The sequence below is a fragment of the Serratia sp. PL7 genome (assembly GCF_945957435.1).
In genome coordinates, this window is record NZ_CAMFLB010000001.1 from 966,183 (window position 1) to 1,427,555 (window position 461,373).

399 protein-coding genes, 2 pseudogenes and 2 riboswitches (1 of these 403 cut by a window edge) are annotated in these 461,373 nt (G+C 59.7%); of the genes and pseudogenes, 203 read left to right on the forward strand and 198 right to left on the reverse strand.

The genetic code is table 11. The features are described 5' to 3' along the window. The first annotated feature begins 111 nt into the window (after window positions 1–111). A complete protein-coding gene (gene rluB, locus N6G83_RS04610) occupies window positions 112–1,017 on the forward strand; it encodes a 23S rRNA pseudouridine(2605) synthase RluB (protein WP_025303042.1) in 906 nt (301 codons plus the stop codon). Window positions 1,018–1,055: 38 nt separating this feature from the next. Here the strand turns inward: rluB and cobO are convergent, their stop codons facing one another. Then, window positions 1,056–1,646, reverse strand: a complete 591-nt coding sequence (cobO, locus tag N6G83_RS04615) for a cob(I)yrinic acid a,c-diamide adenosyltransferase (RefSeq protein WP_025303041.1) — start codon at window positions 1,644–1,646, stop codon at window positions 1,056–1,058. A gap of 13 nt (window positions 1,647–1,659) precedes the next feature. Beyond that, entirely contained in the window at window positions 1,660–2,421 is a 762-nt protein-coding gene (locus N6G83_RS04620; protein WP_260514787.1) for a YciK family oxidoreductase, read from the reverse strand. Window positions 2,422–2,780: 359 nt separating this feature from the next. Here N6G83_RS04620 and sohB point away from each other — a divergent pair, with 359 nt between their 5' ends. Continuing rightward, window positions 2,781–3,827 (forward strand): protease SohB, encoded by a 1,047-nt coding sequence (sohB, locus tag N6G83_RS04625; protein WP_004930703.1) that lies wholly within the window; start codon window positions 2,781–2,783, stop codon window positions 3,825–3,827. 51 nt (window positions 3,828–3,878) lie between these two features. Here sohB and N6G83_RS04630 read toward each other — a convergent pair whose 3' ends face one another. Next, complete coding sequence (locus N6G83_RS04630; protein WP_025303039.1) at window positions 3,879–4,130, reverse strand: YciN family protein; 252 nt, start codon at window positions 4,128–4,130, stop codon at window positions 3,879–3,881. Between the two features lie 427 nt (window positions 4,131–4,557). On the opposite strand from N6G83_RS04630, the gene topA reads away from it, so the two are divergent. The 5 genes from topA (at window position 4,558) to acnA (ending at window position 14,437) form a co-directional block, all read left to right on the forward strand. Next, window positions 4,558–7,155, forward strand: coding sequence for a type I DNA topoisomerase (topA, locus tag N6G83_RS04635; protein WP_004930691.1), 2,598 nt, complete (start codon window positions 4,558–4,560; stop codon window positions 7,153–7,155). 360 nt (window positions 7,156–7,515) lie between these two features. Continuing rightward, on the forward strand, window positions 7,516–8,490 hold the full coding sequence (gene cysB, locus N6G83_RS04640) for an HTH-type transcriptional regulator CysB (protein ID WP_004930690.1): 975 nt from the start codon (window positions 7,516–7,518) through the stop codon (window positions 8,488–8,490). A gap of 333 nt (window positions 8,491–8,823) precedes the next feature. After that, window positions 8,824–11,133, forward strand: coding sequence for a type VI secretion system Vgr family protein (locus N6G83_RS04645; RefSeq protein ID WP_260514788.1), 2,310 nt, complete (start codon window positions 8,824–8,826; stop codon window positions 11,131–11,133). Window positions 11,134–11,150: 17 nt separating this feature from the next. Then, window positions 11,151–11,546 (forward strand): hypothetical protein, encoded by a 396-nt coding sequence (locus tag N6G83_RS04650; protein WP_043142513.1) that lies wholly within the window; start codon window positions 11,151–11,153, stop codon window positions 11,544–11,546. 218 nt (window positions 11,547–11,764) lie between these two features. After that, a complete protein-coding gene (acnA, locus tag N6G83_RS04655; protein ID WP_127145975.1) occupies window positions 11,765–14,437 on the forward strand; it encodes an aconitate hydratase AcnA in 2,673 nt (890 codons plus the stop codon). A gap of 56 nt (window positions 14,438–14,493) precedes the next feature. On the opposite strand, the gene ribA is transcribed toward acnA, so the two are convergent. Next, window positions 14,494–15,087, reverse strand: coding sequence for a GTP cyclohydrolase II (gene ribA, locus N6G83_RS04660; protein WP_260514789.1), 594 nt, complete (start codon window positions 15,085–15,087; stop codon window positions 14,494–14,496). Window positions 15,088–15,366: 279 nt separating this feature from the next. On the opposite strand from ribA, the gene pgpB reads away from it, so the two are divergent. Continuing rightward, entirely contained in the window at window positions 15,367–16,125 is a 759-nt protein-coding gene (gene pgpB / locus N6G83_RS04665) for a phosphatidylglycerophosphatase B (RefSeq protein WP_260514790.1), read from the forward strand. Window positions 16,126–16,147: 22 nt separating this feature from the next. Here pgpB and N6G83_RS04670 read toward each other — a convergent pair whose 3' ends face one another. Further along, window positions 16,148–16,942, reverse strand: coding sequence for a DeoR/GlpR family DNA-binding transcription regulator (locus N6G83_RS04670; RefSeq protein ID WP_089180979.1), 795 nt, complete (start codon window positions 16,940–16,942; stop codon window positions 16,148–16,150). A gap of 388 nt (window positions 16,943–17,330) precedes the next feature. On the opposite strand from N6G83_RS04670, the gene N6G83_RS04675 reads away from it, so the two are divergent. The 11 genes from N6G83_RS04675 to lapB all read left to right on the forward strand — a co-directional run bounded on the left by N6G83_RS04675 (window position 17,331) and on the right by lapB (window position 28,198). Next, window positions 17,331–18,134 (forward strand): transketolase, encoded by an 804-nt coding sequence (locus N6G83_RS04675; protein WP_025303033.1) that lies wholly within the window; start codon window positions 17,331–17,333, stop codon window positions 18,132–18,134. A gap of 2 nt (window positions 18,135–18,136) precedes the next feature. After that, on the forward strand, window positions 18,137–19,042 hold the full coding sequence (locus tag N6G83_RS04680; protein ID WP_025303032.1) for a transketolase family protein: 906 nt from the start codon (window positions 18,137–18,139) through the stop codon (window positions 19,040–19,042). A gap of 9 nt (window positions 19,043–19,051) precedes the next feature. Further along, a complete protein-coding gene (locus N6G83_RS04685) occupies window positions 19,052–19,852 on the forward strand; it encodes a GolD/DthD family dehydrogenase (RefSeq protein ID WP_025303031.1) in 801 nt (266 codons plus the stop codon). 63 nt (window positions 19,853–19,915) lie between these two features. Beyond that, on the forward strand, window positions 19,916–20,848 hold the full coding sequence (locus N6G83_RS04690) for a D-ribose ABC transporter substrate-binding protein (protein WP_025303030.1): 933 nt from the start codon (window positions 19,916–19,918) through the stop codon (window positions 20,846–20,848). A gap of 64 nt (window positions 20,849–20,912) precedes the next feature. Continuing rightward, the gene (locus N6G83_RS04695) at window positions 20,913–21,530 is read left to right on the forward strand and encodes a DUF2291 family protein (protein ID WP_025303029.1); all 618 of its coding nucleotides are present in this window, start codon (window positions 20,913–20,915) and stop codon (window positions 21,528–21,530) included. 9 nt (window positions 21,531–21,539) lie between these two features. Continuing rightward, window positions 21,540–23,039, forward strand: coding sequence for a sugar ABC transporter ATP-binding protein (locus tag N6G83_RS04700; RefSeq protein WP_260514791.1), 1,500 nt, complete (start codon window positions 21,540–21,542; stop codon window positions 23,037–23,039). Window positions 23,040–23,049: 10 nt separating this feature from the next. Beyond that, a complete protein-coding gene (locus N6G83_RS04705; protein WP_049295734.1) occupies window positions 23,050–24,114 on the forward strand; it encodes an ABC transporter permease in 1,065 nt (354 codons plus the stop codon). Then, on the forward strand, window positions 24,107–25,630 hold the full coding sequence (locus tag N6G83_RS04710) for an FGGY family carbohydrate kinase (protein ID WP_149570655.1): 1,524 nt from the start codon (window positions 24,107–24,109) through the stop codon (window positions 25,628–25,630). The genes N6G83_RS04705 and N6G83_RS04710 overlap by 8 nt, the downstream gene beginning before the upstream one ends. After that, window positions 25,627–26,424 carry an SDR family oxidoreductase gene (locus N6G83_RS04715; RefSeq protein WP_260515565.1) on the forward strand — a complete coding sequence of 266 codons (798 nt, stop codon included), beginning with the start codon at window positions 25,627–25,629 and terminating at the stop codon, window positions 26,422–26,424. Before N6G83_RS04710 ends, N6G83_RS04715 begins: the two co-directional genes overlap by 4 nt. 292 nt (window positions 26,425–26,716) lie before the next feature. Continuing rightward, the gene (locus N6G83_RS04720) at window positions 26,717–27,019 is read left to right on the forward strand and encodes a LapA family protein (protein ID WP_025303024.1); all 303 of its coding nucleotides are present in this window, start codon (window positions 26,717–26,719) and stop codon (window positions 27,017–27,019) included. Window positions 27,020–27,025: 6 nt separating this feature from the next. Further along, complete coding sequence (gene lapB / locus N6G83_RS04725; protein ID WP_025303023.1) at window positions 27,026–28,198, forward strand: lipopolysaccharide assembly protein LapB; 1,173 nt, start codon at window positions 27,026–27,028, stop codon at window positions 28,196–28,198. 61 nt (window positions 28,199–28,259) lie between these two features. Here the strand turns inward: lapB and N6G83_RS04730 are convergent, their stop codons facing one another. Continuing rightward, a complete protein-coding gene (locus N6G83_RS04730) occupies window positions 28,260–28,559 on the reverse strand; it encodes an Arc family DNA-binding protein (RefSeq protein ID WP_025303022.1) in 300 nt (99 codons plus the stop codon). Between the two features lie 172 nt (window positions 28,560–28,731). After that, window positions 28,732–28,992 (reverse strand): multiple stress resistance protein BhsA, encoded by a 261-nt coding sequence (gene bhsA, locus N6G83_RS04735; protein ID WP_025303021.1) that lies wholly within the window; start codon window positions 28,990–28,992, stop codon window positions 28,732–28,734. 329 nt (window positions 28,993–29,321) lie between these two features. Between bhsA and pyrF the strand changes: the two genes are divergently transcribed. Then, a complete protein-coding gene (pyrF, locus tag N6G83_RS04740) occupies window positions 29,322–30,050 on the forward strand; it encodes an orotidine-5'-phosphate decarboxylase (protein WP_025303020.1) in 729 nt (242 codons plus the stop codon). Window positions 30,051–30,060: 10 nt separating this feature from the next. Next, window positions 30,061–30,387, forward strand: a complete 327-nt coding sequence (gene yciH, locus N6G83_RS04745; RefSeq protein ID WP_025303019.1) for a stress response translation initiation inhibitor YciH — start codon at window positions 30,061–30,063, stop codon at window positions 30,385–30,387. A gap of 190 nt (window positions 30,388–30,577) precedes the next feature. On the opposite strand, the gene osmB (N6G83_RS04750) is transcribed toward yciH, so the two are convergent. The 4 genes from osmB (N6G83_RS04750) to N6G83_RS04765 all read right to left on the reverse strand — a co-directional run bounded on the left by osmB (N6G83_RS04750) (window position 30,578) and on the right by N6G83_RS04765 (window position 35,210). After that, window positions 30,578–30,796, reverse strand: coding sequence for an osmotically-inducible lipoprotein OsmB (gene osmB, locus N6G83_RS04750; RefSeq protein ID WP_004945176.1), 219 nt, complete (start codon window positions 30,794–30,796; stop codon window positions 30,578–30,580). Between the two features lie 280 nt (window positions 30,797–31,076). Beyond that, a complete protein-coding gene (locus tag N6G83_RS04755; protein ID WP_004930631.1) occupies window positions 31,077–31,823 on the reverse strand; it encodes a DNA-binding transcriptional regulator YciT in 747 nt (248 codons plus the stop codon). A gap of 50 nt (window positions 31,824–31,873) precedes the next feature. Continuing rightward, a complete protein-coding gene (locus N6G83_RS04760) occupies window positions 31,874–34,306 on the reverse strand; it encodes a formate C-acetyltransferase/glycerol dehydratase family glycyl radical enzyme (RefSeq protein ID WP_260514799.1) in 2,433 nt (810 codons plus the stop codon). Window positions 34,307–34,310: 4 nt separating this feature from the next. Next, window positions 34,311–35,210, reverse strand: coding sequence for a glycyl-radical enzyme activating protein (locus tag N6G83_RS04765; protein ID WP_049205489.1), 900 nt, complete (start codon window positions 35,208–35,210; stop codon window positions 34,311–34,313). 149 nt (window positions 35,211–35,359) lie between these two features. Between N6G83_RS04765 and fsa the strand changes: the two genes are divergently transcribed. Continuing rightward, window positions 35,360–36,025: a fructose-6-phosphate aldolase gene (fsa, locus tag N6G83_RS04770; protein ID WP_049205488.1), complete on the forward strand. Its 666-nt coding sequence runs from the start codon at window positions 35,360–35,362 to the stop codon at window positions 36,023–36,025. 48 nt (window positions 36,026–36,073) lie between these two features. Here fsa and N6G83_RS04775 read toward each other — a convergent pair whose 3' ends face one another. After that, the gene (locus N6G83_RS04775; protein WP_025303016.1) at window positions 36,074–38,140 is read right to left on the reverse strand and encodes a carbon starvation CstA family protein; all 2,067 of its coding nucleotides are present in this window, start codon (window positions 38,138–38,140) and stop codon (window positions 36,074–36,076) included. 385 nt (window positions 38,141–38,525) lie between these two features. On the opposite strand from N6G83_RS04775, the gene N6G83_RS04780 reads away from it, so the two are divergent. Both N6G83_RS04780 and N6G83_RS04785 read left to right on the forward strand, forming a co-directional pair. Continuing rightward, window positions 38,526–39,689 (forward strand): M20 aminoacylase family protein, encoded by a 1,164-nt coding sequence (locus N6G83_RS04780; protein WP_260514800.1) that lies wholly within the window; start codon window positions 38,526–38,528, stop codon window positions 39,687–39,689. 30 nt (window positions 39,690–39,719) lie between these two features. Next, window positions 39,720–41,030 (forward strand): MFS transporter, encoded by a 1,311-nt coding sequence (locus N6G83_RS04785; protein ID WP_260514801.1) that lies wholly within the window; start codon window positions 39,720–39,722, stop codon window positions 41,028–41,030. Between the two features lie 65 nt (window positions 41,031–41,095). Here N6G83_RS04785 and N6G83_RS04790 read toward each other — a convergent pair whose 3' ends face one another. Continuing rightward, entirely contained in the window at window positions 41,096–43,030 is a 1,935-nt protein-coding gene (locus N6G83_RS04790) for an exoribonuclease II (protein WP_025303013.1), read from the reverse strand. Between the two features lie 187 nt (window positions 43,031–43,217). Further along, complete coding sequence (gene gloA / locus N6G83_RS04795) at window positions 43,218–43,745, reverse strand: lactoylglutathione lyase (RefSeq protein WP_025303012.1); 528 nt, start codon at window positions 43,743–43,745, stop codon at window positions 43,218–43,220. Between the two features lie 99 nt (window positions 43,746–43,844). On the opposite strand from gloA, the gene N6G83_RS04800 reads away from it, so the two are divergent. Further along, a complete protein-coding gene (locus N6G83_RS04800; protein ID WP_197824852.1) occupies window positions 43,845–44,699 on the forward strand; it encodes a LysR family transcriptional regulator in 855 nt (284 codons plus the stop codon). Window positions 44,700–44,714: 15 nt separating this feature from the next. On the opposite strand, the gene N6G83_RS04805 is transcribed toward N6G83_RS04800, so the two are convergent. After that, window positions 44,715–47,021, reverse strand: a complete 2,307-nt coding sequence (locus N6G83_RS04805) for an FdhF/YdeP family oxidoreductase (protein WP_099817199.1) — start codon at window positions 47,019–47,021, stop codon at window positions 44,715–44,717. A gap of 282 nt (window positions 47,022–47,303) precedes the next feature. Between N6G83_RS04805 and dacD the strand changes: the two genes are divergently transcribed. Beyond that, window positions 47,304–48,473: a serine-type D-Ala-D-Ala carboxypeptidase DacD gene (gene dacD, locus N6G83_RS04810; protein ID WP_049207451.1), complete on the forward strand. Its 1,170-nt coding sequence runs from the start codon at window positions 47,304–47,306 to the stop codon at window positions 48,471–48,473. Between the two features lie 64 nt (window positions 48,474–48,537). Beyond that, entirely contained in the window at window positions 48,538–49,443 is a 906-nt protein-coding gene (locus N6G83_RS04815; RefSeq protein ID WP_089195936.1) for a LysR family transcriptional regulator, read from the forward strand. Window positions 49,444–49,486: 43 nt separating this feature from the next. Here N6G83_RS04815 and N6G83_RS04820 read toward each other — a convergent pair whose 3' ends face one another. From N6G83_RS04820 to sapA, 6 genes are all read right to left on the reverse strand, one after another. Beyond that, window positions 49,487–50,671, reverse strand: a complete 1,185-nt coding sequence (locus N6G83_RS04820; RefSeq protein ID WP_025303007.1) for a CMD domain-containing protein — start codon at window positions 50,669–50,671, stop codon at window positions 49,487–49,489. A gap of 424 nt (window positions 50,672–51,095) precedes the next feature. Next, window positions 51,096–51,908 carry a putrescine export ABC transporter ATP-binding protein SapF gene (sapF, locus tag N6G83_RS04825; RefSeq protein WP_016927550.1) on the reverse strand — a complete coding sequence of 271 codons (813 nt, stop codon included), beginning with the start codon at window positions 51,906–51,908 and terminating at the stop codon, window positions 51,096–51,098. Between the two features lies 1 nt (window position 51,909). After that, window positions 51,910–52,902, reverse strand: a complete 993-nt coding sequence (gene sapD, locus N6G83_RS04830) for a putrescine export ABC transporter ATP-binding protein SapD (RefSeq protein WP_019452674.1) — start codon at window positions 52,900–52,902, stop codon at window positions 51,910–51,912. After that, a complete protein-coding gene (sapC, locus tag N6G83_RS04835; RefSeq protein WP_004930580.1) occupies window positions 52,902–53,792 on the reverse strand; it encodes a putrescine export ABC transporter permease SapC in 891 nt (296 codons plus the stop codon). Before sapC ends, sapD begins: the two co-directional genes overlap by 1 nt. After that, window positions 53,779–54,744 (reverse strand): putrescine export ABC transporter permease SapB, encoded by a 966-nt coding sequence (sapB, locus tag N6G83_RS04840; protein WP_004930575.1) that lies wholly within the window; start codon window positions 54,742–54,744, stop codon window positions 53,779–53,781. The genes sapC and sapB overlap by 14 nt, the downstream gene beginning before the upstream one ends. Continuing rightward, a complete protein-coding gene (sapA, locus tag N6G83_RS04845) occupies window positions 54,741–56,390 on the reverse strand; it encodes an ABC transporter substrate-binding protein SapA (RefSeq protein WP_025303005.1) in 1,650 nt (549 codons plus the stop codon). Before sapA ends, sapB begins: the two co-directional genes overlap by 4 nt. Before the next feature lie 204 nt (window positions 56,391–56,594). On the opposite strand from sapA, the gene folE2 reads away from it, so the two are divergent. From folE2 to zigA, 3 genes are read left to right on the forward strand one after another with little or no spacing between them, the layout of a single operon-like run. Next, entirely contained in the window at window positions 56,595–57,521 is a 927-nt protein-coding gene (gene folE2 / locus N6G83_RS04850) for a GTP cyclohydrolase FolE2 (RefSeq protein ID WP_025303004.1), read from the forward strand. Then, complete coding sequence (locus N6G83_RS04855) at window positions 57,511–58,071, forward strand: carbonate dehydratase (protein ID WP_025303003.1); 561 nt, start codon at window positions 57,511–57,513, stop codon at window positions 58,069–58,071. Before folE2 ends, N6G83_RS04855 begins: the two co-directional genes overlap by 11 nt. Before the next feature lie 10 nt (window positions 58,072–58,081). Further along, window positions 58,082–59,269, forward strand: coding sequence for a zinc metallochaperone GTPase ZigA (zigA, locus tag N6G83_RS04860; protein ID WP_025303002.1), 1,188 nt, complete (start codon window positions 58,082–58,084; stop codon window positions 59,267–59,269). A gap of 196 nt (window positions 59,270–59,465) precedes the next feature. Here zigA and pspF read toward each other — a convergent pair whose 3' ends face one another. Next, window positions 59,466–60,473, reverse strand: coding sequence for a phage shock protein operon transcriptional activator (gene pspF / locus N6G83_RS04865; RefSeq protein ID WP_025303001.1), 1,008 nt, complete (start codon window positions 60,471–60,473; stop codon window positions 59,466–59,468). A gap of 184 nt (window positions 60,474–60,657) precedes the next feature. Between pspF and pspA the strand changes: the two genes are divergently transcribed. The 7 genes from pspA to tyrR all read left to right on the forward strand — a co-directional run bounded on the left by pspA (window position 60,658) and on the right by tyrR (window position 66,657). Beyond that, window positions 60,658–61,323: a phage shock protein PspA gene (gene pspA, locus N6G83_RS04870; RefSeq protein WP_025303000.1), complete on the forward strand. Its 666-nt coding sequence runs from the start codon at window positions 60,658–60,660 to the stop codon at window positions 61,321–61,323. A gap of 63 nt (window positions 61,324–61,386) precedes the next feature. Beyond that, complete coding sequence (gene pspB, locus N6G83_RS04875) at window positions 61,387–61,614, forward strand: envelope stress response membrane protein PspB (RefSeq protein ID WP_004930553.1); 228 nt, start codon at window positions 61,387–61,389, stop codon at window positions 61,612–61,614. Then, complete coding sequence (gene pspC, locus N6G83_RS04880; RefSeq protein ID WP_004930552.1) at window positions 61,614–61,973, forward strand: envelope stress response membrane protein PspC; 360 nt, start codon at window positions 61,614–61,616, stop codon at window positions 61,971–61,973. Before pspB ends, pspC begins: the two co-directional genes overlap by 1 nt. Window positions 61,974–62,069: 96 nt before the next feature. Further along, the gene (pspD, locus tag N6G83_RS04885) at window positions 62,070–62,336 is read left to right on the forward strand and encodes a phage shock protein PspD (RefSeq protein ID WP_025302999.1); all 267 of its coding nucleotides are present in this window, start codon (window positions 62,070–62,072) and stop codon (window positions 62,334–62,336) included. Further along, window positions 62,317–63,714: a YcjX family protein gene (locus N6G83_RS04890; protein WP_025302998.1), complete on the forward strand. Its 1,398-nt coding sequence runs from the start codon at window positions 62,317–62,319 to the stop codon at window positions 63,712–63,714. Before pspD ends, N6G83_RS04890 begins: the two co-directional genes overlap by 20 nt. Beyond that, window positions 63,711–64,772 (forward strand): YcjF family protein, encoded by a 1,062-nt coding sequence (locus N6G83_RS04895; RefSeq protein ID WP_004930545.1) that lies wholly within the window; start codon window positions 63,711–63,713, stop codon window positions 64,770–64,772. Before N6G83_RS04890 ends, N6G83_RS04895 begins: the two co-directional genes overlap by 4 nt. A 313-nt stretch (window positions 64,773–65,085) precedes the next feature. After that, window positions 65,086–66,657: a transcriptional regulator TyrR gene (tyrR, locus tag N6G83_RS04900; protein WP_025302997.1), complete on the forward strand. Its 1,572-nt coding sequence runs from the start codon at window positions 65,086–65,088 to the stop codon at window positions 66,655–66,657. Window positions 66,658–66,714: 57 nt separating this feature from the next. Here tyrR and tpx read toward each other — a convergent pair whose 3' ends face one another. Beyond that, on the reverse strand, window positions 66,715–67,218 hold the full coding sequence (gene tpx / locus N6G83_RS04905) for a thiol peroxidase (protein WP_004930536.1): 504 nt from the start codon (window positions 67,216–67,218) through the stop codon (window positions 66,715–66,717). Window positions 67,219–67,443: 225 nt separating this feature from the next. Here tpx and ycjG point away from each other — a divergent pair, with 225 nt between their 5' ends. After that, on the forward strand, window positions 67,444–68,418 hold the full coding sequence (ycjG, locus tag N6G83_RS04910) for an L-Ala-D/L-Glu epimerase (RefSeq protein ID WP_049207462.1): 975 nt from the start codon (window positions 67,444–67,446) through the stop codon (window positions 68,416–68,418). A 3-nt stretch (window positions 68,419–68,421) separates the two neighbouring features. Here the strand turns inward: ycjG and mpaA are convergent, their stop codons facing one another. Continuing rightward, window positions 68,422–69,129, reverse strand: a complete 708-nt coding sequence (gene mpaA, locus N6G83_RS04915; protein ID WP_049205472.1) for a murein tripeptide amidase MpaA — start codon at window positions 69,127–69,129, stop codon at window positions 68,422–68,424. Between the two features lie 206 nt (window positions 69,130–69,335). On the opposite strand from mpaA, the gene N6G83_RS04920 reads away from it, so the two are divergent. Next, entirely contained in the window at window positions 69,336–69,686 is a 351-nt protein-coding gene (locus N6G83_RS04920) for a hypothetical protein (RefSeq protein ID WP_025302994.1), read from the forward strand. A gap of 158 nt (window positions 69,687–69,844) precedes the next feature. Next, window positions 69,845–71,479, forward strand: coding sequence for an ABC transporter substrate-binding protein (locus tag N6G83_RS04925; protein WP_049205471.1), 1,635 nt, complete (start codon window positions 69,845–69,847; stop codon window positions 71,477–71,479). Between the two features lie 160 nt (window positions 71,480–71,639). On the opposite strand, the gene N6G83_RS04930 is transcribed toward N6G83_RS04925, so the two are convergent. From N6G83_RS04930 to N6G83_RS04940, 3 genes are all read right to left on the reverse strand, one after another. Further along, entirely contained in the window at window positions 71,640–71,888 is a 249-nt protein-coding gene (locus N6G83_RS04930) for a hypothetical protein (RefSeq protein WP_004930507.1), read from the reverse strand. A 194-nt stretch (window positions 71,889–72,082) separates the two neighbouring features. Further along, window positions 72,083–73,174, reverse strand: a complete 1,092-nt coding sequence (locus N6G83_RS04935; RefSeq protein WP_141998188.1) for a hypothetical protein — start codon at window positions 73,172–73,174, stop codon at window positions 72,083–72,085. Continuing rightward, window positions 73,126–73,827 (reverse strand): hypothetical protein, encoded by a 702-nt coding sequence (locus N6G83_RS04940; RefSeq protein WP_043143631.1) that lies wholly within the window; start codon window positions 73,825–73,827, stop codon window positions 73,126–73,128. The genes N6G83_RS04935 and N6G83_RS04940 overlap by 49 nt, the downstream gene beginning before the upstream one ends. A 154-nt stretch (window positions 73,828–73,981) precedes the next feature. Here N6G83_RS04940 and zntB point away from each other — a divergent pair, with 154 nt between their 5' ends. Beyond that, complete coding sequence (gene zntB, locus N6G83_RS04945) at window positions 73,982–74,965, forward strand: zinc transporter ZntB (RefSeq protein WP_025302990.1); 984 nt, start codon at window positions 73,982–73,984, stop codon at window positions 74,963–74,965. A 218-nt stretch (window positions 74,966–75,183) separates the two neighbouring features. Here the strand turns inward: zntB and N6G83_RS04950 are convergent, their stop codons facing one another. Together N6G83_RS04950 and ttcA are read right to left on the reverse strand one after the other, a co-directional pair. Then, complete coding sequence (locus N6G83_RS04950) at window positions 75,184–75,582, reverse strand: VOC family protein (protein WP_049207468.1); 399 nt, start codon at window positions 75,580–75,582, stop codon at window positions 75,184–75,186. Between the two features lie 146 nt (window positions 75,583–75,728). Beyond that, the gene (ttcA, locus tag N6G83_RS04955) at window positions 75,729–76,667 is read right to left on the reverse strand and encodes a tRNA 2-thiocytidine(32) synthetase TtcA (RefSeq protein WP_025302988.1); all 939 of its coding nucleotides are present in this window, start codon (window positions 76,665–76,667) and stop codon (window positions 75,729–75,731) included. A gap of 294 nt (window positions 76,668–76,961) precedes the next feature. On the opposite strand from ttcA, the gene N6G83_RS04960 reads away from it, so the two are divergent. Next, window positions 76,962–77,276, forward strand: a complete 315-nt coding sequence (locus tag N6G83_RS04960; protein WP_060447733.1) for a hypothetical protein — start codon at window positions 76,962–76,964, stop codon at window positions 77,274–77,276. Window positions 77,277–77,363: 87 nt separating this feature from the next. Here the strand turns inward: N6G83_RS04960 and nifJ are convergent, their stop codons facing one another. Next, window positions 77,364–80,897 (reverse strand): pyruvate:ferredoxin (flavodoxin) oxidoreductase, encoded by a 3,534-nt coding sequence (nifJ, locus tag N6G83_RS04965; protein WP_060433153.1) that lies wholly within the window; start codon window positions 80,895–80,897, stop codon window positions 77,364–77,366. 238 nt (window positions 80,898–81,135) lie between these two features. On the opposite strand from nifJ, the gene ssmE reads away from it, so the two are divergent. Both ssmE and N6G83_RS04975 read left to right on the forward strand, forming a co-directional pair. Further along, window positions 81,136–81,468 (forward strand): multidrug efflux SMR transporter SsmE, encoded by a 333-nt coding sequence (ssmE, locus tag N6G83_RS04970; RefSeq protein ID WP_025302985.1) that lies wholly within the window; start codon window positions 81,136–81,138, stop codon window positions 81,466–81,468. A gap of 499 nt (window positions 81,469–81,967) precedes the next feature. Beyond that, a complete protein-coding gene (locus N6G83_RS04975) occupies window positions 81,968–82,222 on the forward strand; it encodes a DUF333 domain-containing protein (RefSeq protein ID WP_015377999.1) in 255 nt (84 codons plus the stop codon). 21 nt (window positions 82,223–82,243) lie between these two features. On the opposite strand, the gene hslJ is transcribed toward N6G83_RS04975, so the two are convergent. From hslJ to N6G83_RS04990, 3 genes are all read right to left on the reverse strand, one after another. Further along, window positions 82,244–82,672, reverse strand: a complete 429-nt coding sequence (gene hslJ, locus N6G83_RS04980; RefSeq protein ID WP_049205463.1) for a heat shock protein HslJ — start codon at window positions 82,670–82,672, stop codon at window positions 82,244–82,246. A gap of 50 nt (window positions 82,673–82,722) precedes the next feature. Continuing rightward, complete coding sequence (locus N6G83_RS04985) at window positions 82,723–83,715, reverse strand: 2-hydroxyacid dehydrogenase (protein ID WP_025302983.1); 993 nt, start codon at window positions 83,713–83,715, stop codon at window positions 82,723–82,725. A gap of 142 nt (window positions 83,716–83,857) precedes the next feature. Then, window positions 83,858–84,148 (reverse strand): putative quinol monooxygenase, encoded by a 291-nt coding sequence (locus N6G83_RS04990; protein WP_025302982.1) that lies wholly within the window; start codon window positions 84,146–84,148, stop codon window positions 83,858–83,860. A gap of 139 nt (window positions 84,149–84,287) precedes the next feature. On the opposite strand from N6G83_RS04990, the gene N6G83_RS04995 reads away from it, so the two are divergent. From N6G83_RS04995 to N6G83_RS54905, 5 genes are all read left to right on the forward strand, one after another. After that, window positions 84,288–85,112 carry a LysR family transcriptional regulator gene (locus tag N6G83_RS04995; protein ID WP_080287156.1) on the forward strand — a complete coding sequence of 275 codons (825 nt, stop codon included), beginning with the start codon at window positions 84,288–84,290 and terminating at the stop codon, window positions 85,110–85,112. 324 nt (window positions 85,113–85,436) lie between these two features. Further along, window positions 85,437–88,049, forward strand: a complete 2,613-nt coding sequence (locus tag N6G83_RS05000) for a YdbH family protein (RefSeq protein WP_147823854.1) — start codon at window positions 85,437–85,439, stop codon at window positions 88,047–88,049. After that, window positions 88,046–88,243, forward strand: coding sequence for a YnbE family lipoprotein (locus N6G83_RS05005; protein ID WP_025302979.1), 198 nt, complete (start codon window positions 88,046–88,048; stop codon window positions 88,241–88,243). Before N6G83_RS05000 ends, N6G83_RS05005 begins: the two co-directional genes overlap by 4 nt. 8 nt (window positions 88,244–88,251) lie before the next feature. Further along, window positions 88,252–88,575 carry a YdbL family protein gene (locus N6G83_RS05010; RefSeq protein ID WP_025302978.1) on the forward strand — a complete coding sequence of 108 codons (324 nt, stop codon included), beginning with the start codon at window positions 88,252–88,254 and terminating at the stop codon, window positions 88,573–88,575. Next, window positions 88,560–88,697 (forward strand): hypothetical protein, encoded by a 138-nt coding sequence (locus tag N6G83_RS54905; RefSeq protein ID WP_373276032.1) that lies wholly within the window; start codon window positions 88,560–88,562, stop codon window positions 88,695–88,697. Before N6G83_RS05010 ends, N6G83_RS54905 begins: the two co-directional genes overlap by 16 nt. Here N6G83_RS54905 and azoR read toward each other — a convergent pair. Then, window positions 88,694–89,299 carry an FMN-dependent NADH-azoreductase gene (gene azoR / locus N6G83_RS05015; RefSeq protein WP_015377994.1) on the reverse strand — a complete coding sequence of 202 codons (606 nt, stop codon included), beginning with the start codon at window positions 89,297–89,299 and terminating at the stop codon, window positions 88,694–88,696. The two genes, N6G83_RS54905 and azoR, sit on opposite strands and share 4 nt — an antisense overlap. A 269-nt stretch (window positions 89,300–89,568) precedes the next feature. On the opposite strand from azoR, the gene hrpA reads away from it, so the two are divergent. Then, window positions 89,569–93,456, forward strand: coding sequence for an ATP-dependent RNA helicase HrpA (hrpA, locus tag N6G83_RS05020; protein ID WP_260514805.1), 3,888 nt, complete (start codon window positions 89,569–89,571; stop codon window positions 93,454–93,456). Window positions 93,457–93,554: 98 nt separating this feature from the next. Here the strand turns inward: hrpA and N6G83_RS05025 are convergent, their stop codons facing one another. Both N6G83_RS05025 and asr read right to left on the reverse strand, forming a co-directional pair. After that, entirely contained in the window at window positions 93,555–94,367 is an 813-nt protein-coding gene (locus N6G83_RS05025) for a trypsin-like serine peptidase (protein ID WP_043143623.1), read from the reverse strand. Window positions 94,368–94,661: 294 nt separating this feature from the next. Then, the gene (gene asr / locus N6G83_RS05030; RefSeq protein WP_025302975.1) at window positions 94,662–94,937 is read right to left on the reverse strand and encodes an acid resistance repetitive basic protein Asr; all 276 of its coding nucleotides are present in this window, start codon (window positions 94,935–94,937) and stop codon (window positions 94,662–94,664) included. Window positions 94,938–95,122: 185 nt separating this feature from the next. Here asr and N6G83_RS05035 point away from each other — a divergent pair, with 185 nt between their 5' ends. After that, a complete protein-coding gene (locus tag N6G83_RS05035) occupies window positions 95,123–96,028 on the forward strand; it encodes an alpha/beta fold hydrolase (protein ID WP_260514806.1) in 906 nt (301 codons plus the stop codon). A 166-nt stretch (window positions 96,029–96,194) separates the two neighbouring features. Here N6G83_RS05035 and N6G83_RS05040 read toward each other — a convergent pair whose 3' ends face one another. The 4 genes from N6G83_RS05040 to folM all read right to left on the reverse strand — a co-directional run bounded on the left by N6G83_RS05040 (window position 96,195) and on the right by folM (window position 100,554). Then, window positions 96,195–97,694, reverse strand: coding sequence for a carboxypeptidase M32 (locus N6G83_RS05040; RefSeq protein ID WP_025302973.1), 1,500 nt, complete (start codon window positions 97,692–97,694; stop codon window positions 96,195–96,197). Window positions 97,695–97,729: 35 nt separating this feature from the next. Further along, window positions 97,730–99,034 (reverse strand): two-component system sensor histidine kinase RstB, encoded by a 1,305-nt coding sequence (gene rstB / locus N6G83_RS05045; RefSeq protein WP_025302972.1) that lies wholly within the window; start codon window positions 99,032–99,034, stop codon window positions 97,730–97,732. After that, window positions 99,031–99,756, reverse strand: coding sequence for a two-component system response regulator RstA (gene rstA / locus N6G83_RS05050; protein WP_004938307.1), 726 nt, complete (start codon window positions 99,754–99,756; stop codon window positions 99,031–99,033). Before rstA ends, rstB begins: the two co-directional genes overlap by 4 nt. 75 nt (window positions 99,757–99,831) lie before the next feature. Further along, on the reverse strand, window positions 99,832–100,554 hold the full coding sequence (folM, locus tag N6G83_RS05055) for a dihydromonapterin reductase (protein WP_260514807.1): 723 nt from the start codon (window positions 100,552–100,554) through the stop codon (window positions 99,832–99,834). A 184-nt stretch (window positions 100,555–100,738) separates the two neighbouring features. Here folM and N6G83_RS05060 point away from each other — a divergent pair, with 184 nt between their 5' ends. Continuing rightward, on the forward strand, window positions 100,739–101,149 hold the full coding sequence (locus tag N6G83_RS05060; RefSeq protein ID WP_025302970.1) for a hypothetical protein: 411 nt from the start codon (window positions 100,739–100,741) through the stop codon (window positions 101,147–101,149). A 99-nt stretch (window positions 101,150–101,248) separates the two neighbouring features. Here N6G83_RS05060 and N6G83_RS05065 read toward each other — a convergent pair whose 3' ends face one another. The 4 genes from N6G83_RS05065 to ydgH form a co-directional block, all read right to left on the reverse strand. Beyond that, window positions 101,249–101,644, reverse strand: coding sequence for a pyridoxamine 5'-phosphate oxidase family protein (locus N6G83_RS05065; protein WP_025302969.1), 396 nt, complete (start codon window positions 101,642–101,644; stop codon window positions 101,249–101,251). Window positions 101,645–101,677: 33 nt separating this feature from the next. Then, window positions 101,678–102,163 (reverse strand): hypothetical protein, encoded by a 486-nt coding sequence (locus N6G83_RS05070; RefSeq protein WP_043143614.1) that lies wholly within the window; start codon window positions 102,161–102,163, stop codon window positions 101,678–101,680. 220 nt (window positions 102,164–102,383) lie between these two features. After that, on the reverse strand, window positions 102,384–103,775 hold the full coding sequence (locus tag N6G83_RS05075) for an amino acid permease (protein WP_049207475.1): 1,392 nt from the start codon (window positions 103,773–103,775) through the stop codon (window positions 102,384–102,386). A gap of 244 nt (window positions 103,776–104,019) precedes the next feature. Continuing rightward, window positions 104,020–104,970: a DUF1471 family protein YdgH gene (ydgH, locus tag N6G83_RS05080; RefSeq protein ID WP_025302966.1), complete on the reverse strand. Its 951-nt coding sequence runs from the start codon at window positions 104,968–104,970 to the stop codon at window positions 104,020–104,022. A gap of 537 nt (window positions 104,971–105,507) precedes the next feature. Between ydgH and pntA the strand changes: the two genes are divergently transcribed. Then, a complete protein-coding gene (pntA, locus tag N6G83_RS05085) occupies window positions 105,508–107,037 on the forward strand; it encodes a Re/Si-specific NAD(P)(+) transhydrogenase subunit alpha (RefSeq protein WP_089195928.1) in 1,530 nt (509 codons plus the stop codon). Between the two features lie 10 nt (window positions 107,038–107,047). Continuing rightward, a complete protein-coding gene (gene pntB / locus N6G83_RS05090; protein ID WP_025302964.1) occupies window positions 107,048–108,442 on the forward strand; it encodes a Re/Si-specific NAD(P)(+) transhydrogenase subunit beta in 1,395 nt (464 codons plus the stop codon). 57 nt (window positions 108,443–108,499) lie between these two features. Here pntB and uspE read toward each other — a convergent pair whose 3' ends face one another. The 13 genes from uspE to N6G83_RS05155 form a co-directional block, all read right to left on the reverse strand. Then, entirely contained in the window at window positions 108,500–109,462 is a 963-nt protein-coding gene (uspE, locus tag N6G83_RS05095; RefSeq protein ID WP_004938281.1) for a universal stress protein UspE, read from the reverse strand. Window positions 109,463–109,588: 126 nt separating this feature from the next. Then, the gene (locus N6G83_RS05100) at window positions 109,589–110,353 is read right to left on the reverse strand and encodes an FNR family transcription factor (protein ID WP_004938278.1); all 765 of its coding nucleotides are present in this window, start codon (window positions 110,351–110,353) and stop codon (window positions 109,589–109,591) included. A 271-nt stretch (window positions 110,354–110,624) separates the two neighbouring features. Continuing rightward, window positions 110,625–111,149 (reverse strand): methylated-DNA--[protein]-cysteine S-methyltransferase, encoded by a 525-nt coding sequence (gene ogt / locus N6G83_RS05105; protein WP_025302963.1) that lies wholly within the window; start codon window positions 111,147–111,149, stop codon window positions 110,625–110,627. 219 nt (window positions 111,150–111,368) lie between these two features. Then, window positions 111,369–111,680 (reverse strand): hypothetical protein, encoded by a 312-nt coding sequence (locus N6G83_RS05110; RefSeq protein ID WP_025302962.1) that lies wholly within the window; start codon window positions 111,678–111,680, stop codon window positions 111,369–111,371. A gap of 306 nt (window positions 111,681–111,986) precedes the next feature. Beyond that, window positions 111,987–112,841 carry a tagatose bisphosphate family class II aldolase gene (locus N6G83_RS05115; RefSeq protein ID WP_025302961.1) on the reverse strand — a complete coding sequence of 285 codons (855 nt, stop codon included), beginning with the start codon at window positions 112,839–112,841 and terminating at the stop codon, window positions 111,987–111,989. A gap of 9 nt (window positions 112,842–112,850) precedes the next feature. Further along, complete coding sequence (locus N6G83_RS05120) at window positions 112,851–114,017, reverse strand: SIS domain-containing protein (RefSeq protein ID WP_025302960.1); 1,167 nt, start codon at window positions 114,015–114,017, stop codon at window positions 112,851–112,853. Between the two features lie 26 nt (window positions 114,018–114,043). Continuing rightward, the gene (agaR, locus tag N6G83_RS05125) at window positions 114,044–114,814 is read right to left on the reverse strand and encodes a transcriptional repressor AgaR (RefSeq protein WP_025302959.1); all 771 of its coding nucleotides are present in this window, start codon (window positions 114,812–114,814) and stop codon (window positions 114,044–114,046) included. Between the two features lie 332 nt (window positions 114,815–115,146). After that, window positions 115,147–116,052, reverse strand: a complete 906-nt coding sequence (locus N6G83_RS05130) for an ROK family protein (protein ID WP_025302958.1) — start codon at window positions 116,050–116,052, stop codon at window positions 115,147–115,149. Window positions 116,053–116,070: 18 nt separating this feature from the next. Beyond that, entirely contained in the window at window positions 116,071–117,354 is a 1,284-nt protein-coding gene (locus N6G83_RS05135) for a Gfo/Idh/MocA family protein (RefSeq protein ID WP_025302957.1), read from the reverse strand. 19 nt (window positions 117,355–117,373) lie between these two features. Further along, complete coding sequence (locus N6G83_RS05140; RefSeq protein ID WP_025302956.1) at window positions 117,374–118,486, reverse strand: ABC transporter ATP-binding protein; 1,113 nt, start codon at window positions 118,484–118,486, stop codon at window positions 117,374–117,376. Window positions 118,487–118,507: 21 nt separating this feature from the next. Beyond that, window positions 118,508–119,326 (reverse strand): carbohydrate ABC transporter permease, encoded by an 819-nt coding sequence (locus tag N6G83_RS05145; protein WP_004938251.1) that lies wholly within the window; start codon window positions 119,324–119,326, stop codon window positions 118,508–118,510. 10 nt (window positions 119,327–119,336) lie between these two features. Then, a complete protein-coding gene (locus N6G83_RS05150; protein WP_025302955.1) occupies window positions 119,337–120,278 on the reverse strand; it encodes a carbohydrate ABC transporter permease in 942 nt (313 codons plus the stop codon). A gap of 78 nt (window positions 120,279–120,356) precedes the next feature. Next, entirely contained in the window at window positions 120,357–121,610 is a 1,254-nt protein-coding gene (locus N6G83_RS05155) for an ABC transporter substrate-binding protein (RefSeq protein ID WP_025302954.1), read from the reverse strand. A gap of 466 nt (window positions 121,611–122,076) precedes the next feature. Here N6G83_RS05155 and N6G83_RS05160 point away from each other — a divergent pair, with 466 nt between their 5' ends. The 4 genes from N6G83_RS05160 to N6G83_RS05175 all read left to right on the forward strand — a co-directional run bounded on the left by N6G83_RS05160 (window position 122,077) and on the right by N6G83_RS05175 (window position 127,298). Next, the gene (locus tag N6G83_RS05160; RefSeq protein WP_025302953.1) at window positions 122,077–123,747 is read left to right on the forward strand and encodes a DUF4091 domain-containing protein; all 1,671 of its coding nucleotides are present in this window, start codon (window positions 122,077–122,079) and stop codon (window positions 123,745–123,747) included. 155 nt (window positions 123,748–123,902) lie between these two features. Further along, complete coding sequence (gene olsF / locus N6G83_RS05165; protein WP_025302952.1) at window positions 123,903–125,624, forward strand: ornithine lipid synthase OlsF; 1,722 nt, start codon at window positions 123,903–123,905, stop codon at window positions 125,622–125,624. A 101-nt stretch (window positions 125,625–125,725) separates the two neighbouring features. Beyond that, window positions 125,726–126,508: an N-formylglutamate amidohydrolase gene (locus tag N6G83_RS05170; RefSeq protein ID WP_025302951.1), complete on the forward strand. Its 783-nt coding sequence runs from the start codon at window positions 125,726–125,728 to the stop codon at window positions 126,506–126,508. 76 nt (window positions 126,509–126,584) lie between these two features. Beyond that, window positions 126,585–127,298 (forward strand): flagellar brake protein, encoded by a 714-nt coding sequence (locus N6G83_RS05175; protein WP_025302950.1) that lies wholly within the window; start codon window positions 126,585–126,587, stop codon window positions 127,296–127,298. 43 nt (window positions 127,299–127,341) lie between these two features. Here N6G83_RS05175 and pdxY read toward each other — a convergent pair whose 3' ends face one another. From pdxY to N6G83_RS05190, 3 genes are read right to left on the reverse strand one after another with little or no spacing between them, the layout of a single operon-like run. Continuing rightward, window positions 127,342–128,184 (reverse strand): pyridoxal kinase, encoded by an 843-nt coding sequence (gene pdxY, locus N6G83_RS05180; RefSeq protein WP_260514821.1) that lies wholly within the window; start codon window positions 128,182–128,184, stop codon window positions 127,342–127,344. 3 nt (window positions 128,185–128,187) lie between these two features. Beyond that, window positions 128,188–128,904: a glutamine amidotransferase gene (locus tag N6G83_RS05185; RefSeq protein WP_025302948.1), complete on the reverse strand. Its 717-nt coding sequence runs from the start codon at window positions 128,902–128,904 to the stop codon at window positions 128,188–128,190. After that, the gene (locus N6G83_RS05190; protein WP_025302947.1) at window positions 128,901–129,155 is read right to left on the reverse strand and encodes a hypothetical protein; all 255 of its coding nucleotides are present in this window, start codon (window positions 129,153–129,155) and stop codon (window positions 128,901–128,903) included. The genes N6G83_RS05185 and N6G83_RS05190 overlap by 4 nt, the downstream gene beginning before the upstream one ends. A 66-nt stretch (window positions 129,156–129,221) precedes the next feature. Here N6G83_RS05190 and N6G83_RS05195 point away from each other — a divergent pair, with 66 nt between their 5' ends. After that, on the forward strand, window positions 129,222–130,526 hold the full coding sequence (locus tag N6G83_RS05195) for an aminotransferase class I/II-fold pyridoxal phosphate-dependent enzyme (protein ID WP_025302946.1): 1,305 nt from the start codon (window positions 129,222–129,224) through the stop codon (window positions 130,524–130,526). Here the strand turns inward: N6G83_RS05195 and N6G83_RS05200 are convergent. The 5 genes from N6G83_RS05200 to N6G83_RS05220 form a co-directional block, all read right to left on the reverse strand. Further along, window positions 130,523–131,509: an MsnO8 family LLM class oxidoreductase gene (locus N6G83_RS05200; RefSeq protein ID WP_025302945.1), complete on the reverse strand. Its 987-nt coding sequence runs from the start codon at window positions 131,507–131,509 to the stop codon at window positions 130,523–130,525. The genes N6G83_RS05195 and N6G83_RS05200 overlap by 4 nt on opposite strands. Before the next feature lie 138 nt (window positions 131,510–131,647). Continuing rightward, window positions 131,648–132,484, reverse strand: a complete 837-nt coding sequence (gene pbpG, locus N6G83_RS05205) for a D-alanyl-D-alanine endopeptidase (RefSeq protein WP_025302944.1) — start codon at window positions 132,482–132,484, stop codon at window positions 131,648–131,650. Window positions 132,485–132,577: 93 nt separating this feature from the next. Continuing rightward, window positions 132,578–133,003, reverse strand: a complete 426-nt coding sequence (gene nudI / locus N6G83_RS05210) for a nucleoside triphosphatase NudI (protein WP_025302943.1) — start codon at window positions 133,001–133,003, stop codon at window positions 132,578–132,580. A gap of 120 nt (window positions 133,004–133,123) precedes the next feature. Continuing rightward, a complete protein-coding gene (gene ppk2 / locus N6G83_RS05215) occupies window positions 133,124–134,038 on the reverse strand; it encodes a polyphosphate kinase 2 (protein ID WP_025302942.1) in 915 nt (304 codons plus the stop codon). A gap of 26 nt (window positions 134,039–134,064) precedes the next feature. After that, entirely contained in the window at window positions 134,065–135,675 is a 1,611-nt protein-coding gene (locus N6G83_RS05220) for an inorganic phosphate transporter (protein WP_025302941.1), read from the reverse strand. Window positions 135,676–135,861: 186 nt separating this feature from the next. On the opposite strand from N6G83_RS05220, the gene N6G83_RS05225 reads away from it, so the two are divergent. Next, on the forward strand, window positions 135,862–136,890 hold the full coding sequence (locus N6G83_RS05225; protein ID WP_025302940.1) for a transporter: 1,029 nt from the start codon (window positions 135,862–135,864) through the stop codon (window positions 136,888–136,890). On the opposite strand, the gene N6G83_RS05230 is transcribed toward N6G83_RS05225, so the two are convergent. The 9 genes from N6G83_RS05230 to N6G83_RS05270 all read right to left on the reverse strand — a co-directional run bounded on the left by N6G83_RS05230 (window position 136,891) and on the right by N6G83_RS05270 (window position 144,324). Further along, the gene (locus N6G83_RS05230) at window positions 136,891–137,424 is read right to left on the reverse strand and encodes an SRPBCC family protein (protein WP_025302939.1); all 534 of its coding nucleotides are present in this window, start codon (window positions 137,422–137,424) and stop codon (window positions 136,891–136,893) included. It lies immediately after the preceding gene. A 3-nt stretch (window positions 137,425–137,427) separates the two neighbouring features. Then, window positions 137,428–137,775: an ArsR/SmtB family transcription factor gene (locus tag N6G83_RS05235; RefSeq protein ID WP_004938187.1), complete on the reverse strand. Its 348-nt coding sequence runs from the start codon at window positions 137,773–137,775 to the stop codon at window positions 137,428–137,430. 83 nt (window positions 137,776–137,858) lie between these two features. Continuing rightward, the gene (locus N6G83_RS05240; protein ID WP_164063247.1) at window positions 137,859–139,085 is read right to left on the reverse strand and encodes a Zn-dependent hydrolase; all 1,227 of its coding nucleotides are present in this window, start codon (window positions 139,083–139,085) and stop codon (window positions 137,859–137,861) included. Next, the gene (locus tag N6G83_RS05245) at window positions 139,082–139,573 is read right to left on the reverse strand and encodes an L-2-amino-thiazoline-4-carboxylic acid hydrolase (protein ID WP_025302937.1); all 492 of its coding nucleotides are present in this window, start codon (window positions 139,571–139,573) and stop codon (window positions 139,082–139,084) included. The genes N6G83_RS05240 and N6G83_RS05245 overlap by 4 nt, the downstream gene beginning before the upstream one ends. A gap of 18 nt (window positions 139,574–139,591) precedes the next feature. Further along, window positions 139,592–140,701: a branched-chain amino acid ABC transporter substrate-binding protein gene (locus tag N6G83_RS05250; protein WP_373276033.1), complete on the reverse strand. Its 1,110-nt coding sequence runs from the start codon at window positions 140,699–140,701 to the stop codon at window positions 139,592–139,594. Between the two features lie 76 nt (window positions 140,702–140,777). Next, window positions 140,778–141,491: an ABC transporter ATP-binding protein gene (locus N6G83_RS05255; protein WP_260514825.1), complete on the reverse strand. Its 714-nt coding sequence runs from the start codon at window positions 141,489–141,491 to the stop codon at window positions 140,778–140,780. Beyond that, window positions 141,484–142,254, reverse strand: coding sequence for an ABC transporter ATP-binding protein (locus tag N6G83_RS05260; RefSeq protein ID WP_025302934.1), 771 nt, complete (start codon window positions 142,252–142,254; stop codon window positions 141,484–141,486). Before N6G83_RS05260 ends, N6G83_RS05255 begins: the two co-directional genes overlap by 8 nt. Further along, a complete protein-coding gene (locus N6G83_RS05265; protein WP_025302933.1) occupies window positions 142,251–143,363 on the reverse strand; it encodes an ABC transporter permease subunit in 1,113 nt (370 codons plus the stop codon). Before N6G83_RS05265 ends, N6G83_RS05260 begins: the two co-directional genes overlap by 4 nt. Window positions 143,364–143,373: 10 nt before the next feature. Next, window positions 143,374–144,324, reverse strand: coding sequence for a branched-chain amino acid ABC transporter permease (locus tag N6G83_RS05270; protein ID WP_043143464.1), 951 nt, complete (start codon window positions 144,322–144,324; stop codon window positions 143,374–143,376). Between the two features lie 170 nt (window positions 144,325–144,494). Here N6G83_RS05270 and N6G83_RS05275 point away from each other — a divergent pair, with 170 nt between their 5' ends. Both N6G83_RS05275 and N6G83_RS05280 read left to right on the forward strand, forming a co-directional pair. Further along, the gene (locus N6G83_RS05275; RefSeq protein ID WP_025302931.1) at window positions 144,495–145,427 is read left to right on the forward strand and encodes a LysR substrate-binding domain-containing protein; all 933 of its coding nucleotides are present in this window, start codon (window positions 144,495–144,497) and stop codon (window positions 145,425–145,427) included. 77 nt (window positions 145,428–145,504) lie between these two features. Further along, a complete protein-coding gene (locus tag N6G83_RS05280) occupies window positions 145,505–145,807 on the forward strand; it encodes a cupin domain-containing protein (RefSeq protein ID WP_025302930.1) in 303 nt (100 codons plus the stop codon). On the opposite strand, the gene N6G83_RS05285 is transcribed toward N6G83_RS05280, so the two are convergent. Continuing rightward, window positions 145,804–146,394, reverse strand: coding sequence for a TetR/AcrR family transcriptional regulator (locus N6G83_RS05285; RefSeq protein WP_025302929.1), 591 nt, complete (start codon window positions 146,392–146,394; stop codon window positions 145,804–145,806). The genes N6G83_RS05280 and N6G83_RS05285 overlap by 4 nt on opposite strands. Before the next feature lie 140 nt (window positions 146,395–146,534). Between N6G83_RS05285 and N6G83_RS05290 the strand changes: the two genes are divergently transcribed. The 3 genes from N6G83_RS05290 to N6G83_RS05300 are packed head-to-tail and all read left to right on the forward strand — an operon-like array spanning window position 146,535 to window position 149,400. Next, a complete protein-coding gene (locus N6G83_RS05290) occupies window positions 146,535–147,590 on the forward strand; it encodes a sugar phosphate isomerase/epimerase family protein (protein WP_025302928.1) in 1,056 nt (351 codons plus the stop codon). 24 nt (window positions 147,591–147,614) lie between these two features. After that, window positions 147,615–148,508, forward strand: a complete 894-nt coding sequence (locus N6G83_RS05295; RefSeq protein WP_260514829.1) for an alpha/beta fold hydrolase — start codon at window positions 147,615–147,617, stop codon at window positions 148,506–148,508. Further along, window positions 148,498–149,400 carry an alpha/beta hydrolase gene (locus N6G83_RS05300; protein ID WP_025302926.1) on the forward strand — a complete coding sequence of 301 codons (903 nt, stop codon included), beginning with the start codon at window positions 148,498–148,500 and terminating at the stop codon, window positions 149,398–149,400. Before N6G83_RS05295 ends, N6G83_RS05300 begins: the two co-directional genes overlap by 11 nt. A 48-nt stretch (window positions 149,401–149,448) precedes the next feature. Here N6G83_RS05300 and N6G83_RS05305 read toward each other — a convergent pair whose 3' ends face one another. Further along, entirely contained in the window at window positions 149,449–150,882 is a 1,434-nt protein-coding gene (locus N6G83_RS05305; protein WP_025302925.1) for an NAD-dependent succinate-semialdehyde dehydrogenase, read from the reverse strand. Between the two features lie 196 nt (window positions 150,883–151,078). Between N6G83_RS05305 and N6G83_RS05310 the strand changes: the two genes are divergently transcribed. After that, a complete protein-coding gene (locus N6G83_RS05310) occupies window positions 151,079–151,906 on the forward strand; it encodes an AraC family transcriptional regulator (protein ID WP_025302924.1) in 828 nt (275 codons plus the stop codon). Between the two features lie 98 nt (window positions 151,907–152,004). Beyond that, window positions 152,005–152,973: a DMT family transporter gene (locus tag N6G83_RS05315; protein ID WP_025302923.1), complete on the forward strand. Its 969-nt coding sequence runs from the start codon at window positions 152,005–152,007 to the stop codon at window positions 152,971–152,973. Between the two features lie 27 nt (window positions 152,974–153,000). On the opposite strand, the gene fusA is transcribed toward N6G83_RS05315, so the two are convergent. Both fusA and N6G83_RS05325 read right to left on the reverse strand, forming a co-directional pair. Then, window positions 153,001–155,106, reverse strand: coding sequence for an elongation factor G (gene fusA / locus N6G83_RS05320; protein WP_025302922.1), 2,106 nt, complete (start codon window positions 155,104–155,106; stop codon window positions 153,001–153,003). Window positions 155,107–155,355: 249 nt separating this feature from the next. Next, window positions 155,356–155,604 (reverse strand): CsbD family protein, encoded by a 249-nt coding sequence (locus N6G83_RS05325; RefSeq protein WP_016927634.1) that lies wholly within the window; start codon window positions 155,602–155,604, stop codon window positions 155,356–155,358. A gap of 221 nt (window positions 155,605–155,825) precedes the next feature. Between N6G83_RS05325 and N6G83_RS05330 the strand changes: the two genes are divergently transcribed. Continuing rightward, window positions 155,826–157,322, forward strand: a complete 1,497-nt coding sequence (locus N6G83_RS05330; protein ID WP_025302921.1) for an alpha/beta hydrolase — start codon at window positions 155,826–155,828, stop codon at window positions 157,320–157,322. A gap of 30 nt (window positions 157,323–157,352) precedes the next feature. Here the strand turns inward: N6G83_RS05330 and N6G83_RS05335 are convergent, their stop codons facing one another. Genes N6G83_RS05335 through N6G83_RS05345 form a run of 3 tightly spaced genes read right to left on the reverse strand, consistent with a single transcriptional unit; the run spans window position 157,353 to window position 161,020 of the window. Then, window positions 157,353–158,390, reverse strand: coding sequence for an ABC transporter ATP-binding protein (locus N6G83_RS05335; protein WP_025302920.1), 1,038 nt, complete (start codon window positions 158,388–158,390; stop codon window positions 157,353–157,355). Then, the gene (locus N6G83_RS05340; protein ID WP_025302919.1) at window positions 158,387–159,970 is read right to left on the reverse strand and encodes an ABC transporter permease; all 1,584 of its coding nucleotides are present in this window, start codon (window positions 159,968–159,970) and stop codon (window positions 158,387–158,389) included. The genes N6G83_RS05335 and N6G83_RS05340 overlap by 4 nt, the downstream gene beginning before the upstream one ends. 33 nt (window positions 159,971–160,003) lie before the next feature. Then, on the reverse strand, window positions 160,004–161,020 hold the full coding sequence (locus N6G83_RS05345) for an iron ABC transporter substrate-binding protein (protein WP_025302918.1): 1,017 nt from the start codon (window positions 161,018–161,020) through the stop codon (window positions 160,004–160,006). A 411-nt stretch (window positions 161,021–161,431) separates the two neighbouring features. Here N6G83_RS05345 and N6G83_RS05350 point away from each other — a divergent pair, with 411 nt between their 5' ends. The 5 genes from N6G83_RS05350 to N6G83_RS05370 all read left to right on the forward strand — a co-directional run bounded on the left by N6G83_RS05350 (window position 161,432) and on the right by N6G83_RS05370 (window position 166,380). After that, on the forward strand, window positions 161,432–163,051 hold the full coding sequence (locus N6G83_RS05350) for an ABC transporter substrate-binding protein (protein ID WP_038630271.1): 1,620 nt from the start codon (window positions 161,432–161,434) through the stop codon (window positions 163,049–163,051). Window positions 163,052–163,193: 142 nt separating this feature from the next. After that, window positions 163,194–163,367, forward strand: a riboswitch (M-box (ykoK) riboswitch). Between the two features lie 75 nt (window positions 163,368–163,442). Next, complete coding sequence (locus N6G83_RS05355; RefSeq protein ID WP_025302916.1) at window positions 163,443–164,465, forward strand: magnesium transporter; 1,023 nt, start codon at window positions 163,443–163,445, stop codon at window positions 164,463–164,465. A 132-nt stretch (window positions 164,466–164,597) separates the two neighbouring features. Then, window positions 164,598–164,690 carry a protein MgtS gene (gene mgtS / locus N6G83_RS05360; RefSeq protein ID WP_004938109.1) on the forward strand — a complete coding sequence of 31 codons (93 nt, stop codon included), beginning with the start codon at window positions 164,598–164,600 and terminating at the stop codon, window positions 164,688–164,690. A gap of 107 nt (window positions 164,691–164,797) precedes the next feature. Next, the gene (locus N6G83_RS05365; protein WP_025302915.1) at window positions 164,798–164,977 is read left to right on the forward strand and encodes a hypothetical protein; all 180 of its coding nucleotides are present in this window, start codon (window positions 164,798–164,800) and stop codon (window positions 164,975–164,977) included. A 26-nt stretch (window positions 164,978–165,003) separates the two neighbouring features. Next, complete coding sequence (locus tag N6G83_RS05370; RefSeq protein ID WP_025302914.1) at window positions 165,004–166,380, forward strand: cation diffusion facilitator family transporter; 1,377 nt, start codon at window positions 165,004–165,006, stop codon at window positions 166,378–166,380. Here N6G83_RS05370 and N6G83_RS05375 read toward each other — a convergent pair. The 3 genes from N6G83_RS05375 to N6G83_RS05385 all read right to left on the reverse strand — a co-directional run bounded on the left by N6G83_RS05375 (window position 166,323) and on the right by N6G83_RS05385 (window position 169,453). Continuing rightward, window positions 166,323–167,168, reverse strand: a complete 846-nt coding sequence (locus N6G83_RS05375) for an inositol monophosphatase family protein (protein WP_025302913.1) — start codon at window positions 167,166–167,168, stop codon at window positions 166,323–166,325. The genes N6G83_RS05370 and N6G83_RS05375 overlap by 58 nt on opposite strands. A gap of 66 nt (window positions 167,169–167,234) precedes the next feature. After that, a complete protein-coding gene (locus tag N6G83_RS05380; RefSeq protein ID WP_025302912.1) occupies window positions 167,235–167,675 on the reverse strand; it encodes a GNAT family N-acetyltransferase in 441 nt (146 codons plus the stop codon). Window positions 167,676–167,722: 47 nt separating this feature from the next. Beyond that, the gene (locus N6G83_RS05385) at window positions 167,723–169,453 is read right to left on the reverse strand and encodes an ABC-F family ATP-binding cassette domain-containing protein (RefSeq protein WP_141998142.1); all 1,731 of its coding nucleotides are present in this window, start codon (window positions 169,451–169,453) and stop codon (window positions 167,723–167,725) included. A gap of 450 nt (window positions 169,454–169,903) precedes the next feature. Here N6G83_RS05385 and N6G83_RS05390 point away from each other — a divergent pair, with 450 nt between their 5' ends. Beyond that, window positions 169,904–172,333, forward strand: coding sequence for a DUF3772 domain-containing protein (locus N6G83_RS05390; protein ID WP_025302910.1), 2,430 nt, complete (start codon window positions 169,904–169,906; stop codon window positions 172,331–172,333). Window positions 172,334–172,381: 48 nt separating this feature from the next. On the opposite strand, the gene N6G83_RS05395 is transcribed toward N6G83_RS05390, so the two are convergent. Then, window positions 172,382–172,549: a hypothetical protein gene (locus tag N6G83_RS05395; protein WP_164550866.1), complete on the reverse strand. Its 168-nt coding sequence runs from the start codon at window positions 172,547–172,549 to the stop codon at window positions 172,382–172,384. Between the two features lie 129 nt (window positions 172,550–172,678). Here N6G83_RS05395 and N6G83_RS05400 point away from each other — a divergent pair, with 129 nt between their 5' ends. After that, the gene (locus N6G83_RS05400) at window positions 172,679–173,494 is read left to right on the forward strand and encodes an alpha/beta fold hydrolase (RefSeq protein WP_025302908.1); all 816 of its coding nucleotides are present in this window, start codon (window positions 172,679–172,681) and stop codon (window positions 173,492–173,494) included. A 50-nt stretch (window positions 173,495–173,544) separates the two neighbouring features. Here the strand turns inward: N6G83_RS05400 and N6G83_RS05405 are convergent, their stop codons facing one another. Continuing rightward, the gene (locus tag N6G83_RS05405) at window positions 173,545–175,683 is read right to left on the reverse strand and encodes a TonB-dependent siderophore receptor (RefSeq protein ID WP_239665993.1); all 2,139 of its coding nucleotides are present in this window, start codon (window positions 175,681–175,683) and stop codon (window positions 173,545–173,547) included. Between the two features lie 387 nt (window positions 175,684–176,070). Here N6G83_RS05405 and N6G83_RS05410 point away from each other — a divergent pair, with 387 nt between their 5' ends. The 5 genes from N6G83_RS05410 (at window position 176,071) to N6G83_RS05430 (ending at window position 180,617) form a co-directional block, all read left to right on the forward strand. Further along, window positions 176,071–177,513 carry a sensor domain-containing diguanylate cyclase gene (locus tag N6G83_RS05410; protein ID WP_260514842.1) on the forward strand — a complete coding sequence of 481 codons (1,443 nt, stop codon included), beginning with the start codon at window positions 176,071–176,073 and terminating at the stop codon, window positions 177,511–177,513. 104 nt (window positions 177,514–177,617) lie between these two features. Then, entirely contained in the window at window positions 177,618–177,968 is a 351-nt protein-coding gene (locus N6G83_RS05415; RefSeq protein WP_025302905.1) for a DUF1428 domain-containing protein, read from the forward strand. An 11-nt stretch (window positions 177,969–177,979) separates the two neighbouring features. Then, window positions 177,980–178,453: a VOC family protein gene (locus tag N6G83_RS05420; RefSeq protein WP_025302904.1), complete on the forward strand. Its 474-nt coding sequence runs from the start codon at window positions 177,980–177,982 to the stop codon at window positions 178,451–178,453. A gap of 27 nt (window positions 178,454–178,480) precedes the next feature. After that, window positions 178,481–179,170, forward strand: coding sequence for a VIT family protein (locus tag N6G83_RS05425; protein WP_025302903.1), 690 nt, complete (start codon window positions 178,481–178,483; stop codon window positions 179,168–179,170). 109 nt (window positions 179,171–179,279) lie between these two features. Beyond that, window positions 179,280–180,617 carry a D-serine ammonia-lyase gene (locus tag N6G83_RS05430; protein ID WP_025302902.1) on the forward strand — a complete coding sequence of 446 codons (1,338 nt, stop codon included), beginning with the start codon at window positions 179,280–179,282 and terminating at the stop codon, window positions 180,615–180,617. A 48-nt stretch (window positions 180,618–180,665) separates the two neighbouring features. On the opposite strand, the gene N6G83_RS05435 is transcribed toward N6G83_RS05430, so the two are convergent. The 4 genes from N6G83_RS05435 to tet all read right to left on the reverse strand — a co-directional run bounded on the left by N6G83_RS05435 (window position 180,666) and on the right by tet (window position 185,706). Then, window positions 180,666–182,102, reverse strand: a complete 1,437-nt coding sequence (locus N6G83_RS05435; protein ID WP_099817256.1) for a 6-phospho-beta-glucosidase — start codon at window positions 182,100–182,102, stop codon at window positions 180,666–180,668. 130 nt (window positions 182,103–182,232) lie between these two features. Then, on the reverse strand, window positions 182,233–182,967 hold the full coding sequence (locus N6G83_RS05440) for a MurR/RpiR family transcriptional regulator (protein WP_025302900.1): 735 nt from the start codon (window positions 182,965–182,967) through the stop codon (window positions 182,233–182,235). Between the two features lie 258 nt (window positions 182,968–183,225). Then, window positions 183,226–184,182: a sulfonate ABC transporter substrate-binding protein gene (locus tag N6G83_RS05445; protein ID WP_025302899.1), complete on the reverse strand. Its 957-nt coding sequence runs from the start codon at window positions 184,180–184,182 to the stop codon at window positions 183,226–183,228. Window positions 184,183–184,380: 198 nt separating this feature from the next. After that, entirely contained in the window at window positions 184,381–185,706 is a 1,326-nt protein-coding gene (gene tet, locus N6G83_RS05450; RefSeq protein ID WP_306789722.1) for a Tet(A)/Tet(B)/Tet(C) family tetracycline efflux MFS transporter, read from the reverse strand. On the opposite strand from tet, the gene tetR reads away from it, so the two are divergent. The 5 genes from tetR (at window position 185,624) to N6G83_RS05475 (ending at window position 191,171) form a co-directional block, all read left to right on the forward strand. Further along, the gene (tetR, locus tag N6G83_RS05455; RefSeq protein ID WP_025305231.1) at window positions 185,624–186,265 is read left to right on the forward strand and encodes a tetracycline resistance transcriptional repressor TetR; all 642 of its coding nucleotides are present in this window, start codon (window positions 185,624–185,626) and stop codon (window positions 186,263–186,265) included. The two genes, tet and tetR, sit on opposite strands and share 83 nt — an antisense overlap. A gap of 175 nt (window positions 186,266–186,440) precedes the next feature. After that, window positions 186,441–186,914 (forward strand): (2Fe-2S)-binding protein, encoded by a 474-nt coding sequence (locus N6G83_RS05460; RefSeq protein WP_025302897.1) that lies wholly within the window; start codon window positions 186,441–186,443, stop codon window positions 186,912–186,914. Continuing rightward, window positions 186,911–189,169, forward strand: a complete 2,259-nt coding sequence (locus N6G83_RS05465; RefSeq protein WP_197822030.1) for a xanthine dehydrogenase family protein molybdopterin-binding subunit — start codon at window positions 186,911–186,913, stop codon at window positions 189,167–189,169. Before N6G83_RS05460 ends, N6G83_RS05465 begins: the two co-directional genes overlap by 4 nt. 28 nt (window positions 189,170–189,197) lie before the next feature. Next, a complete protein-coding gene (locus N6G83_RS05470; RefSeq protein WP_043143515.1) occupies window positions 189,198–190,496 on the forward strand; it encodes a c-type cytochrome in 1,299 nt (432 codons plus the stop codon). A 69-nt stretch (window positions 190,497–190,565) separates the two neighbouring features. After that, window positions 190,566–191,171, forward strand: coding sequence for a nitroreductase family protein (locus N6G83_RS05475; RefSeq protein ID WP_025302894.1), 606 nt, complete (start codon window positions 190,566–190,568; stop codon window positions 191,169–191,171). Window positions 191,172–191,380: 209 nt separating this feature from the next. Here N6G83_RS05475 and N6G83_RS05480 read toward each other — a convergent pair whose 3' ends face one another. Then, a complete protein-coding gene (locus tag N6G83_RS05480; RefSeq protein ID WP_025302893.1) occupies window positions 191,381–192,277 on the reverse strand; it encodes a DMT family transporter in 897 nt (298 codons plus the stop codon). A 129-nt stretch (window positions 192,278–192,406) separates the two neighbouring features. Between N6G83_RS05480 and N6G83_RS05485 the strand changes: the two genes are divergently transcribed. Both N6G83_RS05485 and N6G83_RS05490 read left to right on the forward strand, forming a co-directional pair. Next, window positions 192,407–192,976 (forward strand): helix-turn-helix domain-containing protein, encoded by a 570-nt coding sequence (locus N6G83_RS05485; RefSeq protein WP_043143518.1) that lies wholly within the window; start codon window positions 192,407–192,409, stop codon window positions 192,974–192,976. Between the two features lie 123 nt (window positions 192,977–193,099). After that, entirely contained in the window at window positions 193,100–195,025 is a 1,926-nt protein-coding gene (locus N6G83_RS05490; protein WP_260514848.1) for a DUF3857 domain-containing protein, read from the forward strand. Window positions 195,026–195,092: 67 nt separating this feature from the next. Here the strand turns inward: N6G83_RS05490 and N6G83_RS05495 are convergent, their stop codons facing one another. The 3 genes from N6G83_RS05495 to N6G83_RS05505 all read right to left on the reverse strand — a co-directional run bounded on the left by N6G83_RS05495 (window position 195,093) and on the right by N6G83_RS05505 (window position 200,292). Continuing rightward, window positions 195,093–197,387, reverse strand: a complete 2,295-nt coding sequence (locus N6G83_RS05495) for an FdhF/YdeP family oxidoreductase (protein WP_260514850.1) — start codon at window positions 197,385–197,387, stop codon at window positions 195,093–195,095. Between the two features lie 206 nt (window positions 197,388–197,593). Continuing rightward, the gene (ggt, locus tag N6G83_RS05500; protein WP_043143523.1) at window positions 197,594–199,267 is read right to left on the reverse strand and encodes a gamma-glutamyltransferase; all 1,674 of its coding nucleotides are present in this window, start codon (window positions 199,265–199,267) and stop codon (window positions 197,594–197,596) included. Window positions 199,268–199,428: 161 nt separating this feature from the next. Beyond that, window positions 199,429–200,292, reverse strand: a complete 864-nt coding sequence (locus N6G83_RS05505; RefSeq protein ID WP_049295658.1) for a LysR substrate-binding domain-containing protein — start codon at window positions 200,290–200,292, stop codon at window positions 199,429–199,431. Window positions 200,293–200,435: 143 nt separating this feature from the next. On the opposite strand from N6G83_RS05505, the gene N6G83_RS05510 reads away from it, so the two are divergent. Continuing rightward, complete coding sequence (locus N6G83_RS05510; RefSeq protein WP_099817264.1) at window positions 200,436–201,575, forward strand: agmatine/peptidylarginine deiminase; 1,140 nt, start codon at window positions 200,436–200,438, stop codon at window positions 201,573–201,575. A 76-nt stretch (window positions 201,576–201,651) separates the two neighbouring features. Further along, window positions 201,652–202,347, forward strand: coding sequence for a class I SAM-dependent methyltransferase (locus tag N6G83_RS05515; RefSeq protein ID WP_127145927.1), 696 nt, complete (start codon window positions 201,652–201,654; stop codon window positions 202,345–202,347). Here the strand turns inward: N6G83_RS05515 and N6G83_RS05520 are convergent. Further along, window positions 202,344–203,012, reverse strand: coding sequence for a TetR/AcrR family transcriptional regulator (locus tag N6G83_RS05520; RefSeq protein ID WP_197770310.1), 669 nt, complete (start codon window positions 203,010–203,012; stop codon window positions 202,344–202,346). The two genes, N6G83_RS05515 and N6G83_RS05520, sit on opposite strands and share 4 nt — an antisense overlap. Before the next feature lie 82 nt (window positions 203,013–203,094). Here N6G83_RS05520 and N6G83_RS05525 point away from each other — a divergent pair, with 82 nt between their 5' ends. From N6G83_RS05525 to N6G83_RS05545, 5 genes are all read left to right on the forward strand, one after another. Continuing rightward, on the forward strand, window positions 203,095–204,609 hold the full coding sequence (locus N6G83_RS05525; RefSeq protein ID WP_197770308.1) for an MDR family MFS transporter: 1,515 nt from the start codon (window positions 203,095–203,097) through the stop codon (window positions 204,607–204,609). A 129-nt stretch (window positions 204,610–204,738) separates the two neighbouring features. Then, window positions 204,739–205,881: an efflux RND transporter periplasmic adaptor subunit gene (locus N6G83_RS05530; RefSeq protein WP_025302883.1), complete on the forward strand. Its 1,143-nt coding sequence runs from the start codon at window positions 204,739–204,741 to the stop codon at window positions 205,879–205,881. A gap of 1 nt (window position 205,882) precedes the next feature. Further along, window positions 205,883–209,020: an efflux RND transporter permease subunit gene (locus N6G83_RS05535; protein ID WP_197770306.1), complete on the forward strand. Its 3,138-nt coding sequence runs from the start codon at window positions 205,883–205,885 to the stop codon at window positions 209,018–209,020. Between the two features lies 1 nt (window position 209,021). Continuing rightward, window positions 209,022–210,464, forward strand: coding sequence for an efflux transporter outer membrane subunit (locus N6G83_RS05540; RefSeq protein ID WP_025302881.1), 1,443 nt, complete (start codon window positions 209,022–209,024; stop codon window positions 210,462–210,464). A gap of 155 nt (window positions 210,465–210,619) precedes the next feature. After that, entirely contained in the window at window positions 210,620–210,973 is a 354-nt protein-coding gene (locus N6G83_RS05545) for a DUF1493 family protein (RefSeq protein WP_025302880.1), read from the forward strand. Between the two features lie 7 nt (window positions 210,974–210,980). On the opposite strand, the gene N6G83_RS05550 is transcribed toward N6G83_RS05545, so the two are convergent. Beyond that, window positions 210,981–211,550, reverse strand: coding sequence for a DJ-1/PfpI family protein (locus N6G83_RS05550; protein WP_043143542.1), 570 nt, complete (start codon window positions 211,548–211,550; stop codon window positions 210,981–210,983). Between the two features lie 336 nt (window positions 211,551–211,886). Between N6G83_RS05550 and N6G83_RS05555 the strand changes: the two genes are divergently transcribed. Further along, window positions 211,887–212,876 carry a hypothetical protein gene (locus N6G83_RS05555; RefSeq protein ID WP_197770304.1) on the forward strand — a complete coding sequence of 330 codons (990 nt, stop codon included), beginning with the start codon at window positions 211,887–211,889 and terminating at the stop codon, window positions 212,874–212,876. 67 nt (window positions 212,877–212,943) lie between these two features. Here N6G83_RS05555 and N6G83_RS05560 read toward each other — a convergent pair whose 3' ends face one another. Beyond that, a complete protein-coding gene (locus tag N6G83_RS05560; protein ID WP_043143546.1) occupies window positions 212,944–214,218 on the reverse strand; it encodes a Glu/Leu/Phe/Val family dehydrogenase in 1,275 nt (424 codons plus the stop codon). A gap of 618 nt (window positions 214,219–214,836) precedes the next feature. On the opposite strand from N6G83_RS05560, the gene N6G83_RS05565 reads away from it, so the two are divergent. Both N6G83_RS05565 and N6G83_RS05570 read left to right on the forward strand, forming a co-directional pair. Next, window positions 214,837–216,294 carry an amino acid permease gene (locus N6G83_RS05565; RefSeq protein ID WP_060433098.1) on the forward strand — a complete coding sequence of 486 codons (1,458 nt, stop codon included), beginning with the start codon at window positions 214,837–214,839 and terminating at the stop codon, window positions 216,292–216,294. 110 nt (window positions 216,295–216,404) lie between these two features. Further along, window positions 216,405–217,025, forward strand: a complete 621-nt coding sequence (locus N6G83_RS05570) for a transcriptional regulator (protein ID WP_016927684.1) — start codon at window positions 216,405–216,407, stop codon at window positions 217,023–217,025. Window positions 217,026–217,092: 67 nt separating this feature from the next. Here the strand turns inward: N6G83_RS05570 and N6G83_RS05575 are convergent, their stop codons facing one another. Continuing rightward, window positions 217,093–218,007 (reverse strand): LysR substrate-binding domain-containing protein, encoded by a 915-nt coding sequence (locus N6G83_RS05575; protein ID WP_260514852.1) that lies wholly within the window; start codon window positions 218,005–218,007, stop codon window positions 217,093–217,095. A gap of 176 nt (window positions 218,008–218,183) precedes the next feature. Between N6G83_RS05575 and N6G83_RS05580 the strand changes: the two genes are divergently transcribed. Next, window positions 218,184–218,960 (forward strand): SDR family NAD(P)-dependent oxidoreductase, encoded by a 777-nt coding sequence (locus N6G83_RS05580; RefSeq protein ID WP_049204054.1) that lies wholly within the window; start codon window positions 218,184–218,186, stop codon window positions 218,958–218,960. A 176-nt stretch (window positions 218,961–219,136) separates the two neighbouring features. On the opposite strand, the gene N6G83_RS05585 is transcribed toward N6G83_RS05580, so the two are convergent. Continuing rightward, window positions 219,137–221,326 (reverse strand): TonB-dependent siderophore receptor, encoded by a 2,190-nt coding sequence (locus N6G83_RS05585; RefSeq protein ID WP_197770299.1) that lies wholly within the window; start codon window positions 221,324–221,326, stop codon window positions 219,137–219,139. Window positions 221,327–221,527: 201 nt separating this feature from the next. On the opposite strand from N6G83_RS05585, the gene fes reads away from it, so the two are divergent. The 4 genes from fes to entS are packed head-to-tail and all read left to right on the forward strand — an operon-like array spanning window position 221,528 to window position 232,993. Then, the gene (gene fes, locus N6G83_RS05590; RefSeq protein WP_260514854.1) at window positions 221,528–222,835 is read left to right on the forward strand and encodes an enterochelin esterase; all 1,308 of its coding nucleotides are present in this window, start codon (window positions 221,528–221,530) and stop codon (window positions 222,833–222,835) included. A gap of 29 nt (window positions 222,836–222,864) precedes the next feature. After that, window positions 222,865–223,089 (forward strand): MbtH family protein, encoded by a 225-nt coding sequence (locus tag N6G83_RS05595; RefSeq protein WP_197770297.1) that lies wholly within the window; start codon window positions 222,865–222,867, stop codon window positions 223,087–223,089. Window positions 223,090–223,140: 51 nt separating this feature from the next. After that, on the forward strand, window positions 223,141–231,651 hold the full coding sequence (locus N6G83_RS05600; protein ID WP_260514858.1) for a non-ribosomal peptide synthetase: 8,511 nt from the start codon (window positions 223,141–223,143) through the stop codon (window positions 231,649–231,651). 58 nt (window positions 231,652–231,709) lie between these two features. Continuing rightward, the gene (entS, locus tag N6G83_RS05605; RefSeq protein ID WP_043137289.1) at window positions 231,710–232,993 is read left to right on the forward strand and encodes an enterobactin transporter EntS; all 1,284 of its coding nucleotides are present in this window, start codon (window positions 231,710–231,712) and stop codon (window positions 232,991–232,993) included. 4 nt (window positions 232,994–232,997) lie between these two features. Here the strand turns inward: entS and N6G83_RS05610 are convergent, their stop codons facing one another. Further along, entirely contained in the window at window positions 232,998–233,357 is a 360-nt protein-coding gene (locus N6G83_RS05610; protein WP_025302868.1) for a winged helix-turn-helix transcriptional regulator, read from the reverse strand. 102 nt (window positions 233,358–233,459) lie between these two features. Here N6G83_RS05610 and N6G83_RS05615 point away from each other — a divergent pair, with 102 nt between their 5' ends. Both N6G83_RS05615 and N6G83_RS05620 read left to right on the forward strand, forming a co-directional pair. Beyond that, window positions 233,460–234,014, forward strand: a complete 555-nt coding sequence (locus N6G83_RS05615; protein ID WP_043137298.1) for an NAD(P)H-dependent oxidoreductase — start codon at window positions 233,460–233,462, stop codon at window positions 234,012–234,014. A 91-nt stretch (window positions 234,015–234,105) separates the two neighbouring features. Beyond that, window positions 234,106–234,756 (forward strand): LysE family translocator, encoded by a 651-nt coding sequence (locus tag N6G83_RS05620; protein WP_072008229.1) that lies wholly within the window; start codon window positions 234,106–234,108, stop codon window positions 234,754–234,756. Window positions 234,757–234,771: 15 nt separating this feature from the next. On the opposite strand, the gene N6G83_RS05625 is transcribed toward N6G83_RS05620, so the two are convergent. Beyond that, entirely contained in the window at window positions 234,772–235,548 is a 777-nt protein-coding gene (locus N6G83_RS05625; protein ID WP_127145917.1) for an NAD(P)H-dependent oxidoreductase, read from the reverse strand. Window positions 235,549–235,632: 84 nt separating this feature from the next. Between N6G83_RS05625 and N6G83_RS05630 the strand changes: the two genes are divergently transcribed. After that, window positions 235,633–236,526 carry a LysR family transcriptional regulator gene (locus N6G83_RS05630; protein ID WP_060433088.1) on the forward strand — a complete coding sequence of 298 codons (894 nt, stop codon included), beginning with the start codon at window positions 235,633–235,635 and terminating at the stop codon, window positions 236,524–236,526. Window positions 236,527–236,548: 22 nt separating this feature from the next. Here N6G83_RS05630 and N6G83_RS05635 read toward each other — a convergent pair whose 3' ends face one another. The 5 genes from N6G83_RS05635 to N6G83_RS05655 form a co-directional block, all read right to left on the reverse strand. Then, the gene (locus N6G83_RS05635) at window positions 236,549–236,710 is read right to left on the reverse strand and encodes a hypothetical protein (RefSeq protein ID WP_162837924.1); all 162 of its coding nucleotides are present in this window, start codon (window positions 236,708–236,710) and stop codon (window positions 236,549–236,551) included. A gap of 141 nt (window positions 236,711–236,851) precedes the next feature. Beyond that, the gene (locus N6G83_RS05640; RefSeq protein WP_373276034.1) at window positions 236,852–238,864 is read right to left on the reverse strand and encodes a TonB-dependent copper receptor; all 2,013 of its coding nucleotides are present in this window, start codon (window positions 238,862–238,864) and stop codon (window positions 236,852–236,854) included. Between the two features lie 269 nt (window positions 238,865–239,133). Beyond that, window positions 239,134–239,589, reverse strand: coding sequence for a DUF2946 domain-containing protein (locus tag N6G83_RS05645; protein WP_260523925.1), 456 nt, complete (start codon window positions 239,587–239,589; stop codon window positions 239,134–239,136). Window positions 239,590–239,873: 284 nt separating this feature from the next. Beyond that, window positions 239,874–241,175 carry a sorbosone dehydrogenase family protein gene (locus tag N6G83_RS05650; RefSeq protein WP_260514861.1) on the reverse strand — a complete coding sequence of 434 codons (1,302 nt, stop codon included), beginning with the start codon at window positions 241,173–241,175 and terminating at the stop codon, window positions 239,874–239,876. Between the two features lie 10 nt (window positions 241,176–241,185). Further along, the gene (locus tag N6G83_RS05655) at window positions 241,186–241,611 is read right to left on the reverse strand and encodes a DUF2231 domain-containing protein (protein WP_025302860.1); all 426 of its coding nucleotides are present in this window, start codon (window positions 241,609–241,611) and stop codon (window positions 241,186–241,188) included. Between the two features lie 168 nt (window positions 241,612–241,779). Between N6G83_RS05655 and N6G83_RS05660 the strand changes: the two genes are divergently transcribed. Beyond that, window positions 241,780–242,238, forward strand: coding sequence for a YbaK/EbsC family protein (locus N6G83_RS05660; RefSeq protein ID WP_025302859.1), 459 nt, complete (start codon window positions 241,780–241,782; stop codon window positions 242,236–242,238). 85 nt (window positions 242,239–242,323) lie between these two features. Here N6G83_RS05660 and N6G83_RS05665 read toward each other — a convergent pair whose 3' ends face one another. Then, window positions 242,324–242,701 carry a VOC family protein gene (locus N6G83_RS05665; protein WP_043137320.1) on the reverse strand — a complete coding sequence of 126 codons (378 nt, stop codon included), beginning with the start codon at window positions 242,699–242,701 and terminating at the stop codon, window positions 242,324–242,326. A 312-nt stretch (window positions 242,702–243,013) separates the two neighbouring features. On the opposite strand from N6G83_RS05665, the gene N6G83_RS05670 reads away from it, so the two are divergent. Beyond that, window positions 243,014–243,418, forward strand: a complete 405-nt coding sequence (locus N6G83_RS05670) for a GrpB family protein (RefSeq protein WP_049207590.1) — start codon at window positions 243,014–243,016, stop codon at window positions 243,416–243,418. A 776-nt stretch (window positions 243,419–244,194) separates the two neighbouring features. On the opposite strand, the gene N6G83_RS05680 is transcribed toward N6G83_RS05670, so the two are convergent. From N6G83_RS05680 to N6G83_RS05700, 5 genes are all read right to left on the reverse strand, one after another. Continuing rightward, on the reverse strand, window positions 244,195–245,904 hold the full coding sequence (locus N6G83_RS05680; RefSeq protein WP_260514862.1) for a GTPase: 1,710 nt from the start codon (window positions 245,902–245,904) through the stop codon (window positions 244,195–244,197). Window positions 245,905–245,913: 9 nt separating this feature from the next. After that, on the reverse strand, window positions 245,914–248,010 hold the full coding sequence (locus N6G83_RS05685; RefSeq protein ID WP_260514863.1) for a GTPase: 2,097 nt from the start codon (window positions 248,008–248,010) through the stop codon (window positions 245,914–245,916). A 232-nt stretch (window positions 248,011–248,242) separates the two neighbouring features. Further along, window positions 248,243–250,693, reverse strand: a complete 2,451-nt coding sequence (locus N6G83_RS05690) for a sigma factor-like helix-turn-helix DNA-binding protein (protein WP_260514864.1) — start codon at window positions 250,691–250,693, stop codon at window positions 248,243–248,245. Window position 250,694: 1 nt separating this feature from the next. Further along, entirely contained in the window at window positions 250,695–252,923 is a 2,229-nt protein-coding gene (locus tag N6G83_RS05695) for a DEAD/DEAH box helicase family protein (RefSeq protein ID WP_308317674.1), read from the reverse strand. Between the two features lie 716 nt (window positions 252,924–253,639). Next, window positions 253,640–254,650, reverse strand: coding sequence for a LacI family DNA-binding transcriptional regulator (locus N6G83_RS05700; protein WP_049295620.1), 1,011 nt, complete (start codon window positions 254,648–254,650; stop codon window positions 253,640–253,642). A gap of 317 nt (window positions 254,651–254,967) precedes the next feature. On the opposite strand from N6G83_RS05700, the gene N6G83_RS05705 reads away from it, so the two are divergent. The 3 genes from N6G83_RS05705 to N6G83_RS05715 all read left to right on the forward strand — a co-directional run bounded on the left by N6G83_RS05705 (window position 254,968) and on the right by N6G83_RS05715 (window position 258,086). After that, window positions 254,968–255,891, forward strand: coding sequence for a substrate-binding domain-containing protein (locus N6G83_RS05705; RefSeq protein ID WP_260514866.1), 924 nt, complete (start codon window positions 254,968–254,970; stop codon window positions 255,889–255,891). A gap of 67 nt (window positions 255,892–255,958) precedes the next feature. Beyond that, complete coding sequence (locus N6G83_RS05710) at window positions 255,959–257,134, forward strand: Gfo/Idh/MocA family protein (protein WP_089180907.1); 1,176 nt, start codon at window positions 255,959–255,961, stop codon at window positions 257,132–257,134. 10 nt (window positions 257,135–257,144) lie between these two features. Continuing rightward, window positions 257,145–258,086, forward strand: coding sequence for a sugar phosphate isomerase/epimerase family protein (locus N6G83_RS05715; RefSeq protein WP_025302851.1), 942 nt, complete (start codon window positions 257,145–257,147; stop codon window positions 258,084–258,086). 43 nt (window positions 258,087–258,129) lie between these two features. On the opposite strand, the gene N6G83_RS05720 is transcribed toward N6G83_RS05715, so the two are convergent. After that, a complete protein-coding gene (locus tag N6G83_RS05720; RefSeq protein ID WP_025302850.1) occupies window positions 258,130–259,215 on the reverse strand; it encodes an NAD(P)-dependent alcohol dehydrogenase in 1,086 nt (361 codons plus the stop codon). A 293-nt stretch (window positions 259,216–259,508) separates the two neighbouring features. Here N6G83_RS05720 and N6G83_RS05725 point away from each other — a divergent pair, with 293 nt between their 5' ends. Further along, complete coding sequence (locus tag N6G83_RS05725; RefSeq protein WP_071826115.1) at window positions 259,509–259,922, forward strand: energy transducer TonB; 414 nt, start codon at window positions 259,509–259,511, stop codon at window positions 259,920–259,922. A 30-nt stretch (window positions 259,923–259,952) separates the two neighbouring features. Here the strand turns inward: N6G83_RS05725 and N6G83_RS05730 are convergent, their stop codons facing one another. Next, entirely contained in the window at window positions 259,953–260,267 is a 315-nt protein-coding gene (locus N6G83_RS05730; RefSeq protein WP_025302849.1) for an ArsR/SmtB family transcription factor, read from the reverse strand. A 185-nt stretch (window positions 260,268–260,452) separates the two neighbouring features. Between N6G83_RS05730 and N6G83_RS05735 the strand changes: the two genes are divergently transcribed. Then, the gene (locus N6G83_RS05735; protein WP_025302848.1) at window positions 260,453–260,875 is read left to right on the forward strand and encodes an MAPEG family protein; all 423 of its coding nucleotides are present in this window, start codon (window positions 260,453–260,455) and stop codon (window positions 260,873–260,875) included. Next, a complete protein-coding gene (locus tag N6G83_RS05740) occupies window positions 260,872–261,228 on the forward strand; it encodes a thioredoxin family protein (RefSeq protein ID WP_060447166.1) in 357 nt (118 codons plus the stop codon). Before N6G83_RS05735 ends, N6G83_RS05740 begins: the two co-directional genes overlap by 4 nt. On the opposite strand, the gene N6G83_RS05745 is transcribed toward N6G83_RS05740, so the two are convergent. The 9 genes from N6G83_RS05745 to N6G83_RS05785 form a co-directional block, all read right to left on the reverse strand. Further along, on the reverse strand, window positions 261,209–262,744 hold the full coding sequence (locus tag N6G83_RS05745; RefSeq protein WP_260514870.1) for a phospholipase D family protein: 1,536 nt from the start codon (window positions 262,742–262,744) through the stop codon (window positions 261,209–261,211). The genes N6G83_RS05740 and N6G83_RS05745 overlap by 20 nt on opposite strands. A gap of 186 nt (window positions 262,745–262,930) precedes the next feature. Beyond that, window positions 262,931–263,104, reverse strand: a complete 174-nt coding sequence (locus tag N6G83_RS05750; protein WP_154649133.1) for a hypothetical protein — start codon at window positions 263,102–263,104, stop codon at window positions 262,931–262,933. A gap of 4 nt (window positions 263,105–263,108) precedes the next feature. After that, window positions 263,109–266,207 (reverse strand): efflux RND transporter permease subunit, encoded by a 3,099-nt coding sequence (locus N6G83_RS05755; protein ID WP_089180906.1) that lies wholly within the window; start codon window positions 266,205–266,207, stop codon window positions 263,109–263,111. After that, window positions 266,204–267,313, reverse strand: a complete 1,110-nt coding sequence (locus tag N6G83_RS05760) for an efflux RND transporter periplasmic adaptor subunit (protein ID WP_260514871.1) — start codon at window positions 267,311–267,313, stop codon at window positions 266,204–266,206. The genes N6G83_RS05755 and N6G83_RS05760 overlap by 4 nt, the downstream gene beginning before the upstream one ends. 74 nt (window positions 267,314–267,387) lie before the next feature. Continuing rightward, on the reverse strand, window positions 267,388–268,002 hold the full coding sequence (locus N6G83_RS05765) for a TetR/AcrR family transcriptional regulator (protein WP_089180905.1): 615 nt from the start codon (window positions 268,000–268,002) through the stop codon (window positions 267,388–267,390). A gap of 390 nt (window positions 268,003–268,392) precedes the next feature. Further along, window positions 268,393–269,184, reverse strand: coding sequence for an AraC family transcriptional regulator (locus N6G83_RS05770; RefSeq protein ID WP_025302842.1), 792 nt, complete (start codon window positions 269,182–269,184; stop codon window positions 268,393–268,395). A 357-nt stretch (window positions 269,185–269,541) separates the two neighbouring features. Further along, window positions 269,542–269,859 (reverse strand): cupin domain-containing protein, encoded by a 318-nt coding sequence (locus N6G83_RS05775; RefSeq protein WP_025302841.1) that lies wholly within the window; start codon window positions 269,857–269,859, stop codon window positions 269,542–269,544. A gap of 314 nt (window positions 269,860–270,173) precedes the next feature. Beyond that, window positions 270,174–271,220: an NAD(P)/FAD-dependent oxidoreductase gene (locus N6G83_RS05780; protein WP_060447172.1), complete on the reverse strand. Its 1,047-nt coding sequence runs from the start codon at window positions 271,218–271,220 to the stop codon at window positions 270,174–270,176. A gap of 17 nt (window positions 271,221–271,237) precedes the next feature. Continuing rightward, a complete protein-coding gene (locus N6G83_RS05785; protein ID WP_225735576.1) occupies window positions 271,238–272,410 on the reverse strand; it encodes an MFS transporter in 1,173 nt (390 codons plus the stop codon). A gap of 181 nt (window positions 272,411–272,591) precedes the next feature. On the opposite strand from N6G83_RS05785, the gene N6G83_RS05790 reads away from it, so the two are divergent. Next, window positions 272,592–273,461, forward strand: coding sequence for a LysR substrate-binding domain-containing protein (locus tag N6G83_RS05790; protein ID WP_149570021.1), 870 nt, complete (start codon window positions 272,592–272,594; stop codon window positions 273,459–273,461). A gap of 82 nt (window positions 273,462–273,543) precedes the next feature. Here N6G83_RS05790 and N6G83_RS05795 read toward each other — a convergent pair whose 3' ends face one another. The 3 genes and pseudogenes from N6G83_RS05795 to N6G83_RS05805 form a co-directional block, all read right to left on the reverse strand. Beyond that, window positions 273,544–273,951, reverse strand: a complete 408-nt coding sequence (locus tag N6G83_RS05795) for a DUF2000 family protein (protein WP_043137360.1) — start codon at window positions 273,949–273,951, stop codon at window positions 273,544–273,546. A 58-nt stretch (window positions 273,952–274,009) separates the two neighbouring features. Then, a pseudogene (locus tag N6G83_RS05800) lies at window positions 274,010–274,858 on the reverse strand (AraC family ligand binding domain-containing protein). Window positions 274,859–274,929: 71 nt separating this feature from the next. Then, window positions 274,930–276,810, reverse strand: a complete 1,881-nt coding sequence (locus N6G83_RS05805; protein WP_043137367.1) for a diguanylate cyclase domain-containing protein — start codon at window positions 276,808–276,810, stop codon at window positions 274,930–274,932. 180 nt (window positions 276,811–276,990) lie between these two features. Then, window positions 276,991–277,066, forward strand: a riboswitch (Fluoride riboswitch). 40 nt (window positions 277,067–277,106) lie between these two features. Here N6G83_RS05805 and N6G83_RS05810 point away from each other — a divergent pair. Genes N6G83_RS05810 through eno form a run of 3 tightly spaced genes read left to right on the forward strand, consistent with a single transcriptional unit; the run spans window position 277,107 to window position 279,804 of the window. Further along, a complete protein-coding gene (locus N6G83_RS05810; protein ID WP_060447174.1) occupies window positions 277,107–278,072 on the forward strand; it encodes a DHH family phosphoesterase in 966 nt (321 codons plus the stop codon). Window positions 278,073–278,075: 3 nt separating this feature from the next. Beyond that, complete coding sequence (locus N6G83_RS05815) at window positions 278,076–278,504, forward strand: universal stress protein (protein ID WP_025302833.1); 429 nt, start codon at window positions 278,076–278,078, stop codon at window positions 278,502–278,504. A 16-nt stretch (window positions 278,505–278,520) separates the two neighbouring features. Next, a complete protein-coding gene (eno, locus tag N6G83_RS05820) occupies window positions 278,521–279,804 on the forward strand; it encodes a phosphopyruvate hydratase (RefSeq protein ID WP_164063186.1) in 1,284 nt (427 codons plus the stop codon). Here the strand turns inward: eno and N6G83_RS05825 are convergent. Next, window positions 279,801–280,208, reverse strand: a complete 408-nt coding sequence (locus tag N6G83_RS05825; RefSeq protein ID WP_164063184.1) for a MerR family transcriptional regulator — start codon at window positions 280,206–280,208, stop codon at window positions 279,801–279,803. The genes eno and N6G83_RS05825 overlap by 4 nt on opposite strands. A 70-nt stretch (window positions 280,209–280,278) precedes the next feature. Here N6G83_RS05825 and N6G83_RS05830 point away from each other — a divergent pair, with 70 nt between their 5' ends. The 3 genes from N6G83_RS05830 (at window position 280,279) to N6G83_RS05840 (ending at window position 284,875) form a co-directional block, all read left to right on the forward strand. Further along, window positions 280,279–281,499 (forward strand): NADH:flavin oxidoreductase/NADH oxidase family protein, encoded by a 1,221-nt coding sequence (locus N6G83_RS05830; protein WP_164063181.1) that lies wholly within the window; start codon window positions 280,279–280,281, stop codon window positions 281,497–281,499. Between the two features lie 505 nt (window positions 281,500–282,004). Then, on the forward strand, window positions 282,005–283,387 hold the full coding sequence (locus tag N6G83_RS05835; protein ID WP_071826114.1) for a diaminobutyrate--2-oxoglutarate transaminase: 1,383 nt from the start codon (window positions 282,005–282,007) through the stop codon (window positions 283,385–283,387). 18 nt (window positions 283,388–283,405) lie between these two features. Beyond that, on the forward strand, window positions 283,406–284,875 hold the full coding sequence (locus N6G83_RS05840) for a pyridoxal phosphate-dependent decarboxylase family protein (RefSeq protein ID WP_043137457.1): 1,470 nt from the start codon (window positions 283,406–283,408) through the stop codon (window positions 284,873–284,875). Window positions 284,876–284,951: 76 nt separating this feature from the next. Here the strand turns inward: N6G83_RS05840 and N6G83_RS05845 are convergent, their stop codons facing one another. After that, window positions 284,952–285,479 carry a carboxymuconolactone decarboxylase family protein gene (locus tag N6G83_RS05845; protein WP_025302827.1) on the reverse strand — a complete coding sequence of 176 codons (528 nt, stop codon included), beginning with the start codon at window positions 285,477–285,479 and terminating at the stop codon, window positions 284,952–284,954. Between the two features lie 3 nt (window positions 285,480–285,482). Then, on the reverse strand, window positions 285,483–286,520 hold the full coding sequence (locus N6G83_RS05850) for a cyclase family protein (protein WP_260523926.1): 1,038 nt from the start codon (window positions 286,518–286,520) through the stop codon (window positions 285,483–285,485). Between N6G83_RS05850 and N6G83_RS05855 the strand changes: the two genes are divergently transcribed. Next, window positions 286,510–287,205: a helix-turn-helix domain-containing protein gene (locus N6G83_RS05855; protein WP_260523927.1), complete on the forward strand. Its 696-nt coding sequence runs from the start codon at window positions 286,510–286,512 to the stop codon at window positions 287,203–287,205. The genes N6G83_RS05850 and N6G83_RS05855 overlap by 11 nt on opposite strands. A gap of 69 nt (window positions 287,206–287,274) precedes the next feature. After that, window positions 287,275–288,171, forward strand: a complete 897-nt coding sequence (locus N6G83_RS05860) for a LysR family transcriptional regulator (RefSeq protein WP_127145899.1) — start codon at window positions 287,275–287,277, stop codon at window positions 288,169–288,171. Between the two features lie 116 nt (window positions 288,172–288,287). On the opposite strand, the gene N6G83_RS05865 is transcribed toward N6G83_RS05860, so the two are convergent. Then, a complete protein-coding gene (locus N6G83_RS05865) occupies window positions 288,288–288,758 on the reverse strand; it encodes a DUF2846 domain-containing protein (RefSeq protein WP_025302823.1) in 471 nt (156 codons plus the stop codon). Window positions 288,759–289,171: 413 nt separating this feature from the next. On the opposite strand from N6G83_RS05865, the gene N6G83_RS05870 reads away from it, so the two are divergent. The 7 genes from N6G83_RS05870 to pqqF all read left to right on the forward strand — a co-directional run bounded on the left by N6G83_RS05870 (window position 289,172) and on the right by pqqF (window position 295,876). Then, window positions 289,172–290,221, forward strand: coding sequence for a dipeptidase (locus N6G83_RS05870; RefSeq protein ID WP_260514878.1), 1,050 nt, complete (start codon window positions 289,172–289,174; stop codon window positions 290,219–290,221). 117 nt (window positions 290,222–290,338) lie between these two features. Further along, entirely contained in the window at window positions 290,339–290,416 is a 78-nt protein-coding gene (gene pqqA / locus N6G83_RS05875; protein ID WP_004937827.1) for a pyrroloquinoline quinone precursor peptide PqqA, read from the forward strand. 58 nt (window positions 290,417–290,474) lie between these two features. Further along, the gene (gene pqqB, locus N6G83_RS05880; protein ID WP_043137388.1) at window positions 290,475–291,386 is read left to right on the forward strand and encodes a pyrroloquinoline quinone biosynthesis protein PqqB; all 912 of its coding nucleotides are present in this window, start codon (window positions 290,475–290,477) and stop codon (window positions 291,384–291,386) included. Window positions 291,387–291,395: 9 nt separating this feature from the next. Continuing rightward, window positions 291,396–292,151, forward strand: a complete 756-nt coding sequence (gene pqqC / locus N6G83_RS05885; RefSeq protein WP_127145897.1) for a pyrroloquinoline-quinone synthase PqqC — start codon at window positions 291,396–291,398, stop codon at window positions 292,149–292,151. Continuing rightward, on the forward strand, window positions 292,151–292,429 hold the full coding sequence (gene pqqD, locus N6G83_RS05890) for a pyrroloquinoline quinone biosynthesis peptide chaperone PqqD (RefSeq protein ID WP_016927749.1): 279 nt from the start codon (window positions 292,151–292,153) through the stop codon (window positions 292,427–292,429). Before pqqC ends, pqqD begins: the two co-directional genes overlap by 1 nt. Next, complete coding sequence (pqqE, locus tag N6G83_RS05895; protein ID WP_049204024.1) at window positions 292,422–293,558, forward strand: pyrroloquinoline quinone biosynthesis protein PqqE; 1,137 nt, start codon at window positions 292,422–292,424, stop codon at window positions 293,556–293,558. Before pqqD ends, pqqE begins: the two co-directional genes overlap by 8 nt. A 2-nt stretch (window positions 293,559–293,560) precedes the next feature. Further along, window positions 293,561–295,876 (forward strand): pyrroloquinoline quinone biosynthesis protein PqqF, encoded by a 2,316-nt coding sequence (gene pqqF / locus N6G83_RS05900; protein WP_260514881.1) that lies wholly within the window; start codon window positions 293,561–293,563, stop codon window positions 295,874–295,876. 140 nt (window positions 295,877–296,016) lie between these two features. Here pqqF and N6G83_RS05905 read toward each other — a convergent pair whose 3' ends face one another. Then, window positions 296,017–299,052, reverse strand: a complete 3,036-nt coding sequence (locus N6G83_RS05905; protein ID WP_151428510.1) for an autotransporter domain-containing protein — start codon at window positions 299,050–299,052, stop codon at window positions 296,017–296,019. A gap of 907 nt (window positions 299,053–299,959) precedes the next feature. Between N6G83_RS05905 and N6G83_RS05910 the strand changes: the two genes are divergently transcribed. Next, window positions 299,960–302,053, forward strand: a complete 2,094-nt coding sequence (locus N6G83_RS05910) for a putative bifunctional diguanylate cyclase/phosphodiesterase (protein WP_049207651.1) — start codon at window positions 299,960–299,962, stop codon at window positions 302,051–302,053. Here N6G83_RS05910 and N6G83_RS05915 read toward each other — a convergent pair. Next, on the reverse strand, window positions 302,050–303,246 hold the full coding sequence (locus tag N6G83_RS05915) for an MFS transporter (protein ID WP_049204017.1): 1,197 nt from the start codon (window positions 303,244–303,246) through the stop codon (window positions 302,050–302,052). The genes N6G83_RS05910 and N6G83_RS05915 overlap by 4 nt on opposite strands. A gap of 149 nt (window positions 303,247–303,395) precedes the next feature. Here N6G83_RS05915 and N6G83_RS05920 point away from each other — a divergent pair, with 149 nt between their 5' ends. Then, window positions 303,396–304,313 (forward strand): ABC transporter substrate-binding protein, encoded by a 918-nt coding sequence (locus tag N6G83_RS05920; RefSeq protein WP_260514882.1) that lies wholly within the window; start codon window positions 303,396–303,398, stop codon window positions 304,311–304,313. A gap of 55 nt (window positions 304,314–304,368) precedes the next feature. Here N6G83_RS05920 and N6G83_RS05925 read toward each other — a convergent pair whose 3' ends face one another. Then, the gene (locus N6G83_RS05925) at window positions 304,369–306,147 is read right to left on the reverse strand and encodes a sigma-54-dependent Fis family transcriptional regulator (protein ID WP_260514883.1); all 1,779 of its coding nucleotides are present in this window, start codon (window positions 306,145–306,147) and stop codon (window positions 304,369–304,371) included. 276 nt (window positions 306,148–306,423) lie between these two features. Between N6G83_RS05925 and N6G83_RS05930 the strand changes: the two genes are divergently transcribed. Next, window positions 306,424–307,944: an aldehyde dehydrogenase family protein gene (locus N6G83_RS05930; protein ID WP_025302811.1), complete on the forward strand. Its 1,521-nt coding sequence runs from the start codon at window positions 306,424–306,426 to the stop codon at window positions 307,942–307,944. 52 nt (window positions 307,945–307,996) lie between these two features. Here the strand turns inward: N6G83_RS05930 and adhP are convergent, their stop codons facing one another. Further along, window positions 307,997–309,013, reverse strand: coding sequence for an alcohol dehydrogenase AdhP (gene adhP, locus N6G83_RS05935; protein WP_004928541.1), 1,017 nt, complete (start codon window positions 309,011–309,013; stop codon window positions 307,997–307,999). 484 nt (window positions 309,014–309,497) lie between these two features. On the opposite strand from adhP, the gene N6G83_RS05940 reads away from it, so the two are divergent. From N6G83_RS05940 to N6G83_RS05955, 4 genes are all read left to right on the forward strand, one after another. Further along, window positions 309,498–309,779 (forward strand): hypothetical protein, encoded by a 282-nt coding sequence (locus tag N6G83_RS05940; RefSeq protein WP_238969334.1) that lies wholly within the window; start codon window positions 309,498–309,500, stop codon window positions 309,777–309,779. A 121-nt stretch (window positions 309,780–309,900) separates the two neighbouring features. Continuing rightward, window positions 309,901–318,081: an RHS repeat domain-containing protein gene (locus N6G83_RS05945; protein WP_260523928.1), complete on the forward strand. Its 8,181-nt coding sequence runs from the start codon at window positions 309,901–309,903 to the stop codon at window positions 318,079–318,081. A gap of 58 nt (window positions 318,082–318,139) precedes the next feature. Then, window positions 318,140–319,624, forward strand: a complete 1,485-nt coding sequence (locus N6G83_RS05950) for a Ca2+-dependent phosphoinositide-specific phospholipase C (RefSeq protein WP_260514886.1) — start codon at window positions 318,140–318,142, stop codon at window positions 319,622–319,624. 66 nt (window positions 319,625–319,690) lie between these two features. Then, complete coding sequence (locus tag N6G83_RS05955; protein ID WP_004928553.1) at window positions 319,691–319,984, forward strand: SelT/SelW/SelH family protein; 294 nt, start codon at window positions 319,691–319,693, stop codon at window positions 319,982–319,984. Between the two features lie 6 nt (window positions 319,985–319,990). Here N6G83_RS05955 and N6G83_RS05960 read toward each other — a convergent pair whose 3' ends face one another. Further along, window positions 319,991–320,932, reverse strand: a complete 942-nt coding sequence (locus N6G83_RS05960; protein ID WP_025302807.1) for a LysR family transcriptional regulator — start codon at window positions 320,930–320,932, stop codon at window positions 319,991–319,993. 97 nt (window positions 320,933–321,029) lie between these two features. On the opposite strand from N6G83_RS05960, the gene N6G83_RS05965 reads away from it, so the two are divergent. The 7 genes from N6G83_RS05965 to N6G83_RS05995 all read left to right on the forward strand — a co-directional run bounded on the left by N6G83_RS05965 (window position 321,030) and on the right by N6G83_RS05995 (window position 325,650). After that, entirely contained in the window at window positions 321,030–322,229 is a 1,200-nt protein-coding gene (locus tag N6G83_RS05965) for an MFS transporter (protein WP_049204012.1), read from the forward strand. A gap of 105 nt (window positions 322,230–322,334) precedes the next feature. Further along, window positions 322,335–322,829: a TIGR00645 family protein gene (locus N6G83_RS05970; RefSeq protein WP_025302805.1), complete on the forward strand. Its 495-nt coding sequence runs from the start codon at window positions 322,335–322,337 to the stop codon at window positions 322,827–322,829. Window positions 322,830–323,018: 189 nt separating this feature from the next. Continuing rightward, on the forward strand, window positions 323,019–323,474 hold the full coding sequence (gene fabZ, locus N6G83_RS05975; RefSeq protein WP_025302804.1) for a 3-hydroxyacyl-ACP dehydratase FabZ: 456 nt from the start codon (window positions 323,019–323,021) through the stop codon (window positions 323,472–323,474). A gap of 30 nt (window positions 323,475–323,504) precedes the next feature. After that, window positions 323,505–324,293: a spermidine synthase gene (locus tag N6G83_RS05980; RefSeq protein WP_049204011.1), complete on the forward strand. Its 789-nt coding sequence runs from the start codon at window positions 323,505–323,507 to the stop codon at window positions 324,291–324,293. Between the two features lie 80 nt (window positions 324,294–324,373). Beyond that, on the forward strand, window positions 324,374–324,568 hold the full coding sequence (locus N6G83_RS05985) for a ribbon-helix-helix protein, CopG family (protein WP_004928567.1): 195 nt from the start codon (window positions 324,374–324,376) through the stop codon (window positions 324,566–324,568). A gap of 141 nt (window positions 324,569–324,709) precedes the next feature. After that, window positions 324,710–325,111 carry a VOC family protein gene (locus tag N6G83_RS05990; protein ID WP_025302802.1) on the forward strand — a complete coding sequence of 134 codons (402 nt, stop codon included), beginning with the start codon at window positions 324,710–324,712 and terminating at the stop codon, window positions 325,109–325,111. Further along, window positions 325,111–325,650 carry a dihydrofolate reductase family protein gene (locus N6G83_RS05995; protein ID WP_170311432.1) on the forward strand — a complete coding sequence of 180 codons (540 nt, stop codon included), beginning with the start codon at window positions 325,111–325,113 and terminating at the stop codon, window positions 325,648–325,650. Before N6G83_RS05990 ends, N6G83_RS05995 begins: the two co-directional genes overlap by 1 nt. Here N6G83_RS05995 and N6G83_RS06000 read toward each other — a convergent pair. The 3 genes from N6G83_RS06000 to N6G83_RS06010 all read right to left on the reverse strand — a co-directional run bounded on the left by N6G83_RS06000 (window position 325,635) and on the right by N6G83_RS06010 (window position 328,975). Beyond that, window positions 325,635–327,032, reverse strand: a complete 1,398-nt coding sequence (locus N6G83_RS06000) for an MFS transporter (RefSeq protein ID WP_049204010.1) — start codon at window positions 327,030–327,032, stop codon at window positions 325,635–325,637. The two genes, N6G83_RS05995 and N6G83_RS06000, sit on opposite strands and share 16 nt — an antisense overlap. Window positions 327,033–327,145: 113 nt before the next feature. Further along, window positions 327,146–328,213, reverse strand: coding sequence for an oxidoreductase (locus N6G83_RS06005; RefSeq protein ID WP_025302799.1), 1,068 nt, complete (start codon window positions 328,211–328,213; stop codon window positions 327,146–327,148). Window positions 328,214–328,225: 12 nt separating this feature from the next. Beyond that, window positions 328,226–328,975: a DeoR/GlpR family DNA-binding transcription regulator gene (locus N6G83_RS06010; protein WP_025302798.1), complete on the reverse strand. Its 750-nt coding sequence runs from the start codon at window positions 328,973–328,975 to the stop codon at window positions 328,226–328,228. A 152-nt stretch (window positions 328,976–329,127) separates the two neighbouring features. Here N6G83_RS06010 and N6G83_RS06015 point away from each other — a divergent pair, with 152 nt between their 5' ends. Then, window positions 329,128–330,003 (forward strand): alpha/beta hydrolase, encoded by an 876-nt coding sequence (locus N6G83_RS06015; RefSeq protein ID WP_197821857.1) that lies wholly within the window; start codon window positions 329,128–329,130, stop codon window positions 330,001–330,003. Here the strand turns inward: N6G83_RS06015 and N6G83_RS06020 are convergent. Both N6G83_RS06020 and N6G83_RS06025 read right to left on the reverse strand, forming a co-directional pair. Continuing rightward, entirely contained in the window at window positions 329,930–331,147 is a 1,218-nt protein-coding gene (locus tag N6G83_RS06020) for an MFS transporter (protein WP_260514889.1), read from the reverse strand. The genes N6G83_RS06015 and N6G83_RS06020 overlap by 74 nt on opposite strands. Continuing rightward, window positions 331,147–332,304, reverse strand: coding sequence for a serine hydrolase domain-containing protein (locus N6G83_RS06025; RefSeq protein ID WP_260514890.1), 1,158 nt, complete (start codon window positions 332,302–332,304; stop codon window positions 331,147–331,149). The genes N6G83_RS06020 and N6G83_RS06025 overlap by 1 nt, the downstream gene beginning before the upstream one ends. Window positions 332,305–332,425: 121 nt before the next feature. Here N6G83_RS06025 and N6G83_RS06030 point away from each other — a divergent pair, with 121 nt between their 5' ends. The 6 genes from N6G83_RS06030 (at window position 332,426) to N6G83_RS06055 (ending at window position 338,792) form a co-directional block, all read left to right on the forward strand. Next, on the forward strand, window positions 332,426–333,313 hold the full coding sequence (locus tag N6G83_RS06030) for a LysR family transcriptional regulator (RefSeq protein WP_060433031.1): 888 nt from the start codon (window positions 332,426–332,428) through the stop codon (window positions 333,311–333,313). A 225-nt stretch (window positions 333,314–333,538) separates the two neighbouring features. Continuing rightward, the gene (locus tag N6G83_RS06035; RefSeq protein WP_260514891.1) at window positions 333,539–334,843 is read left to right on the forward strand and encodes an MmgE/PrpD family protein; all 1,305 of its coding nucleotides are present in this window, start codon (window positions 333,539–333,541) and stop codon (window positions 334,841–334,843) included. 19 nt (window positions 334,844–334,862) lie between these two features. Beyond that, complete coding sequence (locus tag N6G83_RS06040) at window positions 334,863–336,200, forward strand: LLM class flavin-dependent oxidoreductase (protein ID WP_060447190.1); 1,338 nt, start codon at window positions 334,863–334,865, stop codon at window positions 336,198–336,200. 17 nt (window positions 336,201–336,217) lie between these two features. Continuing rightward, window positions 336,218–337,132 (forward strand): ABC transporter substrate-binding protein, encoded by a 915-nt coding sequence (locus N6G83_RS06045; RefSeq protein ID WP_089180889.1) that lies wholly within the window; start codon window positions 336,218–336,220, stop codon window positions 337,130–337,132. Beyond that, window positions 337,129–338,034 carry an amino acid ABC transporter permease gene (locus tag N6G83_RS06050; protein WP_025302790.1) on the forward strand — a complete coding sequence of 302 codons (906 nt, stop codon included), beginning with the start codon at window positions 337,129–337,131 and terminating at the stop codon, window positions 338,032–338,034. The genes N6G83_RS06045 and N6G83_RS06050 overlap by 4 nt, the downstream gene beginning before the upstream one ends. Then, window positions 338,031–338,792: an amino acid ABC transporter ATP-binding protein gene (locus tag N6G83_RS06055; RefSeq protein ID WP_025302789.1), complete on the forward strand. Its 762-nt coding sequence runs from the start codon at window positions 338,031–338,033 to the stop codon at window positions 338,790–338,792. The genes N6G83_RS06050 and N6G83_RS06055 overlap by 4 nt, the downstream gene beginning before the upstream one ends. 39 nt (window positions 338,793–338,831) lie before the next feature. Here N6G83_RS06055 and N6G83_RS06060 read toward each other — a convergent pair whose 3' ends face one another. The 3 genes from N6G83_RS06060 to N6G83_RS06070 form a co-directional block, all read right to left on the reverse strand. Further along, complete coding sequence (locus N6G83_RS06060) at window positions 338,832–338,969, reverse strand: AcrZ family multidrug efflux pump-associated protein (protein ID WP_016927779.1); 138 nt, start codon at window positions 338,967–338,969, stop codon at window positions 338,832–338,834. Window positions 338,970–339,162: 193 nt separating this feature from the next. Next, entirely contained in the window at window positions 339,163–339,633 is a 471-nt protein-coding gene (locus N6G83_RS06065; protein ID WP_025302788.1) for an Rrf2 family transcriptional regulator, read from the reverse strand. A gap of 130 nt (window positions 339,634–339,763) precedes the next feature. Beyond that, window positions 339,764–340,159, reverse strand: coding sequence for a DUF427 domain-containing protein (locus tag N6G83_RS06070; protein WP_260514892.1), 396 nt, complete (start codon window positions 340,157–340,159; stop codon window positions 339,764–339,766). A 231-nt stretch (window positions 340,160–340,390) separates the two neighbouring features. Between N6G83_RS06070 and osmB (N6G83_RS06075) the strand changes: the two genes are divergently transcribed. Further along, complete coding sequence (gene osmB, locus N6G83_RS06075; RefSeq protein WP_004940700.1) at window positions 340,391–340,603, forward strand: osmotically-inducible lipoprotein OsmB; 213 nt, start codon at window positions 340,391–340,393, stop codon at window positions 340,601–340,603. 154 nt (window positions 340,604–340,757) lie between these two features. On the opposite strand, the gene N6G83_RS06080 is transcribed toward osmB (N6G83_RS06075), so the two are convergent. Continuing rightward, window positions 340,758–342,305, reverse strand: a complete 1,548-nt coding sequence (locus N6G83_RS06080) for a methyl-accepting chemotaxis protein (protein ID WP_260515571.1) — start codon at window positions 342,303–342,305, stop codon at window positions 340,758–340,760. A gap of 415 nt (window positions 342,306–342,720) precedes the next feature. Between N6G83_RS06080 and N6G83_RS06085 the strand changes: the two genes are divergently transcribed. Both N6G83_RS06085 and N6G83_RS06090 read left to right on the forward strand, forming a co-directional pair. Beyond that, window positions 342,721–343,959: a hypothetical protein gene (locus N6G83_RS06085; protein ID WP_169541311.1), complete on the forward strand. Its 1,239-nt coding sequence runs from the start codon at window positions 342,721–342,723 to the stop codon at window positions 343,957–343,959. 49 nt (window positions 343,960–344,008) lie between these two features. Next, entirely contained in the window at window positions 344,009–344,404 is a 396-nt protein-coding gene (locus N6G83_RS06090; protein WP_127145885.1) for an SRPBCC family protein, read from the forward strand. A 6-nt stretch (window positions 344,405–344,410) separates the two neighbouring features. On the opposite strand, the gene N6G83_RS06095 is transcribed toward N6G83_RS06090, so the two are convergent. Beyond that, window positions 344,411–346,129, reverse strand: a complete 1,719-nt coding sequence (locus tag N6G83_RS06095; RefSeq protein ID WP_043142739.1) for a penicillin-binding transpeptidase domain-containing protein — start codon at window positions 346,127–346,129, stop codon at window positions 344,411–344,413. 107 nt (window positions 346,130–346,236) lie between these two features. After that, window positions 346,237–348,162: a penicillin-binding protein 2 gene (gene mrdA, locus N6G83_RS06100; RefSeq protein WP_060447194.1), complete on the reverse strand. Its 1,926-nt coding sequence runs from the start codon at window positions 348,160–348,162 to the stop codon at window positions 346,237–346,239. A gap of 294 nt (window positions 348,163–348,456) precedes the next feature. Here mrdA and N6G83_RS06105 point away from each other — a divergent pair, with 294 nt between their 5' ends. Then, window positions 348,457–348,738: a YjcB family protein gene (locus N6G83_RS06105; protein ID WP_033634498.1), complete on the forward strand. Its 282-nt coding sequence runs from the start codon at window positions 348,457–348,459 to the stop codon at window positions 348,736–348,738. 36 nt (window positions 348,739–348,774) lie between these two features. Here N6G83_RS06105 and N6G83_RS06110 read toward each other — a convergent pair whose 3' ends face one another. Continuing rightward, window positions 348,775–349,221, reverse strand: coding sequence for a MarR family winged helix-turn-helix transcriptional regulator (locus N6G83_RS06110; protein WP_038629307.1), 447 nt, complete (start codon window positions 349,219–349,221; stop codon window positions 348,775–348,777). Window positions 349,222–349,472: 251 nt separating this feature from the next. On the opposite strand from N6G83_RS06110, the gene N6G83_RS06115 reads away from it, so the two are divergent. Then, a complete protein-coding gene (locus tag N6G83_RS06115; protein ID WP_004940721.1) occupies window positions 349,473–350,672 on the forward strand; it encodes a multidrug efflux MFS transporter in 1,200 nt (399 codons plus the stop codon). A 171-nt stretch (window positions 350,673–350,843) separates the two neighbouring features. Here N6G83_RS06115 and N6G83_RS06120 read toward each other — a convergent pair whose 3' ends face one another. The 4 genes from N6G83_RS06120 to N6G83_RS06135 all read right to left on the reverse strand — a co-directional run bounded on the left by N6G83_RS06120 (window position 350,844) and on the right by N6G83_RS06135 (window position 353,429). Further along, window positions 350,844–351,335, reverse strand: coding sequence for an ester cyclase (locus N6G83_RS06120; RefSeq protein ID WP_025302780.1), 492 nt, complete (start codon window positions 351,333–351,335; stop codon window positions 350,844–350,846). A gap of 9 nt (window positions 351,336–351,344) precedes the next feature. After that, the gene (locus N6G83_RS06125) at window positions 351,345–351,797 is read right to left on the reverse strand and encodes a MoaF-related domain-containing protein (RefSeq protein WP_028127408.1); all 453 of its coding nucleotides are present in this window, start codon (window positions 351,795–351,797) and stop codon (window positions 351,345–351,347) included. A gap of 310 nt (window positions 351,798–352,107) precedes the next feature. Further along, entirely contained in the window at window positions 352,108–352,542 is a 435-nt protein-coding gene (locus N6G83_RS06130) for a VOC family protein (RefSeq protein WP_025302779.1), read from the reverse strand. A 17-nt stretch (window positions 352,543–352,559) separates the two neighbouring features. Continuing rightward, the gene (locus N6G83_RS06135) at window positions 352,560–353,429 is read right to left on the reverse strand and encodes a helix-turn-helix domain-containing protein (RefSeq protein ID WP_025302778.1); all 870 of its coding nucleotides are present in this window, start codon (window positions 353,427–353,429) and stop codon (window positions 352,560–352,562) included. Between the two features lie 181 nt (window positions 353,430–353,610). Here N6G83_RS06135 and N6G83_RS06140 point away from each other — a divergent pair, with 181 nt between their 5' ends. Both N6G83_RS06140 and N6G83_RS06145 read left to right on the forward strand, forming a co-directional pair. Continuing rightward, the gene (locus N6G83_RS06140) at window positions 353,611–354,528 is read left to right on the forward strand and encodes a DMT family transporter (RefSeq protein ID WP_025302777.1); all 918 of its coding nucleotides are present in this window, start codon (window positions 353,611–353,613) and stop codon (window positions 354,526–354,528) included. Between the two features lie 54 nt (window positions 354,529–354,582). Continuing rightward, window positions 354,583–355,479, forward strand: coding sequence for a PhzF family phenazine biosynthesis protein (locus tag N6G83_RS06145; protein WP_025302776.1), 897 nt, complete (start codon window positions 354,583–354,585; stop codon window positions 355,477–355,479). A gap of 48 nt (window positions 355,480–355,527) precedes the next feature. On the opposite strand, the gene N6G83_RS06150 is transcribed toward N6G83_RS06145, so the two are convergent. From N6G83_RS06150 to N6G83_RS06180, 7 genes are all read right to left on the reverse strand, one after another. Next, a complete protein-coding gene (locus tag N6G83_RS06150; RefSeq protein ID WP_025302775.1) occupies window positions 355,528–356,058 on the reverse strand; it encodes a hypothetical protein in 531 nt (176 codons plus the stop codon). Between the two features lie 11 nt (window positions 356,059–356,069). Continuing rightward, on the reverse strand, window positions 356,070–356,825 hold the full coding sequence (locus N6G83_RS06155) for an Appr-1-p processing protein (protein WP_260514894.1): 756 nt from the start codon (window positions 356,823–356,825) through the stop codon (window positions 356,070–356,072). Window positions 356,826–356,979: 154 nt separating this feature from the next. After that, a complete protein-coding gene (locus tag N6G83_RS06160) occupies window positions 356,980–357,381 on the reverse strand; it encodes a hypothetical protein (protein ID WP_227256392.1) in 402 nt (133 codons plus the stop codon). A 611-nt stretch (window positions 357,382–357,992) separates the two neighbouring features. Beyond that, complete coding sequence (locus tag N6G83_RS06165) at window positions 357,993–358,379, reverse strand: hypothetical protein (RefSeq protein ID WP_145957797.1); 387 nt, start codon at window positions 358,377–358,379, stop codon at window positions 357,993–357,995. 200 nt (window positions 358,380–358,579) lie between these two features. Next, complete coding sequence (locus tag N6G83_RS06170; RefSeq protein ID WP_230201382.1) at window positions 358,580–358,909, reverse strand: hypothetical protein; 330 nt, start codon at window positions 358,907–358,909, stop codon at window positions 358,580–358,582. Beyond that, window positions 358,902–363,158, reverse strand: coding sequence for an RHS repeat-associated core domain-containing protein (locus tag N6G83_RS06175; protein WP_260514895.1), 4,257 nt, complete (start codon window positions 363,156–363,158; stop codon window positions 358,902–358,904). Before N6G83_RS06175 ends, N6G83_RS06170 begins: the two co-directional genes overlap by 8 nt. Before the next feature lie 31 nt (window positions 363,159–363,189). Continuing rightward, window positions 363,190–363,621, reverse strand: coding sequence for a DcrB-related protein (locus N6G83_RS06180; protein ID WP_049206109.1), 432 nt, complete (start codon window positions 363,619–363,621; stop codon window positions 363,190–363,192). A 233-nt stretch (window positions 363,622–363,854) separates the two neighbouring features. On the opposite strand from N6G83_RS06180, the gene N6G83_RS06185 reads away from it, so the two are divergent. Next, on the forward strand, window positions 363,855–364,859 hold the full coding sequence (locus tag N6G83_RS06185) for an alpha/beta fold hydrolase (protein WP_043143208.1): 1,005 nt from the start codon (window positions 363,855–363,857) through the stop codon (window positions 364,857–364,859). A gap of 69 nt (window positions 364,860–364,928) precedes the next feature. Then, window positions 364,929–365,579, forward strand: a complete 651-nt coding sequence (locus N6G83_RS06190; protein ID WP_197790218.1) for a dihydrofolate reductase family protein — start codon at window positions 364,929–364,931, stop codon at window positions 365,577–365,579. A gap of 42 nt (window positions 365,580–365,621) precedes the next feature. Here the strand turns inward: N6G83_RS06190 and N6G83_RS06195 are convergent, their stop codons facing one another. After that, window positions 365,622–367,238: a serralysin family metalloprotease gene (locus N6G83_RS06195; RefSeq protein ID WP_260514897.1), complete on the reverse strand. Its 1,617-nt coding sequence runs from the start codon at window positions 367,236–367,238 to the stop codon at window positions 365,622–365,624. A gap of 354 nt (window positions 367,239–367,592) precedes the next feature. On the opposite strand from N6G83_RS06195, the gene N6G83_RS06200 reads away from it, so the two are divergent. Continuing rightward, the gene (locus N6G83_RS06200; RefSeq protein WP_260514899.1) at window positions 367,593–368,003 is read left to right on the forward strand and encodes a protease inhibitor Inh/omp19 family protein; all 411 of its coding nucleotides are present in this window, start codon (window positions 367,593–367,595) and stop codon (window positions 368,001–368,003) included. 4 nt (window positions 368,004–368,007) lie between these two features. Here the strand turns inward: N6G83_RS06200 and N6G83_RS06205 are convergent, their stop codons facing one another. Continuing rightward, the gene (locus N6G83_RS06205; protein ID WP_028127817.1) at window positions 368,008–368,529 is read right to left on the reverse strand and encodes a chromate transporter; all 522 of its coding nucleotides are present in this window, start codon (window positions 368,527–368,529) and stop codon (window positions 368,008–368,010) included. Further along, window positions 368,526–369,092: a chromate transporter gene (locus N6G83_RS06210; RefSeq protein WP_127145882.1), complete on the reverse strand. Its 567-nt coding sequence runs from the start codon at window positions 369,090–369,092 to the stop codon at window positions 368,526–368,528. The genes N6G83_RS06205 and N6G83_RS06210 overlap by 4 nt, the downstream gene beginning before the upstream one ends. Before the next feature lie 103 nt (window positions 369,093–369,195). On the opposite strand from N6G83_RS06210, the gene N6G83_RS06215 reads away from it, so the two are divergent. Beyond that, on the forward strand, window positions 369,196–370,110 hold the full coding sequence (locus N6G83_RS06215) for a LysR family transcriptional regulator (RefSeq protein ID WP_043143219.1): 915 nt from the start codon (window positions 369,196–369,198) through the stop codon (window positions 370,108–370,110). Here N6G83_RS06215 and licT read toward each other — a convergent pair. Genes licT through N6G83_RS06230 form a run of 3 tightly spaced genes read right to left on the reverse strand, consistent with a single transcriptional unit; the run spans window position 370,095 to window position 374,223 of the window. Continuing rightward, window positions 370,095–370,937, reverse strand: coding sequence for a BglG family transcription antiterminator LicT (gene licT, locus N6G83_RS06220; protein WP_260514902.1), 843 nt, complete (start codon window positions 370,935–370,937; stop codon window positions 370,095–370,097). The genes N6G83_RS06215 and licT overlap by 16 nt on opposite strands. A gap of 20 nt (window positions 370,938–370,957) precedes the next feature. After that, window positions 370,958–372,373 carry a glycoside hydrolase family 1 protein gene (locus tag N6G83_RS06225; protein ID WP_197827675.1) on the reverse strand — a complete coding sequence of 472 codons (1,416 nt, stop codon included), beginning with the start codon at window positions 372,371–372,373 and terminating at the stop codon, window positions 370,958–370,960. Then, window positions 372,370–374,223: a beta-glucoside-specific PTS transporter subunit IIABC gene (locus tag N6G83_RS06230; RefSeq protein ID WP_089195855.1), complete on the reverse strand. Its 1,854-nt coding sequence runs from the start codon at window positions 374,221–374,223 to the stop codon at window positions 372,370–372,372. Before N6G83_RS06230 ends, N6G83_RS06225 begins: the two co-directional genes overlap by 4 nt. Window positions 374,224–374,783: 560 nt before the next feature. On the opposite strand from N6G83_RS06230, the gene N6G83_RS06235 reads away from it, so the two are divergent. Then, window positions 374,784–375,953, forward strand: a complete 1,170-nt coding sequence (locus N6G83_RS06235) for a cupin domain-containing protein (RefSeq protein ID WP_192974077.1) — start codon at window positions 374,784–374,786, stop codon at window positions 375,951–375,953. Window positions 375,954–375,989: 36 nt separating this feature from the next. Here the strand turns inward: N6G83_RS06235 and N6G83_RS06240 are convergent, their stop codons facing one another. The 5 genes from N6G83_RS06240 to N6G83_RS06260 form a co-directional block, all read right to left on the reverse strand. Beyond that, the gene (locus N6G83_RS06240; RefSeq protein ID WP_260514906.1) at window positions 375,990–377,294 is read right to left on the reverse strand and encodes a c-type cytochrome; all 1,305 of its coding nucleotides are present in this window, start codon (window positions 377,292–377,294) and stop codon (window positions 375,990–375,992) included. An 11-nt stretch (window positions 377,295–377,305) separates the two neighbouring features. Next, window positions 377,306–377,764 (reverse strand): (2Fe-2S)-binding protein, encoded by a 459-nt coding sequence (locus tag N6G83_RS06245; protein WP_025302752.1) that lies wholly within the window; start codon window positions 377,762–377,764, stop codon window positions 377,306–377,308. Further along, window positions 377,764–379,986 (reverse strand): molybdopterin cofactor-binding domain-containing protein, encoded by a 2,223-nt coding sequence (locus tag N6G83_RS06250; RefSeq protein ID WP_260514908.1) that lies wholly within the window; start codon window positions 379,984–379,986, stop codon window positions 377,764–377,766. The genes N6G83_RS06245 and N6G83_RS06250 overlap by 1 nt, the downstream gene beginning before the upstream one ends. A 200-nt stretch (window positions 379,987–380,186) precedes the next feature. Further along, window positions 380,187–381,011, reverse strand: a complete 825-nt coding sequence (locus tag N6G83_RS06255; protein ID WP_043143230.1) for a M55 family metallopeptidase — start codon at window positions 381,009–381,011, stop codon at window positions 380,187–380,189. A 1-nt stretch (window position 381,012) separates the two neighbouring features. Then, on the reverse strand, window positions 381,013–382,086 hold the full coding sequence (locus tag N6G83_RS06260; RefSeq protein WP_260514909.1) for a P1 family peptidase: 1,074 nt from the start codon (window positions 382,084–382,086) through the stop codon (window positions 381,013–381,015). A 109-nt stretch (window positions 382,087–382,195) separates the two neighbouring features. On the opposite strand from N6G83_RS06260, the pseudogene N6G83_RS06265 reads away from it, so the two are divergent. Then, window positions 382,196–382,395 (forward strand): annotated as a pseudogene (locus tag N6G83_RS06265) (monooxygenase); the annotation flags it as partial. A 69-nt stretch (window positions 382,396–382,464) separates the two neighbouring features. Here N6G83_RS06265 and N6G83_RS06270 read toward each other — a convergent pair. Both N6G83_RS06270 and N6G83_RS06275 read right to left on the reverse strand, forming a co-directional pair. Further along, on the reverse strand, window positions 382,465–382,731 hold the full coding sequence (locus N6G83_RS06270) for a hypothetical protein (RefSeq protein WP_043143311.1): 267 nt from the start codon (window positions 382,729–382,731) through the stop codon (window positions 382,465–382,467). A 291-nt stretch (window positions 382,732–383,022) separates the two neighbouring features. Then, complete coding sequence (locus tag N6G83_RS06275) at window positions 383,023–383,766, reverse strand: sulfite exporter TauE/SafE family protein (RefSeq protein WP_197790234.1); 744 nt, start codon at window positions 383,764–383,766, stop codon at window positions 383,023–383,025. A 107-nt stretch (window positions 383,767–383,873) separates the two neighbouring features. Between N6G83_RS06275 and N6G83_RS06280 the strand changes: the two genes are divergently transcribed. After that, a complete protein-coding gene (locus tag N6G83_RS06280) occupies window positions 383,874–384,755 on the forward strand; it encodes a LysR substrate-binding domain-containing protein (RefSeq protein ID WP_197821841.1) in 882 nt (293 codons plus the stop codon). Window positions 384,756–384,761: 6 nt separating this feature from the next. Here the strand turns inward: N6G83_RS06280 and N6G83_RS06285 are convergent, their stop codons facing one another. The 4 genes from N6G83_RS06285 to N6G83_RS06300 form a co-directional block, all read right to left on the reverse strand. Then, window positions 384,762–388,331, reverse strand: coding sequence for a molybdopterin-dependent oxidoreductase (locus N6G83_RS06285; protein ID WP_260514910.1), 3,570 nt, complete (start codon window positions 388,329–388,331; stop codon window positions 384,762–384,764). Continuing rightward, the gene (locus N6G83_RS06290) at window positions 388,324–388,866 is read right to left on the reverse strand and encodes a (2Fe-2S)-binding protein (RefSeq protein WP_260514911.1); all 543 of its coding nucleotides are present in this window, start codon (window positions 388,864–388,866) and stop codon (window positions 388,324–388,326) included. The genes N6G83_RS06285 and N6G83_RS06290 overlap by 8 nt, the downstream gene beginning before the upstream one ends. 85 nt (window positions 388,867–388,951) lie before the next feature. Then, complete coding sequence (locus N6G83_RS06295; protein WP_043143235.1) at window positions 388,952–389,425, reverse strand: MarR family winged helix-turn-helix transcriptional regulator; 474 nt, start codon at window positions 389,423–389,425, stop codon at window positions 388,952–388,954. Between the two features lie 66 nt (window positions 389,426–389,491). Continuing rightward, window positions 389,492–390,550, reverse strand: coding sequence for a 2,5-dihydroxypyridine 5,6-dioxygenase (locus N6G83_RS06300; protein WP_025302742.1), 1,059 nt, complete (start codon window positions 390,548–390,550; stop codon window positions 389,492–389,494). 326 nt (window positions 390,551–390,876) lie between these two features. Between N6G83_RS06300 and N6G83_RS06305 the strand changes: the two genes are divergently transcribed. The 5 genes from N6G83_RS06305 to N6G83_RS06325 all read left to right on the forward strand — a co-directional run bounded on the left by N6G83_RS06305 (window position 390,877) and on the right by N6G83_RS06325 (window position 395,679). After that, window positions 390,877–392,028, forward strand: a complete 1,152-nt coding sequence (locus tag N6G83_RS06305; RefSeq protein ID WP_033645813.1) for an FAD-dependent monooxygenase — start codon at window positions 390,877–390,879, stop codon at window positions 392,026–392,028. Beyond that, window positions 392,025–392,819: an alpha/beta fold hydrolase gene (locus N6G83_RS06310; RefSeq protein WP_049295535.1), complete on the forward strand. Its 795-nt coding sequence runs from the start codon at window positions 392,025–392,027 to the stop codon at window positions 392,817–392,819. Before N6G83_RS06305 ends, N6G83_RS06310 begins: the two co-directional genes overlap by 4 nt. A 15-nt stretch (window positions 392,820–392,834) precedes the next feature. After that, on the forward strand, window positions 392,835–393,587 hold the full coding sequence (locus N6G83_RS06315) for a maleate cis-trans isomerase (protein ID WP_015377793.1): 753 nt from the start codon (window positions 392,835–392,837) through the stop codon (window positions 393,585–393,587). A 9-nt stretch (window positions 393,588–393,596) separates the two neighbouring features. Beyond that, window positions 393,597–394,226, forward strand: coding sequence for an N-carbamoylsarcosine amidohydrolase (locus tag N6G83_RS06320; RefSeq protein ID WP_033634448.1), 630 nt, complete (start codon window positions 393,597–393,599; stop codon window positions 394,224–394,226). Window positions 394,227–394,368: 142 nt separating this feature from the next. Further along, window positions 394,369–395,679, forward strand: a complete 1,311-nt coding sequence (locus N6G83_RS06325) for an MFS transporter (RefSeq protein ID WP_016927840.1) — start codon at window positions 394,369–394,371, stop codon at window positions 395,677–395,679. 127 nt (window positions 395,680–395,806) lie between these two features. Here N6G83_RS06325 and N6G83_RS06330 read toward each other — a convergent pair whose 3' ends face one another. Then, window positions 395,807–397,222, reverse strand: a complete 1,416-nt coding sequence (locus N6G83_RS06330; RefSeq protein ID WP_025302738.1) for an aldehyde dehydrogenase family protein — start codon at window positions 397,220–397,222, stop codon at window positions 395,807–395,809. A gap of 105 nt (window positions 397,223–397,327) precedes the next feature. Here N6G83_RS06330 and N6G83_RS06335 point away from each other — a divergent pair, with 105 nt between their 5' ends. Then, window positions 397,328–398,224, forward strand: coding sequence for a LysR family transcriptional regulator (locus N6G83_RS06335; RefSeq protein ID WP_025302737.1), 897 nt, complete (start codon window positions 397,328–397,330; stop codon window positions 398,222–398,224). 107 nt (window positions 398,225–398,331) lie between these two features. Here N6G83_RS06335 and dcp read toward each other — a convergent pair whose 3' ends face one another. After that, complete coding sequence (dcp, locus tag N6G83_RS06340; RefSeq protein WP_043143240.1) at window positions 398,332–400,533, reverse strand: peptidyl-dipeptidase Dcp; 2,202 nt, start codon at window positions 400,531–400,533, stop codon at window positions 398,332–398,334. Between the two features lie 315 nt (window positions 400,534–400,848). On the opposite strand from dcp, the gene N6G83_RS06345 reads away from it, so the two are divergent. The 8 genes from N6G83_RS06345 to N6G83_RS06380 all read left to right on the forward strand — a co-directional run bounded on the left by N6G83_RS06345 (window position 400,849) and on the right by N6G83_RS06380 (window position 412,477). Continuing rightward, the gene (locus N6G83_RS06345; protein ID WP_126186697.1) at window positions 400,849–401,124 is read left to right on the forward strand and encodes a hypothetical protein; all 276 of its coding nucleotides are present in this window, start codon (window positions 400,849–400,851) and stop codon (window positions 401,122–401,124) included. Between the two features lie 362 nt (window positions 401,125–401,486). Continuing rightward, window positions 401,487–403,013 (forward strand): MchC protein, encoded by a 1,527-nt coding sequence (locus N6G83_RS06350; protein ID WP_197819039.1) that lies wholly within the window; start codon window positions 401,487–401,489, stop codon window positions 403,011–403,013. A gap of 18 nt (window positions 403,014–403,031) precedes the next feature. Continuing rightward, window positions 403,032–403,481, forward strand: a complete 450-nt coding sequence (locus N6G83_RS06355) for a toxin-activating lysine-acyltransferase (protein ID WP_197819038.1) — start codon at window positions 403,032–403,034, stop codon at window positions 403,479–403,481. Between the two features lie 17 nt (window positions 403,482–403,498). Further along, window positions 403,499–407,305 (forward strand): AMP-binding protein, encoded by a 3,807-nt coding sequence (locus N6G83_RS06360; protein ID WP_060447212.1) that lies wholly within the window; start codon window positions 403,499–403,501, stop codon window positions 407,303–407,305. Then, window positions 407,305–411,450 (forward strand): amino acid adenylation domain-containing protein, encoded by a 4,146-nt coding sequence (locus N6G83_RS06365; protein WP_260514912.1) that lies wholly within the window; start codon window positions 407,305–407,307, stop codon window positions 411,448–411,450. The genes N6G83_RS06360 and N6G83_RS06365 overlap by 1 nt, the downstream gene beginning before the upstream one ends. Window positions 411,451–411,694: 244 nt before the next feature. Then, entirely contained in the window at window positions 411,695–411,955 is a 261-nt protein-coding gene (locus N6G83_RS06370; protein WP_016927848.1) for a hypothetical protein, read from the forward strand. A gap of 24 nt (window positions 411,956–411,979) precedes the next feature. Continuing rightward, the gene (locus N6G83_RS06375) at window positions 411,980–412,147 is read left to right on the forward strand and encodes a hypothetical protein (RefSeq protein ID WP_016927849.1); all 168 of its coding nucleotides are present in this window, start codon (window positions 411,980–411,982) and stop codon (window positions 412,145–412,147) included. 42 nt (window positions 412,148–412,189) lie between these two features. Further along, window positions 412,190–412,477, forward strand: a complete 288-nt coding sequence (locus tag N6G83_RS06380) for a hypothetical protein (protein ID WP_025302730.1) — start codon at window positions 412,190–412,192, stop codon at window positions 412,475–412,477. Between the two features lie 186 nt (window positions 412,478–412,663). Here N6G83_RS06380 and N6G83_RS06385 read toward each other — a convergent pair whose 3' ends face one another. The 3 genes from N6G83_RS06385 to N6G83_RS06395 all read right to left on the reverse strand — a co-directional run bounded on the left by N6G83_RS06385 (window position 412,664) and on the right by N6G83_RS06395 (window position 417,394). Further along, window positions 412,664–414,763 (reverse strand): peptidase domain-containing ABC transporter, encoded by a 2,100-nt coding sequence (locus tag N6G83_RS06385; RefSeq protein WP_016927850.1) that lies wholly within the window; start codon window positions 414,761–414,763, stop codon window positions 412,664–412,666. Next, on the reverse strand, window positions 414,756–416,042 hold the full coding sequence (locus N6G83_RS06390; protein ID WP_260514914.1) for an HlyD family secretion protein: 1,287 nt from the start codon (window positions 416,040–416,042) through the stop codon (window positions 414,756–414,758). The genes N6G83_RS06385 and N6G83_RS06390 overlap by 8 nt, the downstream gene beginning before the upstream one ends. Before the next feature lie 437 nt (window positions 416,043–416,479). Then, the gene (locus N6G83_RS06395) at window positions 416,480–417,394 is read right to left on the reverse strand and encodes a LysR family transcriptional regulator (RefSeq protein ID WP_260514916.1); all 915 of its coding nucleotides are present in this window, start codon (window positions 417,392–417,394) and stop codon (window positions 416,480–416,482) included. 103 nt (window positions 417,395–417,497) lie between these two features. Here N6G83_RS06395 and N6G83_RS06400 point away from each other — a divergent pair, with 103 nt between their 5' ends. Continuing rightward, complete coding sequence (locus N6G83_RS06400; RefSeq protein WP_260514918.1) at window positions 417,498–418,664, forward strand: MFS transporter; 1,167 nt, start codon at window positions 417,498–417,500, stop codon at window positions 418,662–418,664. Here the strand turns inward: N6G83_RS06400 and guaD are convergent. Continuing rightward, window positions 418,646–419,962 carry a guanine deaminase gene (gene guaD / locus N6G83_RS06405; RefSeq protein WP_060432995.1) on the reverse strand — a complete coding sequence of 439 codons (1,317 nt, stop codon included), beginning with the start codon at window positions 419,960–419,962 and terminating at the stop codon, window positions 418,646–418,648. The genes N6G83_RS06400 and guaD overlap by 19 nt on opposite strands. A 187-nt stretch (window positions 419,963–420,149) precedes the next feature. Between guaD and N6G83_RS06410 the strand changes: the two genes are divergently transcribed. The 6 genes from N6G83_RS06410 to ydfG all read left to right on the forward strand — a co-directional run bounded on the left by N6G83_RS06410 (window position 420,150) and on the right by ydfG (window position 425,931). Further along, window positions 420,150–420,332, forward strand: a complete 183-nt coding sequence (locus tag N6G83_RS06410; RefSeq protein ID WP_127146125.1) for a hypothetical protein — start codon at window positions 420,150–420,152, stop codon at window positions 420,330–420,332. Between the two features lie 58 nt (window positions 420,333–420,390). Beyond that, a complete protein-coding gene (fecI, locus tag N6G83_RS06415; RefSeq protein WP_060447216.1) occupies window positions 420,391–420,915 on the forward strand; it encodes a ferric citrate uptake sigma factor FecI in 525 nt (174 codons plus the stop codon). Beyond that, entirely contained in the window at window positions 420,912–421,868 is a 957-nt protein-coding gene (gene fecR, locus N6G83_RS06420) for a ferric citrate uptake sigma factor regulator FecR (RefSeq protein WP_060447217.1), read from the forward strand. The genes fecI and fecR overlap by 4 nt, the downstream gene beginning before the upstream one ends. Before the next feature lie 115 nt (window positions 421,869–421,983). Next, entirely contained in the window at window positions 421,984–424,335 is a 2,352-nt protein-coding gene (fecA, locus tag N6G83_RS06425; protein WP_141997970.1) for a TonB-dependent Fe(3+) dicitrate receptor FecA, read from the forward strand. Window positions 424,336–424,534: 199 nt separating this feature from the next. Then, a complete protein-coding gene (locus N6G83_RS06430; protein WP_025302723.1) occupies window positions 424,535–425,056 on the forward strand; it encodes a GNAT family N-acetyltransferase in 522 nt (173 codons plus the stop codon). Window positions 425,057–425,181: 125 nt separating this feature from the next. Beyond that, window positions 425,182–425,931, forward strand: coding sequence for a bifunctional NADP-dependent 3-hydroxy acid dehydrogenase/3-hydroxypropionate dehydrogenase YdfG (gene ydfG / locus N6G83_RS06435; protein WP_060432993.1), 750 nt, complete (start codon window positions 425,182–425,184; stop codon window positions 425,929–425,931). Between the two features lie 36 nt (window positions 425,932–425,967). On the opposite strand, the gene N6G83_RS06440 is transcribed toward ydfG, so the two are convergent. Continuing rightward, window positions 425,968–426,294, reverse strand: coding sequence for a YnfA family protein (locus N6G83_RS06440; RefSeq protein ID WP_025302721.1), 327 nt, complete (start codon window positions 426,292–426,294; stop codon window positions 425,968–425,970). A gap of 148 nt (window positions 426,295–426,442) precedes the next feature. Here N6G83_RS06440 and N6G83_RS06445 point away from each other — a divergent pair, with 148 nt between their 5' ends. Beyond that, the gene (locus tag N6G83_RS06445; RefSeq protein ID WP_019455910.1) at window positions 426,443–426,811 is read left to right on the forward strand and encodes a DUF1283 family protein; all 369 of its coding nucleotides are present in this window, start codon (window positions 426,443–426,445) and stop codon (window positions 426,809–426,811) included. Between the two features lie 89 nt (window positions 426,812–426,900). After that, window positions 426,901–427,200, forward strand: a complete 300-nt coding sequence (locus tag N6G83_RS06450; RefSeq protein ID WP_019455911.1) for a DUF1161 domain-containing protein — start codon at window positions 426,901–426,903, stop codon at window positions 427,198–427,200. 50 nt (window positions 427,201–427,250) lie between these two features. On the opposite strand, the gene N6G83_RS06455 is transcribed toward N6G83_RS06450, so the two are convergent. Continuing rightward, window positions 427,251–428,738 carry an MDR family MFS transporter gene (locus tag N6G83_RS06455; protein WP_049203477.1) on the reverse strand — a complete coding sequence of 496 codons (1,488 nt, stop codon included), beginning with the start codon at window positions 428,736–428,738 and terminating at the stop codon, window positions 427,251–427,253. 509 nt (window positions 428,739–429,247) lie between these two features. Here N6G83_RS06455 and N6G83_RS06460 point away from each other — a divergent pair. The 5 genes from N6G83_RS06460 (at window position 429,248) to clcB (ending at window position 434,108) form a co-directional block, all read left to right on the forward strand. After that, a complete protein-coding gene (locus tag N6G83_RS06460) occupies window positions 429,248–429,964 on the forward strand; it encodes an ABC transporter permease (protein WP_043143261.1) in 717 nt (238 codons plus the stop codon). 64 nt (window positions 429,965–430,028) lie between these two features. Beyond that, entirely contained in the window at window positions 430,029–430,886 is an 858-nt protein-coding gene (locus tag N6G83_RS06465; RefSeq protein ID WP_173888958.1) for a glycine betaine ABC transporter substrate-binding protein, read from the forward strand. A gap of 8 nt (window positions 430,887–430,894) precedes the next feature. Next, on the forward strand, window positions 430,895–431,545 hold the full coding sequence (osmW, locus tag N6G83_RS06470; protein ID WP_015377782.1) for an osmoprotectant ABC transporter permease OsmW: 651 nt from the start codon (window positions 430,895–430,897) through the stop codon (window positions 431,543–431,545). Continuing rightward, complete coding sequence (gene osmV, locus N6G83_RS06475; RefSeq protein WP_260514921.1) at window positions 431,542–432,681, forward strand: osmoprotectant ABC transporter ATP-binding protein OsmV; 1,140 nt, start codon at window positions 431,542–431,544, stop codon at window positions 432,679–432,681. The genes osmW and osmV overlap by 4 nt, the downstream gene beginning before the upstream one ends. Window positions 432,682–432,806: 125 nt before the next feature. Beyond that, window positions 432,807–434,108, forward strand: a complete 1,302-nt coding sequence (gene clcB / locus N6G83_RS06480) for a voltage-gated ClC-type chloride channel ClcB (protein WP_260514922.1) — start codon at window positions 432,807–432,809, stop codon at window positions 434,106–434,108. Here clcB and N6G83_RS06485 read toward each other — a convergent pair. Then, window positions 434,105–434,497: a helix-turn-helix domain-containing protein gene (locus N6G83_RS06485; protein WP_260514923.1), complete on the reverse strand. Its 393-nt coding sequence runs from the start codon at window positions 434,495–434,497 to the stop codon at window positions 434,105–434,107. The genes clcB and N6G83_RS06485 overlap by 4 nt on opposite strands. A gap of 69 nt (window positions 434,498–434,566) precedes the next feature. Here N6G83_RS06485 and N6G83_RS06490 point away from each other — a divergent pair, with 69 nt between their 5' ends. Continuing rightward, window positions 434,567–435,061, forward strand: coding sequence for a DUF2938 family protein (locus tag N6G83_RS06490; RefSeq protein ID WP_043143271.1), 495 nt, complete (start codon window positions 434,567–434,569; stop codon window positions 435,059–435,061). Window positions 435,062–435,066: 5 nt separating this feature from the next. Here N6G83_RS06490 and bioD read toward each other — a convergent pair whose 3' ends face one another. The 3 genes from bioD to N6G83_RS06505 form a co-directional block, all read right to left on the reverse strand. Beyond that, window positions 435,067–435,732, reverse strand: coding sequence for a dethiobiotin synthase (gene bioD, locus N6G83_RS06495; protein WP_025302714.1), 666 nt, complete (start codon window positions 435,730–435,732; stop codon window positions 435,067–435,069). Between the two features lie 144 nt (window positions 435,733–435,876). Then, the gene (locus N6G83_RS06500) at window positions 435,877–437,094 is read right to left on the reverse strand and encodes an ROK family transcriptional regulator (RefSeq protein ID WP_025302713.1); all 1,218 of its coding nucleotides are present in this window, start codon (window positions 437,092–437,094) and stop codon (window positions 435,877–435,879) included. Window positions 437,095–437,253: 159 nt separating this feature from the next. Beyond that, window positions 437,254–438,144, reverse strand: a complete 891-nt coding sequence (locus N6G83_RS06505) for a LysR family transcriptional regulator (protein WP_260514928.1) — start codon at window positions 438,142–438,144, stop codon at window positions 437,254–437,256. Window positions 438,145–438,291: 147 nt separating this feature from the next. Between N6G83_RS06505 and N6G83_RS06510 the strand changes: the two genes are divergently transcribed. Further along, window positions 438,292–439,560 (forward strand): MFS transporter, encoded by a 1,269-nt coding sequence (locus N6G83_RS06510; protein WP_192974108.1) that lies wholly within the window; start codon window positions 438,292–438,294, stop codon window positions 439,558–439,560. A gap of 51 nt (window positions 439,561–439,611) precedes the next feature. Here N6G83_RS06510 and N6G83_RS06515 read toward each other — a convergent pair whose 3' ends face one another. Beyond that, on the reverse strand, window positions 439,612–440,898 hold the full coding sequence (locus N6G83_RS06515) for a glycoside hydrolase family 10 protein (RefSeq protein WP_038629279.1): 1,287 nt from the start codon (window positions 440,896–440,898) through the stop codon (window positions 439,612–439,614). A gap of 126 nt (window positions 440,899–441,024) precedes the next feature. Beyond that, the gene (locus N6G83_RS06520; protein ID WP_260514929.1) at window positions 441,025–442,821 is read right to left on the reverse strand and encodes a glycoside hydrolase family 3 protein; all 1,797 of its coding nucleotides are present in this window, start codon (window positions 442,819–442,821) and stop codon (window positions 441,025–441,027) included. 366 nt (window positions 442,822–443,187) lie between these two features. On the opposite strand from N6G83_RS06520, the gene tus reads away from it, so the two are divergent. Next, window positions 443,188–444,126 carry a DNA replication terminus site-binding protein gene (gene tus / locus N6G83_RS06525; RefSeq protein WP_197824002.1) on the forward strand — a complete coding sequence of 313 codons (939 nt, stop codon included), beginning with the start codon at window positions 443,188–443,190 and terminating at the stop codon, window positions 444,124–444,126. Here the strand turns inward: tus and N6G83_RS06530 are convergent. The 4 genes from N6G83_RS06530 to N6G83_RS06545 all read right to left on the reverse strand — a co-directional run bounded on the left by N6G83_RS06530 (window position 444,116) and on the right by N6G83_RS06545 (window position 447,286). After that, a complete protein-coding gene (locus N6G83_RS06530) occupies window positions 444,116–444,484 on the reverse strand; it encodes a VOC family protein (protein ID WP_025302707.1) in 369 nt (122 codons plus the stop codon). The genes tus and N6G83_RS06530 overlap by 11 nt on opposite strands. Window positions 444,485–444,574: 90 nt before the next feature. Beyond that, window positions 444,575–445,264, reverse strand: coding sequence for a helix-turn-helix transcriptional regulator (locus N6G83_RS06535; RefSeq protein ID WP_260514932.1), 690 nt, complete (start codon window positions 445,262–445,264; stop codon window positions 444,575–444,577). A 61-nt stretch (window positions 445,265–445,325) separates the two neighbouring features. Continuing rightward, window positions 445,326–446,723, reverse strand: coding sequence for a class II fumarate hydratase (gene fumC, locus N6G83_RS06540; RefSeq protein ID WP_025302703.1), 1,398 nt, complete (start codon window positions 446,721–446,723; stop codon window positions 445,326–445,328). A 230-nt stretch (window positions 446,724–446,953) separates the two neighbouring features. Continuing rightward, on the reverse strand, window positions 446,954–447,286 hold the full coding sequence (locus tag N6G83_RS06545; protein WP_260514934.1) for a hypothetical protein: 333 nt from the start codon (window positions 447,284–447,286) through the stop codon (window positions 446,954–446,956). A gap of 476 nt (window positions 447,287–447,762) precedes the next feature. On the opposite strand from N6G83_RS06545, the gene manA reads away from it, so the two are divergent. Beyond that, window positions 447,763–448,941 (forward strand): mannose-6-phosphate isomerase, encoded by a 1,179-nt coding sequence (gene manA, locus N6G83_RS06550; protein ID WP_025302701.1) that lies wholly within the window; start codon window positions 447,763–447,765, stop codon window positions 448,939–448,941. Window positions 448,942–449,081: 140 nt separating this feature from the next. Next, entirely contained in the window at window positions 449,082–450,614 is a 1,533-nt protein-coding gene (locus N6G83_RS06555; RefSeq protein ID WP_025302700.1) for a YdgA family protein, read from the forward strand. Between the two features lie 44 nt (window positions 450,615–450,658). Here the strand turns inward: N6G83_RS06555 and N6G83_RS06560 are convergent, their stop codons facing one another. Next, complete coding sequence (locus tag N6G83_RS06560) at window positions 450,659–451,822, reverse strand: serine hydrolase domain-containing protein (protein WP_049208133.1); 1,164 nt, start codon at window positions 451,820–451,822, stop codon at window positions 450,659–450,661. A 102-nt stretch (window positions 451,823–451,924) separates the two neighbouring features. Here N6G83_RS06560 and N6G83_RS06565 point away from each other — a divergent pair, with 102 nt between their 5' ends. After that, window positions 451,925–452,833, forward strand: coding sequence for a LysR family transcriptional regulator (locus N6G83_RS06565; protein WP_025302698.1), 909 nt, complete (start codon window positions 451,925–451,927; stop codon window positions 452,831–452,833). A 26-nt stretch (window positions 452,834–452,859) separates the two neighbouring features. On the opposite strand, the gene blaSRT is transcribed toward N6G83_RS06565, so the two are convergent. Further along, window positions 452,860–453,996, reverse strand: coding sequence for an SRT/SST family class C beta-lactamase (blaSRT, locus tag N6G83_RS06570; protein WP_260514935.1), 1,137 nt, complete (start codon window positions 453,994–453,996; stop codon window positions 452,860–452,862). A 206-nt stretch (window positions 453,997–454,202) separates the two neighbouring features. On the opposite strand from blaSRT, the gene N6G83_RS06575 reads away from it, so the two are divergent. Continuing rightward, window positions 454,203–455,084, forward strand: a complete 882-nt coding sequence (locus N6G83_RS06575; protein ID WP_260514936.1) for a LysR family transcriptional regulator — start codon at window positions 454,203–454,205, stop codon at window positions 455,082–455,084. Here N6G83_RS06575 and N6G83_RS06580 read toward each other — a convergent pair. Further along, window positions 455,081–456,112: a Mal regulon transcriptional regulator MalI gene (locus tag N6G83_RS06580; RefSeq protein ID WP_147823743.1), complete on the reverse strand. Its 1,032-nt coding sequence runs from the start codon at window positions 456,110–456,112 to the stop codon at window positions 455,081–455,083. The two genes, N6G83_RS06575 and N6G83_RS06580, sit on opposite strands and share 4 nt — an antisense overlap. A 223-nt stretch (window positions 456,113–456,335) precedes the next feature. Here N6G83_RS06580 and malX point away from each other — a divergent pair, with 223 nt between their 5' ends. Together malX and N6G83_RS06590 are read left to right on the forward strand one after the other, a co-directional pair. Continuing rightward, the gene (gene malX / locus N6G83_RS06585; protein ID WP_043143292.1) at window positions 456,336–457,955 is read left to right on the forward strand and encodes a maltose/glucose-specific PTS transporter subunit IIBC; all 1,620 of its coding nucleotides are present in this window, start codon (window positions 456,336–456,338) and stop codon (window positions 457,953–457,955) included. Beyond that, window positions 457,948–459,129 (forward strand): MalY/PatB family protein, encoded by a 1,182-nt coding sequence (locus tag N6G83_RS06590; RefSeq protein WP_025302693.1) that lies wholly within the window; start codon window positions 457,948–457,950, stop codon window positions 459,127–459,129. Before malX ends, N6G83_RS06590 begins: the two co-directional genes overlap by 8 nt. Before the next feature lie 32 nt (window positions 459,130–459,161). On the opposite strand, the gene N6G83_RS06595 is transcribed toward N6G83_RS06590, so the two are convergent. Both N6G83_RS06595 and N6G83_RS06600 read right to left on the reverse strand, forming a co-directional pair. After that, window positions 459,162–459,530 (reverse strand): hypothetical protein, encoded by a 369-nt coding sequence (locus tag N6G83_RS06595; protein WP_049210140.1) that lies wholly within the window; start codon window positions 459,528–459,530, stop codon window positions 459,162–459,164. Further along, window positions 459,527–460,123, reverse strand: a complete 597-nt coding sequence (locus N6G83_RS06600) for an NUDIX domain-containing protein (protein WP_260514937.1) — start codon at window positions 460,121–460,123, stop codon at window positions 459,527–459,529. The genes N6G83_RS06595 and N6G83_RS06600 overlap by 4 nt, the downstream gene beginning before the upstream one ends. A 97-nt stretch (window positions 460,124–460,220) precedes the next feature. On the opposite strand from N6G83_RS06600, the gene N6G83_RS06605 reads away from it, so the two are divergent. Then, on the forward strand, window positions 460,221–460,976 hold the full coding sequence (locus N6G83_RS06605) for a DeoR/GlpR family DNA-binding transcription regulator (protein ID WP_025302690.1): 756 nt from the start codon (window positions 460,221–460,223) through the stop codon (window positions 460,974–460,976). A gap of 135 nt (window positions 460,977–461,111) precedes the next feature. After that, window positions 461,112–461,373, forward strand: partial view of an adenosine deaminase gene (gene add, locus N6G83_RS06610; RefSeq protein ID WP_260514938.1) — the start only. Its footprint extends 737 nt past the window's final position; 262 of the gene's 999 nt are visible here — the first part of the coding sequence; it begins with the start codon at window positions 461,112–461,114; its stop codon lies off the right edge, out of view.

Below are 461,373 nucleotides of genomic sequence, written 5' to 3' on the forward strand. Positions count from 1 at the left end.
AAGCCTGTATAATACACGGTTCGATCCTGATAAACGTATTATGACCGTTGTGGCTGTTGGCCACGACGGTATCCCCCCGACGCCTGTGAAGGCGACATTAGAGGTTGCTCAATGAGCGAAAAGTTACAGAAAGTATTAGCGCGCGCCGGGCATGGCTCGCGTCGTGAAATCGAAACCATGATTGAAGCCGGGCGCGTCAGCGTCGACGGCAAGGTCGCCAAGCTGGGCGACCGCGTTGAAGTGACCCCGGCGATGAAAATTCGTCTGGATGGCCATGTCCTGTCGATCAAAGAATCCGAAGAGGTGGTTTGCCGGGTGCTGGCTTACTACAAACCGGAAGGCGAGCTGTGTACCCGCAGCGATCCTGAAGGCCGCCCGACGGTGTTCGATCGCTTGCCGAAGCTGCGCGGTTCACGCTGGGTGGCGGTAGGGCGACTGGACGTCAACACCTCCGGTCTGCTGCTGTTCACCACCGATGGCGAACTGGCCAACCGTCTGATGCATCCAAGCCGTGAAGTGGAACGTGAGTACGCGGTACGCGTGTTCGGCCAGGTTGACGATGCGAAAGTGAAGCAGCTGAGCAAGGGCGTGCAATTGGAAGACGGCCCGGCCGCCTTCCGCACTATCAGCTTCCAGGGCGGTGAAGGCCTCAACCAGTGGTACAACGTGACCCTGACCGAAGGCCGCAACCGTGAAGTGCGTCGCCTGTGGGAAGCGGTGGGCGTGCAGGTGAGCCGCCTGATCCGCGTGCGCTACGGCGACATCGATCTGCCGAAAGGCCTGCCGCGCGGCGGCTGGGCGGAACTGGATCTGCCGGCGATCAACTACCTGCGCGAGCTGGTGGAACTGAAGCCGGAAACGGTCAGCAAAATGCCGGTGGAGCGTGAGCGCCGCCGCGTGAAGGCTAACCAGATCCGCCGTGCGGTCAAGCGCCACTCGCAGGTAGCCGGCAGCGGCCGCCGCAGCGCGCCTGGCAGCAAACCGGGTAAACCGGGCAAGCCAAGCAAACGCAGCTAATCCCTCATTCTGGCCCCGTTCGGGGCCAGAACTTTTTGTTACCAATCGATCCCTTGTTGCGCCTTCACGCCTGCGTCGAACGCGTGTTTCACCGGTCGCATCTCCGTGACCGTATCAGCCAGTTCCAATAGATCGCGATGGCAACCGCGCCCGGTCAGGATCACCGTTTGGTGCACCGGGCGCCGTAGGAGCGCTTCCTTCAACTCGTCCAGTTCCAGATAGCCGTAGGTCAGCATGTAGGTCACTTCGTCCAGCAGCACCAGGTCCAGGCTGCTGTCGGCCAGCATGCGTTTACCGTGCTGCCACACCGCCTGGCAGGCGGCGGTGTCGCCGGCCTTGTTCTGCGTCTCCCAGGTGAAACCGGTGGCCATTACCTGAAATTCAACGCCGTGTTGCTGTAGCAGATTCTTTTCGCCATTGGGCCATTCGCCCTTGATGAACTGGATCACCCCGGCGCGCATGCCGTGGCCAACCGCCCGGGTGACGGTGCCGAAGGCGGCGGTGGTTTTACCCTTGCCGTTACCGGTAAACACCAGCAGCAGGCCGCGAGTATCCTGCGCCGCGGCGATGCGCGCATCAACCTGTTCTTTCAGGCGCTGCTGGCGCTGTTGATGACGATCTTCCGCCATGAAACGCTCCTTATTATTCGGCCGCGCCGGGTTTACGATTCGGCTGCGCGTCGAAGCTCATGCCAGTTTTGCGGCGGCTGTCCTCGCCCATCAGATACAGGTACAACGGCATGATATCGGCGGGGGTCTTCAGTTTGTTCTTGTCTTCGTGTGGGAAGGCGGATGCGCGCATTTTGGTGCGGGTGCCACCCGGATTGATGCAGTTCACCCGCAAATTGCGAGTTTTGTACTCGTCGGCCAATACCTGCATCATGCCCTCGGTGGCGAACTTCGACACCGCATAGGCACCCCAGTCTGCGCGGCCGGTACGCCCGACGCTGGAGCTGGTGAACACCAGCGAACCGGCGTGGGATTTCAGCAGCAGTGGCAACAGTGCCTGGGTCAGCATAAAGGTGGCGTTGACGTTAACCTGCATCACCTCTTGCCACATGGTTATCGACAGCTCGGCCATCGGCGCGATGTCGCCGAGCAGGCCGGCGTTGTGCAGCACGCCGTCAAGGCGGGGGATCTGGCTAGCCAGATCGTCGGCTATCTGCCGGCATTGCTCCTGAGTGACGTGCAGCAAGTCCAGCGTCACCACCAAGGCCGGGGCGCCGCCCTGGGCCGCAATTTCTTGTTGTACCGCCAGCAGTTTGCTCTCGGTACGGCCCAGCAGCACCAGTTGGGCACCGAAGCGCGCGTAGGTCAGCGCCGCTTCACGGCCGATGCCGTCACCGGCGCCGGTAACTAAAATGATACGTTGTTCGAGCAGGTCTTGTTTGGGTTGGTAATGCACGATACATCCTCGCCTGGGTGGCTGTTCTCCCGCGAATATCGGGGAGCAAGGGTGAAACGCGCGGCCGGGGCGGGAGCAAAGGCTCGACCGTCTGCGGGCCGCGCAGCGAATCCGTCTCATCGTATTGATGAATAATGGGTGTTATATGCCTTAATCCGCGGGCATTTTCAATGCGTAGCAGGCTGAAATGGCATTCTTTTGTAACAAAAGCGCGGCAGCGGCGGCTTGGTTCGACCGTAAATCGTCCCCATAGTGATGCTCCGTGCGCAATGAATTTTCATTTAGCCGCGACAGCAGCCGCTGCGGTTGGCTAGAATGGAAAGAAGTATACTAACAACCTGTAAATAAAGGCGGAATCTGTGGAGTTTATATCTGTTTATGGCCTGTTTCTGGCCAAGGTCGCCACGGTGGTGCTCGCCATCGCCGCGTTGGCCATATTGGCGGTCAGCCTGGGGCAACGCAAGAGCCGCCAAAAAGGGGAGTTGCAGCTGACCGACCTCGGCGAACAGTATCGCGAGATGCAGCGCGATATGCGCCTGGCGCGCATGGATGCCGCCGAGCAGAAGGTCTGGCTGAAACAGTTCAAGAAGCAGACCAAATCTGATGACAAATTGAAGAAGCAGCGCGCCAAGTCCGGCGCGGTGGAAGTGGCCAAGCCGTGCCTGTATGTGCTGGATTTCAAGGGCAGCATGGACGCGCACGAGGTGACGTCGTTGCGTGAAGAGATCTCGGCGGTGCTGGCGGTGGCGTCGGCGCAGGATGAAGTCCTGCTGCGCCTGGAAAGCCCTGGCGGGGTGGTGCATGGCTATGGCCTGGCGGCCTCGCAGTTGGAGCGCCTGCGCAAGGGCGGCATTCGCCTGACGGTAGCGGTGGATAAAGTGGCGGCCAGCGGCGGCTACATGATGGCCTGCGTCGCGGATCGCATCGTGGCGGCACCGTTCGCCATCATCGGTTCCATCGGCGTGGTGGCGCAGATCCCGAACTTCCACCGCCTGCTGAAAAAGAATGACATCGACGTGGAGCTGCACACCGCCGGGCAGTTCAAACGCACGCTGACGCTGTTCGGTGAAAACACCGAGCAAGGGCGCGAGAAGTTTCGCGAAGATCTGAACGAAACCCACGAACTGTTCAAGCGCTTCGTGCATGAGCAGCGCCCGTCGCTGGATATCGATAGCGTCGCCACCGGTGAGCACTGGTTCGGTTCTCAGGCCAAAGAAAAGGGGCTGATCGACGCCATCGGCACCAGCGACGATTTGCTGATCGCCGAGTTGGATAACCACGAAGTGATCGCCGTGCGCTACACGCGCCGCAAACGCCTGATGGATCGCTTCACCGGCAGCGCGGCGGAAAGCGTCGATCGTTTACTGTTGCGCTGGTGGCAGCGTGGGGAAAAGCCGTTGTTGTAACGGCGATGAGAGCAGGAATCAACGGGGGCCAGGTGCCCCCGTTTTCTTTACTCAATCGACCAGGTGGTATTTTTCCGAAAGCAGATGGGCCAAATGTTTAAACATATTAAATACCGCGGTGGTTTTGGCGGTGGGCAATCCGTCGGCATCCAAAAAGTATTCGCCGCGAAAAACTAAAACGCCGCTTTTTTGTTCAACGTCGGTGGCGAGCATGCCGTGCAGATAATCTTCGTGTTGGCGGATGATGTTATTTGCTTCCGCCAGTAGGGCCTCGCGGCCGATAGGTGCAGTATTCTTGTGCATTTATTAGACTCCAAACAAAAAACGCTGCGCATATTCTAACGCCGGTTCGCTTTTATCCGCAAACCGACTAAGGTTTATTTGCCGTCTGGATGGCCATGGGCGGCCGCCGGTTGGCGAAATCTGCCTTTCCGTGCTAATTAGGTTGCGTGACGCTTTTTATCAGGTACAGTGTGGGATTTTGCGGCGTCGGGTGGAAGGTTTTGTTTACGCCATGAATAAAACTCACACAGCCATACTTCTGGGGCATGGGTGAATAGCAGGCAGGATCAACAACTTGCGTTCAGGTTGAGCAGTTGGGCAACCAAAAGAAAAAAATCTGTTGATCTCTTGCCAGACTGCCGCAATATAAAAAAAGAGACACGAATTGCCGCGGCACGGCGAGATAAAAGACTTCTTTTTAGAAGAAATAAATTAGGTAAAGGTAAATATGGGTAAAGCTCTCGTAATAGTTGAGTCCCCGGCAAAAGCCAAAACTATTAATAAATATTTAGGAAGTGACTACGTGGTGAAGTCCAGCGTCGGTCATATCCGTGATTTGCCGACCAGTGGCTCAGCCAGCAAAAAGAGCGCTGACTCAACCGAAGACAAAGCCAAGAAAAAAGTTAAAAAAGATGAGAAGGCGGCGCTGGTAAATCGCATGGGCGTCGACCCTTACCACGGCTGGAAAGCGCATTATGAAATCCTGCCGGGTAAAGAAAAAGTGGTCGCCGAGTTAAAATCGTTGGCGGAAAACGCCGACCACATTTATCTCGCAACCGACCTTGACCGCGAAGGGGAAGCCATCGCCTGGCACCTGCGGGAAGTGATCGGTGGGGATGACAAACGCTTTAGCCGCGTGGTGTTTAACGAAATCACCAAAAACGCAATCCAACAGGCGTTCAAACAGCCGGGCGAGCTGAACATTGACCGCGTCAACGCGCAGCAGGCACGCCGGTTTATGGACCGCGTGGTGGGCTATATGGTCTCGCCGCTGCTGTGGAAGAAAATCGCCCGCGGCCTGTCCGCCGGCCGCGTGCAGTCGGTGGCGGTGCGTCTGGTGGTTGAGCGCGAACGAGACATCAAGGCGTTCGTGCCGGAAGAGTATTGGGAGCTGCATGCCGATCTGCTGGCGAAGGGTGAAACCGCGCTGCAGATGGAAGTGACTCACGCGCACGACAAACCGTTCAAGCCGGTCAACCGCGAGCAGACTCACGCCGCGGTCAAGCTGCTGGAAAAAGCCCGTTATACGGTGCTGGATCGCGAAGATAAACCGACCAGCAGCAAGCCGGGCGCGCCTTTCATTACCTCCACGCTGCAACAGGCCGCCAGCACCCGCCTGAGCTTCGGCGTGAAGAAAACCATGATGATGGCGCAACGGCTGTATGAAGCCGGCCACATCACCTATATGCGTACCGATTCCACCAACCTGAGCCAGGATGCGCTCAACATGGTGCGTGGCTACATCGGCGACAACTTCGGCGACAAATACCTGCCGAAGGCGCCGAATCAGTACAGCAGCAAAGAGAATTCGCAGGAAGCGCACGAAGCGATCCGTCCTTCGGACGTGAACGTGCTCGCCGAGCAGTTGAAAGACATGGAGGCGGACGCGCAGAAGCTGTATCAGCTGATCTGGCGCCAGTTCGTTGCCTGCCAGATGACACCGGCGCAATACGATTCCACCACGCTGACGGTGAAAGCCGGCGATTATCAACTGCGCGCCAAGGGCCGTACGCTGCGCTTTGACGGCTGGACCAAGGTGATGCCGGCGCTGCGCAAGGGCGATGAAGATCGCACTCTGCCATACGTCGAAATCGGCAGCGAACTTGATCTGCAGAAACTGATCCCAAGCCAGCACTTTACCAAGCCGCCGGCGCGCTACAGCGAAGCCTCACTGGTGAAAGAGCTGGAAAAACGCGGTATCGGCCGTCCGTCCACCTACGCCTCCATCATTTCGACCATTCAGGATCGCGGTTATGTGCGGGTGGAAAGCCGCCGCTTCTATGCCGAGAAAATGGGCGAGATCGTCACCGATCGCCTGGAAGAGAACTTCCGCGAGCTGATGAACTATGACTTCACCGCGCGTATGGAAGACGGCCTTGATGAGGTCGCCAACAACCAGGCCGAGTGGAAAGCGGTGTTGGACGAATTCTTCGTCGACTTCAGCGAGCAGCTGGAAACGGCGGAGAAGGATCCGGAAGAAGGTGGCATGCGGCCTAACCAGATGGTGATGACCAGCATTGACTGCCCGACCTGCGGCCGCAAGATGGGCATCCGTACCGCCAGCACCGGTGTGTTCCTCGGCTGTTCCGGCTACGCGCTGCCGCCGAAGGAGCGTTGCAAAACCACCATCAACCTGGTGCCTGAAGCGGAAGTGCTCAACATCCTCGAAGGCGACGACGCGGAAACCAACGCGCTGCGCGCACGCCGCCGCTGCCAGAAATGCGGTACGGCGATGGACAGCTATCTGATCGACAACCAGCGTAAGCTGCACGTCTGCGGTAACAACCCGGCGTGTGACGGTTATGAGATCGAAGAGGGCGAGTTCCGTCTGAAAGGCTATGACGGCCCGGTGGTGGAGTGCGACAAATGCGGCTCGGAAATGCACCTGAAAATGGGGCGCTTCGGCAAGTACATGGGCTGCACCAACGAGAACTGCAAAAACACCCGTAAGATCCTGCGTAACGGCGATGTCGCGCCGCCGAAGGAAGATCCGGTACCGTTGCCAGAGCTGCCGTGCGAGAAGTCCGACGCCTATTTCGTGCTGCGTGACGGCGCTGCCGGCGTGTTCCTGGCGGCCAATACCTTCCCTAAATCGCGCGAAACCCGTGCGCCGCTGGTGGAAGAGCTGGCTCGCTTCAAGGATCGCTTGCCGGAGAAGCTGCGCTATCTGGCCGATGCGCCGGTGGCGGATGCCGAAGGCAATAAAACGCTGGTGCGTTTCAGCCGTAAAACCAAACAGCAGTACGTCTCTTCTGAAAAAGACGGCAAGGCGACCGGTTGGTCTGCGTTCTACGTGGACGGCAAGTGGGTCGAAGGCAAGAAGTAAGGCCGATGCCCTGCCTGCAAGATGAAAAACCAGCCCTGGCGGCTGGTTTTTTATTGGTGAAAAGGGGCAAACGGATCTATCCTTTGCTGTTTTTATCCCTCCGTTACCGTCGTTTCACGTTGATACCAATGCAAAATAATCGTTATCATAGTGTGACGCGGATCTATACTTGAAGCTGCAACGTGGTATAGTGGTTATATAAAAAGTTTTTTTATTATTAAAGCTTATTAACAACGGCGCTTTCTTCACCATCAGGGTAGAACACGGTGTTTATGGCTTGTGAGTTTCAGCATACCGGGGCGACACCGATATACCTGGCTGCGGGTAAGCCGCAGTGTTTAACCTAGGATGGTATAAGATATGAAATTGCAGCAGCTTCGTTACATTGTGGAAGTGGTTAACCACAACCTGAATGTCTCCTCGACGGCAGAAGGGCTCTATACCTCGCAACCCGGCATCAGTAAACAGGTGCGCATGCTCGAAGATGAGCTGGGCATCCAGATTTTCGCCCGCAGCGGCAAGCACCTGACCCAGGTCACCCCCGCCGGCCAGGAAATCATTCGCATCGCGCGTGAAGTATTGTCCAAAGTGGACGCCATCAAAGCCGTTGCCGGTGAACACACTTACCCGGACAAAGGCTCGCTGTACGTCGCCACCACGCATACGCAGGCTCGCTACGCCTTGCCCAACGTGATCAAGGGCTTTATCGAGCGTTACCCGCGCGTCTCGCTGCACATGCACCAGGGGTCGCCGACGCAGATCGCCGAAGCGGTCTCCAAGGGCACCGCCGATTTCGCCATCGCCACCGAAGCGCTGCACCTGTACGACGATCTCATCATGCTGCCGTGCTACCACTGGAACCGTGCGGTGGTGGTGAAGCCCGATCATCCTTTGGCGGGCAAAAGCAGCATCAGCATTGAAGAACTGGCGGCTTACCCGATCGTCACTTACACCTTCGGCTTTACCGGCCGCTCGGAGCTGGACACCGCCTTCAACCGCGCCGGCCTGACGCCGCGCATCGTCTTTACCGCCACCGACGCCGACGTGATCAAAACCTATGTGCGTCTGGGACTGGGGGTGGGGGTGATCGCCAGCATGGCGGTGGATCCAGTGCAGGATCCGGATCTGGTGACGGTGGATGCGCGCGATATCTTCACCTACAGCACCACCAAGATCGGCTTCCGCCGCAGCACCTTCCTGCGCAGCTACATGTACGACTTTATTCAGCGCTTCGCGCCGCACCTGACGCGCGACGTGGTCGACAGCGCGGTGGCGTTGCGTTCCAACGAAGAGATTGAAGCGATGTTCAAGGACATCAAGCTGCCGATTAAATAGCCGCCAGCGTTGACGACATCAAACAACACCCGGACAGGCCTGCGCCTCTCCGGGTTTTTTATGCGTAAAACCCTGCGCCATAACACACCCCATTCGCAAGCTGCGCTAATCCAATCTTGGTTGGGGGAACGCGTTATGGCGCTTTAACGTCAGACCGACTCCCTCTGTCATTTCCACTAAGTTTCTGAATAATGCCCATTCTGGCTTAAGACAGCTTATGTCTTCCTTGTTAGGAATCATCTGAAAACAAAGTGTTTTTGTTCTGGCAAAGAGTTTTTTTTCTCTCGGAAGTTAAAGTAATGCTAACCAATTGCCAGCGGAGCCGCTTATCTCATGACCAGCCGTATCTCTGTTCAATTGCCCGTTGAGGGCCTGCTTTTTTGGAAGCTGGCGGGCCGTGAGGCCTTGTCCGAGCCGTTTGCGCTTACGCTGACCTTGCTGGGCCGGGATGCCCGCATTAATCGCAGCGAGCTGTTGGGGCAACCGGTCACGGTGAATCTACCGACGGGACTGCTGTCAGCGGATCGCCATATCAATGGCAAAGTGACCCGCGTTGCCGTCAGTGCCGTCGAATTAAGTGGCACGCGTTATGCTGTGTATACGCTGACGGTGGAATCGGATCTATGGCCGATGAAGCGGGATCGCAATCTGCGCATCTTCCAGGGCCAGACGGTGCCGCAAACGGTGCATGCTTTGCTCAGCGAATATCAGGTTAACGTAGAGGATAAACTCACCGGTCGCTATCGGGTGTGGGATTACTGTGTTCAGTATCAGGAGAGCAGTCTCGATTTTATCAGCCGCCTCATGGAGCTGGAGGGTATTGTTTACCATTTTCGCCATGAGGCGGGCCGCCACACGCTGGTGCTGACGGATGCGGCAGGGCAGTATCAGCCGTTTAGCGGCTACGAGACGATTCCTTACCATCAGACTCCGTCTGGCGGCAGCACCCTCGAGCAGGGCATCGGCCAATGGGCACCGGAAGACAGCGTAACGCCGGGCATTTACGGTTTGGACGACTATGACTTTCGCAAACCGAACGCCTGGCTGTTCCAGGCTCGCCAAAACCCGGCCTCGCCGATGCCGGGCAGCATCGACGTCTACGATTGGCCGGGCCGCTATGTCGAGCACGCCGATGGAGAATTCTACGCACGCGTGCGCCAGGAACGCTGGCAGGTGGAACATCAGCAGGTACATGGCACAGCAACGGCGATCGGAATCGCGCCGGGCTATACCTTTACCCTGATCAACGCCCCGTTTTTCAGCGATAACGGCGAATACCTGACGACGGCCGCCGATTATACGTTCTCCGAGAACCGCTACGCCAGCGGCGAAGAAGGAGAGACGATTCATCGCATCGACTTTACGGTTATCCCGGCTGCTACCGTCTTTCGTCCGCTGACGGTGACGCCGTGGCCGCGCACCTATGGCCCGCAAACGGCCAAGGTGGTGGGGCCCGTCGGCGAGAATATCTGGACGGACAAATACGGCCGGATAAAAGTGAAGTTTCACTGGGATCGCCGCGCCAAAGGGGATGATACCAGTTCGTGCTGGGTGAGGGTCTCGAGTGCCTGGGCGGGGCAAGGGTTCGGTTCGGTACAGATACCGCGCGTCGGCGATGAAGTGGTGGTGGACTTTATCAATGGCGATCCGGATCGGCCGATTGTCACCGGGCGCGTCTACAATGAAGCGAGCATGCCGCCGTGGGTGTTGCCGGCGGCGGCTACGCAAATGGGCTTTATGACTCGCAGTAAGGACGGAAGCCGGGATAACGCCAGCTATCTGTTTTTCGAAGATAAGGTGGGCAGCGAGGCCGTGGAACTGCACTCCGAAAAGGATATGAAGGTTTCGGTGGAAAATGACCAGCAGGTCAATATTGACGGTAACCGGACGACAACTATCCTCAAGCAACAGCAAGACGAAGTGACGGGCAATGCCACCTTCCATTACAAGAGCCAGCGCACCACCACGGTGGATAAAAAAGAAACCGGCTATTTTAATGGCGGTGTCGCTACGGAGATCAAGGCAGGGCGGACGTTCGACATTAAGGACGGCGGTGACAAGGTAACGATCAAAGGCGACCGTACCAGCGATATCGACGGGAATGAAAGCCACCATGTCTCCGGCAAACTGACTGAGACCCTGGATAAAGGGCGGGACGTTACGATCGGCGCTGGCGGCCATAAAGAGAACATCACGGGGGGCGTTACCAGCGAGATCAAGGGCGGCGTCAACGAAACGATCAAAGACGGCGTTACCACCAATATCAATAGCGGCGACTGGACGCAAAACGTCAACGCGGGAACCATTACGATTTACAGCCCGCATCAGATCAAAATTGTCAGCGGCGAAAAGATCAGCATCGAAGCGCCGGAGTCCGTGTTCAATCCCAAGCTGCACAGCCTGACCGTGACTGCCTTCAGTGAAAGCATTACCGGTAATAGCGTATCGGCATCGGCGATAGCCAGCAGCATCGTTGGCGTGTCCAACGGCCTGACGGGGCTATCCAATTCTTATAAGCTGAAAGAGTTTTCAAAGACGGCGTTCAAAACGGAAACGAACGGGGTGGTGGTGAATGTCGAGGTGACCAATATCAGCAACAGAACGCTGAATGTAACGAATAACTCATTGTTTATAATTACATAAAATGGAGCAGCACGCTTATGTCTCTGGCTGATATGTCGAAGTACTTCCTGTATGCGGGGATCGCCACCCCTGTCGTGATGGGCATTTTCTTTTACTGTATTTTTAAAAACAACGGCGGTAACTCGACCGAGATGTCTGCAGTTAAAAACTATCTCAACAAGGACAGCTGGCAAGGTGAAATTATCGCCTCACACCTCGAATCCTGTCGGCAAACCAACACTCGATATGGCAATGACTTTTTCTTTGACGTTGATTTTTATCTCCCGGGCGACACCCGACTCCACACTGCCAAGGCCCTGGTTCAACCAGGCCAGATGCATCTACTGCGCAAAGGGATGGACATCAAGGTAAAGAAGGGGCGTAAGAATCAGCTGGCGGTTGTGGAGATGGATTTCCCCGCTGAGCTGTTGTAGCTAACCTTTCCCTGCCAAAGCGCCGCATCGTTGCGGCGTTTTTGTTGGCGTATTGCCTAACCCCTTGGCTGGGCTCGCACTTCCTTTCGGCTGATTGTTCCCACCTATCGTTGTGATCAAATCGTGTTGTTATCAAAACGTTAACTTATCTTTGTGGTATCTTTAAACAAGACCTCACTGATTACCCTGTTTTAGTCACAATAAGAAATGGAGGAGCTATGTCGTCCGATCTTCGTGAAACAAGTCTGGATAAGCTGGTTGCGCTGAATAGCGAATATTACTACTACAGTCTGCCGCTGGCGGCGAAGCAGCTGGGTGATATCGACCGGTTGCCGAAATCAATGAAAGTGCTGTTGGAGAACCTGCTGCGCCATGTGGATGGCGATACCGTGCAGGTTGACGACCTCAAGGCCATCGTCGCCTGGCTGCAAACCGGCCATGCTGACCGTGAGATCGCCTATCGTCCGGCGCGCGTGCTGATGCAGGATTTTACCGGCGTTCCGGCGGTGGTAGATCTGGCCGCGATGCGCGAAGCGGTACGGCGACTGGGCGGCAACGTCGACCAGGTGAATCCGCTGTCGCCGGTGGATCTGGTGATTGACCACTCGGTTACCGTCGATGAATTTGGCGACGATAACGCCTTCGAAGACAACGTGCGTATCGAAATGCAGCGCAACCACGAGCGCTACACCTTCCTGCGCTGGGGGCAGAAAGCCTTCAACCGCTTCCGCGTGGTGCCACCGGGCACCGGCATCTGCCACCAGGTCAACCTCGAATACCTCGGCCAAACGGTCTGGCACAGCGACGAAAGCGGCCGCCGCGTGGCTTATCCGGATACGCTGGTGGGCACCGATTCCCACACCACCATGATCAACGGCCTGGGCATTCTCGGCTGGGGCGTCGGCGGTATCGAAGCGGAAGCGGCGATGCTGGGCCAGCCGGTGTCGATGCTGATCCCGGACGTGGTCGGCTTTAAGCTGACCGGCAAGCTCCGTGAGGGCATTACCGCCACCGACCTGGTGCTGACGGTGACTCAAATGCTGCGTAAGCATGGCGTGGTCGGCAAGTTCGTCGAGTTTTACGGAGATGGGCTGGCCGATCTGCCGCTGGCGGACCGGGCAACCATCGCCAATATGTCGCCGGAGTTCGGCGCCACCTGCGGTTTCTTCCCGGTGGATGACGTTACGCTCGGCTATATGAAGCTCAGCGGCCGCAGCGCCGAACAAATCGCGCTGGTGGAAGCCTACGCCAAAGCGCAGGGCATGTGGCGCAACCCGGGTGATGAACCGGTCTTCACCAGCTCGCTGGCGCTGGACATGTCAACCGTGGAAGCCAGCCTCGCCGGGCCAAAGCGCCCGCAGGATCGCGTTGCGCTGCCGAATGTGCCGCAGGCGTTCAAGGCCGCCACCGAGCTGGATATCGGGGGACACAAGGCCAATACCGACAGCAAAACCTTCACGCTGGACGGGCAGCAGCACGAACTGCGCGACGGCGCGGTAGTGATCGCGGCGATCACCTCTTGCACCAACACCTCCAACCCGAGCGTCATGATGGCGGCCGGCCTGCTGGCGAAAAACGCCGTCAAGAAAGGGCTACGCAGCAAACCCTGGGTAAAAACCTCGCTGGCGCCGGGTTCCAAAGTGGTGACCGACTACTTTGACAGTGCCAAACTCACCGCCTATCTGGAAGAACTGGGGTTCAACCTGGTGGGATATGGCTGTACCACCTGTATCGGCAACTCCGGGCCGCTGCCGGATCCCATCGAGCAGGCGATCAAAGAGGGCGATCTGACCGTGGGCGCGGTGCTGTCGGGCAACCGTAACTTCGAAGGGCGCATCCACCCGCTGGTGAAAACCAACTGGCTGGCCTCGCCGCCGCTGGTAGTGGCTTATGCGCTGGCGGGCAGCATGAAGATCGATCTGACCAAAGAGCCGCTGGGCGAGGGTAATGACGGCCAGCCGGTCTATTTGAAGGACATCTGGCCGAGCAGCCAGGACATCGCTCAGGCGGTGGAAGAAGTGCGCACCGAGATGTTCCACAAGGAATATGGTGAAGTGTTCGATGGCGACGCCAACTGGCAGGCGATCCAGGTGACCGGTTCGGCGACCTATCAATGGCAGGAGGATTCTACCTATATCCGCCATCCTCCGTTCTTCAGCACCATGAAGGTGAAGCCGGATCCGGTGCAGGACATCAAGGACGCGCGCATTCTGGCGATTCTGGCCGACTCGGTGACCACCGACCACATCTCGCCGGCGGGTAACATCAAGCGCGACAGCCCGGCGGGGCGTTATCTGAGCGAGCACGGCGTGGCGCCGCAGGATTTTAACTCCTACGGTTCACGCCGCGGCAACCACGAAGTGATGATGCGCGGCACCTTCGCCAACATCCGCATTCGCAACGAAATGGTGCCGGGCGTCGAAGGCGGCTATACCCGCCATATTCCGTCGCAACAGCAGCTATCTATCTACGACGCCGCCATGCAGTACCAGCAGGAGAAAGTGCCGCTGGCGGTGATCGCCGGTAAAGAGTACGGTTCCGGCTCCAGTCGCGACTGGGCGGCGAAGGGGCCGCGCCTGCTGGGCGTGCGGGTGGTGATAGCCGAATCCTTCGAGCGCATTCACCGCTCAAACCTGATTGGCATGGGGATTTTGCCGCTGGAGTTCCCGCAAGGGGTGACGCGCAAAACCCTGGGGCTGACCGGGGATGAGCAGATCAGCGTTGGCGGCCTGCAACAGCTGCAGCCGGGCCAGACGGTGCCGGTGCATATCACCTATGCCGACGGGCGCAAGGAAGTGGTCGACACCCGTTGCCGCATCGATACCGGCAATGAGCTGACCTACTACGAAAACGACGGTATCCTGCACTATGTGATCAGGAAAATGCTGTAATTAAGCAATAAAAAGGGCGCCGCGAGGCGCCCTGATTGTTTCCACCGCGGTAGCGATCACTTCTGGTCGAGCAAATGGCCCATTTTGGCGGCCTTGGTGGCCAGATAGCGTTCGTTCTTCGGATTGCGGCCGACGATCAGCGGCACGCGCTCGCTGATATTGATACCGGCTTCGGTCAGGATCTCGACCTTTTTCGGGTTGTTGGTCAGCAAACGCACCGCGTCGACGCCCAGCAGTTTGAACATATCGGCGCACAGGGTGAAGTCGCGCTCGTCGGCGGCGAAGCCGAGCTGATGGTTAGCTTCCACGGTGTCTGCGCCCTTATCCTGCAGGGCGTAGGCGCGGATCTTGTTCAACAGGCCGATATTGCGGCCCTCCTGGCGATGATAAAGCAGGATGCCGCGGCCTTCTTCGGCGATCTGTTCCAGTGCGGCTTCGAGTTGAAAACCGCAGTCGCAGCGCAGGCTGAATAAGGCGTCACCGGTCAGACATTCGGAATGCACGCGTGCGAGTATCGGCACTTCGCCGGAAATATCACCGAATACCAGTGCCAGATGGTCATGCCCGGTCGCCAGTTCTTCGAATCCTACCATCAGGAAATCGCCCCAAGGTGTCGGCAGTTTAGCCTCTGCCACCCGTTTAAGCTGCATGTCATTCTCCACAAAAACCTACGATTCAATCATTGTCGCGCATCCTAAGTCCGGTTCAGTGAATTGACCAAGACTAAAACGTGCTACGCCGATCTCTATTTCGTTAATTATCGGCTATTTTGCCACAACTTCTTGCCGGGCGGTGCTCAGCAAACCAGCAGATGGCGTTTTCTGGCCACCTATTATTGCGATAGGTTGCCTATCTGTTTAATTTTTCGCGTGTTATCAATATTGCACTCTTGTTACACTGCAGCCTGATTCACGCAGAGGAAAACGGGAATGTATGAGATAGCAAAACGCACGGCGGGCGGCGCGCTGCTGCTGCTGTTGATGCCGCTGATAGTATGGGCATCCGGCTGGCACTGGCAGCCTGGCGGCAATGATCGGCTGCTCAAAGCGCTGTACTGGGTGACCGAAACCGTGACCTCGCCGTGGGGTATTCTGACCAGCGCTATCCTTTGCGGCTGGTTTTTGTGGTGCCTGCGCTTTCGGTTGAAGGCGGCCATCGGTCTGGCAATCCTGCTTTCCGCCGCGTTGGTGATTGGGCAGGGGGTCAAATCGTTGATCAAGGATCGGGTGCAAGAACCGCGACCGTTTGTGGTATGGCTCGAGCAAACCCACGGTGTGGACGGAAAATATTTCTATTCGCTGCACCGCAAAGAGCGCAGCGCGCTGGTGCGCGAGCAGTTGCAAGAGCAGACGCTGGTGCCGAACTGGCTGCGCAAGCACTGGCAGTTTGAAACCGGCTTCGCTTTCCCGTCGGGGCATACGATGTTCGCCGCCACCTGGGCACTGTTGGGCGTAGGGCTGCTGTGGCCGCGCCGCCATTATAAAACTGTCGCGCTGCTGATGGTGTGGGCAACGGGTGTGATGGGCAGCCGTCTGCTGCTGGGCATGCACTGGCCGCGCGATCTGGCAATGGCCACGTTGATCAGTTGGTTGCTGGTGGTGATCACCTGCTGGCTGGCGCAGCGCTGGTTCGGTCCGCTGACGCCGCCGCAAGAGCAGCAGGAAATCGCGGCGCGCAAGCCGGAATAATCACTTCTTTCACAGGCGCCGTTCAGGCGCCTGCCACCAAGACCTTAATGCCCACCTTTTCAAATGCCTGCAGTGCGGAATCGCTAATTCCGTTGTCGGTAATCAAATAGTCGATATGCTGCCAGTCACAAGGCAGCGCAAACATTGAAACCTTATCGATCTTGCTTGAGTCGGCCACCACATACACCGTGTTGGCTGCATTGATCATCGCCATTTTCAGTTTGATGTCGGTTTCGCTTGGGAAACTGAGCCCGTGGCGGGGCGAGATGCAGGCCGTCGCGAGGAACAGCTTTTGCGCCAGCACGTTTTCGAAGAAGCTGGCGGCTTTGTCCCCGGAGGTGGAGAGCGTGGGGAATTTGAATGAGCCCCCGGTCAGCAAAATATTCACACCCGGTTCGCCGCCCAGCTGCAGTGCAATATTGACGCCGGTGGTGATAACGGACAGTTTCTTTATGTGATTCAGGTGATTGGCGATAGCCGTGGTGGTGGTGCCTGAATCAAGAATGATGGTGTCGCCGGGCTCGATAAAACCGGCGGCGAGCTTGCCGATGCGATCTTTGGCGGTCAGGTTAACCTGGCGTTCCAGCAGCATGGCATGAGTATTTTGCTTGCCATCAACCAGAGTTGCACCACCGTGGAAGCGCTGCACATAGCCTTGCTGCTGCAGGACGCGCAGATCGGTACGAATGGTCGCCTCGGTCAGCTTGAAGGTATCGGTAAGCATTTTGACCGTCGCCGAGCCGTCTTCGCGGATCATGTCGAGGATCTTTTCGCGCCGTTGCTGCATTTCCGCCAGCTGTTCGCTTTTGCTTTTCAATCGAAAGACTCCTGCACCTGTCAGTTCCCGCCGCGCGGTTTGCCACGGCCACTCCTTATTGATGCGCTGAATTTTAGCTCGCGATTATTGATAAAGCCACGGATAAACCCGGTTAAGCAGTATTTATTTTTATTCGAAAATCATTGGCATCCGATGAAATCAACGGTAAAAACTAAATCAAAGCAGCCGGGTGATTTTTATCATGTTGTTATTTATTGTTTTTTATCGGCATGAGTGTTGTCTGGTAAGCGCTTTTGCTTGAAATTTGATCTTGCCCACATTAATTATCGTTTTTGCTGCATATGATTTCCATTCGAAAATCAATGATGGGTTAACGGATCGCTTTTGATGCGATAACGATAATCAAGGCGCTTAAGTAGAGGTGACGATGGACTTTCAGGCGATTAAAAACACGGCACGCCAGGCGCGCCGACATGTGGTGACCATGAACCATAAGGCAGGCAAGGGTCATACCGGCGCCGATCTGTCGGAAATCGACATCATCTGCACTTTGTATATGGCAGTGATGGATCGCAGCAATGCCCGGCCCGATCAGGATCGGTTCATTTTGTCTAAAGGGCATGGCGCCGGCGGTTTCTATTGCAGTTGCGCGGCGATGGGCTTGCTGGATCCAGCGGTGCTCGATCAGTTCATGGGCGACGACACCTTGTTGGCCGGGCATCCGGTGCGGCAGAAGCTGCCGGAGCTGGTGGAGATCAACTCTGGCGGTTTGGGGCATGGGCTGCCGATCGCCGTGGGGCTGGCGCTGGGCAACAAGCTGGCGGGGCGTGCGCATCGCCGCGCTTTCGTACTGCTGGGCGACGGCGAACTGGCAGAGGGTTCCAATTGGGAGGCGGCGATGGCGGCCAGCAAATTTAAGCTGGATAACCTGATTGCCATCGTCGATCGCAACCGGCTGCAACTGGCGGGAAAGACAGAGGCCATCATGCCGCTGGAACCGTTGGCGGAAAAATGGCGCGCTTTCGGCTTTGAAACTCTGGAATGTGACGGCCACGATCCGGCGGCGCTGGTGGCGGCGATCCAACGCCCGAGCCAGGACAAGCCGCGAGTGATTTTGGCCAATACCGAAAAGGGGCACGGTGTGTCGTTTATGGCTAACGTTGCCGCCTGGCATCACGCGGTACCGGACGAACAACAGCTGGCGCAGGCGCTGGCGGAACTGGAGGGGTAAACATGCAGGATTTACGCGATGCCGTTGTGACGGTGTTGATCGAACAGCAACGGGCGGGTGCGGATCTGAGCGTGATGGTGGCGGATTCCACGTCCACGTCAAAAATCGCGCCCTTTGAGCAGGCTTATCCGGAGCGGGTAGTGAACGTCGGTATCGCCGAACAGAACATGGTTGGCATGGCTGCCGGCATGGCGCTCAGCGGCCGTACGGTCTTTACCGCCAACGCGGCACCTTTCCTGTTCGCTCGTTCAAACGAACAGATGAAAAACGATGTTTGCTACACGGAGACCAACGTGAAAATGCTTGGCCTGAATGCCGGATTTGGTTACGGGCCACTGGGCGCGACGCACCACTGCATGAACGATATCGCCATCGCCCGTACGTTGGGCAATCTCAGCGTCTATGCGCCGGCGGATGCAAGGCAAGCGGCAGAGATTGTCCGTCATGTCATCGCGCAACCCGGTCCGGCCTATATCCGTATGGACAGTGACAAGCTGCCGGTGTTGAACGCGGATTACCAATTCCGTCCGGGAGAGCCGGAGGTGTTGCACCAGGGGGAAGATAACCTGGTGTTCTGTTTGGGCACGGTGGCTCATGAGGCGATGAAGGTGCTGGCATTGGGCGATAACCCGACCATTGTCTCTCTCCCTTCGCTCTGGCCGCTCAATGAGGAGGCGGTGGTGGCGTTGATGCGCTCGCACCGCCAGGTGCTGACTATGGAGGAGCATGCGCTCAGCGGTGGTTTAGGCACCATCATCGGTGAATTGTTGCTGCGGCATCAGCTGCCGCGGCCGTTTACCGCGCTGGGCGTGCCGGCTTATGAATTTACCCACAGCAGCAGCCGGGCGGCGCTGCGGCGGCAATACGCCATAGATACGGCAGGATTGCACGCACAGTTAACGCAATAGGGGGATGCGATGGAGCGGAACGAATACGACGTTAATTTACGCTACGGTGTCGATAGCCGGATGTCGCTGGCAGGGAAGGTTGCGGTAATCACCGGCGGTTTGGGCGGCATCGCGATGGCAGCCAATCGCCTGCTGTTGGAAAAGGGCGCGCGCCTGGTGTTGATGTATCCGGCCTTTGAACAAGACAAGGCCGCGGCAGCGCTGCGAGAGTTGGGCGATGAACAGGTGTTCTGTCAGGTGTGCGACGTGACCGAACCCGACTCGGTGGCTGCCGCCTTCAACGCGGCTGAGCGGCGCTTTGGCCGGCTCGATATCCTGGTCAACTGCGCCGGCTACGTTAATTTGCAGCCGGCGACAGAAGTCACGCTCGAGGAGTGGCAGCGCCATTTGGCGGTCAACCTCACCGGACCTTTTCTATGTTCGCAAGAACTGGCGCGCCGCGCGATAACCGCCGGCCACGGCGGGAAAATCATCAACATCGCGTCGCAGGCGGCTTCCATCGCCATTGACGATCACTGTGCTTACACCTCCGCCAAGGCGGGGCTGCTAGGCATGACCAAGGTGATGGCCAAAGAGTGGGCGCCGCACGGCATCACCGTCAATACGTTATCGCCCACCGTGGTGCTGACGCCTATGGGAGAGAAAGCCTGGCGAGGCGAAAAGGGCGAGGCGATGAAAAAGCTGATCCCACTGGGGCGTTTTGCTTATACCGATGAAATCGCGGCGGCGATCCTGTTTTTTGCCAGCAACGGCAGCGACATGATTACCGGCGCGGACCTGATGATCGACGGCGGTTTTACCATTTGGTAAGCGGCAACCGCAGCGATCGCCAACACCAGACGATGTTCAACACAACGATAAGAGAACACCATCATGAGAAAAATAGCCACTTACCTTACCCTGCTCACCGGTTTTGCCTTCACCTCTGCCATGGCGGCGGAAAAGGGCACGATCGCCATCCTCGTCAACTCATTGGACAACCCTTATTACTCCGCGGAAGCCAAGGGGGCCGAGGCCAAAGCCAAGTCTCTCGGCTATCAGACGCTGGTGCTGTCGCACGGCGAAGACGTTAAGCGCCAGGGAGAGCTCATCAGCCTGGTTATCGGCCGTAAGGTTCAGGGCATCATTTTGGATAACGCCGATTCCCAGGCCAGCGTCGCCGCCGTACAGCAGGCGAAAAACGCCGGCATTCCAGTGGTGCTGATCAACCGCGAGATCCCGGTCGATGGCGTGGCGTTGGCGCAGATCACCCATAACAACTTCCAGGCCGGCTCGGACGTCGCCAACCAGTTTGTGGAAAAAATGGGGGAAACCGGCAAATACGCCGAGCTGACCTGCAACCTGGCGGACAATAACTGCGTTACGCGTTCGCAGTCGTTCCACAACGTGATCGACCAATATCCTGAGATGGTCAGCGTGGCGCGTCAGGATGCCAAGGGTAATCTGCTGGAGGGGAAACGCATCATGGACAGCATTTTGCAGGCGCATCCGGACATCAAAGGTGTGATCTGCGGCAACGGACCGGTGGCGCTGGGCGCAGTGGCGGCGCTGAAGGCCGCTGGCCGGCAGGATGTCACCGTGGTGGGCATCGACGGCAGCAACGATGAACGTGACGCCATTCTTAACGGCAACCTCTACGCCAGCGTGATGTTGCAGGCGCAGGCTATCGCTGCGCAGGGCGTTGAAATCCTCGACGGTTATTTCCAATCCGGCAGCTATACCGGCAAGGAACGCGTGATGTTCCGCGGCATCCTGATCGGCAAAGACAATGCGCAACGGGTCAGTGACTTCAACTTCAAACCGTAACCCGCGCTGAGCGGCGTCTTTCACCACCCCGTCCTGGTGGCGGGGTGCGATCGGAGGTGTTGTTATGTCGATGCGCATTGCGTTGACCGTCATCGTCGTCCTGACGTTGAGCGGTTGCCGTATCGTCTCGGAGAAAAAGCTGGCGGAGCTTCGCTCCCCGGTGAATCCACATGTGGCGCAGGCAGCGGAGATTTACCGCAGCAAAATCGCCCCGCAAACGGTCAAAACGGCGCAGCCGCTGGGCGAGCTGATCGCCCGGATCGCCCAAGCCAAGGATTTTGACAGCGCTTGCGGCCTGCTGGGGTACCGTGCTCAACCGGAGTTTCCTTGTTACTTCAACGTCAAGGTCAGTGGTGAAGTCGCGGCGGTCAACACCCGCTCGCGCAGCGGAAAATTAACGCTCGCACTGACCGATGCGCCGCTCAGCAGCGTGGAGGTGCAGATCGGGCCGGTCTACCGCGGTACGGCGTTACGCGACAGCTATCGCGGCCTGAGCTACAGCGATTTCAATGACCAAGCGCTGTTCGGCGATTTTGCCAGGGCGATTAACCAGGCTTCGATCGACGAACTGACCGGATCCCAGCCCAAGGTGGGTGACCACATTACCGTGTATGGCGTATTCAGCAGCTGGCAGGCACCTGCCGAGCCGCTGTTGATCACGCCGGTGCGCATTCAACCTTAAGGGGGCGTGATGAGCGATCCGATCATTATTCAAACGCGCAACGTTTCGCGTCTCTATCCGGGCGTCACCGCGTTGGATAGCGTGAGTTATCAAGTGTTTCGCAACCAGGTCAACGTGCTGATCGGCGAGAATGGCGCCGGCAAGTCGACCATGATGAAGCTGCTGGCGGGGGTGGAAACCCCGTCCTCCGGCACTATCGAGCTGGAGGGGAAAGCGGTGACGTTAACCTCCACGCAGCAGGCGGAGCGGCTCGGGATCAGCATTATTTTTCAGGAGCTGAACCTGTTCCCCAACATGTCGGTCATGGACAACATTTTTATGGCCAACGAGTTCTTCCAGCGCGGCCGTATCAATGTGGACTATCAGTATCAGCTGGCCAAATCCTTGCTGCAGCGGCTGGAGTTGGATATCGATCCGCATACGCCGTTGGGCAGCCTCGGTATCGGTCATCAGCAGCTGGTTGAAATTGCCCGTGCCCTGGCGAAGGACACCCAGGTGCTGATCATGGATGAGCCGACGTCGGCGCTGAGTCAGGCCGAAGTGCGCACGCTGTTTCGGGTGATCGCCGATCTGAAAAAACGCGGCGTCACCATCATCTACATTTCTCACCGACTGGAAGAGCTGATGGAGATTGGCGATCGCATCACGGTGTTTCGCGACGGGCGTTTTGTTGCCGCCGAACCGGTCAGTAACGTCAGCATTCCGTGGATCATCGAAAAGATGGTGGGGGAAAAGAGCAAGCACTTTGATTATTGCGCGGCAGAACAAGGGGATGAAGTGTTGAAGGTCGAACAGCTGACGCTGCCGCGTGAAAACGGCGGCTATTGCCTTAACGACGTCAGTTTTTCACTGCGCAAAGGGGAAGTGATCGGCATTTATGGCCTGCTGGGGGCCGGCCGTACCGAACTGTTCAAAGTGCTCAACGGCGTGATGCGCCAGACGGCAGGTCGCATTTTGCTCAACGGCAAAAGCGTGGAGCGGCTGGGATTCCGTCAACGCATGGCGTTGGGCATGGCGCTGGTGCCGGAAGACAGGCAGGCGGAGGGGTTGGTGCAGGTGATGTCGATCAAGGCCAACATGACCCTGGCCAGCCTGGGACGTAATGCGCTACGGCCGTTGGCGTCGGCCGGGGAGTGTACGTTGGTCGATGGCATGATCGAAAAACTGGCGATCAAGGTCAGTGACCGGGAGCTGCCAATTACCAGCTTGAGCGGCGGCAATCAGCAGAAAGTGGTGTTGGGCAAGGCGCTGCTGACCGGGCCGCAGGTGGTGTTTCTTGATGAGCCGACGCGCGGAATTGACGTCGGTGCCAAAACGGACGTTTACCACCTGATTGGCGCGATGGCGCGCCAGGGGCTGGCGGTGATGTTCTCTTCGTCGGAGCTGGATGAGGTGGTCTCACTGGCCGACCGGGTGATGGTGATGGCGGACGGGCAGCTGACGGCCGATCTGCCGCGTGAACGGGCCGATCGCGAAACGCTGATCCGCGCCTCAACCCCTCATGCATAAGGATAAGGCAATGCAAACCAAGTATCGGTTGTATATGTATTTGCTGCAGGCGCGCACCTTCATCGCCCTGTTGCTGGTGGTGCTGTTCTTCAGCAGCATGGTGCCGAATTTTCTGACCGTCTCTAATCTGCTGATCATGACGCAGCACGTGGCGATTACCGGACTGCTGGCGGTTGGCATGACGCTGGTGATCCTCACCGGCGGCATCGACTTGTCGGTCGGCGCGGTGGCCGGTTTGTGCGGGATGATTGCCGGTGCGCTATTGACCGTCGGTATCCCGCTGTGGGAGGGCAATCGGCTGTTTCTCAACGTTTTTGAAGTGATCGGCGCGGTGGCGCTGTTGGGCGTGTTGTTGGGTTTGATCAACGGCACGCTGATCACGCGGCTCGGCGTTGCGCCATTCATCTGCACCCTGGGGGCGATGTACGTGGCGCGTGGGGCGGCGTTGCTGACGGCGGACGGCAAAACCTATCCCAATCTGGTGGGCATGGAAGCGCTGGGCAACACCGGTTTCGCGGCCCTGGGGTCCGGCACCTTTTTGGGGATTTACAACCCGATTTGGCTGATGTTGGCCATCGTGTTGTTGGGGATCTATCTCACTAAGAAAACGCCGCTGGGCCGTTATATCTATGCCATTGGCGGCAATGAGCCGGCGGCGCGGTTGTCGGGGGTGCCGATCGTCAAAGTGAAAATGTTCGTCTATGCGTTTTCCGGGCTGTGCGCGGCGCTGGTGGGGCTGGTTATCGCTTCACAATTGCAAACCGCGCACCCGATGACCGGCAATATGTTCGAAATGGACGCCATCGGCGCGACGGTGCTGGGCGGTACGGCGCTCAGCGGTGGTCGCGGCAGGGTATTCGGTTCGATCATCGGCGCCTTTGTGATCGTTTTTCTGGCGGACGGCTTGGTGATGATGGGCGTCAGCGAGTTCTGGCAAATGGTGATTAAAGGGCTGGTGATCGTCACCGCCGTGGTGATTGACCAGTTCCAGCAGCGTTTGCAGAGCAAGGTCATTCTGATGCAGCGCCAGGAAAAAAAAGCGGTGCAGCCGCTGGTTGAGGTGAGCCATGGTTAAAGCAGACTGCATTGTCGCGTTGGACGAGGGCACCAGCAACGCCAAGGCCGTGGTGGTGGATGCGCAGGGTACGATCGTCGCCAGGGCCAGCAGGCCACTGACGTTGCAGACGCCGCAGCCCGGTTGGGTGGAGCAACGGGGCGAGACCTTGCTGGCGGCCTCTCTGGCGGTATTGCGGGAGGCTATTGCGTTGGCCGGAGCATCCCGCATTGCCGGTATCGCCATCAGCAACCAGCGTGAAACCGCCATCGGCTGGCGGCGTTCCAATGGCCAGCCGATCGGGCCAGCACTGACCTGGCAATGCGCACGTTCTGCTGACTTTTGTGAGCGGTTACGACGCGATCGGCAGGAGGAAGCAGTGCGTCGCGCCACCGGTTTGCCGCTTTCACCCTTGTTCTCGGCGTCGAAAATGCGTTGGTTGCTCGATCACAGCGAAGAGGGACAGCGGTTGGCGGAGAACGGCGAGCTGTGTCTGGGCACCATCGATGCCTGGCTGCTGTGGCAGTTGAGCGGGGGGCGGGCATTCGGTTGCGATATCTCCAACGCCGCTCGCACTCAGCTGCTGAACCTTGTTTCCGGCGATTGGGACGAGCAGATGCTGGCGCTGTTCAATATTCCCCGTCAGGCGCTGCCGACGATCCATCCCTCCAGCCATCTGTTCGGTACGACGTTGGGATTGGACGGCATTGCCGACGGCATTCCAATTGCTGCGATGGTAGGGGATTCGCATGCGGCGCTTTATGGCCATGCGCTGGGTCAGGCTGGGCAGGTCAAAGCCACCTATGGCACCGGATCATCGGTGATGGCGCCAATCGCCGACGCGCAATGCGATACGAGCGCTCTGGCAACGACCATCGCTTGGCATGACGGTGGACGCATGCAGTACGCACTGGAGGGCAATATTCCCCACACCGGCGACGCTATCGCCTGGATGCTGGATATCGCCGCCATGCCGTCGGAGGACGAAGCGCCGTTGAGTGAACTGCCTGTTCGCGTGCCCGACAGCGGTGGCGTCTATTTTGTACCGGCGCTGACCGGTGCCGGCGCACCCTGGTGGGATGAGCAGGCGCGCGGCGTGATTTGCGGGCTCAGCCGCGGCACGCGGCGAGAACATTTGGTGCGGGCCGCTTTTGAATCGGTGGCTTATCAAATCGCCGATGTGATCGGCGTACTGCGGCAACAACCGGGTTTTGCGCTGCAGGGGCTGATGGCCGATGGCGGCCCCAGCCGCAATGACTGGCTGATGCAGTTTCAGGCCGATCTGCTGGGTTGCCCGGTGTGGCGCAGCAACACGGCGGAACTGTCGGCCCTGGGGGCGGCGTTGATGGCGATGCGCAGCCTGTGGGGAGCTACCGATCGGCAACTGGCGGCACTGTTGCCTCAACATGATGAGTTTAAACCCGATATGCAGCGCCACCACCAGCTGCAGGAAAACTACAGCGCGTGGCGGCAGGCGGTACAGCGCACCTTGTGGCGGCCGCAGACGGCCTCATTGATAACAGGAGAACAATCATGAATCGTGACTTCACGGGGAAAACCGTGGTGATTACCGGCGCATGCCGCGGCATTGGCGCCGGTATCGCCGAGCATTTCGCCAGTTTGGGTGCCAATCTGGCGATCGCATCGAATGCGGAGCGCATTCTGACCGCGGCGGAAACGCTGCGCCAGCGTTATCGGGTGGCGGTGCTGCCGGTCATCCTCGACGTTACCGATGAAGCACAGGTAGTTAATTTTTATCGTCAGGTCTGGGAGCGATTTGGCGCGATCGACGTTTCTATTCAGAACGCCGGGGTGATCACTATCGATCGTTTTGACCAGATGCCCAAAAGCGATTTTGAGAAAGTGTTGGCGGTAAATACTACGGCGGTCTGGCTCTGTTGCCGGGAGGCGGCTAAATATATGGTCGGCCAGCGCAAGGGGCGCCTGATCAACACCTCTTCCGGCCAGGGGCGTAACGGGTTTATTTACACACCGCATTACGCCGCCAGCAAAATGGGGGTGATCGGCATTACGCAGAGTTTAGCGCTTGAGCTGGCGCCACATGGCATCACCGTCAATGCATTCTGCCCCGGCATCATTGAAAGCGAGATGTGGGAATATAACGACCGCGTTTGGGGAGAAATTCTCAGCGGCCCGGAAAAAACTTACGGCAAAGGGGAGTTGATGGCCGAGTGGGTGGCGGGTATTCCGCTCAAGCGTGCCGGGCAACCCGAAGATGTGGCGGGTCTCGTGGCCTTCCTTGCCTCAGATGATGCCGATTATATCACCGGCCAAACCATCAATGTGGATGGCGGGTTAATCATGTCTTAACGTGACGATGTCACAAAAAGCGCGGCGTCGGATCGGCGCCGCATCAATCGCTTACATTTTCCCGCCATTGCAATCCACGCGGTTGCCCCCATATCCTTATAAATTCGACGTTTTGAGAAGCTTTCTCATCAATTTGTTCGCTAAAGCCGTTTACTGCCGAATATGCCAGCAGATATGTGGTTTTATCGTGCCGCAGGGTTTCCCTGCCGCAGCGGGAAATGCTAACTTAAGGGTTAGGGACGCCACGTTTTGGCATCGTTCATCCGATTCACTCGGCATCGCGGGAAAGAATGTGAAATATTTGCTGATTTTTTTGTTGGTTCTGGTGATCTTCGTGATTTCCGTCACTTTGGGTGCGCATAACGATCAGGTGGTCAATTTTAACTATCTGGTTGCGCAGGGCGATTATCGCGTATCGACCCTGTTGGCCACGCTGTTTGGCGCCGGCTTCGTTCTCGGCTGGATCATTTGCGGCTTGTTCTACCTGCGCACGCGCATTGCGCTGGGCCGCGCCGAGCGCAAGATCAAAAGGCTGGAGCTGCAGCTTGAGCAGCCCGCTGAACCGGCGGCTCAGGCCGTTGTCAGCAAGGAATAACCCTCTATGTTAGAACTGCTGTTTCTGTTGCTGCCCGTGGCTGCCGCGTACGGTTGGTACATGGGGCGCAGAAGCGCTCAGCAGGATAAACAGCAAGAAGCCAACCGCCTGTCGCGCGAATACGTGGCAGGGGTGAACTTTCTGCTTTCCAACCAGCAGGACAAGGCGGTTGATCTGTTCCTCGATATGTTGAAAGAGGACAGCAACACCGTTGAAGCCCACCTGACGCTAGGTAACCTGTTCCGTTCGCGCGGTGAAGTCGACCGCGCCATCCGCATCCATCAGGCTTTGATGGAAAGCGCTTCCCTGACCTTCGAACAGCGCCTGCTGGCGGTACAGCAGCTGGGCCGCGACTATATGGCGGCCGGGCTGTACGATCGCGCGGAAGACATGTTCAGCCAGTTGACTGACGAAGCGGATTTCCGCGTATCGGCGCTGCAGCAGTTGCTGGTGATCCATCAGGCCACCAGCGATTGGCAGAAAGCCATCGACGTGGCGGAAAAGCTGGTCAAGCTGGGCAAAGAGAAACAGCGCGTCGAGATTGCGCATTTCTACTGTGAGCTGGCATTGCAGGCGATGGGCAGTGACGATCTCGATCGGGCGATGAGCTTACTTAAGCGTGCGGACGCGGCCGATAAACAGTGTGCACGAGTATCTATCATGTTCGGGCGCATCTACATGGCGCAAAACGACTACGCCAAAGCGGCAGAGTCGCTGCAGCGCGTACTGAGCCAGGACAAAGAATTGGTCAGCGAAACGCTGCCGATGCTGCAGGAATGCTACACGCATCTGCCGGAACAACAGCACAACTGGGCTGAATTCCTTAAGCGCTGCGTAGAAGAAAACACCGGCGCTACCGCCGATCTGATGTTGGCCGAGATCATCGAGCAGCACGAAGGGCGCGACGTGGTGCAGGTCTATATCAACCGTCAGCTACAGCGTCATCCTACTATGCGGGTGTTTTATCGGTTGATGGATTATCACCTGGCGGACGCCGAAGACGGCCGTGCGAAAGAGAGTCTGCTGTTGTTGCGCGATATGGTCGGCGAGCAAATTCGCACCAAGCCGCGTTACCGCTGCCACAAGTGCGGATTTACCGCACACTCGCTCTATTGGCATTGTCCGTCGTGCCGCGCCTGGTCATCGGTCAAACCGATCCGCGGTCTGGACGGACAATAACGCGGCGGCGCGACAAAATAAAACGGGGCGATTCATCGCCCCGTTTTTCTACGTTCATCGCTTACTTTTTCTTGCCGCCTTTGGCGCCGGTTTTCAACAGCTGACGCAGTTTCTTCAGCTCTTTCTGGCTAAGTGGCTGTTCAATCTCTTCTTCGGTGCTTTGATTGTCGATCTCGCCGTGGTGCAGCTCATCCGCCTTTTTGGTCGGTTTTTCTGCCTTGGCGGCGGGGGCGCTGAAGCTGCTTTCCAGGCGCTGGCACACTTCCACGCTCAATGAAAACTCGTTTTCAGCGGCGGCGGCGCGGATTTTTTCCTTCAGTGCCAGAGGAATTTTAATGGTAAGTGTCGATATCTCGCTCATTTTGAAAGCCTTTCTGCAGGAAGATGCCTTCAAGCTAAGCCACTGGCGATCGGGTGTCTAGTGTGTAATAAAAATTTAATATTTTTGTAACAGTGTAAGGCGAGCAAGATGCGGTTTTTTCAGGCGGGAAACAGAGGCAGGGCCCGAGCGAGCGGGCCCTGTACCGGAAACATTATTTGTAGATGACCGCGGTGCCGCTCAGCATGTTGTTACCACCGGCGGAGATGATGCGGTAGCTGCTGGCGCCCTGGGCATCCGCTTTAGCGGCCAGTTTTTTCTCCAGGCTGCTGAGGGTGGTCGCATGACCTGCGGAAACGACGCCGGTGGCGGTCAGGCTATCGGCCTGCTGGCTGCTGATCGGCTCAGCGGCGAAAGTGGCGAAAGAGGTCAGTGCGATAGCGGCAGCGGCTGCAAAATATTTGATGGTTTTCATAGGTGACTCCAGTCTGTTTATTTAGGAGGGAAGCCATTCGCTTCCGATGTGGTGAATAATAAAGCATCTTGGCCGATTGAAAATCTGATAATGCTGAGTAATTTATTCAAAATATTTGATTGATAATTTACGCATCTTTACGGCGTTTTACGCTGCGTGGTTTATCGCTGGCGCGCTTTCGTTGACGCGCCATGACAAAGGTGAGAGGTAACATGACAGAGCGCCGGTGCGCGCTGCGGCTGGGATTTCTGGCCCCCGGCATGTAGAATGCGGCGGTCAGTTTCGCGGGTGAGTCCCTGATTATGTCTATTTTACAGAAGGTAGAAGAAATGAAGTCTGAAAATAACGCTAATAACAATGACTTAAAATCATCTCCAATCGTTGTGGCGTTAGATTACGCCGATAAGAATGCCGCGCTGGCGTTCGCCGACCGTATCGATCCGCAAGACTGCCGGCTGAAAGTGGGCAAAGAAATGTTCACGCTGTTCGGGCCGCAGCTGGTGCGCGATCTGCACGGGCGTGGCTTCGACGTATTTCTTGACCTGAAATTCCACGATATTCCCAATACCACCGCGCATGCGGTCGCGGCGGCGGCCGAGTTGGGCGTTTGGATGGTCAACGTCCACGCCAGCGGCGGCGCGCGCATGATGACCGCCGCTAAAGAAGCGCTGACGTCATTCGGGGCGGATGCGCCGCTACTGATCGCCGTGACGGTGCTCACCAGTATGGAAGCGGAAGACCTGCGCGGCATTGGTATCGAAGCCAGCCCGGCGGAACACGCCGAGCGCTTGGCGCGCCTGACCCGCGACTGCGGGCTGGACGGCGTGGTGTGTTCGGCTCATGAAGCGCAGCGCCTGAAGGCCGCCTGCGGGCAGGCTTTCCAGCTGGTGACGCCGGGGATCCGCCCTGAAGGCAGCGCGGCGGGCGATCAGCGCCGCATTATGACGCCAGTGCAGGCGCAGGCCGCTGGCGTGGACTACATGGTGATTGGGCGTCCGATCACCCAATCTGCGGATCCGGCCGCGACGCTGCGCGCGATCCGCGCCTCTTTGGCCTGAGGAACCGCCGATGAATGACGATAACAGCCGCCTGGTGTATTCCACGGACACCGGCCGCATCAAGCAGGAAGACGTTAAACCGCAACGCGCCAAGGGCGACGGCATCGTGCGCATCCAGCGTCAGACTAGCGGCCGCAAGGGGAAGGGCGTGTGCCTGATTACCGGCGTCGATCTGGATGACGCTGCGCTCGACAAACTGGCGGCCGAACTGAAAAAGAAATGCGGCTGCGGCGGTTCGGTGAAAGACGGGATCATCGAGATCCAGGGCGATAAACGCGATCTGCTCAAACAGCTACTGGAAGCCAAAGGCATGAAGGTCAAACTGGCGGGCGGTTGAGGCGAATCGCCATGCCGCAGTGCAATGCTGCGGCATGGCTTGAGGCTGTTGCTGCCGGGAGTTAGCCCGTTAACGGCGAAAGAACCATAGACTTAAAGTAAAGCAGACCTGAAATCATCGTTATTCTGGTTAATACGTCAAAGCGCCTCGGCGCTTTTGCCCGCCTGTCGGCAGAGGAACATCGGAAAGGTTATTTGCCAACCTGGTGACCGATGATGCCCCCTACCGCAGCCCCACCCAGTGTGCCCAACGCGCTGCCGTCTGTCAGCACTGCGCCGCCGACTGCACCGGCGCCGGCGCCGATAGCGGTGTTGCGATCGCGTTTGGACATGTTGGAACAGGCGCTCAGTGAAAACGCCAGAGTCAGAGCCAGAGCGGCGGTGGCGAAACGTTTATTGATAATCATCATAATGACTTCTCCTTAGCATTGGCTATATGGAAGTGCCCTCTAAGTATAGGCGCTAACCATAAATCAGGCCTGCTGTTGATTCCCGTACAGTATCGATATAAAAAATGGCACTTTTTGTTAACGGCCGAATAATTAGCAGGTTACGGCCCAAAAGTGACCGAAACTGAGTATAGGTTTCTCTGAAAGGATAAACAGGTAAATAGTCTTAAAATCCCGTTGCACAAGGGAAACGGCGCGCGGCGTGGCCCGCGCGACGCGAGAGGTGCGGTGGCGGCCCGCGTTATTCGTTGACCAGCTCCACCTGTACGCCCTGGCGTTTCAGCTGATGCTGATACTCCAGCGCCAGGCGTGAATCGGTGATCACTCGGCTGATTTGCCCCGGCTGCGCCAGCGGGTTGGGTTGGATCTGGCCGAATTTGCTGGAGTCCGTCAGCACGATATTCTCCACGCCCTTGGCCAGCACCGCGCTGACCACGTCGGCGCGCATCATGTCGCGGCCGGTAAAGCCGGTTTCGGCCTGAAAGCCGTCAATGCCGATAAACGCCTTGTTGAAATGCACCTGCTGAATGCACAGCCGTGTGAGCGGGCCGACCACGGTCTCGCTTTTCTTCTGATACATGCCGCCGAGGACAATCACGTCGCAGTCGGTTTCTTTCAGCAGGTTGGCGATATAGTGGCTGACGGTGATCAGCGTAATACGCTTGCGTTCGGCGATGTAGCGCGCCAGCAGGGCGTTGGCGCTGCCGCTCTCGATGAAGATCGTCTCACCGTCGTTGACCTGCGCCGCGGCGTACTGTGCCAATCGTTGTTTGAGGGTGAAATTGGACATCATGCGAGCGTCGACGTCGTCGCTTTCCAACGCCACGGCGGAACCGTGTACGCGCTTCAAATAACTGCGTTTTTCCAGCAGGTTGAGATCCTGCCGGATGGTGACTTCCGATACGCCCGAGGCCCGCGCCAGCTCATTGACGCTGATCCGCCGGCGATCGTTAACCAACTGCAATATGGTCTGTTGTCGTAAATTCATATCGGCCTGATGATGCGGCCGCCAAGGCGCGGCCGCTAAGAGTCAAAGGTTTAAAGAGTATGTTCTGTGCGCGCAATAATATCATCCTGCGCCTCAGGGGATAATGCGGTAAAGAAAGCGGAATAGCCAGCTACGCGAACCACTAAATCACGATATTGGTCAGGGTGTTGCTTCGCCGCCAGCAGCGTTTCGCGCGACACGATGTTGTACTGCACATGCCAACCGCGATAGCTCTCGAAGAAGGTGCGCAACATCAGCATCAGCTTTTCCCGATCGCGCGGGTTGTCCAGCGTCGCCGGATTCAGCTTTTGATTGAGCAGCACGCCGCCAAGGATCGCCTCGGTTGGCAACTTGGCGAGCGAATTGAACACCGCCGTTGGCCCCAGGTGGTCGGTGCCGGACGCCGGGCTGGCGCCTTCCGCCAGAGGCTGGTGCGCCTTGCGCCCATCCGGCGTGGCCAGGGTGGCGGCGCCGAAGGGCACGTTGGCCGAAATCGACGAGGTGCCGGCGTAGTAGCCGCCGCCGATCGGCCCGCGGCCGAAGCGGGTGTTGCGGTACTGTTTCAGTTCTTCGATGTAGGTTTGGTAGGCGCGCACCAGCAGCCGATCGACCTCGTCCACATCGTTGCCGTATTTGGGCGCGGCGTTGAGCAGCCGCTGACGCAGCTGTTCGCCATCCAGTCCGGCGAAGTCTTCGGCCAGCGCGGCCGCCAGCTGCTGCTGGCCGATTGCCCCTTGGTCGAACACCAGTTTGCGCACCGCCGCCAGGCTGTTGCCCAGGTTGGCGATGCCGACCTGCAGGCCGGAAACCCAGTCGTATTTGGCGCCGCCTTGCTTGATGCTTTTGCCGCGTTCAATGCAGTCATCCACCAGCGCGGAGCAGAGGATATCGTGGGCGTTCTCCTCCAGCACGCTGTCCACCACGCACTCGATCTCGATCGACTTGCGCGTGTAGTAGCGAATTTGCCGATCCCAGGCGGTTAAGACCTGTTCGAAATCGGCGAAGTTTCCTTTGGACAGCGCCTGTTCCTGCGGCAGGAAGATCTGCCCGGAGGTGGCATCGCGGCCTTGTTCCAGCGCCGCCAGCAGCACGCGGGCGAAGTTGATGAAGCTCATGCCGGTGCAGCGATAACCCCATTTGCCGCCGACGGCGGTCTCGATACAGCCGATGGCGGCGTAGTCGTAAGCGTCCTGCGGCTCGACCCCTAGCTTGATGAACTCGGGAATGACGATTTCGTCGTTATTGAATGCCGGCATGCCGAAGCCGCAGCGGATCACCTGTACGCAGGCGTCGAGGAAATCGGCGCTCATCCCGGCGTGGTAACGCACGCTGAGGTTGGGCTGGGTGGAACGCAGGCGGCCGCAGGATTCGAGAATGGCGTAGGACAGCGGATTGACCGCGTCACACGGCCGCCCATCGACCCGTTTTTGCCCGCCGATGGTGACGTTTTGGTACAGCGGGCTGCCGGCGGAGGCCTTGGAGTGCGAGCCGGAGCGGATCTTGTTGATCTCCAGCAGCTTCAGCCAGCAGCTGTGCAGCAGCTCGATGGCGTCTTCCCGCGCCAGGTTTTGCTCCAGCTCCACGTCGCGCCGATACCAGGGATAAAGATATTGGTCGAGGCGACCGAAGGAAACCGAATGGCCGTTGGATTCGATCTGCAACGTCAGCTGGATGAAATAGCACAGTTGCAGCGCCTGCCAGAAGGTGTGCGGCGGGCGATGGGCGATCAGGTCGCAGTTGTCTGCGATAGCCAGCAGCTCGGTGCGACGCCAGTCGCGGGTTTCGCGTTGCGCCATATCGCGCGCCAGGCGTGCGAAGCGTAGGATGTGCTCACTCAGCGCCGTCAGCACGATATCGATAGCGTTGAGAAACTGCGCTTTGTGCAGATCTTCCCACTCGGTCAGGCGCAGGCGGCTGCGGCGCGCGTTCACTTTTTCGCGCAGGCCGTCGAGGCCTTGTTCCAGTAGCAGCGGGAAGTTGACCGCCAGATGGGCGTCGCCAGAGGTCATGTTGCCCTCGGCCTTGATGATGCCGGTGGCCAGCAGCGCCTTTTGTTCGTCGGTGAACATGCCGTAGCAGCGATCCTGCACCGTTTGGCCGCGCCACCATGGGCACAGACGGTGCAAAATCGCCTTATTCTCTTCGCTGACCGAGAAGCCGGCGCCCGGCCGGTCTGCCAACTGGTCTATCTCGTTTTCTATCCAGCCGACGGTGTATTCGGGGAAGATCGGCGCGGCGCGCAGCTCGCTGGCCTGGTTGCCGACGATCAGCTCGTCGTTGGCGATCCAGATGCTGCGCTTCGCCAGGTGGTTGGCCAGCGCCAGCGCACGGCGCACCGGCAGCGGCCGATCCTGATGCTGCTGATAGGCCTCGGTATAGTGCTGCGCGCGTTCGGTGCACACCGGCGGTTTGACGATGTGGATCAGCGCGTTCTTATGCGCCTGAATACGGGCGCTGAGGGTGGTCAAATCCAATGTGGTCATGGCGTTATCCTCGCAAAATGGCGGTCAGGCCTTTGGCGCCGGCGTACGTTTCGGCGAAGGCCAGCAGATCGGGCGCGTCCAGCGGTGTGCGGGCGGCGCGGTAGGGTTCGCCGAGCAGGTGATACTTGTTGATGCCCAGCGTGTGGTACGGCAGAAAGTGGATCTCCGATACGCCGATCTCGTCGGCGGCGAAGTCGACAATCGCGCGGACAGAGTGGCGATCGGCATTGAAATCGGGGATCAGCGGTACGCGCACGGTCATTGGCACGCCGTGCGCCGCCAGCCGGCGAAAATTGTTCATCACCCGGCGGGCCGAGCCGCCGGTCCAGGTTTTGAAACGCGCTTCATCGGTGTGTTTGAGATCGGCCAACAGCAGATCCAGCCAGGGCAACGAAGGGGCGATGTAATGCCACGGCACGTGCAGACAGGATTCGACGGCGGTGTGGATGCCGGCTTCGCGACCGCGCCGCAGCAGCTCCGCCGCGACTTCCGGCTGCATAAAGGGTTCGCCGCCGGACAGCGTTAAACCGCCGCCGCTGCGCAGGTAGAAAGGCTTATCCCGCATCACCTCGGCCATGATATCGTCGGGGTTGACCACGCTGCCGCACAGGCTGAGCGCGCCGGTTGGGCAGGCGGCGGCCAGCGCCGCGTAGTCGTCTGCGCTGATGACGTCGCGCCGCAGCGTCAGTGCGCCCTCGTCACGTAGCAGGCCTTGTGGGCAGCGCTCGGTGCACAGCGTACAGCCGCTCAGACACAGGCGCTCGTCAAACAGCAGATCCGCGTGGCGCGAGCGGCTTTCCGGGTTCTGACACCAGCGGCAGCTCAGCGGGCACCCTTTTAAAAAGACCACGCTGCGGATGCCGGGGCCATCATGGGTCGAGTAGCGCTGCAGATTGAAGAACATGAATCACCCGTTTGGCGTTGCTGAATCTTTCGCCATTAAAGGTGTTTCGAATGAAAGTTGAATTGATTTTGATCAAAAGTTGACGGGGTTTTTGCCCTATGATGATCAGAGTTTGAATCCGCCCACAGAACATGACACAGGAGTCCGTGATGGAGCTTTATCTCGATACCGCCGATGTGACCGCGGTAAAACGCCTGGCGCGCATTCTGCCGCTGCACGGCGTCACCACCAACCCGAGCATCGTGGCGAAGGAAGGCAAGCCGATCTGGGAAGTGCTGCCTGCGCTGCGCGACGCCCTTGGCGGCACCGGCAAGCTATTCGCGCAGGTGATGGCGGCCGATGCGGAGCGCATGGTGGCGGAGGCGTCGCTGCTCAGCCAGCGGGTACCGGGGCTGGTGGTGAAGATCCCGGCAACCGCGGAGGGATTGGCGGCGATCAAGAAGCTTAAAACGATGTCCATCCCGACGCTGGGCACCGCGGTGTACGGTGCCGGGCAGGGGCTGTTGGCCGCCTTGGCCGGGGCGGAATATGTGGCGCCTTACGTCAATCGGGTTGACGCGCAGGGCGGCGACGGTATTGAAATGGTGCACGAGCTGCAGCAGCTGCTGAGCCTGCACGCGCCGTCGGCGCAGGTGCTGGCCGCCAGCTTCAAAACACCGCGCCAGGCGCTGGAGTGCCTGTTGGCGGGCTGCCAGGCCATCACGCTGCCGGTGGACGTCGCGGAGCAGTTCCTCAGCGCGCCGGCGGTGCAGGCTGCGGTCGAGAAATTCGAGCAGGATTGGCAGGGGGCGTTCGGCTCAACGCTGTTAGGCTAAAGCCAGTAAAAAGGGCGCCGCGGCGCCCTTGCTTGATGCTCGGTTCGTTTAGCCGCGGCCGGTCTCCTCTCGCAGCGCGGCGCCGACCTCGTGCGTCGTCGGCTGTTCGGAACGCAGCGCCCGGCGGATCGCGAAGAAGGCGGCAATCAGCATGGTTACCGCCACCAGCATAAAGAACCCGCACAGCGCGGCGTTGATCTGGTTGCTGAACACGATGGTTTCCATGTCTTTCAAAGACTTGGCCGGCGCAATGATCGTGCCTTGCTCGATGCCGGTGGAGAACTTCTTCGCCTGCGCCAGGAAGCCGATGCTCGGTTTTTCGTGGAAGATCTTCTGCCAGCCGGCGGTCATGGAGGTCACAAACAGCCAGGCGGTCGGCAGAATAGTCACCCAAGCGTAGCGCTGTTTTTTCATCTTGAACAGCACCACGGTGCCGAGGATTAGCGCCATCGACGCCAGCATCTGGTTGCCGATACCGAACAGCGGCCACAGGGTATTGATGCCGCCGAGCGGATCGACCACGCCCTGATACACGAAGAAGCCCCAACCGGCCACCGCCACCGTGGTGCCCGCCAGGTTGCCGAACCAGGAGCGGTTGTTGGCCAACTGCGGTACCGCCACGCCCACCAAATCCTGCACCATAAAGCGACAGGCGCGGGTACCGGCGTCGACGGCGGTCAGGATGAACAGCGCTTCGAACAGAATGGCGAAGTGGTACCAGAAGGCCATCATCGCCCGGCTGTTGAACACCTCGCTGATGATGTGCGCCATGCCCACGGCGAAGGTCGGGGCGCCGCCGGCGCGCGACAGGATGGAGTTCTCGCCCACCTCTTTGGCGATCAGCGCCAGCGTTTCCGGCGTGACGATAAAGCCCCAGCTGTTGATCACCTGCGAAGCATTTTCCACCGTGGTGCCGATCAGTGCCGCCGGCGAGTTCATGGCGAAGTAAACGCCCGGATCCAGCACCGAGGCGCAGATCAGCGCCATGATGGCGACGAAAGACTCCATCAGCATGGCGCCGTAACCGATAAAGCGAATGTGGCTTTCGCGTTCCACCAGCTTGGGCGTGGTGCCGCTGGAGACCAGCGCGTGGAAGCCGGAAATGGCGCCGCAGGCGATGGTGATGAACAGGAACGGGAACAGGGCGCCGGCGAACACCGGGCCGCTGCCGTCGATGAAGCGCGAGACCGCCGGCATTTTCATCTCCGGCATGGCGAAGACGATGCCGATAGCCAGGCCGATGATGACGCCGATTTTCATAAAGGTGGAAAGGTAATCGCGCGGCGCCAGCAGCAGCCACACCGGCAGCACCGAGGCGACGAAGCCGTAGATCACCAGCACCCAGGTCAGGGTGGTACCGTGCAGCGTGAAGAACGGCCCCCAATAGGGATCTTGCGCCACGTTGCCGCCGTAAACGATCGCCAGCAGCATCAGCACGAAGCCAATCACCGAAATTTCAGCGATTTTGCCCGGCCGGATAAAGCGCATGTAGATGCCCATGAACAGGGCGATCGGGATGGTGGCGGCGATGGTGAACAGCCCCCACGGGCTGTCGGCCAACGCTTTTACCACCACCAGCGCCAGCGCCGACAGGATGATGATCATCACCCCCAGTGCGCCGAGCATGGTGATCACCCCGGCGAATGCGCCCAGCTCTTGCTTGGCCATTTCCCCCAGCGAACGGCCGTCGCGGCGTGTGGAGATGAACAGCACCAGGAAATCCTGCACCGCGCCGGCCAGCATGACGCCGACCAGGATCCAGATGGTTCCCGGCAGGAAGCCCATCTGCGCGGCCAGGATCGGCCCCACCAGCGGCCCGGCACCGGCGATGGCGGCGAAGTGGTGGCCGAACAGCACCCATTTGTTGGTGGGCACGTAGTCCAGGCCGTCGTTGTGACGTTCTGCCGGGGTCAGACGACGGTCATCCAGTTCAAAGACCTTGTCGGCAATGAACCGGCTGTAGAAGCGGTAGGCGATGCTGTAGCAGGCGACGGCGGCGACCACCAGCCAGACGGCGTTGACGTGCTCGCCACGGCTGAGCGCCAGCATGGCGAAAGCGAAGGCGCCGACCAACGCCACCAGCAGCCAGATAAATCCGGACCTGATGTTTTTCATGAAACAACTCCTTGGCGTGCAGAGGTAAAAATCAACGTTGTTATTAGGAATGACGTTTTAACAGTAGAAGTTTTGCCGCCGAACCGCGGCAGGTCGGATGAGAAATGTGAAGCAGGTGGGGTTTTAGTGTAAAAACAACGTGATGAAACCGCGTTGGCGCAGGCTGTCGCCCACACCATCCTGAGCAGTTATTCATTCTGCATTTTCACGGCGCGCACAGCGAATTATCGTCGTTTTTTATCTGGGCACGGTGTCTGGCGGATTATTATTTTATCTGTCGAGGCGTGCTGAAATAAAATTATTCATGCCGTGTTATACCTTTATTTTCACCCGCAGGCTTAATCATTCATCAAATAAATAATAAAGCTACGAAAGGAATTTAATTATGATAAATAAAATCATCGAAGGATATTTACCGCAGCTCACGGCCATTCGGCACGATATTCATCAGCACCCTGAATTGGGTTTCGAAGAGTTTCGCACCAGCGATCTGGTGGCGGATTATCTGAGTTCGTGGGGCTATGAGGTGCACCGCGGATTGGCGGGCACCGGCGTGGTGGGTACGCTGCGGGTGGGCGACGGCGTTAAACGCCTCGGATTGCGTGCCGATATGGACGCTCTGCCGATCGAAGAGAACAACGGCAAGCCCTGGAGCAGCAGCGTGTCCAACCGCATGCACGCCTGCGGCCATGATGGTCACACCACTATGTTGCTCGGTGCCGCCCGCTATCTGGCGCAAACGCGCAACTTCAACGGCACACTGCACCTGATTTTCCAACCGGCGGAAGAGATGCTGAACGGCGGCGCGCGCATGGTGGAACAGGGGCTGTTCGAGCGCTTCCCCTGCGACGCCATCTTCGCCATGCACAACATGCCGGGGATGCCGCTCGGTGATTTCTTCTTCCAACACGGTCCGTTTATGGCCTCGATGGATCAGTTCAACGTGCGGGTGCAGGGGCGTGGCGGCCACGGCGCCATCCCGCAGCTGGCGGTCGATCCCGTGCTGGTGGCCTCGCATATCACTGTCGCCCTACAGAGCATCGTTTCGCGTAATATCGATCCGCTGGAGGCGGCCGTGATCACCGTCGGCAGCATCAAGGCCGGTGAGGCGGCCAACGTGATCCCGGACAGCGCGGAAATGAAGCTCAGCGTACGCTCTCTGGATCGTCAGGCGCGCGCAACCCTGCTGGCGCGCATTCCGGCGCTGATCGAGGCGCAGGCGGCAAGCTTCGGTGCCCACGCGGTGGTGGAGCACGTTAACGGTACGCCGGTGTTGGTCAACGAAGAAGCGATGACCCGCTTTGCCCACCGTGTGGCGGTGCAGCAGTTCGGCGCCGCCCGCGCGCACTACGGTGCCCGGCCGCTGATGGGCAGCGAAGATTTCGCCTTCATGCTCGATGCACATCCGCAGGGCTGCTACCTGATCGTTGGCAACGGCGATGGCGAAGGCAGCTGCATGGTGCATAACCCGGGATATGACTTCAATGACGGCTGTCTGGCGGCCGGCAGCCAGTATTGGGGAGCGTTGGCGGAAGCGTATTTAAAATAAACGCGAAAAATAATAACAGGGAAGATAATGATGAGTGAAAATACGACTGAAACCCAAACGGAAATAATATCGGCCCCGAAGGTCGGTGGCAAAAAGGTCATATTCGCCGCCTCCTTCGGTAATGCGCTGGAGTTTTTCGATTTCGGTATTTATAACTTCTTCGTTATTTATATCAGCGTATTGTTTTTTCCCCCGTCTAGCGATCCGCATCTGGCGTTGCTGTTGGCGTTTGCCACGTTCGGCGTCAGCTTTTTCATGCGGCCGCTGGGCGGCATTCTGATTGGCGCCTATGCCGATCGCTGTGGCCGCAAGCCGGCGATGATCCTGACGATTTCCTTGATGAGCCTGGGCACGGCGATGATCGGCTTTGCGCCGACCTACGCCAGCGCCGGCTATTGGGGAACCGCCACGCTGGTGGCCGCGCGTCTGATCCAGGGCGTAGCGGCGGGCGGCGAGGTGGGGGCGTCGATGTCGTTGCTGGTGGAGTCGGCGCCGCCCAATCGGCGCGGTTTCTATTCCAGCTGGTCACTGGCGACGCAGGGCATCGCCACCGTGGTTGGCGGCGTCACCGCGCTGGCGCTCAGTGCGGCCTTGCCGGTGCTTTCCGGCGAACCGAACGCCATGGCCGAGTGGGGATGGCGCATTCCATTCTTTATCGGCGTGGCGCTGGCGCCGCTCGGTTGCTGGCTGCGTCTCGGGCTGGAAAGCGATCGGCCGTCGGTGGCGCGGGCTCACGAGCCGCCTGCTCAGCTGCGCCAGCACTCGCGGGCGGTAGTGCTCGGTGTGATGCTGACCATCGGCGCCACCGTCGCCACTTACATCTCGATGTATTATCTCGGCACCTACGCGGTGAAATACCTGGGAATGGCGCAGGCCTACGGTTATGCCGCGATGCTATTGGCGGGGCTCATCACCTTCGGCGGCAGTCTGCTGGTCGGGCACTGGTGCGATCGTTACGGCCGTCTGCCGCTGATCCGCGGGTCGCGGATCGCGATTCTGATCGTGGCCCTGCCGGCGTTTTGGTGGCTGAGCGCGGTGCCGCATCCTGCGGTGCTGCTGCTGATCGTCGCGGTGCTGGTCGGGTTGACCACGCTCGGTTCGGTGCCGACCATGCTGATGATTTCGGAGCTGTTCCCGCAGCGCATTCGTGCGCTGGGGTTTGCGTTGGTCTACAGCCTCGGGGTGGCGATCTTCGGCGGCTTCGCCCAGTACATCGCTTCGCAGTCGATCGCGCTGAGCGGTTCGCTGCTGGCGCCCGCCGTCTATCTGATGGTGGCTACGCTGGCTTCGCTGGCGGTGCTGCCATTGCTGCGTGAAACCGGCGGAGAGCCGCTGCGCTAGCCGAAAAAAAACGCCGGCGGTTTTCACCGTCGGCGCTTTGCGTTGCGACCGTTTCAGGCTGGCGTTCAGGCCGCCGGGCGGGCGATCACGCTGCGGGTTTCCATGCGCACTTCGGCGATGGTGACCTGCAAGGTATCGCTCTGGCGGTAAACCACTTCGCCTTTAATCTGCACGGTGCCGGTTTCCTGGCTGCACTGCATCTCGTCACGCACCGCGTGAATGAACGGTGCCGGGATGAAGGCAACCGCGCCGTTGTCCAGCAGGCGTACACGCAAGCCGCCACGGGTCACGTCGATGATCTCGGCGTTGAAGCGGGTATCGGTACCGGCCTTGTCCTGCAGGAAGCGGGCGTACAGCCAGTCGCCGACGTCGCGCTCCGCCATGCGGTTCAGGCGGCGGCGCTCCGCCAGCTGCACCGTGACGTCATCCTGTGGCTTTTCCGCCGGTTGCTGGTTGATGATCGCCTTCAGCAGACGATGGTTGACCATATCGCCGTATTTACGGATCGGCGATGTCCAGGTGGCGTAAGCCTCCAGACCCAGACCGAAGTGTGGCCCCGGCGTAGTGCTGATCTCGGCGAAGGTCTGGAAGCGACGGATGCGGCTGTCGAGGAATTGGGTCGGCTGCGCATCCAGGTGGCGGCGCAGTTCGCAGAAACCGTCGAGGGTCAGCAGCTTCTCGGCTTCGGCTTCCACGCCGTTGGCCTGCAGCACGGTGACCGCTTGTTCAACCAGCGCAGGATCGAAACCGGTGTGCACGTTGTACACGCCGAAGCCCAGGCGATCGCGCAGCACGATGGCGGCGCAGACGTTGGCGGCGATCATGCACTCTTCAACGATGCGGTTGGCGCTGCGGCGCTGCTCGGTAACGATCTCCAGCACGTCGCCTTTTTCACCCAGCACGAAGCGGTAGTCCGGACGATCTTTGAACACCAGCGCATGCTGGTGGCGCCAGGCATTGCGCGCATCGCAAACGCGCTTCAGCAGGGTGATTTGTTGCGCGATGGCGTCGCTCGGCGGTTGCCAGCCGGCAATGCCGTCCAGCCAGTCGGAGACTTCGTCGTACACCAGTTTGGCTTTGGATTCGATCTCGGCGGCGAAGAACTGAATATCGTCGCCTAGCGCGCCGTCGGCGGCGATGGTCACGCGGCAAGCCAGCACCTGGCGGCGCTCGTTAGGGCGCAGCGAGCACAGGTTGTCCGACAGATCGCGCGGCAGCATCGGGATGTTGAAGCCCGGCAGGTAATTGGTGAAGGCGCGCACGCGGGCGATATCGTCCAGCTTGCTGCCTTGTTCGACGTAGGCAGTCGGATCGGCGATGGCGATGGTCAACTGCAGCGAACCGTCACCGTTGTCGGTCACGTACAGCGCATCGTCCATGTCCTCGGTGCTGGCGCTGTCGATGGTGACGAATTCGAGCGCGGTCAGATCTTCACGCACCAGCGCAGCGTCCGGCTCGCTGAGGGCCTGCATCTCCGGCGCCTCTTTTTCCAGGTTGTGACGCGCCAGCGTCACCCACCACGGGGCGAAATGGTCTTCGCCTTCGGTGATAAAGTGGGTCAGGTCGGCGTTGAAGCCGCGATCGCCTTTCAGCGGATGGCGGCGCATTTCCGCCACCGCCCAGTCGCCGGCCTGGAAGTTGTGGGTCAGTTCACGCACCGGGCGGCACGGAATCGCATCTTTCAGCAACGGATGATCGGGCACGATGGACAGGCGATCGTCGCGCTTTTGCACGCGGCCGACAAAGCGCGACAGGAACGGCTCGACCAGGGTTTCCGGCTCGGCGATTTCGCGCTCTTTCTCGGTGTGCAGGGTGGCGATAATGCGATCCCCGTGCATGACTTTCTTCATGTACGGCGGTGGAATGAAGTAGCTTTTTTGACCGTCTACTTCAAGAAAGCCAAAGCCTTTCTCGGTCCCTTTCACGACGCCTTCAACGCGCGGGGTCTGAGAGTGAAGTTGCTGTTTAAGCTGCGCCAGCAGCGGGTTATCTTGAAACATATCGTCCAGTGAATGGGTTGTGAGTGGCAAGATTTGCGGCTGACAGTTTTACGCGAATCACCCGCTGCGAGCAAGCCTAACGTCACGGAACCCCGCGTTGCCGCGCGATTTTGCGCAAGAATGGTCAATCGAAGGGCGAACGATGAAAAACCCCGGCGCGCAGGCCGGGGTGAAGGGCGTGGGACAATCAGTCCCGCAGCGGCGTCGGCTGCAGGATTTCAATCCAGTAATCGTCCGGATCGCGAATGAACGCCACGTAGTTCATGCGGCCTTCATGCAGGCGTTTCTGGAAGGTGACGCCCAGGCGCTCAAACCGCTCGCAGGCGGCGCGCACGTCCGGCACCGTGACACACAGGTGGCCAAAGCCGCGCGGTTCGCTGTTGCCGTTGTGGTAGTGGAAATCCGCCTGATTTTCGGTGCCGTGGTTATGGGTCAGCTCGAGAATACCCGGCTGGCTCAGCGCCCAGCGTTTGCGTTCGTCGTCATCCTGCGGGATCTGCTCGCGCGGGCTGCGCGTCAGGTAGCAGATGGTGAAAGCGGCTTCTTTGAACTCTTCCAGATAGACCGGGGTAAAGCCCAGCACGCGCGTATAGAAATCCAGCGCTTTGGCCAGATCCTTCACGCGGATCATGGTGTGGTTGAACACGTAACCGTCGGTAACCGCGTCCGGTTGGGCCGCCACGCCGGGCAGCGTCAGTAAATCATTCAGTGGCATCAGTGATCCTCCTCAGGGTGTCGGCAGACTGTAGGTGAAATCGATGCTAATCTAAAGTAATTGTTTTTAACTAAAACACTAACTAAAAGTGAATGATAGATGAAGCTGAGCCAGCTGAAGTATTTCTGCACCGTGGTGGAACAAAAAACCATCGCCGCCGCCGCCCGCGAGCTGCACTGCGTGCCTTCCAACGTCACGCTGCGGCTGCGCGAACTAGAGGAGTCGCTGGGCGGCGAGCTGTTTTTCCGCGACAAGAACCGGCTGTACGTCAATCCCAAAGGGCGGCTGTTCTACCAGCAGGCGCGCGACATCGTGGCGCAGGCGGAGCGCAGCAAGCAGCTGTTCGCCGGCGAGCATCAGCATGGGCTGCTGAACCTCGGGGCGCTGGATTTCTCGCTGGTCAGCCATTTACCGGCGCGTATTGCCAGGCTGCGCCGTTTACAGCCTCATCTGCACATCAACGTACTGAGCCGCGACTCGCTGGTGCTGGAACGCATGCTGATCGACAGCGATCTCGACCTGGCGATCACCGACGGCCCGATTGAGCATCCGTTACTGGCCAGCCAAAAGGCATTCGATGAACGGCTGGTATTGCTGATGCCGGCCGATGTCGGGGAACCCGACGCCGCCACGCTGGTGCCGCTGGAGTTTTACACGTTCAGCCGCGAATGTTCGTTTCGCCTGAAGGTGGATCACTGGCTGGCCTCGCGCGGGCTGAAACCGCGCATGACGCTGGAAATGGAGTCTTATGCCGCGATGGCGGCCTGCGTGCAGGCCGGTTGCGGCGTGGCCTGCGTGCCCGGTTCGTTGCTGCCGCTGATCTTGCCGACACCAGGGTTGAAGGTGGTGGAAATGGGTGAGGAGGGCGTGAGCGATCTGTACTTCGTCTGGCGACGGCATCAGCTGTCCGACGAGTTGCAGACTATCCTGGAAATATTGGCGCGCCCGGCGTAAACCGGGCGCGCATGTTCAGGCAATACGCAGCGAGGGTTGCTGCTCGCTGCGGCGAATCACCACCGGGATCGACTTCGAGGTCGGGGTGCCGGTACCGTCGCCGAAGCTGGCCAGCGGCACCAGCGGGTTGGTTTCCGGGTAGTAGGCCGCCAGGTTGCCACGCGGAATGTCGTAACTCACCAGCTTGAACCCGTCCACTTTACGCACCACGCCATCGTTCCACAGGGTTTCTATCTCTACCCGTTCGCCATCCTGTAGGCCCAGTGCCGCCAGATCCTCCGGATGGATGAACAACACTTCGCGCTGGCCGTAAACGCCGCGATAGCGGTCATCCAGACCATAGATGGTGGTGTTGTACTGATCGTGCGAGCGCAGCGTCTGCAGGGTAAACGGCGCTTGCTCGTCGCCCAGCTGCGGGAACAGGGTGGTCGGCAGCGCGGCGGCGCTGAATTCCGCCTTGCCACTCGGCGTGGCGAAGCGCAGTTCGGCGGCAGCATTGCCCAGGTAGAAACCGCCGGGCTGGTCGCAGCGCCGGTTAAAATCCTCGAAGCCGGGAATGGTGGCGGCGATATGATCGCGGATCAGCGAATAGTCGTCGGCCAGTTCCAGCCAGTCCAGCTGTTGCGTACCTAGCACGGCGTCGGCGATGCCGCAGACGATCGCCGTCTCCGAACGTTGAGTATCCGCCAGCGGTTTGCCGATGCCTTCCGAAGCGTGAACCATGCTGAATGAATCCTCGACCGTGATGTACTGCGAGCCGCTGGCCTGCATGTCCAGTTCGGTGCGGCCGAGCGTCGGCAGGATCAGCGCGTCTTTGCCGGTCACCAGGTGGCTGCGGTTAAGCTTGGTGCTGATATGCACCGTCAAATCGCAGTTGCGCAGGGCGCGGGCGGTGCGTTCGGTGTCCGGCGCTGCGGCGGCCAGGTTGCCGCCCAGCGCGATCAGCACTTTCACTTCGCCGCGCAGCATCGCTTCGATCGCTTCCACCGTGTTGTGCCCCATCGCGCGATTGGCGGTGAAGTTAAAGTGGCGTTCCAGGCTGTCGAGCAGTGCCTTCGGCGACTTCTCATCAATCCCCATGGTGCGGTTACCCTGGACGTTGCTGTGGCCGCGCACCGGGCACAGACCGGCGCCCGGTTTGCCCAGTTGCCCGAACAGCAGCTGCAGGTTGGTGATTTCACGCACCGTCGCAATAGAGTGTTTATGCTGAGTCACGCCCATCGCCCAGGTGCAGATCACCCGTTCGGCACCCTGGTAGGTGGCCGCCGCCTGGCGCAATTGCGCTTCGCTCAGGCCCGATTGCGCGGTAATGGTCTGCCACTCGGTCGCGTCCACCTGCGCCAGGTAAGCCTCCACGCCGACGCTGTGCTGTTCGATAAATGCCAGGTCGAACAGGGCGGGTTCACCGGCGGCCATACGCTGGCGGTGAGTTTCCAGCAGCGCTTTCACCATGCCGCGCACCGCTGCCATATCGCCGCCCAGATTTGGCTGGTAATAGGAAGAGCTGATCGGCGAGGATTTTGGCGTCAGCATCTGTACCGGATCCTGCGGATCGGCGAACCTTTCCAGCCCACGTTCGCGCAGGGTGTTGAAACTGACGATACGCGCGCCGCGTCGGGCGGCGTTTTTCAGGCTGTGCAACATGCGCGGGTGGTTGGTGCCGGGGTTTTGACCGAACACGAAGATGGCGTCGGCCTTTTCGAAGTCATCGATGCGGATGGTGCCTTTGCCAACGCCGATGCTCTGCTTCAGCCCGACGCCGCTCGCTTCGTGACACATGTTGGAGCAGTCGGGGAAATTGCTGGTGCCGAGCATGCGGCCGAACAGCTGATAAAGGTACGACGCTTCGTTGCTGGCGCGGCCCGAGGTATACAGCTCGATCTGGTTCGGGTTGTCCATACCGTTGATGTGCTTGGCGATCAGCGCCAGCGCGTCCGGCCAATGGATAGGCTCATAGTGGTCGGTTTCGGCGTTGTAGCGCATCGGATGGGTGAGGCGACCCTGGTATTCGAGGAAATAGTCGCTCTGCTGCTGCAGGGTGCTGACGCTGTGGGCGGCGAAGAACTCAGGCTCCACGGCGCTGCGCGTCGCTTCCCAACTGACCGCTTTGGCGCCGTTTTCGCAGAAGCTGAAGGTGCTGTGGTTGTCGTCGCCCCAGGCGCAACCGGGGCAGTCGAAGCCGCGTGCCTTGTTGACGCGCATCAGGTTGCGCATGTTTTTTAGCGTTTGTTTACTGTCGAGGACAAAGCGGGTGGTGGCTTCAAGCGAACCCCAGCCGCCCGCTGGGCCGGTATAAGGCTTGATTGACGGTTTGAATTTCATGGTGACACTTCGCAGGTGGTTGTAGCTAAAAAGTAAACGCTTTTTTATGCGTCTTGCGTATTTATGTCACAAGTTTAGGGGCGTGGCAGGCAGGCGTCTAATCGAATGGGGCAATGGCGGCATAGAGCGTATCTATCGCAGGCGGACGCTGACCTAAACAAATGGTTGCATAAAGACACCCGCTGCAAAAGAGTAATGGTTTCGTCTGAAAGTGAATTCATGCAGTCTATCTCGCGGATTATATTGGCATTTTATTCAGCCTGCGGGCCTGAGGAACACAGCGTGAAGCGTTCAGTATCAGTGGTGATCGGCGGTATATTACTGCCTTTAGCGGCGCAGGCGGCGGAAACGACGCCCCATTTTCCCACCATGACCCCACCGGCGATAGACGCCGCCTCTTACGTTTTGATGGATTACACCACCGGCCAGGTACTGGCGGCCGGCAATGCCGACGAACGGCGCAACCCGGCCAGCTTGACCAAACTCATGACCGGGTTGGTGATCGACCATGCGCTCGATCAGCACAAGATTGGCCTCGACGATGTCGTCACCGTGGGGAAAGACGCCTGGGCGCAGGGCAACCCGGTGTTCAAAGGCTCTTCGTTGATGTTCCTGAAGCCTGGTGACAGGGTCACGGTTCGCGATCTCAGCCGCGGTATCATCATCGATTCCGGCAACGACGCCTGCGTGGCGATGGCGGACTATGTGGCGGGCAGCCAGGCCAACTTCGTCAAGCTGATGAACGAGAAGAGCGCGCAGCTGGGCCTGCAGAACACCCATTTCGAAACGGTACACGGGCTGGATGCGCCGGGGCAATTCACCACCGCCGGCGATCTGGCGGTGATTGCGCGCGCCATCATCATGAGTGAGCCGGCGGAATACCACATGTACAGCGAGAAATCGCTGACCTGGAACGGTATCACGCAGCAGAACCGCAACGGCCTGCTGTGGGATAAGACGCTGCACGTCGATGGGTTGAAAACTGGGCACACCGCCTCGGCCGGCTTCAACATCATCGCCTCCGCCACCGAAGGGGATCGCCGCCTGATTGCCGTGGTGATGGGCGGCAAAAGTTCCAAAGGCCGCGAGGAACAGGCGCGCAAGCTGCTGAGCTGGGGGCTGCGCGACTTTACCACGGTACACCTGTTCAGCGCCGGCCAGAGCCTGGGGGAAGAGCCAGTCTGGTACGGCGAGAATCACCGGTTACCGGTCGGCAGCGTGCAAGAGCAGTCGCTCAGCCTGCCAAAAAACGAAGCGGACAAGCTGAAGGCGCAGTACGTGATCAATACCGCGCGGCTGGAAGCGCCGATTGGTAAAGGGCAAACCGTCGGCGAGATCCGCATCAGCGACAATGGCCAGGTAGTGAAAACCCTACCGCTGGTGGCGCTGCAGGCGGTACCGCAGGGCGGCGTGTTCTCGCGCCTGGTGGATTACGTGAAGCTGAGGCTCTGACTCGTCGGGCGGGCGGCGGCCCCCGGTGGTATACTGGTGCGAATGCCGATCATTGAGCTGCGCTATGGATATTAAACAACTGATTTATTTGTGCAATCTGGAAAGAGAGCGCCACTTCGGCCGGGCGGCGGAGGCCAGCTTCGTCAGCCAGCCGACGCTATCCATGCGATTGAAAAATCTGGAAAAAGAGCTGGGCGTTTCGCTGATTAACCGCGGCAACCATTTCGGCGGTTTTACCGCCGAAGGCGAGCGGGTGTTGGCGTGGGCGCGTGAGATCGTCTCGGTTTATCAGGGGCTGAAGCTGGAAGTGGAGTCGCTCAAGCACGGTTTGCACGGCACGCTGCGCCTCGGCGTGGTGCCGCAGTGCAGTATCTCGGTATCGGAAATGCTCAAGGCGGTCAGCGAACGTTACCCGCATCTCGATTACCGGCTGGCGGTGCTGAGCGCTGATCAGCTGCTGGAGGCGCTGACGGCGCACACCGTCGACATCGGCATCGGCTTTTTCGAGCTGTCGACCTTGAAGGAGCTGCATTTCCAATCGCAACCGCTGGTGGAAACCGGCGTCGAGCTGGTATTTCATCCGCAACATTTCCCGAAGCTGGTGGGCGATACGCCGTTGCCGCTGGAGGCGGTGGCCGCCTTGCCGTTGTGTCTCGCCGAGCCGACGCGTTATTTCCGCCGCTATCTCGATCAACACTTTCGCGACGCCGGGTTGACGCTGCACCCGCGGCTTGAGACCGCGTCGATCTTCCAACTGCTCGAAGGTATTTTCGTCGGTTTGGGCTGCGGACTGTTCCCGCGCGGCCAGCTGCAATCGCCGTTGATGCCGGCGTTGCAGCGGCGTCCGGTGGCCATCGGCGCCATGCCGCGTCATGCGGCGGTGGTCGTCGATATGGCGGAGCGCGCTACGCCGTTGGCGCAAAAGTTCTTCGATGCCGCCAGCGAGTGGCTGCGTCAGCAGAATGTCTAAAACGCGCCGTATTGCGGCCGGTAATAAGGCCGCATAGCGGTATTCAGTCGGCGGTGATGGAAGATGTTGCATCGCCCAACGTTTGGCGCAGGCGATTTTCCCAGGCGTAGAGTGCGGCGGTGAGGATCACTTCCAGCGCCTGCGCCTGATTCAGACCGCTGTTGAACAACGGCTGCACGCTCTGCGGGGTAAATTTCTCCGGTGCGCGCGTCAGCTCGGCGGCGGTGTGGATCACCGCGCGTTTGACCGTATCCTCGGTAGAGGCCAATCCCTGAGGCAGCCCGGTGAACAGCGCCTGTACCAATCCGTCATCCTGCATTTCATGCGCCACCGTGGCCGCGCAGTAACGGCTGCCGTTGATGCGCGAGACCACCAGCGTCGCCAGCGCCTTCAGGCGGCTCGATAACCCATACCCTTCGGCATTGATGCCATTGAACACGCCGTTGCGTTCGCGCAGTGCGGCGGCATCGTGCGCTAACAGCAGATAATAAGATTCGGCGCGCGCCTGCGGGTGGCTCTGATCCAACACGTCAAGCTGTTCGGCGGCGGCGGTTTCCGTGTCGATCGGCGACAGCCGCGCAGTCCAGCTCAATTCTTCGGTACTGAAAGCGACGCCATCGGCGTCTTCGACATTCGGGAAGCCGGGCACCACTACCGCCGGTCGGCCGGCTAACGCCGCGATGCCAGCTACCACACGCGCCTGATAGCTGACAAAACCGATGATTTGCGAAAAGGTGACGATATCCGCAGGGCTCAGCCCGACGTCGACAAGCTGTTGCAGCGCCTTGCGGCAAATCAGCGTGGGTTGGCTGGCAAGCTGGCGGGCATATTGGGTGATCTGGGCGAGCCGGATATTGCTTTCCCGGGAGGCGTCCGGGCTGTGCAACGGGGCGAGGCGGGCGGCGTAGTGGCTACAGAGGGACTGCACGCCGGTCACCTGAGCGACGGTCAGTGCGGTGCTGAGGCGATCGTAGGGTGACAATGTCACGTATCGTGATAGCGATACCTGGTCGGGAAACAGGGCGTGGTAACCGGCCAGTGAGGCGTTGAATACCCCGGCGCGGGCGCCGAGCGCGCTGTTTAACGCTTCATCGGCGAAGGCACCCAGCCCCAGCAGAAAACGATCGCGCAGGGTAGCCGCCTGCGGCTCCAACGGCGTATCGCCCCGCACGCTGCTTTGGGTTTCGTGATACCACTGGGCATTATGTTGTCGACGGAGTCGTTCCATAGGGTCAATCCTTAATCATGATCAACAGCCACCGCTGCGTACGGCAGCGGTGGCTGGACAAAGAGGCAACATGCCCGCAGGCGGGGCGAAAGGCGGATTTAGCGCAGCTCATCGCAGTACAGCGCGTGGCCGTAAACAGAGAAACCGGTGGCCAGCGTGAGCAGAAACTGCGCGAAGCGGCGATGGCGAAGGCTGTTCATCAGTGCGATATCCTGTCGTATGAGAGGCTCAACGTAGGGGATATCCTCACCGATCGCCCTGGCGAGATAAAATAATGTTACGGACTAATCAATAACTGAAAGGAATAAAATATAAGGATATATAACAAGAATGTAATTTGTATGTGCATTTTCTCGCTAAGCGACCGAGGCGCGCAGCAATAAAAAACCCGCCGCAGCGGGTTTGTTGCAGGCCAGGACGGGGCTCAGAAACGGCCGCCGTCGCGTCGCCAGGCGTCGGCGGTCAGCGCCTCGCCGAAGTGGCTGGCGATAAGACGCTTGGTCAATTCGTGCAGCGGCGCCGCCAACACCTCGGCGGTGCTGCCGCGTTCGACGATTTCCCCTTCGTGCATCACCAGCACCTGGTCGCTGATATGCTTCATCATGCCGAGATGCTGGGTGACGTAGATATAGGAAATGCCGTGTTTTTCCTGCAGTTCCAGCATCAGGTTGATGATTTGCGAGCGCATCGACATGTCCAGCGAGGCCAGCGCCTCATCGGCGACGATCACCTTCGGCTGCAGGATCAGCGCACGGGCCAGCGCGACGCGCTGTTTTTGCCCAGAAGCCAGCATGTGCGGATAGTAGTAAGCGTGATCCGGCAGCATGCCGACCTGGCGCAGCGTCTGGTTGATACGCTGCTCGCGCTCGGCGGGCTCCAGATCGGTGTTCAACCGCAGCGGCGCATCCAGCAGTTGGCCGATGCGCTGACGCGGGTTGAGCGAGGTGCTCGGATCCTGAAAAATCATACGAATGCGCTGGCTGCGGTAGCGATAATCACCGAACGCCAGCGGATGATCGTCGATCAGCAGTTCGCCGGCGGTCGGTTCCACCATGCCGGAGAGCATTTTCGCCAGCGTGGATTTGCCAGAGCCGTTCTCACCGATCACCGCCAGCGTCTGACCTTCACGCAGGGTAAAGCTGACGGACTTCACCGCCTCGACGTGCTGACGGCGGAACAGCCCGGTGCGGTAGCGGTAGGTTTTGCTCAGGTTGCGCACTTCCAACAGCGTTTCCATGTTATTGCTCCTCCATGTTCAGCGGGAAGTGGCAGGCGAAGAAGTGGTTTTTGACCGGGCGCAGGCGCGGCGTTTCGATGCACTTCTTCTGCGCGTAAGGGCAGCGCGGCCCCAGGCGGCAGCCGATCGGCAGGTGTTCCAGTGAAGGAATGGCGCCCGGTAGCGTGTTCAACCGGCTTTTGTGCGGCAGCGAGCGGCCGAAGTCCGGCATGGCGCGGATCAGCGCCTGGGTATAAGGGTGGTGCGGCGCCGCCAGCAGCTCTTCGCACTGGGCGCTTTCCACCGTTTGCCCGCAGTACAAGACGTTCACCCGGTCGGCCCACTTGCTCATCATCTGCAGGTCGTGACTGATCAGCAGAATGGTGGTGTTGTTGTTCTGATTGAGACGCGCCAACAGGCGGAAAATCTGCGCCTGGGTGGTCGGCTCCATGGCGTTGGTCGGCTCATCGGCGATCAGCAGGCGCGGCTGGTTGGCCAGCGCGATGGCGATCATCACTTTCTGGCACTCGCCCTCGGTCAGCTCGTACGGGAAGCTGCCCATGATGTCGTCGTGATCCTTGATGCCGACGCGGTGCAGCAGTTCGATGGCGCGGCGTTTGCGCCAGTTGAAGCGTTGCCACCAGCGGCCCTTGTAGGTCCAGCCCGGTATGGCCTGCGCCAGCTGGCGGCCGATGCTTTCGGAAGGATCGAGACAGGACTGCGGCTCCTGGAAGATCATCGAGACGTTGTGGCCCACCAGCCTGCGCCGCTCGCGCGGACTTAGCTGCAGCAGGTCGATGTCGTCGAAGCGAAAGCGATCGGCGGTGACGCGCCAGTTGTCTTTGGTCACGCCGCAGATGGCCTTGGCGATCAGGCTCTTGCCGGAGCCCGATTCACCCACCAGGCCGCGCACCTCGCCCTCGGTCAGCGTCATGCTGACGCGATCGACCGCCTTGACCGGCCCTTCGGCGGTCATAAATTCAATCGTCAGATTGCGGATATCGAGTAACGGCATTATTCCACCCCGGCATTGATTGCGCGGCGCATACCGTCGCCTAACAGGTTAACCAGCAGCACGCTGACGAGAATGGCCGCGCCGGGCAGCATCACCGTCCAGGGCGCAACGTACACCAGCTCGAGCGAATCGCCGAGCATCGCTCCCCATTCCGGCGAAGGCAGCTGCGCGCCGAGATCGAGGAAGCCGAGTGCGGCGATATCCAAAATGGCCATCGACAGCGCGCGGGTGAACTCGGTCACCAACACCGCCGCGATGTTCGGCATGACCGCGTACCACAAGATCTGCAGCGTGGAAGCGCCGTCAAGCCGGGCCGCCACCACGTACTCTTTCTCCAGTTCGTCGTGCACCGCGCTGTAGATAGTGCGCACCATGCGCGGCAACAAGGCGAGCCACACCGCCAGCATGGCGTGTTCAAGTTTGGGGCCGATAAACGCCACCACCACGATCGCCAGCAGCAGCGAGGGAATCGACAGCAGGGTATCGAGGATGTGGTTGAGCACCGCAGAGCGCAGCCCGTGGGTGACGCCGGCGAACACGCCGAGGATCACCCCGCAGAACGCCGCGGCCAGCGTCACCGCCAGCGCGGAGCCGAAGGTGGCGGCGGTGCCGGTCAATAGGCGACTAAGGATGTCGCGCCCGAGATCGTCGGTGCCGAGGAAAAACGACACGTTGCCATAGCGCGACCACGACGGCGGCAGCAGCTGATAACCAAGGAACTGCTGATCCAGCGCGTAGGGCGCCAGCAGGCTGCCGAACAGCGACAGTAGCAGCAGGGCAATCACCCCGTAAAAACCGATCATCGCCAGCGCGTCGCCATAGAAAATCCGCCAGGTGTAGCGCAGCGGGCTCGGCATCTTTTTCTCGCGGTATACGTTATCGAAGGGCATACCATTCCTTATGTTTCAGCGGGTTGGTTGCCGCACCCAGAATGTCGGCCAGAACGTTAATGGTGATCACCAGCGTGCCGACCACCATGACGCCGGCGGAAATCGCCGCATAGTCCTGCTGGCGAATGGCGTTGATCAGCCACCGGCCGAGGCCCGGCCAACTGAACACCACTTCGGTGATCATTGCCAGCGTGAGCATGGTGGAGAACTGCAGCCCCAGCTTGGGCACAATTGGCGGCAGCGCATTGTGCAACACGTGGCGGCGAATGATAGTGAAGCGCGACAGGCCGCGGGTAGCGGCGGCCTTGATGTAGTTTTGGCTCAGCACATCGTCGGTGCTGATGCGCATCAGGCGCACCACTTCGGTGGTGGGCGCCACCGCCAGCGCGGCGATCGGCAGGATCATGTGACGCAGGGCGCTGCCGATCATCTCGGCACGATACGGCGAGTCCGACAGCCAGGCGTCGATCAGCGCGAAACCGGTGATAGGCTTCACCTGATACAGCAGATCGAAACGGCCGGAAACCGGCAGCCAGCCGAGATGCAGCGAGAAGAACAGCATCAGCAGCAGCGCCAGCCAGAACACCGGCATTGAAAAGCCCAGCAGCGCGAAGGTGCTGATGGCGGTGTCCTGCCACTTGCCGCGCAGCACGCCGGCGATGATGCCCAGCGGAATGCCGATAAACAGCGCCAGGGCGAACGCCAGCAGGCACAGTTCCATGGTGGCCGGGAATACTTCGCGCAGCTGTTCGCTGATCGCCTGGCCGTTGATGCTGGAGACGCCGAAGTCCCAATGGAGCAGGCTGACGAAGTAGAACTGATAGGCGTCCAGCAGGGCGGCGCCGTTCAGCGGCGCGCGCGGCGTGAAATAGCTCAGGCTGAAGCTGACCAGCGTCAGGAAGAACAGCGTGATCAACAACAGCAGAATGCGGCGCAGGGTAAAGATAATCACTTGTTCACCTCCGGCGCGGATTCACGGTACACCCCGGCGAACGAGGCGTTGCCGAACGGGCTCAGCACCAATCCCTTGATGTCGTAGCGGTAGGCCTGCAGACGCAAAGAAGAGGCCAGCGGCAGCACCGGCAGTTGCTGCTCGAGGATTTTCTGCGCCTTGCGGTAGTTGTCGATGCGCTGAGACAGCTGCTGTGACAACAGCGCGTTCTGCAGCACCTCGTCGAAGCCTGGGTCACACCAGTGAGCATAGTTGGTTTGCGAACGGATTGCCGCGCAGCTCAGCAGCGGCCGGAAGAAGCTGTCCGGGTCGTTGCTGTCGGTGGCCCAGCCGGTCAGGGTCAGATCGTGGTTCATTTCCATCAGGCGCGCCTCTTGGAAACGGCCTTCTACCGGCACGATGGTGACGTTGATGCCCACCTGGCCGAGATCGGCCTGGATCAGCTCGGCGGTTTTCAGCGGGCTCGGGTTGTAAGACTGCGAGGCGGTCGGCACCCACAGCTTCAGGTTCAGCTGGCCGACGCCGGCCTGCCGCAGCATCTCGCGCGATTTGGCCGGATCGTACTCGGTGACGTGCGCGTCGTTGTCATAGGCCCAGGAGGCGCGCGGCAAGATTGAGGCGGCGGTTTCCGCCGTGCCGTAATAGATCGACTGCATCAATCGTTGGTTGTTGATCGCCAGCGAGATCGCCTGGCGCACATTGAGGTTGTCGAGCGGCGGTTTGCGGGTGTTGAACGCCAGATAGGCGATGTTCATCCCCGGACGCAGCGTCAGGCGCAGGCGCGGATCGTCGCGCAGGATCGACAGCTGGCTGGCCGCCGGATAAGCCAGTACGTCGCACTCGCCGGTCAGCAGCTTGGAGAGGCGGCCGGTGCCGCCGGCGCCCAGATCGATCACCACCTGCGGCATGCGCGGCAGGCCTTTCCAGTAGGCGGCGTTGCGCGCCAGGCGAATATATTGCCCCGAGCGGTATTCGTTGAGCAGGAACGGGCCGCTGCCGACCGGCTCGCGGTCGATCAGCTCCTGATGGCCTTGGCGCGTCAGCGTGTCGGCGTATTCGGCGGACAGCACCGGCGCGTAGTGGGTCGCCAGGTGCCACAGGAACGAGGCGTCCGGTGACTGCAGGCGAATCTCCACCGTGTAGTCGTCGAGCTTTCTCACGCTCTGCACCGAATCGCCGAACTGCAGGCTGTCGAAATAGGGGTATTCGCCACCGTTGACGTCGTGATACGGGTGTTTTTGGTCAAATACGCGCGCGAAGCTGAACACCACGTCGTCGGCGTTCATCTTGCGGGTGGGCGTAAACCAGGCGGTGGTCTGGAACGGTACGTCCTTGCGCAGATGGAAGCGGTAGGTGGCGCCGTTGTCCAGCACCTCCCAGCTTTGCGCCAGTTCGGGGATCAGCCGGTAGGTGTACGGGTCGACGTCCAGCAGGCGATCGTACAGCTGGGCGGCCAGGGTATCCACCGTCAGGCCGCTGCTGGCCATTTGCGGGTTGAAGGTATTCAGTATGCCGCTGACGCAATAAACAAAGCCGCTCTGGCGAATGTCCGGCAGCGGCGCCGCGCTGGGCACGGGCGGTGTTGTCGCGGCCAGGGCAGAGCCCGTCAGGCACAACGACAGTATCCAAAAGGGTAAACCACGCATAGAGGCTCATGGGTTAATCAGCAATAGCGTTAGTGTATCGTACTCTGACCAGCAGCCCAATCCATTGAACAAAATCGCTGAGTTTTCTGCGACTTGATTAATCAGGCCGTTCAGCGGCAAGAAAAAAGTTTTTCATGTTATGTTATAATATAACAAAACCGTGTTACCGTTCCCCGGCAAAGTCACAATAACGCAAGGGGATGTATGAACGAAGTTGCACTTCCACCACGCCGTTCGCTGCCGGACGCTCAGGCATGGCGCGGCGAAATGAGTGATGTCGGGCTCGATTGGGTCGGGATGCAAGGGATCGCGCTGCCGCTGGAACTGGCTGGCAAGCCATTGATGGCGAAGGTCGACGCCGGCATCAACCTGCGCGCCGAAGCGGCGGGCGAACGCGGTATTCACATGTCGCGGCTGTATCTGGCGCTGGACGAATTGACGCAGGGCGAGCTGACGCCGCAGCGCATCGGCCGGACGCTGCAGGCCTTTCTGGATTCGCAGCCAGAACACAGCGATCGCGCCAGCTTGTCGATCGGCGGCGAGCTGTTGCTGTCACGTCCGGCGCTGCTGTCGCCACAGCGTGGCTGGAAGGCTTACCCGCTGCGCATCGAGGCCACCCTGGCAGGCACGCTGACGCTGGCGCTGACCGTCGGCGTGCCTTACTCCTCTACCTGCCCGAGTTCGGCGGCGCTCAGCCGTCAGTTGGCGCAGCAACAGTTTCAGTTTGATTTTGAACAGGCGGCGGAGCGGGTCAGCCAACGCCAGGTGAGCGAGTGGCTGCTGGAGCAAGGTATGCCGGCCACGCCCCACAGCCAACGCAGCTGGGCCTGGATCACCGTGACGCCCGAGAATGAACGGGCGTTCGAACCGGTGAAACTGATTGACCGCATCGAACACGCGCTGGGCACGCCGGTACAAACGCTGGTGAAACGCCGCGACGAGCAGGCCTTCGCATTAGCCAACGGTCAGAACCTGATGTTTTGCGAGGACGCGGCGCGCCGTCTGTATGGCATGCTGCGCAGCCAGTGCGACTACCGCGCTTTTTCGCTGCGCGTCGAGCATCAGGAGAGCCTGCATGCCCACAATGCGGTGGCGGAGCTGAGCTGGCGGGGAGAACACCATGCTGCGTAAAAATCCCAGCGGCCATCTGCCGCAGGTCTCGCCGCTGGCCTACATCGATCCCACCGCCATTATTTGCGGCCGGGTGATCGTCGAAGATTTCGTCTACGTCGGGCCGTATGCGGTAATTCGCGCCGACGAGTTGAACGCCGCCGGCGACATGGAACCTATCGTCATCGGCTCGCACTCCAATATTCAGGACGGTGTGGTGATCCATTCCAAGAGCGGGGCGGCGGTCACCATTGGCCGTTACAGCTCGATCGCCCACCGCGCCATCGTTCACGGCCCGTGTCGCATCGACGATCGGGTGTTTATCGGTTTCAACAGCGTGCTGTTCAACTGCCACATCCAGTCCGGCTGCGTGGTGCGTTATAACGCGGTGGTGGATGGCGTGACGCTGCCGGAAAACCGCTATATCCCCTCGACCGAGCGCGTGGGGCCGGACAGCGACCTGTCGCGCTATCGCCAGGTCGACCGCGGCGCGCTGCAGTTTTCGGAAGAAGTGGCCGCCACCAACGTCGAGCTGGTGCGCGGTTACCAGGCATTACGCAATGAATTTTAGTGAGGCTCTCATGAAACAACTTCCCGTGACCGTGCTTTCCGGCTTTCTCGGCGCCGGCAAGACCACGGTGCTGAACCACATCCTGAACAACCGGCAGGGCATGCGCGTGGCGGTGATCGTCAACGACATGAGCGAGGTGAATATCGACGCCGCGCTGGTGGAGAATGAAGTGCACCTCGATCGCCAGCAGGAAAAGCTGGTGGAGATGAGCAACGGCTGCATCTGCTGTACGCTGCGCGAAGACCTGCTGGTGTCGGTGCGCGAGCTGGCGCAGGACGGGCGCTTCGATTATCTGCTGATCGAATCGAGCGGCATCTCCGAACCGCTGCCGGTGGCGGAAACCTTTACTTTCGAGGATGAAGAAGGGGAAAGCCTGTCGCAGTTCGCCCGGCTGGATACCCTGGTGACGGTGGTCGACGGGGTAAATTTCATCCAGCAATATCAGCAGGCGCAAAGCCTGCAGGAGGCCGGTCAAAGCCTGGGCGAGGACGATCTGCGCAGCGTGGCGGACCTGTTGATTGAGCAGATCGAATTCTGCGACGTGATCCTGGTCAGCAAAACCGATCTATTGACGCCAACCCAGCAGGGCGAAGTGATGGCGCTGCTGGCCAGCCTGAACCCCGACGCCCGCATTGTGCCGATCGCGCCGGGCAAACTGCCGCTGGAGGTAGTGCTGAATACCGGCAGCTTCAGCTTTGAAAAGGCTCAGCAGGCACCCGGCTGGCTGAAAGAGCTGCGCGGCGAACACGTGCCGGAAACGGAAAGCTACGGCATCAGTAGCTTTGTCTATCAGGCGCGGCGGCCGTTTGCGCCGGACAAGTTCTACCGCGTGATCAACGGCGACTGGGGAGGCGGCAAGCTGCTGCGGTCGAAGGGCTTCTTCTGGCTGGCGACGCGGCCGCGGCAGGCCGGGCAGTGGAGCCAGGCGGGCGGCATCGCCCATTATGGCCTCGCGGGCACCTTTTGGCGCGCCATCCCGCAAGACAACTGGCCACAGGATCCCGAAACGCGGGCGCATATTCAGGAGAAATGGGTGGAACCGTTCGGCGACATGCGCCAGGAGCTGGTGTTTATCGGCCAGCATTTACAGCAGGCGACGATCGTGCGTCTGCTGGACGACTGCCTGTTGAGCGACGATGAAATGGCCGCCGGCGTGGACTATTGGCTGGACATGGCAGACCCGTTCCCTGAGTGGTAATTGCGCAATCTTCGTGTGGAGATGAGAAAAATTCTCAACAAAGTGCTTTACAGACGATACTGATAACTATTATCATCGCCTGGCAGTTCACGGAAGGCCACAGTTTGCGGCTCTGATGTGGAAGGCACGACATTGCTCACATTGCTTCCAGTGTTTTTTAAGCCAGCTCGGGTGCTGGCTTTTTTTTTTTTGCCTGTTATTCCTCGTCCGCTTCGCCGTTTTGCAGCAGCGCATGCTTTTTCAGCATACCGCGCAGCTGATGATAGGTGAGCCCCAGCAGCTGCGCCGCCTTGCGCTGATTGAACCGCCCCTGCTGCAGCGCCGCTTCGATCAATGCCTTCTCCTGCTCCAGCTGCCAGAGTTTCAAATCCAACGGCAGCGGCGGTAACGCGCCGGCGTCTTCAGGAATGGGCGCGACCGGCGTGGCCTCGCGTGGCGCAAACGGGTTGATGACGATCTCATCCAGCGGGCTGTCGCTGTCGCCGTGACGATAGACTGAACGCTCCACCACGTTTTTCAGTTCGCGCACGTTGCCCGGCCAGCCATACTCGAGCAACGTTTGCCTGGCACGTTCGGTAAAGCCGGGAAACAGCGGCAGCGCCAGCTCGCGGCACATTTGAATGGCGAAATGCTCGGCCAACAGCATGATATCGGGCCGCCGTTGGCGCAGTGGCGGCAGTTGCACCACGTCGAACGCCAGCCGATCTAGCAGATCGGCGCGGAATTTGCCCGCCGCCGCCAGCGCCGGCAGATCGTCGTTGGTGGCGCACACCAGGCGCACATCCACCCGCAGCGGCTGGCTGCCGCCCACGCGTTCCAGCTGGCCGTATTCGATCACCCGCAGCAATTTCTCCTGCACCAGCATCGGTGCGGTCGCCAGCTCATCGAGGAACAGCGTACCGCCGTCGGCGCGTTCGAAGCGGCCCAGATGGCGCTTTTGGGCGCCGGTAAACGCGCCGGCCTCGTGGCCGAACAGTTCGGAATCCAGCAGGTTTTCATTCAGCGCCGCGCAGTTAAGCGAGATGAACGGCCCTTGCCAACGGTTGGAGAGGTAGTGCAGACGGTGGGCGATCAACTCCTTGCCGGTGCCGCGTTCGCCGATCACCAGCACCGGCTTGTTCAGCTTTGCCACCTGGGAGACTTGCTCCAAGACTTCGACAAAGGCGTTTGCTTCGCCCAACAAATTCTCTGGCTGTTCGTTCATGATGAAATTCGCCAATGTTTGGTGAAAATAATCACTCTACAGCAAGCGCGCAGAGAGTCAAAAATAAAGAGTTGTTGTTTTTCAATGAAATAAAAGTTGGCACGGGTTTTGATTGTCTCTTTGGGCAAGCTGTACGACTTAACGCGGCGCTTCAGACGCCATCAGAACCAAGAGGAAGTGAATTATGGGTATTTTTTCTCGTTTTGCCGACATCGTGAACGCCAACATCAACACCCTGCTGGACAAGGCGGAAGATCCGCAGAAGCTGGTGCGGTTGATGATCCAAGAGATGGAAGACACGCTGGTTGAAGTTCGCTCTACGTCGGCGCGTGCGCTGGCGGAGAAAAAGCAGCTGCTGCGTCGCATCGAGCAGGGTGAAAACCAGGTCAGTGACTGGCAGGAAAAAGCCGAACTGGCGCTGCGCAAAGATAAAGAAGACTTGGCCCGTGCGGCGCTGATCGAAAAACAAAAAGTGGCCGATCTGATCGCTACGCTGACGCAGGAAGTGGCGACCGTAGAAGAAACGCTGGCGCGCATGAAGAGCGAAATCGGCGAGCTGGAAAACAAGCTGACCGAAACCCGTGCGCGGCAGCAGGCGTTGGCGCTGCGTCATCAGGCCGCATCTTCTTCTCGTGACGTGCGCCGCCAGCTCGACAGCGGCAAGCTGGATGAGGCGATGGCGCGTTTCGAACAGTTCGAACGTCGCATCGACCATATGGAAGCCGAAGCGGAAAGCATCAGCATTGGTAAAAAGAAGTCGCTGGACCAGGAGTTTGCCGAGCTGAAAGCCGACGACGCCATCAGTGAGCAGCTGGCGGCGCTGAAAGCCAAAATGAACCGCTCCGAGTAAGGCGAGCCGCGGCCACACGCCGGAGGTGGCCGCCTATCCAGGATCCGATAAGAAGGAACAACAATGAGTGCTTTATTACTTGCCATTCCGCTGACAATTTTCGTGCTGTTTGTCGCGCCGATTTGGCTTTGGCTGCATTACAGCAATCGGCAACAGACCGGCATACAGCTGAGTCAGCAAGAAATGCAGCGCCTGGCGCAGCTGGCGGAAGATGCCAAACGCATGCGTGAACGCATTCAGGCGCTGGAAGAGATCCTCGATGCGGAACACCCGAACTGGAGACAGTCCTGATGAGCACGACGCTGGGCAGTAAAAAGCTTTATCGCGTTCCCGAAGAAGGCATGGTGAAAGGCGTCTGCGCCGGTTTGGCGCACTATTTCGACGTACCGGTGCGACTGATCCGCGTGATGGTGGTGCTGTCGCTGTTCTTCGGGCTGTTCTTCTTCACGCTGGTGGCCTATATCGCGCTGGTGTTCGTGTTGGATGAAGCGCCGGCCAGCCGTTTCGAAGGCGAGCATCAGAAGACGCCGCGCCAGCTGCTCGATCAGCTGGAGTATGAGTTGGGCAGCGGCGAGCAGCAGCTGCGTCAGGTCGAGCGCTACGTGACGTCCGATACCTTCGGCGTACAGAGCCGTTTCCGCAAGCTGTAACCCTTCTTGCGATACCCGGCCTGCGCAGGCCGGGCATCTTCGCCGCCGTTATCCCGTTGAATGTAACCTTAATCTCTTGTGCCGGAGGGCATTGTCATGAATAAAATCGATGTTGCAAACACCGCCAGAACGGGTGGATTTAAACGAGGAGCGGCGGCAATGTTGAAGACATTGGCTAAAGTCATCATCATAGCGTTATTGAACTATGGCCCGGCGGGCGCCGCCGGCTGGCTGCTGAAAACCGTCGGCCGTAAACCGGTGCGCGTCGTGCTGGCGCTGGTGCTGGAACCGCTGTTCCGTAAAGGCCTGAACAAGGCATTCGGGCGTTACGTCAAGGAGAGCAATGAAACGACTGCAAAATGAGTTAACCTCGCTGGTCAACCGCGGAATGGATCGCCATCTGCGCCTGGCAGTGACCGGCCTGAGCCGCAGCGGCAAAACCGCCTTTATCACCGCCTTCGTCAACCAACTGCTGCATGTGCACAGCGGCGCGCGCATGCCGCTGTTTTCACCGGTGCGCGAAGAGCGCCTGCTGGGCGTCAAACGCATCCCGCAACGCGATCTCGGCATCCAGCGTTTCACCTATGACGAAGGGCTGGCGCAGCTGTACGGCACGCCGCCGGCCTGGCCGACGCCGACGCGCGGCGTCAGCGAAATCCGGCTGGCGCTGCGTTACCGCTCCAACGATTCGCTGCTGCGGCACTTCAAAGACACCTCCACGCTGTACCTGGAGATCGTCGATTATCCGGGCGAATGGTTGCTGGATCTGCCGATGCTCGAACAGGATTACCTGGCCTGGTCGCGCCAGATGACCGGGCTGCTGCAGGGCGAACGCGCCGAATGGGCCAAGCCCTGGCTTGAACTGTGCAAGGCCTGCGATCCGCTGGCCCCGGCCGACGAAAACCGGCTGGCGGCGATCGCCCAGGCCTACACCGATTATCTGTTGCGCTGCAAAAGCGAAGGGCTGCACTTCATTCAGCCGGGGCGTTTCGTGCTGCCGGGCGACATGGCCGGCGCGCCGGCGCTGCAGTTTTTCCCGTGGCCCGACGTGGCCGCGATCGGCGAATCGAAGCTGGCGCAGGCCGACAAACACACCAACATCGGCATGTTGCGCGCTCGCTTCAACTATTACTGCCAGTCGATCGTCAAAAACTTCTACAAAGAACACTTCGTTCGTTTCGATCGGCAAATCGTGCTGGTTGACTGCCTGCAGCCGCTCAACAGCGGCCCGCAGGCGTTCAACGACATGCGCCTGGCGCTGACCCAACTGATGCAGAGCTTCCATTACGGCAAGCGCACGCTGTTTCGCCGCTTGTTCTCGCCGACCATCGACAAACTGATGTTCGCCGCCACCAAGGCGGACCATATCACCGCCGATCAGCACGCCAATCTGGTGTCATTGCTGCAGCAGCTGGTGCAAGAGGCGTGGCAGAACGCGGCGTTCGAGGGCATTAGCATGGATTGCGTCGGCCTGGCCTCGGTGCAGGCGACCGAGAGCGGCATCGTCGATCACCAGGGGCAACGCATTCCGGCATTGAAGGGCAACCGCCTGAGCGACGGCGCGCCGCTGACGGTGTTCCCCGGCGAAGTGCCCGCCCGCCTGCCGGGACCGGCGTTCTGGCAGAACCAGGGGTTCCACTTCGATGAGTTTCGTCCGCGCGCCATGAGCGTGGACAGCCCGTTACCGCACATCCGTCTGGATGCGGTGATGGAGTTTTTATTGGGAGACAAATTGCGATGAGCGAGCCGATCAAACCGCGTATCGATTTTGACGAGCCGCTGCAGCCGCCGCAGGAGCCAGCGTTGCGCGCCGGCGTCGCTTTCGATGCCGAACAGGCAGAAAGCTTTTTCCCGGCGGCGCCGGAACTGCAGCAGGAAGAGGAAGAAGGGCGCGCCGAAGGCATCATCAACGCCGCGCTGAAACCTAAACGCAGCCTGTGGCGCAAAATGGTCACTGCCGGGCTGGCGCTGTTCGGCGTCAGCGTGGTGGCGCAGGGCGTGCAGTGGGTGCATACCGCTTGGGTGCAACAGGACTGGATCGCCATGGGCGGCGGCGTGGCCGGCGGCCTGATCGTGTTCGCCGGCGTCGGTTCGGTGGTCACCGAATGGCGGCGTTTGTATCGGCTGCGCCAGCGCGCAGAAGAGCGCGACGTGGCGCGCGAGCTGTTGCACAGCCACGGGCTGGGGCAAGGGCGCGAATTCTGCGAGAAGCTGGCGCGTCAGGCCGGGCTGGATCAGGGGCATCCGGCGTTGCAGCGCTGGCAGGCCTCGCTGCATGAAACCCAAAATGACCGTGAAGTGGTGGAGCTGTACGCCAAGCTGGTACAGCCAGTGCTCGACAACCAGGCGCGGCGCGAAATCAGCCGCTCCGCCGCCGAATCGACGCTGATGATTGCCGTCAGCCCGTTGGCGCTGGTGGACATGGCGTTTATCGCCTGGCGCAACATCCGTTTGATTAACCGCATCGCGGCGCTGTACGGCATCGAACTGGGTTACTTCAGCCGCATTCGTCTGTTCCGCCTGGTGCTGCTCAACATCGCCTTCGCCGGCGCCTCTGAACTGGTGCGTGAAGTGGGCATGGACTGGATGTCGCAGGATCTGGCGGCGCGGCTATCGGCGCGCGCGGCGCAGGGCATCGGCGCGGGGTTGTTGACCGCGCGGTTGGGCATCAAGGCGATGGAGCTGTGTCGCCCGCTGCCGTGGCTGGAAGGGGAAAAACCGAAGCTTGGCGATTTCCGCAGCCAGCTGATCGGCCAGTTGAAAGACACGCTGAAAAAGAGCGACGGCAAGGCCAAATAACCCCGCGACGGCGCTCCCAGGAGCGCCGTTTTCTCAACGGCACCGACGCCGGACGTAATCGAGACTTGACGACAGTCGATCCCCCTGTGATTGCGTGATAAATCTCTGCAAAATTAATTCTGGTTGTGATAACTCTCTGTTTGTAGGCTAAAATGACGCCGATGCTGTTATCCGCTTGCGTTTAAAATCAGCAACCACGGCAATAAATCAGAGTTCTGTCAACTTTTGCTGACAGATCGCTTCTACCGCCCGGTGCGAGGGAGTATCATCATCGTCAACGATCCCCGCACCTGCAGAGATAAGGCCAACACTGATGCGTTTGGAAGTATTTTGCGAAGACCGCCTCGGTCTCACTCGAGAATTACTCGATCTTTTGGTATCGCGCAGCATTGACTTACGTGGCATCGAAATCGATCCCATCGGCCGCATTTACCTCAATTTCTCCCAGCTGGATTTCGATACTTTCCGCGCCCTGATGGCGGAGATCCGCCGCATCGCCGGCGTGACAGACGTGCGCACCGTCAGCTTTATGCCTTCCGAACGCGAACATCGCGCGCTGCGTGCGCTGCTGGAATCGATGCCGGAACCGGTGTTCTCTATCGACATGAAGGGCAAGGTCGAGCTGGCCAACCCGGCGGCGCAGGCGCTGTTCAGCCTGAACGAAGACAAGATCCGCAACCAGACCGCCGGGGCGCTGATCGGCGGCTATAACTTCAGCCGTTGGCTGGAGAGCGAGCATACGGCGCCGCACGCTGAGCGGGTGGTGATCCGCAGCCAGGACTTCCTGATGGACATCACGCCCATCTATCTGGAAGACGAACAGCAGCAGGCGGCCGCGGTCGGCGCGGTGGTGATGCTGAAGTCCACCGCGCGCATGGGCCGCCAGTTGCAAAATCTGTCGGTGAACGACGATACCGAATTCGACCACATCGTGGCGGTGAGCGCCAAGATGCGTCACGTGCTGGAGCAGGCGCGCAAGCTGGCGATGCTCGATGCGCCGCTGCTGATCGTCGGCGATACCGGTACCGGCAAGGATATTCTGGCCCGCGCCTGCCATTTGCGCAGCCCGCGTGGCAAACAGCCGTTCCTGGCGCTGAACTGCGCCGCGCTGCCGGATGACGTGGTGGAGAGCGAACTGTTCGGCCATGCGCCGGGCGCTTATCCCAACGCGCTGGAAGGCAAGAAGGGCTTCTTCGAGCAGGCCAACGGCGGTTCGGTGCTGCTGGATGAGATCGGCGAAATGTCGCCGCGTATGCAGACCAAGCTGCTGCGTTTCCTCAACGACGGCACGTTCCGCCGCGTTGGCGAAGAGCATGAGGTGCACGTCGACGTGCGCGTGATCTGCGCCACCCAGAAAAACCTTACCGAGTTGGTGCAGCGCGGCGAATTCCGCGAAGATCTCTATTATCGCCTCAACGTACTGACCATCACCATCCCGCCGCTGCGCGAACGTCCGCAGGACATCATGCCGTTGACCGAGCTGTTCGTGGCGCGCTTCGCCGATGAGCAGGGGGTGGCGCGGCCCAAGCTGGCGAACGATCTGGGCGGCTTCCTCAGCAAGTACGGCTGGCCGGGCAACGTGCGTCAGCTGAAAAACGCTATCTACCGCGCGCTGACGCAAACCGAAGGCTACGAACTGCGGCCACAGGATATCGTGTTGCCGGAGTTTGAGGTGGAGATGTCGCTGGGCGACGAGGTGCTGGACGGTTCGCTGGACGACATCAGCAAGCGTTTCGAGCGCTCGGTGCTGACGCGCCTGTATCGCACCTATCCCAGCACCCGCAAGCTGGCGAAGCGGCTGGGCGTTTCCCATACCGCCATCGCCAACAAGCTGCGCGAGTATGGCCTGAGCAGCCGCAAAGGCGGCGCTGAGGGCGAAGAATAAGAAAGGCGCCTTGCGGCGCCTTTAATGGGTATCCAAAGCCGGCGAACGCCGGCTTTGTTATTTCAGCGCAGCCAGCGCCGCGTCGTAGTCAGGCTCGGTGGTGATTTCGTTCACCAGCTCGCTGTACAGCACGTTGTCCTGGCCATCCAGCACCACGACCGCACGCGCGGTCAGGCCTGCCAACGGGCCTTCGGCGATTTCGACGCCGTACGCCTGCTTGAACTCGGCGCCGCGCAGGGTAGACAGGGTAACCACGTTGCTCAGGCCTTCCGCGCCGCAGAAGCGAGACTGCGCGAACGGCAGATCGGCGGAGATGCACAGCACCACGGTGTTATCCAGGCCGCTGGCCAGCTGGTTGAATTTACGCACCGACGTCGCGCAGACGCCGGTATCGATGCTTGGGAAGATGTTCAGGACTTTGCGTTTACCCGCGAAGCTGCTCAGCGCCACGTCTGACAGGTCTTTGGCAACCAGCGAGAAGGCCTTGGCCTGTTCGCCCTGCTGTGGCAGTTTGCCTGCTACGCTGACCGGATTGCCTTGAAAATGTACTGTCTGAGTCATTGCTAGATTCCTTTTACAGGTGTTTATACAAAGGGTATGAACCTGATGAAACGGCGCGCCGGCAACGGCATTTAACATCAGGTTCACACCCTGGCGCCAGTTTATGACAACCGGGGCGGATTGGATATCAAAGTTTGCTAAATAGTTGTATATATTAGGCTGTTCTATAAAACATCACCGGCGCATCAGCCTGGCTGAATGCGCAGTTTTCGCTCAGGAGCCGTTATGAGAGACATGCGTTTTTACCCGGAAGCCTGGCCGCTGCATACTGCCTTCGTGATTGCGCGCGGCAGCCGCACCGAAGCCCGGGTGGTGGTGGTCGAAATCGAACAGCAGGGCGTGCGCGGCACCGGTGAATGTACGCCGTACCCGCGTTACGGCGAGAGCGAGGAATCGGTGATGGCACAGCTGGCAGAGATGGCGCCGGCGATCGCACAAGGCATGACCCGCGAACAGCTGCTGGTGCAGATGCCGGCGGGCGCCGCCCGCAACGCGCTGGATTCGGCGCTGTGGGATCTGGAGTGCCGCCTGCACGGGCAGAGCCTGTGGCAGCGCAGCGGTGTGACGGCCCCGGCGCATATCCGTATGGCGCAGACCGTCAGCATCGGCACGCCGGAAGCGATGGCCTTCGCCGCGCGTGAACTGGAGCAGCAGGGCGCCACGCTGCTGAAGATCAAACTCGACGATCACTATATCAGCGAACGATTGGTAGCGATCCGCGCCGCGGTACCGCAGGCGACGCTGATCGTCGACGCCAATGAGTCCTGGCAGGCGGAAGGGCTGGTGGCGCGCTGCCAGCTGCTGGCCGATCTCGGCGTGGCGATGCTGGAGCAGCCGCTGCCGGCCGGTGACGACGCTGCGTTGGAGCACTTTATCCATCCGCTGCCGATCTGCGCCGATGAGAGTTGCCACACCCGTGCCGATCTGCCGCGGCTGGCGCAACGCTATCAGATGGTCAATATCAAACTGGACAAAACCGGCGGCTTGACTGAGGCGTTGGCGCTGGCGCAGGCCGCGCGCGAACAAGGGTTCGCCATCATGCTCGGCTGCATGTTGTGCACGTCACGGGCGATATCCGCCGCCTTGCCGCTGGCGCCGGCGGCGCGCTTCGTCGATCTGGACGGCCCGACCTGGCTGGCGCGGGACGTCGAACCGGGTCTGGCGTTCGAATGCGGGGCGATCGTCGATATCGCCCCGTAGGGATTAATTCGGGTAGGTCAGCAGCTCGGTCATCGCGTCGATGTAGCGCTCGCTGGCGGCATCGGCGGAGATCGGCGGGAATTCGGCGGTGATGCACGGCAGCGACAGATCTGCGCACCAGCTGCCGAACGAACCGGGCGTTTCATAGCCGACGCTGGTCACCAGCGGCAGTTCGAACTTGTGCGACAGCCAAACGCCGAGCCGCGAGCTGGCGGGATCTTCGATGCAGGCCAGCGGTTCGTGGAACGACACCACCCAGTGCGGCTTCAGACGATGGATCAGATGACACAGCGCCTGGGTTTCCGGTTCGGAACCGGGGCGCCCACCGGTGGAGAGCTTGACGTCGCGCACCGGCGCCGCGCTGTTCCAGCGGTAGACGGTGTCGCCGGAGCGCCAGTTGGCAGCCGGGAAGTTGCGGTTCAGATCGACGCCGTTGGCATTGGCGCGCAGCCCCAGCTGACAGCCGTCGGGGTTGACCGCCAGCACCACGTGGTGGCGCAACTGTTCGGGGGCGATGCTGCGCAGCGCGCAAGATAGGGTCACGATGGCGGCGCTCTCATCGCCGTGGGTGCCGGCGATGATAAGCCCGGTCTCCGGGCCGCTGATCGCCGCCGGGAAATAGAGCAGCGGCGCGCCCAGCAGCGAGCTGCCGTAGTTCTCTCCTGCGATGGCCAACTGGCCACGTTCACTGCGTGGTCGATGTTCGGTCATGGTGTTGTCCCTGGATTAAAGGTCGAGAGTCATTGTCATTTTATTCAGTGTATTACGCTTTGAGGCATCTTTCCCATCGCAATTGTGCGACGTTTGCGCAATCTGTGACGCCGCGGCGGTGAAAACGCCAATTAAACCGCACCTGGCCTGACGCTGTTGTTATACTAACGGCAGAGCTAAGCCAATCACCCGCAAGAGGATTTAACATGCCAGTAGCCAGAATCATCGCCAGCTATAGCGAAAATGAAAATGACACCATCACGCTGCTGTGCGGCGTGGATGCTGAAAACCAGATCCGTCAGGGGGAATGGTTCGGCGTGGTGAAAAATGACGACGGGCGCGGGGACGAATCGAACTATCCGTTCACCCTGCATATCGATTACCAAAAAGATGTCTTCTACCTCGACTACGGCTACGACGACGCCGACGCGCGCCAGCTGCAAAAAACCGATATCTCGGCCCGTCCGCTGGCCGAGAAAGGCTTTTTCACCGTGTTCGATGAAGAAGAGGGTGAAGAGTTCAGCTACCGCATCAACAGCATCCACCTGTACGACTGACGGTCGCCGCTGCAAACACCGCCCGTGCCGCCCTGCGCCGCACGGGTTTTTTATTGCCTGAATCGCACTTTTTGCAACTTCTCGGCCGTGAGCGCTAGGCCGGACGGATCTTGTGCTATATGATAAAAAATTCAGATGGTTAACGGGGGTAAATCATAATGACGGGAAGAAAAATGCAACGGGGTTTTCGTTTGGCGCTTTGCGCGGCGGCGATCGGCGCCTGTATGAGCAGCGCTATGGCGGCGCAGGTTCCCCCGGGCACCGCGTTGGCGGCCAAACAGGAAATCGTGCGCCACATTAAAGACGAACCGGCCTCGCTCGATCCGATTAAAGCGGTAGGCCTGCCGGAGGCCCAGCTGGCGCGCGACCTGTTCGAAGGGCTGGTCAATCAGGACGCCAATGGGAAAGTGATCCCCGGTGTCGCCACGCGCTGGCAGACCAGCGATAACCAGACTTATATTTTCCATCTGCGCAAAGATGCGCGGTGGTCAAACGGTGACCCTGTCACGGCGAAGGATTTCGTCTACAGCTGGCAGCGGCTGGTCGAACCGAAAAACCTGTCGCCGTTCGCCTGGTTCGCGCAGTTAGCGGGGATCCAGAACGCCGAGCAGATCATCAGCGGCAAACTGCCGGCCGATCGCTTGGGCGTGTCGGCGCCGGACGACTATACGCTTAAAGTACAGCTGGACAAGCCGGTGCCGTACTTCGTCAGCCTGACGGCTAACTTCAGCCTGTTCCCGGTGAATAAGGCGGTGGTGGAAAAATACGGCAACGACTGGACCAAGGTCGGCAATCTGGTGGGCAACGGCGCGTTCAAACTGCAAGAGCGGGTGGTGAACGAGAAGCTGGTGCTGACGCCTAACGATCATTACTGGGATCATGCGCAAACCGTGCTGACCAAAGTGACCTTCGTGCCGATCAATCAGGAATCCAACGCCACCAAGCGTTACCTGGCGGGCGATATCGACATCACCGAATCCTTCCCGAAAAACATGTATCAGAAGCTGCTGAAAGATATTCCGGGGCAGGTGTACACGCCGGATCAGCTCGGCACCTATTACTACGCGTTCAACACCCAGCGCGCGCCGACCAACGACGTGCGGGTGCGCCAGGCCTTGTCCTACGCCATCGATCGCAAGATTATCGCGGAAAAAGTGCTGGGCACCGGCGAAAAACCGGCCTATCACTTCACGCCGGACGTGACTGCCGGGTTCAAACCGGAGGCGAGTTTGCTGCAACAGCAATCGCAGGCGGAGCTGGATGCGCAGGCCAAGGCGTTGTTGCAGGCGGCCGGTTACGGCCCGAACAACCCGCTGAAGCTGACGCTGTTGTATAACACCTCGGAAAGCCACCAGAAGATCGCCATCGCCGTGGCTTCAATGTGGAAGAAAAAGCTCGGCATTGACGTCAAGCTGCAAAACCAGGAGTGGAAAACCTATATCGACAGCCGTAATACCGGTAATTTCGACGTGATCCGCGCCTCCTGGGTAGGTGACTATAACGAGGCGTCGACCTTCCTGTCGCTGTTGACCTCTACCCACAGCGGCAACATTGCCAAGTTCAAGAACGCGGACTACGACAAGCTGCTGGCGCAGGCGGGGCGGGAAACCAACCCGGCGGCGGTGACCGCCGATTACAACAAGATGGAGCAAATCATTGCCGATCAGGCACCGATCGCGCCGATTTACCAGTACACCAACGGCCGCCTGATCAAACCGTGGGTAAAAGGCTACCCGATCACCAATCCGGAAGACGTGGCCTATAGCCAAACGATGTATATTATCAAACACTGATTGGGCTTATTTTTCACCCCCGCATAACGCGGGGGATTTATTTTTATTGACGGTTAAATGAAGAAGGTAATTAATTTATCCACGCGATAAACCCCGTTTAATAATAAACAGGGTTGCCATCATCACATTATTTTTTTGCTATTTCAGAGAGCGGTTACGCTTATAGACAGTCCCGCATGGCATCCACCACCACACGGCCGCTCATGTCGGTTTGGGTGATGCGATAGCTGGTGGGATAAGAGCGGCGAGTGCTGAAACGATCGTGGACGGAGACCTTGCCAATCTGCAGGCCAGCGGCGTTTTTTACCACGAATTCACTGATCTCTTCCTGCCCCTGGTTTTGCAAATGGATATTGCTGATTTTTTCCAGCGTATCGCTGGCGTTTATTTTTAAATGGTCGCGTAACATAACTACCTCCTCGTAGTGAGAAAAGTATATGCCCCTAAAATTTGCGCTGAAACAGCTTTATGTTGATTTATTATTATCATTTTGAATTAAAAGTGATAGCAATATGTTAAGTCATAATAATAACGGCATTACCAGTGCTTTATCGGCGATATTGCCCGATTTATCGGCAATGGTTTATTTCATTACCGTTATTATTAGTCTGCATTAATCGGGAAAAGCGCCTGCCTGGCCGCCGGGGCGGGAAAGACGCAGGCGACGTTGTGCCCGCAGCCGGGAACGATCGTTAACCGATGCGGCTTCTTCGGCGCCAGGTAACGCCGATCGTAGTCGGCATAGGCCAGGGCGCGCTGCAACCGGTAGGGGCCCTGCAGCTGGGCGGCGCAGGATTTGTCGAGTATCCGATAGTAGGCGCCCGGCGCGGTGCCGGTATCCTCGGCGGCAGCCAGATAGGTGATATCGGCGGCGGCGTAACGCCGGCGTGCCGTGTCTGCGGTGCGTTGCAGATGAGCGGGAAGCGCTTCCAGACCGTATTTCCACTGGTTAGCCTGTGGGCACTGGCCGCCATTCACCGTTTGCCAACGGAATCGACAGGTTTTTTCACTGCCGCAGCTTCCCCAGCTTGTGGGCTGAGGACGCAGATTCTCAAAGTAGAGCCAGCTGCCGGGATCGGCCACCACATAGCGCAGACGCACCCCGTTTGGCGGATGGGCAAAGCCGACATAGTGCTGCACGAACTGGGCGCCGGCGGAAAAACCGGCCACGGTTATCGACTGCAGCGATGGCCAGCGCCGTTTCAGATCGGCCAGCAGGTTATCCAGGGCGTTGAACGAACCGGTTTTCCCGCTATTATCCAAATCGCCTGCGATCCAGGAGCCGCAGCGCCACAGGGCATCGCCGTCTTGCGGTGACGGGAGCCCGGCGGAATGGCAATGAACGGCAAGTTTCTCCGGCACCTGGAACAGCGGGGCGACCAATAAGCCATTGTCTCCCGCTTCCTGCGCGGCATCGATCGCCGCTTGCAACGTCTTGGCGACATCGCGCGGGCGGCCGTGCATCACCACCAGTGCGGTGCGCGGCTGGCGGGAGTGAGCGTGAGCGACAAAATAAGGCAGTGAACCCGCCGCCGTCGGCGCGTGATAGGGCGTGGCGAGGCGTTCTAATACCGGCTCTGCACGAACCGATTGGCCGAACAGCAGCAGGGCGGCCATTGCGATGTAGCGCAGGCGGCGCATCCTCGTCAGGTTCGGCGCAGCGCAGTGCGCAGTTGTCTCAGGACTTCCCGGCATCGTTGTTCCTCACGCGCTCGTTGATAGTAGCGATAAAAGGCGCGTTCCGAACTGAGGTTACCCGCCAGCGCCAGTTGCCTGAAGATTAAGTATGTCAGACTGAGCATGATGATAATAAATATAAAGCCGGGGAACAGCAGCTGCCAGCCGTCGGTGATGCGCGCACCGGACATAAACACCAGCGACGGCGCGATAACCAGCACGCCAAGCTGCCGCAAGCCCCATTGCGCCAGCACAGGCATTAGCACCAACAGAGTGACGAATAGCAGGTATTTCAACAGATAGCGACAGGAAAGCAGCGAGCGTTTTAACGCACTGTCGGCGCGTCGTTGCAAAACGAAACCCTTGGACGTGGTGCGCAGGATCTGCTGTCGGCCGCCAGTAGGTCTGTAGCGCTCCAGCGCCGTTACGCCGTCCGGCAGTGCCAGCAATTGCTGCAACTCCGCCAGCCCGACGGTTTTGCTACCGATGTAATCCCTAAACAGTAAGAGCTGCATGCGCTCACTGTGGGGCTTCTCGACGGATTCGAGTAGCTTGAGCAGCTTGTCATGGTTTTCCCGCCGAATACGAAATGGCGTTTTAACAACGGCGATAAACAGGGTGATAACGGTCAAACTGACTTTGAGAATATCTGCGGCGCTGATCTCAAACATGGGGGCTTCCTGTCGTTGCGATGTGTTCCCTAAGGCCAGAAGTATAGAGCACGTTTTTCACCTGGCGTGAAAACTGGCGTTACAGCTTGGCCTTTGATCTCCAAGGCGTTAAGGCTAGACTCAGCAACATAAGTAAGACTGAGGGGATAAATGAATGGATGTGATTGAGGGGAGCGAGCTGCAGATCGCCGATGCGGTTTACGCCTACCAGCTGGACGGCAAGGGCGGCGTCACGCCGATCGAGCAAGATGACAAGATCACCTGCGACGCGCCGTGCTGGCTGCATCTTGATTACGCGCACCCGGCCAGCGCCGAATGGCTGAGCACCACGCCGCTGCTGCCGGACTCGGTGCGCGAAGCGCTCTCCGGCGAAAGCTCTCGGCCACGCGTCAGCCGCCAGGGCGAAGGCACCATGATCACCCTGCGCAGCATCAACTTCAACGCCAACTCACGGCCGGACCAGTTGGTCACCATCCGTGTGTACATCACCGATAAACTGATTATCTCCACGCGGCACCGCAAGGTGTATTCCATCGATCAGGTGGTGAACGATTTGCAAAGCGGCGCCGGGCCGACCAACAGCGGCAACTGGCTGGTGGAGATTTCCGATGCGTTGACCGATCACACCAGCGAATTCATTGAGGATCTGCACGACAAGATTATCGATCTGGAGGACGCCTTGCTGGAACAGCAGGTGCCGGAGCGTGGTCAGCTGGCGTTGATCCGTAAACAGCTTATCGTGCTGCGCCGTTACATGGCGCCGCAGCGTGACGTTTTCGCACGGCTGGCCAGCGACCGCCTGCCGTGGATGAGCGACGACGATCGCCGCCGCATGCAGGACATCGCCGATCGCCTGGGGCGCGGGTTGGACGATCTGGACGGCAGCATCGCGCGCACCGCTATCTTGTCCGACGAAATCACCACGGTGATGGCCGACGCGATGAACCGCCGCACTTACACCATGTCATTGTTAGCGATGGTCTTTTTACCTACCACCTTCCTGACCGGGCTGTTTGGCGTCAACCTTGGCGGCATACCGGGCGGCGGTAACCCCTTCGGTTTCGCGGCATTTTGCCTGATGTTGGTCGGGTTGGTGCTTGGCGTCGCCTGGTGGCTGAAGCGCAGCCGCTGGCTGTAGGTGAAAATGACGAAAACCCGGTTAACATTGAGCAAAATCAACATTTAGCCGGGGGAAATGGGGCATGATCTCTCTCGCAGGTGAATGCAACGTCAAGCGATGGGCGTTGCGCTCCATAATTGTCTTACTTTCTTATTTTTGAATTACTGCATAGCACATTTGATTCGTACAATGCCGGTTTAATCACCGGCATTTTTTTATTCGGCTTCCCTTCTTCTTCAGGCCGCGCTTTCATCCCAGAAGCTGGCTTCAATCTTGTGCCCATCCAAATCCCGGACAAAGCAGCCGTAGTAAGCCTCACCGTAATGCGGCCGCGAACCGGGCGCGCCTTCATCGACGGCACCGGCCAGCAGCGCCTGGTGATGGAATTCATCCACCTGTTGCTTACTGGTGGCGAAAAAACCGACGTGCGTACCGTTGCCGGGTGAGGCCGGGCGGCCGTCGATCGGCACCTGCAGCCAAAACTCCGGGTAGTCGCGGCCGTAACCGATGGCGCCGGGATGCTCCAGCACCCGTCGGCATCCCAAGGCGGCCAGCGCACGATCGTAAAAGGCGGCGGCGGCCTCGAAATCGTTGGAGCCCAGCGAGATGTGGGACAGGCAGGGGGTAATATTCATTGCGCGATCTCCATATGGCTGTATAAATAAACAGTATAGGGTAAAAACGGCACTGCCCAGTAAATTTTGCGCAAACTGTGAACAGGATCGAGATCGTCGAGAAAGGGAAATGTCGCCGCTCGCAGGATGGCAAGCGGCGAGGGGGCTTATTTGATTTCCAGCACGTTCAAACGTTCTGGCGCAGGTATCGCGTCGTCCGAGTCTTCCGGCTGCCAGCCGACCGGCTGCATCGGGATGTCTTCGCGATCGAAGGCCAAATCGCCGCCGTCTACCACGGCGCTCCCGTGGTGAATGCCCTTGAAATCGAACAGATTGATATCGCTCAGGTGCGAAGGCACCACGTTTTGCATGGCGCTGAACATGGTTTCCAGCCGGCCAGGATAACGTTTGTCCCAGTCACGCAGCATATCGCCGATCACCTGGCGCTGCAGGTTAGGCTGCGAGCCGCACAGGTTGCATGGAATGATCGGGAACGCTTTGGCGATCGAGAAACGCTCGATGTCTTTCTCGCGGCAATAGGCCAGCGGGCGAATGACCACGTGCTTGCCGTCGTCGCTCATCAGTTTGGGCGGCATGCCTTTCATCTTGCCGCCGTAGAACATGTTGAGGAACAGCGTCTGCAGAATGTCGTCACGGTGATGGCCCAGCGCGATCTTGGTGGCACCCAGTTCGGTGGCGGTGCGGTACAGAATGCCGCGGCGCAGGCGCGAGCACAGTGAACAGGTGGTTTTGCCTTCCGGGATCTTGTCTTTGACGATGCTGTAGGTGTTCTCTTCGACGATCTTGTATTCCACCCCCAGGCTTTCCAGGTAGGCAGGCAAAATATGCTCAGGGAAGCCGGGCTGTTTCTGATCGAGATTCACCGCGATCAGCGAGAAGTTGATCGGCGCGCTCTGCTGCAGGTTACGCAGGATCTCCAGCATGGTGTAGCTGTCTTTACCGCCGGACAGGCAGACCATGATGCGGTCGCCTTCTTCAATCATATTGAAATCGGCGATCGCTTCGCCCACGTTGCGGCGCAGGCGCTTTTGCAATTTGTTCAGGTTGTACTGCTCTTTTTGGCTAACGGATTGCTTTTCTGACATTTAAATCGTGCTCATTCTCAATAGGGGGCACTAGGGGCATGGCGTTGTAGACCGCGAGTTTACCATTCAACCGGCCGATTTTGATCATTATTCATCATCCAGCCGCCACGCACCCGACGCGAGGTCTGTATGGTACGGATTGTAGCGATGAATACCAGCAGGTTTTTCAGCTCGCCGCTTTATCGGTTTCCCTTAAAAGCCTTCGCCGTCATTTGAACGAAGGCCTTGAGGGAACGTTGTTTCGCGGTGCAGGTCTCATCTCAGACAGAACTTACTTCGAGAGGCACTGAGAGCATGAAAGGAATCGCTGTTGTTGGATTTTACGCATCGTTTTTTGCCTACGCAGAAAACGCACTGGCGTTTGACACGATACCTGTTGGTCTGAGCGAACCGACCGAAACCGTGGTACTGGTACCGCGCGAGCAAAAAGAGCATCTTGATGACAAGGATAAGGGAGATGCACTTTATTGTTATTATGACGGGAAATTATTCTCGCTGGGCGCCACGTTCAAAGACAAGGTTTGCGCTTTAGCGGAGATTAAAACGGATAAGCCGTTCTCAGCACGCGTCATGGCCCAATGGATAAAAGAAAAAAGTGCGGCTCGCTAAGTGTGAAACCCCTGAGCATTGAGGCCCACCGCTGATTCAAACGGTATGTGAAAAACAGGGCGCGAATCGCTCGCGCCCTGAGGGAGGTTACTCAGCAGCGGACTTTTCCGCCTTACCGGCCAGCAGGCTGAGGAAATCGTATTTCTCCTTCAGCTCTTTCTCGGCGGCCTGATACAGCGCGCTGGCCACCTCCGGCTGCTGCGCGTTCAGGCGTCGGAAACGCTGTTCTTTCAGCAGCGTTTCCGACAGGTTGCTGTTTGGCGGCCGCGAATCCAACGCTAACGCGGCCTTGCCCTCGGCGCTACGGCGCGGATCGAAGCGGTACAGCGGCCAGAAGCCGGTGGCGGTCAGCTGTTTCATCTGATCGTGGCTGAGCGCCAGATCGTAGCCGTGTTCTTCGCACGGGCTGTAGGCGATGATCAGCGACGGGCCCGGATAGGCCTCGGCCTCCTGAATCGCTTTCACCGTTTGGTTAAGCTGCGCCCCCAGCGAGATCTGCGCGACGTAGACATGGCCGTACATCATCATGCTGACGCCCAGATCCTTGCGCGCCTTGCGCTTGCCGTGCTCGCCGAACTTGGTCACCGCGCCGAGCGGCGTGGCTTTCGACTGCTGGCCGCCGGTGTTGGAGTAGCATTGGGTGTCGAGCACCAGCACGTTGACGTTCTCCGTCAGGCTGAGGACGTGATCCAACCCGCCGAAGCCGATGTCGTAGGCCCAGCCGTCCCCGCCGATCAGCCAGATGGATTTATCGACCAGGTAATCGGCGTCGGCCGCCAGCTGGCGTGCGTCTTCACCTTCAATACTCGCCAGCAGCGTGCGCAATTCGGCGATTTGCTTACGGCGCGGCTCCGGCGCCACATCTTCCATCTGCAGGGCATTGACCAACTGCTCCGGCAGCTGCGGCGCCAGCGAATTCAGCAGGCGCAGCACCCGTGCGCGATGTTGATCGACCGTCAGACGGAAGCCCAGGCCGAATTCGGCGTTGTCTTCGAACAGCGAGTTGGCCCACGCCGGCCCGCGCCCTTCGGCGTTGGTGGTGTACGGCGTGGTCGGCAGATTGCCGCCGTAGATCGAGGAACAGCCGGTGGCGTTGGCGATCAGCAAACGGTCGCCATAGAGCTGGGTCAGCAGCTTGATGTACGGCGTTTCGCCGCAGCCGGAGCAGGCGCCGGAGTATTCGAACAGCGGCGTGATCAGCTGCGAGGTGCGAATGTCGATGCGCTCCAGCTGCGCTGGATCGATTTCCGGCAGCTGCAGGAAGAAGTCGTAGTTGTCTTTTTCCGCCGTCAGATTATCGAGGCGCGAAGCCATGTTGATGGCCTTGATCTCTGGGTTCTGGCGATCTTTCGCCGGGCAGACCTCGACGCACAGGTTACAGCCGGTGCAATCTTCCGGCGCCACTTGCAGTACGTATTTCTGGCCGCGCATATCGCGTGATTTGACATCCAGAGACTGCAGGGAAGCGGGGGCGTGTTCCATCTCCGACGGCTGAACCACTTTGGCGCGAATGGCGGAGTGCGGGCAGGCGGCGACGCAGTGGTTGCACTGGGTGCACAGATCGGGCTGCCAGACCGGGATCTCTTCGGCGATGTTGCGCTTTTCCCACTGGGTGGTGCCCACCGGCCAGGTGCCGTCCGGCGGGAAGGCGGAAACCGGCAGCGCATCGCCCAGCCCGGCCAGCATCGCGGCGGTAACGGTTTTGACGAAGTCCGGCGCGGCGTCCGAGACCACCGGTGGGCGCATCGGGCTGCTGTCGTCGACCGGCTGCAGTGGAATTTCAATCAGTGCGCCACGGGTGGCGCCCAGCGCCTGCCAGTTGCGCTCGACGATCTCCTGGCCCTTGTTGCTGTAGCTGCGCGCGATGGCATCCTGCAGCTGTTGCAGCGCCACGTCGCTCGGCAGGATCTGCGTCAGGTGGAAGAACGCCATCTGCATTACGGTGTTGATGCGCGCGCCGAGCCGGCATTCGCGCGCCAGCTTGGCGGCGTTGATGATATAGAAACGCGCCTGGCGTTGATGCAGCAGCGCCTGTACCTCCTGCGGCAAGCGTGACCAGACCTCGTCGGCGCCGTAAGGGGTATTGAGCAGGAAGGTACCGCCGGGTTTGAGACGTTCAACCATCTGATACTTATCGATAAACTGCAGCTGGTGGCAGCCGACGAAATCCGCCTGGCTGACCAGATAGGCCGAGTTGATCGGCTGCTCGCTGACGCGCAGATGCGACACCGTCAGGCCGCCGGCCTTTTTGGAGTCGTAGACGAAATAGCCCTGCGCATACAGCGGCGTGGCGTTGCCGATGATTTTGATGTTGTTCTTGGTGGCCGAGACCGAACCGTCGCTGCCCAAACCGTAGAACAGCGCTTCCAGCGAGGCGCGCTGCGGCAGGATTTCGTCGCTCAGCGGCAGTGAAAGCCCGGTGACATCATCGAAGATGCCGACGGTAAAGCGCGGGCGCGGCTGCGGCTGGGCCAGCTCGCGAAACACCGCCAGCGCACAGTCCGGGCCGAACTCTTTCGACGACAGGCCGTAACGGCCGCCGATCACCCGCGGCAGCGTGGCGCGCTCACCCCGGCTGTAGGCCTCCGCCAGCGCGGTCATCACGTCCAGATACAGCGGTTCGGCCAGCGCGCCCGGTTCTTTGGTGCGATCGAGCACCGCGACGTTGCGCACGCTGTCCGGCAGCGCGCCGAGCAGGTATTTGGCGGAGAACGGCCGGAACAGCCGGACTTTCAGCACGCCGACTTTCTCGCCGCGGGCCAACAGGGTGTCGATTACCTCTTCGCAGGTGCCGGCGGCGGAACCCATCACCACCACCACGCGTTCGGCCTGCGGGTGGCCGTAGTAGTCGAACGGCCGATAGTGGCGGCCGGTGAGGGCGGCGAAGGCCGCCATGGCGTCGATCACGTGTTGGCCGGTGGCGTCATACCACGGGTTGGTGGCTTCGCGCGACTGGAAATAAGTGTCCGGGTTGGCGGAAGTGCCGCGCACCACCGGATGATCGGGCGACAGCGCCCGGCTGCGGTGAGCGTCGATCGCCGCCTGCGGCAGCATTTGCCGCAGCGTATCGTCGCTGAGCGGCACGATCTTGTTGATTTCGTGCGAGGTGCGGAACCCGTCGAAGAAGTGGATAAACGGCACGCGCGCGTTGAGAGTGGCGGTCTGTGAGATCAGCGCGAAGTCCTGCGCCTCCTGCACGTTGCTGGCGCACAGCATGGCGCAGCCGGTTTGGCGCACCGCCATCACGTCCGAATGGTCGCCGAAGATCGACAGCGCGTGTGTGGCTACGGTGCGGGCGGCGACGTGCAGCACGAACGGCGTCAGCTCTCCGGCCAGTTTGTACAGCGTCGGGATCATCAGCAGCAGACCCTGCGATGAAGTGAACGAAGTCGACAGTGCGCCGGTTTGCAAGGCGCCGTGCACGGTGGCGATCGCGCCGCCCTCAGACTGCATTTCCACCACCCGCGGAGTATCGCCCCAGATGTTTTGCCGGCCATCGCCGGACCAAGCGTCTGCTTGCTCCGCCATGGTGGAACTTGGCGTGATAGGGTAGATGGCAATCACTTCGTTGGTGCGATAGGCCACGGAAGCGACTGCGTTATTACCATCTGTAGTTATCATCGACATTACCTTTTCATTGCTCACAAAGCCGCGAAAGCACACTTTCGCAGTAATGGGAAAAAGTCTAACAGAGGGTTTGAACGTGGCTTTATCGCGTTTGTGTGGCGGGTGATAAATCGTCAATGGCGTATTTCCTCGCCGAATGAGATGCAGTGGCAATAAATTGTTTTGACCGTTTAAAGACAATTTATTTCCGGCGCGTCATAATTGCGCATCGGCAAACTGACAGAAGAAAATCATGAGCGCATTTATGTATTTGACGATGGCGATAGTCGCGGAAGTGATCGCCACCACCATGTTGAAAGCCTCCGAGGGCTTTACCCGCCTGTGGCCGTCGCTGCTGGTGGTGCTGGGTTACGGCGTGGCCTTTTGGGGGCTGTCGATGGTGGTCAAGAGCATGCCGCTGGGCATCGTGTATGCGATTTGGTCGGGTATGGGCATCGTGCTGGTGTCGATCGCCGCGGTATTCGTTTACCAGCAAAAATTGGATTGGCCAGCGATTGTCGGCATGGGATTAATTATTGCCGGCGTGCTGGTGATTAATTTACTGTCTAAAGCCTCGGTGCACTGAGTGTTATTTTAATGTGAAAAAAGGCCGGCGTGACAGCAAGTCGCGCCGGTTGAAGAATTCAGCCATCATTCACTGAAAATAGTGGAATGCTAATTACTTAGCGCCGCCAGCATAGACGTAAATATCGTCCTCTCCGGTAGCAAAAAATGCGTCGTCTCACTGAAAGCACGTGAAGATAATGAATACCGATATCGCGGGAGAAATCTCTTCGTCAGCAGCGGTGACGTTATCACTTTCTGCGTGCGGCCGGGGCCAGGCACAGGGTGGCGCTGTCACGTTTGGCGTATCGCGCCGGGGCGGAAATATTCTGCAAACAAAATAAATGTCCGGCCGGTGCAAAAAAATGACAAATAATGGCTGGAATATATTTTCATTATTTATATATCGAGCTAGATTAAACAAGTTTGCATCAAAGATAGCGAAACGTGTCCGCTAAGTGACGCGCGTTATCAGCAATGGCGATTTTACACAGCGCAGTTCCGGGTTCAGGAGTGGGATAATGACGACATCAAAATGGTTGCTTGCCAGCGCCGTGCTGCTTTTAGCCGCCTGCAGCAGCAATAACGAAGAGCCAGTACAGCAGGGCAACAGTGCCAGAATCAATACGTTGCAGACCAGCGCCGGTTGCGCGGCGGTCGGTGGCGTTACTACCATCGCGCATAACCTGAACGGTGAAGCGCTGCGCATGTGCCAAATGCCGAATGGCAAGCAGTGCGAAGAACGCACGCTGGGCCTGGGCAGCTGCGCCGGGTAAGCCCGCAGCGACAGGCCCGGATCAATACACCCAGTCGCGCAGGGTATAAACCAGCGTGTGGCCGCTGCCGTTGAGCGTCAGTTGCTGCGCGTTCAGCATCACGTCGGCGCCGTTTTCGAGCACGGTGCCGATCACCCGATCCCAGCGGTTGCGCTGCTCATCAGGGCACAGCTTGCGCGTCGAGGCCAACGGTTTTACCGTCAGCACGCCGTCGCGTAACTGCCCCTGGCCGAAGAAGCGGTTGCACATCGCGCCGGAGACATGCAGGTTCTCGCCAAATTCCAAATTGAGCAGGCCGCCATCCGTTCGTGATTGTGCCGCTTCACCATCTACGCTCTGCAACACGAAGTTGTGATGCAACAGATCGCCGGGTGTGACGGTAGACTGTGGTTTCATGCTGCATCCCCCTAGGACCAGCGTCGCAAGGGCGGCCACCGTGGTTTTTCTCATTGCGTTCTCTCAAATAAACAGGGCGCCGCAAGGGCGCCCCGAAGTTACGCTCAGGCGTTCAGCTGGTTCGGGCAGGCTTCGCCGCGATCCAACAGGCTGATGTTCTGCAGCGTGGTTTGCGAAATGCTGGTCAGCGCCTCTTCGGTCAGGAAAGCCTGATGGCCGGTGAACAGCACGTTGTGGCAGGCCGACAGGCGGCGGAACACGTCATCCTGAATCACGTCGTTAGACTTGTCTTCAAAGAACAGATCGCGTTCGTTCTCGTAGACGTCCATCCCGAGCGCGCCGATTTTTTGCTGCTTCAACGCGTCGATGGCGGCGGTAGAGTCGATCAGCGCGCCGCGGCTGGTGTTGATCACCATTACGCCGTTTTTCATCATCGCGAAGGCGTCGGCATTCAGCAGATGGTGGTTTTCCGGCGTCAACGGGCAGTGCAGGGTAATCACGTCGGATTGCGCGTACAGCGTTTTCAGGTCGACATACTCCGCGCCCAGCGCCAGCGCCTGTTCGCTCGGGAACGGATCGTAGGCCAGCAGCTTCATGCCGAAGCCTTTCAAAATGCGCATCGTCGCCACGCCGATTTTACCGGTGCCGATCACGCCGGCGGTGCGGTTGTGCATGTTAAAACCGATCAGCCCTTCCAGCGAGAAGTTGGCGTCGCGAGTGCGTTGATAAGCGCGGTGAATACGGCGGTTCAGGCACATCATCATGCCTACCGCGTGTTCTGCCACGGCCTCCGGCGAGTAGGCCGGCACGCGCACCACCTTGATGCCCAGTTCTTTGGCGGCGTCCAGATCGACGTTATTAAAACCGGCGCAGCGCAGGGCGAGGATCTCGACGCCCAGTGCCGCCAGTTCTTCGAGCACTTCACGGCTGCCGTCGTCGTTGACGAAGATACACACCGCCTTGCAACCGGCGGCCGTTTTGGCGGTTTTTTTGCTGAGTAAAAAGTCGAAGAATTCCAGCTCATAGCCAAACTGCTGATTCACCAGTTCGAGATATTTACGGTCATACTGTTTGGTACTGTATATCGCCAATTTCATCGTGGTTTCTCCACCGTGATTTTGTGATCAATTTAACAGATTTTAGTAAATTCGACAATTGGTTAGCGGTTTGGCCAGCGTGGGGTTTGTTCGGTCAACCAGGAGGATGAAACCGGCCCGCATTGGGCCGGTTCACGCGATGTTAGCGAGCGATTTCCGTGTAATGATGCTCATCGTAGTCATGGGTCAAGTACCCGTTGACGGCATCGTTAAAGGCGACCCAATGCGGGGTTTTCTGGTGTGCCGAAAGCGCCGCCTTATCGTCCCAGTTTTCGATCAGCGCGTAGCTGTTTTCATCGTTCTGGCATTGCCAAAGCTGGTAAAAAGAGCAGCCGGTTTCTTTATTGGATTCCTGCACCATGGTGTTGAGCAGGCTGAGAAACGCGGGGCGTTTGGCCGGATTGACCTGAAAAAAGACATTGAGCGTGATCATGGTTTATTTCCTCAGTCGATAATGAAACTGGAATTTCCAGGTGGCAGCAATGTGCTGACTGCGAGGATTCTACGGACTTGATGGTTGACTAAAAGTGAAATAAAGTTCCGTTGCTATTCATTTTTGGTGAAGGTTTGTGATGTTGAAACGTGCTCAGTTGGTGACCTTTTGCATGGTGGTTGAGTCAGAGAGTCTCACGGCAGCGGCTGAGAGGCTGTTTTGCGTGCCCTCTAACGTGACCAAGAAATTAAAAGAGTTGGAAATGGCGTGTGGCGTTACGCTATTTGATCGTGAGCGCAATCGACTGTCGCTCACACCGGAAGGCCGGGCGCTTTACCATAAAGCCAAGCGCTTTTTGGCTATCGAAGAGCGGGCGCGAGCGCAGCTTGAACAGGATCCGGTGCAGGGTGAACTGAAGCTTGGCGCGCTGGATATCGCCTTGAGTCATCATCTGCCGCAAAAGTTGGCGCATTACCGTGCGCAGAACCGCCGCGTTCAGTTGAGTGTGGTGCAGGGCTATTCGCTGGATCTGGAGTTTCAATTGCAAAAAGGAACTCTGGACGTGGTGTTTTCAGATGGGCCGATAGAACATCCGCAGCTGCAGAGCCGGCGTGCTTTTCAGGAGCGTTTGGTCTTCATTGGCGGGGCGTATCAGCCAGCGTTGTTGGCAAAAAGCGATCTCTATGTTTATTCGCGTCAATGCCACTATCGCCATCTGGTGGACGCCTGGCTGCAAAAGCAGCAAGTGATCCCCGCCGCGCTGCTGGAGGTGGAATGCTATGACGTGATATTCGCCTGCGTAAGCGCGGGGTTGGGGTATGCGTTTGTCCCTGAGAGCCTGGCGCGACAGCGGGAGGTTGCGTATACCGAGTGCGGGAATGAAATGCGCAGCGATATTTATGCTATCTGGCGTAAAGCGAGCGACAGCCGCATAGTACAGGCTTTTATTGAGGCCGTGATTTGAAATTAGCGGCAAAAAAATCCCCACGGGGGTGTGGGGAATGGCTTCTCTAGTACACAGTTAGCTAGCAGCTAAACTTTTATTAGAATGGTTGCAAGACTATTAATCATCAACGGTAACGACAATAACAAAAGTCTGAAAACCGTCCTATTTATGTGATGTATATGTAACGAAAATCTACAACTTCGCACACGTTTGCGCTAAAAAGGTGCAAATCGCCTTTGCGACCCCGCTCAGCTTCACCCTATGTCAAATTCGTGCCATCATTATTGTCAATTCAGGCATAGACTTAACCAATGCCTAACTCAGGAACGAAGCAATCATTTAATGACCAGGCGATTGAAAGTATTCATAGGGACCGTGGCGGGCTGTGCAATTCTGGTGCTGGCGTTATGGCAAACTTTGCCGCGCTGGCTGCCGGGGGTGTTATCGCATTGGTTGCCGGCGGGAAGCCGACTTGAGTTACAGGGCAAGTTGCATTGGCGCCAAGGCGGCCTGGCGTTGCCGGGGGCACGTTTCACCGCGCAAGATTGCCTGCTGGCCAACGTCGGTCCGACGCGGCTGGCTTACCGCCAAGGCCGCTGGCAGCTGTCGAGCGATAAGGTCAGCGTCGATAGCGCCTGTTTGTCAAAACTGCCGGGCGGCGACGCCAACAGCGCGCCGCTGGCGCTCGATCAATTGCAGCGGCAACTGCCGGCGCTGGATCTCACCATTAATGATCTGACGCTTATTCCCTGGCAGCGCTATGCCGGCAAGCTACAGATTTCCTCCGGCCCCGACGGGCAACGTCTGCATTATCGGGGACCGAATCTCAGCGCCGAGGCGCGGCTGGATGAAAAACAGCAGCTGACGTTGCAGAGTCTGACCGTCGTCCCGCCCAACAGCGCGCAACCGCTGCACCTAGCCGGTAAGATAACTCTCCCGCTGGATCTGGCCAGCCTGCCGAAGCAGGGCGCGTTGCAGGGTGAAATGCAGACGGCCTATCTGGAAAAACCGGTTTTGCTGGATATGCGCTGGCAACAGCAGCAGGGCGTGTTGACGGTGAGCGAGAAAGGCGACGATCGGCCGCTGGCGGTGCTGCCGTGGGAAGTGACCCCGCAGCGGGTCAGCATCAAGCAGGGCGAGTGGCGTTGGCCCTACAGCGGACAGCCGTTGAACGGCGGCCTCAGCATCGCGCTGCACGACTGGAGCAAGGGATTGGATGAAACGGAGATCAGCGCGCGGCTGAACGTGATCACCGCCGGCCACAACGGCAAGGGTAATGCGGTGCTCACCCTCGGGCCGGGCAAGGTGGGGTTGACCGACAGCGATCTGCGCTTCCAACTGACCGGGCAGGCCAATCTGGCCGATTTCTCCACCACCGCGTCGATCCCGGGCGTGATCGGCGGCAGCATTCTTAACCCGACGCTGGTTCTGCAGCCAGGTTCGCTGCTGCGTCTGTGGGGCAAAGTGACGCCGGAAATGACGCTGGAAGAGGCGCGTCTACCGCTGGCCGGCGTGAAGGTGACCGCCGCCGGCATCACCGGCCGCCTGCAGGCGATTTTGAGCGCCAGCGACAGTTATTGGGGGCGTTTCAAGCTCCACCTGGACGGCCAGGCGCAGGATTTCTGGCCGGACAAGGGTGACTGGCAGTGGCGTTACTGGGGCAACGGCCGGTTGCCGCCGCTGCAGGCCGCCTGGGACGTCGCCGGCAGCGGTCGTTGGCAGGACAGCGAGCTGGTGCTCGACAAGCTCTCCACCGGTTTCGACAAATTGAAGTACGGTCTGGTGACGGTCGCCGCGCCGCGCTTGAGCCTCAACCAGCCGCTGCGCTGGCAGCGTGATGAACAAAGCCCGCAGTTCAACGGCGAATTCCAGCTGGCGGCGGATAAGGTCAGCTTCAGCGACGGTGGCTATCTGCCGGCGCCGGTGCTGGCGCTGCAGGTGAACGGCCGTTCGCCGGACAGTTTCCAGATGCAGGGCAAGCTGCAGGCGCAACAGATCGGGCCGATCGCGCTGCGCGGCCGTTGGGACGGCGAACGTCTGCGCGGCGAAGGCTGGTGGCCGAAACAGTCGCTGAAGGTCTTCCAACCGCTGTTGGCACCGGATCTCAATCTCACGCTGCGCGACGGCGAGTTTTACGCGCAGTCGGCGTTTTCCGCCGCCCGTGAACAAGGGTTCGAGGCCGGTGGCCACTGGGTGGTGAAAAACGGCGGCATGTGGCTGAAAGACGGCGAAATGAGCGGCCTGGATTTCATCCTGTCGTACCGTTTCAAGCAGCATCACTGGCAATTGGGAGCTAAACAGCCGGTATCGCTGCGCATCAAGTCTTTCACCAACCTGTTCGAGATGCAGAACATTTCCGCCGATCTGCAGGGCACCTATCCTTATAGCGAAGGGCAGCCGCTGACGTTGAGCAACGTCGGCGTGGACATGCTCAACGGGCATATCAGCCTGTCGGCGCTGCGGTTGCCGCAGCATGACGCCGCGGTGCTGAAGCTGGATAAGGTCGATCTCAGCGCGCTGTTTACCGCCCTGAAACCGAAGCAGTTCGCCATGTCCGGCCGGGTCGACGGCGAGCTGCCGCTGTTCCTGAACCATCCGAAGTGGTTGGTGCAAAACGGCTGGATCGCCAACGCCGGCACGTTGACGCTGCGCCTGGACAAAGACATGGCCGACGCCATCGGCAGCAATAACCTGGCGACCGGCGCGGCGATCGACTGGCTGCGCTACATGGAAATCAACCGTTCGCATGCCCGGGTCGATCTCGACAACCTGGGCGAGTTGACGCTAAGCGCGCGCATCGACGGCATCAACCCGCAGAAAAGCGCCAAGCGCGAGGTGATCCTGAACTATCGCCATCAGGAAAACGTGTTTCAGCTGTGGCGCAGTTTGCGCTTCGGCGACAATTTACAGGAGTGGCTGGAGCAGGCCCTCTCACAACCTGGGGAGCAACAATGAAAATCATGAGTGTGTCGACGCTGGCAGCGGTGCTGTGCGTTTCGCTGCTGAGCGGCTGCGTGCCGCGCATCGAGGTGGCGACGCCGAAGGATCCGATCACCATCAATATGAACGTCAAGATCGAGCATGAAATTCATATCAAGGTGGATAAGGACGTCGAAAACCTGCTGAAAACCCAAAGCGGTCTGTTCTAGGAGCCGACATGAAAAAACGTTATTTGTGGCTGGCCGGCGCCGCCTGGTTGTTCAGTGGCATGGCGATGGCGTTGACGCTGGATGAGGCGAAGCAGCAAGGGCGGGTAGGTGAAACCCTGAGCGGCTACATCGCGCCGGTGAAGCAGGACGCGGAAACCCTGGCGCTGGTGAAACGCATCAACGCCGGCCGCGCCGAGAAGTATCAGGAAGTGGCGAACGGCAACCATATCGCCGTCGACGAAGTGGCGCGCATGGCCGGGCAGAAGCTGGTGACGCGGGCGCAGAGCGGCGAGTATGTGCGCGGCATCAACGGGCAGTGGCTGAAGAAATAAAAAAAGCGCGCCGTCTGGCGCGCCAAAAGATACGGATAGATGATTATTATGAGGGTAGTGCAGGTTTGACAGGACTTGCCTCTTGTCCGGCAGGGGCTCGGCGCCCCTGCACAGGGTCTTAGGCAGCAACCACCTGAGACAGGGCCGCCTTGGCGTCTTCCTGTGCTTTGGTCGCCACTTCCGGGCCATAGGCGATGCCTTCCGCGAAGACGAACTCCACGTCGGTGATGCCGATGAAGCCCAGGAACAGACGCAGGTAAGGTTCTACCAGGTCGGTCGGGGTGCCTTTATGGATGCCGCCGCGGCTGGTCAGGATCACGGCGCGTTTGTTTTTTACCAGGCCTTCCGGACCGTTTTCGGTGTAACGGAAGGTCACGCCGGCGCGGGCAACCAGGTCGAAATAGTTTTTCAGCTGGGTCGGAATGTTGAAGTTGTACATCGGTGCGGCAATCACGATGACGTCATTGGCCTGCAGCTCGGCGATCAGCTCGTCCGACAGGGCCAGCGCTTCTTGTTGACGTGGAGTCAACGGAGCATCGGAAGGACGCAGCGCGCCGACCAGTTCACCGTCCAGCACCGGGATTGGCTGTGCGGCCAGATCGCGCACGGTGATGGTGTCGCCGCTGTGGGCGTTGCTCCATTGCTCTACGAAGAAATCGGCCAGTTGGTTAGACTGAGAGTAGGTCGCCAGGATGCTTGATTTCAGAACCAATACGTTGCTCATCGATAATTCCTTACGTTGTGACAGTGACATCAGGACTCAGCGTCCCTTGCATGAAGTACATGCTATTCACATTCCCCCAACAGTGATAGCGCAATATTTCGAGATCTCCGTTCAATTTTATTGAATGACATGGCGACGCTTTACTCGCGGAAGTAGGGGGAGAAAGCCGTTTGTGATAGGCTGTGCGGCTAAAGCAAAAAAATCGCTAAAAAAACATTAAACCGTTGCCAAGCCTGGCCTTGGCGGCGAAGAAACAAGGAACACCGAACGTGAAATCTCCGCTCGAGGCACTGCCGGCCCAACTGGGCGAGCTGATGCTCCGCGATCAACAACGCCTGCGTCGTCGCCTGCAGGGCGCACGAAAAATCAAAAATCCCGATGCCCAGCTGGCGGTCGCCGCCGACGTGGAAAGCGACATCGCGACGGCGCGGCAAAAAGTGCAGGCGCGCGCCGCGTCTTGCCCGCGCATTACCTATCCGGAAAGCCTGCCGGTCAGCCAGAAAAAGCAGGACATCTTAAATGCTGTCCGCGACCACCAGGTGGTGATCGTCGCCGGGGAGACCGGCTCGGGAAAAACCACCCAGTTGCCGAAGATCTGTCTGGAGCTGGGGCGTGGGGTGAAAGGGCTGATCGGCCATACCCAGCCGCGCCGCCTGGCGGCGCGCACCGTCGCCAACCGCATCGCCGACGAGCTGGAAACCCCGCTCGGCGGCAGCGTAGGCTACAAGGTGCGCTTCAACGATCAGGTGGGGGAAAACACCCTGGTCAAGCTGATGACTGACGGTATCTTGCTGGCGGAGATTCAGCAGGATCGCTTGCTGATGCAGTACGACACGTTGATCATCGATGAAGCGCACGAGCGCAGCCTGAATATCGACTTTATTCTCGGCTACCTGCGCGAACTGCTGCCGAAGCGCCCGGATCTCAAGGTGATCATCACCTCGGCGACCATCGATCCGCAGCGTTTCTCGCGCCACTTCAACAATGCGCCCATCATCGAGGTTTCCGGCCGCACTTACCCGGTGGAGGTGCGTTACCGCCCGGTGGTGGACGACGGCGATGATACCGACCGCGACCAGCTGCAGGCGATTTTCGATGCGGTGGACGAGCTTGGGCGCGAAGGGCCGGGTGACATTCTGATCTTCATGAGCGGCGAGCGCGAGATCCGCGATACCGCCGACGCTTTGAACCGCCTCAATTTGCCGCACACCGAGGTGCTGCCGCTGTATGCGCGCCTGTCGAACAGCGAGCAGAACCGGGTTTTCCAGTCGCACCACGGCCGCCGCATCGTGCTGGCCACCAACGTGGCGGAAACCTCGCTGACGGTGCCGGGCATCAAATACGTCATCGATCCGGGCACCGCGCGCATCAGCCGCTACAGCTTCCGCACCAAGGTGCAGCGCCTGCCGATCGAGCCGGTGTCGCAGGCCTCCGCCAACCAGCGTAAAGGGCGCTGTGGCCGTGTGTCGGAGGGCGTGTGCATCCGTCTGTACTCTGAACAGGATTTCCTCTCGCGGCCGGCGTTTACCGATCCGGAAATTCTGCGCACCAACCTGGCGTCGGTCATTCTGCAGATGACCTCGCTGGGGCTGGGCGACATCGCCGCGTTTCCGTTTGTCGAGGCACCGGACAAGCGCAACATTCAGGATGGCGTGCGTCTGCTGGAAGAGCTGGGGGCGATCACCACCGCCGATAACGGCCACTATCAGCTGACGCCGCAGGGCCGGCAGCTGGCGCAGTTGCCGATCGACCCGCGTCTGGCGCGCATGGTGCTGGAAGCGCAGAAGAGCGGCAGCGTGCGCGAGGTGATGATCATTACCGCCGCGCTGTCGATTCAGGATCCGCGCGAGCGCCCGATGGATAAGCAGCAGGCCTCGGATGAAAAACACCGCCGTTTTGCCGACAAAGACTCGGACTTCCTGGCGTTCGTCAACCTGTGGGATTATCTGCAGGAGCAGCAAAAGGCGAACTCTTCCAGTCAGTTCCGCCGGCTGTGCCGCAACGATTTTCTCAACTACCTGCGGGTGCGCGAGTGGCAGGATATCTATACCCAACTGCGCCAGGTGGTGAAAGAACTGGGGCTGCCGATCAACAGCACGCCTTCCGACTACCGCAGCGTCCACACCGCGCTGCTGACCGGCCTGCTGTCGCACATTGGCCAGAAAGATGCGGACAAACAGGAATTTACCGGCGCGCGCAACGCCCGCTTCTCGATCTTCCCCGGCTCCGGCCTGTTCAAGAAGCCACCGAAGTGGACCATGGTGGCCGAACTGGTGGAAACCAGCCGCCTGTGGGGACGCATCGCCGCGCGCATCGAACCGGAATGGATCGAGCCGCTGGCTCAGCACCTGGTGAAACACAGCTACAGCGAACCGCACTGGTCGAAGTCGCAGGGGGCGGTGATGGCCAGCGAAAAGGTCACGCTGTTTGGTCTGCCGATCGTTGCGGCGCGCCAGGTCAACTACGGCGCCATCGATCCGCTGCTGTGCCGTGAGCTGTTTATCCGCCATGCGCTGGTAGAGGGAGACTGGCAGACGCGCCACGCCTTCTTCCGCGAAAACCAAAAGCTGCGCGCCGAGGTGGAAGAACTGGAGCATAAATCGCGCCGCCGCGACATTCTGGTGGATGACGAAATGCTGTTCGGCTTCTACGATCGCCGCATCCCCAACGACGTGGTGTCCGGCCGTCATTTCGACAGCTGGTGGAAGAGCGCGGCCAAGCAGCAGCCGGATCTGCTGAACTTCGAAAAAGAGATGCTGATCAAAGACGGCGCCAACAAGATCAGCGCGCTGGATTACCCGAACTTCTGGCATCAGGGCAACCTCAAGCTGCGGCTGAGCTACCAGTTTGAACCGGGCACCGACGCTGACGGCGTGACGGTGCACATCCCGCTGCCGATCCTCAACCAGGTGGAGGAGCAGGGCTTCGAATGGCAGATCCCCGGCATCCGCCGTGAGCTGGTGATTGCGCTGATCAAGTCGCTGCCGAAACCGGTGCGTCGCAACTTCGTGCCGGCACCGAACTACGCCGAGGCGTTCCTTGGCCGCGTAACGGCGCTGGAATTGCCGCTGCTGGACGCGCTGGAGCGCGAGCTGCGGCGCATGACTGGCGTGACCGTGTCACGTGATGACTGGCAGTGGGATCAGGTGCCCGATCATCTGAAGATGACCTTCCGCGTGGTGGGCGAGAAAAACCAGACGCTGCGCGAAGGCAAAGATCTGGCCGCCTTGCGCCTGCAGTTGAAAGAGAAGGTGCAGGAGACGCTGTCGGCGGTGGCCGATGACGGACTGGAGCAGAGTAACCTGCATGTCTGGAGCTTTGGCCAATTGCCGGCGTTTTACGAGCAGAAGCGCGGCGGCTATTCGATGAAGGCATACCCGGCGCTGGTGGATGAAAAGGACAGCGTGGCGATCCGCCTGTTCGACAGCGAAAGCGAGCAGCAACAGGCGATGTGGCAGGGCACGCGTCGCCTGCTGTTGTTGAATATTCCTTCACCGATCAAATACCTGCATGAGAAACTGCCGAACAAAGCCAAGCTGGGGCTCTATTTCAACCCGTACGGCAAGGTGCTGGAGCTGATCGACGACTGCATATCGTGCGGCATCGACAAGCTGATCGCCGAACACGGCGGCCCGGTCTGGCAAGAAGCAAACTTTGCACGGCTGCAGGAGCAGATCCGCGCCGAGCTGAACGACACGGTCGTCGAGGTGGCCAAGCAGGTTGAACAGATCCTGACGGCGGTCTTCAACATCAACAAACGGCTGAAAGGCCGGGTGGACATGTCGTTGGCGCTGGCGCTGTCGGACATCAAGACCCAGCTCGGCGGGCTGGTTTACCGCGGCTTCGTGACTGGCAACGGATGGAAGCGCCTGCCGGATACGCTGCGCTACCTGCAGGCGATCGAGCGGCGGTTGGAAAAACTGGCTATTGATCCGCACCGCGATCGCGCGCAGATGTTGCGGGTGGAGCAGGTGCAGCAGGCCTGGCAGCAGTGGCTGAACAAGCTGCCGCCGAAGCGACAGCAGGAGGAAGAAGTAAAAGCGGTGCGCTGGATGATAGAAGAGCTGCGCGTCAGCCTGTTCGCGCAACAGTTGGGCACGCCTTACCCGATCTCCGATAAGCGCATTCTGCAAACTATCGAGCAGCTTTCGAGCTAAGCTCAGCCGCACCGGCCGGCAAGCGGCCGGCGCGGCGCAAGTTGAAATTCGCAGAGCAGAGAAACAGCAACGGCGCATAATGCGCCGTTGAGAGAGGATTATTTGCCTGCCGCCAGCGCGTCCAGCGCTTCGCGGATACCGGGCACCGCCAGGGCACGGTTATCGGCGCGATAGCGATCTTTCGCCGCCGGAGCCGAGCTTTGGATGGCGATCAGTTGCCAGCCGTCGGCGGTTTTCAACAGCAACGGCGAACCGCTGTCGCCGGGCAGAGTATCGCACTGGTGCGACAGTACGCTTTGCTGGGCCCAGCCGGTGACCTTGCAGTTTTGGTGGCTGTAGAGGTCATCCAGATGATCCTCCGGGTAGCCCGCTTGAGTTATCAGCCGTTTGGCCTGTTTCAGGGCCTGAGTCAGCGCCTTGCTGTCGCCTTGCCACAGCGGCAAGGGTGCGATCGGCAGCGGTTTTTTGTCTTTCAGACGGATCAGCGCAAAGTCATAAGCGGCCGCGGCGGGCGGGACGATCCAGCCATCACCGTCCGGCTTCAGCTTTTTGCCCAGTTTGCTGTCGACCAGGGTCTCGATATTGTCGGTTTGATACTGCCACGACTTATCACCCGCCACGAAGCGCAGAGCGATGGCTTTATCCAATTGCCCCGGCGGTGCCAGCACGCAGTGGCCGGCGGTCAACGCCAGGTGTGGGGAGATCAGCGTGGCGGTACACAGATTGCCGCTGGCGGTTTCGACCTGGCCGATGGCCTGCCACGGCTTGGCGGCGGTATCCGTGACCTTGATTCGTTCATCTTTGCCGAAAAACAGACGCGTTTGCTCGGCCTTGGACGGGCCGTCTGCGCGTGCCGCCTGAGAAGCGATGAGCGGGAGTGAACACAGCAACAGTAAAACGGATATGCGCATAGATCTCTTGCCTGACAAATACGGATCATCCATAAACACACTGAATGCTAACTATAGACTGATTTAGCAGCCATGTGGATGGGCAATAATTGATTTTTCAATAATTTCCCGCCGGCGATGCGGCAGGCTACAGGTAAAAAAAGACGGCGATCAGTCCGCAAAGGATCAGGGCGGTCAGAACGATCTCGAACAGGTAGCGGCGCAGCATCAATGAGAACCCCCCGATGAAAAAACACCCGGTGAACCGGGTGTCGTACACGTCAAGCCTGAAACGGTGAGGGGACCCTCACGATATTACGCTTTTTTGTGGCTGGCTTTCTTGTGGTGCTTTTTAGCCGCCTGGGCTTTTTGCGCCGGGGCTTTCTTGCCGGCTTTTTTGTGATGCTTTTTGGCCGCCTGAGCTTTCTGAACCGGGGCTTTCTTGCCGTGGTGTTTCACCTGAGCTTTAGCCGGCGCAGCGGTGGCGGTGGTTGCGGTAGCCGCAGGTGCGGTGGTGGCAGCCTCGGCAGCGAAAGCCACGGAAGACAGACCCATTGCAGCGGCAACAACCAGAGCTAATACTTTTTTCATCGCAGAATCCTCAACATGACTTTTGGGTACCAACCCCACTGCGGGGCCGTTGAGATGATAGTAGGCAAACGGCGTCCGGCTTTCCGTGAGTGATTGGTTTCGGCATGTAACCTAATGTACAGGGCGGCGGTGGCGAGGGGGATTGCTGCTATAATGACCGCCAGACAAGGAAAAAGGGATTTAAAATGAACGAGATAACGATTCGTTGTGGCGTGACTGAACAGGGCGAGGTGCCGCTGACCTATGAGGACTGGGGCGATGAGACGCACCCGCCGTTGTTGCTCATCATGGGCATCGGCGCGCAGCTCCTGTTGTGGCCTGACGACTTCTGCCGCGCCCTGGTGTCCATGGGGTTTCGGGTGATCCGTTATGACAACCGCGACGTCGGCCTTTCAGGAAAAACGCAGGCACAACGCTCACAGCCATTGTGGCTGCTGATGTTGCGCGCCCAGCTTGGCTGGCAAACGCCGGTGCCTTATACCCTGGCGGACATGGCAACGGACGCGGCGCATCTGCTCGATCATTTACGCATTCCGCAGGCTCACGTACTGGGCGCTTCGATGGGGGGGATGATCGCCCAGGTGCTGGCCGCCGAATACCCGCAGCGCGTCGCCTCGTTATGCATCTTGTTTTCCAGCACCAATCAGCCGCTGTTGCCGCCGCCGGCGCCTTCGCTGCTGTGGTTGCTGGTGCGCCGGCCTGCCGCCGATATGACGCTGCAGCAGCGCCAGGAAGGGATGAAGGCCTTTCTGCGCGCGCTTGGCACCGCGACTTATCCACCGGAGGAGGCGGAGCTGGATGCCCTGGTGACGCGGTTGCTGAAGCGGGGTGTGGATCCGGCAGGCATGCAGCGGCAACTTTCCGCGTTGCTCGGCAGCGGCGATCTGCGGCGTTACAGCCGGCGCATCGCCGCGCCGACGCTGGTGATTCACGGCGATCGCGATCGGCTGGTGCGCAAGGCCGGCGGGGTGGCGATCGCCCGTGCGGTCGCCAACGCCAAGCTGCATATTATGCCGGGCATGGGGCATGACCTGCCCGCACCGTTGAGGCCGCAGCTGGCGGCGATGATCGCCCGCCATGCATTGGGATGAGAGGCCGGTTGGTTCGGTATTTTTGCTTTTTTAGTTACAACATACTAATGGTGGGTGGCCACCCGCCACTCTGTAGCCAAGGCGTTACCCGCAGGAAAGTGCACTATGGAACAGTGTCAGGTCAACCAGAGGAAAAAAGGGCGCGGCAGGGCCGCGCCAGGAGAGATTACAGGTAGCGGTTTTCCAAATGCTGACGGAAGTAGCGTGGGTTGAGCGCTTCGCCGGTCGCGTTGGCGATCAGCGTCTCGGTCGGGAAGCGGCTACCGTGGCGCCAGATGTTGTGCTGCAGCCAGTGGAACAGCGGCTGCAGATTGCCGGCGGCGATATCCTCGCTCAGCGAAGGTAGGGCCTGGCGCACGCTGTGGAACAGCTGCGCGGCGTACATCGCGCCGAGGGTGTAAGTCGGGAAGTAGCCGAACGCGCCGTCTGTCCAGTGGATATCCTGCATGCAGCCGTTGCGATAGTTGCCGATGGTGTCGAGGCCGAGGTAAGCGTGCATCTTTTCATTCCACAATGCCGGAATGTCTTCCACTTCGACCTCGCCTTCGATCAGCGCTTTTTCAATTTCGTAGCGCAGGATGACGTGGGCAGGATAGCTCACCTCGTCGGCGTCGACGCGGATCAGGCCCGGTTTAACGCGCTGGTTGAGGCGAATGAAGTTGGCTTCTTCCAGCGCCGGCTGTTCGCCAAATTGCGCGGTGACCAGCGGACGCAAGATTTTCAGGAATTCATTGCCGCGCGCCAGCTGCATTTCGAACAGCAGGCTCTGCGATTCGTGGATGGCGGTAGAGCGGGCCAGGGCGACCGGCTGGCCGAGCAGATCGCGCGGCAGGTTCTGTTCGTAACGGGCGTGGCCGGTTTCGTGCACGATACCGAGCAGCGCGGTCAAGAACTCTTTTTCGTTGTAGCGCGTGGTGATGCGTACATCTTCCGGCACGCCGCCGCAGAACGGGTGGGCGCTGACGTCGACACGGCCGTTGTCGAAGTTGAAACCGAGCAGTTTCATGACGCTCAGGCTCAGCTGGCGCTGGGTGTCCACATTGAACGGACCTTGTGGCGCCTGGCAGGGTTCATTAGCCTGTTTGGCCACCACGCGCTGCAGCAGATCCGGCAGCCAGGTTTTCAGATCGCCGAAGATGCGGTCGAGATCGCTGCTGCGCATGCCCGGTTCATACAGATTGAGCAGGGCGTCGTAACGGCTGGTGCCGGCCGCCTGCGCACGGATCTGCGCCTCTTCCCGGCTGAGTTTGACCACTTCGCGCAGGTTCTCGGCGAAGCCGTCCCAGTCGTTGGCCGGGCGCTGGGCGCGCCAGGCGTGTTCGCAGCGCGCGCCGGCGAGCGATTTGGCTTCGACCAGCGACGCCGGTAGCAGCACCGCGTCTTCATACTGGCGGCGCATTTCGCGCAGGTTGGCGCGGTCGATCTCGTCCAGCGTCTCTTGCTGCGCGCGATCCAACAGCGCGCCGGTGCTTTCCGCTGTTAAAAGCTGGTGCTGCAGCACGCTCAGCTCGGCCAGCGCTTCGGAGCGCGCTTTGCTGCCGCCCGGCGGCATCATGGTTTGCATGTCCCAACCGGCGATGGCGGACAGGTGGCCGAAACGCGACAGACGGCTAAAAAGCGCGCGCAGGTGATCGTAAGCAGACGTGTTGGAATGTGCAGATGTCATTATTATTCGACTCCAATGAGAAGGGTCCGGCGGTATTACGCCAGATCGGCTTTTAAACTGAATGTCGGCTTCACCGGCCAACAGAAACGGAAACTGGCGCCGCCGAGCGAACTGCTCTCGACGAACACCTGTCCCTGGTAGGCGACGGCGATGGAATGGACGATGGCCAGCCCCAGTCCGCAGCCGCCGGTGGCGCGATCGCGGCTGGGATCGAGGCGAACGAAAGGCTCGAATACCCGCTCGCGCTCTTCCGGCGGGATACCCGGCCCGTCATCTTCGACCTGCAAACAGGCGAGGTCGCCGTCGAACCACAGACCCACGCGCAGACGCTGCTCGGAATAGCGCAGCGCGTTATTGACCAGGTTATCGAGCACGCGTTCCATCAGGCGCAGATCGACGCCGCCGAAGTCGCCGACGTGCGGGATATCGAGCTGGATGTCGCGTTCCTGATGAATAAGACGGATATCGTCGACCTTGTCCTCCAGCCACTTTGGCAGATCGATGGGTTCAATGTTTAGCGCAACCTGCGGCCGGTCCAGGCGGGCATAGGTCAGCAGCTCGTCGATCAGCGACTCCAACTGGCCGATATCGCGGTTCAGCGCCTGCTGTTCGCCTTCGGACAGGTTATCGCTCATCTCGAGCCGATAGCGCAGGCGCACCAGCGGCGTGCGCAGCTCGTGCGCGATGCCGTCGATCAGCTGTTTCTTGCTGGCGATCAGGGTGTTGACGCTGTCGGCCATCTGGTTGAACGCCACGCCGAGCCGGCTTAGGCTGGAAGTGGGATCGAAGTGGGTGCGTTCATCCAGATGCCCGGCACCGAGCCGCTGGGCGGCGTTTTCCAGTTTGAGCAGGTCTTGCCAGTGCGGCCGCATCCACAGAAACACCGGCAGCGCCAGCGACATGCCGATAAACACCAGCAACACCAGATCCAGCAGGCGCATCTGGTGCAGATAGAACAGATAAGGAATGGGGCCGACCACCAACACATAGTGGCTGCGCGGAATGCGCTGCATAAAGGTGTACTGATCGTCGAGGGCGATGATTTCACCCAGCCGCAGCCGCTTTTTCAGATCCTCGCTCAGTTCCTGTTTGCCGAGCGGTTCGATATGCAGCTTGAACGACAGATTGAGATCCAGCGTGGCGATAGTCTTGTTCCAGTCCTTCAGCGGGATTTCGCGCAGCTCGCTGCGCATCAGGTACAGCGAGCTTTTCATCAAATCGTCCATCGACTGGCGGCCTGCGCGCTCGGCGGTCACCTTGTACACCAGGCCGACCAGCATCGCCATCACCAGAAAACAGACGAACAGTAGCAGGAAGAACTGGACGAAAAGTTTTCTCATTGTTGCACCGATGCCCAGGCGTTAGGGGCGAACAGATAGCCTTTGTTGCGCACGGTTTTGATGCGGAACGGCTCCAGCGCATTGTCGTACAGCTTACGACGCAGGCGGGAGATCGCCACGTCGATGCTGCGATCCATACCGTCGTAGCTCACGCCGCGCAGGTTTTGCAACAACGCCTCGCGATCCATGATCTGCCCGGCGTGGGTCGCCAGCTCCCACAGCAGATCGAAATCCGAGGTGGACAGGGTGATGGTTTCTTCGCCCAGCGTAACCTGACGGTTGACCGGATCGATGCACAGCAGCCCGAAATGCAGCGCGTTATGCTGGGTGAGCGGCTGAACCGACTCTTCTTTCGGCTGTTGGCTGTGTTGGCGCAGGTGCAAACGCAGGCGCGCCAGCAACACCGCCGGTGGCGTGGTTTTCAGGATATAGTCGTTGGCGCCCATCTCCAGCGACAGGATATGGTTCATGTCGCTGTCGAGCGAAGTGAGCAGCACGATCGGGCCGGGGAAGGTAGGGCGCAGATCGCGGCACAGCGTCATGCCGTCTTTGCCGGGCAGCATGATGTCCAGCAGCACCAAATCGGGTTGCTCGCGCTCGATGCGCGCCTGCGCGCTGTCGCCACGCGGTTCGATCAGCACCTCGATGTCATGTTTGCCCAGATAGGCGGCGATCAGTTTGCCGACTTCAGGATCGTCTTCCACAAAAACAATTTTATGCATATGCCCGTGTTTTAATATAAAAAGCGGATTTGAGCATAGCGCGGCCCGCGACGTTGCGCCATGCGGATCTTGGCGTCAGCGCAGCGGCCGACCACCGTCGACGCCGTGGGTGCGGCCGGTCACGTAGCGGCTTTCCAGCAGGTAGTTCACCAGATTGACCACTTCACTTTCGCCGGGCGCGACCTTCATCAGCGATTTCGCCAGCGCCTGCTGGCGATAGGCTTCGTCGTCGCCCGGATTGAAGATGATCAGCGCCGGCGCGATGGCGTTGACCTTGACCTCCGGCGCCAGCTTGCGGGCAAACGAACGAGTCATATTGTCCAGCGCAGCCTTGCTGGCGGCGTAGGCGATATGCTTGTCGCTGCCTTTTTCCACCACGTAGTCGGTGAGATGGATAATGTCGGCGCCAGCCTGGCCCTGGCCGGTCAGACAGGATTCGAGCAGCTGGTTGAGCAAATAGGGCGTGTAAACGTGAATTTGCAGCATTGCTGCCATTAGCTGTTCCGGCGGCACCTCCGGTGACTCGGCCTGCCAGGCGCTGGCGTTGTGGATCATCGCGCGCAGCTTGGGCGCCACTTGCCGCACCTGGTCGGCGAAACGGTAGATACCTTCATGTGTGGCAAAGTCGCCCTGAATGCAGCGGGCGCCCAAGGCCTGCAACTCGGCCATCGCCGGATATTCGCTGCGATAGGCGATAATGACCGGAACGCCGCGCTGGAGAAACGCTCTGGCGAGCGCCAGCCCTATGCGCCGCGCGCCGCCGGTAATCAGCACCGGGGCAGAGTTGGGGTGTTCCATTGATTAAAGCTCCTGGACAGACTGGCAAACAATAGGGGAATTATGCCATCATACGGCGGAAAGTCGTTAAAGCTTCGCATGATTATCCATTTCTGGATGTAAGATCCCCAATGCATTTCAGGTTGCCGTCCGGCGGCGGCTTGAAAGACCACGGGTTAACACTGGCCATGAGAGGAATGAGGGGATGAACAGCAATCACCTTGCATCCATCGCGCGCAGTGAGAAAATCTGTTTTGACTACATGGATTTTCTGTCCGCATCGTGCAGGAAGCACTGGCGCTTTGTTGATGCTATTTATGGTGTGATGCCGATCTTCGGCATGGTGTTGAAATCGCGCGTGACCACGTCACAAACGCGCAAAGAGCAGTTGAAAGAGCTGGCGCTGCAGGTGGTGTCAACGCAGGTTAGCGATGAAACCAATATCGTGCGCCTGATTGACCTGGCGCAGCAGCAGGGCCTGACGGTATTTGATATTCAGCTGCCCTATGCGCTGGAGGCGCAACAGCTGGCGGCCATTCAAAAAGAGTGCGCGGAAGGCATTGCGATCGCCCTGGTGGGTGAGCGTATGACCGTCACCATTCCCCCTAAAAGCTGACCGGGAATCAACCCGGCCGCCCGTTCATGGTTAGGCAATTGACCTGCTGCGATCGCCTAACCATGAACGTGAAATCTCACGCCGCGTGACGCGTGCTGTCTAAAGTCGGGTCCCGGCATTGGGACCGGAACGCAGGGTGTAAATACTGTCTATATGTATTAACACCGCGTATTTCGGCGGATTCATCCCGTTTTTTTCTGCAAATGCCAGCGCCTCGTCAAACGGTTTGCCCGTCAGAAACAGTTCGGGTGTACCAACGAAGCGGTAGCCGTCCAGTGCCTCGCGGTCGATGACCACAACGGCCATTTTCGAGCCTTCCTTGATGTTTTGCAGCGTTTGGCCACCGGTATTTTCGTTGTAAATCAGTGTACGGTCATCATAGAGGCGCAGAGAACGCTTGGGGCCGATATCGGGCACGCCGCTCGGGCTGCTGGTTGCCTGCACTGGCAGCTGTTTAGCCAGCATCTTCTTCATCTCGTCATTCAATTCATTCATGGGCAGATTACCCCTCAGGTTGATGTGTCACTGTTAATGCACGGTGGCGGAATGGTGGGTAGCGGGCGCGCAGATGCTGGTTTCCGGCAGACGGTGCTCGCGCAGTAAGTGCAGGGTTTCAATCCTGAAGCGCAGCAGGTGCCGCTCAGCGATCTGCTGCATCTGTTCGCACAGCGACGAATCGGCTAAGAGTTGCTCGATAGCGACTCGGGCCTGATGAACATGCAGCTCGACGCCGCGCAGAGGCTTCTGCCGCAGGCGCAGATGGGTGATGTTGTTGAACGTGACGATCAGCGCGGCAAGGGCAGACTCGAAAATATTCAGCGCTTCAAATCTGGCGGTATAGTCCGCATTCAGCCAAGGCTTCTCGGCGATGATCGCCTGAGCCCCCTCCAGCGCCTGTTGATAGCTGGTCATCGCCTGGCGATCGTGCCGCTGATTAAACGCCGTGTTGCCCTCGGCGATCAGCGCCTCCCAGGCGGCAAACAAAGGTAATGCGTGCAGCAGTTTCTCAGCCATGAAATGCCTTCCATTTTAGCCTGTCTTCATCCGCCGCCTGACGCCTCTCGCCAGGGGCACTCGCGTCTTACCATTAATCAATAAATGATAATGATAATTAATTGCATTTGAGATCGCAAGCGTGGCGCATGGCTGACTGTGCAAAGGGAGGGTAAGCGTGGTAGCAGGGGAAAAGAGGAAGCAAAATGCGGCTGACGGGCAGCCGCATTGACGGGGCACTTTAGTGCAGCATAAACCAGCCGGCGGGCAGCGTGGCCACCAGCAGCAGTAAGATACTGCCTTTTTCCAGGCGATTCAGCAGATTGATATCCTGATGGCCGCGACGGGCGTACATGAACACCAACAGGCCCGGCGCATACAGCAGCACCGACATCAGCAGGTGCATCAGACCGGAAGCGTACAGCAGCCACAAACCATAGACGCAGGCGCCGGTGGCGGCGAAGATCAGGCGTTTGTCGCGGCGGCGGTAAGCCACCTTAAACAGAAATGCGCCGACCAAGAAGTAAGGCACCAGGATCATTTCCGACGCGATGGTCAACAGCGAGTTGTAGTTGCTACCGGTCAGCCAGATCAGCACCAGCGCCAGCTGTACCGCGATGTTGGTCAGCCACAGCGAAGACGCTGGGGCGTGATGGCGGTTCTGCTTGCCGAACACGCGCGGAAACGCGCCGTGCTGTGCGGCCAGCAGCGGCACTTCCGCCGCCATGATGGTCCAGCTGAGGTAGGCGCCGCACACGGAGATGATAAGTCCAGCGGCGATGATCACGTCTCCCCACGGGCCAATCAGTTCCACCATCAGCACCGCCATCGACGGATTGCGCATGTCGGCCAGTTCGCTGCGTGGCACCACGCCCAGCGACAGCAAGGTGACCATCAGGTACACCGCCAGCGCCGACAGCACTGCCAGCATGGTGGCGCGGCCCACGTCTTTCTTATTGCGGGCGCGAGCAGAAACCACCACGGCGCCTTCCACGCCGATAAACACCCACAGGGTGATCAGCATGGTATCCTTGACCTGTTCCCACACCGGCTTGCCGAGGGCGACACCTTTGAAATCCAGCGTGAACACGTCCATTTTGAAGGCGATCGCCGCCAAAACGGCGAACATCCCCAATGGCAGCAGCTTGGCGAGGGTGGCCGCCAAGTTAATGCTGGCGGCAGTTTGCACGCCGCGCAGTACCAACGCGTGCACGATCCACAGCAGGGCGGATTCGGCGATCAGCGCCTGCCAGGTATTGCCGTCACCGAGAATCACGTTGCCGCCGCGATCGGTGAAAATACTCAGCGCCGCAAACACGATCACCAGATACGAGACGTTGGCGATCACGGCGCACAGCCAGTAACCCCAGGCGGAGCAGAAGCCCATCAGCTCGCCGAATCCTTCTTTGGCGTAGGTGAAGATGCCGCCGTCCAGATCCGGGCGCAGACGCGTAAGCAACAGCATGGCGAACGCCAAAAACAGAATGCCGACGCCGGTGATCCCCCAACCCAGCAGCAACGCGGCGGGGCTGGCGACCTGCGCCATGTTTTGCGGCAGACTGAACACGCCGGCGCCCAGCATCGAGCTGAGCACCAAAGCGGTTAGCGCGGTAAGACCGAGTTTTTTTTCCAATGACGGATCCTGAACGCAGAATAAACAACTGGAAGGGAACTGCTTGGCGGCAACAATGTGTTAACAACCACTGCGCGAATAGACAATAGCCCTAAAAATTGGCGCAAATTCTACGGAGGGATGATTAGAGATGCAATGATTGAATATGCGGAATTTACAAAAAACTATTCAACGAGCGGCGAAAAGAACGGCAATAAAAACGGGCAGCTCAAGGGCTGCCCGATGGTAAACCGAAAAGCGGGTTTTATTTGAACAGATCGGCGCTGACGGTCAGGTTGCCGCCGCTCTTGTTCTGCCATTGGCGAGTGACGTGATAGTACTTGGCGCCTTTCTCGGCCGCGCGTTTCGCCACTTCGGTGGACACGTCGGTCATGCTGTTGAAGTGGCCGGTGAAGGTGACGGAATCGAACGGCACCATCTGCGCGGCGGTCACGTTGTTCACTTCCTGGATCTTGGTGCCGTTAGGCAGCGTGACGGTATAGCGCTGGCCGGTAGAGGACTGCGTTTCGAAGAAACGGCCCACTTCGCGGCTTGGCGAACCGGAAGACGCGACGCCAGGGATTTCGACTTTCGCGGCTGCGGCACCACCGGCGGCCAGTGCGGCGCGGCCGGCGTCAGAATCAGCCGGGATAGCGTCCGGGCTCTGCACGCGGCGTTTCGGCGCATCGGCCTTATAGATGTACGCGGTGACGAACTGGTTGCCGCCGGAGTTGGCGTCAACCTGGCGCACGATGAAGAACGAGGCGGCGCCTTTTTTCTGCGCTTCTTTGGAGATGGCGTCGTTGATGTCCGGCTGGCTGCGGTAGAAACCGCTGACGCTCACGGTATCGTAAGGCTCCAGCAGGTAGGCTTCCTCTTTAGGCAGTTCATTCACGCCGTTAAATACGCGGTATTTTGGTGTTTTGCTCACTTCTGGCGCATCTTTATGATAAAGGTCTGCGGTGACGCGCCAGTTGCCGCCGTTGTTGCTGTTGTTGCTGTCCTGGATATAGAAGGAATCGGCACCCAGTTTGTCTGCACGGCGGGATACGGCGTCGACGGCTTCATTGATGGCATTGAAGCGGCCGGTAATCGTGATGCGATCAAACGGCTTCAGCGCCGCTGCTTTCTCAGGAGTTAACTCTTGCGCCGCATGAGCAGACAGCGCGGTGAGTGATAACAAGGCTGACGCGATGATCGTGGTCTTCAGCTTCATAAAAAATCCTTTCGCCTAGCGCATTAACGTTTATAACGTACTGAACTGTTTAAGTGTAATTCAGCCGTCGATTATTACATGTAATTCTGAAAACTGTCTCAGCATTTTATGTTATCCCGTGCGACAAATCGCTTACGGTGACGCGGGCCGCACGGATGGCGCCATCATCATAAGTTTCCATAATAAAGGCTTTGGTGTCATTAATGTTAATTATTCACAAAATGATAACTTTTATGCTTTTTCGCCGCGTGTGGCCATCAATCGTTACGCCGGGCGTAAACCTCTTGTCACGCAGAATGTGCTGTTCTGTATGGATTTTTTCACAGTAAATTGCGATTTGTCATATCACGCGCGGCATTTTTATGTAAAAACAGAGCTGAATGCGTAAGCAATTATGGATCATCGACCTTATTTTCAGTAGGTTATAGTTGGCGTCTGAAATCAGTGCGGGCAAGTTAACGCCTTGCTCGCCGGTGGCGTCGTGCTATGGGCAGGAAAATAATAAACATCATCCAAGACAGGTGAGAAGGGAACATTATGCGTATTGGTGTACCAAGAGAGCGGTTGGCCAATGAAGCCCGGGTCGCAGCCACGCCGAAAACGGTGGAACAACTGCTGAAGCTGGGTTTTACCGTCGCGATTGAACGCGGGGCGGGCAAACTGGCCAGTTTTGACGACGTCGCCTACGAAGCCGCCGGTGCGGCGCTGGTCGACGAAAACGAAGTGTGGCAGTCGGATCTGATCCTGAAAGTCAACGCGCCGCAAGACGACGAGATCGCCTTGATGCGCGAAGGCAGCACGCTGGTCAGCTTTATCTGGCCGGCGCAAAACCCCGAGCTGATGGCCAAGCTGGCGGCGCGCAACGTCACCGCGCTGGCGATGGATTCGGTGCCGCGCATCTCGCGCGCCCAGTCGATGGATGCGCTGAGCTCGATGGCCAATATCGCCGGCTACCGCGCGATCGTCGAAGCGGCGCATGAGTTCGGCCGCTTCTTCACCGGCCAGATCACCGCCGCCGGCAAAGTGCCGCCGGCTAAGGTGATGATCATCGGCGCCGGCGTGGCCGGCCTGGCGGCGATCGGCGCTGCGGGCAGCCTCGGCGCCATCGTGCGCGCCTTCGACACCCGCCCGGAAGTGAAAGAGCAGGTGCAGAGCATGGGCGCGGAATTCCTCGAGCTGGATTTTGAAGAGGAAGCGGGCAGCGGCGACGGTTACGCCAAAGTGATGTCCGAAGCCTTTATCAAGGCCGAGATGGCGCTGTTTGCCGCACAGGCGGCGGAGGTTGATATCATCGTCACCACCGCGCTGATCCCAGGCAAACCGGCGCCGAAGCTCATCACCAAAGAGATGGTGGCGTCGATGAAGCCGGGTAGCGTGATCGTCGATCTGGCGGCGCAAACCGGCGGCAACTGCGAACTGACCGTGGCCGACACCATTACCGTGACCGGCAACGGCGTGAAAATCATCGGCTATACCGACCTGCCGAGCCGCTTGCCGACCCAATCTTCGCAGCTGTACGGCACCAACCTGGTCAACCTGTTGAAGCTGCTATCGAAAGAGAAAAACGGCGAGATCGACATCGATTTCGACGATACGGTGATCCGCGGCGTTACCGTGGTGCGCAGCGGTGAAGTCACCTGGCCAGCGCCGCCAATCCAGGTCTCCGCCCAGCCGAAAGCGGCACCTGCCGCTGCACCGGTCGCCAAACCCGAAGCCAAACCGACCTCGCCGTGGCTGAAGTACGGCCTGATGGCCCTGGCGATCCTGCTGTTCGGCTGGCTGGCGGACGCGGCGCCGAAAGAGTTCTTGTCGCACTTTACCGTGTTCGCGCTGGCCTGCGTGGTCGGTTACTACGTGGTCTGGAACGTCAGCCATGCGCTGCATACTCCGTTGATGTCGGTCACCAACGCGATATCAGGGATTATCGTGGTCGGTGCGCTGCTGCAAATTGGCCACGGCGGCTGGGTGAGTTTCCTCTCCTTTATCGCCGTGCTGATCGCCAGCATCAACATTTTTGGTGGATTCACCGTCACTCAGCGCATGCTGAAGATGTTCCGCAAGAACTAAGGGGTAACAAATGTCTGGAGGATTGGTTACAGCTGCATACATTGTTGCCGCTATTTTGTTTATTTTCAGCCTGGCGGGCCTGTCGCGTCATGAAACGTCGAAGCAGGGCAACCTGTTCGGCGTCGCCGGTATGGCGATCGCGCTGATCGCCACCATTCTGGGGCCGGATTCCGGCAACGTCGGCTGGATCATCATCGCCATGATCATCGGCGGTTCGATCGGCGTCTATCTGGCGAAGAAGGTCGAGATGACCGAAATGCCGGAACTGGTGGCGGTGCTGCACAGCTTCGTTGGCCTGGCCGCGGTGCTGGTCGGTTTCAATAGCTACCTGGATCACGGCGCGCCGATGGAACCGGTGATGGCGAATATCCATCTGACCGAAGTGTTCCTCGGCATCTTTATCGGTGCGGTGACCTTCACCGGGTCGATCGTCGCCTTCGGTAAGCTGCGCGGCATCATCTCTTCCAAGCCGCTGATGCTGCCGAATCGCCACAAGCTGAACCTGGCGGCGCTGGTGATCTCGTTCTTGCTGCTGGTGGCGTTCGTGCGCGCCGACAGCGTGGGCTGGCAGGTGGTGACGCTGCTGCTGATGACGGCGATCGCGCTGGCGTTCGGCTGGCATCTGGTTGCCTCGATCGGCGGCGCCGACATGCCGGTGGTGGTGTCGATGCTCAACTCTTACTCAGGGTGGGCCGCGGCCGCGGCGGGCTTCATGCTGAGCAACGATCTGCTGATCGTCACCGGCGCGCTGGTGGGCTCTTCGGGGGCTATCCTGTCTTACATCATGTGTAAGGCGATGAACCGTTCGTTTATCAGCGTGATCGCCGGCGGTTTCGGCAGTGACGGTTCATCCACCGGCGATGCCGAAGAGATGGGCGAATACCGTGAAACCACGGCGGAAGAGGTGGCCGAGCAGTTGAAGAACTCCACCTCGGTGATCATCACCCCGGGTTACGGCATGGCGGTGGCACAGGCGCAATATCCGGTGGCGGAAATCACCGAGAAACTGCGGGCGCGCGGCGTGAAGGTCCGTTTCGGTATTCACCCGGTCGCCGGGCGCTTGCCGGGCCACATGAACGTGCTGCTGGCGGAGGCGAAGGTGCCGTACGATGTGGTGCTGGAGATGGATGAAATCAACGAAGATTTCCCGGATACCGACACCGTGCTGGTGATCGGCGCCAACGACACGGTGAACCCGGCGGCGCTGGAAGATCCGCGCAGCCCGATCGCTGGCATGCCGGTACTGGAAGTGTGGAAAGCGCAGAACGTGATCGCGTTCAAACGGTCGATGAACACCGGCTACGCCGGCGTGCAAAACCCGCTGTTCTTCAAGGAGAACACTCAGATGCTGTTTGGCGACGCCAAAGACAGCGTGGAAGCGATTCTGCGGGCGTTGCAGAAGTAAAATTGGGCAACCAAAGAAAAACGGGCCGCTTAGCGGCCCGTTTTTTATGCGCGAAGCTTAATCTTCGTCGTCGTGTTCGTCGTCTTCATCCGCTTCGATCGGGCAGTTGAAGTTTTCCGGTTTAATCACCAGCAGGTCGCATTTCAGATGATCGATCACATGTTCCGCGGTGTTGCCGATAAAGGCGGCTGAAATGCCGGTGCGGCCCAGGGTGCCCAGCACCACCACGCCGGCCTGCAGGTGTTCGGCCAGATCGGGGATCACCTCTTCCGGCAGGCCTTTTTCTACGTGGGTGAACTCTTCCTTAATGCAGAATTTCTGCCGCAGCGCCTTCATGGCGATCAGGTGCTGGCCGCGAATGGCGTCGTTGTAGACGCTCGGGTCGAAGTCGGGCAGTTCGATGGCGATGTTGATCGGCGTGACGGGATAGGCGCCGACCAGGTGAACCTCGGTCTGGTTGACGTTTTGCGCCAGTTCGACGGTTTCTTGCACCAGTTTGATATTGAGCGGGTCGTGATAGGGTTCTTCGCTGGCCAGGTTGACCGCCACCAGCGCTTTGCCGCCTTCCGGCCAGGGCTGGTCTTTCACCATCCACACCGGGCAAGGGCATTTGCGCAGCAGGTGCCAGTCGGTGGGGGTAAAGATCACCGACTCCAACCGGTCGTGCTGGTGCGCCATTTTCAGCAGCAGGTCATGTTGGCCAGAAAGCACTTCCTGAATGATGGCTTCGAAGGGGCGGTTATGCCAGACCACTTTGATTTCGATCGGCACGCCGTCGTTGAGGTAGAAGCGGCACTGTTCATTGATCCAGGCGGCGCGTTGGCTGATCACACCTTGCCGCATCGCCGTTCTTTCGTCCGGGGAGAGCAGGGTCGTCATTTCGTAAGAGAAGTCGTAAATGGGCAGGAAGGCTTTGATGCGCCCGCCGTTCCGTTTTACCAGGTACACGGCGCGGCGCAATGCCGGCTGATCGTCCTGATTGGGGTCAATAGCCACCAGAAGATTCTGATACTTCGCCATAGGGCCTCCTTACAGCTGAAATCAACAGTCTGTTAATTTACAGAGTAACCCAACATTGAAAAACAGAACAACAACAGAAGCGTGCCGGATCAACAATTTCGGGGAAATGTTGATCCGGCAGGGGGATCAGGCGTTGACGGTCACGTTGATACGTGGCGTTCCGGCCAGCACCGACAGGGCGTCGGCATTTTCGATGGTGATGTATTTGCCTTTCACGCTGAGAATTTCGCTTTTCTGGAAGCGGCCCAGCAGGCGGCTGATGGTTTCCACCGTCAGGCCGAGGTAGTTGCCGATGTCGCCACGGGTCATGGTCAACCGGAACTCGCGCGGTGAGAAGCCACGTTCCGCGAAGCGACGCGACAGGTTGTAAACGAACGCCGCCAGGCGCTCTTCGGCATTTTTCTTCGACAGCAGCAGGATCATGTCCTGGTCGCCTTTGATCTCGCCGCTCATCAGCCGCATGATCTGCTGACGCAGGTTGGGCATTTTGCCGGACAGATCGTCGAGGGTCTCGAACGGGATCTCGCACACCATCGAGGTTTCCAGCGCCTGGGCGAAGCTCGGGTGCTTCAGGCCGCCGATGGCATCGAAGCCCACCAGGTCACCCGCCAGGTGGAAACCGGTGATTTGCTCGTCGCCTTGCTCGGTGATGGTGTAGCTTTTGATGGTCCCGGAACGGATCGCGTACAGCGATTTCAGCTCGTCGCCGGCCTTGAACAGGGTCTGGCCTTTCTGGATGGGCTTTTTCCTCTCGATAATGTTGTCGAGCTGGTCCAGCTCGTGAGCATTAAGGGTGAAAGGAATGCACAGCTGGCTGATGCTGCAGTCCTGGCAATGGATCGCACAACCACCAGACTGGATACGACGAATCACGCGTTTTTCCGGGATCATAGATTACGCTCATTCAATAATTGATATGAGTCAATTTTAACATCTTTTGCTGCAGCTGATAAGGGTGGCATTAGCATGAATAGGGGTATTGTGTGCGAATTTTGCGCACACATGCCGCCGATTATTCTGTATGGGACTGAAGTTATGAGTATTATTTGTGACTTATGCGTTTTATTCACACAAGCTATTAATAGTACCCAAGTGGTCACGCGCGCGGCGTAGAGCAATGTGTTTTATTAAGCAGCGCCAAACAATGGCGCTGGATAGGTGGCTACAGCAAATTTTTCGGCAGGTAGCCTTCGTGCTGCAGCAGCCACTGCTTGCGTTGTACGCCGCCGGCATAGCCGGTCAGCGCGCCCTGCGAACCGATCACTCGGTGGCAGGGCACCACGATGCTGATCGGATTTGAACCGTTGGCCATGCCGACCGCGCGCGAGGCGGTCGGACGGCCGATGCGTTGCGCCAGTTGGCCGTAGGTCAGGATCTCGCCGCAGGGGATTTGGCGCAGCTGTTGCCACACGGTGCGTTGGAACTCGGTGCCGGCAGTCATCACCGGCAACCGATCGATAATGCTCAGTTCACCGGCGAAATAGCGCTGCATGGCGTCGGTCAGCCCGCTGGGATCGCGCTGTTCGCGCAGGGTGAAGCGATCGGCGCGGTAGTGGGTATTCAGCAGCTTCATGAGGCGCGCTTCGTGATCGGTCCAGTCAATCGCCCGCAGGCGCCCCTGTTCATCGGCAATCAGCACCAGTTCACCCACCGGCGTAGCGGTACGATCAATCAAAAAAGTCTGCATCTGGATCACTCCTCGGTTTAGTGTGGGGATTATCGCATGAAACGGAGGGAGACGATGGCGGATTTCGGACATGTTGATGGGCAACCGCAGGGTTACCCAAATAGGCGGCTCAGGGGAAGCCAGGGAGTCATTGTTCGACGAATTTATAAAATAAATTTATAAGTTATCAAGACAAGTTGTTTCTTGTTTATTATTTCATCAAGCATTGACACATTGGGGTTACTTATAGCTGATGGTCACACGCTTTAAATAGGGATTGTTATTCACCATTTCACTGGTGACGGCAGAGACTAATTCTTTTGGCATCTCTTTTAACGAAGAAGAAATATACCCGTTCTGATATTCCGTCACTTTGCCGAAACAGTTGGAGATAAGCTGTTCATCCTGATGTGTGATGGCGCAGGTTGGCGTAGTAATGGCGCCGGTGAAGCGCACGACGCCGGAGGCGACCTGGCTTCCGGAAAGCGGTTTTGCTTGCAGAGCGAAGGGCAGAATGACCAATGTGCTTAATACGGCTAAGTAATGGTTCATACGCTGTTCCTCTTAGAGTAAAGAATGCTGCCAATTAAAAACAAGCATGCTTGTTTTCATTAAATAAGCTATTTCGTGTGGCGAAATAAAAACGAATGGGCAAAATTCCTACTGCCTTCATCCAATGGGTTTGATAATAGGGAGGTAGGGTGAGCAAAACCATGATTTGGATCATAGTGAAGACCGGTTAATGGTTTCCGGTGCGGGCAGGGTAAAAGGCTGTGATCGTTCTCTCAGGAAAGCGGGGAATGGCGGGATGTTTTCGCCCCCGTGGTGTAACGGCAGGAACCGGGGGCGAGAGCGGGCTTACAGCATGCCGCTGCTGCCGCAGATGCGGATCTTTTCCGCTACCACTTCTTTCATCGCCAGCTTGCCGGGGACGATGTATTTGCGCGGATCGTTAGCATCCGGGTGCTGCGAAAAGTAGCTTTTTACCGCATCGGCGAAGGCGATTTTCAGTTCGGTAGCGACGTTGACCTTGCAGACGCCGAGCGAAATCGCGCGCTTGACCATCGCTTCCGGAATGCCGGAGGCGCCGTGCAGCACCAGGGGCACGTCCACCTGTTCGCGGATCAGCGCCAGGCGCTCGAAGTCCAGCTTCGGCTCGCCGTGATACAGGCCGTGGGCGGAACCGATCGCCACCGCCAGCGAATCGATGCCGGTGGCGGCGACAAACTCGCGTGCCGCCATCGGGTCGGTATAGAAGCTGTCCGCGGTATCGACGATCAGATCGTCTTCCTGCCCGCCCAGGCGGCCCAGCTCCGCCTCCACGCTGGCGCCATAGCGGTGGCACAGGGCCACTGCGGCGGCCACCTTGGCGATGTTCTGCTCGAACGGCAGATGGGAACCGTCGATCATCACCGAGCGGATACCGCTTTTCACCTTGTGCTCGATGTCGTCCAGCTCTTCGTGATGATCCAGATGCAGCGCCAGCGGCAAATCGTAGCGGTGCGCGGCCGATTGGCAAATGCCGATCAGGTAGTCGGTGCCGGCGTAGCTGAAGGTGCCGGGCGTGCCGGCCATGATCACCGGTGAGCGCAGCTCGGCGGCGGTCTCCGCCACCACCTGCACGGTTTCCAGATTGTGGACGTTAAACGCCGGAACGGCGTAACCCTGGCGCTGTGCCTTGAGCAGCATTTCTCGATTGGCTATCAGATACATGGGATCTCCTTACAACTCAGGGGAGGGAAAACGGTAAATCGTCACGCCTTTCACCACCCGGTTGACCTCGCCGGTCGGGCACGGGTTGTCCGGGGTCAGCCCCAGCGCCAGTGAACTCTCGAAGGCCAGCATCTGGGTGAACAGCAGATACGGGAACAGCAGCCAGATATCGTCAGCCGCGTCGTGCATATTCAGCAGAGCGTCGGACAGGGGTTGGCGTTCGCCGGTCAATCCGACCAACTGCATCGCCAGCCCGTCGCGCTGCAGCTCGTTCCACAGATCGCGGTCATACTGGCGGGCGTAGTCGTCGAGGGAGAACATCAGCACCACCAACGTCTGGCCGTCGACCATGAATTTCGGGCCGTGGCGCAGGCCGAGCGGCGAGTCGTAGCGCGTAACGATGCGGCCGGCGGTCAGCTCCAGCATCTTGAGCGAGGCCTCTTCGGCGAGGCCGGTAAAGCAGCTGCCGCCGAGGGTGATGTAGCGGCGGAAACCGCTGGCGGCCAGCACTTTCACCTGCGGCTGCAGCGTTTCGCGCAGTGCGCGGCAGCGCTGCACCATGGCGCTCAGCGGTGCCTGGGCGGCCTCGAGCGACGTTGGGCCGAGCAGCAGCGCGGCGCTCAGCATCATGCAGCTGAAGCTGGAGGTCATGGCGAAGCTCTGATCGTTGGAACCTTGCGGCATCACCAACGAACAGACGTTGTCACGCCGATGCGCGTACTGCGCCAGCCGGCTGTCCGGGTTGCACACTAGCATCAGGTGATAGCTTTCCGGCAGCAGCTGGTCGGCCAGCTCCACCGTCGCCACGCTTTCGGGGCTGTTGCCCGAGCGGGCGAAAGAGACCAGCAGCGTCGGCCGATCAGGGTCGAGATACTGCAGCGGGTTGGCGACGATATCGGTGGTGCCGTAGGCTACCACGTCGCGGCCGGTGCGTTCGCGCAGCCAGGGCGCCAGGGCACGGCCGGCAAATGCCGAACTGCCGGCGCCGCACAGGACGATCTGCAGGCGCGGATTGGCCAGCAGCGGCGCCAGGAACGGCTGCCACTGCGCCTGTTGATCCTGCAGCTGCCGGTGCAGCGCTGCCCACAGATCCGGCTGTTGCCAAATTTCTGCGGCGGTGTGCCAGGCGTTGCGCTGCTTCAGCCAATCCGCCTCGTAAGAGAAATACGCGTTCATGATGACAGCTCCTTAAAAAGCCTCGGTTAACGGTCGGCGATAATCACGTCGATCCCTAAATGGTGCAGCGCCTGCAGGTAGTGCGCCGGAATGCGGCTGTCGGTGACCAGACGGTGGATCTGGCCGATTTCGCGGATCATGCAAAAACTGGTGCGGCCGAATTTGCTGGCGTCGGCGATGGCGATCACTTCACGCGCCACCTCGCACATCACGCGGTTCAGCTGCGCTTCGCCCGGATCCGGCGTGGTGATGCCGCTCGTGAGATCGAAACCGTCGACGCCGAGAAACAGCTTGTCGAACCGGTATTGGCGCAGCTGCTGTTCGGCGGCCGGGCCGTAAAGCGACCAGGCTTTGCGGCGCACGCTGCCCCCGACCACCATCAGATCGATCTGCTCGTTGCTGGCTAATTCGAAGGCGATGTTGAGCGCGTTGGTCATCACCACCAGATCCTTTTTCCCCGCCAACTGCGGCGCCATCTGGCTGGTGGTGGAGCCGGAGTCGAGGATGACGGCATCGCCGTCTTCAATCAGCGCCGCGGCCGCGCAGGCGATGACGTGTTTTACGTCGCGATTGAGGCGGCCCTTGTCCTGCAATGGGCGGTCGAAGGCGAACTGTTTGTTCAACATGGCGCCGCCGTAGGCGCGCACCGCGCAGCCGTGTTTTTCCAGCTGGCGCAGATCGCTGCGGATGGTGACGCTGGACACCGAAAACTGCTGGCTGAGCTGCTCCACGCGCACTGTGCCCTCGCGGCACAGCTGGTCGATAATTAATTCCCGGCGTTTTGCGGTATTGATCATTAACGCAGACTCCTGATTTACCTGTAGCCGTGCCCGACCGCGGCTTAATAAGCCGCAGCGATACCGACCGGAGCGCTTTCAGTTGTTCGTCGCGAATTACAGCAAACGAAACACTGAAATGCAATCGATTAATTTTAAAATACCTATATCTATCAGATGGTTATATTTAATTTTGGTTTTAGTTTAATGCCAACCGAAAGCGGTGTTAACGCAAAGTGAAAACGGCAAATTCGTTATTTTTCAGTCGCCAATTCCCGGCATTTAATTATTCAGCCCGTCGAGGCCGAAAGCCGCAACGATCGCTCGACAACCGCCGGGCTTTCACTGTTTTTTTATGCCGGCGCGCGTAAAAGCGCCGCGCCGCGTACGCCGCTGCTGTCACCGTGCACCGGCGGGAACACCGCCGCCGGTTCCACGCCCGGCAGCAGCCAGCGCCGCATCACCGGCGGCAACAGCCGGTAAAGCTCGCCGACGTTGGACAAGCCACCGCCCAGCACGAAGGCATCAACATCCAGCAGCAGCTGTAAGCCGGCCAGCGCGCTGGCCAGAATGTCGACGTAAATCGTCATCAGCCGATGCGCGAGCGCATCACCGGCACGATAGCTGGCGACCAGCGCTGGCACGTCGGCGGCCGGATGGGCGAAATGGCGGCTCAACGCTAGCAGTCCGCTGCCGGAGACGTAGCGCTCAAAGCAGCCGGTCAGCCCGCAGTTGCAGCCGAACAGCGGCAGATCGTAACGCTGCGCCAACTGGGCCGAGATCGGCATATGGCCCCATTCACCCGCCACGCCGCTGCGTCCCTTATGCAGTTGCCGGTTCACCACCAGGCCACCGCCGGCACCGGTGCCGATGATGGCGCCGAACACCAGCGGCAGGTGTGCGGTTTGCGGCGTACTGGCTTCCGACAGCGCGAAGCAGCGGCAATCGTTCTCGATGGCGATCGGCCGCGCCAGCGCCTGCGTCAAATCATCCGCCAGGCAATGCCCGGTCAGGCAGGGCACGTTGACCGCCAGCTGGCGGCGGCTGACGGGATCGGTGATCCCCGGTAAACCGATGCCGATGCTGCCGCGCGTATGCAGTTCGCGATCCGCCTGCTCGACCAGCCCGGCGATGCAGGCCACGAATTCGCCGTAATCTCTGGTTGGGGTGCGCACCCGCTGGATCAGCACCTGATTGAGCCGGCGATCGTAAGCGGCCATTTCAATCTTGGTGCCGCCGATGTCGAAGCCGTAACGCATCTCTGTCGTGGCCATGCTTCAGGCTCCGTTCAGGGCGATCACCGCCGCTTCACGGCGTGCGCGTTCGGCGGCGAACACCATCAGGTGGCTCTCCAGCGCTTCGGCCGGGCCGGCCAGCACCTGGCTCGGATCGTTGGCGCGAATGGCCGCGATAAAGTGCTGCATCAGGTAGTAGTCGCCGCCGCCGTGGCCACCCATCGCGTGCAGATCCTGGCCGGCGTCGGTGTCGTAATGCGTTTCGCCGTCGTCGAGGAACGAGGTGATGCGGATATGGCGGCCGTCGCCTTCCAGGCAGCCGCGGCTGCCGAAGATGCGGGTGTGGCGATCTTCGTGGCGAGTGAAGGCCGTCATGGTGAACGACGCAGTGCGGCCGCCGGCGAACTGCATGTTGACCACCTGATGGTCGACCACGTTATTGTCGCAGCGGTAGACGCAGCGGCCGTAGGGCCCGTCGCGCAGCGCCGCCCGCAGCGTCGTCTGGTCGGGTTCCGGCGTCAGCACCCGCAGAAAACCGGGCGTGGCCTTGTGGTCGTCGCCCAGATAGATGCGTTTGGCGGAATAGGGACAGGCTGCCTCCACCGCACAATCCAGGCAGTTGTCCGCCGCGCCGGCCGGTTGGTTTTCCTGGTGGAAGTGGTGCAGGTTGCCGAAGGAGCTGACCTGTTCGCAGGGCTGTTCCATCACGTAGCGGATCCAGTCGATGTCGTGGCAGGATTTCTGCAACAGCATAAACGCGGCCTGTTGATCGTTGCGCCAGTTGCCGCGCACGAAGGAGTGCGCCTGATGCCAGTAGCCAACCGGTTCTAAGTGTTGCAGGCTGACGATGTCGCCGATCGCGCCATCGCGCAGCAGCTGTTTGAGCTTTTGGGTATAGCGGGTATAGCGCAGTACGTGGCCGACTGAGAAGATCAGCTTTTGGCGCACGACCTCGGCGACGATGGCCCGGCACTCGTCGGCGTCCGGCGACAGCGGTTTTTCCAGCAGCATGGCGTAGCCCTGACGGGCGAAGGCCAGCGCCGGCTCTAGGTGCATCTGATCCTGAGTGCAGATCAGCACCGCGTCGGCCAGCTTGCCGGCGTCGGCGGCCTGGCGCCAGTCGGTGAAGACGTTTTCCGGCGCGATGGCGTGCTGCACCACGAACGGCTCGCGGTAGGCATCGCGCGGTTCCGCCACCGCCACCACCTGCATCAAATCGGGGTGCGCCAGCGCATAGCGCGAGTAGATTTCACCGCGCGCACCGGCGCCGACGACCAGCACTCGCACCGGGCGCTGGGCAACGTTGTTGGGTTGTGTTGACGACATTGCTGATACTCCGCTGTTGTTATTTGAGGTTTTGGCCGCTGAGCTCGTCGAACAAATGCGCGCGCGTCAGATCGAATGCCAGATGAATGCTTTCGCCGAGGCGCGGCTCCCAGTCCGGCAGCGACGCCATGCGCAGCACGAAGCGCAGGTCAGCCAGTTCGCAGTGCAGCAACTCTTCGTTGCCCATGCGCTCGATGGTGACGATCTGCGCCGGGAAACAGTTGGCGCTGCCGGGCGCACACAGCCGCAGGGACTCCGGCCGGATGCCGAGACACACCCGCGCATGCGGGTAGTCGGCCAACTGCCGTTGCAGCGCCGGCGGCAGATCGAGCTGGTGCTGCAGGCCGATACGCAGCCGCACCGTTTGGCCGTCGCGCACGATCGCCAGATCGTGCAAATTCATCGACGGGCTGCCGATAAACTCGGCGACGAAACGGTTGGCGGGGTGGTGGTACAGATTGATCGGTTTATCCACCTGCATGATGGCGCCGCGATTCATCACGCAAATGCGATCGCCCATGGTCATCGCTTCGACCTGATCGTGGGTGACGTACACCATAGTGGCGGCGGCGCCTTCCTGCTTCAGCTGGTTGTGCAGTTCGATCAGCTGTACGCGCATCGACACTCGCAGCTTGGCGTCGAGGTTGGACAGCGGCTCATCGAACAGGAACACCTTGGGCTTGCGCACGATGGCGCGGCCGACCGCCACCCGCTGGCACTGGCCGCCGGAAAGCTGGCCCGGCTTGCGCTGCAGCAGGTTGGTGATCTCCAGTTTTTCCGCCGCGTCGCGCACCCGGCGGTCGATCTCGGCCTTGCTCTCTTTGCCGATCAGGCCGAACGCCATGTTCTTGTACACCGTCATGTGCGGGTACAGCGCATAGTTCTGGAACACCATGGCGATGCCGCGATCCTTCGGCATGCTGTCGTTGACGCAGCGATCGTGGATCAGGATCTGCCCCTCGCTGACGCTCTCCAGCCCGGCGATCATCCGCAGCAGGGTAGACTTAGCGCAGCCGGACGGGCCGACGAACACCATAAATTCCCCGTCTTCAATTTCCAGATCGACGCCGTGCAGCGCGTGGAAACCGTTGGGGTAGACTTTTTTAACGCTGTTTAACTGAATTCCGGCCATGTCGTTTACCTTGTCTGCGCGTTAGCCTTTCACCCCGGCGCTGGCGATGCCCTGGATGAAATAGCGTTGGAAAATAATGAACAGCATCAACATCGGGATCACCGCCATCAGCGCCCCGGCCATCAGCAACGGGTATTCCACCCCGGCGCGGCTGGAGAGCGAGGCGAGGCCAACCGGCAGCGTCAGCTTCTCGGTGGTGGTATTGACGATCAGCGGCCACATCAGGTTGTTCCAGCTCCACAGGCCATTGATGATGACGCAGGCGATAATGCCTGGCCGGATCAGCGGCAGCATGATGCGCCAGAAGATGGCGAAGTAGCTGTAGCCGTCGATCAAAGCCGCTTCTTCCATTTCCTTCGGTACCGCCAGGAAGAACTGGCGCAGCAGGAAGGTGGCGTAAACGCTGAAAATGCCCGGCAGCACCAACCCGGTGATGCTGTTGACCAGCCCCAGCTTCTGTACCACCAGGAATTGCGGGATCAGAAACGCCTGGCCGGGCACCATCAGGATCGACACGCATACCAGAAACACCGCGTCGCGGCCGCGAAAATGCAGGCGCGAGAAGCCATAGGCGGCCAGGGTAGCGATCGCCATCTGCAGGGTGACGGTGAAGAAAGTCGCCAGCAGCGAGTTGAGGTAAAAGCCGGCGAACGGGATTTCGTGCATCACCCGGCCGTAGGCCTGCAGGCTAGGGTGCGCCGGCAGCAGCGTCAGCGGGATCTGAATGCTCTCGGCCTGGGTTTTCAGCGAGGTCACCAGCATCCAGATAAAGGGCACCACCGAGGCCAGCGCCGCCAGCCCCATAAACAGGTACACCAGCGTTTTCTTGCTTGCGTTCATGTGCAGCTCCTCAGCTGACTTTCAGGCGCTTGCCGATCGCCATTTGAATCAGGGTGATCACCAGCGTGACGGCGAACAGCACCACGGTGATGGCGGAAGCGTAGCCTTTTTCCTGCAGGTAAAACGCGTACTTGTAGAACAGGTTGGTGACGGTCATCACGTCGTTTTCCACCAGCGCACGGTCGAACATCAGGAACACCACGTCGAAGATTTGCAGGATCTCGATAAAGCTCATCACCGACACGAAAAACAGCGTCGGCACCATCATCGGCAACGTGATACAGAAGAAGCGGCGCAGGGTGCCGATGCCGTCGATATCCGCCGCCTCGTACAGCTGGCGCGGAATGCTCTGCAGCCCGGCCAGCAAAATGATGATCTTCAGCGCCAGCGACGACCAGATGATGATGATGGACACGCTGATGCGCACCACGTCCGGATCGGACAGCCAGGCGACCGGCGCAATGTGCAGCAGGCCCAGCGCCTGGTTGATCAGGCCGAAATCCTTGTTGAACAGCCATTGCCACACCATGGCCACCGCCGCAGGCATGGTGACCGCCGGCAGGAACAGCAGGGTGCGCAGCAGGCCTTTGCCACGGATGTTCTGATTGAGGCCGATCGCCAGCAGCAGCGACAGGCTCAGGCTGATCGGCACGCACACCACCACGTAGAACAAGGTGTTGGCGGCGGCGGTGTAGAAGTCATCGTCTTCGAACAGGTTGAGATAGTTATCGACGCTGATGCTGCTCCAGCGCATGAACTGGTTCAGATCGGTAAAGCTGTAAAAAATGTTTTGCAAAAAGGGGATCAGGTAAAACACCGTCACCCCCAACAACAGCGGCAGGATCATCACCCAGCCCCAGAAGCGTTCGGCGCGTTCGAGCCGATTGAGCGCGGGGCGGGCGGTGCGCCGGGATGGTTTTAGGGTGACCGTAGCCGTTTCTGCCAGCGACATGTTGCCATTCCTCACCTATGACGTTCAGCGTGGGTCCACCGCGGCGCGCGCTCGGGGCTGCGCGCCGCGGCGGGGCGATTACTGCTCCATGACGCGCGCGATCTTCTTGACCGATTTGTCCATTTCCTGCTTAGCGTCCGCGCCCATAAAGATCTTCTTCAGGCTGGCGATCCACATGTTCTGCCACTTCGGCGTATTGGTGCCGGCGGTGGGGTAAGCCTGGGTCACTTCAAGGGTCTGGATATAAGGCGAAACGTCGACTTTCTGAATCTGCTGTGCCCAGACCTTGGCCGCCGTCTTGTTGGCCGGGATCACCACCTTGGCCAGCTCAGCCTGTGAGGCTTCGCTGCTCATGAAGGCAATATATTTCCAGGCGGCCTGCTTATGGGCGCTTTTGGCCGACATGGCGAAGGCCAGGCTGTGCGCCACGCCGGACTGGCGTTCAATTTTGGGCATCATCACCACGCCGATGTGGTCGTTGATCAGCGGGTTATTGGCGAACGGTGCCGCCAGCCAGGAACCGGCATAGACCATCGCCGCGCGGTTGGACTGGAAGATGTTCTCGGTTTTGACTTCGCTCATCTGCTGGGCGCTTGGCATCAGGCCGTCTTTCATCATGCCCTGCAGCTGCTGGTAGACCCAGAGGGATTTGTCGTTGGCGATGTCGGTGGGCTGGCCGTCTTTCGGCACGATGTGATTGCCGTTTTGGAACAGCAGGTTCATGTAGCTGTCCTGACCGTCGATGCTGAGATCCATCACCAGCGGGAAGGCCGTGCCTTTCAGCCCGTTTTTCAGCGCGGTAGCCTTGCTTTTCAGATCGTCCCAGCTCCAGTCGCTGGTGGGGTAGCTGACGCCGGCCTGATCGAACAGTTTTTTGTTGTACCACACGGCGATGGAATCGACGTCGCGCGGGATGGCCATCTGCTGGCCGTCGTACTGGTAGGCTTTCACCGAGCTGGCGACCACGTCGTCCAGCTTAAGGCCGCTGTCTTTAATATAGGGTGCCAGCGGCTCCATAATGCCGTTTTTGGCGTACTGCACAAAATAAGGCATATTGATCCAGAATATATCCGGCGCCACGCCGCCGGCGGCTGCGGAATCTAATTTAACGAAATATTGCGCCGAGGGGGTTAATTCTATTTCTATTTTTATATCCGGGTTGGCCTGCTCAAATCGCTTAGCAATCTCCTGTTCGGATGATAATTGATTTCTGTCCCAAACGGCATAGCGCAATGTTATTTTATCTGCGGCGTGGAGCAGTGTGGGCAATAATAATGCGCTGGCAAGAATAGAGTGCGCCAGCAGGCGGCCGGTATTTTTTATCGGTGACATTGCTTTCCCCTCGGTGAGCGACGAATAGCGTTTTTCGCAACGTAAATTCTTTCTATCCCTTAACTTTCAATGTGTCAATACACCCCCAAACGCCCAAAAATGGGGCGTTGATGTTTCATTGTTGTTAAAATCGAAAGGCTTTGACGGCCAAGTGAAAGGTGTGTTTATTCACAATTCGTTAACCTTTTGACGGGTTTTTTCCCCGGTGGCGCGGCATTTAGCGGCCTTCGCAGGCATAGGAATAACTGATAACCCTTGCACCATAATGGGGATTAAAAACATTTTTATTGTGCAAGCTTCTGCTTCTTTCATTTTTGTGATGCAAATAAACAAAAAAAATCTTGCTGTGGCTGTCAGAGGAAGGTGCAGGAACGTTTTTTATTGCCGGCTATTGTCTGTGGCGATAAAAGACGTTAGCCTGAATTTCACAATATTGACTTATCCAAAATAAAGAGGCCCGATTATCATGCGCCTGTCTCTGGTATTTACGCATTGCCTGGAGAAAGTATTTCATTGCCAAAATATGCCGCCCGTTGCCGTAGAAAATCGGCTGAGCGGGTTAAATAACGAGGTGCTTTCCTGGCAGGCGGTGTACTGTTTGCAAACCCCGGGCAACGAGACTCGCCATGAGCTCAGTTATCAACTTGACGGACCGCTGGCGGCGTATATCAGCGTGCGCCAGGTGCAATCGGTACCGAGCGGTTTTCCCTGTTATCGCGAGACCGATGAGAATTACCTGACGACCGAGCCGGGCTTATTTCCCGATCCGCTGATGCCGCTGCCGCAACGGCGTTTTTTTGCCGCCTGCCGCTATTATGGCAGCCTGTGGCTGACCTTGACGCCGCCGGCCGACGCGCAACTGGCTGGTGACTTTCCGTTGACCCTGCGGCTGCGGGATGCCCAGAGCGGCGAGGCGCTGGCCGAGGCCACGCTGACGCTGCATCTGGTGCCGGCGGCGTTGCCGCCGCAAACGCTGTTGCACACCGAGTGGTTGCACACCGACTGCCTGGCGGATTACTACCGTCTGGCGGTGTTCAGCCCGGATTACTGGCGCGCGGTGCGCAACTTTGTGCGCTGTGCGGTTCAGGCCGGGGTTAATATGCTGCTGACGCCGCTGTTTACGCCGCCGCTGGATACCGCCGTCGGCGGTGAACGCACCACGGTGCAGTTGGTGAGGGTGTCGCGTTCGGCGCAGGGGTATGACTTCGATTTCAGTCTCCTGGCGCAGTGGATAGCGTTGGCGCAGGAAGAGGGCATCGAGCACTTCGAAATCGCGCCGCTGTTTACCCAATGGGGCGCGGCACATGCGCCGAAGATCGTGGTGGAGGAGCAGGGCGAGGCGCGACCGCTTTTCGGCTGGCACACCGATTCGCAGGGCGAAGCGTACCAGCGTTTTCTGCAGACGCTGCTGCCGGCGTTGACCGCCTGGTTCCGCGAACGGGGGCTGGAACGGCAGGTGTGGTTCCATGTTTCCGATGAGCCGACGCTGGACAACCTGGCGGCCTACCAGCGCGCCAGCGCCGCGCTACGCCCATTGCTGGATGGCTTTCGCACCTTCGATGCGCTGTCGGATTTCGCTTTCTATCAGCGAGGCCTGGTGGAAATCCCGGTCGCTGCCACCGATCATATCGAACCCTTTATCGAACACCGGGTGCCTGGCCTGTGGGCCTATTATTGCTGCGTACAGAAGACCGAGGTCGCCAACCGGTTCTTCGCCCAGCCTTCGGCGCGCAACCGCATATTGGGCGTGCAGCTCTATCTGTACCGCATCGCCGGCTTCCTGCATTGGGGATTCAACTTCTATAACAGCGCTCATTCGCGAGAGCGCATCAACCCTTACGCCGTGACCGACAGCGGCCATGCGTTTCCCTCCGGCGATCCGTTCGTGGTCTATCCGGGCGAGGATCTGCAGCCGGTGGAGTCGCTGCGCCTGCGGGTGCTGCATCAGGGGCTGCAGGACATGCGCGCGCTGCAGCTGCTGGAGAGTCTGACCGACCGGGCGACGGTTGAGGCGCTGATCGAACGCGAGCTGGGCATGCGCATTACCTTCAAACGTTATCCGCACCAGGCCGGGCCGCTGCTGCGCTTGCGCGAAGCGGTGAACCGCCGCATCGAAGCGCTGCTGGCGCCGATGTGAGGGCAAGTGGGGGCGAAAATGCGTCTTTCGCTCCCAATTCGTCATTACTTTGCTATACCTGATAGTCGATGGATTCATTTTATTGTCATGTAACTGACACGTCAGAGTCACGGCTCTGGCTTAAGTTTGCAGCGACTACGTCAGGAGATAACGCGATGTTCAGCCTGGATTCTCTGTTGCAAGATGCATTTCCACACCGCAATACCCCTGCCTGGCAGCGCAGCCTGCTAAGAACCCTTCTCTTCGAAAAAGAATTCAAACAGTTCGCTGCCGACTATCCCCACCTGAAAGGGCTCGATCTGATCGAGCAGGTGGTGGACTACTTCAACCTCAGCTGCGAGCTGGTGGACGGCGATCTGGAAAACATCCCGAGCCAGGGGCCGGTGGTGCTCGTCGCCAATCACCCGATCGGCTCGCTCGACGGCCTGGTGCTGCTGCGCGCCGTCGCGGCGGTGCGCCCGGATGTGAAAGTGGTGGCCAGCCAGCTGCTGACCTATATCGAACCGCTGCGCAACCTGTTCGTGCCGGTGGATAACGTCGCTTATAAAACCAGCCGCAAACAGATTGAAGGGATGCAGCAGCAACTGGACAATCAGGGCGCGCTGATCCTGTTCCCGGCTGGCGAAGTGTCGCGCATGAGCCCGAAAGGCATCCGCGATGGCCACTGGCATACCGGCTTTCTGCGCCTGGCCGCCAAGGCGCGCGCGCCGATCGTGCCGATCCACATCAGCGCGCGCAACAGCAACCTGTTCTACTTTACCTCGCTGGTTTATCGGCCGCTGTCGACGCTGCTGCTGGTGCGTGAAATGTTCCAGCAGCGGGGCGGGCGCATCAAGATCCGCGTCGGCGGCCGTGTGCCGTTCGCCAGCTGGCACGACGGCCACACCAGCGCCAAGGATCTGGCGGAGCGCTTTCGCCGCCACGTCTATCGCCTGGGCCAGGGTAAACCGGGGCTGTTCGCCAGCGAGTCGCCGATCGCACTGCCGGAAGAGCGTCTGGAGCTGAAAAAGGCGTTGGCAAACTGCGAACGGTTGGGGGTAACGCCGGACGGTAAAACCATCTACCTCTATCGCCGCCGTGACGAAGCGCGTACGCCAATCCTGCGCGAGCTGGGGCGCCTGCGCGAGATCGCCTTCCGCGCGGTGGGGGAAGGATCCGGCCGCCGCCGCGATCTGGACAGCTACGACGACGATTACTACCACCTGGTGCTGTGGGATGAGGAGGAGCTGGAGATCGTCGGCGCCTACCGTTTTATCCCCACCGCCGAACAAATCGAACGCAAAGGGCTGGAAAGCATCTATAGCAACAGCCTGTTCCACTATGACCGCGATATGGAACCGATCCTGGCGCAGGGCATCGAACTGGGGCGCAGCTTCATTCAGCCGGCCTATTGGGGCAAGCGCGGGCTGGACTATTTGTGGCTGGGCATCGGCGCCTATCTGTCGAAATACCCGCAATATCGCTATCTGTTCGGCCCGGTGTCGATCTCCGGCGGCATGCCGCTGGCGGCGCGCGATTTGCTGATCGCCTTCTACCGGCTCTATTTCTCGCCGGATCACGCCTTCGCGCAGTCGCGCCGGCCTTATCCGGCGTCGCTGCCGCAGGTGTTGGCGCAGTTTGCCGGGGACAACTACCAGGAAGATCTGGTACGGCTGAAGAGCCTGCTCAGCAACATCGGCTGCTCGATCCCGACGCTGTACAAGCAATACACCGAGCTGTGCGAACCGGGTGGGGTGCAGTTCATCGACTTCGGCACCGATCCGGCGTTCAACAACTGTATCGACGGACTGGTGCTGGTGGATACCACGCGGCTCAAGCCGTCGCGCTATCAGCGTTATATCGCGGTGCACCAGCCACAGCCAGCCGAGACGGCATGACTACAGTCTGACTCATGCCTTTTTGATCTAAGCACGACCTTGGGGCCGGCGACGGGATAGCGCTACGATAAACGTTTTGCTTTCCACCGCCGGAGCCCGTCATGCCCCATTCGTTTATCCCGCCGTTATTGTCCGCCGATGAACCGCCTGCCGCCGCCGTTGAAATCCCGCGCGGCAAAGCGCCTTTTTTGCTGCTGTGCGATCACGCCGGCAAGGCGATACCGCAGTCCCTTGGCGACCTCGGTTTGCCGCCGGGGGAGATTGAACGCCACATCGGCTGGGATATCGGCGCGCTGAGCGTGTCGCGCCATCTGAGCCGCCAACTGGACGCCACGCTGATCCATCAGCGTTACTCACGGCTGGTGATCGACTGCAACCGGGCGCCCGGCATCGCCAGCTCGATCCCGCCTTTGTCCGAACTGACGCCCATCCCCGGCAATATCGGCATCGACGGCGAACACGCGCTGGCGCGCGAGCGTGAGGTATTTTTGCCGTATCACCACGCCATCGACGATCATCTGGGGCAACGCCAACTGCGCGAACTGCCGACGGCGGTGATCGCCATGCACAGCTTCACGCCGGTGTTCAAGGGCGAATCGCGCCCCTGGCAGGTGGGCCTGCTGTTTAACCGCTACCCGGAATTTGCGCTGCTGCTGGCCGAACTGCTGCGCGAAGAGGGGGATTTGCAGGTGGGGATCAACGAACCCTATGCGATGACCGACGCCACCGACTACACGTTGCCGGTGCATGCGGAACGTCGCGGTTTGCCTTATGTCGGCATCGAAATCCGCCAGGATCTGATCGCCGATGAACGCGGGCAGCAGGCATGGGCGAAACGTTTCGCACGCCTGCTGCCGCAGGCCTGGCAGCGTTGGCAAATTTGACTTTAGGAATATTCCCAGAGATGATAACCGTAAGGAATACGTAATACGTCATTAGAAAAAAAGTCAGGAGAGACGTGTGGAGCACAGCGATAACGGACTGTTTATCAAACGGGAGCGTTTTGAAGTTCTGGCGATTCTGCGTGAAATTTGCAAACAACGCACGCCGCTGCGCGTAGAAAATCAGCAGCACCGGTTTCAAAGTCTGTTATTGAGCGTCGGGCCGGACAATATCGTGTTTAGCGGTGAGGAAGCGGAAAATGCCATCGACGGCGCCTGCACCATCGTGATTGAAAGCAACGACGCCAAAATCGAGTTTTCCGTCGGCCAGGCGGAACTGACCGAACATCAAGGCGTCCAGGCCTGCTCGACCCGGCTGCCGCAGGAGTTGGTCTACATCCAGCGCCGCCGTCAGTTCCGCATCACCACGCCACACTGGCGTCAATTCTTCTGTACCGGCGAATACCCGGACGGCACGCCTTATGAGCTGCGGATCCACGATCTGTCTGCCGGCGGCGTCGGTTTGCGCTTCGACGGGCCGCTACCGGATTTCTTCCAGCCGGGCCTGCAGTTCAAGAAAGCGGAGTTGGATCTGGGCAGCTACGGCAGCTTCAAGGTCAACATGGAGCTGGTGGTGGTCAACGACGATCAGGAAACCGACGATAACGATCAGGTGGTGCACTTCTCGCGCCTGTCATGCCGTTTCCTCAAGCTGGGGTTGGCGATGGAGCGCAAAATTCAGAGCGCCGTGTTCGCCTTCGAGCTAGATTTCAACAAAAAGAAAAAACGCTGATAGTGATCAGGGGCGGCACGCTGCCCCTGACTCTCCACCGGCCTTACGGCTTTAACGCCCGCAGGCTGCCGATTTCTTCCCAACCGAAATGTGCCGCTTCGGCCAGCACGTCGCACACTTCCCCCCCGGCGGCGACCACGGCCGCGTCGAGCGCAGCGCCGTGCAGCAGATGGCTGACCAGCAATGCGGCGAACAGATCGCCGGTGCCTTTGACCGCCGATTTAACCTTCGGATGGGTAAAGCACTGTGTTTCCTGCCGGGTGACCAGCATCAATCCCACCTCGTCTTCGTGCTGCGCGACGCCCGGCGCGCTGGTGACCAGCACCCATTCGGTGGTGTCGTTCAACAGCGCCTGCGCGGCGTGCTGCGTCTGCTCCCGGCTGCTCAGTTGTCGGCCGCACAGCTGTTCCAGTTCAAAGCCGTTCGGCGTCAGGCCGTTGGCCAGCCGCAGGAACGGCGATCGATAGCAGTTGACGATGCGCTCATCCACGTAGATCCCTTCACCGTAATCGCCCATCACCGGATCGATATAGATTTTTATCTGAGGATTGAGCGAGCGCACCCGCTGCAGCCAGTTGGCCAGAATATGGCACTGCATCACATCGCCCAGGTAGCCGACAATCACCGCCCGGGTGCGCTTCATCACGCCGCGGGCAATCAGATCGTCGAGAAAGCCGCCGAACCACTCGCCGCAAATGACGCCGCCGTGCGGCTTGCCGTAATAGGGCGGGCAGCCGAACAGCACGCTCGGCACCTGCAGCGCTTCCAGCCCCTTTTTCAGCAGGGCGCGGTAGGCGATGCCGTTGCCGACGCTGCCGTAGACCACCTGAGATTGAATGCTGATCACGTCGATGGACGGTGACCGCAAGGGTGAAGACTGTTGCATGAGTTACATCCTTGGTTCGTTATTATCCAGCCAGCGTGCGAACACCTGCCGCGCGCGTTGTTCCAGCTGTGCGCCGTGGCACGCCGCCTGTTCGCGCAGGCTCTGTGGCGCAACGCCGGCCAGTTCCAGCTCGCAGGCATGGCCAATCAGCCAGCGTTCGATATCGCGATGATCCGCCTCCAGATGGAACTGCAGGCCGAGCGCGAACCCCTGATAGTCGAAAGCCTGATGTGGGCAAATCGCCGTGCCGGCCAGGCAGCGGGCACCGTCCGGGATCATGAACATATCGCCGTGCCAATGCAGCACCGGCGTATCGGCCAGCGGGGCCAGCACCGAGTCGTCTTCCGCCGCGAGCGTGCTCAGCGGGGCGAAGCCGATCTCTTTGACGCCGAGCGAGATCACGTCGGCGCCCAGTGCCTGGGCGATCACCTGCGCGCCGAGACAAACCCCGAGGGTCGGTCGCTGCTGCGCCAGGCGCTGTTTGACCAGCGCTAATTCATGGTCGAGAAAATCATAGCGCTGCTCACCGGAAAAGTGTTGGGCGGCGCTGATCGGCCCGCCGAGCACTACCAACAGATCGGTCTCTTCATTATTGATAGCACGAATATCATCGCGGCCGGCATCGTAATAGTCGATCTGATAGCCGCGCAGCGAGAGCAGAGAACCGAGGATACCCAGGTTTTCAAAATTGACGTGTCGAATGGCGACGGCTTTTTTCATTGTTCAACCTCGCTAGCGTGAGTGAAAGGGGTCAGCGCCAGCGACTCGCCCAGCACAGTGATGCCTTGCGCACCGCTCTGGTAGACGATGCGACGTTCGCTGACCTGGCTGAGCTGCACCTGATAACCCTGAGCGGCCGGGAACAGCGCGCACGCCTGTTCCAGCTGATCGGCTGCCCAGGGAGTGAACATCTGCAGGCGGGCAAAGGCTTTTCCTGCATACTGAATGTCGAGCACGTAATGTTTATCCATGGAACCCCTTACTTTTGGCCGCGGAAACGGGTAATCTATTTTGAACTAGTACAAAAGGATTTATGTATGAATTCATTGTATGCAAAAGGCGGCGGCGCTGTCCAGATTGCCGAGCAGATCGCCGCACGCATCAAAGACGGCGTGCTGCGGCCAGGTGAGCTGTTGCCGCCGGTACGCCAACTGGCGGCGGAGCTGGAGGTCAATCCGAATACCGTCGCCAGCGCTTACGCCCGATTGCGCGACGCCGGTCTGGTGGCGACGCGCGGGCGGGCCGGAACGGTGGTGCTGGAGCCGCCGCTGGCGGCGGTGAGTGCGGCCTATGTGCCGCGTCAGGTGCCTGCAGGGATGTGCGATCTGGCCAGCGGTAACCTGGATGCCGCATTGTTGCCGGTGCTGGCGCTTGGCACGGCGGAGGTGTTCCCGCAGCAAAACGGCTATGACATCAGCGGTGATCTGCCGATATTGACCGGTCTGGGTCGCGAGTGGCTCGGCCGCCAGGGCGTCGCGCTGGGGGAGCCGGCGGTGTTCTCCGGCGCGCTGGATGCGATGGAAAAGGCGCTGCGCTGCCATGTGCAGCCGGGCGCGGCGGTGTGGGTGGAAGATCCCTGCTGGCCGCCGCTATTGACGCTGTTGCGCCACCTGCGCCTGCGGCCGCTGCCGCTGGCGGTAGATGAACAGGGCTGTCGGTTGCCGGAAAGCGGGGCGGCCGCTGCGGTGATCCTGACGCCGCGCGCCCACAATCCGACCGGCGCCTCGCTCTCTGCGCAACGCGCGCAGCAGTGGCGGCGTTTTCTGCACGACAACCCGCAGTGTCTGGCGATCGTCGACGATTTCTGGGGGCCGCTGTCGCAGCAGCCGCTGCATCTGCCGTTCGACGGCGATCGCGGCCTGTACGTGCTGTCGCTGAGCAAGTTTCTCAGCCCGGATCTGCGTATCGCGCTGGCCTGCGGCGACCCGACGTTGCTGCAGGCGATGCGCGCCGATCAGTACATCAGCGAACGCTGGGTCAGCCATATCTTGCAGCAGATCGCCGCCAGACTGTGGGAACAGGCGTTGCAGGAAGGGCAACTGAAGCGGGCTCAACAGGCGTATCAGGCCAGAAGGGATGAACTGGTACAGCGGCTCAATACGTTGAATCACACGGCGCTGGCGGCGGGTGAAGGGCTGCATCTGTGGTTGCCGGTGAGATCAGAAACCGCCGCCGCGCAGCTGATGGCGCAGCGGGGGTGGTTGGTGCAGGGCGGTGAACCTTTCCGCCTCAAGGGCGGCCCGGCGCTCCGCGTCAGCCTGGCTAACGTCACGCCGGCGCAGTTGGCGCCGCTGGCGCAGGATCTGACCGACGCCATGCGGGCCAGCGCGGCGATCAACTAGGCCGGCGTCAGGCTCTCCTCCGCCAGCAGCTGTAGCGAAGTGAGCCGGGCGCTCGGTTCGCCGATCGGCGTGTCGATGATGAACTCGTCCACGTCGTACCGCTGCTGCAGCTGCGCCAGTTGCTGATGTACCTGCGGCGCGGTACCAAGCAGGATATGGCTTTCCCGCGGCTCGATGCGGTAGTCGGTGGCGCCGGCCTGCTGCACGAAACTCTCTGCCTGCGCCAGGCTACCGACGGTCACGCTCTGCTCACCGGCGACGTGCACGCGGTATTGCTGAATATCCGCCGCCAGCGTCGCGGCCTGCTCCGGGCTCTGCGCCACGATCGCCGCCACCGCCAGCAGCGCCTTGCGGCCGTCGCTCAGTGCGGTGTAGTGCGCCAGCGCCTCGCGGATATCTTGCGGATTGCCGTTCAGATGCGCGGCAAACACGAAGGCCCAGCCGGATTCGGCCGCCAGCGTCGCGCTCTCTTTACTGGCGCCGAGCAGAAAGCGCTGGGCGGCGTGCGGCGGCAGCGGTGTGGCGCTCAGGCCCGGTTCGGCGTCGTCGTTCAGGTAGGCGGTCAGCTGCGACAGCTGCTGCGGGAATGCCGGTTTGTTTTGTCGGTCATGGGCGGCCTGCAGCGCCTGGGTGGCGAGCGGCAGCCCGCCGGGCGCTTTGCCTACCCCGAGATCGACGCGCCCCGGCGCCAGCGCCGCCAGCAGGTTAAAGTTTTCGGCTACCTTGTAGGCGCTGTAGTGTTGCAGCATCACGCCGCCAGAGCCGATGCGAATGCGCGACGTCTGGCCGAGCAGGTAGCCGATCAGTATTTCCGGCGACGGGCAGGCGAGCTGCGGCGTGTTGTGGTGTTCCGCCAGCCAGAAACGCCGATAGCCCCAGCGTTCCGCCTGTTGCGCCAGATGCAGCGTGCGTGCCAACGCCTGCGCGGCGCTTTCCCCGTCGGCGATCGGACTTTTTTCCAATATGCTCAAGGCATAAGCCATTTTCCCGCTCCTTTGATCATCAGATATGCCTGACAAATACCATGCGGGCGGCGTGAGGCTTAATACTGATTGGCGATAGGATATTCCATTGATCCAAAACGGATTTGGATATGCGTGGGACGGTAAAGCGCCACGGTGTTACCCCTCGAGCCAGGCCTTCAGGCGAATGGCGTCACGGTAGTGGCCGTAGCGCGGCTGCGCGCCGAGCAGGATCATCACCACCGGTTGGCCTTTGATGGTGGTGCGCATCACCAGGCAGTGACCGGCCTCGTCGGTAAAGCCGGTTTTCTGCAGCAGGATCTTCCAGGCCGGGTTATTGATTAAGCCATTGGAGCTGCGGTAGACCAGTTGGCCGCGGCCGGGGCGTACGATCTGCTGCTTGTCGGTGCTGAAGCGGCGGATCGACTGATAGCGATAGGCGTGATTGACCATCTTCAGCAGATCGTTGGCGCTCGCCACGTTGCGCGGCGTCAGCCCGGTCGGATCGTAGAAGCGGGCGCGTTTCATGCCGATGGCGCGCGCTTTCTGATTCATTTTCGCCACGAAGGCCTTGCGCCCGCCGGGATAGCTGCGGCTCAGCGCCGCGGCAGCGCGGTTCTCCGAAGACATCAGGGCGATGTGCAGCATGTCGCGGCGGCTGAGCACCGAGCCGATGGTCAGGCGCGAATGGGTTTTCTTCAGCAGATCGCGATCGGCGGCGGTGACTTTGAGCTTGCTGGCCATCGGACGTTTGCTGTCGAGGGCGACCATGGCGGTCATCAGCTTGGTGAGCGAGGCGATCGGCAGCACGCGGTTCGGCTGCTTCTGATAGAGGGTCTTTCCGGTGCGTTGATTGACGACCAGCACCGATTTTGCATTCAGCACCAGCGGCGGCGCAGCCGCATGCGCGGGCGCCAAAACGAACAGCAGGCTGAACAGAAGGGCGGCGCCGAAGCGCCGGACAGGCAGACGGAGAAAAGCGTGAGATAAAAGCATAACGGCGGAAATAGTGACCCTAAGTGATTAAAAAATATCAAAAGAGTCTGCCCGGCAAATGTGAAGGAAATAGGGCGATAATCGCTCAAACTGTTACAACAATCCCTTTTGCTGCAGCGTGAAGCGGGTAGCCTCGTTCAAATCGTAGTCCCCCAGGCGCTCGCGCGGCACCCAGGCGTAGTCGTCGAACTCGTCGTTGATCGTTACGTCGCGGTTGGCGGCATGGCAGTCGAAAATCAGGTAAATCATGTAGATTTGCTCCTGGCGGCCGTCGGCGTAGGTCTTCATGCGCACGTCGTCGCGGAAGGTCCAGGGCGTAATGCTGTCGAGGATCAGCGCGGCGCCCAGCTCTTCGCGCACTTCACGCCGCAGCGCCTGTTCTATCTGTTCACCCGGCTCGACGCCGCCGCCGGACAGCGCCCACTGGCCGGGAAACACGCCCTTGTGCGCCGCCATCTTGCACAGCAGAAAGGCGTTATCGTTTTCAATCAGCGGGCAGACAATGATGCGTTGGCGCATGGAAGACTCCTGTCAAAATGGAAAACAACCACTTTAACATGGGGTTTGGCACAGTAGCGTGAGAGAAATCAAAGCGTTGTCTTCGTACAGAGAAGCGGCAACCGCTTCTCTGCGCTAAGGTCAGTAGATTTCCGGCACCACCATGTTGTCCGGCACCGGGCTACGGTGGTATTCCGGGCTGCGTTTGCGCTGCGGCAGCGTGATGACGTTGCCTTCGGCCTCCTCATAAGGCACCTGCTGCAGCAGGTGGGTGATGCAGTTCAAGCGGGCCTTTTTTTTGTCGACGCCCTGAACTACCCACCAGGGTGCCTCGGCAATGTTAGTGCGCGCTAACATGATCTCTTTGGCTTCGGTGTAGTCTTCCCAACGGCGGCGGCTTTCCAGATCCATCGGGCTGAGCTTCCACTGTTTGAGCGGATCGTGAATGCGGCTGAGGAACCGCAGCTCCTGCTCGTCATCGGTGATCGAAAACCAATATTTGACGATTTGGATGCCGCTGCGCGTCAGCATTTTTTCGAATTCCGGCACGCTGCGGAAAAACTCCTCATACTCTTCGTCGTTGCAAAAGCCCATCACGCGTTCCACGCCGGCGCGGTTATACCAGCTGCGGTCGAACAGCACCATTTCGCCGGCGGCGGGCAGATGCGCGATGTAACGCTGAAAATACCACTGGGTGCGTTCGCGATCGTTTGGCGCCGGCAGCGCCGCCACGCGGCAAGTGCGCGGGTTGAGGCGCTGGGTGATGCGTTTGATCACGCCACCCTTGCCGGCGGCGTCGCGGCCTTCGAAGATGATCACCAGCCGGTGGCCGGTGCGCATCACCCAATCCTGCAGCTTCACCAGTTCGCCCTGCAGGCGCAGCAGTTCGCGGAAGTATTGTTTGCGCCAGGCTTTTTTCGCGTCGCTGTCGACTTCTGCCGCGTCGAAGCGCAGGTCGTCCAGCTCCATTTCCAGCTCTTCATCGTAGCTGTCGTAAAATTCTTGCAGCAGGCGCTGGTTGAAACCGTCATCGCGGTTGAATTCATGCATGGTCATCAGATTTTCTCCGTATCAGCCCGGTGTTAGAAATGGTTGAAGATCCAGTACAGCACCGCCGACAGCAGCACCGAGGCCGGCAGCGTCAGCACCCAGGCCATCAGTAGATTACGCAGGGTGGCCATCTGCAGGCCGGAGCGGTTGGCGGCCATGGTGCCGGCGATGCCGGACGAGAGTACGTGAGTGGTCGAAACCGGCAAACCGAAGGCGTCGGCCGCGCCGATGGTGGTCATCGCCACCAGTTCGGCGCTGGCGCCCTGGGCGTAGGTCAGGTGCGATTTACCGATCTTTTCGCCCACCGTCACCACGATACGGCGCCAGCCGACCATGGTGCCGAGCCCCAGTGCAATCGCCACCACCACTTTCACCCAGAAGGGAATGAAGCGGGTGGCGTTATCGAGTTCACCCTTCAGCGCGTCGAGGTTGCGCTGTGCATCGGGATTGATCTGCAGCTGACGCTCTGCTTTGAGGTGCTTGATGGTCTCGGACGCCAGGTACATGTCGTTGCGGGTGTTCGACACCGCCTGCGCCGGGATCTTGTCGACCGAGCCGTACTGACGGATTTGATCGCCGATCGCGCCGGCCAGCTGCGCCAGCGCCGGTACGACTTCCGGCGTCAGTTCGCTGGTGCGCACATAGCCGGTCAACACCTCACGCGGCGGGGTTTGGCCGCCGGCCGGGAACTGGCGCAGCAGCTCGTTTTTGGTCACCTCCGCCAGCGCCGCCACCCGGGGGATCTGCTCCGGCGGCATCGAACGGTTCAGGGCGTAGGCGATCGGCATGGTGCCCACCAGGATCAGCATGATAAGGCCCATGCCTTTCTGCCCGTCGTTGGAGCCGTGGGCAAAGGAAACGCCGGTGCAGGTGAGGATCAGCAGCCCGCGGATCCACAGCGGCGGCGGGGTATTGCCTTTAGGCGCGCTGTACAACTGGCGGTTCTTGACGAACAGCTTTAGCGCCAGCAGCAGCAGGCCGGCGAACACGAAGCCGATCACCGGCGACAGCAGCAGCGCATAGCCCACCTTGATCGCCTGGCCCCAGTCCACGCCGCTGGTGCCGGTGCGGCCGTGGATCAGGGCATTGGCCACGCCGACGCCGATAATCGAGCCGATGAGCGTATGCGACGATGAGGCGGGCAGCCCGAGCCACCAGGTGCCGAGGTTCCAGATGATGGCGGAGAACAGCAGGGCGTACACCATGGCGAAACCGTTGCCGGTGCCGGCTTGCAGGATCAGCTCGACCGGCAGCAGTGAAATGATGCCGAAGGCCACCACGCCGCTGGAGAGCAACACGCCGAGAAAGTTGAAGAAACCGGACCACACCACGGCGACCATCGGCGACAGCGAGTGGGTGTAAATCACCGTCGCGACCGCATTGGCGGTATCGTGGAAGCCGTTGACGAATTCAAAGCCCAGCGCGATCAGCAGCGCCAGCCCCAATAATAAAAACGGAATGTAACTGGTATAGACGGCGCCGGCATCGCTGACGTCGTTAAATAAGTTCACCCCGGCAAACGCGATCCCCAGAATTAATAAGAAAACAAAAAAAAGAACAGTGAGTCGACTGTTCTTTTGATGCAGCTTGGGCAGGCTGGATGCGGCCGGCACACCCGTTTGAACGGCGCTGTTATCGCTCATAATGACCTTCCTGAAAGGATTGAATGCGGTAGCTGTCGCCTGAAAAGTATTCTGAATGAATGTGGCCTTTTTATGACGAAAATATTAATCATCGGGAACGGCGAAAATCATTAACGCCGATAAATAAAGATTGTTATAACAGCGGGGAAGGTCTTGGGTTAACGGCAACAGGCAGGATATGGCGTTATGGTGCAACGGTTAGCGGAAAAGATGCACAAGCTGGATTTTGATGATGAGGTGACCGGGCTGATCTACGGCCATGTGTTCCGCTCCGGTGAGGTGCCGGCGCGCCTGAACTCGCAGCAGGTTTGTCAGGCCTACCAAGCGTTGCCGCCCGGCGACGGTTTTGTCTGGCTGCACCTCAATCTCAACCACGCGGCGGCGGAGAAGTGGTTGAAAAACCATTTCGCCATTTCCGATTTTTTCTTTCACGAAATTCGCCACGGTTCCCACACCACGCGCATCGAGCGCCAGGGCGACGATCTGTTCGCGGTGCTCAACGACGTGATTTTCCACCCCGAGGACAGTAACCCGGAAACGGCGACGCTGTGGCTCTATTGCTGCCGTGGGCTGGTGGTCACCGTGCGTCACAAACCGGTGCGACTGATTGAACGGCTGCTCGGCCGCCTGACGGCGCTGCAGCTGGCGTCGTCTACCGAGCTGCTGGCGCACCTGCTGGAAGAGCAGGAGGACGTGCTGGAGCAGGTGGTGCGGCAGGCCAACCAGTATGTTGATGCCATCGAGGATCGTCTGCTGACGAGCCGCGTTAAACGCAACCGCGCCGAGCTGGGGCGCATGCGCCGCATGCTATTGCGCTTTCAGCGCCTGTTGGCGCCTGAGCCGGCCGCGCTGTTTCGCCTGTTGAACCGGCCGCCGAGCTGGCTGAGCCGTGAGGTGGTGCAGGATCTGCGGCAGTTTACCGAAGAGTTCACCGTGGTGTTGAACGATCTGGCCAGTTTGACCGAACGCATTCGGCTGCTGCAGGAGGAGCTGAGCGCCAAGCTGATGGAGCAGAATAACCGCACGCTCTATACGCTGACGGTGATCACCGTGCTGGCATTGCCGATCAATATCGTCGCCGGTTTCTTCGGCATGAACGTGGGGGGGATCCCGCTGGCCAGCAATCACCACGGTTTTATCCTGCTGGTGTTGCTGGTCGGCAGTTTTACGCTGATCGCCGGTTATTTGGCGTTCAGGCGCAGGGACGAGACGTAATTACAGGCGGGCGCGGTACTCTTCTTCCAGCCGGGCATGGGTGCTCCAGAACGGCTGCGGCGCCCGGTCGTGCAGGCGATCCAGCAGGATATCCAGATGAGTGTGCCAGCCGCCGGCGACGCTGAGCATCTCGTCGCGGTTGGCCAAGCGCCGGTGGGTGACCGTCAGCAGCACCGCGTTTCCCTGCTCCGTCAGTTCGAAGGTCACTTCGGAAGGGCGCCCCTGATCCTGTTCGGCCCAGGTAAAGCTCAGCAGGCGCGGCGGGAACAGGCAGGTGATGTGGCCGCGGTTGCTGACACAGCCGCCGTGCTGTTTGTACTTGGCCGGCGGTTGCTCGTGCTCGCCGGCCAGATCGGAGTTGCGAAACTCCAGCTCCAGCGGTGCGCCGTTTTCCAACTTCATGGCGCCGGACGCCAGCCAGGTGGCGCGCTTGTCGGATTCGGTCAGGTAAGCCCACACCCGCTCGATGGGCCCGGGCAGCAGCCGCTGGATGCGCAGCGTGCCGGGTTCGATAATCATGCCGTAATCATTCATGGTTCACTCCTTGGGAGGAAGCTGTTCGGGCTGTAGCAGCGCCTGTTCGAGCGCATCCAGCCGTTCAGTCCAGAAATGTTCATAGGTTTGCAGCCAGTGCATGGCCTGCGCCATAGGCTCGGGTTCGAGCCGGCAGATATGGTTTCTTCCTTGCACGGTGCGTTGCACCAGGCCCGCATGTTCCAGTGCTTTCACGTGCTTGGAGGCGCCGGCGAACGACATCTGCAACGGCGCGGCCAGTTCGCCGATGCTGCGCTCACCGCCGGCCAGCGCGCGTAACATCGAACGGCGGGTCGGGTCGGCCAGCGCATGAAAAATGGCGTCCAGCTGTGAGGAAGATAATTCAACCATATGGTTGAATATAGAACAGGTGGGCTAATATTCAACCGTTTTGTTGAATATTTTTTTGCCCCGGCGAGAAACCGGGGCGAGGATCAGGCGCAGGTGTGCGCCAGCAGGGCGTTGAGCAACACGTCGGCGCCTGCGGCTGCCCAGGCGGGGGTGATATCTTCCCGCTCGTTGTGGCTGATGCCGTCCACGCAGGGAATGAAAATCATGGCGGTCGGGGCGACGCGGTTAAGGTAACAGGCATCGTGGCCGGCGCCGGAAATCATGTCGCGATGGCGATAGCCCAATGCTTGCGCGGCTTGGCGTACGCTGTCGATGCAGCCCCGATCAAAAGCGATCGGGGGATACTGGAAGATGCGGTCGGCGCGGGCGGTCAGACCACCGCCGTTGACGGCGTTCACCGCCGTCAGCAGACGCTGCTCCATCTGCTCCAGGGTAGACTCCTGCGGATGGCGGAATTCGACGCTGAAAAAGACGCGTCCCGGCACCACGTTGCGTGAATTGGGGGTAATTTGCGCCATGCCCACCGTGGCGCGCGCATCGGGCGCAAAATCCCAACCGATGCGGTTGACCGCCGTGACCAGCGCCGTAAAGCCCAGCAGGGCGTCGCGGCGTCGATCCATTGGCGTGGTGCCGGCATGGGCGCTGAAGCCGACGACCTCCAGCTCATACCAGCGCTGCCCTTGTGCGGCGGTCACCACGCCGATGTCGAGATGTTCCGCTTCCAGAATCGGCCCCTGTTCGATGTGCAGTTCGAAGGCGGCGTGGATCGGCGTGCCGCCCACCGGGTGCTCGCCGGCGTAACCAATGCGTTCCAGTGCGTCGCCAAGGCTGACGCCGTGCTCGTCGCGGCGCGTCAGGCCGTATTCCAGGTCGAATACCCCGGCGAACACCCCGGAGGCGATCATCGCCGGCGCAAAGCGTGCGCCTTCTTCGTTAGTCCAGTTGATCACTTCAATCGGGCGTTCGGTGACGATCTGCCGATCGTTAAGGGTACGAATAACCTCCAATCCGGCCAGCACGCCGTAGATGCCGTCGAAACGGCCGCCGCGGGGCTGCGAGTCGCCGTGAGAACCGGTGACGACCGGCGGCAATTCGGGGCGCGCGCCTTCACGGCGCAGGAACATGTTGCCCATCCGATCGACGCGCACGTTACAACCTGCCTCCAGCGCCCAGGCGCGCAGCTGCTCGCGCGCTTGGCGATCTTCTTCACTCAGCGCCAGCCGGGTGACGCCGTTATCGGCGATGGCGCCGAACTGCGCCATCGCGTGCAGGCTTTGCCACAGGCGCTCGCCGTTGACCCGATACGTCATTGTTCTTCTCCCGACGTTTTGGCGGTGTAGCGAAAATCGCAGCAGGGGGCGCCGGACATGATGGTTTGGCTGCGCTGCAGGTCAACCTCTGGGGCATAGCCGACGATGAACTGGCTGTCGCGGGCGCAGGAGAGCAGGTGGCCGATCTCCCCCAGCCCCATCTCGTGATACATCTCGGCGTAGCGGCAGCGGGTGACGTTATAGTCGAAGTGCTGCGCGTCCTGATTGATCACCTCGACGCGCAGCGCATCGTCTTTTTCCCACAGGTACTGCAAGGCGGCGAAGCTGCGCAGATCCGCGCCGTTCGGTTCCTGGGCGGCGAACTGTTTGCCCGCCTCGATGGCGGCATTCTCGATGGCTTCGCCGATCACCGCCTGGGCGCGCGCCTTGCCGATTTCACGCACCAGGATCTGGTAGATCGGTTTGATGATCTCCGCCTCGATCTTTCTGCGGGCCAAAATGCCCAATTCGTTTTTTGCACAGCTCATCGCCTTGCTCCTCTTGATTTATTGTGACTTGGCGCCGCCCAACACGGTTTGCGGCTGCCATTTGCCGTCAACCACCCGGTACAGGGTGAAGCTCGGCTGTTGCAGGTTGCCTTGCGCATCGAAGGCAATGGCGCCGGTGACGCCCTGGTAATGTATGGCGCGCAGTTTCGGCAGATAATCGGCCGGATTGGCCGAATCGGCTTGCTCAATGGCGGCGATCAGCACCCGGGTGGCGTCGTAGGCGAAGGGCGCATGCAGTTCGATGTGGGTGTGATAACGATCGCGGTAGGCTTGTTCAAACGCCTTGCCGCCCGGCATCTGTTCCAGCGGCAGCCCCGGCTCCAGCGCGACGACGCCTTCGCCTTCCCGCTGCGCCAGCGTCAGGAAGGTTTGGCTGACGAAGCCGCCGGCGCCCATCAGCTGCGCGTTCATGCCCAGCTGTTTCAGCTTGCGTGCCAACGGCGCCGCTTGAGAATCCACGCCGCCGAAGAAAATCAGATCGGCGTTTTTACTGCGCACGGTGGTCAGCACGGCGCTGAAATCGACGGTCTTGTCATCCACATACTCGCGGGTGACCGGCTGCACGCCCTGGGCCTGCAGCGATTTGATAAACTCGTCCGCCAGCCCCTGGCCGAAAGCGGTGCGATCGTCGATTACCGCGATACGCTTGGCTTTCAGCGTTTTCACCGCATATTGCCCGGCGTAGTTGCCGCCGTCGTCGTCGTGGCCCATCACGCGGAAGCTGGTGTCAAAGCCTTGCTGCGTGTAGCCGTGACCGGTCGCCACCGGCGCCACCTGAGCGATACCGGCGTCGTGGTAGATGCGCGCCGCCGGGATGCTGGTGCCGGTGTTCCAGTGGCCGACCACGCCGGCGACGCCTTCGTCGACCAAGCGCTGCGCCACGGCCACGGCGGTGCGCGGGTCGGACTGATCGTCCTCGGACAGTAATTTGAAGGTGACCGGTTTGCCGTTCAGCGTCGGTTTCTGTGCGTTAGCGTCGGCGATCGCCAGCCGTGCGCCGTTTTCGAGATCTTTGCCGATGCGCGCGGAAGGGCCGGTCAGCGGCCCGGCCAGGCCGATCAGCACGGTGTCGTCCGCCAGCGCCGGGAGGCTCAGGATCATTGTCATGGCGGCCAGCGCCAACGGCTTGATGCGAATGTTCTGCTGCATGTCATACTCCTGGTGCGGTTAAAGGTAACAACGGTTATTCACCCAAATAGATCTGTTTGATTTTTTCATCGTCCAGCATGTCGGCGGAGCGGCCGCTGTGGCTCAGGCGGCCGCTGTCCAATACGTAGGCGCGATCGGTGGACGCCAGCGCCAGGCGGGCGTTCTGCTCGACCAACAGCAGCGTGACGCCGTCACGGGCTAACTGCTTGATGACCGAGAAAATGGCCTCCACCACAATCGGCGCCAGCCCCATCGACGGTTCGTCCAATATCAGCAGCCGCGGGCGGCTGAGCAGCGCGCGGCCCATCGCCACCATCTGTTGTTCACCGCCGGAAAGCAGCCCGGCCGGTTGATGCAGGCGCTCGCTCAGCCGTGGGAAGGTGGCGCACACGCGTTCGAAATCTTGCCGCACCGCCGATGCGTCACGCCGCGCATAGGCGCCCAGCTGCAGGTTTTCTCGCACCGTCAGGCGGGTGAAAATGCCGCGTCCCTCCGGCCCCATCACCAGCCCCTGTTGCAGCAAGCGGTGCGGCGGCATGCCGCGAATCGAACGGCCGTCGAACAGGATGTCGCCCTCAAACGGCTGCAGGCCGGTCAGCGCCCGCAGGCTGGAGGTTTTGCCCGCGCCATTGGCGCCGATCAGCGTCACCTGTTCGCTGGCGTTCACCGTGAAATCGATGCCTTTGACCGCATGAATGCCGCCATAAGACACTTTGAGTCGTTTAACGCTCAGCAGGGCTTCAGACATGCGCGCCACCTCCCAGATAGGCCTGAATGACCGCCGGTTCGCGCCGCACCTGCGCCGGTTCGCCTTCGGCGATCGCTTTACCGTAATCCAGCACCGTCAGCCGATCGCACAGACCCATCACCAGCTTGACGTCATGTTCAATCAGCAGCAGCGTTTTGCCGCTGTCGCGGATGCGCAGCAGCAGTTCGCGCAGCGCCACTTTTTCTCCGGCGTTCATGCCGGCCGCCGGTTCGTCCAGCGCCAGCAACCGGGGCTCGGTCGCCAGCGCGCGGGCAATCTCCAGCCGCCGCTGATGGCCGTAGGCGAGATCGCCGGCGCGGTAATGAGCGAATTGGCTGATGCCGACGTACTCCAGCAGCGCATGAGATTTATCGCGCACCGCCTGTTCCTCCTCCCTGGCGCGACGGTGCCGGGCGATCGCCGCCCACAGGCCGTTGCGGGTGCGCACGTGGCAGCCGACCATCACGTTTTCCAGCACGCTCATTTCATTGAACAACCGCAGGTTTTGGAAGGTGCGGGCAATGCCGGCCTGCGCCACTTTGTCGATCGCCTGGGGCTTATAGCGCTGGCCCGCCAGGCGGAATTCGCCCGCGTCGGCGCGATACAGGCCGGTGATCAGGTTGAAGCAGGTGGTCTTACCGGCGCCGTTCGGCCCGATCAGGCCGTAGATTTCCCCCTGGCGGATGCTCATGCTGACGTCATCCACCGCCGTCAGGCCGCCGAAACGTTTGCTGACGTGATTTAAAGCGAGCAGTGGCGTCATGCGGCGGTCCTCCCAGCATGGCGAGCCGGCCACAGGCCCGCCGGGCGATACAGCATCACCAGGATCAACGCCAGGCCGTAAAACAGTTGGCGAATGATTTCCGGGTCGATCAGCACCTGACCGAACAGCGCCTGCTGCAGCGGCCCCATGCTGCTGCGCAGCAGCTCCGGCAGGGCGGCCAGCAGCAGCGCGCCCAGGATCACGCCGGGGATGTGCCCCATGCCGCCGAGCACCACCATCGCCAGTACGGCGATCGATTCCTGCAGAGTGAACGATTCCGGCGACACGAAGCCCTGAAACGCGGCAAACAACGCGCCGGCCACACCGCCAAAGGTGGCGCCGATGGCGAAGGCCAGCAGCTTGAAGTTGCGGGTATTGATGCCCATCGCCCGCGCGGCGTCCTCGTCTTCGCGGATCGCTGTCCATGCGCGGCCAATGCGCGAGTTTTGCAGCCGCAGGCTGATAAACAGGATCGCCAGAAGCAGCGCGGCGAACAGGTAGTAATAGAGATACAGCCCGGAGAAACGCACGCCGAACCACTCATGCATGCCGGAAAACTTCAGGCCGAACAGGCTGACCGGGTCGATGCCGGAAATGCCTTTAGGGCCGTTGGTGAGGTTGACCGGGCGATCGAGGTTACGCATCAGAATGCGCACGATCTCGCCGAAACCGAGCGTGACGATCGCCAGATAGTCGCCGCGCAGCCGCAGCGTCGGCGCGCCAAGCAGGATGCCGCACGCCGCCGCCAGCAGCGCCGCCAGCGGGATCAGCCACAGCATCGACAGGTGCAGCCCGTCGGGGAACCACTGCAGCAGCAGCGGGAATTGCTGCGTCAGATGCGGTGATGACAGCAGCGCGGCCAAATAGGCGCCGACGGCGTAAAAGGCGATAAAGCCCATGTCCAGCAACCCGGTCATGCCCACTACGATGTTCAGCCCGAGCGCCAGCATCAGGTACAGCAGGGCGAAGTCGACGACCCGCACCCAGTAGTTGCCACCGGCGGCGCCCGCCACCCAGGGCGCCAGCAGCAGCGCGAGAATGAACAGCGTCAGCCCCAGCCTGGCGCGACGCGGCGTGGCCAGAGGAACGGGGGGAGTCAAAACGGTCATGGTGATGTCCTTATGCGCGCGTGGCGATGCGTTCGCCCAAGAGCCCGGAGGGGCGGAAGACCAGTACGGCGATCAGCACCAGAAACGCGAACACGTCCTGGTAGTTGCTGCCGAACACGCCGCCGGTCAGCTCGCCGAGATAGCCGGTGCCCAGCGATTCGAACAGGCCCAGCAGCAATCCGCCGAGCATCGCGCCGCGCAGGTTGCCGATGCCGCCGAGCACGGCGGCGGTAAACGCCTTGATGCCCGGCAGAAAGCCCATCGAGAAACCGGCGTTGCCGTAGTTGCTGGCCATCATGATGCCGGCCACCGCCGCCAGCGCGCCGCCGAGCGCAAAGGTCAGAACGATGATGCGGTCAGGACTGATGCCCATCAGGCCGGCGACCTGCGGGTTTTCCGCCGTAGCGCGCATGGCGCGGCCGAAACGGCTGTGTTCGACCAGCAGCCAGAGGCCGGCCATGACCGCCACGGCCACCGCCAGCGTGACGATCGCCGTGCCGGTGATCACCGCCGGCGCATGCCCGCCGCTGCCTGCGGTCAGGGCGATGGGGGTCATTGGCAGCAGCTGCGGAAACATCAGGGGATTGCGTGACCAGATCAGCATCGCCAGGGTTTGCAGCAGCAGCGAGACGCCGATGCCGCTGATCAGCGGAGCCAGGCGCGGCGCAGTGCGCAACCGGCGGTAGGCGAGACGCTCGATCGCCATCGAGGTAATGGCGCAGACCGCCATGGCGAACAGGGCCGCCAGCAGCAGCGTGGCGTACGGCGATAACGCGGGAAAGTGGTGTTGCAACACGCCGATCGCCGACAACGCGCTCAGCGCACCGACCATCAGCACGTCGCCGTGCGCGAAATTGATGATGCGCAGGATGCCGTACACCATGGTGTAACCGAGCGCGATCAGCGCATAGATGCTGCCGAGCATCAAACCGTTGACGGTTTGCTGTACCAGCGTATCCATAAGGAGAGTCCGGAGATAATGAGTCAGGAGGCTCACAGTAGAGAATTTAAAAAAATTGTAAAATACGGAAAAATACTTTCTTATACAAAAAACGAGTGATTTTAATGCGTTGATTTTTATGTATATTAAACCCATCCCTTCAGTGTCGATTTCCCAAAAACAGTCAATATATGAAAAAAACAGAACAGTACGATGAGCCATTGCCGATGCTGCCGAACGATCCGCCGCTGCGCGCCGTGCGGGCGTTCGAAGCCATCGCGCGCCTGGGTGGCATCAGCGCGGCGGCTAACGAGCTGATGATTTCGCCTTCGGCGGTCAGTCATCAACTCAAAACGCTGGAGGCATTTTTGCAGATGCCGTTGACCGAACGGCAGGGGCGTAACCTGGTGCTGCGCAGCGAGGGGCGAGAGTATTACCGTTCGATTCGCTCGGCGTTTAACGTGCTGCGCCAGGCGACCGAACACGTGCGCGAGCAGTCCGCATCGCGGCAGGTCACCATCAGCCTGATCCCGCTGTTCGGCATGGGCTGGTTCATTCCGCGGCTGCGTGGCTTTTTGCGCGAAAATCCGGATATCGACATCAATGTGGTTTACGCCAACCACCGCAATTACCTGAGCGACGCCGCCGATCTGTCGATCCGCTTCGGGGTTGGGCAGTGGACCGGCTATCGCAGCGAAAAGCTGATGTCTGGCCAAATGGTGCCGGTGTGCAGCCGGGCATTCAGTAAACTGCACGGTTTGCTGGATACGCCGGATCAGCTGGCGACGCTGCCGCTGCTGCACGACGAGGAGCGCAATACCTGGATGCAATGGTTTCAGCAGGCCGGCGTTAAACGCCCGCTGCGCAGCATCGGACCGATGTTTGAAGACGGATTGTTGACACTGGCGGCGGTGCAGGCGGGGCTAGGGTGCGCGTTGATGCGTGAACCGTTAATCGCCCAATACCTTGAGAGCGGTGAGTTGATCAAAATGTTCGATCTGCCGATCGACGACGGCCGCGATTATTACCTGTGCGCTCGACTGGATAGCGAGCTGTCGCAGGAAGGCGAAAATCTGCGGCAATGGCTGCGGCGTGAGGCGGCGGCTCAGAACGTCGGGGAATAATCTACAACCAACGCGTCTTTCAGCACCTGGCGGCTTGCAGTAGAGTGCGGGTTCCTGTGTCGCGATAAGGTATGACGATGCTGTTCGATTTAAACCAGCAGGCGGACGAACTGCCCGAGGCCTGGCGTTCTGCCGTGCTGGGCCGCGTCGGTGCGGCCAATATCAAAGTGCTGCGCATGGACGCGCGCAGCATTGCGGATGAAGTGCATGATTACAGCGAAGGATTGCTGGTGATCAGCGGCCACCTGCGGCTGCAGGTGGCGGGGGAAGTGGTGGTGGTGCGCGCCGGCCAGCTGTATCAGGCCGCGGCCGGCGTGCCGCATCGCGTGTTGCCGGGCAGCGAAGGCACGCTGGTGATTGTCGATCTGCCGGAGGATTAAGCGGCGCCCAGGACCGCCAGCGCCACCTTTACCGCTGCCAATAGCCGCTCTTCAGTGACGCCGTCACGTGCCTGAATCGACAGGCCGTGCAGGAAGACGGCGAAATAGTCACCCAGGCTGTCGGCGTCGGTATCGGCCGGCAATTCGCCGGTTTGCACCGCCTGCCGCAGCCGTTCGATGATCTGCTGCGTACGCTGCAACCGATGCTCTGCCAGCCAGGTTTTGAGCCCATCGTTTTCCGCACTGACACTGGCGGCGGCGGAGACCACCATGCAGCCCTGCGGCAGATCTGGCCGGCTGTAGAGACGCACGGCATCTTCCAGCATACGTTGGATCGCCGGGCGAATGCCGCTTTCCTGCGCGAAGGCGCGATCGGCGAAACCGCCTTCCTCGGTTTCGTAACTGGCGATTGCCTCGCGGAACAGCTGCTCTTTGGAGCCGAACGCCTTGTAGATGCGCGCGGAAGCAATGCCCAATTCCGCCACCAGATCCGACATCGAGGTGCCTTCGTAACCTTGCCGCCAAAATAAGTTTCGCGCCTTCAAGAGCGCCTGTTCGCGGTCGAACTCACGCGGTCTGCCAGCCATTCTCTGCTCCAATTTACCTGCCATTCAGCGACATAGGATCGCTTAAATCGGCGGGAATACCAATGTCTTTATAAATTTCGCTTGCGGTCATCGCGCCTTGCCTCTATTGTTTGTCAATTGACAACTAATAGGAGTTTACGATGAAAACCCTCAAAGGTCCAAGCCTACATCTCGCGCAGTTCAGCGATGAGACAGCGCCGTTCAACAGCCTGCCGGCCATCGCCGAGTGGGCGGCGCAAACCGGTTTTACCGCCTTGCAGATCCCGGCCTGGGATCGGCGTTTATTCGACGTGGCCACCGCCGCGGAAAGCCAAACATACTGCGACGATCTGACCGGCATGTTGGCGGAGCAGGGGTTGGTGGTCAGTGAATTGACCAGCCATATCTTCGGCCAGCTGATGGCGGTACACCCGGCTTACGATGCGCTGTTTGACAGCTTCGCGCCGCCGGCGCTGCAGGGCAATCCGCAGGCGCGCGGCGAGTGGGCGCGGCAGCAAATGCTGCTGGCGGTGAAGGCGTCGGCGCGGCTCGGGCTCAGCGAGCTGGGCACCTTTTCCGGTTCGCTGGTCTGGCCCTATCTGTTCCCGTTCCCACAGCGCCCGGAAGGATTGATCGACACCGCGTTCGACGAACTCGCCAAACGCTGGCTGCCGGTGCTGAACGCCTGCGACGAGCAGGGCATCAACCTGTGTTATGAAATTCACCCGAGTGAGGATCTGCACGACGGCGTGACGTTCGAGAGGTTTCTTGAGCGCGTCGGTAACCACCCGCGTTGTCGGGTGCTGTTCGATCCGAGCCATATGGTGCTGCAGCAGCTTAACTATCTGGAGTTTATCGATATCTATAAGGACGTTATCGGCATGTTCCACGTCAAGGACGCCGAGTTCAATCCGACCGGTCGCCAGGGCATTTACGGCGGCTATCAATCCTGGATCGATCGCGCCGGCCGCTTCCGCTCGCTGGGCGACGGCCAGGTTGATTTCAACGGCATCTTTTCGCGCCTGACGCAGTACGGCTATTCGGGCTGGGCGGCATTGGAGTGGGAATGTTGCCTGAAAAACCCGCAGGACGGCGCGCGCGAAGGCGCAGCCTTCATTCGCGATCGCATTATCTGCGTCACCGACAAAGTGTTCGATGACTTCGCCGGTGCGCCGGTCAGCCCGCAGCAGATCAACGCCTTGCTCGGCATTCGCTGAGCCCAACTTTTCAGGGAGTCACCCATGCAATATCTACAGAACGAGGTCCCGTTGGCGGATCTCGCGGCGGAACACGTCTATCTCCAGGTGAACGGCCGGCGCCTTCACTGCGTGGTGGCCGGTGAAGGGCGGCCGGTGCTGCTGATCCCCGGCTGGCCGCAAACCTGGTACACCTGGCGCCATGTGATGCAAGCGCTGGCGGCGGCCGGTTTTCAGGCGATCGCCGTCGATCCGCCGGGCATCGGCGATTCTGACAAGCCCGCTGGCGGCTACGACACCGGCAGCATCGGCGCGGTGTTGCACACAATGATGGCGCAACTGGGCCATGGACGTTACCAACTGGTTGGCCACGACATCGGCATGTGGATCGGTTACGCCATGGCGAGCGATTTCCCGCAGGCGGTGGAGCGTCTGGTGCTGACGGAGGCCGTGATCCCCGGGCTGGCGCCGCCGCCGCCGATTTTCGTTGCGCCGGAGGAGAACATCTTCCTGTGGCATTTCATGTTCAATCAACTGGCGGATTTGCCGGAGACCCTGACCCAGGGGCGCGAACGGGAGTATCTTGGCTATATCTTCAACCGCTGGTCCTATCGGCGCGATCGGGTGGCGACGGAGGTGTATATCGCCGCCTATTCGGCACCGGGCGGCCTGCGCGCCGGATTCGACTATTACCGGGCGATCCCGGAGACCGTGCGGCAGAACCGGCTGCGCGCCGCTACGCCCTTGACGATGCCGGTGTTGACGGTGGGAGCGGAGCACGCCACCGGCGACGCGCCGCTGACGACGCTACAGGGCAATGCGCACGATCTGCGGGGCGAAACCGTCGCCGGCTGCGGCCATTTCATCACCGAGGAGTGTCATGAGGAATTTATTGCACTGATTACGTCATTCCTGGCGGGAGAGCCGTATGCCGCTTGATGAACGCATCGCCGCCTTTTTGACGGCATCGGCCGACGTGCCACCGCCCGCTTCGCTGGCGGCAATGCGCGCGGCCACGGAAACCGGTTTACGCCAGCTGCAGGGCGAGGCGGAACCGAGCGGCGGCGTCAGGGACCATACGGTGGTCGCCGCCGATGGACACCGGATTGCACTGCGCGCCTATCTACCGGCGGGGGAAAACGGCACGACCGCGCAGCCGGCGATGCTGTTCGCCCACGGCGGCGGCTGGTGCCTCGGCTCACTGGCGTTGTACGATCGGCCCTGTCAGGCGTTGGCTAACGCCACCGGCCGGGTGATCCTGTCGGTTGACTATCGTCTGGCGCCGGAATACCCGTTTCCACAGCCGCTGGAAGATGTCTATCAGGCGCTCTGCTGGGTGGCACAACGGGCGCCGCAGTTGGGGATTGACGCGCAGCGCCTGGCAGTGGGCGGTGATAGCGCAGGGGGCAATCTGGCGGCGGCGGTCGCACTGTTGGCGCGGGATCGCAGCGGCCCGTACATCGAACGTCAGCTGCTGCTGTACCCGGCGCTCAGCCGCGAGATGACGACGACGAGCTATCACGAGTTTGCCGAGGGGCACTTTCTGACGCGCGACGCGATGGGGTTTTGTTGGCAGCAGTATCTGGGCCAGCGGCGTGATCCCGGCGCGGAACCGTTGTATGCCGCCACGCTGCGCGGGTTACCGCCGGCCACCATCCTGAGCTGCGAATACGATCCGCTGCGCGATGAGGCCGAGCAGTATGCGCAGCGGCTACGCGAGGCGGGCGTGCCGGTGCGCTGCGAACGGTTGCCGGGCATGGTGCATGCCTGTATTCACATGCTGGGGCTGACCCCGGCGGCGCGGCAGCTGTTCGAACTGGCCGGTGAGTAAAAAAAAGCCCCGCATTGCGGGGCTTCTGGCTATTCATCCGCCGGGCGATTATCGGCCGGCGACGGTGACAAAGCGCGTTTCCAGGTAGGATTCGATCGCTTCGCTGCCGCCTTCGGTGCCGTGGCCGGAGTCTTTCACGCCACCAAACGGCGTTTCCGGCAGGCCGAAACCGATGTGGTTGATGCTCAGCATGCCGCTCTCCACGTCACGCCCCAGCGCATTGACGGTGGCGATGTTGCGGCTGTAAGCGTAGGCGGCCAGCCCGTACGGCAGGCGGTTGGCTTCGGCGATCGCCTCGTCATAGGTAGCGAACGGGCGCAGCAGGGCGACCGGGCCAAACGGCTCTTCCGACATGGCGCGCGCGCTCAGCGGCACGTCGCGTAGCACCGTCGGCTCGAAGAAGTTGCCTTTGCCCGCCACGCGCTTGCCGCCGGTGCTGGCCTTCGCCCCGTGGGCGACGGCATCCTGCACCAGCGCCTCGATATTGTCGACGCTGCGGCCCAACACCATCGGCCCCATCGTCACGCCGTCTTCCAGCCCGTTGCCGAGCTTGAGCTCACGCACCGCGGCGGTGAATTTCTCCACGAAGGCCTCATAAACGCCTTGTTGGATCAGGAAGCGGGTCGGGGCGATACAGACCTGGCCGGCGTTGCGGAACTTGGACTGCGCCAGCTCTTTGGCCGCCGCGTCGAGATCGGCATCGTCGAAGATCAGCACCGGCGCGTGGCCGCCCAGCTCCATGGTGGCCTTTTTCATATGCTGGCCGGCCAGCGCCGCCAAATGCTTGCCCACGCGAGTGGAGCCGGTGAAGGAGATCTTGCGAATGGTCGGATGGGGGATCAGGTATTCCGAAATGTCCGCCGGGGTGCCATACACCAGCGCGATCACCCCGGCCGGAATACCGGCGTCGGCGAAGGCTTTGATCAGTTCAGCCGGTGAGGCCGGCGTTTCTTCCGGGCCTTTGACGATGATGGAACAGCCCGCCGCCAGCGCGGCGGACAGCTTGCGCACGATCTGGTTGATCGGGAAGTTCCACGGCGTGAAGGCGGCCACCGGGCCGACCGGCAGCTTGAGGGTTTGCTGCTGTACATCGCGGGCGCGGGAAGGAATGATCTGCCCGTAGGTGCGGGTGGCTTCGCCGGCGAACCAGTCGATAACGTCGGCGGCGTTGAGAATTTCGACTTTGGCCTGCGCCACCGGCTTACCCTGTTCCTGCGTCATGACGGCGGCGATGGCGTTGGCGCGTTCGCGTAGCAGCGCCGCGGCTTTGCGCATCAGGTTGGCGCGCTGGTGCGCGGCGGTGTCGCGCCAGACGTTAAATCCGCGCTCGGTGGCGGCCAGCGCCAGATCGAGATCCTCTGCGGCGGCATGCGCCACTTGACCGATGACCTCGTCGGTAGCGGGATTGGTGACCGGCAGGGTTTTTCCGGCCAGTGCGCTGCGCCATTGTCCATCGATATACAGTTGAGTATCCGGATACATTGTTGCCTCTTGTTTGCGGAGTGTCAGGGGCCGATGAGCTTCGCGATGCGGCCCGTCTGAAAGGGACAGGGACCTTAACCCTACGCCGAATGGCGGCGATCGTCCAGGCGAGGGGCACGAAAGGAGCAGGGCGGCTACTCAACCGGCGATGTTTTGGCTATGCTGAGCAGATTGTCAGCACGGATGAGGAGGTCGGGTGCAAGGGGTTCCACAACAGTTTCCGTTCGAGAAGGACTGCGCGCAGTTCCGGCATTTGTCGCATCTGCCCGGCGTCGAACTCTATCAGGCGCATATCGAACGCTATGCCTTCGAGCCGCATACCCACGACGCCTTCGCCATCGGCACCGTGGACACCGGGGCGGAGCGTTTTCGCTATCGCGGGGCGCAGCACCTGGCGGCGCCGGGCGCGCTGGTGCTGATGAACCCGGACGAGCTGCACACCGGCGAAGCCGAAACGCCGGGCGGCTGGTGTTATCGCATGCTCTACCTGGCGCCCGAGGCGCTGGAGCAGCTGTCCGGCGATCGGTGCCAGTGGTTTACCGATGCGGTGCGCCACGATCCGCGGGCGGCGCAGCGCCTGTCCGCCATTCTCGCCACGCTGTGGCAAACCGACGATCCGCTCACGCTCGACGGCCTGCTGTTGGAGGCGGTCGAGGTGTTGCACCCGCACATCCGTACCGGGCGGCGAGAGAAAGCCGAGGCGGCGCACCGTTTCGAGGTGGTGAAAAGCTACCTGCACGATAACTTCGCCGAGGCCATAACGCTCAACCAACTGGCCGAGCTGGTGTCGCTCAGCCCGTACCATTTCCTGCGCAAGTTCAAGGCCGAATATCACGTTTCGCCGCAGCAGATGCTGATGGCGATCCGGCTGTCACAGGCCAAACGCATGCTGGAGCGCGGCATGCCCGCTGCACAGGTGGCGGCGGCGGCGGGGCTGACCGATCAGGCTCACCTGACGCGTGCCTTCGCCAACCGTTACGGCGTCACGCCAGTGCGTTTCCAGAAACAGGTGAAATTGGGCTAAAACAGCAACCTGCTACAATAATTCCTCCCCGCGTTTTCGTTACTCTGCCGCTGTCTTGTCGGGCGGGTTGGCCGCGCCGGCCGTTTGTCGGAGTCGTTATGTTGATTGGCGTTGTGTTTGCCCTGGCCGCCGGGCTGATGTGGGGACTGATTTTCGTCGGTCCGCTGCTGGTGCCGGATTATCCCGCCGCGCTGCAGTCCACCGGGCGCTATCTGGCCTTCGGGCTGATCACCCTGCCGCTGGCGTGGTTCGATCGCCGCCGCCTGCGCAAGCTGCGGCGCCAGGATTGGCTGGAAGCGCTCAAACTGACGGCCATCGGCAATCTGCTGTACTACCTGTGCCTGGCCAGCGCCATTCAGCGTACCGGCGCACCGGTATCGACCATGATCATCGGCACCTTGCCGGTGGTGATCGCCATCTGCGCCAATCTGTTTTACGGCAGGCACGACGGGCGGCTGGCCTGGAGCAAGCTGGCGCCGGCGCTGCTGCTGATCGTCTGCGGGTTAGCGTGCGTAAACATCGCCGAACTGCGCGGCAATGCGGTGCCGATCGACGGCTGGCGCTATCTCAGCGGCCTTGGGCTGGCGGTGTTGGCGGTGGCGTGCTGGACCTGGTTCCCGCTGCGCAATTCGCGTTGGCTGCGGGAGAACCCGACGCAGCGGCCGGCCACCTGGGCCACGGCGCAGGGGCTGGTGACGCTGCCGCTGGCGCTGCTGGGCTATCTGGCGGTCTGCGGCCAATTGGCGCTGAGCGAACCGGCGTTTGCCTTGCCGTTCGGCCCGCGCCCTGAGGTGTTTATCCCGCTGATGCTAGTTATTGGCGTGTTCTGCTCCTGGCTGGGGGCGCTGTGCTGGAACGAAGCCAGCCAGCGGCTGCCGACGGTGTTGGTGGGGCCGCTCATCGTGTTCGAAATTCTGGCGGGGCTGGCGTATACCTTTCTGTTGCGCCAGGCCTGGCCGCCGCTGCTGACGCTGGCGGGCATCGTCTGCCTGATCGCCGGCGTGGTGTACGCCATGCGCATCAAACCGCAGCCGGTGGTGGTGGCGCTGGAAGACAAGCCGAGGTGACGCCCGCCGCGAAGGCGGGCGTGAGGGTTAACGCTTGCTGTGGTGAATGATCTCTTCGGCCACGTTGCGCGGCGCTTCGGCGTAGTGGCTGAATTCCATGGTGTAGGTGGCGCGGCCCTGCGACATCGAACGCAGGGTGGTCGAGTAGCCGAACATCTCGGACAGCGGCACCTTGGCGCGAATTTCCTTGCCGCCGCCGCCCGGGATCTCTTCCATACCCTGTACCAGACCGCGGCGTGAGGAGAGGTCGCCCATCACGTTGCCGGCATAATCTTCCGGCGTTTCCACTTCTACCGACATGATCGGCTCAAGGATCACCGGGTCCGCCAGGCGGCAGGCCTCCTTGAAGCCGAAGATCGCCGCCATGCGGAACGCCTGTTCCGACGAGTCGACATCATGGTAAGAACCGAAGGTCAGGTGTACCTTGACGTCCACCACCTGATAACCGGCCAGCACGCCGTTATTCAGCGCCTCAAGCACGCCTTTTTTCACCGCCGGGATAAACTCGCCCGGAATGACGCCGCCCTTGATCTCATCGAAGAATTCGAAGCCTTTGCCGGGGTCGTTGGGTTCGACGGTCAGCACCACGTGGCCGTATTGCCCTTTACCGCCGGACTGGCGCACGAACTTGCCTTCCACGTCGGTTACCCGTTTGCGGATGGTTTCGCGGTACGACACCTGCGGCTTGCCGGTGGTAGTCTCCACCCCGAACTCGCGGCGCATGCGATCGACGATGATCTCGAGGTGCAGCTCGCCCATGCCGTAGATAATGGTTTGGCCGGATTCTTCATCGGTGCGCACGCGGAACGACGGATCTTCCGAAGAGAGACGCTGCAGCGCGATGCCCATTTTCTCCTGGTCGCCCTTGGTCTTTGGCTCGATCGCCTGGGCGATCACCGGCTCGGGGAAGGTCATGCGTTCCAGCGTGATGATGGCGCCAGGGTCGCACAGCGTATCGCCGGTGGTGACGTCCTTCAGGCCAACGCAGGCGGCGATATCACCGGCGTGCAGTTCGTCGATGTCCTTACGATCGTTGGCGTGCATCTGCACGATGCGGCCGATGCGTTCCTTTTTACCCTTGATCGGGTTGTAAACGCTGCTGCCTTTGGCCAGCACCCCGGAGTAGACGCGCACGAAAGTCAGCTGGCCGACGAACGGGTCGGTCATCAGCTTGAACGCCAGCGCCGAGAATTTTTCATTATCGTCGGCTTTGCGGGTGATGATTTCATCGTGTTCACCGTGGCCCTCCATCGGCGGCACGTCGAGCGGCGAGGGCATCAGTTCAATTACCGCATCCAGCATGCGCTGCACCCCTTTGTTGCGGAACGCAGAGCCGCACAGCATCGGCTGGATTTCGCCGGCGACGGTGCGCACCCGCAGCCCGTGAACGATCTCCTCTTCGCTCAGCGGCACCTGGTTGAGGTATTTCTCCATCAGTTCTTCCGACGCTTCGGCGGCGGCCTCAATCATGTTTTCACGCCACTCCTGTGCCGAGTCGCGCAGCTCTGCCGGGATCTCTTCGAAGCTGAAGTTCATGCCCTGCGAGGCCTCGTCCCACAGAATGGCTTTCATCCGCACCAGATCCACCACGCCGCTGAAGTGATCTTCGGCGCCGATAGGGATAACGATAGGCACCGGGTTGGCTTTCAGGCGCTCGATCATCATTTTGCGCACGCGGAAAAAATCCGCGCCGATGCGGTCCATCTTGTTGACGAACGCCAGCCGCGGCACTTTGTACTTGTTGGCCTGGCGCCAGACGGTTTCCGACTGCGGCTGCACGCCGCCCACCGAGTCATAGACCATCACGGCGCCGTCCAGCACGCGCATCGAACGCTCCACTTCAATGGTGAAATCGACGTGCCCGGGGGTGTCGATGATATTGATGCGATGCTGCGGATAATTATGCTGCATGCCGTTCCAGAAGCAGGTGGTGGCCGCCGAGGTGATGGTGATGCCGCGCTCCTGTTCCTGCGCCATCCAGTCCATGGTCGCCGCGCCGTCATGCACTTCACCCAGCTTGTGGCTGACCCCGGTGTAAAACAGAATCCGCTCGGTGGTGGTGGTCTTGCCGGCATCGATATGCGCGGAGATGCCGATATTGCGGTAACGTTCGATAGGGGTGGTGCGAGCCATAATTAACCTTTCTTAGCCGCATGAAGGAGAGCGGCTTAAACAGCATGGATAATGATGATAATCCTCATAGGGTTATCCGCCGGATTGCAGAGCCTCGCTCTGGTCACAAACTAATCGTAGTTGAAGGCGTTAGTTTTTTTAAGCGATGGCTGTGATAGATGAAAGTTTGCGCGCATAACGGCGCCGGTGCAGAAAAGGGCGAAAAAAAAGGCCCGTAACGGGCCTATTGTCGTAGGGCGCATTCGCCGCTTATTTGCGTCCCAGCAGGAAGCCGAAAACGATGCCGACCGCTGCTGCAACGGCTACGCCGGCCAGCGGGTTGGCTTCCACCTGCGTTCTTACGCTGTCCGCTGCGTCACGGGCGGCATAGCTGGCCTGGGAGGCGTATTTGCGCGCCGCGCCGCGCACCTGATGCTCCGGCGAATCAACGGCTTTGCCGAACGCTTCTTGTACCGCGCCTGCGGCTTCATTGGCTTTGTCTTCCGCTTTACCAAACATGCTGCTCTCCTGTTCCTTGTGGGTTAACGAACACTAAGCCTAGCAGGTGAATGGCATTTTTTGCAGCATTCTGTGCGTTATAAGATCAATCTGAGCAAAGAAAAGTCTTTCCATACGCACGGCGTCGGCTTCACCCGCGCGTTTTTTTATGTTCTATTGGCTAGCGGTTTAACCGAGTATCTTTACCCTTTGACCGATTCGTTGAGTTGAAAGGACTCCCCATGTCAGTACTGCGTATTCTGGCGCTGTTCGCCGCGACCGCCGCCGCGTTGCCCGCCCTGGCCAAGCCGGCGGCTCACGGCATGGCGGTCGAGAACGGCATTCGTTGGCAATCTTGTCTCAACAGCGGTTTTCAGCGCTGGTTCGATGAGGCGCCACCGCCGGGGCTGCGCTGCGGTTACCTCGAGGTGCCGTTAGCCTACGCCACGCCGCCCGCCCATGCGGCGCAGGCGGGCGAACAGACCGTGCGTCTGGCACTGACCCTGCAGCCCGCCACCGGGCCGAAAAAGGGCAGCGTAGTGATGATCAGCGGGGGCCCAGGCCTGCCGGGCATCAACCCCTATCTGGGCAACGACGCCCACGTCGCCAAGCTGCGAAAATCCTACGATATCATCGGTTACGATCCGCGCGGCGTCGGTCAGTCGACGCCGAAAATTTCTTGTCAACTGGCCGAAGGCGACGAAACCCCGACGCCGGACGATAACGACGTGGCCGGCGCGGAGAATCAGACGCGCACCCTGATTGCCGCCTGCATCAAACAAACCGGCGCGGACGTGTTGCAACACATCGGCACCGACGAGGCGGTCAACGATCTGAACGCAATCCGCCACGCGCTGGGCGAACCGGGGCTGACGGCGGTGGCATACTCTTACGGCACCAAGGTGGCGGCGCTGTATGCCGAACGTTTTCCGAAGAAGACGCGCGCGCTGGTGCTGGACGGGGTGGTGGATCTGGCGGAGGACGATTTCACCCAGCGCATGAACCAGGAGCGGGGCTTCCAGCAAAGCTTCCTGCGCTTCGCCGCCTACTGCGGCAAAACCGACAGCTGCCAGCTGGGCGGCGGCGCTAATCAGGCGCTGCAGCGCTATCATGCCTTACTGCGCAAGCTGCACGATCAACCGTTCGTTACCGCCGCGGGCTATGAAATCTCCGCCGACGATGTGCTGACGGTCACGCGTTCGCTGCTGCTGTGGCCGGAGCGCTGGCATGAGCTGGCGACCGTGCTGCGTCAACTCGATGCCGGCATCGCCGGGCAGCAGGTTTCCGATCTGATTGACGAAAGCTATTCGCCGGATGCCGATGACGCCCTGAACGTCATCACCTGCGCCGACGTCGCCAACCCGACAGCCGATCCGCAGCAGTTGCGCAGGCAGCGGCAGGAGATCAATACCGCCGCTTTGTACGCTCACTACCTGCCGCTACACGAGTATCCGCTGGAAATGTGCGATCTGTGGCCGTACCGCGGCAAAGATCGGCCGCACACCCCGGTGGCGTCCGCCGCGCTGCCGCCGCTGCTGTTCGTCGCCCAGCGCTACGATCCGACCACGCCGTACCGCAACGCCCAGGTGATGGCCGCCGCCTTTAAAAGCCCGCTGATCACCCGCGAACGCGACGGACATACGCTGGCGCTGAACGGCATCGACAGCTGCGTTGACGAAAGCGTGGTGGAGTATCTGCTGGCGCCGAAAAAGCCGCGCCGCGACAAGGTTTGCCGCTGAGGAGGCCGGAGCAGCCCGGCCACAAGAGAGTCAGCCGGCGAAAATATGCGCCTGGCCCATCACGTTGAGATTGACTTGTGCACCGGGCCGCAGGCCTTCGCGGCTGACGGTTTTGATCTCGAGCTGTGCGCCGGTGGCCGCCATTTGCAGATTGAGGGTGGAGACGAAGCCGGCGAAATCGATGCCGGTGATCACCGCCTGGCCGCGCTGCGCCGGATCAGACAAACCGATTTGAATCTGCTCCGGGCGCAGCATGATGCGCGCTGAGCCGCTGCGTTGGCGATCGTCGACGGCGATGCGCCCCAATGCGCAGTCTGCCCAGCCCTGCGCCAGTTCGGCGGTCAGCACCAGCGTTTCGCCAAGGAAACTGGCGGTCGGTTCATCGACCGGGCGCAGATAGAGATCTTGCGGCGCGCCCACCTGCGCCAGCCGGCCGTTGCGCATCACCGCCACCTGATCGGCGAACGACAGCGCCTCGCTCTGATCGTGCGTAACCAGAATCGACGCCACTTTGGCCTCCGTCAGCAGTTCGGCCACCGCTTTGCGGGTGGCGGCGCGCAGGCCGGTATCCAACGCCGAGAACGGCTCATCCAGCAACATCAGCCGAGGTTGTTGCGACAAAGCGCGCGCCAGCGCGACCCGCTGCTGCTGTCCGCCGGACAACTCGTGCGGCCACAGCGCGGCCAGGCGGCGATCCAGCGCTACCATTTCCATCAGCGCCTCAATACGGTGCTGTTTCTCGCGTTTGCTGCCTTTAAGGCCAAAACCGATGTTGCCGGCAACGGTAAAGTGCGGGAACAGTGCGCCATCCTGCGGGACGAAGCCGATGCCGCGCAGATGCGCCGGCACCCAGCCGCCGCCGTTGCCCATGGCTTGCCCTTGCAGCAGGATCTGGCCGCCGTCGGGGATTTCAAAGCCGGCGATGATGCGCAGCAGGGTGGTTTTGCCGGAGCCGGAAGGGCCGACGATCGCCGTGCGGCTGCCGGCGGCAACCTGCAGGTCGATGTGTTCCAGCACCCTGATGGCATTGTAAGATTTTCCGATACCGTGCAGTTCGAGCGTGCTCATAGTCCCGCCGTACGTTTAGATTGAGAGTAAAGAAGCCAGGTGAGCGGCAGCGACAGCGCCACCATAATCAGCGCATAAGGCGCGGCGGCGACATAGTCTATCTCGCTGGTCAGCGCCCAAAATCCAGTGGCCAGCGTGCGGGTGCCGTTCGGCGCCAGCAGCAGCGTGGCGGTCAGTTCATTGGCGATCGCCAGAAACACCAGCGCGGCGCCCGCAGCGGCGCCCGGCGCCGCCAGCCGCAGCGTGGTGCTCCACAGCGCCTGCGCCGGCGATTTGCCGAGGCTGCGCGCCACGTTTTCCAATTCCACCGGCGCCTGTGCGATACCGGCGCGCAGATTGATCAGCGCCCGCGGCATAAACATCAGTAGATATGCCAGCAGCAGGGTGATTTCGGTCTGGTAAATCGGCCGGAAGCTGTGAATGGTGATGGTCACCAGCGCCAGCGCCACCACGATACCAGGCAGCGAGCTGGTCACGTAGTTGCAGCCTTCCAGCACCCGATACAGCCGGGCCGGATAGCGTACCGACAGCCAGGCCATCGGAATGGCGCACAGCGTAATCAACAATGCGCCAGCGGCGGACAGCGACAGCGTTTGCCACAGCGCGGGCCACAGCTCGGCGTTACGCCACACCTCGAATCCACCCAGCCAAAGCCAGCGGGCCAGGGTGATGAAAGGCACGCCCAGCGCCAACGCGGTCAGCGCGATCGGCAGCAGCAGCGCCAGTGCGGCGAACGGCGCTGACAGGCGACGCGGCGTTTGGCTGCGGGCGCTGCCGGAACCGACGCGGGCATAGCGCGCGCGGCCGCGGCTTATCGCCTCAAGCAACAGTAACCCCAGGCAGCACAGCACCAACACGCCGGCCAGCATGTTGGCCGCCGGGCCGTTGAAGGTCGACTGGAACTGATCGAAAATCGCGGTGGTAAAGGTATCGAAACGGATCATGGCGTACAGGCCATACTCCGCCAGCAGGTGCAGCGCGATCAGCAACGAACCGCCCCAGACCGCCAGCTTCAGCTGCGGCAGCACCACGCGGAAAAACACCGCCGGCGGCCGGGAACCAAGCGAGGTAGCGACGTCTTCGATACCGGGATCCAGGCGGCGCAGCACGGCGGCGGCCGGCAGGTAGATAAACGGGAAATAAGCGAGCACCGAGATGAAAACGCCGGCGCCCAGGCCGTGCATCGACGGCACCAGGCTGATCCAGGCATAGCTTTGCACGAAGGCCGGCACCGCCAGCGGCGCGGTCGCCAATACCGCCCAGAGACGGCGGCCCGGCAGCGTGGTGCGTTCGGTCAACCAGGCCAGGGCCACGCCCAGCACGGCGCAGATCGGCAGCGTCAACACCACCAACAGCAGGGTGTTCAACAGCAGTTCCGCCACGCGTGGGCGGAAAACCAGTGCTTTGACCGTTTGCCAGCCGGTTTCAAACGCCACGCCGATAACGAATCCCAGCGGCAACAGCGCCAGCAGCGACAGCAGCACGGCGCTGGCCACCACGATCGCCCCTGGCCGCGGGTGACGGGGGACAACAGAATAACGCCGCGCGGTCTGCGCGGCGTGGGTACTCAGGTTTGACATAACGATCAAAAACTCTCGGTTTGCCGGCGGGCCTTACAGCAGGCCGGCCTCGGTCATCAGTTCGACCACTTTTTTACTGTTCAGCTGCGCGGCGTCTACTTTCGGTGCGTCCAGATCTTTCAGCGGCACCAGTTTCGGGTTGGAGGCCGCACCGACGCCGACGGCGTATTCGAAGGCATTGTTGGTGCGCAGGATCTCCTGGCCCTGTTTGCCGGTGATCCACTTGATGAAGGCCTGCGCCTGCTGCTGATGCTTGCTGGAAGCCAGCACGCCGCCGCCGGAGATGCTGACGAATGCGCCCGGATCCTGATGTTTGAAGTAATACAGCTTGATGTTGTTGCTGTTCTCGCCGGTTTTAGCGCCGTCGACGAACGGGTAGTAATGATAGATCACGCCGCTGTCGATCTGGCCGGCATTGACCGCTTTCATCACCGTGCTGTTGCCCTTATAGGCGGTGAAATTGGTTTTCATCGCTTTCAGCCACTCCAGCGTGGCTTTCTCGCCTTTCAGCGCCAGCAGCGCGCTGACGATCGCCTGGAAATCGGCGCCCGATGGTGAAGCGGCCCAGCGGCCTTTCCATTCCGGCTTGGCCAGATCCAGCAGCGACTTCGGCAACTGCGCGTCGGTCAGTTTGGCCGGGTTGTAGACGAACACGGTAGAGCGGGCGGCGATGCCGGTCCAGCGGCCGTGGCTGGGGCGATATTGCGGCTCTACCTGGGCCAACGTCGTGGCGTCCAGCGGGGCGAACAGCTTGGCATTATCCACCAACACCATCGCCGGGGAGTTTTCCGTCAGGAACACGTCGGCAGGCGAGGCGCTGCCTTCCTGCACCAGCTGATTGCCCAGCTCGCTGTCGCCGCCGTTGCGCAGCGTGACTTTGATGCCGGTGTCTTTGGTAAACCCGTCGACCCAGGATTTCACCAGATTTTCATGCTGGGCGTTGTAAATAACGATGCCCTGGTCGGCGGAGGCCGCCTGAGCGCCAAAGGCCAGCATCATCGAGGAGGCGAGCAGGGCGACGGGGCCGAGAGATGAAATACGCAGCTTCATGCAGTTATCCTTTTTAGCGTTCGAATGAAGAAAACGAATATCGCCTGGCAAGCGCAAGCAGGCCGATTTTAGCCAAGAACATCAATAATGATAGTGAAAACGATTCGTATTAAATTATTTTTGACGATCGCTCACAAAATGAATTGCCCTAAGGATACGTTAAGCTTCGGCTGGAATAATCTATATTGATTGCCTGAATTTATGTCACCGCCGATTCACGGCGTTCCCGGCGGCAATGCCGGTCTCCGCGTTTATCCTCGTGTTCTTTATCGTTCCGTCACCAGTACTCCTTTGATAATGAAAGAAATTCAACACCGCTTTTGGTTATGACTCATAGCGATTAATGATTTAATTTATTCCACTGCCTCATTGCATATTGAACGCGATAAAACACTCATCAGGGATATCGACGTGAAATATTCATTCAATAGCAAGAAATTGGCTGGTTTAATCATCCTGGCTTTTAACGCGACGGTCGCACAGGCGGCCGAGGTGCCGGCGGGCGCTAAACTGGCGGCGGCGCAAGAACTGGTGCGCGCCAACGGGTATGAACCGGCGACGCTGGATCCAAACCTGGCCGAGAGCAATGTGGAGTTCTACATCTTCAACGATCTGTTCGAAGGCTTGCTGCGCGTCGGAAAAGACGGCGAAGTGATCCCGGCGCTGGCACAGAAGTGGGAGCACCAGGGCAACGTCTGGACTTTCCATCTGCGGCCGCAGGCCACGTGGTCGAACGGCGATCCGGTCACCGCCGACGATTTCGTCTACAGTTGGCAGCGCCTCACCGATCCGAAAACCGCGTCGCCGTACGGCAGCTATCTGGCTTCGGCCTACGTGCTGAACGCGGCGGCGATCAACGCCGGCAGCAAGCCGCCGAGCGAGCTGGGCGTCAAGGCGCTAGATGCGCACACCCTGCAGGTGACGCTGTCGGAGCCCAACTCCTATCTGCTCAAACAACTGGTGCATTTTCCGGTCTTGCCGGTTAACCGCAAGGTGGTGGAGCAGTACGGCAAAAACTGGACTCAACCGGCGCATTTTGTCGGCAACGGCGCGTTCCGCCTCAGCCAGTGGGTGGTGAACGAAAAGGTGGTGGTGGAACGCAATCCGCAGTATTGGGATAACGCCAACACCGTGCTCAACAAGGTGACGTTCTTGCCGATACAGGGATTCCCGGAAGTGGCGCGTTTTCGCGCCGGCGAGGTGGAATTGGGGTATACCACGCCGCCGGAGCTGTATCAGCAGCTGAAAAAAACGCTCGGTGAGCAACAGCTGGTGACCTATCCGCTGCTCTCCACCAGCTATTTCGCCTTCAACAACCGCCAGGCGCCGTTCAACGACGTGCGGGTGCGTCAGGCGCTGAATCTGGCGCTGGATAAAGAGATCATCGCCGGCAAGGTGCTGGGATATGGCCAGCAGCCGGCCTGGACCTTTACCCCAACGGGGGCGGGCGGCTATCGCCTGCAGCCCGGTGCCGCGGCCGGCTGGACGCCGGAACAACGGCACGCCCAGGCGAAGCAACTGCTGGCGCAGGCCGGTTTCAACGCCGAGCATCCGCTGCGCTTTACCGTGCTGTACAGTAACGACGCCACCATCAAGAAGATCGTCATCGCCGCCGCCGCCATGTGGAAAAAGAACCTCGGGGTAGAGGCCACCTTGCAAAGCCAGGAGCGTAAAGTGACGCTGGATAATATCAACCGCGGGCAGTACGGCGTGGCCTTTACTCGATGGCTGGCGGATTACAACGATCCGTCTACTTTCCTGAACGTGTTCCGTTCCGACAGCAGCGAAAACAGCCCCAAATACCGCAATCCGGAGTACGATCGCATTCTGCATCAGGCGACGGCGGCGCCGACACCGCAGCAGGTGCAGCAGTATTTCCAGCAGGCCGAGGCGGTGCTGGCCGTCGATACGCCGGTCGCGCCGGTGTACTACGAAGCCAACGCCACGCTGGTCAAACCTTACGTGAAGGGGATCGACTTTACCCGTCAGGGCGCACTATACGATAAAAACGTCTACATTCTCGCGCACTGAGAAATAAAAAAACGGCTGATTTATATCAGCCGTTTTTATAGATTCACATTTAATAAAATTATCCTAAATACTCCATAAACGACGGGCAATCTTTTCTTCCCGCCGGATAAAACAACGCCTATACTGCGCCGGTAGTTTATATGCAGTATCTCGTTTGGCGAGGCTCCTATACAAACACAGGTTACTGATCTGACGACATCGAGAGATGCCCAAGGTTAAGACAGGCTTTATCGGATTAAGGTTCAGCCCAAAGTAACTTCCGAGCAACAATTCGGATACGTTGTATAGTGCTAAAACCTGGACGCGGAGATAGGCAGTCTGCACTCCCTCTGTGGTTACGCCCCTATGCGATTCGCTGTTGAAGTTCACAACAGAAATAGGGACTGACAAAATGATCAAGTCACATCAATACTCTTCTTCTCCGGCGCTGCGCGCGACTGAAACTCTCGATGAAACTTCAGTTGCCGGTTATATGAACGCCGATTTTATTACCGTTCCCGCGACGATGACGGTCACGCATGCCCGGGAATATTTACTTTCGCAGCTAAAAACGGACGAAATTCCCACCCGGGTCTTTATTACCGCGGACGACTATCATTTGCGCGGCACGCTGTCGGTGAAAAAACTGCTGCAGTGCGACGATGAGGATAAAGCGGTCGGCGTAATGATGGATTACAGCTATTTCCAGGTTTCACCCGACGACGATCGCAACGACGTGGCGCATCTGCTCGGCAAAGGCGGTTTGGACGTGGTGCCGGTCGTGGCGAACAACACGCTGGTCGGCGTGCTGGGCGAGCGCGAGATCGCTCGGCTGGTCGAAGATGAAAACACCGAAGACGCGCAGCGTCAGGGCGCGAGCCTGCCGCTGGACAAGCCTTATCTGGAGACCAGCCCGTGGGCGCTGTGGCGCAAACGCTCGGTGTGGCTGCTGATGTTGTTCGTGGCCGAAGCTTACACCGGCAACGTGCTGAAAGCGTTTGAAGATCAGCTCGAAGCGGCGATTGCGCTGGCGTTCTTCATCCCGTTGCTGATCGGCACCGGCGGCAACAGCGGCACCCAGATCACCTCGACGCTGGTGCGTGCTATGGCGCTGGGCGAGGTCAGCCTGCGCAATCTGGGCGCGGTGATCCGCAAAGAGGTCACGACCTCGCTGCTGATCGCCGTCACCATCGGTCTGGCGGCCTGGGTGCGCGCCTGGATCATGGGCGTCGGCATGGAGGTGACGCTGGTGGTCAGCCTGTCGCTGGTGGCGATCACCGTATGGAGCGCCATTGTTTCGTCGATCATCCCGATGCTGCTGAAACGGCTCGGTATCGATCCAGCGGTGGTGTCGGCGCCGTTTATCGCCACCTTTATCGACGGCACCGGCCTGATTATTTATTTCAAAATCGCCCAGCACGTCCTGGGAATTTAAACGGGTCCCGCGCTTGAAAGCGCGGGAATGTTGCCAAAAAGAGGAGGACGTTAAAAAACCATGGATACCGACCAACCCCGATATTTAACGCAAGGGGCTTTTATCGATAACATTTAACCTGAGGACAAAATAATGGGAAACATGACTATTTTTATGGGATTCCTGGCAATGATCAGCTCGCTGGGCCTGTTGGCGGCCTATATGAGCACCAAATGGGATGATTGATGAACGCTAAAGATCCGCCTAGATGCATCCTCCCCGTAACCGCTATTTATTATGGGGAGGATTTAGTGGCGCGCTGAACGCGCGGCCTGATACGGGAGTTGATAATAATGACGATTCTTATTTTGGGATTGCTCTACGCCATTTTAATGATCTCGGTGGGCGTTAATGAGATTTATTTTTATTCCACCGGAAAATCCAATTTTCTTACTAGCCTCATGCTGACATTCTCTGGCAGTATGCTGCTGATCGCCTTTGTCTGGCAATTATCCGCTAAAGTAAAAAAATAAATCACCGTCTGAATGTGAGCAGCATCATGCAGAATGAAAAACAGGCCGTGGCCAGAAACTCGATGATTGCCAGCGGGGTGCTGGCCACGGGCAAATTCGTCGCCGGCATTTTTACCGGCAGTATTGGCCTGATATCCGAAGGGATCCACTCTTTCACCGATTTTATCGCCACCAGCATCACCTGGCTGGCGGTGCGCATCAGCGATAAACCCGCCGATGACGATCACCACTTCGGCCACGGCAAAGTGGAAAACCTGGCGGCGCTGTTCGAAGTGCTGTTGTTGCTGGGCGCCGCCGGTTGGATTGTCTATGAGGCGGGCAGCAGCCTGCTCGGGCAACCGCATGAGATCGTCGCGGCGCCGGTGGTGATCGCGGTGTTGCTGATCTCCATCTGCGTCGATTTCTTCCGCGTGCGGGCGCTCAACCGCGTCGCCAAAGCCACCGACAGCGCGGCGCTGGAGGCGGATGCGCTGCATTTCTTCTCCGACATGCTTTCATCCGGCGTGGTGCTGCTGGGCATGGTGTTTGTGCTGCTAGGCTTTGGCCGTGCGGACGCCATCGCCGCGCTGATCGTCGCCGGTTTTATCTTTGTCGCCGCAATCAAGCTCGGTAAACGCTCCTTCGACTCGTTGATGGATACTGCGCCCGCCGGAGCCACCGAAGCGATTCGCGCCACGCTGGACAGCTTTCCGGCGGTGCTGGCCTGCGACAGCGTGCGCATTCGCAACGCCGGCGCCGTAATGTTTGTCGAGATCACGGTGGCGGTGTGCCGCACCTTGCCGCTGGAGCGCATCGATACGTTGAAGCGAGAAATCATCGAACGGCTGCGGGAGCAGTACGCCAGGGCGGAATTCACCGTCATCGCGGTGCCGCAGACCCGCAGCGACGAAGACATGGCGACGCGCATTCGGGCGATTGCCGCCAACCACGGCGCGCAGGTGCAGAATGTGACCTTGCAGCAGTTGCCGACGCGTATGGCGATCGGCATGGATTTGGCGGTGCCGGCCCACGTCAGCGTGGCGCAGGCGCATGACATCGCCACGGAAATAGAAGGGATCCTGCGCCAGGCGATCGGCGAAGACACTGAAATAGAGACGCACCTGGAGCCGCAGACGCCGCACTGGCTGACCAGCGAGGATGTCGATGCGGTGGAGCTGGCCGCTATTCGCCGTATCCTGCAATCGGCGCTGGAGCAGGGGGAGAATGTGCAAGACGTACACAACATCCGTGCGCGCAAGACCGACGGCGGCATCATCGTCAACTTCCACTGCCGCGTGTCGCCGGCGGTAACCATCGCCGCCGCGCACGATGCGGTCGATCGGGTCGAGCGGCGGCTGCGCGCGCTTTATCCGGCCATCACGCGCGCGATAGGGCACGTCGAGCCGATCAAGCCCGGCATTTGAATCAGCTCGGCCAACTGCGGATAGAGCACCGCGTTGGCCAGCAGCAGCGGGTTGCCGCGCCGCAGCCCGTTGTTGTGCATAAAGTCATTCGCCACGCCGCCGGCTTCGCGCGTCAGCACCAGTCCAGGCAGACTGTCCCAGGCATTCATGTGCGGTTCGTAATAGCCCAGCAGCCGTCCGGCGGCCACCTGGGCGGTCATCAACGCGCCGGAGCCGCTGCGCACAAACATTCCTCCCGCCTGCAGCAGGCGACAGAGAAAGCCGCTGAATTCCGCCGCCGAGGCGCGTGGTGATATCCCGACGCCCATCACGCCATCCGCAACGCTGCGCCCGGCATGCACGCCTATCGGTTCCCCGTTGAGGAAGGCGCCGCCGCCGCGGCAGGCGCGGAACATCTCGCGGTGGTTGGGATCGTAGACCACACCGATCGTCGGCTCGCCGTCGATCACCACGCCTATCGCGATACACCAGGTATGCAATCCGTTCAGGAAGCAGGCGGTGCCATCGATAGGATCGACGACCCAAACGCAGGCGGCGTGCTCGCCGCTGCTGCCGCTCTCTTCGCCGAGAAAGCCATCCTGGGGAAACCGGCGATTGATCATGCGGCGGATCAGCGCTTCGACGCGGCGGTCGGCTTCGCTGACCACGTCCTGCAGCCCCTGTTTAAAGTCGACCGCCAGGCTTTGCCGCCGTTGATAAAAACTGAAAGCGAGATCGGCGGCGGCGCGGGCGATCTCACGCGCGAAGCGGTAGCGCGCCTCGATGTCCCGTGGGGAAAGTGAAGTCATGGCAGGCTCGATAGCAAAGAACGAATCGATTTACTCTGCCATAAAAGGATGAAAGTAATGTGTCGCTCAGGGCGGCGGGGATGAAAAGCGCAGCTGCATCATGGCATCGGGGGCCGAAAGTGGTTGAGTCATGGTCCCGGCCGGTATTACCGAGCGCCAAAACGCCAGCCCGCGCGGATTATCCTGGCTGACCGACAGCGACCAACCGCCGGGATGCTGCGCGAACAAGGAATGAGCGGCCCGTTGTCCCAGCCCGTTGCGTCGCCATTCGGGTTTGATGTAGAACTCCGCCATTTCGACGGTGGCGCTATCCAGACGCCTGACCAACGCGAAACCGGCGGTTTGCCGATCGCTCAACATCAAATAAGGGTAGCGGCCGACCTCGCGCCAGTAGAGCGGCAGATAGGGGTAATCTCCATCGGCGCCCAACTCGCGAAGGCAATCGGACAGCATGGCCGCCAGCAGTGGCCGCTGCGCGAGTGAGGCTTGCTCAAGGGAAAATGCCATGTCGCACTCCATCAAAAAACAGGCCGCCGGATGGCGGCCTGTCAAGGTTAGCCCAGATGCAACCGGGCGGTGATGTCGGCAATCTCGCGGCGCCAGCGCGCCTGAAGCTCCGGTTTCTGGTGCTTCGGCTTGCGCGCCTGGTCGGCCTCCAATTTGCTTTCGAGGGCAAACAGGGCGGTCAACAGCGCTTCTTCGCCTTCCAATCGATCGTCCGGCGTCGGGCCATCAGCATTAGCCCTGTCCGCCGTCGGCAGTGCCGGCGCTTCGCCCGCCAGGCGCTGATACACCGGCGCCAGATCGTGCCACTCCTCCAGTTTTTGCTGGTCGATCAGCCAAAAGCGGTTGCAGCTCTGTTCGATCAGCATCCTGTCGTGGGTAACCAGCATGACGGCGCCGGGGAACTGGCGCAGCGTTTCCGCCAGCTCCTCTTTGCCCGCCATGTCCAGGTGGTTGGTGGGCTCGTCCAGCAGCAGCAGCGAATGGTTGGCCAGCGTCAGACCGACGAACAGCAGCCGCGAACGCTCACCACCGCTCAGCGAACGGATCTGCTGATGGTGGCGCAGGTAAGGAAAACCGGCGCCGATCAGCGCCAGTTTCCGCTGTTCCTCGGTCAGCGGTGCAAACTGCGCCAACGCGTCGCTCAACGTGTCTTCATCGCGCAGCTGTTGCAGGCTCTGATCGTAATAGCCGATGCGCACGCGCGGATGGAACAGCGCCGGGCGCTCCGTTTGTTGCTGATACTCACGCCACAACAGGCGCAGCAGCGACGATTTACCGCAGCCGTTGCGCCCGACGATGGCGATGCGATCGCCGCTTTTCACGCGCAGATGTTCGAGGCTGAACAGCACCGGCGCATCCGGCGCCGGGCGCACCGCCCAGTGCGGCAGCGCCAGCAGGCGATCGGCATCCAGCGCTTCTCCCTGCAGCCGCAACCGCCACGGGCTGCCGGCGGTCAGGGTGGTCTGTTCTTCCTTCAACCGATCGACGCGCTTCTCCATTTGCTTGGCCTTGCGCGCCAGATCTTCGTTGTCGTAGACCTTGCCCCAGGTCGCCAGGCGTTTGGCGCTTTTTTCCACCCGGTCTATCTCTTTCTGCTCGGCGTAGCGCCGCTGTTCGTCCGCGGCGTCCTGTTCCGCCAGCGCGGTGCGCGCCGCAGAGCAGGGCAAACGGAAGAACTGCAGCGTTTTGTCGCGCAGGATCCAGGTGCAGTTAGTCACCTGATCGAGCAGGTAGCGATCGTGCGACACCAGCACGAAGCTGCCGGCCCAGCTGCGCAAGAACTGTTCCAGCCACAGCAGCGTGGGCAGGTCCAGGTGGTTGCTGGGTTCGTCGAGCAACAGCAGATCGGGTTGGCGGATCAACGCGCGCGCCAACAGCAGCCGCGTATGCTGGCCGCCGCTGAGGGTGCCGGCGGTCAACGTCCAGCTCGCCGGTTCAAACCCCAGCTCGGCCAGTAACGCTTCACAGCGCCAGCGTTCACTGAGGTGTTGGCCCGCAGGCAGCCGCGCCAGCACCGCATCCAGCAGGGTGCTGGCGTGCAGCTCCGGCGGCAGGTGCTGCTCGATGCGCGCCATCAGACATTGGTGTGACAATGTCACTGAACCGGTGTGCGCAGGTAGGTCACCGCTGAGAATTTGCAGCAGGGTGCTTTTGCCGCAGCCGTTATCGCCGATTAAACCGATGCGGTCGCCTTTTTTCAGGCTGAAGGAAATCTCGCTCAGCAGGACGCCGAACGCGTTGTCGTAACCGACAGATTGTGCAGACAGTAATGTGCTCATTGCTTACTCAAGAGTTACAGGCATGACAATGCCTATCGTCAAACATCGCTGACGACAACCCGGTAAGCCGGAGGGAAGATCCTGGATTTTAGTAAGCTTCGCTCAAGCTGGGTTATCGCAGCACGATACCGGTAATGCTTGAGCGGCGACGATTACCAAAGAAGTGTGAGTGAAAAACCAATTCACACGTCAGCATAGTAAGTCTCCTTTTATTGGTTGCAGGTTAATCGGTGGCTGGAGTATAGAGCGCTTTATGCCGTATCGCCAGTGTAAAAGCGCCTGAATAATCAGCAGGCTAAGGCGAGCACGGGCGCGTGGCACACAATGGGAATAATTACTGTATTTCGGCCGACATTAAGCAGCTATTATAATTAGCGTTTATGGTTAAGCGACGGTTCATCCGCCGCCTTTTCGTCTGTCTATCAGATAATGATGCTGAGCACTGAATTTATGTTAAAGCCCCGTTCGTTCCTGCTGTTGTTGTTATTGCTGTTGGGTTTGCAGCTGACGCCGCTCGGCGCCGTCGCCGCCCCCCAGGATGATCCCACCGCCGAAAGCGCGCCCGATCCCGCTACGCAGCTGAAAGCCGCGCAAAAGCAGTTGGACAGCATGAAGCAGCTGGTTTCAAAGGCTACCACCGACACCCAGCTCAGCAAGCTGCGGCTGGCGACCGACGATCTGGTCGCCAGCATGGATAAATTGTCTGCCGATCTGCAGCCGCTGCAGGAAAAACTGCAGGCACAGCTGGACGTGCTGGGGCCGGCCCCGGTGGCCGGCGCGCTGCCGGAAACCCCGGCTGTCGCCCAGCAGCGTAATGCGCTGAACAGCAGCAAGAAGCAGCTGGACGATGCGGTAAAACGTGCACAGGCCATCAAGACCAGCGCTTTCGACCTGGGGCAGCAGATCAGCGATCTGCGGCGGGTAGCGTTTAAAACCCAGCTGGCGCTGAACACCGGCAGCATTTTGGGCGTCAAATTCTGGACGCCGGTGGTGCAGCCGTCAGCGGATGACGTGCAGCGGCTGGACCAGTTCAACGCCGAGATGAAAGCGGCCTGGGACGCCAGTTGGCAGGACGAATGGCGTTACGGCACGCTGGCGTTGCTGGCGCTGGCGGTGATCGTCTGGTCCTGGGGGCGCTATTTGTCCGAGCGTTTCCTCGCCTGGGTCAGCATTCGCTTCCTGCCGGACGGGCGCCTGCGCCGCAGCTTTATGGCGATCATCACCGTGGCCGTGACGGTGTTCACTACCTCGATCGCGCTGAATTTGCTGTATTACGTTTTTATCCGCGTGCAGCCGCTGCCGGTGATGCTGGAAGACTTCGCCGAAGGCTTTAACCGTCTGGGGATTTTCTGCGCGCTGATCGCCGGGCTGGGGCGTGCGGCGCTGTCGCTGAATCGTCCGTCGTGGCGTTTGGCGTCGCTGGACAATGAAGTGGCCGCCGGGCTGCGTTACTTCTCGCCGCTGCTGGCCGGTCTGGCGCTGGCGTTCGGCACCGTTGAGCTGATCAACAACGTCGTCAGCGCCTCATTGGCCACCACCATCTTCGGCAACGGCCTGGTAGCGGGATTGATCGGCATGGTGCTGCTGGCGGCGCCGCTGCGCGGCCAGCGCATTCGTCGCCGTCTGGAGCAGCAGGGCGCGCACCTGGAAAAACGCACGCTGGTCGGCGGGCTGGTGCACATCGTCACCCTGGTGTGTTCGGTGGTGATCCTGCTTTCCTTGCTTGTGGGTTACATCGCCTTCGCCCGCTTCCTGACCTACCAGCTGATCTGGGTGGTGCTGGTGCTGATGGCGTTCTACTTCATGGTGTTGTTCGCCACTGACCTGTGCGCCGCGCTGTTTTCGCCGCAGACCGTCAGCGGCAAGATGCTGAAGAAAACGCTCAGCTTCAAGGATCGCCATCTGGAGCAGGTGGCGATCATCACCACCGCGCTGGCCAAATGTTCGCTGTTGCTGTTGATGATCGTCGCGTTGTTCAACGGCTCGTTCGGCAGCACCACGCCAGGCTCGCTGATGGAGAAAATCGTCTCGATCCTGACCGGCGAAGGCTTACAGCGTTTCAACATCGTGCCCGGCAACCTGCTCAACGCCGTGATCTGTCTGGCGATCGGTATCTACATTCTGCGCGCGGTGCGGCGCTGGCTGGGCTCTGAGCTGCTGCCGAAAACCATTTCGGACGTCGGCATCCGGGCCTCGCTGGTGACGCTGTTCAGCAATATCGGTTATGTGCTGGTGATTCTGATCACCCTGGCGGCGCTCGGCATCCAGTGGAGCAACCTGGCGTGGATCGTCAGCGCCTTGTCGGTCGGTATCGGTTTCGGTTTACAGGAGATCGTGAAGAACTTTATTTCCGGCCTGATCCTGCTAACCGAGCGCCCGGTGAAGGTCGGGGATATGATCGGCATCGGCGGCGTGGAAGGCGACGTGCGGCGCATCAACGTGCGCGCCACCGAAATCCAGCTCAGCGACCGCTCCACCATGATCGTACCGAACTCGCAGCTGATCTCGCAGAACGTGCGCAACGCCACCATGGGCAACGCGCAAGGGGTAGTGACCATCGCGCTGACGTTCCCGACCTCGATCGATCCGGAGCAGGTGCGCAATATCTTGCTCAGCGCCTATAACGAGTACGAAACCATTCTGGAGACGCCGGCACCTTATGTGCGCTTTAGCCAGCTGGGGCCGGACGGTATTATCCTGAGCGTGACTGGCTACGTGCCGAGCCCGCGCATGGTCGGCGCCACCAAGAGCGAACTGCTGTTCAATATCCTCAAGCTGCTGCGCGCGCAGGAAGTGAGCCTGTCCAGCCCGCAAGAAGTGGTGTTTATGAAACAGCAGGCGACGCGGTATCAGGCCAACGAAGAGGAACACTCCTCCTAACCCAGCCCTGAGGCGGCGGGCCGTTAAGTGACGGCCCGCCGAACGTGGCTAGTACATCGACGGCTCCACCGATTGCGAGCAGTCGCTGTTGGCGCTGGATTTGGTGCAGGTGTAAGGTTCATTCGGCGATGCCGAAGGCGCATTCGATGGGCCGCCGCCTCCGCCGATACAACCGCTCAGCATCAGCATCAAAAACACGAGAATTATCTTCTTCATCTCACCGTCCTCCATTGCGATTCCTCCCTTAAGTATATGTCGGGAAAGCGAACGGCACCGCTCACCGGTGCAATCTATACTCCTATGATAACTTTTCGGCGCACAACGGCGGCGAACGAGGAGGGAAAGATGCAAACCGACGACGATTTGACCCACTTTGCCGCGCAGGGTGCGCCGCCGTTGCCGCCCTTTACCAAGCAGGGTGATGTCGAACATGACGGCGCGCGCATCTGGTATGCGGCCTATGGCGCGGATCCGACGGTGATCCTGCTGCACGGCGGCCTAGGCCACAGCGGCAACTGGGGGTATCAGCTGCCGACGCTGCTGGCCGCCGGGTATGGGGTGTTGCTCATCGATAGCCGCGGGCACGGGCGCAGCACGCGCGACGGCCGACCGTATCGTTACGATCGGATGGCCGATGATCTGTTGGCGGTGATGGATGCGTTGCGGATCCCGCACGCCGCGCTGGCGGGCTGGAGCGATGGCGCCTGTGTTGCGCTTATCGCTGCCCATCGGGCGCCGCAGCGGGTGGACGGCGTTTTTTTCTTCGGTTGCAATATGGACGCCAGCGGCGTTAAACCGCCCGCGTCCAACCCCATCGTGGAGCGCTGTTTTGCGCGTCATGCGCAGGACTATGCCGCCTTGTCGCCGACGCCGGAGGAGTTCGACGCGTTCGTCGCTGCCGTGAGCCTGATGATGAGCAGCCAGCCAGACTACCGCGTACAGGAATTGGCAGCCATTCGCGTGCCGGTGACGATCGTTCATAGCGAGCACGATGAGTTTATCCGCGTCGAGCATGCCGTCTACTTGAGCCGCAGCATCCCTGGCGCCCGTCTGGTGATGCTGCCGGGTGTCAGCCACTTCGCGCCGCTGCAGCGGCCGGCGGTGTTCAACCGCGCGCTGTTGGATTTTCTCGCCGATGTGATGTGTCGCAAGGCGTTTTGAGGGCCGCCGCAAAGAAAACGGGCGCCAAACGGCGCCCAAGGCGTGACAGGTTAGAAATCGACCGTCGCCTGCAGGCTCAGGCTGCGCGGCTCACCCTCAATCACGCGTAAATTACCGGCGCTGGAAGCATAGTATTCGCGGTTGAACAGGTTTTTCACATTCAGTTTCAGCTGAGTATGTTTCCCCAGCAGCTTGCTGTCCCAGGCGACAAAGGCATCCGCCACGGTATAGGCCGGCATGGTGAAACTGTTCTCCGGATCGCCGGCGCGGCGACCGACGTAGCGCGCGCCGCCGCCAATGCGCACCTCGCCGGGCACCACCGGCAGCGTCATGCGGCGGCTGAGGTACAGGCCGCCCATGTTGGTCGGGGCGTTGACCAGCCGATTGCCGACGTTGGTCGGATTGAGGTTGTCTTCGACGATCTCGGTTTTGTCGTAGCTGTAGTTGGCGGTGAGATCCCAGTTGGGCGCCACTTCGCCGTTCAACTCCAATTCCGCACCGGTGGAGCGCGCTTTGGGAATGCTGCGGGTCACGCCGTTGATAAAGATCGACATATTGCTTTCATCGATGCGATAGAGCGCCAGCGTGGCGTCGAACGCCGGAGTGATCTGCCATTTTCCGCCTACCTCATAGGTGGTGCCGGTTTCCGGCGCGGCGACGTCGCCATTGTCGTCGATGGCGGTGGACGGCGTGAACGAACGGCTGTAATTGCCGTACAGCGACAGGCTCGGCGTCAGCTTATACACCAACCCCGCCTGCGGCAAAAACTGGTCGTCTTTGTCATTGAGCGTATTTTTCGGTTTCTGGAAACCGTTGCTGTTGTTCTGGTAATACGACTGATAGCGCGCGCCCAGCACCGCGATCCATTGATCGGTGAGATGAATGCTGTCCTTGGCGTACAGGGAACGGCTGAACAGCGTGGCGCGCAGGTTGCTTGACGCGTCACTGTAAGTGGTGCTGTCGGTGACCGGCGTTTCGCCATACACCGGATCGTACATGTTGAAGGTCTTCGAGACCTTGCCGCGGTAGGAATAGGCCTTGTAGGTCTGATTTTTCTCGTAGTCCACGCCCAGCAGCAGGTCGTGCTGCATGCCGAACAGCTGCGGCGAACCGGTCAGATCCCAGGAGTAATAGTGGGTTTGATGATTGAAACCGCGATTGGCGTCGGCGCGGCGCGAGACGATGCCGGTCGTGGTGTCGACCGCGGTGGCGCGCACTTCGTTGCTGTCGTAACGGCGTTGCAGCCAGGCGTAGTTGAAGCGGGTCGTCCAGATCGGATCCAGCGCGTACTCATAATGGGCGTTCAGACGTTTGTTCTTGCCCCAGGCATGGTTCGCGTAGTCATCCAAGCGGCGGTCATAGGGCACATCGACCGGTTTGCCGTCGATAAATGCGGTGCCGCGATCGTAAGGAATGTCGTACTTGTATTCGCTGTAGGCGATGTTAAAGGAAGCCTGGTCGCCGAACCAACTGAGCGAGGGGGCGATCAGCGTGTGTTCGTCGCTGCCGAAATTGCGCCAGTAATCTGCGTGCTGGCGTTCGGCGATCAGGCGAAAGGCGAAGCCGCCGCCCAGCGGGCCGGTCACATCGACGCTGCCGCTGCCGCCGCCAACACTGTTGGTGGCGCCGCTGATGCGGGTGTTCCAGTCATACTGCGGTTTTTTGCTGATCAGATTGATGACGCCGCCGGGGCTGAGGATGCCATACAGCAGCGAAGCGGAACCTTTCAGGACCTCAACGCGATCGGTGGTGGCGTCCATGCTCAACCCCTGATTGCTGCGCACGCCGTCGATGAAGACCGAGCCGTCGGAGTTAACCCCGAACCCGCGTTTGACGAAGCCATCCTCCGTGCCGCCGAGCGTGTTGCCCTGGGTGACGCCGCTGACGAACTTCATCGCGTCATTGACGCTTTTGACCTGGAAGTCGTCAATGACCTGAGAGGTGACGACGCTGACCGATTGCGGTACTTCGGCGATCGGCGCGGCGGTCTTGCCGGCGGTCGAGGCGGTGTCGGCGCTATAGCTGCCAGAAGGCTGGGCCGCGGCGGTCACCGTAATGGATTCCTCCGTTTTTGCGCCGGGTGCGGCGGCGATCGCCAGGGCGGGGAACAGGCCGGCGAACAGGGGCAGCGAGCGAAAAACGTGATTTTTTTTGTTTTTGTTGGGGTGGCGAAGAACTGACTGGCGCATATAATTCCGTAAAAAATAATAAATAGTAACGATTATCATTATAATTATCATTTATACGTTTTGAATAGTGGGGAATGCCTGTATCCCTTCACTGCGCGATTTAATTTTGTCTTTACGGTAAAAGGCGGCGATTTTGCCGGTAAAAAATCGGCTGGGTGGCAATAACGATCGTAGTGACGGGAGGGGCGCGGCAGTTTGTTCGCCGGAAGGGGGATTCCTGTCAATATATTGATACACAAATATATTTTCCCTTGATGAATAAACAGGTGTCCGGGCAGGCAAAACTGGCAATAATAGGCGGGTCGGCCGTTTATCTTCGCCTCATCGCCGACGGTTGTGACGCGAACAGACGGTCACTTTATGCTAGCGGAAGTCTCTGGATCCAAGATGCAAACCACCTCGTTGTCCGATACCCGGAAAATCTGGCCCGCGCTCATCATTTTTTTGCTGGTGTTCACCCTGTGTCTGCTGGGCATCGTGAGTCGCCCCGGCAGCTTTCTGGCGATATTCTGGCCGGTGAACGCCGTACTGCTGGCCGTTTTGGTGCGGCGGCCACAGTGGGCTACGCGGGCCGGCTGGGGCATGGCGGTGCTGGGCTATCTGGCGGCGGATCTGTTGACCGGCAGTTCGCTGCAAAAGACGCTGCTGCTGAACGTCGCCAATCTGACCGGCGTCGTGGTGGGGTATCTGTTGTTCATGCGGCTGTCGCCGCCGGCGCGCACGTTGCAGCGCGGCACGTCCAGCATGTACCTGTTCGGTATCTGCCTGGCTGCCGCCGCCGCGACCGGCGCGGTGGGCGCCGCAACTTCGCAGTGGCTGTTCGGCAGACCGTATCTGACCTCGCTGGCGCTGTGGTTCTCGTCCGAGTTCACCAACTACGTCACGCTGATGCCGTTTATTCTGGCGTTTCCCGCCGATTGGCGACGTCGCCTTGCGGCGGCCGGCGCCCTGTTCACCCAGCGCAGCCAATGGCCGCGGGCGGGGCGAAAACTCACGGTATTGGCGCTGCTGTTGCTGGCGGCGGTGTGCAGCGTGCTGATCGGCGGCCCCGGGGCGGTGATCTTTCCCATGCCGGTGCTGCTATGGCTGGCGATGTCCTTCTCATTGTTCTGCACCATGATTGCGGTGCTGATTTATGTGCTGTGGTGCCATCTGGCGATCGATTTCGGGTTGCTTAGCACGACGCACGACATGAAGGTGTTGCAAAACGCGGTATCGATGCGTTTGGGCATCGCGCTGCTGGCGCTGGGGCCCATCGCCGTGGCCAGCATGAACTATGCGCGTAATGCGCTGCTGCGCACGCTGGAGCACGTGGCGAATCACGATGCGTTAACGCACGTGCTGACGCGCAATGCGTTTATGCAGCGCGGCGAACGGTTGATAGACCAAAAGGGCGAGCTGGTGTGCGTCATGATGCTCGATATCGACTATTTCAAATCGATTAATGACCGTTTTGGCCATGCTGGCGGCGATCAGGCACTGATGGCCTTTACCCGCGCGATCGCCGCCGATCTGAGCGTCGGTGACCTGTTCGGCCGCATGGGGGGCGAAGAGTTCGCCATCGTTTCGACGCTCGGCCAGCCGCAGCAAGGATGGCAATTGGCCGAACGCCTGCGGCAACGCATCGAAACGGAGTCTATCCTCATGCCGGCCGGGCATCCGCTGCAGATCACCGTCAGCATCGGCATGGTGACCTGCCCGGGCGGCGCCGGCCAAAGCCTGGCGGATCTGCTGAAGCTGGCGGATCTGGCGGTGTACAAAGCGAAAAACGCCGGCCGTAACCGGGTTGCCACACCGGAATCGTCTCCGCCGGCTGCTCATGGCCGCTGAACTTCCGATCCGCGCTCTGCCCCGGCCGTCTAAACTGGTAGGGGGCGCGGGCATTTCCGCCTGCGCCGAACCGACTGTCCTTAATCAGACAAGAGGATGCCAGAATGAAATACGTAGACGGGTTTGTGGTGGCGGTACCGGCCGCCAATAAGGAGGCCTATCACCGGTTGGCGGCCGCAGCGGCGCCGCTGTTCAAAGAGTTTGGCGCCACGCGCATCGTGGAATGTTGGGGCGATGACGTGCCCGACGGCAAACTTACCGACTTTCGCGGCGCGGTGAAAGCCCAGGAAGACGAAGTGGTGGTGTTCAGTTGGATAGAGTACCCCTCCAAGGCGGTACGCGACGCCGCCAACGAAAAAATGATGAACGACCCGCGCATGAAAGCGCTGGGCGAGATGCCGTTCGACGGCAAACGCATGATCTTCGGCGGTTTCGCGCCGATCCTCGATGCGTAAAGGAGGCACAGATGGCCAGAATTACGCAACATCTGTGGTTTGAAAAAGACATGGAAGCGGCGCTGAATTGCTATGTCGCGTTGATCCCCGGTTCGTCCGTGAACTGGTTTTCCGAGCTGCCGGCGGATACGCCGAGCGGCCCGGCCGGCAGCGTGAAGCTGGCTTCCTTCACGTTGGGCGACCAGCGCTATGCGGCGATCGAAGCCGGGCCGTTGGATCCGTTCAATCACAGCTTCTCCGTGATGGTGGAATGTGACGATCAGGCGGAGGTCGACAGGCTGTGGGGCGCGCTGAGCGAGGGCGGCGAGGCGGAGCAGTGCGGCTGGCTGCGCGATCGCTGGGGGCTGTGCTGGCAGATCGTGCCGCGGCGCCTGACGGAGTTGATGAACGATCCCGACGCCGCCCGCGTGCGGCGTGTCACGGAAGCGATGCTGTTGATGGGCAAAATCGACATCGCCGGGTTGGAAGCGGCGGCGCGCGAGTAGCGCAACGCTCACTGAGGGAGAGAACGGATGCACCGAGAACGGCACAGTATTGAACGCATCGGCTGGCTGCGGGCGGCGGTGCTCGGCGCCAACGACGGCATCGTTTCAACGGCCAGCCTGCTGCTGGGCGTCGCGGCGGCCAGCGCCTCGCATTCCGCGCTGATGATCGCCGGCGTCGCCGGGTGGGTGGCCGGCGCAATGTCGATGGCCACCGGCGAGTATGTGTCGGTCTCGTCGCAAGCGGATACCGAAAAGGCCGCGCTGGCGGAGGAACAGGCGGAACTGCTTGAAGACTACCCGGGGGAGTTTCGCGAACTGACGTCAATCTACGTGCATCGCGGTCTGGATCCGGCGTTGGCCCGGCAGGTGGCGGAAAAGCTGATGGCGCATGATGCGCTGGAGGCCCACGCGCGCGACGAGCTAGGCATTTCCTCTGCCACCCGCGCCCGGCCGCTGCAGGCCGCGTTGGCGTCGGCCCTGAGTTTCTCTCTCGGCGCGCTGTTGCCGCTGCTGGTGGCGCTGTGGGTACCGGTCGCCTGGACGCGGCCGGCGCTGGTGGCGTCGGCGCTGATTTCCCTCGGCGTTCTCGGCGGCATCGCCGCGAAAACCGGCGGGGCGCCGATCTTGCCGGGCGTGGCGCGCATCCTCATCTGGAGCGCACTGGCGATGGCGGTTTCTTCCGGCGTCGGCCTGCTGTTTGGCGTGACGGCCGGCTAACGTCGCACTTGCATCAATCTATTGCACCTCAAGCTCAGAATTTATCATTTGTCAGCCGCCGGCGTTCGCGGCAAGGTGACGGCAACGCCAACCTCAGTCAGGGACACTTATGCAGAAATCACAGATCCTATCGTGGGTCGCCCAGCATCCGCTGTTGCAACGCATGGTCGCGCTAGAGCCAATCACCTGGTTCAATCCACGCGCGACAACGTTGGCCACAGGGCTGCCCCACGTCGGGTTGACCGCCGCCGACGTCGCCGACGCGGAGCAGCGCCTGGCGCGCTTCGCGCCTTATCTCGCCGCGGCCTTCCCGGAAACCCAACCCACAAAGGGGATCATCGAGTCCGAGCTGGTGGCGCTCCCCGTCATGCAGCTCGCGTTGGATCGGCGCTATGGGCAGACGTTGGGCGGACGCCTGCTGTTGAAAAAGGACAGCCATCTGCCGATTTCCGGCTCGATCAAGGCGCGCGGCGGCATCTATGAGGTGCTGACGCACGCGGAAAAGCTGGCGCTGGAGGCGGGGCTGCTGCACACCGGCGACGACTACGCCCGGCTGTTTTCCGACGAGTTCCGTCAATTCTTCAGCCAGTACCGCATCGCCGTCGGATCGACCGGCAATCTGGGATTATCCATCGGCATCATCAGCGCCCGGTTGGGGTTTGACGTCAGCGTGCACATGTCGGCGGATGCGCGAGAGTGGAAAAAACAGAAGCTGCGCGAAAATGGCGTGACGGTGGTGGAGTACGCCGACGATTACGGCGTGGCGGTCGAACAAGGGCGCAAACAGGCGGCGGACGATCCGAGTTGCTTCTTTATCGATGATGAAAACTCGCAAACCCTGTTCCTCGGCTACGCGGTGGCCGGCGGTCGCCTGAAGCGGCAATTTGCCGAACAGGGCATTGTGGTGGACGCGCAGCATCCGCTGTTCGTGTATCTGCCGTGCGGCGTTGGCGGCGGGCCGGGCGGTGTGGCCTTTGGCCTCAAGCTGGCGTTCGGCGATCACGTTCACTGCATTTTTGCCGAACCGACCCATTCGCCCTGCATGCTGCTCGGCGTCTACAGCGGGTTGCATGACGGCATTGCGGTGCAAGATCTCGGCATCGACAACCGCACGGCGGCGGACGGGCTGGCGGTGGGGCGCGCCTCCGGCTTTGTCGGCCGGGCGATGGAACGTCTGCTGAACGCGTTTTACACTCTCAGCGATGAAGAGATGTTTGCGCTGCTCGGGTTGTTGGACCGGTACGAGCATATCCAACTGGAGCCGTCCGCGTTGGCGGGCATGGCCGGACCGTGGCGCGTTGCCGCCCATGCGAAGGCGCTCAGCGAGCAAGGCATCAGCGCCGAGCTCCTGGCGCAGGCGACGCATCTGGTGTGGGCGACCGGCGGCGGCATGGTGCCGTCGGCGGAAATGGCGAAGTACCTCGCCGCCGGGCAGGCGGCGGAGTAAGGCACAGTAAAAAGGGGCGAAAATCGCCCCTGATTGTCTGTCGTGCGGTTACAGCTGTTCGCCGTTGCTGGCGATCACCTGGCGATACCAGTCGAAGCTTTTCTTGCGCGAACGTTCGAGCGTGCCGGTGCCGTCGTCGTGTTTGTCGACGTAGATGAACCCGTAGCGTTTGCTGTACTCACCGGTGGTGAACGACACGCAGTCGATGCAGCCCCAGGGCGTATAGCCGATCAGGTCTACGCCGTCTTCAATCACCGCTTTCTTCATCTCTTCGATATGGGCGCGCAGATAGTCGATGCGATAGTCATCGTTGATCTGGCCGTCCGCCTCCACCTTGTCGAAGGCGCCGAAGCCGTTTTCCACGATAAACAGCGGCTTCTGGTAACGTTCATACAGCACGTTCAGCGAATAGCGCAGCCCGACCGGATCGATCTGCCAGCCCCAGTCGGAGGCCTTGACGTGCGGGTTCGGCACGTTGCCCGGGAAGCCGAACATGCCGTCGCTGCCGTCCACCGCGTTGGCCTGCAGCGCATTGCTCATGTAGTAGCTGAAACCGATGTAGTCGGTGCAGCCCTCGCGCAGGATCTGCGCGTCCTGCGGCTGCATCTCGATCTTCAGCCCTTTGCGTTCCCAATCGCGCAGCAGGTAGCTTGGGTAGTAGCCGCGCATCTGCACGTCGGTATACAGATAGCGCTGGTGCATCGCTTCCACGGCGTACATCACGTCGTCCGGTTTACAGGAATAAGGATAGAACGGCACGCAGGCCAGCATGCAGCCGATTTTGAATTCCGGGTTGATCTGATGGCCGAGTTTGACCACCTGCGCGCTGGCGACGAACTGGTGGTGCAACACCTGGTACAGCGCCTGTTCCGGGTTGTCTTCCTGGGTGTAATCCACGCCGGAACAGCAGTAGCCGAACAGCGGGTAGCGGTAGTTGCTCTGGTTGTTGATCTCGTTGAAGGTCATCCAGTACTTCACTTTTTCGCGGTAGCGACGCATCACCACCTCGCTAAAGCGCACGAAGAACTCCACCACCCGGCGATTTTTCCAGCCGCCGTAAGCTTTCACCAAATGGTAAGGCATTTCGAAGTGGGACAGGGTGATCACCGGCTGAATACCGTATTTCAGCAGTTCGTCGAACAGGTCGTCGTAAAACTGCAGGCCGGCCTCGTTCGGCGTCGCTTCGTCGCCGTTCGGGAAAATGCGCGTCCAGGCGATCGAGGTGCGAAAACACTTGAAGCCCATCTCGGCGAACAGTGCCACGTCCTGCTTGTAGCGGCCGTAGAAGTCCACCGCTTCGTGGTTGGGGTAACGATAGCCGTCGAGCACGCCGTCGGTCATCACGCGATCCACGCCGTGCGAGCCGCCGGACAGCACGTCGGCGATGCTTGGCCCTTTGCCGCCCCGATCCCAACCGCCTTCAACCTGGTGCGCGGCGACCGCGCCCCCCCACAGAAAATCCTTTGGCAACTGTTTCATCGTCAATGTCTCATCGGTTTATTTAATGAAGGGTAATAACGCTGCGTTGAGAACAGAGTAGCAAGACCGAAAGAAATGTCACGATATAACAAATCACCGTGAAAAGTGATTTGTCACAATAAAAAAACAGCCTGTTTTATTTTTCCGAATTAATATGCCCGAGCCGTTTGCCGATGGTTTCAATAATGTAAAGTACGGGGATCTGCGTGGTAATATTGTGATGCCCGCCGATCAAATGCTGCGGAACGTGGTAGGAGAGGTTGAAGTCCGCCAGCCGCGCCAGCGAAGAGGTTTCGTTGTTGGTGATGCTGATGATCTTGCAGTGGTGCAGGCTGAACTGGCTGGCCAAACGCAGGATCTCTTCGGTCTCGCCAGAGACCGACAGCATGATCGCCACCGCGTTTTTATACATATCGCTGTTGACGGGATAATAAGGATCGTCGATATGGGTGCTGAATTTCCCGACGTTGGAAAAGAAACGCGCGCCATATTTCCCCAATGCGCCCGACGTACTGATGCCGACGAAAATAATTCGCTCGGCGGCGGCGATATGTTGCACCGCCTGATCGATCAGCTGATTAAATTCTTCGTTGCTGACGCTTTTAAAAAAGCTGAGGATTTCGCCGATGCCAGAATCGACCGGTGGCGCATCGGTTTGTTCCAGATACAGCTTGAAACGGATGCGAAATTCCGAATAGCCGTCACAGCCCATTTTCTTGCAAAACCGCAGCACGGTGGTGGTGGAGACGCCGGCGGCCTCGGCCAGCTCGCGGATGGTCATGTACATCACTTGATTCTTGTGTTTGCTGACGTAGGTATAAACCATCAGCTCCAGGGCGTTGAGCTCGGCGATTGCTTTATGGGTAAACATGAGTCGGTCCGGCGGCTGAAAACGGGAAGCTTATCTGCGGGTTAACATAGCAAAATTCCCCGCCGCTGGCACTGCCGGGCAAAAAGAAAAGCCGCACCAGTCAGGCGCGGCCCAGGGTTCACGACGAACAAATTAAAGCAAAACGTTCCGGAAGACATGCCATGAAAACGCGTTTCATCACACAGGGTTAGCATAGGTCAGCTTATTCCGGTGGCAAAATGCCGGTTTCTGCTTTCTAAAGCCAAAGCGCGGCAAAGGCTATGGCGTCTCGGGTTTATCTTCGGACCAGCGGGCGGCGTTGACGTCCACCTTAACCGGCAGCAGCCCGATGGCGGTGAATTTATCCGCCAACTGCTGTTGCTGCCTGAACACCTCCGGCGACATGCGCTGGCTGCCGAACGGCATGCGGGCGATGGCTCTGGCCCAAATGGCCTGATCCAGGCCGGTGCTCTGAGCGAGGATCGCCGCCGCTTCCTGCGGATGGCCGTTGGCCCAGTCGCTCAGCACGCCGAGCTGTTGAATCACCTGTTTGGCGCTGTCCGGGTACGTTTCGGCAAAGCGGCGGCTGGCGAGATAGAAGGTGTAGTGCGGCACCAGGCCTTCCGCGTCTTTCAGCCGACGGGCGTTGGCACGGGTTTCCACCTCGGCGTAGTAGGGATCCCAAATCACCCAGGCGTCGACGCTGCCGCGCTGGAAGGCGGCGCGGGCATCGCTCGGCGGCAGGTAGACCGGCGTGATGTCCTTGTAGCTCAAGCCGGCCTGTTCCAGCGCGCTCACCAGCAGGTAATTGACGTCAGACCCTTTGTTCAACGCCACGCGTTTCCCTTTCAGATCGGCCACGGAGCGGATCGCCGAATCCTGCGGCACCACGATGGCTTCGGTTTTCGGGCTGGGCGGCGAATGTGCCAAATAAACCAGATCGGCCTTGGCGGCTTGCGCGAAGGCCGGCGGAGCGTCGCCGGTCGCCGCCAGATCGATGCTGCCGACGTTCAACCCTTCCAACATCTGTGGGCCGGCGGGGAATTCTATCCAGCGAACCTTGATACCCTGCGGCTCCAGGTTTTTTTCCAGCGTACCGCGGTATTTCAGCAGCGCAAAAATGTTGGCTTTCTGGTAACCGATGGTGATTTGTTGCGGTTTCTCCTGCGCGCCGGCCGGCAGGCCAAACAGGCCGAGCAGCAGGGCGGCGATCAGCGGCGTTGTGAGTTTTCTCATCCTGATTTTCCGATAGGCGAAGTGAACGGTAGCGATGACGCGCTGGGCGTAACGCCATGAAACGGCATTTAAATTTTCCTGCGGCGGGATAAGGGCGATGATAATGAGCGGCGCAGTGGCGTGTAAAGCGCCCGCTTATGCTGAATAATGCCTTGCTTAGCCATAAATGAGCTTAATCGGGAGAGGGTGAGCTTGACGCTACGCCGCGTCACGCTCACGCGAACGCGCCAGCAACAGCGGAACCAACAGATACAGGGCGGCGGCCAACGCCCAGACCAGGCCGGGCCAGACATCGCGCGTGGCGGCGTACAGCGCCGTCGCGACCAGCGGCCCCGCGACGCCGATCAGGCTGCCCATGCTGGCCAGCGTCCCTTGCAGCTCGCCCTGATGATCGTCGTCCACCTTGTGCGCCATCAACGCCTGCAGCGCCGGCAGCGCCATACCGCCCGCGGCGAAGAACGGCAGCAGCGCAAAGGGCGCCCAGCCGCGGGTGGCGATCGATAACAGCACCAGACCCAGCGCGTCGGCCGCCAGGCCGATCAGCAGTGCCTTGCGCTCGCCGAGCCGTGCGACCAGCGGGCCGATGGCGAAGGCCTGCGACAGCGCGTGGCAGGCGCCGTAACCGGCCAGCGACAGGCCCGCCACCATCATGCTCCAGCCGAAACGATCCTGGCCGTATAAAATCCACAGCGTGGCCGGCGCCTGTGAAACCAGCGCCATGATCAGGTAAATACCGGCCAGCGGCAGCAGGCCCGGTTTGCCGTGCAGCCGACGCAATGACGAAAACGGATTAAGGCGGATTTTCTCGGCGGCGCGGGCGCGGGGTTTACGCGATTCCGGCAGCAGGAAAAACGCCATGATCAGGTTGAGGGCATTCATCGCCGCCGCCGCCAGGAAGGGGGCATGCAGATGCCATTCGCCCAGCGATCCACCGAGCAGCGGACCGACGATAAAACCGACGCCGAACACCGCGCCCACCAGGCCAAAACGCCGCGCGCGCTGGCCGGCGGGGGTAATATCGGTGACGTAAGCGGTGGCGACCGCCATGTTGGCGCCGGTGATGCCCGCCAGCAACCGGCCCAGATAGAGCCAGGCCAGCGTCGGCGCGAACGCCATCAGCAGATAGTCGGCCGCCGCGCCGGCGAGCGAAATCAACAGCACCGGACGCCGGCCGAAACGATCGCTCAGTGCGCCGAGGATCGGTGAAAACAGGAATTGCATCAACGCATACGCCGCCAGCAGCGCGCCGTAATGCACGCTGCCGGCGTCGAGGCCGCCCAGTGAGCGCAACAGCGCCGGCAGGATAGGCATGATCAGGCCGATGCCTACCGCATCCAGCAATACCGTCAACAAAATAACCAGCATAGGTTTTTTCAAAATTGCGACTCTAACAGTGATAGAGTATTGAGTATTCCATAGTAACCCTATCAGTGATAGAGAGATGAGCGAAAAAAATACCGCGACGCGTTTAACGCGAGAGACCGTCCTGCGCGGGGCGCTAGCGTTGTTGAATGACATCGGCATCGATGCCCTGAGCACCCGTCGCCTGGCACAACATTTGGGGGTGCAATCTCCCACGCTCTATTGGCATTTCAAGAACAAGGCCGAACTGCTGAAGGCGATGGCGGAAACCATCATGTTGGATCACCGTGAAGAGGTGCCCGCCGACATGCCCTGGCAGGATTGGGTCGTTACCAATGCGAGCCATTTCCGTCGGGCGCTGCTGGCTTACCGCGACGGCGCGCGTCTGCATGCCGGCACCCGGCCGCAGGAACCGCAATTCGCCATCATTGAGGCCAAGGTGGCGCTGTTGTGTCGGGCGGGGTTGACGCCGGAACGCGCCGTTAATCTGCTGTTCGCCGTCGGACGTTTCGTGGTGGGCTGGGTGCTGGAAGAGCAACAAATGCAGTCGGACGATGCGCTGAATGACGCCGATCGCCAGCGTTACCCGCTGCTGTGCGAAGGCTGGGAAACATTGCAGGATAAGGGCGCAGACGCGCTGTTCGAAGCCAGCGTGCGGCTGTTGGTTGACGGCGCCGAGGCCGAATTGACGATCGACAATAATCACGGCCAGCAATCATAAAACCGGGCTTATCTATAGGAAATTTATAGGAAATACCCACTTTTCGTTAAAGCCATGGCGGCTACATTCCCTTAACATCATCATGTCTTTTGATGATAATTATTAGCACACTGATCAATTGTTCTTCGCAGTGATGTTACGGATTAAATCCGTTTGTTTAAGGGATAGTTTCACCATGGAAATCAATGTTAATGGCCGGGTGGTTCCACTCGGCAATCTCGCGCCCGACACGCCGCTGCTGTACGTTTTACGCAACGATCTGCAATTGAATGGCCCCAAATACGGCTGCGGCCTGGGGGAATGCGGCGCCTGCACGGTGCTGATCGACGGCGTCGCCGCGCGCTCTTGTTCAATGCCGCTGTCCGCCGTAGGAAGCAAATCCGTCACTACCCTGGAAGGCTTGGGCACACCGGACGCGCTGCATCCAGTGCAGCAGGGGTTTGTCGATGAGCAGGCGGCGCAGTGCGGTTACTGCACCAACGGCATGATCATGACGCTGGTCGCGTTGTTCGAACGCGAGCCGGAGGCGGACGAGCAAACGATCAAGAAAGCGCTGGCCTACAACCTGTGCCGCTGCGGCACTCACCTTGAGATCTTGCACGCCGCCGAGCGCGCCCGCGATCTGTTGGCAGCACGGAGGCAAGCATGAGCCGCCTCGAACTGACTCGCCGCCAGTTGTTGCAGGCCGGCGGGGTGGTGATGGTCAGCAGCCTGCTGCCCGCGCCGTTTAACGCCTTCGCCGCCGAGGCGGTTGTAGCGCCTGCCGATCTGCCGCTGGATCGGGTGGACAGCTTTATCAGCCTCACCGCCGACGGCCGGGTAACGGCCTTCAATGGTCACGTCGATCTGGGTACCGGCATTCGCACCGCGCTGGCGCAGATCGTCGCCGAAGAAATTTGCGTGCCGTTCGAGCACGTCACGATGATCCTTGGCGATACGCAGCGCACGCCGGATCAGGGGCCGACCATCGCCAGCGCCACCATTCAGGTCACGTCGGTGCCGCTGCGACAGGCGGCGGCGCAGGTGCGGCACATGCTGACGGCGTTGGCGGCCAAAGCCTTCGAACTGCCGGCCGACCAGCTGACGGCGGCGGCGGGGCAGGTATTTGTGACCAAAAAACCGGGGCGCTCACTGAGCTATGCACAGCTGGCGAGTGGGCAGAATCTGCACGTGATGCTGGATAAAAACGTTCAGTTGAACAGCGAACACCAGAATCGCTACGTCGGCCGCGCCGTTGCCCGGGTCGACATTCCGGCCAAAGTGAGCGGTGGGCTGACCTACGTGCACGACCTGCGCTTGCCCGGCATGCTGCATGGCCGGGTGGTGCGCCCGCCTTACGTAGGCGCCGACAGCAGCGCCCCGCTGGGCGGCGGCCTGCTGTCGGTGGATGAAAATTCGATCGCGCACCTGCCGGGCATCGTGAAACTGGTAGTGATCAACGATTTCATCGGCATCGTGGCCGAGCGCGAGGAGCAGGCGATCGCCGCCATGCGCCAGCTGAAAACCAAATGGCAACCCTGGGCCGGGTTGCCGGATCTGTCGCCGGAAGCGCTGCCCGCCGCGCTGGAAGCCAACCCGAAAACCGACCGCGTCCTGCGCGACGATGCGGGAACGGACGCCGCGCTGGCGGCGCTGCATACCGAAGTGCAGGCCGACTATGTCTGGCCCTACCATCAGCACGCCTCGATCGGCCCTTCCTGCGCGGTGGCGGAGGTTAAAGACGGGCGGGCGCAGGTGTGGTCCGGCACGCAAAACCCGCACGATCTGCGCAAAGACATCGCCACGCTGCTGGAATTGCCGCCTGAGCAGGTGCACATCACCCGCATGGAGGCCTCCGGCTGCTATGGCCGCAACTGCGCCGACGACGTCTCGGCGGACGCGGCGCTGTTGGCGCGGGCCACCGGCCGCCCGGTGCGGGTGCAGCTGATGCGCGAACAGGAATCTGGCTGGGAGCCGAAGGGCACCGGCCAGCTGATCCGGGTGCGCGGCGGCCTCGACGCGCAAAACCGGGTGGCGGCCTACGAATTGAAAACCAGCTATCCCTCCAACAATGCGGTGACCTTGCCGCTGGTGTTGACCGGCAAGGTGGCCAACCGGGCCGACGTGCAACAGATGGGCGATCGTACCGCCATTCCGCAATACGCGTATCCGCACATGCGGGTGATCTGTCAGGACGCCGCGCCGATCGTGCGGGCGTCGTGGATGCGCGGCGTTTCGGCGCTGCCCAACGTGTTCGCCCATGAATCCTGGATCGACGAACTGGCCTGGCACGCCGGCGAGGACCCGATCGCGTTTCGCCTGCGTTACCTGAGCGATCCGCGCGCGGTGGCCTTGATTGAGGCCCTGAAGCGGCAAGCCAACTGGCAAGACGGCCCGGCGTACCGGTCGCACGCCGCCGGCGCCGAAGTGGTGAGCGGCCGCGGCTTTGCCTATGCCCGCTACTTCCACAGCAAATTCCCCGGCTTTGGCGCCGCCTGGGCGGCCTGGGTGTGCGATCTCAGCGTCAACCGCCTTTCCGGGCAGATCACGCTCGATAAAATCTTCGTGGCGCATGACTGCGGGCGCATGATCAACCCGGCCGGGGTGCGCCATCAGGTGCACGGCAACATTATCCAATCCGCCAGCCGGGTACTGAAAGAGTTTGTGACCTTTAACGAGACGGGGGTGACGTCATTGGACTGGGGCGGCTATCCGATCCTGCGCTTCGACGAATTGCCGCAGATCGATATCCAGCTGATTGACCGCCCGGACGAAGCGCCGATGGGTGCCGGAGAGTCCGCCTCGGTACCGAGTGCGGCGGCGATCGGCAACGCGCTGTTTGACGCGCTCGGCGTGCGTCTGCGCGAGGTGCCGTTTACGCCGGCACGGGTGCTCGCCGCGCTGCGCGCCCAGGCCGGCCATTAATCCCCCGTAACGAACAAGGACAGTAAAGATGAGTAAGATGAAAAAAATCGTCGGGTGGGGCGGCGTCACGGTGATCGCCGTTGTGGTGGCCGGCGTGGTCGCCAGTTGGCAGCCGGAAATCGCGCCGCTCGCCGCCGATGCGACCCACCGTTTCAGCGAGGCGCAGATCGCGCGCGGCAAAACGCTGGCCGACCTCGGCGACTGCGCCGTGTGCCACACCCGTGCGGGTGGTGAGCGCAACACCGGCGGGCTGGCGATGGAGATCCCCTTCGGCACCATTTACACCACCAACATCACGCCGGACGTGGAAACCGGCATCGGCAGCTGGAGTTACGCGGCGTTCGAACGCGCCATGCGGCACGGCGTCGATCGCCAGGGCCGCTATCTCTATCCGGCGTTTCCCTATACCGCCTTTACCCGCACTCGCGACGAGGATCTGCAGGCGCTGTATGCCTATCTGATGTCGCAGCCGGCGGTCAAATACCGGCCACCGGCCACCGATTTGCACTTTCCGTTCAATATTCGCCAGGGCATCTTTGCCTGGAACCTGCTGTTCCTGACGCCGGGCGCGATGCCGGAACAGGCGGCCCAAAGCGCCGACTGGAACCGCGGCGCGTACCTGGTCGAAGGGCTGGGGCACTGCAGCGCCTGCCATTCGCCGCGCAACGTGCTGTTCGGCGAGAAAACCGGCGGCGAGCACCTGGCCGGCGGCGTGGCGGAGGGATGGACGGCGCCGGCGTTGACCGGCCGCTCACCCGCGCCGCTCGCCTGGACGCAGCAGGATCTGGTCGATTTCATGCGCACCGGCTACTCGGCCAACCACGGCGTCGCCGCCGGCCCGATGGCGCCGGTGATCGAAGAAGGGCTGTCGCGCTTGCCGCAGGCCGATCTGCAGGCGATCGCCGTCTATCTGCGCAGCTATCATCCTGAAACGGCGGCGGGCGCTACGGCGGCAACGTTAAACGCTCAGGCGGAACGGCAGGTGGAGCCTCTGAGTTCGGAAGGGGCACGGCTGTTTTCCGGCGCCTGCATGGCTTGCCATGCGCAGGAAAAAGGCGCGCAGATGGCGGGGGTGCGGCCGTCTCTGGCGCTGAACACCAACCTGTTCGCCGATGCGCCGGACAACGCCATTCGTGTGGTGCTGGACGGCATACAGCGGCCGGCGAACGCCGAGCTGGGCTATATGCCGGGTTTTCGCCATAACCTGAATGACGCGCAGATCGCCATTCTGCTCAACTACCTGCGGCAGCATTACGCCGGTCAGGCGCCGTGGCCGGACTTGGCGGCGCAGGTCAGCCGTTTGCGCGCCGAAACCGCGCAGAAATAGCCGCCTGGGGCTGGACAGCCGCGCCGCGGTGACGACAATAGACCTTTTCACATGGACAGAGGCAGTAAAATGAATACGTTAGACGCAATCCGCCAACGCCGCGCCACCAAGCAGTTCGATACGCAGTACGTGATGACGCTCGAAGAGAAAAAAGCGCTGTTGAACATTGCGCTGCAGGGCGCACCCAGCGCGTTTAACCTGCAGCACTGGCGCCCGCTGCTGATCGAAGATCGCGCGCAGCGCGAGAAAATTCGCGAAGCGGCGTGGGGGCAGGCGCAGGTGACCGACGCATCGATGCTGGTCGTGCTGTGCGGCGATCTGTCGAGCTGGGAGTCACAGGTTAAAAACGTCTGGGCCGAGGCGGCGGAGCCGGTACAGCAGTTCATGATCCCGGCCGTCGATCAGTATTATCGCGGTAAGCCGCAGGTGCAGCGCGACGAAGTGATGCGCAGCAGCGGCATCTTCGCCCAGACGCTGATGCTGGCGGCCAAGGCGCAGGGCTACGACTCTTGCCCGATGGACGGATTTGATTTCGACGCGGTGGGTGAGATTATCAATAAGCCGGCGCACTATCAGATCGCGCTGATGGTCGCCATCGGCAAGGCGGCGGGGCAGCCTTATCCGCGCATCGGCAAACTGCCGTTCGACGACGTGGTGAAAACCGACCGTTTCTGATCTGAGCGGTGAATGACAAAAGGGAAGGCTTGCGCCTTCCCTTATTTTTTGGTGACGCACAGTTCGTTCCAGTAGCTGAAACGGATGCGCCGTTGCAGGCGGTGATGCCACATAGAAAACTCCTTCTACCCTACACGGTTTAAATAAATAGCACCGCGCCGGACACAAGGCGAATGCCTTATTGTGCATAGCTTGCCCGTCGGGCGGGATTAACCGATTTTACCGGCCCGGTGCGCGGCGAGCGTCCATCGCCAGCCGAAGTTCATGCCCGCTGCCGCGCCGAGAATGGCCAGCGTGCCCAGCAGCTGCAGCAGGCTGAGACGGTGCCCGAACACTGCCCAGTCCACCACGATCGCCACTGCCGGGTAGATAAACGACAGGGCGCCGACCAGGGCCGTGGGGATCTTCTGAATGGCGCCATAGAGCAACGTGGACATCAAACCGGTATGCACCAGGCCGAGGGTTGCCAGCAGCAGCCAGTCGATGGGGGCCGCAGGCGGCGTGGCCAGGCCGGCGAACGGTGCCAGTGCCAACGTGCCAACGGTCAGTTGAATCAACACGATGAGCTGCGGCGGCAACGCGGCCAGCCGTTTGACGATCGCCGCCGCAATGGCGTACATCAGGGCCGCACCGAGCGCCAGTACCACGCCGAGCAGGTAGTCATCGCCGCTGCCGCCGCTTTGCCGGCCGGCGACGATCAACACCATCCCCGCGAACGCCAGCAGAAGCCAGCCCAGCCGGTTAGCCGTTAGTTTTTCGCCGAACAGCAGCGCCCCCAGCGCCACCAACATAAACGGCTGAACATGGTAGGTCACGGTGGCGACAGCGATCGAAGCATGCTGATAGGCGGCAAACAATAGCGTCCAGTTGAGCACCAGCGCGATACCCCCGAGGATGGCGACAGCCAGCTGCCGCCGGTTGATTGCGCCGGGTTTCAACTGCCCAAGCGCGGCGCAGGTCGCCAGCATGGCCAGCGCGCCGAACGCGCAGCGCCAAAACACCACCGTTGTGGGCGGCTGCCCTAAAACGAGTACCGGCCAACCGACGGTGCCTGAGATGGTCATGGCGAGGATCATTTGCACTGCGCCGCGCGTCTTTGTTTTCATGTTGTTGCCCTCGCTGCCTGACCGTACTTGTGGTGAAGCCGCTTAATCATTAAAATGAACAATTGGACATTATGATGAACACGCATGCGGCTGTTCGTCAAGTCGAACAAGCGGATGATATAGCGAACGATGAGCAATAACCTGATGCAGAACATTACGCCGATCGGCCTCTTGTCGGCGGCGATCCGCCGCGAGCGTGAGCGATTGAACCTGTCGGTGACCGAGCTGGCGAAGCGCGCGGGCATCGCCAAGTCCACGCTGTCGCAGCTCGAAGCCGGCAGCGGTAATCCCAGCCTGGAAACGCTGTGGGCGTTGGCGATGGCGCTGGACGTGCCGGTCAGCCGACTGATTTCGCAACCCAGCAGGCCGGTGCAAGTGATCCGCGCCCATGAGGGAACGCCGGCGCTGTCGGAGCAGGGCAACTACGCCGCCACGCTGCTGGCCACCTGCCCGCCGGGCGCGCAGCGCGACATTTACCGGCTGCGGGTGCAACCCGGAGAGGCGAAACTTTCCCGGCCACATCCCCCCGGCACCGTCGAGCATGTGATCATCAGCAGCGGGCGAGCGCGCCTCGGGCCGGCGGAGCAGCCGCTGGAGCTGAGCGCCGGCGATTACATCAGCTACTCCGCCGATCGCGAGCACGTTTTCGAAGCGCTGGAGCCGGAGACCACCGCCGTGATGTTGATAGAACAGGGTTAGCCCGGGCGTTGAAGGTCCGTTTATTGAAAATGATTCTCAATTATATTAGTGTGCCCGCCTGTTTTGACGCCGGGGCAGGCGCGTAGCCCGGCGTCGCCGTTTATTGCCCTTCAAGGACCGAAGATGAAAATCGCTATTCCTTCCCTGCTGTTATTCGCCGGTTTGACGGCAACGCACCCGGCCACCGTGTTGGCCGCTACACCGCCCGTCGCGGCGGATCAGGGCCAGAACGACACGGCCAACAACGATTTCAGCTTCGTGCGCTATCGCGCGGATTACCGCGTCAACGCCAACGCCACCAACGTGAAGACGGAAAGCTACGAAGTGCTGCTGAAGACCAAGGCGGCGGTCGAAAAATTCAGCCAGATCCGCCTGAGCTACAGCGAAAAAATGGAAACGCTGGAGGTGGTCGCCGCCTACACGCTGACTGCCGACGGCCAGCGGCACGACGTGGCGCCCGATCGCATCTATACCCAGGAGAGTTACTCCAGCGCCACGGCCCCGCTGTATGCCGACCGCAAAGTGCGCGTCATCGTGTTCTCCAACCTGGCGCCGGGCTCGCGGGTGGTGTATGAGCTGCGCCGCACGCAAAACACCCCGTATTTCCCCGACTATTTCGGCCTGTGGGAGACGTTCAGCGTTTTCGATCAGTTCGACGACGCCGAAGTGACCCTGCAGGCACCGGCCAAGCTGCCGATGCATATCTTCACGCGTGGCGTGGAAGGCGGGGACAAGCCGCAGATCCGCAACGGCCAAGCGCACTGGCGCTGGCATTATTCGCGCAGCGCGCCGATGAAGGCGCAAAACTGGGCGGCGGACAGCTGGACCTTCAGCCCGACCATCATGGCCAGTACCTACCGCGAGTGGCCGCAGTTGGCCAAGGCCTACCAGCTGAAGGCCGGCGCGGCGGCGAAGGTGACGCCGGGCATCCAGGCGCTGGCGGACAATATCACCGCCGGTATCAGCGATCGGCGCGAGCAGGCGGAGGCCCTCTATCGCTGGGTGGCGCAAAACATTCGCTACGTGGCGGTGTACCTGGGCAACGGTGGGCTGGAGCCGAATTCGGCGCAGAGCATTCTCGACAACCACTACGGCGACTGTAAGGACCACGTGGTGATCCTGGAGGCGCTGCTCGCTGCCAAGGGTATTGAAAGCTCACCGGTGCTGATCGGTATGGATGAAGGCCCGTTACTGCCTAAAGTGCCGCTGCTCAGCCGCTTTAATCACGCCATCACCTATGTGCCGGAGTTCAAACTGTACCTGGACTCCACCAATCCCTGGGCGCGGTTCGGGCAACTGCCGCAAGGCGATCTGGGGGCGCCGGTGCTGCTGACGCGCGACGCCAAGCTGGCGCGCACGCCGGGCAGCGATGAGCAGCCGGTCAAGAGCGCGCTGAGCGTCGATTTCGTGTTTGACAAAGCGGGCAATCTGCACGGACAAACCGAGCGTCGGCTGAGCGAAGTGGAAGAAATTGACCTGCGGGGCTATTTCTCGCAGATCAACCGGCAGAACCGGGCGCAGGCCGAAGCGTCGATCATGTCAGCCTCCGGTATCGACGGCAGCGGCGAAATGGCGATGAACAGCGATCCGCTGGATCTCAAAAAACAGTTCGGTTACCGCTTCCGCTTCAAGGCGGACGACTACGTCGATTTCGGCGTGGTGGGCGGCATGACGCTACCTAATCCGCCCGGTGGCAAATCGTTCCGCACGCTGTATACCACCACGGCGGCACCGGACAACGAAACGCCGTTCTACTGCAGCGCGCAGCGCTACGACGAAACCTACCGTCTGCAGCTGCCGGCCAACGTGCCGATCATCGCCATTCCGCAAGACAGACAGTTCCGCAATGCGGCGGGCGACTATCGCGTGGCGTGGCGGCGCGACGGGCAGCAGGTGACCGTCAATCACCGCCTGCAGGTGAACGCCATTCGCGGCAAGGAAGCGCTGTGCCAGGCGCAGGATTACCCGGCGTTCCGCGAGCTGTTCCAGCAGGTGCGGCGCGGTTTCCGCGGCCAGGTGGTGTACGGCGAATTGGCCAACGGCAAATAAGCCGCGGCCCCGTAGTCGGATAAAAATGGCCCCCACTCAGATACCAGTGGGGGCCGTAGCGTTCCCACTAAGCGATCTTAACCGCGCGCACCTCTTTGGATCTCAACTTCACGCGGATCGGCACCGATTTATACGAAGGCGTGCCGCTCTCCTCATCGATGTAATGCAGCGGCACCAGCACGTTGGCCTCCGGGTAGTAGGCGCCGACCGAACCGGCTGAGATGTTGTAGGCGATCACCGTGATGCCTTCCAGGCGCTGGGTGCTCCCGGGCAGCGCCGTTTCCAGATCGACCACGTCGCCATGTTCCAGCCCCAAACGTTGCAGATCGCTGTCATTCATGAACAGCACGTCGCGCCGGCCGAAGACCCCGCGGTAGCGATCGTCCAGAGCATAGATGGTGGTGTTGTACTGATCGTGGCTGCGCAGCGTGATCAGCCGCAGCGTGTCTTTGTCTGCCGTTGTCTCGTCCTCATGCAGCCCGCTGAATACGGAAAACATCGCCTTGCCCGTCGCCGTCGGCCACTGGCGCTCGGTAGGCGGCAGCGGCATGCGGAAACCGCCGGGTTGACGAATGCGCGCGTTGTAATCGTCGAAGCCGGGGATGGTTTTTTCGATCAAATCGCGGATCACGTCGTAATCTTCGATCAGTTCATCCCAGGGCACCTTGCTGCCGGGCATCACCGCTTTGGCCATGCCGGCCACAATGGCGGGTTCCGAACGCAGCAGTTCCGACGCCGGTTTTAATTTGCCGGATGACGCATGCACCATCGACATCGAATCCTCCACCGTCACCGATTGCCGCCCGCCGGCCTGCATGTCCAGTTCGGTGCGGCCCAGGCAGGGCAGAATGAGGGTTTCTTTTGCCACCAACAGATGGCTGCGGTTGAGTTTGGTGCCGATATGCACGCTTAACTCCAGGGCTTTCATCGCCGGGAAGCTCTGCTCGGGGTCCGGCAATGCTACGGCGAAGTTGCCGCCCAGGCAGATCAACGCCTTCGAGGCACCATCGATCATCGCCTGCATGCATTTCACGGCATCGTGACCATGGGCTTTGGGCGGCGTGAAGCCAAACACCGTTTCCAGCTTTGCCAAAAAATCGGCCGACGGTTTTTCGGTGATGCCGACGGTGCGGTTGCCCTGCACATTGGAGTGGCCGCGCAGCGGGCAGATGCCGGCGCCCGGTTTGCCGATGTTGCCGCGTAGCAGCAGCAGATCGGCGATCAGGCGCACATTGGCCGTCCCTTTATTGTGCTGCGTAATGCCCATGCCGTAGGTCACGATGGTGGCGTTGGATTTCGCGTAGGCGGTGGCGACCCGTTCCAGGTCCTGGCGCGCCAGGCCGCTCTCCGCTTCGATAGCCTCCCAATGGGTGGCCGCCAGATCGGCGGCGAAAGCGGCAAAGCCTTGCGTGTGCTCGGCAATAAAGGCGTGATCCACGGCGTTGCCTTGTGTTTCATCCAGCTGCAGCAGCGCTTTGGCGATGCCTTTGAGCGCCGCGGCGTCGCCGCCGGCCTTGACCTGATAGTAGGTGGACGCGATAGGGGTCGAACTGTAGGTCGCCATTTCGATGACGTTTTGCGGATCGGTGAAACGCTCGAGCGCCCGCTCGCGCAGCGGGTTAAACACGATAATCGGCACCTTTTTACGCGCCAGTTCATGCAGCGTGCCCATCATGCGCGGGTGATTGGTGCCCGGATTGTGCCCGATGGAGATAATCAGCTCCGCGCTGTCAAAGTCGTCCAGCGACACGGTGCCTTTACCGATGCCGATCGACTGGGGCAGGCCAACGCTGGTCGGCTCATGGCACATATTGGAACAGTCGGGGAAGTTATTGCTGCCGAACTCCCGCGCAAACAGCTGGAACAGGTAGGCCGCCTCATTGGACGCCCGGCCGGAGGTATAAAACTCCACCTGCTCCGGCGGCAGCGTTTGCAAAACGGCGGCGATGCGTTGAAACGCCTCATCCCAGGCCAGCGGGCGCAAGGTGTCCGTCCCGGCGTCATAGCACAGAGGGGTTGTCAGGCGGCCATAGTCTTCCAACTGGTAATCGGTTTTCTGCAGCAGCGACGTTACGGTGTTCTGCGCCAGAAATTCGGGCGTCACGCGCTTGCTGGTCGCTTCCCAGGTCACGGCTTTGGCGCCGTTTTCACAGAACTGGAAGGTAGATCGATGTTCTTTATCCGGCCATGCGCACCCCGGACAATCAAAACCGTCGGGTTGATTGGTGCGCATCAGCGTCACCGGCGCTTCTAAGGTGTCCATCTGCGTGCGCACGGCGATGGCCGTCGCTTTTAGTGCGCCCCAACCGCCGGCGGGCCCATCGTAGGGATGCACCCCGGGTACTGCTCGTCTTTTCGCCATTGTTGATTGCCTCCGACATCGCTTACGATAAATGCAGGTGATTGATTTACTGAAAATATTATTTTTATCGTCCAAGATGGAACGCAAGCGCCGTCGCCGTTAAACGCGAGCCTGTCGATTCAGTATAGATGAGTGAAAAAGGGAGCAACGTCAGTCTGTGCGGGGAGAGCGGCGGCCCGGCGTGGCTGAAGCGGGCCGCCGGCGCGTTACTTTTTCACCACCAGTCCGACGCCGCGGCCGCGCGGATCTGATGCGGTTTCCGGCGTGCGGCCATCGATGCGGATAGCCTGAATATCCCCCATGTTCCAGCCCTGGTCTTCGAGGGTGTAACCCATGGCCTTCAGCTCGTCTGCCGGTTTGCCGGTCAGCGGCGCAAAGCTGTCATAGTAGACGGTGTCCTTCGGCAACAGCTGATGGTGCACGCGCTGGGCGGCCACCGCCTGCGCCAGCGGCAGGTGGTAATCGTAGAGGTTGTTGATCACCTGGAAGATCGAGGTGAAGATGCGTGAACCGCCCGGGGTGCCGATCACCAGAGTGACGTCGCCGTCGCGGGTGATGATGGTCGGGCTCATCGAGGAGAGCATGCGCTTGCCCGGCTCGATGGCGTTGGCGTCGCTGCCCACCACGCCGAAGGCGTTGGCGACGCCGGGTTTGGCGCTGAAGTCGTCCATCTCGTCGTTAAGCAGGAAGCCGGCGCCTTTGACCACCACGCCGCTGCCGAAGTCCCAGTTGAGCGTATAGGTGTTGCTGACCGCGTTGCCGGCGGCATCGACGATCGAGAAGTGGGTGGTTTGGTGGGTTTCCAGCCCCGGCCGCACCTTTTCGGTCGGCGAGATCGCCGTCGGGTTGATCTCGGCGGCGCGTTTTTTCAGGTAGTCGGGGGCGATCAGCTGCGCTTCCGGCACCTGGGTGAAGTCCGGATCGCCGAGGTAGTCGGCGCGATCGGCGAACACGCGTTTTTCGATTTCCGCCAGCAGGTGGATGTAGCGCGCCGAGTTCAGCGGCACGCCCTTGAAGTCGGCGGCGCGATCTTCTTTGATCCCCAGCAGCTGCGCCAGCGCGATGCCGCCGGAGCTGGGCAGCGGGGCGGTATACACGGTGTTGCCGCGCCAGCTGATGCGCATCGGTTCACGCCATTTCACCCGATAGTCGGCCAAATCCGCCGCGCCGATCAGCCCGTTGTCGCGCTGCATTTGCGCCACCAGCAGGCGAGCGGTTTCGCCGTGATAAAAATCGTCGGCGCCCGATTTGGCGATGCGCTCAAGGGTGGCGGCCAGCTCCGGCTGCTTGAACACCGTGCCGGGCTTCATGGCGCCGAAATAGTCGCCGAAGTTGGTTTTACCGGCGAACAGCTTGTTGGCGTCTTCACGGTACTGATACTGCTGATCCGCCACGGTGAAACCTTGCCGGGCGTAACCGATCGCCGGCGTCAGCAGCTCGGCCCAGGGCAACTTGCCGAAGCGTTTATGCGCTTCCCACAATCCCAGCACGGTGCCCGGCACGCCGGCGGCGCGGCTGCCCACCAGGCTGAGATTCTCGATCACTTCGCCTTTCTCGTTCAGATACATAGTTTTGCCGGCGGCCTTGGGCGCCACTTCGCGGTAGTCGAGGAAATAGGGTTTGCCGTCGACGTACAGCGTCATAAAGCCGCCGCCGCCGATATTGCCGGCTTCAGGGTAGGTAACGGCCAGGGTAAAGGCGGTGGCGACCGCCGCATCGACCGCATTGCCGCCGGCCTGCAGAATGTGCGCGGCGACCTTGGCGCCATACTGATCCGGGGCGGCGACCGCGCCGGCGGTCAGTTCGGCGGCAAAGGCAGCGGGAACGGTGCAGGCAAGGGCCACGCTCAGAGCTATCGTTTTCAATAAACCGGCAGACATAGAAGATCCTTTTAGCGATGTTCAGTTATCAGGTGAATTCAACTAATTATTTTGAAACAGCAGGTTAGCGCGTTTTCTTCGGGCTGTTGCGACGCTTTATTGAAAGTAGCAGCGGGCAGGCGGGGCCGCCTGACCAGAGTAGCAAATCGTGACGTGGCGCGTTATGCGCCGGCGGGCAGCGCCGACTGCAGCCATTGGCAAAAGTGCCGGACGAGCGGATTGTGTTCGCTGTCGCGGTGCAGCAGCCACGCCCAGTTGGCGCCGCGCACGCGTTGCTCGGTTAACGGTTGCAGCAGCCCGGCGTCGCGCGCGTGTTGCGCCAGCAGTTGGCTGACCAACGCGATGCCGAGGCCGTTGCAGGCGGCGTCCAGCAGCAGACCAGGATCGGAGAAGTTCAGCCCGCTGTCTCGCTGGCCGACGTGCGCGCCGCCCGCCACTGCCCAGTGGCTCCAATCCATCTCGCGTTCGCCGTGCAAGGTCACGCGCTGCTCCGGCGTCAACGCCAGCAGGCTGGGGTGGCAGGCGGGGTAGAGTCGGTCGGTACAGAGAACGTTAAAGGTGCAGTCCGCCTGCGCGCTGAGATCGTCACGGATCGCCAGATCGATGCTGTCCGTCGCCATATCCGGCGGTTCAAAGCTGGTGAACAGCCACAGATCGATCTGCGGATGCTGCCGATTGAAATCGCCCAGCCGCGGCGTCAGCCAGTGGCGGGCAAAGGCCGGGGTGGTGTTAACGATCAGTTGGTTGGGTTTGCGGTACTGATCCAAACGGCGAATGCCGACGGCCAGCTGTTGCAGCATCACCTGTGCGGTGCTGAACAGATCGTGGCCGGCGTCGGTCAGCGCCACGCTGCGGCCGGTGCGGAAGAACAGCGGTTGCTCCAGAAACGCCTCGAGGCTGCGGATTTGCTGGCTGATCGCCGACTGAGTCAGGTGCAGCTCTTCGGCAGCCTGATGAAAACTGCCCAGGCGCGCCGCCGCTTCGAAACCGCGCAGGGCGCTCAAGGGGGGCCAGTGTTTTAACATTATCGATAAGCCTGTCTAATCAGATATCCGCTAAATATATCGTTTGTCGCGGTGGCAGGGGAAGACTAGCATGGGATTCAAGCGCTGGAGCGTAAAAAAACCGGCTAACAGTTTGAATTTAAATCAATTTAAAGAGGCTATTTATGTCAACGCGTCGCACCTTTATCAAGCAGCTTTCGGCGGTGGCCGGTGTGAGCTTGACGGCATCATTGGGCATCCCGTTACGCGGTCACGCGAAAGCTGCGCTTAATCCGGCCTGGCGGATGCCCGACGAAGGGGAACCGCAACAGCGGGCGTTTCTCGCTTTCGGCGCGCAGCGTGCGATTTGGGGCGGGTTCACCGCGGACGTGCAGGCAGCGCAGGGGCGCATCGCCCGCGCCATCGCCGACTTTCAGCCGTTGACGGTTTTTTGCCGCGGCAATGAACGGCAATTGGCTGAGGCCACCTGCGGCAGTCACAACGTCAGCTATGTTGTCACTGAGCTGGATGATATCTGGATGCGCGACATCGGCGCCAATTTCGTCGTCAATGACGCCGGCGAACTGGGCGCGGTGGATTTCAACTTCAACGGCTGGGGCGATAAGCAGCAACATGCCAGGGATGCGCGTCTGGCAGGGTTTGTCGCCAGGCGATACGGCGTCGCTCAACCGCGCCGCAGCGCGCTGGTAGGCGAAGGCGGCGGCATCGAAGTGGATGGGCACGGCACCGGCATCATGACCGAGAGCAGTTGGGTGAATGCGAACCGCAACCCGGGCTGGAGCCGAGACCGGGTTGAGCAAGAGCTGAAGGCGATGCTCGGCCTGCGCAAAATTATCTGGCTGCCGGGTATTAAAGGCCGGGACATCACCGATGCCCACGTCGATTTTTATGCCCGTTTCGTGCGGCCTGGCGTGGTGGTGGCCAACCTGGATACCGATCCGGCCTCTTATGATCATGCGGTTACCCAAGCGCATCTGGCGATCCTCAAAGCAGCGACCGACGCCGACGGCCGCACGCTGCAGGTACATACGCTTTCGCCGCCGCGGGCACCGCGCGAAAGCCGATTCAGTCGCCGCAACCCCGATTTCGCGGCGGGCTACATCAACTATTTCGTCATCAACGGCGCGGTGATCGCCCCTGAATTTGGGGATCCGCAGGCGGATAAGGCGGCGTTTGCGCTGCTGTCGGCGCTCTATCCGCAGCGCAAGGTGGTGCAGCTGGAGATCGACGCCATCGCCGCCGGCGGCGGCGGCATTCACTGCGTGACCAGCCAATTGCCGGTGCATGGCAAGCCAGACCAGTGAGTGTTCAAAAAATGCGCACGCGGTTGTTTGTCGCCATAGGGTGTGATTGGCTGAGTGGAAACATAAGGAGGCCATAATGAACGACTCACCCTTGAGCATTCCCACCTGGTATCGCGATCCGCACGCAGAACAGGCCATGGCAGAAGGCCATGCGCCCATCTGGCGGCATCTGCTGAGCCTGGTGCCGGAACACGAATTGTCCGGCGTCAGGGTGCTGGACTTCGGCTGCAATCAGGGCGGTTTTCTGCGTCTGTTGCACCAAATCCGGCCATTTCGTGAAGGACTCGGCGTCGATATCGCCCGCCAGTCCGTCGAACAGGCCAACCGCCTGAAAGGAAACCTGCCGATCGGTTATCAGACCGACACGCGGTTGACGGGTTATGAGAACCACTTCGATATCGCCTTCAGTCATGAAGTCGTCTACCTGATTGAAGATATCGCGCAGCATGCCGCCGATATGCTGCGGGTGCTGAAACCGGGCGGCGTTTATTATGCGGTGACCGGTTGCCACACCGACAACCCGCTGTGGCCGCAATGGCGCGAAAGGGTGGCTGAACAGACGCATACCGTGGTGCAGGATCGCGCTCTGGACGACTATGCGCGCATTTTCTCCACCGCGGGATTCCAGGTCTCTGCCCGCCGGCTGGGCTTTTCCGGCTTCGTGCCCTATGAGCCGGACGGCTGGATGCCGAATATCGCGGCGGCGATCGACTACTATTGGCACACCAAAACGGTGTTTAGACTGGTTAAACCCCCAGTGCCGGTGAGTTAACGCGCCGGGCCGATGCCGTAGCGCAGCAGGGCAATGGCGTGGCGGGCGATATCCTCGGCGTTTAGCTGGCCTTTATCCCGTTCGCGCCGCCATTTGGGTGCGGTGGCCAGCGGCAGCAGCGTGATGCCGAACAGCGTAAAGAACAGCAGGGCAGGCTCGAGATCGGAATTGAGTTTACCCTGCGCCTGCCAGCGTGCGATGGCTTGCAACGCGATCTGATGGCGTTCATTACCGAATCGTTCATCCATTCTCTGTTTCAATACGCCACTTTCACTCATGACCTCCCGCAGCCACAGCGGGGCGAACCAAGGGTGTTCCAACGCGATGTCGATAAAACGTTGCGCTAGCTGGGTGAACGCGGTGACGGGATCGTCCGCGTTGGCGTCGAACACCTCGCCGGCCATCTTGCGCACTGGCAGAAAGCGCTCTTCGATCAGCACGTCCAGCAACTGTTCCCGGTTATGAAAGTAGTAGTGCAGCATGGCCGGGGTGACGTTTGCTTCGCGCGCAATGGCATTCAATGAGGTGTCTACGATCCCCTGGCGGGCAAACAGGTTCAGCGCGGTATCAAGCAAATGCTCGCGTTTGTCCGCCCCTTTGGCACCGCCGCTCGGCCGGCCGGGGCGGCGAGGCTTGGCGGGAGTTTGAACGTTTCGTGCTGTCATCGCGATAAGATCCATTGACCGGAAAAAAGGATGACTCATATATTAATTATGCGATTAATTAATTACAAGTGAACTGACTCCGATGACGATTGAAAACCCGACAATCCGGCCCGATCACGGCGGGGCGCCTGCCAAGGCGCCTTCGCTCCCGTTGCTGTTTTCCGCGTTGCTGCTGGTGATGCTACTGGCGGCGCTGGATCAAACCATTGTCTCCACCGCGCTGCCGACCATCGTCGGCGAGTTTGGTGGTCTTGAGAAACTGTCCTGGGTGGTGACAGCCTATCTGCTGTCTTCCACTATTGTGGTGCCGCTGTACGGCAAATTCGGCGATCTTTTCGGCCGCAAGATTGTGCTGCAAATCGCTATTTTGCTGTTTTTGCTTGGGTCGGTACTGTGTGGGCTAGCGCAAAACATGACACAGCTGATTATGATGCGCGCGCTGCAAGGGTTGGGCGGCGGCGGGCTGTTGGTGGTCACTTTGGCGGTGGTCGGCGACGTGATCCCGCCGGCGGAACGCGGCCGTTATCAGGGGCTGTTCGGTGGGGTATTCGGCCTGGCCACGGTGGTGGGGCCGTTGATCGGCGGCTTACTGGTGCAGCATTTTTCCTGGCGCTGGATTTTCTACATCAATCTGCCGCTGGGCCTGTTCGCCCTGCTGGTGATTGGCGCGGTGTTTCAGTCGCAGATTAATCGAGTGCGACATGAAATCGACTTCCTCGGCGCCGGTTACCTGGCGATGGCGCTCACCTGTATCATCCTGTTCACCAGCCAGGGCGGCACGGTAATGGCCTGGTCGGACGGCCAGCTGTGGTGCATTCTGGCCTTTGGCCTGGTGTCGCTGGGCGGCTTTATCTATGAGGAACGTCTGGCCGGTGAACCGATCATTCCCCTCGGGCTGTTTCGCAACCGCACCTTCGTGCTGTGCGGCCTGATCGGCTTTATCGTCGGCATGTCGCTGTTCGGCTCCGTAACTTTCCTGCCGCTGTATCTGCAGGTGGTAAAAGGCTCGACGCCATCGCAGGCCGGGATGCAGCTGCTGCCGTTGATGGGCGGCCTTATGGTCAGCTCGATCATCAGCGGGCGGATCATCAGCAAACGCGGTAAATATCGCCTGTTCCCGATCGTCGGTACCCTGTGTGCGCTGGGGGCGATGACGCTGCTCGGCACCCTGACCAATAACACGCCGGTGCAACAACTGTATCTGTACCTTTGCCTGCTGGGATTGGGGCTGGGCATGGTGATGCAAGTGATGATTTTGGCGGCGCAAAACAGCGTGGAGCCCCGACATATCGGGGTCGCGACGTCCAGCGCCACGCTGTTCCGCTCTATCGGCGGTTCGATAGGCGTGGCGGTGTTCGGGGCAATTTTCACGCAGGTGTTGCATACCCGTTTGGTGGCGCTGTTGCCGGAAGGCGCGCAGCTGCCGCGCTCGCTCGGCGCAGAAGCGGTGCACCATTTGCCGGCGGCGCTGCAGCAGGATTACCTGCAGGCCTTCGGCGGGGCGATCCATTCGGTGTATCAAATTGCCGCCGGGGTGATGGCGCTGGCTTTTGCGCTGACCTGGCTCTTGAAAGACGTGCCGCTGCGGCACAAATAATCCCGATACCGGCCGCTCCGGCCGGCTCAGCCCGACGGACTTTTACCGAATCCTTACGCAACCCTTTCAGAAGCGAATGTCTGCATTCGATATATTGAGAATAGTCATTCTCAATGGGATCGTATTGCAATGCAGAGAAAAACGCTTTTGGTGCTTGGGCTGTCGCTGTTGCTGTCCGCCTGCGATGGGCAAAATGCCGGTGCGCCGACGGGCGCAGGCGGTGAGCAGGAGGTCGGCGTCGTCACGCTGCGCGGCCAGTCAGTGACCCTGAGCAGCGAGTTGACCGGCCGGGTCAACGCCACCATGACTTCCGACGTGCGGCCGCAGGTCGACGGCATCATCAAGCAGCGGCTGTTCACCGAAGGGGCCGAGGTGAAAGCCGGGCAGGTATTGTACCAAATTGACCCCGCCAGCTATCAGGCCAGCTACGATCAGGCCGCCGCCCAGCTGAAAAACGCCCAGGCCACGGTGCAGTCCACCCGGCTCAAATCACAGCGCTATGCGGCGCTGGTGAAAGAGAACGGCGTTTCTCAGCAGGATGCGGACGATGCCAAAGCCGCCTATTTGGCGGCCGTGGCGTCGGTGGCCCAGTATCAGGCAGCGCTGGAGACGGCGCGCATCAACCTCGCCTATACCCAGGTGCGGGCACCGATCGCCGGCCGCATCGGCATCTCATCGGTGACGCCGGGCGCGCTGGTCACCGCCAGCCAGACCGATGCGTTGGCCACCATCCGCGCGTTGGATCCGATCTATGTCGATCTGACCCAGTCCAGCGCCCAGTTGCTTAAACTGCGCCGTCAGCAGGCCGCTTTGCAGCGCGGTGCGGTCACGCCGGTCGCCATCAAGCTGGAGGACGGCACGCCTTATGCCCACGCCGGCAAGCTGGAGTTGACCGAGGTGGCGGTGGATGAGGCCACCGGTTCGGTCACGCTGCGTGCGGTGTTCCCCAACCCCGAGCATGAGCTGCTGCCCGGCATGTACGTCCACGCCACGGTGGATAACGGCGTCGATCCCAAAGCCATTCTGGCGCCGCAGCAGGGCATCACCCGCAACGCCAAAGGGGAAGCCACCGCGTTGGTGGTGGACGAGCAAAACAACGTGGCGCAGCGCACCGTCAGCGCCGAACGGGTGGTGGGCAGCAACTGGCTGATCGGCAGCGGGCTGAACGAAGGCGATCGCCTGATCGTCGAAGGCACCGGCAAGGTCACGATCGGCGCCGCGGTGAAGCCGGTTGAGGTTTCAGTCGACAAAACCCAACGCGGGGAGCAGTGATATGGCGCAGTTCTTTATCCGGCGGCCGGTATTCGCCTGGGTGATTGCCATCATCATCATGCTGTGCGGCCTGATGTCGATCAATTCATTGCCCGTCTCGCAGTACCCGGATGTCTCACCGCCGCAGATTTCCATCTCCGCCACTTACCCGGGCGCGGACGCGGAAACGCTGGAAAACAGCGTCACGCAGGTGATTGAGCAGCAGCTCACCGGCCTGGACGGCCTGCTGTATTTCTCTTCGACCAGCAGCTCCAGCGGCTCGGTCAGCATCAACGTCACCTTTGATCAGGGCACCGATCCGGATATCGCTCAGGTGCAGGTGCAAAACAAGGTGCAGCAGGCGGAAAGCCGTTTGCCGAGCGCGGTCACTGCGCAGGGCGTGACGGTCAAGAAATCCCAGAGCAGCTTCCTGCTGATCGTCGGGCTGTATGACGAAAGCGACAAGGCGACAATGGCCGATATCTCCGACTATCTGGTCAGCAACCTGCAGGATCCGCTGTCGCGCATTGCGGGCGTGGGGGACGTGCAGGTGTTCGGCTCGGAATATGCGATGCGTATCTGGCTGGATCCGACCAAGCTGGCGAGCTATGCGCTGATGCCTTCCGACGTGCAGACGGCGATCGAAGCGCAAAACACCCAGGTGTCTGCCGGCAAGATCGGCGATCTACCGGCTGCCGCCGATCAGCAGCTGACCGCCACGGTAAAGGCGCAGTCGCGGCTGCAAACGCCGGAACAGTTTCGCAATATCATCCTGAAAAGCGACAGCAGCGGCGCGCTGGTGCGGCTGGGTGACGTGGCACGGGTTGAGCTGGGCAACGAAGACTACTCCGCCAGCGCGCACCTCAATGGCCACCCGGCGGCGGGGATCGCGGTCAAGCTGGCGGCGGGCGCCAACGCCCTCAACACCGCCAAACTGGTTAAGGCCAAGGTGGCGGAATACCAAAGCGCGATGCCGCAGGGCTACAAGGTGGCCTACCCGAAAGACAGCACCGACTTCATCAACATCTCGATCGAGGAGGTGGTGAAAACGCTGTTTGAAGCGGTGGTGTTAGTGGTGGTGGTGATGTTCGTGTTCCTGCAAAACCTGCGCACCACGCTGATCCCGACCATCACCGTGCCGGTGGTGTTGCTGGGCACCTTCGGCGTGCTGGCGGCGTTCGGCTATTCGATCAATACCCTGACGCTGTTCGGCATGGTGCTTGCGATCGGGCTGTTGGTGGACGACGCCATCGTGGTGGTGGAAAACGTCGAACGCGTGATGCGTGAAGATAAACTGCCGCCGCGCGAGGCGACGGAGAAATCGATGCGCGAGATCACCGGCGCGCTGGTCGGCATCGCGCTGGTGCTGTCGGCGGTGTTTCTGCCGATGGCGTTCTTCGGCGGTTCCACCGGGGTGATCTACCGCCAGTTTTCGATCACCGTCGTCTCCTCGATGGTGCTGTCGGTGGTGCTGGCGTTGACGCTGGCGCCGGCGCTGTGCGCCACATTGCTGAAATCGACGCATGAAGAACAGACCGACAAAGGGCTGCTGGGTAAATTCAACCGCGGTTATAACCGTCTGCAGGAGAAGTACGCCGACAAGGTCGGCGCAGTGATCCACCGGCCGACGCGCTATCTGCTGCTGTACGGTCTGCTGTTGATCGCCGCGGCCGTGATGTACCTGCGTTTGCCGACCGGCTTTCTGCCCAACGAGGATCAGGGTTCGGTGATGGTGCAGTACACCTTGCCGGCCGGCGCCACCAACGCGCGCACCTCGGCGGTGAGCGAGGCGGTGACCGCCTATTTCCTCGGCCAGGAAAAGGCCAACGTCAGCACCATTTTCACCATCAACGGTTTCGGCTTCAGCGGCAGCGGGCAAAACGCCGGCATGGCGTTCGTCAGCCTCAAGGACTGGAGCCAACGCAGCGGCAGCGAAAACACCGCCGACGCCATCGCCAAACGCGCCATGGCGCACTTCGCCTCGCTGCGCGACGCCCAGGTCTTCTCCATGAGCCCACCGGCGATCGACGGTTTCGGCCAGTCCGACGGCTTCACCTTCGAGCTGCAGGCCAAAGGAGCGACCACCCGCGCCGAGCTACAGGCGATGCGCGACCAGATCGTCGCCGCCGCCGGCAACAATCCGACATTGCTGGCGGTGCGCGCCAACACCTTGCCGGACACCCCACAGCTGCAGGTGGAGATCGACAACGGCAAGCTGCAGGCGCTCGGCTTGAGCGCCGGCGACGTCAACAGCACACTCAGCAGCGCGTTCGGCAGCACCTACGTCAACGACTTTATCGACCGCAACCGAGTGAAAAAGGTCTATATGCAGGGCGACGTAGAGTATCGCGCCAAGCCGGAAGATCTCGACAAATGGTTTGTGCGCGGCACCAACGCGGCGGGCGACAGCAGCATGACACCGTTCTCCGCCTTTGCGTCTTCGCACTGGATCTACGGCCCGGAAAACCTGTCGCGCTATAACGGGCTGTCGTCGTTCGAGATCACCGGGCAGGGCGCCGCCGGCGTCAGCTCCGGTACGGCGATGAGCGAGATGGAGAAACTGGCGGCGAAATACTCCGCCGGCAGCAGCTATTCCTGGAGCGGGCTCTCCTATCAGGAACGGCTGACCAGCGGCCAGGCGTCGTCGCTGTACGCCATTTCGCTCATCGTGGTGTTCCTGTGCCTGGCGGCGCTGTATGAGAGCTGGTCGATTCCATTCGCGGTGATGTTGGTGGTGCCGATGGGTGTGGTGGGCTCGCTGCTGGCGATCACGCTGCGCGGGCTGGAAAACGACATCTACTTCCAAGTGGCGCTGCTCACCATCATCGGCCTGTCGGCGAAGAACGCTATTTTGATCGTCGAGTTCGCCGAGGAGATGCACCAGCGGGGGGAAACGCTGATTGGCGCGGCGGTCCACGCGGCACGCATGCGCCTGCGGCCGATCCTGATGACCTCGCTGGCGTTCACCGCCGGGGTGCTGCCGCTGGCGGTATCCAGCGGCGCCGGCGCCAACAGCCGAATCGCCATCGGTACCGGCATTATCGGCGGTACGATCACCGCCACCGCATTGGCCATCTTTTTCGTACCGCTGTTTTATGTGTTGGTGCGCCGCATGTTTACCCGCCGGCCCACCAACTCGCCGTCTCAGGCAGGAGAATAACGTGTTGCAACGAGTCATGATGTTAACTTTACCGCTGCTGCTGAGCGGGTGTCTGTCGCTGGATCCACACTACCAGCGCCCAGCGGCGCCGGTGCCCGCCAACCTGCCGCAGGGCGAGGCCGCCGGCAAGCAGGCGTTGAGCTACCCGGACGTCGCCTGGCGCGACTATGTGCAGGACGCCAGGCTGCGGCAGGTGGTGGCGCTGGGGCTGGACAGCAGCCGCGATCTGCGCGAGGCGATCGCCAATATCGCCTCGGCGCGCGCCCTGTACGGTGAGCAGCGCTCGGCGCTGTTCCCGACGATCAACGCCACCGCCGACGGCAGCCGCGGGCGTTCGCTGACCGGTAGCGGCAATGCCACCGCCATCAGTCAGAGTTATGAAGCGCAGGCCGGCGTCAGCGCGTTCGAGCTGGATCTGTTCGGCAAAAACGCCAGCCTGTCGCGCGCGGCGTTCGAAACCTATCTGGCCAATTCGGAGGCGGCGAAAAGTACTCGCCTGACGCTGATCGCCGATATCGTCACCGACTGGGTGGCGGTGGCGGCCGAGCGCAGCAATCTGGCGGTGGCGCAGCAGACGATGGAAAGCGCCAAACGTTCGCTGGACGTGACGCGTAAGAACCAGCAGCACGGCATTGCGTCGCTGGTTGACGTGGCGTCGGCGGAGACCGTTTATCAACAGGCGCGATCGGACGCCGCCAGCTATGCGACCAGCGCCGCGCAGGCGAAAAACGCGCTGGATTTGGCGGTGGGGCAAAGCGTGCCGGAAAATCTGCTGCCGAGCGGTATCGATGGGCTCGGCGAAATCATGCGCAATCTGCCGGCTGGGGTGTCTTCGCAGGTGCTGCTGACGCGGCCGGACGTGCTGCAGGCTGAGCATAACCTGAAATCCGCCAACGCCAACATCGGCTCGGCGCGGGCGGCGTTTTTCCCGTCGATCAGCCTGACCGCCAGCGGCGGCGTGGGCAGCGGTGAACTCTCGTCGCTGTTCAGCCACGGCGCGGGCGTCTGGTCGTTCGCCCCGAGCATCAGCCTGCCGATCTTCAGCGGTGGCTATAACACGTCGCAACTGAACTACAGCAAAGCGCAGAGAGATCTGTATGTCGCCACCTATGAGAAAGCGGTGCAGACTGCATTTCAGGAAACCGCCGACGCGTTGGCGCGTAAAGCGACTCTGCAGGAACAGCTGGCGGCGCAAACCGGCTATGTGGCGGCGGCGCAGCAATATTATCGCCTGGCCGAGTTGCGTTACCGCCAGGGCGTGGACAGCTACCTGACGCTGCTGGACGCGCAGCGCACGCTGTACACGGCGCAGCAGTCGCTGATCGCCGCGCAGCAGACCGCGTACGACAATCAGGCCACCCTGTATAAAGTGTTGGGCGGCGGCATTGCCGCCGAGCGGCAGGGGGACGGCGTCATCGCCGACAAGACGACGCTCAGCCGCTAACCATCGACCGCGCGCGCCAGAAGTGTGGCTGCGCGCGGTTTTTTATGGAAAGTGTAAAGAAACAGAAAACCCGCGCGGCGGCCCGAACTCGCCGCGGCGAGCAGAGTCAGACAGAGAACCGCATTCATCTTTATTCATACCGGCTTGAGGTCGTCATGGCAGAAGACATTCAGCAACAGGTCATCGCGCTTATCGCCGCATTCAACGCGCCTGGGCGGCAGAAGAAGGGCGTGGTCATTACCCCGGAAACCGAGATCAACACCGCGCTCAGTCTGTCGTTCAGCGACTCCAACACGCTGATGCGCCGCTACTTCGATACCTTCGGCGTCGACAGCAGCAATTACAACCACGAGCTGTATTTCCAGCCGCCGGCCAACACCGGGCGCTGGTTTTCCCCCTCCGCCTGCAAAGAACACCCCCGGCCGCTGTGCGTGTCGATGCTGGTACGCTCCGCACGCGCCAAACGCTGGCTGTACGACATCCACTTCCTGATCGAGCAGCTCCGCTAGCACCGCATTACTGCTCCAATACCTCGGCGAATTTCGCCAGCCACTGCGGATGCGCCGGCCAGGCCGGGGCGGTGACCAGATTGCCGTCGACGTGGGCCTGATCGATGCCGATCTCCGCATAATGGCCGCCGCCGAGTCGCACCTCCGGGGCGCAAGCCGGGTAGGCGCTGCAGGTGCGGCCCTTCAACACCCCGGCCGCTGCCAGCAACTGCGGGCCGTGGCAAACGGCGGCGATCGGTTTTTTCGCGGCGTCAAACGCCTGCACCAGCGCGATCACCTCGGGGTTCAGGCGCAGGTATTCGGGCGCCCGACCGCCGGGGATCAAGAGCGCGTCATAGTGTTCTTCTTTGGCGGCGGCAAAGTCGGCGTTCAGGGTGAAACGGTGGCCGGGCTTCTCGCTGTAGGTCTGCGCGCCGTCAAAGTCGTGGATCGCGGTCTGGATGTAGTCGCCGACGGCTTTACCGGGGCACACGGCATCCACCCAATGGCCAATCATCTGCAATGCCTGAAACGGCACCATGGTTTCGTAATCTTCGGCGTAGTCGCCGACCAGCATCAGGATCTTTTTCTTGCTCATGATCACAACTCCTGCAGGAGGGGGAATGCCTAAGGTATAGCCCAGCCCCCCCGGGAATGCGAACCGCAAAGTGCTGTGGAATACACGATAAAAAAGCGCAAAAATTGAGTTGACTTTCTTGGTAAGAATAAAGGCCATAATTATCCTGGCGGTCTGATCAGTAATGAATTTGATTTTCGTTTGTTTCCTATGATAGAAAAACGGCTCCCCACTAAAATGGAAAGGAAATCTGTTAGCACGCGTCATACGAATACATCAGAATTCTGTGATTATTACCATTGCGTAATAATGGAAAGCACTTGTTTAATTTTTTTATTATTTTGAAGGAACAAAAAAATGCCTATTTTAAATCGCTGTGCCACAGCCTGCGCACTGGCGCTGGGCCTGCTGGGGAGCTCGGTTGCAGCACACGCTGGGGAACAAGAGGAACTCACCCAAAAACTCGATGAGTCGGTAATGACGTATGCTTACTCTAAGAGTAGTAGCGATATGGACACCATTAATGAACTGATAAAAAATGGCGCTCACCCTACTATTCAAACGTTATGGTATGCCGCCTATTACAAACAGCCGGCGCTGCTCGATCGTTTTCTTGATATGTCGGTGAATGTGAATCAAGCCATCAGTGACAATGGAGAAACCGTATTGTTGTCAGCGTTGGGAAATACCGAAAAGTCTGAATTATCCGATGATGACCTTCACATTTTACAGAGCTTGCTAAAAGCAGGTGCCAATACCAACGTCATTGCACAAGGGGGGACTAATACACCACTTATTGCCGCCGCCCAAAGCCAAGGAGCCGCGCCCGCGCTGGTGAAACTGTTGCTGCAATTTGGTGCGGATGCCAAGCAGGTTACCCCGCAAGGATTCTCACCGATAATGGGGGAAGGGGCGGCTAATCTGGAGGTCATCAAACTGCTGGTAGCCGCCGGAACAGACCCTTATGGCGTCAGCAAGGTAGGATCAACGCCTTTGCACTTTGTTTGCACGCGGGATGCTTCCCAGGACGGCCAGCCGGACCCGCAAGCGGCACAGCGTATCGCCTTGTTGCATAAACCCGGAACCTCTATCGATGCTCAACCGCCCCAGCAACAGGCCTGGCCTGTTGGCACACCACTGCTGGAAAGCCTGACCAGCAATAATCCTGACTGCGTCAAGGCGTTGTTGGCTGCGGGTGCCGATAAAGATGCGCTGGCTTTCCCGGCAGAGTATGTGGCAGCAGATCCAAGCGTAAAAGGTAAAACGGTTCGTCAGAATATACTCGGGTCGGCAGAAAAATATCCCGACCTGTATTCGCCAGAAATCGTGGCCTTGTTTCAAAAATAGGTGAAACGAAAAAGGGGGCTTTCGCCCCCTGAAACAATGGCCCGCTCGCAGGCCAAATAAGCCGGCATCAACCTGGGTAGATGCCGCGCTCTTTACGTGCGGTCAGGATGCGCTCACAAGCCACGATGTAAGCCGCGGTGCGCAGGCTGCACTCTTTCTCTGCGGCCTTGTTCCAGACGTGGACCATCGCGTCGGTCATGATCTTGTCCATACGCTCGTTGATCTCGGACTCGCTCCAGAAGTAGCTCGCCATATCCTGCACCCACTCGAAGTAACTGACCGTTACGCCGCCGGCGTTACAGATAACGTCCGGAACTACGGTGATGTTACGGGAGCGCAGAATGTCGTCCGCTTCTGGGAAGGTTGGGCCGTTAGCCCCTTCCAGCACCAGCTTGGCGCTGAGGATTTCGGCGCGCTGGCGGGTGATCTGGCCTTCCAGCGCCGCAGGGATCAGGATGTCCATGTCAACCGACCAGAACGCTTCGCTCTCGATCTCGCTGGCACCCGGGAAGCCGGCGATCTGCTTGTGCTTGGCCTGGTATTCGGTCAGCGCGACCAGATCGATACCGTTGGCGTTGAACAGGGTAGCGGAGTGGTCCTGGATGGTGACGACGCGAGCGCCGACGCCGACGAACAGACGGGCCGCTTCGCTGCCCACGTTACCGAAGCCTTGTACCGCCACTTTGGCGCCTTCGATCTGCACGCCCAGACGCTTGGCCACTTCGCTGCCGGTGACGAACACGCCGCGGCCGGTCGCTTTCTCACGGCCCAGGGAACCGCCGAGGTGGATTGGCTTGCCTGTCACTACGCCGGTGATGGTGGTGCCGTGGTTCATGGAGTAGGTATCCATCATCCAGGCCATCACTTTGGCGTTGGTGCCGACGTCCGGCGCAGGGATGTCTTTCTGTGGCCCGATGATGAAGCCGATTTCGCTGGTGTAGCGGCGGGTCAGTCGCTCCAGTTCACCTTCAGACAGTTTGAACGGATCGACGCGGATGCCGCCCTTGGCGCCGCCGTACGGCAGGTTGACCGCGGCACACTTGATGGTCATCCAGGCGGACAGGGCCATCACTTCGTTCAGATCGACGTCAGGGTGGAAGCGGATACCGCCTTTACCCGGCCCGCGCGACAGGTTGTGCTGTACGCGGAAACCTTCGAAGTGACGGATGGTGCCATCGTCCATCTGCAGCGGGATATCAACAATCAAAGCGCGTTTAGGGTGACGCAGCGTATCAACCCAGCGTGAGAGGTCGCCGAGGTAAGGGGCGACGCGATCGATTTGTTGCAGATATGTAGCCCAAGCGGTGGTGCTGCTGTCTGAAGCGTAGGATAGCTTTTCCATAACCAACCTTTATATTTTAGAGGTATTTATTTCGTTTAACCGTGGATTAGCAAGCGCATAACACTTTGCGACGCTAAATTTACCACTAATTATGCCGGTTGTTAGCCCCCCCCTCATCGGGCCAGCGGACGGTTTTTCGCCGCCTGCAGGGCGGCAAATGAATAGTTAATTACTTTTTGTCGACGGTGAGCGAGCTCATGCATATTTTATGCATATAAAGCGCATAAAAACCCTTTTTATCTATTTTTCAGAAGCTTGAATGTGATCAAAAAGTTTCATTTTATTTAACTGCCATGTTGACAATGGCATTTCCCCTCGCCAGAGTTAAATTAATGTTAAAACGAGTCCGGCGTCGTTTTTTTGTTGCACAAGGGAAAGTATAACCATTTGATATTGTAGTGTTTACCCACCACGCTCAGGCTATGTTCGCCAAACGTGGGCGATACGACGGCTCACGAGAGCATTTTCTCGGTACCCATTATTATTACCTCCCTGTCACAACGGGGCGGGCAGCGTTCGGTCTCACTTTTTTGCCGGTTAGAACGCTCACGGGCGTTTCACTCCTGCTGCAGCCGCATATCGGTTGCTTAATCGCCTTAATGACGGACAGGTAACACCATGACAAAAAATCACTGCGATCGGCTGAACCCAGGTTCAGCCGAGGGGCCAAACTGTGCCCAAACCTTGCAGCGCGGGCTGAGCGCGCGCCACATTCAACTGATTTCGATCGGCGGCGCCATCGGCACCGGGCTGTTTATGGGCGCCGGGAAAACCCTCGCGCTGTCGGGCACCTCCATCGTACTGACTTACGCCATCGTCGGCTTTTTCATGTTCATGGTCATGAGGGCGATGGGGGAGTTGCTGCTCACGCGGCTCGATTACCGTTCGTTCGCCGATTTCGTCTCCGAATACCTGGGGCCGCGCGCCAGCTTTTTTCTCGGCTGGTCCTACTGGCTGAGCTGGGTCGTGACCTGCATTGCCGACGTGGTGGTGTGCGGCGGCTACGTGCAGTATTGGCTGCCTAACGTCTCGCCCTGGTTGCCAGCGCTGCTGACGCTGGGGTTTCTGTGTCTGTTCAACATGCTGTCGGTCAAGATGTTCGGCGAAGCCGAATTCTGGTTTGCGATGATCAAGGTGGTGGCGATCGTCGCATTGATCGCCACCGGCGCCTGGATGGTGTTCAGCGGATGGACCTCGCCGGACGGCGTGACCGCTTCGCTGCATAACGTCACCGATCCCGCCATTTTCATGCCGCACGGCATCTTCGGCTTTTTCGCCGGGTTCCAGATCGCCATTTTCTCCTGTACCGGCATCGAGCTGCTGGGCACGATGTCGGCGGAGACCAAAAACCCGCAGAAGGTGTTGCCGAAGGCGATCAACGCGATCCCGGCGCGCATCATCGTCTTCTACGTGTGCTCGATGCTGACCATTATCGCCGTCACCTCGTGGAGCCACATCTCGCCGGACAGCAGCCCGTTCGTGATGCTGTTCGATCGGGCGGGGCTGCCGGCTGCCGCCGCGGTGATCAACTTCGTGGTGCTGACTTCGGCGATGTCCTCGGCCAACAGCGGGGTGTATTCCAGCACCCGCATGCTGTACAGCCTGTCGATGGAAAAGCACGCCCACGGTCAGTTCCGCATTCTGTCTCGCACCACGGCCATTCCGATCCGCAGCCTGCTGTTTTCCTGCTTCTGCATGGTGGCCGGCACCTTGCTGCTGATACTGGTGCCGAACGTCATGACGCTGTTCACCATCGTCTCTACCGTGGCGGCGATCCTGGTGGTTTACAGCTGGGGCATGATTTTGGTCGCCTACCTGGTGTATCGCCAGAAGCGACCGGATCTGCACGCCGATTCCAATTTCAAAATGCCGGGCGGGGTCGCGATGGCCTGGCTGACGCTGGCATTTTTCGCCTTTACGCTGGTACTGATGGTGTTCGATAGCGATACGCTGATCGCGCTGTGCAGCATGCCGCTGTGGTTTACCACGCTCGGGCTGATCTGGCGCTATCGGGTCCGCGACAGCGTGGCGCACGAGAGCTACGTGTTTTATCGGCGTGGCGCCGAGGCGGAATAACCGGCGAAGGATACGCCGCTTGCCGCCGCTCCACTCGGCAAGCGGCGGCAACTGCGGTATGCTAAGCGGCTGAACAGCAAACCAAACCGGGCCATACGGAGACCCCCAGCGTGCCGAACTCTTCTTCTCAACTCGAACTTTTGCGCTCGGTCGCTGACGGCATCGCGGCGCTGTTTTTCCCGAATGCGGAAGTGGTGATCCACGATCTGGCCACCAACAAGATTGCCTATCTGGCGAACAACCTGTCGAAGCGTAAACCGGGCGACGACGCCGGGCTGGAAGACTTCGAGCTCGATGGCGGCGCCGGCGTGACCGGCCCCTATGAGAAGCTGAACTGGGACGGCAAAAAGATGCGTTCGGTGAGCATTGCCGCACGCGACGAACAGGGCAAGCCCAGCTATCTGCTGTGCATCAACCTGAGCACCGCGATGTTCGAGGACGCCCGCAACGCGCTGGACATGTTCCTGTCGGTCACGCGATTGCAACCTCAGCCACAAGAGCTGTTCAAAGACGACTGGCAGGAGAAGATCAACACTTTCCTGCACGATTGGCTGCGGCGCGAAAACGCCGCGCTCGGCGCGCTGAGCCGCGAACAAAAACGGCGACTGGTCAGCGATCTCTACCATCAGGGCGCGTTCAAGGCCAAAAGCGCCGCGGACTACATCGCCAACGTGCTGTCGATGGGGCGCGCCACGGTGTACAAGCACTTGCGGGAATTGAAGCAGGAGTAAAGGCGGCGGGAAAGGGCACGACGCCCCAGGGCGAATGCCGAGGTAGCGCAATAGCTGCGATGATCGTTTATGAACGGTCTGAGACGACGTCCTGAAGAAGCCAGTCGTGGAAAATTTTCACTTCATCACGCATGACATGTTGCTGCGGGGTGACCAGATAGTAGGACCATCTAAGTGGCCAGCGATGGTCGGGATGGAGATGAACCAACTGCCCGTTCTCGATAAGCTGCTTTACCAGAGCGTTTCGAACGATGGCCACGCCCCTGCCGCTCAGCGCCGACAGGATCACTGCTGAAGTAGAATTGATATGCAGCCCGCTTTCCCGCGTTTCGGGCGCACCGACCGCTCTCAGTACATCACCCCATGATGGAAAATCCGCACCAGGATGCGGCGTGTCATCGTGAATGAGTTTTTGCGTGGCGAGCCATTCACTGCAGGCCATTTTCTCGGGGGGAGCCAGGCGTGGACTGCAGACCAGCACGGCTTCCTCATCCATTAGCCAGGTTTTACTCACGCCGGGCCACTCTCCCTGTCCACAGCGAATGCCGATATCAGCCTCGCCATACGACACGTCCATCAGCTTTTCCGTGACGTTAAGCCGCAGATCGATATTCTCATGCGTTTCCGCAAACCGGTTCAGGCGGTCCATCAGCCAGTTCATCATCAGTACCTGGGATGCCGTCACCACGACCACCGAGCGTGACCGGCGACCACGAAGCTTACTTAAACCGGTTTCCAGTTTATCGAGACCGTGAGTGATATCTTGTAGGGCCTCCTGCGCTTCGTCTACCAGCGTCAGTCGCTCCTTGCCGGAGCGGGTGCGGTGAAGAAGCGGGTGTCCGACCCAGTCTTCCAGCGAACGGACCAACTGACCTACGGCGGCGGGTGTGACACCCAGCTCCTGTGCCGCGCCGGTAAAACTGCCATGCCTGGCGGTGGCTTCAAAAGCGTGCAGCCATTTAAGTCGGTTTAACGATCGCATTGTGATCATCCTGATTCATTCTTTTCCTCAGTATACGCCGGCGAGAAAGATTTTCTTTCCTGTGTCGCAATTTCTTCTCAGTCGTCAATCGGTTTTCAGGGTGGCAATCTGGTTTCACACGATGAGAAGCCAGGCTTCTTATTAATGACAACCAGATGAATGTAAAGAGGTTAGCGATGAATACATCTTTTGCTGGCAAAAAACTGTTAGTGGTCGGCGGTACAAGCGGTATGGGCTTCGAAACGGCGAAGCGGGTCCTGAAAAGCGGCGGCAGCGTGGTGCTTGTTGGCCATCGTCAGGACAAAGCCGAGCAGGCCCGTCAGGCGCTGGCTGCAGACGGCCAGGTTTCCGTCATCGTTGCAGACCTGATGAAAGAAGAAGGTCTGCAGCATGTAGTGAACATCATTAACGCCGAACACAAAGATATCAGCCTGCTGGTCAATGCGGCTGGCGTGTTCTTCCCGAAACCGTTTACAGAACATGAAGCGTCAGACTATGACATGTACATGAGCATTAACCGCGCCACGTTTTTTATCACCCGCGACGTAGTGCGCAATATGGTCGAGGCCGATATCAAAGGCGCTATCGTCAATATTGGCTCTATGTGGGCACGACAGGCCATCGGTGCCACACCGTCTTCAGCCTACTCAATGGCCAAAGCCGGTCTGCACGCGCTGACCAAAAACCTGGCTATTGAACTGGGTGAAAAAGGGATCCGTGTGAATGCGGTTTCTCCAGCTGTCGTTCACACGCCGATTTATGAGGGCTTCATTCCGAAAGACGACGTCAAGGATGTGATGAACAGCTTCGACAGCTTTCATCCGATCGGACGCGTGGGTTCACCGGTCGACATCGCGGAAACCATCACTTTCCTGCTTTCTGACAAGACTGGCTGGGTGACCGGCGCTATCTGGGATATCGATGGCGGCGTGATGGCGGGGCGTAACGCCTGATGACCATGCCGCACGAGTTAACCCGCGTGCGGCATGGGGATTGGACAAAGGCGTGGGTTGCAAGGGGCAGCATCTTACGGCCCCTTGCTCATTTTCATTTATCGCCCGAAAACGTCATCAATACCTTCAGAAAAACGCTAACTGACAAACATTACGATGTTGGCCACCCCTTTTTGTTACCAGCGGTAGTTGACCGAAGCGATGATGCTGCGGCCGCTGCCGTAGAAGCAGGCGTACTCGCCGCTGCAGGATGAGACGTATTTCTTGTCCGTCAGGTTCTGCACGTTGAGCTGGAGCGCCGCACCGCGCAGCGCCGACGAAGCCTGGCCGAGGTCATATTTCACCATGGCATCGTACAGCGTGTAGTGCGGCACGTCGTACTGGCCGGTGGCGTCGGCCGGCGCATCGCCGATGTAACGCACGCCGCTGCCGACGGTCAGGCCGTTCAGCGCACCGCTCAGGACGCTGTAGCTGCCCCAGGCGGAGGCCGCGTGGCGCGGGATGCCCGCCGGGCTGTGGCCAATTTCATCCGCCGAGTTGGAGTCTTTGGTCACTACGTCGGTATAGGTATAAGCGGCGGTCAGCGTGATCTCCGGCGTAGGCTGAGCGTGCACTTCCGCCTCAATCCCTTTGGATTTCACCTCACCGATCTGCTCGTAGGCGGAGGTGAGGCGGTTATAGGACGCCACATTGCGTTGGGTGATGTCGAACCAGGAGAGGGTCAGCAGGGTGTTGCCGCCCGGGATCTGGTACTTCACGCCCACCTCGGTTTGTTTGCCGGTGGTCGGCTTGAGCGGATCGGCGCCCGCGGCACTTGGGTACAGGTTAGGATCGAACGAGGTACTGTAGCTGACATACGGTGAAATGCCGTTGTCGAAGGCGTAGAGCAGGCCCGCGCGGCCGGTGAACTGGGCATCGTTATAGGTCTGCTCTTTGCCGCCGCTGGTGCGATCGCGGGTGTTGACCTGCGACCAGTCCTGACGGCCGGACAGCAGCAGGTTCCAGTTATTCCACTCCAGCTGGTCCTGCAGATACACCCCGACCTGATTCAGCGTCTTCAAATCGCTGGAAGCCAGCGCCAACGTGCTGCCATCGATGCTGGGGCGAACCGGGTTGGCCCAGTCGATCGGGTAATCGTTACCGCGATCGCGATACATCTTCGAATCGATATGGCTGTAGCGGTAATCCAACCCGCCCAGCACCGTGTGCTTCACCTCGCCGGTGTCGAACAAACCCTTCAGCTGGTTATCCACGCCAAACTCGTTGGTCATCTGCGTTTCATGCTGCGCCATGCGGGTGACGGTGTGGTCGTTGACCGTCGAGTTTATGTTGTAAACCAGATATTTATAGTCTTCATCACGGTGGGTGAAGCGCAGGTTCTGGGTAAACGACAGCGCATCGCTGAAGTTATGCTCGAGGCTGTAGCCGATCGACGCCTGTTCGCGCCGCGACTTGTTGAAGCTGGGCTCGCTGATGTTGAAGTCATAGGGTACATAGCCCGCGCTGGTCGGGAACAGCGTGCCGGCGCGCGGCAGGAAGTTGCGCGATCCGGCTTTCGGATCGTTCTGGTAGCTGGTCAACAGCGTAAAGCTGGTGTCTTCGTTCGGCAGCCAGGTGAAGGCCGGGGCGATGGCCACCCGTTGCTGCTTGCTGTCTTTGACAAACTCATGTTCGGTTCGGGCGATACCGTTCAGGCGGTAGAACAGGGTGTTGTCGTCGTTAAGTTTGCCGCCAAAATCAAACGCCGTTTCCGCCAGATGGCGGTTGCCGGTGCTGAATTTGACTTCGTGAATGCTCTGGGCGGTGGGGCGTTTACTGGTCATCACCACCACGCCGCCGGGGCTGACCTGGCCGTACAGCACGCCGGCCGGGCCGTGCACCATCTCCACGCGCTCCAGCAGCCAGGGATCGATCTGCCCGGCGCCGCCGTTTTGGCTCGAGAGGCCAAAGTGCAGGCCGTCGAGCAGCTTGGGCGCATAACGGAAGCCGCGGCTGATCACTTCGTCATTGCGGTTGGAGTTGCCGCGGTAGGTGGTGATCACCCCGCTGGTGTAGTTCAGCGCGTCGGCGACCGACGCCGGCTCCTGATCGTTCATCTGCTCGCGCGTGACCACCGAGATGGACTGCGGCGTCTTGCGCAGAGCGGTGGCGGTCTTGGTGCCGGCAGCGCTCTCTTTGGCGACGATCCCTTTGACTGGCGCGGTCACGCTGTTTTGCGCGTCGGCGGTCACCAAAATCGTTTCGTCCGCTGCGGCGGACGCGTGTGGCGCCAAGGGCAATAAGGCCAGCGCCGATCCCAGCAACAGACGCTTGGCGGACATCGCCTCCGCGTTCGCGTTTTCTATCCCTTTGTTTTTAGTCTTCATTATCTCTCCTGAATACCTGCTTTTGTGTGTCATGCCACCCTGATAAACCCCGAAATGCCGACAAGCGGTCTTGTCCCGTCGACGTGGAGACGTCGTGTTTGCACGACGGTAAAAATCCGACAAATAGTATTGAAAATGATAATGAGTATCAATACGATTGTCAGGTTTTGTAAAAGACACTCATGTTATGTAAGGGGCGCTATGGAGTTTTTGCCGGAAAAGAGGCCAGAAAACGGTCGTGAGGGATTGGCGGCGCAGTGGCTGCGTGAAGAGGCGGCAGGGCAATCCGCGTGGTGGCAGAAGGTTGCCGCTCAGGGCACGCCTGTCGTCGAACCGCACGATGACAGTCACGTCAAAATGACCTGGCTATGGCGCGATCCCGCCGGCGATGAACGGCACTCGCCGATATGCCGCGTTTACGCCGATATCAACGGCATTACCGATCACCACAGCACGTCCCCCAGCGGCCTGACCCGGCTCCCCGGCACCGACGTTTGGTACGGCTCGGCCGTAGTCGATCGCCGCTGGCGCGGTAGCTACAGCCTGATCCCCATTACCGACCGGGATCTTCCCCCCGCATTCAGCGACGACGAAACGTTGCGCGACCGCCAGCAGCGTGCCTGGTGGGTATCGCTGTTCCCGTTGGCGATTGCCGATCCGCTGAATCGTCTCTCGTTGGGACCGTCTCATCGCCCGCGGCCCGTATCCCTGGCGCAAGGGCCGGATGCCGACGATCAAAGCGCCTGGCAGGCCGTCGATCGGCCACTGGAGGAGGCGCGGCTGCAGCTTTTCCAGTGGCAGAGCGAACGGCTGGATAACCAGCGGCGAGTTTGGCTGTATGCCAGCGGCGACGCGGCGATGAAAGCGAATCGCCCGCTGGTGCTGCTGCTCGATGGCCAAAACTGGATCGAAAAGCACGCGCTGTTGCCGGTGATCGAGCACGAAACCGCACAAGGGCACCTGCCGCCTGCATGTTGGCTGCTGATCGATGCGATCGATGGCGAACACCGGGAAAACGAGCTGCCTTGCAACGCCGCATTCTGGCAGGCGGTGATCGACGAACTGTTGCCGCAGGCGCAGCGGCGCGAACCGTTCAGCGAGGCAGGGGCGCGCACCGTCGTCGCCGGCCAGAGCTACGGCGGGCTGGCGGCGTTATATGCCGGTTTGCACTGGCCAGAGCGCTTCGGCCACGTGCTGAGCCAGTCCGGCTCCTTCTGGTGGCCTACGGTGCAATTCGTTACCCAGTTCGAAAAACGCCACGAGCTGGAAGAAGGCTGGCTGATACGCCAGGTTCGGCAACGCAACCCGGCGGCGCCCAAGCTCACCGTGATTCAGCAAGCCGGCGATCGGGAGGCGGACATCGAATTCGTTAATCGCCAGATGCATCAGGCTCTGGCAGCGGCAGGGCACCGCGCCGAATACCGCGTGTTTTCCGGCGGGCACGATGCGCTCTGCTGGCGCGGTGGCCTGGTGGACGGCGTGCGCCAACTGCTTTCCGCAATGAAGTAATCCCACATTTTGACAGACAGGTAAGGCAAATGACTCAGGAACAACAAAACCCGTTCGATGACGAAAATCTCCGTTTCTCCGTGCTGATCAACACGCAACAGCAGTACTCGCTGTGGCCGCAGTTTGCCGATACGCCGCAGGGGTGGCGCGTGCTGATGGGGCCGGCGTCGCGCGGCGAATGCATCGACTACATCGAAACGCACTGGCAGGACATGCGGCCGGCGGCGCTGAAAGCGGCGGATGCGGCGCGTTAAGCGCCAGGCAGCCACATCGATACATTCCGTTTGAGGGAAAGGACAGACACCATGTCAGAAACGCTTTCTTTACCGGATACTCAGGTCGAGTATCGGGATTATCCGCTGGTTGCGGCGCAACCGGGGATCTGGATCGCCGACCAAATCGCGCTGCGGCGCAACAGCTTCGCGGTGGCGCACTACACCGAACTGCACGGCGCTATCGATCGTTCGGCGCTGGAGCGCGCGATCCGTCAGGGGCTGGCCGAAGCGGATACGGTTCAGGCGCGGTTCTTTGAGGCGCAGGACGGCCAGCCAATGCAACGTTTACCGCTTAATGCGGACCCCGCACGCGTACAGGCGCCGGAGTGGTTCGATTTCAGCGCGCAGCCGGACGCCGAACAGGCGGCGCTGGCGCTGATGAACGACGATCTGGCGCAGGATTTGCCTGCGGACGGCGAACGGTCGCTTTATCGCCATGCGATAATCCGCGTCAGCGCCAATCGTTGGTTTTGGTACCAGCGCTTTCATCATCTGACCCTGGACGGCTTCAGTTTCGAAGCCATCACCCGCCGGATCGCCGATATCTATCGCGCGCTGCGCCACGGGCTGTCGCCGGTGTCCTCGCCGTTTACCCCGTTCGGCAAGGTAGTGGAAGAGTTTCAGCAATGGCAAACGTCGCCCGCACGTGAGCGGGCGGCCGAATTCTGGCGCCAGCATCTGCGCGAACTGCCGTCGCCGCTGTCATTATCGACGGAAAGCCGGGAGGTTGAACCGGGCGCCCGGCCGCTCAAACAGGTGCTGGTGCTGCCGGAGTCACTGTTTGACGAAGCGCTGCGCGACGACGCGTTGCAGGCGCTGCAACCGGCCGACATCGTCACGGCGGCGCTGGCGATGTATCTGGCGCGCATGAGCGGCGAAACCCGCTTCTCAGTCGGTTTTCCTTTCATGCGGCGGATGGGGTCGCAGGCGCTGGCGGCGGTCGGCCCGGTGGTCAACGTGCTGCCGCTGCTGCTGAACGTGACGCCGGAGCTGTCGCTGGCGGACGTCTGCCAGGCGACCGTAGCGCAGATCAAACAGGCGCGCCGCCATCAACGCTATGAGGCGGAGCAGATCAAGCGCGATCTCGGCCTGGTCGGTGGCCATCAGGAACTGTACGGGCCGGTGATCAACGTCAAGGTCTACCACAGCGCCTTGTCGTTCGACGGCCAAGCGGCCGTTACCCATACGCTGGCGATGGGGCCGGTCGATGACTTGGAGTTTGAGATCGGCTTTCGCAACGGTGTGCTGACGCTGTCTTTGGTGGCCAACCCGGCCAAATACTCGCCGCGCACCTTGCATCATCACGCGGAGCGCATCGGCCATTGGCTGCAGCAGTTGGCGCGACAGCCGCACCAGCCGAACGCTCAACTGGCGCTGATCGGCGAAGGGGAGCTAAGGCAACTCGCGGCCTGGGGGCGCGGCGCCGATCTGACGCCGCCGACGGGCATGGTGTCAATCTTGGATGCGTTCCAGCGCCAGGTTGAGCGCCAGCCTGAGGCATTGGCGGTGGCCTGCGGCGACGAGCGCCTCAGCTACCGGCAGCTCTCCGAACGGGTGATGCAGTTGGGGCGAGTGCTAATCGAAAGCGGCATCGGCGCTGAAGACGTGGTGGCCATCGGCATTCCGCGCTCGGTGGACACGCTGGTCGCGCTGTTCGGCGTGTTGGCCAGCGGCGCGGCCTATATGCCGCTCGATCTGGATTACCCGCGTGAACGCCTGGCGCTGATGTGCGACGACGCGCGGCCGGTAATGTTGCTGACCCACCGCGCGACGCAGCTCAATATGCCGGATCTGCCGCAGGTATTGTGCCTGGACGACGCAGCGTGCCTGGCGCGCTGCGCGGCTGCCGAGGCCACGCCGATAACGGACGACGAACGGCGTGCGCCGCTGAACGAGGCGCATCTGGCCTATATGATTTACACCTCCGGTTCGACCGGCAAACCCAAGGGCGTGATGTCCACGCACCGCGGGCTGCTGAACCTGTTCCTGTCGCACCAGGCCTCTCTGTTTGGCCCGGCGATCGAAAAATTCCAGGCTCGCCACGCGCGCCGCTTGCGCGCCGGCCATACCGCCTCGTTTTCTTTCGACTCCTCCTGGGAACCGCTGTTCTGCATGATGATGGGCAGCGAACTGGTTATCTTCGACGAGGAGCTGCGCCGCGACCCCTGGGCGCTTCTGGAACAAACCCAACAGACGCCGATCGATCTGCTGGACATCACGCCGTCGTTCTTCTCACAACTGGTGGACTGCGGCCTGCTGAAGGGGCAGTTCCCGCTGCCGGCGTTCGTGATGATCGGCGGTGAGGCGGCAACGCCGACGCTGTGGAACCTGATGCAGCAGCATCCGGAGGTGGAGATCCACAACTATTACGGCCCGTCAGAATATACCGTCGATACCCTCGGCGCGCCGGTCACGGCCGCCGATCAGCCGGTGATCGGGCGTCCCCTCGCCAATACCGCCGTCTGGCTGCTCGACAGCCGGCTGCAGCCGGTGCCGATCGGCGCGGCGGGCGAGCTGTACATTTCCGGCAAAGGCATCGCGCGCGGTTACCTGCGGCGCCCGGATCTGACGGCGGCGCGCTTTGTCGCCAACCCGTTCGCCGAAGGCGAGGTGATGTACCGCAGCGGCGATCTGATGCGCTGGAGCGCGGAGGGTCAGCTGGTATTCATTGGCCGGACCGATCACCAAATCAAGGTGCGCGGCTTCCGCGTCGAGCTGGGTGAGGTGGAAAGCGCCTTGGCCGCCTTGCCGGACGTGGGGCGTGCGGTGGTGATCGCCGAGCCGATCGGCGCTACCTATCGCCTGATCGGCTATTGCTCGGTGCAGAATGACGCGCGGCGCGCCTCACCCACGCTGCAAAGCGAACTGCTGGGGCAACTGGCGCAGCGTCTGCCGGATTATATGGTGCCGGCGATCCTGGTGGTGATGCCGGAGCTGCCGCTTAACGTGAATGGCAAGATTGACCGCCAGGCGCTGCCAAAACCGCAGGAGACGCTGGCGCAAAGCATTCGCGAGCCGGCCACCGAGCAGGAAAGGCTGATTTGCGGCGCCATGGCGCAGCTGCTGGGGATGGATCGCGTCGGTGCCGACGACGATTTCTTCGCGCTCGGCGGCGACAGCATCTCGGCGATGGGGCTGGGTACCGCCCTGCGGCGCAAAGGGTATCTGCTGCGGCCGCGCGAGATCTTCGCGCTGCACACCCCCGCGCGCATGGCGCAGGCGATGCAGCCGCTGGCCATAGACTCTCTGGCTACACGCAGCGTACAGCAAGGCCCGATCGACGGGCTGCCGATCCTGCACTGGTTTGCCGAGACGGGCGATATGCATCGCCGCTTCGCGCACGGCGTTTTCCTGCGTGTACCTGCCGAGCTGCAGCCGCAACAGCTGCGTTATGCGTTGGAACAGCTGCACACGGCACACCCGGCGCTGGGCGCGCGGATCCGCGACGGTCAGTTGGTGGTTGAAACCGCCGCCGCCGGTGAGCTGATGCAGGTTAATACCGTGTCCGGTGAGCTGGAATCAGCGGCGGAACAGGCGTTTGATGCCGCGCTTGACCATCTCGATCCGGCGGCCGGCGCCATGATGCAAGCCATCCTGTTGCAGCGCGACGAGCAGAGCCTGGGGCTGGTGCTGGCGATCCACCATCTGGTGGTCGACGGCGTTTCCTGGCGCATCTTGCTCGACGAACTGCGGCAAGTGGCCGACAGCGCCATGCAGGGGCAGCCGATCACGCTGCCGCCGGAAGAAACCTCGCTCTATGAGTGGTCTGCACGCCTACGAGCCGACGTCGAACGCCGCGAAGCCGAGCTGCCGTTCTGGCGGCAGATGCTGGCGGACGACGTGCCGCGTTTGGGCCGGCGCGCGCTGGATCCGCAGACCGATCGCCTCGCCTCGGTGAGCGAACGGCGCACGCTGATCGACAGCCGGCTGACCGCCGCGTTGCTCGGCACCTTGCCGCAGGGATACCGCGCGCAGGTTGAAGAGATCATGCTGTGCGCGCTGGCTCAGGCCTGTCGCCAGCGTTTCCAGGCCGCTTCGCTGCGTTTCTCTCTGGAGTCGCACGGCCGCGCCGAACTGGACGACGGCCTCGATCTGGCCCGCACCGTCGGCTGGCTGACGGCGGAGTATCCGCTGCGCATCGAACTGCATGACGCTGAGCACAATGAGGCCGTGCGCGCGGTGAAACGGGCGACGCGTGCGGTAGCCGATCGCGGCATCGGTTACGGCCAGCTGCGTTATCTGCACCCGCAGCGTGACGAACTGGCGGCGCTGGCGCAGCGCAATGCGCCGGAGATTTTATTCAACTACCTCGGGCGCTTCAGCCAGGACGAGGGGAACTGGGCGCCGCAACGCAGCCAAACCCGCTTCCGCGACGCCTTCGCCGTGGCGCAGGATGCGCAGCAGGCGCTGTCGTATGGCCTGGAGGTGAATATCTTTGTCGAAGAGCGGCGCGACGGCGCGTGCCTGGCGATCAACTGGAGCTGGCTGGAGGGGATTTTCAGCGAGAGCGACATTACGCAGCTGCACAGCGGCATCGAGCAAGCGGTGCGTGCACTGTGCGAATTTGCCGAACGGCATCCCGATCGCGCGGCGGCGACGTTGGTAGCGGCCGAGATCGCCCAGCCGAACGTTGACGATGAGACGGTGCGCGCCTGGGAACGGGCGTATGGGCCGTTAACCGCAGCCCTGCCGCTGTTGCCGTTGCAACACGGCCTGCTGTTCCATGCACAGACGGCGCAGCAGGGCGGCAGCTATAACTCGCTGACGCGCCTGAGTCTCTGCGGAGAATTGGACGCGCATCACCTTCAGCAGGCGCTGGATGCGGTGATCCGCCGCCATCCGCAGCTGGCCGCCCGATTCAACCGCGAAGGCGAACCGCTGCAGCTGATACCGCAGGAAAGCCATTGGCCGCTGGACAGCCACAGGCTGCCGCCGTTGTCCGCCGAACAAGAAGCGCAGGCGCTGAATCAATTGGAGCAGCAGGAACTGCAGCGCGATCTGTTCAACCAGCCGGGGGCGATGCTGCATGCGCTGTGGGTCAAACACGGCGATAGCGAACGCCACACGCTGTTCCTCAATGCCCATCACTTGATCGTCGACGGCTGGTCGACGCCGGTGGTGCTCAACGATCTGATGCTGGCCTTGCGTGAAGGCGAGCAGGCGCTGCCGCCGCTGCGTTCGAACTACGCCGATATCGTGCGCCGCCTGACCGCGCGGGATGCTGAAGCTTCGCGCCGCATCTGGCGTGAGAGGCTGCAGGATGTGCGCCCAACGTTGCTGTTCGGTGAAGTGCAGGACGATCGCGTGCATGAGCTGGAAATGACGCTGCCGCCGGCCGAGGAAAGACGCTTGCTGACCCTGTGCCGCGAACGCGGGTTGACGCTCAATACCGTGATGCAGGGCATTTGGGCGCTGCAGCTGGCCAGCTATTGCGGCCATCAGGACGTGGTGTTCGGCTCGCCGGTTTCCGGCCGCTTTGGCCAGATAGAAGGGGTCGAGGAACACGTAGGCCTGTTCAGCAATACGCTGCCGGTGCGGGTTCGTCTGCAGCATGACCGTTCGTTGACGGAACAGCTGACCGAACTGCAGCACCGGCAGATTGAACTGCTGGAGCACGACGATTTGGGGTTGGGGGAGATCCAGCACCTGGCCGGGGCGGGCACGCTGTTCGATACGCTGTTGGTGGTAGAGAACTATCCGGACAACGACGCTCTGCTGGGCGGCGCAGGGTCGCTGCGCTGCGACGCAATCCGCAACAAAGGCTATACCCACTATCCGCTGACGCTGCTGGTGCTGCCGGGCGACCGTCTGCGCCTGCTGATGGAGTACCGTGCCTCGGTGCCGCAGCCTGAGCGCTTCGCCGCGCGGCTAATGGCGCTGCTGCAACAGTGGATTGCCCAGCCGGATCTGCCGCTGCCACGCTGGCAATTGCAAACGCCGCAGGAACAGACGCTGATCGCGGCGGTCAACCGCACTGGACAGGCGGTGGCGGACACCACCTTGCATCAGGCGATCGCCGATCAAGCGCGGCGCACGCCGGAACGCATCGCGCTGCAGGATGCCGGGCACAGCCTCAGCTACCGTGACATGCAGCGCCAGGCCGCGCTGTTGGCCGAGCGGCTGACGGCGGCCGGCATTCAGCCGGGCGATATTGTCGCGGTGGCGTTACCACGCTCCGTGCGCCTCAGCCTGGCGCTGACGGCGATTGTGCAGACCGGCGCCGCCTGGTTGCCGCTGGACACCGGCTACCCGGACGAGCGGTTGGCCTACATGGTGGAGGACGCCAAACCACGGTTGATTATCACCGAAAGTGCGTTGGACGCCCGCTTTGCCGCACTGGCGCCGACGCTGCGGTTCGATGTGCTGGACGACAGCGGGCGCGAACCGGCGCCGCGCCCACCGGCGGGGAACGGCGATTATCCCGCCTACGTGCTGTATACCTCCGGGTCTACCGGGCGACCGAAAGGCGTGGTGGTGAACCACCGGGCGATCGTCAACCGCCTGTTCTGGATGCAGCACGAGTATGCGCTCGATGCGCAGGACGTGGTCTTGCAGAAAACGCCGTGCAGCTTCGACGTTTCCGTCTGGGAGTTCTTCTGGCCGCTGATGGTCGGCGCGCGTCTGGTGATGGCGCCGCCGGAGGCGCACCGCGATCCGCAGGCGCTGACGACGTTGATTGACGACTATGGGGTGACCACGCTGCATTTCGTTCCATCCATGTTGGCTATCTGGGTGGAGGCCTTGAACGAGCGGGCGCCACAGCGCGCCGCCGCCAGCCTGAAACGCGTGTTCTGCAGCGGCGAAGCGCTGTCGTGTGAACTGGCTTCCCGCTATCAGGCGTTGGTTACCGCACCGCTGCACAACCTGTATGGCCCGACGGAGGCGGCGGTCGATGTCACCTATCAACCGGCGTCCGGCGCGGCATTGGCGGCGGTGAACGGCGCCGGCGTGCCGATCGGCAAACCGGTCTGGAACACCCAACTGAGCATTCTCGACGCCATGCTGCGGCCGGTACCCGTCGGCTGCGCCGGCGATCTCTACCTGCGCGGCATTCAGCTGGCCGATGGTTATCTGCATCGGCCGGGATTGACGGCGCAGCGGTTTGTCGCCGATCCCGCCGGCAACGGCGCGCGCATGTATCGCACCGGCGATATCGCCCGCTGGCTGGAAGACGGCAGCGTCGAGTATTTGGGGCGCAGCGACGATCAGCTGAAGATCCGTGGCCAGCGTATCGAGCTGGGCGAAATCGAGCAGGCGCTGCTGGCACAGCCGGGGGTAGCGCAAGCGGCGGTGCACGCCATCGAACTGGGCGAGGGCGCGACGGGGCTGGGCGGGGCCGATATGCGCCAGCTGGTTGCCTGGCTGATCGCCCAACCGGGCGTGACGCTGGATACCGGCGCGCTGCATCAGGCGCTGGAGCAACGTTTGCCGGCGCACATGATGCCGGTCAGCTATGTCATGACCGACAGCTTCCCGCTCAGTGCCAGCGGCAAACTGGATCGCAAGGCATTGCCACGGCCGCAGCTGAGCCACCAGAGCGGCCGCACGCCGGAGAGCGACAGCGAGCGCCTGCTGGCAGCGCTGTTCGGGGAACTGCTGGGGCGTGAGACGGTGTATGCCGACGACGACTTCTTCGCGCTGGGCGGCCATTCGCTGCTGGCGATGCGTCTGGCGGCGGAGCTGCGTCGGCGCGTCCCTCGGCCACTGAGCGTCGGGCAGATCATGTTTGCCCGTAGCCTAGAGAAGATGGCGCACCTGCTCGATGACGCGCAGGCCGCCAACTCGGCCGAGAGCCGTGGCGTCGGCGAGTGCCTGCAGCTGCGGGCGGGTCAAGGCCCCGCGCTGTTCTGCCTGCATCCGGCTTCCGGTTTCGCCTGGCAGTACTCGGGGCTGAGCCGTTATCTGCCGGGGAACTACCCGATCATCGGCCTACAGTCGCCAAGGCCGGATGGCGCTATCGCCACCTGCGAGGACATTGAGCAGATGGTCGATCGTCATCTGGCCAATCTGCGCCGCCTGCAGCCGCAGGGACCTTATTACCTGCTGGGCTATTCGCTCGGCGGCACGCTGGCACACTCGATGGCCGCGCGCCTGCAGCAGCAGGGTGAAGAGGTGGCGTTCCTCGGCATGCTGGATACCTATCCGCCGGAAGGCCAGGATTGGACCGGCCCCAGCGAGGAGGACGCGCAGAAAGAGGTGGCGCAGGAGCAGGCCGAGTTTATGGCGGAAGATCATGGCGATCCGGCGCTGATGGCGGAGAAGGCGGCGATGTTCGACAGCATCGTCGCCAACTACCGCGATGCGGTGCGCATTCTGTCCCAGGCGCGCAGCCAGCGTTTCCACGGCACGGCAACGCTGTTTGTCGCCGACCAGACGCTGCCGCCGGAGATGGATATCGACGCCGTGTGGGCGCCGTATCTGGATGGGCTGATCTGCCATCACCAGCGCTGCGAACACGCGGACATTCTGTCGCCGGCCTCGCTGGAGACGCTCGGCCCGCTATTGCACGAGCTGCTGACGCGGCAATACGGGTTGGTATAACGCAACCGGGCCGGGGGACGTGCGTCCCGGCCCGTACAAAAACATTATGCAGGACACTATGGCCAGACCTTCTTTTTTTCTTGATTTCAGTTTGCTGAGAAGCAATGCGCATTTTCGCGCGATTTTCTGCGCCCGCATGCTGTCGGTGTTTTCCCTCGGCATGTTGGCGGTAGGGGTGCCGATTCAGATCCAGGCGATGACTGGCTCCACCTTGCAGGTGGGCGTGGCGGTGGCGCTGGACGGGGTGGGCATGTTTATCGGCCTGATGCTGGGCGGGGTGCTGGCCGATCGCTACGATCGCCGCAAGCTTATCCTGTTTGCGCGCGGCACCTGCGGGCTGGGCTTTGTCGCCCTGAGCCTGAACGCCTTCGCCCCGGCACCGTCGCTGTGGGCGCTCTACCTGCTGGCGGCCTGGGACGGCTTCTTCGGCGCGCTGGGTATGACGGCGCTGATGGCGGTGATCCCGCTGCTGGTCGGGCGTGAAAACCTGGCGGCGGCGGGGGCCTTGAGCATGGTGACGGTGCGCATCGGCGCGATCCTCGCACCGGCGCTGGGCGGGATTATCATCGTGTTCGGGGGTGTCGGTCTCGCCTTCGCCGTCGCGGCGGCAGGGACGCTGGGCACCTTGGTCCCGCTGGTGCGCTTGCCGACGCTGCTGCCGCAGCAGCAGGAGCCGGAACACCCGCTGCGTGCGCTCGCCAGCGGCTTCCAGTTTGTCTGGCGCAATAAGGTGGTCGGCTCGGTGGTGCTGCTGGGGATGCTGATGAGCATCGTCGGCGCCGTCAGGGTGCTGTTCCCGGCGCTGGCGCAGGACGCTTACCACGTTGGCGCGTCCTCTATCGGCCTGATGTACTCCGCGGTGCCGCTCGGTGCGATGCTGGGCGCGCTGACCAGCGGCTGGGTGGGGCGATACGCTCGCCCTGGCGTGCTGATCCTGGTCGCCGCTATCGTCGCGTTCACCGCCATCGCGTCACTGGGGCTGTTCAGCCACCTGGCGCCGGCGCTGCTGGCGCTGGTGTGCTACGGCTACGCCAACGCTATCGCCTCACTTCTGCAGTTCATGCTGATCCAGAGCAACACGCCGGATCATTTGCTTGGGCGGGTGAACAGCCTGGGCACCGCGCAGGACGTGACCGGCGACTCGATCGGTGCGCTGGGGCTCGGCGTACTGGGCAGGGTGTTCACCCCGTTGATGAGCGTGCTGTCGTTTGGTGCATTCGCCGCCGTGCTCGGCGTGCTGGTGGCTTTCAGCGTACGCACGCTGCGCCAGTGCCGGCCGGCGGACGCGTTGGTTGAGCACGACGATCCCGCTCCGGCAACCTCAGCGGCGGCGGACAACTAACCTCTCAGGGCACCGGCTGTTCCGGCCGGTGCTGTTCCCCCCAGTTACACATCATGTCGATCACCGGGATCAGCGAACGCCCGCGTTCGGACAGGCTGTACTCCACCTTGGGCGGGATCTGCGGATACTCCTTTCTCACCACTAGCCGGTCTTTTTCCAGCTCTTTCAGCGTCGAACTCAGCGTTTTGTACGAAATGGTGCCGATGCAGCGCTGCAGCTCGTTGAACCGCAATACTGGCTTATACAGCGCCAGCCAGTAGAGAATAATCATTTTATATTTGCCGTTGATCACCGACAGGGTGTAGCCATAGCCGGTGTCTTCGAGACTGATGCCCGTTGGGCTGCAGTGAGATTCGGCGGTCATTTTATACTTTCTCCAAGGTAAGTATGTGTCGTGAGTGTGCGTATTTTACATTCTGTCAGCATACCCTAAGATGCGTCGAAACACCTGACTGGAGAAATCAGTATGAAAACCTTGGTGATCGTGGCCCATCCCGATATGGCGAACTCGGTGGTTAACAAACGTTGGCTGGAGGAACTGCGTCGCTATCCGGAGCGGTATACGGTGCACGAATTGCATCAGGCCTATCCGGACTGGCAGATCGACGTCGCCAAAGAACAGCAGTTGATTGAAGCGCATGACAACATCGTGCTGCAGTTCCCGATTTACTGGTTCAGCAGCCCGCCGCTGCTGAAAAAATGGCTGGACGACGTGCTCACCTACGGCTGGGCCTACGGTTCCCGCAGCGGCTATAAGATGCAGAACAAGAAACTGGCGCTGGCGGTCACGGCGGGCGTGCGCGCAGAAGATTACGCGCGTGAAGGGCGTTATCGCTACTCGCTGGAGGAGATCTTCCGGCCGTTTGAAGTGACCGCCGATTACGTGCGGGCTGATTATGCCTCGTTCTTTGCCTTTTACGGCAAGGAAGCCGCTTCGGACGGGACGGTGGAACCGCTGCAATCCCACGAATTGGATAGCAGCGCGCAAGGCTATCAGGCATTTCTCGCCGCCCTGAGTTAACGACACTCCCCGGATGCGTCTGATAGTGCTGTTGCGAATGTCCGGGGAGGAATATGATTGCCGTATCCTTTGACTCGCCGGTGATAACCCCATGCCTTCAGCCGAAACGTTTATTGCTTTTCTTGTTGCACTCACCCTTCTGGAACTCTCTCCCGGACCGGACATGATGCTCACGCTGGCCCGGGGTATCGGCCAAGGCCGTCGCATCGCGCTGCTCAATGTTTTCGGCATGGTTTTTGTCGCCGGTATGGTGCAGGTTTCCATGCTGGTGCTCGGCCTCGCCACGCTGCTGCATAGTTATCCGCTGGCGTTGGACGTATTGCGTTGGGTTGGGGCCGCCTATCTGGTCTGGCTGGGGATAAAAATGCTGAAGGTAAGCCGGCAGCGTTCCGATGCCGTGCTGAAACCCCGGATGATGACCGGGTGGCAGGCGGTGAAAGAAGGGGCAATTAACAGCCTGACCAACCCTAAGTCGCTGCTGTTCATGTTTGCTTTCCTCCCGCAGTTTGTTAACCCTGAAACCGGGCCGGTTTGGTTGCAATTGCTCGTTTTAGGTTCCATTCAGAAGCTGGCCGGGATCCTTTCGCTGGGCTCTGTCGCTATGGCCTCCGGCACCGTGGGGCAATGGCTCGCCCGCAATCCTCGGTTGTTGGTGTGGCAGCAGAGATTTACGGGCTTGGTCATGATGGGATTGGGCGCCAAACTCCTCCTCGGGGGCGGCGCTGCGTCAGCGCCGCGATAAGAGGAGCGGTTCGCGCTATTTCAGGTGAATGCTAAAACCGTCTTGCCCCGGCGCGAGATGTGCTTTCAGCGTCAGCTGCGGGATCAGGTAGTCACCGGCGTTCTGCCGCCGAAACGGAATCGGCTCAGTGTGCCACAGATTGTCGAGCCGCTGTCCGAGCTGTTCACACAGGGCGGCGAAGCGCGTCTCGTCGGTCTTTCCGGCACGATAGGTGACAAACGGCGGTAACACCTCGAATCCCGGGTAATGCAGTATGCCGTGCTGGATCGGAAACAGGATATCGTCGATCGGCCCGTTAATGCCGCGCGGGGCGTAATGGGATTCCCAGCCGCCGGCGGTGACGATCAGCATCGCCCGTTTGCCCGCCAGCGTCCCCTCGCCGTAACGGTCGCCCCAATGGGTGTCGGAATGCTCACCGACGCCGTAGGCAAAACCATAGGCATAGACACGCTCGAACCAGCCTTTCAGAATCGCCGGCATCGAGAACCACCACAGCGGAAACTGCAGCAGCACCGCGTCCGCCCAGCGCAATTTTTGCTGCTCCCGTTCGATATCGGCGCTCTGCACGCCGTTGGCAAACGCGCGCTGGGAATCCAACGAAGGATCGAAACGGGGCCCTGATGCACCTTCCAGGCTGTCGTTGGCGTCAAGTGCCGCTTTCCACTTCATGGCGTACAGATCGGACACCTGTACCTGATGACCGGCCTGCGTCAGGCGCTCAACGGCGAAGTTTTTCAGTGAGCCGGTCAGCGACTGCGGCTCCGGGTGGGCGTAAACAATCAGCACATTCATAGCAACTCTCCTTGGTGTGAGAGCTGCAGGTTAGGACGTCACAAGGTATATTAGAAATGAATTACCGTTATCCCAGGTATAACCATGAATAATTTAAGGCGGCTGGATCTCAATCTGCTGGTGACGCTCGACGCGCTGCTGGCGGAGCACAACGTTACGCGCGCGGCGCAGCGGCTCAATTTCTCTCAGCCGGCGGTCAGCGTGCATCTCGCCAAACTGCGGGCGATCTTTGACGATCCGCTGCTGTTGCCCGGCCCGCGCGGCATGCGTCCTACCGCCAGAGCGGAGCAGCTGCGGGAACCGCTGCGCCAGGCGCTGGCGGCGCTTGAGTTGGCGGTAACGCCGGCGACGCCGTTCGATCCCGCCGTGGCGACCGATACCTGGCGTGTGGCCGCCTTCGACTACGGCGAATCCACCATCGTCCTGCCGGCGCTGAACGGTTTGCGCACGGCGGCGCCCGGCACCCGGCTGGCGGTGCTGGAAACCGCGCCGTCACGCATCGCCAAACTGGCGGAACAGGGAGAGATCGATCTGGCGTTTCACACCCGTGAAGGGGCGCCGCCCGGTTTGCGTCAGCGCACGCTGTTCAGTGAACGCTATGTGCTGGTGGGCAGAGTCGGCCATCCTAAACTGCATGAAAACCTGACGCTGGCGCAATTTTGCGAATTGGAGCAGGTGATGGTTTCGCCGGACGGCGCCGGTTTCTACGGCATCACCGACCAAGCGCTGGCGGACGTGGGGCTGACGCGGCGCGTGGTGCTTTCCGTGCCGCATTTTCTCTTCGTGATCTCGGTGCTGGCGCAGTCCGATTTGGTGGCGATGCTGCCGGAGCGGCTGGTGCGCAACCAGCCTTTATTGCAACAACTCGAGCCGCCGCTGGCGGTGCCGGGGTTTGAAATGACCATGCTGTGGCACGAACGATCGCATCGGGATCCCGCGCACCGGTGGCTGCGCGAACATATCGTGCGGTCAGTGTAAGCGGGTTAAACTGCGCGGTAAATCACATGAACAGGAAGCGGTCGGCCAGCGGAACGCCACGCTCGAGGCGCGGTGGCAACGCGTCGTCGCGATCGTCTGGCTGAGTAGCCTGTGGCGCGACATCGTCGGCTTTTTCGATCATCAGCTCGCCGAGCAGGGCCAGAAAACGAGTGAGCTTTTGCATATTCCCTCCGGATCGTTGATTACGTTGAGGGTGATAGTAATCGCCGCTAAACCGAATGGGAAAAACTTAAAACTCATATCCTAAGAACCGGATCGCATATCGCATGACCGGGCGACGGTTGCCCATCGCCCGGTGGATGGCTTAGAAGGTGACGTTAACCTTGGCCCACAGGGTGCGGCCCGGTTCATTCACCGCGCTGTTGGCCGAATAGCCGAAGGCGCTGTTGCCCGCCAGGTTAAGGTGCTCGCTGTAGGTCTTGTTCAGGATATTATCCAGACCGGCGCTCAGCTTGACGTTTTTATTCACCTTGTAGGCGGCGTTGGCGGAGAGCACGCCGAAGCCGGCGCTTTCGGCAAAGTCTTTGCCCACCACGTTGCCTTCGTTGATCGCCACACGGTTTTGGTTGCTGACCAAACGCCACAGCCCGGTGCCGCTCCAGTCGCCGTACTCATAGGTCAGCCCCAAGCGTGCCTCCAGCGGCGGGATCTGCGGCAGCGGGCGGCCGTCGCTGGTGTTTTTACCCCAGGAGTAGGCCAGGCTGGCGTCGGTTTTCCAGTGCTCGCTCAGTTGGTAACCCATGCCCATTTCGCCGCCCATGATGTTGGCGTTGACGTTATCGGCCTGGCTGAGACGCGCATTGTGCGGATCGTATTTGATCAGGATGAAATCATCGACGCGGCCCACATAAGCGGAGACCCAGCCGTTGAAGCGCTTGCCGTTGTATTGTGCGCCGATGTCGAGCTGCGTGGTTTTCTCGCTCTTGACGCTGGAGAACGGATCTTTGCTGCCGTTCGGGCCGAGCTTCGGCGAGAATAACTCCCAGTAATCCGGGAAGCGCTCGGTATAACCGACGCCGGCATACAACATCAGCGGCAGGTCGGCCAGCGTATGCTCAAGACGCATAAAGCCGCTAGGCAGGGTGTCTGAACGCTCCCCATCGCTGCCGCTGCGGAAATTCTCCACCAGGGTGCGATCGAGCCGCGCGCCACCGATCAGTTTATCCTGCTCGCTGGTGGACCAGGTCAGCTCACTGAAGGCGCCGTAGCTGTTGAACTGGGCGTCTTTTTCCCAGCTGCCGCGGCTCATGCTGCGGTGGGTGTTGGTCTGCGTGTCCAGGCCGCTTTCAAGCTTCACGTCCTGCCACTGCCAGGTGCCCATCACGCGGCCGCCGACGGTGCGGCGATCGAGCTGCATCGTCATGCCGGAAGACATCATGTGCCCGCCGTGACCGCCCATGCTCATACCGCCATGGCCGCCGTGCCCCCCCATGCCACCGCTGCCCGGCGAGCGCAGGGTGACGTTGTCCATCACGTGGTTGGCGTAGTTGTAGTAGACCTGCGCTTCCAGCTTATCCAGCACCTCGCCGATGTTGGATTTTTCCACCCGCATGCCCAGGCTTTCGCGCTTGAATTGCGAACCGTCCATGCTGCGGCCGGCATAGCGCGCTTCGCCGTTGCCGCGGCCCATGGTCACTTCCAGCAGCGTATCGTTGTCCGGCGTCCAGCCGAGCGCCAGATCGCCGTTCCACTTGTCCCAGCGCGACGGCACGCGCGTATTGGTGCCGTCCTGATAATCGTTGGAACGAGATTTGTTGGCCATCACCCGCAAGTAACCTTGCTCGGCGCCGAGGCTGGCGTCGATATTCTCGTCCCAGCGGCCGTTGGAGCCGGTCAGTACGCTGGCGTTGCCTTTGACGCCCGGCTTGTCAAAGCGTGGGCGTTCGCGTTCGAAACGCACGGTGCCCGCAGACGATCCCGGCCCCCACAGCACCGTCTGCGGCCCTTTGGTGATGGTCAGCAGATCGAAGCTTTCCGGCGAGATGTAAGAGGTGGGCGCATCCATTCTCGATGGGCAGGCGCCGAGCATCTCTGAACCGTCGGTGAGGATCTTCAACCGCGAACCGAACATGCCGCGAAATACCGGATCGCCGTTGGTGCCGCCGTTGCGGATCTGAGAAAAGCCGGGAATGGTTTTCAGGTAGTCCGAGCCATCGCTGGCCGGCACCGGCTGGCGCGGAGTTTTCGGTGACGTCACGATGGTCAGCGGAGAGTAGAGCGGTGCGGTAACGGTGATCACGTCGCCATCATTAACCTGGGCGCCGGTAGGGGGTTGATGCGCCTGCGCCGCGTGGCCAGCCAGCAGGAACAACGGCATGGCGGTGGTAATGGCGCGGGTGACAGCGTTCTTTTTATAAGTCGGTTTAAACATCATCTTTCCTTAAGCTAACTCTATTCCGTTCTTGGCCGAGGGATTATTCAGGCGTAGGGCGGCCTGGCGAAAATCACCATCGGTAAATACGGGAGGTTAATTCCATCGACGTGGAAATAACCGGACTAATAATGTCGTCTCGATGATTAACCGTTGGGCGAGTTAATTCCGCCGGGTTGAAGCAATCAACGGCAATACAGAGAACGGCAGTTAAATCAGAGGAAAGAGACGGGGGGCGCGCGCGGCTGTAATTCGGTGTGAACGACGTGGGCAAACAGGGGAACGAGGTAATGGATCGGCGGCGGGCGCGAAGCCAGCGACTGGGACCAGAACAGCGGGGCGTGGCTCACGTCCAGCAGCGGCGCGTGCAGCAACAGCACGCAGTAGCCGCAGGCGCTGTCGTCCATCATCATCGCCATGTTGTGGTGGCCGCCGCCGTGCTGCATCAGCGGCTGCGAGGCTTTTTCAGGTTCAGACGGCGGCGAGTGCATCCCGTGATGCATCGGCATATCCATGCCGCAATCCGCCATGGCGGTCGTTCCAGCACTTCCGGCGCGTACATGCTCCAGGGATCGCGAGACCACCGGCGCAATGAACAGCATCAGAATGGCAAACATCCCTAACCAGGCGGCGGCCCGATTTCGCGATGCAGAGGGCTGAATTAACGACACAATCAACCTAAAAAAAGGGTTAACACAGGGTAGGGAATTGTACTGGTTTATGTCGAAATGTTAAAACCTTTTATTTCTGGTCAACGCTCTGTTGATGAATATATTATCGGATAAGCGCTTTAATTCTGACCAAAGGCTATTTTTTTGCGCCAATGACATGACGGGGACAATATTAATGACGGAAAAACTGGCGAGCACGATTATTCCGCTTTATGACGATCTGGCTGGCGCAGAGGGATGAGTGACAATGTCACGGGCGAGTTCACCGGAACCCGCCCGTAACCTTACTTCGCGCTGACGCGCCAGACGGTGTTGCCGACGTCATCCGCAACCAGCAAAGCGCCGGTCTTGTCGATCGCCAGGCCCACAGGGGCGCCATAGAGTTCCTTCTCATCATCGGAGACAAAACCTGTCACCACGGCCTTGAGCTTACCGACCGGTTTGCCTTGTTCAAATGCCACGTAGCTGACCCGGTAGCCGTTCAGCGGCGAGCGATCCCAGCTGCCGTGCTCGCTGACAAAGGCGCCGCCGCGATACTCGGCCGGCAGAGCGCTCGCGGTGTAGAACAGCAGCCCCAGCGGTGCGACGTGCGAGCTGAGGGCGTAGTCCGGTTTGATGGCCTTCGCCACCAGATCCGGCCGCGCCGGCTGCACCCGACGATCGACGTGCTGGCCGAAATAGCTGTAAGGCCAGCCGTAGAAGCCGCCGTCCTGCACCGAGGTCAGGTAGTCCGGCACCAGATCGGCGCCGATCTCGTCACGCTCGTTGACGATGGCCCACAGCTTGCCGCTGTGCGGTTCCCACTGTAGCCCGGTCGGGTTGCGCAGCCCGCTGGCGAAGATGCGGCTGGCGCCGGAGGCGGTGTCCACTTCCAGTACCGCGGCGCGCCGGTACTCTACGGCCAGGCCATTTTCGGTGATGTTGCTGTTGGAGCCGACGCCAACATACAGCTTTTTGCCGTCCGGGCTGGCCAGCAGAGCTTTGGTCCAGTGGTGATTGATCGTGTTCGGCAGATCGGCTAGCTCTTTACCCGGATCGCTGATGCGCGTTTCGCCCGGTTGATAGGCGTACTGCATGATATTGCCGGTGTTGGCCACGTACAGCGTATTGCCAATCAGCTGGACGCCGAACGGGGAATCGAGCCCCTCGAGGAAGACATGCTTTTCCCAGTTGCTGCCGGCGGTCGGGCGCAGAAGGGTGATACGATTGCCCCCTTTACCGCCTTTACCGGACTGGCCTTTCACCAGGCCGGCGATCAGCTGCTTGGGCGTGCTCACCGCTTCCGTGCCCGGCCCGTTGGCCTCCACGACCAACACATCGCCATTGGGCAGCGCGAGCAACTGACGCGGATGAAGCAAATCGTCCGCCACCTTATCGATTTTCAAGCCTTCCGCCACTTTCGGCGTCTGATCTTGTTGCCAGCCAACGCCCTTAGGCACCTGCATCGGCGGCATCAGAAAGTCTTGCGCCGCCGGCAACGTCGGGTCCGGGCCCATTTGTTGCTCTGGCGAAATGACGGCGCTGTTATCGCAGCCGGCCAAGGCCAATACGGCGGAAAGGGTGAGCGCCAGAGATGAGAGCTTCATGAAAACCTCCTTATTTTGCGCGGGCGCCAAGGGCCAGCAGAATATTCGCCAGGCTGAGCAGCGCGACCACGATCGCAGACAGCACCAGGCCTTGGGGCACCACGGCATACGCATCCCGGCTATGCACGAAAGCGTTGATAATGGCGAGAACGATGGCCAACAGGTTCAGCCAGAAATGGAGTTTGACCGACGAACCCAGCAGCCGGCCGCTGCCGAACCATACTTGCACCAGGTTAATCAGGCGAGGAATGATGGCAAAAATCAGGCCGATGGCGATTAGCCAGCTGGCGCCATTAACCCACTGAATATTGGCAGTGCAGGCATAAATGATGTCGAAAATTAGCGCCGCGGTGAAAAATCCATAAGGTATCGGGTTGAGCCATTCATAGACGGCCACTGCGGCCGCTGAGGGCCTTGCTGTCGTTTGCGTGGTCATGCAGGCATCTCCATGAAAAATGATGGGTAAAAAGGCCATTGGCCCCTTAAAGCTTTGTTCAGATCCAGCGATTTGAACAATTTTGATTCTCATTTTTAGCATGCGATGTTAAAACCGAAACCATCACTGCGGCATTATCAATGGCTTAGCAATATCAGGAGGAAGGGCATGAGTATAGAGCGCGTTCAGCGATTTCTGGCCGAGCACGCACCGGAGACGACGGTGACGGTGCTGGCAAAGAACACCGCGACGGTAGCGCTGGCGGCGGAAGCCTTTGGCGTGGAGAGCGGGCAGATCGCCAAGACGCTGTCGTTTCGCGTGAACGATGGCGTGGTGCTGCTGGTGATGGCGGGAACCGCCAGAATCGACAACAAGAAGTACAAGCAGTTCTTCGGCGTGAAGGCGCGTATGCTGCCGGCGGAAGAGGTTGAAGCATTAACCGGCTATCCGCCCGGCGGCGTTTGCCCCTTTGCCGCACCGGAAACGGTGAGAATTTACTGCGACCGCAGCCTGTGCAGTTACGGTGAAGTGCTTCCGGCAGGCGGCAGCGATAACTCAGGCGTGAGAATTGCGCCGCAACGTCTGGCCAGCATCACCGGAGCGGAGTGGATTGACGTGACAGGGTAACTATAGGTGACCGTGTCACAATTACGTTATGTTAAATAGATTGTATCAATTCTTAATTAATAGACTGTTTTAACAGGGAAAATTACTAATCCATCGGGTGATGGCAAACCGCCTCGATATTGTGGCCATCCGGGGCGATCACAAATGCCGCATAGTAATGGGCATGGTAATTGGGCCGCAAGCCGGGCGCGCCATTGTCTTTGCCGCCGGCGTTTAACGCGGCGTGATAGAACGCATCGACCTGTTCACGGCTGCTTGCGGCAAATGCCAGGTGCAGATGCGCCGGTTTTTCATCGGTCTGAAACAGGCATAATGACACGTTATCTCGATCGCGGCACAGCTCAACGCCATAGTCGGGTTCGCCGTCGGCAACGATCTTTACGCCCAGTGGCGCCAGCGCATTGAGGAAAAACGCTTTGCTGAGGGCAAAGTCGCTGACGCCAAATTTCACATGATCAAACATGGGGAGGCTCCTTGAGCGTGAAAGAATGTTCCCATTCAGTATAGCCAACGCCGTGTTGGACGCCGAAAGCGATGCAAACGCACGCCAATGCGCATTTAACAGGCAAATACTGCCCGTTTAAGTGACGCGTTTGGATGAAATCTGCAGTATCGTAGCCGCCACGTTTTATCAGATTTCACGTAGCGCGATCAAAAAAGCAGAGGATTTCTGGCCAATACCGGCAGGTAGCCGCCATAGAAAATCATGTCCGGTCATCATTACTGGAGCGGGAAATGGCAGAGCGCATACCGGCCGGCATGTTAACGGCAATTCATCAGCAGGCCGGCGCTGCCGGCCAAACCAGCGATTGATACCTTGCTGGAGGTTGAAAGTCTGGCGGCGTTGGATGGCTTGAATGACGGGATGCGTAACATGGGATATACGCCGCGTGGCGAGAACGGCATTGCTGGCAGACGTTACTACATCAAGGGAAACGGCGATCGCACGCATCACGTACATGCATTTACTACAGGAAGTGAACAGGCGATCAGACATTTGGCGTTCAGAGATTATCTGCGCAAGCATCAGGGTGTTGCTCAGCAATATGCGGCAATCAAACGCCAGGCAGCAGAAGACAGCCGGCAAAACCCGGCGGCTTATGGCCGGTTGAAAAACGAATTTGTTCAGCGGCATGAGCAGCTGGCGCTGGCATGGCTGGCCGCAGGAGAAAGCCCATGATCAGGCCTGGACGGCAGAATCCACATATCACCACCCAGGTGCGCATAATGTATATTATGTTAAATCATGTTGATTGTTCACTTACTTCATGAACCAAGATGAGCTGCTCCAAACCGGCGACTTTGGACATTGGAGTCGATGAGCTAATAGCTGTTTCTGATTGCGTCGGGAATGCTCACAATCCACTAATTTCTATCCACGGAACAACGCAGATCGAAGTCAAATCAGTAATAGTCCGTTGTCAATTATATCACGTCAAATGTCCCTTATCAGGGGTATATGCTGTCGGCTGCCGAATATGCCGGGCAGGTTCCCTTTTTCAATAAAATACTGGAGCGGTATATCGAGGCGTTCACATTGAAGTGTTCTACAACCGGGCCCGGCGTCACAGTCACCTTGGCGGCGTCAGTCCGGAGGCCTTTGAACGGGCCTCGTCGTGAGGACAGGATATGTCTACGGTCGTGGGGTCAGTCCAGTTTGCCGATCTCAGCCTTGAATGTCGGGCACTGAAAGACGTTATCGAAAAAAAGCTTTAAAACCAGGGATAAAGCGGGAATTAGGCTATCAGAAAATACTCATTTTCATCCCTCCTGAGTATCATTCCATTTCCGGTAAAACCACAGTTTAGTAGAAATTATAGATGCGATAGGTATCAGCAAAGAAAGATGGGGGCCAGCCCATTCCTTGATTGATAAAACAGGCTGGCAAGATTGCATGATGTTGGAATACCTATTTAGCAAAGTACACTAAACACAAAATAATTACGTCCTGAAGTATCAAAAGGAACCTTGAATCTCTTCGCGTAAATTTTTGACTTCATCCAGTTGAGCCCGCAGCGCATTAGCACTATCGGATTTACCCTCAACTTGAGAGCGTATTTCATGCAAAGCCTCATCGATATTCGTTATAGGCAGATCAAAGCCCATTTCAAGCACCTCCTTGAGCTGAATATCCATGCTCTCACGCACGGCTTCGCTGTACTCTTTAAAGTTTTTGCGAATGTCCCGCTTAATTTGAAGGATCTTTTTTGCATGCTCAGCCTGCTGATAGTCATCATAAATCTGCATACCCACCCCAAAAATCGCCATGGCGGGCCCCAGAAATTTTGCGCCCTTCCCTATTTTGTCCGCTATTTTAAGTGCCTCCCAGGCCTTGAACTTGTAGCCAAAGAAGCCTCCAATCTCTTTAACTGCATTATGTAGGCTGCTACCGGAAATGGATTTCAGGCCCGTTTTAGAGGCATCACCTATAGCGCTTTTCGCCAGGAAGGAAAACCCTTTCTCTGCGGACTTCACCATACCCTGATTAAGTCCACTATTAAGCTTGAAGGGATCATCCTTTGACACGCTGCCGACTTTCCCTTGCTCGGCTTCGGGATTGAAATTCTTTGCAGCTAACAGCGCTTCGTTGATCTTCTCGCTAGCAGGGGTATTAGCCAATTCGACTAACTCGGACTCCAGATCCGATAGACACTCGTCTACGGTGCCCCGCAGCGCATCCAGAATCGCATTGATCATTCGCTCACATTCGTAAACCGCGATGTCCTGCATCTTTTCAAATGCTTCTTGCTCTCCTCCCAAAGCATCGGCCAGTTGGTTGCCATTCTCAACAATCTGACTATTCAGCGAGTCCATATGCACTCCGATTTTTTTAATCAGGTCTCGCCTGTTAGCCAGAAATATGCGCTTGTTTTGAGTGAGCAAAGTCACCAGGCCTTTTTGCAACGGGTCAGAAATGGTCAGCTCATCCATTTTTGATTCCAGCCTGATCTGAAGCTGTTGGAGAGGCGTTGTCAGCCTTGCGTACAAACCACGTTGCGCCACAAAACTATCAATGGCTTTGGTGAGCCCTTCGACGTTAGAAAGCGCCAACAGCTCTTGACGCTCTTGCTCATCGTCCTCATCCAATGCGTCGAAGAATGACTGTGCGTCAGTGAAGACGATGGGAAAATCTTCAGGAATTTTGGGCTCAAGCACCTGCGTGATACCCGAAATCTTAGTCTCTTTATCGGCCGAGTCGCTTTCAAACTTATTGAAGACGATCATTATCTCCCCGGCACGTCCTTGCTTAAAGCACAGGTCCCGGAAGGCCGCTCCCACAACATCATCAAAAAGTTCATTGGTAATAACATAGACCAGAAGATCTGCTTTCGATATAGCTTCAAGCGCTTTGGCATCATGTTGTTCGCATTCACCAGCAAGAATCCCAGGCGTATCCCAGATGTTTAACGATTTATGCTGATATTGAGTAACCGAATCTGTCGTAACACCGGACCCAATTTTGATATTCTCAATACCCGTCAGCATCTTAATGAGAGAGGACTTACCAGCACTATACTGTCCGGCAAAAACAATATTTAAAGGCTCTAAATCAATATCGAAATTTGCTTCTGATGCGTTGACGTTGCCGGCACTCAATAGTTCATGAGAACGTTGGTTAAGGCTTTCGACCTTTTCTTTGAGTGTGTTGTAACCAATTTCGGTCATGACTCGTCCTTAAACAGTAATGAGGTTTATTTGACAGGAACAAAGCGCAGCCACCATTTTTATGCGGCGGTGGTCTTTCCCAATAATTTTACTTAGATTTTTTTTCTGAACGAATACGGAAACATTATTATCTCCGGTCAGTTCGACCCTATCTACGAGCCCTTTATAAAGATGGGATATTTTTTTATCTAGGCTTGTGTTATACACTGCCAGTATCTTTTCTCTCATGGATTTACTCATAGCTATAAGAAGGTCAGTGTTTCGGAAATAATCTGAAATAAGAAAATAACATGCATAGCCAGGAATGCGCACCACCTTGATCGGCCTCGGCAGGACAAAATGTTGCTTAGTGATGATATGAGCGACTCTGTTCAGTAGCCTAAAGTTAATCTCGTGCTTCAAGGTACAGAGTTGACTGTCGGCAACATCCATTTCACTTATAAACTTACTCAGTGCTTGACAAAGAAGAGATAGGTTATTTTCCGCCGGGATAATGCAGGCACGATGGATATTCATTTCGAACCAATCGACTAGATTAGCCTTTATTTTTTTCTTACTTCCCTCGATATCATCAAGCAAAACCTGACGCTGTTTAGACTTAGCCTCTTTAAGTTTTTTAGCACGACTATCTGAGAATAACGAGAATATGGTGAATACTAAACCAATACCAGCCGCCACCCAACCGACAGGATTCCAGGCATTAAAGAATGCAATAGCACTTATAGCCCCGGCTATCGCCGAACCCCAGCCGTTTATTCGCCTGAAGTCGAACTCGCTGAAGTTCTTCCCATTGTGGATAACTTCAAAAGACAGAGTAATATCAAGTCCCTCATTCATTTCACGATTGAAATCCTGAAGTTCCTCCATCACCTGCTCAGCCAAATCCTGCACCGATTTCTCAATATTTTTAACAATATTTAAACTTTTATAATGACGATCCCAGGCGCCTGCCGCATTGTCACTCTCAATATTGTCATCAACAAAATCAGCCACAGAGTCAATGAGAGGTTTAAAAGCCAGATCGACTTCCCTTGAGAGGAACCATGGTGCATCGCGAAGCGTCTTCATCTTCCATTGGGAAATACGTGTGAGGCCGCTTTCATACTGTGGCAAAAGCATGGAAAGTTGATCCCTTTGTCTTAGAATCAGTAAACTCTGCTCCTCAATATGGTGAAGGCTTGAATCTAGAAACGTCTGGACTCTACGGATCGGGCCATTGCCTTCGACTTCTTCAATGAGCGCATTAAGAATGTGATCGATTCGGCTCAGCTCATGCAATTGAGTACCTTCTTCACCCGTGATAGTCGTTGCCAGGAAGGCAGCTTGGGCATGAATGGGGATGATTCGAACCGCGCCGGGATTGATGCCTACACGGCCAGCGAGTTTTTTTAAGCGCTCAGTATGCCCTTGAATATCTTCTTCTTTGAAAATATATTTTTCCGGATTATTCAGCGCCCGTCGCCGATTGCCCTCATTCTCCAGATCTTTTTTCATGTTCAACACGAAGATCAAGGGTTTGTTGAGCTTATGAACATGTTCGAGCTCAACAAAAGTTGATTCCTGAATACTGTCGCTATTCAGCATGAACAGCACGACGTCTGACTGTTCAAGGATCTCGTGGGCAACCTGCGTGTCCTCCTGGCCGTTATAGGCTCCGAAGCCAGGGGTGTCGACTATCCTTAAGTTGTTCCATTCGTACTCTTGAACGTCGCGTGTTGTTCTTTGTGCTCCTTTACCAATGGTCCGACCATCTCCTCGGGTAATCGCCTCGCGAACCGTACTTTTACCCGCCATTGTGCGACCAAAAAGCATGACGTTAAAGCAATCAAGACTTCTTAGCTGCTTTGCAAGATTGGCGTTTCGTTTCGAGAGTAGCTTTCCATAATCCCTCTCAAGGTTATGCAGCATGTCGGTAAGACCATCAACAACCATCTTATCCTTGGAAAGCGTTCGGCTACCATGTTCAATCACGCGTTGCAATTCTTTACTCAACCCATCGATAATGGCATCGCATTGTTCGAAGTGGCGCTGAACAGTCGTGTACTCTTCTTTGGCGATCCGTCTACAGGTCTCGAGCGACGCCAGGTAGTTATTTTGATCCGTCATTGCTTAACTCCGTTTTATCCCTTGGTTTTGGCTTCAACTTTAACTAGCTGCGCGTTATGTTTGCCGGTTATTTTCTGTATACACATACTCGCACAGTTCAATACCAACCAACGGCAGTGCCTGTGGGTGCTGATGGATATTCATACATGCCTTCCGGTTTTGTACACGCTACAATAATCTTGAGTCCTCCGGACTGACGCCACAGAGATGACTGTGGCGCCGTATCCGATTGTTAGTCGTTGACTATAAATCTTGCAGTGCGCCAGTTTTGAATGGCCATGGCGGCCGTTTCACGAGTAATCGCGATATTTGCCTGCAGGACATCAATATTCTGCTGCAAGGTGGCCCCGGAATCACAGAGCTTATCCATCGCCGATGATATATTGCTAAAAGGGATCTCCGTGACCGAATAGAGGCTATGTTTACGGTGCCAGCCCTTTGCTTTGGCATTTAACCGGGCAAGAGAAGCATAGAAATATTTCGAGTAGCTTCGCTCAAATTGTATGTTCAATTGTTCTTTAAAAATGGATGGTTCCACCGGCTTACCAAAATGCAGAAGCAGAGCATGAAGGGCCGCTAAATAGTCATCGATGACGATGTTTTTATAGGCACAGGCTGGCGTGGTGTAGAGCATGCGATCCACCTGAACAACACTCCCCTGTTCAATCATGTTGTCTAGATAAAGCGACGCATGTGCTAGGCTTTTGCTCTTCAGCAAATTGGCAATTTCAGGTTTCGTTAGTGGCTTATCGTTGCTTTTCATCGCTTCAATGATGACGTCCTTTTGCGTGATGTTCTTAAAGCCTTTCTCCAGCCCGACCGAATCCGTCTGAGATTTTCCGTCAAAGTAAAAACCGTAATCCTCTCCGAAATGTTTCACAAAATGACGAATGACATAGTAGTCATGCTTTTTCAGGTTGCGTGAGGCATGGTATAACTCATTCAAGTGGAATACCGGACGGGAATTTTTCTCGGCGTATTCCATCATTTCCAAGAAAATGTTATCTATCAGCGTCGCATCGGCTTCGATAAAACTGGTGTGCTTGTAGGTACCCTTGCCGGATAGATAGATATAATCAGGCAGATTAAATGCTTCATGATCCAGGCGGTCCTCGTAAACAGGGGTGCGTGAATAATTATTCCCATTGATTAATTTCGCAATATCCATCCAAGGCAGCCCTTTTTCGTGTTTTATTAGCACGCAGGCGCTGGCCTCCGCTTTCTTTAGTTGCAGGGGGAAGACGTGCTCATCTTTTAGCTGGATGACGCCTTGTTGCGCAAGATGACGAATCGCATTGTCAACGTAGGGTATTTCAATGCTGCAGACGGAGGGGATAAACTCCCGGATGTCGTCAAGGTGGATTGGTGCGCCATTCTCGGCAAAGTAGGTATTCAGGATTGCTTTATCAATCTCGGGATAAACATGAGCGATAAGCTCTGTCTGACCTGACACCATATCCAGAAATTCGAAGAAGTCACGTTCAGAGGAGAAACAGGAAAAAAGCGTTTGCATTTTCACACTAAGATCCGGCGATATCTCAGGCTCCAGTGCCTCCCAAACCGATGGTTGACTGACCCGCATATGCCCAAGAAATTCTTGTCTGATATCAACCTGAATCTGACGAATGCGCTCTCTCGAAACGACGTAATCGGCCCCGATCTCTTCAAGGGTCTTTTTTTCTTCGACGAACCCCCAGCGGCGTTGGGCAATGTCGACTTTCATTTCACTGCTTTTATCGAAGTAAGATTCGATATCTTCCAGTAAAACGGCTTCAAGTTTATTCAATGGGCAGTTTATAAGCTGTTTTGGAACGATCAAGACGGATTCAAGCGCTAGGTAGTCAATGTCACCATTCTGAATGGCGATGACCTCTTCCCGTAACCTGTCTCTGAATGTCAATAACTGTGTGATACTTCCTTTTCCCCAGGTCGGAATGGCTGCTAATTGCTCATGTTGGGCATACAGAATAGTCTGCAACATTTCACCCATATCTTCCGTTTTAAGATAGCGACCAAATTTTTCCAGTGCTTTCGTATATTTGGCTTCCACGCCCGCAAGGCTCAACCGCATCTGGCTGATATCCACCTTCGCGAAATCAATGCACATATTAGTAGTGTCGATAGCCTCAACGGCAGGTATAGACTTAGCCAACTGTTGCAATTCTTTAAAAGTATCAATATACAGCACACCGACGCCAGGCTGTTCAGCCAGCTCGTTGACTGACAACGAAATGAGTTCCCCGAAGGTTTCACCAGACACAAAATCTGGGTTTATCAGTTGAATGTTTTTCAATCGCTTGATTAATTTAATAAATCGTTCAGGCAATTGAATCGTCTCCAGTGAGGTGGATAAGGCGGGGATCCGCAGCCATTCCATCACCGGCTCATCACTCGCTACCTCAGGTTTTTCCTCAAACTCAGTTTCAACCGGCCTGATTTCCGCGCCATCTATGTGAAACGCTTGCCTGAGGGGGACCGAAATCTCTACTGCTCGAAGCAAATCTGCGAAATAGACATTTTTCTTTATTGCCATGAATTGCTGCATACTGAGTTTTTCACAGAGCTCCCAGGCACTGAGCGTTTCTCCGAGCGTGAGCTGACTTTCTTCGACCAGGTTACGGATGAGTTTATTGAGAGCTCTCTCGAGCTGAGGTTGATCTACAACAGTGTCAATTTTTTCCATATTAAAGCGCGTCTTTTAGCTTTTTGAGAAACACGAATGCCGATTGGTATTTTTCCTTAATCTGTTCCTGCACATCCGACGGTAATTGCTTAAAGCTGACAAGGTTCAAAGATTGTCCCCGGTACGTTTCGATCCACGGGCAAACTTCCGCTTCCTTAAACGGCATATCACTCACATCCTGCTGGTCTGTCACTTTAATTCGGGCACAGACAAGGTTGTCGTAATCTGGCAGAATCTGTTGAATCTCCTTTTCGCTGAATTCGTACAACGGGTTCATGCAAAAATTCAGTGAAATCGTGTAAAAACTTGGTGCCATATTGTTCCCCCCGATAAAAGTATCGAGAAATTCAATCAGTCTCGTGCGCATGGAGGTAATATCTACGTCTTCATTGAATGCAGCTGTCAGGTAGCTCAAATAAGAGCCGAAATGGGTGGCGATTTGATCAAGGCTAACGTTATCTAACTCTTTTTCCAGTTCTGCAATGGAGGGCAACTCGTCATTTTTTTCACGATATCGGCGCAACTTATCCAGCAGTACATCACGGCTATTAAGCTGCATTCTCATATCTTCCAACAGAGCCAGTACTTTCGCCGCCTCTGCGCTGAATTGCACCTCCAGCGAAGTGTCATGATAAACCCCGGGCGCGTCCATCTCCTCCGGATCATCAATAGTGCTGTCATGATACCTTGGTTGCTGTTCAATCTCTTTTGCTAGGCCCTTAATCTCATTCAACCGCTCAAGGGATCCAACAAAATCTAAGACATGAACAAACTCTTTATTTGGCGTTTTGCGCAACCCACGTCCTAGCTGTTGTAACCAGATTGTACGTGACCCGGTATAACGCATAAAGACCAACAGGTTGGTTTCTGGAATATCAATACCCTCATTGAACAGGTCGCAGACCAAAATGTATTTATAATCTCCTTCCCTGAACAATCTAATATTTTCCCGTCGTTCCTGGTCATACATGTTTGAGTGCACAAGGGTGGCAGTTCCGGGCTCAAAGAACGCAATAAGATGATTCATATGCTGGATATTCCGGCAAAAGATGATCCCTTTTACGTCTTCTATCCCCTGCTCGGTCACTGTTTTGTCGATGAGGCGGACAATCTCATGATCTTTTTTATGCAAAAAAAGCAGTTTATCGATATCGGATAGAGAAAGACCGCTCTCAAGCTGGTCGATCTTATCTTGATCCAGATCGTCAAGCAGGACAAGATATTTGGGGAATGCGAGCTTTTTATTTTTGAGAGCCCAAACCAGATCGAATTTACCGATATGCCCATCGGCGCCACCAAAGAAACTCACTACATCGCGGTTATCCGTCCGGTAAGGGGTCGCAGTTAGGCCAATCAGGAGTCGCGGTTGGAAAAGCGATACCACCGCAGAATAGGTTTTTGCCAGCGTATGATGGGCTTCATCGACAATAACGTAATCAAATGCTCCTACAGATAGCGCATCGAGTTTGCTATAGAGCGAATTAAATGAGGCAAAGACGAAATCAGTCTCTTCGGGATGTGCGCCGCCGAAACAGGCAGAAAAACTGTAGTTACCAATACCCAAAACGTTTTTAAATGCAGTAACAGATTGCAGTAAAATCTCAACCTGATGTGCCAGAAATAGCACTCTTGGCCTGCGACTATTTTGTTGGATTAAGCGCTTAATTAAGTGGGCAACAGTATAGGTTTTGCCTAATCCCGTCGCCATTTCAATCAACAGTTTTGACTTTCCTGCCGCATGAAGTGCAAGGGCTTCGTTTATCACATCCTGCTGATAAGTTCGCGGCTTAATGTCACGGCCAATCTCGGAATGCTTGATGACCCACAGATTTTGCAACTCATCCCGGTCTATCAACTCAACGCCGAGTCGTAATGCCCTCGCCTTAACTTCAGAGGTAAACCAGGAGTTGGTAACTAAAATTTTATAGGTAACATTTGCCAGGTTGGCGCCGGTAACTAGTTGATTAAGAGCCTTCACATCTACTGTCGTACCCAGTTGGCGCTGTTTCACCTCAATGGCAAACTTTCGCCTCCCTTTCCAGGCGAAAATATCGACCCCACCATCACCGTGTTTGAATTCTTTGCCTGTTTGGGTAATTTCGGCATCGGTCCATCCCGATGCGACAAATAAATCGCGAACGAAAATTTCAAAGTCCGAAGAGGAAAGTTTATCAATGTCTTTAAATTCTGCGATTAAAGGTTTGTACTGCGGAATTACAGAAACCGTCATGACACCATTATCCTCCATAAACAAACCTTATTGACTTCATAGCTACATGCTCCCGAGAAATGTAGGGGCGACTTGCCGGAGTGATGTCAGGCTTCCTACCCTAAACAACGTTCACCAATGTAAACAGGAAAGATGGATGTGGCGAAAATATCAATTACTAACATCACGGTGTACTAATCAATAGGCGGCAGGTCAAGTCTATGTTATCGCAATCTACACTTTATTCAATAGTTCAATCCGATAACTCTTCAATACCACGAGGTGTTCGTTTTGAAAATGTGATATGCGATGGTTTAATGAGCTGGAACTACCTGCCAGCTAAAGCTAGCTACATAGCGTTGGTTCATGAAGTGAATTATTGGTGAGTAATAAACATACTTTAAAAACAACACAATAAATACATTTTATTCATGAACCAAGTCTGTACTTGATCGCGCTACGTGAAATCTGGCAAACTTTGGCAGTCCAATCTACACCAGAATGACACTCGTGAAACCTGACTATTTCCAGGATTCCTTCTCATAGGGATTTTTGCCAGTTTTTTCCGTGACGGGCACGGAACGTATAGGTACAACAACGGCATCTCACCGGTACTCACCACCGCTGGCGATGGGCCCTCTGGATGTAACGCTTTCTCTTCTATAGAGTTTCTTCTTTCCATCTCGATGTGCTCTCATCAAGCCTCAATAGTGACATTGTCACACAAAAAGAAATCCTTACGCCGGTTTCCCAGCCAAATGCGACCGCCGAACCCGCAATTCCCCGTGCCGCCAAGCGCCGTCTGCCGTGGCGCGATTGTCGAGCAGGCGATTCAAGGCCTCTTCGACCAGCCGGTCAATACGTTGGCTGTAGCTGGTCAGCGCCCAGTTGGCTGAGCCGGCCTCGTCGATATCGTCGAAACCTACCACGGCCATGGCTGACGACGGTGCTACTTGCCTGAGCGCTTCGAGCGCCCCCAGTGCCAGCACGTCGTTCTCGCAGAACAGCGCTTCAACCCGCTCACTTTCCGGCGTTGCCTGCAGGTATTCACTCATCAGTTGGAAACCGCGCTGGCGATCGTAGTGGCCAGCGGTGAGCACCCGATCCAGCTGAAAACCGGCGGCCATCAGTTTGTCGCGGTAGCCTTCCATGCGCAGTAAATGGCTACTTTGCGTATCCGGCCCCTTCATGTAGCCAAAGCGCCGATGACCTTGCTCTATCAGCAGCGTGGCGATCTCTTCGCCAGCGCGGTAGCCGTCGATGTTCACCACATCAATGTGTTCACTTTCCGTATTGCGGCATACCTGCACCAGCGGGATCTGATGCAGATCTTGCGCAATCGCCGCCCACTCTTGGGTTAACACCGTCGCCAGGAACAGAATGCCATCGACCTGCAGCTGGTCGGCCATCGCCATTACCGCCCGGTAGTTTTCCCCGGCGGTGATGTTCAGCAGAAGCGCCATATAGCCGCGGGTTTGCAGCTGTTTGGTGACCATATCGAGCATCATCATCGAATGCGGGTTCTTCATCTCGTCGATGGCTACGCCTATGATGTGCGTGCGTTTTTGCGACAGGCTGCGCGCCAGCAGATTGGGTCGATAGCCCAGCTCGGCCGCCGCCGCCAGTACGCTTTCACGCGCGCTGTCTGAGATCGACGCGCCGGGCGTAAAAGCGCGCGATACCGTCCATTTGGAGACGCCGGCCTTTTCGGCGACGTCGCTGGCGGTGGCTTTGTGGTGTTTCGTCATGGTTGCGTCGATCCCTGCTTCGGTGAAGTCACACTATACCCTGCTCGCTCAGATCCCCTAAGCGCCTGCCGGCATACCTGCTGCGATTATGTCCCGTTTTTGCACCCGATTGCAATTTGTTATGCAACCGGGTGCAAAAGGTAAAGAGTTTGTGATCGTCCGCGCTGTTTTCACCTTTCCCCTGTTGACCAAATTTTCTTCATGGCCGACATTCACGGTGGCATTCAGAGACTCATCGCGGTTTTGTCTCCTGCTTTGCACCCGGTTGCAAAAGAACTGTTTTTACATAACACCTCTCTTCTCAACAGGATACCGTAATGAAAAAAACCAGACTGCTGTTGATGTTAGCCTGCTCGCTGTTTGTCGTGACCGCCCAGGCCAAGACCTACCAGGTCGGCGTGGCGCTGGCCAACTTCGATCTCAACTTCGTCTCCATCCTACGCAGCCAAATGGCGCGAGAACTGGCTGCGCAACAGCTGCAAGGCCAGTTCGTCGATGCCAAAGGCGATGTCGCCCTGCAGGTGCAGCAGGTAGAAGATCTGATTAATCAGGGCGTGGACGCCATTATCCTCAACCCAGTCGATACGCAAGGCGTCCAGCCGATGATAGCGGCCGCCCAACGCGCCGCGGTCCCCCTTATCTTCGTCAACCGCAAACCCGAAGTGCCGCTCAGCGGCGCGACGGCCTACGTCGGCTCCGACTCGGCGCTCAGCGGCCGCCTGCAGATGGAGGCCCTGGCGAAAAAAATGAATTACCGCGGCAACGTGGCGATCCTGATGGGCGCCCTCTCCAACGAAGAAACTCGCGAACGCACCCGTGCAGTGGAAACGGTGATCGCCAAATACAAAGACCTGAAAGTGGTAGAGAAACAGACCGCCAAATGGCAACGCAATGAAGCGGTCGACGTGGTTTCCGGCTGGTTGCTGAACGGCGCGGCGATCGATGCGATCGCCGCCAACAACGATGAGATGGCCATCGGCGCGATCATGGCGCTGAAACAGGCCAAAAAGCGCGACGTGCTGGTTGCCGGTATCGATGGCACGCCCGACGGCCTGCAATTTATCAAAAATGGCGACCTGGCGGTGACCATTTTCCAGGATGCCAAAGCCCAGGCGATCGGCGCGGTGCAGGTGACCCGAGCGATGTTGGATCACGCCAAAACCGAGCCCTATAACTGGGTACCCTACGCCACCGTGACGCGAGAAAACTACCCGCAATTTGCACAGATGAATCAGAAATAAGCCGTTGCCACTCTCTTTTTCAACCCACTTTGCACCCGAGTGCAAAACCACAGTATCAGGAGTCAGCATGTTAAATGGTGAAAGAAGCATCCCTCGCCCGCTGCGTTGGGCGATGATCGGCGGCGGCCGCCTCAGCCAGGTGGGCTACAAACACCGTTCCGGCGCACTGCGCGACAACACCGCCTATCGGCTGGTTGCCGGTGCCTTTGATATCGACGCGGCGCGCGGACGTGAGTTTGGCGTCAATCTCGGCGTGCCCGCCGAACGCTGCTATGACAACTATCAACAGCTGCTGGAGCAAGAAGCTAACCGCGAAGATGGCGTTGAGGTGGTAACCATCGCCACTCCCAACGGCACCCACTATGAAATCACGCGCGCCGCGCTGAATGCCGGCCTGCATGTCATCTGCGAAAAGCCGCTGTTCTTCACCACGGCGGAGGCGAGAGAAATCAAGGCGCTGGCGGCGGAGAAAGGCCTTATCGTCGGCGTAACCTACGGCTTCTCCGGCCATCCGCTGCTGATGCAGATGCGCGCCATGATCGCGAACGGCGACATCGGCGAAATACGCATGGTCGAATTGCAGTACACCCACGGCTTCAATACCAACGAAAGCGCGGACACGTTCGAGGCACAAAAGTGGCGCGTCGATCCGAAAATCGCCGGCCCCTCTTTTGTGCTGGGCGACATCTCCACCCACACCTTCTACATCTCGCAGCTGGTGATGCCCGATATGAAGATTGCCTCCCTGCTGTGCGATCGCCAAAGCTTTATCTCTTCCCGCGCCCCGCTGGAAGACAACGCCATGGTGCTCATGCACTACGAAAACGGCGCCGTCGGCCGCATGTGGGCCTCCGCCATCAACGCGGGCGCGATGGACAGCCAAAGCATCCGCGTGGTGGGCTCACGCGCCAGCCTGCAATGGAGCGATTCCACGCCCGGCGAATTGCGCTATGAGATCCAGGGGCGGCCCAACCAAACGCTGCACCACGGCATGCCCTATCTGGACGACAGCGCGCTGGCCGAAGAGCGGCTCGGCGCGCTGCATACCGAAGGGCTGGCCGAATCCTGGGCCAATATCTACCTCAAGTTCGCCATCGCCATCAGCGCCAGCCAGCGCGGCGATCGGCAGACGCTGGCCGCGCTGATCTATCCGGATATCGATGCCGGATTGGAAGGCGTGCGCTGGATTGAAAACTGCGTTCGCTCCGCCGACAACGGCGCCACCTGGGTCAATTACCAATAAGGAAAGCACCATGAAACTTTCGTTCTGTACCGACAGCCTGGGCCATTTACCCTTCGAGCCGATGCTGGATCGGCTGCTGGAGCTGGGGGTGCGCGGCGTGGAAATGACCACCGGCGGTTGGTCCCCGGCGCCCCATCTGGATGCCGACGATCTGCTGGCCAACCCCGCCAAACGCCGGCAGCTGCAGCAGGCGCTGGCCAGCCGCGGCATGGAGATCGCCGCGCTCAATGTCTCCGGCAATCCGCTCGATCCGGGCGAGCTGGGGCAGCGCCATCTGCGCCAAACCGACAATACGCTGGAGCTGGCCGGCCTGTTGGGGGTGAAGAAGATCGTCATGATGAGCGGCCTGCCGCCGGCCAGCCCGCATGACACCATCCCCAACTGGATCACCTATACCGTCAGTTGGCCGCCGACGGTGAAAAACTGTCTGGATTATCAATGGAATGAGGTGGCAATCCCCTATTGGCAGGCACTGGTCGCCCGAGCCAAAGCGTGCGGCGTTGAGCGCTTTGCGCTGGAAAACTTCAGCGCCATGCTGGTGTGGAACCCGGAAACGCTGTTCCGGCTGCGCGAGGCCGTTGGCCCGATGGTGGGCCTGAACCTCGATCCCAGCCATTTAATCTGGATGGGCGCGGATCCCATCGCGGTCGCTCGCGCCCTTGGCCCCGCCATTCACCATGTACACGGCAAAGACGTTCGCCTGGAACGCGGTGTCGTCGAAGTTAACGGACTGCTGGAAACCAAACCGATCGACGAGGTGGCCGGCCGCGCCTGGAACTATGTCGCCGTCGGCTGCGGCCGGGATCTGCAGTGGTGGAAGGAATTCTTCTCGGTGGTGCGCATGATGGGCTACAACGACTGGGTGTCGTTGGAAATGGAAGATTTGACCATGTCGGTCGATGCCGGCATCGTCTCTTCCGTTCAGGCGCTACAGCAGACGATCAGCCAATAACACCCTGCGCGGCGGCCACGGCCGCTGCGCAGAGTTCATCACGTTACGGGGTTATCGCCAACTTAATCACGCCATCGCGCTTTTCGGAGAACAGGTGGTAAGCCTCGGCAATATTCTCCAGTTGAAAACGATGCGTCACGAACGGCGTGAGATCCAAACCGCCATGCTGGATCACGTTCATCATTCTGCGCATCCGTTCCTTGCCGCCGGGGCACAGAGCCGACCGAATCGTATGATCGCCAAGCCCATAGGCAAACGCCTCGACAGGCAATTGAATATCGTCGCTATAGACGCCAAGGCTGGACAATGTGCCACCGGGTTTTAAGACTCGCAGCGCCTGATTAAAGGTGGCCTGCGTCCCCAAACACTCGATGCTGGCATCCACGCCGCGCCCTGCCGTAATCTTGAATATTTCATCAATCACATCGGTTTCCTTGTAATTCAACAAGACGTTTGCCCCCATTTTTCCCGCCATCATCAGCTTTTCGGGAGAGCTGCTGATGGCAATAATCAGGCTGGCGCCCCGCAGGCGAGCCCCCGCGGTGGCACATAAGCCGATCGGGCCCTGGGCGAAAATGGCTACCGTATCGCCAATGTTAATGTTGGCATTTTCTGCCCCTTTGAAACCGGTAGACATCACATCCGGGCACATCAGCACCTGTTCATCCGTCAGACCGTCGGGGATGAGCGCCAGATTAGCTTCCGCATCAGGCACCAAGACATATTCAGCCTGAGTGCCGTCGATAACGTTGCCGAAGCGCCAACCCGCCGTGGCTTTATAGCCATGGCAGCGGCATTCGGGTAAATAGGAACCGTCCTGCGCGGGAAAGCCGTCCTGACATGAATAGGAGGTAAAAGAGGGGCAAATAGCCCCAGCCAATGCCCGCTGCCCCTCTTGAAAGCCTTTAACATTGCTTCCCAACTTTTCAATAATGCCGACCGGCTCATGGCCAATGGTCAACCTACGCGGTACCGCATACTCTCCCTTGAGGATATGAATATCCGTGCCGCAGATTGTCGTCGTGGTTATTTTGAGCAAGGCATCGTTGGGACCAGGGGAAGGAATAGGTTTTTCAATGAGTTCTATTCGCCCCTTTTCGATAAAGGCAGCGGCTTTCATCATGCGCATGGCGGAAGATCCTTTGGTTTCTGCCGAAGTGGCTACAGAAAAGAATAATCCAATCGGTCATTTTTTCCGATTTTACCGCCTTGGGAAATAATTAAACACGCCAGTAATCTTTATCGGTAAATAATATAAAAAATATAATTCAATAAAATAACATCCAATAAAATCTGCTTTGTCACGCTGCCGAAAAACACGGTCGATTTATATCGACAGACGCTGCATCATTTCTCTTTCCAAATACTCTACGCTCAGCGAAAATATACGTTATCTGATTGATAAGTCCTGCAGGAAATGCCATGTCACGACTCACCCTCCTCCCGCTGAGCCTGGCACTTGCCGGCTGCGTGCCAATGCAGCCTGATGGCTGTGAAAAAGCCAGTGCGGTGAATGATTGCGTTTATGCCTGGCGTGCAGGCAGCGATGTTCCAACGGCAAAGCAACCGCCTAACTTGGGATGCGACGGACAAGTTTTTTATGAGCGGCCGCACTATTCCGCCTCTGCGAAGGCAGAAAAACGCGAAGGCGAAGTGAGCGCAACGTTTGATGTTGATGATAAGGGTAAAGCCAGAAATATCGTGCTGACGGGCACCCCAGAGTTCTATCGCGACACCAAAAGCGCCATCGCACGCAGCTGCTGGACACCGAGCCGTGTTCATGAAACGGCGTTGTTTACTTTTAAACTCTCTGGTGATGCAGATGCCAACCGATAAGCGAATCTCGGCCGGCGATCAACGCCCTGTTCACTTCGGCGCGTAAATCTCTCTGAGCGTGGCGATCACTTTCGCCACGTTTGGGTTATCGATGCGGTAAAACAAGGTTTGCGCTTCGCGTCGGTACGTCACCAGACCTTCATTGCGCATTTTCGCCAGGTGCTGCGACAGCGCCGATTGGCTTAGCGGCACCAATTGTTGTAGCTCCCCCACGGCAATCTCATCGTGTTTCAATAGCAGGCAAAGCACCAGCAAGCGGTGTTCGTTGCCTATCGCTTTCAACAGCCTGGCGGCTTCAATCGCCCCTTCGATCAGAAAGGGATCTTGGTTAGCTTTTGCATTCATGGTCAATCACGGCCCCGTCATCATTCAGCCGCATTATAGCGGCTTTCAGACGCTGGCACAGCATTATATTAGCACCCTTTAAATTAGATATTGCTAATTTATATAAATCTAATATAACCTTGTATTCATGCCAAGTGGCTCTCCCTGAGGCCGCAGGCCTTCCCCAACACAAGTGAGAATGCATTATGAATATGCCAACCCTGGTACTGCTGGCGTTTGCCGGCTGGACCTTATTGATTCTATTCGGCACCGTCGGCGTTTATCGCTGGTCCAGAATTTTAACCGGCCGTGCCACGGTGAGCGAATGGCAAGCGAACAAACCACAGGGCAGCGATAGCTACCAGCGCGCCATTGCGGCGCATCGCAACTGCATTGAAAATTTGCCGGTTTATACGGCCCTCGTCGTGGCGATAGCTGTATTTCAGGTGGAAAGCACGACGCTGAATGTCTTGTCTCTGGTGCTGCTCGGCGCGCGCATGGCGCAGAGTCTGGTTCACATCGGTTTCGAGCAGACGGAAAACGTCGCCACATGGCGTTTCGCTTTCTTTTTCACACAAATCGTCACGATGTTTTGGATGGGGATAGAGATCGTCGGGAGCCTGCCATGACGATAACGAACCTGGCAGAGCCCCATGAGGTGGCCCATTTCCTCTATGATGCGGATAAACCCAAGGGGCAGCGGGCCATCCTCTACTTTTCCGCCTCCTGGTGTCGCCCCTGCCAGAATATGCAGGGGATCGTTGAACAGCTGCACCGTCACGCCAACGAGATCGCCTTCGGCAGCATTGACGTCGCGCAGGCGCCGACGCTCGCCTCTGCATTCGGCATTAAATCCGTGCCCTCCCTCGCCCTGTTTGAGGATGCGTGCCTCGTTGCGATCATCGCGGGCGAGGTTCCCTTGCAACGGCTATCTCACCGGGTGGCGGCGGCATTCGCCGGCGTTACAACATCCACTCAATAGGCAGCCAGCCGGCCACGGTAAGAACGATGCGTTTTACCCAGCCGGCGCCGGGTTCTTGCTGGTGCACCTCGGTATGGCCGTCTTCGAAGGCTTCTTTCCACACCATTTTGCCTTCGGGCGTCAATGCCGGCCGATAGGCGGCGTACTCGAGCGGGCCATCAAACAGTTGGCGGGTGTCGGCCGCCAGCGCCGGGCTGTCGATCAAGAATCCCATTTCGCAGTTCAGGTGCGCCGAGCGCGGATCGAAATTGAACGAGCCGATAAACACCCGCTTATCGTCGATGGCGAAGGTTTTGGCATGCAGCGCCGCGCCGGACAGCCCCAGCGGCTTGAGCTCCTTGCGCCCGGTCGGTTGACCGGCGCGCAGCTTCAGCTCGAACAGTTCGACGCCCGCCTGCAGCAGCTCACGTCGGTATTTGGCGTAGCCCGCATGCACCACCAGCACGTCGGTGGTGTTCATCGCGTTGGTCAGCACGCGAATGGATTTCCCCTGTTTGGCAAGCGATTCAAAGAAAGTCGCCCCTTCTCGCCCCGGCACGAAATAGGCGGAGACCAGATCCAATTGCTGGCTGACGCCGCCGATGATCTTACCCAGTTGCGTCACCATCAAACGATCGCGCGAAGCCTTGCCCAACCCTTTCGCCGGATCGTCGACCACCAGCTCTACCTGGGTGAATTCCGGCTGTACGGCGCCATCGCGAAAGCGCACCGCGCTGGTTTCCAGCTGCACCGCCAGTTTACGGGCGCGCTCGCTGGTTTCGGTGGCGGCGGCCTGCGTCAGGAAGGCGGAAAGATCGCCTTTTCCCCGAATAATCTGCTCAACGCCGAACACCGAGGCGCTGTTCCAGTAGCGATCGAAGACCTCGGCGGTCTCCGCCACCACGTTGCCGACGCTCAACACGTCGAGATCGAGGAAATAGTTTTCGTCACCGACCTGAAAATACTCGTCGCCGATGTTGCGGCCGCCGATGATCGCCACGGCGCCGTCGACGATGTAGGACTTGTTATGCATGCGCCGGTTCATGCGCATAAAGTCGAAGGCGTAACCGGCCAGCTTCGGCGTACGTACGGTGGACGGATTGAACAGACGGATCTCGACGTTTTCCTGGGCGTTCAGCGCCGCCAGCGTCTCATCCATGGCGACGCCGTTATCGTCCAGCAGCAGCCGCACGCGCACCCCACGTTGGGCCGCGTCATACAGGGTTTTCAGCAGGATCTGCCCGGAGGTGTCGTTATGCCAGATGTAGTACTGAGCGTCGATAGACCTTTCCGCCATCCGCGCCAGCGCCAGGCGGCTGGCGAACGCATCGTGGCCGCTGACCAGCGGCACCACGCCGCTCAGGCCGGAATGTGCCGCCATCTGTTCGGCGGCCCGCGCCGGCAATAGCGCGGTAGGATCAGCCGGCAATGCCGCCTGCGGCAGACGCTGCGAAATATCCGGCAAACGAAAGATGACTCTTGCCGCAATAATGGCGATCGTCACGGCGATAATCAGATACACGACAATTTTTATCACGGGAGGCGGCCTCGGAGGTTGACTGCTTTGCTTTATACGTCATTAGGTTGCTTCAATCTATAGGAGAAGCGCGCTATGCGCGAGGTCCGCTTGGAAAACGAAAAATATCTTACGTTACTATCCAAATCATGCCAGTTGCGCCGTATTGCGCAACTGGCATATCTATCGGCTTTAATTTATTCCAGCTTAGGCATGATGCTTAAATGACGAACATCCATTTCTGTCAGCGCAACGCCATTCAACGGCGAAGCGCCATCGATATCCCTGACGGTACCAACCTCTGGCTTTAAAAGCCAAGGCGGCAGCCCTGCCAATGCCTGATGAAACGCCGGCAATCAGAACAGCTTTATATTCAGACATTTTTTTATCCTTCAGACGTGGAATGGCTTTCGGTTGGCAAGGTTGCCGTTGGGCTCTTTATCCGGAACCAGATAGCATACATAGCAGGCAGGAACACCAGCGTAATAATGGTTCCACCCAGTGTCCCGCCTATCAGGGTATAGGCCAGGGTTCCCCAGAATACCGAGTGGGTTAACGGGATAAAGGCCAGAATGGCCGCCATCGCCGTCAGCAGTACAGGCCTGGAGCGCTGTACCGTTGCCTCAATGACCGCATGATAGGGTTCAAGCCCTTCCTGCTCGTTGTGATGGATCTGCCCAATGAGGATCAGCGTGTTACGCATCAAGATCCCTGACAGGGCAATCAAACCAACCAGCGCATTGATACCAAAGGGCTGGTTGAAGAGCAGCAAGGTTGGCACCACACCGACCAGCCCCAGAGGTGCGGTCATAAAGACCATCACCATCGCCGACATCGAACGCACCTGAAGGATAATGATCAGCAATGTCATGGCTATCATGATAGGGAATAACGGCACCATCGCTTGGGTAGCTTTCCCTGACTCCTCAATAGAGCCTGCCTGTTCAACCCGGTATCCATTCGGAAGCGTTGTGATGATGGGCTGCAGTTGTTTAAAAATCGCAGTGGAAACATCAGGTGCCTGAAGGGATTCGGCAATATCGCCTCGCACGGTAATGGTTAGCATACGGTCACGACGTCGCAGGACCGGGTCTTCCATGCGCACTTCGACCTCGCCAACCTGCGATAACGGAATACGCTGCCCTGCAGAACCGACCAGGGTGAAACCCTCTATTTTCGCCGGATCAAGTCTGATATCGCCGGCAGCGCGTCCCACGACCTGCACCGAACGGATATCTTCGCGCACCGCGGTGATAGGAACACCCGAAAGCAAGAATTGAAGCTGCTGGGCCACGGCATTTGACGTCAGCCCCACGGCCTGCAGGCGGTCCTGATTCAGGGTGAAATGCAGTGTTGGCACGCGTGAGCCCCAATCCGTGTTGACCGTTCTCATCAGCGGGCTGGCCTGCATCAGCATTTTCACCTTGTCCGCGATGTCTCGTAATACCGTCGGATCAGGCCCTGTCACACGGAAGGCAACCGGATAGGGTGAGTAAGGGCCAAACACCAGTTGGGTCACGCGAACTCGCGCCTCAGGAGCCAGTCCATCAGCCGCAGCCTGGCGAAGACGGAACTTAAGCGCCTCACGGGCTCCCTCACTGTCCGTCAGGATAACAATTTTCGCAAAAGAGGGATCAGGTAGCTCGGGTGCCATGGCGAGATAAAAACGAGGTGCCCCTTGCCCGATATAAGCCGTCACGATTTTTGCTTCTTTCTGGTGCTTCAGCCAGTCCTCAATTTTCGTCACGGCGGCGCTGGTTCGTTCAATGGACGAGCCATACGGCATCTGGACGTCCACAAGGACCTCTGGCCGGTCAGACGTCGGGAAAAACTGTTTTTTCACCAGCGCCATGCCGAGAACAGCAACGGTGAATACCGCGACGACAGAAGCCGCGACCAGCCATTTTCGCGCGATGACCTGCGCCAGCAACTGACGAAAACGGTTGTAGCGGCGGGTGTTGTAGATAGCTGTGTGCCCCCCTTGAACCGTTTTGATATCCGGCAGCATTTTCACCCCAAGGTAAGGGGTGAACACCACTGCCACCACCCAGGAGGCAATCAATGCAATTCCCACAATCCAGAACATATTGCTGGTATATTCACCCGCCGTGGATTGTGCAAAACCGTTGGGCATAAAGCCAACGGCCGTCACCAGGGTGCCTGCCAGCATCGGCGCAGCAGTGTGGCTCCATGCATAGGCCGAGGCTTTGATTCGGTCGTACCCCTCCTCCATTTTCACCACCATCATTTCAATGGCAATGATGGCGTCATCCACCAACAACCCCAGGGCCAGGATGAGCGAGCCCAGGGTAATACGGTCGAAGTTTTTACCTGACGCCTCCATGACCACAAAGACGACAGCCAGCGTCAGGGGCACAGCAGCAGCGACCACCACACCCACACGCCAACCCATACTGAGAAAGCAGACCACCATCACGACCAGCAACGCGACGAAAAATTTGATCATGAACTCATCTACGGCGGAACTGATGTTAACTGACTGATCGGTGACTTTCACGAATGTCATGCCGAGTGGCATGTCCGCATTGATGCTGGCGGCTTCCTTATCCAGCGCTTTACCCAGCTCTAGACCATTCCAGCCCTCACGCATCACGATACCCAGCAGAAGTGCAGGTTCGCCCTGATTACGCACCATAAAGGTCGCCGGATCTTCGTAGCCACGCTCGACCGTCGCCACATCGGAAAGCTTCAGCGTCCTCCCTTGCACCACAACCGGCGTTTCACGAATTTTTTCCAGTGTGTCAAAAGCCCCATCCAGACGGATAAAAACCTGCGGCCCACGGGTATCTATCGAGCCCGCAGGTGTCAGCACGTTCTGGTTGTTCAGGGCTGCAAAGATATCCTGGGCAGAGACCCCCAGGGTTGCCAGACGGTCATGGGAAAATGAGACAAATATCCGCTCGGCCTGCTCACCGATAATATTGACTTTTTTTACCCCGGGAACATGTAATAAGCGCTGGCGTAATGACTCGGCATCGCGCACCAGTAGCCGCTGTGACTCGCCTTTTGCCTTCAGCGCAAAGAGCGCAAACGTGACATCCGAAAACTCATCGTTAACCATCGGCCCAGACACCCCTGCCGGCAAGTTTTTAGCCTCGTCGCTGAGTTTTTTGCGTGCCTGATAGAACGCTTCCTGGACCTCTGAGGGGGGAGTGCTGTCCAACAATGAGAGCATGGTAAAAGCCAGACCGGGACGCGTGTAGGTCTCTGTGCGGTCATACCACTTGAGCTCCTGGAGACGCTTCTCCAGCGGTTCGGCCACCTGATCCTGCATTTCCTTAGCCGTTGCTCCAGGCCAGGCGGAAATGATGGTCATCTGCTTGACCGTAAAAGGCGGGTCTTCTGCGCGCCCCAGCCCAAGGAACGAGAGAATACCGGCAACGGTGATCAACAGGATAAGAAACAGCGTAACGGAACGCTCGCGTACGGCGAGCGCGGAAAGATTGAAACGTCCGCGACTCATGGACGACTCCCGGCGACACGGATATCGCTCTGCTTCGCCAGCCGGACTGTCTCACCATCATGCAGTAGATGAGCGCCCAGCGCTACGACCTGTTCGCCAGGCTTAAGGCTGCCGGTTACGCTTGCTGCATCATCCCCGAAGCTCACGACCTGTACGGACCGCCAGGTCACTCTGGCGGGATTTCCTGAAATGCTCCAGACCCCCGGACCTTTACCCGCGTCAAAAACAGCCGCTAAAGGCACCTGCAGCAACGGCTGCGATGCTCTGCTCTGCGCAATATGGATGGTGACAGTGGCCCCCAGAGGGGCACCAGACAATGGACCGTCGAGCACGTACCTTGCTTCAAACGTGCGCGTCAGCGGATCGGCTGCATCAGAGAGTAACCGTAGCTTCGCGGAAACAGAGGGTGTATCGCTGCCGTACAGAGAGGCCTGTGCCACGCTTCCAATTACCGGGCGCAGCGTCTCAGGCAGTTGGACGACCGCTTCGCGTTGTCCAGCCCTCGCCAGCCTGATAACTGGCTGTCCGGCACTGACCACCTGACCTGGCTCGGCCAGCGTGTCCATCACCACTCCGTCGGCGTCAGCGACCAGGACTGCATAGCCCATGGCGTTTTGCGCCACATTCGCCTGCGCCTGGGCGGCACTGAGGTCAGCCCTGGCCGTCTCTGCGGCAGCCTTAACCTGATCGTAAGCGGATGCCGACACAGCACCTGTAGTGACCAGACCGCGATAACGCGATTCATCATCCGCTGTCTGTCGGGCTCGCGCTTTTGCTGCGGCGACTGCCTGCTGTTGAGCCTGAGCCTGTAGGCTCAGATCAACCGGATCCAGACGCATTAACGGCTGGCCACGTTTCACGGCCTGGCCGGTATCGACGAGACGTTCCAGGATTTTGCCTTGAACCCTGAAACCAAGGTCGCTCTGAATTCGTGCAACCACCACCCCCGTAAAAGCACGGGAAAAGTCGGTTGCATTGATCGCTGCGGCAGACCTGACCAGAGGTGGCAGACTGCGTGGATCGCGGTTATCGGAAGCCTCACCGCAGGCCACAAGGGCAAACGGCAACAGACAGACAGCAAAGGTGACAGGTTTAAGTCCGAGCATGGGTTCCCTTAATTAATTAACAGGACAGGAACCCATACTTATACTTGTGACCATTATTGTCAATGGTCACAAAGTCAGGGTGACAAACTTCTCAAGATCAGTGATGGCAGCAACACCGCCGCTGCTTGGACGGTGTCCAAATTATATTGCAGCTGAACCGGGCTGATATAGGGACGCATGACCATAAAAATCGCATCCGCCGCCTCATCCAGTGGCGTTTTTCTTTCGAACTCACCTGCCTGGCGCCCTTCAACAATGATCTGCTCGATTAGCTGCCGCAGGTGCTGCTCATGAGCTTGTGCTGAGGGCCATTTATCACGCACAGCAACAGCCGCAATATCGTGCAACTTACGGTCATGAAAAAATAAATCGCAGCCAGATTCTGACAATGCCTTGAATAACCGCCTTATTTTCTCTGCAGCTGTCGGCGCATCCGCAATCGCTGCGTGGACAATATCCCTTATGATCGCCAGCCGATTAGCGCAGATCACTTCTCCAATCGCCTGCTTGGAATCGAAAAATTTATAGATATAAGCTTTTGAAAAACCAATTGCTTTGGCGAGGTCGGAAACCGTTGTTTTTTCGTAGCCATAGTGACCGAAATGCTCAGTGGCCGCGTCAACGACCTGATCGCGGACACTGTGGTCGGAAGGTCCCCTGGAAGGGGTTTCATTCATCTGTTTAGTCATTTTCCCATCCTAGCTCAATGAAGCCCGGCTGACAACGAGTGACCAATTGGTAATATGGTCACAATTCAAATTCGGTTCAAGGCTTCTTCCTGTTTGCCCTAAATACACTTGCACTCTGGCAGACTTTTCGCCGGATGATACAGCGCCCCCGGGCACTCCACTTAATCAACAAAACGGAACATCTCACCATGAATAATGACGTCATCATCATCGGCGGCAGCTTTGCCGGTCTCGCCGCAGCCCTGCTATCAATATGGTTAATGCCCACGCGGACAGCCTCTCTGATACTCCCTCAGTCACCACGGCGCGATGGCGGGTATCTTCGCTCGGCAGTCGATGCTCACCTGAGTGCAAGCAACAACAATCTCCAAGCGGATCACTGCCATAAGGCTATAGCGTAAAGCGCGAAGGCGAAACGCCAAACAGTTTTTTGAACGCCACCGAATAGGCGCTGTGGCTCTCATAACCGCTTTCGAAGGCGGCGTGGATGATCGAGTTGCCCGCCAGCAGCAGCGGGATGGACGACAACAGCCGTAGACGCTGTTTCCACTGACCAAAGGTGATGCCGGTTTGTTGAGTGAAGTGACGCTGGAAGGTTTTCGCGCTGATCGACAATGAATCCGCCCAGATCTCAATGCCGCGATCGTCGGCCGGCGTGATGACCAACTGCCGGCAAATGTCAGCCATTCTCGCTTCCATCGGCCAAGGGAGATGCAGCGCCAGCTGCGGCTGCAGGCTCAGTTCCTCGAGGAACAATGCTCTGAGCAACGCGTGGCGTTTGGTCTCCTCGCCCTCGGGCGCCAGCGTCGCCAACTGGGCGATCAGCTCGCGCAGCAGCGGCGACACCTGCAAGACGCCGTCGCGCAACGGCAACCGCGCGGCGGTGAATTCATCAACAAAAATCCCGTAAACGCAAATGTTGCTCTGCATGACCAACTGATGTTCTACCCCCGGCCGCAGCCAGACTGCGGTGGTAGGCGGTACGATCCAGCGTCCGCAGCTCGCCTCGACCGCCATAACACCCTGTTGCGAATAGAGCAAATGGCAGCGTTTATGCGAGTGGTAAGGAATGACAAAGCCCGCCGGGTAGTGTTTCACCAGCCCCGTCACCTCGAACGCAGAGTTTTCGTGGCTGCTGAGGTCGATGCGTTTCGTTTCGGCGTTGTCGACGTCGAATCCCATGGTCGTTTGTCCCTTTTGATAACGCGAATGTCTTTTATTTGATAGAGAGGCCGCATGATCCTCCATATAGTGACGTTCTCGCAAGCCACACCAGGGGCCTTATGCGAAGAAACTCACTATTTACACCAAAATTTCATCGTTCTGCTTAAAACGAAGGCGATGACGTTGCGCATGCGCTGCGCAATGGCGGCTCGTTGCGGGGGCGACGCGGCCGAAAGTGATGGAAAGGGAAAGCGCGGTGGCTTAAATCAGGAGGTATGCGCATCAATCAGCAGGTAGCTCAGCCTGGGGGGCGGCTTAATGCTAAAGGGATAGGGAGAGCGCCTAGGCTCTCCTCCATCCAGAATGGTTATCTCGTCAACGGGCCAACTCGGCGCCGTCCAGCTCGGAAATCGCCAGACAAATCACTTCCGTGATGGCCTGTACCGTATAGGCGGTCTTGGCAGGAATGATTAACATCTCATGGGGTTGCAACGTCTGATCGTCAACCTTCAGTTCACCGCTCAGCACCATCAGTTTCACCCAGCCCGGATGAAAACGCGCCGGTTGTTGGCTGCCCGCATCGAGCTTCAGCAACGCCGTATGGCCAGGCGTCTCCCGTTTCAAAATGTGAAAGTGTACCCCATCGTAAGGCATGTTTTCGTAATGCAGTGACGCCAGTGTTCTCTTATGCATGGTAAGTGTCCTCGTGACCTGTGAGTAGCTGCTCCGCCTTCGGTCGCCGTAAAAACGATTGGCGGCTGTCCCTACCGAAAGCACCGGCTCGCAGCCTCTTGGCGAACGGATTAACTGTCGTACTTGCAGCGGCCAGATCGACCGCCGTTTCATGCCTAACCTGCCTCAGGCATGCTACTAAATATATAAGAGCCTCGCCGAGGGCGCAAAAAACCGCTGCAGGGTTGAGCGTATTACGGTGCTGATCCGTAGTCGGAAAACCTGAACGGCGAGACCAAGGCGCCGTCTGCCGGAGATCGCGATGGTCTCCCCCTTCACACCCCATCATTAATAAATCGCGCCGGGCGATAAGCGTGCGGAATGGCGGAATTGACGCCATGCAGCAGCTCGTCTCCGATCAGCCGGCCAAGCGTCGGTGCGCACATCACGGCCGGATGCATCACCGCCACATAGAGGCAGGTGGCGCCCAGCGGCCCAACGATGGGATAACCGTCGCGCGGCCGGGGGCGCATCCCCACCGAACACGCCTGCAGTTTCAAGGGCGCCGTGCCTGGCAGGCGCCCTTCAATCGCCGATTGCGCTTCGCCCTCCACGCGATTTTCATCGCCGTGCGCAGGATAATCTTCCGCCGCCAGCAGATCGCCATTTTGTGCATGACGCACTTCGATGTCGTCGCCCGCAATCAGCGTGTTCACCACCTGCGCCGCCGCGTGATAGCGTAACAAAATGGCCGGCGACGCCTCGATCGGCAGCGAGAATCCGCTGCCGTCCAACAGCGCCGAGATCCCCGTGCCACAGGCGAGCACCACCCGATCGGCGGTAATCGCGCCTTCCTCGGTAACGATGCCGATTATCTGCCCGTCTTCACGCAAAAATCCGCTGACGGTTCGCCCCAGGAACAACTCCCCGCCCCACGCGCGAACGCATTCGAGCAACCGCTGTGTCACCTCTTGCGGATCGACGGCGCCGTCACGCGCCGCAAAATAGGCTTGACTATCGGGCTGCCTGAGCCCCGGTTCCAGCGCGGTCACCTCGGCGGAGGGCAAAAGCCGATTATCGGGGTTTTGCGTCGCCGGCGCCTGACCATAGCTGAGCGCGCCGGACCAATTCACCCAGAGATCCGGGATCTCCTGCGCCAGGCGTATCCAGTCAGCCACGATCTCGCGCCGCAGAAACGCGTCGGGCGCGCCCTCAGGCACGCCTTCGCTGATCCAGCCAAACGAGCGGCCTGTGGCTCCCGCCGCGGGATGCGCCTGCTCAACCACGATAACGTGCTGCCCTTGGCGCGCGAGATGATAGGCGATCGATGCGCCGACAATCCCGGCGCCCACGATAACCATGCGTGATGATGTTCCATTCATTTAATGATGTCCGAACCTCATTTCAAGTGTTGTCGCCAAAGCAATCCTGCCGCCAGGCAGGCTACCCCGCCGCCGCAGGCCAACACGGCATAAGACGTGCCCCAGCTCTGGGTGGTATCCATCACGATGCCAAAGGATAACGGGGCGAACGAACCGATGCCGAACCCCAGCAACGATCGCCAGCCCATCACGCTGCCGAGCTGTTGCGGCGGCACGTTGTCCGCCATCGCCGCCGACAGCACGCCGGAGTCGCCAAGAATAAAGAAACTGCCGATGCTGACGAACAGCAGCGTCCAGCCCGGCCCCCAGTTCGCCGACCACCCCATCAGCAGCGATCCCAACGCACCGGCGGCGCCCACAAACGTCAGCACCGAGGCACGATTGAAATAGTCGGAAACGGTGCCGACAATCAGCGTGGCGATCATGCCGGCCAGGTGGATCACCGCCGCGGCGATCAATCCGGCGCTGAGCGGATCCAGAGAGAAACCGCTCAACGCCTCGCTGACCAGGCTGGGTGCCCAGGCCCAGTTACCGAGCAGTTCCCAGCTGTGAGCGATATACCCGATCAGCAACAGCAGGGTCGCATAGGTGATAGCATAGCTTTCTCGTTTCGTCTTTCTCCCCAGCGTGCGCGGTTGCGGTTCCTGATAACCGACCAGGGCCAACGAACCCGCCAGCGCCCCCAGTAGCGCACCGGCGGCGCACAGGGCAAACGCCACGCCGGCGCCCCAGCGCATAGCGCTCCAACCGGCGATGAAAACCGACAGAAAATACCCCAACGAACTGGCCGCCAGGATCATGCCGATGGCGTAACCGCGTCGGGCCGGGCCGTTCATCCCCATCGCTAACAGCAGCGCCGGCGTATAGGCGCCGCCCTGCGTCAGGCCGACGAAGGCCATCAACACCAGAGCGCCGATATACGAATGGGCAAACACGGCGAACAGCATCAGCGCACCGGCACCCAGCCAGGAAAACAGCAGATACACCCGACGCGCGCCCAGCGAATCACACCACCAGGAAGCCACCAGCAACGCCAGGGCGTTGGTCAGGCTGAACACCGTCTGCACTGTACCGGCGGAGGCGGCGTCGAGCTGCCACTCGCTTCTGATGGTCGGCAGCGCGCCGGCGAACATCATGGTGCCCAGGCAGAGGCCGGCCCGGCTCACGCAAAGCAAAAAGAAAGCTCGCATCTCAGGGGCGCCTCCCTGTCAACCGCAGGGTGAGGATAACGCCATTAACACGCATGACCGATAGCCAAAAGATCCGCATCATAAACTCAGCAATCAGAAGGAGATGCCTCATCATAGTGAGCAAAATCAACGGCTGACAAACGATCTTTCCTCCCTCACTTGGTTGAGCTAGACTCAACCTATGAAAAAAATTCACTCCCTGCCGCACCTGTCCGCTTTCGAAGCCGCCGCCCGTCTCGGCAGCTTCAGCGCCGCTGCGGATGAGCTGTTTCTCACCACCGGCGCGGTCAGTCGCCACATCCGCAGCCTGGAAGAACAGCTGCAGCTCAAACTGTTTTATCGCGGACACAAGTCCGTGCGGCTGACGCAGGCCGGCGAGAATTTTTCCCGCACTGCGTCCCGAGTGATAAGCGAATTGTTTTCGGCGGAAAGCGCACTGAAAGCGAGCGCCGGCCGGCAGCGGCTGGTGGTACACAGCCTGCCGACGTTCACCATGCACTGGCTGATGCCGAAATTGGCAGCGTTCAACGAGATTCATCCGGAGGTCGCGATTGATATCACCACCGCCACTGGGGCCGTCGATCGCAATATGCCGTTTGACCTGGCGATCCGGCGCGATCCCGCGCACTTCTCCGGACTGAAAGCGATCCCTTTTTTGCAGGAAGACAGCCTGCTGGTCTGCAGCCAGAGCTATTTGCGCACCATGCCGATCAGCGCGCCAGACAATCTGGCCGAGCATACCGCCATTCGCATCCGCGCCCGTGAGGATTTATGGCACAGCTGGTTGAATACCTATCCGACGGCGCTGGACGCCTCGCCGCCGCCGCTGACGCTCGACCATACCTTCGCCGCCATTCAGGCGGCCGAAGACGGCCTGGGACTGGCCGTCGTGCCTTACCTGTTCTGCGCCAAACATCTGTCGTCTGGCCGGCTGGTGTCGCCTTTCCCAGCGTTGACTATCCGAACCGGCGTTTATTCCCTGCTGCTGCGCGATCGGGACGATGAGGTCGTGAGCCAATTCGCCGCCTGGCTGCAAACGTTCCAGGCGTAAGCGCCGTATCGGAAACGCGTCACCCTCCTGGACATGCGCGAGCGTTTCGCGCGTCCAGTCGGTAAACCAGGCAAAGACATTCTCAGGCGTGGAGCGTCAGGCCTTTTATCGCCTTATCCACCGCTTTCTTCGGCCCGCGCAACGCCAGGCCGACCAAATCCAGATTGTCCGCGTCTTCAGCGAGAAAAACCTGCCGGTTGGCTGCATCGTGCCCGGTCGCAAACATGGCGTGCACATAGGGAACCAACGTCAATTCCCGCTCCAGCCCTTTGCGATGCACCTTTTGCAGGCCCGGCAGATCCGCGGCAAAAATCAGCATCGGCTGCCCGGAAATGCCGCCGTAGCGTCTGCCTTGCGCATCCACATAACACTCGCCGATGATTTCCGGGGCGGCGGCGGCGATGCCCGTCGCCAGAAAGGCCACCACATTCAGCCGCTGCCAGGTCTGCAGATCGTCGCGTACGATAAACGCTATCTTGGTATCAAACATGTTTCGCTCTACTCCGTTGTGCTCTTAAAATAAAAGCGCATCATCGGCGATGGGCGAATCAGCGGTATAGAACGTTTGTGCACTGACGTTGATAGGCCACCGGCGATAAACGGTAGGCGCGCTGGAACCAGCGGCCCAAGTGGCTCTGATCGGCAAAGCCCACCTGCATCGCGACCTACGCCGGTTCTTCCCCCTGCGCCAACAACAAGCGTGCAGCCCGCAGCCTCAGCCGGACCAGGTAAGCATGCGGCGACTGGCCGAAGGCCCGGGTGAACTGGCGAGTCAGGCGGAAGCGGTCCAGGCCGCACTGAAGCGCAAGTTCATCCAGGCTGGGGTTACCCGCCATGTGCTCGTGCAGGTAGTCTCGTAAGCGATTCATCACAATCAAAGCATCATCGCTTTGGGACGTTGGCCTGACGCGTATATGCCGCGCCAAAAGCGTCAGCAGTTGATCCAGGCTTTGATCGCGCGCCAGCCGGCCTTCCCCCTGATGCAACGCAAAAAAAGCCTGTTGTATCGCGGTCGCCAGCATCGGATCGTCGGTCAACGTGCTGTGGAAGGCGCCTTCCAGCACAGAAACGTCCCCTAATCCGCGGCGGTTCATCGCATCGGAAACCCAATGCTGCGGCAGATAAAGCATGGCATAGGTAAACCCTTCGGCCTGCGGCGCATGACCATCGTGCACCGCGCCCGGCTCGATCAGCATGGCACGTCCCGGCCGGCTGGTATGCAAGGAACGATGACAGTTGAAACGTTGTAAACCTTGCTGCGTCACGCCCACCAGCATTTCGTCATGATCGTGGGGATCGTAGGCATGCCCCTGAAAGTGGGCATTGACGCTTTCGATGCCGGTTTCGTCATCGCGCCGCAGTTCCAGCCAGTCTTTGTGTTGATGATTAGACGCCATGCAGTCAGTCCGGAGTTCTGCTCACAGGAAAGAAGAAAACAGCTTACCCTGAGACGGTCACCGTTTCACGCTCATAACTCGCAGATGGCATAAGTGCCCTTACCGGCCGATTTCGCCTGATACATCGCGCCGTCGGCGCGGGTCAACAGCATCTCCTCCGTCACGTCAGTGTGTGAGGAAATCGCCGCCCCCAGGCTGGCGGACAGGCTCACCGTCTGCTGCCCGATCTGCGAAATATCAGCCAGCCGCGCCAACACGTTTTCGCAAAATTCGCTGACCTCGCGCTGCGGTTCCGCCAACGGCCACAGGATGACCGTGAATTCGTCACCGGCCAGGCGCGAAACGCTATGGCGCTCGCCGGCGCAGGCGCTGAGCAACCTGGCGAACGTCTTGAGGATCAGATCGCCGAAGTCATGGCCATAGCTGTCATTGAGGGCTTTGAAACCATCGAGATCGATGAACACCAGCGCCATTTGCCGCTGTTCGCAACAGGCCTGCACCGTGCTGGACAACCGACGCAGAAAAGCGCGGCGGTTGGTCAACCCAGTCAGCATGTCGTGCGTAGCATCGTACTCCAGCCGTTGCTGCAGGCGCTTCAACTCGGTAATGTCCATGGACAGAATGTAAAACCCCTGAGCCTCGCACGGCACCAGCGTAGTGTGGATCATCAGCAACCCCTTCTGGGTCTGGAGCTCATTTTCGAAGCTCACCATTTCCCCCGCCAGGGCCCTGTCTATCATCGGTTTCGCTATCTGATAAACGTTCTCCCCCATAAAATCGCGCACCGTCATTCCTCTAAGGCGGCTTTCTTCCAGGCCAAACCAGGTTTTATAGGCGCTGTTAGCGAACAGGTAGCGTTCATTACCGTCGATTTGGCTGATCAACGCCGGCATGTTGTCAGTAATGGCCCGCAGGCGTTCCTTCTCCGTGCTGAGCTGATATTCGGCGAGTACCCGGGTTTCAATCTCTTCGTTGAGTTTCTTGACGACCACGTTCAGCTCCCGCGTGCGGATTTCGACGCGTTGTTCCAGCTCGTGTTGCAGAGAGAACAGATCGGCCTCCGCCGCCTTGCGCTCGCTGATATCGACGATAACCGAGATGAAATGATCCGGTTTGCCGTTAGGCAGCCGGTTTAACGCCACCGTCAGCTGCACCCAGACGATCGAGCCATCGGCACGGAAATAGCGTTTCTCCAGCGAGTAAGTACTGATCTCGTTTCTCAGCAGTTGCTGCAGTTTTTCCAGATCGGTGTTGAGATCGAGCGGATAGGTAATGTCCTGAAAGGTGCGATCCATCAGCTCGCGCTCGGAATAGTGCAACATTTCGCAGATGCGCGGATTGACCCGCAGCCAATACCCCTGCAGTGACACCAGCGCCATCCCTACCGCCGCCTGGGCGAAGGTCTGTTCGAACAAGGCTTCCGAGCGTTGCAGGTTGGACTTCAGGTTTTCGGTATAGACATGGCGTTCAATGCTCTGCAGGTACTCTTCCACCACGGCGGCGAAGTCGTGCAGGTCGGCCACCTGTTCCGGAGAAAACGGCTGCGGCTGGCTGTCGATAATGCACAGGGTGCCGAGCGGCAAACCGTCGAGCGACAGCAGCGGTTGCCCAACGTAGAAACCGATTCGCGGCCCGCCGATCACCAGCGGATTGTCGAAAAAACGCGGGTCGTTGGCGGTATCGGGCACCACCAGCGCTTCACGTTGCAAGATCGCATGGCCACAAAATGAGATGTTACGCGGCGTTTCCCGGACATCCAGACCGTAGCGCGATAGAAACCATTGGCGATCCCGGTCGATCAATGACACCAGCGCAATGGTGACGCCGAAGTATTTCGCCGCCAGCCGTGTAATACGATCCAGTTTTTCCACCGAGTTCGAATCCAGCACGTTCAGCGAGTTCAGTACCGACAGACGTTCGGCTTCGTTTTCGGGGAAGCAGGGTTCAAGCATGTTGTCTCCCATTGTGTCACCCACGGATCCGGCGCAGCCAGCCTGCGTGATTCCGTTCAGCCTATCCGTCGGTTAGCGGCAAATATCCTTGTCCATCATAGACTCACTCAGTATCAATCCGATTGCGCATTCTCGCCAGCTTTGCCGGGCGTTGCGTTTGCCACCGCGCTGCGCTACAGTCGTTCACAAGGTGATGGTGTTCCACCTTTCCCAACCGCCGCGTTCGCTCGAACCGGATGATGACGCCTGATATACAACTTCGCTTTATTTTTTAGGCAGGTATGTCAGGAGTCGCTATGAATGAAATCTCACGTCTTACCCCTTTTCCATCCCAGCCTGATCTCGCCGTGCGGGAAATGCCGCTGTACGTTTTCGGCCATAAAAATCCCGACAGCGACAGCATCTGCAGCGCGCTGGTGGTCGCGGACTGGCTCAATCACCTCGGCAAACCGGCCGTCGCTTTCCGCCTTGGCGAATTGACGCCGGAAACCCGCTACATACTGGCCGCCGCCGGCGTACAAACACCTGCGCTGCTGACAGACGATCTCCGTGACCGCAAAGTCTGGCTGGTGGATTTTACCGACGTCGAACAAGGGCCGGCCTCATTGCCCGACAGCGATGTGGTCGGCGTTATCGATCATCACCGGCTGGGCACCTTGATCACCCGCAACCCGCCCGATGTCTGGATCCGCGCCGTTGGCTGTTGCGCCACCGTGATCCTGTCCATACTGACGTCAGATACGCCGATGCCGCTTTCTTCCGCCCAGGCCACGCTGCTGCTGGGCGCGATTTTGAGCGATACCGTTGCGCTGAGCGCACCGACCACCACCGAACAGGATCGGGTGGCGGTCGCGCGGTTATGCGCAATCTCTCACGTTGACTATGACGCCTTCATCGCCGGATTGCTTGCCGCCAAAACCGATCTTTCGGGGCAATCCGCCCCGCAGTTGCTGCACCGTGACGCTAAGAATTACCGCATCCATAGCGTCTCGCTGCTGCTGTCGCAGATAGAAGTGCGGGCTATGAGCGATATCGATCCGCTGTTGCCCGCGCTGCAACAGGCGCTCGATCAGGCTAAGCAGGAGGCCGGGCTGGAGATGGCCGCGCTGCTGGTTACCGATATCACCCGCCACCGCTCTACCCTGTATTTCTCGTCGAACCGGGTGCTCGCCATTCGGCAGGTGTCGCTGCCCGGCATGACGAGCCGGAAAAAAGAGGTTTTACCGTGGTTAACCCTACAGATTGCTAACGCAGGGAGATAAGTCATGTCGCTCTATCAACATGCTTTACTGCTGGTGCAGGATGAACGCGACGGCCGGCTGCTGTTACGCCATGCCGAACGCCTCAATCAGCAGATGAATACGCGCATTACCGTGGCGCACATCAGCGCCGACTATGCCGAGCTGGACTACCTCAGCGATGCACAAACCAAAGATCGCCAGTCCAGCGAGGTGATCGCTGCCAAAGCCATGCTCAGCCGGCTGGTGGAAGACTGCACAATCCCCCTGGAGGTGCGCGCAATTGTCAGTATTCACCGCTTCAAAGACATCGAGGCCCTGATTGCCCGTGAAGGCGTCGATCTGTTGCTGCTAGGCCATCAGAACCGTCCGTTCGGCGTCTTTGCCTCCTTCGGCTTCGAGTTCATTAACCATTTGTCGATCGACGTGCTGATAAAGCACGTGCCCACTCCCTAGAATGAGGTGATCATCCATGAGCTATGAAATTGAAAACGTAACCGCCAGAGAGATCCTGGATTCGCGCGGCAACCCCACCGTCGAAGTTGAAATGACTGCGGCGGGCGTCGTGGCACGGGCTTCGGTTCCCTCCGGCGCCAGCACCGGTTCACGCGAGGCGGTGGAACACCGCGACGGCGATCCGCACCGTTACGGCGGTAAAGGCGTTCAGGAAGCGGTGCAAAGCGTCAAAACGGCGATCAATGAAGCGCTGCGCGGGGTGGATGTACGCCAACAAGGGGAGATTGACCGCCGGTTGATCGCACTGGACGGCAGCGAGAACAAGAGCCGATTGGGGGCCAACGCCCTGCTCGGCGTTTCTCTGGCCGCCGCCCGCCTCGCGGCGCAATTGTCGCAGCTGCCGCTGTATCGTTATCTGGGCGGTCTCGGCGCCAACCTGCTGCCGGTGCCCTGCATGAATATCATCAACGGCGGCGTGCATGCCCGCTGGCAAGGTGCGGACTTTCAGGAATTTATGATAGCGCCGCTGGGCGCGCCGTCGCTGCGCGAGGCCGTGCGCTGGGGCAGTGAAGTTTATCAGGCGCTGCGCCAAATTCTGTTGGAGAAAGGCCTGTCGGTCGGCGTTGGCGACGAAGGCGGTTTTGCGCCGGCGGTTGCCTCGAACCGACAACCGCTGGAGCTGATCGTACAGGCGATAGAGAAAGCCGGTTATCAACCGGGAGACGATATCGCCATTTGCATGGACCCGGCCTCGAGTGAATTCTATGCCAACGGCAAATACCGCCTGCGCAGCGAAAACGCTGAACTGGATGCCGAACAGATGACGGCCTATTACCAGCGGCTGGTGCAAGATTTTCCCATCGTGCTGATTGAAGACGGTTTGGCCGAGGACGACTGGGCGGGCTGGCGCATTCTCAGCGACGCCCTGGGCGATCAGGTGGAACTGGTCGGTGACGATCTGTTCGTCACCAACGTGAAATACATCCAGCGCGGGATTGATGAAAAGTTGGCCAATGCGGCGCTGATCAAACTGAACCAGATCGGTACCCTGAGCGAAACCTTCGCCGCCGTGCAGCTTTGCCAGGCAAACGGCTGGGGCACCTTTATCTCACACCGCAGCGGCGAAACCGTCGACAGCTTTATCGCCGATATGACGGTCGCGATGCGAGCCGGCCATCTGAAAACCGGCGCACCGAGCCGCGGCGAACGGATCGAAAAATACAATCAGCTGATGCGCATCGAAGACCAATTGGGCGCCGCGGCGGTGTATGCCGGGCGTTCCGCCTTTAAACACCGCTAAGCTTTGCCGGCCGGCCACGCACCGGCCTGTTTTTCATTTTTTGCGCGGCATAATCCCGCCACGCCGGATTCCAACAGAATACGCCGCGTCGCCATCAACGTCTCACGCTGCTCGTTCAGCGTCGCCATCATCCGCTCGATTTCCGCCAGCCGGCTGTCGACGCCCTGTATCAACCCATCCTGATAGGCGCTGCCCTGCAGCGCCAATACCCCGCGGATCGCCTGCAGCGAAAACCCCAGATTCTGGCCGATTTGGATCAGGTGCAGCCGCTCCAGCGCGCTTTCGCTATACACCCGATATCCGTTAACGCCGCGCACCGCTTTGGGCAGCAGACCCTGCTGTTCGTAGTAACGTATCGCCGAGGCGGCCATGCCGGCGCGCTCCGCCAACTCTCCGATTTTCATGCCCTATTGACCTTAAAGTTAACTTTAACCCTAGTATAGCGCCATTCCCCCTGCGACAGGAACGTACCCGATGTTTACCCCACTGATTCTGCCCAACGGCAGCCGCTTACCCAACCGTCTGGCCAAGGCCGCGTTGGAAGAAAATCTGGCCGATGAAGGCCAACTGCCCGGCCCCGCGCTATGGCGCCTGTATCGCCACTGGGGTATCGGCGGTGCCGGCCTCATCATCACCGGCAACGTGATGATCGACGGACGCGCCATGACCGGCCCCGGCGGCGTAGTGCTGGAACAGGATACGCCGCTCGAGGCGTTCAAAACCTGGGCGGCGGCCTCGCGCCAAGAAGGCGCGCAGGTATGGATGCAGCTCAGCCACCCGGGCCGTCAGGTGATGGCCAACATGGGCGGTAACGCCTGGGCGCCCTCCGCCATCCCAATGGCGATGGGCAAGTACAGCAAGCAGTTTGCCCCGCCGCAGGCCATGAGCGAAGCGCAGATTGCCGAGGTGATCGCCCGCTTCGCCGCCAGCGCGCACGCCGCCGAACAGGCCAGGTTTACCGGCGTGCAGATCCATGCGGCGCACGGCTACCTCATCTCCCAGTTCTTGTCGCCGTTGTCCAACCAGCGCAGCGATCGTTGGGGGGGCGAGCTGGCGAATCGCGCCCGCCTGCTGCTGGAGGTGGTGCGCGCGGTGCGCCAGCGTGTCTCGCCAGGCTTTTGCGTGGCGGTCAAACTGAACTCCGCCGATTTTCAGCGTGGCGGCTTTTCGCCGGACGAGGCCCGACAGGTATTGTTGATGCTCAACGAACTGCCGGTCGATCTGGTGGAGTTGTCAGGCGGGAGTTATGAGAGCCCGGCGATGCAGGGCGAAGCGGCGGACGACAGCACCCTGGCGCGCGAAGCCTATTTTCTGACCTTCGCCCGCGATCTCGCCGCAGTGGCCCGCATGCCGGTGATGACTACTGGCGGCATCGCCCGCCCGTCGGTGGCGCAACGGGTGCTGAACAGCGGCATCGCGGTGGTCGGCATCGCCACCGCCATGGCGGAAATTCCCGATCTGCCGCACCGCTGGCAAACCGGCGAAGCCCCTCATGCGCTGCCCGCGCCGGTAAAATGGCGCGATAAAACGCTGAGGCTGCTCGCTCGTATGGCGCTGATCAAGCGCCGCATGCACGCCCTGAGCCGCGATCGGACGCGCAACGTGCGTTACTCCCCGCTGTGGTCGCTGCTCATCGACCGGTGGCGCACCCGCCGCACTCTGCGGCGCTATCACGCCTGGTTACGGCAACGTTAATAACCGCGGTGCCGGCAGACTCGCCGGCACCGCACAAAAATCCCGCTTTTTTGATCGCGCTACGTAAAATCTGCAAGAAATCACCACTCTGGGTACTGCGCTTTTAACGCTCGACCGCTTATATTCATCACAAATTTTGTGTATATAACCGCTATAGGACTTAAGGTGGTGAATAGATGAAAATAAGCCGCTATTTTCTATTTATGTTATTAATCGGAAATTCACCTTAATAATAAATGCATTAAAGAAGTAGCCAAAGGAAAGCAGAAAAGGATTTTTACGCAATGTTAAAGAAATGTTGTTTTTTGCTGGCAAAACCAACGGTCAACAAATCAACAACATATTGATGAGCCTAAGAAAAAACTAAACAATTCAAAACAAAATCGGCTATTGAGTCCCAGGCAAAAAAGCCATATATTGGTCGCGCTTTTCACAAGGCAGTTACTTTTCTAATTCATTAATTCAATCGTTGCGTCTTGAGACCTTCGGTTGTAGGAGAGATATGATGACGGATAAAGTCCGTATTGATACTTTAGTTGCAAACTCATTAAACGGAAACAATGAAACCTATTTGGCGCGTCAAGCCGAATTTGAGTCGAATGTTAGGAGTTATCCGCGCAAATTGCCGTTGGCAATTGCGAAAGCCCAGGGCGTTTGGATCACTGATGTTGAGAATAATCAATATCTTGATTGCCTGGCCGGGGCGGGAACGTTGGCTCTTGGACATAATCACCCCGACGTCCTGCAAAGCATCCAAAATGTCATTACCAGCGGCTTGCCGTTACATACTCTCGATCTCACGACCCCGTTGAAAGATCGTTTCTCCGATTACCTGCTCTCTCTGTTGCCTGGCGAAGGCAAAGGGTATTGCCTGCAGTTCTGCGGCCCGTCCGGCGCCGATGCGGTGGAAGCCGCGCTGAAGCTGGCGAAAAAGCACACCGGCCGTTCCGGCGTGATCAGCTTCTCCGGCGGCTATCACGGCATGACCCACGGCGCGCTGTCAGTCACCGGCAACCTGTCGCCGAAGGCGGCGATCAACGGCATGATGCCGGAAGTGCAGTTCATGCCTTATCCGCATGAATACCGCTGCCCGCTGGGCATCGGCGGCGAAGCCGGCGTCAAGGCGCTGACCTACTACTTCGACAACCTGATCAACGACGTGGAAAGCGGCGTGCGTAAACCGGCGGCGGTGATCCTAGAAGCCGTTCAGGGCGAAGGCGGGGTTAACCCGGCGCCGGCCGAGTGGCTGCAGCGCATCCGCAAAGTGACGCAGGAGCATGGCATTCTGCTGATCATCGACGAAGTTCAGGCCGGTTTCGCCCGTACGGGCAAGCTGTTCGCCTTCGAACACGCCGGCATCGAGCCGGACATCATCGTGATGTCGAAAGCGGTCGGCGGCGGCTTGCCGCTCGCGGTGCTGGGCATCAAAAAAGAGTTCGATGCCTGGGAACCGGGCCACCACACCGGCACCTTCCGCGGCAACCAGCTGGCGATGGCCACCGGCCTGACCACCCTGCAGTACCTGAAAGAGCATAAGGTCGCCGATAAAGTGGCCGCTCAGGGCGAATGGCTCAAAGGCAAGCTAACCGAGCTGCAGAAACGTTATCCGGTGATCGGTCACGTCCGCGGTCTGGGCCTGATGATCGGCATCGAGATCGTCAAGCCGAACGAAGCGCAGGATCACATGGGCTGTTACCCGGCCGATGGCGAGCTGTCCGCGCTGCTGCAGAAAAAATGCTTCGAATCCGGCTTGATCCTGGAGCGCGGCGGGCGCAACGGCTGTGTACTGCGCCTGTTGCCTTCCCTGCTGATCACCAATGATGAGCTGGGTATTTTCCTGGATAAATTTGAGCAGGCGCTGTTGGCCGCCGGCGTCAAGCCAGTCTGATTGGAGCGAATGACCGCGATGTCCAAGTTAAACCCGATTCTGGCTTCCTCGGCGCACAGCGCCGAGGCTTACCGCCAGGCGATCGCACAGAGCAGTGAAGCCGTCGTGCAGTGGCTGCAACAGCCCGAGATGTATCAGGGCAAAAGCGTTGCCGAACTGCGCGAGCGCATCCAGCTAGACTTTACCCCGCAAGGCCTGGGCAACCAGGCGGCGATCGAGCGCGCCATCGAGTACTTTTTGAAAGACAGCCTGTCGGTGCACCACCCGCAGTGCGTGGCGCACCTGCACTGCCCGAGCCTGGTGATTAGCCAGGCTGCCGAAGTGCTGATCAACGCCACTAACCAGAGCATGGACTCCTGGGATCAGAGCCCGTCGGCCACGCTGATCGAAATGAAATTGATCGAGTGGCTCCGCGCCCAGGTCGGTTACCCGTCCGGCGACGCCGGGGTGTTCACCAGCGGCGGCACCCAGAGCAACCTGATGGGGCTGATGCTGGCGCGCGACGCGTTCTTCGCGCGTCAGGGCCACTCCGTGCAGCAGGACGGTCTGGTGGGCGATCTGCGCAAGCTGAAGGTGTTCTGTTCTGAAAACGCCCACTTCTCGGTGCAGAAGAACATGGCGCTGATGGGCCTCGGCTATCAGTCCGTCACCCTGGTGAAAACCGATCGCTTCGCCCGCATGGACGTGAACGATCTGGCGGAAAAACTGGCGCAGGCCAAGGCCAACGGCGAGCAGGTGATGGCGATTGTCGCCACCGCCGGCACCACCGACGCCGGTGCCATTGACCCGCTGCGCGACATCGCACGGCTGGCGGCGGAGCAGCAGATTTGGGTGCACGTGGATGCGGCCTGGGGCGGCGCGCTGCTGCTTTCCGAGCAGTACCGCGACTACCTGGACGGCCTGGAGCTGGTGGACTCCATCACCCTGGACTTCCATAAACAGTTCTTCCAGACCATCAGCTGCGGCGCCTTCCTGCTGAAAGACGAGCGCCACTACGAGCTGATGCGCTATCAGGCGGCCTACCTGAACTCCGAGTTCGACGAAGCGCAAGGCGTGCCGAACCTGGTGTCCAAGTCGCTACAGACCACCCGCCGCTTCGATGCGTTGAAGCTGTGGATGGGGCTGGAAGCGCTCGGGCAGAAGCAATACGCCGAGATCATCGATCATGGCGTGACGCTGGCGCAACAGGTGGCGCGCTACATCGCCGATCAAGAAGCACTGGAACTGGTGATGCAGCCGCAGCTGGCCAGCGTGCTGTTCCGCTACCGTCCGGCGCAGCTGGCGGCGAACGGCGATGCGGCCGTCGCGCTGTTCAACCAGCGTATCGGTGACGCCCTGTTGGAATCGGGCCGCGCCAACGTCGGCGTGACCGAGTTCGATGGCGTGACCTGCCTGAAGATGACGCTGCTGAACCCGATCGTGACGCTGGAAGACATCAAGCTGTTGCTGGCGCTGGTCGAGAAAACCGCCCAGCAGCTGCCCGCGTAACCCTCTGCCACTGCGCATTAAAAGCCGATAACCCCAGGTTATCGGCTTTTTTATCGCGCTCACGCCGTGCGCGTATTCAATCCGTTGACATGTTTTCCCAGGATGTCGCTTGTAGGTCCAGATCGATTTCCAGCGTTTCCAAAAAGCGCGCCGTCATCATGTAGTGCCCAATCATTAATGCCAGTTCAGCCAGTTGAACCTCGTCATAATAGCGCCTGACCGCGTTAAATGTGTCGGCAGAGACCTTCACCTGCTTCACGCATTCATCGACAAAATGCAAGATGGCCGTCCCTCTGGCGTCGATGCCCACACCCTGCTCTATTTTCTCGATGTCGTCATCGCGCCACCCCGCAAGGATCGCCAGCGGATAGTGTTGCATACGCTCATAAGCGCTGTGGCTTAACGCGCCAACCCTTAATATGATCATTTCCCGATCTTTATCACACAGTCGCCCGGCCGGAAAAGAAGCGCCCAGGGACAGATATCCCTGCGCCGAACGGCTGGTTTTCAACAGACCCAGCGTAAGATTGGCGGGAAAACGGGCATATTGCTGCTGCTGCTCAGCCGTTAATTCACTCACTACCGGCAGTTTTATTCTGGCCATCGTTTATTCCCCTGCGCGTTCATCGATAATTGCAACCGGCCGAGCCCAGCCGGCGGATGCCTTATAAACCTTCACCGGCAGACTGATCACGTTAAATCCGCAGGGCGGCAGCAATTCAAGATTGCACAGTTTTTCAATCTGGCAATAAGGATATTGACTGCCGGCATAGTGCCCTTCCCAAATAAGCGAAATATCGCCGCTTTGTTCAAATTTGGTGCGCGTATGGCTGAATGGCGCGTCCCAGCTCCAGGCATCGGTGCCCACCACCCTGACACCACGTTCAGTAAGATACAGCGTCGCTTCACGGCCCATGCCGCAACCGCGATGAATAAAATCTTCGCTGCCGTAACGCCCGCCGGCCGCCGTGTTGACCAGGACAATATCGCCGGCGGCGATAGGATGGCCGATCCTCGCTAATTCACGCTCAATATCATGTGCAGTGGCTACATAGCCGTCGGGAAAATGCCGAAAATCCAATTTGACGCCAGGGCCGATACACCATTCCAGCGGTATTTCATCAATGGTTTTTGATGCAGAGCCGTCGTCCATATGCGAATGGTAGTGATACGGGGCGTCCATATGCGTCCCCGCGTGGGTGCTCATGCGGACAAATTCCACCGCCCAGCCCTCCTGACGCGGCAGCGCTAAGGGATCCAGGCCGGGAAATGATTCCGCCAGCTGCAACGCTCCGCGCTTGTTGTCAACATACTCGATTTCCGGCAGAAACCGCTCCGGATCGGAAGCGATCCCGCTCATCAGCGGCACCGAAAGATCAATGATTTTACCGTACATATTGTTACCTTTATCCAGGGGAATGACCTGCCCAGAGTAAGCTTTCCCCATAGAATAGAAATGCCGATTATCAGACAACTTATTGTTATAATAGGAAGGCGCAGCCATGAACGGACAGGAAGGCGTCATGAAACCGTCAGAATTGACCGGGGAAATCCCAATATCGATTTGGTTCAGAAATAAATCCTGGCCGGCAGGAACGCAATTCCCTTTACAGGCGTTGCCATGGGGCAAACTGATGTATTCCATGAAAGGGTTGGCGGAAATAAATATTGAGAACAATATTTATTTATCCACACCGGAATATGCCATTTGGCTCCCCGTTAATACCGAACATGAATCCGTAGCAAAGAGTGCAATTGACTATGTCATTCTTCATGTCAGCCCCTCGCTATGCCAATCCTTACCGAGCAGACCGCAAACCCTGCGGCTGAATAAGATCGTCAAAGCGGTGCTGGCCGATTTTTCAGAAAGGCTTATTGGCTATCCGCACACGCCTCAGGACCAGACGCTGGTTACCGCGTTGCTTGAGCAGCTGGCGCTGTCGGAGCGTTTTGACAGCTACCTGCCGCTCGGCAGCGATGACGTTGTCAAGATCATGACCGAAAAGATGAGCGCCGCGCCGCACGATCTCAACACCCTGACACAATGGTCGGGCATGCTGGGCTTGAGTGAGCGTACGCTGTCGCGGCGATTTCTCGCCGCTACCGGCATCTCTTTCAATGAATGGAAGCTGAGAAGCAAAACCCTCATGGCGATGACGCTGTTACAGGAAGGGAAAGCCGTCAAATATGTCGCCTCTACCCTGGGATATAACGATCCGTCCGCGTTTATCGCCATGTTCAGACGGCAAACGGGCCAGTCCCCCTCCGGTTTTTTAGCGGTAAGTCATGGCACAGCGAAAACAGGCTCAGGCATAATGCATGGCGACTGATGCAGCATTCGCACGCACAAACTGCATCGAACGCCTTTCCCCCTATTCAGCATGACAGGATGCGCACGCATGACCGACCCTGATTTCAACCTGCTGATCGCACTCGACGCGCTGCTGACGGCGGGCAGCGTTGCCGGCGCGGCGCGGCGTCTCGGTTTAAGCGCCTCGGCGATGAGCCGCACCCTCAGCCGGCTGCGCACGGCCACCGGTGATCCTCTGTTGGTGCGCGCCGGCCGTCATATGGTGCTGACGCCTTATGCCGAAACGCTGCGCGAGCGGGCGCGGCACGCGACGTTCGAAGCCCGCGCTGTGTTGCGTCCGGCGCAGGGAGCATTGGATCCCGCCGCGCTGGATCGTACCTTCACGCTGCGCGCCAATGACGGCTTCGTCGAGGCCTTCGGCCCGGCGCTGATCGCCGCCGCCGCCGAACAGGCGCCGCGGGTGCGGTTGCGCTTTGCGCCCAAGCCGGAGAAAAGCGACCGCCCCCTGCGTGAAGGTCTGGTCGATCTGGAGATCGGCGTATTGGGTGACATGGGCCCGGAAATCCGCCTGCAGGCGCTGTTCCGCGATCGCTTCGTTGGCGTGATGAGAACCGCACATCCGCTGGCGCAACAGCCAGAGATTGGCGTCGCCGACTACGCCGCCTGCGGCCACGTGGTGGCCTCGCGCAGCGGGCGCATTCTCGGGCCGGTAGATGCCGCGCTGGCGGAGCTGGGGCTGGCACGCCATATCGCCGCCGTGGTGCCAAGCTTTCCCGCCGCGCTGGCGGTGGCGCAAGCCTCGAACCTGTTGGCGTTGCTGCCCACCTCTTTCCTGCAGGCTCAACCTGCCGATGGCCCGCTGCGCGTCTTCGAGCTGCCGGTGAAAACGCCGCCCATTACCGTCTCGCAAATGTGGCACCCGCGCCTGGACGCCGAGGCGGATCACCGCTGGCTGCGGCAGTTGGTGTTGTCGGTTTGTCATTAAAGAAAAACGGAGTGACATCGTCACTCCATTCATAGCCGTAGGGTAAACAGCGAAGGTTTAAACAGATAATGGGAATTTCAGGAGGAATATCCCTGAAATCCCACGGGCAAGGAGCATTAGCTATCGCAACGGCCGCCCTTGGCAAGCTTTACCGCAGCTTTAGAAATAACACGTTTGCCTTCATCCTCTGTCGATTGACTCAGACCGGCACCGCCGACGAATACACCCATCTTAATATATTGTCTTACGAAGTAATTTTTCCCCGCTTCGGTATAAATGGAAAGATCGTTAGGAGAAAATTCAGATTCGGTAGAGATTTTATGCTGTTGTCCGCCGTCAACCTGGGTATAGAAAAACGTTTTATCCGCGGTCTCACCCACGCATTTGCCGTCAAGATAAACATCTTTCTTCAACGCCTTGCCGACAAAACTGTCACGATAAATATAGAGGCCCGCTTTGTTTTCATCCAACGCAGGGAAGCTTTTGGCATGCGCTGATTCTTGATCTGTTGCGAGAGGGATGCTTGCACACCCGCTTAATAATAATGCGCTCGCCAGTGAGGCGGAGAGGAGTAGTCTTTTGGTCATGATCAATCCTTCGGTATAAAAATGTAGCAAGGAACAACGCTTAATTCACTGTGAACATTTAATTATCACATTAAATATAACCAACAGTTATTATATTGATAGTGGTGAAATTCATTTTCAAACAGTGAGTTAGGGGGGCGGCGTGCCCAACACACAAGCGATGACGATATTGCCACAAATAAAATTTGATTCAAGAAATCAATGTCTAAAATATTACAGAACCATCAATTTTATTGGCATAATCAACGCTGATCCACACGTTTAAATTACCTTGACCGCTGGCTGAAAATAATTTCGGTCAGGTTAATCTCCGTATGTTCACTGCATTCGAATCTCCCCATCGAGCGAGGGTTGTTCCCCCTCGCTCGATGGGAGAACATAGCGTTCACGATGCCTGACTCAGTGAAACGCCCATGACGCTTCCCCCTCTCTGGCCGGTCTTCGACGGCCATAACGACCTGCTGCTCAATCTGTGGCTGCAGCATGACGACGATCCGGTCGCCGCCTTTTATTCCCGCGTCACGCCGGGCCACCTCGATTTCGCCCGCATGCGGCGCGGCGGATTTTTCGGCGGGCTGTTCGCGGTATTTATTCCTCCGGTCAGCTATATCGCCCAGATGCGTAATCAAACGCAGGACGAGGCGCAGGCCGCCTTCGATCCGCTGGCGATCGCCGAACGGCAGATCGCCATCCTGCAGCAACTGGAGCAGGCTTCTCAGGGGCAGCTGCGCATCTGTCGCACCGCCACCGAAATAGAACAGTGCCGCCTCAACCGGCAAATCGCCGCGGTGCTGCATATCGAAGGCGCCGGCATGATCGATGCAGAACTGACGCAGTTGGAGGCCTTCTACCGGCTGGGCGTGCGCAGCATCGGGCCATTCTGGAATCTGCCAAACGCCTTTGGTACCGGCGTCAGCGGGTCGTTCCCCGGCTCACCCGATACCGGCCCCGGCCTGACGCCGGCCGGCGAGGCGCTGATCCGTGCCTGCAATCAGCGCCGCATCATGATAGACGTCTCGCACATGAACGAGAAAGCCTTCTGGCAAACCGCCGCGTTGAGCACCGCACCGCTGGTCGCTACCCACTCCAATGCCCATGTCCTCTGCCCGCAGCCACGCAACCTGACCGACGCGCAGCTGGACGCCATCGCCCAGAGCGGCGGGATGGTCGGCGTCAATTTCGGCACCGCCTTCCTGCGGGCGGACGGTAAACGTGACAGTGCAACGACCGGCTTAACAGAAATTGTTAAACACGTTGAGTATTTGATCGCTAAACTTGGTGAAGATCGCGTGGGGTTTGGCTCTGATTTTGACGGGGTCAACGTACCGCAACCGTTGGAGGACGCCGCAGGCCTGCCGCGCCTGACGCAAGCGCTGGCGCAGGCCGGGTTCGATAACCGGCTGCTGGAGAAGCTGACCTGGCGCAACTGGCTGAACGTGCTCGCCGCCACCTGGGGTGAATAACCCGGTTACGCTTTAAAGGTTGCGATCTCCGTCACATTTCGCCAACATTGGGCCGGCCGAATGCGAACGTTTCTCATTGGGTTCGACATATTACGATGCATGCTAAGGAGCACCGCTATGACTACCTGGACTAAACCTGAGTTTGTTGACCTGCGTCTGGGGCTGGAAGTAACGCTGTACATTTCCAACCGTTAATCGCCCGTCTGCCCGCCCTTCGCGCGGGCATTTCTTTCCCTCTCTTTCTGGTTTAGACATGCAGATAAAAGTTCTCGGCTCGGCGGCGGGCGGCGGCTTTCCCCAGTGGAATTGCAACTGCGACAACTGTCGGGGCGTTCGCGACCACAGCATCAGCGCCACGCGCCGCACGCAGTCTTCCATCGCTATCAGCGACGACGGTAAAAACTGGGTGCTGTGCAACGTTTCCCCGGACATTTGCCATCAACTGTTGGCCTCGCCCGAATTGAATAACCCCGACGTGCTGCGTGGCACCGGCATCGGCGCGATCGTGCTGACCGACAGCCAGATCGATCACAGCGCGGGCTTACTCAATTTGCGTGAGGGCTGTCCGCACCAGGTCTGGTGCACGCCTGAAGTACATGACGATCTCAGCACCGGCTTCCCGGTGTTTCCCATGCTCTCCCATTGGAACGGCGGGTTGATTCACCACCCGGTGACGCCCGGCGAACCGTTCCACACGGCGGTCTGTCCGACCGTGCGCTTTACCGCCATTCCGCTGCTCAGCAACGCGCCGCCCTATTCGCCGTACCGCGATCGTCCGCTGCCGGGCCACAACGTGGCGCTGTTTATCGAAGATACCGCACGCGGGGTCGGGCTGCTGTACGCACCGGGCCTGGGTGAGCCGGACGAGGCCCTAATGCCGTGGCTGCGCCGCGCGGACTGCCTGCTGATCGACGGCACGCTGTGGCGCGACAACGAGCTGGCCAACGCCGGCGTGGGCCGCAATACCGGCAAGGACATGGGGCATCTGGCGCTGGCGGAAGAACATGGGCTGGCGGCCCTGCTCGCCACCTTGCCCGCCAGGCGCAAAATCCTGATCCACATTAACAATACCAACCCTATCCTCAATGAAGACTCGGTAGAGCGACAAAGCCTGACCGCCGCCGGCATTGAAGTGAGCTGGGACGGCATGAATATCGAACTGTAGGGAACCGCCATGACGCAACCACTCCCCCTTGACCCACAGGCGTTTGAAGCGGCGCTGCGCGCCAAAGGCGCTTATTACCATATCCACCACCCGTACCACATCGCGATGCACAACGGCGAAGCGACCCGCGAGCAGATCCAGGGCTGGGTGGCCAACCGGTTCTACTACCAGACCAGCATTCCGATTAAGGATGCAGCGATCATGGCCAACTGCCCACAGCCGGAAACACGCCGCAAATGGGTACAGCGCATCCTGGATCACGACGGCTACGGCGGCAACGAAGGCGGCATCGAGGCCTGGCTGCGCCTGGGCGAAGCCGTTGGGCTGCAGCGCGACACTTTGCTCTCTGAAGAGCGGGTACTGCCGGGCGTGCGCTTCGCGGTGGACGCCTACGTCAACTTCGCGCGCCGCGCCTGCTGGCAGGAAGCAGCCTGCAGCTCACTGACCGAACTGTTCGCGCCGCAAATCCACCAATCGCGCCTCGACAGCTGGCCGCAGCACTACCCGTGGATCGACGCCGTCGGCTACGACTATTTCCGCAGCCGCCTCGGCCAGGCCAACCGCGATGTGGAACACGGCCTGGCGCTGGCGCTGGACTATTGCGACACCGTTGAAAAGCAGCAGCGCATGCTGGAGATCCTGCAGTTCAAGCTGGACATTCTGTGGAGCATGCTGGACGCCATGAGCATGGCCTACACCCTGAACCGCCCGCCTTACCACAGCGTGACCGCCGCGCGGGTATGGCACAACCAGAGGCTGGTGTAATGACGCTGAACCCTGAACACACCCCCGTCTTCCGCCGCGGTTACCGCCTGCAATGGGAGCAGGTGCAAAACAGCCATGTGATCCTCTACCCGGAAGGCATGGCCAAGCTGAACGACAGCGCCGCCGCCATTTTGCAACTGGTCGACGGCCACACTACGCTGAACGGCATCATCGCCCAGTTGAACGCCCGCTTCCCCGGCGCCGAAGGGTTAGCGGACGACGTGCTGGAATTTTTCCAGCGCGCCTACGAACAAAAATGGGTGACCTTCCGTGACTGAACCACGTGCGCCGGCGGTGAATCCGCCGCTCTGGCTGCTGGCGGAGCTGACCTACCGTTGCCCGCTGCAGTGCCCCTATTGCTCTAACCCGCTCGATTTTGCCGCGCAGGAAAAAGAGCTGACCACCGCGCAGTGGATCGAGGTGTTTCGCCAAGCGCGGGCGATGGGCAGCGTGCAGCTCGGCTTCTCCGGCGGCGAGCCGCTGGTGCGTAAAGACCTGCCCGAGCTGATCGCCGCCGCCCGCGATCTCGGGTTTTACACCAACCTGATCACCTCCGGCATCGGCCTGACCGAGAAAAAGCTGCAGACCTTCGCCGACGCCGGGCTGGATCACATTCAGATCAGTTTTCAGGCCAGCGATGAAACGTTGAACGCCGCGCTGGCGGGCTCCGCCAAAGCATTTCAGCAGAAGTTGGCCATGGCCAAGGCGGTCAAGGCGCTCGGCTATCCGATGGTGCTCAACTTCGTGCTGCATCGCCATAATATCGGCCAGATCGACCGCATTATCGAACTGGCGATCCAGCTGGACGCCGACGACGTCGAGCTGGCGACCTGCCAGTTCTACGGCTGGGCGCACCTCAATCGCGAGGGCCTGCTGCCGACCCGCGAACAGATCGCCGATGCGGAAACCGTGGTGAAACGCTACCGCGAACGCATGGCCGCCGACGGCAAGCTGGCCAACCTGCTGTTCGTCACGCCGGACTACTACGAGGAGCGCCCCAAAGGCTGCATGGGTGGCTGGGGCGCCATCTTCATGAGCGTGACGCCGGAAGGCATGGCGTTACCCTGTCACAGCGCCCGTCAGTTACCGATCGCCTTCCCGTCGGTGCTGGAGCACGATCTGCAGCATATCTGGTACCACTCGTTCGGTTTTAACCGCTATCGCGGCTATGACTGGATGCCGGAGCCCTGCCGTTCCTGCTCGGAGAAAGAGCAAGACTACGGCGGCTGCCGCTGTCAGGCATTCATGCTAACCGGCAACGCCGACAACGCCGACCCGGTGTGCGGCAAATCGCCGCACCACGGCACCATTCTGGCGGCGCGGGAAGCGGCGAACCGTTCGCAGATCGGTATCGATCAGCTGCGTTTTCGCAATCAGACCAACTCCCGACTGATCTTCAAGGGTTGACGATGGCACTCGCCGGCGCCTCTTGGCAGCTCGATAACGGTTTGGCCGTCAAGGCGATAAGCGACCCTGCTGCCGACTGCGCCGCCGCGCTGGTGCGCATTGAGGCGGGCAGTTTTCAGGCGCCCGTCGCCTGGCCGGGCCTGGCGCACCTGCTGGAGCATATGTTGTTTCGCGGCAGCGCGAACTTCAGCGCGCAAGAGGGCCTGATGAGCTGGGTACCGTCGGTCACTGGCCGACTGAACGCCACCACCCAGGCTACGCAAACCGCGTTTTTCTTCGAGGTGGGCACCGAACATTTGGCGCAGGGGTTGGCGCGGCTAAGCGATATGCTCGCCGCCCCACAGCTGGCGACCGAGGCGATTGAGCAGGAGATCGAGGTCATCGACGCCGAATACCGCCTGCTGCGCGCAGATGGTGAAACCCGCTGCGAAGCGGCGCAGCGGCAGATGTTCGGCGGCCTTGGTGCAATGCATCGCTTTCATATCGGCAGCCGCGCCGCTTTCGGCAACGACATTTCCGCGTTGCAGCAGGCGCTGCGGCAGTTTCACCAGTGCTATTTTCGCGCGCCAAACATGACGCTGTGGCTGCAAGGCCCGCAATCGCTGGCGCAGCTGCATGCGCTGGCACAGCGCTACGGCAGCCGCTTGCCATCGGGCAGCGCCATACCGCACGAAGCCTCACCGTCGCTGACCGCTGCGAAAGATTACACCCTGTCTCTTCCCGGCACGCCGCAGCTGAGGCTGGTGTTTGCCCTGTCGCGTTCCCATTCACGCGGTTGGCTGCGGCGGCTGGAGCGCCTGCTGTTGGACGAAGCCCCCGGCGGGCTGCTGGCGCGGCTGCGCGCTCAGGCGTGGTGTGACGCCGTTCGGCTGGATTATTCGCGCTGCAGTGAGAACAACGCCCTGCTGAGTTTTATCTTTACCGTTAATCACGGTTCAGCCGCTGAAGCTGCCCACATCGAAAGCGCCCTGCTGGCGTGGCTACAGGCGCTGCAGGTGCTGACACCGGCTCAGCTTGCGCATTACGAGCGGCTGGCAAATCGCGATTTCCACCGTTTGGCGCCGCTCGATCAGCTGCGGGCCAGAGCGCTTGGGCTACCGCCGGTGGAGTCGAACGACGATTGGCCGCGGCATATTGCGGCGCTGATTAGCGCGCCGCGCCGTCGCCTGGCCGTGCGGCCTGATGGCCACGGCGAAACCCGTGAAATTCAAGGGCTGCCGCTGGCGCTTGGCCTCTTCGCCAGCGCCGCGCTGACGTCTGCCGCGGAACCTTTCCGCTTTTTCGCCACCTCGGCGGCGCTGCTTAGTCCGACCTTGCCTTCCGGCCTGGCGCCGCTGCGGCATCTGCTCCCCGGCGAAGCGCAGCCTGTGCTGCTGCTGCGGCCGGCGCCGTCGAGCCGCTTCAGCGATGGACAGGCCTACGGCTTACAGGCGGCGCTGCGCACCGGGGCGGCAGAACTGGCGCATCGGGAGGGACATTTGAGCTTCGAGCGCCATCAGGGCGTGTGGCTGCTGCAACTGGCGGGCAGCCACACGCTGATCTGCCACGGGCTGAGTGAGGTGAACCGAGCGCTGGCGGTGTTGCCGCCGACCGTTCTCAGCGAAGCGGCGAGAAACCTGCGCCATACGCAGCTGAAAGAACAAAGCGATATCGCCATTCGCCGCCTGTTAGCTCAATTGCCGGCGGCGCTCAGTGCGCCAACCGAAGCAGCACAATGGCATGCCACCTTGATCGGCGGCGATGGCGAGTTAAAACGGCAGCTGTCGCACCTGCTGTACGACTTCCCCTATTTCGTGGCCGCGGAGCCGCCGCTGCCGACACATCAACATCATTGCCCCATCACGCTGACGGAAAGCGGCGCCGAAAGTGCCTTACTGCAGTTTTACCCGCTGCAAAACGATGAAGCCGAAGGCCGTTGGGCGCTGCGCGTGCTGGCCCAGCTTTACGCGCAGCGCTATTTTCAGCGGCTGCGCGTGGAACGCAACGTGGGTTACGTGGTGCAATGCGCCTTCCACCGCTGCGCCGATGCCGAAGGCCTGCTGTTCGCGCTGCAATCCCCGACGTTCACCGTTGAACAGCTGAGGCAGTTAACCGACGAATTCTTATTGCAGATGCGTCATGAGTTGCCGCACGTTAGCGCGGGTGAACTGGCGCAAATACAACAGGCGACGCAACAAAACTTGCAGCGCCTCAGCACCGAATCGTTGCAGCGCGCCCGAGAAATTGCCTTGGAAGATCGCGTGGCCATGGCTGACGCGGCGCCAGTCACGCTGACCCAACTGTTGCACTGGCAGCAGCGTTTGCTTTCCTCTGATTGATTAACCCGACGGGAAACACCAGCCAGGGGGAATAGGACGCGGAGAAAGTATCACCTCATGCCAAAGAAGGCCGGCTGGCCGCGAAAAAAACCCCCATCGTCACGATGAGGGCTGAATAAAGCGAAGCACGCTAACCGCGATCAGAAGCGCCAGGTCAGACCGGCGTTGACGCTGTTATCCTGGTGGTTGGACGACAGCTGCCCGCCGTAGCCAAGGGACAGGACGGCGTTTTTGTTAATCGACACATCGACGCCCGCTTTCAGAATCGCCCCATCGCGGGAAACCGGCACGCTGTTTACGTCGAACGCCGCATCGGTACGTTTGAACATCAGCTGCGTTTTGCGCTCCAGCTTGCCGTATTGATGCTGCCAACCCAGCTCGCCGCGTAGCGCGATCGCCACACTGTCGGTTTGCCACTCGGTGTCGGCGCGGAGACCCAGCGTCGAGGCGGTGGCGGACTGACTTTGTTTGTCGCCGCGCAGTGCCGCTGCCCCGCCTTGCTCGTTGATCTCCTCGTTACGGTAATGGGTATACGCCAGGTTGGCGAACGGCTCAAGGTTGACCGCATCGCTCGACCAATCGTAGCCGCTTTCGATGAACAGCTGACCGGTACGCGCGTTATACTTGGCCTTCTCGCGATCCGACTGCGCGCCGTAGTTCACCGAGCGCGAGGTGTCGATGCGATGCCAGGTATAGGTGCCGCCTGCTCGCAGGGCCAACGCGCCGAAGCGTTTGTCGCCGTACAGCCCCAGATGGTAGTTGTCGCTGTGGGCATCTGACTGATAACCGCCATCCAGCGAAGTGCGGGTATACCCGGTCATCACCCCAAGCCGGCCGTCGTCAAACAGTTCGCTGTCCAGACCTAACAGTACGCCATAGGTAGAGGTCTGGTAGCCGGTGGCGTTGTCGTTGCCGGAAGCATGCCCCCAGTTGCCCAGCAGTTTCGCCCAGGCCCCATTATCATCCGCCTTGATATCGGAAGCGATACGGCGGCCTTCCGCCTGGCGCAAGCGCTCGGTGGCGGCATCGCGCAGGTAACGGCTTTCGTTAATCTGGGCGGAAGCCATATCCGCGTGGATCTGGCCGGACAGTTGACGGGTCGCCTGTTGCAGCTCTCTGGCCGACGTGAAGCCGAGGAAGCTTTCATACACCGGATGGCCGGTTACGACGCCCGCATCTTCGGTAGCGGCTTGCGCTTTGCCTTCATCACCTTGCAGTGCGCTTAGCGCCTCAGCGGTAGGGGCAGCCACGCTGCGCTTCACCGTTTCCGTGACTGGTTCCGTCGCGTTGAGCGTCTCCACCGCACGAGCTACCGCTTTCTCGTTCTCAGTGCTGGCCAGGCTGTCAAAGCTGGCGTCGGTGCGCGTGATGCCAAGGCCGACGTCATTGCCCTGATAATCCAGCGCGACTTTAACAAACGGATACGATGGGTTGGCGTTTTCGAACCGGCCGTTAACGCCGTCCGTCGTGGTCAGGATGGTGTACTTGTTGCCCAGCAGACTCTGCGCCTCATTCTGCGACAGCAGGTTTTGGCTGCGCTCCAGGCTGACATTCACACTGCCGCCGTTGAGGAAAGCGCGCCGCGCGGCGATCTTATCGCTGCGGCCATTGTCCGCCACTTCCACGTTATACTGCGAACCGCGATCAAAAATGGCGTCGTGCAACACATGCAGCGTGCCGATGCCGTTACCCGGCGCGACGCTGCCGCCCCGAACCGCTCTGAAGGCGCCTACGGTACCCTCACCGGACAACGTGCCGCTATTTTCGATATAGACGTTGGAGGCCACCGAACCGTTGATCGCCAACACGCCCTGTTTCACCCAGGTATCACCGCGATAGGTGTTATTACCCAACAACGCCAGCGTACCGGCGCCCGTTTTGGTCAAGCCGCCGTGCCCGCTGATGTCGTTACTCCACGAATCGAAGTCGCATTCGCTCGACGTGCAGCGCCGCTCAACAGAGGTACCGGGTTCGACGATATTTCCCAGGCCGGGGATATTCACCACGAACTGTTTTTCACTGTAGGAGCCCGGTACATAATATTCCTGCGGGATATCCTCTTGGGTAATAAACATTTTCGGGCCGTTGATCGCATCGCGTAAATTGACACGTCCCCAGCCGAACAGATTATCAATACCGGCAACACCCAAATCGGTGGCGGTGGTTTTAATTACCGCGGATATTTGATCGGCGCTCATATAAGGGAAACGTTGCATCAATACGGCGGCAACGCCGGTAACGTGCGGCGCCGCCATTGAGGTGCCGGATTTATTGCCGTAGCCGGGATTAACCGACAGCTCGCCCTTATTATAAGCTTCGCGATTCACGGCGCCACCGGTATTGGATTCCAGCCGGCCAACGGTGCTGTAAATATCAGAACCCGGCGCGGAAACGCAGTAGCTGGCCGTTTGTCCGCAGCTGGTCGAGGAAACGCTTAACTGATTTTCGTCACTCAGGTTGGTCACAATCAGGTAATTATTCAGTACGTCCGGGAAAGCGTAAGGCAGTGACTTTTGCGCTTCCGGGATATTGTAGTTGTTGTAATTTCCTGCCGAGAAGACGATCAGCTTGCCGTGCCTGGCCGCCCGCAGCAGCGTCGACATGGCGCTGTGCCCGCCGGTGGGCACCGGGTGTTCGCTGCCCCATTCCACGCTGGATTTGCTGCGCATCATCTCGGCGATCACTTCGTTTTTTACAAATGCCACGTAGTCCGGCCTACCGTTCGGCAACCAGATGATATCGCCTTTGGCGTCTCGCCGTATATCTGGCGCGATCCCCCAGCTGTTATTGATGACGCGGGCTGCGCTCTGAATCAGCTCTTCACGGCCGTTGCGATTACCGTAATCATTCAATTTGGTGCCGATAATATCCGCGTCGAAAGCAACGCCGTGCATACCTGCGCCATCTCTTTTAGCCGCCGCGATACCGGCTACGTGCGTGCCGTGATCGCCGAAAGACATATTATCTTGTTTATCATACGAGAAGTTATAACTGCCGTTATCCAGGCGTGTCAGTTTACCGGCGAATTCAGAATGGGAAAGAATGGCGTTATCGATAATGCCGATGGTTATACCTTTTCCGGTATAGCCTCTGGCATAGGCGAATTCGGCGGAAATAGCCTTAAGCCCCCATTGGCGATTAAACTCCGCGGTTTTCCAACTGTCAGGCACGCCCAATCGACCGGGATCCTGATAAGCGGCAAGAGAAGAATGAATGGATAAGCCATAACAACCCAGAAAAACGCAATACGCTAACTTCAATCTTTTATTAAGTATCATTTTACGCTCCATGTTTATTTATACCCAGAAGAAAACTTACGTTTTAACCGCGCTGAAACCTCCTATGATCGTGAAACGACGGATAACACATGCGGGCCCGACGCGGGCCGCGCGAACAGACAGGCTGAGAGATGCAAATGGGCGCAGACAGACAAAGAGATGCCATCGCGCCGGGCGCCTATGGCGCAGACGTTTGGAGAGGAGGCGAATGTACGCTTGCCGGCGCCGTTGCGCCGAAATGCCCCGACCATCGGGTGCGGGCGTAAGGATCAGGCTGTGGGTGCATTTCGCCTCACCATCCAGTTTTGCTAATGATTATCATTCGCGAGGCTATCTTATACGTAAGTAAAGTGTCAACAGATGAAACAAAACATTTCTTGATTTGCATCATAACTTTTCTCTAAACGCCGGGCGACGGTGCTGCGACAACCGCTGAAGAGTGCATAAAATGGCGGTTATTGCCGCCATAAGTGAGATTTTCGTCAGTGAAGACGCATAGCGCCAGCAGAGCAACCGGTGGAAGAGCATAAAAACACCTGAACATTTCATCAAATAGAAACATCAGATTGATTAATTTTTATGGCAAAACCCCATCGTGGTCCGATCACTTATTTTTCGTTGCAATATAAGGGGGGCTTATAAATAACAGGAGTATTCCTAATGCGTTCACGCTGGATGTATTCCATGCTAGCGGGCTGATTTTTAGCCGCGCCCGCTGGCTATTCCCAATTTCATTGGCAAGACTATATTGAAAGAGGCTCTGCTAGAGAGCGAGAATATGGGTAATTTTCCGAGGAAATGCCGCATGACCCTGTTGCCCAAGCAGACCAATAACAAAAATCCGATTGATCTCTATAGCGAAATCGTAGACGACTTGCCCGGTCTGATTTGCTTCGGCAACCGCCTTGGCGGCTACTTCAATAAACAGTGGCGCGACTATACCGGCGCAATCGCCGGTGAACACGGCGCCGCTGATTGGCTCGATACCCTGCACCCCGACGATCGCGAGCGGCTGGCCACACAATGGCGCCAGGCGATCGTTGCCCTCTCCTCATTCGCCGGTGAGGCCCGCCTGCGCGATCGCAGCGGCGCCTACCGTTGGTTTATGTTGGCGTTTAACGCCCGTCAGGACGGCATGGCGCTGGAGCCCAGCTGGTACCTCACCGCCACCGACATCCACCCGCAAATGCTGCAACGTCAGCAAAACGTTCAGGCGCTCTCTATCCAGCAAGACATGCTGGACGCCAGCGTCGACTGCATCAAAGTGATCAATCGCGACGGCACGCTGCGGCACATGAACCGCTCCGGCAGCCTGGCGCTCGGCCTGGATCCGGCGCAAAAAGAGTTTGGCATGCCCTGGCTGGGGCTGTTGTCGCCCGAAGTCCGCCGCCGTGGCAGCAAGGCGCTGCACAGCGTCAGAGCCGGTAAAAATGCGCGCTTCGCGGGATTAAGCGTGACGCCGCAAGGAAAAAAACAGCATTGGGACAACATTCTCTCTCCCGTCAGCGATGAACACGGCGCAGTGGCCGAGATCTTGTGCGTCTCGCGCGACGTGACGTCGCAACGCGTGATGGAACAGCGTCTGTTGCTCGCCAGCGAATATGACGAATTGACCGGCCTGCCCAACCGGCGCTTATTCAAGAAAAAGCTGAAGCAAGAGATGAAGCGCGCCCTGCATGGCAACAAGTCCCTCGGGCTGATGCTGCTGGATCTTGACCACTTCAAGCTGGTGAACGACACGCTGGGCCACGCGGCGGGCGACCATCTGCTGCGGGTTCTGGGTAAAAGGCTCAGCGCCTGCATGAATACGCATTCGTTCGTCTCCCGCCTCGGGGGGGACGAATTCGCGGTGGTAATCAGCGACGTTGAAAACGAGCAGGATATTTTCCGCATCGCCAACAAGTTTCTGCTGCAGCTGGAGACGCCGATCACCCACGGTGGCAAGACGCTGCATTGCGGCATGAGCATCGGCGGCGCCATCTACCCCAAAGATGCCCGCGACGCTTCGGAACTGATGAAATGCGCCGATACCGCGCTGTATGAGCTGAAAGACGGCGGCCGCGGCGGCGTCTATATGTTCGATCGCAAGATGATGGACAAGGCCCGCGCGCGCGCCAGCCAGCTCAACTACGCGCGCCAGATCGTGCGCGACAACTGCATCCGTCCCAGCTACCAGCCGAAGGTCAGCCTCTCCGACGGCAGCATCGTCGGCTTCGAAGCGTTGCTGCGCTGGCATTGCCCGCAAAACGGCATACAGCTGCCGGCGACGGTCAGCGAAGCCTTCAACGACTACGAGCTGGCGACCAAGATCAGCGAAGCCATGCAGCTGAAGGTCTTCGCCGATATCGCCCGCTGGCGCACGGCCGGCGTGGCGGTACGCCCTATCTCGCTGAACGTGTCGCCGATCGAATTTTTACGCGACAACTACGCCGAAACCTTCCTGCAGCGCCTGCTGAAATTCCATATTCCCCACCACCTGATCGAACTGGAAGTGACCGAGCACGCGTTCAACAAACATGGCTCCAAGTACGTGCTGCGCGCGCTGCAAATGCTCAAAGAGATGGGCATCCGCATCGCACTGGACGACTTCGGCACCGGCCATTCCTCATTCAGCCATATCATGGATTACCCGCTGGACTGCATTAAGCTGGACTGCGATTTCGTTCAACGCATGAACACCGAACCGGCGATCCTGGCGATCGTGGAAAGCATCGGTATCCTCGGTCAGAAGCTGTCGATCGATATCATCGCCGAGGGCGTGGAAACCGAGCAGCAGCGGCAAACGCTGTGCGAAGCCGGTTTCCATATTGGCCAGGGTTTTCTGTTCAGCCGGGCGGTGGAATCCCAGCGGGTGCCCGAGCTGCTGCAAGCGGTGCCGCAATCTGTCGAGGGCCGTTAAGCCCCCTGCCGTGCGCCAAACGGCGCCAGCTGCATACCGATAAGTGTCACTACGCAGATGAGTGCCCCGGCGTAGAAGGTGGAGGCGGAACCGAACAGCTCCCACAAGGTTCCAGCCCCAAGACTCGCCAGCAGCAGCGCCACGCCGCTGATCAGATTGAACATGCCAAACGCGGTGCCGCGCAGATGAGCCGGCGCGGTATGCGCCACCATCGCCGCCAATAGCCCCTGGGTCATGCCCATGTGCACCCCCCACAGCGCTACGCCAAACAGCACCCCGCCCCAATGATCGCTCAGCGCCAATACCAGGTCGGCGGCGATCAGCACCAGCAACCCGGCTTTCAGCAATCCTTCATGGCTCATGCGGTCAGACAGTTTTCCGAACGGATAGGCCGAGCAGGCGTAGACCAGATTCATGGCGACCATCACCAGTGGGATCAGCGCCAGCGGCGTGCCGCCCTGCTGCGCCTTCAACACCAGGAACGCTTCGCTGAAGCGCGCCAGCGTAAAGATCGCGCCGATGCTCACCACCCACCAATAGCTGCGCCCCAGCAGCCGCAGGTTGGCGCGGGTGATCGGGTTGGTGCGCTTGTGGGTTATCGCGGCGGTCGGCTCTTTCAGGCCGAAAAACAGCAGCGCAATCGCCAGCGCCGCCGGGACCGTCGCCACCCAAAAGATGGCGCGAAAATCGTTGTGCCACAGCAGCATCAGGCCGACGGCCAGCAGCGGCCCTAAAAAGGCGCCGACGGTATCCAGCGACTGCCGCAGCCCGAAGGCCGCGCCGCGAATTTCCGGCGGCGTCACGTCGGCCACCAGGGCATCGCGCGGCGCCCCGCGGATGCCTTTGCCCACGCGATCCAGCAGGCGCGCGCTCATCACCATGCCGGACGACGATGCGATAGCGAAAAACGGCTTGCTGATGGCGCCCAGCCCGTAGCCCAGCAGCGCCAGCCCTTTACGTTTACCGAGGTAATCGCTGAGCACGCCGGAGAACACCTTGACGATCAATGCCGTCGCCTCCGCGAGCCCTTCGATCAGCCCGATGACGATCACGCTGGCACCGAGCGTCGTCGCCATAAACAGCGGCAGCAGGCTATGGATCATTTCCGAGGAAACGTCCATCAGCAGGCTCACGCCACCCAATACCCACACGCCGCGCGGTATGCGGCCCAACGTAGCGAAACGCGACGACATGCTTCATCCTCGATCGATTCAGCGCCGCCAGAGGCGCCTCATGATTTTTCCAAGATTGGTTAGTTGATTTTGTTCGTTCACAGATCTGCAGCCTTTAGAGATAGTGCAACGACCGTGTGACACCCATAATAATGAAGGTAATTAACATAATGATATATAGCAAAAAGATGATAGTGATTGCGGCGCTGCTGAGTTTTTCCGCCGCCGCCGCACCGGGCGTGGATCTCGTCGCTAACGAAACGCCGATCCACACGGTGAAGAGCGCCGAAGCCGTGGCCAAAATCCCCGCCGGCTTCCGGTTCGTGGAACCCGGCACGCTGACGGTGGCCATTTCCCTGCTGGGCAGCGGCCCGCCGTTCGGCCTGTACGCCCGAGACAATAAAACGGTGATCGGCAGCGAGGCGGACATCGCACGCCTGGTGGCCGACGGCTTGGGGTTGAAACTCAAACTGGTGCCCACGTCGTGGGAAGACTGGCCGCTGGGGGTGGCCTCCGGCAAATATGACGCCGCGGTTTACAACATCACCGTAACCAACGAACGCAAGACCAAATTCGATTTCGCCACCTATCGGCAGGATACGCTGGGCTTCTACGTCAAGTCCGACAGTAAAATCACCCAGATCAAAACGGCGCCGGATATCGCCGGTAAAAAAATCATCGTCGATTCCGGCACCAATCAGGAAGCGGTGCTGCTGGCCTGGGACAAGGAGAACCGCGCCAAGGGATTAGCGCCGCTGCAGCCGGTGTACGTCACCGATAAGGCCGCCTCCACGTTGGCCATTCAGTCTGGCCGCGCCGACGCCACCTTCGGGCCCAACGTCTCCGGCGCTTATCAGGCGCGGCTGGCCGGCAAAACCCGGCTGGTGGGCATTGTGCCCGGCGGCTGGCCGAAGACCGCCAACATCGCCGTCACACTGAAGAAAGGCAACGGTCTGGTGGACGCGGTGCAGGCTTCGCTCAACAGCGCCATCGCCAACGGCAGCTATCTGCAGGTGCTGGATCGCTGGGCGGAAAGCGACGAGAAGATTGCCCATTCGGAGATTAACCCGCCGGGGCTGGGGGACTAGAGCATGAACCGGCCCCGCATCGAGGGGCCGGTTATTGATGAGCAATCATGACGTTTCATTCCGCCACCGCTTTCTGCCTCCCCAACTTGCGGTACAGCGTGCTGCGCGAAACGCCCAGCGCCTTCGCCGCCCGGCTGAGATTGCCGCCCGCCCTGTCGATCGCCGTCTGCAGATCCGCCTGGCCGGTATCGGCGTTCTCCTGGCGCGGCGCCAGCACCGCGATGGACTGAGGCAGATCGTCCAGGGTGAGCACCGCATGATCGTCCGCCAATGCCAGCAGCACCTTGAGCGTACTCAACAGCTGCCGCACGTTGCCGGGCCATGGATAGCGCGCCAGCATCGCCAGCGCCTCCGGCAACAGGCGAATGTCACGCCGATCGCCGCCCAGCTCTCGCCACAACTGCAAAATGAAGGTCTCCAGCTGCGCCCGCTCTCTGAGCGGCGGGATGCACAGGCTGTATTCCTGTATGCGGTACAGCAAATCCTCACGAAACGCCCCGGCCTCTACCTGCCGATGCAGATCGTGGTGCGTGGCGCAGACCAGCGCGAAATCGACCGGATAAGCGCTGCGGCTACCGAGCGGCGTGACCGTTTTTTCCTGTAACACCCGCAGCAGGCGCGTTTGCAGGCCCGCCGGCATGTCGCCGATTTCATCGAGGAACAGCACGCCGCCGTCCGCCTCGCGGATCTTGCCGATATACCCTTTCGGGTTGGCGCCGGTAAACGCCCCCGGCGCATAGCCGAACAGTTCGGATTCGATCAGCGGCTCAGGCAGCGCCGCGCAGTTGATCGCCACGAAGTTGCCGTTGCGCCAGCGGCTCTGTTGAAACAAGCGTCGGCTGAAATGCTCTTTACCGCAGCCGGTTTCGCCGGTCACGCACAGCGAAAGGCCGGCGTTGAGAATGCGTAGCGCCTTCTGATGCTGTTCGTCATGCCGTTCCGCCGGCGGCGGAACCGAACGCAGGGCGCTAACGCGGCGCTGCGGCGCCTCGAGCAGCGAATAATAATGCCGTTGATTGCCGGCCAGCGTCTGGTGCGGTGCGCCGGAGGGCTGTCGCAGCAGGTCGGGAAACAGCTGGGCAAACTCAACCGAGCCTAATGCGGCCGGTGAAAGCCGGAACTCCAGCATCGCCAGCCGATTGGCGGCGACCAGCACTTCGTCGTGAAACACCAGCAGCAGCTCCTGCGCGCTGCCCAAGCTCCCGGCGTTGGCGTGCAGGCGCAGCGTCCAGTGACGGTCGGCGATCGCGCTTCTGACCCAGCGGTGTTCGATATGCCGCACCGCCTGCATGATCAGGCGCTGTGCATCGCGGTACGGGCGCTGCGCGGGGACGGAGAGATCCAGTATGCCGGCAATGCGGCCATCCGGCCGATAGATCGGTGCGGCGGTGCAGTTCAATCCGGCATTTTGGTTGAGGAAATGCTGGTCGCCGCGGACCTCGCAGAACGCGCCGAGTGCCAGCGCGGTGCCGATGGCATTGGTACCCCGATCCGCTTCGCCCCACTGGTTGCCCGGCGCCAGCGCAAAGCGCGACGCCTTGTGCAGAAAGTCGGTATTGCCGCGGGTTTCCAGCACCAGTCCGTCGGCGTCGGCGATCACCACGATGGCGGGCTGGCGCGTAATTTGCGCGCCCAGCTGCTCGATCAGCGGCTGTACCCGTTGCGGCACCCAGTCATTGCGGCTGCGTAGCTCTTCGAGTAATCCGGCTTTGATAAAAGGGATATGTTGATCGGCGCGCGTCAGGCCGTAGCCCCGGCTGCGCTGCCAGGATTCCGCCAGCGGGCGGGTCAACAAACTGGCGCCCTCGGTGGGCAAGCGGTCATCAGGCAACATGCGTTTCTCCCCCCGTTTACGAGTGTTGCAAATATGTATCACATATGTGTATCAGGCGTTGCGACACGGAACACAAAAACCCAGCGCCGGCGGCGGTACCGCATGATTCGTCACGTCATATCAATTTTTAACGCGTTAATAAATGAGATCTTTTAACGATCATCTTCGCCATTCATCAATCTGGCACGGGCCGTGCTTCTCCGTGCTGCGGCGACATGCCGCACTCACAGGCGCAGCCCAATAGCGCCGGTTATCATCTGCAGAGAGGTGCTTCACATGAAATATGTCCACCCCGGTTTGCCTGGCTCGCTGGTTTCGTTCCGCAAACGCTATGGCAACTACATTGGCGGTAAATTCGTCGAACCGGTATCCGGCAACTACTTCACCAACACCTCGCCGGTGACCGGCCAGCCGATCGCCGAATTCCCACGTTCCGACGCCAAAGACATCGAACTGGCGCTCGACGCGGCGCATGCGGCGGCGGACGCCTGGGGCAAAACCAGCGTGCAAGAACGCGCCAACGTGCTGCTGGCGATCGCCGATCGCATCGAGTCGCGGCTGGAGATGCTGGCGCTGACCGAAACCTGGGACAACGGCAAACCGATCCGCGAAACCCTGAATGCCGATTTGCCGCTGGCGGTCGACCATTTCCGCTACTTCGCCGGCTGCCTGCGCGCGCAGGAAGGCACTGCGGCGGAGATCGACCAAAATACCGTGGCCTACCATATCTATGAACCGCTGGGCGTAGTCGGTCAGATCATACCGTGGAACTTCCCGCTGCTGATGGCCGCCTGGAAACTGGCGCCGGCGCTGGCGGGCGGTAACTGCGTGGTGCTGAAACCGGCGGAACAGACGCCGCTCGGCATCAGCGTGCTGATGGAAGAGATCGGCGATCTGCTGCCGCCGGGGGTGCTCAACGTGGTGCAAGGCTTCGGCGCCGAGGCCGGCGAAGCGCTGGCGCGCAGCAAACGCATCGAAAAAATCGCCTTCACCGGCTCCACGCCGGTCGGCCGCCACATCCTCGCCTGTGCGGCGGAGAACATCATCCCCAGCACCGTCGAGCTGGGCGGCAAATCGCCGAACATTTATTTTGAAGACATCATGCAGGCGGAGCCGGCGTTTATCGACAAGGCGGTTGAGGGGCTGGTGCTGGGCTTCTTCAATCAGGGGGAGGTGTGCACCTGCCCTTCACGCGCGTTGATCCAGGAATCCATCTACCCGCAGTTTATGGAGAAAGTGCTGGCACGCATCGCCACCATCCGCCAGGGCGATCCCTTCGACACCGAGACCATGATCGGTGCCCAGGCGTCAAAACAGCAGTATGACAAGATCCTGTCGTACATCGACATCGCTAAAAACGAGGGAGGCAAAATCGTTGCGGGCGGCGAACCCGCTCAGCGCGGCGACGAAGTGCAAAACGGTTTCTACCTGCAGCCGACGCTGATTACCGGCAACAACAGTATGCGTTTCTTCCGTGAGGAAATCTTCGGGCCGGTGATTGGCGTCACCACCTTCAAGGATGAGGCCGAAGCTCTAGCGTTGGCCAACGACACCGAGTTCGGACTGGGCGCCGGGCTCTGGACCCGCGACATCAACCGCGCCTACCGCATGGGACGCGCGATCAAGGCCGGGCGCGTGTGGACCAACTGTTACCACCTGTACCCGGCGCACGCCGCGTTCGGCGGCTACAAGAACTCCGGTATCGGGCGCGAAACCCACAAGGCGGCGTTGTCGCACTATCAACAGGTGAAAAACCTGCTGGTCAGCTACGACGCCAAACCGCTGGGCCTGTTCTGAGCCGGGCATAGCGACAAGAAGGCCGCCCGCGGGTGGCCTTTTTTAGCGATGCTTATTTCGCCATGCCGAGATCGATCACCATGCGACCGCGAATGGTGCCCGCCTTCATCTCGTCGAAGATGGCGTTGATGTCGCCCAATGGCCGTTTGGTCACTTTCGGCGTCACTTTGCCTTCGGCAGCGAACTGGAACGCCTCTTTCAGATCTTCGCGTGTACCGACCAGCGACCCCACCACCTGAATGCCGTCCAGCACCAGGCGCGGAATGCTCAGATCCATGCTCTCCGGCGGCAGCCCCACGGCCACCACTTTACCACCGGCGCGCACCGCATTGACCGCCGAGTTGAAGGCGGCTTTCGCCACCGCCGTCACCACCGCCGCGTGAGCGCCGCCGGTTTGCTGCTGAATGATCTCCTCCGCATTTTGCGTTTTGGAGTTGATGGTCAGATCGGCGCCAATCTGTTTGGCGAACTCCAACTGGCCGTCGTTGACGTCGATGGCAATCACTTTGGCGTTAAACACGTTTTTGGCATACTGCAACGCCAGGTTGCCCAGCCCGCCCAGGCCATAGATGGCGATCCACTGCCCCGGCTTGATATCGGAAATTTTCACCGCCTTGTAGGTGGTGACCCCGGCGCAGGTGATACTGCTGGCGGCGAAAGAATCGAGCCCGTCCGGCACTTTCACCGCGTAGTCCGCCACCACGATGCACTCTTCCGCCATGCCGCCGTCAACGCTGTAGCCGGCATTTTTCACCGAGCGGCACAGGGTTTCGTTGCCGCTGACGCAATATTCGCAATGGCCGCAACCCTGGTAAAACCAGGCGACGCTAGCGCGGTCACCCACTTTTAACGAGGTAACGCCCTCACCGACGGCGGAGACCACGCCGATACCCTCATGTCCCAACGTAATGCCCGGCACCTCGCCGAAATCGCCGTTTTTCACGTGCAAGTCGGTGTGGCACACCCCGCAACACTCCATTTTTAACGCCGCCTCGCCGTGCTTCAGCGGGCGCAGCACTTTATCCTGAATGTCTACGGTATGGTTTTTCGTCACTACGGCAGCTTTCATGCTGTATTCCTCCAGCCGGATTATAAAAACGGTCTTGATCACGGTCGTTACTGTCACCCAGGGCGACAATTCACATTCTCTTTTTCCGCTAAACGGTTAGCTTTAAAATATAGCAGAGAAATTTTTTTTATTGAATTAATTGCACGGCATTGCAGAAGCATGAGTGCCATTCACTTAACACAATAAAAACAACGCTCTCTAATTAATGTAACATCACCTGTCACAGAAATACCCTTAGTTCAATAACGACTGAATAAGATTATAATTAACACGCTTAATATCATTGATAAAAAAGTTATTTTATTTATCATCATGATTTTGAAATGGTTTAATTTTATTTATACTTTCATTGACAGAATCAATTACCTCCCCTAGTTTTAACTATGCTGTTTATCTCTGATAAGACTTTTCTTCACCTTCTATTTTTCATCGCCGCTATTTTTAGCGGCGCTACCCACAGCTGTCTAAAAATTCGAGGTTATATATGTCGACGACACAATTTAAAGTTATTAGCGTCAGTTCCGGCTCCACTCAAAGTTTGGATTTTGGTTCACGGGTGATTAATGCTTCCGTCGCCGTTCAGGGGTTTAACGTTTCTTACGGCAACACCGACCACCACCTGAAAACAATCGACGTCTCCAGCGCGATCGCCGGCCTCAGCGGCAGCAGTGTCACGGTGTCCGCCACCTGCTTTATGGAGGACAAATCCAACAATAAAACCTCAGGTACGGTAAGAGTGCTGGTGATCGCCGAATGCGAATCCTGAGACGTTGAGCGGCCGCTGGCCCGCCGTTTGGGCGCAGAGGCGCATCGCCTGGCTTTCAATCGCCCCTGGCGATTGAAAGCCATTTTGTTTCCCTGCGCTTTATCGATGAGGGTATTTAAAAATGAGTGACAAAACCAACGGTCAGATCCCGCCAGTACGGCCAAGCCAATTCGAAAGCAATGAAAAAAACATATTCGAAGACAGCGTCAATCTGTTTCGCGGCGATGTGAATTTATCACTTGATTTGGTTGCGTTAACCGGAAGGAATCAACTCGACGTCAAAGTCACTGCATTTTATGGCAGCAACATCAAAAATGAAATTTATCAATCAAATGTTAGCGCACCAACCGGAATTATGGGATTAGGCTGGCAATTGCCTTTCGAACGCATTGAAGTCGATCACCGGGATAATGCAACACCCGGTGACAACCTTTATCGAATTTATACCAACAACGCCTCATCAGAATTAATTCGCGCGCCCAACGATTGGCTGAGAGCGAAATTACCAATCGCCGCCACCACCGCGCTCAATAGCGGCAAAGTGGACACCGAAATCCAATCCGCTTTCATCGCCGCCGGCCTGCAGTTGGGTTGCCATGCTCAGGTCGTCACGCGGTTCGACGATCGACAATGGGAAATTATCGACCCAGTCTATCAGCGCACCTTCAACGTGCTGCGCCAGGACGCCGAACTCGCCGTCTTCTCCGGCGGTGAAGCGTTTGAGTGCTTCCACTATGATTTCAGCAAGGTCCTGTATTATCCGCAGTTCGAACGCTGGGAGCTGGTCAAGGACAACGGGGTCAGCTACTTCTACGGCGGCAACGCGCAGGATGATCAGAGCATTCAATGGAAAGTGCGCTGGGGCAACTGGTCGGGACAATCCGCTTTGACCCACTCTCCCCAGGGCGATGCCTTGCAGTCTCGCTTTGCGGCAATCTGGAATCTGGCGCAGGTGGAAAGCCTGTGGGGCGATCGGATCGCCTTCCGTTACGAGGCCGTTGAACAGCCGGTTGGCGAACGAGGCTTAAGTTTTACCAAAGCCTGCTACCTGACGCGCATCACCGACATGTTCGATCGCACCGTCGATTTTGGCTATCAGGAGAAGCGGTACGACACGCAGTCGCCCGCAGGCCCACGGGAATACCTGTCTCCGCATTGGGATACCCCCTACAGCAAGGCCCCCGCCAACGCCGCTTCAGCCTATCAGGATCGCTACGAAACGCGCTATCTGGACAACATCGTCGTCAAAAACTCGCAGGGCACATTGCTCTATGCGGTGCAGCTGAGCTATGACACGCAGAGTAATTTCAGCGGTTACCCGCAAAGCGATCCGCTTTACGGTGATACCGTCAAACGCACGCTCACCGGCGTCCAGCGGCGCTATGCGGAAAATTGTGCGCTGCCGCAGATGCAGTTCAGCTACTGGCCGGCGGGTACGGTCAATGCCGGCGCGCTCAGTGGCGCCGTCACGCCGGACGGTGCGAAAATCGCCTACCGGTATAAGCAACAAACGCTGCCGCTGTGCGATCGCCAGCGGCAGATCGTCAGTCCCTGGCCGCGCAGCGCCAAACCGCGCGTATGGTTCGGCGGCGATTACGCGGTCTGCCTGTGGCTTAACGAGTCGAGCGACCAAATCCACGTCACGTTTTACACCTGGCTTGGGCGCTGGCAATGCTGGGCTCCCGAGCAGCAAACGATCAAGGCCGCTTTCGACATCAACAGTGTCAACGTCGTCACTGCCGGTGATTTCGCCTGCCTGACCTATGCCACCCCGCAGAGCGGCAAATCCTATGCGCATGTCTATCACAAGGATAACCGCAAATGGGGCGAGTGGTTCGACAGCGCGCCAATCGCCGCCAACACCACCCAACTGCAGCTGGCCGCCGGCGACAACTTTTTTGTGGTCTGCGACAAGGATCAACGGACGCTGCTGCGCTACACCTGGGATAACTTCACCAAACGGTGGGCGATCGCCGATAGGTCTGGCGATCTCAACGCCACCGCCCGCCCCTACATCGCGGCGGCCAACGGCTATTACGCCGTCCTGGATTATGCCCCCCTCACCGGCGGCGAACACCGTAATCGGCTGGCGCTTTATTATCAGGATAGCCAAGAACAATGGCGAAACGGCGCCTCACTCCCGCTGGTGTTCACCCTCGGCGGCGATGCGTCGGCCACCCGTTTCGGTTTTGCCGCCGGCGCCTCGTTTATCGCGCTGACCTACATCACGCAGGAGGTTTCGCTCAGCGTTGATTACACCGTCAAGGTCATCGGATGGGACGCGGCATTCGGCGCCATGACCAGCACTGACTTTCCCTGCCGCCTGCCGAAAAGCGCGCCGTCGCAAACCCTCACCATTCCGTTCCTGGCAAAATTCGTCAACAACGCCATGATTGCGTCCGGCCCCTATCTGCTGCGCTATAACGGCGCAGACTGGCTGCGTAACGACAGCCTGCTGTTACGCAGTACCTGCAGCGATCAGGACATCAACTGGTTCGCCTACGGCGCCGATTACGCAATCGCCGTCAGCAACCGCGAATTCGCGGCTCAGGCGCGCATGGTAGCCTACGATCCCAACCGGCAAATCATCGCCTGGAACGATGCGGCGCGCGATCTCTATACCCGTGACGATCCGACTTCGGAAAGAAAAAGACACTACTTCCCGACGGCAGGCGCGGATATCGCCACCATGGGCAACCGCGTCTATCACCGCGGTTCCTGGTGTAATTGGTTGGACGCGGCAGCCGGATATGCCGAAGTGCCCTACGCGATAGACAGCACCACCATGATCAATCAGGGACCGCGCTTTATCTCTTATCTGAACCTGGACGGCACGGCAGCCAAAAACACCACCGTGAAAACCTTCCGCAATCAGGCCTTCGCCGGCGATGACACGCTCACGCAACGTTATTTCACGCAGATTGGCGTCTCCGGCATGGTCAAACCCAATATCAACGGCCAATATCCCGCCGGCCTGTCCGCGTTCGTTACCTATCTACCGCTGAACAAAGACTTCGATAATGCGGAAAGCCTGACGCTGAATCGCTACCTCGACAACACGCTGCAAGGCGCACTGGTGGATTACTGCGTCGACACGGTCAGCATCGATGACGGCTACGCCGTCAGCACCACCTGCTACGTGTTCGACATTGCGACAGCGACCTGCGACCCTACCGGCGCGGTCTTCAAGTACTACAAGAGTGCCAGCTATCCCGGCAGCGAGAGCATGTCCGCGCCGCGCTTCGGCTATCGCGAGAACTATTACTTCAATGGCCTGACGCGCCAGGATCCGCAGGTCGGCCAGCGAGTTCGCGCTGCAGATCAAGCGTCATCCGGGCTGTTGGACGGCCAATTGATCGAGCAAAAGGTGTTTGACGCCGACGGCAATCTGTTGGTTCACGAACAAAAAAACCTGATGGCCTTCACCTCCGTAGCGATCGACGGCGTCGAGCGACCGCTGTTCGGCGGTTATACGCGCTGTATCGCCGACAACAGCCTTAATGATGGCCTGGCGATACGTACCGATTATCGCTATGACTCACGCTTCGGCAAATTGATCCGCGAGCGCTTTGACAATGTGACCGCCACCGGAGAAACGCAGGGCGTTGCCAAACTCTACGGCTATGCGTTCGAAGCCTATCCCTGGTTCTTACTGAAAAATGCGATCGACGCGCCCTTCAGCCAATTCGACGCAGCGGGGAGCGCGGCGCTGGGAGAGGCGCTGCCAATCTACGCCGGCAGTCTGCAACGCTACGGCGCTCTGCAACGGCAACAGCCGCTTGCCGATGAAGCCGCGCCGACAGTGTGGGCCGCCACGCAAGCCTATGTGCTGCAAGCCGCGATTGGCGCCCAGCCCCCCAGCCCGCCGGCGCTGGCAAGCGATCCGGGTGACGCGTGGTTGCCGGTAGGCACAATACTGGCCAGAACATTCTATGGTGCGATCCTCTCCCAGAAAAACAGCGAAAGCCAGGTCGAAAGCACGCTGTGGGACAACAACCAGATCCTGCCGGTGGCGGCGTTCGTCAGCGGCGCGGCGGATGAGTGCGATTTCATCGGTTTCGAACCCTATCAACACAGCACCGATCCCTGGCGGCTCGACGGCGATACGGCGATCGTCGACGACGACGCCTATGTCGGCAGCCGCAGCCTCAAACTCGGCGTCGGTGCGACCCTGACCCGAACGGCGCCGCTGCGGCAAACGCAGCCGGTCGTTGTCTCCGCCTGGATCAAAACCTCGCCCGGTTTCAACGCGGCGCCCGGTGCGGCAAACTTGATCAGCCGTAGTGGCAACGCCGCGCCGCACACCACGCCGATCGTCCCCACGGCAGAAGGCGCTTGGGTTTACTGGCAAAGCGTCATCCCCTATAGCGGCGATCCGGAGCGTCCGCTCGCGCTCGCCTTCGACAACCAAAAAACGGTCGGCTATGTGCTGTTCAACACCGTCAGCGTCACGCCGTTGGCCAGCAAGATGGAGGCCCGCTGCTACGATCCGCTGTATCTGGATGAGATCGCCGTTATGGGCAACAACGCCGATGTCCAGCGCTGCGGCTACGATCCGCTGCGGCAAAAGTTCGTTGAGACCGGGCCACAAGGCGAAAGCAAGAAAGGCGTGGTGAACTATGCGCCACGCAGTTGGCACGATACGCTGCCATTCAGCTACCCGCAGCACGATCCCGCCAGCAGCTGCGAAATTCTGGCCGCCGACGGTGGGCAATACGAAACCTTCACGCAGGGCGAACAAACCTGGACGCGCTGGCGGCGCGACGACGACAGCGCCTGGCGTCTCAGCCAGGGCCGGCTACTGCATTGCGGTACGACGTTCAACTGCCTGCGTTGGTTGGCCACCGCCGGCCGCTACGCGGTGGGCTTCACCCTTTCGTCGCCGGCGACGCAGAACCTCGCCTTCGGCCTGACGATCGGCGACAGTCTGAGCGCCCAGTGGGACGCCATCGCGGGATGGCGGCTGACGCTGGCGGGCAACACCTACACTGACGACGCGACCAACGGCTGCCTGCCCACCTCGGTGCTGCTGGTACCGGGCGACGATGCCGTTCTGTTATATGCCGACGGTCGTCAGGTTTTCGCCCTTCAGACCGATGCGAGGATCGACGGTGAATTCAGCCTGCAGGCACAGGGGGAAATCTATTTTGCCAATGCGGTTACCTTCCGCTCGCCACAGCTGGCCATCACGTATAAAAACGCCAACCGGCAGGAAACGCAGCATCAGGTGCTGAACGAAGGACGATGCCTGGTGCGTGAAACGCTGTACGACGCGCTGGGCAATACGGTTGCCGAAACCAAGATCGCCGCCTTTGAACGCACGTTGTTCGGCTACCGGGCGGCCTTTGTCCGCACACTGGACGCCGCAAACGGCGTGATGACCGGTGAAGTGAGTGATTATTACCCGCAGGACGAAGGTTACCCCTATAGCGGCACCCGTTATGAGGCTTCCTCGCTGAAACGCCCGGTGGCCAAAGGCATGCCAGGCAAAATCTTCGCCATTACCGGCGACAACCCGCATATTACACGGTTCATTTACGCCGTCACCGATCACACGCAGGTGGCAGGTATCGCCTGTCGCCCTGGAGAATTGCGGGTGAGCGCCCTGTACGATGCCGATGGCACCGGCGTGCTGTCACTCAACGATCGCCGTGGCCAGACGCTGAGCAAGCAGACCGAGGCCGGCGGCGTTGTTCGCGACGCTGTCCAACAGATCTTCGACGCGGCGGGCAATATCGTGCAGGTTCGCCACCCGTCGTCTTCCCCGGCGGATGACGCCTTCATCAGCCACAATCGCTACAACTTCCTGTGTCAGCTCGCTGCACGCGTCACGCCGGATGCCGGAGAAACGACGTATATCTACGATCCTGCCGGACGTCTGCGTTTCAGCTCAACGCCGCTGAGCCGCGCGAAAGACCGCGTGTTGTATAAAAAATATGACGTTCTGGGGCGCCTGAGCGAGGATGGCGAAGTGGCGCAAGCCTGGGGTGACGGTTCGGCGCTGCAGGCGATCGCCGATAACGATCCGCACTACCCGCACCATGATGACTGGCAAACGCAAAACGTCTATGACGGCGAAGGCGACGAGCCGACTCTGCGCGGCCGCCTGTGGAAAATGTACCGTCGCGCCGCTGACGGACTCTGCGTCGAAAACTGCTATGGCTACGATACGGGAGGCAATGCGACCCTGTCGCAACTGCGTCTGCCGGACGCTGGCGATTACATCACGGGCTATGCCTACGACAACCTCGGCAACGTCATCCGCATCGATTATCCCGCCGGCGCGCCGCTCGCCAGCGTGGCCTATCGCTATAACGACATGGGACAAACCGCCGCCATCGGCACGCCGGACGATCCGGAGAAGTTCGTTCGCTACCGTTACCATGCCGACGGCAGCCTGGCTGAAGAGCAGTTGAATTCACAGGGGGGGCGGGCGCTGCGACGCACCATGAGTTATAACTCTCCCGGCTGGTTGAATGAAATCAACAACCACTATGCCGACGGCGCACCGCTGTTGAAACATCGCTTCAGCTACACCGACGGCGGCTACGAGGGCGCCGGTTACTTCAACGGCAATATCGCCGGCGTAGTGCACGACAATGCGGTCAGGCCCGAAAACAGCTTCGCTTATCGCTATCGCTACGATCCGCGCGGCCAATTGACGGTCGCCGAGCACAGCGTCAATTCCGCTTACAGCCTCGGCGTCGGCGCGCCGCTGACCTTCGACGCCGGCGGCAACATCCTCCGGCTGCAACAGGGAGACACCCTCTTCAGCTACGAGTATCAGCCGAACAGCGGCAAAGTCGCCGCCGTGCTCGCCAATGACGCGGTCGCGCAGCGTTACGAGTATGACGTCGTCGGTAACGTCACGCTCTCCGCCAGTCGCGGTATTCAGCGTATCGATTACAACCCACTGAATAATCTTCCGTTAACGATCGCACTGGATGATGGCCGCCAGCTTGCGCTGTGCTACAACGGCATCAATCAGCGGGTGCAAAAGCGGTTCGCCGACGGCAGCAAACTCGCTTACGTACACGGCCTGAGCGACGCGCCGCTGATGGAGTTCGGCGCTCGTACGACGCAATATCTCTATGGCGTCGGCGGATTGCTGCTGCTCATCGACGGTGGTGAGGCCCAGTACGTGCTGAAGGATCAGCAAGGTTCGATCCGTGCCGTAGTGGCGGAAAACGGTCAGGTCAACGTATTGCTCGACTACATGCCCTTCGGCCAATCGTTGCCGACTGGCGTCGGCACGTCCTCGTTACTGCGCTATCGCTACACCGGCCAGGAGTTGGACGAAGATTTGGGACTCTATAACTATCGGGCGCGCTTCTACGATCCGCAATTGGGGCGCTTTTACTCCTGCGATCCTAGATTCCAGTATGGCGGCCCTTACGTCTACTGCGGCAACAACCCGGTTAATCAGACCGACCCTTCCGGTGAGATCGCCCCAATCATTATCATCTTGCTGATCGGGGCCGCCGTCGGCGCCGTGCTGGGCGGCGGGGTCGCCCTGTACAGCGGCTATCAGTCCGGATTGCGCGGCGGCGCGCTAGCCGGTTATGTATTCGCCGGCGCAGGGATAGGAGCCCTCGCCGGGGCTCTGTCCGCCGCCGGCGGAGTCGGCGCCTTTGCCGCAGGGTCGGCAGCGGCGGCGGCAGCTTCCACCACCGCCGGCGGCATTGCGGCGGGCCTGGCGGCCGGCGCAGGGGTCGGAGCCACCGTAGGCGCGGCAGTAGGTGCGGCTCAGGGAGTGAGCCAATTCTTCATCAACGACGCCTTTGGCGTCGCCAACAGCGGCAGTTGGCAACAGTCGCTGCTGAAAGGCGCCGTTACCGGTGCCGTCGGCGGCGCGATCAGTGGCGGCGCCGCAGGGGTTGGCGGTGCGGCCGCCTTCCAGCAGGCTGCGCGTTTCGCCGAGCTGACCGGCGGCAACGGCTGGGCCTTCAGCCCGACCTCGCTCACCCAGGTCAGCAACGCCTACAACGCTTTCGGTAGCCTGGGCATCGTGCCGTTGCCAGCCTTCGTCAGCCGCATCCCCAACTACAACCTGCCACTGGTCGGGGGAATGCAAAGTTTCGTCCTGGGGAAATTCAGCCTGCCAACTTTCAGCAGTCTCGGCGGTGCGGTGGCCAAGCAGACCGTCTCGCCGCTGCTGCCGAGCGGCGGTGGCACGGCGACAGGAACCCCGCCGACGGCCTTCTATGGACAACAGGCCTACAGCCCGGCGATGACCGGCAGCATCGGGCTGCAAACGGCGCTGGTATTGGATCCCGCCGGCTGGAGCAACGGCAAAGCATAACCCACGCAGGGTGCGGGACTGCGCGTCCCGTCCCTGCGTCTTGATGAGAGGCAACGTCATGAATGATGCAACGATTCGCTACCATCAGGTGCGGCAAAAGAGCACCCACAACTCGTATCAACGCACGGAAAGCTACCCGGCTCAGGCGCTGTACTGGCGCATCCGTTCCCTTGAGATCGATATCCACAACAGTAATAACGCCGCCGGTTGGCCGCAGTTAAACGGCAACTGGTACGTTTATCATCTGGCGGTCATCGATCAGGTCAGCTCAGTCAACACCTTGGCGGATGCACTGGACGCGCTGTTGGCGTTTCATCGCGCGGTGCCGCAGCACGAAGTCGTCACCCTGTGGCTGGATTTGAAAGACGACTTCAACGCCGCCCGAGATCAAACACCCGAATCGCTCGATCGTTTGTTGGCCGAGCGCCTGGGGCGCGAACACATTTGGGGACCACCCGATCTGATCGGCGACTGCACCGATCTGCAAGCAGCGATCGCCGCCTATGGGTGGCCGTCGCTCGACACCCTGCGCGGCAAGTTCATTGTTGGCTGCACCACCGGCGATCTCGCCTCGCCGAATTCGGTGCTCAATCAGTATGTGCAAAACGGCGCCACCGCCAATCAACGGCTGGCGTTCGTCACGCCGGAAATCACCCAGGCGCAACAAATCGACCAACACGCCTGCGCCGTGATGTTCAACCTCTCGGCCGCCCACACCGCCCTGGCGAACGCGGTGTTTACCGCCGGCTTTGTCGGCCGCGCCTACGGCCTGAACGACGCAAACAGTTGGGCTACCGGCTGGAACAGTCGCGCGCACCATCTGGCCACCAACAAGGTTAACGCCGATTGGGACGGGTGGGCGCGCACCGATCTGCCGATGACCGGCTATCCGTTTACCGGCATCGACGTCACGCTACCGCCGGATCTGACCGAATCCGGTGCACTCTGCGCCATCAAGGTCGACTCCGGCGATATCTGGAATAAACGCGACAGCGGCTATTTTCGTTTCGATCGTGCCACTATCGGTGCCGAACGCACGCTCAGCGCCTTCGTCACCAACCCGCAGTCACATACCGACGGCTTTATCAAAGGCGGAGTGATGGCGCGGGCCACGACCGCCGATGACGCCGCCTATATCGCAATATTTCAAACCGCTGCTCACGAAATCCGCATGCAGTACCGGCGGGATAACGGCGCCGGTACGGAAAAAATCGATGCCCGTCTGCCAAATGGCGTCAACGGCAAGCCCGTCGTCAGCAGCAATACGCCGATATGGCTGAAGCTGACGGTTCGGGCCGATGGCCACCAGGCACAAGGCAGTTATTCAATCGACGGCCTGATCTGGCACGCCGTAGGGGAGATCGGCGTCAGCCAAACGCTGCCGCTGCAAGGCTGGGCGGCCTCTTCACACGGCGCCGGCTCCGTAAAATGGCTGTTCGGCGGCGCAAAGACGCCGACAGAGAGCACCGTCTTCGGCAACTCGGCCACCGGCGAATTCATCGCCGACAGCGCCCCTGCCGCGAGCCTCGGCCCCTACCGTTAGGAAAATTGACAACGGCGGTGCGGCAGCTGATGATGCAAGCACCGCTTCCTACTCGATCCGCCAACGATGAAAAATGCCCCCGCAGTGACGATCCACTACTGTTCGCAATGCAACTGGCTGCTGCGCGCCGGCTGGATGGCGCAAGAGCTGCTAAACACCTTTGGTGACGATCTCGCCTCCGTCACCCTGATGCCGGGCACCGGCGGGGTCTACCAAATCAGCGTCGATGGCGTGATGATTTGGGATCGCAAGATTGACGGCGGCTTCCCCGATGCGGCGCAGTTAAAGCAGCGGCTGCGCGATCACAGCTTCCCCGATCGCTCTCTCGGCCACAGCGACGGTAAAAAAGCCAGGCACTGAAGGCCGTCAGCGCCCCGTCGGCGGCTGCGCGCCGATAATGCGCGGCATCGTTTCTTTCATCATTTCCATGAATTTGCGTAAACGCGCGGGATAATAGCTGGCGTAAGGATACAGCAGGTAGATAGGCAGTGGCTCGGCTCGCCACAGGGGCAACAGCGTCTGCAGAGATCCTTGCGCCAACTCTTCTTTCACCACCCAAGACGACACGATCGCTACGCCCAGCCCTTCCAGCGCCGCTTTACGCGCCGCATAAAGGCTGTCGGTGCTCAACCTGGGTGCGATGCCGAAACGCCGCTGCTCGCCGCTGGTCGCGTGGGTCAGGACGACCTCATTGCGATAAAAACTGTTTACCGCCAGCCACGGCAATGATGCCAAATCGTCGAGATCGACGATCGCCGGTCGTTCAGTCAACAGTGCGGGTGACGCCACCGTGCTGCGCGGCACTTCCGCCAACAGCACCGCCACCACCGAAGGATCGGTCACCGCGCCAACGTGAATGGCGCAGTCTACGCCTTCGGAAATGAAATCGGGAGAGTGGTCGTTCAGCGTCCACTCCACGCTGGTTTGGGGATAGCGCCGCAAATACTCCCCGAGCGGCCCGATCAGCTGATCCTGCCCAAAGGCGTGCGGAGCGCGCACGCGCAGTGCGCCAACCGGTTCGTCGCGCGCGCCGCGCAGCGCATCTTCCAGGCTTTGCCATTGCGCGAGCAAGCCGCGCGCTTGCTGATAGCAGCGTTCGCCGTCATCGGTAAGATGGAGCGCATGCGTCGTCCGTTGGATCAACCTGGTGCCCAACAGCTGTTCCAACGCCCGCAGACGTCGGCTGATGGTCGGCTGCGAGGTGCCCAGCTGCTGCGCCGCCGCCGACAGGCTCCCGCTCTCGACAATACGCACCAGGGTTTGCAGCAGGATTATACGGTCGCCGTTGGGTAAATTAATTTTATTCATACGTGTTACGTATAACAGTTCTACCCATATCGGGTCTACCCGCCGATAACATTCACGACAAAAATAGCCGCACATCCACCTTGTCAGGAATTATCGAATGAGCCTCTCACCCACCGGCGGTGCGCTTTCCGCCAAAACCGTTTTCCTGTTGGCCACCGGCGCCGGCCTTAGCGTCGCCTCTATTTACTACAGTCAGCCGATGTTGAGCGTCATGGGTGCCGACTTCCATGTCGGCGTTGGCGATACCGGATTCGTGCCGACCCTGACCCAATTGGGGTATGCCTTGGGTATTCTGTTACTGGCGCCGCTGGGCGATCGCCACGATCGCCGCGGGATCATTCTGGTGAAGGGCGTGCTGCTGGCCATGATGCTGCTGTTGTGCAGCCTGGTTTCCTCTTTTTCGCTGCTGTTGCTCAGCAGCCTGACGCTCGGCCTGGCCGCCACCGTCGCGCAGGACATCATCCCCGCCGCCGCGGCTCTGGCTCCTGATGCCCGACGCGGTAAAATCGTCGGCACCGTGATGACCGGGTTGCTGGCCGGTATTTTGCTGTCGCGCGTGTTCAGCGGGCTGGTCGCCGATTATTTCGGCTGGCGCAGTGTTTATGCGTTAGCCGCGCTGGCCGTTTTACCGATCACGCTGGTGATAGGGCGAGCTTTGCCGCGCTTTCAGCCTCACAGCACGCTGAGTTATCCCGCCTTGCTGCGTTCGATGAGCCGGCTTTGGGCCACCTACCCTGAATTGCGGCGCGCGGCGTTGTCTCAGGCCTTTTTGTCCGTCGCCTTCAGCGCCTTCTGGTCCACGCTCGCGGTGATGCTGGCCGCTCGCTATCAGCTGGGCAGCGCAGTCGCCGGCGCGTTCGGCCTGGCCGGCGCAGCGGGTGCACTGGCGGCACCGTTGGCGGGCAGTCTGGCTGACCGATACGGCCCAGACGCCGTCACTAAAATCGGCGCTGCGTTGGTAACGGTTTCTTTCGCCCTGATGTTTTTACTGCCGTTACTACCGCAATCGGTGCAATGGGGGCTGATTGCGCTGAGCGCCATCGGGTTTGATCTCGGCATTCAGGCCACGCTGATCGCGCACCAGACCATTATTTACGGCCTCGATCCGGCTGCCCGCAGCCGCCTTAACGCCATTCTGTTCACGCTGGTATTCATCGGCATGGCCACCGGCGCCGCACTGGGCAGCCGCGTACTGGAACACCTGGGATGGCCGGGCGTAGTGGCGCTGACGACGGCCGCGGCGGGTGTTGCTTTGCTGATCCGCATGACGCGCCACTCTTTGCGTGCAACAGCCTGATCCGCGCCGTGATAGGCGCTCGGATAACGCAACCGGTTGATTTCGCCCGGGCCACCTGCGCTATACTGAGCGCCCTTTTTGCCACGCATTTAAAACAATTTTATGATGGAACGCTTGCTAGAAAACGCGATGTACGCCTCCCGCTGGTTGCTCGCACCGGTTTATTTCGGCCTTTCACTGGCCCTGGTCGCCCTGTCGATCAAATTTTTTCAGGAGATCCTGCACGTCCTGCCCAACATTTTTTCTGTCGCGGAAGCCGATCTGATCCTGACCCTGCTGTCGCTGGTCGATATGGCGCTGGTGGGCGGGTTGTTGGTGATGGTGATGTTCTCCGGGTATGAAAACTTCGTCTCGCAGCTGGATATCACCGAAGGGAAAGAAAAACTGAGCTGGCTGGGCAAAATGGACGCCACCTCGCTGAAAAACAAAGTCGCCGCGTCTATCGTCGCCATTTCCTCCATTCACCTGCTGCGGGTGTTTATGGACGCCAAGAACGTGCCGGACAACAAGCTGATGTGGTATGTGATCATCCACCTTACCTTTGTGCTGTCCGCCTTCGTGATGGGCTACCTGGATAAAGTGACCCGCTCCAAGCACTAAAACGTACTGCCACACCCGGTCGTCATGATCGGGTGCCTCCCTCACGCGCCCTTCTTCGCCTGTTTCCCCGCCGTCGTTTTTTTCATCTGGCACATCTGATGATAATTTTATTATAATGTTATTACACTCATTATGGACTGAACGCCGGCCCTTGCACCGGTTTCGCCGCAGACAGGATCACGCTCTCTCATGCCATTGACTGGTCACCCCCTGCAATTCAACGATATTCAGGCGATTTTGCCTCATCGTTATCCCTGCCTGTTGGTCGATCGCGTGCTTCCCGCCGGCACCTGCATTGCCGAAGGGAGGCTGAGCGCCATCAAGAACATCACCGCCAATGAGCCGACGTTCTGGAACGGCCACGCGCACTTCGCCGGTTTTCCCGGCGTGCTGTTGGTGGAAGCGCTGGCGCAAAGCACCGGACTGCTGGCGCATTACTATCTCGGGGCGCTAAACGAGGGGGAGCATTACTATTTTGCGGCCATTCAGCGTGCGCGGTTTTATCGCGCCGCCCGCCCCGGCGACCAGGTGCTGATGGAGGTGGCCTTTGTGCGCCGCCGCGGGGCGATCGCCCGCTTTACCGGCCGCGCCAGCATCGATGGCCAGCGCATTTGCACCGCCGATTTCATGTGCGCCCGTAAATAGGCCGCTTGCCGAAGGAGCCCTGCGAATACCATGTCTCTGGTTGACAGCTTACTCAAAACCCTTGATTTCTCTCCGCGCGGCCAGGTGATCGCTCGCGAAACCGACGCCTGGGGCGAAATCATCGTTTCCGACCACAAGGACTACCGCACGCTGCGGTTTGACGGCATCTGCGAACAGAGCAAGATGAGCCTCAGCAACCCCGCGCAGCCGATCCACAACTACATCAAAGCGATGCTGATGGCGGTGGCCTGGCAGCCGCCGGCCTCGGCGTTGATTTTGGGGTTGGGCGGCGGCAGCTTGCTGCGTGCGCTGCACGCGCTCGATCCGGCGATGCGCCTCGACGTCGTCGAGCTGCGCGCTGCGGTGATCGCCGTCGCACGCCGCTATTTTACGCTGCCGGCCACCGACACCATCAGCCTGCGCACCGCCGACGCCATGGACTTTGTGCGCCCGCCCGCCGAGACGCGTTACGATCTGATCTTCTCCGATCTCTATTCGGCGTTCGCCATGGATCCGCAGCAAGGCACCCAGACATTCCTGGAAAACTGCGCCGCGCGGCTGAACGACGGGGGCTGGCTGGTGCTGAATTACCACGATCTGCCCGACGAAAACAGCCTGCTGTACCACAGCCTGCACCGGATATTCGGCACCGTATTGTTTTGCGTCGCCCCCAGCGGCAACGTGATCATTTACGCCACGCCGGCCCAGGTGACATTGCCGCTGAGCGCGCTGCGCAACCTGGCCGCCGGCAGCGGCGAGCTGTTCAACTGCGAACTCGGCTACCTGTCACGCAAAATAGAGCGGCTGCATTTCCGCTAAAGACGAGCGGCGACGCGGTCTGGCTGGCCGCTTCGCCCACGTGGTATTATCATTCAGTTATCATTCTCTGGAGGATCCTGATGGAAAAGAAAACGGCGCGGCTAACGGTGCTGATTGACCCGGACAAGAAGAAAGCTCTGGAAGAACTGTGCCTACAGCAGGACGTCACTCCTTCCCAGGTGGTACGCCAGCTGATCCGCGATTATCTGCACAAGCATCAGGTTGACTATCCCAGCCAGCCGACTCACGCCAATCCACGCGTCGAAAGCAATTGAGCGGCTGCCTGTTCCGCCTACTGTGAAGCGCGCGTTGCTCCTGCGCGCGTCCCTAATCCGAATCCTCCGTTACGGTCTGTCCATTCTGCAATATCGCTGCTACTGTTTGCGTTCATACTCTCTCTTCGGAAAGGAAGCGCCATGTTCAGCCATATTACCGTCGGCGTCAGCGATCTGGACGCCGCCGCCGCCTTCTACGACGCCATTCTGTTGCCGCTGGGATTACAGCGGCGGGAAGTGACGCCGGACGGCGGTCCCGCTGCCCGCTGCTGGGTGAAGCCGGGCCAAACGCTGCCGCGTTTCTATGCTTACCAACCCTTCGACAGGCAGCCAGCCAGCGCTGGCAACGGCAGCATGCTGGCCTTTCTCGCCGCCGATGAGCTGGAGGTTAAACGCGCCTACGCTGCTGGCCTGCTGGCGGGCGGCAGCAGTGAAGGTGAGCCCGGCGAACGCGCGCATTACGGCAAGGGCTATTACGGCGCTTACCTGCGCGACCCCGACGGCAACAAGGTCCATGTGGTGTACCGGGGAGATCTCGCCTGATGAAATGTTCGGTTTATATCGCCACCAGCGTAGACGGATTCATCGCCGGCGCGGACGGCGACATCGACTGGCTGCTGCGCCCCGAGTACGCGGTTTCGTTGCTAAACGGCCTGAGTTATGAGGCATTTATCGCCGACATCGACGCACTGGTAATGGGGCGCCATACCTATGAAAAAGTCCGCGCCTTTCCCGAATGGCCCTATGGTGACCTGCCGGTGGTGGTGCTGTCGACGCAGCCGCCCTCGCCGCACGAGACAGGCCACGTTCGCTGGATGAATGGCGAACCGGCGGCCATCGTGGCACAGTTGGCCGAGCAAGGCTGCGGTCACCTGTATATCGACGGCGGCCAGACCGTACAGCGTTTCTTGCAGGCCGGATTGATCGACGAACTGACGATTACCCGCGTGCCGCTGCTGCTGGGTGGCGGCATTCCCTTGTTCGGCGCCGATGGCCCGGAGCAGCGCCTGCGCCTGCTCGCCGTCACCCAGTCGGACAATGGTTTCGTGCAAGAACGCTACGCGGTTCAGCGCGCATCGTAACGCAGCATCCGTCGGCGGCCGCCGAAGGCGATGAGCAACGCAGCCAGCGCCAACAGCGCCGCCACGCCGTAAGTCACCCGCATGCCGTCAACCGCGGCCGCCGCCGCAGTACCCGCCACCTGCTGCGAAGCCAGATAAAACAGCGCCCCCATCGCCGAAGCGCCGGTGATCGCCCCGAGATTGCGCGCCAGGTTCACCATGCCGGCGATCAGCCCGCGCCGTTCAGGAAACAGATCCTTCATCAGCATGGTGTTGTTGGCCACCTGAAACAGCGCATAGCCGGCGGTCAGCAGCGCGATGGGGGCGATATAGCCGAGCACGCCCCAGCGGTTAAGCAACGACAGCAATGCCGCCCCGGCGGCCACCGCCGCCAGCCCAAACTGGGCGATGCGCTGCGAGCCAAAACGATCCACCAGATAACCGGCCGGTATGCCGGTCAGGATCGCCACCGCCGGCCCCGCCGACATCACCAGCCCGACCTGCGCAGCGCTTAACCCCAGCGCGCGTGACAGATAGAACGGCCCGACCACCAGCGTGGCGGTCATCACCGTCATCACCAGCGCGCTGGCCGCCAGCCCCGCCGTCAGGGCCGGATGGCGGAACAGCGTCGGCGCCAACAGCGGCGATACGGCGCGGCGTTCCACACCGATGAACAGCGCCCCCGCCAACAGCGCCCCCAGCATCAACGCCAGGTTGAGCGCGCCAAAATTGCCGCGCCCAAGGGTCATCGCCAGTGAATAGCAGAGCAATGCGCCGCCCAGCAGCAGCGTACCGGCGCGATCGAACGGTTCCGGGGGCGCTGCCGCGCGCGGCCCATTCGGCAAGTATCGCCAGGCGAGCCACAGCGCCAGCAGCCCCAGCGGCAGGTTGATCAGGAACATCGCCCGCCAGCCGAAACCGACGATCAGCGCGCCGCCCAACGACGGCCCCAGCGCGGTGCCCACGGCCGACATAGTGCCGAGCAGCCCCATCGCGCGGCCGATTTTTTCCGTGCCCAGCGCCTCGCCCGCCAGCGCCATGGCGATTGACATCATGACTGCGCCCCCCAGCCCCTGCGCCAGGCGCGCCGCCAGCAGCAGCCAAAGCTGCGGAGCCAACGCACAAGCCAACGAAGCGGCGGTAAACAGCGCGATGCCCGCCAGCAGCAGGCGGCGGCGATTGAGGCTGTCGCCCAAGCGGCCGATGCCGATGATGCAGGTGGTGACGGCCAGCAAATAACAGAGCAATACCCACTGCACCGCTTGGAACGAGGCATGGAACGCGGTGGCGAGCGCCGGCAGCCCGACATTGGCGATGCTGATGCCGAGCGATGACAGCAGCATGCTCAAAGACAGTGCGGCCAGTATGCCGCGGACGCCCTGCGGCGAAGGATGGGATAACATGATAAGCACTCCTGACATAGACTGAGGATTAGCCTATGTCAGGAGGTAGGATGGCGGAAGACGCACGGCGTGCACTGTATCCATGCGCCTGACGCCTTATCTGACGCGAGCCGTTACCAGGCGGCGATTTCCGCCTCGGTGAGCGGCAACGGCTGAGTCACACCGGTTTCCGCCGCCAGGGTGGCCGCCTCCAGCACCGCCATTACCGCCAGCGCCTGCGGTGCGGTAACCGGATTGCTGCCGGCGCCGCGCAGCGCGTCGCGCACCTGGACGTAATATTGACGCTGGTCGCCATCCGGCGTCGGCAGCGTACGCACCGGCTCCGTGCCGATAAACAGGCTCATCGCATCGTCGTCTTTGCCCCACTCCGCCGAGCCCGGCGTCACGCCAGCCAGCAGTTGGCTCTCCTGCCCGTCGGCGCGCGCTTTGACCACGCTGCCTTTCTCGCCGTGCACGGTAAAGCGTGAGACGCCGCCCGCCACCAGCATGCTGCCGTGCAGGATCACGCGGTGCGTCGGGTAGTTGAGCACCACGTGGGCCCAGTCGTTAATCTGCGCGTTGGGGCGCAGCGTAGCGATGTTGGCCTGCACGCTGTGCGGTAAACCGAACAGCTGCAGCGCCTGATCGACCATGTGTGGCCCCAGATCAAACCACAGCCCGCTGCCCGGCAGGTTCTGCTCGCGCCAGCGCACCCGCACTTCTGGGCGGTAACGATCGATGTGCGACTCAAAGTGCGTCACCTTGCCGATCAGCCCCTGTTCGATCACCTGCTTCACGCCCAGGAAATCGCTGTCCCAGCGGCGGTTCTGGAATACCGACAACAGGCGATCGTGTTTTTCCGCCGCCGCAATCAGCGTACGCGCCTGCGCCAAATCCAGCGTAAACGGCTTATCCACCACCACGTGCTTGCCCGCCTCCAGTGCGGCCAGCGCCAGCGGCGCATGGGTGTCGTTCGGCGATGCGATCACCACCAAATCCACCTCCGGCCGGCGGATGGCCTCCAGCGGATCGGCGATCACCTGCACGTGCGGCAGATCGGCATGCACCTTGGCGGCATCGCGCGAAGCCACCACGCTCAGTTCCAGCCCCGGCACCGCGTTAATCAGCGGCGCGTGAAACGCCTTGCCGACAAAGCCGTAGCCAATCAGCGCCACCTGCAACGGTCGAGCAGTATCGTTCATCAGTGTTCTCCTCTAGCGGTCGTCGGCGACGACACAAAGTTCAATCAATGATTGTTCGTCCAGGTTGTCCCACGGGCGATCGGTAAACAGACGTTGGATCTGCGCCAGATCCGCAACGTGATGCGGCTCGCAGCGGTCCAGTTTCATATGGTCGGCCACCAGCCAGCGCTCGCCGCTGTTGGCCAACATGGCGCGTTTGACCTCTGCATCGGCCTCTTCGCCGGCGCTCAGTCCCAGCTGGGGATGCACCGCACAGGCGCCCAGCAAGGCGATGTCCGCGCGGTAGCGCGCCAGCAACGCCAGCGTGGCGCTGCCGGCAAATAGCCGCTGACGCACATCCCACTGGCCGCCAAGCAGGATCAGGTTAATCTCCGGCCTGTCGCTCAGGCACTGCGCGATATCCAGCGAAGCGGTGATCACCGTCGCCGGGCCGCGCAACGCCTGCGCCACCGCCAACAGCGTACTGCCCGCATCCAGCATCAGGGTGCTGCCGGGCGGGATCTGCGCAGCCACCGCGCGGCCGAGCCGCTGCTTGATCTGCGGCAACAGCGCCGCGCGCGCCTGACGTGGCATGCCGGACGGTTCGAGCGCGATCGCCCCGCCGTGATTTTTCTGCGCCAACCCTTGCCGCTCGAGATCGGCCAGATCGCGGCGCACGGTATCGACCGAAACGCCGATGGCGCCGGCCAATTCCGCCACCGCCGCCTGCCCGCGTTCGCTGAGCAAATCCAGTAAATGGCGCTGTCGTGCCGCTTTGTGCATGGGCTTATTCCGCCGTAAAAAGCATAAAACAGCAATATACAGCAGATAACAGCAATGGAGAAGCCGCAATTGTGCGCACCGGCGATCAAACATCTTTTCGCCTGTGGGACGATGATGATGAAGACATAACGCATAACAATCCGGAGAAACGCATGAACATCGATCTGACGTTTGAACACCTGAACGCACGCGCCGTGCAATACAATGCCCGCGCTTCGGTGGAGGATTTTGACGCCTGCATGGCGGAATACGCCGCGCTGGCCCAGCGCGCCAAGGCCCAGACGCCGGGCATTTACGATCTGCACTACGGCATGAGCGCCGCCGAGCGCCTCGACCTGTTCCCGGCCAGCGCACAACCCGCCCCGCTGCTGATCTTTATTCATGGCGGCTATTGGCATTCACAGCGCAAAGAGGAAGCCTGTTCGATGGCCGCCGCGTTTGCTCGCCGCGGCGTGGCGGTCGCCACGCTGGAATACACGCTGGCGCCGGAAGCGACGCTCGCGGAGATCGTACATGAGGTGCGCAGCGCCGTCGCCTGGCTCTATCATCACGGGGCACCCTTCGGCATCGATCCGGCGCGCATTTTCGTCAGCGGCAGTTCGGCCGGCGGTCACCTGTGCGGCATGCTGATCGCCGACGGTTGGCAGCAACGCTATCGCCTGCCGCCCGACGCGATCAAAGGCGCGCTGGCGCTGAGCGGCCTCTACGATCTGCGCCCGCTGTGCGATATCTACATCAACGACTGGTTGCACCTGACGCCCGAGCAGGCGCAAACCCTCAGCCCGCTGTTTTTACTGCCGGCGAAAGACCATGCGCCGCAGATCCTGCTCGACGTCGGCCAGCGGGAAACGCAAGGTTTCAAAAACCAGACGCAGGCCTATTATGACGCTTGCCGGGCGCATGGCCTCGACGTCCAGCTGCTGGCCGACCGTCACTGCAATCACTTTACGCTGGTCAACGAGCTGGCGGATGCGGAAAGCGCGATGTTCCGGCAGGTGATGGCGATGATCGACGCAACGCAACGGTAGCCTGCCGCTGCAACCGCAGCCTGGCGGCGATCGTAATCACCGCCAGCGCGGCGAACAAGGCTCCGCACAGCAGGCTGCCCTGTAGCCCCCACGCGGTAATAAACCCGCCGCCCGCCAGCGAGCCCAGCGCCACGCCCAGATTGATAAAGGCGATATACAGCCCGGTGGCGAACGCCGGCGCTTGCGGGGCTTCGGCGGTCAGCCAAATCTGCGTGACAATCAAACCGCTGGTGTGCGCCGCTCCCCAATACAGGCAAAGCGCCGTCATCGAGCCAATATTCACGCTGCCATAGCGATACAGCAGCGCATAAGCCGCAATCAAGGCTATCGGATGCAGCAGCACCGTCACCGCACGATGGCGGCTCAGCCATCTGCCGGCCAACAGGTTGCCCACGACACCGCCCACACCGAACGCCACCAGAAGAAAGCCGATGACGCCGCCGCTGAGACCGATTTCGCGGCTGAGGTACTCGGCCGCGTAAGCATAGACGGCAAACATGGCGGCAAAGATCAGCACGCAGGTAGTGATATTCAGCCACAGCGTACCGCTGCGCAGTATCGCCAACTGTTTGCCATAGCTGAGGCGCTGTACGGCCGCATCAGGCAAACGCCACAGCAATCCCAGCGCCGCCAGAAGGTTCACCCAGGCACAGAACCTGAACGACGCTTCATAGCTGAACTGTCCGGCGATCCATTGCGTCAGCGGTATCCCCAGCACCATGCCCATGCTGGTGCCGATGAACGCATAAGCGGTTGCTTTGGTAGCTTGATGCGGCGGATAAAGCGCCGCGGCCGCCACCATGGCCAGTGAAAAATAGATCGGATGAAACAACGCCGGCACAATGCGCAGCAGCATGAGCATGGAGAAGCTGTCCACCTGTGCGGACAGCGCGCTGGCCGCCGCAAACACGGTCAACGCGATCAACAACATGCGTTTGCGATTGAACCGCGACGCCAACAGCACCAACAGCGGCCCGAGCAGCGCAATGGTCAGGGCGAAGATCCCGACCAGCCAGCCGGCCTGCGCCGTGGAGATGCCATACCGTGCAATGATCAGCGGCAAAATTCCCACCACGCCGAACTCGATGCAGTAAACGCCGAACAGCCCCAGCGCGAGGAAGAAAATCGGTGGCATCAGACCCATCACCTCGCTCCCGTCGCGGCATAAACCGCCTGACAAATCTCGCCGACAAAGGCGCCGGACATCCCCTCCAGCGCCGTGTTGGTAAACGCCACTACGCTGAGCTGCCGGACTGGATCGACGAACCACGAGTGGCCATAGGTGCCCCCCATCCGCCAGCTGCCTACGGACTCCGGCGTTTGTGCGGCGACGGGATCTTTCAGCACGGTGATGCCCAGGCCAAACCCGCGCCCTGGCCAAAACGGCATCGTTAAATCGCCGATTTGGTTGGTGGTCAGCGCCGTCACCCACTCGGTTGGCAGTACCGGCTTTCCTCCCTGGCGCAACGCTTCCAGCAAGCGCAGGAAATCCTCGGCCGATCCGACCATACCGGCGCCGCCTGAAGCGTAAGCCTGCGGATCCAAGGCTCGCGCCGGCGACAGAAGAAAACCGGCGCTGCCATCGATGAACGGTAAACGATCCGGTTGGCGCAGGCGGCGTGGCCCACCGGGATGGTCGGCGTAAGCGGCCGCCAGGCGCGCGGCGTCCACCGCCAGGAAGTCGGTATCCGTCATCGCCAGCGGCCCGGTCACCCATTTTTTTACTGCCTGCGCCAGCGGCAGGCCGCTCGCCTGTTCAATAACCGCGCCCAACACATCGGTGGCGATAGAATAGCGCCACGCCGCGCCGGGCGGAGCCAGCAAAGGGGCGCAGGCAATACGCCGCATGTTTTCCTGCAGGCTGACGGACGCGTCATCCATACCGTCGGAGACCGCCGACTGAGCGTAGAATCCCCCTTCCGGCTGGAAAAATCGGTAGCTTAATCCGGCGGTGTGGGTCATCAAATGCCATAACGTCATCAACGGTTGGGTGCCATCCGCCAGTCGCGGACGAAAATTCGGTAGCCAACGCGTGATCGGATCGTCTAACCGCACGGCGCCTTGCGCCATCAACGCCAGCGCCGCCGTGGACACGATCGGTTTGGACACCGAGGCCAGACGAAACAGCGTATTGAGCGCCATCGGCCAGCCGGCTTCGCGATCCGCCATGCCCGCCGCGCGTCGATAAACGATTTCACCGCCCTGCGCCACCAAAACGACCACACCAACCAATCGTTTTTCGCGTAAGGCTTTCTCTATCGCGCCGTCAATCGCGTTGGCGGTGGATCCGTATTCATTCATCTTTATTACCCCAGGTAGTCAGCCCATGCTGTCGCCACCGAGCATAGGGCGTGGCGATTAACGAAAAAACAGGCTAGATTTCCTTTCATAGCGGACACTCACGTCCGTAATGGGGCAAGCAATGGATAATCTGTCTGGGGTGAGCGTCTTTGTGCAGACCGCGGAGACGCTGAGTTTCGTTGAGGCCGGGCGCGTGCTCGGCATTTCCGCTTCCGCGGTGGGGAAAAGCATCGCCCGCCTGGAAAACCGGCTGGGCACGCGCCTGTTTCACCGCAGCACGCGCAGCATGACCCTGACCGCCGAAGGCCGGCTGTTTCTGCACCGTTGCCAGCGCATTCTGGAGGAATTGGCTGCGGCGGAACGGGAAATCAGCGATACGCACAGCGCGCCGCGCGGCAAGCTGCGTGTCAGTTTGCCGCTGGTGGGCGGCCTGCTGAATCCGGTGCTGGCGGAATTTGTTCGGCGTTACCCGGAGATTGAGCTGGAAACCGATTTTTCCGACCGTCGAGTCGCGGTGATTGAAGAAGGGTTCGATGCGGTGATCCGCGTGGGCGATACCGAGGACTCTCGCTTAATGAGCCGCCAACTGGGCACGTTTCACCTACAGCTAGTGGCGGCGCCGGACTATCTGCGCCGGGCGGGAATACCCCGCCAGCCGGCAGAACTGCGCGATCACGCCTGCCTGTTATACAGATTCCCCACCACCGGCAAAGTCGAGACCTGGCCGGTGGCGGGCGGAGATAAACTGCTCGACGAAGGCCTGGGCAAGCGCACGGTATGCAACACCGTCGATACGCTGATTTACCTGGCGGAACAGGGCCTGGGCATCGCCTGCCTGCCCGATTTCGCGGTGCGGGAGGCGCTGGAGCAGCAGCGGCTCCAACCCGTGCTTGGCGACCAATGCCGACACAGTGGCAGTCTCAAAATCCTCTGGCCTTCAAGCAAACATCTTACACCGCGTCTCAGGGCATTTATCGACATCATGAGCGTTCGCCTTTTCTCAGCCTAAGTCCTCTACCGTGTTAGAACAAATTCAGCTTTGTTTTGCACAAAAATAGCTAAAGCGCAGCCTGCCGCGCCTGCCAGCAGCCCTGACGGCGGCGCAGTGCCGTCGTGATATTCCATTCAGCGATATAGAAGCGCCGTTCGTTCTTTCGGGACAAAGAAAACCGCCACACAATACCTTTCACCCCGCACTCGTGCATAACCATCTATAAATTCAGGTGTTAACGCCTTGTCATTATCGATAACCGCCCAATTCGCTCATCTGATATTGAACAGCCAGCCGGATCAAACCGCCCTGTCAGCCGCTCGCCGCGGCGTGAAAGATTACTTCGCCTGCGCATTGCCGATTGCCCGCGGGGCGTTGAGCGATGCCGGTCTGGCAGCGATCGGCACGACGTTTCCGCCGACCAGCAGTGAGAACCGTGCACTGCGCTATGGCTATGTCAGCCACTCGTTGGACTTCGATGATTACCATCCTGCGCTGCGTGGCCATCCTAGCACCGTAGTGCTCTCCGCCCTGCTGGCGCTGAACGGTGAGAGTGACAATGTCACTGAGCTGTTAACCGCCTATATCATCGGTGTAGAGGCCGCGGGCCGGCTGGGATTGGCCGCTGGCACGCAACATTACGTGCTGGGTTTTCACAGCACCGCCACCCTGGGCGCGGTCGCCGCCTGCGCCGCCGTGGCGCGTTATCTGCAGCTTGACCAGCGGCAAACGCAAATTGCTCTCGGCCTGGCGGCCACCCAGGCGGCGGGCCTGCGCAGCCAGTTCGGTTCGGCGGCCAAACCGCTGCACGCAGGGCTGGCGGCACGCAACGCGGTCAATGCCGCCCTGCTGGCTCAGGCCGGTTTCATCGGCCAACCGGAGGGCGTGCTGGACAGCCTGCTGACTTCCCACGGCGACGGCCGGCAAAAACCGGAATGCCTGACCGCCGACTGGGGCACGCCCTGGCGCATCCTGCAACCAGGGCTGGAGTTCAAGCGGTATCCGACCTGCGGTGGCACTCACAGCGCGGCCGAGGCGGCGCTCGCCCTGCGCGCGCGGCTGCTGGAACAAGGCGACGCCCTTGCGGAGATCGCACTGGTTGAGGTCAGTTTTCCGCCCGGCGCAGATACCGCACCCTATATTCGCCAGCCGGCCACCGGTGTGGAAGCGCGCTTTAGCCTCGAATACGTCATAGCCGATGCGCTATACCACGGCGAGGTCCCGCTGACGCATTACGGCGAACAGCCGGTCGATGCGGCTATCGCCGCCCTGGCGGCAAAAGTTGAGCGCCATGTCGATCCCGCAGCCCCGCCGGACGCGCTCGATCCGGAGATGCGCTTCCATCGCCTGACCCTGACGCTGCAGGACGGAAGGCAAATAAGTGACGTGGTCACAAGAAAGCAAACCGCCGCCCGGCCGACAGACCTCGACGCCAAGCTGCACGCCATTCTGCAGCTGCTTCCGGGCCTCGAAGGCGAAAGCGTTATCCGCGACTGCGCCCTCATGTCCCCTGGCGCGCTGCCGCGACTGATTGCATTGTTAAATTAATAATAAAACAGGAATAATTATGAGTACTTCACCTTTAACACCATCGCGCCAACTCCGTCTCGGCCTGTTCGTTCAGGCGCTGGGACACCACATCGGAGGATGGCGCGCACAAGGCGCCAGCGGTTCACCGACCGATATCGACTGGTTCACCTGGATCGCAAAAAAAGCCGAAGAAGGCACCTTCGATATGTTCTTCGTCGGCGACGCGTTGGCAACCAGCGTGCACCGCCTGCCCTCGACGATGTCACGCCTGGAGCCGCTGACGCTGCTGGCGGCGCTGGCGGTTAACACCCGCCATATCGGGCTGGCGGCGACCGCCTCCACCACTTTCGATCAACCTTTCCACCTGGCACGCGCCATGGCCTCCATCGACCATATCAGCCACGGCCGCGCCGCCTGGAACGTGGTGACCTCTTTCTCCAGCGATGCGGCGCGCAATTTCAGTCGTGAAGACCTGCCGTCGCACGCCGAACGCTATGAAGTGGCGCGGGAATTCCTCGAGGCCAGCTACAAACTGTGGGACGGCTGGGAAAAAGACGCCATCGTGCGCGATAAGCAAAATGGCGTATACGCTATCGACGAGAAAATCCACGCCGCCAACCATAAGGGCAAGCATTTCTCGGTGCAGGGCCCGCTGAATATTTCCCGCTCGCCGCAGGGGCGGCCAGTGATCATTGAGGCCGGCTCTTCCCCGGCCGGCCAACAGCTGGCGGCGGAAACCGCCGAAGTGGTGTTCACCGCCGCCGCCAGCCTGGAAGAAGGACAAGCTTTCTACCGCAGCCAGAAAAAATACGTGGCCGACGCCGGCCGCAACCCGGACCACCTGCTGATCCTGCCAGGTGTGATGCCGATTGTCGGCCGTACCAAAGAAGAAGCACAGGAAACCTGGTATCAGCTGAATCAACTGGTGGATATCGATAACGGCATTGAGCAGCTGTCGGCGCGCTTTGGCTTCGATTTGAGCGATTACCCGCTGGACGGCCCGGTGCCGAACGTGGGCGCCACCGAAGGCGGCCAAAGCCGCGTGAAACTGCTGACCGATCTGGCCGCGCGGGAAAACCTGACGCTGCGCGAGCTGGCGGCCGTCGCGGCCGGTTCGCGTGGCCACCGCGTGGTGGTAGGCACCGCCGCAGAGATCGCCGACGACTTCCAGCTGTGGCTGGAACAGCAAGGCGCAGACGGCTTCAACATCATGCCGGCGGTGTTGCCCAACCAACTGGAACTGTTCGTCGAGCTGGTGATCCCGGAGCTGCGCCGCCGTGGCCTGTTCCGTGAAGAGTATCAGCATGCAACCCTGCGTGAAAACCTGGGCCTGCCGGAACCGGCAATCAACTTCGCTAACGTAAAATCGGCTTAATCCGCAGGGAAATCATGATGAAAACCACATTCAAACGCACCGTACTGTCCCTGCTGTTGGCTTCCTCCACGCTGGCGCCGTTGGCCGCCGGTCATGCCGCTGAAGGCGATGTTCCCTTCAAGGCGGCGGTGAAAGCTGCCGCCGATCCGGCGCTGCACGACAGCCTGCCTGACGCTATCAAAAAGGCCGGCTATATCGTTGCCGGCACCAACCCGAACACCCCGCCGACCACCTTTTACCAGGCGGACAACAAAACGCTGGCCGGGCGTGAAATCGACGTGATGAGCGCAATTGCCGATCGCCTGGGCGTGGCGATCCACTGGAAGGACACCGGCGGTTTCGACAACATCATCCCCGGCCTGAAGTCCGGCCGTTATGACGTCGCGCTGGCCAACATTGACGCCAACAAAAAGCGCTTCCAGCAGGTGGACTTCGTCGGCTATTACAACGCTTCCAAACTGGCCTTGATCGCCCGCAAAGACGCTGCGCTTGGCCCTTACACCGAGCTGGCCCAGCTGTGCGGCCAGACCGTCGGCGCCGGCGCAGGTACCTCGCAAATCACCCGCCTGCAGCAGGCCAGCGATCAATGCGTCGCCGCCGGCAAGCCGGCCATCACCATGCCGATCTTCCCGGACCGTCCGGCCGGGGTGCAGGCGGTGATCAGCGGCCGCGTGCCGATGTTTTTCGGCCCGTATGAAGGGCTGCGCTACCAGGCCACCCACGTCAAACCGCTGACGCTGGCCGGTGATATCAACATCGACGGTACCACGGTGGCCATCGCACTGCCGAAAGGCTCCGAACTGGTGAAACCGGTGCAGGCGGCGCTAAATTCGCTGATCGCCGACGGCAGCTACCAGAAAATCCTCGACGGCTGGGATATCGGTTTTGGTGCCGTGAAAACCGCCGGCATCAATGAAGAGATCGCAAAATGAGTGGGCAATACCCTGTCGACGACGCGGAACTGAGCATCGTTGGCCATCGGCATTACGGGCGCTGGCTCAGCGCCCTGGTTGTGCTGCTGATCGTCGGCGTTATCGTCAATTCCATGCTGCACAACCCGCGCTTTGAATGGTCGGTGGTGGCGGAAAATCTTACCGAGGCGTCCATCCTCAACGGCGTGCTCATGACGCTGAAGCTGACGGTGATTTCGGTGGTGTTTGGCTTCGCCGGCGGCGTGCTGCTGGCGCTGATGCGCCTGTCGGCCAATCCGGTATTGGTGGCGGTAAGCTGGTTCTACACCTGGTTCTTCCGTGCAGTGCCGATGCTGGTGCAGCTGTTCCTGTGGTACAACATCGCCGCGCTTTATCCCCGCATCAGCTTGTGGATCCCGTTTCTGGGCGAAGTCGCCAGCGCACCGACCAATACCCTTATCAGCACCTTCAGCGCCGCGGTGATTGCGCTGGTGATGCATCAGTCGGCCTATGCGGCGGAGATCGTGCGTGCAGGCATCCAAAGCGTCGGCAGCGGCCAGTTGGAAGCCGCCAAAGCACTGGGCTACCGTCGTGGGCAAATCCTGTGGCGCGTGGTATTGCCGCAGGCGATGCGCACCATCCTGCCGCCGGCGGGCAATGAGGTGATCGGGCAGTTGAAAACCACCGCGGTGGTGTCGGTGATTGCCCTGCAGGACGTGCTGTATTCGGCGCAGATCATTTACCAACGCACCTACGAGGTCATCCCGCTGCTGCTGGTCGCCACCCTGTGGTATCTGGCCATGACTTCGATTCTGTCGATTGGTCAATACTACGTGGAGCGCTATTTTGGCCGCGGCACGCAGGCAACGCGCAGCGGCCGGTTCTTCCTCAACCGCAAAGCCCCTCAGGGAGGTGAACAATGAGCGCATCTATCCACATCAACCGGGTGCGGAAATCCTTTTCCGGCACCGACGTGTTGAAAAACATCAGCCTGACCATTCCGGCAGGTTCGGTAACGGTGATCCTCGGCCCTTCCGGCTCCGGAAAATCCACCCTGTTGCGCTGCATCAACCACCTGGAAAAGCTGGACGGCGGCACCATTCGTGTTGGCGAACAGCTGATCGGCTATCGCCAAAAAGGCCGGCATCTGTACGAGCTGAAAGAAGCCGAGGTGGCCGAACAGCGTAAAAGCATTGGCATGGTATTTCAGCAGTTCAACTTGTTTGCACACCGCACCGTGTTGCAAAACGTCAGCGACGCGCCGCTGCGGGTGAAAAAGGAAAAAAAAGCCGAGGTGCAGGAACGGGCGAAACAGCTGCTGACCCGCGTCGGGCTGGAACATCGCATCAACGCCTGGCCGCGTGAACTGTCCGGCGGCCAGCAGCAGCGCGTCGCCATCGCCCGCGCGCTGGCAATGAACCCACAGGTGTTGCTGTTTGATGAACCGACCTCCGCCCTCGATCCTGAATTGGTTGGCGAAGTGCTGCAGGTGATGAAAGACTTGGCGCATTCGGGCATGACCATGGTGGTGGTCACGCACGAAATCGGCTTCGCACGCGAAGTGGCCGACCAGATTGTCTTTATGGATCAGGGAAAGGTGGTTGAAACGGGCAGCGTGCAGCAGGTTCTGGATGCGCCGGGACATGAGAGGACGCGCAACTTCCTGGCGACGGTATTGTAACCCTCCGTCAGGGGGCGTTGCGTCCCCTGACGTTCAAATTCAGCCGTTATTTTTTCTGCCGATAGCGGAAAAGACGTTGAACACTTCACCCAGGCCGTAAATCGCGCCGAGCAAGACGGCCACCATTACCGGCACCAGGACCACCACGGTGGCCAAGCTTTCAATCATTTCTAACATCGTTCTCTCCTGGTTTATAAGCACAGCGAATCTACGCCGGAAGAAAAGGTTTCCGGCCAATCGATCGATTATCGTGGGGAGGCAGTCTAAAACGTGAGCTACATCACACTTGATGCGAGCTAATGTAACTTACACAATTACATTAACGCAATGCAAAAAATGCTCTGCGCGTAGCGGGAATTTGCGTGGTTTTTTATTGCGTATCCGCTTGATATTGCGGTGAACAAGGGACAAAAGGATAGCCTGCGCACCGTTCGACCTGCCCGGCCATTTCGGCGATGCTGGTTTGCGCCAGGCTGGCTTCCAGCGCGTGACCGACGCGTGCAAATTCTTGCTCCAGCACCGGGGTAATGGCGTGGCCGATATAGCACGCATCGTTAGGCCGGGTACGGTGCAGCATGAAATACGGTTGATCCTCTACCGCGCGATACACGTCCAGCAGCGAGATCGTTTCCGCCGGCCGCGCCAGCAGCGCCCCACCGCCTTGTCCCATCTGTGAATAGGTCAGCCCGGCCTCCGCCAGCGCGCCGAGGATGCGCCGTACTACCGTCGGATTCGTGTTGACGCTGCGCGCGATGTCTTCGGAACGCACCGTCTGGCCACGACACAGCGTGATATTGGTCAGAATATGGATGGCAACGGCAAATCGCGTAGAGGTAGACACCTTGGCACCTGCTCAGAGTTTCGTTTATGTCGGATTAAAACATAAGGAAAGCGTATCAATTTACGGTAATACACATAATGAGTAGGGATAATGAGAATGTCAACCTGCCCCGCCCGATGGCGGCGGCGGCTCATGCTTCTGTGCGGATCTCCGTCACTTTATCGGGATAAAATGCCAGATGATCCTTGATCGCTACCACGGCGTTGTAGGGCATTTCATAACTCCAGGCCACATTGGCCTCCTGCTCGCCGTTAAGCACAAGGGAGAAATAACTGCAGTCGCCCTTATAAGGGCAGTAGCTGACGTGCTCGTTTTTCTGCAACAGCGCCCGATTCACATCCTCACGCGGAAAGTAAAACACCGGCGGATAGGTGGCTTCCTGCAGGATGAGCACGTTGCGGCTGTCGGCCAGGGTCTGACCGGCTGCACGCACGACAACCCGCGCCGGATGGCGGGTCAAGGTGATTGGGTGGTCCGGGCCGGGGGTTTTCACCGGTTTGCCGGATGCGGAAACGAGATCGGACATGGCGGCCTCCAGAGTGTGCGCCCCGCACCCCGCGAGGCGTCTTTCCAGTATAGACCCACGATTTTACCGGCGGCCGCACATTCGGCGAGCAATCGCTTTTCACCGCCGCAAAATTAAGAATTTTTACCTGTTCGATTTTCTTACGGAGGAATACATTCATCCCAACTTCTACCGGCAGGTTAATCGGATTATTTTTAATCCATTAATCAGTCAATTTACCAGGAACTCATTATGAATATTAAACGTGCCGCAGGTGTGTTGGTGGTGGTGATGGCAACGCTTTCCGTTACCGCATGTGGGCATATGTCCAATCGCGATCGCAACACGGCGATCGGCGCGGGCGTCGGTGCAGTCGGCGGTGCGGTGCTGACCGACGGCAGCACGCTGGGTACCCTCGGTGGCGCGGCGCTGGGTGGCATTATCGGCCACCAGACCAGCCGTTAATCATCGCGTTAAAATAATCTCTGCAGGTCGGCACTTTTTTAATCCATAAGCGCCGGTCTGTTTTTTATTTATCGAAATAACGTCCCTCAGCGGTGGAAAATAATAAATAACGTTTAGCGCAGCTTTATTATTCATTAACCTGCGTCAGGGTTATTTATTGCACAGGCAGCCTGAAACGCGCCATCGCTTTTTCCAACCGTTCCGATTCGCCCTGCAGCGACTGAGAAGCGTCGGTCACCGCGTTCACCACGGCGCCGGTTTGTTGCACCACCTGATTCAGCGCCGTAATGCGCGCCGTCACGTCCTGAATGCTCTCCCCCTGATTGAAAGACGCCTGCGAGATTTCCCCCATCAGGGCACTGCATTTGTTCACCAGATCGATAATCTGGCGCAGGTTGCCGGTCAGCAGATCCACCGCCTGCGAACCTTGATCGATTTGCTGCAGTGAACGGTTGATCAACTGCTGAATATCGCGCGTCGAATGGCTGCTCTTTTGCGCCAACAGACCCACCTCTTTGGCTACGATGGCAAAGCCGCGGCCGTGAACGCCGGCATGCGCGGCCTCGATCGCCGCATTCAGCGCCAGAATATGGGTCTGGAACGCCACGCTGTCGATCAGCGCGACGATGCCACGCATCTCGGCCGATTGGTTGACGATCCCTTGGATTGAAACATTGACGGTTGCCATCATCTGCTCACCGGCGCCGGCGTACTGCCGGGCTTGTTCGGTTCGTTGGCTGGCCTGCTGGGCGTATTGGCCGTTTTCTTCCACCCGCGCCGCCAGCTGCTGCACGTGCTCGGTCGCCAACTGCAATTCGCCGTCCTGCTTCGCCGACTGTGCCGTCAACTGGCGATTGCCGTCCGCCAGCCGGCCGACGCCACTCAGGATCCCGCTCGCCGCATCGCGCACCTCGCTCACCAGCCGCTGCAGGCCGTTTTGCATATGGCCAATGCTGGTCTGCAGCTGACGCATCTCGCGGTTCAACGCCCGCTCAGGCGGCAACGGCCGCGAAAGATCGCCGGCGGCCAGCACGTTGAGGTGCGCGATTGCCCGCTGCAGCGGTGCGATAACCCAGCGAGAGACACCGACCCAGACCCCCACGGCAATCAGCGCCAGCGCCGCCAGCGCGCCAAACGCAAAGATCTTGGCCTGCTCCAGCGCCGCCAATTGCCGCACGTTGACGTCATCGCCACGCCGCTCGTTCAGCGTCTGGTAGGCAAGATACTTCTCGTTGAAATCCGCCTGAAACGCCTGGATCGGCACGGCGAAAAACGCATCGACGCTGGCGCTGCTTTGCAACCCTTGCGCCTGTTCCTTCAGGCCGTCATAGAACAGACGATAGCTGTCTTTCAGGGCGCCCGTCGCTTCGGGCGCAGCCGCGCTCAAGCGCTCGAACCGGGCAAAGGCCTGCTTTGAAGCCGCCAACGCCGCCAACGATTCATCCAGCAGGCTATGCCAACTGCCCTCGGAGCCGGTGGCTTTATCCTGCAGATAATAGATGCCCGCACGGTTCAGGGTATCGCTGGCCGTCAGCAGCGACAGTCTGGCGCGATCCATTGTCGCCTGCTGGCGATGCAACGCATCGCCCGTCACCAGATTAACCTTGGCGTCGCGCAAAATATTGGAAATAAATAGGGTGGAAAACAATTGCAGCAGAGAAAATAGCGCGATAACGCAAATCACCCCGCTTAATAAGCCCATGCTCTTGCCGAAGCCAAACGCACGCGGTAGCGCTGCCGCAGGTTTTACCCTGCGGCCCAGTGTCAGTTTTATGTTCATGATTTTTAGTCAGTCATACCAGGATGCCGCGAGTCTAACGGGCATTGATGACACGACTATTTCAGCCTGCTCTGCGTCGCCCCCGCCGGCCAAGATCCCCCAATAATCGGTATTGCCCGTCAACTCTCATTTTTATTTCTTGACTTGTTTAATACCGGATTTATAGTTTTTACATTAAAAAAAGAAACAAAGTTTCATATATTAACCGGCGCGGCATTTAATATATGAAACGCTCAATAAAATCGTCTCAAATATAAAACCGATGAGCGTAAATGCCCTGTTCACAGGTGAAACTCGCTCGCCTTAATAAACAGTCTATTTTCTTCAGGGGCCTGCTATGCGCAAGATCACGCTTTGTTTTTTCCTTGTTTCACCAGTGAGTTATGCAACCGTCGCCGCATTACCCAACGATGCTGCCACCACCGCAGCGCCGGTAAAAAAAAGCCGCCCGGCATTTCCGCATATTCATTGGCAAAGCGAGGATAATAAAAAGAATATTGATATCGGCGGCGCACTGCGCGCCAATTATCGCTATGAAGACTGGCACAGCAGCAATTATCGTAATCCTCCGCATTTACGCTTTGACGCCTTTCGCATCGATGCCGCCGGCCAGGTAAACGATGCATTTTTCGATGGCGGATTCTGGTTTCAGGATCGGCGCAAATACGCCATCGACCGCGCCTATGTCGGCTATCACCTGTCTGAACGTTCCGCCGTGCAACTGGGCGCGCCGTTCAAACCGTTCGGCCTAATGCCCTACCCGCAGTTCGGCTGGTCGTACGGCATTCCGTTTTACCTCGGCTTTGGCGTCAACACCGGGCTGGGCGCCAAATACCAATATCAGCATGACGATTGGGCCTTCGACGCCGCCTATTACCCGCGCATGATGCCGACCGGCGTGCGTTACGCCCCCGACGTCGCCAGCTACGGCGATCTGAAAAACACCAACTATGCGTCACAGCACCTGCAGCGCAACGAAAAACGCGATCAGATAAACCTGCGGCTGACGCGCGCTTTCCACCAGGGCGGCTGGGACAATGAGCTCGGCGGTTCGCTGGCGGCCTCACGGCTCTACAACCAGGCTACCGGCGATAACGGCAGCTTCTGGGCGGCGGGCCTGCATACGCTGGTGAATAACGATCCCTGGCATCTGTCCGGCCAGGTGATCCGCTACGGTTACGATGCCAAAGGCCCGGCCGGGGCCAACAATTCGGTGATCCTGATGGGCGGCAACGGCCTGACGCCGGCCTATCTGATCCCGTCGCAGGCCACCACCGCCGCCATCAACCTGGCGCGCGACGTCGACGTACCCTGGGGGCCGGTGAAAAAGCTGCGCTTCTACAACGACTACAGCGTGCTCTGGAAGGATAAGCACGGCGGTTCCGACTCCAAAATGAATACGCTCGGGGTGCAGGTGTTCGCCATGCCGGTGATGCTGTGGGTGGATCTGACCTGGGCGCAGAACGCCAACCCGTGGGGCGGCGTGGAAAACGCCACCGGTTGGACCGGCACGCAATCCTCCGGCAGCAATAAATGGTATTTTCGCACTAACGTGAACATCGGTTACTACTTCTGAGCACGGCGAGATCTACACTGAAGTATCACCGCCAACCGGAGAAGCCACGATGCTGAGCACGCAAACGCTGCATATTGCCATCAACCGCCCCTGTGACGAGGTGTACGCCTTTCTCAGCCAGCCGGAAAATTTCCCCTTGTGGGCCAAAGGGTTGGCCAACAGTTTACGGCAGGAAGATGAAGAATGGGTGGCAGACACCCCACAGGGAAAACTTCGTATTCGCTTCAGCGCGCCGAATGCCTTCGGCGTGCTGGATCATTGGGTGACGCTGCCGAACGGCGGCGTGGTCTACGTGCCGCTGCGCGCGCTCGCCAACCGGCACGGCACCGAGGTGATCTTCACCCTGTTCCGCCAGCCGGACATGGACGACGCGCTGTTCGCCCGCGACGCCGGGCTGGTGAACGCCGATCTGCGGGCGCTAAAGCGCCTGCTGGAATCGCGCTAATCCCCATCAGCTCTTGACCGACGACACCACGTTAAGCGGTTGGGCATCCGGCAGGATATTCATGTGCTCCAGCACCTGGGCCATGATCTTGCCGAACACCGGCCCCGCCACCGAACCGCCGAAGTGCTTGCCGGCTTTCGGGTTGTTGACCATCACCACCAGTGCCACCTGCGGATCGCTGGCCGGCGCCACGCCGGCGGTGTAGTTGATGTAGCCGCCGTCGTATTTGCCGCTGGGGCCCATTTTCTCGGCGGTACCGGTTTTGATCGCCAGCCGATAGCCCGGTACCGCGGCGCTCACCCCGCTGCCGCCAGGCAAGGCGTCGCTCTCCATCATATGCACCACGGACCGTACCGTATCCGCCGGCAGAATACGTTGCCCCATCACCGGCGGCGTCACCTTGGTGATCGACAGCGGCCGATAAATGCCGAAGGAACCGATAGCAGCATATTCGCGTGCCATCTGCAGCGGCGTCACGCGCAGCCCATAGCCGAAGGAGAAGGTAGCGCGTTCGATATCGGCCCAGCGTTCACGGTGCTGCGGCAGATAGCCGCTGCTCTCGTTGCCGATGCCAAGCTCGGTCGGCCGCCCCAGGCCAAAGCTACGGTAGACCGCCGGCAGCACGGTGGCCGGCAGCGCCAGCGCAATGTGCGATACCGCGATGTCGCTCGATTTTTGCAGCACGCCGGTGATGGTCAGTTTCGACCAGTGGCCGACGTCTTTGATCAGGTGACCGTTCACCCGATACGGCGTGGTGTCCAACACGGTATCCGGCCGGATCAGCTTATGTTCCAACCCCACCATCACCACCACCGGTTTCACCGTCGAACCCGGTTCGAAGCTGTCGCTGCTGCACACGTTGCGGATATCTTTCGCCGGCGTGCTGCCATAGTTGTTCGGGTTGAACGACGGATAGCTGGCCATACCGAGGATTTCGCCGGTGTCGATCTTGACCAGTACCGCACAGCCGGAGTCGGCCTGGTTAGCCACCACGCCGTCGCGGATCTGCGCATAGAGCACATACTGGATAAATTTGTCGATGCTGAGCGTCACGTTCGGCGGTGGCACCGGATCCACGCTTTTGAGCACGCCGATCACCGCTCCGCTGCCATCCTTCTGATAGACCCGCAGGCCGTTTTTTCCCTGCAACAGCGGATTGAAGCCCAGCTCGATGCCCTCCAGCCCCTGATTGTCCTGGCCGACGATACCGATCAGCCCGGCGGCATCCTGGCCCATCGGATAAAAGCGGCTGAAATCCTGCTCGGCGCTGACGCCGGTCAGGTGCAGTTTGCTGATGTAGGCGGCGTTGTCGTCCTCCACCTTGCGCGCCAGGTAGACAAAACGTTTGTGCGCGTTGCTCTGGATCAGATGCTGGATGTCCGCCAGCGGGATCTTCAGCACGTTGGCCATACTCTGCCAGCGTTCGTTACCGGTATCGGTCTGGGTATCGAGAATATGCTTCGGGTCCAGCACGATGTCTTTGGACGACACGCTGACCGCCAGCGCCTCATCGTTGCGATCGGTGATCATAGCGCGGTTGGTCGGCACCACCTGGGTGCGGATCGAACGCTGGTCGGCCTGATCCGCCAACTGCTGGTGTTCCAGCAGCTGCAGGTAGCCGACCCTGAACGCCAACAGAAAAAAACAGACCAGCATGCCGGCGCAAATCCAGCCGAAACGAACTGTGGAATAGGTTTTACCGCTCTTTTTGGTCGATGGCGCCACTGTTGTGTTAACCCTACGTTTTTATTCGGTTTATGGTGTTATTTCAGTCTACCTTGCCGGAAATGGTCAGGAGATTGCAGTTTGTAAGAAAGTAAAAACAAACCGCATCACCGTTGCACATCCGCACTGTCGTTTAACTGCGGTTTACTTTGCGGCATATCACCGGGCTGTGGCGCGTTGGCCGGGTCAAAAATATGGTCGAGGATCGCGCGTGCGGTCGGCCCCGCCACCACGCCGTCGCCACCGCCGTTTTCCAGGATCAGCGCCATCGCCACCCGGGGGTTTTTGTAAGGCGCGAACAGCGTATAGAAGATGTGATCGCGTAGCCGCACCGGGATCATTTTGGCGTTGTAGGTCTGGTTTTGCTTCAGGCTGAATACCTGCGAGGTGCCGGATTTGGCGGCGATCTGGTACGGCGCGGTATGGAACAGCTTGTAACCGGTGCCGTTCGGCAGGTTGGCCATGCCGTACATGCCGTTGCGCACGATGCCCCAGTAAGGCGAGTGGGGATCACCGATCTGCGCCGCTTGCGCCGGCGGCTGGTAGCGCGTCACCCGGTTGCCCTGCTGCAGCGAATACAGCAGATGCGGCGTTTTCACCTGGCCGTTGTTGATCAGCGTGGTCAGCGCTTTTACCATCTGGATTGGCGTCGCCACCCAATACCCCTGGCCGATGCCCACCGAAACCGTATCCCCCTGATACCAGCCTTTTTTGTGCACCTTCAGCTTCCAGTCGCGGCTCGGCAGCACGCCGCGATACTCTTCGTTCAGATCGATGCCGGTGGACTGGCCGTAGCCGAACTGGCTCAGCCAGTGGTGAATACGATCGATGCCCATCTCATACGCCACCTGATAAAAGAAGGTGTCGGCAGACTCCTCGATCGCTTTGGTGACGTTGAGCATGCCGTGGCCGGTTTTCAGCCAGTCGCGGTAGCGGCGCTCCGTGCCGGGCAGCGTCCAGGTCGGCGCGCCGAAAAAGGTGGTGGTGGGCGTGATCACCCCGGCGAACAGCGCCGAAACGGCCATGTAGGGCTTCACCGTGGACGCCGGCGGGTACAGCCCCTGGGTGACGCGGTTGATTAGGGGCAGATCCGGGTTGCGGAGCAGCGCCTTATAGGCCTGATAGCCGATGCCTTTGACGAAGGGATTGGGATCGTAACTGGGGCTGGAGACCATCGCCAGAATGCCGCCGTCGCGCGGATCTTCCACCACCACCGCGGCGCGTTGCCCCTTCAGCACCGATTCAATGTACTGCTGCAGCGGCAGATCCAGCGTCAGGTAGATGTTTTTGCCGGCCTTCGGCGGCTGCTCCTTCAGCAGGCGGATCACCCGCCCGTGGTTATCCACTTCCACCTCCTGATAGCCGGTGGTGCCGTGCAGCTCGGACTCATAATAGGCTTCGATGCCCTGTTTGCCGATGTTGCGGTCGGCGGCGTAGTTTTCGCTCAGGCCGGCCTTGTCCAGGCGCTTGAGATCGCTGTCGTTGATCTTCGACACATAGCCCAGAACGTGCGCCAGCTGAGCGCCGTAAGGATATTCACGCTGTTGATAGGTATCGATTGTTACCCCGTCGAAACGGTATTGATTGACGGCAAAACGCGCCACCTCGGTGTCGCTCAGCCCGGTTTTTAGCGTCACCGGCTTGTAACGGCTGTTGTGGTGCATGTCATCGCGAAACGCGCTGATGTCCTCCGGCGTCAGGTCGACGATCGGCGTCAGCGCCTGCAGCAGCGCCGCCATGTCGGTGATTTTGCTGGGCGTGATCTCGATACGATACAGTGTCACGTTTCGCACCAACGGAGTGCCGTTACGATCAAAGATCAGCCCGCGGCTGGGAGCTAGCGGCAGCATCTTGATGTCGTTCTGGTTGGAGCGCGTCTGGTAAAAGCCGTGCTGGCGGATTTGCAGCCGGTAGAGGTTGACGATCAATACGCCGAAGCACACCACTACCAGCGCCAGCGCCACGCCTGCCCGGCGGATAAACAGCCTTTCTTCCGCAGAGTGGTCGCGAATTGTTTCTTTTAACAGGGCCATGCAGTGCCGGTACCTTTTGCGTCACATTTCCCCGCAAAATCAGGGAGCTGAAAAGCCGGCAAGCATAGCGTTATCGGGCGCGACGCCCCATGAAAAGGTTGCTAATGAAATGGCATAACTGTTTCAGCATATTGGAATGTTACCGGCGGCGATTTTTTCACCGCGATCCCCATTGAGCCCCCGTTCGCCCCAATGCTACAATGTGATCTTAATCACACTATTACCGATATTCCCCCGCATTTCCCTGTCGGCGCCCTGCCGGATGCGGCTTTTTGTTACATAGGATCGAGTTCGATGAGTACCATTGCCACCGGTTTAGTCATGATGCGCTGGGAGTTGCTGAGCGCCGTGATGATGTTCTTCGCCAGCCAGTTAAACGTCGTTTGCCGTAAAACCAGCCGCAACGGCATGGCGTTCATGTTCAGCAGCCTGGGCCTGTTTACCGCCTGCTGGTTCGTGATGGGCCTGATGGGCATCCACCTTACCCTGGAAGCCTTCACCCAGTTCTGGTCATCGGCCTGGGATCGCTACGTGGACGTGGTCAGCACCATGCCGGTCGATTGGCCGATGCCGTAACCTCGCTGCACGGGCGGCGCACCGGCCGCCCAGCGATTATTCCTCGTCCGTTGGCGCCGCCGCCAGCCGCGCCATCAACGCCCCCGCCTCAACCAACAGCGCCTGTTCTTGCTCCGTTAAACAACTTTCCATCGCCGCCAGCAGCCACGCCTCGCGCCGGCTGCGGCTTTGCTGCAGCAGGCCCAGCCCGGCGGGCGTCAGACGTACCCGCACCCGGCGTTTATCTTCGGCATCCGGCGTGCGCACCAGCAGCCCGTCGGCCTCCAGCTCACGCAACGCGGCCGCCAGGTTAGAGGAACGCATGCGCTCCGATTCCGCCAGCAGCGACGGCGTCGCCTCGCCGCCGTGGCGATCGATAGCCCCCAACAGCATCAGCTGGGCCCAGGATTTTTCGTCGCTACGCGACTCGCGCCGTAAACGGCGCACCAGCGACATTAACTGCGTGCGCAGCAGCGTCACGTCTTCAGGGTGATCTTTTTTCATTGGCATCAATCTAGCGTTCAGTTTATCCCTGCTTTCACACCGCCGGATCGCGCAGTGCCCTGCCTGGCTACCGCGCCGCTCTGGCTTAACCTAGTTACCTATGATAATATAGCTATTAATATATAGCAAAAAAGACACTGCATCGGCAGGGTTACGTTTGCTCACGCATTTGCCCCTCGCCGATTAATTTGCAGTGTTATTATTATTTTGCTTAATAAATCCCTCCTTATTCAACGTGGTACGGTAAGCCGATGGAAGCGTGGAAAGTCAATCTGATCTCGGTCTGGCTCGGGTGTTTCTTCACCGGGCTGGCGATGAGCCAAATCCTCCCTTTTCTGCCGCTGTACGTCGAACAGCTCGGCGTCAGCGATCACCAATCCCTCAGCCTGTGGTCCGGGCTGGTGTTCAGCGGCACCTTTTTGGTCTCGGCGGTGGTCTCGCCGCTGTGGGGCAGCCTGGCCGACCGCAAAGGCCGCAAGCTGATGCTGCTGCGCGCCTCGCTGGGCATGGCGATCGTCATCGCGCTGCAGGGGCTGGCCACTAACGTGTGGCAGCTGTTCGCGCTGCGCGCCCTGATGGGGCTGACGTCCGGCTATATTCCCAACGCCATGGCGCTGGTCGCCTCGCAGGCGCCGCGTGATAAAAGCGGCTGGGCGCTGGGCACGCTCTCTACCGGGCAGATCTCCGGCGTGATCGCCGGGCCGCTGTTGGGCGGGCTGATGGCCGACCATCTGGGGCTGCGGGTGGTATTTTTCGTCACCGCCGGGCTGATGTTCGTCAGCTTCCTGGTGACGCTGTTCCTGATTAAAGAGCGGCGCATCACGGTGAAAAAAGCGGATCAGCTGAGCGGCAAGGCGGTATTCCGTTCGCTGCCCTATCCGACGCTGATCGTCACCCTGTTCGTTTGTACCCTGATGATCCAGCTGGCTAACTCGTCCATCAGCCCGATCCTGACGCTGTTCATTCGCGAGCTATCGGGCGACGTCAGCAATATCGCCTTTGTCAGCGGCATGATCGCCGCCGTGCCCGGCATTGCGGCGCTGATCTCGGCGCCACGCCTCGGGCGGCTCGGCGATCGCATCGGCACCGCGCGCATCCTGATCGCCGCGCTGCTGTTCACCACCGGCCTGTTCGCCGTGATGGCCTGGGTCAATACGCCGCTGCAGCTGGGCATTCTGCGCTTCCTGCTGGGTTTTGCCGACGGCGCGCTGATGCCGGCGGTGCAGGCGCTGCTGCTGAAGTATTCCTCCGATCAGGTGACCGGGCGCATCTTCGGCTATAACCAATCCTTCATGTACCTGGGGAACGTGGTTGGCCCGCTGCTGGGATCGGGCATTTCGGCGATGATGGGGTTCCGTTGGGTGTTCGCCGTCACGGCAGTCTTGGTGCTTTGCAATGCGCTGCAGCTGCGCCATCAGTTCAAAAAAGTGGAAAATCAACGTGCGGGATAACGGGGAATGTGGGGAAACGCCTCAAGCAGTGGCGGGACAATGACGCCCATCAACCGTACCACCACTGCCAAAGGCGGCCGTAGCCTACTCGACGCGGCGGTCATTTAATATTTATGTAAGTAAATAAAGTGTTGCGGGCGCGTAGAGGGCCGCCGCAGCGGCCCTTGTGGCTCAGAACATGGTATTGTCGTTAGCCGATTTTTCCGGCACATCCTGATTGACGTCCCAATGCTCGGTGATTTTCCCCTGATCGTTCACCCGATAAATATCCACGCTGGCGGTGCCGCGATCTTGCGGGTTATTTTGGTATTTGACGTGAACGTAGACCAGATCGCCGTTGACCGCGCTGCGGTATATTTTGGCGCTGTATTGCGGATTGTCTTTAAAGGTCTGGCTGAAGAAATCGAGGAACGGCTTGATGCCGTCGCCGACGAACGGGTTATGCTGCTTGTAGTTTTCCACAATCAGCCTCTGCGCCACGCCGATGTCGTGGCGGTTGAAGAAGCCCGCGTACAGATCTTCCACCACCTTCAGCTTTTGCTGGGCATGATGATAGCCGCCCTTGCCGGCCGACTTTTGCGACGCCGCCTGATCCGTTGACAACGCCGGGTAACTCGCCAGCAAGCCGCCGACGATCGCACAGGCGATCAATGCCTTTTTCATAACTGCTCCTTAGTTTCCTGAGTGACCTACGATTTTCAGCTGCCCTTTCAGATGGGTGAAGCTGCCGTCCTTGGCGGCGATGTTGGTGTACACCTCGCCGCGCTCAAAGTCCTCGATATGCGTCACGTTGTCGCCGGACTGCGGTTCGTGCCAATAAACCATGTAGACCTTCGGCCGAATCTCCACTGCGGTGTACTGTACCGTGTCGGTAATGCCCTGCGACGCCTCGCCGATACCGGTGAAGGTCATGGTCTTGTCATCGGTAAAATCCAGCTTGAAGGCGAAATCGCCGAAGGTCACCTGCACCACTTTACCGACCGCAATAAACTGCCCGTGTTTTTCCGTCATCGTCGCCGCCTTACTGTTTGTCAGGGAGGGTTGCGCCGCCATAGCGGCAGGCAATGCCAGGGGGAAAGTCAGGGCTATCGCCAACGCGATGCCCGTTCGTTTCACTGTTTTCATCGTTCCTTCTCCTTTCCGTGGTTGAAAACGAGAATCATTATTATTTCTTAAGCATTGATGGAAATATAAGAATAATCTCTATTCCCATCAATCACCTGGCGGCAAAAAAAGACGGGGGAAAATCGCCGTAAAATGGCATGGCAATAGCGCGTTCTGGCCCTTGGTTTTTACGCAATGAACGGGATTACTGCTTTCAGGGAAGGAAACAACTCGGGGATTCGATAGGTCTATAGCGCAGATCGCTTTAAGTTAATGCGTATTTGTTCTTAGGCCGCCCGCCGCTGCAAAACGGCGGCGAACGGCACGGCGTTTAACGCAGCCAGGGCGTATAGGTGACGCCAACCAGCAGTCCTTCCGGGCTGAGCAACCGGGTAACGCGTTGCCCCCACGGCTCTTCGCGGTTGGCGACCAACAGCCGATAACCGCGATCGACCAGCCCCTGGGTGGCGGCCGCCATGTCGGCCACGTCAAACTCGATCCACGCCTGTGGCACCGCGAGATCCGCCGGCCAGCGTTCGCCGCCAAAGCAGGACTGCGCCGCCTGCGCCAGCGGCCACAGGGCAAAATGCTTCACCCCGTCCAGCGCGCCTTGCTCCGACAGCAGATAGGTTTCGTTGCCCGGCATCGGCTTGAGCGGCAGCCCCAGCGCCTCGACATAAAACGCCTTACTCTCGTCGCTCTCACGCGTGATGGGCCCGAATCCGGCGACAAACAACACGCCCAGCCCGGCAAACTGTTGATCCATGCTGCACTCCCCTTCGGTTAGCGCCCCAGCCGCACCTGCAGCGGAGCAAATCCATAGGCCGCCTTGAAGCGGTTGCTGAAATGGCTGGCGGAACTGAAGCCGCACGCCAGCGCGATCTCGGTGATCGGCTGTTGGCTATGCCGCAACAGCTGTTCCGCCCGCTGCAGCCGGGCGCGCATCACGAACTGGTGCGGCGCCAGGCCGGTGGCGTGCTTGAACATGCGGGCGAAATGGTATTCGCTCAACCCGGCCTGCGCCGCCAGATCCGCCAACAGCAAAGGCCGATCGAGGTGGTTTTCGATATATTCCCGCACCCGCCGGGCTACCGCAGGCGCCAGGCCGCCGCGCACCGGCGGCAGCTTCCACTGCAGCTGGCTGTAACGCTGGATCAGGTGTGACATCAGCAGGTTCGACGCGCTGCTGAGCGCCAGCAGATTGGCGCTGTCTTGCCAATCGCAGTTGAGCAAAAACTGGCGGTACAGCAGCGTGATCTGCGGATCTTCGCCGAAGCTGCGCGGCTCCACGTTGATCGCCGCCGGGCTGCGATCCCAGGTTTGCTCCGCCAGCTGCCGCAGATGCCCATCGGTGCAATACAGGTGCACGAACGACAGATCGCTGCGCACATCCCAGGTGGAGGCGTATTGGCGCGGCATGATGCAGAACCGATCCGGCCCGCCGCCGTTGCGCCAGCCGCCCGGCACCTGCTGGTAGCACTCATAGCCGTCGGCGACGTACAGGCTCAGGGTATGGTGGTCGGCGCTTTCCTGCGTGACGCGATCGTTGCAGTTGGACCAGGCCGCCAGCTCCACGCCGGTGCCCAGCAGCACGCTGCCGTGCAGCCGCGCCTTGTGCTCACGCAGTGTTTCAAACGCCTGATAGTTGGACATCGCCGGCCCCGTTGTTCGACATGCCGACAGTGTAAAGAGTGGCGCCGCGGCATGCCAGCAGCCGCCCCGCGCTTTTGGCAAAAAAAGCGCAAGAATATGCAACTGGGCGCAAAGCGCTGCAAGCGCCGCCGCGCGCCAAAGCGGATACTGCGCCATCGGTTTTTTCGGAGTAACAAATAGAATGAATGCGCTGTTGTACCTCGCCGTGGTGCTGATTTGGGGCACCACCTGGATTGCGATCACCCTGCAACAGGAAGGCCCGGTGGCCATTCCCGTCTCGATCGCTTACCGCTTCGCCATTGCCGCCGCGGTGATGTTCGCCGTGCTGTTGCTAACGCGCCGCCTGCGCCGCCTCGCCCCGCGCGACCATCTGTTCTGCGTGCTGCAGGGCTGCTGCGTATTCGGCTTCAACTTCTTCTGCTTCTACCACGCGGCCGCCTACATCAGCAGCGGGCTGGAATCGGTGATCTTCTCGATGGCGGTACTGTTCAACGCCCTCAACAGCCTGCTGTTTTTCCGCCAGCGCCCCAGTCCCAACCTGCTGCCGGCGGCGCTGCTGGGGTTGACCGGCATCGTGGCGCTGTTCTGGCAAGATCTGGCCGCCACCCGCATGGCGCCGGAGCTGCTTAAAGGCATCGGCCTGAGTGCGCTCGGCACCTACGGTTTCTCACTGGGCAACATGATCAGCACGCGCCATCAGCGCCGCGGGCTGGATATCTTTTCCACCAATACCTACGCCATGACCTACGGCGCGCTGTTGATGGCGCTGATCGCCTGGGCGCAGGGCGCGTCATTCCAGATGGAATACAGCAGCCGCTATATCGGCTCCCTGCTGTACCTGGCGATTTTCGGATCGGTGATCGCCTTCGCCGCTTACTTCAGCCTGCTCGGCCGCATCGGCGCTGGCGCGGCGGCCTACAGCACCCTGTTGTTCCCGCTGGTGGCGCTGACCATCTCAACGATCTACGAAGGCTATCAGTGGCACTTCAACGCCGTGCTGGGGCTGTGCCTGATCCTGCTGGGCAACCTGGTGATGTTCGCCAAGCCGACGCTGAAATGGCGGCGGGCGGATATCTCAAAACAAAACTCAACCCTTTGAAGCCATTGGCGAATATCGTTATCATCAGGTTTTGTTGATAATGGATGATGGCAAATGCTCAGAAGTGATGATGTGACACCCCGCGCCTACAAACAGGTGGACGTGTTTACCCGTACGCCGCTGCAGGGCAACCCCGTGGCGGTGGTGCTGGAGGCCGAGGGGCTGAGCAGCGCGCAGATGCTGGCATTGGCCCGTTGGACCAACCTTTCGGAAACCACCTTTGTGCTTAAACCGACGCACCCGGCGGCGGATTATAAGGTGCGCATTTTCACCACCGAAAAAGAGCTGCCCTTCGCCGGCCACCCGACGCTGGGCACCGCCCACGCCCTGCTGGAAGCCGGATTGGCACCTAAACGGCCTGGGACGGTGATGCAGGAATGCGGCGTCGGTCTGGTGGCGGTCAATATCCAGCCGGAAGGCACCTTGGCGTTCGCCGCGCCCGAAGTTGAGCTCCGCCCAATGGCGGCTGAGGAAACAGAACGGCTGATGGCCGCTTTACGGCCCGCGATGATTGCAGCAATCCCCCTGCCGGTGATTGCCGAGATGGGCATTCGCTGGCTGATGGTGCGCCTGCCGGACGCGCAGTCCTGCCTGGCGGTGACGCCAGATCAGGCAACGATTAAACAGCTGCAAACGGCTTGTGAAGTGGATGGCGTAGTGATTTATGGCGCCTGCCCCGCAACCGAACCGGCCGATTACGAAATGCGCGCGTTTATGGTGGAATGCGGTGTTTTGATTGAAGATCCGGTAACCGGCAGCGCCAACGCCTGCCTGGCGCGCTTGCTGCAAGCCAGCCGCTTCCCCGACGGCGGCCAGACCGCACAGGGTTACCAGGTGCGCCAGGGCACCCAACTGAATCGAGATGGCCGCGTGAGCGTGCGCTTTATTGACGGCGAACCTTGGATCGGCGGGCAGTGCTGCACCCTGATTAACGGCACATTGGGTATTTAGTTTTGGGGGAGGAATAAGAGGATGGTGAGCATCTTTTGGGAACGTCAATTAGCAACTCTCAAAGCCTATGTTTAGCTGTTCTTCATTACATAGGTCAACAAACTGCTGAGAGACAATTATCCTTTCACAATAGATGCTATCCCTAGCAATAAAGAACTCCCTGTCACACTTGTAAGCAGGCACATCAATGAGCTTGCTTCCATCCCCAAGCTCTCTGAACGTCGAGACTTCCTCATCAATAATTGAAAAATAATTATTCACTTTACACAGAAGCATCGTTTCAGTTACGTTTTCTACCGCACATTCATAGAATAACATTTCAGACGAAACCTTGCGTTCAAATACAGCCTTAGCTCTTTTTGAAAAAATTGGAATTCCGAGACTGGCAGGAAAATAGTCATGCAAATTAAAAATGTCGCTACTCAAAGCGCTTGGCACTTTCCCTTTTGGCAGTGAGTAGGATAGGAACTTACCATCACCTTCATTCCAAATAAAAAAGCTGGACAATCTTAATTTCGGATCGAGAAAATAAATCAAGTTATCGCCAAATGTAAAGCTACTGAAAGTATAGAATTTCATGTCACTCTCACTCAACCTAATTTAACGATGTTGCATTTTATTCTCTTTCTTGCCAAGCACTCTTTAATTAGAGAAAAAATAGCATCCCAATCACCACCTCCCAATCCTGCACCAATCATAGGCAATTGTATACTAAGCCTTTCTTTTAATGCATAATCAGAAACCAGACTCAGGCATTCTTTCAGTGCTTCATATGAAACATACTGAGCATTATCATCTTTACTTTTCTTTAGTCCATCCTGAGCCAGCATATTTGCAATATATATCCGCTCGTTTCCGTTCACACAGATGAATTGTACATTCCTGAGAAAAAAATCCTTTTTTTCAGAGAACCACTTTAAATATCCTTCCTTTACTGCTGGATAGCGTTTTGATAGAGGAACAACAAAGCCTTTTCCCCACTTACCCTTATTATTCACAATATGAATGATCATTTTAGATTTTGACAAAGGAATAGATTCATCACCATAACTAAAACTGAAATAATCATTCAAAACATCAGGGGTGATTGTCTTATCCCATTCACTTTCAAATTCAAGACTAGTTATCAACTTTGACTCAGAAAGATCAAGCTCACTTTTCTTACCATCATAAAGTAAAAAACCTATATCTTCGTGCCAATCTTCCAAAGATGAGAATGAATAATACAAATCATTTATTATAGTTATTTGTCTTGTTGCAACATCGCCATTAAACTCAGTATAGATCCTCCCTTCGCCAGAAATGAGTTCACATTTACCTTTATAATAATTCTTATCGGACTCCACAGTTCTTTCCTCCTCCTACGACAGATGGAATAAGCTATTTCTAACAATCAATCACCATGTTACTTACAATAACCCTCTAATTTTCAATGCCACTATCAAAAAACTCAAAGCTTCAATTAACTACTAGCATTCAATAATCTCGAAATCCTTTGAACTATGAAATGAGAAAACCGAAAAAATTATTTGATTCTAAAGATAATAGCCGCTCATCGTCACCTGCCTTATATTTTAAGAAAACCCCTGAGGACGGATCGTCACTATAATTTACTCCAACTATGATAACCTCCTGCTCAGTTTTAAATGACTGGGAATAAATTGACATCATAGAAAATTGATCATCCACATCTACCTCAAACCACGGAGCGATGTTTTCAACCAAATGTGAATTAACAACCCCATCATTACCGATGTAAACCTCAAAAACAACCTCACCAGATATAAAGTAAATCCTGTCATACATCGGGTGAAAAATCGGTGGTGTATCCGAATCTATGTAGCCAGTGACAACTATATCACTCACCCCAAATTTAATTAAATGTTCACTAAACTCACTCATATATTCCATAAGCTAACGCCAGAATGAAAAATCAGATACGAAAATTTCGTTTATTATCAGACCACTAGAAATATGATTTATCGCATCGGAAATCTCATCATATGGGGATGGGAGGATAAACGAAACACCAAAATCATCATTAATAATGATGGAGCCATTGTATATTTTCTGCGACATCGTCAGCTTTATTATATCTATCACACTCATTCTGGGAAATATGATTCCATTGTAGCCCCTTGATAATGAGCATTACATCCAAGTGACAAAATGACACCGTCTTTATCAGTTACGATGGTCAAGGTATTGTCGACTGTATATGACTTTCGATCACTCCCGTCAGGTAGGAAGTGGTTTTTAATCTTAACACTAAATCTGGAGTGCATCTCATTAATATATAGTGAAATATTTTCATTTAGAACGACATTCCCTATGAAAACACCCGACACAATCCTCGCGTTAAAATCAATCATGTTAGACACCGTAATATTAAATGATTTATCAATGTGTACGGATGGATATTTCAAAATTATCAAACCTGCTCTTTTAGATACTTTTCATTCTAGACATTCAGAACCGACTGAGAATTGTCGGCTCTAGCAACATCACTTATTTTAATCATTAAAAACTAGAGTGTTTCTCTCAAGATTGTGATCTTTTATATAACTATCTTCCCATTCAAAATAATCATTCGGTGCTGTACGAGGAAAACCCTTCTCAAAATATCTATCACCATGTGACATTACCATACCCCAATAATATTCATCCTCATGACCTAACATACAGGCCTCCATGAAATTCTTGGGTGGTGTTGTAAACATAGGCGTATTGTTAATTATGTAACTTGCTTCCTCTTCACTTTTTCTTCCATAAAAAACAATCACTCCATAAATAATATGGACCCAAGAATAAAAATTCATAATGACACTTTCATTTTTACTAGATTCATTCAAAAACACCAGATTGTCAATTAATCTATTATTTTCAAACATATTAATCATTACCCACCTAGATTATACACCGTGTCACTTACTTCCAATAACGCACTAATCCGATCAATGTAACACCAGAAAATATTCGCCGAACAGTCGCCGTTGTCACATCACTCCTGCGACAACCGACGGTGCTGCCACAGGAGGCTTATAAACTCTTCGAACTATGTGGTTAGTAAGAGAGAGTATTACCCTCCTATTAAGATACTTTATCTTGGTTTAAATGGATGAAGACATTGTTTAAAGACTTCCCTCATAGTCTCGTCACTCATTTTATTTAAAGAATCATGTTGATATTTATTAATTTTGTTCATTACTGCAATCTCATTGTCCGGGTTTTGTATGTCATAAAATTTTCGCTCAAACTCTCCAAGATAATCAATAGCAATCAACTTATCAAAGAAACTATTGATTGCATAACTACCAGCATACTCTAATGATTCAACATCATCACAAGAAAACTTAACATACATTATAAGCTTCTTCAGTGCACTAATTTCAGCCTGAGTAACAATTATTTTCTTTTCATTTTCATCCACCACAGCTCCCCCTTGCCTTAATCTGATTAAAGGTTAATTTACTTCTCGTTTCATAATTCATTTTAGATACTATGGAATAAGGATTCCCCCCAGAGTAAAGGACATCTTTTAACTTCAACCTTCCATTATGAATGTATTCAAGGGCAGATGACTGTTTTATGTTACTCATTTGCACAGGATCTGCTTTAAAGATAATAGCATAATCACCTCTTCCTACATGCTTAGGATCATTAATAAGAATGTCCCGCATGACATCGTTAGGTGACATAAGTATATCTGTTATATAAACCTTCCCCTTGGCATTAGCCTCGAGAACTCCTGTTTTCATTATACTCTCAAAACCGCTTTTATCCGTATAATGTATAAAGACACTTTCACCACTCAACCCCAACGGATCCACCCACATCAGCGGGTTCGGCGCATACTGATAAAGGTTCAGCCCGCCGCGCAGCCCTATCGGATCCTGCGTGGTGAAACGCCCCACCTCGGATTCGTAGTAGCGGAACAGGTTGTAGTGCAGGCCGCTTTCATCGTCCTGGTATTGCCCGGCGTAGCGCAGCGGCTGCTGGTATTGCGCGCCCTGCCGCTTCGCCGCGCCGGCCACCGTCTGGCCCTGCAGCTTGCCGAAGGTATCGTATTGCCCGGACCAGCACAGGTTGCCCGCCGCGTCGGTCACCTCCAGCGGCGCGCTGTTCAGATCGGTGTGATACCAGTAAATATCCGCCGAGCGGCTGTCGCCTGCCTGCTCCAGCGCCGCCAGCGGGCTCCACGGGCTGGCCGGATCGTAGCTCCAGCTGCGGCGGCTGCCGTCGTCGCGCTGCTCCTGCAGCAACCGATAACCCTGCCACAGGAAATGGGTCGTCTGTTCGGTTTTGCCCTTGTAGTGCACCGTTTTGCGGCTGCGGCGTCCCAGCGCGTCGTAATGGTACTGCGCCTCGAACTCGCCCTGCGGGCCGCGGCCGTGCGCCTGCACCAGCCGGTTGTCGGCGTCGTAGCGGTAGTGCTGTTCGTACAGACCGTTGCGCCGGCTGATCAGGTTGCCCCAGGCATCGTAACGGTAAAACAGTTTTTGCCAGTGCGTCAGGCGGTTGTCGGCGATCGGCGCCAGCGGCAGGTGCGCGTCGATATCGCTCTGCGGGCTGCGCTCGCCCAGCAGGTTATCCGCCAGGTCGTACACCAGCCGCGCGCCCGGTTTGCCCTGATTGGGTTCGCGGTGTTGCAGCAGGCGGCCCTCGGCGTCGTAACCGTAGTGCACTTCGCCGCGCAGCGCGTCGCTCACCCCGGCCAGCTCGCCGCGGCCGGTGTAGCGATAAGCGCGCCACAGCACGCCGTCTTCCGGCCGGGTCAGTTTGTCGTGGCCGAAGGCGCTGCTCTGCCAGCTGCGGCGGCCCATGGCGTCGTAACGCCGCTGCTGCTGCAGCGCGCCCTGACTGCGGCCGGTTTCCCGGTGCAGGCGATCGCGGGTGAACTCGCTCACCACCTGCTGGTTGAATTTGATGGCGCTGGCGTGGCCGGAGCCGTAATACAACCACTGCAGGCGATCGCCCTGCGGCAGCGTCAGCGCCTGCAGGTTGGCCAGCGCATCCCACTGGTATTGCAGCTCGCCGTTCACGCCCTGCTCGCCGAGCAGCCGCCCGGCGGCGTCATAGCGCATCTGCACGCTGTCCGGCTCGATCCCCAACGCCACGCCGCTCGCCGTCGGCAGGCGGTTCAGCTCACGCAGCCGCCCCATGGCGTCGAAACGGTAATGCCATTCCGCACTGGCGTTACTGCGCCAGACCAGCTGCCCGGCCTCGTCGAAGCGGAAGCGCTGTTCGCGCTGAGTCAGCTCGCCCGCGCCGCCCGGCAGGCCGACCTCACGGTGCTCTTCCAGCAGCCCGGCCGCGCCGTAACGATAATAGTGGCGGGTGTCGTCCGGGCGCTCTTCGGCCAGCACGCGGCCCACCGCATCGTAGCTGAAGCGGTAGTCGCCGCCGTTGCCGTTCTCCAGCCGCGTCAGCCAGCCCTGCGGGCTGTAGTGATAGCGCCGGGTGCGGTTGATGCGGTCGGTGATGCTGACCGGCAACCCCAGGGCGTTGTACTGCCAGCGGGTCAGGCTGCCCAGCGCGTCCTGATGTTCGGCCAGCTGGCCGTGCGCATTCCAGTTAAAACGCTCTTCGCCGCCGTCCGGGTGGATCAGGGTGTGCAGGCGCCCGCCGTTATCCCATAGGTAGCGCGTCTGGTGGCCTTCGGCATCGGTCTGCGCCGTCAGTTGCCCCAGCGCATCGTAGGTATAAGCCGTGACGCTGCCGGAACAGTCGGTGTAGCGCGTCAGCTGGCCGCGGGCGTCCCACTCCAGCTTCACTTCCCCGCCCAGCGCGTCGATCACACTAGCCGGCAGGCTCTCTTCGTCATCCGGATAGCGGTACAGCGTGGTATTGCCCAGCGCATCGACATAACGCGTCGGGCGCCCCAGCGTGTCCCAGTGCTGCGCCTCGCTGCTGCCGTCCGGGTACGCGACGGCGAACAGCCGGCCGCTGTTGCGCGAATATTGATAGCGCGTCACGCGGCCGAGCGGGTCGGTCTCCGACAACAGGCGGCCGTAAGGGTCCCATTCGCTCTGGCGCTGCGCGCCGCCGGGCAGCAGCACGCTGCACAGCTCGCCGCGTTGGTAGATAAAACCGTAGCGGCGCTGGTCGAAATCGGTGTACTGCGCCACGTTGTCGTCGTCATCCAGCCGCCACTCCGCGCGCTTGCCGTCGCCGCGCACCGCGCTGCGGCGCCCGCCGGCGAAGTCATAGCCGAACTCAAGGGATTCTCCGGCGCTGTTGCGATAGGCCGTCACGCGCGGCACGCCGTCGATCTCTTGCCATTGGTATTCGTTCAGCAGCCCGGCGGCGTCCTGGTGGCTGATCATCAGGCCGTCGCGCCAGCCAAAGCGGCGCGTTACCTCACCGGCGCGGTTGCTCACCGTCGTCAGTTGGCCCTGCTCATCGTAACCGTAGCGCGCCAGCGTCCGTTTGCCTTCGGCGGTTTGCAGCGCCACTTCGCGCAGGCGGCCCTGCGCATAGCGGCACATCAGGCGCTGCCCGGCGCTGTCCACCAGTTCATTCAGCAACCCCTCGTCGTCGTAGAACAGCGAGGTGGCGTTGCCGATGGCGTCGGTGATCATGCTGAGCCGGCTCGGCTGCTCGCCCGCCAGCGGCGGGTAGTGGAAAATCTGTTCGCCGACGTCAAACAGCTGCCAGCTGCCGTCATCGTTGTGCATCAGCCAGCATTTTTCGGCTTCGCAGTAAGTTTTGTGGCCGCGCGGCACCATAGGGAAAGCGACGAAGTCGCCGGAAGGGGCGCGCCACACCAGGCCGTCCTGATACGGCTGCAGGCTGCTCTCCCAGAACAGGTTCCAGCCGCGGCCCAGTACGCTGTCGCCGGGGTTGCCGCTGCGCCAATAGCGCTGCCAGGCGACCGGCAGGCGCGATGGCAGCACGAAATCGAGATCGTCTTCGCCGTCGAGGAATTTCTGGCCGCTGACGATATCCACCGGCCGGGCGATAATGCCAACCGCGGCGGTCGCGGTCATCAGGGTGCCGGCACGGCAGGCGATGCGCGCCAGTTTGTTGATGCCGGGCAGCTTGCCCAGCAGTTTGCCGAGCGCCCCCAACTTGCCGGCGGCGCCGCCCACGCCGCCCACCAGGCCGGCGAACAGCAGCGTCAGGTCAGAGACCTTGTACAGCCAATCCGGCACTTCGGGCTTGATCGGCAAGGTGGTGACGGTGCCGCCGCCGATAAACACGTTGGGCGAACCTTCCATCACCTGCGCGTCGCAGTTGGTTTTGTCCCCCACGCGCGAGGCGGGCTGGCCGTTGATGCTGACCTTGTCGGAGCCCTGCGCCATCTGCATGCTCGGGCCGTCGTCGCTGCAGGCCACCTGGCTATTGGTGGCGAGCGCGGCGGGTTTGCCGTTGATGAAAACGTTGGGGGAACCGGTGACGATATTGCCTTTGGGGGTCAGGCTACCGGCACCGGCGTCGGCAATGCCGTCGCGCGCCGCGGTGGCCGCCTCCCCGGTGAGATACCCCACCGCCAGGCTGGCGCCGATAAGCAGCACGCCGACGCCGATACAGGAGGCCGCCAGGCCGGCGACGAACAGCGCCCCCGCCGCCACCGCGCCTGCGGCGGCGATCAGGCCGCCGACAAGGGTGCCGGCAATCATGCCGGCCAGGGCATGGGAATGCCCGATAATATCGCCGACGCGAGCCGCTTCGGTCATCGTAAGGTCCTTTTACGCAAAGAGTTCATCGTTAGGCCGCCCGGTAGCTGCTCAGCACCTGCTGCAGCAGCGCGTCGTCTTGTGGCGTCAGCTTGCGCGCCATCGCCAGGGTGAACACCAGCACCCGGCCTTCCGCCAGGGCGAACACCGCCTGGTTCTGCCAGATGCGTTTGCCGTCGCGCAGGTAGCTGGCGCGCACCCATTCACCGGCGGCCAGCCCATCGCCCAGCGTCGCCGGCTCGCGGCTTTTGAACGCCCAACCTTTCAGCCCCTGTGCCAGCGCATCGAGCTGGCGGGTGACGTAGCCTTCCAGGTTCTCCTCCGGCTGCAGCGCATCGCGGGAAATATTGACTGAGGGGGAAACATCATCGCCGGCCAACAGGACGTTGACCGTGCGATCGGCATAGCCTTCCGGCAAAGCGACGCTGCCTTCGCTGAAAGCGCAGCGGGATAAAGCGGACATGCGAGGATCCTTTTGCATAAATAATGCTTAAGCATCGCATAACTTAGCCTTGAAATAAAACCATCAGGCGCCGCCAATGTTGCGCGGCGTGACCGCGTTCACTGTGAAAAAGAGCGTTGCCCGGAATCTGGCCGGGAATCAAACCGTCATATACAGAATTATCTGAAACCACTGGCGCGCCGCCGCGCCGATTATGGCTATACTCGGCTCTCGTCCGTTTTCAGGAGATCAGGATGCTGAGATTCACCCGTAGTGCGCTGCTGTGCGCCGCGCTGGCCGCGTTCAACGCCGGCGCCGCCGAAACGCCGACGTTCGGCCCGGAGCTGCAGGGCTTTCACTACCCCTACCCGTTGCAGCAGTTCAGCTTCACCTCGCAGGGGCAGCCGTTAAAAATGGGCTATATGGACGTGCCGCCGGAAGGCGCCGCCAACGGCCGCACCGCGCTGTTGCTGCACGGTAAAAACTTCTGCGCCGCCACCTGGCAGGACACCATCAAGGCGCTGAGCAAGGCCGGCTACCGCGTGATCGCGCCGGACCAAATCGGCTTTTGCTCCTCTACCAAGCCGGCGCATTACCAGTACAGCTTCCAGCAGCTGGCGCAAAATACCCACGGCCTGCTGCAGAACCTGAACATCAGCAAGGCCATCGTCATCGGCCACTCCACCGGCGGCATGCTGGCCACGCGCTACAGCCTGATGTATCCGCAGGCGGTGGAACGGCTGGTGATGGTCAACCCGATCGGCCTCGAGGACTGGAAGGCGAAAGGCGTGCCGTGGCGCAGCGTCGATCAATGGTTCGCGCGCGAGCTGAACACCACCGCCGAGGGCATCCGCAATTATGAGCAGCACACCTACTACGGCGGCCGCTGGAAGCCGGAGTACGATCGCTGGGTGGATATGCTGGCCGGGCTGAACAACGGGCCGGGCCACCGCCTGGTGGCGTGGAACTCGGCGCTGATCTACGACATGATCTTCACCCAGCCGGTGTACTACGAGTTCAAGGATCTGCAAACCCCCACCACGCTGATGATCGGCACCGCCGACACCACCGCCATCGGCAGCGATATCGCCCCGCCGGCAGTCAAGGCCAAAATCGGGCATTACGCGGTGCTGGGCAAACAGGCGGCGAAACTGATCCCGCACGCCACGCTGATCGAGTTCGCCGGGCTGGGCCATGCGCCGCAAATGGAGGAGCCGGCGCGCTTCCATCAGGCGTTGCTCAAGGCGCTGCAACCCTGAGCGGCCGGTTGGCGCAGCCGCCGCGCGGCGGCTAAACTTTCAGCTGGCACTCAATTGCAGGAGACAGCCATGCGACAGATTATTGCCAGCGCGTTCGTCAGCCTCGACGGCGTGATGCAGGCGCCCGGCGGGCAGGACGAAGACCGCAGCGGCGGCTTTCGCTTCGGCGGTTGGACCGCCCCCTACTGGGATGACGCCGTCGCGGAAACGATGAGCGATCTTTTCTCTGCGCCTTTCGATCTGCTGCTCGGGCGGCGCACCTACGATATCTTCGCCGGCTACTGGCCGCATATCACCGACGAGGCCGATCCGTTTTCCGCCGACATCGCCCGCGTGTTCAATCAGGCCACCAAGTACGTCGCCACCCACCACGGCGAGACGCTGACGTGGGAGAACAGCCAGTGGCTGGGGCAAGACATCCTCGCCCGGCTGCGCGAGCTGAAGCGCACCCAGGGGCCGGTGCTGCTGGTGCAGGGCAGCAGCACGCTGATGCAACAGCTGCTGGCCAACGATCTGGTGGATGAACTGCGCTTGCTCACCTACCCGGTGCTGCTCGGCGGCGGCAAGCGGCTGTTCGATGACAACGCGGCGCCGGCGGCCTTCACGCTGACCCACTCGGTGGTCTCGCCCGGCGGCGTGATCGTGGCCCACTACCGCCGCGCCGGCGAGGTGACGACCGGTTCCTTCGTGACGGAAAGCGCGGCGGCGGCCCAGCCGTAAAAAAAGGGCCGTTCGGCCCTTTTCTCTTTTCCCTTCATCACCTCAGGCAAACAAGATATCGCTCTGCTCGACCTGCCCGACCACGTGGATCTTGAAGTCGGCGGCATAGCTGTTGCTCTGGGTGTTCATCAGCAGATCGGTGGTGCCGTTGAAGGCGTCGAAGTTGAGCTGGATCTCGCCTTTCTGGCCGCTGAAGGCGCTGCCGCTGTCGATAAAGCGCAGCTCGCTCAGGCTGTTGTTGAAGCGCAGGCCGGAGAGATCGATCTTGTCGATGCCGTGCTCGAAGTCTTCAATCACGTCGAACGCCGCCACCGTGGACTCTTTGGCGTTGAGATAGACGAAATAGTCGGTGAAGTTATTGGCGTCTTTGCCGCCCCACAGATGATCCGCCCCCAGGCCGCCGTACAGGATATCGGAGCCGGCGTTGCCCGCCAGCAGGTTGTCCTGATCGTTGCCGATGATCACATCGCGCCCGCTGCCGCCGATGGCGTTCTCGATGATCGCCCCGCGCGCGATGGCGACGTTCTGCGTGCCGCCGCCGACGCTGGAGAACGCGCCGTCGTTCAGGTTGATCATCTGCTGCTGGCTGTAGCCGGAGAAGTCCAGCGTGTCGTTGCCGCCGGCGTCCCACACCGCGAAGTTGACCGGTTTGCCGTTGTCCGCCGTGGCGGTCAGGAAATCGCGCCCGGTGTTGGAGTTGAAGCCGTACACCGTGTCGCCGGTGCGGGTGCTCATGTTGGCGCCGTACAATTTTTGGATCGCGGCGATGTCATCCACCATCGGGCCATAGCCGTACACCCCTTTGGTGTCGGCGCCGGTGTAACCGGCGTTGAAATAGCTCATGATCGAGTATTGCAACGAATCCTGATAATAGGCGGCATCGTTCTGGTAGCTCGGGTTGCCCAGCGACGCGTCATAAGATCCCGGGTGCGCCAGCCCCAGGGCATGCCCCAGCTCGTGGGTGAAGGTCTGGCTGCTGAAGTCACCGCTAACCGGCGCCTGATGGGTGGCAAAGTTCTTGTTGAACCACACCGTGCCCGCAAAGGCGTTATCGCTGCCCGATTTGGAACTCGGCGGGTAATAGGCGTACGCGTTGATGGCATTCGGGCCGCTGCCGGCGGCGGTGCTGCCGTCGGCGCGCTGGGTGAAGTAAGCGAAGGTGATGTCCGCGCGGTGGTTGATATCGGTGGACGCCGCCTCGGTAAAGGTCACGTTCGCCACGTCGGCCCACGCCTGCATCGATTTCAGCGCCTGAGCCTGCGCCGCCTGGGTCAATGGCTGCAGCCCCTTGTCGCCGTCACCGGTCTGGCCGATGCGGTTCAGCGCGCTCTGCGTCAGGAAGGAATAGGTCAGCGCGACCGACTGGTGATACACCTGGTCGCCGTTGTGCGTCAGGCCCGGCCGCGTCAACTGATCGGCGGCGCGATCGAAGCTGAAGTTATCGCGGATTTTACCCAAATTATTAATCGCCGCCCCGCCGCGCTGGTTGCTGTACAGGTTAGCGTTGTCCAGCGTGAACAGCGCGCCGTAGCCCAATCCGTCATAGGGGCTGCCGGGCTGGTGATAGTAAAACTGATAGTTATGATCGTTGGGGGATGTGGCGGCCAGGCTGGTGAACTCATCGTCATCTTGCAAAATGTCGTTGTGGCGACTGCGCATTGTATTCTCCTTTTACACAATAGGAACCCACTCGCTTTGTAAGACTATTCATCAGTCGTTCTAATCTAAGCCAAGGCTTAGGAATGACCAGTATAGTGACTCACCCCGCTGGCGCGAGCCCACCCGGCCTGGCTTCACCGCGCCGGGCATAGAGATGGAGATACGCATAACAATTTGTATTCTCACTATATTAATGAGAAAAATGAGCGCATTAACGGGTTAATTATTCGTCTTTTTGCGTATTTTATCACCGATCAGATCAGAATAATCGAGGATTAAAAAACCTAATCCTTCCCTCATCATCAAGATAGGTACGTGCTAAAGTGTGAACGGACAGCCGAAAGGAGTGACCCGATGCCAACCCATTTCCTTATGTGCGCCTTGCGCCGCGCCAGCCTGACAGGAGTCGTTACGAGCATATTGTGCAGCAGTGCCCTGGGCAGTTCACTGCCGTTGCTGGAACCCGCCGCGCTGAAGGGCGACTGGCAACTCGCCGCCATCGGCGACGGTAAAACCGTCTGCGAGGTGCAGCTGAGCGACGAAGCGGTTGCCAACACCAACGCTTTCCGTTTCAGCGCCTCCGCCCAATGCCTGCAGCCGCTGGCGCTGCACGCGCTGCCGGTCGCCTGGCGGCCGACGCCGGACGGCATGACGCTGACCGACGCCGAAGGGAGCATGGTGGCGTTTCTGGCCCTGACCGCGCCGAAGCGCTATGAGCTGATCGACCGCAATGGCCCTTCGCGCTTTGTACTGATCCCGCGCTAACCCTTCAGGCGAACAGTAACCCGAGTAGCGCGCCGCCCGCCAGCACCCACAGCGGATGGAGGCGCTTGCTCATGCTCAACCCCGTCGCCAGCGCCACGATTGCCGCCAGCCGCCAGCTGGGCGCGGAAGCCTCGGCGATCAAGATACCGCTGGCCGCCACCAACCCCACGGTCAGCGGCACCAGTCCGGCCTGCACGATGCGGCGCCACGGGCGATCCTTAAAGCGCCGCCAGGCGCCCATCACCAATAGCGTAACGATGGAAGACGGCCCGAACTTGGCGATCGAAGACACTAACAGCCCCGCCCAGCCGGCGACGTGCCAGCCGACCAGCGGCACGATCATCATGTTCGGCCCCGGCGCGGCCTGCGCCATGGCGAACAGCGCGCTGAACTCCTGGGCGCTCATCCACTGATGCACCTCCACCACCTGCCGCTGCATTTCCGGCAGAATGGTCATGCCGCCGCCGAACGCCAATAAAGAAAGCTCGGTGAAAATCAGCGCCAACGCCATCAACACCCCGCTCATGACGGCCACCGCCACATCAGCAGAATGCTCAGCGGCGCCAGCACCAGCATGGTCGGCAACAGCGGCAGGCGCAGCCAGGCGATGGCGATCAGCGCCAGCGCGACGATCGCCAGCGCCGGCCATTTACCGCGCAGCGGCAGCAGCATCTTGAGCCCGGTCGACAGCAGCAGCCCGGCGGCGGCGGCGGCCAGCCCGGCGAACACATGCTGCACATGCGGATCGTTTTGGAAGCGGGCGTACACCACGCCCAGCCCCACCACGATCGCCGTCGGCGCGCTGATGAGGCCCAGCAAGGCGCACAGCGCGCCGCGCAGCCCGCGAAACTCCATGCCCACCGCCACCGACAGGTTGATCACATTGCCGCCGGGCAGGAACTGGCACAGACCGAGCAGCTCGGTAAACTGTTCGCCGCTCAGCCAGCGCCGGCGCTCCACCAGCATACTGCGCGCCATCGGCAGCACGCCGCCGAAGCCGATAAGCCCCAGCCAGAGAAAGCCCAAAAACAGCTCCGCATTACCCGGCGCTGCCGCCGGGTGCGGTTTTAACGTATTGATATCTGACATGACATTGCCGTTCCACATCGCTTGTTTTGATGTCTGGTATCATGCGCGCCGCCGTGCCATGATGTCTAATGCATTCCGGAGAAACTAACAATACCTTTGAGGTATGGCTATGATCGAACTGCGTCGCCTGCGGGCATTCGTCACCGTGGTGGAAGAAGGCAACATCACCCGCGCCGCCGAGCGGCTGTTTATCCAACAGCCGCCGCTGACCCGCCTGCTGCAGGGGCTGGAAGACGAACTGGGCGTAACCTTGTTGCAGCGCCTGCCGCGCGGCGTGCGCGTCACCGAAGCGGGGGGCGTGCTGTTTGAAGAGGCTCGCGCCCTGCTGGCGCGCGCCGAACGTCTGCGCGAAGCGGTACAGCGCGCCGCCCGCGGCGAGCAGGGCCACATCGCCATCGGTTTCACCAGTTCCGCCGCGCTGCATCCGTTCGTGCCCAACCTGCTGCGCCGCTACCGCGACATCCTGCCGGGTATCACCACCCAGTTGGAAGAAGCCGGCAGCGGCGAACTGATGGAGGCGTTGCTGGAACAGCGCCTCGACGCCGCCTTCGTGCGTTCGCCGGCCAACGGCATTCCCGGCCTGAGCGTCGAGCCGGTGCTCAGCGAGCCGATGATCGTCGCCCTGCCGCTGGGCCACCGGCTGGCGCAAGAAACGCAGCAGCCGCTGCCGCTGGCCGAACTGGCCCACGAGGCGTTTATTCTCTATCGCCGCCCGGCCGGCCAGGGGCTGTACGACGCCATCCTGGCCGCCTGCCACCGCGCCGGCTTCAGCCCGCGCATCGTGCAGGAAGCGCCACGCCTGCCGGCCACCCTCAGCCTGGTCGGCGCCGGGCTGGGGTTGTCAATCGTGCCCGGCTCGATGCGGCGGCTGGGCGGCGACGGCATTGTCTACCGCACCCTCGCCGAAGAAGCGCAGCTCAGCGCCCCGCTTTACCTGGCGCTGCGCCATAGCCCGGCCTCACCGATCGTCGAGCGCTTTCGCGAACTGGTCGCCGAGGCGGTTCAGGCCTCGGGCTGATCGGTGATGCGCGTCAGGTGGATCATCAAATACAGCAGCTCATCGTTCGACATCTCCATTTGCAGCAGATTCTTCACGTAATCGCGGATCAATAGCGCACCACGATAGGCATGCGGGTACTCGGCCATCATCTGGACAAACAGAAAGTCGGCCTTCGAGGTCATCTGTTTGCCGTCGAGCATGCGCTGGATAAAGAACTGCATATGCACTAAAAAGCGCGCGTAGTTCAGCGAATCGGTGTCGATATTGAGGCGAAAGTGATACTTGATGATATTGAAAATATCTTTCAGCATCTTCACCGCCAGCAACGTGTGCTCCATGTTTTGCACTTCGGTCTGGCCGTTGACCAGGTGAAAGGCGATATTGCCCGCTTCCTCTTCAGGCAGTTGGATACTCAGCCGCTGGTTAATGTAGGCCAAGGCTTGCAGCCCCACCGCAAACTCTCGCGGGTAGAAACGCTTCACCTCGAACAGCAGGCGGTTTTGGATGGCGATACCCTTGTGATGACGTTCGATAGCAAAACTGACGTGATCCGCCAGCGTAAAGAAAATCTGTTCATTAATGTTGCCGTTCAGTTGGCGGTTGGCCTCACTGAGGATCATCTGCACAATTTCGATGTGTTCCGTCGGGGCAGTTTCAATCAGCCGCAGGTAATCGCGCCCCTTTTGCCCCTCCTGCACCACATACACTTTCTCAATGGCGGCCGGGTTGATCTCGTCTCCGGTTTTGCTGTTAAAACCAATTCCCTTGCCCATGACGATAACCTCACGGTTATCGTCGTCCGCGGTTAACACCAGACTGTTGTTGAGCACCTTAATGACTTTCATCGTCTCGGCCGTCACCTTGCTTATTTGCCTAACCGGCCATTGGCGGCGATAAGCTGCCGATACCAGTCAAAACTGCGTTTTTTGATGCGCCGCAGATCCTTAAGATCCCGTTCTCCGCGGTTCACGTAGATAAATCCATAGCGCTTGGCGTAGCCCTGATGCGTGCTGACGACGTCAATCGCCGCCCACGGGCAATAACCGAGCAGCTCGACGCCATCGTTGATCGCCAGCCGCATCTGTTCGACATGCTGCCGCATGAATTCAATGCGATAGTCATCGTCGATGGTCTCATCCGCCCGCAATTCATCCGGCGCGCCAATGCCGTTCTCCGTGATCAGTATCGGCAGGTGATAGCGTTCGAAGGTCTTGCGCAGCGTTAAGCGCAGGCCAACCGGATCGATCACCCATCCGTAGCGCGTCTTGCCGACAAACGGGTTTTCCGCCGCACGATACACGCCCGGTTCGCCGAGCATGATTTGCTGATCGCCGGCGCGTGCGCTCACGTCTGCACCGTCGCCGCGGCTGGCGGCGATCGTGGCGGTGGAATAGTAATTGATCGCCACATAATCCGGTCGTGCCGCCAACAGCAGCGCCGCATCCTCCGGCTTCCTGTCCGGCGCCCACCCCCGATCCTCGAGATAACGCCAGGCCAGGGCGTTGTAGCGGCCATGCACCGCCACATCGAGAAAACTCCAACAGCGCAACGTCTCCCAGTTATGAGCGGCAATGGCATCCAGCGGATTGCAGGTCTCCTGATACATCGAGGTGGTATTGATCGCCGGGCCAATTTTCCCGCCGGGACAGCGCTGATGGCATAATGCCATGACTTTGGCCTGAGCGACCAACATATGATGACTCTGCTGATACAGCGTCCGTTTGTCAGGCAACGCACCGCCTTTGGGCGTGCCGATAGCGCCGGGGTGCAGGATCATGGTGTTCTGTTCATTGATGGTGAGCCAATACTTCACCCGATCGCCGAAGGCGTCGAACAGCACGCCTGCGTAAGTGACAAAAGCCTCGATGGTGGCGCGATTGGACCAGCCGCCCTGCTGCTCCAGCACATAAGGCAGATCGAAATGATACAGCGTCACCACCGGCTCGATGCCGTGCGCCAGCAATTCGTCGATCAACTGCCGGTAAAACGCCAGCCCCGGCGCATTGACTTCGCCGACGCCATCGGGCAACACGCGCGTCCACGCAACCGAAAACCGGTAGGCCTTTAACCCCAGTTCTGCGAACAGCTTCACATCCTCGCGAAAGCGATGATAGTGATCGCTGGCCACCGTAAAATCCGCCGTGCCTGCGGGATGTTCAAGCATATCGACGATCGACGGGCTTTTTCCGTCTTCATTCCATGCGCCCTCCACCTGATAGGCGGAAGTCGACGCGCCCCAGAGAAACTCGGCGGGAAAATCGTGCAAGCGTTGATAAATCATGCCGGCTCCTTATTGGCCTTCAGCGCCATAATCGTCTCACCGGCATGAACGCCATGCGGCTTAGGTAACACCTGAACCTGAAACGCTTCGCTGTTGACGATCAATACCGGCGTCGTCAGATCGAAGCCCAATGCGGCGATCGCGCCGATGTCAAAACGCACCAGCTCGTCGCCGACCTTCACGCGATCGCCAATCTGCAGTCCGGAGTCAAAGTGTTGGCCACCCAGGTTTACCGTGTCGATGCCGATATGCAGCAACAGCTCCGCACCGTTGTCCCCCTTGATGCCGACCGCATGTTTTGACGGCAGGAAAGTCACGATCTCGCCGTCCAGCGGCGCACGCAGCACCCCTTCCGACGGTATGATCGCCATGCCCTGGCCCAACAAGCCCTGTGAGAAGACGTCATCGTTGACCTGATCCAACGTCACGGCTTTGCCAGTCAGCGGGCTGAAAACCGGCGATACCTCGTCGGCCGCCACCTGAGTCACTTCGTTCGCCTCCTCGACCGGATCGTCGAAGCCAAGGATCCAGGTCAGGGCAAAGGTCACGACGATGGCAATGGCGCAAGTGATCAGCGCATGCACGATATTCATCGGGTTCTCACCGATAAACGCCGGCAAAGCAGCCAGGCCAGGAGAAACGAAGGCATAGCGCACCAACCCGCTCAACCCGGCGTAAATGCCGGCGCAGCCACCGCCGATCATCGCTGCGATCAACGGCTTGCGCAGTTTCAGCGTCACCCCGTACAGCGAGGGTTCAGTGATCCCCAACAACGCGGTAAAACCGGCGGAGGACGCCAACTGGCGCAAATTCGTGTTCTTGGTGCGGAATGCCACACATAGCGTCGCCGCACCTTGCGCAATATTGGACGCCAACATGCCCGGCCCGTTAATCATCTCAAAACCATTCTTGGTCAATTGGCCGGTGGCGATCGGTGTCATCGCCCAGGCGGTGCCGGTGATCACCAAAAATGGCTGCAGCCCGCCCATCAACATAGGAATCAGCCAGCTAGCCCTACCATCGACGATCGCCGCACCGGCGGCCACCATGTCATTGAGGAAAATGCCGAACGGCCCGACCACTACCAATGCCAGCGGCGCGGTGACCAGCAGCACAATCATCGGTTTGGTGAAGAACTTGATCATCGTCGGCGAAACTTTCTCGGCAAACCGCTCGATATAGGACATCAGCCACACGGTAAAAATGATCGGCAACACCGAACCGGCATAATCTGCCAGCCGCACCGGCATGCCGAGAAAATCAATCGCGGTGCCTGCCGCCAGCATCTGAGCCAGATTAGGGTGCAGCAACGCGCCGGCGAGGGTCATCGCCAGGATGGGATTGCACTCGAATTTTATCGCGGCACCGTAAGCCAACAGCACCGGCAGGAAGAAAAAGGCCGCATCGGCGACGGTATCCAGCAATCGATAGGTCGTGCCGGCGGGATCTATCGCCCCGGCCAGCTTGAGGATCGCCAGCAGCGCCTTGATCATCCCCGCGCCGGTAATGGCCGGGATCACCGGGGTAAAGGTCGTGGAAATCACGCTGATAATCCGTGACACCACGCCACCTTTCGGCTGCTGCTTTTGAGCGCCGGTTTGCGGCTGGCCAATCTCCTTTTGCAGCACGCGGAACGTTTGCTGCACGTTATTGCCGACCACGATCTGAAACTGGCCGCCGCGCACCACCACGCTGATAACGCCCGGCAGGGCTTCGATCGCCTTCGAATCCACTTTAGCGTCGTCGTTGAATTCCATACGCAAACGGGTCGCGCAGTGCGTCAGCTTGCTGACGTTGCCTTTACCGCCGACCCGCGCCAATATTTCTAAGCCAAGTTTCTGATAGTCCATCGTTTTCCCCGGTAAAATGCAAAAAAAAAGACCAAAATGGAAATGCGCCTCGTCACAAGGAGAAGTGCATTCCTATTTTGGTCTTGCCTGCTTTAGCAGTAACACGCCGCAATAAAAATGGTGTGCGGTCTTCTCGACCGCGCTAAAAGTATCACCATACTCGCGAATACTCGGCAATAGCCATACGTCAGCGTTGTGAAAGGCGTCACGATTTAGCGTAAATGCACTGCAATGTCGCCGCTGCACGCTTTTTGCGCACACCCATAGCGCAATCGGAAGGAAATAACCCAAAATAATGCGCTTTATTGTCACTTTGTTTATTTAATTACAGGGGAAGATTAATTCAGATCCATGACTATTCAACTTCCGGGCAATTAATTAAACCTGCACTCACTTAGTAACAAACGCAAACAAATAAGCGCCTACGCAATACATTCCAGCCGCTAGGATTTAAGGGTCACAGCCTATTCCCGCCGATGACAAAAAATCATTTCAATGGCGATCGCGCCTTCCCCGTCGCCTGCTGCTGCAGGCGCACGGTTTATATTGGAGAAAATGCTATGCTATCGCGTCGTGATATATTGAAAGTCTCCGCCGTCAGCGCGGCCGCCGCCGGCATGATCGGCGGCATCGCCAAAAATGCCGCTGCCGACGACCATCGTAATATCGTGCCTCCCAGCAGCTATCAGCCGCCTGCCGATGCGCAGCATCTCTATAAATACAAATTCACCGACAGCAAAAAACGCAGCCTGCCCAACGGCTGGGCACGCGAAGCCACCGTCGAGCAATTCCCGATCTCCGAAGGCGTGGCGGGCGTCGACATGACGCTGGAGCCGGGCGGCGTGCGCGAACTGCATTGGCACGCCATCGCCGCCGAATGGGCATTCATGCTGGAAGGCCATGCGCGCATCACCATACTCGATCCCGAGGGAAAATGTGAGGTGGCGGATTTCGGCCCTGGCGACGTCTGGTATTTCCCGAAAGGCTATGGCCATTCCATTCAGGCGCTGGCGGACGGCGCGCATTTTATTCTGGCATTCGATAACGGGCATTTCTCCGAATTCGGCACCTTCAGCATCACCGACTGGGTGGCGCATATGCCGAAAGAGGTATTGGAAAAAAGCGTCGACATGCCGGCGGCGGTATTTTCCAAGGCCAAACAGGGTGAAGCTTATATTGTCGGCGGCGCCGTCCCGCCCGCCTTGCCATTGCCGAAAAACGACGGCGGATTAAATAATGCCCCGCTGACCCACCGCTATGAATTAATGAAGCAAAAGCCGTTCTTTGAAAATGATGCGGGCAGCGTCCATTTGGTGTCATCGAAAGAATTTCCTATTTCCACCACCATGACCGGCATCATCGAGATCGTGAAACCCGGCGCGATCCGGGAATTGCACTGGCACCCCAACGCCAACGAATGGCAATACTATATTACCGGCAAAGGCCGGATGACGGTGTTCAGCTCGCACGGCCACGCGCAGACGGAAGAGTACGCCCCTTCAGACGTCGGTTACGTGCCGCAGGGCTTCGGCCATTACATCGAGAACATCGGCGATGAGGATTTGAAGGTACTGATCGTGATGGACAACGGCATTTATCAGGATATTTCGTTGTCCGACTGGCTGGCGAAAACCCCGGCTTACCTGCTGGCGGACAACTTCAATAATCAGGTTGAGGACTGGCAGGATAGACCGAAAGACAAACGGGTGATGTCGCGGCGCAGCCGCTGACGCTGCGGCGAGGGAGAGACTCCCTCGCCGCTTTCTTTACTGCTTGCGCTGCTCCGCCACCTGTTTGGCGGTGACCTTGCCCTGCTTGTCGCCAAAATGGCCGACCACGAAGTTGGCGACCGCCGCCACTTCCTCGTCGGAATAGGCGCTGCCGAACGACGGCATCATCTCATGCCGCTCGCCGACGCTGATGCTCGTCCCCTTCAGGATAGCCTGCACCACGCTGCGCCCCTGCGGATCGTTCACCGCCGTGCTGCCCACCAGCGACGCGTACTCGCTCTGGCGGCCCGGCCCGTTCCACTGGTGGCAGCCGCTGCAGTCGTTGGCGAACATCCGCCGCCCGAGCGAGCTGTCTTGCCCGCCCGGCAGGATCGGGGTGGAAGCCCCCGCGCCCTTCGGCTGCAAGTTCACCGCTGCCGCGCTGTCGCCGGCGATGGGTTCGATGTCGCGCAGGTATTTCACCAGCGCCAGATTATCTGCCGGCGTCAGGAACTGCAGGCTGTTTTCCACCGCTTCCGCCATCGGGCCGGCGGCGCTGCTGCGCCCCGGCGCATGGCCGGTGGCCAGATATTGCGACAGCTGCTGGTCGCTCCAGCCGCCGATGCCGGTCTGTTTGTCCGGCGTGATGTTGGCGGCGAACCAGCCCTGCACCACTTCACCGCTCAGGTGCTTGCTCTGGTTAAGACCGAACCCCAGATTGCGCGGCGTATGGCACTCGCCGCAGTGGCCGAGCGCCGTCGCCAGATAGGCGCCGCGATTCCACTGTTCATCCTTGTTGAGATCCGGCGCGAAACGCTGCTCCTGGAAGAACGCCAGGTTCCAGAATTTCATGCCCCAACGCTGGTTGAACGGGAACGACAGCTCGTTTTGCGGGTTGGCCTGTTTCACCGGCGGCAGACTGAACAGATAATCCTTGATCGCCAGCACGTCATCGCGGCTCAGTTCGGTGTACGAGGTATAAGGCATCGCCGGATACAGGTTGCCCTGTGGGCCGATGCCCTCACGCACCGCGCGTACGAACTGATCGTCGCTCCAGTTGCCGATGCCGGTTTCCTTGTCGGCGGTGATGTTGGTGCCGTAAATGGTGCCGAACGGCAACTTGAAGGCGAAGCCGCCTGCATAAGGCGCGCCGCCCGGCGCGGTGTGGCACGCCACGCAGTCGGCGGCACGCGCCAGGTACTCGCCGCGCGCCAGTTTGTCGGTGATGCCGGCCGGCGCCCCGGCGATCGGCGCCGCAGGCTCAGCGCCGGTGGGCCGCAGCAGCGTATACAGCGCGTATCCTCCCGCCAACACCACCACGGCGATAATCAGCCATAACAGCCCTTTCAAGGCATTGCTCATCGCATCTCTCCCTAACCCAACGCCTTGGCGGCCTGGTGGATGGCGGCGCGAATGCGCACATAGGTGGCGCAACGGCAAACGTTGCCGCCCATCGCCGCGTCGATGTCCGCATCGCTCGGGTTCTTGCTTTGCGCCAGCAGCGCGCTGGCGCTCATGATCTGGCCGGACTGGCAGTAACCGCACTGCACCACGTCCAGATCAAGCCAGGCTTCCTGCACCGCCTTGCCTTCCGGCGTGGCGCCCACGGCTTCGATGGTGGTGATTTTTTTGCCGACGGCGGCGGAGACCGGCGTCATGCATGAACGCACCGGCACGCCGTCCAGATGCACGGTACAGGCGCCGCACATGGCGATGCCGCAGCCGAATTTGGTGCCGGTCAGGCCGGCTTCGTCACGCAAGAACCACAGCAGCGGCATGTGCGGATCGCCCTCGAAGGTCAGCGGCTGCTCGTTTACGGTTAATTGAATCATCAGGTTCTCTCCTTGTCAGACGCCGGATTCGCAGTGGGATTATGCAGCGGCAGGCTCAGCGAGGTGCGCGGCCGCCCGAGCAGCGCCAGCGCGTTGCCGACTGCCGGGGCAATGGTCGGCACCCCCAGCTCGCCCACGCCGGTCGGTTTCTCGCTCGAGGGCACAATGATCACCTCGATCTCCGGCATCTCATCGATGCGCAACGGGCGGAAGTTATTGAAGTTGGACTGTTCGACCACGCCGTCTTTCAGCGTGATATTGCCGTACAGCGCCAGGCTCAGGCCGTAACCGATGCCGCCCTCGATCTGCGCGCGGATCACATCGGGGTTCACCGCCACGCCGCAATCCACCGCGCACCACACTTTATGCACTTTCGGGATGCCGCCTTCGCCGATCGACACCTCGGCCACCTGCGCCACATAGGTGTCGAACGCCTTGGCGACGCCCACGCCGCGCGCGCGTCCGTCTACCACTTTAGCGCCCTGCCAGTCAGCGGCTTTCGCTACCGCCCGCAGCACGCCCGCCGCGCGCGGCGCATCGCCCATCAGCGCCAGCCGCCCTTCGACCGGATCCTGGCCGGTTTCCTGCAACAGCTGATCGATAAAGCTCTCCACCGCGTGGCCGGTGTGGGTGCTGGCGACCGACCGCAGCGAGGTGGTAGGCACCTTGCCGGGCACGATATGCGCATCGCAGCGGAAGGCTTCGAAAGTGTATGAGACCTCGCTGGCGCCTTCGACCATCATCTGATCGAGGCCGTTGACCACCAGCGCATCCATCGCGCTGTGGCGCGTCCAGGAGTGACCGACCACGGTATCGGTCCAGCCCACCACCTTGCCGCCCCGAATGGCGCCGCGCAGGCGGTGCAGGATCATCGGGCGATACCAGCCGTTGCGGATGTCGTCCTCGCGCGTCCACACCACCTTCACGCCGTGGCCGGGGCCGATGCCCTTGGCCGCCGCCGCCATGTCGGCCGCCAGATCCGGCCCCAGCGTCGGGTTGCCTAAATCGATGCGCCGGCCGAAGCTGCCGCCCGCCAGAATGGTTTCAATCTGCACCTTGTCCGGCGGCAACTCGAACAGATCGCACAGCTGCTTGTGGTCGAGCGTTTGGATTTGGCAGCCGTAGCGCGCCTTGACGCTCTCGCCGTCCCAGAACAGATAGCCGTCCAGCGGCTCCATCGGCGCGTGCGCGACGTACGGGAAGGTGTATTCGGCCTCGATCACCTTGTCGGCCTTGTCGAACACCTCGTCCGGCTTGCCAAGACTCTTCGCCACCACGCCGGTTTTCTGCGCCACCTGGCGGAACTCGGCGTAGATTTCCTCGGTGTTGCGTCGCTCCGCCTGCGCGTCGTCCCAGGTGACCCGCAGCCGGTCCCGCCCCTGGATCGCCGCCCAGGTATTGTTGGCGTAAACCGCCACGCCGGTGGCAACCTGTTTCACCGCCACCACGCCCGGTACCGCCAGCGCGCGTTCGGCGTCAAACGTCGCCACCTTGCCGCCGAAACGCGGCGGTTTTTTGATGGTGACGGTCAACATGCCCGGCTCGTGGATATCCTGCGAGAACTGCGCGCTGCCGTTGGTTTTCGCCAGCGAATCGACGCGGTGCAAACCGCGCGTTTTGCCGATCAGGGTGAAATTGGCCGGCTCCTTCAGCGTCAGGCTAGCGGGATCGGGCGGCGGCAGCGTGGCGGCCAGCGCGGCGAATTCGCCGAAGCCCGCTTCGCGCCCGCTGGCGGCATGGTGGATCTTGCCTGCCTGCACGGTGATTTCCTGCGCCGAGGTTTTCCAGCTCTGCGCGGCGGCCTGCACCAACAGCGCGCGCGCCATGGCGCCCATGCGCCGCATTTGCTCATAGGCATTGGCCACCGAGCTGGAACCGCCGGTGCCCTGGAATCCGAAGGCCAGGTTTTTGTAGATATTGGTGTCCACCGGCGCGGCCACGACCCGCACCTGTGCCCAGTCGGCATCGAGCTCTTCGGCGACCAGCGTCGCCATGCCGGTATAGACCCCCTGGCCCACTTCGGTGTGTTTACTGATGACGGTGACGACGCCGTCGGCGCCGATCTGAACGAAGGCGTTGGCGTCTAACGCCGCCGCGCCGGAGGCGATCGGGGCAGCCGAACGCGCCAGCGCGCCGGTGGATGGCAGATAGGCGCCGATCACCAACGCCCCGGCGCCGACGATAAACCGCCGCCGCGAAAGCGGAACTTGGGATATGCTCATTGCTCATGACTCCAAAAAAACCGAAGGCGTCACTGCCTTCGGCGAAACAAATCTTGTTATGGGAATGGCTTGTTGCGCCCGTCAGGTGATATAGCGCAACAGAGCAATAATTAGCGTAGCCTATTATCCAGTAGACTTAATGTTGAAGAGGGTTTTTCTATTGGAGAATCGTGCGGTGCGGGCAGGCACCCGCACCGGGGTCAACTCTGCGTCGTCGCCAGATAGGAGAAGACGCTGAGCAGGTTGATTTGCGCCGCCATGTTGTCGCTGTCGAAGGCCACGGTCAGCGCGTCCTGGCGCTCCACGCCAGGCACCAGGCTGAACAGATCCGCCAGCACCGGTTTGGCCGCCATCAGCGTCAGCCGGTAAGGTGGCATAAAACGGCGCTCCACCGGCAGTCTGGCGCCCTGGCGCACCTGTTGCATCGCCCGTTCGCGGATCTCCGCCCGCGCCCGCTGTGGGCTGAGCGATTCGGCGGCGGTTTGCGAGAGGGCGCGTTTTACGCAAACATAGCCAGATTGCGGATAACGTTCAGCGATCCAACGTTGCAGCTCGTCGTCACCGCTCACCAACCACAGCGGCACGTTCAACTCCGCCGCCATCGCCGCATACAGATCGCTTTCGCCTACCACCTCGCCGTTCAGGCTGACGCGATAAAAGGCCCGGCCGTTGATGGTATGCGCCAGCACGCCGCGTTCGCCGGCGGCGCTGTGATAACCGATAAACATCAGGCCGTCGTAACGTTGATGCTGCAGCCCTTCCACCATCGACAGCCCGCGCGGCTTGCCCTGCACCAGGCGCGCCCGCGCATCGATGCGATCGGCGCGCAGATTCTGCATCATGGCGTGGCTGTCGGCCACCGTCACCTCGGTGGCGCCGCCGGCAAAAGCGCCGTCGATGGCGGCGTTGACCTCCTGCTCCATCAGCTCGCGCGCCACCGCATAGTCAGCATGGGCCGGGTTGCACTGCTCCGGCCGCATCACGCCGGCAATACCCTCGATATCCGCAGAGATAAAGACCTTCACATCAGGCTCCCGTTATTTGATTTGCCGCCGCCAGCCGATCCAGCAGCGGGCCCAGCGCTGCGCGCGCATGCTGCTGAAAACCGCTAACGCCTTCGGCGCTCAGCAACGCATCCAATACTGCGTATTCGGTGGCATCCGCGGCAGCCGCAAACAGCGGCTCCAGCCGTTCGTCCGGCAGCGTGGCCCCCAGCAACCGGGTGGAGAACGCCAGCGCGATGTCGCCGGAGCCGTGCCCCCAATGGCTGCCCACCCGCCCCAGACCCGCGCCCGCTCGGCGGGCGATACGGTTCAGTTGCCGGCTGTCCAGCGCCCGATCGCAGGCGATGATGATAATGACCGAACCGGCGTCCACCTGCGGCGGTGGGTCCGCCAGCAGCTTGCCCAGCGCCGGGCCGACGCGCACGCCGCTCAGCGTCAACGAGTCGAGGGTACCGAAGTTGGCCAGCACCAGCACGCCGAGCGTGGTGCCAAGCCCCGGGCAATAACGCGAGGCGGTGCCGATGCCGCCCTTCAGGCCGAAGCTGCTCATGCCGCGCCCGGCGCCGACGCTGCCGCGCGCAAAGCGGGTGGAATGGTTATCCAGCGCGCTGAAGACGTGCTCCTCACGCACCGCCATCGCCTGAATATCGTTGAGGTAGCCGTCGTTGCACTCCAGCACCAGCGGGTTGATGGTGGCGCTGCCGCGGCCGATCTGCGGGTAGCGCAAGCAACTGCGCCGCACCATGGCGTTGAACAGCGTGCCGACGGCGAAGGTGTTGCTCAGCAGGATCGGCGTTTGCAACTCCCCCAGCTCATTCAATTGCACCAATCCCAGCGGCTTGGCGAAGCCATTGAGCACCGCGCTGCCGCACGGCAACGGTTGGTTGAACAGATCGCCCGGCGGCACGATGGCGGTGACGCCGGTCTGGCATTCGCCGTCGGCCAAGGTGTGATGCCCGACGCTGACGCCCGGCACGTCACACAGGCTGTCTGTCGGCCCGGCCGGATAGCGCGCGCCCGGCAGGCGGCGATGGCGCCGCCAATAGCTCAGCAGATTGTCGAGGCTTTGTTGTTCAAACACCTGGCTGTCAATCATGGTTCCCTCATCCGCCGTTAGCCCATCAGAAAACCAGAATATCGCGCAATGCGCCGCGCCGTAAATTGAAAGCGGAAGCGGGCAGCAAAAATCGCCTTGCCCCATCGCCGTTCAGACCCACTCGCAGGGCATCGAAGACACCCTGCTGCGTTATCAAGATCTGGTGCTGAAGGCACGCAAACGCTGCGACGTGGCGCACGGCAAAGACATGGCTATCACCCACGGCGGGTATGAAGACTGAAGAGCGAAATCGGCAAACACATTCTCGCCGGCATGTGGGAGACCATTTTGGGCGGCCCGCAGGCCTGAGCCTTATTGGGTTTTTAGCGGGCAATCGGATAGTATAAAAAAATGAATGATTCAAAACTGGATTATGGCTCAATTGAATAAATAAACCATGACCATAACAATGACGCAAACAGAGCAAAACAATAAATCACCGGAAAAATTTCTCAATGAGTCCAAATAGTCATTGCTGTTCTTATTTAGTTGGTTAATGGCATCATTTTCGTTCTCAGCTTCTACTTCAATATGATGCTTTCTGAACCCTTTCTGCTTCATATCTTTAATTATTTCTCGTGTAACCACTTCCTTTCTCTGCACCCTTGATTCATCGCTCTTTATAAAAACAACATATTTATTCATCATATACCCCATAAAAGCACAGAATTTTACTTCTGTGCTGGGATTGCAGCTGTTAATTAGCGTTTGGTTCTGGATTCTCTGGCCTCTCTCGGTCCAGTGCCATTGCCGCCATAACCATTTCCTGTAGAACTGCCATTCCCCAGAAACCACTGGCGCAGGAACCGCTGTCATAAGGGCTATTTTTTGACAAGAATGACTGAAGGTGTATTCTCACTGCTGAAAATAATCATATTGGAATAAAATCCAGAATAATATACCGAACCTAATTACACGCAGATGCTATCGATTCAATTAATTGAATCGCCAAATAATCTCAACGCCCAAGATTAATAACCCAATAAAGAAGAGGCGACGGAACAGCTGCGGGCGACAATGACGACGCACCCTCTCCCCCAGCCACATGCCGCCCAGCGCCGGCAACAGCGCCAACAGCGAACCGCCGAGCAGCGTAGCGGGCAGCGCCTGATGCCAGGCTAATCCGGCGGCCAGCGCCAGCGTCGAGACGGTGAACGACAGCCCCAGCGCCTGCACCAGATCGTCACGCGCCAGGCCCAATGCGTTCAGATAGGGCACCGCCGGTATGACGAATACGCCGGTGGCGCCGGTCAGCGTACCGGTCACCAGGCCGCACAGCGGCCCCAGCCAAGGCTCTGCCGTGGCGGAAACGCGCCAGTCGAAACGGGTGAATCCCAACAGCGCATAGCCGATCAGGCAAACGCCCAGCGCCAGCGGCGCCAGGCGGCCATCGATGTCGGTGAGCGCGCCGGCGCTCAATAACGTGCCCAGCATGACGCACAGCATCATCGGCCAGAGCCGCCGGCACAGCGCCCCCAACCGTGGCCCGCACAGCAACTGCCACAGGTTGGTGATCAGCGAGGGCAACAGCAGCAGCGCGGCGGCCTGCCCCGGCGGCATCATCAGGCTGAGCAACCCCATCGACACCGTCGGCAACCCCAGACCGATCGCCCCTTTGACCGTGCCGGCCAGCGTAAAAATGCCCGTCAGGGCGATAATCTCGAGTAACGTCAGCGACATGCGTCTATCCTTATGGCGAATCAACGGCTCGATTGTGGCCAGCGCCGCGCCGCAGCACAATGCGGCAATGGCAGAGCCTGCCTGCGGCAAAGACAGAGGAATAACGCATGCATTTTGACTTTATCGATCTGCGGCTGTTGGTGGCGGTGCTCGAAACCGGCAGCATCACCGCCGGCGGCGAGCGCGTCGGGCTGTCGCTGGCCGCCGCCAGCGCCCGCATGCGCGGGCTGGAACAACAGGCCGGCGTGGCGCTGTTGACACGCAATCCGCGCGGCGTCCAGGCGACGCCCGCCGGTGAGCGCCTGTTGCAACACGCGCGCGTGCTGCTGCAACAGCGCGACCGGCTACGGGGTGATATGGCCGAGTTCGCGCCGGGCCAGCGCAGCCAGCTGCGCATCGTCGCCAATACCGTCGCCGCCGACGCTTTTCTGCCGGAGCTGTTGGCGGATTTTCTGGTGCTGCACCCGCACACCGACATCGCGCTGGAGGAGCTGCCCAGCCCGGCCATCGCGCTGGCGATCGCCGAATGGGCGGCGGATATCGGCATCGTGGCGGACCACGCCGATCTGCGTGGGCTGGCAAGCTACCCTTTTCGCCAGGATCGTCTGGTGCTGGCGCTGCCGCCGGGGCATGCGCTCAGCGGCCGCCGCTCGCTCAGCTTTGCGGACGCCCTGCCTTTTGATTTCATCGGCCTGCCGGAAGAGAGTGCGCTGCAACAGCATCTGGAACAGCTGGCGATACGCAGCGGCGGCCCGATGCGGCTGCGGGCGCGTGCGGCTAATTTCGACGCCATCTGCCGCATGGTGCTGCGCGGCGCCGGGCTGGCGGTGGTGCCGGAAGAGAGCGCCCAACGCCATCCGGAAATTCGACACGCCGCCCTGCCGCTGACGGACGAGTGGGCGACCCGGCGTTTATCGATCGTGGTACGTGAGCAGGCGCAGCTGCCGCTGCCGGCGCAGCGGCTGGTGGCGTTCCTGCGCCATGCCTGAGGCGGCTCAATGCGTGCCCGGATCTGCACGCAGCCGCGCCACCTGAGCCTCCACGTCGCGCCAGGCCGGTTTGTCGCCGGCATAGCGTTGGCGCAGATAATTCACCAGCGCCGTCACCTGCCGATCGGAAAAGCTGTCCTTGAAGCCCGGCATAAAGCCCAATTCGGCGGTGGCCGGTTTGGGGATCCCTTGCAGGATCACTTTGATCAGGTTATCGGGGCGATCGCTGAAGATATTGGTGTTATTGGCCAGATCCGGGCTGACGCCGAACAGCTGCGGCCCGCCGACGGCGGCGCTGTGGCAGGCCTGGCAAGCGCCCTGGAACAACCGCTCGCCCGCCAGCTGACCCGCAGGCAACACGCGGGCCGCCAACTGCGCCTGCGGTTCCACATTCAGCGTCGCCTTGGTGCTCAGCGACATCACATAATTGGCCATCGCCCGCAGATCGCTCTGCGGCAACGTCGCCAGTTCGCTGACCACCGGCCCCATCGGCCCGGCCGCCACGCCGTGCTCGGCGGAATGCCCGCTGCGGAAGTACTGAAACAGCTGTTCCTCGGTCCAGGGCTTGTCCGCATTGGCCAATTGATTCAGCGCCGGCGCTTCCCACCCGTCCACCATCCCCCCCGCCAGGAAAGCCGCGCCGCCCTTTTCCGCCCCCAGCAGATTGCGCGGCGAATGGCAGGCGGCACAGTGACCAAGGCCGTTGACCAGATAGGCGCCGCGGTTCCACTGCGCGCTTTGTTGCGGATCGGGTTGATATTCCCCCTGGCGCAGGAACAGCGCGTTCCAGCCGGCCATCAGCGGCCGCAGGTTAAACGGGAAACGCATCTGATTGGCCGGATTGCTCTGGCGCACCGCCGGTTGCGACATCAGATAAGCGTACAGCGCCTGCATGTCGCCGTCGGTCATTTTACTGAAGGCGGTGTAAGGAAATGCCGGATACAGATGGCGGCCGTCGCGGGCGATGCCCTGGCGCATCGCCCGATCGAACGCGGTAAATGACCAGTTGCCGATGCCGGTTGCCACATCCGGGGTAATGTTGGTGCTGTAGAGCGTGCCGAACGGCGTCGCCATCGCCAGCCCGCCGGCGTTGGTCGCCCCTTCCGACGCGGTATGGCAAACCGCGCAGTCTCCGGCGGCGGCCAGCTGGCGGCCGCGCTCCAGCGTGGTGGCCGACCAGGTGCCGGCGCCAGGCGTCGCCACCGGCGCGATCTCCGCCCGCCACGGCAAGGCGCTGCCGGCGATGCCCAGCACCGCGCCGAACAGCCCCGCCGCGCCGCCGAACCACCATTTGCCGCGCTTCTTTTTCGTGGGAGGGGCGGCCTGCCGCTCGGCATCCGGCCCGTTCAGCGCCTCACGCAGCTTGTCCGAGGTGATCGGCAGCTCGCGAAAACGAATGCCGGTGGCGTCGAACACCGCGTTGGCGATGGCCGCCGCGCTGGGCACCGACGCCGACTCCCCGGCGCCCAGCGGCGGATCGTAAGGGCGCGGCATCATCACCACGTCCACCTCCGGCACCTCCGGGAAGGTCAGGATCGGGTAAGCTCCCCACTCTTTGGCAGAGACCGTCGATTCCTCAAACGTAACGCGCTCTTTCAACACCCGGCTGGTCGATTGCAATACGTTGCCATGGATTTGGTGACGCACGCCGTCCGGGTTAACCATCATGCCCGCGTCGTGGCCGACCACGATGCGCGTTACCGCCACTTCGCCGCTGGCTTTGTCGATCGCAACGTCAGCCACCCAGGCGGCCCAGGCCGCGCCAAAGCCGGGAAACTTGCTGTGGATGTAACGGGCGTAGGCAAAGCCGCGCCCGCGCAGCACGCCGTCTTCCGCCGGGGTCTGCATCGGTTCGGTATGCGGCGTCCAGCCGGCGCGTTCTGCGGTGCTGCGCATCAGTTCACTGGCGCGTTCGTCATGGATATAGCGCAGCCGATATTCCAGCGGGTCGACGCCGGCGGCGTGGGCCAGCTCATCGATATAAGATTCGTGGGCGAAGGTGTTCGGCAAGGCGGAAACGCCGCGCATCCAGGAGGCGCGCACGATCGGCGCCATGTCCTCGATGCTGACGCGCAGCGCCGGATACGCATAAGGCGGCACCGAAGTGCGGTCGCCCATTTCATAGGCCACCGGCAGCGGCTCAACCCGGCCGGTCAGCAACAGCGCCAGCGTCGGCGCGCCGTTGGAAGGATAATAGGTGCGAAAGTCGTAGGCGACCGGGTGCCCGGCGGCGTCCAGCCCGCCGTCCACCTCCATCAGCTGCGCCGTGCCCTTCGGTTCCCACACATGTTCTTGTTCGCGGGTCAGCTGCACCCGCACCGGCCTGCCCACCGCGCGCGACAGCAGCGCCGCGTCGGCGCAGACGTCATCGGCGCAATTGCGGCCATAGCAACCGGCCGCCTCCATGCGAACGATCTCGATCTGCGCTTCCGGGTACTCCAGCAGCCAGGCCAGATCGGCGCGCAGCAGGTGCGGATTCTGGCTGCCTGACCAGACCTGCAGGCGCTCCGGCCGGTAATCCGCCAGCGCGCAGGAAGGGCCAATCGAGGCATGCAGCTGATACGGCCACAGGTAGCTGCGGGTGAAACGCCTGTCGGCCGCCGCCAGCGCCGCATCCACATCGCCGGTATCGTGCACCACCCGGGTCGAGTGCGGATTGTCGCGCAGCGCCTGCGCCACGTCGGTCATCTGCGGCAAATTGCGGCGCCAGTCTTTCCAGCTGACCTGCAGCGCCTGCGCCGCCTTGATCGCCTGCTCTTCGCGCTCGGCGACGATGCCGATGAAATCGCCGATCACCACCAGTTTGACGATGCCGGGAATATGCGCGATCGAAGTTTCATCCACCGCCAACAGGCTGGTGCCGACAAATTCGCCGCTGTCGTAGCCGGCATAGGGCGGCCGCACCACCCGGCCGTGCAGCATGTTCGGCAGGCGCATATCGTGTACGTAGGTGGTTTCGCCGGTCGCCTTGGCCGGAATATCGACGCGCGCGGTGCTGGTGCCCACCAGGCGATACTCCGCCTGCGGTTTCAGCGGCGCGTCGCCGGAAATCGACAGCTCGACATGACCGCCGGCCACCAGCTCGGCGTAGCTGAGCGCCTGCCCCTGCGGGCTGCGGATCACGCCCTCCTCCAGCGTCAGCTGTTCCACCGGCGCATCGAAGCGCTGCGCCGCCTGGCGCAACAGCCAACGGCGCGCTTCGGCGGCGGCGTTGCGCAGCGGCACGGCGGAGATCTGCAGCGTGGCGCTGGCGATGGTGGCGCCCTGATTCGGCGCGCGCTCGGTATCGCCCAACACCATTTGCACCTGATCCATGCGCAGGTACAGCTCTTCGGCGACGATCTGCCCGAGCGCGGTGCGCACGCCGGTGCCAAGATCGACATGGCCGTTAAAGGCATAGATTTCGCCGCTGCCGCACAGGGCGATAAACAGCCCCTGCTCTTTGGGCTTCAGCACCGGCGTTTGCCCTTTGGGCACCAGTCCCGGCGGCGGTTGCACGCTGTCGACGATCAGCAGCACGCCGTCGCGCTGCAGCAAGTCGGCCTGGCTCGGCGATGGGACACGGGAATCAGTCATGGGCGTGGGCGTCCTCATCGCGGCAGAGAATGATGGCGCGCTGAACCGCACGCAGGATTTCGAGATGGGTGCCGCAGCGGCACAGGTTGCCGGACAGCGCCTGACGGATCTCCGCCTCGCTCGGGGCGGGATTACGATCCAACAGGGCTTTGGTGGTCATGATCATGCCATTGAGACAGTAGCCGCATTGCGCCGCCTGCTCTTCGATAAAGGCACGCTGCACCGGGTGCGGGCGCTGGCGATCGCCAAGGCCTTCCAGGGTCACGATCGCCCGGCCGGACACGCCGAGCGCCGGGATCACGCAGGAACGCGCCGCCACGCCGTCGATCAACACAGTACACGCACCGCATTCGCCCAGACCGCAGCCGTATTTCGGGCCTTTGAGCGCCAGATCGTTGCGCAGTACCAGCAAGAGCGGCGTATCCGCCATCACCTGCGCATGAAGCTGTTCGCCGTTCACCGACAGCATCAGCGGATGCTCCGTCAGCGTGGTTTTCGCGCCGTCCCTGGGCGATTGCACTTCAGATATCGCCATTGTTCGCGTCTCCGCCTGCACGTGATGATCTTATGGGCTGGCCTCTCGCCGCCGACCACCAGGCAACCGACGTTGCTCGGGCGAATCAGCCGGTGGGCGGATCTTCCAGCATTTTATTCAGCAGGAATATCAGCGCTATCCGTTCGGCCGGGTTCAGCGTACCGAACGTCAGTTCTGTGATTTTCGCCGCCTGCGGCACCGTTTCCGCCAGCAGCGCGCCGCCGGCGTCGGTGAGGCCGACCACCACCTTGCGCCGATCGATCGGATCCGGCGTTACCGTGATCAGATCGCGCGCCTTCAGCCGTTCGACGATGCCGCGGATGGTGGCCTGATCCACCGCCGTCACCTGCACCAGCTCGGTCAGCGAGCTCGGCCCCATATCGCGCACCGCGCACAGGGTGATGAACTGCACCGCCGTCAGCTGCGAATCGCCGACGTTTTGCTGGAAAATCGCCACGTGGCGCTGATAAACCTTGCGCAGCAGGTGCCCGACTTGCTCGGTAAAATGATAATTTTCAGGTTGGCCGCTCACGGCTGACGGGTATTCGGGGGGCGTCATTGCGTTACTCTCACCATCTATGGAATCCACGAGAATAGTACAAACCCCCGCCGTTGGCAGCAACGATTACGCCCGGCGCACGCGCGACGCTTCCGGCGCCACCACTTCCCCGTCCGCCACCACCGTTTGCCCGTCGAGGCGAATGTCGCAGCGGCGCAGTGCGATATCCATATGGCAAGGCGTTTTGCGCGTGCCGCCCACTTCGGTGTTCGGCCCGGTGGAGAACAGGAAGTTGCCGTAGAACGCGCGCGCGTCCATGCACATGCCGTCGTTCTTGTCGTGCAGACCCATCGCCGTCCACTGGGCGCGCGGCTGCAGACCCCAGCCGATGTGCGAGATGCCGTACACCTCCGGATCGTCGAAGTATTTCATGTATTCGCGCAGGTATTCCGCCTCGAAGCCGCCGTGAATGCGAGTAACGAACCCTTGTTCGATCTCCAGCGTGATGCGTTCACGCGCATAGCTTTTGAACGGCAGCAAGATATCGCCGACCTCCAGCACCAGCACCCCTTCCGCCTGCTCCTCATTCGGCCAGGTGAACAGGAAACCGCTCGGCCAGTGATCCCAGCGCCCCGGTTCATCGGCATAGCCGTACTCGGTCACCGTCGGGTATTGCCCCAGCGGCGCGCGGAAATCGCTGCCGGCGGCGGAGGTCACCTGCATCAGCTTCGCCTGCTCCAGCACGGCGGCGGCGGCCAGCACCCGCGCCTTGTCCTCCGCGTTGGGCAACATGCGCGCCAGCACCTCCGGCGGCTCCACCGCCAGCAGGATGCGGGTGCCAGTTTTCAGGATCTGTTCCTGCTCCGGCGAATGCAGCAGCATCATGGTATCGACGATCAGGTCGGCGGCCTCCAGCGCACGCTGCGCCGCCAGATTGCCGGTCAGCGCGGTATCGCCGCAATAGGCGGTCATGTCGTTGCCCATCGCTCGCGGATGGTTGAACGCCGGCAGTTCGACGGCATACACCTTGGCGCCCAGCCGCAGCGCTGCGTCGGTCGCGGCGCGCACCGTGCGCGCATCGGAATAATGGCTTTTCAAAATCGCCACGCTCTGCGAAGCATCAACCTTCGACAGCGTAAGCACCTGCTCGAACAGCTGTACCAACTGGGTTTCATTGACCGCCATGGCCTGTCTCCTGTCTCGTCAAGGGTGACCGACGCCCGCAAGGCGGCGGTGATTTTTCAAACAATTTAAAGTGAACACACTCATTTCATCTAAGTCAAAAAAGCAAAGGAAAGCAAGCTGCGAATATCCACCATAAGAAAGTCCTATTTCATCCCGCATCAATCCTGTGATTAACATGAGTTTAACAGTAATACGCCGTCAATTAGCGTGAGCGAGATCTGATTTAACACTTTTGCAACTTTGCGTTATCTAGCGCATACACTATAAATCGAACGTCCAGCCACGCGTTGGGCCTACGCTGAAAAAAGCCAACAGACAGGGGAAACATGATGAGCAAACAACCACGCATCGCCGTCGTCGGCGCCGGGCTGGGGGGCGCCGCCGCCGCCGGGCTGCTGCAAAAAGCCGGCTTTACCGTCGATCTGTATGAACAGAGCCCGGCGTTCTCACGCCTTGGCGCCGGCATTCACATGGGGCCGAACGTACTGAAGATTTTCCGCCGTCTCGGTATTGAGCAGCGGTTGGAGCAGATGGCGTCTCACCCCGATTTCTGGTTCAGCCGCGACGCCGAAAGCGGCGACTACCTGTCGCGCATCGAACTGGGCGCCTTCGCCCGCCGGGAGTACGGCGCCGCCTATGTGACGGTGCACCGCGGCGATTTGCAGGCGTTGCAGCTCTCCGCGCTGCAGCCCGGCACCCTGCACTTCGGCAAATGCCTGAGCAAAATTGAAGATCGCGGTGACGAGGTGGTGCTGAACTTCGTCGACGGCACCTCGGCCCACGCCGACATCGTGATCGGCGCCGACGGCATCAATTCGCGCATTCGTGAGCACCTGCTGGGCGCTGAAGCGCCGACCTACAGCGGCTGGGTGGCCCACCGCGCGCTGATCCGCGGCGAGAAGCTGGCGAAATACAACCTGACGTTCGAAGACTGCGTGAAGTGGTGGTCGGCGGATCGCCATCTGATGGTCTACTACACCACCCAACGGCGCGACGAGTATTACTACGTCAGCGGCGTGCCGCACCCGGCCTGGGATTTCCAGGGCAGCTTCATCGACAGCAGCCGCGAAGAAATGTTCGAGACCTTCGCCGGCTACCACCCGATCGTGCAGGCGCTGATCGAATCCAGCGAGCAGGTCACCAAATGGCCATTGCTGAACCGCAAACCGCTGCCGCTGTGGAGCGAAGGCCGTCTGGTGCTGCTCGGCGACGCCTGCCACCCGATGAAACCGCACATGGCGCAGGGCGCGGCGATGGCGATCGAAGACGCCGCCATGCTGACCCGCTGCCTGCAGGAAACCGGCCTCGGCGACTACCGCACCGCCTTCCAGCTGTATGAAGCCAACCGCAAGGAGCGCGCCTCCCGGGTGCAGGCGGTGTCCAACGCCAACACCTTCCTGCGCACCCAGGAAGATCCGGCCTGGGTCTACGGCTACGACCTGTACGCGCAAGCGCTGAAATCGGAGAACGCCGCATGAGCACCTTCCTCTACGGCGCCCACGTTCACGCCAACGACATTCGCCAACACTATCTGCGCTACGGCGGCCACGGCCCGGCGCTGATCCTGGTCCCCGGCATCACCAGCCCGGCGATCACCTGGGGCTTCGTCGCCGAGCGGCTGGGGGAAAAATACGACGTCTACGTGCTCGACGTGCGCGGCCGCGGTCTGTCGTCCAGCGGCCCGGAACTGGCTTATGACGCAGAGACCTGCGCGCAGGACGTCAACGCCTTCGCCGCTGCGTTGAACCTGGACAGTTACGCCCTGCTCGGCCATTCGATGGGCGCCCGCTTCGCCCTGCGCGCCGCCGCTCTGCAGCCCGCCGGCGTGCGGCGGCTGGTGCTGGTCGATCCGCCGGTTTCCGGCCCCGGCCGCCGCGCCTATCCCGGCCAATGGCCGTGGTACGCCGACTCCATCCGGCAGTCGCTGCCGGGCATGAGCGCCGAGCAGATGCGCGCCTTTTGCCCAACCTGGAGCGAAGAGCAGCGCCGGCTGCGCGCCGAGTGGCTGCACACCTGCTACGAGCCGGCGATCCAACGCGCCTACGACGATTTTCATCAGGTGGACAGCCACCGTGACTACCCGCTGCTGACCATGCCGACGCTGCTGATGGCCGCGGGCAAAGGCGGCGTCATTCAGCCCGAAGACCGGGCAGAGATCCGCGCGCTACAGCCGGAGATCGCCATCGTCGAGGTCGAGAACGCCGGACACATGATCCCGTGGGACGATTTCGACGGCTTCTTCCGCGCCCTGGGCGATTTTCTGGATTAACTGAGGAACACCGACATGAGCAACCACTACCGCATCGGCCAGATCGTGCCCAGCTCCAACACCACGATGGAAACCGAGATCCCGGCGATGCTGGGCGCGCGCCAGCTGATACGCCCGGAGCGTTTCACCTTTCACTCCAGCCGCATGCGCATGAAACACGTCAATAAAGAAGAATTGGCGGCGATGGACGCCGAGTCCGATCGCTGCGCACTGGAGCTGTCCGACGCGCGGGTCGACGTGCTCGGCTACGCCTGCCTGGTGGCCATCATGGCGATGGGGCTGGGCTATCACCGCGAATCGCAGGCCCGGCTGGCGCAGGTGACGAAAGACAATCAGGCCGCCGCGCCGGTTATCAGCAGCGCCGGCGCGCTGGTCAACGGCCTGAAGGTGATCGGCGCCAAACGCATCGCGCTGGTGGCACCCTACATGAAACCGCTGACCCAGCTGGTGGTGGACTACATCCAGCACGAAGGCATCGAGGTCAAGGTGTGGCGCGCGCTGGAGATCCCGGACAACCTCGAGGTCGGCCGGCACGATCCGGCCAGGCTGCCGGGGATCGTCGCCGAGATGGATTTACGCGAGGTCGATGCTATCGTGCTGTCCGCCTGCGTGCAGATGCCTTCGCTGCCGGCCGTCCCAACGGTAGAGGCCCAAACCGGCAAACCGGTGATCACCGCCGCCATCGCCACCACTTACGCGATGCTGACCGCGCTGGAGCTGGAACCGATCGTCCCCGGCGCCGGCGCCCTGCTGTCCGGCGCCTATTGAGGAGGCAGAATGAACGACACCCTCAGCGACAACTACCGCGGCGTCTGGGGCCAGCGCATCGGCTTCGGCCGGCGCCCGGCGCTGCTGGCGATCGATTTTATGCAGGCCTACACCACCGAAGGCGCGCCGCTGTTCGCGCCGGGCGTGGTGAGCGCGGTCGAGGAAAGCCGCGAGCTGCTGGCCTGCGCGCGCCGAACGGGAATTCCGGTGATCCACACCCATATCCGCTATCATGCAGGCCATTTTGCCGATGGCGGCCTGTGGGTGAAGAAAGCGCCGGTGATGAAAGACATGGTGGCGGGCAACCCGCTGGCGGCGTTCTGCCCGCCGGTGGCGCCGCTGGCCGATGAGGTGGTGCTGAGCAAGCAATACGCCAGCGCCTTCTTCGGCACCGCGCTGGCGCCGCTGCTGGTGGCGCAAGGGATCGACACGCTGCTGATGATCGGCTGCTCCACCAGCGGCTGCATCCGCGCCAGCGCGGTGGACGCGGTGCAGCACGGCTTCCGCGCCATGGTGGTGCGCGAGTGCGTCGGCGATCGTCACCCCGGCCCGCACGAAGCTAACCTGTTCGACATCGACAGCAAATACGGCGACGTGGTGCACAAACGGGAGGCGCTCGACTACCTGAACCGGTTATGAGTCAACGATTCACCTGCAACGACAATAACGAAGGCGCAGACAGCGCCTCACGCGACCGCCCGAAACAGGGCGGCGCCCATGCAACGCAAACACAACAGGCGCCTCCTGCGGAGGCCAACACGCACCACCTGGAGACAACATCATGGCCATTGTCGACACCCCGCTGGCGGGGAAAGCGGACGCAGAATCGCTGCTGCTGTACCGCAAAATCACCTGGAAACTGATCCCGTTTCTTTGCCTGTGTTACCTGGCGGCCTACCTCGATCGCATCAACGTCGGGCTGGCCAAGCTGCAGATGGCCGACGCGCTGCAGCTGAGCGAAGCGGCCTTTGGTCTGGGCGCCGGGCTGTTCTTCGTCGGCTATATTCTGTTCGAGGTGCCGAGCAACCTGATCCTGCAGCGCGTCGGCGCCAAGATGTGGATTGCCCGTATCATGATCACCTGGGGGCTGCTGTCCACCGCCACCATGTTCGTCACCACGCCGACCCAGTTCTACGTCATTCGCTTTCTGCTCGGCGTGGCGGAGGCCGGTTTCCTGCCCGGCGTGCTCTTTTACCTGACGCTGTGGTTCCCGACCTATCGCCGCGGCCGCATCATCGCGCTGTTCATGATCGGCCTGCCGCTCTCCAGCGTGATCGGCGGGCCGCTCTCCGGCTGGATCATGGGCCATTTCGACATGCGCCACGGGCTGCACGGCTGGCAGTGGCTGTTTTTGCTGGAGGGCATTCCCAGCGTGCTGTTGGGCGTGCTGACCTTCTGGCTGTTGCCTAACACTTATCAGCAGGCCAAGTGGCTGACGCCCGAGGAAAAACAGCGCATCGCCGACGATCTGGCGCGCGACGACGCCGAGGCCGATCACGGCAAGCACAGCTTCCGCGACGGATTCTTCAACCTGAAGGTGTGGATGCTCGGCGGCATCGACTTCGCTATTCTGCTCAGCGCCTACGCCATGGGCTTTTGGATGCCGACCTTCATCAAAACCGCCGGCGTTACCGACATCACCACCATCGGTTACCTGACGGCGATCCCCAGCGTCGCCGCCCTGCTCGGCATGCTGCTGATCGGCAGCAGTTCCGACCGGTTGCGCGAACGGCGCTGGCATATCATCGTGCCGTTTATCATCGGCGCGCTGGCGATGGCCGGCAGCACCTTCTTCACCCACAATGCGCTGGCCACGGTGCTGCTGTTCTCCATCGCCCAGGCGGCAATCATCGGCGCGGTGCCGGTGTTCTTCAGCCTGCCGGCCACCTTCCTGCGCGGCACGGCGGCGGCGACCGGCTTCGCGCTGGCCTGTTCGCTGGCCAACATCGCCGGGCTGGTGAGCAATTCGCTGATGGGGCTGGCGCTGGATCTGACCGGCAAGAGCGGCGGCGCGCTCTGGGCCTTCGCCGGCTGCCTGCTGCTCAGCTCGCTGCTGGTGGTGGCCCTGCCGGCCAAGGTGGTGAACCGCTGAGCGTTAATAGAAAGGGAAAAGGCGCAAGACAATGACAATGATGATAACGGACCGTTGTCTGCTTTGATTCTTACGCCGTTTTCTCCCCCCACAACACGGCATGTCAATAACGACGATGGGCTCTGGGTTACCCCACCAACAACGTTTTTGCTTCCAGATAGGCCTGCATCCCCCATTTGCCCATCTCGCGCCCCAGCCCGGACTGTTTGAAACCGCCAAACGGCGCTTTAGGTTCATGATCCAACGTGTTCAGCAGAACACGCCCGGAGTCAATCTGCTGCGCCACCCGCACCCCGCGTTCGCGATCGCCGCTTAACACCAGCGCACTCAGCCCGTAGGCGGTGTCGTTGGCGATCGCAAGCGCTTCGGCCTCATTGTCGTAAGGGATGATCACCAGCACCGGACCAAAAATTTCTTCCCGGGCAATGCGCATCCGGTTATTGCCCGCAAATACCGTAGGCTTCACGCACCAGCCTTTATCCATACCCGATGGACGGCCAACGCCGCCAACCAACAATGTCGCCCCTTCTTCCTCGCCCAAGCGGATATAATCCTGCACCCGTTGCCACTGTTTTTGGCTCACCATCGGGCCGATTTCCGTATTTTCATCGCGCGGATCGCCCGACCGGACTTTGCCTACCGCGTCGGCAATCGCCTGTTCAAACTCCGCCTGACGGCTGCGCGGCACCAGAATTCGCGTGCCTGCAATGCAGGCCTGGCCGCTATTCATAAAACCGGCGGCAAGCGCCAAAGGCACGGCCTGCATGACATCCGCATCGTCCAGGATCAGCGTCGGCGATTTGCCCCCCAGTTCCAATGTCACCCGTTTCAGCGATTCTGCACCGCTTTCTACGATATGTTTGCCCACCGCCGTGGAACCGGTAAACGAGATCTTGGCAATATCGGGATGTCGATTAATGACCTCACCCACCACCTCGCCTCGCCCGGTGATAATGTTAAATACTCCGGCAGGAATGCCCGCGTCGTGCAACGCTTCGGTGATAACCCGCGTTTGCATCGCGCTCATTTCGCTGGGCTTGATCACCGCGGTGCACCCTGCCGCCATCGCCGTCGCCAGTTTGTTGCAGATAAACCCGGCATCGCTGTTCCATGGCGTAATCAGCCCGGCGACGCCGACAGGCGTCATGATGACCTGCGCCTTACCCGCCTGTTCCGTAAACTCGAAATTTTCCAGCGCGTCGATCGCCTGAGCTATCGCGTCCGCCGGGTAGCTGGCCATCCAGCGCCCACGAATTTTGGGCGCGCCATATTCCATCACGACGGCGTCCATCAGCTCATCTTCACGGGCCATAACCGCTTTGTGCATACGGCGCAATACGGCAAGGCGTTCCGCCTTACTGGTCTTGGACCAGTAAGGAAATGCGGCCTTGGCTGCGGCAATCGCCCGCTCGGCATCCACCTCGTCCGCCAGACGCACAGTGCCAATCACGTCTTCTGTCGCCGGGTTAAACAGCGTGAAGCGTTCTTCACCGTGGGGTGTCACGAATTCACCGTTGATATAAATGCTGTCAATTTTTTGCATGGTGCGCTCCACATGTTCCGATTAGTCAAACGAGTATAGAAACAGATGATCAATACGATAAGTGGGTCTATCCTGTACGAACTGTACCGATAATCGGGATAATCTATGCATCGCAGTGGACTAACAGAGTTGGAAGTCGTGTTGGCGGTGGCGCAGCGACAAAGCTTTCGCGCCGCCGCACGGCAATTAGGCATGTCGGCCACCGCCGTCAGCAATGCGGTGGCCGGGTTGGAAAGCCGCCTGAAAATACGTCTGTTTAACCGTTCGACCCGCAGCGTGGCGCTGACGCCGGCGGGCGCGCGTTATGTAGAACGAATCGCCCCCGCTCTGGCCGAGATTCGGCGTGCATCAGAAGAAATCGCCACCCAGCCCGACGCGCCAACCGGCACGCTGCGCATCAGCGCACCGCAGGAGTGCGTCTCCCTGCTCTACGAACCGTTGATCGAAACGTATTTGCGGCGTTACCCGCAAATGCGGCTCGATATCACCAGCGAATCAAGAATGGTGGACATTGTGGCGGAAGGTTACGACGCGGGGATCCGTTTGGCGGAGTCCGTCCCGCAGGACATGATCGCCGTGGAGCTAACGGGAGATATCCGCATGTTGGTGGTCGCTACACCAGACTATTTCGCTGAACATGGCATACCGCAATCGCCGGAGGATCTGTTACGGCACAAAAGCGTCGGGATGCGTATGTCACACGGAGGGATTTACCATTGGGAATTGGAACGCCACCAGCAGAAACTTCGAGTCAACGTACCGCCGCGCATTGTATTGAATGAAATGCGCGCCATTCATCGTGCCGCATTGAGCGGTGTGGGGATTGCCTTCGTTTCAGATTGGTTTGCCCGTGAAGATATCGCATCAGGTCGTCTTATTAGCGTACTGGACGAATGGTGCCCAGCTTTCGGCGGATTGCGTCTCTATTATCCCGGCAGACGACATGTTCCTCCGGGGCTCAAGGCATTTATCGATTTGGTGCATGAAATTCAGGCCAGGTAGCTTGTCTTCTCTCTGTCGACCAGAAAACGGCACCGCCAAACGTCGGAATGCGACCGGCATTTGGCGTGCCGTTGGTTTACTCACTCTCCTTGTTCATACCCTCGGAACTATTCGTCCTTCAGCCCGCGGTTGATCAGCATCGGCTCGATGCTCGGCTCTTTGCCGCGCCAGTCGATGTACAGCTTCTCCAGATCCTGGCTGTTACCGCGCGACAGGATCATGTCGCGGAAGCGCTGGCCGTTTTCGGCGGTCAGGCCACCGTGCTCGGTGAACCACTGGAAGGCGTCGTCCGCCAGCATTTCCGTCCACAGATAGGCGTAATAGCCCGCGGCGTAGCCGTTACCCCAGATGTGCTGGAAATAGCTGGAACGGTAGCGCGGCGGCACGTAGCTGAGATCGACCTTGTCTTTTTGCAACGATTCGGCCTCGAACTTGTCCACGTCTTGCTGCGGCTGGTCGGCGGTCAGCATGTGCCAGTGCATGTCCAGCAGCGCGGCGGACAGCAGCTCGGTCATGCTGTAGCCCTTGTTGAACTTGTCGGCCTTCTTGATCTTGTCGACCAGTTCCTGCGGCATCGCCTCGCCGGTCTGATAATGCTTGGCGAAGTGGCTGAACACTTTCGGATCGCTGACCCAGTGCTCGTTGAACTGCGACGGGAACTCGACGAAATCGCGCGCGGTGTTGGTACCCGACAGGCTCGGGTATTCCTGATCGGCGAACATACCGTGCAGCGCGTGGCCGAACTCGTGGAACATGGTGATCACGTCGTCATACGACAGCAGCGCCGGCTGCCCCGGCGCCGGTTTGGTGAAGTTGGCGACGTTGTAGATCACCGGCTTGGTGCCGTTGAGCTTCGACTGATCGACGAAGTTGCTCATCCAGGCGCCGCCGCCCTTGTTGTCGCGCTTGAAGTAGTCGGTGTAGAACAGCGCCAGCGATTTGCCGTCCTTGTCGAACACTTCATACACCTTAACGTCCGGCTGGTAGACCGGAATGTCCTTGCGTTCTTTGAAACTGATGCCGTACAGCAGGTTGGCGGCGTAAAACACGCCGTTGTTCAGCACGTTGTTCAGCTCGAAGTAAGGTTTGATCTGCGATTCGTCCAGATCGTACTTGGCCTTGCGCACCTGTTCGGCGTAGAACTGCCAGTCCCAGGCCTGCACCTTGAAGTCGCCTTTCTGCTGATCGATCACCGCCTGAATGTCTTTGGCTTCACGCTCGGCGCGCGCGGTGGCCGCCGGCACGATGTTGCGCATAAAGCTCAAGGCGGCATCCGGCGTCTTGGCCATCTGGTTTTGCAGCTTCCAGGCGGCGTAGTTCGGGTAGCCCAACAGCTTGGCCTGCTCGGCGCGTACCTTGGCCAGACGGGAAAGGGTCTGGCGGGTATCGTTGCCGTCGCCCTTCTCCGCGCGCGTCCAGGAGGCGTCGAACAGCGCTTGGCGGGTGTCGCGATCTTTCAGGCTCTGCAGCAGCGGCTGCTGGGTGGTGTTCTGCAGCACCAACAGCCACTGTTTCTCCAGCTTGCGCTCGGCGGCCGCCTGCGCTGCCGCGGCCAGCTCACCTTCGGACAGACCGTCCAGTTTCGCCTGGTCGGTTATCGCCAGCGCGCCGTTTTTGCTCGCCGCCAGCAGTTTGTTGGTGAACTGGGTGCTCAGCGTCGCTGCTTCCTGGTTCAGCGCCTTCAGCTTGGCCTTGTCGGCGTCCGACAGGTTGGCGCCCGCCAGCTCGAAGTTCTTGTAGGTCACTTCCACCAGCCGGCGCGATTCCGGATCCAGCTTCAGCGCATCGCGATCCTGATAGATGGCCTTGATGCGCGCGAACAGCTTGCCGTTGAGCATGATGTCGTCGTTCAGCGCCGCCAGCATCGGCGAGGTTTCTTCATCCAGCTTCTGCAGCGCATCGCTGGTGTTGGCCGAGGTCATGGCGCCGAACACGTTCATCACCCGCGTCAGCAGCGAACCGGCCTGCTCCAGCGCCACGAAGGTATTCTTGAAGTTGGGCTTGGCCGGGTTGTTGGCGATCTTCTCCACCTCTTCCCGCTTTTGCTTGATGCCCGCCTCGATCGCCGGCGCGTAGTCGCTTTCCTTGATCAGGTTGAACGGCGGCGCCTGGAACGGCAGACGGCTTTGATAGAAGAACGGGTTTTGGGTCTTTTGCTTGTCGTGCTGATTGGCTTCACCGGTCACGGTAGCCTCCTTCGCCTGGCCGCTGGGCAGGGCACTATGGTCGGCGTGAGGTTGGGTTTCTGCTGCCTGTGCCTGCGAGCCCAGCGCCATGCCGATCGCCAGCACCAATGTGGATAAACGCATCAAATCGAAACTCCTCCATGTTCACGGAATAAGGTCTCGGGGAATGGCTCCCTCAGAGTCATCACCTAGCTTAGGCGCAGTTGGCAGTTTGAGCAAAAACAAGTGATTAGAAGTTAACCGCCTCGCCGACCGCGGCCAAACGCTTCTTTGACATCTTTATTTTTCATCATCGACACATAGTCACAAAAGGTAATCATTTTATGATTAATTAATTCAATACCATGATAAATAAAGAGGAATCATAAAATACCCTGTTGACTTATCAGGTTACCCAATGTAACTTGATGTAAATTTTGATTAATGGAGCTAATCAAATTGTATCTTATAACGGAAATAGTTCTTATTGTCATTTTCATCCTCATTATCAGTGCGATCTATAAAAACGCGAAGAAAAAAGGCGTGCGCACGTACCACATCGTTATGCTGTTCTTGATATTTCCCCTTGCCGTATTTTTAGACTACTGCCTGCAGCGCCAGGCGATCCTTTTGGATACGGCCGCCCTTAAAACCACGGCCAGTTATGGTTTGCCGATGGCGATTATTTTTTCGCTTGTTTTATCTATCACCTCTCGCAAGAAGGAGTTTAAATGAGAGCCTTAACGGAAGTTGAATTGTCATGTATTAACGGATCTGACGGCAACGATTCTTATAATCCGACTTCGCTCATTGTCGGTAGCCTGAGCACAATAGCGAAATTACCCACCCCCGTATCCTTAGCCGTGGGCGTCGGGACGGAAATAGCTATTCAAGCCGCACCACACATGCCGGTTAACGTTGCTATTCCACAGGTTCCTATGGGCCCAACCTGGAATGGCAGTGGCGGTGGCCGCCCTTCACCTTCGTCTTCACTTTCAACACCGGATTCATCAAATTAAAAAAACAGTCTTATTATTCCTTGTGCAATAAGGCCGGGATTTAACTTACTCTGCACCAATAAAAATAACGATTAAAAAATGACAAAGCTCGCCATGCTTCACGAAAGCTTGATCCCTTTCGTCGCAAAAAAGACAGGTTCTCAATTACTCTGGCACAATGCATTAAGCCCTGCTGAACAAGACGAACTGAAAAAAGAGACCAGCTATCTCATCGAAGAAAATAATCGCCATGCTATTTTTGATGATGGTACGCCGCGCTTAAATGATGAAAAAGTCTTTTTCGCCGAACGTTATGGCGGCGGCGCTATTTCGCGCAACGGCGGCGGAGCACGCTGTGGCTTTGATGGGCGTTGGCAGGTTAAAGGTATTGGGGCTAATGCGTTAGTCGGTCAAGGGGCAAAGCATGTCGATGGCGAGTTGACGATGACCGGCGCAGTATTGGAGGCATTATGGGGGAACGTCATGGCCAAACTGCTGCCTTACGGTGCCGTGCCCAATAAGGCGATCTTGGTGACCGATAGCCCCTTAGCCGCCATCTCTCCTGAATCGGCGAGAAGTCCCCATAACCGCAAGGCGTTGCTGGTGCGTGAGCCCGTCGTGCGCCCTGCACATTTTTGCCGCGCACCCTACTATCATCCTCATGATGCGATGCAAAGGCAGCCTTCGGATATTCAGCGGGTCGAAAAGCTGATTGTCGCCGCACCGGCTTTTCTGCCTCGTCCCCCGGAGTTTGACGCCGCAAGCTGGTTGGCATTGCCCCAGGAAGAACAAGCATTCTACGGGCTCTGCGAGCTTGCCCGGCGTCTCGCGACGCAGATCGCGTACTGCCGCACCCGGCATTTGGTGATGATGACCTCACCCTCCAATTGCGATATGGCCGGTAGGCTGCTGGACTTTCATGGTGTTCGCAGTGTTTTTCCCGCAGAACGTCGCGATCCCGGGCGCAGCTACATTCAACACAACAAGCTCAATGAAGACGCCCCTTTGTTGCTGGGAGGCTTGCAAGATCTCGCTTTTTATTTAGCCAAGCATCAATTCGGCCCGGCATTTCTCGCGGCAGCGCACCAAGGCATCGGTGCGGCCTTCAACATGGCCTATAAACGAGCCTGCCTGCTGGATAATCTCGGTATGGCGGGTTTTGACCCTGCATTTTTACAACGCCTGCCTCTCACCGCCGAGTGGTTCTCCTTAGGCGAACGCTTGCAAAAAATGTTCGATTTGGCTCCCGGCGTCTTTACCCGTCGACAAGGTCTTGGCCTGGGGAATGCTCATCCGGCGATTGCCCTATTGCACCGGCTCATCGACGCACCCGTAAGGGTTCCCGCCGAGCAACAGGGTACGACCGCGGAGGAGAGATTTTCTCTGGCGTTCCGTCGGTTATACGCGCAATACCTTCAGGAAACATCAGCAGCTCAAACCTCCGCCGGATTACAACTGGCGATGAAGCAGACCGTCACCAGAAGGTTGGGTTCCCGCACGTTCATGCGCCGTGAAGTGATTTTTCAAGAAATTTCCGGCTGGCGCGGCGAAGTCAGCGAGATCACCGAACAATTGCAAACCTATCTCGACCGTTTCGAGCGCCAGGCGATCAACGTATTACAATAACAACGCTGAGGATATTTCGTGAGTTTTATCAAAGAAAACCAGCAGGGTAAAAGTAGGTTCAGTCAATACGAGAGCCTGGGCTTCGCCGTTAACTGTATGTTGATGAATAAAAATTACAGTTTGTACCATATAAAAACGTTGCAGCTATGGACTCAGGAAGCGATTAATCAACACCAATTTAAAATATTATTCGACCATTTGGATAACCCGATAGGGTATATAACCTGGGCCTACCTGAGAGATGAGACGCTGAGTCGATTTATTAACGATCCGCAGTTTCTTCTCCATAACTCAGAATGGGATGAGGGCGGTACGCTGTGTATTTTAGATTTTTGCTGCAAGCCAGGCAGCGCGCATTTATGTTTGGAACACCTTAAAAGAGTTCACCCCATCGTAGAACGCCGCACGGTTGTGTGGCGCTCCCGCCGAACGGGCAGACTGATGACTGTAAAAAATAAAGAAAAATAATTGTCAGGGATGAGGCAATGAGCAAACATCAATTACTGGATTCACAGGCAGGATTTTACTATGGCACCAAGATCGGCGATGATAAATCGAGCTATAATATCGCGGAATATGTCGAAATAAATCACACTCTCGATATCGCAAGAATGAAACGTGCTATTCATCGTGTCATCAGCCAAACCCCTACGCTGCACGTTCTGTTTGATGAGAATAACGGCACGCCTTATCAATATTCCGTCACCGCCAATATCTCAGTGGAATGGGTAGATCTTTCGCAGAGCGCCAACGATATGGCCACCGCTATCGAATTAATGGAAGCGGATGCTAAGCGCCCCTTCTCGCTGAACGCAGCGCCGTTATTCAGACAAAAAATCATCAGGCTGGGTGAGAAACGCTTTCTGTGGTATTTCTGCAGCCACCATCTGCTGCTTGATGGTTACGGCACTTATTTGCTGATCCATCAAGTGGCGCAGGCCTACCGAGACCAGACACAACAACCGCAAGACGTACCGGCGATCGATGCCTTGCTCAGGGCTGAATCCGAGTATAAACAGTCAGCCGCCTATCAAGCAGACCGACATTTTTGGCAAGCGGCCAGCGCCTCACTGCCAGACCCGATGACATTAGCCTGCGCCAATATTCCCTCGGGACAGACCATCCGCCATGTGACGTCGTTGCCCTATCCTGCCGAGCGCCTTGCGCTGCAAACCGAACATCCTTCCTGGCTGGCGCGCACTTTTGTAGCGGTGATGGCGTATTTGTACCTATGTACCGGCGAGAAGCAGCAAACGATCGGCGTCCCTATGATGGCGCGAACAGACGCCCTGTCGAGGCAGGCGCTAACCTGCAAGACCAACGTTGTTCCTTTGACTCTCGATATTGAGGACACCGCTTCATGCCGACAGTTGGCGCAAACCATTGAACACGCGCTCAAGCAACTCAAGAAACATCAAGCGTTTCGTTACGAAGAGATAAAAAGTCTGAGGAGCGTCGCCAGCCGCTCGCCGTTGTTCAACATCGTGGTCAATATCATTCCCTTTGAAGCGGCAGCCTCATTCTCTCCCGCTCAGCGTAGTGAAATCCGTAACTTACGCTCAGGAGGCGCGCAGGATCTGGTCTTCAACATGCGTCCCGATCTCGATAACCAAACGCTGCGGCTGGAGATCGATGCCGACTCAGGGCTTTACGATGCGGCCAGTCTGGTGCGGCACAGCCAGGGGATACAGACCTTGTGCACCTTGCTGTACGACGATCCGGAAAATCTTTCCGTCGCGGCATTGCGACAACGTTTCCCGCTCTCGCTGCTGGGTAAAACAGCCAACGACAACGTGGTCGATATCATGCAGCGTATCGATCGTGCCGTCGTTCAAGCGCCGCAACGCACGGCGATCCTCACGCCTGAACACGCTTCGTCATCGCTCAGAACGCTGTCTTATGCCGTTTTGCAGCAGCAGTGGCGTGCGCTGGCCGATGTCCTGGCTCCCGTTCGCGCCGCACATACCGTACTGTTGCTCGACTTGCCGCAAGGGCCGGAGGCCATCATCTGCATGCTTGCTGCGTTGCAATTGAAAATGCCCTTCGTCAACCTGAATGCCAAAGGGGATGGAGCGGCTTACCGTCAACTGCTTGAACAGTTTAGCGACGCTATCCTGATTACCGATCGCACGCGTCCCTCCGTTCATTCCGAGCCTGGCGCATTGGCGCATTGGCGCGCATCGACACTCAATATGCCGACGGATTTCGCACACTTCACCGTGTTTCGCCGGCAAACATCGACTGAGGCGCCGGCGTTCCCGGTCGGTACCAGCTATATCATGTTTACCTCCGGTTCGACGGGAATGCCTAAAGGCGTGATAGGCGCCCGACATGCTCTCAACGTTTTTGTCGATGCGGCGATAAAATGCTATGGCATTCAACCGCACGAACGCGTGTTGCAATTTGCGCCCTTGCATTTCGATGCCTGCATCGAAGAAATTTTCATGACGCTGGGGGCCGGCGCCCACCTGTGTATCGCCCCCGAGACCGTCAAGCACAGCTTTGCCGCTTTCTTCACATTCTGCGACGATCATCAAATCAGCCTGTTGGATCTGCCGACCGCCTACTTTAATGAAATGCTGTTCGCCTCCGGCGGTGAACAGACGCTACCGCCGGCCGTCACTACCGTTATCATCGGCGGCGAAAGCCTTTCACCGCGAGCCAAAGAACGCTGGTTCGCGCACTACCCCAAAGGCAGGAAGTTATTCAACTCCTACGGCCCAACCGAAACAACCGTGGTGGCGACGGCCGCAGAAATCAAAAACGATGGCGCCGCCGTGACGATAGGCACACCGCTGGATGGTATATACACGGCGATCGTCGGCGAGGATCTCAGGCCGTTGCCGCTCGGCTGCAGCGGCGAATTACTGATAGCCGGAGCGACCGTCGGCCTGGGATATTGGCATCAACCAACGCTGAGCGCGGAAAAGTTCGTCACCCTTGAGGCCAACGGCCATCTCATGCCCGCCTTTCGTACCGGCGATATCGCCTGCCAGCGCCAAGATGGGCAGTTGGTGTTCCTTGGCCGCAAAATTCGTGAAGCGAAAATCGCCGGGCAGCGCGTCAATATGGGTGAAATAGAAAGCTGTCTGGCCCGCTTGCCCTCCATTGTCGAGATTGCCGTACTGGCCAAAAGCGGCGACGCGGGAACGGAACTGTACGCGCATTATCACAGCCGGCAGCCGCTCAGTGAGGCAATGCGCCGCACACTGTACGGCGAACTGCCCAATGCCCATATTCCTCAGCGCTTCGTGCATCATCCAACGCCGCTGGTCAAACTGGCTAACGGCAAGATTGATTATCGCACCCTGGAGAGACAATCCCGGATGCCTGAACCCACACGGGAGTTGCGTTCGACGACATTCAACACCCTGGTGCATGAAGTTTGGCTGGCGACGCTGGGCAGTGACGATGGCGACTTCTTCACGCTCGGCGGCGAGTCCCTGCAGGCCATAAAAATCATTAACGTGCTTAACGCCCACTGTCGGTTGGATCTGAACCTGAGCGACATTCTTGAACATCCAAGACTCGCCGATTTCTGCCGACACCTGACGCAGTTGGCCCATGCACGCTATGGTCTGGATCCGCAGCATCTGGACATCCGTTGCGCTATCGGCCGCTGTCTATCAACCGAGGCGCCGACCAGCAGCAGGCTGTTTATTCAATCTCCCGAAGGCACAGATGAACGGCTTTTATTGGCCGCCCTCGCCGACAAACGCGGTGTGGACATTCTGTCACCGCAGGCGCTGCCGTTGCCTGCTGAATGGTCGCTGAACGCGGCCATATTCAACGTACCGAACGAAGCCACTCAATATGCCAGTTGGCTCGATGCACTTTCGGCCCTGCTGCACACCCTGCCCGGCCGAGTTAACCACATGATCTTTATGCATGATACGGCCGGCGGAGCCAGACTCACGCAGGGCCTGCTACGCGATTTCCGGCATGAGCGACTACTGTTGCTGCATAAAGTCGATGCGCGCCGCCAAGCCGTCGACGCCGGTGTTACAGAGTTGATAGCCCTCTCTGCGCGGCTGGGTTATTTCCCGCACATTCGGTTCGATACGGCCAATGAGCGATTGAACGGCTGCGTACTGAGGATCTTCGGTTTCGATGATGGCGAGAATATCGACCATCGCGCCGCCTTCACAATGGCGCAGCGGAGAAACCCGGGAGTGCAGTTGTGTAGCTTAGCGCATTGGCTGAATTTGATTTCCGCCCACAGCGACAAACGCCCGAATAAAAGCGGTCGAACAGCGAAAACTATCGACGTCAACATGGAAGGAGCGCACTGATGAGCGTCATCGGCTTGATCAATCTGATGGAAATGGCGAAACAGGGAGCAAAATTCGGCGAGCTGTCGCCTCGACGCCAAACCATCGAGCATGTTGACGCCGCCGCACTCAGTGCGGTGCAGGAAGACATTACCGCATTTTTATCTGTCTGTACGCCAGACAATTCAGAGCGGCACACCGGCGAGAAGCCTTGTTACACCGTCAATCACTACGCGGGCCAATACCTGTGGCTGTATGAAAACTTCACCAAGAACAGCCCGCTGTATAACATTCCGATCGCTAAAGAGATCCTGGGGCCCTTTGAACCCGAGCGTTTGCTCGCCGCGTTGAAAAAACTGCTCAAGCGGCACGGTGCGCTTTGCGGCCGCTACCGGCTAGACGGTGAAGCCATCACCGTTGACATCGTGCATCCTGATGAAACCATTTTCGAACACAGCCTCGAGGACATCAGCAGGCTGAACAGTGAAGAGCAGCAAGAAAATATGCTGGCGGCGCTTAACGCCCAGTGTACGATTCCGTTTGACCTCGCGGCTGAGTATCCCCTGCGCTGCCGGATCTTGAGAAAGAGCGCACAGCACCACTATCTGTTCTTGACCTTCCACCATTGCGTGGTCGACGGCTGGACGGCCAATTTGCTGGTGGATGAACTGAGCCGTGACTATCAAGCGTACGAAGAGCATTGGCATTATGACAACGGTCAGGCGTTTTTCCGCTATCTTGAAGACCCTTTCCTCGCCGTCGCCAATGTCGATGACAGCATGGCGTTTTGGCGCGATGAACTGGATGGTGCGCCGGAAAAACACGCGCTTGAATACGATATCGCCATCACCGCGGCAGGCAAAACACAGAATATCGTCAGAACATCGCTGACGAACGAACTGCAGCCGGCCCTGGCCCAGTTAGCCAAACATAACGGTACGACGCTGTTTACGCTGTTGCACTCCGCCTTCGCGTTACTGATTGCCAGAGAATCGGCGACGGATCGCGTAGTCATCGGTAGCCCGATCGCCAACAGGAACGAGCCGACGTTAAACGACGCCGTTGGCAGCTTCGTCAACACGATCGCTCACCAATTTATCATCACTGGCGACGACAGTTTCACCGCGCTGCTGCAAAAGAACGCCAATAAATTTGCGCGCGCTTTCAAACATCAGAGATTGCCCTTCTCTTACCTGGTTGAACAACTCAAGCCCACGCGCGGCAAGTTCCACCCCATTTTTCAAATCATGTTCGTCTGCCAACATCGCAAAAGCAACGAGCTAAATCTTGGCGGTGCGCAGGTTAACACCCTGCCAAGACGCTATGCGCCGCCCAAGTTTGATCTGGTTCTGGAAGTGATTTCCGGCGCAGAGGGCATTCAGTTGGAGTGGCAATACAACGCCAAGCTGTTTACGCCGGAGCGTATTAACGGATTGGCGCAAGCTTACGCATTGCTGTTGCAGCAAATTGCCTGCGATCCTTCGCGGGCCGTCGACCACTATTCGCTGGCGCCAATGGCCGATAACCGGCAATTGCGGCAGCTCTCCGTCGGGCAGGCGATGCCGGTATGCTTGCGGCAACCTCTTTCCGATCGGCTGTTACGCGCTGCCCACCAGCATGGGGATCGCCCGGCGTTGTTCGAGGGAGATCAGGTGTGGCATTACGATCGGCTATTGCAGCACGCCGGCCTCGTGGCGCATTGGCTGAACGCCCATACCGCTCCAGGCGCGCTCATCGCCATCGATCTTCCACGCGGCGCTCATCAAGCTATTGCGGCGCTCGGCGTGATCCTCGCCGGACGCGCCTACTTGCCGTTGGCCGAAGGATTACCGGATGCCCGCGTAGCGGCCATTATGCGAATATCGGGTTGCGCCTGGGTTTTGAGCAATCGGGCTCACCATCGCGCCCGCTATCCGCAGACAACCCGCCTTCAGGATCTGGAGGCGCTGTTTTCTCCCTCTGCCACAGGCACAGCAACCTTCCCATCAGGCGAAGCGGAAGCACTCGCCTATGTCATTTATACATCGGGGACGACAGGTACGCCAAAAGGCGTGGCGATGGAACACGGCGCCGTCACCAATACCTTGCTGACCATGAATCAACTGTTTAACGTTTCACATCGTGACAACGTATTGGCGCTCGCCGACCTGGCCTTCGATTTATCGGTCTATGACCTGTTCGGCAGTTGGCTAGCCGGCGCATCGGTAACCGTGTTATCGCCGCACGACGCTAAAGAGCCGTCAGCATGGCTACATGCGATACGCCAGCGGAAAATCAGCATCTGGAACTCGGTTCCCGCCATCTTACAAATGCTGGTGCAATACTGCGCACAAGAAAACATCCTGTCGCTGCCTCAACTGCGGCATATCTGGCTGAGCGGCGATCGTATCTCTCCGCGGCTGATCGCCGAAGCACATCGGCTTTGCCCCAACGCCACCATCACCAGCCTTGGCGGTGCCACCGAAGGGGCAATATGGTCAATTTATCATCCACTTACACGAGATACGCACTACAGAAACGCCATCCCCTATGGAACCGCATTGCCGAATCAAAGCATGTGGGTGTTGAATGAAAAACTCGAGCCGTGCGGTTTCGGCGTTACCGGCGACATTTATATCGGTGGCGTTGGCGTTGCCCGCGAGTATTGGCGCGATAGGCAAACCACCGCCGGCAGCTTTGTTCTTCTCCCAACCACCGGAGAACGCGTGTACCGCACCGGCGATCGTGGCCGTTGGCATCGCAGCGGTTACATCGAATTCCTCGGCCGCGAAGACCAACAGGTGAAACTGCAGGGTTTTCGCGTCGAATTGGGTGACGTCGAATTCGCGCTCAAAAGCAGCGAACTGGTCGCTGAAGCGTGCGTCGTCTGTCGCGATGAAACCAGGAACGGCACACCGTATCTGGAAGCCTATTTCACATTGACCGAGGCGGGGAAAGCCAGCGTCCAGGCGGAGCAAAGAATACGCGAGCAGGTTACGGCCGCATTGCCCGCATATATGGCGCCATCCCACTATCATCTTATTGAACGTTTCCCGCTTTCACGCAACGGCAAATTGGATCGCACCTTGCTATCGCCAGGCACCGAACGGAGTCAGGCCAGCGATGTTGTTCCCGCCGCGTCCGCGGAACTCATGCTGCTACGTGAGTTGTTGGCGGATACGTTAGGCTGTGCTCCAGACAAGATCGACCCCTATGCCAGCTTCTTCAGCAATGGCGGCAGCTCGCTTTCCGGCATTACGTTTTTGGGTAACATCAAGCGCGCCCTTAATGTGGAATTAACCCTGGCGGAAATCCTTGGCTACTCACAGCTCGATAAACTTGCCGAGCGTCTGCGCGATAACGCGCCCCTGCCGTTATCGATGTTGTCCGGCGCAGCCGATCGCCCCTCTCTGCCCACCTTGTATTTGGTGCATGGTGCCGGTGGCCAGGTATATCAATATGCAAAGTGGATAAAACAACTTTACGCCTGCGCCAACATCATCACCATCGCCAGCCCGGGGTTGGCCGCGCCAGGCGCAGACGACACACTCACCCTGCAGCGATTGGCCGCCTCCCATTTGGCGGCCATACCGCGTGCCAAACGCGACACTGCCGTTATCGCCGGCTGGTCATTGGGCGGCCAATTAGCTGTCCATATGGCGGCGCAGGCGACGGAACAAGGCGCGCCCTTTGCGCATGCGGTGCTTGTCGACAGCGGTTTGCCCACCCAGCACCCCTCAGTGAATCGAGGTTTCAGCGTGGCGCAAAGTTACCTCAGCCTGTTCGACTCTCTCGGTATTGCGCGCCATTTGTGTCGGCATCAAGAAACGAACGCGATAGACAGCTTCGCCAACGAGATAAAAATGCACTATGCGCTGAATCAGAGCGTGCTTGCGGAGAAGATCACGCTGGAACATGCCGAAGCCTTTTGTTGGGCGCTGAAAAAATCCTTTGATCTGACGAATAACGCCGGCCCTCTGCCACAGATAGCGATACCGCTGACGCTTTGGCTCAGCCAGCAACGTCAGCGTAAACACCCCAATCTCGCACAACGCTGGGAGAGGCAATCCTCTCATGACGTTCAACTCAATTATTGTGCAGAAACGCATTACAGCATTTTAAACAACGCTCAACTTCTTCTAGCGCTGACGCGGATGCTGCGCGCGTTGTCCACATCATTGGAATAACGCGAGAAGATACCCCTGGCCAATCAAACCTATCGAGGCACTGATGAAATTACCCAGCAGTTGGATTTTTTTGTTCTGTTTTTACTACACATTCATGGATATTTTTTATTCGTTATTTTTTTCCGAAGACAGGAGGTTTACCAGCACAATCATTCAATCCTTTATCTTTTCAACCTTGCTAGTGGCATTTTTCTGGTATCGGAAAACTGCAAAAACCAAAAACCAATAATATAAGGAAGTCGTTATGAGAGAACTTACGATTAATGAAGTGAACTTTATCGCAGCCGCTGGGGATTTCAGCTATGCGGAACTGGGCGGGGCCGTCGCGGCCGGCGCGGTTGGTGGCGCGATGACCGGCGCCATGGCTGGCGGTGTCGGTGCCGGCCCAGGCGCTGTTGCCGGTGCCGTTATCGGTGGTGCCGCCTATACCGCAGGCAAAATGGTGGAATCCATGTTGGGTGGCAATAAACAAACATCGACGAACAATCCTGCCGACAGTAACTAATACAGGAAGATTCGTGTTCATCATATGAAAAAGTCACTTATTGTATTGTTCGCCATTTTAATTGGGCTTGTTGCTGGCACGATTGCGGATTATTTCACCCTCAATCGCTTCTTGAAATACGCCCTTATCGCCGTTGCCGTTATCGGCACGCATAAATTGCTCAATAGCGATCGCGGGCAACGCTCGGCATGATAAACGTGGCTTATTTGAAAATTTAATGATTAAGGAGCAAATATGCGCAATCTTACCTCTGAAGAATGTTCAATCATTTCCGGTGCAGGAGATCGCAGCGGTACATTGACGGTTTCCGCGGAAACGGTCGGCGCAGCGATCGGCGGTGGCATCGGCTCTATCGGTGGCGTGGCGGGCGGCGTTGTCGGCACCATTGTCGGCGGTGCTGTCGGTAACTATGTCACCGGCGATCGTGCCCCCGGCTCTGTTGGCCCATCAGGCATTCCCTGGGGCGGGAGCAACGGCGGCGGTACCATGTGGGGGAACAACAACAATACCGATTCGAACTGATCGGGGCCCTGCCAGCCACACGGCTGACCTCCCCGGTTAACGTTGGCTTCAGCGCCTAAAGCGTCATTTCATGCCAGGGTTATCGTTATGATAACCCTTTTTGTCATGGGCCCACCACAGGGTGAGCAGCGCGGTTGGCGTAGCGAAAATGTCGAGATGAAGAAGCCAGGTGAAGCGAAGCTGACGTTACCCGAGTTGAATGACTCTATCCGCAGAGGCAATCGTCGATGGACGGTGCGCAATAATCACGCGGGTAATGTTCAGTTGTGAAATAGCGCGGTTAATATGTGTTTCATTATCGAGATCCAGGTGGCTGGTCGCTTCGTCCATAAACAGAATGCTGGGGCGACGATAGAGCGCACGGGCTATCAATAAACGCTGTTTCTGTCCGCCAGAAAGGCTTCCCCCCAATTCGCCGATCAATGTTTCGTAGCCCATCGGCATGTTTTGAATATCATCATGCATATTGCAACGCCGTGCGCACGCCTCAATACGTTTCAGATCCATTTCGGCGTCAAATCCTGAAATATTTTCAGCGATAGATCCCGCCAGCAGCTTGTCATCTTGCAGCACGCAAGCGATACATTGGCGATAATTATTAACGCCAATGTTGCTGATATCCATACCATCGACCAGCACGGCTCCTTCATCCGGCGACAGCAACCCACACATTAACTTCATCAATGTGGTTTTACCCACGCCGGAGGGGCCGACAATCGCCACGCTTTCTCCCGCGGCAATGCTGAGATTCAAATCCGTGATAATGGGTTTCGCCAAACGATCATACTGGTAGCGCAGATTCCGCACCTGAAGCTCTGCGGCGTTGCCTTTTGTGAAGAGCTGACGCGCGGGCATTTGCGGTTCCGGTGACGAAAGCACAATGTCCGCCACCCTTTCATTGTGCAAGCTTAACATTCGCAGCTGAAGCATCATGTCGATCAAGCTGCTGGCACGCTCCGAGAACTGCCCACGGTAGGCGTTAAACGCGATAAACATGCCGATCGTCATTTGATTGTCTATGACCAATGCCGCGCCGAGCCAAAGGATGATCACCTGATCGCAGGTGGCAATAAACGCCCCCAAACCGCCAAACATCATGTTTAACTTGGTCAGTTTGATACCCGCATTGATCGTTTCTACGTTTAGATTCAGCCAATACTGTGAACGGGTTTCAGATAACCCCAACGCCTTTAACGTACTGATGCTATATAACGTCTCCATGAAATGAGACCCGGCCCGCGCGCCCTTCACCAACTGCTCTTCCGACAGCTGCCGATAATGTTGATAAGTCGACAGCCTGAGAATGACGTATATCGCCGTAAAGCCGAGCACCACCCAAACTAACCAGCCGCCATAGAGCAGCATCATGACAAATACCCCGACAGACATGATGCCATCAATAATGCTGCTGACGATGCTGGTAGTGAAAGTCGCTCTTATCGTATCCAATGAGCCGAAACGGGATTGAATATCACCCAACTTGCGCTTCTCAAAGAAGGAAAGCGGCAATTTCATCAGATGATCAAACACTCCCGCCTTCCATTGCACGTCTATCAACGCGCCCATGACGATAGAGATCCACGAGCGCAACATGGATACGCCGGTGCGGAATAAAATAAAGAACAGCAATCCTATACATATCAGCGCTAAAAGATCATGATCGCCGGCCAAAATCACATGGTCCATGACCAACTGCGTACCAACGGGCAACAGCAGATTAACCGCTTCAATCACGATCGACAGACAGAAGATCTTTAGCAAGGCTCCCTTAAGGCCGCGCACATTGCTCATCAGCTTACGAAAGCGCAATCTGCTTTGCTGTTTGATCGGCTGAAATTCACTGTCTGGCCATAGCTCAAGCGCTACGCCGGTAAAATGCCGCGACAGTTCATGCAACTCCAGCACTTTACGGCCAAAGGCAGGATCATGGATCACCGCCCGCCCTCGGCTGACACTGACAAGCACCACGAAATGCTTCATGTCCCAATGCAGAATACAGGGCATTTTCAACGCTTTAAGCTCATCGATATTCAGCGATAACGCTCTGGATTGCAGCTTGAGTGCGCTCGCGATGTCAATCAACGCGGAGAGCGTCGCCCCGCGTGAAGAAAAGCCGTAGCGGCTGCGCAGATTAAACAGATCGATTTGCAAACCATGGTAATGGCATACCATCGCTAAACTGGCCAGCCCGCATTCCGAGGCTTCAGTTTGCAGGATCTGCGGCACTTTGCGGCGCAGCGACAAATTGAGTTTGCCCTTTAGCGCGTCTAAATAAGATTCAGTCATTGATTGGCCCCATCAGGCTGTTTTTCATATCGTAGAAAGGTGAGAACATCCATTGATATAGAGGCCTTTCTTCCAGAAACAGCGTGGATTGAGCCCGCATGCCGTTAGTGAGCTGCAACGCTTTGCCCTGGTAACTGATATGCGTTTTATCCAGGGAAACGGTCACCTTGTAAAAAGATGCCGTTTGCGCGCTGGGTTGATGCACGGGAGAACTGCTGTAAGTTGACATTTCTTGAATGGAGGCCGGTACATAAGCGATGCTTTCTATTCTGCCGGGAAACTGACCGAACTTCTCATAAGGGAAAGCGTCATAGCGAATGTTAATGCCGTCCCCCGCTGAAACATAAGGCACACTGGTGTTCGGCAACCATAAAACTAGCTGATAAATCGCGCCATTACGTGGAATAATCTGTACCAAGCTGTCACCGCTATTGACCATCTGACCCGGCGTAACGCTGAGAGACTCAATGCGGCCATCGCTTGGGGCGTTCACGATCAATGCGCCGCTGGCATCGGCTTCCGCTAACTGCCGTTGCAAATCATTGCGCTGAAACTGGTACTGCGAAATTTGGTTATCAAAATCTGCCGCGCGCGTAACGATGTCACTTTCCAAATTCGTAATTTGCAACGACTCTTGAATGTGTTGACTATGCAAGTTTTGGAACAGACTTTGTTGTTGATAAAATGAATAGGTTTGCCCGCTAAGCTGATCTTTGGTAATCAGACCGCGTTGCTGATATTCCTTATAGGAACGCATGTTGTCCTGAGCAAATGCCACCCCCTCTCGTGCATTATCCAACAGCTGTTTGGACTGCATATGCGCCAATTCATACTGTTTTTTTTGCGCGCGTAGATTTTCCAGCGTCATACGCTTGTTGTCTTGCAACTTAAGAATGATGCTGTCGACATGTTTTAACTGGTTTTCAAGCGCCAGGCGCGTATTGGCGCTCACTTTCCCGTTATCCGTCACTCGGCTGACATCAATATGATAAAGACGCTGGCCTTTTTTAACCACATCCCCCACTTCGACGAAGCGTTCCGAGATAAAACCCTGTTGGGGCGCAAACACGTTGACTGAGCGGGGAAAGGTGGTGATTTCGCCATAAACATTAATGCGGCGTGTATAATGACTGAATATAAGAAAAGAGAGGAAAACAAGAATAAATAAAAACGATAAAAGACCAAAGCACCAGGCAGGCAAGCCGTTTATCAATAAAGCCTTACCCGCCCATTTCGCCCGCTGATGATCCGTGGCTTCCTGTCGAAACAAATCACGCATGACATCCCTTTCCAGAAATAAAACTCAAGCCAGCCTTGGCTCGTAAAATGCGGAAGCATATCGAAAAACAGCAGCAGAGATTAAAACAGATCTGTTGTTTTTAATTAGCGATATCGTAAAGATAATTATTCTCATTATGATATCGAGCGTTCCGAATAAATGCAATGTTTTTTACGCACTTACCCAACCACATAGCCGTATATCACTATGCATATCGATAAAAAACCAATAAAGAGCCTCCTAATCAAATAACTCTATTCATTCTATCTCTCGCCATATGTAATAGGCAGCGGCGTGACCGCCGGATCGAGCAGCAATGTGGATAAACGCATCAAATCGAAACGCCTCCATGTCCACGGAATAAGGTCTCGGGGAATGGCTCCCTCTGAGTCACCTCCTAGCTTAGGGCAGTTGGCAGTTTGAGCAAAAACAAGTGATTAGACGTGAGCCGCCTCGCCGACCTGCTGTATCAGAAAGGTCAGCAGCGCGCGCGCTTTGGCCGGCAGATAGCGGCGACCGGGGTAAACGGCATACAGCTGCAGCGGCGCCGGCGGCAGTGCCAGCGGCACCTCAACCAAACGGCCATCGGCCAGAAACGGCCGGCAGCCGAGCTCGGAGAGCATGGCGAACCCCACGCCGGCCAAGGCCGCCTTCAGCGCCATCTCCCCGCTATTGACACGATAGCGCGCATTGACCGGGACGGTAACGAAGGTTCCGTCCGGGCGGACGAACTGCCACGGCATGCCCTTCAGCGCATCCACCGTGCTGATGCAGGGCAATTGCGTGAATTGTTCAATCTCCGACGACGGCGACCACTGCGCCAGCAACGCCGGAGCGGCCACCACGATGCAGGGGAAAGACGCCAGCGGCTGCGCGACATAGTCGCTGTCGTCCAGCATGCCCCGGCTGATCATCACCGCCAGATCGACATCGTCGAGCAGCGACGTCATACCCGCCAGGTTAGTCACGCAGCTGATTTCGATCTGCGGATGCTGCAGGGCGAACGCCGCCAGCGGCTCGCCCAACAGGTATGGCCCCACTTCATTGGGCACGCACAGGCGCAGCGGCCCACGCAGCTGTTGCTGCCGTTCGCTGAGGGTTTGCGCGGTGTGTTCCAGCGACGCCAGCAGCGGCTGGGTGCGTTCATGCAACAGTTGGCCGTTCGGCGTCAGCCGCATCGAGCGAGTGCTGCGTTCGAGCAATCGCTGCTCGAGCTGGCGCTCCAGCTGAGAGATATAGCGGCTGACGTTGGAGGTCGGCATCGCCAGCGCCCGCGCCGCCCCGACGAAGCTGCCTTGCTCCACCACCGCCACGAAGATGCGTAACAGGTTTAAATCCAATTTATCGCGCATGATTATCCCTGATTTGATAACAAACCATGCCATTTCTACCATCTAATCCCGATCAACACCAAGCGCTACACTGCCGGCCTGACTCTGCAACCGATAGATGCTTATGACACCCACGAGAAAGCTGACGGCGATAGCGCTGGTCATCGCCTTTATTCAGTTCACCAACGCACTGGAATACATGGTATTCAACCCGATATTCCTCTACATGGCCGCCGATTTTTCCGTGCCCGTCAGCTTCGCCGGCTATGTCAGCGCGGCCTATACGCTGGCGGCGGTGATTTCCGGCATCGGCGCATTTTTCTGGATCGGCGGCGTTGAGAAGCAGCGCTTTCTGATGCTCAATGTCACGCTACTGGCCGTGACCACCTTATTGATCGCCACAACCCAGCAGTTTTACTGGCTGTTAGCGCTGCGGCTGCTGGCCGGGCTGTTGGGCGGCACCACGATGGGCGTCGGGATCGGCTTGCTGCTCAACGCCGCGCCGGCCGCGCTGCACGGCAGAATGCTGGCGACGGTGATCGCGTCTTTTTCGCTGGTGAGCATTGTCGGCATGCCGGGCATGCTGTACCTGTGCGAAGTGGCAAGCTGGCGCGTTGCGCTGGCGGCTATCGGCGGGCTGTGTCTGCTGGCGGCCGTATTGGTGGCGCTGTTCGTTCCCAGGGATACGCCGCAGCCACAGGCTGCCGCGCCCGTCACGCTCGATCGCCGGTTGTTGCTGTTCGCCGCCGCCGCCGGCCTGACGCAGTTCAGCCCAATGCTGCTGATCCCGGTGCTGGCGCCGCTGCTCACCCAGCGGTTACAGGTGGTAGACGCGCATTTGTCCTGGCTATTTTTCATCGGCGGCGTGGCGGGTTATCTGGCGACCGTGCTGGCAGGCCGCTGGCTGCAACGCTTTGGTGCCGTGACGCTGACGGTGGGCGCCACGCTGTTGCTGCTAGGCAGCCTGTGGCTGGCGGCGCGCGGTGGCGATCGCGGTGAACTGTTCATGGTCGCGTTTCTCGCGGCGGCCTATGCGCGGCTGGTGGCGATCTCTTCCCTGAGCATGCGCTGGCCGGACAATCGGCAACGCGCCGCCTTCGGCGTACTGCAAACCGCCCTGATACACCTGAGCGCCACGGTGGCCTTCTTGCTCTCCTCCACGCTGCTGAGCGGCGGCCTCACCCCGCTCAGTTTGCAACGTCTGTTATGGCTGTGCGCGCTGAGTGCCGTCGCCGTCGCACCGCTCAGCGTTTGGCTGCAGGCGCGGCTGTGTCAGCGCGACGCCTCATAAACCACCTTACCATTCACATAGGTGCGATAAATGTTGCGATCGTCTCCCAGGGTCATCAGCACGAACCCTTGCTCCGCAGACGTGGCGCTGTTGGCGTAGCGCAACTGCTGCAGCGGCGTGACCGCCGGATCGAGCACCACGAAATCCGCCTCTTTGCCGACGTTGAAGTTGCCGATTTTGTCGTCCAGCGACAGCGCGCGGGCACCGCCCAGGGTGGCATGATAGAACGCTTCTACGGCGGCGAGCCGGTAATGCTGCAGTTGGCCGACCTTGTACGCCTCACCCAGCGTGCGTAGCATATTGAAGGTGGTGCCGGCCCCTACGTCGGTGCCGATACCGAGCTTCACCCGCTTGCGCCAGGCCTGCTGCAGGTCAAACAGCCCGCTGCCGAGAAACAGGTTGGAGGTGGGGCAAAAGGCGATTGCCGAGCGGGTCTCGCACAGGCAGTCCCACTCCTGCTCCTCCAGGTGCAGGCAGTGGGCGAACACGCTTTTGCTGCCGGTCATGCCGTAGCGGTGGTAAACGTCCAGATAGCTTTGGCTCTGCGGGAACAGCGCTTTTACCCAGGCCACTTCCTGCGGATTCTCGCTCAGGTGCGTCTGCAGCCAAACGTCGGGGAATTCTTCGCGCAGCCGCTGCACCTGCGCCAGCAACGCCGGCGTACTGGTGGGCGCAAAGCGCGGCGTAATGGCGTAACCGAGGCGGCCTTTGCCGTGCCAGCGTTCGATCAGTTCACGCGTTTGGCGGTAACTCTGCTCCGGCGTTTCCAGCAGCGCCTCCGGCGCATGGCGATCCATCATCACCTTACCGGCGATCAGGCGCATGTTCAGCGCTGCCGCCTGGCTGAACAGCGTATCGACCGACTGCGGATGCACGGTGCCGAACACCAGCGCGGTGGTGGTGCCGTTGCTCAACAACTCCCGCAGAAAGAAGGCCGACATCGCATCGGCGTGCTGCTCGCAGCCGTAACGGCTTTCGGTCGGGAAGGTGTAATTGTTTAACCAGTCCAGCAGTTGATCGCCATAGGCGCCAATCATTTCGGTTTGCGGATAGTGGATATGGGTATCGATAAACCCCGGTACGATCGGTTTGTCGCGATACTCCGTGACCGCGAAGCCCGGTGGCAGCAGCGCCTCGCCCTGCTGCCAGCTGCCGAACCAGACGATGACGCCGTCGTTCAGCAGCAGCAAACCGTCGGGAATGTGCCGCAGGCGTTCCTCAAGCTGTTGCGGCGCCTCCACACAGGCGGCGATATCAAAAAAATTGCCACGAATAGCCGTGGTGAATTGAAGTGCCATTATTTTCTTCCTTGTGACGACCGGCCAAGCCCACCCGCGTAATAACTTGCGATGATGAAACAAGGCCCTTTTTACCCAAACGCAAAGACCGGATTAAGCATAGCAAGCCGTGTGCCAACAGGCGGTCATAAAATATATTTTTATTTAAAAACAGAGTGATACTAATTCAACCAAAGAAAACCAACCGATGAAAAAGAATAAAACGCGCGGCGGTCTTCAACGGCAGACGAATAGCAACCGTTTGCTTGCCGAAATAACACCGCGCCGCTGCACCTTTATTGGGCAAGCGGATAATTTCGCGGCCGTGACGTTTATTCCAACACGATGCAAAGCGGTCTGGCCCATTCCGCAGGCCACCCGACAAACTTGAAACGATAACCATTCTCAATTATCATCCGCGCATCTTTTTGACCAGCAATGCGAAAACCATGTCCGCCACCGCTTCCGCCCCGCACACCGCGCTGTCGCGCCTTTACGCCACCCATCATGCCTGGTTGCAGGGATGGTTGCGCAGGCGGCTGGGCTGCGCGTTCGACGCGGACGATGTGGCGCAGGACACCTTCATGCGCCTGCTGAAAAGCGACGCCGCGGCGACCCTGCGCGAGCCGAAAGATTTTCTGGTCACCGTCGCCAAGCGGGTGATGGTCGATCTGTTCCGCCGCAGAACGCTGGAACGCGCCTATCTGGAGATGCTGGCGCTGATCCCGGAAGGCTACGCCCCGTCGCCGGAGCAGCGCCAGAGCCTGCTGGAAAGCCTGCAGCAGATCGACGCCATGCTCGATGGCCTGGGGCCGAAGGTAAAACAGGCCTTTCTGTTGTCGCAGCTCGACGGTCTGGGCTATGCGGACATCGCCGCGCGCCTCGGCGTGTCGGTCAGTTCGGTTAAAAAATACATGGCCAAAGCCACCGAGCATTGCCTGCTGTTCAGCCTCGAAAACGACATTTATTCATGAGCAACGCCATCACCCCCGAGCAGCGCCAGGCGCTGAAAATGGCCGCACACTGGTATGCCCTGCTGTGCGATGAGCACGTCACCGAACGCCAGCGCCAACAATGGCAAGCCTGGCACCAGCAGCATGACGATCACCGCTGGGCCTGGCAGCGCGTCGAAGCGCTGCAGAGTCAGTTGCAGGGCGTGCCGGGCAAGTTCAGCTACCGTGCGCTCGATCGCGCAGACCGCCAGTCGGCGATCGATCGCCGCACCCTGCTGAAGAGTCTGCTGTTGCTGCTCGGCGTGGGCGGCGGCGGATTCTTCTACCAGTCGCCGCTCGGCCGGGAGCTGCGCGCCGACTACCGCACCGCCACCGGCGAAATCAAACCCATTGTGTTAAGCGACGGCACCCAACTGGTGTTGAACACCGCCAGCGCGGTAGACGTGCATTACGACGATCGCCAACGGTTGATCCGCTTGCACGCCGGAGAAATCAGCCTGGTGACCGGACGCGATCCCCGGCCGCTGTGGGTACAAAGCCCGCAGGGGGCGATGCGCGCGCTCGGCACCCGTTTTTTGGTGCGCGAGAGCGACGGCGAAACTCGCCTGGCGGTGCTGGAACACGCGGTCGAGGCGCAGCTGGCGCAAGACGCGCAACAAAAGCGCCGGGTGAACGCCGGAGAACAGATCAGCTTCAGCACCACGGCCTTCAGCGACAAACAACCGGCCACGACGGAGGACGGCTGGCTGCGCGGCGTGTTGAGCGTCAGCCAGTGGCGGCTGGACCGGGTGATCGCCGAACTGGCGCGCTACCGGCGCGGCCACCTGAGCTGCGATCCGGCCGTCGCCGGCCTGCGCGTCAGCGGCAGTTTCCCGCTCAACGATACCGATCGCGCCCTCGCCCTGCTCAGCCAGACCCTGCCGGTGCGCCTGCAGAGCTTTACCCGCTATTGGCTGCAAATCGTCCCCGCCTGAATCTTTTTAAATAAAAATGATAAAAAATCGCATTCTTGATTGTCCCTTTTGCTTCGCTCATCCGACTCCCAGGAAAACACTGCAGCAATAAATAAAAAATGATTCAGGAGAAGGTATGAACAACGCTTGGGGAAAGGTCGCTCCGGCTTCGCTTTGGGGAAAACGGGCCACGCCGCTGGCCGTGGCCATTGGCCTGGTCTTCGCTGCACCGCAGATGGCGAGCGCCGCCAGCGCCGCTGCCGCCTATCACATTCCGGCCGGTGAGCTGGACGGCGCGCTGAACGCTTTCGCCGCGCGCGCCGGCATCGCGCTCTCGGTGGACGGCGCACTGACCGCCGGTAAACGTTCGCCGGGCCTGAGCGGCAGCTACGGCGTCGATGACGGCCTGAACGCCCTGCTGGCGGGCAGCGGCCTGCAGGCTAAAGCGCTCGGCAACAACGGCTACACGCTGGCCAAACTGCCGCAGCCGCAGAAAGAAGAGGACATCACCGTGGTCGGCGACTGGTTGGCGGAAGGCCGCCAGATCGACGTGTTCGAACATCCCGGTGCACGCGACGTAGTGCGCCGCGAAGACTTCGTCAAAACCGGCACCACCACCGTGCGCGAAGCGTTGAACCGCGTGCCGGGCGTAGTGGCGCCGGAGAACAACGGCACCGGCAGCCATGACATGGCGCTGAACTTCGGCATTCGCGGCCTCAATCCGCGCCTCGCCAGCCGCTCCACCGTGCTGATGGACGGCATCCCAGTGCCCTTCGCCCCTTACGGCCAGCCGCAGCTGTCGCTGGCGCCGGTCTCGCTCGGCAATATGGATGCGATTGACGTGGTGCGCGGCGGCGGCGCGGTGCGCTACGGGCCGCAGAGCGTCGGCGGCGTGGTTAACTTCGTCACCCGCGCCATCCCGAAAACCTTCGGCATGGAGGCCGGCATGCAGGGGCAGCTCAGCCCGACCTCGCGCCAGGATCACCCGAAAGGCACCGGCAACCTGATGATCGGCGGCACCGCCGACAACGGCTTCGGCGCGGCGCTGCTCTACTCCGGCACCCGCGGCAGCGACTGGCGCGAGCACAGCGCGACCAAGATTGACGACGTGATGCTGAAAAGCCGCTACGCCCCGAACGAGGTGCACACCTTCAACAGCCTGCTGCAATACTACGAAGGCGAAGCGGACATGCCGGGCGGCCTGAGCCGGGCGGACTACAACGCCAACCCATTCCAGTCGACGCGCCCGTACGACAAGTTCTGGGGCCGCCGCCAGTTGGCCAACTTCGGCTATCAGTATCAGCCGGATCAACAGCATAAGTTCGACGTGCAGAGCTTCTACACCTACACCCTGCGCAGCGGCTATCTGGATCAGGGTAAAAACCTGACGCTGTCGCCGCGCGAATACTGGGTGCGCGGCGTGGAACCGCGCTACAGCCAGAGCTTCCGCTGGGGCGATTCGGCGCATGAGGTCGGCGTCGGCTACCGCTACGTCAGCGAATCCACCCACGAGCTACGCTACACCAGCAAGGCCAGCACCGGCAGGCTGCCGTCCACCGCCAGCCCGTACGATCGCGACACCCAGTCCGGCACCGAGGCGCACGCCTTCTATATCGACGATCGCATCGACATCGGCGACTGGACTATCACGCCGGGCATGCGCTACGAGTACATCAAGTCGTATCAGAACAACTACATCAAGAACAACCGCCTCGACGTTAGCTATAACGCACCGCTGCCGGCGTTGAACGTGATGTATCACCTGAACGAATACTGGAACCTGTACGCCAACACCGAAGGCTCCTTCGGCACCGTGCAATACAGCCAGATGGGCAAAGCGGTCGACAGCGGCAAGATTGAACCGGAGAAGGCGCGCACCTGGGAGCTGGGCACCCGCTACGCCGGCGATGCGCTGACCGGCGAGATCGGGCTATTCCTGATCAACTTCAACAACCAGTACGACTCCAACCAGGTGACCGACAGCGTGACCGCGCGCGGCAAAACCCGCCACGCCGGGCTGGAAGGCAGCCTGCGTTACGATCTGTCGCAGCTGACGCCGAAACTGGACGACCTGACCGCCTACGCCAGCTACGCCTACGTCAACGCCACCATCCGCGAAGACGGCGGCTACAAGGGCAACCAGGTGCCGTTCTCGCCGAAGCATAAAGGCACGCTGGGGCTGGACTACACGCCGGGCAACTGGGCGTTTAATCTTAACGGCGAGTTCCAGTCCAGCCAGTTCGCCGACAACGCCAACACCGTGGCGGAAAGCGCCGACGGCAGCACCGGCCGCATTCCCGGCTATATGCTGTGGGGCGTGCGCGCCGCCTATGATTTCGGCCCGGAAATGGCCGGTCTGAATCTGGGCGTCGGGGTGAAAAACCTGTTCAACCACGAGTATTTCACCCGCGCCTATGACGACAACAACAAAGGTCTGTACATCGGTCAGCCGCGCACGATCTATCTGCAAGGTTCGGTGAAGTTCTGATCTTCAGCGGCGGGTGCGGTTAACCGTGCCCGCCGCCTTTCCCATCAACGTGACGATGTCACATAAAACCACTCCTCCGCGCCGCCGCAACGGCGAAAAATAAGTCGCTTCTGACGCCAATACGCGTAGTATCGACGATCCGCCCCGATTTATGGGCGCGGATTTTTTGCCGTTCTGGCCTGAAAAGCGAGGGAATAAGATGAATCATAATGACCTTTCTCAGTGCCGCGTGGACACCGACCGTTTGTTGATTGCCCCCTTTACCGCAGCAGACGCCGACGATGTTTACCAGGCGATCACCCCCACTCTGACGCGCTTTATGACCTTTGAGCCGGAAGCGTCACCGGAAGATTTCGCCAACGTCTGGCAAGGCTGGCTGCCGCTGATGCGCGAAGGCGAAGAAGTGATCTTCGTCGCCCGCCGGCGCGAAGACCGAGAGTTCGTCGGCGTCGGCGGCGCACACAACCTGCGCAGCCACACCCCGGAGCTGGGCATCTGGGTCAAAGAGAGCCTGCATGGCCAGGGTTACGGCCGCGAAATCGTTGAGAGCATCGCGCGCTGGGTCAGCGAACGCTTTCAGCCGCAGCACCTTATCTACCCGGTGGCCGAACAGAATACCGCCAGCCGCCGCCTCGTCGAGTCGCTGGGCGGCGTGCTGGCCGGCCGTTGCGAACGCGTCAAGTATGACGCCGTGGTGTACCACTTACCGCCTCAGCGCTAATCTGCATCGGGCCGCCGGCCCGGTGTGACCTTTTTTGCTTTCCGCCGTGATAACCGCTGCCACTGCCTGCGGGTTTGTGCTAATGATAGAGGCATGTAGGGTAAAAACAGTTGAGGAACAGCAACATGATTATTTTTGTTACCGGCGCCACCTCCGGTTTCGGCGAAGCCATTACGCGCCGTTTTATCCGTGAAGGCCACCAGGTGATCGCCGCCGGGCGCCGCCTTGAGCGTCTCGAAGAGCTGCAGGACGAATTAGGGCAAGCGCTGCACATCGTGCGGCTCGACGTGCGCAACCGCGCCGCCATTCAACAGGCGATCGAGGCACTGCCGGCCGAGCTGCGTCAGATCGACGTGCTGGTGAACAACGCCGGGCTGGCGCTGGGGCTGGAGCCGGCGCACAAGGCCAACGCCGATGACTGGGAAACCATGATTGACACCAACGCCAAAGGGCTGGTGAACATGACGCGCGCGCTGCTGCCGGCCATGGTCGAACGCAACGTCGGCCACGTGATCAACATCGGCTCCACCGCCGCCAACTGGCCTTACGCCGGCGGCAACGTGTACGGCGCCACCAAGGCGTTCGTCAAACAGTTCAGCCTGGGCCTGCGTGCCGATCTGCACGGCACGCGCATCCGCGTGACCGATATCGAGCCGGGCCTGGTGGGCGGCACCGAGTTTTCCAACGTGCGCTTCAAGGGCGATGACGGCAAGGTCAATAAAACCTACGAAGGCGCCGATGCGCTGACGCCGGAAGACATCGCCGAGTCGGTGTTCTGGGTCGCCACGTTGCCGGCGCGCGTCAACATCAACACGCTGGAAATGATGCCGGTCAGCCAGTCCTTCGCCGGGCTGAACATCCACCGCGGCGCCTGATCCCTGGCGGCGGGAGGCGACTCCCGCCCTGTTTCCTCAGGCCGCGCGCCAGCCGGAAACGATGATCAGCATGCCCACCAGCGCCACCCCGGCGCCCACCCAGTCCAGCGCAGACAGCTTCACCCCATCCACCACCCGCAGCCACAGCAGCGCCGTCGCCACATACACGCCGCCATAGGCCGCGTAGACTCGCCCGCTGGCCGCCGGATGCAGTGTCAACAGCCAGACAAACAGCATCAGGCTTAATGCCGCCGGCAGCAGCAGCCAGGCGCTGCCCTGCTTCTTGAGCCACAGGTAAGGCAGGAAACAGCCGATAATTTCGGCGAGCGCAGTGGCGAAAAACAACAGCGTGGTTTTTAACATCGGTCGCAGTTTTCTCTCGATAAAGTAAACGAATCGGCGCTTGGCTGGTGAATTCCAGGAACGCAGTGGTATATTTGTCACCACGCCTGCGGGCGAGGTAACGCCAGTGCCGCCATCATCAGGCGCACTCACTCATAAGGATGAAACGATGAAAACATTTTCGACCCAACGACTGCTGCGCGGGATGCTGCCGGTCGCCATGCTGGCCGTTATGGGCGCCTGGCAGGCGCCGGCGCTGGCCGCCACCTGCACTCAGGGCAGCACCTGCGTCACCGTCGATGGCAAAGGCAGCGGCGCGATGAGCACCGAAGAAGCGCGCCAGAGCAAAGAGCAGTGGAATGATACCAAAACCCTGCGCCACAAGGTTAACACTCGCGTCGAGAAAGAGTTCGACAAGGCCGATCGCGCCGCGGATGACGAAGACCGTTGCAACGACAGCAACAACGTCAACGCCTACTGGGAACCGGACACCCGTAAATGCCTGGATCGCCAGACCGGCCGTCGGATTAATCCTTAATCCGCCTGCGGCGGGCGGGCAAGCGTGAAACCCGGTCGCCGTTGCTGCTATCCTGTTACAGGAAGTCCATTGTCTAAAAGGATGACGTGATGAAAAAAACGCTGATATTAACCGCTGTGTTGCTGGCCGGCGCCCCGCTGGCGGCACTGGCCTCCTGCGAAAGCGTGAAAGCGGACATTTCGCAAAAAATCGTCAATAACGGCGTACCGGAGTCCGGCTTCAAACTGGAGATCGTGCCCAACGATCAGGCCGATCAAGCGGGTGGCCAGGTGGTCGGCCACTGCGAAAACGACACCCAGAAGATCGTCTATACCCGCCTGAACAACGGCGACGATCGCGGTGACGCGGCGCAGACCGGCACCAGCCAGGATACCTCCAACACGCAGTAAGCCACACCGGCTATCCCGGGCGCTCTGCAGCAGCGCCCTTTCCTTCTCCCTTACGCCTGCTCCGCCTCTTCTTCTTCGCCCTGCGGCCGACAACGCGCCGGGATCAGCATCGCCGCCGCCAGCGCCAGCAACGACACCAGCGCCGACACCAGAAATACCCAATGCAGCGAAGCCGCCACCTGCTGGGTCAGCTGCGCCAACGCCTCGCTCCCCATGCTCTGGCGCACCGCCGGTTCCATCAGACGCTGCACCGGATCGTCAATCTCCGGCAAACGCCACTGCAAGTTGAGATTCAGCGTCGCGCCCAGAATAGCGGTGCCGATGGCCGAGCCCACCATACGGGTAAACACGGTACAGGCGGTGGCGATGCCGCGAATGCTGTAATGCGCCGCGTTCTGCACCGAAACCAGAAACGTGGTGTTGCACAACCCCATACCGGCGCCGACCATAAACGCCGCCACCCGGCCCCACAGCAGGCCGCCCGCCGGCTGCAACAGCAGCAATATCAGGCCGCCCGCCACCAACAGCAGCGCCCCCAGCAGCGCCGTGGCGCGATACGAGGTCATCAGCATCAAACGGCCGCTCAGCGTGCTGGCCAGCGGCCAACCGATCGACATCAGGGCCAGCGTGGTGCCCGCCTCCAGCGGCGAGCCGCCCATCACGCCCTGAATGAAGGTGGGCAGGAAAGCGCTGATGCCCATCATCGCCGCACCGATCACCAGCCCGCCGATGTTGCCGGCGACGATCACCCGGCTTTGCCACAGCGCCAGCGGGAACAACGGTTCGACCGCACGCCGCTCCTGGCGGACAAGCAGCGCCAGCGACGCCGCCGCCAGCGCAAACAGCGGCGCCACCCACCATCCCAGACTTTCCATCTGCAACAGCGCCAGCAGCAGCGCCGAAACGAACAGCGTCAGCCAGGCGGTGCCCGCCAGATCCAGCGCGTGCCGCCGCAGCTGCTGATGCGCCGGCAGATAGCGCCAGAGGAAGAACATCGCCAGCAGGCCGATCGGCAGGTTAACCCAGAACACCAGCGCCCACGGCAGATGCTGGACGATAAACGCCCCCAACAGCGGGCCGATGATCGCCGACACGCCCCATACGCTCGACAGGTAGCCCATCACCTTCGGCCGCTCGGTGGCGCTGTAGATGTCGCCGATGATGGTGGACGCGATCGGCATGATGGCGCCGGCGCCCAACCCCTGCAGCAGACGAAAGCCGATCAGCCAATACATGTCGGGGGCGAAGCCGCACAGCACCGATCCCAGCAGAAACAGCGTGGCGCCGAAGAAGAACACCCGCTTGCGGCCGTAGAGATCCGCCAGCCGCCCGTAGATGGGGATGGTGATCGCCTGCGCCAGCAAATAGACCGCGAACACCCAGCCCAGCAGCGAGAAGCCGCCGAGATCGCCGATGATGGTCGGCATGGCGGTGGCGACGATGGTGGCTTCGATCGCCGACATGAACATCGCCAGCATGCAGGCGATCAGAATCAGCGGGCGGTGAGCGATGGGTGCGGGTGAAACGTTATTTGTCATGGCGTTATGCAGCTTTCCTGGCGTTTTTATTTTCTCTGAGTATATCAGCAAGCGCCTGCGCCGAGTCTATCCGCCCTCACATCCTGTCTTTGCCGGCGGCGAATCGCACCATTTGGACTCATTGTTACAGCGTAACGTTATGCGGCGGATTTTTTTCACTTTCCATGCATCCCAGCGCTGACGCGGGCTGAGGCGCAGATCGGCGTAAACTCAATCACCTGATTTTGTTCATAAAACTTGGCACGACCAACGACAGGGTGCTATACCTTCCCTAGCCGACGCCTTTGGGCTTCGTGCTTTCTCGGGTTTAAATATCAGTATCTTATGCTGATTAACTCACGTATTGAGCCTACGTTCAGCACGCTGTGCCGAACGCACCCTTCGCTCAATGTCGCTAACCTCATGCGAAACGCCCGTTTTGTACCGCCACGCCCGCCGGGCCGTGGGTAACAATCAGAGCGGAATGCGCCGTCTAGTCGGCCGCTCCGCGCAACGGAGGACGCAACATCATGCACAAGTCAGCGCCATACCGGCGCCTGCTCCTCGGGAGCCTGCTGTTTATCGCCGTCATCGCGCTGCTGGTTTACGGCATCGGTTGGGACACCCTCAAGTCGCGCCGGGAAGATTTGATCTACCTCGGCCAGCAACACATGTTCCTGGTGGCCTGCTCCATGCTGCTGTCGCTGCTGGTCGGCATTCCCAGCGGCATCCTGCTGAGCCGCCCCTTTGCCCGCCGCTGGGCGGAACACGTGATGCAGATCTTCAACGTCGGCAACACCCTGCCGCCACTGGCGGTGCTGGCGCTGGCGATGGTAATCATCGGCATCGGCGATCGGCCGGCGGTGGTGGCACTGTTCCTCGCCTCGCTGCTGCCCATCGTGCGCAATACCTATGCCGGCCTGCGTTCGGTGCCACCGGCGCTGGTCGAGGCCGCCAACGGTATTGGCATGACCGCCGGGCAGCGACTGCGGCAGGTCGAACTCCCTAACGCGCTACCGGTGATCTTCGCCGGGGTGCGCATCGCGATGGCGATTAACGTCGGCACCGCGCCGCTGGCGTTTTTAATCGGTGCCAGCAGCTACGGCGAGCTGATCTTCCCCGGCATCTACCTGAACGACTTCCCGACGCTGATCCTCGGCGCCGCCGCCACCGCGCTGATCGCCCTGCTGCTCGATCTGGCGCTGGCCGGTCTCGGCCGCCGGCTCAGCCCTCATACCGCATCTTGACGGGAGAAACGCGATGACTCGATGGTTACAACCACTCCGCCACGCGCTGCTGTTCTCCTTGCTGATGACCGGCGCGGCCGCCTGGGCCGCCCCGCTGACGCTGGCGAGCAAGAACTTTACCGAACAGCGCATTCTGTCGGCAATCACCGTGCAATACCTGCGGGCCAAAGGTTTTCAGGTCGAACCCAAGACCAATCTGGCTACGGTGATCACCCGCAACGCGATGATCAACAAACAGATCGACATGACCTGGGAATACACCGGCACCTCGCTGATCATCTTTAACCACATCAATAAGCGCATGTCGCCGCAGGAAACCTACGACACGGTGAAAAAGCTCGACGCCAAACTCGGGCTGGTTTGGCTGCAGCCGGCGGACATGAACAACACCTACGCCTTCGCCATGCAGCGGCAGCGCGCGGAAAAAGAGCAGATCCGCACGATGTCGCAGCTGGTGGCCAAAGTGGAGCAGGTGCGTAAAACCGACCCTAAACACAACTGGCTGCTGGGGCTGGATCTGGAGTTCGCCGGCCGCTCGGACGGTCTGAAGCCGATGCAGGCCCTGTACGACATGCCGCTCGATCGCCCGCAAATCCGCCAGATGGACCCCGGCCTGGTCTACAACGCCATTCGCGACGGCTTCGTCGACGCCGGGCTGGTGTACACCACCGACGGTCGGGTGAAAGGGTTCGATCTGCAGGTGCTGGAAGACGACAAAGGCTATTTCCCGAGTTATGCGGTCACGCCGGTGGTGCGCGCCGACGTGTTGCAAAACACGCCGGGGCTGGAAGCGGCGCTGAACACGCTGTCGAAACAGTTCAATAACCAGGTCATCACCGAGCTTAACGCCAAGGTAGATATCGACTACCAGACGCCGCAACAGGTCGCCGACGCGTTCCTCAAGCAGCGCGGCCTGATTTAGGAGACATGATGAATACCTTACTTTACGCCTGGCAAAACTGGGCCTATATCGCCGGATTGACGCTGGAACACCTGCTGCTGGTCGGCGTCGCCGTCGGCCTGGCGATCCTGATCGGCGTGCCGCTCGGCGTGCTGATTGTCCGCCACAAATGGTTGGCGACGCCGGTGCTGAGCCTGGCCACGCTGGTGCTGACCGTGCCCTCCATCGCCCTGTTCGGGCTGATGATCCCGCTGTTTTCCTTAATCGGCCACGGCATTGGCTACGTACCGGCGATCACCGCGGTGTTCCTCTACTCGCTGCTGCCGATCGTGCGCAATACCCACACCGCGCTCGACAACCTGCCCGGCGGGCTGCGCGAAGCCGGCCGCGGCATCGGCATGACGTTCTGGCAACGCCTGCGCTGGGTAGAGATCCCGGTGGCGCTGCCGGTGATTTTCGGCGGCATTCGCACCGCCGTGGTGATGAATATCGGCGTGATGGCGATCGCCGCGGTGATCGGCGCCGGCGGTCTCGGCCTGCTGCTGCTCAACGGCATCAGCAGCAGCGACATCCGCCAGTTGATTACCGGCGCCGTGATGATCAGCCTGCTGGCGATCGTCCTCGATTGGTTATTGCACCGCTTGCAAATTGCGCTTACGCCCAAGGGGATCCGCTCATGATTAAATTGGAAAATCTGACCAAACAGTTTATGCAGAAGAACGGCACGCCGTTCAACGCCGTCGACAACATCGATCTGGACGTGCCGGAAGGCGAAATCTGCGTGCTGCTCGGCCCTTCCGGCTGCGGCAAAACCACCACGCTCAAGATGATCAACCGCCTGATCGAACCCACCGGCGGCACCATTCTGATCAATGGCGAAGACACCAGCGCGCTGGATACCGTCAGCCTGCGCCGCAAAATCGGCTACGTCATCCAGCAGATCGGTCTGTTCCCCAACATGACCATCGAGGAGAACATCACCGTGGTGCCGCGCATGCTGGGCTGGGACAAAAAACGCTGCCACGATCGCGCCGAGGAGCTGATGAGCATGGTGGCACTGGATCCCAAGCGCTTTTTGCACCGCTACCCGAAAGAGATGTCCGGCGGGCAGCAACAGCGCATCGGCGTGATCCGCGCGCTGGCCGCCGATCCGCCGGTGCTGCTGATGGATGAGCCCTTCGGCGCGGTAGACCCGATCAACCGCGAAACCATCCAGAACGAGTTTCTCGACATGCAGCGCCAGCTGAAAAAGACCGTGATGCTGGTCAGCCACGACATCGACGAAGCGCTGAAGCTCGGCGATCGCATCGCGGTGTTCCGCCAGGGCAAAATCGTGCAGAACGCCAGCGCCGATGAGCTGCTGGCGCGCCCGGCGAACGACTTCGTCGCGTCCTTTGTCGGCCAGGATCGCACGCTGAAGCGCCTGCTGTTGGTGCAGGCCGGCGACGTGGCCGATCAACAGGAAACGGTGACGGTGCGCCGGGAGACGCCGCTAGTGGAGGCGTTCGGTCTGATGGACGATATCGACGCCCGCTCGGTGACGGTGGTGGATGCCGACGGCAAACCGTTGGGATACGTCAAACGCCGTGAGGCGCGCGGCGCGCCCGGGGTCTGCTCCGACAGCCTGCACCGTTTCCGCGTCACCGCCCGTGCGGAGGAGAACCTGCGCGTGGTGCTGTCGAAACTGTACGAGCACAACACCTCCTGGATGCCGATCGTCGATGAAGACGGCCGCTACAGCGGCGAAATCTCGCAGGATTATATCGCCGACTACCTCAGCTCCGGCCGCACGCGCCGGGTGTTGACGCCGCAATAACCCCCGCCGGGGCGCTCGCCGCCCCGCCTAAGCCGCAGTTTGCTAAAGATTCACTGGTCATCGGCCGGAGCGCCAAGCACAATGCGCTGATGACCCTTTGATTTTTCTCACGACGCCGCCCACGCATGAAAAGATTGGTCCACCTGCACCACTATCGCGCCCTGCTGCGCAGCCTGCTTATCGCCGTGTTTATCGGCGTCGCCGCCGCCCTGGCGGTGTGGCTGTTCCACCGTTCGATGATTGGTCTCGAGTGGCTGCTGCTCGGCAATGCCGACGGCAGCCTGGTGGCCGCCGCCGCCGCGCTGCCCGGCTGGCGACGCGCGCTGACGCCCGCGCTGGGCGGTCTGGCGGCGGGCCTGCTGCTGTATATTCACCAGCGCTACCGCCACCAGCGTCCAGCGGCGCCCACCGACTATATGGAAGCGATTGAGACCGGCAACGGCAAGCTGGATACCGGCGCCAGTCTGGTGAAGTGTCTGGCGTCGCTGCTGGTGGTGTCGAGCGGCAGCGCCATCGGCCGCGAAGGCGCGATGATCCTGCTGGCGGCGCTGGTGGGCTCGTTGTTTGCCCAGCGCTTTACGCACGAGAAAGAATGGAAACTGTGGGTGGCCTGCGCTGCCGCCGCCGGGATGGCCAGCGCCTATCATGCGCCGCTGGCGGGCAGCCTGTTTATCGCCGAGATCCTGTTCGGCACCCTGATGCTGGCCTCGCTCGGCCCGGTGGTGATCGCCGCAGTGAGCGCCCTGCTGATGACCAACCTGCTCAACGGCGGCCAGGCGCCGCTCTACCTGGTGACGCCGCTATCCGCCCCTCTGCCGACACAATACCTGCTGATGGCGCTGGTCGGCGTGGTGGCCGGCGCCGGCGGGCCGCTGTTTTTATGGCTGATGACCGCCACCGGCCGCGCGTTCCGATCGCTGCGGTTGAAGCCGCCGTTGCAGCTGGCGTTGGGCGGCCTGATCGTCGGGCTGCTTTCGCTGCTGTTCCCACAGGTGTGGGGCAACGGTTACAGCGTGGTACAGGCGCTGCTGATTGCGCCACCGGGGGTGTTGCTGCTGGGGGCGATCCTGGTATGTAAACTGTTGGCAATCCTTGCCAGCAGCGGGTCGGGTGCACCCGGCGGGGTCTTCACCCCGACGCTGTTCGTCGGCGCCGCGCTCGGCTCGATCATCGGTCAGCTGTTTGGCCTGTGGCCGGGCATGGATGCGGCGGTGCCGCTGCTGCTGGCGCTGACCGGCATGGCTACCCTGCTGGCCGCCACCACCCATGCGCCGATCATGGCGGCGCTGATGGTGTTTGAAATGACCGGCGAATACGCGCTGCTGCCCGGCATTCTGCTGGCCTGCGTGATCGCCACCACCGTGTCGCGCGGCCTGCGACCGGTGTCGGTGTACCACACGGCGCAGCCGCCCAAACGCGAGGCTTAGAACTCACCCTGCTGCAATATTTTCCTGAACTGCGGGCACTGCAGGTGCTCGGGTTCAGGACAATCGACCATGTGCCGCAGCCCGTCGCGCACCTGCATCAGGCGCTGGATATGGCGATCAAGCTCATCCGCCCGCGCCGCCAGCAGCCCGCGATCGATCGCGATTTGGCCCCGTTCGTCAAACAAGGCACTCATCTCATCCAACGTAAAGCCGGCCAGGCGCGCGAGCGCAATCAGCCGCAGTTGATCGAGCACCCCGGCGGCGTATTGACGGCGCAAACCGTGGCGGCCTATCGACGCAATCAGCCCCTTTTTCTCGTAATGCCGCAGCGCAGAAGGCGTTACTCCGCTCAGGCGCGCCACCGCGCCGATATCCAGTTCTTTTGCCATTGACTTGAAGCCGACTTTAAGTTGCACACTGTGCGCACATTATCACGTCACTGAGTTAAGGACACCCGTATGACCCCCGATATGTTAGTGCGCATCCTGTTAACCGGCGCCGGCGCCACCCTCTGCATGGATTTGTGGGCGCTGCTGCTGAAGCGGCGCTTCGGCATCCCTTCCCTCGATTACGCGCTGGTGGGCCGCTGGTTTCTCGGCATGTTCGACGGCCGCTGGTTTCACGCCACCATCGTCACGGCGCCGCCGCGCCAGGGTGAGAGAAAAATCGGCTGGATACTGCACTACGCCATCGGCTTGGCGTTCGCCTTTATCCCGCTCGGTTTGGCGGGCATCGAGTGGTATGCGGCGCCGGAACCGCGCATCGCGCTGTTGAGCGGCTGGCTAAGCCTGGCGGCGCCGTTTCTGGTGATGCAGCCCGCGCTGGGCTTTGGCGTGGCGGCGGCGAAAACCGCCAATCCGCGCAGGGCGCGGCTCCTCAGCCTGCTCACCCACACGGTGTATGGGCTGGGCCTGTTGATCGCCGCCCGATTGTTGGCGACGTTCTGTGCCTGAATGGGCTACAGCAACGTGGAAATATCGAGGTAGTGCGCCAGTTCGCGCTGCTCCGCGCGCGGCAGATACGGAATTTCACCCAACAGCGGCGCGGAAATGCGCTGCTGCAGCGCCGTGATGGTTTCGGCGTAGTGCGCCAACCCCGGATTGATGCGGTTGGCCACCCAGCCCAGCAGCGGCAGGCCGTCGTTGATGATCGACTGCGCGGTCAGCAGCGCGTGGCTGACGCAGCCCAGCTTGATGCCCACCACCAGCACCACCGGCAGTTGCTCCTGCACCACCCATTCGGCGTACGGCCGCAGATCGTTCATCAGCACGCGCCAGCCGCCGCTGCCCTCCACCACCACCGTATCGGCTTTGGCGGACAGATCCCGCAGGCCGCTGCTCATCAGGCCATAGTTGATATCCTCGGTCGCATGCGCGTGAAACACCTCATCCAGACAAGTGATGGGGTTGATCTCCTCGTAGGACAGCGGCAAGGTTGAAGATGCCTGCAACACCAAAGCGTCTTTATTGCGGATGCCCTCGCTGGTTTCCTGGCAGCGCGCGGCGATCGGCTTGTAGCCGGCCACTGAACGGCCTTCGGCGGCCAGAGCCTGCATCAACCCGCGGGAAACCACGGTTTTACCGACGTCGGTATCCGTGCCTGTCACAAATAAACGCTTCAACATGAATAAAATGCCCCAGAATGCCCCGTTAACAATGTGTCGCCGCATCGGCGGCGAAGAAGTCTTTCGGAAAAATTCTAGGGGATGCTGCCACGTAGGGGCTTGAGGTAGCTCAATCTTTTGCGGGATTAATAAGAAGTTCTGATGTTAGCCTTGCAGCAATTGCACCAGCAGCGAACCGTTGTACAGCGCCTCTTTCACCAGCGCGGCGCCGGGCATGGTGCCCTTATTGAAGAACTGCGTGGATTCGACCTTGACCTGCTCGCTGTAGGCCGGCAGCGCCTGCTGGCGAATGCAGGACGCGATGGCCGGGTGCAGGATCTCCGCCGCGCGGTTGAGCGGCGAGCCCACCAGGATCTTCTCCGGATTGAACAGGTTGACCATGATCGCCAGAATGCGCCCCACGCTGTGGCCGACGCCGAGAATGATGTCCCGCGCCAGCTGATCGCCCGCCAGCGCGGCGTCGCACAGCGATTCAACGGTCAGCGGCGCGCCGTGCAGGCTGGAGCTCATCGAACCGCTCAGCCGCTGCTGGGCGATCTCCAGGATGTTCTCGATGCTGGCTACGGTTTCAAGGCAGCCGTGGTTGCCGCAATAGCAGCGTTTGCCGTACGGATCGACCTGGGTGTGGCCGATCTCCACCACGCTGTGGCTGCCGGCGTGCAGCACGTGGCCGCCGGTGATCACCCCGGCGCCGACGTTGTGGTCGATCACCACCTGAATCACGTTCTGGCTGCCGCGCGAGGCGCCATACAGCGCCTCGGCCATGGTCCAGGCGCTGATGTCATGCTGCAAGTAAACCGGCAGGCCGGTGCGGGTTTCCAGCGCCGGGCCGAGCGGCATCTCCAGCACGTCGTAAAACGGCATGCGGTGCACCACGCCGGACTGCACGTCGATCATGCCCGGCAGCGTGATGGCGATCGCCGTCAGCCGCTCCAGCTTGCTTTGGTGGCGGATAAAGAATTGGTCGACTTCGGTCAGGATGCGTTTCAGCAGCGGTTCAGGGTGTTCGGCCGCCAGCGGCAGCAACTCTTCCACCACCAGTTTGCTGCTGAGATCGCGCAGCGCCAGCGTGATGCTGCCGCGGCTGATACGGGCGGAAAGGTAATGCCAAGCCTCGGTGTCCAGCACCAACCCCACCGCCGGGCGGCCCCGGCTGCCGATTTCCTGGTACTCGGTTTCCTTGACCAGATGGGCTTCCAGCAGTTCGCGCACGATCTTGGTGATGCTGGCGGGCGCCAGCTGTGCGCGTTTTGACAGTTCGATACGCGAAATCGGGCCCAGCTGATCGATTAGCCGATAAACCGCCCCCGCATTGGTCTGCTTGATTTGATCGATATGCCCAGGCTGCCCAACCGCAATCACAAACCGGCTCCTACTATTTTTCGCGCTTCTAAATAAAGACTAGGGGTTATGGTGGGGCTTTTGTCATACAGCGTCAACTATTTGATTCGTTATGTGATTTGCTGCACAAATTCCTCGCAATTTCAGCGTGAATTGATTTTTATTTGCCCAACCTCAACGTCATTTCAGCATCAACGCCATCAGCGCCTGCGCCGCGGCGGTCAGCGGCCGGCGGCGGTGATGCACCAGCCAAACTTCGGTGGTGGCGTCCGGCTCCGCCAGCGGCAAATAGCGCACGCCGTCCACCCGCACTCGGGCGAATGACGCTGGCAAAATCGACACCCCCAACCCGGCGGAGACCAGCCCGATGATGGTCATCGCTTCCCCCACTTCCTGGGTGATATAGGGAGTAATGTCGGCCTTGCTGAGCAGCAGCAGGATTTCGTCATACAGCGCGGTGCCCACTTCGCGCGAGAAGAACACGAACGGCTCCTGCGCCAGGTGTTGAAAACGCAGCGCGCCGCCGGGCGTTTCCGCCAGCGGATGCCCCTCCGGCACCACCGCCACCAGCGGTTCGCGCAGCAACAGCTGATAGTGCAGCGCTTCCGGCAGCCGCGTGTTGCGCATCACCCCCAGATCCAGCTCACCGTTCAGCAGCGGTTCGATCTGCTGTTTGGTGTTGATTTCGCGCATTTTGATATGCACCTGCGGGGACTGCTGACGAAAGGTGCGCAGGCTGCGCGCCACCACGCCGATAAAGGGCGCGGAAGAGGTAAAGCCGATGGTCATTTCCCCCAGTTCGCCACGATCCAGACGCGCCGCCTTTTCCGCCGCGCGCCCGACCTGATCGAGCACCTGGTAGGCTTCTTTGAGGAACATTTCCCCGGCCTGGGTCAAACTGACGTTGCGGTTGTTGCGCGCCAGCAGCCGCGCGCCGACCATCTCTTCCAGCGCCTGGATTTGCTGGCTGAGCGGTGGCTGGGAGATCCGCAACCGCTCGGCGGCACGGCCAAAATGCAGCTCTTCCGCCACGGCAATAAAGTAACGCAGGTGTCTCAGCTCGATATTCATATTTAAAACGTCTTAATTTGAATTATTAATATATTAGACAAAAAATTCGCCACTCCCTATCATTTTGTTATCTGCAAAGTGTCTGTTTATCTCCCCGAAGTTCGGTAAGGAAACGCTGTGACAACCCCTGTGCGTTCTGCGGCCGTGATGCCGTCGACGCTGGCCGCCAACGATGACGCGGCCGCTGCGCCAAACGTAAAACGCTCCACCCTCAACAACAAACTCCCCTATATCGAACGCGGCACGCCGCAGTTTATGCGCGTAACGCTGGCGCTGTTTTCCGCCGGGCTGGCAACCTTCGCGCTGCTCTACTGCGTGCAGCCGATCCTGCCGGTGCTGTCGCAAGACTTCGGCGTATCGCCGGCGGAAAGCAGCCTGTCGCTTTCGGTCTCTACCGGCCTGCTGGCGATCGGCCTGATGTTCACCGGGCCGCTGTCAGACGCCATCGGCCGTAAATCGGTGATGGTGGTAGCGCTGCTGCTGGCGGCGGTCTGCACGCTGATCTGCGCCTTTATGACCAGTTGGCACGGCATTTTGCTGATGCGAGCGCTGATCGGCCTGTCGCTGAGCGGCGTGGCGGCGGTCGGCATGACCTATCTCAGCGAAGAGATCCATCCCAGCTTCGTCGCCTTCTCTATGGGGCTGTACATCAGCGGCAACTCGATCGGCGGCATGAGCGGCCGCCTGGTGACCGGGGTATTGACCGACTTCTTCTCCTGGCGCGTATCGCTCGGGGTCATCGGCCTGTTCGCCCTCGCCGCCGCCTGCATGTTCTGGCGTATCCTGCCTGCCTCGCGGCATTTTCGCGCCAGCTCGCTGCGCCCGCGCACCCTGCTGATCAACTTCAAGCTGCATTGGCACGATAAGGGCCTGCCGCTGCTGTTCGCGGAAGGTTTCCTGCTGATGGGCAGCTTCGTCACCCTGTTCAACTATATCGGCTATCGCCTGCTGGCGGATCCTTACCACCTGAGCCAGGCGATTGTCGGCCTGCTGTCGGTGGTGTACCTCACCGGTTCCTACAGCTCGCCCAAGGCCGGCGCGCTCACCTCGCGCTTCGGACGTGGCCCGGTGCTGCTGGCGTCAATCGTGATTATGCTGATCGGGATCCTGATTACCGCGCTGCCGCAGGTGCCGGCGATCTTTATCGGCATGATGCTGTTCACCGCCGGTTTCTTCGCCGCCCACTCGGTGGCCAGCAGCTGGATTGGCCGCCGTGCGCGCCGCGCCAAAGGCCAGGCGTCGTCGCTGTATCTGTTCTGCTATTACGTCGGCTCCAGCGTGGCCGGCACCCTCGGCGGCGTGTTCTGGCACAGCTTCGGCTGGAATGGCGTAGCGGCGTTTATCAGCCTGATGCTGTTGCTGGCGCTGCTGGTGGTGCATTACCTGAAACGCCTGCCGGAAGCCGCTCGTCTTTGAAAAGAAAAAGCCGCGGCGATTTGCCGCGGCTCGTCCTGCCAGTGCCTGTGATTATTGACCGGTTTTCCAGCGGGTGCGCAGGTACTCCACGGCCTTATCCGTTTGCGGCTCGGTCAGATAGCGTTGCCGGAACAGGATGGTTCCCCCCATCCCCGGCAGGCTCTCGTTGAGATCCAACTGCCTTTTCAGCTCGGGAACGCCGCCATCGACGGTCCAGGCCGGCTCGCTGGCCGATGGCGTGCCCACTTTATACAGCGCCACCCCGGCATAGAGCCGAACCGGCGTGCCTTTCACCACCTCGGCCCACCAGTTGGCCAGCACGTCGTAGCGGACAATTTCACGATCAAAAGGCCAATACAGCTGTGGTGCGATATAGTCGAGCAGCCCCAGTTTTACCCACTGGCGCGTATCGGCATAGGCCGTATCGTACGATGGCGCCCCTGCCCGCGTCGCCGAGCCGGCAGGATCGTCCGCTTTGTTTCGCCATACGCCCGCCGGGCTGACGCCAAACGCAACCGCGGGTTTCAACGCTTTGACGGTGGCTGAAACCTGTTTTATCAATTGCAGCGTGTTGTCCCTGCGCCAGGCGGCTTTGTCTGCAAACCCTTTGCCGTAGGCGCGATACGTCTTCCCATCATCCAGCGGCGATTGCGGCGTTTCGTAATAGAAATAATCGTCAAATTGAATGCCATCGACATCATAGTTTTTGACTATTTCAGCCACCACGCCAGTGATCCAGTTGCGCACGTCGGGTAAGCCAGGATCGAGCACGAAGCGGTCGTTGGCCGTGCGGATCCAGTTAGGATGCAGCGCATAGACGCTGGCCGGTGGGGACTGCAACGTCTGATTAAGTGCATCAATCGTTTGCTGTCGGGTATTCATGGAAACCCGATAAGGGTTCAGCCAGGCATGCACTTTGATGCCGCGCCGGTGCGCTTCTTGCAGCATAAAGGCCAGCGGATCATAACCCGGATCCTGGCCCACGGTGCCGGTCAAGACCTCAGACCAAGGCAAGATGTCAGAACGCCACAGGGCCGTTCCGTCCGGTTTAACCTGAAAATACACCGTGTTAATCCCGGTTTTCACCATGTCGTCCAGCGCATCCGTCAGCCCCTGCTGCTGCAGGCGCACCCGCTCTTGCGCCGTTTCCGCTTTCAGGGAGGCCGCCGGCGGCCAGTCCAAGCCAATGACCGTGGCCAGCCAGATGCCCCGCATCGGTGTAACTGGCGGTGTCGGCTGTGCAGGTTTCTCTGGTTCGGGGGGCTTGGCGCATCCGCTCACGCCCAGCATGGCAGCCATCAACAGCCATCCGCCTAGTTTTGTTGCGCCTGTCGGCATAAATATTCTCCTTCCGTGAGTGACGGTTATCCCATGTCGTTTCGTGCAGAGCAAGAAACCGCCCGCTTTCTCAACGCGAGCAAGCTGCCGGCGTCGCCCTTTCTGACGACGCCGGTACTTGTCCCATTACCAGCTCAGCCCGGTCCCGCGAGGGAATGCGATCTTGCCCGTGTTGGTCTCCACATCGTAGTCATGCCAGGTGTTGACCGGCAGTTTTCCGTGCGGTGTGATTTTTCCCGTCAGCACCTGTGCCAGAGATATCATCGAGGGACCGCGCCACACGCCGCTGTCATACCCGTAGTAAGAATAGGTGGCGACGGCCGCCTCCACGTCTGCGGCATAGTTCACGATATCGTAAGGTGCGCGCAGTGAGAGGTGAACGCGCTTTTTCCCCTGTTCGGCGGCGTATTTCAACCAGCCCGGATAAGGGATGCTGTCATTACTCGCTCCGGTTGCGGAGGTAATGACCCCATCCTGTTCAGCAGGCGTAAAGCGGGTCGAAAGCGTGCCGAGCAGGAACACGTCGCAATCGGCAATATGCGCCCTGACCTGAGCATCGCTCAGTTCCGTTTCCTTCGCGGCAACGACGTTCTGGTAGCCTTCCTGTGCCATCACGTTAGCGATGCCTTTGGCCTGCTCACCCCACGGGGTCAGGATAAAATAACGCAGCGCCTTGTCTTTCAACGGCAGCAGGCTGTGACGGTTGATAACCACGGTAATGGAGCGATCGGCAATGCGCTTTTCCAGCTTGTGTGCTGACAACGCGGCGTCGTTGGAACAAGGTTTATCGCTATGCCCCATCAGGCCATGGCGTAATTTCAGGCGCAAAATGCGCTCGACCGAGGCATCGATATCAGCCTCGCTGAGATGCCCCGTTTTCACCCTTTCCGCAAGATAACGAATCAGGTCCGGCAGCAGGTTAGCCTGGGCCGGCGAAGCGATGCTGACAGGCATCAGGGCGATATCCACCCCCGCGGTAAAGACGTTTTCAGCCGCCCCCTGTTGGGTGAAATGCTCAGCAATCGCGCCCATATCCAGCGCATCTGAAATCGTTACGCCGGCATAACCCAGCTCATCGCGCAGGATGCGGGTCTGAATTTCATGCGACATAGTGGCCGGCACCGTGATTTTTTCTCCGCTGCGGGTGTCTATCTGGCGGTTATCCAGCGCGGGGTACTGAATATGCGCGGTCATGACCATGTCCGGCGCCGCGCAGCGATCGATAGCTTGCTTATAAGGGGCGATATCGATGGCAAACGCCTCTTCCCGCGTACGATCGACGCGCGGCAAACCGGTATGCGAGTCGGTGGAGGTGCTGCCATGGCCAGGGAAGTGTTTGTAAGCGGTGATCAGCACTTGCTGCTTCATCCCCGCCACCATTTTCTCGGCCAGGCGGGAAACGGCGTTCTTATCATCGCTGAAGGCGCGAACGTTAATCACCGGGTTGAACGGGTTGGTGTTGACGTCCACGACCGGGGCAAAGTTGGTATTGATATGCAACGCGCGCATATCCTGGGCCATCAGCTTGCCCTGTTCAACGGCGAGCTGTTTATCCGCACCGCCCTCAATCGCCGCCGCCAGCGCCATATTACCGGGGAATGAGGCATAGTCGCCGCGCGGCAGCCGGAAAACGTTACCGCCCTCATTATCCGTGCCGATAAACAGGCGAATGCCGGCGTGCGTTTTCATCGCGGCATACCAAGCCGTCAACGTTTTGATCTGCTGCTTGTCTTTCAGATTATTGGCGAACAGGATCACCCCGCCCACGTGGTTATCGGCGATCAGCTTGCCAATGGCTTCATCGGGAACGGTCATATCCTGATTGCTGCTACCGTTCCGATCCCAGTAGCGAAAATCCAGCATGATTTTTTGCCCGATCTTCTCTTCCAGCGTCATGTTTTTGACTTTCTGTTTAATATCCACAGTAAACCTCCTGTTAAAGCACCCGTTAATGACAGAAGAAAAGATAACCCCAAGGGCTCATAGCGTCCTGCCATTCTGTTTGTTCCAGCGATTGGACAACGGCAAACGAGAAATGGACTAAACAAAAAATAAACGAGCGGGAAAAAATTCATCCATGAATCAAAACCATAAGAAGACCAGGTTTATTTTCGACAATCACGCTTACCCGCATGTGTGGCAGACGAGCGAGAGAATTCCCCCTGCTACCCGCCCTATTTCCCCCTGGTAAGCCGGGCGGGCAGTTAAGCTGAGTATTTCCCCATCGCCGATGTTGCCCCCAGCCTGCTACTCTCCTATAGTATGTTGTAACTAAAATAGGAGCGTACGATGAGCAGATACGATGTGATTGGCCGAATGAATGCCTGCTTTGTCGAGCTAGAGCAGGCGCTGGGCGCATTGCAGCAGCAGATCACCCCGCTGCGGTTGCTGGCGGCGCGGGTGTTCAGCCTGCCGGAGGTTGAAAAAGGCCAGGAACATCAGGCGATTTCGCATATCGCGGTCGAACAGCATGTGGGACAAGCGGCGCGCGATCTGGCGCTGGAGCATTATCAGCGGCTGTTCATCCACCATAACCGGGAGAATGTCAGCAGCAAGGCCGCCGTGCGGCTGCCCGGCGTTATCTGTCTGGCGGTGGAGCAACCGGAGTATCTGACGCTGCAGGCGCAGCTGGCGCTGATCAACCGCCTGAAGGGCGAACTGGAGCAGATTATCACCGTCGATTCCGGTCTGGCGCCGGAGCAGCGTTTCGAGTTCGTACACACCCATCTGCACGGGCTGATTACCCTCAGCGCCTACCGCACCCTCACCGCCCTGACCAACCCCGACTCGGTGCGCTTCGGCTGGGCCAACAAGCACATCATCAAAAACGTCAAGCGGGACGACATCCTGGCGCAGCTGGAGAAAAGCCTGAAAGCCGGCCGCGCGGTGCCGCCGCACAGCCGTGAACAGTGGGCCACCCTGGTCAGCCGCGAAATAGACGATGTCAGCCGTCTGCCGCAGCACGCGACGCTGAAAATCAAGCGGCCGGTCAAAGTACAACCTATCGCCCGCGTGTGGTATCAGCAGCAGCAAAAGCAGGTGCAGCACCCCTGCCCGCTGCCGCTGATCGCCCTGTGTCAGGTAGAGAGCGGCGCCGCAGTGCCGAAGATTGGCGAGCTGCTCAACTACGACGTCGACGCGGTGAAACACCGTTACAAACCCGACGCCCGACCGCTGCGGCTGCTGGTGCCGCGCTTGCACCTGTATGCCGATGACGCTACTCGCTGAGGGCATATACTCGCAGGCGATGGCCGTCCGGATCCCGCGCGACGAAGGTGTAACCGAATTCCATCTCGGTCGGCGTTTGCTCGATAGGCAGCCCGAGTTCGCGCCACTGGTTATAGCGCGCTTCGACCTCATGCGGATCCTGGCACAAGAAGCCCAGCTCACCGCCGCCGCCGGTCAACGTGGCAGCGGGTTTTACCCCCTGTTTGGCCCACATCCCCAGCTTGAAGCCGTTGTTGAGCACAAACAGGGCGAAGCCGGGAGAAAGCTCTACCGGCGCCTGTCCCAGTAAACGTTGATAAAAGGCGGCACTGTTCAGCGGATTGTCGACGTAAAGCAGGGTCATGCTGGGAAGGGTCATCGGTCTGTCCTCTGGATGATGGGAACCGGCCGGTTCCCGATAGGCACAGACTAAGGCGCGCGACTGACAGTTTATGGCAGCAGCGTGCCGCTATTGCTCCGCAATGCCCTCGCTGAGGCGCCACTCTTTCAGCAGCCGCCGCCGTCCGCGCGGATAGCGCGGTTCCAACGGCGTGGCGGCCTGGATGCGATCGAGGCGAAAATGACGAAAGGCCTGGCGCAACTCGCACCAGGCGACCAACATCTGGAACTGGTCGAAAAAACCCAGTGCAAAGGGCCACAGCAGGCGTTCGCTGCGCTGCCCCGCCAGGTCAAGATAGTCGATATGCAGCTTGCGCTCGCGGCGGATGGTGTCACGGATCAGCACCCGCAGCTCATCCGCCACCGGCGGCGCCTGAACCGGCGCTATCAACAGCGTGTTGGCCTCAAGCTCCTCCCGCAGTGCCGGCGGCAGCACGTCGGCGATCTTGGCCAGCGCCTGGCCCGCCGCACTCGCCAGCTGACTGTCGCCGTGGCGGCTGACCCAGCGCATCCCCAGCACCAGTGCTTCTGTCTCCGCCTGCGAGAACATCAGCGGCGGTAGCATGAAGCCGGGGCGCAGCACATAACCGACGCCCGCCTCGCCGGCGATCTCCGCCCCCTGCTGCTGCAGCGTGGCGATATCGCGGTACAGCGTGCGCATGCTGATGCCCAGCGTCTGCGCCAGCGCATGGCCCGCTACAGGATAACGGTGGCTACGCAACAGCTGCATCAGATCGAGTAAACGTTTTGCGCGCGACATCTTAATTTCTCCATAAAAAAGGGGCTTACCTCAGTAAGCCCCCGGTTGCCTCACAGATCAATTACTTCTGCATGCTGCCGACCATCGCCTCCGGGCGTACCCATTCATCGAACTGCGCTTCGGTCAGATAGCCGAGCTTCAGCGCCGCGGCTTTCAGCGTCAGCCCTTCCTTGTGCGCTTTCTTGGCGATTTCCGCCGCTTTGTCATAACCGATATGGGTGTTGAGCGCCGTCACCAACATCAGCGATTCATTCAGCAACTGGGTGATGCGATCGCGGTTCGGTTCGATGCCCACCGCGCAGTGCTCGTTAAAGCCCTGCATGCCGTCGGCCAGCAGGCGAATCGACTGCAGGTAGTTGTGGATCACCATCGGGCGAAACACGTTCAGCTCGAAGTTGCCGGAAGCCCCGCCGATGTTCACCGCCACGTCGTTGCCCAGCACCTGCGCGCACAGCATGGTCATCGCTTCGCACTGGGTCGGGTTGACCTTGCCCGGCATGATGGAGCTGCCCGGCTCGTTCTCCGGGATCGAGATCTCGCCGATGCCGCAGCGCGGGCCAGACGCCAGCCAGCGCACGTCGTTGGCGATCTTCATCAGCGAAGCCGCCAGCCCTTTCAGCGCGCCATGCCCTTGCACCAGCGCATCGCAGGTCGCCAGCGCTTCGAACTTGTTCGGCGCGGTGACGAACGGCTGATGGGTCAATTCCGCCAGCGCTTTAGCGACGCGCACCGCGTACTCCGGATGGGTATTCAGGCCGGTGCCGACCGCCGTGCCGCCCAGCGCCAGCTCGGCGATGTGCGGAATACTGTCCTCGATGTGTTTCAGATTGTGCGCCAGCATCGCCGCCCAGCCAGAGATTTCCTGCCCCAGGGTCAGCGGCGTGGCGTCCTGCAGGTGGGTGCGGCCGATTTTAACGATGTCGCGGTAGGCTTCGGCCTTGTCGCTCAGCGTCTTGTGCAGCACTTTCAGCTCGGGGATCAGGTGCTCGCGCAGCGCAATCACCGCCGCCACGTGCATCGCGGTGGGAAACACGTCGTTGGAGCTCTGGCTTTTATTGACGTCGTCGTTCGGATGCACCTTGCGCTCTTCACCGCGCACGCCGCCCAGTAGCTCGCTGGCGCGATTGGCCAACACTTCGTTCATGTTCATGTTGGTCTGGGTACCGGAGCCGGTTTGCCAGATGGACAGCGGGAACTGGTCAGCATGACGATCCGCCAGCACTTCGTCGGCGGCGTTGATGATGGCGGCACCCCGCTCGGCCGGTAGCAGCCCCAGATCCACGTTCACCTGCGCGGCGGCGCGCTTGGTCAACGCCAGCGCGTGGATCAGCGCGGTCGGCATCTTTTCGGAGGAAATACGGAAATGTGCCAACGAACGCTGGGTTTGCGCGCCCCACAGCTTGTCGGCCGCGACTTCGATGGGGCCCATAGAGTCTTTTTCGATACGAACGCCTGCCATCATGATCTCCTTAGCATAATTCCTAAAATTGTAGGGTTAGGCCGACGCGCTACCCCCCGTCGGCATGCACTCCCAGTATAGTGACATAATAACTATTCGCATTAAGAGAGTTATCTCACAGCACGTTTCATCTCTTTTACCCATCAATGACGCGGTTATTTTCCGCCGGTTAACCCGCGCCGAAATAAACGGCCGGAAATGAGTCCGGAGAATAAAAGTGTGGGTAGCCATTAGCGCGGATGACGCGAATTAAAATTATTGATGCGTTGCGCCTGTAAATGATTGAGCTCATCGATACGTTGTTGCTGCAGATGATTGATCTCGTCATAGGCGTCCTGCCGTTCATTATGCCGATACACCCCGGTCGCCACCACGCCGGCGGTAAGTGCCAGCGGGTGCGCCACGGGTGCGATCGCGGTGGGAACCGCTACCGGCGCGGGTGCAACGACGATCGGTGCCGGCGCGATCACCACGGCGCGCGGAGCCGCGTAGGGATAGGCGACAATCACCGCCGCCTGAGCTGCGCCGGTGCAAAAGCCCAACAACAACAACAGTTTTTTCATGCAACAGACCTCTTGTTTCGTTAAATCGACTCGTTGGCCGTTACGGTAAAGGGGTCTGACGCGCAGGTTTAAGCTCGGCGTGTGATCGCCCGGCGCAGCGCGAAAATAATAATAAGGGAATGGCTCAGACGGTAAAAAATAAATTCAGCCGACATAGTTTGACATGTTGAAGAATAAATAATGACGCAGGATAAGCGGGCTATCGGCAATAACCCATTCTCCCAAAGAATAATCTTGCGACGGCTTTTCTGGGCCGCGTTGAGACCTGCGCACCAATTGAGACGCCGATCGTTATCACGCTATACTTTGGCCCCGTTGCCGGGCGCGACGTTATCCGGCGATGTTTTGATCGCGCCCATGATTTTTCCTGCCGACGCGAGGGTATGATGGTCGTCGGCATAGATTGAGTTAACCGTATAAAATCAGAAGGTTAATTGCCAATAGTGCGGCAATGACGTAGAAGGACGTTTATCGACATGCAAAAAATGACCAACGCGGTACAGAATTACGCTTGGGGCAGCCACGACGCGCTGACCCGTCTTTACGGCATCGCCAACCCGGATAATCAGCCGATGGCCGAACTGTGGATGGGCGCCCATCCCAAGAGCCCTTCCCGCGTGCCGGGCGCCGACGGTGAACTGCGTTCGCTGCGCGATCTGATCGACGAAGACCAGCCAAAACAGCTGGGCGCCAACGTCGCCAGCCGTTTTGGCGAGTTGCCGTTCCTGTTTAAAGTGCTGTGCGCCGATCAGCCGCTGTCGATCCAGGTCCACCCGAGCAAAGCGGCGGCCGAGGTCGGCTTCGCGAAAGAGAACGCCGCCGGCATCCCGCTGAGCGCCGCCGAACGCAACTACAAAGATCCCAATCACAAGCCCGAGCTGGTGTTCGCGCTGACGCCGTTCCTGGCGATGAACGGTTTTCGTGAATTGGCCGATATCGTTTCCCTGCTGCAACCTATCGCCGGCGCGCACCACGATATCGCCGCCTTCCTGCAGCAGCCGGACACCGCCCATCTGTCTACCCTGTTCGCCAGCCTGTTGACGATGAGCGGCGAGCAGAAGTCGCTGGCACTCGGCGTGCTGAAAGCCGCGCTCAACAACCAGCAGGGTGAACCCTGGGATACCGTGCGGTTTATCGCCGGTTTCTATCCGGACGACAGCGGCCTGTTCTCACCGCTGCTGCTGAACGTGGTGCAGCTCGCGCCGGGCGAAGCGATGTTCCTGTATGCCGAAACGCCGCACGCCTACCTGAAAGGCGTGGCGCTGGAAGTGATGGCCAACTCGGATAACGTGCTGCGTGCCGGCCTGACGCCGAAATTTATCGACGTGCCCGAGCTGCTGGCCAACCTGCAGTTTCGCCCGCAGCCGGCTTCCGGCCTGCTGACCCAACCGGAGCGGCGCGGCAACGAGCTGTTCTTCCCGATCCCGGTGGAAGATTTCGCCTTCTCACTGCACGATTTGACCGCCGCGCCGCAGGCGCTGGCACAGCGGAGCGCGGCTATCGTGTTCTGCGTCAGCGGCGAAGCGACGCTGGAAAAATCCGGGCAGCGCCTGACGCTCAAACCGGGTGAATCCTGCTTTATCGGCGCCTTCGAATCCCCGGTCAACGTCAGCGGCAGCGGCCGCATCGCCCGGGTTTATAACCAACTGGCCTAACCGTTGATAAATTTCAGCAAATTGCTTGCTGAAAGCGAGAGCTGCCCCCACAATTGAACGCCTGCGGGCGTTTTTTGGCGGCCCCTATTTGCCCCTCCCACGCAACGGAGGGTGATAAGAAAAAAGGATGAAACAGAGCTATGAAAAAATCGTTAGTCGCTGTCAGCGTCATTGTCGTTCTTGGCGCAGCATGGACCGGGGCATCCTGGTACACCGGGAAACAGATCGAGCAGCACATGGGCGAAGTCGTCGACAACGCCAACGGCCAACTGAAAGCCTACCTGCCGAAAGCCGGCGTCAAGCTGAGCTATGAAAATTACCAGCGCGGCCTATTCAGCAGTAAAGTGCGTTATGTGCTGCGTTCCGACGGCACGGATACCAGTGAAAACGCGGCGCTGAAAGCCGGTGAAGAAGTGGCGTTCCTGGAAACCATCGATCACGGTCCGTTCCCGTTCGCGCAGCTGAAAAAATTCAACCTGCTGCCGAGCATGGCGTCGGTGCATACCGAGCTGGAAAACACCCCGGCGGTGAAAGGCCTGTTTGAAACCACCAAAGGCAAATCGCTGTTTACCGCCGATTCGCGCATCTCGTACAGCGGCGATACCGCGTCCACCATCGACTTTATCCCACTGGACTACCAGAAGGATAAATCTTCGTTGAAATTCAGCGGCGCCACCATTGACGCCGACGTGTCCCGCGATCTGAAAAAATTCGCGCTGGACGCCAATAGCGACACTATCGTGTTCGCCAGCCCGAACGAATTCGGCCAAAACGAGCAGATCACCTTCCAGGGCTTCAACCTGAAAGGCAACAGCAACGAAAGCAAGTTCGGCGTGAAGCTCGGCGATCAGACGATGACCCTGAAACAGTTCAAACTGACGATCGACGGTAAAGACACCGTGGCGTTGGACGGTTTCAATCTGGTGAGCAAGTTCGGCGAGCAAGGCAGCAGCAACATCGGCGGCCAGATCGATTACACCATGGACGCGCTCAAGGTGCAGGGCAACGACTTCGGCGCCGGTAAACTGACGCTGAAAATCGACAACGTCGACGGCAAGGCGCTGAAAGACTTCTCCGACAGCTACAACCGCCAAACCATGGCGCTGCTGCAGCAGGGCGAGAACCTGGATCCGGACGTCTACGAACAGCAGACCTCCGAGATGCTGCAAAAGAACCTGCCGATGCTGCTGAAAGGCAACCCAAGCCTCAGCATCGCCCCGCTGAGCTGGAAAAACAGCAAGGGTGAGAGCCTCTTCACGCTGGATCTGGCGATGACCGATCCGAGCAAGGCCGCCTCCCCGGCACAGTCGCCGGATCAAGTGATCGCTCAGGCGGTTAAAAAGCTGGATCTCAGCCTGACCATTCCGGAAGCGATGGCCACCGAAGTGACCGCGAAGACCGCTCTGTTGCAGGGTTACAATGAGGAAGACGCGCAGAAACTGGCGCAGCAGCAAGTGCAGGGCCTGGCGGCCATGGGCCAGATGTTCAAGCTGACCACCCAGAAAGACGGCGTGATCGCGAGCAAGTTCCACTACGCTGACAATCAGGTTGACCTGAACGGCAACAAGATGTCGCTGCAGGAGTTCATCGGCCAGTTCGCCATGCTGGGCGCCCCGGCGGAAGACGCTGAACCGGCGCAGGAAGCGGAACCCGCTCCGGCACCGGCGCAGTAATCGCCTGAAAGCCTGACAAGGGCCCCCTGCGGGGCCCTTTTTATTTACCCCTGCAGCGCCGCATACACCGCATCGCGGATCTGCTGCGGATAGCGGCCGCACATGCCCTCAAACGCGGTGTTGGTCAGTATCACCACGCTCAGCTGCGCCTGTGGATCAAAGAACCAGCTGTGGCCATAAACGCCGCCCCAGGTCAGCGTGCCGACATGCTGCGGCGTCTGCGCCGCTTCTGCGTCCACCAGCAGCGCGCCGCCGAAACCAAATCCCCAGCCCGGCCCTTGCGTTTGCGCCTGCGCCCCCACATGCGGACTGCGCAGCAACGCCACCGTGTCCGGCTGCAAGATGCCCTGCCCACCGCTGCGCAACGCTTCCACCAGCTGCAGCACATCGTCGGCATCGCCGACCATGCCCGCGCCGCCGGAAGGATAAGCCTCCGCGTTAAGCGCCCGCGCGGGTGAAAACAGCACCTCGCCCCCCGCCATCTCCTCCGGCAGCGCCACCCGCAGGCCTTCATGCATGCGCTGCGGCCCTTGCGGCGTGTTGTAATACGGCGTCGCCAGATTCGCGGCGTCCGTCGTATAAAACGCGGTATTGCCGAGCCCCAGCGGCCGCGCCACCCATTCGACAAACAGCTGCGGCAGCGGCATGCCCGTCACCCGCTCCAACACCGCGCCAAGCACGTCGATAGCCAGCGAATAATTGAAGCGCTCTCCCGGTTGCGACAGCAACGGTGCCTGCGCCAACAGCCGCAGGTTTTGCTCCAGCGTCAGCGTCGACAGCTCCACGCCGTCCTGGATCCCCAACTGATGGTAAACGCCTGCCGGCGGTTGGTTCAGCCGATAGTCCAGCCCGGCGGTATGACTCAGCAAATGACGGATCTTGATCGTCGGGCGCCGGCCATCCGCCAGCGCCGGGGTAAACCACGGCAGCCAGTCGCTGACCGCATCGTCCAGGCTCAGCTTGCCCCGTTCAATCAGGCGCAGCGCCGCCAGCGTGGTATAGGGTTTGGAAACCGACGACAGCCGAAACTGCGTTTCTCGCCGCATCGGCCGCCGCGCTTCGCGATCGGCATAACCGGCCGCGCCGGCGTAACAAATCTCGCCCTGCCGCGCCACCAGCACCACGCTGCCCACGATGCGCCCTTCGGCCATCGCCTGTTGATCGATCGCCGCGATCCGTTCTGTTAACGCCCGTTGTGTTGCCGACATGATTTTTATCTCGCTGAGGGAAAGTAAAACCAGTCTAAAACGTTCGTCATAAATTAAAATAAGGCATAATTTAATGAATCATTAAGCACAGGTTATTAATAGATGAGTTCACTCCTGCAACTGCTGCCCTATTTCGAAGCCGTCGCACGCCTGGGCAACTTTACCCGCGCAGCCAACCAACTGGGCGTCACGCCGCCGGCGGTGTCACAAAACATTCAGGCGCTGGAGAATCAGCTGGGGGTGCGCTTATTTCACCGCACCAGCCGCTCGGTGCGCCTCAGCGACGAGGGCCGGTTGTTCTATCAGAAGGTCTCGCCGGCCATGAGCCAGATCGACGTGGCGGCAGACGACGTGCGCACCCTGGGCGCACAGCCGGCGGGCCTGCTGCGCATCACGCTGCCGCAACTGGCCGCTTCGCTGCTGGTGATGCCGCACCTGGCGGAATTTCAACGGCGCTATCCCGAAGTACAGCTTGAGCTGTTTACCGAAGACCGCTTTTCCGATCTGGTACTGGGCAGTTTCGATGCCGGCATTCGCATGCACGCGATGCTGCAAAAGGACATGATCGCCGTGCCAATCGACAACGGCCAGCGCCGGGTGCTGGTCGCCTCGCCCGACTATCTGACGCGCTGCGGCGTACCGGCCACGCCGGACGATCTGCCAGCTCACCACTGCCTGCGCTACCGCTTTCCCGGCAGCGGAAAAATGGAGCCCTGGTATTTCAGCCTGGGCGACGATGAACGCGCGCTGGACGTCAGCGGCAGTTTGATCTTTAACGAGGATCGGTTGATCAAGGATGCGGCATTGGCGGGCCTGGGTATCGCACAGCGTTTTCAGGGCACGGTGGTGCAAGAACTGGCGCAGGGGCAACTGGTGGAAGTGCTGCCGGAGTATGCCAGCGAGGCATCGGGATTTTTCATCTACTTTCCCGCCGGCAGGCATCTGCCGCTCAAGCTGCGCGCCTTTATCGATTTCATGCGCGAGCGGCGTGAACGGCAGCATCGGTGGTAGGGGCGCCTCGCCGGCGCCCCTGAGCGTCAGTGCTTCTCCAGCGCCTGGATGATGTGGTAAGCCGCCTCGACGCGATCGTCATTCGGGAACCACTTGTTGGCCAACATCACCACGGCGATATTCTTCGCCGGGATAAACACCGCGTAGGTGGAGAAACCGCCGGTAGAGCCGGTTTTGTTATACCAGCCGGCGCGCAATTCCGGCTGCGGCGGCGTGATGGCGGTGGCCGGCGTGCCGTTCATGATCATCCCGGCGTTGTTGCCTTCAACCAAACGCGACAGCTTCACCGGATACGGGTAGTTCTCCCACATCAGATCCTGCGTGAACGCACCCGCCTTGTAATAACCGACGTGCGTGGCGGCCAGCGCCTCGCGCCACGGCTGCGCCACCTTCACCTGCTGCAGGTTGGCGTCCAGGTAACGAATCAGATCGCGGGCGTTGGATTTGATGCCGTAAGATTCGGCGTCCAGCGGGCCGGGGTTGACGCGCACCGGCTTATCGTCCTTGTTGTAACCTTGGGCATAGTTGGCCATCTGCGCCGCCGGCACCTGAATGTAGGTGTGGCTCATGCCCAGCGCCGGCAGCATGCCCTGCTCCATCGCCTGGATAAACGGCCGATCGAGGCTCTTGGCGGCGATCATGCCCAGCATGCCGATGCCGAGGTTGGAATAGACGCGGTAGCTGCCCGCCGGGTGCTTCGGCTGCCAGGCCCGGTAGTAAGCCATCAGTTGGGCGTTGTCGGTCACGTCGTCCGGCACGAACAGCGGCAGGCCGGATGTGTGGGTCGCCAGATTCAGCAGGCTGACGCCGTCGAAGGCGCTGCCGCGCAGCTCAGGCAGATAATGGCTGGCCGGATCGCTGAACGACAGCTTGCCCTGCTGCTGCGCATAGACCGCCAGCGTCGCGGTGAAGGTTTTGCTCAGCGACCCCACTTCGAACAGCGTCTGCTCGGTGATCGGTTTGCCGGTCTGCTTCGAGGCAACGCCATACGGGTAAATCTGCTGTTTGCCGTCGACCGACACGGCGATCGCCATGCCCGGCACGCCATATTTTTTCATCAGCGGCTGAATAACGGCGTCGATATCCTGCTGCTGCGCGGCGTGCGCGGTCGGCAGGATCAGTGCGGCGATCAGCGCGGCCGCCAGGCGGTTCATTTTCGTCATGATAGAAGCTCTTAGGTTGCAGGGCATCGGCCGCGGCCAAAAGTTTTTGTTGGCGTTATACACGACGCTTTCCCTGATTGATGATGTCATTCCTTTACGGCTGCCGCGACGCTCTCAGCAGCCGCGCCAAATATCGGATTTTGCCGCCGGGTTGACAAGCGATAATAATTTCAGCCAGCATAAAGAAAAACTTATGGCTATCGACAATGCGCAATCGACTTCCCCTCAACGCCCTGCGGGCGTTCGAATCCTCCGCCCGCCACCTGAACTTCACCCGCGCCGGCCTGGAGCTGCGGGTGACCCAGGCCGCCATCAGCCAGCAGGTACGCATGCTGGAAGAACAGCTGGGCATCCAGCTGTTCCGCCGCCTGCCGCGCGGGCTCGATTTGACCGAAGAGGGTCAGGCGCTGCTGCCGGTGTTGAGCGACGCCTTCGACAGCATTGAGGCGGTGCTGCAGCAGTTCGAAGGCGGGCATTTCCACGAGGTGCTGACGGTGGCGGTGGTCGGCACCTTCGCCGTCGGCTGGCTGATGCCGAGGCTGGCGGCGTTCCGCACGGCGCACCCGTTTATCGATCTGCGGGTGCTAACCCACAACAATCTGGTCAATCTGTCGGCCGACGGTATGGATTTCGCCATCCGCTTCGGCGAAGGCCTCTGGCCCGCCACCTGCAATATTAAGCTGTTCGACGCGCCGCTGACGGTGCTCTGCCCGCCGACGGTCGCCGCGCGCCTGAGCACGCCGCAGGATCTGCAGCACGAGCAGCTGATGCGCACCTACCGCAAGGATGAATGGGAGCGCTGGTTCACGGCGGCGCAGGTGACGCCGTGGCGGATCAACGGCCCGGTGTTCGACTCGTCAAGGCTGATGGTGGAAGGCGCGATCCAGTGCGATGGCGTGGCGCTGGCGCCGGTCAGCATGTTCCGCCGCGAACTGGCCGCCGGCGCGCTGCAAAGGCCGTTTGCCACCGAGGCCGCGCTCGGCGCCTATTGGCTGACCCATTTGAAGTCGCGGGATCTGACGCCGGCGATGAAAACCTTTATCGGTTGGATCCGCCGGGAGGCGGAAGAGGAGCAGCGGCAGGGCTAGGCAGAACCGCGCCGGATCAGCGTCGGCGGCAGAATGACGTTCTGCGCCGGCAGGTCAGCGTCACCGATGCGCTGCAGCAGGCGCGCGGCGGCACTGCGCCCCACTTCCCGCGCCGAGCTGGAGACGAAGGTCAGCGGCGGCTCGGTCAGTTCGGCTTCCGGCACGTCGCCGAAGCCGATCAGCGCCACCTGCCGCCCGTAGTAGGCGTCGACCCCGTCCGAGCCGATGCTGCGGCCGCTGCGCGTCAGGCCAAAATAGGCGCCGAGCGCGACCGACGCCTTGTGGCAAACGATGGCGGTAATGTTCGGGTAGTGGCGCAGCAGCTGTTCCGCCGCTTCCGCCGCCTCACGCTGCCGGCAATCACACTCGACGATCCATTCGCTGCGAAACGGCAGGCCGTACTGTACCAGCGTGGCGCAAAATCCGCCCAGCCGCTCGGCGCGCGTCAATGAGTCGCTCTGGCCGCCGAGGTAAGCAATTTGGCTGTGGCCGCGTTTGATCAAAAATTCGGTGGCCAGCTTGGCGGCCTGCATATTGTCCGGCCGCACCACGTCCACGCCCTCGAGACCGCTGGAGCGCGCCACGCACACCAGCGGCACGCTCTGCTCGGCCGCCTTTTCCTTCAGGCCCGCCGCCGCGCGGATGCCGCCCGCCAGCACGATGCCGTCAACGCCCTGCGCCAGCAGCGCGTCAAACGCCCGCTGCAAGCCTTGGCCATCGCGCCCGCTCTGGGTTAAAAACAGCAGCTTGTCGTGCGCCTCCAGCGCCTCGCTCAGCCCGGCGGTCATTTCGGCATAGAAGGGTTCGCAGATGTCGCGCAGAATAAGGCCAATCACTCCGGACTCCGCGCCGCGCAGCGTCGCCGCCTGGCGATTGCGCACATAACCCAGCTGCTCTATCGCCTGATTGACCTTCTCGACGGTGGTCGGCGAAATGCGCCCCTTGCCGCTCAACACCAGGGAAACCGTGGTGACCGACACGCCCGCCTGCTGCGCCACATCGGTGATGGTGATTTTTTTGATGCTCATAGTCTCTGCGAACCCGTTCCTGGGCAACCCGCGCCGTAATGATCAAGGGTATACCGAATCCGTTAGCTCAGTAAAACGTTTTACTGCCTGCCGCATTGTCGCCAAAAACCGGGCGACAGATTTGTGATTGGCGGCGCATTTTTGCTAGGTAAAACGTTTTATCTTCTTTTTACCTAATCAGAAGTCCCCTTTTTGCTCGTCTTTTCGCCAGGAGAAGTCGGTTATGTCAGCAGCCAACAAACCCAAAATCACCCTCTGGGAGTTCTTCCAGAGCCTGGGCAAAACCTTCATGTTGCCCGTCGCCTTGCTCTCTTTCTGCGGCATCATGCTGGGGATCGGCAGCTCGCTGAGCAGCCGCGACGTGATCACCCTGATGCCGTTTATCGGCCACCCGATCTTCCAGCTGATCTTTACCTGGATGAGCAAGGTAGGCTCCTTCGCCTTCAGCTTCCTGCCGGTGATGTTCGCCATCGCCATTCCACTGGGCATGGCGCGTGAGAACAAAGGCGTCGCCGCTTTCTCCGGCTTCGTCGGCTTCGCCGTGCTGAATCTGGGCACCAACTTCTACCTGACCGCCGCCGGCGTGCTGCCCACCAGCGATCCGCTGGTGCTGAAAGCCAACAATATCCAGAACATCCTCGGCATTCAGTCGATCGATACCGGTATCCTCGGCGCGGTGATCGTCGGCATCATCGTCTATCGCCTGCATGAACGCTTCCACACCATCCGCCTGCCGGACGCACTGGCGTTCTTCGGCGGCACGCGCTTCGTACCGATCGTCACCACCGTGGTGCTGGGCCTGTGCGGCCTGGTGATCCCGCTGATCTGGCCGTGGTTCGCCGCCGGCATCACCGGGCTGGGCTGGGTGATCAACAGCGCCGGCGCCTTTGGCCCGATGCTGTTCGGCACCGGCGAACGCTTGCTGCTGCCGTTCGGCCTGCAGCACATTCTGGTGGCGCTAATCCGCTTTACCGAGGCGGGCGGTACCATGGAGGTGTGCGGCCACAGCGTCAGCGGTGCCCTGACCATCTTCCAGGCGCAGCTCTCCTGCCCAACCACCACCGGCTTCGCCGAGAGCGCCACCCGCTTCCTGTCGCAGGGTAAAATGCCGGCGTTTCTCGGCGGCCTGCCGGGCGCGGCGCTGGCGATGTACCACTGCGCCAAGCCGGAGAACCGTCATAAAATCAAAGGGCTGTTGATTTCCGGCGTGGTGGCCTGCGTGGTTGGTGGCACCACCGAGCCGATCGAGTTCCTGTTCCTGTTCGTCGCGCCGTTCCTGTATCTGATCCACGCGCTGCTCACCGGGTTGGGCTTTACCGTGATGGCGCTGCTGGGCGTGACCATCGGCAACACCGACGGCAACATCATCGACTTCGTGGTGTTCGGCATTCTGCACGGCACCGCCACCAAGTGGTATCTGGTGCCGGTGGTGGCCGCCGTCTGGTTCGTCGGCTATTACGCCATTTTCCGCTTCGCCATCCAGCGTTTTAACATCAAAACGCCGGGCCGTGAGAGCGACAGCGCCGTCAGCCAAAGCGCGACGAGTGGCGCGGTGGGCAAATCCGGCTACAACGTGCCGGCGATTCTGGCGGCGCTCGGCGGCCCGGGCAACATTATCACGCTGGACAACTGCATCACCCGCCTGCGCCTGTCGGTCAACGATATGAGTCAGGTGGACGACGCGGCGCTGAAGGCCCACCGCGCCATCGGCGTGGTGCATCTCAACGACCATAATCTGCAGGTGGTGATCGGTCCGCAGGTGCAATCGGTGAAGGATGAATTAGACTCACTGATAGCCACGGCGCAACCTGCCGCGGCGCTGCAGGGAGCCACCCATGTTTGATTTCTCCACCCCGATCGACCGCCACGGCACCTGGTGCACCCAGTGGGACTATATCGCCGATCGTTTCGGCAGCGACGACCTGCTGCCGTTCACCATCTCCGATATGGATTTCGCCACCGCGCCGTGCATTCTCGAGGCGTTGCAGCAACGCCTGCAGCACGGCGTGCTGGGCTACAGCCGCTGGCAGCATGAGGATTTTCTCGGCGCGCTGCGCCACTGGTATCAGCAACGCTTCAACACCGCTATCGACACCGCAACGGCGGTGTACGGCCCTTCCGTTATCTACATGGCGGCGCAGCTGATCCGCCAATGGTCCATACCGGGCGACTATGTGGTGACCCATACCCCGGCCTATGACGCCTTCTACAAGGTGATCCTCGCCAACCAGCGCCAGCTGCTGGCCTGCCCGCTGCACAAGGCCGGGGACGACTGGCGCTGCGACATGGCGCATCTCGAAGCGCTGCTGGCGCGGCCGCAGACCAAGATCCTGTTGCTGTGCAGCCCGCATAACCCCACCGGCAAAGTGTGGCGCCGCGACGAGCTGCAGCAGATGGCCGAACTGTGCGAGCGCCATGACGTGCGCGTGATCAGCGATGAAATCCACATGGACATGGTCTGGGGTGAACACCGCCATACGCCGTGGAGCCAGGTGGCGAGCGGCGCCTGGGCCTTGCTGACCTCCGGCTCCAAGAGTTTCAACATTCCGGCGCTAACCGGCGCCTACGGCTTTATCAGTGACGACGCCAGCCGCGAAGCCTATTTCCAGCAGCTCAAAGCCCGCGATGGCCTCTCCTCGCCGGCGGTGCTGGCGGTGGCGGCGCACGTGGCCGCCTACCGCCACGGCGAACCCTGGCTGGACGCCCTGCGCGACTACCTGCAGGATAATCTGACCTACGTCGCCGAGCGGCTGGAGCAGGCGTTTCCCGCGCTGGGCTGGCGCCCGCCGCAGGCCACCTACCTGGCCTGGATCGATCTGCGGCCGCTGGCCGTGGACGATCGGGCGCTGCAGCAGGTGCTGATCGAGCGTGAAAAGGTGGCGATCATGCCGGGCTTTACCTACGGCGAGGAAGGCCGCGGGTTCCTGCGTCTCAACGTCGGCTGCCCGCGCAGCAAGCTGGAGGCCGGCATGGACAAGCTGATCGCCGGATTGAGGTTGGTGCTGGACGAGCAATAACGCGAGGGGGCGAGCCTCTGCCCGCCCCGGCGTTACGACTGAACAGACGGGATCTCCTCCAGATGATGATAAACCGTCAATCCCCACTCGTTGGCCAGCCGCACGTCGTTATCGGCCCCCGCAGACGCCCCTTCGATGCGATACACCGCCTGACACTGTGCAATCAGCCGATGCGCCACCGGGTAAAGAAACGCCTCGCTCACCGCATCGCCAACCTGAGTGGAACCTGCCGCCGCCGCCAAAGGCAGCGCCAGCCACTCGCCGATCACCGGCACGTGCCCCCGCTGGTAAACCGCCAGCGCGGCCTGTTCCAGGCGCGCCAGATTGGCGGCGATACGCTGCGGATCGCCATCGGTGCCGCTGCGATAAGGGCCAGCAATCAAGATTTGTTGTGCTTTCATCGTTCTTCCTCCAACGTCCGGTTCAAGGCGACAAACTGCAGCAGCATGATGGTCTTGGCGTCAACGATCGTGCCCTGGCGAATCGCCTGCAGGGCTTGCGCCAGCGGCAGCTCGAGCACCTCCAGATCTTCCCCCTCCGCCGCCAACCCGCCGCCCTCGTTGATGCGGTCGCCCGCCTGATATTCGCCGACGAAAAAGTGCAGCTTCTCGGTGACCGAGCCTGGGCTCATATAGGCTTCGAATACTTTCTCCACGCTCTGCACGAAATAGCCGGTTTCCTCTTCCGCTTCGGCGCGGATGCGTGCCTCCGGCGACGCGTTGTCCAGCAACCCGGCGGCAGCCTCAATCAACATGCCGTCATGGCCGTTGACGAAGGCCGGAAAGCGGAACTGGCGCGTCAGGATCACCGTTTGCGCCTGCCGGTTGAACAGCAAAATGACCGCGCCATCACCGCGATCGTAGGTCTCGCGACTTTGCCGCTGCCAGACGCCGTCGCGCCGCAGAAAATCAAAGGTGGTTTTTTTCAGCAGGTACCAGTCATCGGACAACATCCGGGTTTCGACAATGCGAACCCTGTCTTTAGTGGCTATCATCGGTTTACTCCGCCAGAGGAAGGAAATTGATACTATCGTGCAGTTTCGTGTATGATCAAGATATTTCGTGCAAACCAAATTTGAGAGGAAAATGGCCATGTTGACCAGCCAACGCAAGAAAATCATCCTGGAAAAACTGGCTCAGGACGGCCAGGTGTTAGCCAAGCAGCTCAGCGAAATGTTCGGGCTGTCGGAAGATACGGTCCGGCGCGATCTGCGCGAATTGGACGCCGAAGGGTTGCTACAGCGGGTGCATGGCGGCGCCCTGCCGGTTTCTTCCGCCATTGCCAGCTTTGCCGAACGCAATCAGTTGGAATCCGGCGCCAAACGCGCGATCGCCAAAGCGGCAGCGGCGCTGATCGCCCCCGGCCAGGTAGTGATTATCGACGGAGGCACCACCTCTGCAGAGCTGGTCAGGCAACTGCCGGCCAACCTCAACGCCACCATCGTCACCCACAGCCCCAGCGTCGCCGTGGGCCTGGTCGATCACCCCACGGTCGAGGTGATTCTGATCGGTGGCCGGCTGTACAAGCATTCGATCGTCAGCGTCGGCGCCGCCGCGGTGGAAGCGATGTCGCATATTCGCGCCGATCTCTATTTTATGGGCGTGACCGGCGTACACCCCACTGCGGGGCTGAGCACCGGCGATCTGGAGGAGGCTTACATCAAACGCGCGCTGGCGGCCCGCGCGGCGGAAACCGTGGTGCTGGCTTCCGCCGCCAAGCTTAACGCCGCCTCGCAGTATGCGATCGGCGATATTACGCTGGCGCACACCATCATCGTTGAGCGGGCTACCGATGACGCGCTGATCGCGCCGTTGCAGCAGGCGGGCGTCAGCGTGTTGAAAGCCTGATTCACGACGATAATGCGATATATCTCGCATTATTTGTGATTCACGTCACTTTTTTATGCAACGCGATGGCAAGTTTCATCCATTTGTTTTTATACTGTTCTGCACTTTACCTACGAAAATTAGCGAGTGCCCAGCATGATCGATCCCCGCCTACCGCTTACCGACATTCACCGCCATCTCGACGGCAACATCCGCGCGCAGACCATTCTCGACCTCGGTCGCCAGTTCAATCTCGCCCTGCCGGCCAACGATTTGGAGAGCCTGCGCCCGCACGTGCAGATCACCCATGCCGAACCGGATCTGGTCAGCTTCCTGCAGAAACTGGACTGGGGCGTGGCGGTGCTGGGCGATCTGGACGCCTGCCGCCGGGTGGCTTACGAAAACGTCGAGGACGCCG

Bases quoted from the DNA above. Each gene is read 5' to 3' on its own strand.
- N6G83_RS05120 (WP_025302960.1), bottom strand. From the start codon at position 114,017: ATGAACGCGTATTTCTCTTACGAGGCGGATTGGCTGAAGCAGCGCAAC.
- N6G83_RS06180 (WP_049206109.1), bottom strand. From the start codon at position 363,621: ATGTCCGCTTTATCCCGCTGCGCTTTCAGCGAAGGCAGCGTCGCTTTG.
- N6G83_RS06450 (WP_019455911.1), top strand. From the start codon at position 426,901: ATGAAAAAAACGCTGATATTAACCGCTGTGTTGCTGGCCGGCGCCCCG.
- dcp (WP_043143240.1), bottom strand. From the start codon at position 400,533: ATGCGTTTATCCACATTGGTGCTGGCGATCGGCATGGCGCTGGGCTCG.
- N6G83_RS04690 (WP_025303030.1), top strand. From the start codon at position 19,916: ATGAGAAAAATAGCCACTTACCTTACCCTGCTCACCGGTTTTGCCTTC.
- N6G83_RS06185 (WP_043143208.1), top strand. From the start codon at position 363,855: ATGCTGAGATTCACCCGTAGTGCGCTGCTGTGCGCCGCGCTGGCCGCG.
- osmV (WP_260514921.1), top strand. From the start codon at position 431,542: ATGATTAAATTGGAAAATCTGACCAAACAGTTTATGCAGAAGAACGGC.
- N6G83_RS05340 (WP_025302919.1), bottom strand. From the start codon at position 159,970: ATGTCAAACCTGAGTACCCACGCCGCGCAGACCGCGCGGCGTTATTCT.
- N6G83_RS06125 (WP_028127408.1), bottom strand. From the start codon at position 351,797: ATGAAAACAGTGAAACGAACGGGCATCGCGTTGGCGATAGCCCTGACT.
- N6G83_RS06400 (WP_260514918.1), top strand. From the start codon at position 417,498: ATGACACCCACGAGAAAGCTGACGGCGATAGCGCTGGTCATCGCCTTT.
- N6G83_RS05700 (WP_049295620.1), bottom strand. From the start codon at position 254,650: ATGACGAAACACCACAAAGCCACCGCCAGCGACGTCGCCGAAAAGGCC.
- N6G83_RS05515 (WP_127145927.1), top strand. From the start codon at position 201,652: ATGAACGACTCACCCTTGAGCATTCCCACCTGGTATCGCGATCCGCAC.
- N6G83_RS06360 (WP_060447212.1), top strand. From the start codon at position 403,499: ATGAGCAAACATCAATTACTGGATTCACAGGCAGGATTTTACTATGGC.
- N6G83_RS06190 (WP_197790218.1), top strand. From the start codon at position 364,929: ATGCGACAGATTATTGCCAGCGCGTTCGTCAGCCTCGACGGCGTGATG.
- pspC (WP_004930552.1), top strand. From the start codon at position 61,614: ATGAGCACGACGCTGGGCAGTAAAAAGCTTTATCGCGTTCCCGAAGAA.
- N6G83_RS05650 (WP_260514861.1), bottom strand. From the start codon at position 241,175: ATGAAGCTCTCATCTCTGGCGCTCACCCTTTCCGCCGTATTGGCCTTG.
- N6G83_RS06215 (WP_043143219.1), top strand. From the start codon at position 369,196: ATGGCTATGATCGAACTGCGTCGCCTGCGGGCATTCGTCACCGTGGTG.
- N6G83_RS05460 (WP_025302897.1), top strand. From the start codon at position 186,441: ATGGAAATCAATGTTAATGGCCGGGTGGTTCCACTCGGCAATCTCGCG.
- ogt (WP_025302963.1), bottom strand. From the start codon at position 111,149: ATGCAGACTTTTTTGATTGATCGTACCGCTACGCCGGTGGGTGAACTG.
- sapD (WP_019452674.1), bottom strand. From the start codon at position 52,902: ATGCCGTTACTCGATATCCGCAATCTGACGATTGAATTTATGACCGCC.
- N6G83_RS05835 (WP_071826114.1), top strand. From the start codon at position 282,005: ATGACGGATAAAGTCCGTATTGATACTTTAGTTGCAAACTCATTAAAC.
- N6G83_RS06490 (WP_043143271.1), top strand. From the start codon at position 434,567: ATGACCCCCGATATGTTAGTGCGCATCCTGTTAACCGGCGCCGGCGCC.
- N6G83_RS06485 (WP_260514923.1), bottom strand. From the start codon at position 434,497: ATGGCAAAAGAACTGGATATCGGCGCGGTGGCGCGCCTGAGCGGAGTA.
- N6G83_RS04705 (WP_049295734.1), top strand. From the start codon at position 23,050: ATGCAAACCAAGTATCGGTTGTATATGTATTTGCTGCAGGCGCGCACC.
- N6G83_RS05985 (WP_004928567.1), top strand. From the start codon at position 324,374: ATGGAAAAGAAAACGGCGCGGCTAACGGTGCTGATTGACCCGGACAAG.
- N6G83_RS05780 (WP_060447172.1), bottom strand. From the start codon at position 271,220: ATGAATGGAACATCATCACGCATGGTTATCGTGGGCGCCGGGATTGTC.
- zigA (WP_025303002.1), top strand. From the start codon at position 58,082: ATGAAACAACTTCCCGTGACCGTGCTTTCCGGCTTTCTCGGCGCCGGC.
- N6G83_RS04820 (WP_025303007.1), bottom strand. From the start codon at position 50,671: ATGGAACGACTCCGTCGACAACATAATGCCCAGTGGTATCACGAAACC.
- N6G83_RS05960 (WP_025302807.1), bottom strand. From the start codon at position 320,932: ATGAATAAAATTAATTTACCCAACGGCGACCGTATAATCCTGCTGCAA.
- N6G83_RS05995 (WP_170311432.1), top strand. From the start codon at position 325,111: ATGAAATGTTCGGTTTATATCGCCACCAGCGTAGACGGATTCATCGCC.
- N6G83_RS05840 (WP_043137457.1), top strand. From the start codon at position 283,406: ATGTCCAAGTTAAACCCGATTCTGGCTTCCTCGGCGCACAGCGCCGAG.
- N6G83_RS05845 (WP_025302827.1), bottom strand. From the start codon at position 285,479: ATGGCCAGAATAAAACTGCCGGTAGTGAGTGAATTAACGGCTGAGCAG.
- N6G83_RS05735 (WP_025302848.1), top strand. From the start codon at position 260,453: ATGAATATGCCAACCCTGGTACTGCTGGCGTTTGCCGGCTGGACCTTA.
- cobO (WP_025303041.1), bottom strand. From the start codon at position 1,646: ATGGCGGAAGATCGTCATCAACAGCGCCAGCAGCGCCTGAAAGAACAG.
- N6G83_RS05170 (WP_025302951.1), top strand. From the start codon at position 125,726: ATGCCCCATTCGTTTATCCCGCCGTTATTGTCCGCCGATGAACCGCCT.
- N6G83_RS05315 (WP_025302923.1), top strand. From the start codon at position 152,005: ATGTTGATTGGCGTTGTGTTTGCCCTGGCCGCCGGGCTGATGTGGGGA.
- N6G83_RS06145 (WP_025302776.1), top strand. From the start codon at position 354,583: ATGCTCAGAAGTGATGATGTGACACCCCGCGCCTACAAACAGGTGGAC.
- N6G83_RS05290 (WP_025302928.1), top strand. From the start codon at position 146,535: ATGAAAACCCTCAAAGGTCCAAGCCTACATCTCGCGCAGTTCAGCGAT.
- N6G83_RS05040 (WP_025302973.1), bottom strand. From the start codon at position 97,694: ATGACATCTGCACATTCCAACACGTCTGCTTACGATCACCTGCGCGCG.
- N6G83_RS05270 (WP_043143464.1), bottom strand. From the start codon at position 144,324: ATGGATACGCTGGTACAGCAAACCGTCAACGGTTTGATGCTCGGCAGC.
- N6G83_RS05325 (WP_016927634.1), bottom strand. From the start codon at position 155,604: ATGTTTGGTAAAGCGGAAGACAAAGCCAATGAAGCCGCAGGCGCGGTA.
- uspE (WP_004938281.1), bottom strand. From the start codon at position 109,462: ATGGCGAAGTATCAGAATCTTCTGGTGGCTATTGACCCCAATCAGGAC.
- N6G83_RS05535 (WP_197770306.1), top strand. From the start codon at position 205,883: ATGGCGCAGTTCTTTATCCGGCGGCCGGTATTCGCCTGGGTGATTGCC.
- N6G83_RS05690 (WP_260514864.1), bottom strand. From the start codon at position 250,693: ATGGAAAAAATTGACACTGTTGTAGATCAACCTCAGCTCGAGAGAGCT.
- N6G83_RS04715 (WP_260515565.1), top strand. From the start codon at position 25,627: ATGAATCGTGACTTCACGGGGAAAACCGTGGTGATTACCGGCGCATGC.
- N6G83_RS05445 (WP_025302899.1), bottom strand. From the start codon at position 184,182: ATGAGAAAACTCACAACGCCGCTGATCGCCGCCCTGCTGCTCGGCCTG.
- N6G83_RS05545 (WP_025302880.1), top strand. From the start codon at position 210,620: ATGGCAGAAGACATTCAGCAACAGGTCATCGCGCTTATCGCCGCATTC.
- rstA (WP_004938307.1), bottom strand. From the start codon at position 99,756: ATGCATAAAATTGTTTTTGTGGAAGACGATCCTGAAGTCGGCAAACTG.
- N6G83_RS05280 (WP_025302930.1), top strand. From the start codon at position 145,505: ATGCTGTTCGATTTAAACCAGCAGGCGGACGAACTGCCCGAGGCCTGG.
- N6G83_RS06085 (WP_169541311.1), top strand. From the start codon at position 342,721: ATGCGCAAGATCACGCTTTGTTTTTTCCTTGTTTCACCAGTGAGTTAT.
- N6G83_RS06160 (WP_227256392.1), bottom strand. From the start codon at position 357,381: ATGAGTGAGTTTAGTGAACATTTAATTAAATTTGGGGTGAGTGATATA.
- N6G83_RS05250 (WP_373276033.1), bottom strand. From the start codon at position 140,701: ATGACAATGATCCTGAGCCTCCCGGCGCTGGCGGACGACACCGTGCTG.
- N6G83_RS04775 (WP_025303016.1), bottom strand. From the start codon at position 38,140: ATGAAAAACATCAGGTCCGGATTTATCTGGCTGCTGGTGGCGTTGGTC.
- manA (WP_025302701.1), top strand. From the start codon at position 447,763: ATGCAAAAAATGACCAACGCGGTACAGAATTACGCTTGGGGCAGCCAC.
- N6G83_RS05510 (WP_099817264.1), top strand. From the start codon at position 200,436: ATGTCAACGCGTCGCACCTTTATCAAGCAGCTTTCGGCGGTGGCCGGT.
- mrdA (WP_060447194.1), bottom strand. From the start codon at position 348,162: ATGGCCCTGTTAAAAGAAACAATTCGCGACCACTCTGCGGAAGAAAGG.
- N6G83_RS05345 (WP_025302918.1), bottom strand. From the start codon at position 161,020: ATGAAGCTGCGTATTTCATCTCTCGGCCCCGTCGCCCTGCTCGCCTCC.
- osmW (WP_015377782.1), top strand. From the start codon at position 430,895: ATGAATACCTTACTTTACGCCTGGCAAAACTGGGCCTATATCGCCGGA.
- N6G83_RS05130 (WP_025302958.1), bottom strand. From the start codon at position 116,052: ATGCGTTACGGCTTCGACATCGGCGGCACCAAGATTGAAATGGCCGCT.
- N6G83_RS05195 (WP_025302946.1), top strand. From the start codon at position 129,222: ATGAATTCATTGTATGCAAAAGGCGGCGGCGCTGTCCAGATTGCCGAG.
- N6G83_RS06320 (WP_033634448.1), top strand. From the start codon at position 393,597: ATGAACGACACCCTCAGCGACAACTACCGCGGCGTCTGGGGCCAGCGC.
- pspD (WP_025302999.1), top strand. From the start codon at position 62,070: ATGAATAAAATCGATGTTGCAAACACCGCCAGAACGGGTGGATTTAAA.
- N6G83_RS05660 (WP_025302859.1), top strand. From the start codon at position 241,780: ATGAGTATAGAGCGCGTTCAGCGATTTCTGGCCGAGCACGCACCGGAG.
- N6G83_RS06135 (WP_025302778.1), bottom strand. From the start codon at position 353,429: ATGTCCAACTATCAGGCGTTTGAAACACTGCGTGAGCACAAGGCGCGG.
- N6G83_RS05870 (WP_260514878.1), top strand. From the start codon at position 289,172: ATGACGCTTCCCCCTCTCTGGCCGGTCTTCGACGGCCATAACGACCTG.
- N6G83_RS04680 (WP_025303032.1), top strand. From the start codon at position 18,137: ATGCAGGATTTACGCGATGCCGTTGTGACGGTGTTGATCGAACAGCAA.
- ribA (WP_260514789.1), bottom strand. From the start codon at position 15,087: ATGCAGCTTAAACGGGTGGCAGAGGCTAAACTGCCGACACCTTGGGGC.
- N6G83_RS05145 (WP_004938251.1), bottom strand. From the start codon at position 119,326: ATGAACGCAAGCAAGAAAACGCTGGTGTACCTGTTTATGGGGCTGGCG.
- fecA (WP_141997970.1), top strand. From the start codon at position 421,984: ATGAACAACGCTTGGGGAAAGGTCGCTCCGGCTTCGCTTTGGGGAAAA.
- N6G83_RS05135 (WP_025302957.1), bottom strand. From the start codon at position 117,354: ATGTCGTCAACACAACCCAACAACGTTGCCCAGCGCCCGGTGCGAGTG.
- N6G83_RS06560 (WP_049208133.1), bottom strand. From the start codon at position 451,822: ATGTCGGCAACACAACGGGCGTTAACAGAACGGATCGCGGCGATCGAT.
- N6G83_RS05785 (WP_225735576.1), bottom strand. From the start codon at position 272,410: ATGCGAGCTTTCTTTTTGCTTTGCGTGAGCCGGGCCGGCCTCTGCCTG.
- pntA (WP_089195928.1), top strand. From the start codon at position 105,508: ATGCGTATTGGTGTACCAAGAGAGCGGTTGGCCAATGAAGCCCGGGTC.
- N6G83_RS05335 (WP_025302920.1), bottom strand. From the start codon at position 158,390: ATGAGCACGCTCGAACTGCACGGTATCGGAAAATCTTACAATGCCATC.
- licT (WP_260514902.1), bottom strand. From the start codon at position 370,937: ATGAAAGTCATTAAGGTGCTCAACAACAGTCTGGTGTTAACCGCGGAC.
- tus (WP_197824002.1), top strand. From the start codon at position 443,188: ATGAGCAGATACGATGTGATTGGCCGAATGAATGCCTGCTTTGTCGAG.
- N6G83_RS05805 (WP_043137367.1), bottom strand. From the start codon at position 276,810: ATGCTTGAACCCTGCTTCCCCGAAAACGAAGCCGAACGTCTGTCGGTA.
- N6G83_RS06375 (WP_016927849.1), top strand. From the start codon at position 411,980: ATGAAAAAGTCACTTATTGTATTGTTCGCCATTTTAATTGGGCTTGTT.
- fsa (WP_049205488.1), top strand. From the start codon at position 35,360: ATGGAGCTTTATCTCGATACCGCCGATGTGACCGCGGTAAAACGCCTG.
- N6G83_RS05160 (WP_025302953.1), top strand. From the start codon at position 122,077: ATGCGCCTGTCTCTGGTATTTACGCATTGCCTGGAGAAAGTATTTCAT.
- N6G83_RS05035 (WP_260514806.1), top strand. From the start codon at position 95,123: ATGAACGAGATAACGATTCGTTGTGGCGTGACTGAACAGGGCGAGGTG.
- N6G83_RS05860 (WP_127145899.1), top strand. From the start codon at position 287,275: ATGACCGACCCTGATTTCAACCTGCTGATCGCACTCGACGCGCTGCTG.
- N6G83_RS05255 (WP_260514825.1), bottom strand. From the start codon at position 141,491: ATGTCTGAAGCCCTGCTGAGCGTTAAACGACTCAAAGTGTCTTATGGC.
- N6G83_RS06545 (WP_260514934.1), bottom strand. From the start codon at position 447,286: ATGAAAAAACTGTTGTTGTTGTTGGGCTTTTGCACCGGCGCAGCTCAG.
- mgtS (WP_004938109.1), top strand. From the start codon at position 164,598: ATGGGAAACATGACTATTTTTATGGGATTCCTGGCAATGATCAGCTCG.
- N6G83_RS05585 (WP_197770299.1), bottom strand. From the start codon at position 221,326: ATGAAGACTAAAAACAAAGGGATAGAAAACGCGAACGCGGAGGCGATG.
- N6G83_RS06250 (WP_260514908.1), bottom strand. From the start codon at position 379,986: ATGAGCATATCCCAAGTTCCGCTTTCGCGGCGGCGGTTTATCGTCGGC.
- N6G83_RS05910 (WP_049207651.1), top strand. From the start codon at position 299,960: ATGACCCTGTTGCCCAAGCAGACCAATAACAAAAATCCGATTGATCTC.
- N6G83_RS05685 (WP_260514863.1), bottom strand. From the start codon at position 248,010: ATGACGGATCAAAATAACTACCTGGCGTCGCTCGAGACCTGTAGACGG.
- malX (WP_043143292.1), top strand. From the start codon at position 456,336: ATGTCAGCAGCCAACAAACCCAAAATCACCCTCTGGGAGTTCTTCCAG.
- yciH (WP_025303019.1), top strand. From the start codon at position 30,061: ATGAATGACGATAACAGCCGCCTGGTGTATTCCACGGACACCGGCCGC.
- N6G83_RS05680 (WP_260514862.1), bottom strand. From the start codon at position 245,904: ATGACCGAAATTGGTTACAACACACTCAAAGAAAAGGTCGAAAGCCTT.
- eno (WP_164063186.1), top strand. From the start codon at position 278,521: ATGAGCTATGAAATTGAAAACGTAACCGCCAGAGAGATCCTGGATTCG.
- N6G83_RS04975 (WP_015377999.1), top strand. From the start codon at position 81,968: ATGACGACATCAAAATGGTTGCTTGCCAGCGCCGTGCTGCTTTTAGCC.
- N6G83_RS05440 (WP_025302900.1), bottom strand. From the start codon at position 182,967: ATGTTTACCCATAAAGCAATCGCCGAGCTCAACGCCCTGGAGCTGATG.
- N6G83_RS05710 (WP_089180907.1), top strand. From the start codon at position 255,959: ATGTTAAATGGTGAAAGAAGCATCCCTCGCCCGCTGCGTTGGGCGATG.
- pntB (WP_025302964.1), top strand. From the start codon at position 107,048: ATGTCTGGAGGATTGGTTACAGCTGCATACATTGTTGCCGCTATTTTG.
- N6G83_RS06370 (WP_016927848.1), top strand. From the start codon at position 411,695: ATGAGAGAACTTACGATTAATGAAGTGAACTTTATCGCAGCCGCTGGG.
- zntB (WP_025302990.1), top strand. From the start codon at position 73,982: ATGGATGTGATTGAGGGGAGCGAGCTGCAGATCGCCGATGCGGTTTAC.
- N6G83_RS06330 (WP_025302738.1), bottom strand. From the start codon at position 397,222: ATGCAAAAAATTGACAGCATTTATATCAACGGTGAATTCGTGACACCC.
- N6G83_RS06175 (WP_260514895.1), bottom strand. From the start codon at position 363,158: ATGACCGAAGCGGCTCGCGTCGGCGATATTATCGGGCATTCCCATGCC.
- rluB (WP_025303042.1), top strand. From the start codon at position 112: ATGAGCGAAAAGTTACAGAAAGTATTAGCGCGCGCCGGGCATGGCTCG.
- N6G83_RS05495 (WP_260514850.1), bottom strand. From the start codon at position 197,387: ATGGCGAAAAGACGAGCAGTACCCGGGGTGCATCCCTACGATGGGCCC.
- N6G83_RS05565 (WP_060433098.1), top strand. From the start codon at position 214,837: ATGACAAAAAATCACTGCGATCGGCTGAACCCAGGTTCAGCCGAGGGG.
- adhP (WP_004928541.1), bottom strand. From the start codon at position 309,013: ATGAAAGCTGCCGTAGTGACGAAAAACCATACCGTAGACATTCAGGAT.
- N6G83_RS05415 (WP_025302905.1), top strand. From the start codon at position 177,618: ATGAAATACGTAGACGGGTTTGTGGTGGCGGTACCGGCCGCCAATAAG.
- N6G83_RS05110 (WP_025302962.1), bottom strand. From the start codon at position 111,680: ATGAACCATTACTTAGCCGTATTAAGCACATTGGTCATTCTGCCCTTC.
- N6G83_RS06350 (WP_197819039.1), top strand. From the start codon at position 401,487: ATGACAAAGCTCGCCATGCTTCACGAAAGCTTGATCCCTTTCGTCGCA.
- pqqA (WP_004937827.1), top strand. From the start codon at position 290,339: ATGACTACCTGGACTAAACCTGAGTTTGTTGACCTGCGTCTGGGGCTG.
- N6G83_RS05275 (WP_025302931.1), top strand. From the start codon at position 144,495: ATGAAAAAAACAGAACAGTACGATGAGCCATTGCCGATGCTGCCGAAC.
- N6G83_RS05155 (WP_025302954.1), bottom strand. From the start codon at position 121,610: ATGTCACCGATAAAAAATACCGGCCGCCTGCTGGCGCACTCTATTCTT.
- N6G83_RS05150 (WP_025302955.1), bottom strand. From the start codon at position 120,278: ATGTCGCTGGCAGAAACGGCTACGGTCACCCTAAAACCATCCCGGCGC.
- N6G83_RS05725 (WP_071826115.1), top strand. From the start codon at position 259,509: ATGTCACGACTCACCCTCCTCCCGCTGAGCCTGGCACTTGCCGGCTGC.
- N6G83_RS06535 (WP_260514932.1), bottom strand. From the start codon at position 445,264: ATGTCGCGCGCAAAACGTTTACTCGATCTGATGCAGCTGTTGCGTAGC.
- sapC (WP_004930580.1), bottom strand. From the start codon at position 53,792: ATGCCCTTCGATAACGTATACCGCGAGAAAAAGATGCCGAGCCCGCTG.
- N6G83_RS05525 (WP_197770308.1), top strand. From the start codon at position 203,095: ATGACGATTGAAAACCCGACAATCCGGCCCGATCACGGCGGGGCGCCT.
- N6G83_RS05395 (WP_164550866.1), bottom strand. From the start codon at position 172,549: ATGAAGAAGATAATTCTCGTGTTTTTGATGCTGATGCTGAGCGGTTGT.
- N6G83_RS05025 (WP_043143623.1), bottom strand. From the start codon at position 94,367: ATGCGCATATCCGTTTTACTGTTGCTGTGTTCACTCCCGCTCATCGCT.
- N6G83_RS06230 (WP_089195855.1), bottom strand. From the start codon at position 374,223: ATGGACTATCAGAAACTTGGCTTAGAAATATTGGCGCGGGTCGGCGGT.
- N6G83_RS06020 (WP_260514889.1), bottom strand. From the start codon at position 331,147: ATGGGTCTGATGCCACCGATTTTCTTCCTCGCGCTGGGGCTGTTCGGC.
- bioD (WP_025302714.1), bottom strand. From the start codon at position 435,732: ATGTTGAAGCGTTTATTTGTGACAGGCACGGATACCGACGTCGGTAAA.
- N6G83_RS04700 (WP_260514791.1), top strand. From the start codon at position 21,540: ATGAGCGATCCGATCATTATTCAAACGCGCAACGTTTCGCGTCTCTAT.
- N6G83_RS04650 (WP_043142513.1), top strand. From the start codon at position 11,151: ATGTCTCTGGCTGATATGTCGAAGTACTTCCTGTATGCGGGGATCGCC.
- N6G83_RS05760 (WP_260514871.1), bottom strand. From the start codon at position 267,313: ATGCTCGGACTTAAACCTGTCACCTTTGCTGTCTGTCTGTTGCCGTTT.
- N6G83_RS05790 (WP_149570021.1), top strand. From the start codon at position 272,592: ATGAAAAAAATTCACTCCCTGCCGCACCTGTCCGCTTTCGAAGCCGCC.
- guaD (WP_060432995.1), bottom strand. From the start codon at position 419,962: ATGGCACTTCAATTCACCACGGCTATTCGTGGCAATTTTTTTGATATC.
- N6G83_RS05775 (WP_025302841.1), bottom strand. From the start codon at position 269,859: ATGCATAAGAGAACACTGGCGTCACTGCATTACGAAAACATGCCTTAC.
- folM (WP_260514807.1), bottom strand. From the start codon at position 100,554: ATGGAACACCCCAACTCTGCCCCGGTGCTGATTACCGGCGGCGCGCGG.
- N6G83_RS06260 (WP_260514909.1), bottom strand. From the start codon at position 382,086: ATGATTGACAGCCAGGTGTTTGAACAACAAAGCCTCGACAATCTGCTG.
- N6G83_RS05930 (WP_025302811.1), top strand. From the start codon at position 306,424: ATGAAATATGTCCACCCCGGTTTGCCTGGCTCGCTGGTTTCGTTCCGC.
- fusA (WP_025302922.1), bottom strand. From the start codon at position 155,106: ATGGCTCGCACCACCCCTATCGAACGTTACCGCAATATCGGCATCTCC.
- pqqF (WP_260514881.1), top strand. From the start codon at position 293,561: ATGGCACTCGCCGGCGCCTCTTGGCAGCTCGATAACGGTTTGGCCGTC.
- N6G83_RS05770 (WP_025302842.1), bottom strand. From the start codon at position 269,184: ATGGGATTCGACGTCGACAACGCCGAAACGAAACGCATCGACCTCAGC.
- N6G83_RS06600 (WP_260514937.1), bottom strand. From the start codon at position 460,123: ATGATAGCCACTAAAGACAGGGTTCGCATTGTCGAAACCCGGATGTTG.
- N6G83_RS05665 (WP_043137320.1), bottom strand. From the start codon at position 242,701: ATGTTTGATCATGTGAAATTTGGCGTCAGCGACTTTGCCCTCAGCAAA.
- N6G83_RS06315 (WP_015377793.1), top strand. From the start codon at position 392,835: ATGAGCAACCACTACCGCATCGGCCAGATCGTGCCCAGCTCCAACACC.
- N6G83_RS04780 (WP_260514800.1), top strand. From the start codon at position 38,526: ATGATAAATAAAATCATCGAAGGATATTTACCGCAGCTCACGGCCATT.
- N6G83_RS06580 (WP_147823743.1), bottom strand. From the start codon at position 456,112: ATGAGCATCAAAAAAATCACCATCACCGATGTGGCGCAGCAGGCGGGC.
- N6G83_RS06030 (WP_060433031.1), top strand. From the start codon at position 332,426: ATGGATAATCTGTCTGGGGTGAGCGTCTTTGTGCAGACCGCGGAGACG.
- N6G83_RS05230 (WP_025302939.1), bottom strand. From the start codon at position 137,424: ATGAATGATTACGGCATGATTATCGAACCCGGCACGCTGCGCATCCAG.
- N6G83_RS06280 (WP_197821841.1), top strand. From the start codon at position 383,874: ATGCATTTTGACTTTATCGATCTGCGGCTGTTGGTGGCGGTGCTCGAA.
- N6G83_RS04920 (WP_025302994.1), top strand. From the start codon at position 69,336: ATGCCAGTAGCCAGAATCATCGCCAGCTATAGCGAAAATGAAAATGAC.
- N6G83_RS05285 (WP_025302929.1), bottom strand. From the start codon at position 146,394: ATGGCTGGCAGACCGCGTGAGTTCGACCGCGAACAGGCGCTCTTGAAG.
- N6G83_RS05830 (WP_164063181.1), top strand. From the start codon at position 280,279: ATGTTTACCCCACTGATTCTGCCCAACGGCAGCCGCTTACCCAACCGT.
- N6G83_RS05925 (WP_260514883.1), bottom strand. From the start codon at position 306,147: ATGTTGCCTGATGACCGCTTGCCCACCGAGGGCGCCAGTTTGTTGACC.
- osmB (WP_004945176.1), bottom strand. From the start codon at position 30,796: ATGATGATTATCAATAAACGTTTCGCCACCGCCGCTCTGGCTCTGACT.
- N6G83_RS06310 (WP_049295535.1), top strand. From the start codon at position 392,025: ATGAGCACCTTCCTCTACGGCGCCCACGTTCACGCCAACGACATTCGC.
- N6G83_RS05610 (WP_025302868.1), bottom strand. From the start codon at position 233,357: ATGACCGCCGAATCTCACTGCAGCCCAACGGGCATCAGTCTCGAAGAC.
- ydgH (WP_025302966.1), bottom strand. From the start codon at position 104,970: ATGAAGCTGAAGACCACGATCATCGCGTCAGCCTTGTTATCACTCACC.
- N6G83_RS06465 (WP_173888958.1), top strand. From the start codon at position 430,029: ATGACCGGCGCGGCCGCCTGGGCCGCCCCGCTGACGCTGGCGAGCAAG.
- N6G83_RS06325 (WP_016927840.1), top strand. From the start codon at position 394,369: ATGGCCATTGTCGACACCCCGCTGGCGGGGAAAGCGGACGCAGAATCG.
- N6G83_RS05595 (WP_197770297.1), top strand. From the start codon at position 222,865: ATGACTCAGGAACAACAAAACCCGTTCGATGACGAAAATCTCCGTTTC.
- N6G83_RS04805 (WP_099817199.1), bottom strand. From the start codon at position 47,021: ATGAAATTCAAACCGTCAATCAAGCCTTATACCGGCCCAGCGGGCGGC.
- N6G83_RS05100 (WP_004938278.1), bottom strand. From the start codon at position 110,353: ATGATCCCGGAAAAACGCGTGATTCGTCGTATCCAGTCTGGTGGTTGT.
- N6G83_RS06025 (WP_260514890.1), bottom strand. From the start codon at position 332,304: ATGAATGAATACGGATCCACCGCCAACGCGATTGACGGCGCGATAGAG.
- N6G83_RS05560 (WP_043143546.1), bottom strand. From the start codon at position 214,218: ATGGAAAAGCTATCCTACGCTTCAGACAGCAGCACCACCGCTTGGGCT.
- ycjG (WP_049207462.1), top strand. From the start codon at position 67,444: ATGAGAGACATGCGTTTTTACCCGGAAGCCTGGCCGCTGCATACTGCC.
- tetR (WP_025305231.1), top strand. From the start codon at position 185,624: ATGAGCGAAAAAAATACCGCGACGCGTTTAACGCGAGAGACCGTCCTG.
- N6G83_RS05185 (WP_025302948.1), bottom strand. From the start codon at position 128,904: ATGAAAAAAGCCGTCGCCATTCGACACGTCAATTTTGAAAACCTGGGT.
- N6G83_RS06070 (WP_260514892.1), bottom strand. From the start codon at position 340,159: ATGTCCGATCTCGTTTCCGCATCCGGCAAACCGGTGAAAACCCCCGGC.
- N6G83_RS06150 (WP_025302775.1), bottom strand. From the start codon at position 356,058: ATGAAATTCTATACTTTCAGTAGCTTTACATTTGGCGATAACTTGATT.
- N6G83_RS04950 (WP_049207468.1), bottom strand. From the start codon at position 75,582: ATGAATATTACCCCCTGCCTGTCCCACATCTCGCTGGGCTCCAACGAT.
- bhsA (WP_025303021.1), bottom strand. From the start codon at position 28,992: ATGAAAACCATCAAATATTTTGCAGCCGCTGCCGCTATCGCACTGACC.
- tet (WP_306789722.1), bottom strand. From the start codon at position 185,706: ATGCCGATGTCATTCAACAACGCTAGCGCCCCGCGCAGGACGGTCTCT.
- N6G83_RS05385 (WP_141998142.1), bottom strand. From the start codon at position 169,453: ATGAGCACATTACTGTCTGCACAATCTGTCGGTTACGACAACGCGTTC.
- N6G83_RS05365 (WP_025302915.1), top strand. From the start codon at position 164,798: ATGACGATTCTTATTTTGGGATTGCTCTACGCCATTTTAATGATCTCG.
- N6G83_RS05850 (WP_260523926.1), bottom strand. From the start codon at position 286,520: ATGGAATACATCAGTTTGCCCCATGGCAACGCCTGTAAAGGGAATTGC.
- N6G83_RS06040 (WP_060447190.1), top strand. From the start codon at position 334,863: ATGAGTACTTCACCTTTAACACCATCGCGCCAACTCCGTCTCGGCCTG.
- N6G83_RS05730 (WP_025302849.1), bottom strand. From the start codon at position 260,267: ATGAATGCAAAAGCTAACCAAGATCCCTTTCTGATCGAAGGGGCGATT.
- N6G83_RS06385 (WP_016927850.1), bottom strand. From the start codon at position 414,763: ATGACTGAATCTTATTTAGACGCGCTAAAGGGCAAACTCAATTTGTCG.
- N6G83_RS06395 (WP_260514916.1), bottom strand. From the start codon at position 417,394: ATGCGCGATAAATTGGATTTAAACCTGTTACGCATCTTCGTGGCGGTG.
- N6G83_RS05485 (WP_043143518.1), top strand. From the start codon at position 192,407: ATGAGCAATAACCTGATGCAGAACATTACGCCGATCGGCCTCTTGTCG.
- sapF (WP_016927550.1), bottom strand. From the start codon at position 51,908: ATGGAAACGCTGTTGGAAGTGCGCAACCTGAGCAAAACCTACCGCTAC.
- N6G83_RS05795 (WP_043137360.1), bottom strand. From the start codon at position 273,951: ATGTTTGATACCAAGATAGCGTTTATCGTACGCGACGATCTGCAGACC.
- N6G83_RS04815 (WP_089195936.1), top strand. From the start codon at position 48,538: ATGGATATTAAACAACTGATTTATTTGTGCAATCTGGAAAGAGAGCGC.
- N6G83_RS05630 (WP_060433088.1), top strand. From the start codon at position 235,633: ATGAATAATTTAAGGCGGCTGGATCTCAATCTGCTGGTGACGCTCGAC.
- N6G83_RS05865 (WP_025302823.1), bottom strand. From the start codon at position 288,758: ATGACCAAAAGACTACTCCTCTCCGCCTCACTGGCGAGCGCATTATTA.
- N6G83_RS05060 (WP_025302970.1), top strand. From the start codon at position 100,739: ATGAACAGCAATCACCTTGCATCCATCGCGCGCAGTGAGAAAATCTGT.
- N6G83_RS06205 (WP_028127817.1), bottom strand. From the start codon at position 368,529: ATGAGCGGGGTGTTGATGGCGTTGGCGCTGATTTTCACCGAGCTTTCT.
- N6G83_RS04800 (WP_197824852.1), top strand. From the start codon at position 43,845: ATGAAGCTGAGCCAGCTGAAGTATTTCTGCACCGTGGTGGAACAAAAA.
- N6G83_RS06120 (WP_025302780.1), bottom strand. From the start codon at position 351,335: ATGAAAAAGGCATTGATCGCCTGTGCGATCGTCGGCGGCTTGCTGGCG.
- N6G83_RS06270 (WP_043143311.1), bottom strand. From the start codon at position 382,731: ATGAATAAATATGTTGTTTTTATAAAGAGCGATGAATCAAGGGTGCAG.
- ppk2 (WP_025302942.1), bottom strand. From the start codon at position 134,038: ATGACCATGCATGAATTCAACCGCGATGACGGTTTCAACCAGCGCCTG.
- N6G83_RS05240 (WP_164063247.1), bottom strand. From the start codon at position 139,085: ATGACGTATCGGGTCAACGGCGAGCGCCTGTGGCAAAGCCTGCACGCG.
- N6G83_RS06440 (WP_025302721.1), bottom strand. From the start codon at position 426,294: ATGTTAAAAACCACGCTGTTGTTTTTCGCCACTGCGCTCGCCGAAATT.
- pdxY (WP_260514821.1), bottom strand. From the start codon at position 128,184: ATGCAACAGTCTTCACCCTTGCGGTCACCGTCCATCGACGTGATCAGC.
- N6G83_RS06565 (WP_025302698.1), top strand. From the start codon at position 451,925: ATGAGTTCACTCCTGCAACTGCTGCCCTATTTCGAAGCCGTCGCACGC.
- N6G83_RS04675 (WP_025303033.1), top strand. From the start codon at position 17,331: ATGGACTTTCAGGCGATTAAAAACACGGCACGCCAGGCGCGCCGACAT.
- N6G83_RS05915 (WP_049204017.1), bottom strand. From the start codon at position 303,246: ATGTCGTCGCGTTTCGCTACGTTGGGCCGCATACCGCGCGGCGTGTGG.
- N6G83_RS04765 (WP_049205489.1), bottom strand. From the start codon at position 35,210: ATGTTCTTCAATCTGCAGCGCTACTCGACCCATGATGGCCCCGGCATC.
- N6G83_RS05620 (WP_072008229.1), top strand. From the start codon at position 234,106: ATGCCTTCAGCCGAAACGTTTATTGCTTTTCTTGTTGCACTCACCCTT.
- N6G83_RS06515 (WP_038629279.1), bottom strand. From the start codon at position 440,898: ATGCCGACAGGCGCAACAAAACTAGGCGGATGGCTGTTGATGGCTGCC.
- lapB (WP_025303023.1), top strand. From the start codon at position 27,026: ATGTTAGAACTGCTGTTTCTGTTGCTGCCCGTGGCTGCCGCGTACGGT.
- N6G83_RS04630 (WP_025303039.1), bottom strand. From the start codon at position 4,130: ATGCACAAGAATACTGCACCTATCGGCCGCGAGGCCCTACTGGCGGAA.
- N6G83_RS05575 (WP_260514852.1), bottom strand. From the start codon at position 218,007: ATGCGATCGTTAAACCGACTTAAATGGCTGCACGCTTTTGAAGCCACC.
- pgpB (WP_260514790.1), top strand. From the start codon at position 15,367: ATGTATGAGATAGCAAAACGCACGGCGGGCGGCGCGCTGCTGCTGCTG.
- agaR (WP_025302959.1), bottom strand. From the start codon at position 114,814: ATGATCAATACCGCAAAACGCCGGGAATTAATTATCGACCAGCTGTGC.
- N6G83_RS05490 (WP_260514848.1), top strand. From the start codon at position 193,100: ATGAAAATCGCTATTCCTTCCCTGCTGTTATTCGCCGGTTTGACGGCA.
- N6G83_RS06430 (WP_025302723.1), top strand. From the start codon at position 424,535: ATGAATCATAATGACCTTTCTCAGTGCCGCGTGGACACCGACCGTTTG.
- N6G83_RS06210 (WP_127145882.1), bottom strand. From the start codon at position 369,092: ATGTCAGATATCAATACGTTAAAACCGCACCCGGCGGCAGCGCCGGGT.
- N6G83_RS06305 (WP_033645813.1), top strand. From the start codon at position 390,877: ATGATGAGCAAACAACCACGCATCGCCGTCGTCGGCGCCGGGCTGGGG.
- ydfG (WP_060432993.1), top strand. From the start codon at position 425,182: ATGATTATTTTTGTTACCGGCGCCACCTCCGGTTTCGGCGAAGCCATT.
- N6G83_RS06000 (WP_049204010.1), bottom strand. From the start codon at position 327,032: ATGTTATCCCATCCTTCGCCGCAGGGCGTCCGCGGCATACTGGCCGCA.
- N6G83_RS06045 (WP_089180889.1), top strand. From the start codon at position 336,218: ATGAAAACCACATTCAAACGCACCGTACTGTCCCTGCTGTTGGCTTCC.
- N6G83_RS06410 (WP_127146125.1), top strand. From the start codon at position 420,150: ATGAAAAAGAATAAAACGCGCGGCGGTCTTCAACGGCAGACGAATAGC.
- N6G83_RS05580 (WP_049204054.1), top strand. From the start codon at position 218,184: ATGAATACATCTTTTGCTGGCAAAAAACTGTTAGTGGTCGGCGGTACA.
- N6G83_RS05390 (WP_025302910.1), top strand. From the start codon at position 169,904: ATGTTAAAGCCCCGTTCGTTCCTGCTGTTGTTGTTATTGCTGTTGGGT.
- N6G83_RS06460 (WP_043143261.1), top strand. From the start codon at position 429,248: ATGCACAAGTCAGCGCCATACCGGCGCCTGCTCCTCGGGAGCCTGCTG.
- N6G83_RS06130 (WP_025302779.1), bottom strand. From the start codon at position 352,542: ATGGATCAACAGTTTGCCGGGCTGGGCGTGTTGTTTGTCGCCGGATTC.
- topA (WP_004930691.1), top strand. From the start codon at position 4,558: ATGGGTAAAGCTCTCGTAATAGTTGAGTCCCCGGCAAAAGCCAAAACT.
- N6G83_RS06005 (WP_025302799.1), bottom strand. From the start codon at position 328,213: ATGAACGATACTGCTCGACCGTTGCAGGTGGCGCTGATTGGCTACGGC.
- N6G83_RS05400 (WP_025302908.1), top strand. From the start codon at position 172,679: ATGCAAACCGACGACGATTTGACCCACTTTGCCGCGCAGGGTGCGCCG.
- N6G83_RS04935 (WP_141998188.1), bottom strand. From the start codon at position 73,174: ATGCCGGGAAGTCCTGAGACAACTGCGCACTGCGCTGCGCCGAACCTG.
- N6G83_RS05480 (WP_025302893.1), bottom strand. From the start codon at position 192,277: ATGAAAACAAAGACGCGCGGCGCAGTGCAAATGATCCTCGCCATGACC.
- ggt (WP_043143523.1), bottom strand. From the start codon at position 199,267: ATGTCTGCCGGTTTATTGAAAACGATAGCTCTGAGCGTGGCCCTTGCC.
- N6G83_RS05715 (WP_025302851.1), top strand. From the start codon at position 257,145: ATGAAACTTTCGTTCTGTACCGACAGCCTGGGCCATTTACCCTTCGAG.
- tyrR (WP_025302997.1), top strand. From the start codon at position 65,086: ATGCGTTTGGAAGTATTTTGCGAAGACCGCCTCGGTCTCACTCGAGAA.
- N6G83_RS05695 (WP_308317674.1), bottom strand. From the start codon at position 252,923: ATGACGGTTTCTGTAATTCCGCAGTACAAACCTTTAATCGCAGAATTT.
- gloA (WP_025303012.1), bottom strand. From the start codon at position 43,745: ATGCCACTGAATGATTTACTGACGCTGCCCGGCGTGGCGGCCCAACCG.
- N6G83_RS05070 (WP_043143614.1), bottom strand. From the start codon at position 102,163: ATGGCTGAGAAACTGCTGCACGCATTACCTTTGTTTGCCGCCTGGGAG.
- N6G83_RS05200 (WP_025302945.1), bottom strand. From the start codon at position 131,509: ATGGCTTATGCCTTGAGCATATTGGAAAAAAGTCCGATCGCCGACGGG.
- N6G83_RS06015 (WP_197821857.1), top strand. From the start codon at position 329,128: ATGAACATCGATCTGACGTTTGAACACCTGAACGCACGCGCCGTGCAA.
- asr (WP_025302975.1), bottom strand. From the start codon at position 94,937: ATGAAAAAAGTATTAGCTCTGGTTGTTGCCGCTGCAATGGGTCTGTCT.
- N6G83_RS05190 (WP_025302947.1), bottom strand. From the start codon at position 129,155: ATGGATAAACATTACGTGCTCGACATTCAGTATGCAGGAAAAGCCTTT.
- pqqD (WP_016927749.1), top strand. From the start codon at position 292,151: ATGACGCTGAACCCTGAACACACCCCCGTCTTCCGCCGCGGTTACCGC.
- N6G83_RS06390 (WP_260514914.1), bottom strand. From the start codon at position 416,042: ATGCGTGATTTGTTTCGACAGGAAGCCACGGATCATCAGCGGGCGAAA.
- folE2 (WP_025303004.1), top strand. From the start codon at position 56,595: ATGAACGAAGTTGCACTTCCACCACGCCGTTCGCTGCCGGACGCTCAG.
- pyrF (WP_025303020.1), top strand. From the start codon at position 29,322: ATGAAGTCTGAAAATAACGCTAATAACAATGACTTAAAATCATCTCCA.
- N6G83_RS05380 (WP_025302912.1), bottom strand. From the start codon at position 167,675: ATGGCATTTTCCCTTGAGCAAGCCTCACTCGCGCAGCGGCCACTGCTG.
- hslJ (WP_049205463.1), bottom strand. From the start codon at position 82,672: ATGAGAAAAACCACGGTGGCCGCCCTTGCGACGCTGGTCCTAGGGGGA.
- N6G83_RS06235 (WP_192974077.1), top strand. From the start codon at position 374,784: ATGCTATCGCGTCGTGATATATTGAAAGTCTCCGCCGTCAGCGCGGCC.
- N6G83_RS04995 (WP_080287156.1), top strand. From the start codon at position 84,288: ATGTTGAAACGTGCTCAGTTGGTGACCTTTTGCATGGTGGTTGAGTCA.
- N6G83_RS06240 (WP_260514906.1), bottom strand. From the start codon at position 377,294: ATGAGCAATGCCTTGAAAGGGCTGTTATGGCTGATTATCGCCGTGGTG.
- N6G83_RS04710 (WP_149570655.1), top strand. From the start codon at position 24,107: ATGGTTAAAGCAGACTGCATTGTCGCGTTGGACGAGGGCACCAGCAAC.
- N6G83_RS05740 (WP_060447166.1), top strand. From the start codon at position 260,872: ATGACGATAACGAACCTGGCAGAGCCCCATGAGGTGGCCCATTTCCTC.
- N6G83_RS06510 (WP_192974108.1), top strand. From the start codon at position 438,292: ATGCCGTCGACGCTGGCCGCCAACGATGACGCGGCCGCTGCGCCAAAC.
- N6G83_RS05720 (WP_025302850.1), bottom strand. From the start codon at position 259,215: ATGCGCATGATGAAAGCCGCTGCCTTTATCGAAAAGGGGCGAATAGAA.
- N6G83_RS06505 (WP_260514928.1), bottom strand. From the start codon at position 438,144: ATGAATATCGAGCTGAGACACCTGCGTTACTTTATTGCCGTGGCGGAA.
- tpx (WP_004930536.1), bottom strand. From the start codon at position 67,218: ATGACTCAGACAGTACATTTTCAAGGCAATCCGGTCAGCGTAGCAGGC.
- N6G83_RS06195 (WP_260514897.1), bottom strand. From the start codon at position 367,238: ATGCGCAGTCGCCACAACGACATTTTGCAAGATGACGATGAGTTCACC.
- N6G83_RS05855 (WP_260523927.1), top strand. From the start codon at position 286,510: ATGTATTCCATGAAAGGGTTGGCGGAAATAAATATTGAGAACAATATT.
- pspA (WP_025303000.1), top strand. From the start codon at position 60,658: ATGGGTATTTTTTCTCGTTTTGCCGACATCGTGAACGCCAACATCAAC.
- N6G83_RS04890 (WP_025302998.1), top strand. From the start codon at position 62,317: ATGAAACGACTGCAAAATGAGTTAACCTCGCTGGTCAACCGCGGAATG.
- N6G83_RS05555 (WP_197770304.1), top strand. From the start codon at position 211,887: ATGCCTATTTTAAATCGCTGTGCCACAGCCTGCGCACTGGCGCTGGGC.
- ttcA (WP_025302988.1), bottom strand. From the start codon at position 76,667: ATGTCAGAAAAGCAATCCGTTAGCCAAAAAGAGCAGTACAACCTGAAC.
- N6G83_RS06605 (WP_025302690.1), top strand. From the start codon at position 460,221: ATGTTGACCAGCCAACGCAAGAAAATCATCCTGGAAAAACTGGCTCAG.
- fabZ (WP_025302804.1), top strand. From the start codon at position 323,019: ATGCCATTGACTGGTCACCCCCTGCAATTCAACGATATTCAGGCGATT.
- N6G83_RS04930 (WP_004930507.1), bottom strand. From the start codon at position 71,888: ATGTTACGCGACCATTTAAAAATAAACGCCAGCGATACGCTGGAAAAA.
- N6G83_RS05295 (WP_260514829.1), top strand. From the start codon at position 147,615: ATGCAATATCTACAGAACGAGGTCCCGTTGGCGGATCTCGCGGCGGAA.
- N6G83_RS05305 (WP_025302925.1), bottom strand. From the start codon at position 150,882: ATGTATCCGGATACTCAACTGTATATCGATGGACAATGGCGCAGCGCA.
- N6G83_RS06555 (WP_025302700.1), top strand. From the start codon at position 449,082: ATGAAAAAATCGTTAGTCGCTGTCAGCGTCATTGTCGTTCTTGGCGCA.
- N6G83_RS05655 (WP_025302860.1), bottom strand. From the start codon at position 241,611: ATGACCACGCAAACGACAGCAAGGCCCTCAGCGGCCGCAGTGGCCGTC.
- N6G83_RS06455 (WP_049203477.1), bottom strand. From the start codon at position 428,738: ATGACAAATAACGTTTCACCCGCACCCATCGCTCACCGCCCGCTGATT.
- N6G83_RS05970 (WP_025302805.1), top strand. From the start codon at position 322,335: ATGGAACGCTTGCTAGAAAACGCGATGTACGCCTCCCGCTGGTTGCTC.
- N6G83_RS06140 (WP_025302777.1), top strand. From the start codon at position 353,611: ATGAATGCGCTGTTGTACCTCGCCGTGGTGCTGATTTGGGGCACCACC.
- N6G83_RS05755 (WP_089180906.1), bottom strand. From the start codon at position 266,207: ATGAGTCGCGGACGTTTCAATCTTTCCGCGCTCGCCGTACGCGAGCGT.
- N6G83_RS06590 (WP_025302693.1), top strand. From the start codon at position 457,948: ATGTTTGATTTCTCCACCCCGATCGACCGCCACGGCACCTGGTGCACC.
- N6G83_RS06110 (WP_038629307.1), bottom strand. From the start codon at position 349,221: ATGAAAAAAGATCACCCTGAAGACGTGACGCTGCTGCGCACGCAGTTA.
- N6G83_RS05300 (WP_025302926.1), top strand. From the start codon at position 148,498: ATGCCGCTTGATGAACGCATCGCCGCCTTTTTGACGGCATCGGCCGAC.
- N6G83_RS05920 (WP_260514882.1), top strand. From the start codon at position 303,396: ATGATATATAGCAAAAAGATGATAGTGATTGCGGCGCTGCTGAGTTTT.
- N6G83_RS05825 (WP_164063184.1), bottom strand. From the start codon at position 280,208: ATGAAAATCGGAGAGTTGGCGGAGCGCGCCGGCATGGCCGCCTCGGCG.
- N6G83_RS06275 (WP_197790234.1), bottom strand. From the start codon at position 383,766: ATGTCGCTGACGTTACTCGAGATTATCGCCCTGACGGGCATTTTTACG.
- N6G83_RS06295 (WP_043143235.1), bottom strand. From the start codon at position 389,425: ATGACGCCCCCCGAATACCCGTCAGCCGTGAGCGGCCAACCTGAAAAT.
- blaSRT (WP_260514935.1), bottom strand. From the start codon at position 453,996: ATGACGAAAATGAACCGCCTGGCGGCCGCGCTGATCGCCGCACTGATC.
- N6G83_RS06165 (WP_145957797.1), bottom strand. From the start codon at position 358,379: ATGATTAATATGTTTGAAAATAATAGATTAATTGACAATCTGGTGTTT.
- N6G83_RS05945 (WP_260523928.1), top strand. From the start codon at position 309,901: ATGAGTGACAAAACCAACGGTCAGATCCCGCCAGTACGGCCAAGCCAA.
- N6G83_RS06245 (WP_025302752.1), bottom strand. From the start codon at position 377,764: ATGATTCAATTAACCGTAAACGAGCAGCCGCTGACCTTCGAGGGCGAT.
- N6G83_RS05370 (WP_025302914.1), top strand. From the start codon at position 165,004: ATGCAGAATGAAAAACAGGCCGTGGCCAGAAACTCGATGATTGCCAGC.
- N6G83_RS04990 (WP_025302982.1), bottom strand. From the start codon at position 84,148: ATGATCACGCTCAATGTCTTTTTTCAGGTCAATCCGGCCAAACGCCCC.
- N6G83_RS04895 (WP_004930545.1), top strand. From the start codon at position 63,711: ATGAGCGAGCCGATCAAACCGCGTATCGATTTTGACGAGCCGCTGCAG.
- N6G83_RS05505 (WP_049295658.1), bottom strand. From the start codon at position 200,292: ATGTTAAAACACTGGCCCCCCTTGAGCGCCCTGCGCGGTTTCGAAGCG.
- N6G83_RS05470 (WP_043143515.1), top strand. From the start codon at position 189,198: ATGAGTAAGATGAAAAAAATCGTCGGGTGGGGCGGCGTCACGGTGATC.
- N6G83_RS05990 (WP_025302802.1), top strand. From the start codon at position 324,710: ATGTTCAGCCATATTACCGTCGGCGTCAGCGATCTGGACGCCGCCGCC.
- pqqC (WP_127145897.1), top strand. From the start codon at position 291,396: ATGACGCAACCACTCCCCCTTGACCCACAGGCGTTTGAAGCGGCGCTG.
- N6G83_RS05520 (WP_197770310.1), bottom strand. From the start codon at position 203,012: ATGACAGCACGAAACGTTCAAACTCCCGCCAAGCCTCGCCGCCCCGGC.
- N6G83_RS06285 (WP_260514910.1), bottom strand. From the start codon at position 388,331: ATGACTGATTCCCGTGTCCCATCGCCGAGCCAGGCCGACTTGCTGCAG.
- N6G83_RS05065 (WP_025302969.1), bottom strand. From the start codon at position 101,644: ATGAATGAATTGAATGACGAGATGAAGAAGATGCTGGCTAAACAGCTG.
- N6G83_RS05750 (WP_154649133.1), bottom strand. From the start codon at position 263,104: ATGTCTGAATATAAAGCTGTTCTGATTGCCGGCGTTTCATCAGGCATT.
- N6G83_RS06050 (WP_025302790.1), top strand. From the start codon at position 337,129: ATGAGTGGGCAATACCCTGTCGACGACGCGGAACTGAGCATCGTTGGC.
- N6G83_RS04760 (WP_260514799.1), bottom strand. From the start codon at position 34,306: ATGACCACATTGGATTTGACCACCCTCAGCGCCCGTATTCAGGCGCAT.
- N6G83_RS06530 (WP_025302707.1), bottom strand. From the start codon at position 444,484: ATGACCCTTCCCAGCATGACCCTGCTTTACGTCGACAATCCGCTGAAC.
- N6G83_RS04855 (WP_025303003.1), top strand. From the start codon at position 57,511: ATGCTGCGTAAAAATCCCAGCGGCCATCTGCCGCAGGTCTCGCCGCTG.
- N6G83_RS04940 (WP_043143631.1), bottom strand. From the start codon at position 73,827: ATGTTTGAGATCAGCGCCGCAGATATTCTCAAAGTCAGTTTGACCGTT.
- N6G83_RS06595 (WP_049210140.1), bottom strand. From the start codon at position 459,530: ATGAAAGCACAACAAATCTTGATTGCTGGCCCTTATCGCAGCGGCACC.
- N6G83_RS05005 (WP_025302979.1), top strand. From the start codon at position 88,046: ATGAAAATCATGAGTGTGTCGACGCTGGCAGCGGTGCTGTGCGTTTCG.
- N6G83_RS05955 (WP_004928553.1), top strand. From the start codon at position 319,691: ATGAAAAATGCCCCCGCAGTGACGATCCACTACTGTTCGCAATGCAAC.
- N6G83_RS05465 (WP_197822030.1), top strand. From the start codon at position 186,911: ATGAGCCGCCTCGAACTGACTCGCCGCCAGTTGTTGCAGGCCGGCGGG.
- N6G83_RS06105 (WP_033634498.1), top strand. From the start codon at position 348,457: ATGAGTACCATTGCCACCGGTTTAGTCATGATGCGCTGGGAGTTGCTG.
- N6G83_RS06445 (WP_019455910.1), top strand. From the start codon at position 426,443: ATGAAAACATTTTCGACCCAACGACTGCTGCGCGGGATGCTGCCGGTC.
- N6G83_RS04755 (WP_004930631.1), bottom strand. From the start codon at position 31,823: ATGAATTTACGACAACAGACCATATTGCAGTTGGTTAACGATCGCCGG.
- N6G83_RS04790 (WP_025303013.1), bottom strand. From the start codon at position 43,030: ATGTTTCAAGATAACCCGCTGCTGGCGCAGCTTAAACAGCAACTTCAC.
- N6G83_RS05375 (WP_025302913.1), bottom strand. From the start codon at position 167,168: ATGACTTCACTTTCCCCACGGGACATCGAGGCGCGCTACCGCTTCGCG.
- N6G83_RS04960 (WP_060447733.1), top strand. From the start codon at position 76,962: ATGAAAGGAATCGCTGTTGTTGGATTTTACGCATCGTTTTTTGCCTAC.
- pbpG (WP_025302944.1), bottom strand. From the start codon at position 132,484: ATGCTTTTATCTCACGCTTTTCTCCGTCTGCCTGTCCGGCGCTTCGGC.
- osmB (WP_004940700.1), top strand. From the start codon at position 340,391: ATGAATATTAAACGTGCCGCAGGTGTGTTGGTGGTGGTGATGGCAACG.
- N6G83_RS05405 (WP_239665993.1), bottom strand. From the start codon at position 175,683: ATGCGCCAGTCAGTTCTTCGCCACCCCAACAAAAACAAAAAAAATCAC.
- N6G83_RS06225 (WP_197827675.1), bottom strand. From the start codon at position 372,373: ATGATTTATCAACGCTTGCACGATTTTCCCGCCGAGTTTCTCTGGGGC.
- N6G83_RS06575 (WP_260514936.1), top strand. From the start codon at position 454,203: ATGCGCAATCGACTTCCCCTCAACGCCCTGCGGGCGTTCGAATCCTCC.
- N6G83_RS06290 (WP_260514911.1), bottom strand. From the start codon at position 388,866: ATGGCGATATCTGAAGTGCAATCGCCCAGGGACGGCGCGAAAACCACG.
- acnA (WP_127145975.1), top strand. From the start codon at position 11,765: ATGTCGTCCGATCTTCGTGAAACAAGTCTGGATAAGCTGGTTGCGCTG.
- nudI (WP_025302943.1), bottom strand. From the start codon at position 133,003: ATGCGCCAACGCATCATTGTCTGCCCGCTGATTGAAAACGATAACGCC.
- N6G83_RS06300 (WP_025302742.1), bottom strand. From the start codon at position 390,550: ATGGCGGTCAATGAAACCCAGTTGGTACAGCTGTTCGAGCAGGTGCTT.
- N6G83_RS05550 (WP_043143542.1), bottom strand. From the start codon at position 211,550: ATGAGCAAGAAAAAGATCCTGATGCTGGTCGGCGACTACGCCGAAGAT.
- mpaA (WP_049205472.1), bottom strand. From the start codon at position 69,129: ATGACCGAACATCGACCACGCAGTGAACGTGGCCAGTTGGCCATCGCA.
- N6G83_RS05475 (WP_025302894.1), top strand. From the start codon at position 190,566: ATGAATACGTTAGACGCAATCCGCCAACGCCGCGCCACCAAGCAGTTC.
- N6G83_RS05430 (WP_025302902.1), top strand. From the start codon at position 179,280: ATGCAGAAATCACAGATCCTATCGTGGGTCGCCCAGCATCCGCTGTTG.
- N6G83_RS05810 (WP_060447174.1), top strand. From the start codon at position 277,107: ATGAATGAAATCTCACGTCTTACCCCTTTTCCATCCCAGCCTGATCTC.
- N6G83_RS05815 (WP_025302833.1), top strand. From the start codon at position 278,076: ATGTCGCTCTATCAACATGCTTTACTGCTGGTGCAGGATGAACGCGAC.
- N6G83_RS05245 (WP_025302937.1), bottom strand. From the start codon at position 139,573: ATGAGCTGTGCAAAAAACGAATTGGGCATTTTGGCCCGCAGAAAGATC.
- ssmE (WP_025302985.1), top strand. From the start codon at position 81,136: ATGAGCGCATTTATGTATTTGACGATGGCGATAGTCGCGGAAGTGATC.
- azoR (WP_015377994.1), bottom strand. From the start codon at position 89,299: ATGAGCAACGTATTGGTTCTGAAATCAAGCATCCTGGCGACCTACTCT.
- N6G83_RS06115 (WP_004940721.1), top strand. From the start codon at position 349,473: ATGGAAGCGTGGAAAGTCAATCTGATCTCGGTCTGGCTCGGGTGTTTC.
- N6G83_RS05980 (WP_049204011.1), top strand. From the start codon at position 323,505: ATGTCTCTGGTTGACAGCTTACTCAAAACCCTTGATTTCTCTCCGCGC.
- N6G83_RS06055 (WP_025302789.1), top strand. From the start codon at position 338,031: ATGAGCGCATCTATCCACATCAACCGGGTGCGGAAATCCTTTTCCGGC.
- N6G83_RS06380 (WP_025302730.1), top strand. From the start codon at position 412,190: ATGCGCAATCTTACCTCTGAAGAATGTTCAATCATTTCCGGTGCAGGA.
- N6G83_RS05600 (WP_260514858.1), top strand. From the start codon at position 223,141: ATGTCAGAAACGCTTTCTTTACCGGATACTCAGGTCGAGTATCGGGAT.
- N6G83_RS05225 (WP_025302940.1), top strand. From the start codon at position 135,862: ATGGTGCAACGGTTAGCGGAAAAGATGCACAAGCTGGATTTTGATGAT.
- N6G83_RS05265 (WP_025302933.1), bottom strand. From the start codon at position 143,363: ATGACCGTTTTGACTCCCCCCGTTCCTCTGGCCACGCCGCGTCGCGCC.
- fumC (WP_025302703.1), bottom strand. From the start codon at position 446,723: ATGGCAGGCGTTCGTATCGAAAAAGACTCTATGGGCCCCATCGAAGTC.
- N6G83_RS05010 (WP_025302978.1), top strand. From the start codon at position 88,252: ATGAAAAAACGTTATTTGTGGCTGGCCGGCGCCGCCTGGTTGTTCAGT.
- N6G83_RS05965 (WP_049204012.1), top strand. From the start codon at position 321,030: ATGAGCCTCTCACCCACCGGCGGTGCGCTTTCCGCCAAAACCGTTTTC.
- N6G83_RS05000 (WP_147823854.1), top strand. From the start codon at position 85,437: ATGACCAGGCGATTGAAAGTATTCATAGGGACCGTGGCGGGCTGTGCA.
- pspF (WP_025303001.1), bottom strand. From the start codon at position 60,473: ATGAACGAACAGCCAGAGAATTTGTTGGGCGAAGCAAACGCCTTTGTC.
- N6G83_RS05425 (WP_025302903.1), top strand. From the start codon at position 178,481: ATGCACCGAGAACGGCACAGTATTGAACGCATCGGCTGGCTGCGGGCG.
- pspB (WP_004930553.1), top strand. From the start codon at position 61,387: ATGAGTGCTTTATTACTTGCCATTCCGCTGACAATTTTCGTGCTGTTT.
- N6G83_RS04695 (WP_025303029.1), top strand. From the start codon at position 20,913: ATGTCGATGCGCATTGCGTTGACCGTCATCGTCGTCCTGACGTTGAGC.
- N6G83_RS05635 (WP_162837924.1), bottom strand. From the start codon at position 236,710: ATGCAAAAGCTCACTCGTTTTCTGGCCCTGCTCGGCGAGCTGATGATC.
- N6G83_RS04785 (WP_260514801.1), top strand. From the start codon at position 39,720: ATGAGTGAAAATACGACTGAAACCCAAACGGAAATAATATCGGCCCCG.
- N6G83_RS04645 (WP_260514788.1), top strand. From the start codon at position 8,824: ATGACCAGCCGTATCTCTGTTCAATTGCCCGTTGAGGGCCTGCTTTTT.
- N6G83_RS05705 (WP_260514866.1), top strand. From the start codon at position 254,968: ATGAAAAAAACCAGACTGCTGTTGATGTTAGCCTGCTCGCTGTTTGTC.
- N6G83_RS05355 (WP_025302916.1), top strand. From the start codon at position 163,443: ATGATCAAGTCACATCAATACTCTTCTTCTCCGGCGCTGCGCGCGACT.
- fecR (WP_060447217.1), top strand. From the start codon at position 420,912: ATGAGCAACGCCATCACCCCCGAGCAGCGCCAGGCGCTGAAAATGGCC.
- N6G83_RS05410 (WP_260514842.1), top strand. From the start codon at position 176,071: ATGCAAACCACCTCGTTGTCCGATACCCGGAAAATCTGGCCCGCGCTC.
- N6G83_RS04925 (WP_049205471.1), top strand. From the start codon at position 69,845: ATGACGGGAAGAAAAATGCAACGGGGTTTTCGTTTGGCGCTTTGCGCG.
- N6G83_RS05420 (WP_025302904.1), top strand. From the start codon at position 177,980: ATGGCCAGAATTACGCAACATCTGTGGTTTGAAAAAGACATGGAAGCG.
- N6G83_RS05140 (WP_025302956.1), bottom strand. From the start codon at position 118,486: ATGGCCGGAATTCAGTTAAACAGCGTTAAAAAAGTCTACCCCAACGGT.
- pqqB (WP_043137388.1), top strand. From the start codon at position 290,475: ATGCAGATAAAAGTTCTCGGCTCGGCGGCGGGCGGCGGCTTTCCCCAG.
- N6G83_RS05950 (WP_260514886.1), top strand. From the start codon at position 318,140: ATGAATGATGCAACGATTCGCTACCATCAGGTGCGGCAAAAGAGCACC.
- N6G83_RS06335 (WP_025302737.1), top strand. From the start codon at position 397,328: ATGCATCGCAGTGGACTAACAGAGTTGGAAGTCGTGTTGGCGGTGGCG.
- N6G83_RS06365 (WP_260514912.1), top strand. From the start codon at position 407,305: ATGAGCGTCATCGGCTTGATCAATCTGATGGAAATGGCGAAACAGGGA.
- entS (WP_043137289.1), top strand. From the start codon at position 231,710: ATGGCCAGACCTTCTTTTTTTCTTGATTTCAGTTTGCTGAGAAGCAAT.
- cysB (WP_004930690.1), top strand. From the start codon at position 7,516: ATGAAATTGCAGCAGCTTCGTTACATTGTGGAAGTGGTTAACCACAAC.
- N6G83_RS06200 (WP_260514899.1), top strand. From the start codon at position 367,593: ATGCCAACCCATTTCCTTATGTGCGCCTTGCGCCGCGCCAGCCTGACA.
- N6G83_RS05330 (WP_025302921.1), top strand. From the start codon at position 155,826: ATGTCAGTACTGCGTATTCTGGCGCTGTTCGCCGCGACCGCCGCCGCG.
- olsF (WP_025302952.1), top strand. From the start codon at position 123,903: ATGTTCAGCCTGGATTCTCTGTTGCAAGATGCATTTCCACACCGCAAT.
- N6G83_RS05530 (WP_025302883.1), top strand. From the start codon at position 204,739: ATGCAGAGAAAAACGCTTTTGGTGCTTGGGCTGTCGCTGTTGCTGTCC.
- N6G83_RS06010 (WP_025302798.1), bottom strand. From the start codon at position 328,975: ATGCACAAAGCGGCACGACAGCGCCATTTACTGGATTTGCTCAGCGAA.
- N6G83_RS04685 (WP_025303031.1), top strand. From the start codon at position 19,052: ATGGAGCGGAACGAATACGACGTTAATTTACGCTACGGTGTCGATAGC.
- rstB (WP_025302972.1), bottom strand. From the start codon at position 99,034: ATGAGAAAACTTTTCGTCCAGTTCTTCCTGCTACTGTTCGTCTGTTTT.
- fecI (WP_060447216.1), top strand. From the start codon at position 420,391: ATGTCCGCCACCGCTTCCGCCCCGCACACCGCGCTGTCGCGCCTTTAC.
- N6G83_RS04985 (WP_025302983.1), bottom strand. From the start codon at position 83,715: ATGAAATTGGCGATATACAGTACCAAACAGTATGACCGTAAATATCTC.
- N6G83_RS05640 (WP_373276034.1), bottom strand. From the start codon at position 238,864: ATGCCGTTGTTCCTGCTGGCTGGCCACGCGGCGCAGGCGCATCAACCC.
- fes (WP_260514854.1), top strand. From the start codon at position 221,528: ATGGAGTTTTTGCCGGAAAAGAGGCCAGAAAACGGTCGTGAGGGATTG.
- N6G83_RS05940 (WP_238969334.1), top strand. From the start codon at position 309,498: ATGTCGACGACACAATTTAAAGTTATTAGCGTCAGTTCCGGCTCCACT.
- N6G83_RS04730 (WP_025303022.1), bottom strand. From the start codon at position 28,559: ATGAGCGAGATATCGACACTTACCATTAAAATTCCTCTGGCACTGAAG.
- nifJ (WP_060433153.1), bottom strand. From the start codon at position 80,897: ATGATAACTACAGATGGTAATAACGCAGTCGCTTCCGTGGCCTATCGC.
- sapA (WP_025303005.1), bottom strand. From the start codon at position 56,390: ATGCGTGGTTTACCCTTTTGGATACTGTCGTTGTGCCTGACGGGCTCT.
- N6G83_RS05625 (WP_127145917.1), bottom strand. From the start codon at position 235,548: ATGAATGTGCTGATTGTTTACGCCCACCCGGAGCCGCAGTCGCTGACC.
- N6G83_RS05260 (WP_025302934.1), bottom strand. From the start codon at position 142,254: ATGACGCCACTGCTCGCTTTAAATCACGTCAGCAAACGTTTCGGCGGC.
- clcB (WP_260514922.1), top strand. From the start codon at position 432,807: ATGAAAAGATTGGTCCACCTGCACCACTATCGCGCCCTGCTGCGCAGC.
- N6G83_RS05765 (WP_089180905.1), bottom strand. From the start codon at position 268,002: ATGACTAAACAGATGAATGAAACCCCTTCCAGGGGACCTTCCGACCAC.
- N6G83_RS05220 (WP_025302941.1), bottom strand. From the start codon at position 135,675: ATGAGCGATAACAGCGCCGTTCAAACGGGTGTGCCGGCCGCATCCAGC.
- N6G83_RS05615 (WP_043137298.1), top strand. From the start codon at position 233,460: ATGAAAACCTTGGTGATCGTGGCCCATCCCGATATGGCGAACTCGGTG.
- N6G83_RS06080 (WP_260515571.1), bottom strand. From the start codon at position 342,305: ATGGGCTTATTAAGCGGGGTGATTTGCGTTATCGCGCTATTTTCTCTG.
- N6G83_RS06060 (WP_016927779.1), bottom strand. From the start codon at position 338,969: ATGTTAGAAATGATTGAAAGCTTGGCCACCGTGGTGGTCCTGGTGCCG.
- N6G83_RS06090 (WP_127145885.1), top strand. From the start codon at position 344,009: ATGCTGAGCACGCAAACGCTGCATATTGCCATCAACCGCCCCTGTGAC.
- N6G83_RS05235 (WP_004938187.1), bottom strand. From the start codon at position 137,775: ATGGTTGAATTATCTTCCTCACAGCTGGACGCCATTTTTCATGCGCTG.
- N6G83_RS05115 (WP_025302961.1), bottom strand. From the start codon at position 112,841: ATGTATCTGATAGCCAATCGAGAAATGCTGCTCAAGGCACAGCGCCAG.